Origin of the sequence: Sphingomonas sp. PP-CE-1G-424 (assembly GCF_004341085.1) — a bacterium.
Lineage (GTDB): Bacteria > Pseudomonadota > Alphaproteobacteria > Sphingomonadales > Sphingomonadaceae > Sphingomonas.
Genome location: NZ_SLXW01000001.1, coordinates 227,230 through 688,602, shown reverse-complemented (window position 1 = coordinate 688,602; position 461,373 = coordinate 227,230). Strand labels below are relative to the sequence as shown.

Genomic DNA, 461,373 nt, shown 5'->3' with positions numbered 1-461,373 from the left:
CGCCTCGTCGGCCAGTTCGCGGATCTCGGTGCCCGCGGGCCCGGTGCCGAGCAGCGCGACCTGTTCGATCCCGGCGAGCTTGTCGGCGGTCGCGCGTTCGAGGCTGGCGACGTCGTTCGACTTCAGCGCGGCGATCTCGGCATGCAGCGAGTCGATCACACGGATCAGGGCTTCACGCCGCTTCATTGGAATTCCAGGCGAGGCTGAGCGCCATCAGCCGGTCGGCGATGGTCGCGGGAAGGATGGGGAAGGTGCCGCTGGCGATCGCCTTCTTGATCTCGGCGACGCGCGTCGCGTTGACCGGGGGCGACGAGGCCATCGTCTTGGCCAGTGCCAACGAGTCCGAGAGGACCGAGGGCTGGGCCGATGCCGGCGACGACGCCTGCGGCTGTACCGGCGTCTGAACGGCCGTCGTCGGCGTCGCGGCGGCGACGCGCGCGACGGAGCGATCTCCTGCTACTGACGGCTTCGCGCCGATCGAATCCACCATGTCCGCATCCTTTGGTTTGCGCTGACATCAGGAGATACGACCGCACGCTCGAAAGCTTTAGCAAAATTAAACCGTTCGAAAATTCAGGTCGATCGTCTGTCAGTTCGACCAGCCGGGCAGCGTGGCGTGGCCAGCCTCGACCGCGATCGCCTGGACCGGCGTGCGGGTGTCGTCGACCTTGACCATGAACCGGCCGCCCGGCGCGGCATCGCCCATCGCGACGCCCTCGCGGCTGATCGAGAAACCTTCGGTGCCAGCCTCGATCACGATCGGGTCGCCGCGCTTGATCACCGGTGGAAGCTTGGCGACGGGGACGAACGACGCGGCGATCGCGGCGGGTGCGCTTGCCGGGCGGATGACGGGGACGAAGATCCGCCATGCCGGCCCGCCGCACGAGACGACCACCGCATCATGCTGTTCGGATCGCCACGACAGCGACACCGTCGGGCAGGTCGCGAGCCGCAATCGCGCGTCGACCGGCGTGCGCGCGCCACCCTCGGCGCCGGTCGGGCGGCCGGTGAAGGCGGCGACCGAGGCGTCCAGCGTGGTGGTGTCCTGGAAGCTCGCAGCGACCAGCAGGAGGGGAAGAATCATGGCATGGTCCTCATGGGGGCAATCTTCTGCATGGGAGCGGTCTTCTGCGGCTCGCCGACGAAGGCGAGCGAGACGATGGCGGCACGGCGGCCGGGTTTGGTGGTGGTGACGATCGTCACGCGCGACGGTGCGACCGCCGAGAGCGCGGCGGCGACGGTGCGGGCGCGGTCGGCGGCGAGGATCGCGGCGCTGCCGGTGGTGGGGTCGACATCGGCGGGGGTGCCGTCGGTCGAGCCGGTGACGGTCAGCATCATGCGCGGATCGCGCCCGGCTTCTCGCGCCCAGGCGACGAGCGCGCCGGGGCTGGTCGGCATGATCGCCGAGCCGGGGGCGAAATCGAGCATGCCCGCGGCGGCGACCGGCATCGGCGTTGGCTCGGCGACGCTCGCGCCGAAACCCTTGCGGATTCCCTTGGCGAGATCGCGCGCGCCGAGATGCTGGCTCGCCTGGACGAGCACGAGAAACCCGACCAGCAGGAGCGCGAGATCGGCGAGCGTCATCAGCCACAGCGGCTTGCCGGGCGGCGTTTCGGGATAGTCGCTCGCGGTCATGCCGCCGAGACCGCCGGGACCAAGGTCGGCAGCGGGGTCGGTGCGACATAGCCGCGCGGCGTCTCGCGTTCGGCGAGCGCCACCAGCGGCGCCTCGATCCGCGCGCGTTCGAACGCTTCGGTGCGGCCCTGCGCGCGCAGGCGGTTGGCGATCGGCATGAACACCAGATTGGCGAGCAGCGCACCATACAGCGTCGCGAGCAGCGCGACCGCCATCGCGCCGCCGATCGCGTCGGGATTGTTCATCGTCGCGAACATCTGCGCGAGGCCGATCAGCGTGCCGACCATGCCCATCGCCGGCGCGGCTTCGGCGGCGCCCGCCCAGACGTCGGCGGCGGCGACGTGGCGCTCGATCCGCGCACGACGACGATGCTGGACGAGCGTGGCGACGCTGTTGGCCGTCCCGCCGTCGACGATCGCGGCGATCCCGGCGGCAACGTCAGTGTCGGTGATGACCGAGCGATCCAGCGCCATCACGCCGTGGCGCTTGGCGATCCGCGACAGCGCGGTGATCTGCTGGAGCAACGGATCGGCGTCGAACCGGGCGCGACCGAGGATGGTCACCGCGGCCAGCGCGCGGCCGAGGTCGCGGGCGGGCGTGCGCAGGACGACGGCGAGCGCGGTGCCGCCACCGACGATGGCGAGCGCGACGGGATCGAACAGGAGGTCGGGGGTGATCATACGCGCGATCTCTGCAAGGTGTGGGCCAGTTTGTTGGGGGGCGTTGTGGGAGGGGGTGGTGGCTGCGCTCCTTGTGAAGAGGGTGTGGGGCGAGTTGGTTGCTAGCTGCGGTGCTCGCCAAGCGGCCCACCCACCCCCGGCCCCTCCCTTCACGAGGGAGGGGGGAAGTAAGGTGTGGGTTGTTGGGTGGGGCCTGATCCTTCCCCTAAGCCACCACCCCGGCGAAGGCCGGGGCCCAATTGGGAAACGTCGCTGACTGGGGGCGCGCTTCGTTACTGCGACCTTGCCAATTGGGCCCCGGCCTTCGCCGGGGTGGTGAAACTCGCTGGCTGGCGTATCCGCTAGGGATGGGGGGGGCGAGCGTGGTGGCTCCTCCTTGTTCTCCCGCGAAGGCGGGAGCCCAGTCTGGGTCCCCGCCTTCGCGGGGAAACATGGAGTGGAGCGGGATGTGCGCTGAAACCTTCTCCCCTCCCTCGTGAAGGGAGGGGCTGGGGGTGGGTGGGCTGCTTGGCTGCCGTGCCCGCCGAACATTCTCTAACCCCTTCATAAGCTAGGTGAGCAGCGAACCGGCAACGCGGCTGCCGGTTGGTGCTGCCGCACCGGCAAGCGGTTGCCGGACGGCTTGCCGCCCGCCTGCCGTCGACCGGCAAAGTCACATCCTCCACCCGCATCGCAAAAACTGGCACGGGCATTGCTTATGTCCGGTTGCGCAACGGTTGCGCTGGGAGACAGGTCTGTGTCAGGCGACACGCTTTTCGGAGTTCATGGGGCGGCACTCGAGGTGCGCTCGCAGCGCATGGGCGTGCTGGCGTCGAACATCGCCAACGCGTCGACGCCGGGCTTCAAGGCGCGCGACATCGATTTCAACGCGGCGCTCGCGTCGGTCGAGAACGATGGCGGCACGAGTGCCGCGACCAAATACCGCGTCGCGACGCAGACCTCGCTCGATGGCAACACCGTCGAACTGAGCCACGAGCAGACCGCGTTCGCCGAGAACGCCGTCCAGTATCAGACGACGCTGTCGTTCCTGAACGGGCGGATCAGCACGATCACCCGCGCGCTGAAGGGGGAATAAGACGTGTCCAACCAGCCCATGACGATCTTCCAGGTGGCCGGCCGCGCGATGTCCGCGCAGCTTGTCCGGATGAACACGACCGCGTCCAACCTCGCCAACGCCGGCGGCACGACCGGGTCGGCCGAGACCGCGTACAAGTCGATGCGGCCGGTGTTCCGCACCAGCTTCGACGCGGCGAGCGGCATGTCGACGGTCGACGTCGAGCGCGTCGTCAGCGCCGGCGAAGCGCCGACCAAGCGCTACGACCCCGACAATCCGATGGCCGACAAGGATGGCAACATCTTCGAGGCGTCGGTCGATGAAACCCGCGAGATGGTCGACATGATGGAGACCGCCCGCAGCTACCAGAACAACGTCGAAGTGATGAACACGGCCAAGTCGCTCATCATCGATACCCTCAAGCTAGGCCGCTGATCATGGCAACCTCCTTCGATTCCACGCTGAACAGTCTCGGTATCGCGCGCACCTCGACGGCGGCAGCCAAGACGGCGACCCCATCGGGCTCGTCGAACCTCGGCCAGTCCGATTTCCTGAAGCTGATGACCGCGCAGATGCAGAACCAGGACCCGTTCAATCCGGTCGACAACACCCAGATGGTCGCGCAGATGGCGCAGATCTCGACCACCTCGGGGATCTCCGAGATGAATTCGACGATGAAGGCGATCGCCGACAAGCTTGGCGTCACCAGCACCAGCGAAGCGATGGGCTATGTCGGCAAGACCGTGCTGACCGCCGGTACGACCGCGTACGGCCGGACCGGCGGCGGGATTGCCGGGTCGGTCGAGCTGGCCGCCGCGGCGTCGGGCGTCAACGTGACGATCAGCGACGCGAGCGGCGCCGCGCTCAAGACGATGGCGCTCGGGCCGCAGGCCAAGGGCACGGTCGGCTACGACTGGGACGGCAAGAATGCGGCCGGGGTCGATGCCGGCAATGGCCCCTTCACGATCAGCGTCGCGGCGCAGAGCGGCGGCGCCGCGGTCGGCGCGACCAATCTGGTCTGGGCGCCGGTCCAGTCGGTCTCGACCACCACCGGTTCCGCCGTCCTTACTCTCCCCGGCATCGGCGAAGTGCCGGCCAGCGCCATCCGCCAGATCGGCTGATCGCACCCCCTAATTTCAAGGAGTTCACCGCATGTCTTTCTATACCTCGCTTTCCGGTCTCCAGGCTTCGCAGGCCGAAATGGCGACGATCTCGCACAATCTGGCGAACGTCTCGACCAACGGCTTCAAGAAGAGCCGCACCGATTTCGCCGACGTGATCGCCTCGAGCGTGTCGGTCGCGCCGTCGCAGCAGGTCGGCTCGGGCGTCATGGTCAAGGGCAACCGCCAGCAGTTCGGGCAGGGCAATCTGCTCCAGTCGGCGAGCGCGCTCGACCTCGCCGTGTCGGGCGACGGCTTCTTCGCGGTCAAGCCCGATCCGAGCTCGGCGACGGTCAACTACACGCGCAACGGCTCGTTCCTGGTCGACGCCAACAACAACGTCACCGACGCGAACGGCAACTTCCTCCAGGTCTATCCTGTCGACGGTTCGGGCAACGTCATCCAGGCGAGCATGAACACGCTGCAGAACCTGACGCTGCCCGCGACCAGCGGCGCGCTGAAGGCCACGCAGGACGTCAAGCTGGGCGTCAACCTGAACGCCAACACCGCGCAGCCGGCCAATGCGACGTTCAATCGCCTCGACGTGTCGTCGTACAACCAGGCGACGACGACCTCGGTCTATGACTCGCAGGGCAATCCGATGGCGATGACGAGCTATTACGTCCGCGATACGGCGCCGATCGCAACGCCCCAGGGCGGCACGGCCGACCTGTCGTCGACCTGGTCGGTCTACAGCTTCGTCGGCGACAAGCCGATGACGGCAGGCGGCAGCGACAGCGTAAAGTTGCAGTTCGGCAGCACCGGGCAGCTGACAGCTCCGGCGGCCAAGACCACGTTCGACGCGTTCACCCCGGCCAGCGGGTCGGCGCAGGCAATCAGCCTCGACCTGACCGCGAGCACGCAGAGCGCGGCGTCGTTCAAGGTCGCCACGCAGACGCAGGACGGCCTTGCGGTCGGTCAGTTGCAGGGCGTGACCGTCGACGATGCCGGGATCGTGAAGGCGAGCTTCTCGAACGGCGACGTCAAGGCGCTGGGCCAGGTTGCACTCGTCAACTTTTCGAACCCGTCGGGTCTGCGCCAGCTCGGCGACAGCGGCTGGGCATCGACCGGTGTCTCGGGCAGCCCGATCGCCGGCACGGCTGGTCAGCGTGGCCTCGGCAACCTGATGTCGGGGACGATCGAGCGATCGAACGTCGACATCACCGAGGAGCTGGTCAACCTGATCGCGGCACAGCGCAATTTCCAGGCGAATTCGAAGGCCCTGGATACCGCCAGCCAGATCTCGCAGACCATCTTCAACATCCGCAGCTGACCGAAAAAGCGCGCAGGGGACCCTGAATGGACAAGCTGGTCTACACCGCGGCGTCGGGCCTGCGTGCGCACATGGCGGCGCAGGCGGCGATCGCCAACAACATGGCGAACGCGTCGACGACCGGATTCCGCGCCGATCGCGTGGTGTTCGACCGGATGAACCTGAAGGGCGACGGCACCACGCTGGAGGCGCGCGCGCCGACCTCGGAAGAGGTCACCGACGCGGATCGGTCGCCGGGCGCCATCCAGCAGACCGGGCGGCCGCTCGACGTCGCTATCACCGGCACCACCGCATGGCTGGCGGTACAGGCATCGGACGGCTCCGAGGCGTATACCCGCCGTGGTGACCTTGAGGTCGCGCCCTCGGGCGTGCTGCAGACCGGCGACGGGCATCCGGTGATCGGCTCGGGGGGGCCGATCACCCTGCCGCCCTACCAGTCGCTGTCGATCGCCGGCGACGGGACGATCTCGATCGTGCCGCAGGGTGGGGACGCGAAGAACCCGCAGGTCATCGACAAGCTCAAGCTCGCCGACACCAAGGGGTCGGAGACGGTCAAGGGTCTCGACAACCTGCTGCGCGTCAAGGGCGGGGGGACGCTACCCGAGGATCTCGACGCGAAGGTGCAGGGCGGGGCGATCGAGGGATCGAACGTCAACATGACGCAGGCGCTGGTCGACATGATCGAGAACCAGCGCAGTTACGAAGTCCAGGCCAATATGTTGAAGTCCGCCAAGGACATGGATGAAAGCGGCGCATCCGTGATGCGCCTGCCGAGCTAGAAGGAACCGACGAATGTCATCCGCAGCCATGCATATCGCGCGTACCGGGCTCGACGCCCAGGATATGCGCATGCGCGTCATCTCGAACAATCTCGCCAACGTGAACACGACGGGCTTCAAGAAGGACCGCGCCGCGTTCGAGACGCTCGCCTATCAGGTCGTGACGACACCGGGCGCGCAGAGCACGTCCGAGACCAAATACGCGACCGGGCTCAACCTCGGCACCGGCGTCAAGATTCAGGGCACCGCGCGCGTCGATACGCAGGGCGCGATGCAGACGACCGGCAACAGCCTCGATCTCGCGCTCGACGGCGACGGCTATTTCCAGGTGCAGATGCCCGGCGGGACGCTCGGCTATACGCGCTCGGGCAATTTCTCGCGCTCGGCCGAAGGTTTGCTGGTCACCAGCGAAGGCTATCAGGTGCAACCCGGCATCACCGTGCCGCAGGGCACGACCGCGATCACGATCGGGTCGGACGGCACCGTGTCGGCGACCGTTCCCGGCCAGACCGAAGCGACGCAGCTTGGCCAGATCCAGGTGGCGAACTTTCCGAACGGCGCCGGCCTCCAGGCGACCGGCGACAATTACCTGGTCGAGACCGCGGCGAGCGGCGCGGCCAATGTCGGCGTCGCGGGCCAGGACGGTCGCGGCAACATCAAGCAGGGCATGCTCGAGGCGTCGAACGTCAATGTCGTCGAGGAACTCGTCGACATGATCGAGACGCAGCGCGCGTACGAGGTGAATTCGAAGATGATCTCGGCGACCGACGACATGCTCAAATACGTCAATCAGAACATCTGATCATGACCCGCACCGCTTCCCATTCCGTCGTCTTGATGACTGCGATCGCGCTCGCCGGGTTCGCTTCGTCCGCGGCCGATGCCGGTATCTTCGGCAAGAAGCTGCCGCCCGAGGATTTCTCGGTCGCGCGGCCTCTTCCGGTCGTGCCGGTGCCGGTCGTCGCGACCGGCTCGATCTTCCAGGCGCAGGATGGTTACGCAGCGCTGTACGAAGGCTGGCGCGCGCGGAAGGTCGGCGATCCGCTGACGATCGTGCTGGTCGAGCGGACCGCGGCATCGAAGACGTCGGGGTCGAAGCTCGACAGCAATGGCGGCGCGAGCATCACGCCGCCGACCACCGGCGCGCTCAACCTGTTCAACAAGAGCGATGCGGCGATCAGCGGCGGGCGCAATTTCAACGGCACCGGCGCCGCCGACCAGACGAACTCGCTGTCGGGCGAAGTCAGCGTGACGGTCGCGCAGGTCTATCCCAACGGAACGATGCTGGTGCAGGGCCAGAAGCGCGTGACGCTCAATCGCGGCGACGAGTTCCTCAAGATCAAGGGTCTGGTCCGCACCGCCGACGTCGACGCGAACAACCGCGTGCTGTCGACCCGCGTGGCCGACGCGCAGATCTCGTACACCGGCAAGGGCGACGTCGCCCGCGCCGGCCGCCAGGGGTGGCTCGGCCGCTTCTTCTCCGTCGTCAGCCCGTTCTAAGGCCGTGACCATGCGCTTCCTGCTCGCCCTTTTCGCATCGCTCCTGATCGCAGGCCCGGCCTCGGCCGACCGGATCAAGGATCTGGGCGGGTTCCAGGGGATCCGATCGAACCAGCTGACCGGCTACGGCATCGTCGTGGGGCTCCCTGGCACCGGCGACGACAACCTCGAATACACCGTGCAGTCGCTGAAGGCGGTCGCATCGCGCTTCGGCCTGCAGCTGCCGCCGACCGCGAATCCTGGGATGAAGAACGCGGCGGTGGTGATGATCACCGCCGAACTGCCGCCGTTCGCCAAGCCTGGCCAGCGGCTCGACATCACCGTCGCGTCGATGGGCAAGGCGAAGTCGCTCCGCGGTGGCAGCCTGATCATGACGCCGCTGCTCGGGGCCGATAACCAGATTTATGCGATGGCGCAGGGCAACCTCGCCGTGGGTGGCCTCGGGGCCGAAGGCGCGGACGGGTCGAAGATCGTCGTCAACGTGCCCTCTACCGGGCGCATCCCGGAGGGAGCCACGGTCGAACGTGCGGTCGCGACCGGGTTCGACAGCGCGCCGATGCTCACCTTCAACCTCGCGCGCGCCGATTTCACCACCGCGCAGAATGTCGCGGGCGCGATCAATTCGAAGCTTGGCTTCGGCAGCGCGCAGGCGATCGACGCGGTCTCCGTTTCGGTACGTGCACCGATCGGCGCGGACGTCCGGGCCACGCTGATGTCGACGATCGAGAATCTCGACGTCGTGTCTGCCGAGCCTTCCGCCAAGGTGATCGTCAACGCGCGCACCGGCACCGTGGTCATCAACTCGGCGGTCCGGGTCGGCCCGGCGGCGATCACGCACGGCAAGATGACGGTGCGGATCGACGAGAAGCCGCAGGTCAGCCAGCCCGCGCCGTTCAGCCAGGGCCAGACCGCGATCACCCCGAACAGCCGCGTCGCGGTCGAGGAGGAGCGTCGCCCGATGTTCCTGCTCGCACCCGGCCCCAAGCTCGCCGACATCGTCAAGGCGGTCAACGCGATCGGCGCCTCGCCCGCCGATCTGGTCGCGATCCTCGAGGCGCTGAAGGAAGCCGGCGCGCTCAAGGCCGAGTTGATCGTCCTGTGAGCGCGATCACCCCACCCACGCTCGCGACGACCGCGACCACCGGGATCTCGACCGACACGAGCCGGCTCAAGTCGAAGGACAATCTCGACAAGGCCGGCCAGAAGTTCGAGGCGGTCTTCACCGGCATGATGTTGAAGAGCATGCGGCAGGCGAAACTGGCCGATCCGATCTTCGATTCGAAGGCGATCGATACCTTCACCGACATGCAGGACGGGCTGATCGCGAAGTCGATGGCCGAGCACACGCCGCTCGGCATCGGCAAGGCAATGACCGATTTTCTCAGCAAATCTCAATCGGATATTAACCCGGCGACGACAGACTCACCGCCATGAGCGATCTCCTTTCGATCGGCGCGTCGGGCGTCCGCGCGTACCAGACCGCGTTGTCCACGGTGTCGGAGAACATCGCGAACACCGGCACCGCGGGCTATACCCGGCGGACGACGACGCTCGGCGAAGTCGCGTCGATCGGCGGCGGGATCGCCGCGCGGACGTCGTCGAACGGCAGCGGAGTGGTCGTCGTCGGCATCGGTCGCAGCGCCAATGCCTACCGCTCGCAGGCGGTGCGCAGCGCCGGCACCGATCTGGCGAAGACCGAAACCAGCATTGCCTGGATGAGCCGGATCGAGACGTCGCTGGGCGACAACAAGCTCGGCGACCGGCTCACCAGCTTCTTCGGCGCGGCGCAGACGCTGTCGGCCGATCCGACCTCGATTCCGGCCCGCGCGGCGATGCTCGAATCGGCGGGCAGTGCCGCCGCCGCCTTCGCGACCACCGGCAAGGCGCTCGATACCGCGACCGCCGAACTCGATGCGACGACCTCGCAGGCGGTCGATTCGCTTAATTCGCTCGGCACCGCACTCGCCAAGATCAACGACGGTATCGCCCGGTCGCAGCCGGGTTCGTCGAGCGCGGCGCAACTCGCCGACCAGCGCGACCAGGTGCTCGACCAGATGAGCACGCTGACCGACGTGAACACATCGTTCGACGGTCTCGGTCGCGCGACGGTGCGGCTCGGCGGTGCGGCCGGACCGGCGTTCGTCGTCGGCTCCGACAGTGGCCAGGCGGCGTACGCGCGCAACGACGAAGGCGCGGTGCAGTTCACGGTCACGCAAGGCGGCGCCACATCGACGCTGTCGCCTTCGGGCGGCGCGCTCGCCGGGTTCGCCGACGGAGCGCAGCGGCTGGTCGCGGCCCGCGACGGGCTGAACGCGATCGCCAAGGATTTCACCGCGCAGGTCAATGCGGTCCAGGCACAGGGGCGCGATCTCGACGGCAAGGCCGGTACCGCGCTGTTCGCGACCGGCGATACGCCGACCGACATCTCGGTCGTACTGACCGACCCGCGCGGGATCGCCGCCGCCGGTGCGAACGGCAGCATGCGCGACGCGTCGAACCTGGCCGCGTTGCAGACCGTCCGGTCGAGCGGCGGGTTCGAGACGCGCACGGTCAACCTGATCGCCGGCAATGCCGCCGCACTCCAGCAGCGCACGACCGTGGCCGATGCGCAGAGCGCGATCCGCGACGGCGCGGTCAGCGCGCTCGCGTCGGCGTCGGGGGTCGATCTCGATAGCGAAGCGGTCGATCTGCTGCGCTTCCAGCAAGCCTATCAGGCGTCGAGCCGGGTGATCCAGACCGCGCGCGACACGTTCCAGTCCATCCTCGAGATTCGGTAACGCCCATGCAGATCCCGACGAGCCTTTTCTACGACCGGTCGTCGGCGGCCATGACGTCGCTTTCCAGCAAGGCGGATGCGCTCAATGCGCAGATCTCGACCGGCAAGCGGTTCACCGCGCCGTCGCAGGACAGCGTCGCGTATCAGCGACTGGCCGGGCTCGCGCGCGATACCGCCAACGACAAGGCCTATGCCGCCAATCTCGGCACCGCCGAATCGGTGTTGAAGCAGGGCGATACCAGTCTCAGCGCTATGTCCGATCAGTTGCAGAACGCGACGGTGCTGGTGACGCAGGCGAAGAACGGGACGCTGAGTGCGCCGGACCGCAAGGCGATCGGCGAGCAGATCGCCGGGATCGTCGCCTCGCTGACGAATATCGCCAACGCGAAGGACGCGCGCGGCCAGCCGCTGTTCGGCGGGTCGGACGGGGCCGCGGCGGTCGCGACCGATGGCAGCTACGCGCTGGCGTCGAAGCCGGTTAGCGCGGTCCCGATCGGCGACGGTCAGAGCGTGCAGGCCAACGAAACCGCCGCACGGATCTTCACCGTCGGCGGAAAGACCAACGCGGATGGCAGCGTCGGCGGGGGCACCAACACGCTGGCGATGCTGTCGGCGATCGCGACCGCGCTGCAATCGGACGATTTCAAGACGAGTTCGCTCGATACCTCGCTGGCCGATATCAGTGCGGCCTCCGATCAGGTCTCGACCGTGCAGGCCTCGCTCGGCGCACGCGCGGCGCGAGTCGATCTGGAGAGTTCGCGGCTGACCGATGTCGCCGCGGATCGCGAGGAGACCCGCTCGGGTCTCGAGGACACCGATGCCACGACCACGTTCATCGAGCTGCAAAAGACGATGACGATCCTGTCGGCGACGCAGGCGAGCTTTACGAAGCTGTCGGCGTTGTCATTGTTCGATTATCTTCGCTGACGGCTGCGTTCGGTAACCGGATGGCTACGAAATCCGGTTAATTCCCTGGCTACGCACTTGCCATCGTCGGCCCAGAGGGAATTTCCAGCACCATGTTTCCGGTAATCGGCATCGTCGTCCTGCTCGTCATGGTGTTTGGCGGATTCGCGTTTACGGGCGGCGCGCTCGGCCCCGTCCTGGAGGCGATCCCGCACGAGATGCTGATCATCGGCGGCGCCGCCGCCGGCGCGCTGATCATCGGCAATTCGGGCAAGGAACTCAAAGCGCTGGGCGGCGGGCTGGGCAAGGTCTTCAAGGGCCCGAAATACAAGAAGCAGGATTATCTCGACGTCATCTTCCTCGTCAGCAAGCTGATGAAGATGCTGCGGATGGACGGGCCGATCGCGCTCGAGCCGCATGTCGAGGATCCGCAGTCGTCCGCCGTATTCGCCGAATATCCCAAGCTCCTGAAGAACCACGCGCTAGTCAATTTGATCGCCGATACGCTGCGCCTCGTCGTGGTGTCGTCGGGCACGCTCGACGTGCACGCGGTCGAGGAGGTGATGGACCAGTCGATCAAGACGCATCACCACGAGGAGGAAAGCGCACATGGCACGCTGACCAGCCTTGCCGACGCGCTGCCCGCGCTCGGCATCGTCGCGGCGGTGCTTGGCGTGGTGAAGACGATGGGGTCGATCGACAAGCCGCCGTCGATCCTCGGCTCGATGATCGGCTCGGCGCTGGTCGGGACGTTCATGGGCGTGTTGCTGGCGTACGGCATGGTCGCGCCGCTCGCCAACCGGTTGCGCCAGGTGCTCGATGCCGATGCGGCGATCTACGGCGTGGTCAAGCAGATCATCATCGCCTCGCTCCACGGCCATCCGCAGCCGCTGGTGATCGAGGCCGCACGCTCGGGGATCGCGCACAAGAACCAGCCGGGCTTCGCCGAAGTCTTCGACGGGCTTCGCGGTAAGTAGAGCGGCGACAGACACATGGCCCGCGCCCCTCACGGCAACATCCAGCCGCCGAAAATCATCGTCAAGAAGATCTATATCGAGGGTCATGGCGGGCATCACGGTGGCGCCTGGAAGGTTGCCTATGCCGATTTCGTGACCGCGATGATGGCGTTCTTCCTGCTGCTGTGGATTCTCGGCGCGACCACCGAGAAGCAGCGCAAGGGGATCGCCGATTACTTCGCGCCGACGCTGCTCGATACGCGCTCGCTCGGGATCGGCGGCGGCGCGCTGTTCGGCGGCGAATCGATCCTCGACAAGAATAAGATCGGACCCAAGGCGGGCCAGACCAGCATGCCGCAGATCGCGGTACCCGATGCGGGCAAGGGGGGCGCCTCGACCGGTACCGGCGAGCAGGGCACGATCAAGAACCGACAGGCGCTCGCCAACGAAGATCGCAAGAACTTCGAAGCGATGCGCAAGCGGGTACTGAGCCAGATCGCCGCCTCGCCCAAGCTATCGCGGCTCGCGAGCCATGTCCGTTTCGTCCCGACGCAGGACGGCATGCGGATCGATCTGGTCGACGATGCGGATTATTCGATGTTCGCGCTCGGCACGACCGCGCTCGATCCGCAGGCGGGCGACCTGATCGGGATGATCGCGAAGACGATCGAGGGGATGAAGAACCCGATCATGATCCGCGGCCATACCGACAGCGTGCCGTATGGCGACCCGCGCGCGATGAACAACTGGATGCTGTCGTCTGGCCGCGCCGAGGCGACGCGCCGCCGGCTGCTGATCGGCGGCACGCCCGAGGCGCGGTTCGAGCGGATCGAAGGCGTTGCCGACCGCGAACCGCTGATCGTCAAGGATCCGAGCGACCCGCGCAACCGCCGCGTCGCGATCACGTTGCTCTACCGGCGTGGCGTGTTCGGCAAGTAATCGCGGAATGCCGCTGAGTAACATGAAAAAGGCCCGGCATCGCGTGATGCCGGGCCTTTTTCATGTCGGTCGGCGCTATATGCCAGCGCCGATGATCGTCGCGGTTACTCGGCGCTGACGGTTTCCGATTTGCGCTTGCGCGGGGCGGCAGGCGCGGCTTCGGGCTTGCGGGCGCCGGGCTTGCGACCCAGACCGATCTTCTTCGCCATCGCGCGGCGGCTTTCCGAATAGTTCTCGGCGACCATCGGATAGTCGGGCTTCAGGCCGTAGCGCTCGCGATATTCGGCGGGCGTCATGCCATGGGTGGCGAGATGGCGACGCAGCGTCTTGTAAGACTTGCCGTCGATCATCGAGATGATGTGATCCTTCGACGCGAGCGATTTACGCGCGGTTACTGCCGGCGTGTATTCGGTCGCGGTTTCGACCGGAGTCGTATCGGTCGTACCACCGAGCAGCGTAGAGACGGTCTCGTGCATCTTTCCCAGAAATGCCGGAACGTCTTCGGCCGAGCTGCGCGTGTTCGGGTTGCCCAGCCACGCGATCGTCAGTTCGGTCGCGAGCTCTACAGCATTCAGGTCGGTGGTATCTTCGGCCATGCTACACTCCATTGTCTATTGCCCCCGTAACGAGCTTCGACAACGTATTCAACCACATGGGACGTAATTGGGCCGTTTAATCTAGGATAGTCTAAATGGGAAGTCGCCGCACGGCGAGATAAGTCCATTTTGATTGCTTTAGATCAGCCTGGCGTTGTGCGCGAAGGCTGGTCGTAGGGCCGCGCCGATTTGCCTGTCCGTAACGCACGGGTAGGAAACAGTTATCCGGAGACGGGTCCATCGCTGTCGACTTTGGACCCAGCGAGGCCGGTGACGACTAGGGTTAGTGCCGCGCGCTCGTGGGGCGAGCCGCCGGCGGGCAGGCCGCCGTCGAGCACCAGCGTGGCCATGCCGTGGACGGCTGCCCAACAGGCTAGCGTTGCCACTTCCGGATCGGCGGGCGCGAGGTCGTGTACCCGCCGGACCATCACCCCATAGGCGTTGTCCTCGACCGGCGGCGGACCGTCGTCGTGACCCGCAAACATCAACCGGAACAGCGCCGGGCGCTGGCGGGCAAAGGCAATATAGGCCTCGCCCTGCGCGATCAGCGCGGCCCGCGCATCCGGCTGGGCGTCGGCCGTCAGCAGCGCGGTCCGCAGATCGTCGAAGCCCGCCATCGCCACGGCGCCCAGCAGGGCGGCCTTGTCGCGGAAATGACGGTACGGCGCCATCGCCGACACGCCGGCGGCGCGCGCGACTGCGCGCAGGCCGACGTCCTCGCCGCGCTCCAGTGCCGCCAACGCAGCGGCGATCAGGCGCGCGCGTAGATCGAGCGTATTTTCATCAGCCATGTTTACATCGTACACCAAACGTCTAGGTTTACGATGTAAGCAGAAAAGGACTCGACGATGCAACCTCCTATCGATCGCCGGTCGGTCGACCTGTCCGCCTATCCCGATCTCGTGATGATCATGCTCGGCTTTCGCATGAAGGGGTGGCGCGGGGTGCTCGCGATGCGCCGGATCGGGGCTGGGCTCGCCGAGATCGCACGGCACGAGCCCGAGGGCCTGCTGGCGCACGAAGGCATGATGTTCAGCCTGACGCATTTCGGCTTCCGGCAATATTGGCGCGATCTCGAAGCACTCGAGCGGTTCACGCGCAGCGAGCCGCATGCCGACTGGTGGCGCCGCGTCCGCGAGCTGTCCGCGGGGGCGGGCTTCTGGCACGAGACCTATCACGCCAGGGGCGGCGTCGAGGCGCTGTACGTCGCGATGCCCGATCCGGTCGGGCTGCAGCGGTTCGCACCCGAGCGACGGCCGGTCGGACCCTTCATGTCCGCCAGAGCGCGCATCCAGGGCGCCCCGGCGGGTTGATCGCGCGCACCCACGTTCAGGTCAGCGTGTAGCCGCGTTCAGTCCTGACGGGCGGGCGGCGCGAAAGCGAGCACCTCGCGCGTGTAGGTTTCGACCACTTCGCTGATCGGCGTTCCCGCGGCGGTAACCAGTAGCGCGCGGTTCTCGATGACATGCGGGGGAATGTCCAACGCCGGTGCCCCGCGGGGGATCGGCGCGCCGGCGTCCCAGCCGGCCGGCAGCGGCGACCACAACAGCCGCGCCGACACGGTCTGGCGACGGAAATGGAGCGGCTGCACAACGCGACCGAACGGCGTGTCGCTGCCGTCGAGCGCGGCATTCATCTGCGGGGTCAGTCGCGACGGAACGTACCAATTGTCCGCCTCCGACAGGACATGCGACCCGCACCGCAGCCGCACCCGTCGATAGCGGATCGGCTCGTCGTCGCTGACGCCCAGGCGGCGGCGTTGCTCGGCGGTCGGCGTCTTCGTGATCGTCGGATCGCGGTCGGCGACGATCTTGCTGCCCGGTGCGGCGAGGTGATGGTCGGCGCACCAGTCGTCGAGCACCAACGTCGCACTGTCGCGCGTGAGCAGCATGATCTCGAGCGACTGGAGCGCGGCGAGACTTTCCGCCCGGCCGATGATGTCGCCCGGCCAGACGTGCGAGCGGGGTTGTCCTGACGAACTTCCGGCGGTCGAAACAACTGACGCGAGCGTCGGGATAAATACTGGGGCGAATACGGGGGCGATCATGCAATCCTCCACGAAAAATACGATGCGCCGGGTACGTCGGCGCGTCCGATCGGCTCGGCGAGAGGCGGACGTCTTCAGGCGGCAATGTCTTCCAGGGCGCGATTGGCCGTGGCGGGTCCGAACACGCCGATCGCCCCGATCACGACGATGTACGAGGCGGCGATGAACCCGAACACGCCGGCGACGCCGCCCTGTCGCAGGACGAAGGCGATCAGGAACGCGTTGAGCATCGCCGAGATCCGGCTGAACGCATAGACGAAGCCGATCGCCTTGGCGCGGATCCGCGTCGGAAAGATCTCGGCCTGGTAGGCGTGATACGCGAACGAGATCGTGTTGCCGGCCACGGTCAGCACGATACCGAGCACGATCAGCAGTACCGGGCTGGCGGAGGCGGCGAACAGCCCGCCCGCCGACACGACCGTCGCCGCGCCGGCAACGATGATCCACTTGCGTTCGAACCGATCGCCGATTGCGAGGCCGAGCATCGGCCCGACCGGGGCGGCGAGCGCGATGATCGCGGTATACGCCATGCTCTTGGTGACCGGGATGCCGTGCTCGATCAGCAAGGTCGGAACCCAGTTGGTGAACCCGAAATAGCCGATCGTCTGGAAGATGTTAAAGACGATCATCATGATCGTCCGGCGGCGATAGGGCGCACGAAACATCTCGCCGAACCGTCCGTCCCGCACCACCGGGCGCTCGGCGGAGGGCGGAGGAAGCGCTGCGCCGCTCTCCTGCTCGATGCGCCGTTCGAGCGCGGCGACGATCGCCTCGGCTTCGACCAGCCGCCCTTGCTGCACCAGCCAGCGCGGGCTCTCGGGCAGGCGCCGGCGGATATACCACACCGCGACCGCGCTGCTCGCGCCGATCAGCACGACCCAGCGCCAGCCCTCCAGTCCGAACGGCGTCAGCGGCACCAGTATCCACGACAGCAGCGCGACGACCGGGACCGCAACGAAGCCGATCGTCTGGCTGAGCGCGATCGCCCGCCCCCGGACATGCCCGGGCACGAGCTCGCAGATGAAGGTGTCGATCGTGATCATCTCGACGCCGAGCCCGACCCCTGCGCAAAACCGTAGCGCGTTGATCGCCATCGCGCTCGACTGAAACGCCATCGCCACCGATGCGGCCGAATAGCCCAGCAACGCCCAGGTGAAGACCGCACGTCGCCCGAAGCGATCGTTGAACGCGCCGGCGATCATCGTACCGACCGTCAGTCCGGCGAACAGTGCCGCGATGAACGACGCGATACCCTGAGTGCCGAAAAGGCCCGCGGTCGTCGTCGTGAAGAGGCCGCCGCTCACCAGGCCGGGGGCGATATAGCCCGACAGCAGCATGTCGTAGAGTTCGAAGAAGAACGCCAGGCCGAGCAGCGCGACGATCGTCCATACCGTCCGCGTGGCCGGCAGCCGGTCGAGCCGGGCGGACACATCACCGTTGGTCGCGATGGTCATTGTTCGTAAGGGTGGCAGCACATCGCTCTCCGATCGCGAACGCGTGAAACGCTCGAACCGTGCCGGATACCGACCTCACATGTCGATAGAATGACGCCGCGCAAACGCCACGACTGGCCGCGAATACAGGGCGCCGCGCCGGCTCCGGTCGGGAGCAGGTGTTTGGGGGCGCGCTCGATGGGCGAATCCGAACTACCCCGATCGGTGCCCAGGCGGTTCATGCGGTCGAAGTATCGACCGGGTGCCTGGTCGTGGCGCGGCGGCCGTCGATATCGCAGTACCGACCGGCGGATCCCACGCCAGCAAGAGGCGTCTGGAGGATCGCCGGAAACTCGGCATTTCCCTGGGTTCCGCCCATGGTGCCTTACAAAGGCCTATGGCGAGGTAATCAGGCCGTTGGAGAAATCATCCGCTGACGGGACGGTTTCGATACCGCGATTCGTGACACTCACGTCGCTCGTGCGCGGGCATTCCCGGTTTCAATCCCTCGAGTCGCGCAACGCCTCCAACTCGGCCAGTCTCACCGGATCGTCGGCGGCAAGCGCTTCTTCGAGATAGAAGCTATGCGCGATATTGCGCACCACCTCCTGCGCTTCACCACTATATTCGGCGGCGATGACCGCGAAGGCGTCGACCAGTTCGCGAAGAAACCCTTTTTCCAAAGCTTCAAGCTGGGCACCCAGAACTTCCATCATCTCGACAGAGACATCGGGATCCAGCAGGTCTTCGCCTGTCAAATCTGCAAACACTACAAAGCGCGCGATGATGCGGGCGACCGGTATGGCGATCATGGCTTGACCACCCTGACTTTGATGTTGGTGACCTCCATCTTCTTCAGCAGCTTTACTGCTTTGGCTTTCTGGACAGGGGTAGGAACCTCCCATGTTCCGATGAGCCGATGCTGCGCCAACACCTGCGATTGTCGTAATAGCTGGGCTCGTGCATGCGGCGCATCCCTTACGCCCCACTTTCGATCGATAACGTATTCGCCTTGTATGCCATCGAACTTGACCGGTCGCCTCGAGCCGTCCGGCATTGTTCGCATTAGCGTCGGCGCCTGCCCAGGGCGCGCGCCAGTCGCCGAGTCATTATACGCTGTCCAAGGTTCGTCGGGTTTGAGAGTTTCCTTCACCCAGCCGATCTGCGGCGGATCATAAGTTGTGCGTGGCCTCGCAATACGTAGGCTACGCAGCGCCGAAACCTTGGAGAGCGCGGCCCCAGGCGCGACCGCCAGCGCAACATTCCCGGCGACCGATCCCGTGGCTCGACCGATATCCCGCGCCGAAGCGTTGGTGACCGCGTCTGCCGCACGCGAAATCTGTACGCGAGCGGGCGTATCCTCGGCAGCGATCGCCGTGTCGATCATCCCCGCTATCCCGCGGCCGGCGTCGCGAACGGTGGTGACCGGATTTGTCGTCAGCGCAGCATGGACCCCCGCCACCGTTTCTTCCCGAACGTCGTACAATCCCTGACCTTACGCCACCGACAAACTCGGCGACGGGGTTCGGCTGGTCGCCGCGCCGCGATCCCGGAATGTGCGCGGATTGCGCCTTGGCCGACCTGCGCTCTACCGACTTTCGGTCGTCGCCCGCGAGCGGTTGGGCACGCGGCACTTCCGCTTTCGGCGGTGTCGAGGTCCGCGACGTATCACGATTCCCGGCGCTTGGAGCGCGATCGTTCCTGGCGCTAGGGGCATGGGCCTCGCTCGATCCCTCACGGCGTCCCGCGCCTGCAAAGGTAAACCGGCCGTCCGCCGGATCATGCCATGGATTGAATTTGAGTTCGAGACCGTCAGGACCCCGCGCCGATGGCACCTTACCCGTTCGCAGCCACCGTGAAAACGCGTTCCGCTCGCCGCTGCCCGATGTCTGGACCATGCCATCCCCCGCCTGTCATTGCGGTGAGAACATCTGAGCAACATTGTCCTACAAGTCAAGCGCAACGCGAGCGGATCTTGAGATCCGCCTCGCCCGAACGCGCTTCTATGTAGTGTGGTGCCCGGAAGAGGACTCGAACCTCCACGACCTTGCGATCGCCAGCACCTGAAGCTGGTGCGTCTACCAATTCCGCCATCCGGGCACGGGGTAGGAGGGCGCCTCTAGGGGAGGGTCGCGATGCTTGTCAACACGCCTCTTGCTGGGGCAAGGGGTTATTCGTGATTGGCAGGCAAAACAAAGTGGACGGACGCGCGATGAACGACAAACTGGTGACGCTGATCGGGGGTGGCGGTTTCGTCGGCCGCTATGTCGCACAGGCGCTGCTGGCGACGGGCGCACGCGTCCGCATCGCACAGCGCGATCCGCGGCAGGCGTTCTTCCTGAAACCGCTCGGCGGGCTCGGCCAGACGCAGTTCGTCGGTGCCGACGTCACCAAGCCCGAGACGATCGCGCATGCGGTTCACGGCTCGGACGTGGTGGTGAACCTGGTCGGCGTGCTCGCGGGCGATTTCCAGCGCGTCCAGGCTCTCGGCGCACAGACGGTGGCACAGGCTGCGGCGACGGCCGGCGTGGGCGCGCTCGTGCACGTCTCGGCGATCGGCGCGGATCCGGAGTCCGCGTCGGCGTACGGCAAGTCGAAGGGGCAGGGCGAGGCCGCCGTGCTCGAGGCGTTCCCGAACGCGACGATCCTGCGACCGTCGATCGTGTTCGGCCAGGAAGACCAGTTCGTGAACCGCTTTGCCGGGATGATCGCCAAGGCGCCCGTCGTGCCGGTGCTGCGCGCGTCCGCGAAGTTCCAGCCAGTGTTCGTCGGCAACGTGGCGGACGCGGTGGTGGCAGCGGCGTCCGATCCCGAGACGTTCGGCGGCAAGACCTTCGAGCTTGGCGGGCCCGACATCATAACCATGGGCAACCTGATCCGCTGGATCGCGAAGACGATCGGCCGCAATCCCTCGATCGTCGAGCTGCCGGACTTTGCCGGCGCGCTGATCGCCAAGGGCGGTTTCCTGCCGGGCGCGCCGATCACCAAGGACCAGTGGACGATGCTGCAGAGCGACAATATCGTTACCGGCACCGATGGCCTCGCCGCGTTCGGGATCGAAGCGACCCCGCTGTCGACGGTCGCGCCCGGCTGGCTGGTGCGGTTTCGCAAAGCCGGACGGTTCGGTCGCCGCGCCGAAACGCGTGCGGAAGTTCACGCAGACTAATGCTGCACGTGCTAAGCGTGCCCTGAAACCCGCGCCTCTTTCTGAAACCCGCGACGCCGGAGCGCCTGCTTGACCGAACTTCTCACCGTCATCCTGCTCGGCATCGTCGAGGGGATCACCGAATTCCTGCCCGTGTCGTCGACCGGGCACCTGATCCTCGCCACGCGGTTGCTCGGCTATGATGCGGGGCGCTGGGAGGTGTTCAACGTCGTCATCCAGCTCGGCGCGATCCTCGCGATCGTCGTGCTGTACTGGCGGACGTTCTGGGCGGTCGGCATGGGGCTGATCCGCCGCGAGCCGAAATCATGGCTGTTCCTGCGCAACCTGGTGGTCGCGTTCATCCCGGCGGCGGTGATCGGCCTCGCGCTGCATAAGTATATCGAGGCGCTGCTCGGGAATGCGGAGGTCGTTGCGATCGCCCTCATCGTCGGCGGCTTCGCGATCCTCGCGGTGGAGCGGTTCGCACCGCGCAGCGACATCAGCGGCGTCGCGGATATCCCTCTGAAGACGGTGATCGGCATCGGTTTCTTGCAGTGTTTGGCGATGATCCCGGGCGTTAGCCGGTCGGGCGCGACGATCCTCGGCGCGCTCGCGCTGGGCGTCGAACGGCGTACCGCGGCGGAGTTCAGCTTCTTTCTCGCTATTCCGACGATGCTGGGGGCAAGCGCGCTCGAACTGCTGAAGAACCGCGATGCGATCGCGAGCGGCGGCGGTGTCGGGCTGGGTGCGATTGCGATCGGCGCCGCGGTGTCGTTCGTCGTCGCCTTGCTGGTGGTGAAGTGGTTCGTCGGGATCGTCACCAAACACGGATTCGTGCCGTTCGCCTTGTATCGCGTCGTCGCGGGGTCGGCTGCGCTGATCTGGCTGTTGAGCAAATAGGTCCGATACGGTAATAATAACCCTTGCTGAGAACGCCTCTCATAAAAATCCGGTGATTGTTCGAATTTATCAGGCAGCACAGCTTACCTATATGCTGTTTTAGTCGTGACAAGCCTCCGATCGCGCAATAACGCGGCTGTCGGAGGCTATCATGGCGAACGATTCGATGCTCAAATTTGTCGGCCGGGAGCAATCCTATCCCGACAAGCGCACCGCCGACGAGCGGGCCGACGATTTCCGCGAGATCGCGCAACGCTATGCGGTTGAGCCCGCCGAGGAACAGGCCGGACGCTGCTCGCAGTGCGGCGTGCCCTATTGCTCGGTCCATTGCCCGCTGCACAACCATATCCCCGACTGGCTCCGGCTGACCGCGGAGGGGCGTCTGCGCGAGGCGTACGAGCTCAGCAACGCGACCTCGACCATGCCCGAGATCTGCGGCCGGATCTGCCCGCAGGACCGGCTGTGCGAAGGCAATTGCGTCATCGAATTCACCGGGCACGGCGCGGTCACGATCGGCTCGGTCGAGAAGTTCATCACCGACACCGCCTGGGAGAATGGCTGGGTCGAACCGCTGGTCCCCGGCAAATCGCGCGGCCAGTCGGTCGGCGTGATCGGTGCGGGACCGGCAGGGCTCACCGCGGCGGAATATCTGCGCGGCCACGGCTACGACGTCCACGTCTATGATCGCTACGACCGGGCGGGCGGGTTGCTCACCTATGGCATCCCAGGCTTCAAGCTCGAAAAGCCGATCGTCATGCGCCGCGTCGAGCGCCTCAAGGCTGCCGGCATCGTCTTCCACGAAGGCTTCGCGGTCGGCGACGATGCGAGCCTCGACGATCTCCGCCAGCGCCACGACGCGATCCTGATCGCGACCGGCGTCTACAAGGCACGTGCGATGGACCTGCCCGGCGGCGGATCGAACGGCGTGGTCCCAGCGCTCGACTTCCTCGTCGCATCGAACCGCAAGGGCTTCGGCGACGCGGTCCCGGCGTTCGACGACGGCAGCCTCAATGCCGAGGGCAAGGACGTCGTCGTGATCGGCGGCGGCGACACCGCGATGGACTGCGTCCGCACCGCGATCCGCCAAGGCGCGAAGTCGGTGAAGTGCCTCTACCGCCGCGACCGCGCCAACATGCCCGGCTCGCAGCGCGAAGTCGCCAATGCCGAGGAGGAGGGCGTCGAGTTCGTCTGGCTGTCGGGCCCGCAGAGCTTCGACGGCGGCGATACCGTGTCGAGCGTCAAGGTCCGGAAAATGCGTCTCGGTGCCCCCGACGCGAGCGGCCGCCGTGCACCCGAACCCGATCCAGCGGGCGACTATTCGGTGAACGCCGATCTCGTGATCAAGGCACTGGGCTTCGACGCCGAGGACCTGCCGACGCTGTTCGCAACGCCGGAACTGGGCGTAAGTCGCTGGGGCACGGTGCTGGTCGACGGCAAGACGCTGATGACCTCGCTCGACGGCGTGTTCGCAGCAGGCGACATTGTTCGCGGCGCAAGCCTCGTCGTCTGGGCGATCCGCGACGGCCGCGACGTCGCCGCGACGATGCACAAATGGCTGAAGACCAAGGCGCAGAGCGCGAAGGTCGCAGCATGAGATGCGGGTTTCTCGGACCGATTCTGCTGGCGGGCGCGATGATGCCGTCGGCGGCGCAGGCGCAGGCGGGGCCAGTCGCCGTCACGGCCCCCGATCCGACCCGCCTCGCGGCGGCGCGCGAGTTGATTAACGTGCTGATGCCGCCCGAATCGCGTGAACGGATGATCGAAAGCATGATCGCCCCGATGCTCGGCAATCTGCAGCAGGGCATGGCGCAGAGCCCGATGTTCAGCAGTGCGATGGCGGACCATCCGGAGATGCAGACGCGGTTTGCCACCTTTCTGGAACGGCAGCAGGTGCGCACGATGACGCTGATGCGCGACGGATTGCCGAGCATGGTCGAGGCGATGGCGCGCGCCTATGCGCGCCGCTTCGATGTCGCCCAATGCCGTGACATCAAGGCGTTCTTCGCGACGCCGAGCGGCCGTGCGTACATGCAGCAATCGCTGACGATCATGGCCGACCCAGACGTCGCCGCCTGGCAGCGGTCGATGATGCAATCCTCGATGGCGCACATGCAGGCCGATGTCGCCGAGTTCGCAAAGCAGGCTGCCACGCCCGAAGAGAAGAAGAAGTGACGATGACCGATTTCATCACCGATCAACGCGCCCGTCTCGCCGAGCACGGCATGTACCGCCCCGAATTCGAGGGCGATGCGTGCGGCGTGGGTCTCGTCGCCGCCACCGACGGCCGCGCGTCGCGGCGTGTCGTGCAGTCCGCGGTCGATGCGCTGAAAGCCGTGTGGCACCGAGGCGCGGTCGATGCGGACGGCAAGACGGGAGATGGCGCAGGGCTGCACATCGACCTGCCGCTGCGCTTCTTCGACGACGCGGTCGCGGCGTCGGGCCACAAGGTCCGCCCGAACCGTCTCGCGGTCGGCATGATCTTTCTCCCGCGTACCGATCTCGGCGCGCAGGAGGATTGCAGGACGATCGTCGAGAGCGCGATCATCGAGGCCGGCTACACCATCTATGGCTGGCGCCAGGTGCCGGTCGACGTGTCGGTGATCGGCCAGAAGGCGCAAGCCACGCGCCCTGAGATCGAGCAGATCATGATCGCCGGGCCATTGCCGGAGGAGCAGGACGCCGCCGAGTTCGAGAAGACGCTGTACCTCGTCCGCCGCCGGATCGAGAAGCGCGTGATCGCGGCGCAGATCCAGGGCTTCTACATCTGCTCGCTGTCGTGCCGCTCGATCATCTACAAGGGGCTGTTCCTCGCCGAATCGCTGTCGGTCTTCTACCCGGATCTCTGCGACCAGCGCTTCGAGAGCCGCGTCGCGATCTTTCATCAGCGCTATTCGACCAACACCTTTCCGCAATGGTGGCTGGCGCAACCGTTCCGCTGCCTCGCGCATAACGGCGAGATCAACACGATCCGCGGCAACAAGAACTGGATGCTCTCCCACGAGATCCGCATGGCGAGCCTCGCGTTCGGCGACAATTCGGAGGACATCAAGCCGGTGATCCCCGCCGGCGCGTCGGACACCGCCGCGCTGGACGCCGTGTTCGAGGCGATCTGTCGCTCGGGCCGCGATGCGCCGACCGCCAAGCTTATGCTGGTCCCTGAAGCCGCCAGCCCGGATATGCCGCCCGAGCATACCGCGATGTACCAGTATCTCGCGTCCGTCATGGAGCCGTGGGACGGCCCGGCCGCGCTGGCGATGACCGATGGCCGCTGGGCGGTCGCGGGCATGGACCGCAACGCGCTGCGTCCACTCCGCTACACGCTGACCTCCGACGGCCTGCTGATCGTCGGCTCCGAGAGCGGCATGGTCGTCGTCCCCGAATCGACGATCGTCGCCAAGGGCCGGCTCGGGCCGGGCGAGATGATCGCGGTCGACCTGGACGAGGGGCGTCTGCTCCAGGATCGCGAAGTGAAGGATCGCATCTCGGGCGAGGCGGATTACGCCGCGATGATCGGCGAATTCCACACGCTTGCCGACCTGCCCTCGGTCGAGGACGCCGTGGTGCGCTACGACCGCGCCGAACTCGCGCGTCGCCAAGTCGCCGCAGGCCAGACGATGGAGGACATGGAGCTAATCCTGTCGCCGATGGTCGAATCCGCGAAGGAAGCGATCGGATCGATGGGCGACGACACGCCGCTCGCGGTCATCTCGGACAAGCCGCGGCTGATCAGCCAGTTCTTCCGCCAGAACTTCTCGCAGGTCACCAACCCGCCGATCGATCCGCTGCGCGAGCGCCACGTGATGTCGCTCAAGACGCGGTTCGGCAATCTCGCCAACATCCTCGACGTCCGCGACCAGCGCGAGCGCGTGCTGGTGCTCGATTCGCCGGTGCTGACGGGCGAGCATTGGTCGCGGTTGAAGGCGCATTTCGGTAACGCGGTCGCCGAGATCGACTGCACCTTCGACGTCGGCGGCGGTCCGGAGAAGCTCCGCGCGGCGATCCAGCGGATCCGCAACGAGGCGGAGCAAGCCGTCCGCCAGGGTAAGAGCGAGATCTTCCTCACCGACGAGGCGATCAGCGAAGACCGCGTCGGCATCGCCGGCGTGCTCGCGGTAGCCGCCGTCCACACGCACCTCGTCCGCCGTGGCCTGCGCTCCTATGCGTCGATCAACGTCCGCTCGGCCGAATGCCTCGACACGCATTATTATGCCGTGCTGATCGGCGTCGGCGCAACCACCGTGAACGCGTACCTCGCCGAAGCCGCGATCGTCGATCGTCAGTCGCGCGGGCTGTTTGGCGATCTCGATCTCGCCGAATGCCTCCGCCGCCACCGCGTCGCGGTCGAGGAGGGGCTGCTCAAGATCATGTCGAAGATGGGCATCGCGGTCATCTCGTCCTACCGCGGCGGCTACAACTTCGAAGCCGTTGGCCTGTCGCGCAGTCTGGTCAACGATTTGTTCCCCGGCATGCCTGCCAAGATCAGCGGCGAGGGCTATGCCTCGCTCCACGTCAACGCGACCGATCGCCACGAAGCGGCGTTCGATCCGGCGGTGGCAACGCTGCCGATCGGCGGCTTCTATCGCCAGCGCCATACCGGCGAGACGCACGCCTATTCCGCGCAGCTGATGCATCTGCTCCAGACCGCGGTCGCGACCGACAGCTATACGAGCTATCTGCAATTCTCGCGCGGCGTGTCCGACCTGCCGCCGGTGTATCTGCGCGATCTGCTCCAGTTCAACTTCCCCGCGGAGGGCGTTCCGGTCGACCAGGTCGAGGCGATCACCGAGATCCGCAAGCGCTTCGTCACGCCGGGCATGTCGCTCGGCGCGCTGAGCCCCGAGGCGCACGAGACGCTGGCGATCGCGATGAACCGGATCGGCGCGAAGGCCGTCTCGGGTGAAGGCGGCGAGGACAAGTCGCGCTTCGTGCCGTACGCGAACGGCGACAACGCCAACTCGTCGATCAAGCAGGTCGCGAGCGGCCGGTTCGGCGTCACGGCGGAATATCTGAACGCGTGCGAGGAGATCGAGGTCAAGGTCGCACAGGGCGCCAAGCCCGGCGAGGGCGGCCAGCTGCCCGGCTTCAAGGTCACCGAGTTCATCGCCAAGCTGCGCCATGCGACGCCTGGCGTGACGCTGATCTCGCCGCCGCCGCATCACGACATCTACTCGATCGAGGATCTCGCCCAGCTCATCTACGACCTGAAGCAGATCAACCCACGCGCCCGCGTCTGCGTAAAGCTGGTCTCGTCGGCGGGCATTGGCACGGTCGCGGCAGGTGTCGCCAAGGCGCATGCCGACGTGATCCTGATCGCCGGCCATGTCGGCGGCACGGGTGCCTCGCCGCAGACGTCGATCAAATATGCCGGCACGCCGTGGGAAATGGGCCTGTCGGAGGTCAACCAAGTACTGACGCTCAACGGCCTGCGCGGTCGCGTGCGGTTGCGCACCGATGGCGGGCTGAAGACTGGGCGCGACATCGTCATCGCCGCGATCCTGGGCGCGGAGGAGTTCGGGATCGGTACGCTGTCGCTGGTCGCGATGGGCTGCATCATGGTCCGCCAGTGCCATTCGAACACCTGCCCGGTCGGCATCTGCACGCAGAACGACGCACTCCGCCAGAAGTTCGTCGGCACGCCCGAGAAGGTGATTAACCTGATGACCTTCATTGCCGAGGAAGTCCGCGATATCCTCGCGCGGTTGGGGGTGAAGAGTCTCGACGACGTTATCGGCCGCACCGAGCTGCTCCGGCAGGTCAGCCGCGGCGCGGAGCATCTCGACGATCTGGATCTCAACCCGATTTTGGCGAAGGTCGATGCGGACGATTCGCAGCGCCGGTTCTCGCTCTCGACCTTCCGCAACGCAGTCCCGGACAGCCTCGACGCGCAGATCATCAAGGATGCCTCCGCAGTGTTCTCGCGCGGCGAGAAGATGCAGCTGACCTATTCGGTGCGCAACACGCACCGCGCGGTGGGGACGCGGCTGTCGAGCGAGATCACGCGGAAGTTCGGCATGTCGACGCTCGCGGACAACCACGTGACGATCCGTCTGCGGGGGTCGGCGGGGCAGTCGCTCGGCGCGTTCCTCTGCAAGGGCATCACCCTCGAAGTCTTCGGCGATTCGAACGATTACGTCGGCAAGGGCCTCTCGGGCGGCACGATCATCGTTCGGCCGGCGGTGAGTTCGCCGCTGGCGAGCCAAGACAACACGATCATCGGTAACACCGTGCTCTACGGCGCGACCTCCGGCCGGCTGTTCGCGGCGGGGCAGGCGGGCGAACGCTTCGCGGTTCGCAACTCGGGCGCGATCGTGGTCGTCGAAGGTTGCGGCGCGAACGGCTGCGAATACATGACCAACGGCATCGCGGTGGTGCTGGGCAAGGTCGGCGCGAACTTCGGCGCGGGCATGACCGGCGGGATGGCGTTCGTCTACGATCCCGACGGCGTGTTCGCGAAGCGCGCCAACCCCGAGAACATCACCTGGGACCGCGTGAAGTCGCTCCACTGGGCTGATGTGCTGCTCGACCTGGTCCGCGATCATGCCGACCATACCGACAGCAAATGGTCGAAGGGCCTGCTGGAAGATTGGGACCGCGTGGCTCCGCATTTCTGGCAGATCGTCCCGAAGGAAATGCTGACGCGCCTGTCGCACCCACTGGACGACAGCGCAGAACTGGTAGCGGCGGAGTAGAGCGAGGCTACACAAGCACCACCCCGGCGAAGGCCGGGGCCCAATTGGGCGACGTCGCTAACGAAGGACGGCGCTTCGTTACAGCGACCTTTCCAATTGGGCCCCGGCCTTCGCCGGGGTGGTTTAGCAAAAGAAGTAAGTTGGTTTCGCGCAGAGACGCAGAGGACGCGGAGGGGGGCTCGCCCGGTACGGGCTGCTTGCACTCCAACGCGCGTTGCAGAAATTCGGGCTTCGCGACAAGCGCAACACCTCGGCGCTCTCTGCGCCTCCGCGCGAACAAAATCTTATCGCCACAAACGCCACGCCACCCAACCCGCGCTAGTGACACAGCCGCCCCCCACCGCCTAAACGGATGGCATGTGGCAGCTTTATCAATTCCCCCTGTGTCCCTTCTCACGAAAGGTGCGCCTGCTGCTGGGCGAGAAGGGGGTCGGCTACGAACTGGTGCGCGAATCGCCCTGGGACCGCCGTGACGAGTTCATGGACATGAACCCCGCCGGCCAGACCCCGGTGATGGTCGACGCGTCGCGCGGCGTGGCGCCGCTGATCGATTCGATGGCGATCTGCGAATTCTTCGAGGAGACCGTCGAGAAGGCGGCGATGATCAACGGCACCGCGACCAACCGCGCCGAGATCCGCCGGCTGGTCACGTGGTTCGACACGCATTTCTACCGCGACGTGACCGGGCCGCTGCTCCACGAGCGCATGGTCAAGCGCCTCGCCCACCGCACCGCGCCCGACGCCAAGGGCCTGCGCGAGGCGATGAAGGCTGCGGTCGGGCATCTCGACTATATGGATTACCTGCTCGATCACCGGAACTGGCTTGGCGGCGCAACGATGAGCCTCGCCGATCTCGCGGCGGCGGCGCAGATCTCGGTCACCGACTATCTTGGCGGGATCGACTGGAAGGGCCACGACCAGACCGCACGCTGGTATCGCGGCTTCAAGAGCCGCCCAAGCTTCCGCCCGCTGCTGTCCGAACGGATGGAGCTGATCTCACCCCCGGCGCACTACGACAATGTTGATTTCTGATCAGATCGGCTATCCCGACTTCGAGAAGGTCGACATCCGCGTCGGCACGATCGTCGAGGCAGAACCCTTTCCCGAGGCACGGAAACCCGCGATCAAGCTGCGGATCGATTTCGGCAACGAGATCGGGGTTAAGCGATCATCCGCGCAGATTACCGAGCATTATACGCCGGAAGCGTTGGTCGGCCGGCAGGTCGCCGCGGTCGTCAACTTCCCGCCGCGCCAGATCGGGCCGATGATGTCCGAAGTCCTGACGCTTGGCTTCCCCGATGCGGACGGTAAGGTGGTGCTGATTTCGCCGACCGGACCAGTCCCGAATGGCGGGCGACTGTTCTAGAAGGCTCTCCACACGCCTGTTGATCTAGCCACATACACAACCCTCCGTTCGCCCTGAGCGAAGTCGAAGGGTTGGTACGCGACGGCGGGGCTTCAACTTCGCTCAGCCCGAACGGGTGGAGAGCGGATGATCCGTCTCCACCCAGCACCACTTATTGCCGCATGTCGTTCTGCGAGATCGGCACGATCTTCACCTCGACGCGACGGTTAGCCGCCCGACCCGCATCGGTATCGTTCGACGCGATCGGCTGCGTCTTGCCATAGCCACGCGTCCCGATCCGCGCCGCCTGCACGCCGTGACCCGAAAGGTAGTCCGCGACCGAGCGCGCACGACGCTCCGACAGCGTCTGGTTGTACGCATCGCTGCCGGTCGAATCGGTGTGGCCGTACACGTCGACATAGGTCTGGTTGTACTGCGACAGCGTATCCGCGACCTGGTCGAGCGTGCGCTGGAACTGCGGCTGCACGTTGGCGCTGTCATACGCGAAGGTGATGCCCGACGGGATGTTGAGCACCAGGTCGTCGCCCTGGCGGATCACCTGCACATCGGTGCCCGCGGTGCGCGCGCGCAGGTCGCGCTCCTGCTTGTCCATGTACGCGCCGATGCCCGCCCCCGCGAGACCACCGATGCCCGCGCCGAGCAGCTTCTCGGTCCGGTCATGCCGACCACCGACCACGTCGCCGAGCAGATAGCCGCCGAGCGCGCCGCCGATGCCGCCCAGGGCTGTCTTCGAGATGGTTTGGCGACCGGTCTCCGGATCGGTGGTGCAGCCGCTGGTGGCGATCAGTGCCGCGAGTGCAGCGCCTGCGAACATCTTGGTTTTCATAGATAATCTCCCTGAGACATGACGAATGACGGCCTAATGCCCGATACGGCCGATAACCCGGTGTCGCGACGATTGTTCCGCCTGCGCACCGAACCGAGCCAGATCATCTTCGGCGCGTAATGTCGAGCATGCGCAAGGACGGTTGTGCGACGGGCCGTTGTCCTGCAAAGAGCGCCTGAGCCAATGGCACCGCTTCCCCCCTTCCCCTGGATCGACGTCGCGATCATCCTCGCGCTCGTCGCGTTGAACGGCGTGTTCGCGATGAGCGAACTCGCGATCGTCTCCGCGCGGAAAGCGCGGCTCGAGGCGATGGCGCGCTCGGGCAAGAAGGGCGCGCGCGCCGCGCTGGTGCTCGCCGCCGACCCGGGCAAGTTCCTGTCGACCGTCCAGATCGGCATCACGCTGATCGGCATCCTCGCCGGCGCATATTCGGGGTCCAGCCTCGGCATGCCGACCGCGGCGCGGTTGCAGACGTGGGGCCTGTCCGCCTCGACCGCCGAGACCGCAGGCTTCGCGATCGTCATCGGCCTGACGACCTACGCGTCGCTGATCATCGGCGAGCTCGTACCGAAACAGTTCGCGTTGCGTGCGCCCGAGGCGATCGCGTCGTTCATGGCGCCCGTCATGCGCTGGCTCGCGATCGGCACCGCGCCGATCGTGCTGGTGCTCGATTCGACCAGCGCGCTGATCTTCCGCGCGCTCCGCCTGAACCGCGAATCGGAAGAGCACGTCACCGCCGAAGAGCTCCACATGATCGTCGCCGAGGCGTCGAAGTCGGGGATCATCGAGGAGCATGAGCGCTCGATCATCTCGGGCGTCGTCCGCCTCGCGGATCGCCCGGTGCGCGAAGTGATGACGCCGCGGACCGAGATCGACTGGCTCGACTGCGACTGGGGTCCCGACGAAATCCGCGAAACGCTGCTCGCATCGCAGCACACCCGCCTGCCGGTCGGCGAAGGCTCGATCGACGCAGTCAAGGGCGTCGTCCAGGCGCGCGACATCGCCGCCGCGCTATTCCGCGGCGAGCCGATCGACCTGCGTGCGCTGATGCGGAAAGCGCCGGTGGTGATCGACCAGATCGACGCGATGGACGCACTGCTGGCGCTCCGCGAGGCCGAGGTGCCGATGGCGCTGATCCACGACGAATACGGCCATTTCGAAGGGATCGTCACGCCGGCCGACCTGCTCGCGGCGATCGCCGGCGAGTTCAAGTCGGACTCGGATCCGGACGACGCGCCTTCTGTGGTGGTCCGCGACGACGGCTCTTTGCTGGTGGCAGGCACGATGGCGGCGGATTCGCTCGCCGATCGCCTCGGCATCGACCTGCCCGAGGACCGCGACTACGCGACGGTCGCCGGGCTGGCACTGTCGGTATTTCGCCATCTGCCGGGCGAGGGCGAGAGCTTCGTCGAGCAGGGCTGGAAGTTCGAGATCGTCGACCTCGACGGCCGCCGCATCGACAAGCTACTGGTGAGCCAGACCTGACCTGTTGGCGCGCCCTAGCGCCGTCGGCGGGCTGCGGCGTCTGCGCGATCGAACCTTGAGCACGGGTATGGCAGAGCTGCCGGCAACCAAGCGAGCGCCAGCGATGGCGTACCGTCTCGCGATCCTCGTCGCCGTGGCGATCGCGACGCGGTTGATCACGCTCGGCAACCCAATCCTGTACACTGACGAGGAATTCTACTTCGCCGCGGGCCGTGCGATGATCGACGGCGCGCTGCCGTTCGTCGACATCTGGGACCGCAAGCCGATCGGCGTGTTCCTGCTCTACGCGGTACCGGGCGCGCTGCCCTTTGCTGCGGGGATCTGGCTGTACCAGGCGATGGCGCTCGCCTGCGCCGCCGCCACCGCGGTGATCGTCGCACGGCTCGCCGATGTCGCGGGCTGGACCCGCGGCGGGACGCTTGCGGGGATCGCCTATCTCGTCTGGATCACGATCGCCGGGGGGCAGGGCGGGCAGACCCCGGTTTTCTACAATCTGGCGATGGCGCTTGCCGTCTTGCTGATCGTCGATCGGGACGGCGCGACGTTCTGGCGCGCGGCGGTCGCGATGCTGCTGGTCGGACTGGCGATCCAGATCAAATACACCGTGGCGCTCGAGGGGATGTATCTCGGGCTCTGGCTGATGCTCGACGATTGGCGGCGTACGCGAGAGACCCCCGTGCCGAAGATTGGGGCACGAAAGATCGGTGCCGTTCTCGGTCGCGGCGCAGTGCTCGCGGGACTGGCGGTGTTGCCGACGATCGTCGCCGTCGCCGTCTATGCGCATCTCGGCGCGCTGGTCGCCTTCACCTTCGCGAACTTCGAATCGATCTTCGCCCGCAAGGCCGATCCGATCGCGGCCGAACTGGCTAATCTCGCCAAAGCCGCCGCGATCCTGCTCCCGCTGCTGGCGATGGCGGCGGCAGGGCTGGCGACGGCAAAATCCCCGGCAGCGCCTGCCGAGCGCATCGCCGGATCGCGCGTTTTCCTGACCGGATGGCTGCTCGCCGCGCTGCTGGCGTTCGCGCTGCTGCCGCCGTGGACCGATCATTACACGTTGCCCGTGATGCTGCCCGCGTCGGTGATCGCGGCGGGGCTGCTCGCCCGCCCGCGCGGGCGCGTCGTCGGGATCGTGCTCATCCTGATCGCCGCGGTGGCGGGGCAGGCGTCCTTGGTGATCGATCGCCAGCGCCGCGGCACGCCCGCCCAGTTCGCCGCGCTCGTCGGCGCGGTCGGGCGCGGGCCCGGCTGCCTTTATGTCTATTCGTCGTCGAGCATGGTGTACCCCGCGACGGGGCGATGCGCGGTCTCGCGCTACGTCTTTCCCAGCCACCTGACGCGCACGCGCGAAACCGGCGCGATCGGCGTGGACCAGGGTGCGGAACTTGCCCGAATTTTCGCGCGCGCACCCGAGATCGTCGTGATGGGGCCGGCTTATGACGGCGAGCGGCCTGATATCCGGGCGGCCGCGGTTGCCCGGCTAGCGCGCGACTATCGATTGGTCGCGCAGGTGCCGCTGGGGCGCAAGCGGGTCGCGGTCTATCGGCGTCGCACGCCGTCGACGCCCGGATACCGCCTACGCTTCGACTGAGGTGCGTGCGCCTGGTGCGGCGGCGCGATCAGAGCTTGCCGAACTTCGCCTCGAACCCGGCCTTGTCGCCCGCAGCGAGCAGGCGCGCCTGTTCGATCCACCGATCACGGCCCATGCGGCCGGTGAAGTTGCCGAGCTGGGCGTCGATCGACTGAGCCTCGCTCTCAGTCAACGCCGCCATCTGGTCGATCGTGGACACGCCGAGTTCGCCGAGCCGCGCCGCGACCTTGGGGCCGAGGCCCTTCAGCTGCGTCACCGGATCGCCGCCATAGGAGTGGGCCGGGTCCGGTGCGCGCGTCTCGACCGGAGCGTCTTCGACCGGCAGCACCGTCGCCGGCACGGGTTCCACAGTCGGGCTCGCGTCCAACGGCGGCGAGGCGGGCGTCGGGTCGGTGGGCGGACGGTCGGGCGTCTTCGGCAGGTCGTCGGCGCGCGCGACCGGCGTCGGCTCGGGGGCGCGACGTGCTGGCGACGCCGGTTCGGGCGGCGCGAGGGGCGGGGCAACGCGATCGGGCGCGACCGGCTGCGTCTGCGCCTGCCTCTGCGATTGCTCGGCGTTGCGCGCTTCGACCGCAGGTTTCGCCGAGACGGGCTCGGGGGGAACGCCCGCCTCTTCGGCGTTGGCGATCACGTCGTGTGCCGCCTTGGTGCGGCTGCGCTTGGCGCGGATGCCCCAGATTAGCCCGATCACCACGAGGATCGCCACCACGGCGATGATCGTGAAGTGGATCGCGGTCAGCGTGGCGATGCCATCGGGCAACAGGCTCAGGCCCGAGGCGGAGGTCGCGGAAGTTTCGTTCATTCCCATACCGTAGCGATGCGAGCGAAGGGCGGCGAGACCTAATTGGCTAGGCGGACTTGTCTGATCCTCCCCCGCCAGGGGGAGGTGTCGCCGAAGGTGACGGAGGGGGAGGATACGGAACCTTGGTTTCGCCTTCCTCCCCCTCCGTTTGGCAATTGCCAGCCACCTCCCCCTGGCGGGGGAGGATCAGGCGCGCATTACCCGCGCGCGATCTCGCGCCAGCCGATGTCGCGGCGGTAGAAGCCTTCCGCGAAATCGATCGCCTCGACCGCGCGGTAGGCGTTGGCTTGCGCCGTCGCGACGTCGTCGCCGGTCGCGGTCACGGCCAGCACGCGCCCGCCCGATGCGACCAGCCCGCCCTCTTCCAGCCGCGTGCCGGCGTGGAACACCGTGCCGCCCGCAGCCCGCGCGGAATCCAGCCCGACGATCGCGCCACCAGCCTTGGGAGTCCCCGGATACCCCTCTGCCGCCATCACCACCGTCAGCGCGGTCTCGTCGCTGAACTGCGCCGCGGGCATGTCGCCGAGCCGTCCTTCCGCCACCGCCAGCATCGTCGCGAGCAGGTCGCCCTGGAAGCGCATCATCAGCACCTGCGTCTCGGGATCGCCGAACCGCGCATTATATTCGATCAGCTTCGGCCCCTGCGGCGTCAGCATCAGTCCCGCGTAGAGTACGCCGGAAAACGGCATGCCCTCTGCCGCCATCATAGCGACGGTCGGTGCGACGATCTCGTCGATCGCGCGCTTCTCCAGCGCGGGCGTCAGGACGAGCGCAGGGCTGTACGCGCCCATCCCGCCGGTGTTCGGGCCGGTATCGCCTTCGCCGACGCGCTTGTGGTCCTGCGCGGAGCCGAACGGCATCAGCGACACGCCGTCGGTCAGCACGAAGAGGCTCGCCTCCTCGCCTTCGAGGAATTCCTCGATCACCGCCTCGGCTTCCCCGTCGGCGAACAGCGCGTCTAGCGCGGCATCGGCTTCGGCCGTGCTGAACGCGATGACGACGCCCTTGCCCGCGGCGAGGCCGTCCGCCTTGATGACGACCGGCAGCGAGAAGGTGCGGGCGAGCGCGATATCCGCCTCTTCGCGGCTCTTCACACGGACATAGCCCGCGGTCGGTATGCCGGCGCTCAGGCACAGATCCTTGGTGAAGCCCTTCGACCCCTCCAACTGCGCCGCCGCCTTCGACGGTCCGAACACCGGAACGTCGGCCGCGCGCAGCGAGTCCGCCAGCCCGTCGACCAACGGCGCCTCGGGCCCGATCACGACCAGCCCGACCTCATGCTCCTGCACGAACGCGACGACCGCGGCGTGATCCGTCGCATCAAGCGGCACGAGCGTCGCAACGCGAGCGATCCCGGGGTTGCCCGGCGCGGCATACAGCGTATCGAGGCCGCGAGATTGCACCAGCTTCCACGCGAGCGCATGTTCGCGCCCTCCCGAGCCTAGCAGCAGGACGTTCATGCCCGATCCCTTTTCCGATGATGTGTCCAGCGACATGGGCCGGCTGGTAGCCGAGCCGGTCGCCGGCGACAACGCACTCGCCATGTCGGTCGGCGAACTCGCGTTCAAGCTGAAGCGGATGGTCGAGGGCGAATTCGGCCATGTCCGCCTGCGCGGCGAGATCTCGGGCTGGAAGCGCGTCGCCTCCGGGCATTGCTACATGTCGCTCAAGGACGACCAGGCTGTGATCGACGGCGTCATCTGGAAGGGCAATGCGTCGAGCCTCGCCTTCGTGCCGCAGGACGGCATTGAGGTCATCGCGACCGGCAAGCTCACCACTTATCCCGGCCGCTCGAAATACCAGATCGTCATCGAGCGGATGGAGCTGGCCGGCGCCGGCGCGCTGATGGCATTGCTGGAGAAGCTGAAGGCGAAGCTCGCGGGCGAGGGGCTGTTCGACGGCACGCGCAAAAAACGGCTGCCGTTCATGCCGAAGGTGATCGGCGTCGTCACCTCGGGCACCGGCGCGGTGATCCGCGACATCCTCCATCGCCTGGAGGATCGCTGCCCGACGCATGTGATCGTCTGGCCGGTCAAGGTGCAGGGCGAGGGTTCGGCCGCCGAGATCGCCGCCGCGGTCCGCGGGTTCGACGCGATCGTCCCCGGCGGTCCGGTGCCGCGACCCGACCTCGTGATCGTCGCGCGCGGCGGTGGCTCGGTCGAGGATCTGTGGTCGTTCAACGAGGAGGTCGTCGTCCGCGCGGTTGCCGCCTGCACGATCCCGATCATCTCCGCCGTGGGGCATGAGACCGATACGACCTTGTGCGATTTCGCCGCCGACCTGCGCGCGCCGACGCCGACCGCCGCCGCCGAGATCGCGGTGCCGGTGCTCGCCGACCTGCGCCTCACGATCGACAGCCACCGCAACCGCACCGAACGCTGCGCCCGCCGCCATGTCGAGCGCGGTCGCGAGCGGCTAGACGCGCTGGCGCGGTTGCTGCCGAAGCGCGACCAGTTGCTCGGGCCGCAACGCCAGCGCGCGGACGACTTCGGCCAGCGTCTCGATCGCGGGCTGGAGCGTAGGCTTACCCTCGCGCGCGGCAGTCTCGATCGTTCGGGTGCCGCACTCCGTCCCGCCACGCTGGAGCGCAAGCTCGAAGCGAAACGCGCGCAGCTCGACGCGACGTGGCGTCTCGTCCAGTCGCTCAACCCCGACGCGATCCTCGACCGTGGCTATGCCCGCGTCACCGCGCGGCCCGGCGGCGAGACGCTGGCGTCCGCCACGTCGGCGCGCGATGCAGGGACGCTCACGCTCCACTTCCGCGACGGCGTGGTGGACGCGGTGACGGACACCGGCCTTGAGCGCCCCGCCGCCAAAACCTATGCTGCCCCCAAGGCAAAGCCCGCGCCCGATCCGGCGCCGCGCCAGCCGACCCTGCTGTAGAGAAGACCTGCCATGCTGATGTCCAACTCCGACCGCGCCGCGCGCCTGCATTATATGGCCAACGGTTTCCGCGTGCTCAGCCCCGGCGACCACGTCGCCTGCGCCGCCACCGGCCACCGCATCGCGCTCGAAGACTTGCGCTATTGGAGCGTCGCGCGCCAGGAAGCCTACGCCACCGCCGCCGCCGCCAGCGAAGCGATGGCCCCGCGATGATCCGCGCGGCGGCGCTTGTTTTGCTGGCAGCAACGACCGCGACCGCGCAGCAAGCGCCGCCCTCGAATACCGCGTCCCAGTCAGCCTTCCGCTGGACCGGCACGCTGAGCCAAGGCGGGTTGATCCTCGGCACCGCCCCCGCCGGTACGCGCACGCTCACGCTGAACGGCAAGCCGATCGCGCTAACCCCCGACGGCCGCTTCCTTGCCGGTTTCGACCGCGACGCGGGGCCGCACGCGATACTGACGGCCACGCTCGCCGACGGCCGCAATGTCACGCAAGGCCTTTCGATCGCGCCCAGAGCCTGGCGGATCGAGCGGCTCGACACACTCCCCAAATTCCCTGCACCGGACCCCGTGTTCGCCAAGCTCCGCCCGCCCGAACTCGCCCAGATCGTCGCCGCTCGTGCCCGCACCACCGACGCCCAGGGCTGGCGGCAGTCCTTCGTCTGGCCAGCGACCGGCCGCATCTCGGGCCTGTTCGGATCGCAGCGCGTCTACAAGGGCGAGCCCGGCAGCTATCATTCGGGCACCGACGTCGCGATCGCGACAGGCACGATCGTCACCGCGCCCGCCGACGGCGTCGTCATCCTCGCCGCCGATCACCCGTTCACGCTGGAGGGCAATCTGCTGATGCTCGACCACGGTATGGGCCTCAACAGCGCGTTCCTGCATCTGTCGCGGATCGACGTGAAGCCCGGCGACCATGTCCGTCAGGGCCAGCCGATCGGCGCCTCCGGCATGACCGGCCGCGCCACCGGCCCGCACCTCCACTGGGCGCTACGCTGGAACGACGCCAAGCTCGATCCTATGCTCGTAACGAGGCCGATGCGCCCTTAGTTCTGGCGTTTGGCCTTCACGCCGGGTTGCCCGCCGACGCTCAAGCGGAAGCTGCCGAGCGCGGCGCGCTTGATGATCACCTTGTCGTTCGCGCGTGGGCGGCGGGCAATGATATTGTCGTCGGTCTGGGTCCAGCGCGCGCCGTCCGCCATGACGAAGCTCCAATGCCCCGCGCCATCGTCCGCAGCGCTCGCCAGCGTCGTTTCGATCTGCGGCAAATCGTCGCTGCCGAACAGGCCGAGGTTCGGAAGGCTGATCCCGAACAGGTTTCGTTTCGTCTCGCGGACCTGTTGCTGGTCGACCACGACGACTGCCTGGCTGCGCTCGGCGACGTCCAGCGCGGCGACCGATGCGTCGAAGCATTTCAGCCGCGCGGCGGATTCTGCAATCGCGCGACACTGCGTCACCGCCACCAGCAGCGGCGCGCGCTCGGTCTTGCGCGGCTTTGCCCCCGCCGTTGCCGGTCCAGCCGACGTGACCAACAGTCCCGTTGCCACCACAATCGCCGCGATCCGCATATCTATTCATTCCCCTTGCCTGCCCCGGAATAGGCCGGCGCGGGGAGGGCGGCAAGGATGCGCCGACGCTCCCGCTGTCGCACGCAAATGCAGCATCGGGGTGGGTTGTTGCTATTTGGTGACATCCGCCGCGCAATGCGACGCATCCTGGCCGATTTGTAACTTTCTTTTGGACAACGGGGTCCGGTCTTGCGACATCGCGCGCAGCGGCGACCACGCGGTCGCACAATGGATCGTATCGGGCGGAAACATTCGCCGATTCAAAAGGGATCAAGATAACCATGCGCAACCACATGTTCCGCGACTGCCTGATGGCGTCGACGATGATCGCAGGCGCGATCGTCGCTCTGCCAGCCTTCGCGCAGACCACGCCGGCACCGGCTCCCGCGCCGCAGGGCACCAGCAGCGACGACGGTGCCGCTGCAACGACCCCGGCAGTCTCGAACACGCCGAGCCAGGACCCCGCCGCTGCGGGTACGGCCCAGGGTGGCGACATCGTCGTGACCGGTTCGCGCATCTCCAACCCGAACCTGACTTCGGCGAGCCCGATCACCGTCGTCAACGCAGCAGACATCAAGCTGCGCGGCGCGACGCGTATCGAAGACGTGCTGAACAGCCTGCCGTCGGCCTTCGCGTCGCAGACCTCGTCGGTGTCGAACGGTTCGACCGGCACCGCGACGATCAACCTTCGCAACCTCGGTGAATCGCGCACGCTGGTGCTGGTCAACGGCCGCCGCCTGATGCCGGGCAACCCGTCGTCGAGCAGCACGGCCAGCGCGGCCGCCGACGTCAACATGATCCCGACGTCGTTGCTCAAGCGCGTCGACGTGCTGACCGGCGGCGCTGGTACGGTCTATGGTTCGGACGCAATCGCCGGCGTCGTCAACTTCGTGCTCGATACCGATTACGAGGGTTTCAGCATCGATACCTCGGGTGGCATCTACAACCACAATAACGACAGCGCGCGCTTCAAGGCGCTGAACACCGCACGCGGCTATCCGGCGCCGACCGGCCAGTCGTTCGACGGCACGCAGTTCGACATCAACTTCAAGGTCGGCGCGGGTACCAGCGACGGTCGCGGCCATGTCGTCGGCTACGGCGGCTACCGCAAGATCGGTGCGATCCTGCAGGGTTCGCGCGACTACAGCTCGTGCGGTTTCAATACCCCGGGCGCCGGTGGCAACGACTATGTCTGCGGCGGTTCGACCACGGCAGCGCCAGCGAACTTCTCGCTCGGCGATTCAGTCGTCAACGGCGCAGCAAGCGGCCTGCAGCAGCAGTACACGCTGAACAGCGCCGGTGCCTTGGTCCCAGGGCGGACGCTCTACAACGCGAACCCGCTGAACTATTACCAGCGTCCGGACACGCGCTACACCGCGGGCTTCCTGGCCAACTACGAAGTCAGCAGCGCGTTCAAGCCGTATGCCGAGTTCATGTTCATGGACGATCGCTCGGTCGCGCAGATCGCCCCGTCGGGTGATTTCAGCAACACCGCCATCCTGAACAGCAACAATCCGTTCCTGTCGGCGGCGCAGCAGGCGACCTTCTTCCGCGGCACCAACTTGGTGCGGGATGCCAACGGCAACGTCATCAACCTGACCAACCCCGACGGCACGCAGTATCAGCAGGCGAACGTCACGATCGGTCGTCGCAACGTCGAAGGCGGCGGTCGCCAGGCGGATCTCCGTCACACCCAGTACCGTTACGTCCTCGGCGCCCGCGGCGACATCGACAAGGGCATCTCGTACGAGGCGTACGGCCAGTTCGGCAGCACCGTGTTCAACCAGGTGTATCGCAACGAGTTCTCGATCGCGCGGACCACGCGTGCGCTCGATGCGATCACCGATACGCGTCCCGGCTCGGCGACGCTCGGCCAGGCGGTGTGCCGCTCGGTCGTCGACGGTACCGATCCGAGCTGCGTCCCGCTCAACATCTTCGGCGCGGCAGGGATCACGCCGGCGGCACTGGGCTACGTCCAGACCCCTGGTTTCCAGTCGGGCGAGAACAAGGAAAAGGTCGTCAACGCGTCGATGACCTTCAGGGGCGGTGAGTACGGCGTCCAGTCGCCGTACGCGAGCGAAGGCATCGCGCTGAACGTCGGTGGCGAGTACCGCAAGGAGTCGCTGAGCCTCGAAGTCGACAACGGCTTCCTGAGCGGCGATCTCGCCGGCCAGGGCGGCGCGACGTTGCCGATCCGTGGCAGCTACGACGTCAAGGAAGCGTTCAGCGAACTCATCGTCCCGCTCGTCAGCGGTCGCCCGTTCTTCAACGAACTGACCGTCAGCGGCGGCTACCGCTATGCGAGCTACAGCACCGCAGGGTCGGCAAGCTCGTACAAGGGTGAACTGGTCTGGGCGCCGATCTCGGACATCCGCTTCCGTGGCGGCTACAACCGCGCGGTTCGTGCACCGAACACGCAGGAATTGTTTGCCCAGCAGTCGGTCCAGATCGACGGTGCGACCGATCCTTGCGCAGGTCTGGCCGTCAACGGTCTGGTCAACGGCAACACGGCGGCACAGTGCGCCCGTGCAGGTGTCCCTGCAAACCGCTTCGGTCTGGTCCAGGACAACCCCTCGGAGCAGTATAACGGCCTGGTCGGTGGCAACCCGAACCTGAAGCCCGAAAAGGCCGACACGGTCACCATCGGCGCCATCCTGCGTCCGTCGTTCCTGCCGGGCTTCAACCTGTCGGTCGATGGCTTCCGGATCAAGCTGAACGATCGCATCGGTACCATCGGTGCCGACACGATCATCGCACAGTGCATCGCGACGGGTCAGCAGAGCTTCTGCGGGGCGATCAACCGCGACGCCAACGGCACGCTGTTCCAGGGCACGAACGGGTTCATCGTCGATACCAACGTCAACGCCGGTTCGCTGTTGACGCAGGGCATCGAGACGTCGGCTGGCTACACCTTCCGTTCGGACAGCATCGGCACGATCGGCCTCTCGTTCAACGGCACGTATGTCGACAAGTTCACCTCCGACAAGGCTGGGGCGAAGTTCGATTGCGCAGGTCTGTTCGGCGCACAGTGCGGCTACCCGATGTCCAAGTGGCGTCACCAGGCGCGCATCTCGCTGAACACCCCGAACGGCATCGGCTTCTCGGGTAACTGGCGTTACCTGTCGGCGACGAAGTTCGAGCGCACCAGCAGCGATTCCGATCTCAGCGGTCCGTTCTTCGTCCGTGATGCCCGCGTGAAGGCACAGAGCTACTTCGATCTCGCCGCAACGGTGCGTGTCGAGGACAAGTTCACCTTCCGCATGGGTGCCAACAACGTGTTCGACAAGACGCCGCCGATCCTGAGCGCGACGGCATCGCCAATCGGTTCGTTCGGTAACGGCAACACCTATCCCGGCATCTACGACGCTGTCGGTCGCTACCTGTTCGTTGGTCTGACCATCGATATGTAAGCGATCCTTCGGGACCAAGAAAAAGGGGCGGCAGATCATCGATCTGCCGCCCCTTTTTTTTGTCGTTCGAAGACGGCTCAGGCGACCTGGAGTACGAGCTTGCCATCGCCTTCGTCGATCTTGACGGTCGAACCGTCCTTCACCTCGCCGCGCAGGATCATGTCGGCGAGCGGGTCCTGTAGATACCGCTGGACCGCGCGTTTCAACGGCCGCGCGCCGTACACCGGATCATAGCCGACCCGGCCGAGCCACGCGCGCGCCGCGTCCGTCAGGTCGAGGATGATCTTGCGGTCGGCGAGCAGCTTGTCGACGCGGGATACCTGGATGTCGACGATCGGCGCCATGTGCGACTGGCCGAGCCGGTGGAACAGGATCACCTCGTCGAGCCGGTTGAGGAACTCCGGCCGGAAGTGCGACCGGACGATCTCCATCACCTGCGGCTCGACCGACGACACGTCGTCGCCCTCCGCCATGTTCGCCAGATACTGGCTGCCGAGGTTCGACGTCAGGATGATCAGCGTGTTGCTGAAATCCACCGTACGGCCCTGGCCATCGGTCAGCCGGCCGTCGTCGAGCACCTGGAGCAGCACGTTGAACACGTCGCCGTGCGCCTTCTCGACCTCGTCGAACAGGATCACCTGGTACGGCCGGCGCCGCACCGCCTCGGTCAGCACGCCGCCTTCCTCGTATCCGACATAGCCCGGAGGCGCGCCGATCAGCCGCGCGACCGCGTGCTTCTCCATGAACTCGCTCATGTCGATGCGGACCATCGCGCTGGGATCGTCGAACAGGAACTCCGCCAGCGCCTTGGTCAGCTCCGTCTTGCCGACGCCGGTGGGCCCCAAGAACAGGAACGAGCCCAAAGGCCGGTTCGGATCCTGCAACCCCGCGCGAGCCCGCCGGACCGCGGTAGAGACGGCCTTCACCGCGTGCGCCTGGCCGATCACGCGCTTGCCGATCGTCGCCTCCATCGCGAGCAGCTTGTCGCGCTCGCCCTGGAGCATCCGCTCCACCGGGATACCGGTCCAGCGGCTGACGACGCCGGCGATATCGTCCGCGGTGACCTCCTCGCGCAGCATCGCGCCCTTGGTCGCGCCCGCCGCCTCGTCGAGCTGGCGCTGCAACCCCGGAATCGTCCCGTAGGAAAGCTCGCCGGCCTTGGCGAGATCGCCCGAGCGCTGCGCCTGCTCCAGCTCCAGCCGGGCGGCATCGAGCTGCTCCTTCAGGCGTGCCTCGGCATTAATTTTGTCCTTCTCACCCTTCCAGCGCGTCGTCAGCTCGGCGGATTGCTCCTCCAGGTTGACGAGTTCGCCCTCCAGCGTGTCGAGCCGGTCGACCGAGGCATCGTCGGTCTCGCGCTTCAACGCCTCGCGTTCGATCTTGAGCTGGATGATCCGCCGGTCGAGATTCTCGATCGCCTCGGGCTTCGATTCCACCTCCATGCGGATCCGCGACGCGGCCTCGTCCATCAGATCAATGGCCTTGTCGGGCAGGAAGCGATCGGTGATGTAGCGGTTCGACAGCGTCGAGGCGGCGACGATCGCGCCATCGGTGATCCGTACGCCGTGATGCAGCTCGTACTTCTCCTTCAGCCCACGCAGGATCGAGATCGTGTCCTCGACGGTCGGTTCGCCGACCATCACCGGCTGGAACCGCCGCTGCAACGCCGGGTCCTTCTCGACGTACTTCCGATATTCATCGAGCGTGGTCGCGCCGACGCAGTGCAGCTCGCCGCGCGCGAGCGCTGGCTTGAGCAGGTTGCCCGCGTCCATCGCGCCCTCGGATTTGCCCGCGCCGATCAGCTGGTGCATCTCGTCGATGAACAGGATGATGTCGCCCTCGGCGGCCTTCACCTCGTCGAGCACGCCTTTCAACCGCTCCTCGAACTCGCCGCGATATTTGGCACCTGCAATCAGCGAGCCGAGATCGAGCGACATCAGCCGGCGATCCTTCAGCGTATCGGGCACGTCGCCATTGGCGATCCGCAACGCGAGCCCCTCGGCGATCGCGGTCTTGCCGACGCCGGGTTCGCCGATCAGCGCGGGGTTGTTCTTGGTCCGGCGCGCGAGGATCTGGATGGTGCGACGGATCTCCTCGTCGCGACCGATGACGGGGTCGAGCTTGCCGTCGCGCGCCGCCTGGGTGAGGTCGCGCGCGAATTTCTTAAGCGCGTCATAGCGATCCTCGGCGCCCGCGGTGTCGGCGGTGCGGCCCTGGCGCAGACCATTGATCGCGGTGTTCAGCCCCTCGGGCGTCACGCCGCCGGCCTTCAGCGCCTTGCCCGCCGCGGTGTTGAGCGACAGCGCGAGCGCGACCAGCAGCCGCTCGACGGTGACGAAGCTGTCGCCCGCCTTGCTCGCGATCTGCTCGGCCTGGTCGAGCACGCGCACCGCGTCGTTGTCGATTCCCGGCGTGGTCTGCGCGCCTGAGCCGGATACGGCGGGGATTTTCGCGAGTGCCAGATCTGTCTCGGACGTCGCGCGCTTGGCGTCGCCACCTGCCGCCTTGATCAGCCCGGCGGCCATGCCCTGCTCGTCTTCCAGCAGCGCCTTCAAGAGATGTTCGGGGGCGATCCGCTGATGGTTCATGCGGATCGCGACGGTCTGCGCGGATTGTAGGAAGCCCTTCGCGCGGTCGGTGAATTTGTCGATGTTCATGACGAATTCCTGTGGGAGTGTTTCGGTATTGGCCGAAAGATGGTGTTGTATTTGGGCAACACAAGAGGCGGGCGCAGGCTGGATGCTAGGGCGAGCGCGAGGCATCCGGAATAGCGTTTATTGTCGGTATCGAAGCGCCGCCGTCATCGCTATGTTCAGGTTCGCATGCTATATACGGTGCGTGTCCACAGCGCTCCCCCATACCTACGCCATCGGCATCGAGCCGGCCGACATCGACTTCATGGGTCACGTCAACAACGCGAACTATCTGAAGTGGGTACAGGCCGCGGTGATCGACCATTGGCAGCGCCTCGCGCCCGCCGAGGCGGTGGCCGGGCACCTCTGGGTCGCGCTCAAGCACGAGATCACGTACCGCAAGCCCGCGTTCCTTGACGACGACGTCATCGCGACGGTGCTGCTCGAGAAGGTACAGGGCGCGCGCGCGTTCTACGAGACGATCATCAAGCGCGGCGAGGATGTGCTCGCCGAGGTGAAGTCGAGCTGGTGTTGTTTGGATGCGGAAACGCTGCGTCCTTCACGGCTGGCGAACAGCGTGGTGGAGCATTTCTTTCCGAAGGACCCGGCGGCGGCCTGATTGAGCCCCCCCCCCGGTGGGCTTACCACCCCGGCGAAGGCCGGGGCCCAATTGGAAAGTTGGAAGTAACGGCTCGCGGTCCTTCGTTATCGCTGTCCCCCAATTGGGCCCCGGCCTTCGCCGGGGTGGTGCGTTGGGTTTAGCGAGTCACACCACCTCGTACGGCACCGCGCCGCGCCGGTCCGGGTCGACCCTGATCCCACTCGCCGCCGGTGGAAACGCCCGCTGGTCGCAATCCGTCCGCAAACAGACGCGACACGAAGACCCGATCGGCGTCGCGATCCCCCCGGTCCCGAGCGCATCCGCATAGATGAACTCCGACGCGTTCGCCTCCTCGCACCCCAGCGCCACAGCATAGCGCCGCGCCGGCCGCGTGTACGTCTCGGACGGCTTCACCAGACCCTTCGCCATCGAGACGTAGCGGATGCCGTCGGTCGTCTCGATCAGCTGTGTCAGGATCCGGTCGGGAATCGCCACCGCTTCGTGAACGATCCATAACGGACACGCGCCGCCGAACCGCGCGAATTGCAACCGCGTGGCGGAGTGGCGCTTGGTGATATTGCCCGCCATGTCGACGCGGCAGAAGAAGAACGGGATGCCGAGCGCGCCCGGTCGCTGCAACGTCGACAGCCGGTGGCACGTCTGCTCGAAGCTGGTCCCGAAGATCCGCCGCAGTCGATCGATGTCGTGGCGTACGCTCCGCGCCTCAGTGCGGAAGCGCGTATAGGGCATGACGATTGCCCCTGCGGCGTAATTGGTCAGCCCCGCTGTCAGCAACGCGCGCGCCGTTTCGGACGCCATCTCTGACGCAGCGACGATCCCGCCGATGACGTCGCCGAACTCGTGCCGCGCGACTTGGTGCGCGAGCGAGAACAGGGTTGTCTCGCCCGGCTGCGATCCGTCGAGCCTTAGGGTCGCGCCGTCATAATCGCGAAGCGGCGCGGCAAGCGCACCCGAGATCGCAACCGACACACCTCGCGCTTCCAGCCGAGCCTCCAGCGCAGCGATCCGATCCGACCCCAAAGTCTCGCCGATCTCCTCCGCGCGGCGATCGAGCGCATCGACATAATTGCCTGCCGCATGAAACCAGTCGCGCACGTCCTCCCACGGCAGCAACCCCGGCGCCCCCGAACCCGCCACCAGCCGGTCGTCTAGCGCCCGCAACTGCTCCTGCGCGCGGCGATACGCGTCGTGCATTGCGACCAACCGTTGCGCCAACAACGGCTGGTGCTTCACCGCGCGCCGCACCGCGGTCTCGTCGAGCGCAGGCGCCTCCACGCTCGTGTCCGACACCGCCTCCAGCGTCGCGATCAGCAACGCGGTATCGTCCGCCGCGTCGATGCTCCCCCAGTCTGCCGGAAACTCGCGCGCGAGCGTGATCAGCACGCCCTCGGTCACCGGGCGGTCGCCATTCTCGATCTGCGAGAGGTAGCTCACCGACAGCCCGATCCGCACGGCCATCGCCGCCTGGCTGATCCCGAGCACGCGGCGCAGGTCGCGCAGGCGGTGTCCGACGAAGAGGCGACGTGCGGGCAGGGTCATCCCTCCGCCTAGTTTGCAAACATCACGTCGGCAAGTTTGCAACATTGCATTTGCGCATCGCATCCCGCTCTGTGAAGGCAGTCAGCAGGACGGAGAGACGATGTCATCCACGATCGAAGAGCTTGAACGCCGCCGCGAAGCCGCCAGAGTCGGCGGGGGCCTCAAGCGGATCGCAGCGCAGCACGCCAAGGGTAAGCTCACCGCGAGGGAGCGCCTTGACGTGCTGCTGGACGAGGGATCGTTCGAGGAGCTCGACATGTACGTCGAGCATAACTGCGTCGATTTCGGCATGCAGGACCAGATGATCCCCGGCGACGGCGTGGTCACGGGTTCGGGCACGATCAACGGCCGCCTCGTCTTCGTCTTCAGCCAGGACTTCACCGTGTTCGGCGGGTCGCTCAGCGAACGTCATGCGCAGAAGATCTGCAAGGTGATGGACAGTGCGATGAAGGTCGGCGCGCCGATCATCGGTCTCAACGACAGCGGCGGCGCGCGCATTCAGGAGGGTGTCGCCTCGCTCGGCGGCTATGCCGAGGTGTTCCAGCGCAACGCGCTCGCCTCGGGCGTCGTACCGCAGCTCTCGCTGATCATGGGGCCCTGCGCCGGCGGCGCGGTCTATTCCCCCGCGATGACCGACTTCATCTTCATGGTGAAGGATTCGAGCTACATGTTCGTCACCGGCCCCGACGTGGTCAAGACGGTGACCAACGAGGTCGTGACGCAGGAGGCGCTGGGCGGCGCGGTAACGCACACCACCAAGACGTCGGTCGCCGACAACGCGTTCGAGAATGATATCGAGGTCTTGTTGGCCGCGCGCGATTTCTTCGACTTCCTGCCCGCATCCAATCGCGAGGGCGTGCCCGAGCGGCCTACCGCGGACGAATGGGACCGGATCGAGGAGAGCCTCGACACGCTGATCCCGGCGTCGGCGAACCAGCCCTACGACATGCACGAGCTGATCCGGAAGACCGTCGACGAAGGCGATTTCTTCGAGACGCAGCCGGCGCATGCGGCCAACATCATCACCGGTTTCGGTCGTATCGAAGGCCGCACGGTCGGCTTCGTCGCGAACCAGCCGATGGTACTTGCCGGCGTGCTCGACATCAGCAGCTCGAAGAAGGCGGCGCGGTTCGTGCGCTTCTGCGACGCGTTCGAGATCCCGATCGTGACCTTCGTCGACGTCCCCGGCTTCCTGCCCGGCACCGCGCAGGAGCATAACGGCATCATCAAGCACGGCGCGAAGCTGCTGTTCGCCTATGCCGAGGCGACCGTGCCTAAGATCACCGTCATCACGCGCAAAGCGTATGGCGGGGCGTACGACGTGATGGCGTCGAAGCATCTGCGCGGCGACCTCAACTATGCGTGGCCGACCGCCGAGATCGCGGTGATGGGCGCTAAAGGCGCGGTCGAGATCATCTTCCGCGGCAAGACTCCGGAAGAGATCGCCGAGCGCACCGCGGAGTACGAGGCGCGCTTCGCCAACCCGTTCGTCGCCGCGTCGAAGGGTTTCATCGACGAAGTGATCCAGCCGCACTCGACCCGCCGCCGCATCGCGCTCGGCCTACGGAAACTCCGCGGCAAGGCGCTGGAGAATCCGTGGAAGAAGCATGATAACATCCCGCTGTGACGATCCAGTCGCTCGGGAGGCGATCTTGAAGAAACTGCCACTGTCGAAACAGCTCATATTCGTCGGCATCGTCTTCGGCGTGGCGATGCTCACGTCGTTCGTGCTGGCCTTCTTCGCAGCCGCCGCGGCCGGGCGAAGCGGTCAACCGCTGCCGTCGCCGATCATCGGCCTTTCGATGGGCGTTGTCGCAGGGACGATCTATCTTCTGCTCGCCGGTAATAAGCGCGTTGCGCTCGCTAGCAGCGATGCCCGGCAGGCGGCGTTGGCCCCGGTGGTCGACGGCACCGCGCGACTGATCGTCTTTCGTCGGGGTTTCGTCGGCAAGCTGGCAGGGGTTGACGTGTATCTCGATGGCGAAGTGCGGACACAGCTGAAAAGCCCGCGCTTCGCGGCACTTACGGTGGAGCAGGGGACTCATACGCTTGAAACCAGGGTGCAGAACAAGTCGTCCAAGCCTTTTGTCGTCGAAGCGGTCGCCAACACGACCGTCATCGTGGAGATCGAGGTCGGATTGAAGCAGCAGGTGCTCGTTCAGCGGGCTGATGATGCCAATCTTCGTACGGTGCTCGCCGGTACGCCGATGGTGGTCGCGTGATGCTCGGTCTGTTCCTGCTCCAGGTCGTCGCCACAGCCGCACCTGCGCCCGCCTGGAAACTCGCCGATCGCACCAGCCCGGCAGGCGTGCGCAGCATTTCCACGTCGGTCACCGGTAATGATGGGCTCTCGCGGTTGGTCGTCAAGTGTGACGTCGCGTCCGAGCCGATCGTGTCGCTTCAGTTCATCCAGCCGCAATCGCTCGGATCGGGTGCGGACAAGCCCGTCGCGGTCCGCTTCGATGGCGGTCCTGCGTTTACCTATAACTGGCAGTTTCCAGGCACCGGCAGTTACGTCACCGATCCGGAGGCAATCACCAAACTGACCACGTTCCTCGTCAAGTCGAAGACGGTCCGGGTCGAAACCACCAACGGCGCGAACTTCGCGGTACAGGCGAACTTTGTCGCGCCGCCGGGCGATGCGATGGTCCGCCAGGTGCTCGGCGTCTGCGGCTACACGCTCGGCGTGGTCCCGCCGCGCCTCACCAAGCCAGCCGCCGAGCCTGCGGAATGACACGTTGTATCCCTCTCGCCCGCACATTATCATGTCATGATAAGGAGTCGTGACATGCAGACCGAACGCGTGACGTTTTTGACCTCGCCGGATCACAAGGCGGCGCTCGATGCCTTCGCCGCGAGTAACGGCAAATCGGTTGGCCACGTACTGCGCGCCGCCTCGACCCGCTATCTCGTCGAAGGCGAGGCGGACGAGGAGGCTGCGCTGGCATTGCTCGTCCGCGAAGTCGAGGCAGCCGTTCCCTTGATGCGCGCCGATATCCGCGACACGATCGCCTCGATCAAGCGCGCCAACGATGCCGTGGACGCGGTCCTCGCCGGTGAGAGACCTCGCGCATGAGCGTCGTCGGCGATGCTTTGAAGGCGATGCGGACCGTCCTGCTGATGCAAGAGGATCTGCGCGTGATGAAGGACGCCGCGCACGCGCAGGGCGACCGGCTCGCACGTCTTGCCGAGGCGCATGGCGCATTGCGCGACCGAGTCAGCCGGCTCGAGGGAATCATCGAAGGCGCCGCTATGGCACGCCGCATGCCCGACCAGCCGAGGATCGAAGGATGACCGCCACTCTAGGCCGCCTCAACCACGTCGGAGTCGCGACGCCGTCGATCGCGAAGTCGGTCGAGACGTATCGCCTGCTGCTCGGTGCGACCGCGATCGGCGAACCGTTCGACCTGCCGGCGCAGGGCGTGAAGGTGTGCTTCATCGATGCGCCGAACACGCAGATCGAGCTGATCGAGCCGTATGACGAGAGTTCGCCGATCGCCGGCTTCCTGCGCAAGAACCCGGCCGGTGGGCAGCATCATGTCTGCTTCGAGGTCGCCGATATCGCCGCCGCGGTCGCCGACCTGAAGGCGAAGGGGGCGACCGTGTTGGGCGAGCCGCGGATCGGCGCGCACGGCACGCCGATCGTGTTCGTGCACCCCAAGAATTTTGGCGGCATGCTGGTCGAGTTGATGGAGACGCCGGGCGATACCGGCGCGCACTAGGAGAGATCTGATGGCCGCGTACGAGCATATCCTGAGCGAACGGCGCGGTGACGTGCTGGTGCTGACGCTCAACCGGCCCGACCGGCTGAACGCCGCGCCGCCGGCGATGTTCGAGGAACTGGCTGCGGCGCTGAGCGATCTCGACGGTGCGCGCGCGGTTCTGATTGCGGGTGCTGGACGCGCATTCTGCTCGGGTGCGGATGTCGGGGGCGGGGCGCTTGGCTCGGACAACCCGGGCGAGGCGACGTTCGCGGCGCTGACCGGCAGCTATAACCCGACGATGGCGGCGATCGCCGAGCTGTCGGTGCCGGTGGTGAGCGCAGTGCGCGGGCCGGCGGCGGGGATCGGGTGCAGCCTCGCGCTCGCCGCCGATTTCTGCGTCGCGAGTGAGACCGCGTATTTTCTCCAGGCGTTCGTGAACATCGGGCTGGTGCCGGATGGCGGCGCGTCGTGGATGCTGCCGCGGTTGATCGGCAAGGCTCGGGCGACCGAGATGATGATGCTCGGCGAGCGGGTGCCGGCGGCGAAGGCGCTCGACTGGGGTATGGTGCACAAGGTCGTTGCCGACGATGCGTTGGATGCGGAAGCATTTGCTCTGGCGGAGCGGCTGGCGGCGATGCCGACGATCGCACTCGGGTTGATGCGGCGGGCGATTACCGCTGCGTACGAGACGGATTACGCGACCGCGATGCAGGCCGAGGCAGCCAACCAGCGCAATGCGCGCGGGTCTGCGGACTCGATGGAGGGCGGCCTCGCATTCCTGACGAAGCGTAAGCCGGTGTTTACGGGCAAGTGACCTCCGCCGCCAACATCACCCCGGCGTTTCTAACCACCACCCCGGCGAAGGCCGGGGCCCAATTGGGCAACGGCGTCTTGGCTGGTGCTACTCTTCGTTACAGCAACCTTTCCAATTGGGCCCCGGCCTTCGCCGGGGTGGTGTTCTCTGCATGACTGATAAACCGAACCCCACGCTCGCCGACTGGCAAGCCGCCGCCGCCAAGGAAGTCAAAGGCGCCGACCTCACCTGGCCGACCCCCGAGGGCATCGACGTCAAACCGCTCTACACCGCGGCAGACGTCACCACCGATCCCGGCCTCCCCGGTTTCGCCCCCTTCACCCGAGGCGTCCGCGCGTCGATGTACGCCGGCCGCCCCTGGACGATCCGCCAATACGCCGGCTTCTCCACCGCCGAAGCCTCGAACGCGTTCTACCGCCGCAACCTCGCCGCCGGCCAGAAGGGCCTGTCGGTAGCGTTCGATCTCGCCACGCACCGCGGCTACGACTCCGACCACCCCCGCGTCACCGGCGACGTCGGCAAGGCCGGCGTCGCGATCGACTCGGTCGAGGACATGAAGATCCTCTTCGACGGCATTCCGCTCGACAAGATGTCGGTGTCGATGACGATGAACGGCGCGGTGATCCCGATCCTCGCCTTCTTCATCGTCGCCGGCGAAGAGCAGGGCGTCGACCGCAAACTGCTCGACGGGACCATCCAGAACGACATCCTCAAGGAGTTCATGGTCCGCAACACCTACATCTACCCGCCCGAGCCGAGCATGCGGATCATCTCGGACATTTTCGGCTACACCAGCCGCGAGATGCCCAAGTTCAACAGCATCTCGATCAGCGGCTATCACATGCAGGAGGCCGGAGCGACTCAGCTCCACGAGCTCGCCTTCACGATCGCCGACGGCATGGAGTATGTGAAGTACGGCGTCGCGTCGGGGCTCGATATCGACAAGTTCGCCGGGCGCCTGTCGTTCTTCTTCGCGATCGGCATGAACTTCTTCATGGAGATCGCCAAGCTCCGCGCCGCGCGCGTTCTCTGGCACCGCGCGATGACGCAGCTGGGCGCACAGGACGAGCGTTCGAAGATGCTCCGCACGCATTGCCAGACGTCGGGCGTCTCGCTCACCGAGCAGGACCCGTACAACAACGTCATGCGCACGACGATCGAGGCGATGGCGGCGATGCTCGGCGGCACGCAGTCGCTTCACACCAACGCGCTCGACGAAGCGATCGCGCTCCCGACCGACTTCTCCGCACGGATCGCGCGCAACACGCAGATCGTGATCCAGGAAGAGACGGGGATGACCAAGGTCGTCGATCCGCTCGGCGGCAGCTATTATATCGAGAGCCTGACGCAGTCGCTGGTCGACGGCGCGTGGGCACTGATCGAGCGGATCCAGTCCGAAGGCGGCATGGCGAAGGCGGTCGCGGCGGGCTGGCCCAAGGCGATGATCGAGGAAGCCGCCGCCGGCCGCCAGGCCCGCGTCGATCGCGGCGAGGACGTCATCGTCGGGGTCAACAAATACAAGCTTGCCGAACAGGACGCGATCGAGATCCTCGACGTGGACAACGTCGCGGTGAGGGCGGGCCAAATCGAACGCATCGCGCGGGTTAAGGCGACGCGCGACGAGGCGGCGTGCCAAGCCGCTCTAGATGCCCTCCGCGAAGGTGCGCGACGCGGAAATCCTCCCCCAGCGGGGGAGGTGGCATCGCGCAGCGATGACGGAGGGGTTGCGCACCATCGAGAGGGCGATACCCCTCCGTCAGTCGCCAGCGCGACTGCCACCTCCCCTTCCAGGGGAGGATCGGAAACGAATCTCCTCGCCCTCGCCGTCGACTGCGCCCGGGCTCGTGCCACGCTCGGCGAAATCTCCTCGGCGATGGAGGACGTGTTCGGCCGCTATGGCACGCAACCCACCCCCGTCTCCGGCATCTACGGCGGCGCGTACGAGGACGACGCCCGCTGGACCCGCCTCACCGACGGCGTCGAAGCTACCGAGCGCCGCATGGGGCGCAAACCCCGCATGCTCGTCGCCAAGATGGGCCAGGACGGCCACGACCGCGGCGCCAACCTCGTCTCGTCGATGTTCGGCGACCTGGGCTTCGAGATCGTCCCCGGCCCGCTGTTCCAGACTCCCGCCGAGGCCGCTGCGCTCGCGCTGGAAAAGGACGTCGATATCGTCGGTGCCTCGAGCCTCGCCGCCGGCCACAAGACGCTGATCCCCGAACTGATTGGCTATCTCCGCGAGGCGGGCCGCGCGGATATCAAGGTGATCGCGGGGGGCGTTATCCCCGCCCAGGACTACCAGGCGCTGCGCGATGCGGGGGTCCAGGCGATCTTCGGCCCCGGCACCAACCTGATCCAGGCCGCCGAGGACGTGTTGAAACTCCTCGGCCACAACATGGCACCGGAAGAGGAACGGGTATGAACATGCGCACCACGGTGTTGGCGATGGCGCTGACCGCTTTCAGTATCGCGCCCGCCGTGGCGCAGGAAACCGCGCCGACTACCGGCCGCTCGATCGCGACGTTAGCGCAGGTCATGGTGAAGACGCGCGACGGCAAGGCGATCCCGCTCGGATCGCGCATTAAGCCGGGCAAGCCTACCCTCGTCTCGATCTGGGCGAGCTGGTGTCCCCCGTGCATCGCCGAAGCCCCGTATCTGAACAAGATGCGCAAGGAATTCGGCAGCGGCTACAACTTCCTTTACATCAACCGCAGCGAGGGCAGTCCCGATCGCACCCAACCGCCCGCCGCGATCGCGCAGTTCCTGCAGCGCGCCGGCATGAGCGACATCGAGTACGTCGTCGCTGACGTCGATGCGTACCGCCAGGTCATCGGCAAGGACATCAAGGATATCCCCGACGGCAAGGTCGGCATTCCGCGCGTCTATCTGTTCGATGCCAAGGGGCGGCAGGTCCATACCGCCTACGGCTTCGGCGACGGCGGCGGGCCCGAACTCGAAGCGCGCGTGAAGCGTGCGATGGCGGCCAAGTGACATCGCCCACCAGTTACGTCGCTGCGCGCACGCGCTATGCGACGACGCGAAACGACCAGAGACCAAAGGCCGCATGATGATCGAAACCCTCCTCCGTCCCCCCGTCGCCGACCCCGCCGTTGCGACTGCTGCGCCGGGCGTCCGCACCGACTGGACCCGCCCCGAAATCGCCGCGCTCTTCGACCTCCCGTTCGACGAACTGATGTACCGCGCGCAGACCGTCCACCGCGCGCACCACGCGATCGGCGAAGTCCAGCTCTGCACGTTGCTGTCGATCAAGACCGGCGGCTGCCCCGAGGATTGCGGCTATTGCTCGCAGTCCGCGTCGTCCGACTCTGGCCTCAAGGCGGAAAAGCTGATGGACGTCGACGCGGTCCTCGCCGACGCCGCGCAGGCCAAGGCCGCCGGCTCGCAGCGTTTCTGCATGGGCGCCGCGTGGCGCAACCCGAAGCCGCGCGACATGCCGAAGGTCGTCGCGATGGTCGAGGGCGTCCGCGCGATGGGGCTCGAGACGTGCATGACGCTCGGCATGCTCGACGCGGACCAGGCCAAGCAGCTCGCCGACGCGGGACTCGATTACTACAACCACAACATCGATACCTCGCCCGAGAATTACGGCAACGTCATCACCACGCGCACCTTCGGCGATCGGCTCGAGACGCTGGCGAACGTGCGGGACGCCGGCATCTCGGTCTGCTGCGGCGGGATCGTCGGGATGGGCGAGACTCGCAGCGACCGTGTCGGCTTCGTCCACGCGCTCGCCACGCTGCCGCGTCACCCGGAGAGCGTCCCCGTCAACGCGTTGGTCCCGGTCAAGGGCACGCCGCTCGGCGACATGCTGGCCGGCACGCCGATGGCGCAGATCGATGACATCGAGTTCGTCCGGACGGTCGCCGTCGCGCGGATCACGATGCCGCTGAGCATGGTGCGGCTGTCGGCCGGGCGCGAGAGCATGTCCGAGGCGACCCAGGCGCTGTGCTTCATGGCCGGTGCGAACTCGATCTTCACCGGCGACAAGCTGCTGACCACCGGCAACGCCGGCGACAGCGCAGATGCGACGCTGCTGGCGAAGCTCGGGATGAAACCGATGGTCGGCGCGGAGCCGATGCGGGAGGCCAAGACATGCTGCTGATCGCATTGCTGATGACCGCGGCTGCTCCGATGCAGTCGCAGGCGACGATGAACGCGTCCGCCGGTACGAGTTATGCGCGGGCGGATGCGGCGATGGCGGCGCAGTGGAAGCGGACCTACGCGTATATGAAGGGCCGCGACGCGCAGGACGGGTCGCGTGGCGGCGGGTTCGGCTATGCGGCCGCGCTGCTGGAGAGCCAGCGTGCGTGGCTCAAGTTCCGCGATACGCAGTGCGTGATCGAAGGCGGGCAATATGCCGGCGGTTCGGCGCAGGGCATGACGATTGCCGGATGTCGGACCGGCCTGACGCAGGCCCGCACGAAGCAGCTCAAGACGATGATTTGGTACCAATAACCAGTCCGCACCCGGACCGCGTCCGGCAAGACGGCACAGATTAGGGCGAGTGATGTTCAAGAAAATCCTGGTCGCCAATCGGGGCGAGATCGCGTGTCGCGTCATGCGGACCGCCAAGGCGATGGGCATCAAGACCGTCGCGGTCTATTCCGACGCCGACGCGCGCGCGCCGCATGTGCTGATGGCCGACGAGTCCGTCCGGCTTGGGCCGGCACCTGCCGCGGAGAGCTATCTCAAGGCCGAACTGATCCTGCTCGCGGCCAAGGAAACCGGCGCGGACTGCATCCATCCCGGCTATGGCTTCCTCTCCGAACGCGAGAGTTTCGCGCTCGCCTGCGCCGAGGCTGGGATCGCGTTCGTCGGGCCGCCCGCGAACGCGATCGCCGCGATGGGTGACAAGATCGAATCGAAGAAGCTCGCCAAGGCCGCGGGCGTCAACGTCGTGCCGGGCTATCTCGGCGAGATCGACAGCACCGATCACGCGGTCGAGATCGCCGGCGGCATCGGCTATCCGGTGATGATGAAGGCGTCGGCCGGCGGCGGCGGCAAGGGCATGCGCCTCGCCTACAGCGAACAGGACGTCCGCGAAGGCTTCGAGGCGACCAAGCGCGAGGGGCTGGCGAGCTTCGGCGACGACCGCGTGTTCATCGAGAAATTCATCGAATCGCCGCGTCACATCGAGATCCAGCTGATCGGCGACCAGCACGGCAACATCGTCTATCTCAACGAGCGCGAATGCTCGATCCAGCGGCGGCATCAGAAGGTCGTCGAGGAGGCGCCGTCGCCGTTCGTCACGCCTGCCATGCGGAAAGCGATGGGTGAGCAGGCCGTCGCGCTCGCGCAGGCGGTCGGCTATTATTCGGCGGGGACGGTCGAGTTGATCGTCTCGGGCGCGGACACGACGGGGGAGGGGTTCTACTTCCTCGAAATGAACACCCGGCTTCAGGTCGAGCATCCCGTGACCGAGGAGATTACCGGGCTCGATCTCGTCGAACTGATGATCCGTGTCGCCGCGGGTGAACCGCTCGGGTTCACGCAGGATGACGTGAAGCTCAACGGCTGGTCGATCGAGAACCGGGTGTACGCCGAGGACCCGTATCGCGGGTTCCTCCCGTCGATCGGTCGGTTGGTGCGCTACAATCCGCCCCTCCCATTCGCCCTGAGCGAAGTCGAAGGGCATGCCCCGAGCGGAGGTGCTTCGACTTCGCTCAGCACGAACGGGGAAGGGGTGGCGGAGTCCGCGGAACCCCGAGTCCGCGTCGACGACGGCGTGCGCGAGGGCGGCGAGGTCAGCATGTTTTACGACCCGATGATCGCCAAACTCATCACCTGGGCGCCGACCCGCGACGGTGCCATCGCCGCGCAGATCGCCGCGCTCGACGCGTTCGAGCTGGAGGGGCCGGGCAACAACATCGATTTCCTCTCGGCGATCATGCAGCATCCTCGCTTCCAGTCGGGCGCGCTCACCACTGGCTTCATCGCCGAGGAATATCCCGAAGGCTTCCACGGCGCGCCCGCGGACGCCGAATTGCTAAAGACGCTCGCCGCCGTCGCAGCTTTCGCGGCCACGGCAGAAGCCGACCGCGCCCGCCGCATCGACGGCCAGCTCGGCAAGCGCCTCCGCCCGCCCGCCGACTGGTCGGTGACGATCGACAAGACCGACCACGTGGTGACGGTCTCGACCGACGGCATCATGGTCGACGGCGAAGACCTCGATCTGGCGCTCGAATACACGCCCGGCGATCGCATGGTGGTCGCCGACGGTCACGGGACCGATGGCGACGAACACCTCACGATCCGCATCGGCAAGGCCCGCGCCGGGTTCAAGCTCACGACCCGCGGCGCGAGCCATGTCGCCCGCGTCCTTCCCGCGCGCGTCGCGCCCTACACCGCGCATCTGATCGAGAAGGTCGCGCCCGATCTGTCGAAGTTCCTGATCTGCCCAATGCCGGGGCTCCTGGTGCGGCTCGACGTAGCGGCGGGCGACAGGGTCGAGGCAGGGCAGGCGCTGGCGGTGGTAGAGGCGATGAAGATGGAGAACATCCTGCGCGCCGAGAAGACGGGGACGGTGAAGTCGGTGGCGGCGAAGACCGGGGACAGCCTCGCAGTGGATCAGGTGATCCTCGAGTTGGACTGAGCGGGCGTTCGGTTCGATCCCAACTGCCGTCCCGCCTCGTCATGGCTGACTCGTTCCGGCATCCACCGTTCCGCACGCCCGATAGAGCTGAGTATGCGGACCGGTGGGCCCCGGCCTCCGCCGGGGTGACGGAAAGGGGGAGGGCGTGCGTTCCTCGTAGCGACTGTACGGAAAGGGACCCGCGCTTCTGTTTCCCCGCGAAGGCGGGGACCCAGACTGGGCTCCCGCCTTCGCGGGAGAACAAGGGTGTACGGGTGACGATCGTATGCGCGCGCTTGCGTCCCCCTAACTCCACCCCGGCGAAGGCCGGGGCCCAGTTGGGAGCGGCTGATGATCACGGCCGACGCTCCGTTACAGCGACCTTTCCAACTGGACCCCGGCCTTCGCCGGGGTGGTATATCCCTTCGTTGAGTAGGGCGTGTGAGGGGCAAGCGCTCATCCTGAGCCACTCCCGATAACGGCTTCGGCCGTGCTGCGTCCCAACCCGATCTCCGCCCCCTCCCGTTTCCGGCCCCACCGCTGTACAGCACCCCGGATGACCCTCCTCCGTTACCTCGCCGCGCTCCTCCTCCTGATAACCGCGCTCCCCGCGATCGCGCAGGACGAGCCCAAGGTCGCGACCGTCGCTGCCAGCCTGACGCAAGCCTCGGCCGAGCTTCAGGCGATCGACGACGCCACCCCCGCGGCGCGTGACGACAAGGCGCGGCAGGCGTTGCGGGATCGCGCGCAGGCGGTGCAGGCGACCGCCGCCGACGCGGTCCGCACGCTCACCCCGGAGATGGCGCTGGTCCAGGCGCGCGTGACCGAACTCGGCGCCGCCACGCCCGGCGTTGTCGAGGCGCCCGAGATCCGCACGCAACGCAAGCTCCTCGCGCAGAGCCAGTCGGCGATCGACTCGGCGATCAAGCGCGCGCGCCTCATCGGGATCGAGGCCAAGCAGCAGATCGACGATATTGGCGCGGCGGAGGCGGAGGAACTCGGCCAGCAACTGTCCGAAAACACCGGCTCGCCGCTGTCGCCGACCTTGTGGGCGGCGATCGTCGATCACCTGCCGCGTGATTCCGCGCGGCTGATGCGGTTCGTCAATACCGAGGTGCGTCAATTCTCGTCGCGGTTCGGCATGCACGCCGGGACCGGCCTGCTGGTCGGGATCCTCACCGCTTTGGTGCTGGTCGTGCCGCTGCGGGGCTGGCTGCACCGCGTCGGCCGCCGCTACGCGACCAACCACGCGCCCGGTGGTCGCCTGCGACGCTCGGCCTATGCGTTGTGGCTGGTGGTGATCGGCACCGCTTTACCCGGTCTCGCCGCCTGGGCGATCGTCGCGTCGCTACGTTGGGGCGGGCTGGTGTCGCCCGCCTGGAGCCGGTTCGGCGCGATCTTCGTCGGCCTGGCGTGGTTCTGCGCGTTCGTGTCGTCGCTCGGCGGTGCGCTGCTGTTGCGCGGTCAGTCGACGTGGCGGTTGCTGCCGATCGGCGACGCCGCGGCGCAGGCGCTTCGACCGTATAGCTGGATGGCGGCGGCGCTGATCTTCTTCGGGCAGTTGCTGATCGCGACCAATCTGCTGATCGGCATCAGCGCACCCGCATCGAGCGCGGCCAACGCGGTCGTCGCGCTGCTCCATATCATGGTGCTCGGCGCGATCCTGGTGACGCTCGGCCGGTTGCGCGCCGCGGCGTTGCCCGACCCGACCAAGCCCGCGCGCAACACGCTGCTCGCGATCGTCGCGACGCTGGTCTGGCTGGTCCTGCTCGTGACGCTGATCGCCGGCCTGATCGGCTATGTGAATTTCGCGTTCAAGGTTGCGACGTGGCTGCTGTGGGGGGCGATCGTCGGGGCGACGCTGTACCTGATGATGACCTTCACCGACGATGCGTGCCGCACGTTGCTGTCGAGCGGCAACCGGCTCGGGCGCTCGGCGAACAGCGGGTTCGGGGTCGACAACAAGACCGTCGACCAGATCGGCGTGCTGCTGTCGGCGGTGCTGCGGCTGCTGCTGATCCTGCTCGCGGTCGGCGCGGTGATGGCGCCGTTCGGGGCGGGCGTCGGCTCGGCGTTCGAGCTGTTCGGCACGGTTGCGAACGGTATCACGGTCGGCCAGGTGACGATCTCGCCGGGCGCGGTGTTGCGCTCGCTGGTCGTGCTGTTCGTCGCGCTGGCGATCATGCGCGGGCTCCAGCACTGGCTGGTCAACAGCTACCTGCCGACCACCGCGATGGACGCCGGCGCGCAGAATTCGGTGACGATGGTCGCGCGCTATGCCGGGATCATTGCCGCGGTGCTGTGGTCGCTCGGCGCGCTCGGGATCGGCATGGAGAAGCTGGCGGTGGTGCTCGGTGCGCTGTCGGTCGGGATCGGCTTCGGCCTGCAGGCGATCACGCAGAACTTCGTCTCGGGGCTGATCCTGCTCGCCGAGCGCCCGGTCAAGATCGGCGATCTCGTCCGGATCGGCAACATGGAGGGCGACGTGAAGCGGATCAACGTGCGCTCGACCGAGATCCAGGTGGCGGACCGATCGACGCTGATCGTGCCGAATTCGGAACTGATCACCAAGACGATCCAGAACATGACGCTGGCCGCGCCGATCGGCCGGATCCAGCTGCAATTCTCGGTACCGCTCGAGGAAGATCTCGACGCGGTCCGGGCGATGCTGTTCGCGGCCTTCGCCGAGAAGCACGAGGTGCTCGACGATCCCGAAGCCAAGGTCTTCATCGATTCGATCGATGCGGGGCGCGCCAAGTTCAACTGCTTCGCGTACGTGGCGAGCCCGCGCGATGCCTATCCGATCCGTAGCGAGCTGTTGTTCACGCTACTCCGCCAGTTCCGCGAAGCGGGGATCGAGGTCGGGACGACCGCGACCAAGATGGAACTGGTCGGGTCGCTGCCGTCGATCGTCGGGACCGATCCGGCAGCGCCGCAACCCGATCAGACGGCGGATCAAACAGGGGTTCAGAACAGGACGTAGGGCAACGACACGCTGAAGCTCGATCCCGCCGCCATCGTCCCGCGTGGGCGAACGCGGACGTTGGTGACTGCCTTTGGCGTCGTGGTCGGATCGTAGGTCCAGCTGGTGCCGCCGTTCTCCGAGAAATCGACATCGTCGCTGGTGCTCGCAGGCGTGCTATAGGTGACGGCGAGCGACGAGGCGGGCGATCCCTCGGCAGTCTTGACGAAAGTGGGCGACGCGGTGCCGTCGCCGTCGAGCGCTACGGCGCCGCGGTTCGGCGTCGGCAGGACGATGTTGAGCGAATTGGCGTCGATTGCGATGATATCGGGGTTGGTGAGCGTGATCGTCGTACGCTGTTTGCTGCCTGGGATCGCGCGCGGGTTACCGGTCGTCGATTGGGGATCCCATGTCGTGTGCGTCACGATCGACACGGTGAACGGCTTGGCCGTAACGATCATCGTCACCGCGACGTTGGCAACGGGAATCGTCGTGGGATTGGCGTCGAGAGTGCCGACACAGAGACCTAGCGCGCCAAGCAGATCGCAGAAGCGCCATTCCCAGGCGATCTTGAAATTGCCCTTGTAGGTGCCCGGCGCGACCGCGGCGGCGGACGATGGACGGACATAGACCTTCACGTTGCGCGCCGTTCCGCCGAGCAGCCCGAGCAGGTTGACGAGCGTACCGTTCATATAGACGAACGGGGTTCCCGCGGTGAACGGGTTCGCGCCCGCGCCATCCGCGGCGATGACGTATTTCGCGGTGACCGTATTCAGGGGGTTGGTCGAGGTCAGCTTGAACCCGTCCGCGCTCGTGACCGTCGCGCGCAGGTAGTTACCGGACAGCAGCGAGATCGCCGTGGCGGGGCAGTCGAACCCTCCCAGTACCGGTACATAGGGTGGCGCGCCGCCGAGCAGCGCGTTGGGCGAAAAGGTGCCGAGCGCGGTCGAGGCGGGATCGGCGACCGTGCAGGCTGCCCATGCCGACGACGGCATCGCGAACGCCGCCGTGGCGATCAGCAATCTGGTGAACCCGGTCCTCAATGTCGCGCCCTTTCCGCTAGTTACGCGACGGGGCTAGGCCGGCATTCGTTAATGCGTTTTGAAGAACCTGAATCGGGTGTTTTCGCGTGCCGAAACGGCATGCATCGGCCTTGCCGCGATCGGCGAAGTGTTCGACACGGGGATCATGACGCCAACGACCCGACCGCCGCACACGAGCGCCTCCACCCCATCCTCGCCGCATACCGTCCTGATCGCCAGCGTCGCCACCGCCGCGCTCGCCGGGCTGTTGTTCGGGTTCGACACCGCGGTTATCGCCGGCGTCACTGGCGCGCTGAAGGCCAAGTTCGCGTTGAGCGAAGCGTGGCTGGGTTTCACCGTGTCGTCGGCGCTGTGGGGAACGCTGATCGGCGCGATGTTCGTCGGCACGCTCGGCGATCGCTACGGCAGTCGCAACGTGCTGCGGATGCTAGCCTTCCTCTACATCGTCACAGCCCTCGGCTGTGCGCTGGCGTGGAACTGGTACAGCTTCATCGGCTTCCGCTTCGTCATCGGCATCGCGATCGGCGGGTCGTCGGTGCTGGCACCCGCCTATATCGCCGAGCTCGCACCGCCTGCGCAGCGCGGAAAGATGGTCGGCGGGTTCCAGTTCGCGGTGATCCTCGGCATCCTGCTCGCCTATGTCTCGAACGCGGTGATCGGTGCGCTCGATCTCGGCGATACCGAATGGCGGTGGAAGCTCGGGATCGTTGCGCTGCCGTCGCTGGTGTTCTTCGCGCTGCTGTTCCGCATTCCCAACTCGCCGCGCTGGCTGCTGACCAAGGGGCGCGATGCTGAGGCGAAGGACGTGCTCGCGACGATCGGCATGAGTCCGGATGTCGCCAAGGCCGAACTCGATGCGCCGAAGGGCGACGGGCACCTGTCGTGGACGCGGCACCGCAAGCCGATCACGCTCGCCTTCCTGGTGGCGATGTTCAACCAGTTCAGCGGCATCAACGCGTTCCTCTATTACCTCAACGACATCTTCAAGGCGTCGGGCGGCAGCCTTTCGCCCGATCTCCAGGCGGTGATGATCGGGGTCGCCAACATGGTGTTCACGCTGCTCGGGATGCTGCTGATCGACCGGATCGGCCGCCGCACGCTGCTGCTCTGGGGCTCGGCCGGGATGACCGCGGCGTTGACGGTCGGCGGGCTGGCGCTGCTCGGCGTGCTGCCGAGCTGGCTGCTGTTGCCGTCGCTGATCGTGTTCATCATGTTCTTCGCACCCGGCTCGGGGGCGGTGATCTGGGTCTATATCTCCGAGGTGTTCCCGCAGAACGTCCGTGCACGCGGGTCGAGCATCGGCTCGTCGAGCCATTGGGGCTGGAACGCGGTGATCGCGCAGGCCTTCCCGATCGCCGGGGCATGGTCGGCGGGCGTGCCGTTCCTGGTGTTCGCGGCGATGATGGCGGTGCAGTTCGTCACGGTGCTGCTCTATTTTCCCGAGACCAAGGGCGTCGCGCTCGAAGACATGGACGCGCACATGGCGCGCTGACCCGGCACAATCCTGCGACAATTGGCGGCTAGGCACAGCACGCGGCCAGTTGGTGGTCGAAGGGGTGTGACGGGTATGCGTATTCTGGGTCTGATGCTGGCGACGAGCATGCCCACGCTGGCGATGGCGCAACAGGTGCCTGCGCCTGACGCGCCCGCATCGACGTCAACGGCTGCGGCGCCGACCGCTGCACAGTCTGCTCCGCCACAATCTGTTGCGCCTCAATCTGTTGCGCCAGCGCCGGCGCCTGCTGCTGCCGAGGCGCAGGCGGCGGAACAGGACGAGGCGGCCGATTCGGAAGAGATCGTCGTCACCGGATCGCGCAAGCCACGCGGGTCGGTGATCGGCGATATTCCGCCCGACCAGACGATCGGCCAGTCCGAAATCCGCTCCTACGGCGTCAGCTCGATCTCCGACCTGTTGAGCGAACTCAGCCCGCAGACGATCAGCGGACGCGGCAGCGGCGGTGCGCCGGTGGTGCTGCTAAACGGCCGCCGCATCTCGAGCTTCTCCGAGATCCGCGACATCCCGACCGAGGCGATCCAGCGCGTCGAGATCCTGCCCGAGGAAGTCGCGCTCAAATACGGCTATCGCGCCGATCAGAAGGTGGTGAACTTCGTCCTGCGCCGTCGCTTCCGCGCGGTCACAGTCGAGGGCGTCGACACGATGCCGACCGAGGGGGGCAGCAACTCGCCCGACGGCAAGCTCGACCTGCTCAGCATCGCGCGCGATCGCCGGGTCAATCTGCACGCCGAATACACCTCGTCCTCGGCCCTGACCGAAGCCGAGCGCGACATCGTCCCGACCTCGACCGGCACCGGCAGCACCGCGGTAGGTGCCAATGGCGCGGTCGTCGACCCGACCCCCTACCGCACGCTGCAAGGCGCGACGAACACCTTCACCGCGAACAGCGTCTATGCGCGCAACATCTTCGGCAATGTCGGTGCGACGATCAACGCGCGGCTCGAATCGACCGACAGCCGCAGCCTCAACGGCCTCCCGATCGCGAAACTGACGCTCGCCGACGGAACGGTCGTCAATCGTGCGCTCGACGACGCGGGTTTCCTGCCGCTCGCGCAGCGCGTCTCGTCGATCGCGGCGCATCTCGGCACCACGCTCAACGGCGATCTCGGTACGTGGCGCTGGAACGTCACGGGCAATTACGATCGCAGCGATACGCAGACCTTCACCGATACGGGCGTCGATTCGAGCGCATTCCAGGCGCGACTGAACGCGGGCGATCCGACTGCCAACCCGTTCGCCCGGCTGTCGGCGAGCGATATCGGCGCCGCGCCCGGCAATCGTGCCTATGCGACGCAGAACACCGGCGAGATCGACGCGGTGCTCAACGGCACGGTGTTCAACCTGCCCGCGGGGGCCGTCTCGACGACGATCAAGCTCGGCGGCCAGACCGCGGACTTCGACAGCCGCTCCTACCGCGCCGGCCTGGCGCAGCGCGGGCAGGTGTCGCGCGATACCGTCGACGGCCAGGTCAATATCGACGTGCCGATCTCGAGCCGCGGCAAGGATGTGCTGCCGTTCCTCGGGACGTTGTCGGCGAACTTCAATCTGGCGGAGGACCATCTGTCGGACCTCGGGACGCTGACGACGCTCGGCTATGGCGCGAACTGGTCGCCGATCGATGGCGTGCGGCTGATCGCCTCGGTCACCGATACCGACGAGGCACCGACCGCGCAGCAACTCGGCAATCCGTCGATCACGACGCCCAACGTCCGCATCTTCGATTACGTCCGCGGCACCACCGCGACGGTCACGACGATCAGCGGCGGCAATCCGGCGCTGGTCTCGGACAACAACCACGTCCGCAAGCTTGGCCTGACGCTCAAGCCGTGGAGCAAGAAGGACCTCACCTTCACCGCGAACTATGTCTCGAGCCGCGTCGATAATCCGATCGCCGCGTTCCCGAGCGCGACCGCATCGATCGAGGCGGCGTTCCCCGATCGCTTTACCCGCGATGCGAGCGGCAATCTGCTTCAGGTCGATAGTCGTCCGATCAATTTCGCGCGCAGCGAACGCTCCGAATTGCGCTGGGGAATCAATTTCTCCGCGCCGCTCAAATCGAAGATCCAGAGGGAGCTGGAGGCGTACCGTGCCGGCACCGGCCCCAATCCGTTCGAGGGTCTGCAACCCCCCGGCGGCTTTCGTCGACCCGATGGCGCGGGCGGCGACGGCACGCGCGGCGCCGGACCCCGCGAAGGTGGCCGTGGCGGGCCTGGCGGTGGCGGCGGTCCTGGTGGTGGCGGGCCTGGTGGTGGAGGCGGCCGTTTCGGTGGCGGCGGGCGCGGGCAGGCGGGCGGGCGACTGCAATTCGCGTTGTACCACACCTGGCATTTCACCGACCGGGTGCTGGTCGCCGATGGCGGCCCGAGCCTGAACCTGCTCAACGGCGATGCGATCGGCAGCAGCGGCGGCCAGTCGCGCCACGAACTCGAGGCGCAGGCCGGCTACAGCAACAACGGCGTCGGCGTCCGGCTGTCGGCGCAATATGCGAGCGGCACGCGCGTCAACGGCGGCACGCTGACCGCACCCGAGACGCTCAACTTCGGCGGCCTTGCGACCGCCAACGCACGGCTGTTCGCGGATCTCGGCCAGCGTCTCGAATGGGTGAAGGTGCATCCGTGGCTGCGCGGCATGCGCGTAAGCCTTGCGGTCACCAATATCCTCAACACCCGCCAGCGCGTCACCGACGCGACCGGCGCGACGCCGAACAGCTATCAGCCGGACTACCTCGATCCGCTAGGCCGCACGGTCAGGCTCAGCATCCGCAAGCTGTTCTTCTAAGCCTCCCTCGCCCCTACGGGGAGAGGGAGGGGCTCGCGCGCGCTTGCGCGTGGGAGGGTGAGGGGCGTGAGGCTCACGACGCGCGTCCCAACCGCCCCTCTCCCTCCCGTCGCAAGCGCTCCTCCTTCCCTCTCCCCGGAGGGGCGAGGGAGATCAGAGCCCCACCTTCGCCGCCAGCCACCGCGCCGCGGCCTCGGGCGTCTGCTTGTCCGCATCGCGGTCGACCTGATAATTCGCCGTCCGCATCGCTTCGACCGGAATCCGCCCGACCAGCGGCGTCAGCGCGGCGAGGAACTTCGCATCGCCAGCCCGCTTCGGCGCCACCATCAGGATCGCGTCGTAGCCGGGAATCGCGTGCCGCGGATCGCTCAGCACGGTCAGCCGATCCGCCGCGATCCGCCCATCGGACGAGAACGCCGAGATCACGTCGACATTCCCGCTTTCCAGCGCGCGGTACATGAAGGTCGGGCTGTACGGCGTCGTCTTGGCGAACCGCAGCGGATAGGCGCGCTTTACCGTCGCCCATTCGGGCCGCTCGAGAAACTCCAGGTCGCTGCCCAGCGTCATCGTCGGCGCCGCCTTGACCAGATCGTCGAGGCTGGCGACGCCCTTGGCCTTGGCCGCATCCGACTTCATCGCGAACGCATAGGCATTCTCGAACCCGAGCGACCCGACCAGGCCGACCCCATGCTCGCGCTTGGCCCAGGCCCCGATCGCCGCGACCATCGGACGACGCTCGGGCACGTCGTGCCGCTTCATCTCGTTCGCCCAGATCGTCCCGGCGTAATCGACATACACATCGATATCCCCGGTCGAGAGCGCCCCGAACACCACCGCCGAGCCCAGCCCGTCGCGATACTCGACGGTGTATCCCGCATGCTCGAGCCGATCGCCGATCAGCCGCGCGAGGATATATTGCTCGGAGAAATTCTTCGCACCGACCACCACCGTCCTGTCGCCGCCGCCCCGCGGCCACAGCGGTGCGGTCGCCACCGCGGTCCCCGCGACCAGCACCGCGGTGCACGCGATCCACAGCCAGCGCCGCCGCGCGCGGATGCCGTATTCGATCCCGCCGATCAGCGCATCGACCGCCAGCGCCAGCGCCGCCGCGGACACGCAGCCAGCGAGCACCAGCGCCCAGTTCTGCGTCTGCAACCCCGCGAAGATCATGTCGCCAAGGCTTGGCTGGCCGACCGTCGTCGACAGCGTCGCGGCGCCGATCGTCCACACCGCCGCGGTGCGGATTCCGGCGATCAGGACCGGTGCGACCAGCGGCGCCTCGACCAGCCGCAGTTTCTGCGCGGGCGTCATCCCGACCGCATCCGCGGCCTGGATCACCGCCGGATCGAGCCCGTGCAGCCCCGCGACCGCGTTGCGCAGGATCGGCAGCAACGCATACAGCGTCAACGCGATCAGCGATGGCAGGAAGCCGAGTGCGGGAATGCCGCCGCCGACGAGCGCGGACAGGCTCAGCAACAGCGGGTAGAACAGCGCGAGCAGGGCGAGGCTCGGGATGGTCTGCACGAGGCTCGCAAACCCGAGCGACGCGCGCGCGACATTGGCGTTGCGCGCCGACCAGATCCCCAGCGGCAAGCTGATCGCGATCCCCAGCAGCAGCGCCGACGCCGACAGCAGGACATGCGCGGCGAGCAGCGGCGGCACGCGGCCGAGCGCATCGAGAAACGCGCTCACGCGACGCCCCCGTTCATGCCAGCGCCTGCAAGCGTTCGGCCTGCGCGCGAGGCACCTGCACCAGCGCCTGCGCGTCGTCGCCACCCTTGCCCGACACCAGCTCGCGCGGGGTCGCGTCGGCGACGATCCGCCCGGCCTTCATCACCAATACGCGGTCCGCGAGCAACAGCGCCTCCGCCATGTCGTGAGTCACCAGGATCGTCGTCAGCCCGAGCCGGTCGTGCAACTCGCGAATTCGCGTCCCCAGCGCATCGCGCGTGACCGGATCGAGCGCACCGAACGCCTCGTCGAGCAATAGCAGCTTGGCCCCCGGCGCGAGCGCGCGCGCGATCCCGACGCGTTGGCGCTGCCCGCCCGACAGCGCGTCGGGCATCCGCCCGGCGATATCGCGCGGCAGGTCGACCAGATCTAGCAGCTCGCCGACCTTGGCCTCGTCGCGTCGTCCCGCGATCCACAGCCCGATCGCGATATTCTCGGCGATCGTCATGTGCGGGAACAGGCCGATATTCTGGAACACGTAACCGATCCGCCGGCGGAGCTCCGGCGCAGGCTCGCCCGCGACGTCGGCACCATCGATCGTCACGCGGCCTTCGCTCGGCTCGACCAGCCGGTTGATCGTCTTGAGCAACGTCGACTTGCCCGATCCCGACGTCCCGACCAGCGCGACGAAGGCGCGGGGAGCGATCTCGAGCGAGACATTATCGACGGCGACCGTCGACCCGTACCGCTTGGTGACGTGTTCGAAAGCGAGCACTGGCAAATTGTCTGGCATCTGCGCGCAGGATGCAGGAAACATACCGGAAAATCAAATGACCAAAAACAATAAGGGGAGCGATGTCATGACGCAGCAGAGCATTTTCATCACCGGCGGTGGATCGGGAATTGGGCGTGCGACTGCGGTGCTGTTCGCGCGGAAGGGCTGGCGGGTCGGGCTCGCCGACGTCAACGTCGCGGGGCTTGCCGAGACCGCGGCATCGCTGCCCGACGGCATGGTGAGCACCTACCGCATGGACGTGCGCGACCGTGACGCGTGGACAGCCTCGCTCGACGCGTTCGTCGCGACCACCGGCGGCCGGCTCGACGTGCTGTTCAACAATGCCGGGGTGGGCTCGGGCGGACCGCTGGCGGAGACCGATTTCGCCGAGATCGACCGGGTGATCGCGATCAACCTGGTCGGCGCGTTGAACGGCGCGCGGATCGGCTATGCCTATCTCAAGCGGACGCCGGGCTCGTGCCTGCTCAACACCGCGTCGGCGTCGGCGATCTACGGCTCGTCGGGGCTCGCGCCATATTCCGCGACCAAGTTCGGCATCCGCGCGATCACCGAGGCGCTCGACGGCGAATGGGCGGCGGACGGCATCAAGGTTCGGTCAATCGTGCCGAGCTTCATCGACACGCCATTGCTCGATTCGGCGGCGGGGAACAGCAACCATTCGATCCGAGAGACGGTGACGGGCGCCGGGCTCGAACTGACTGGAGTCGACAAGGTCGCCGACGCCGCGTGGGAGGCGGTCCACGGCGACAAGGTCCACACCTATGTCGGCAAGACCGCGCACCGCATGGCGTTCGCGGCACGGTGGATGCCGGGCGCACTCCGCAAGCGGATGCGCCGCAGCATGACACGAGGCTGACGGTCCCCCCTCCCTGGAAGGGAGGGGCAGGGGGTGGGTCGGCCCGTTATCGAAACGTCACGCCACCAACCGGCCGACCCACCCCCAACCCCTCCCTTTCAGGGAGGGAAGCAGAAGATACCCGCTAAGGGGCGAGGCAGAAGATTAGGCGTCGCCGACGATCGCGTCGATCGCTTCGGCCATCTCGATATCCCGCGGGCTCAAGCCCCCCGCGTCATGCGTGGTCAGCAGGATTTCCACCCGGTTCCACACGTTCTTCCATTCCGGATGATGGTTCGCGCGCTCGGCGATCAGCGCGACCTGCGTCATGAACCCGAACGCCTCGACGAAATCGGCGAACACGATCGTCCGCGTGATCGCATCGCGCGCATCGTCATAATCCCACTCGTCCAGCCCATCGAGCGCTTCCGCGCGTTCGGTTTCGTTCAGCGCTTCGACCATCCGCGTATCCCTTGCCGCTATCGTTGCCCTCCGCGTATGGCTGCTCGCATGAGCGGGCAAGCGACATTCTACAGCGAAGCACCGGGGGCCGACGCGATCGAGGCGATCGGCCGTGCGACGATCGCCAGGCTGCCCGCGCAGTTCGCCGCGCATCTCGGCGATATCGTCTTCGTGGTCGAGGAGTTCGCCGACGACGAGACGCTGGCTGCGCTGGGGCTCGAGCATCCGCTCGACCTGTCCGGGCTCTATCACGGCCGCCCGCTCGGCGAGAAATCGTCGATGGACTCAGGCACCATGCCCGACCGCATCGTGCTGTACCGCCGCGCGATCCTCGAGGAATGGATCGAGACCGGCGTCCGCCTCGACGACCTCGTGGCGCATGTCACGATCCACGAGATCGGCCATCATTTCGGTCTCAGCGACGACGACATGCACGCGCTGGAAGACTCCGTGCCCGACGATAGCGGTTCATGAGCGCGACCGGGCGGGCGGCATGACGCTCGTCTTCGATGCGGTGGCGTGCGTGCGCGGCGGGCGGCCGCTGTTCGCCGACGTGTCGTTCGCGCTCGAACCGGGCGGTGCGGCGGTCGTCACCGGGCCCAACGGGATCGGCAAGTCGAGTCTGATCCGCATCGCCGCGAGCCTGCTCGCGCCGTCCGAAGGGACGGTGTCATGCGACGCCGGGATCGCGTTGCTGACCGAGGCGAGCGCGCTCGACGTCGACCAGACGCTCGGCGCGGCGCTGCGGTTCTGGGCTACGCTCGACCAGACGCCCGATCCCGCCGGCCGCGTCGCGCGTGCGATCGCCGCGCTCGACCTGACCGCGCTGTCGGACATTCCGGTACGCCTCCTGTCGACGGGCCAGCGCCGTCGTGCCGCGCTGGCGCGGGTCACGGCGAGCGGCGCGCCGGTGTGGTTGCTCGACGAACCCGCCAACGGGCTCGATGCCGAGTCGATCGCACGGCTGCGGGCGTTGCTTGCCGAGCACCGGGCGCAAGGCGGCGTCGCGCTGATCGCGACGCATGTCGCGCTCGACCTGCCGCATGCCACCGAGGTGGCGTTGTGATCGCGCTGATCCGGCGCGATCTGCGCCGCAGCGTGGCGAGCGGCGGCGCGGTCTTGGTGGTCGCGTTCTTCCTGCTGGTGGCGATCCTGTTCCCGCTCGCGATCGGGCCGGACGGTGCGCTGCTGGCGCGGATCGGTGGCGGCGTGATCTGGACCGCGGCGCTGCTGGCGGCGTTGCTGCCGGTCGAGCGGCTGATCGCGCCGGATCTCGACGCGGGCATGTTCGACCAGCTTGCCGTGCGCGGGCTGTCGATGGCCGCGGTCGCGACCGCCAAGACGATCGCGCACTGGCTGAGCTTCGGTCCGCCGCTGATGCTGGCGGCGGTGATCGCCACGGGTCTGTTCGACCTGTCGCTCGATACGCTGATCCGCGTCGAGCTCGGGTTGCTGATCGGGACGCCCGGCCTCGCCGCGCTCGCCGTCGCGACGAGTGCGCTCGTCGCCGGGGTACGCGGCAGCGGCGCAGTGGTCGGGCTGGCGATGCTGCCGCTCGCCGTCCCGCTGTTGATCTTCGGGGCCGGCGCGCTCGATCCCGCGGGCGGGGCCGGCGCGATGAAACTGCTCGCCGCGGTCAGCCTCGTGCTGGTCGCAGGCGCGCCGTTCATCGCCGCCGCCGCCATTCGTGCCGCGCTGGACTAGCGCCGCACGCTGCAGATTAGTTGAGCGTGGTCATTTCCACGGCCTTGCCCTTGCTGGTCGGGTTCGACGCATTGGCTTTCGGCGCCTTTTCGGCCTTGGGCTTGCGGACTTCCTTGTTCGACTTCTTCTGGCTCTTCGCCATGACGACACCTCAGGGAGCGGAACGCCCCGTCGCCATGGTACACGGTTACTTCGTCATGCGCCCGTCTTATCGCGCCCGTCTTATCGCGCCCGTCTTATCGCGCTTGTCCCCGGTCGAGCAGCGCGATCGTCGCCGGATCCTCGGCCCCGCCGAAGAACCGGTCGAGCGCGGCGCGAAACGGCGCCGGATCGTCGGCGACGCGCGCGAACAGCGTCATCGACGAGCGCAGCTTCACGGCATCGATGCCGCCGAGGATCGTCTCGGCCGAACCATGCGCGAGCGTCGCGGTTTCGGTCGCGTCGATCAGCCGCGGTCCGAGCACGGGATGCGCAAGATAGCCGCGTGCCTCGGCCGCCGAGGCGATCGCATAGGTCCGCGCCATCGCGCTGTGGCCGAGCCCGGCGATCTGGGGAAAGACGAACCACATCCAGTGGCTGCGTTTCGCACCTGCGCGCAATTCGGCGAGCGCCTGTGGGTAGACGCCGGCTTGCGCCACGACGAACCGTTCGAGATCCTGTACCATGTGCAGCATGGTGGTCGTCGGAGGCTCCGACCGCAACCGGTTTGCCCGCAAGCGCGTTGGATGCGTAACGAACGAGGACAATGCCATGACGATACCCATCAAGACGGTGATCGCGGTCGCACTTTTCGCGACGCCGCTCCTGCTGGGGGCGTGCGGCAAGAGCGACGATGCGGCGAATGCGCCCGCGCCGAGCGGCTTCACGCCGCCCGAAACGCGCGCACCGACGCCGATCCCGGGGCAGGCGCAGACCACGCCGATCACCGCCTATGTCGGCAAATACCCGCACGACGCGGTCGACGGCGTCGGGTTCTTCGACCGTACCGAGGTCGCGACCGGGCTGGTCGAAGCGGTCGGCGATGCCAAGCTGCGCGAGACGATCCGCGGCCGGACGGGTCCCGAGACGCCGATCTTTACGATCAAGCGCGCCGGCACCACCGGCGACAGGACGCGGATCGCCGCCTGGGGGTGCGAGGAGCATAATTGCAGCGATCGCAACTGGACCGTGCTCGTCGACCCCAAGGGCGGCAAGACCCAGGTCTGCTATCACGACGCCGACAAGATGGGCGCGAAAAGCGAATGGTATGCGGGCGGCGCGCCCGAGCGGCGCGACGACACCTGTCCTTCGGAGGGCTGAACCGATGCTCGAACATATTCCCGCATGGCTGGGTCAGGCGATGAGCGGTCTGCGCGCCGGCGAGGAGAAGCTGGCCGTTTCGCAGGTCTGCGGAGATGTCGGCGACACGCCCGCGTCGATCGACCTGTCCAGCCCGGCGTTCGCGCATGAAAGTCGCCTGCCGCCGCGCTTCACGCTCGACGGCGAGGGCGTGTCGCCGCCGCTCGTCTGGAGCGACCCGCCGGCCGGGACGGCAACGATGGTGCTGATCGTCGAGGACCCCGACGCGCCGGTACCGCAACCGCTGGTCCACGCTATCGTATGGGGTCTCGATGCGGATGCTGGCCGTCTCGCGGAAGGCGCGATCGTCGCCGATGGCGCGGGCGACCCGGCGGGACGCGATGTCGGGCGCAATTCCTATATGCGCGAAGGCTGGCTGCCGCCCGATCCGCCGGGCGGACACGGCGAGCATCGCTATGTCTTCCAGCTGTTCGCGGTCGGTGCAGGTGCGGGCGATCCCGGTGCGACTCCAGGACGGTCTGCGGTGATCGACGCCATCACGGGCCATGTGCTGGCGGCGGGGCTGTTGATCGGGACCTATTCGCGCGATCAGGCGGCGCCGGTCGGACTGATCGGGGAGGGCGCGGTGGCGTGAACGACGTCTCGTTCTGCGCACGCGTCTCGCTGTCGAGGAATAGACGTAATCGCGATCAGGCGATCGGGATGATCGGTGCGGCGGTGGTGATCGCGACGGCGGCGAAGAACAGTGCGCCGACGAACGAGATGGCGATACGCTGAGCGGTTTCGAAACGGAGCGACATGGTGGTTTCCTTCGGTTTTTCGGGGAGCCGGACCATCCGGCCCCCGATACCGAGAGCTTTGCACGCACCGTGCCAGTTTCTTAAGTCGTTGTGCCGGCTAGGGTTTCTCTAGAGCGGTCCGTGCCGTTGGGAAATCGCACCAGATCGCGTGCGCAAAACACGCCATTTTACGGGATCAGGCGGCACAGATCCGATCGCGGCCCTGTTCTTTCGCCGTGTAAAGCAGGCGGTCGGCGCGCGAGAACGCGATTCCCGACGTTTCTTCGATATGGATCGCGGTGATGCCCGCCGAAAAGGTGATGCTTCCCAGCGGGGCGTCGGTCTCACGGTTGCGGTATCGCTTCGCCGCCACCGTCGCGCGAACACGATCGAGCAACTTGGCCGCATCCGACAGGGTTTTGCCCTTGATCAGCAGCGCGAACTCCTCGCCGCCGTGGCGGACCACCAGATGCGGTGCGCATTCGCTCGACAACGCCTGTCCGATCGCGATGAGGACGCGGTCGCCGACGCCGTGCCCGTGGAGGTCGTTGACGCCCTTGAACCGGTCGATGTCGCACACCGCCAGGCAATAGGGTCCGGCATCGAGGTCGCGCTCGGCGAACGCCTCCTCGAACGCGCGGCGGTTGGGCAGGCCGGTCAGCATATCGCGCCGGGCGATGTCGTGCGCCTCGACCAGCTTGGTGCGCAGGATATCGGCTTCGGCGGTGGCGGCGGCGAGTCGCACTTCGCTGTCGTGGATCCGACCGATCATCATGCTGGTGATCTGCGTGATCTCGTCGATCTCGGCGATCTGCTTGATCGCGGCGGCGCTCTTGGCGAGATCGCGGCCGAAGCCCCGCGTTTCGTCCTGCATCGTCCGCATGATCTGCGTGAAGTCTTCGACGTGGTGCTGCGTTTCGACGACCAGCGAAATCGCGCTGTCGACGCCGGTTTCCGCGGCGACTTCCGACGCCTGGCCGGAGGCAGGACGGTGCGCCGCCGGGGCGCCGGCGACGACCTGGCCGCCGAGTCGTTCGATATCGTTGCGGCTAAGGCGAACCCCGCCATCGGTCAGCCGGGCGACCGCGATCGCCAGCGGCTGGTCGGGCGCCGACAGAACGGCATGCGCGAAATGGTAATGCGCGGGGTCGGGGCTCAGGCGATGCTCGTCAAGGAACCTGCCGATACGCTCGTACAGCGAGTTTCTTGGGTCTGCCCCCGATACCGGCTTGGCCGCTTGCGCGTCCCCCATGACTTCCTCCGCATCCCCACCAAAGGCATAGACCCGAAAGCGTTAGCATATTGTCACCAGAACGGCAGCTATTTGCCGGTCAGCTTTTCCACTGCCGCCAACGTCGTCGCGACATGCTCGGCGGGGTTCATGTCGTCATGCACGAACGCGACCCGACCGTCCTTGGCGATGACGTAGCTGGTGCGCTTGGTCACGGCGCGGCCCAGCACTTGCTTGCCGAGTGCGACGTCATAGCCCTTGACCACGTTGGGACCTGCGCTCGCGACCGCGAACTTGCCCGCGCACTTCTCGGCCGAGAACTTGCTGAGCGTCTCGACGTTGTCGGCGGACATGCCGATCACGGTTGCGCCCGCCTTGGTGAACGCGGGGATCGCCTCGGCGAACGCATGTGCCTCGGCGTTGCAGCCGCCGGTATAAGCCGCCGGGAAGAAGTAGAGCACGACCGGGCCCTTTTTCAGCTGCTCGGCGAGATGCACCGTGAACACCTTGCCCGCGATCGCCCCGCGAGTCGTGAAGTCGGGCGCCTTGGCACCTGGCGCGAGCGCGGCGAACGCCGGCGTTGCGACGAGCAGGGCGGCGGCAATAGTCGAGACGAGGCGCATGGACGATACTCCGGTTGGATTGCAACGACCTACGCGCACGCGGATGATCCGTCCATTGCTCGCGACGGCTGCGGCCGATAGGCAGGGGTCATGCCAGTCACCCAAGCCGATATCGATCTCGCGCACCGCCTCGCGGATGCAGCGGGCAACGTCATCCGACCGTATTTCCGCCATGAGCACGGCGTCGAGATCAAGGACGACCAATCCCCCGTCACGCGCGCCGACCGCGAGGCCGAATCGGCGATGCGCCGGCTGCTCGACGCCGAGCGCTCAGGCGACGGCATCGTCGGCGAGGAGTTTGGCGAGAAGCCGGGCGTCACCAACCGCAAATGGGTGCTCGATCCGATCGACGGCACGCGCAGCTTCACGGTCGGCCGTGCGATCTTCGGCACGTTGATCGCGCTGGTCGAGGATGGCTGGCCGGTGCTCGGGATCATCGACCAGCCGGTCCAGCGCGAACGTTGGGTCGGCGTCGCGGGCCGCCCGACGACGCTCAACGGCGTCCCCGTTCGCACGCGCACCTGTCGCGAACTGGCAGGCTCGACGATCGCCACCACCAGCCCGCACCTCTTCGACGAGGTCGACGTCCCGCATTATTTGGCCCTCGTCGCCGCGATTTCGGGCGGCAACCCGCGGCAGGGGCCTGTCTATGGCGGCGACTGCTACAATTACGGCCTGCTCGCGAGCGGGCATCTCGATGTCGTGTGCGAGTCGGGGCTCAAGATCTACGACTTCGCCGCGCTGGTGCCGGTGGTCGAAGGCGCCGGCGGCATAATGTGCGACTGGAACGGCGACCCCCTGACCGCGGCGAGCGAAGGCCATGTCCTAGCGATCGGCGACCCCGCGCGGATGGACGACGTGCTGGAAGCGATGCACCGGGTGCGCGATGACGGGCACGATCACGCCGGTCACGATCACGGATAAGAATGCCCCTCCCGCCTGCGGGAGGGGATAGGGGAGGGCGGCATCGCAAAGCGCAACGCCCCCACATCACCACCCCCCTTCCGTCATCCCGGCGGATGCCGGGACCCACAGACACGGCACGTTGGTCGTCTGAGCCGACCCTACCATGGGCCCCGGCGTCCGCCGGGGTGACGGGGCGGGTGTGGTGAGAGACGATGGTCTTGCGGTGATCGTGACCCAACCCAAGCACCGCGCGCTATTGAAACGGGCGGCCTTTATCGGCCTTCTGCGTCTCCACCGCCATGCCTACTCACTCCCCTATCCGTCATCCCGGCGGACGCCGGGACCTACGGACACGACACGTTAGCCGTCTGAGCCAACCCTACCATGAGCCCCGGCGTCCGCCGGGGTGACGGGGCGGGTGTGGTGAGAGACGATGGTCTTGCGGTGATCGCAACCCAACCCAGGCACCGCGCGCTATCCAAACGAGCGGCCTTTATCGGCCTCCTGCATCTCCACCGCCATGCCATACTCGCACCCCCATCCGTCATCCCGGCGGACGCCGGGACCCACGGATACGGCACGCCAGCCGTCGAAGCAGGTCCAACCATCGACCCGAACGTCCGCCTGATCCCGGGCCGAACAAAGCAGGGAAGGGGCGCTAGTTTCGCGCCCACCTCAGAAAATCCCGAGAAACTTCTTTCGCTGCCCCTTCTTCTCCGCCGCAGACGTCTTCCCGTCCTCGGCCTTGGCCGTCGTGCCATGCCCCACGTCGTCGCGCGGCTGGCCCTTCGTCGTTCGCTGCGCCGCCGCCGTCGCCCCGGCCAGCACAGGACCGCACGCCGTCGACTTCGCATCGCCGACATCGACGAACGCCAAAATCCCCGCGACCGGCGTCGCCACCAGAGCCAGCCCGAGCCCGCTGCCGACGCGCGCGAGCAGATCCTTCGAGATCACGTTCATTTTCAGCGCGGCGAACATGCCGCCGACTCCGATCGGGGACTGCCCCGCGAACAGGCTGAACTTCTTCGAATCCGCCCGAAACGCCAGATCGACCGCCTCGTTGCGGAAGCTGAACCCGCCCCGCCCGACGATGACGTTCTTGCGCGTGTCGATCAGGATCGGGTCCGCGGCCGCGACCCCGCCGCGCACGGTGAAGCCGATCAGCCCGCAGTTCATCTGGACCGGTTCGTTCAACTGACCCTGGAACATCCGCTGCGCGAACGTGCCGATGTCGAGCTCGGCGAGCTGCACGTTGCGGACCGACAGCGCGCCCGACGGCAGCACGAACGCAATCCGTCCGCGTGATGACGCCAGCGAATCGTGAATCGAATCGCCGCGTCCCTCGAGCTTGATCCGACCCTTTACGGTCCCGGTCGTCCCGGCCTCGGTCAGGCCATAGCCCTTGAGCAGCCGACCCAGCGGCGTCGGCGCGAGGCGGATATCGTACGAGACCGCGCTCGGCCGTGCGCGCGTATCGAAGATCACGTCCGAAGCCACGTTGCCGCGCGCCATCGAGAAGGTCAGCGGCGACAGCGCCAACCGCCCGCGTTCTAGGTCGAGCGTCAGATCGACGTTGGAGATCGGCAGGTTGCGCGACTTCACCACGCCGATCGTCCATTTCAGGTCGGCATCGAAGATCTGCATCGTCGCGACCGGGAGGTTCCCGTCAGGGAGCAGGCGCTGTGGTGCGGCGCCCGTCGCGGCTGCCGCCGCGACAGCCCCCTTCGATTCGACGATGTCGGGATTGAAGCCGATGAACGGCGCCGCATCGATGATGTCGAGGCTCTTGGTCGTGAGCACCGAATCGAGATGGATGCGCTCGCCGTTGACGATCGTCAGCTTGCCCGCGAGATCGGTTCGGCCTGCAAAGCCGCGCAGATGCGTGAAGGCGTATTCGTCGCCCTGCTTGATCAGCTGCGCGCGCAGTTTGTAGGTCCGCGTGTTTGGGATCGCGACGTCGATCACGCCCAGCAGCGTCGACAGGTTTGCGCCCCGCGCGGTCACGGCGAGCGGCACGTTCTCGACATCGGCGATGCTCGGCAGCGTCCCCGCGACGTCGATGATGTTCCCCGCCGCCCGCGCCCGCGCGACCAGCTTGTTCTGCCCGCGATTGGCGGTCGCGTCCGGCGACAGGAGTTGCGCGGTCACGGTGAACGGCGTCTCGCGCAACCGCCCCTTGCCGGTCAGCCCGACCGCGCGGCCGATCGTCGCGTCGACCGAGCGGATGTCGGCGACCTTGAGGTCCGCCAGCACGCGCATCCGCGGATCGAGATAGCGCACCGTCGTGCCCGTCACGGTCGCCACGTCGATCCGCGGGAATTCGAGCGGCTTGCCGCCCTTCTTGTTCGAGAACGTCCAGGTGTTGGCCGAATGCGCCGCGTTCCACTCCAGATCGACCGCGCCGTTGACGAGATCGAGCCAGTACAGCCGCCGCTTGCCGAAGAGCAGCGACAGCGGCGCGATCCGCGTGTCGAGCTTGTCCGCCTGGAACAGGTTCGGCCTGCTCGCCCAGTCGGGGTTCGAGAGCGTGAAGTTCTCCGCATACAGCTTGATGCGGAACGGCGCGAAATAGAGCTGGAAATCGCCACGTACGGTCAGCGTCCGGTGCGTGAGCGAGCCGACGACACGCTCGAACGGATGCTTCAGGAAGCGCCCCTTGGTGATGTACAGCACCAGCCAGATCGCGACGACGACCGCGACGATCCCGAGCAGGATGTTGCGCAGTATCCGGCGCTTGCGACGTTTTTGCGCCTCGACCGGCGCAGGGGCCGGGGGAGGGGTCTCGATCGGCTGCGTCGGGCTGTCGTCCATGCTTGGCCTATCGCACGACAGCCGCGTCAGTTCCACAACGGTTGATATGGCGGATCATTGCGTCTATGCGGCCCGCTTCCTCGAAGGGAACGCGTTCGACGAATCGCCCGGCCAGTGTGGGCTGCCGCGGCGATTTCAGCGTCCTCCTTCGTAACCGAAAGGATAAAAATGCCCAAGCTGAAGACCAAGAGCGGCGTCAAGAAACGCTTCAAGCTCACCGCCACCGGCCTGCTCAAGCACGGCGTCGCCGGCAAGCGTCACCGTCTGGCGCATCACAACGGAAAGTACATCCGTCAGAACCGCGGCACCAAGCTGCTGTCGAAGGCCGATACCGCAGCAGTCAAGGCCTGGGCGCCTTACGGCCTGCGTTGAGCTGAGAAGGAATTAGACAATGGCACGCGTAAAACGGGGTGTTACCACCCGCGCCAAGCACAAGCGTATTTTGGTTCAGGCGAAGGGCTATTATGGCCGTCGCAAGAACACCATCCGCATCGCCCGTCAGGCCGTCGAGAAGGCCGGACAGTACGCATATCGCGACCGCAAGGTTAAGAAGCGCACGTTCCGTGGCCTCTGGATCCAGCGCATCAACGCCGGCGTCCGCGCCGAGGGTCTGACCTATTCGCAGTTCATGCACGGCGTGAAGCTTGCAGGGATCGAACTCGACCGGAAGGTCCTGGCCGACATCGCCATGCACGAGGGCGCAGCATTCAGCGCCATCGTCGCCCAGGTGAAGGCGGCTCTCCCCCAGGCCGCGTAATTCGCGACTGAGGTGAGTTTCGGGAGGGCGTCGGTGGGAGACCACCGGCGCCCTTTCTGCGTTTTGGGCGGAGTGAACGCCCCAACTATGATCACCCCCTCGCCCCCATCCGTCATCCCGGCGAACGCCGGGACCCATGGTTACGGCGGACCCGGTGATAACGTGCTATCATCCTCCGGCCTGCTACCGTGGGTCCCGGCGTCCGCCCGGATGACGGGGTGTTGATGCACGGAACTGCGAAGCACTTCGCTTTACAGATCAAGCGGGCGATCAAGGGGAGCACGAAATGCGCGAAACCTTTCAGCCGTGCGTCTACATCCTTCACTCCCGCCGCCACGGCACGCTCTACATCGGCGTAACCTCAAACTTGCTCGCAAGGCTCGTTCAGCACCGAGAGGGGTTGATCCCCGGCTTCACTCGCCAGTACGGCATCAAGCGTCTCGCCTATTACGAGATGTTCGACACGATGGAGGCCGCGATCGTACGCGAGAAGCGGCTGAAGGAATGGCGAAGAGCGTGGAAGATCGAACTGATCGAAGCGCGCAACGAAAATTGGGACGATCTGGGTATCGGCCTCGGGCTGCCCCGCCTGACCGAACCCGCCCTGGGAGTATGACGTGACGCAAGACCTGAACCAGATGCGCGACCACATGCTGACGGCGATCGCCGCCGCATCCGGCCTCGACGCACTCGACGCGTGCCGGGTCGAGGCACTCGGCAAGCAGGGCACGATCACCGCGCTGCTGAAGACGCTCGGCAAGATGACGCCCGACGAGCGCCTCGTCCAAGGCCCGCTGATTCAGGGTCTCCGCGAGGCCGTCGCCAACGGCATCGCCGAGCGCAAGGCCACGCTCGAACGCGCCGCGCTCGACGCGCGCCTCGCCAGCGAAACGCTCGACATGACGCTCCCCGCCGACGCCACGCCCGCCGGCACGATCCACCCCGTGTCGCAGGTCATGGACGAACTCGCCGAGATCTTCGCCGATCTCGGCTTCGCGGTCGCCACCGGTCCCGAGATCGAGACCGACTGGCATAATTTCACCGCGCTCAACATTCCCGAGACGCACCCCGCGCGCGCGATGCACGACACCTTCTATTTCGAGGAACCGAGAACGGCCGGCGACGGGCAAAGCCCGTCGTCCGACGGCGACGGCTTTGCCGACGACGCGGCTCGCACGAAGCGGACGCTGCTCCGCACGCACACGTCGCCGGTCCAGATCCGCACGATGTTGTCGCAGAAACCCCCGATCCGCATCATCGCCCCCGGCCGCACCTACCGCTCGGACTCCGACGCGACGCACACGCCGATGTTCCACCAGGTCGAGGGCCTCGTGATCGACAAGGGCATCACGCTCGGACACCTGAAATGGACGCTCGAGACGTTCGTAAAGGCGTTCTTCGAGCGCGACGACATCGTGCTTCGCCTGCGCCCCAGCTACTTCCCCTTCACCGAGCCCTCGGTCGAGATCGACGTCGGCTACACGCTCGTGAAGGGCAAGCGCGTCGTCGGCGGCGCCGAGCCCGATGGCTGGCTCGAGATCCTCGGCTCGGGCATGGTCCACCGCAAGGTGATCGAAGCCTGCGGACTCGACCCCGACGAATGGCAGGGGTTCGCGTTCGGCTGCGGCATCGACCGCCTCGCGATGCTCAAATACGGCATGGACGACCTACGCCCGTTCTTCGACGGCGATATCCGCTGGCTCAAGCATTACGGCTTTTCGAGCCTCGACGTCCCCACCTTGTCCGGCGGAGTCGGCGCATGAAGTTCACCCTCAGCTGGCTCAAGCAGCACCTCGAAACCACCGCCACGCTCGATGAAATCGTCGAGGCGCTGACCCGCATCGGCCTCGAGGTCGAAGGCGTCGAGAACCCCGGCGAGAAGCTCGCCGCGTTCAAGATCGCCAAGGTGCTCAGCGCCGAACGCCACCCGCAGGCCGACAAGCTCCAGATCCTGTCGGTCGACGCCGGTAACGGTCCGCTGCAAGTCGTCTGCGGCGCCCCCAACGCGCGCGCCGGCCTGGTCGGCGTGTTCGGCGCGCCCGGTGCGTACGTCCCCGGCCTCGACGTGACGCTAAAGCTCGCCAGCATCCGCGGCGTCGAATCCAACGGCATGATGTGTTCGACGCGTGAACTGGAACTCGGCGAAGATCACGACGGCATCATCGAACTGCCCGAAGACGCCCCGATCGGCACCGCGTACCCCGACTATGCCGGCCTGACCGATCCGGTCATCGACGTCGCGATCACACCCAACCGCCAGGACTGCATGGGCGTCCGCGGCATCGCGCGGGACCTCGCCGCCGCCGGCCTCGGCACGCTTACGCCGCTGACGTTCGGCGCGTTCACGAGTGAGGGCGCGGGCCCGGACGTCCGCACTGAAGACACCGCCGGCTGCCCCGCCTTCTTCGCGCAGACCGTCACCGGCGTGACCAACGGCGAGTCCCCCGAATGGATGCGCCGCAGCCTGCTCGCGATCGGCCAGAAGCCCATCTCCGCGCTCGTCGACATCACCAACTATCTGATGATCGACCTCGGCCGCCCGTTGCACGTCTACGACCGCGCCAAACTCTCCGGCGGCCTCGTCGCGCGGAAAGCCAAGGACGGCGAGCAGGTCGTCGCGCTCAACGGCAAGACCTACACGCTCGACGCGACGATGACCGTCATCGCCGACGACACCGCTGTGCACGACATCGGCGGCATCATGGGCGGCGAGCATTCGGGCGTCTCGGCGGACACCACCGACGTGCTGATCGAATGCGCGTATTTCGATCCCGACCACATCGCCCGCACCGGCCAGAAGCTGACGCTCACCTCCGACGCGCGCAGCCGCTTCGAACGCGGCGTCGATCCGGCGTTCCTCGAAGACGGCCTCGCGATCGCCACCGCGCTCGTCCTCCACATCTGCGGCGGCACGGCCAGCGACGTCACCCGCTCGGGCGAACTCCCGCTCGAGCCCCGCGTGATCCACTACGACCCGCGCTTGAGTGCAGAGCTCGGTGGCCTCCACGTCGCCCCCGAACGCCAGGCGCGCACATTGTTGTCGCTCGGCTTCACGATCGGCGCGATCACGTCCGCCGACGCGTTCAGCGATGCGCTGTTCTCGACGATCGAGGGCAAGTGGCCGGTCACGATCCCGAGCTGGAGGCGCGACGTCGACGGCCCCGCCGACCTCGTCGAGGAAGTCGTCCGCATCGAGGGCATCGACAATATCCCCTCGACGCCGCTCCCCCGCATGCCCGGCGTCGCCAAGCCGACCGCCACGCCCGAGCAGAAGCTCGAACGTCGCGCGCGTCGCGCGGCGGCGGCCCGAGGGCTCGACGAGGCGGTAACGTGGAGCTTCCTCTCCGAAACCGAAGCAGCCCCCTTCGGCGGCGGTGCCTGGACGCTCGCCAACCCGATCAGCGAAGACCTGAAAGTCATGCGTCCGTCGCTGCTCCCCGGCCTGCTTGCAGCGACCGGCCGGAACCTCAAGCGTGGCCAGCAAAGCGTCCGCCTGTTCGAGATCGGCCGCCGCTATCTGGCGGACGCCGAGCGCGCGACGCTAGGCGTAGTCCTCGCCGGCGACCGCCGCCCGCGCGGCTGGCGCGATGGGAAAGCGGCGACCTTCGACGCGTATGACGCGAAGGCCGAAGCGCTGGCGCTTCTCGCGGCCTCGGGCGCGCCGGTGGATAACCTGCAAGTGATGGGGGAGGCCGGCGACGCCTGGCACCCCGGCCAGTCCGGTACGCTCCGCCTCGGACCGAAGACGGTTCTGGCAAGCTTCGGCATGCTCCATCCGTCGGTGCTGAAGGCGTTCGACCTCGACGGCGCGGTTGCTGCGGTAGAAGTCTACCTCGACGCGATCCCGCCAAAGCGCGCCACTGGCTTCGCGCGTCCGGCCTACACGCCGCCGGCGCTGCAAGCCGTCCGCCGAGACTTCGCCTTCCTCGTGCCCGCAGCGCTCGCCACCGACACGCTCGTCCGTGCGGTCAAGGGCGCCGACAAGGTCGCGATCGTCTCGGCCCGCGTGTTCGACGTGTTCACCGGGGCCGGGGTCGAGGACGGCCACAAGTCGGTCGCGGTCGAGGTCGTCCTGCAACCGACCGCCAAGAGCTTCACCGACGAAGAGATCAAGGCGATCGCCGACAAGGTGGTCGCGGCCGCCGCAAAACAGGGCGCGAGTCTTCGGGGATAACCTCGCCCCAAACCCCACCCCGGCGAAGGCCGGGGCCCAAGTGGAAAGGCTGGTGTAACGGAGCGATGCGCGTCGTTGGCAACGTCAGCCAATTGGGCCCCGGCCTTCGCCGGGGTGGAGTGGGGTGAGCGTTTTGAAGCCTCGCGCGTTTGAAGCTCACGGAAGGAACCCCATGACCGACCTGATCACGATCGCCAACGACCACCTCACCGCGCAGATCAACCCGCACGGTGCCGAGCTTACCCACCTCCACGACGCCGACGGCCGCGAGCTGATGACCAACGCCGACCCGGCCTATTGGACCGGTCACGCGCCGATCCTTTTCCCCGTCGTCGGTGTCGTCAACGAAGGCGTCATCCGCCTCGACGGCCAGGCCTACCCGATGCAGAAGCACGGTTTCGCGCGCCATTCGATGTTCGACGTGATCGCGCAGTCGGAGACCTCCGCCACCTTCCGCCTCACCGACAGCGACGAAACCCGGAAGGCCTACCCGTTCGCTTTCGCACTAGACATCGTCTTCACGCTCGACGGCGCGACGCTCGGAATCGAGGCGCACATCCACAACCGCACCGACGCGCCGATGCCGGCTAGTTTCGGCTTCCACCCCGCCTTCGCGTGGCCGCTCCCGTACGGCGAGCCTCGCGCCGATCATCGCATCACGTTCGACGCCGACGAACCCGGCAAGCTGAAGGCGATCAGCCCCGACGGCCAGATCGCCGTCGACGAGCGCCCCTCGCCGGTCGAGGACCGTGTCATCGCCCTGCGCGACGAGCTGTTCGCCAAGGATGCACTGGTCTGGGACCCGATCCATTCCGACGCCGTCACCTATGGCGTCAAGACCGGCCCGCAGTTGAAGATCGCCTTCCCCGACACGCGCAAGCTTGGCATCTGGACCAAGCCCGGCGCGGCCTATGTCTGCGTCGAGCCCTGGCACGGCATCGCCGATCCCGAAGGCTATACCGGCGACTACCGCGACAAGCCCGGCGTGTTCGAGATCCCCGCCGGCGGTACGAAGCGCATCGAAATGAGCGTGACGCTGGTGACTACCACCATTTGAACCAACTGCATCGGACCTCTGCGATCCTCCCCCGCCAGGGGGAGGTGGCTGGCTCTTGCCAGACGGAGGGGGAGGTAAGGGAGAACCGCTGTTCCGTGTCCTCCCCCTCCGACGCTTCGCGCCACCTCCCCCTGGCGGGGGAGGATCGAACATCGGTCCCAACCGGAGAGGATGACCAATGTCTCCCCTCTGTCCTACACGCCCCGCATCTGCCAATAGCACGCGATGATCGCTGCATGCCGCCTCCTCCCGATCCCGCCGCGTCCCGCGCGGGAAGGGGATTGCGAGCGGCACGTAGCCTGAACTTCCTTACCTTCCGAGCCCAGACTCGGCGCACCGGACCCTCGCCATGACCCAATTTCCCCGCCGCACCTTCGCGATCATCTCGCATCCCGATGCCGGCAAGACCACGCTGACCGAGAAGCTCCTCTATTTCGGTGGCGCGATCCATCTCGCCGGCGAAGTGAAAGCGCGCGGCCAGACCCGCCGCGCGCGCTCCGACTGGATGAAGATCGAGCAGCAGCGCGGCATCTCGGTCACCTCGTCGGTGATGACGTTCGAGCGCCAGGGGATCACCTTCAACCTGCTCGACACGCCGGGCCACGAAGACTTCTCCGAGGACACGTATCGCACGCTGACCGCGGTCGACTCGGCGGTCATGGTGATCGACGCCGCCAAGGGCATCGAGCCACAGACGCGCAAACTGTTCGAGGTCTGTCGCCTGCGCAACGTGCCGATCATCACCTTCGTCAACAAGGTCGACCGCGAGGGCCGCGATCCGTTCTCGCTTCTCGACGAGGTGGCCGAGATGCTCCAGCTCGACGTGTGCCCGATGAGCTGGCCGGTCGGCATGGGCGGCGAGTTCGAGGGCGTCTACGATCTCTACGCCAACACGCTGAGCCGCCCCGAGGGCGACAGCCGCGAGTTCATGGGCAAGGCGATCCCGTTCACCGGCATCGACGATCCCGAACTCGCCAAGATCCTCAGCCCCGAAGCAATGATCCGCCTGAACGACGAAGCCGAACTCGCACAGGGTGGCTATTCCAGTTTCGACCCCGAGGCCTATCGCGCGGGCAATCTGACCCCCGTCTATTTCGGCTCGGCCCTCAAGGACTTCGGTGTCGCCGAACTGATCGCCGCGCTCGCCGACTATGCCCCGCCACCGCGCGCGCAGCCCGCCGAGCCTGCGCCCGTCTCGCCGGACGAGCCCGAAGTCACCGGCTTCGTGTTCAAGGTGCAGGCGAACATGGACCCCAACCACCGCGACCGCATCGCGTTCATGCGGCTGTGCTCGGGCGTGTTCAAGCGCGGCATGAAGCTTACGCCCACCGGCCACGGCAAGCCGATCGCAGTCCATTCGCCGATCCTGTTCTTCGCGCAAAACCGCGAGCTGGCGGACGAGGCGTTCCCCGGCGACATCATCGGCATCCCCAACCACGGCACGCTGCGGGTCGGCGACACGCTCAGCGAGAAGGCCACGATCCGCTTCACCGGCCTGCCGAACTTCGCGCCAGAAATCCTGCGCCGCGTCGTACTGAAGGACTTCACCAAGACAAAACAGTTGCGCAAGGCACTCGACGACATGGCCGAGGAGGGGGTGACGCAGGTGTTCTATCCCGACATCGGCTCGAACTGGATCATCGGCGTGGTCGGGCAGCTCCAGCTCGAGGTGCTGCTGTCGCGACTGGATGCGGAGTACAAGGTCGCGGCGGGGCTTGAGCCTGCGCCGTACGAGACCGCGCGCTGGATCACGGCGGAAGACCCGCTCGAACTGAAGACCTTCGCCGAGATCAACCGCGGCGCGATGGCCAAGGACCGCGACGGCAACCCCGTCTTCCTCGCCAAGAGCGCGTGGGAAGTGAACTACATCGCCGAGCGTTATGCGAAGATCCGCTTCGCCGCGACGCGCGAGCGGTAGTCTAAGCCCCCCTCCCTGAAAGGGAGGGGTTGGAGGTGGGTAGGCCGGCTCGTGCCACTGCCGTGCGAGCTTGTGGAAACCGACCCACCCCCGACCCTCCCCTCCAGGGAGGGGAGAATGTCAGTCCGCCGCGAGCGCCTCGGCGAGCATGTCCCGGATCGCGCGCAACGCGGTCATCGGCGACTCCGCCTGCGCGACGATCTCGCCCGGTCCGGGAATGGCGGGTGCGCGCTTCTCCGCCCCCAGCAACTGCTGGACGCCGCGCACTGTATAACCCTCGCGGTTGAGATACTGGTCGATTCGCCGCACCAGCGCGACATCCTCGGCACGATAGTACCGCCGGTTGCCCGCGCGTTGCAGCGGCTTCAGCTGGGGAAAGCGCGTTTCCCAATAGCGCAGGATATGCTGCGGCAGACCGGTGTCGCGCGACAGTTCGCCGATCGTCCGAAACGCCGCACCGGCCTTTTGCCCCCCGGCATCGGGTAGTACGTCGTCGGTATCAGGCATGTCGGGCGTCAGTCCGCCTCGACGATGCGTTCCCGCATCATCTGGCTAGCGCGGAACGTCAGCACGCGGCGCGGTGCGATCGGCACCTCGATGCCGGTCTTCGGATTACGACCGACGCGCTCGCCCTTGTCGCGCAGCACGAACGTCCCGAACCCCGAAATCTTGACGTTCTCACCCTGCGACAGCGCCCCACACATCTCGGTCAGGATCTGCTCGACGATCTTGGAGGAATCCGAGCGCGACAGCCCGACCTCCTTGTGGAGCGATTCGGCCAGATCGGCCCGCGTCAAAGTACCCGTCGTCATGTTCATCAAGCTCCCACACTCGGCGAACCTCCTACACAAGCGCGGGAGCGACCGGAAGAACTTTTGTTCTACAAGCGAATCGAGATGATTCGAAAGGATTAGAAGCGGATAACCGCAGCACCCCAGGTGAACCCGCCGCCCATCGCCTCTAGTACGACGATCTGTCCTTGTCGGACACGTCCGTCGCGCACGGCGACGTCCAACGCGAGCGGAACCGAGGCTGCCGAGGTGTTCGCGTGCTGGTCGACGGTGACGACGACCTTCTCCGGCGCGAGGCCGAGTTTGCGCGCGGTAGCGTCGAGGATGCGCGCGTTCGCCTGATGCGGGACGACCCAGTCGACCTGGTCCGACGACAGCCCGGCCATCGCCAGCGACTCGGTCATCACCGACGCCAGGTTGGTCACCGCGTGGCGGAAGACTTCGCGGCCCTTCATGCGGAGCTTGCCGACGGTGCCGGTGGTCGAGACGCCGCCGTCGACATAGAGGAGTTCGTTGTGACGGCCATCGGCGTGCAGCTTGGTCGTCAGGATGCCGCGACCGCCATCGTCCGCGGTCTCCTGCGCCTCCAGCACGATCGCACCGGCGCCGTCGCCGAACAGCACGCACGTCGTCCGGTCTTCCCAGTCGAGGATGCGGCTGAACGTCTCGGCGCCGATCACCAGCGCGCGCTTGGCGGCGCCGCTGCGGATCATGCTGTCGACGACCTGGACCGCGTACAGGAAGCCCGAGCAGACCGCCGCGACGTCGAACGCGACGCAGTCGTTGATGCCGAGCATCGCCTGCACCTTGGTGGCGCTGGCGGGGAAGGTCTGGTCGGGTGTCGCGGTGGCGAGCACGATCAGGTCGATGCTCTGCGCCTCGATACCGGCGGCGGCGAGCGCGCGGCGGCAAGCATCGGCGGCGAGCGTCGCGGTCGTCTCGCCTTCGCCGGCGATGTGGCGGAAGCGGATGCCGGTGCGCTCGACGATCCACTCGTCACTGGTGTCGACCTGTTCCGCCAGCTCGGCGTTGGAGACGCGGCGCGCGGGCAGGGCGGAGCCGGTGCCGATGACCACAGACCGGATCATGCCGCCTTCTCCACGCTGCCCAGATCGTCGGCGATGCGCCGTACCAGATCGTTGCGGACCATCTTGGCGGCATTGCCGATCGCGGTCGCGACGCCGCGCTCGGTGGCGCCGCCGTGGCTCTTCACGACGATGCCGTTGAGCCCGAGAAACACCGCGCCGTTGTGATTGTTGGGATCGAGGTGATCGCGCAGCAACTCGGTCGCGGGCCGCGAGATCAGGAAGCCAAGCTTCGACCGGACTGAGCTGCGAAACGCGCGCTTGAGCAAGTCGGCGACAAATCGCGCGGTGCCCTCGGCGGTCTTCAGCGCGATGTTGCCCGAGAATCCGTCACACACGACGACGTCGACATCACCGCGCGACAGACGGTCGCCTTCGATGAAGCCGTTGAACTGCATGTCGACCGCTGGCGTCGCGCGCAGCTGAGCCGCCGCATCGCGAATCTCGTCCGTACCCTTCATGTCCTCACTGCCGATATTCAGCAGCGCGACGCGAGGATGCGGGATGTCGAGCGCGGTGCGCGCATAGGCGGCGCCCATGATCGCGAACTGGACGAGATTGCGCGCGTCGCACTCGGTGTTCGCACCGAGGTCGAGCATCACCATGTCGGTGTCGCCCAGCGTCGGCAGACGCGCCGCGAGGGCGGGCCGGTCGATCCCCGGCAGCATCCGCAGCGACAGCTTCGCCATCGCCATCAGCGCGCCGGTATTCCCCGACGACACCGCGGCGGCGGCGCGACCCTGTTTCACCAGGTCGATCGCGATGCCCATCGAGGTCTTCTTGGCGCGACGAATCGCCTGGGTCGGCTTGTCGCTCGACCCGACGACTTCCGGCGCGTGGACGATCTCCGAATGCTGCGACAGGTTCGGATGAGCCTTCAGCCCCTCGCGAATCGCAGCTTCGTCGCCGACCAGCAGGAAGCGCATGCCCTCGAATTGATGACGCGCGCGGGCGACACCGGCGAGCATCACTGCCAGCCCGTCATCGCCACCCATCGCATCGACCGCGATCCAGCCGCTGTCGGGCATCGCTTATCCTTCGTTCAAGTTAGAGGTTCCGGACGGAATCCTCAGCCCTCGATCGAGAGGATTTCGCGACCGTTATAGTGACCGCACGACCCGCACAGGTTGTGCGGACGCTTCAGTTCGCCACAGTTGGGGCATTCCTGGAACGACGCGATCGTGAGCGAGTCGTGACCACGGCGCATGCCGCGCTTGGAGGGCGAGGTTTTTCTTTTGGGGACGGCCATTTCGGCACCTTGTTCAATCTAAAGGTCGGGGCTCCGAGTACGTCCGGACACAGGACACAGGCAACCGACAAGAATGCCGGCCGCCTGAAGCAACCCATGCGGCCTGACGCTCGCGAAGCGTGGCGCTATAGCGATTTCACCCCGCGTTGCAAGCTTTGGCCCAGAGTGGCAGGGCATGCGGCTGACAAAAGACCTGATATTCGAGGGGCAACGCCGTGATATTACCCGTAACGCTGACGATCGCCGCGGCCGCCGCCGTCGTCAACCTGTGGCTCGCCTTCCGAATCGTGCCGATGCGCGTGAAGGAGAGCGTGCTGATCGGCGACGACGGCAACCAGCGCCTGCAGGCGCGGATGCGCGCGCATGCCAACTTCACCGAATACGCGCCGTTCATCCTGATCCTGATCGGCCTGATCGAACTCGCCGGCGGATCGACGCTGTGGCTGTGGATCGCCGGTGCGGTGTTCGTGATCGCGCGAATCGCCCACGCGTTCGGGATGGACCGGACGACATCGAGCGTACCGCGGGCAGGGGGCGCGCTGGCGACCTGGGCGTTGATGGCGGTGCTGGCTGGGTGGGCGCTGACGATCGCGTATCAGGCGAACAGCGTGCCCACTGCCAAGACCTTCCAGGTCGTGCCGTCGGGTGGCCGGGCATGAGCGCGCTTCGCTATCTTACCGCTGCCGCGCTGCTGGCTGCGTCACCGGCCGCCGCGCAGGTATCGCCAGAGCGGTTGTCCGCCGACGTGAAGACGCTCGCCTCCGACTCTTTCGAAGGCCGTGCGCCCGGAACGCCGGGCGAGACCAAGACGATCGCTTGGCTGATCGCGCAGTTCAAGGCGATGAAGGCGCAACCCGGCGGCCCGAACGGCAGCTGGACGCAACCCGTGCCGCTCGTCCACACCCGGATGGGCGCGGGCACCGTCCGCGCCGGCGACACCGCGCTGGTACAGGGCCGCGACGTGTATCTCAGCACCGTCCGCGGCGTCGACCGCGTCGCGATCGAGAACGCACCGATGGTGTTCGTCGGCTACGGCGTCAGCGCGCCGGAGCGCGGCTGGGACGACTTCAAGGGCCTCGACCTCAAGGACAAGGTCGCGGTGTTTCTCGTCAACGATCCCGATTTCGAGGCGGTCCCAGGCGACGATGCGAAGGGCAAGTTCGGCGACCGCCGGATGACTTACTACGGCCGCTGGACGTACAAATACGAAGAGGCGGCGCGACGTGGCGCGGTCGGCGCGCTGATCGTCCATGACACGGCGGGCGCTGGGTATGGCTGGAACACGGTCACCGCTCCCGCCGGCGAAAATTACGACATCGTCCGGAAGGATCCCGAATCGCGGGTGATGCTCCAGGGCTGGCTCGAAGGTGGCGCAGCGAACCGCTTGTTCGCCGCATCCGGCCTCGATCTGACGGCGTTACGGAAAGCGGCGCGGCGGAGCGACTTCCGCCCGGTCGCGCTGAAGCAGGCGTTCACCACCGACTTGCCGGTCAAGCACGACACCGCCGTGAGCCAGAACGTGTTGGCGAAGCTGCCGGGCAAGACGCATCCCGACGAGGTCGTGATGTTCGGCGCGCACTGGGACGCTTACGGCATTGGCGCGCCCGATGCGCAGGGGCGCACCATCCGGCCCGGCGCGAACGACGACGGCCTAGGCGTGGCGGGCGTCCTCGAACTCGCGCGCAATTTCGCCAAGGCCCCGCGCACCGACCGCAGCCTCGTCTTCGCGCTGTGGAGCGGCGAGGAGCGCGGGTTGCTCGGTTCGGAGACCTATGCGGTGAACCCGGTCTATCCGGCCGCCAAAACGGTCGCCAACCTGACGCTCGACATCCTCCAGACCGCAGGCCCCGCAAAGGACGTCATGCTGGTCGGCGCCGGCCAGAACAGCCTCGAGGACATGCTCGGCGATGCGGCGAAAGCGCAGGGCCGCGTCGTGACGCCGGAAGCGCTCCCCGAACGCGGGCTGTTCTACCGCGCCGACCATTTCTCGGTCGCGCGGCGCGGCGTGCCGACCTTACTGCTGATGGCGATCAGTGGGGCGCCGGATCTGGTCAAGGGTGGCCGGACTGCGGGGCAGGCGTGGCTCGACGGCTATATGAAATGCTATCACCAGACGTGTGACGCTTGGGGCGCCGACTGGGACCTGCGCGGGGCGGCGCAGGACGTGGAGTTGTTCAAGACGATCGGCACGAAGCTGGCGAACAGCCGGTTGTGGCCCGAGTGGCGCGACGGGTCGGAGTTCAAGTCGGTGCGGGCTGAGACGGCAGCGGAGCGAAAGTAAGACCAGCCCTCACGCTCGCAACCACCCCGGCGAAGGCCGGGGCCCAGTTGGAAAGGTGGCAGTAACAGAGCGCGACGCTAGCCAAACCTCGTCCCCCAACTGGGCCCCGGCCTTCGCCGGGGTGGGGCCGTTGAATGGTGGTGCTTCTGTTTCTTGTTCCCCCGCGAAGGCGGGGGCCCAGGGCCAAGCGTACCGCCTTTGGTTGAGTCTGGGCCCCCGCCTCCGCGGGGGAACAGCTAGCGTTGCAAGCGGACGCTATTCCGCCAAAGCCCGATCGCTAACGAACATATTCGTCGCCCGCTCATGTGCGAACGTGCTCGCCGGCCCATGCCCCGGAATAAAGCTCGTATCGCTCCCGAGCGGCCAAAGCTTCTCGACGATCGACTTCACCAGCGTCTCGTGATTGCCCCCAGGCATGTCTGATCGCCCGACTGACCCCTGGAACAACACATCCCCCACCTGTGCGAACTTCGACGGCGCGTGGTGGAAGATCACATGGCCTTCGGTATGCCCCGGCGTCTCGTACACATCGAGCACGAGATCCCCGACGGACACCGTGTCGCCCTCGACCAGCCACCGGTCCGGCTCGAAATTGACGCCCGAAATCCCGTATTTCGGCCCATCCTGATCGAGCCGCTGTAACCAGAACCGATCCGCCTCGTGCGGCCCCTCGATCGGCACGCCGAGATCGTTCGACAGCCGCTTGGCGCCCCCCGCATGATCGATATGCCCATGTGTCAGCAGGATCTTCTCGACCGTCACCCCCGCCTGTTCGACCGCAGCCATGATCCGCGGCAGGTCGCCACCCGGATCGATCACCGCCGCCTTCATCGTCTCGGTGCACCAGATGATCGTGCAGTTCTGCTGGATCGGCGTGACGGGCACGATCGCGGCGCGGAGTGGTGGATTTGTCATGCCCTCGAAATAGGATGACGCGGCGGTTGGAGCAATCGCCGCTTGCGGTTTACCCCATCGCCCGTGCAACAGTGAAGGCGATGTGGACCGCGCCCTATGTGTTGCTCGATGACGCCCGCGCGGCAGGCGCCCCGGCGCGAGTGTACCGCGATCCCGTCCGGATCATCCGCGCCGATACGCTCGCCGAAATTCGCCCCGCACTGGACGCCCTCCGCAACGCCCGCAAGGACGGGCTGCACGCCGCCGGGTATCTTACCTACGAAGCCGGCGCCGCGTTTGCATCGAGGGCGGTCGATGTCCGCACCGAAGGCCCGCTGCTCTGGTTCGGCCTGTTCGCCAAGTACGACACGATAGCGCCCGAAGACGTCGCCGCGTTGCTCCCCGACCCCGCTGGCGCGTGGACTGGTGCGCCCGAGCCGCTGATCGACCGCGACACCTACGACGCCAGCCTGTCGCGCGTGCTCGACCTGATCGCGGCGGGCGACATCTACCAGGCCAACCTCACCTTCGCCGCCACCGTGCCGTTCGTCGGCGACCCGCTCGCGCTCTACGCCCGGCTGCGGCGCCAGGCGAAGGCGGGATACGGCGCGCTCATCGACACCGGCGAGACGCGATTCCTGTCGCTCTCCCCCGAACTCTTCTTCGCACTCGACGGCGACACGCTCACCTGCCGCCCGATGAAGGGCACCGCACCGCGAGGCGAGACGCCCGACACCGATCGTGCGCTCGCCGAAACACTCGCCGCCGACCCGAAGCAGCGCGCCGAAAACCTCATGATCGTCGATCTGATGCGCAACGACCTGTCGCGCGTCGCCACCCACGTCGCGGTCCCCGACCTGTTCACCGTCGAGACCTATCCGACCGTTCACCAGATGACCTCGACGGTCACCGCAACCCTGAAACCTACGTGCGATGCGGTCAACGTCCTGACCGCGTTGTTCCCCTGCGGATCGATCACCGGCGCCCCGAAGCAACGCGCTATGGAGGTCATCGCCGAGGTCGAGCACGCGCGCGTTCGCGGCATCTACACCGGCGCGATCGGCCGTTTCGACGCGAACGGCGACGCGATCTTCAACGTCGCGATCCGCACATTGGCGATCCAGAACGGCGCGGCGACGATGAGTCTTGGCTCGGGCATCGTTGCGGACAGCGTGGGCGATGCGGAGTGGGACGAATGCCATGCCAAGGGCGCCTTCGTCACCGCCGGCCAGCGCCGCTTCGACCTGATCGAGACGATGGCATTCGACCCCGAGGCCGGCCTGACCCGTCTCGAAGCGCATCTCGCGCGGATGAAGGCGAGCGCCCAGGCCTTGGGCTTCACCTTCGACCGCCACACCGCGCGCAACGAACTCCAGGCCGCGACATTCCGGCTGCGCGGACCTCGCCGCATCCGCCTGTTGCTCAGCCCATCGGGCGCGATCGCGATCGAGGCGGCACCGCTCCCGCACTCGCCTGCGCACGCAACCGTTGCGATCGTCCCGCTGCCGGTCGCCGCGACCGACTTCCGGCTCCGCCACAAGACAAGCGCCCGCGCCTTCTACGACGACGCGCGGAAAGCTGCGGCGACGTTCGAAGTGGTATTCGAGGACGTGGAGGGGTTCCTCACCGAAGGCAGCTTCACCTCGTTGTTCGTCCGACGTGGCGAAGCACTCGTCACGCCGCCGCTACGGCATGGCCTACTCCCGGGCATTCTCCGCGCCGACCTGCTCGAATCGGGCCGCGCAACCGAAGCCCCGCTAACCCGAGCCGACCTGACCGCCGGATTCTTCATCGGAAATGCGGTCCGCGGGCTCATTCCTGCTATCGTTACGGTTGCGAATTCGACCGATCGGCGCGTATAGCGCCCGCGAATTCCGCGGCGACGCTCGCGGACAACCGCAAAGGTTACACCATGCACGCATCCGCCGCGCTCGGCCGCATCAGCCCCTCGCCGACGCTCGCGATTACCTCGCGCGTTCTCGAACTGAAGCGCGCAGGCGTCGACGTGATCGGCCTCGGTGCGGGTGAACCCGATTTCGACACGCCGGACTTCGTGAAAGAAGCCGCGATCCAGGCGATCCGCGACGGCAAGACCAAATACACCAACGTCGACGGCACGATCGAGCTGAAGCAGGCGATCGTCGCGAAGTTCGCGCGCGACAACAACCTCACCTACACCACCGACCAGATCAGCGTGAACGTCGGCGGCAAGCATACCCTGTTCAACGCGATGGTCGCGACGATCGATCCGGGCGACGAGGTCGTCATCCCTGCGCCGTACTGGGTCAGCTATCCCGACGTCGTGCAGTTCGCGGGCGGCGTGCCGGTGATCGTCAAGGCGGGGCCCGAGGTCGGCTATAAGCTTGATCCCGCCGCGCTCGACGCCGCGATCACGCCGAAGACCAAGTGGGTGATCCTCAACTCTCCGTCGAACCCGACCGGTGCCGGCTACACGATCGACGAACTCAGGGCGCTCGGCGCGGTACTGGCGAAGCACCCGCACGTGTGGATCTTCGCCGACGATATGTACGAGCACATCGTCTATGACGGCTTCAAGTTCGCGACGATTGCGGAGGCATGCCCCGAGCTGTTCGAGCGCACGCTGACCGTCAACGGCTGTTCGAAGGCCTATGCGATGACCGGCTGGCGGATCGGCTACGGCGCGGGCGCGGCGTGGTTGATCAAGGCGATGGCGAAGCTCCAGTCGCAGTCGACCTCGAACCCGTGCTCGATCGCGCAGGCGGCGGCGGTGGCGGCGCTCAACGGCGACCAGTCCTTCCTCGCCGAACGCAACACCGCATTCCAGGGCCGTCGCGATCTGGTCGTGTCGATGCTCAACGAGATCGACGGCATGCACTGCCCGACGCCGGAGGGCGCGTTCTACGTCTATCCGTCGTTCGCCGACCTGATCGGCAAGACGACGCCGAACGGTCGCCTGATCGACACCGACGAGGCAATGGTCGGCTATCTCCTCGACGACGCCAAGGTAGCCGTGGTGCAAGGCGCCGCGTTCGGCCTCTCGCCGGCGTTCCGGATCAGCTACGCCACCTCCGACGCGCTGCTCCGCGAGGCCTGCACGCGCATTCAGGCGGCGTGTGCCGCGCTGAAATAACGCCGGCAACAATCGAGACACGCGGCGACATCTTCCGGCAACGCTGTCGGGCGATGCCTGCTGCACGATGAACGCATCGGCCACGGCGCGTTAATCGAGAGTTTCTAAAAACGACATTGTGGTTGGCCGGCATCTCTACGACATGCCGGTCCGTAACTGGTGCTGACCTATCCGGTCTGCGCCATCACAGGGTTTCATTGGGATCGCATCATGCGCAGCATCGTAAAGTCGAGTTTCTTCTGGCAGTTCAGCGGCGGTTTCGTCCTCGGCGCCATCGGCTTGCTCGCGCTCCAGCCCGCCGAAGCCCGCCAGACCTTCGCCAGCCATTTCGAGCACAGCGTTTCCGCCACCGCCCGATAACAGCGACGATAGCCTAGCGAAGACGAGCGGCAACCCCATGTATCGAAACATGAAAAAGCCGCTTCTCGCCACGCTCGCCGCCGTCGGTATCGCCGGTGCGTTTATTGCCACCGGCACCGCGCAAGGCGCCCGCGCCGTCGTCATCCCCGCCGTCAAGACCGACCTTCCCGCAGCGCCCGGTGTTCAGACTGCGGTACTCGCCGGCGGCTGCTTCTGGACGATGGAAGCGGTGTTCGAGCATGTGAAGGGCGTGAAGGCCGTCATGACCGGCTATGCCGGCGGCACCAAGGCGACCGCGACCTACGACCAGGTTTCCGCCGAGACGACGAAGCACGCCGAAGCGATCAAGATCGCCTACGATCCCCGCGTGGTCAGCTACGGCACGTTGCTCCGCGTCTATTTCTCGATCGCGCATGACCCGACGACGTTGAACCGTCAGGGACCCGACAGCGGCACCAGCTATCGTTCGGCGATCTTCCCGCAGTCGCCGGCGCAGGCGCAGGTGGCGCGCGCATACATCGCGCAACTCGGTGCCACGCATGCGTTCTCCGGGCCGATCGTGACGAAGCTGGAGACGGGGACGTTCTATCCGGCCGAAGCGTACCACCAGAATTTCTACGATCGGAACCCGACGCATCCGTACGTCGTGATGTGGGACAAGCCGAAGGTGGCAGCCTTCCGCGCGGCGTTCCCAACGATTTCGAGCTGACGGCGATCTTCCTAGGACAGCCACCACCCCGGCGGATGCCGGGGCCCAATTGGAAAGGTTGAAGTAACGGCGGACGAACCTCCGTTATAAGCCGCCTGCAATTGGACCCCGGCCTTCGCCGGGGTGGTGGCTTATCTACTTCCCTAGCGACAAACCTCAGGCCGCAACCGGAAACCGCAGCATCCGGTCCGCCACCGGCACCATAGCCTCTGCGCCGACCCCGACCGCACGCACGATCTCCGGATGGTCCACATCCAGCCCGCCAGTCAGCGACCCGAACGCCGGCAGTATCAGCTTCGTCGCCGTCGCCACGAAACACCGCCGCGCCACCGATTTCCCCCGTACCCTTAGCCGAAGCTTCGGATGGAAATGCCCCGACAGTTCCGGCCGCGTCTCCCCCCGGTCCGCTTCATGTCGCAGTACCAGCCCGTCGACGACCACCTCGTCCACGACCTCCCCGCCACACCGATCGAGGATCGCCGGATCGTGATTGCCCGTGATCCACGTCCACCGCGTGCCGTCGGTCATCGCCCGCAGCATGTCCTGCGCGCGCTGCGGCAGCCGCTCGCACCCGTCGCTGTCGTGAAAGCTGTCACCGAGGCACCAGACTTCGCGCGCGCCGGTGGCCGCAACCAGCGCGGTAAGGTCCGCCAGCGTCGCGATCGAGTCATACGGCGGCAGCATCTGGCCGCGTTTCGCGAACCAACTCGCCTTCTCGAAATGCAGGTCGGCGACCAGCAGCGCACGCCGCTCCGGCCAGAACAGCGCGCCTTGCGCCAACGCCAGAAGCGCATGCCCGCCGAACGAAAAGGGAACCATCCGCCCGCCATGCCGCCCCTGCCGCACCGAATCAAGCCGCCATCGTCGCGAACCGGGTGGGGCTTGCGCATGCCCCCAATCGGCGTAAAGCGCGCCGTCCCCCCAGGAGGAGCGCTGTTCGCGCCATGACGTCCGTAGCCGGAACACCGCAAACTGCCGTCGTGACCGAACCGACCGCCGAGGACTTGGCGGGGCAAGGGGCAGGACAGGCGTGCGCGCCGTCGGATCTGTCCGCAGCGCATCTCCACCCCCATCCGGCACTCGCCGCGCTTACCGTCGGCGCCATCGGCGTGGTGTTCGGCGATATCGGCACCAGCCCGCTCTACGCGTTCCGCGAGGCGCTCGGCCAGACGTCCGCGGGCGGCATTGATCCGACCGAAATCCTTGGCGTGCTGAGCCTCGCGCTCTGGTCGCTGTTCCTCGTCGTGACGGTCAAATACGTCATCTTCCTGATGCGCGCCGACAACCAGGGCGAGGGCGGCGTGCTGGCGCTAGCCGCGCTTGCCCGTCGCGCGCTCGGCATGCGGTCGCGGATCGCGATCGTACTCGGCGCGGCGGGCGCGTCTTTGTTCTACGGCGATGCGATCATCACCCCGGCGTTGTCGGTGCTGTCGGCGATGGAAGGCCTGCGGACGATTCCGAGCGCGGCGCACATCTTCAACGAAGGCGTGGTGCGCGCGCTGACGATCGGCATCCTGATCGCGCTGTTCCTGATCCAGTCGCGCGGTACCGCGCAGGTGTCGAAGCTGTTCGGCCCGGTCTGCATCCTCTGGTTCGTCGCGATCGGCGCGCTCGGCATCTGGCATATCGCCGACGAGCCCTCGATCGTCCGCGTGTTCCTGCCGACCTACGGCATCTCGTTCCTCGCGACGCACGGCGTCACCGGGCTGTTCGTGCTCGGCGCGGTGTTCCTGACCGTCACCGGCGCCGAAGCGCTGACCGCCGACATGGGCCATTTCGGCAGGCTGCCGATTCGAATCGGCTGGTTCTTCCTCGTCTTCCCGGCGCTCGCGCTCAACTATCTGGGGCAAGGCGCGTTCGCGCTCGCCAAGCTCGAAGATGCCGCGCGGCAGGGTATTCCGTTCGTCAACCAGGACTGGTTCTTCCTGATGGCGCCCGAATCGCTGCGCGCGCCGCTGATCATCCTCGCCGGCTTCGCGACCGTGATCGCCAGCCAGGCGGTCATCACCGGCGCATTCTCGCTGACGCAACAGGCGATCCAGCTCGGCCTGCTCCCGCGCCTGCGCATCCGCCAGACCTCCGCCGTGTTCGCGGGCCAGATCTACCTGCCGGCGATCAACTGGCTGCTGCTGATCGGCGTGCTGGTGCTGGTGATTCAGTTCAAGACGTCGTCGGCAATGGCAGCCGCGTACGGCATCGCGGTGACCGGCACGATGGTCGTCACGACCTTGCTTGCGTATATCGTCGTCCGCCACCGTTGGAACTGGTCGCGCCCACTGGCACTGACGGCGATCCTGCCATTCCTGACGCTTGACCTGATCTTCTTCGGCGCGAACATCCTGCGCGTGATCGAGGGCGGTTGGGTTCCGCTGGTCATCGCCGCCGCGATCGGGCTGATCATCTTCACCTGGGTGCGCGGCAAGAAGATCGTCAGCGCGTTCGAGAAGCGCCAGAGCATTCCGCTCAGCGATCTCGCCTCGGCGCTGGAGAAGCGTCCGCCCGAACGCGTGTCGGGGACGGCCGTGTTCCTGACCGGCAACCCGCACGCGACACCGGGCGCGCTGCTGCATAATCTGAAGCACAACAAGGTGCTCCACGAGCGCAACCTGATCGTCAGCATCCGTACCGCGGATCGGCCGTTCGTCGACGAAGCGTCACGCGCGAAGGTGGAACGCGTCGACGACAATTTTTCGATCGTCGTGCTGACCTACGGCTTCATGGAGTCGCCCGACGTGCCGCGCGATCTCGGGATCGGGACCAAGACCGAACAGCTCGGACTGGACCCGATGCGCACCTCGTTCTTCATCGGCCGCAACACGCTGAAGCCCGATGCGGAAAAGGGTATGCCGCCCTGGCAGGACCGCATCTTCATGTTCCTGCAACGCAACGCTAGCGACCCCACCGACTTCCTGAAGATCCCGCCGGGCAAGGTGCTCGAACTAGGCGAACAGGTCACGGTCTAAACTCCCTCGCCCCTGCGGGGAGAGGGAAGGGGCCCGCCGCGCTTGCGGTGGGAAGGGGGAGGGGCGTTGGGATGCGCCGTCCCGAGCCTCACGCCCCTCTCCCTTCCGTCGCCTAAGGCTCCTCCCTCCCTCTCCCCGTAGGGGCGAGGGACGTAGCGTTCATCCCGCAAACGCCTTCACCAAGTCGAAGAGGTAGTCGCGGCCGTCGTACAGGGAATTCACGCGGATTCGTTCGTTGAGGCCGTGAATCCCCCCCATGTCCTTGTCGATGAAGACGCCCGGCGCGCCGTAGACCGGGATTCCGATCGCCTCGAAGAAAATGCCGTCCGTCGCGCCGGTCGACATCAGCGGCAGGATCGGCAGGCCGGGGAAGTGCTTCGCAGCGACCTTGGTCACCGGCCCCATGATCTTTGGGTCGAGCGTTGGCGGGATCGCAGTCGGGCGCACCGGCTGGTTCGCCGTCACCGTTACCTTCGCCCCCGCAAGTTCCTTCAACTTCGCGAGCGTGCCCTCTACCGTCTCCCCTGGAAAGATCCGGCAGTTGATGTTCGCCGTCGCGCGCTGCGGCAAGGCGTTCTCCGCGTGACCCGCGTTCAGCAACGTCGCCACGCAGGTCGTGCGCAACGTCGAGTGCATCGCCTTGTCACGACTGACGATCGCATCCGCCGTCTTGTCCTCGGGGTTCGCGAGCAGCTTCGTGATCGCATCCCCCATCTCGCCCGGCATCGCCTTCGCACTCGCCGCGAAGAACGCCTTGGTCGTATCAGTGAATTTTACGGGAAACTCGTAGCCCTGGACTGCCTTCACGGCGTCGGCGATCTCGTAGATCGCGTTCTCCGGGATCGGCTGCGAGCTGTGCCCGCCGGGATTGGTCGCCAGGAACGTGTAGTTCTGCGCCGCCTTCTCGCCGACCTGGATCGCGAGCAACTGGCGCTTGCCGTTGTCGTCGAGCCGCCCGCCGCCGCCCTCGTTCAGCGCGAACTCGGCGGCGATCAGGTCGGGCTTCGACTTCGCCAGATACTGCGCGCCGTTCCATGCGAACGTCGTCTCTTCGCCGCAGGTCAGCGCCAGCTTGATCGTCCGTTTCGGCTTGTACCCGCTCGTCTTGAAGCGGATCATCGCGTCGGACCAGATCGCCGCCTGAGCCTTGTCGTCGACGGTGCCGCGCGCGTAATAATAGCCGCCTTCCTCGATCAGCTTGAACGGATCGCGCACCCAATCCTCGCGCTTGGCCTCGACCACGTCGAGATGTGCGAGCAGCAGCATCGGCTTGATCGACGCGTCCGATCCCTTCAGCACCGCGACCAGCCCGCCGTCCTTCGGGTGCTCGGGCACCGAGAAATAGGTGATGTCGGTATCCGCATAACCCGCGGTCTTTAGCCGTGAGCCAATCTGCGCCGCCGCCTGCGTGCAACTGCCGGCGGACAGCGTCGTGTTGGTCTCGACCAGTTCCTTGTAAAGCGCGAGGAACGCCTTCTGGTCGGGCCGCGACTGCGCCTGTGCCCCAACCGCCGTCGTCACGGGTGTCGTCAGAATCGCCGCCGTGAGTAGCCAACCAGTCGCGCGCATCGTCGTCCCCTTGTTCGTTTCTGTGGGGAGAGTTGCAGCGAACGCGCGGTTACGCAACCTCACCGCCGCGGCTCCCCGCCACGACGCGTTCCGCGAGGCAATGCCAGCCTGACTTCACGGTTGGCGAAATCGATGTCGACGCGGCGAAACAACTGCAGCACATCCATCCCGAGCAGCATCGCGGGACGCTCGGACAATCCGAACTGCCGGAACGGCGGCGCATCGATCGCAGTGAATGCGACGGGCACGTCGCCGAGCGAAAGGCTGCCGATCGTGACGCGGTCGATCGTCGTGTAATCCGCGACAACCGTTTCGCCAGTGACGCCGGTCAGCGACACCGACTGCGACGGCCCAGCGCGGCCCAGTCCCTTGCGCGTTACCTTCCGGCGGAGCGCGCCATTGGCCATGCTCACGGACGTGCCGGTATCGAGGATCACGCGGATGCGGATGCCGTTGCAATAGGCGTCGGTGACGACGAGCTGTCCGAACAGGCTGCGCGCTTTGATCACGATTTCATCGGGACCTACGCGTTCGCGATTCTGGCGTTTGCGCGAGGGGGTGACGGTCATCGTCTTCGTGTCGAAGTCGATCTTCACCGCATGATCTTGCAATGTGTCGATCCCCAGCAGCCCGCGCGCGCCGAGATTGATCGCGCTGATCGCCGGGGCCTCGATCGCGGCGCTACCGATGACGCTCACCTTGAGCGAGGGGATCATGACGGTGCCGATGCTGTCCGAGCCGGTCATGCCGGTCACGCGGACGATGCGGCCTGGGGCAAGGCCGAGCGTGGCGGCGAGTTCGCGGGCGATGACGGTACGCTGCGCGCCGGTGTCGACGACGAAGGGGAAGGGGCCGGCGCCGGCGATCGTGACCGGGACCGTCATGCGGGTTTCGTCGTCGCCGAACAGGAGCGTGGCTGGGTCGGGCTCTGCTGCGGATGTTGCACCGGGCGTGGGTGCAGCATTTGGGCGTGGAGAGACTGCGTCCTGAGCGCTAGCTTGGGCGGCGATGACTAGCAGTAGCGGGGCTAGCCACTTGTGCATGCTGCAAATGCTGCGCCTGATATTGCGGGCACGCAATCGTTCGTTTGGGGAGGGGCTGAGCTATTCTGAAATCCTCCCCCGCAAGGGGGAGGTGGCGCCGTAGGCGACGGAGGGGGAGGAAGACGCGACAACGGTTTCCCTTCCCTCCCCCTCCGTCTGGCAAGTGCCAGCCACCTCCCCCTGGCGGGGGAGGATCGAGTAGCTCAATCAGGCCGCATCGCGTCGGCGATCATCGCTTCCGCCTCGATCAGCAGCGCATCGTCCGAACTGTTCGTCGAGATCTTCTCGCGCCCGATCAGCGTTAGCACCGGCACCGCGAGCGGCGTTACGCGCTCAAGATCGACATGCACCATCGTCGCCGCGGCGCGGTCGAGCAAAGATGCCAGCCGCCCGACATCGGTCATCCGCGCCCGCGCGTCCGCCCACGCCGCCTCCAGCAGCAAATGCGTCGGCTCGTACTTGCGCAGCACATCGTAGATCAGGTCGGTCGAGAACGTCACTTGTTTGCCGGTCTTGCGCTTGCCCGGATGCTGGCGCTCGACCAGCCCGCCGATCACCGCGACCTCGCGAAACGCACGCTTGAGCAGATGCGATTGCTGCACCCATTCGACGAACTCGTGCTCGAGGATATCCGCCGAGAACAGCGAAGCCGGATCGGTGATTTTCTCCAGCCCGTACACCGCCAGCGCGTAATCATTCGCAACGAAGCCGAGCGGTTTCAGCCCCTGCGTCTCCATCCGCCGCGTGATCAGCATGCCGAGCGACTGGTGCGCGTTCCACCCCTCGAAGCTGTACGCGACCATGTAATGCCGCCCCTCGCGCGGGAAGGTCTCGACCAGCAGCTGGCCGGGCTCGGGCATCACCGATCGATACGCCTGCATCTCCAGCCATTCGCGGACGTCGTCGGGAAAGCGCGCCCAGTCGCCCGCATGCGCGAGGAAGCCACGGACGCGGTCGGCGAGGTTGGTCGACAGCGGCATCCGGCTGCCACCATAGGTCGGGATCCGCGCAGGCTTCGAGGTCGCGCGCACCACCAGATCCTCAAGGTCGATCTTCATCACCTCGAGGCTGAGCCCTGCGAAGAAGAACGTGTCGCCGTGGCTCAACTGCGCGGCGAACGCCTCCTCGACGCGGCCGAGCACACGACCGTTGCCGAATCGCACGTTGAGCATCGTCGCCTCGACGATGATGCCTGCGTTCAGCCGGTGCTGGCCGATGAATTTGGGGTGGCTGACGCGCCACGTCCCGTCCGCATCCTTGGTCAACCGCTTGAACCGGTCATACGCCTTCAGCGAATAGCCGCCGTCGCTGATGAAATGCAGCACGCGCTCGAACGTCTCGGTCGGTAGCGCGGAATAGGGGAGGGCGGAGCGAATCTCGTCGAGCAACGCAGCTTCGTGGAACGGGGCCGCGCAGGCGCACGCCATCACGTGCTGCGCGAGCACATCGAGCGCACCGATGCGGAAGATATCCGCATCGAGCTCGCCCGCCTCCACCGCGTCGAGCGCCGCGCGCGCCTCGAGATATTCGAAACGGTTGCCGGGCACGACGATCGCTTGCGACGATTCGTCGAGCCGGTGATTGGCGCGCCCGATCCGCTGCAACAGCCGCGACGATCCCTTCGGCGCGCCCATCTGGATCACGCAATCGACATTGCCCCAGTCCACCCCCAGATCGAGGCTCGACGTCGCGACCAGCGCGCGCAGTTTCCCCTCGGCCATCGCGTTCTCGACCTTGCGCCGCGCCTCTTTCGCGAGGCTGCCGTGGTGGACGCCGATCGGGAGATTGCCGGAGTTCACCTTCCACAGATCCTGGAAAATCAGTTCCGCCAGACTGCGCGTGTTGCAGAACACGATCGAGGTCTCGTGCGCCTCGATCTCGGCCATCACCTGCGCGGCGGCATAGCGGCCCGAATGGCCGGACCAGGGCACGCGACCCTCGGGCAGCAGGATCGCGACGTTGGGATCCGCACCCGCCTCGCCGCGTACCATCGCGACCTGATCGATGTCGCCATCGGGGGCGAGCCACGCGCGATAGCCGTCGGCATCCGCGACCGTCGCCGACAGCGCGACGCGGCGCATCCCCGGCGAAATCTTCTGGAGCCGCGCCATGCACAGCGACAACAGGTCGCCGCGCTTGCCGGTCGCGAATGCGTGGACCTCGTCGACGACGATCGTGCGGAGGTTCTCGAACATCGTGATGCTGTCCGGGTAGCTTAGCAGCAGCGACAGCGATTCGGGCGTGGTCAGCAGGATCTGCGGCGGCTTGATCCGTTGCCGCGCCTTGCGGTCCGACGGCGTGTCGCCGGTGCGCGTCTCGACGCGGATATCGACACCCATCTCGTCGATCGGTGTCAGCAGGTTGCGCTGCACGTCGACCGCGAGCGCCTTCAGCGGCGATACGTAGAGCGTGTGGAGACCGGTCGTCGGCGCCTCGATCAGCTCGGCAAGCGTCGGCAGGAACCCGGCGAGCGTCTTGCCCGCGCCGGTCGCCGCGACCAGCAGGGCATGATGCCCGGCGCGGCCTTCCGCCAGCATTTCCAGCTGATGTCGCCGCGGCCGCCAACCCCTCGCGACAAACCAGTTTTCCAAGGGGGAGGGGAGGTCGCTCACGGCCTGTTCACGCATCAGCGTCATATGGGGGCGTCGCGCCGCACCGCTATGGACCGCGTGCGCAACGGCCGGCATTTCGGCCAAAGCTCTGTTGTGAAAGACGATCGGTGTCGCTTCTTCGTTATCTTCTGCCCCTGCCGTTGCTCGCACTTCTGCCGTTCGCCAATGCCACTGCCGCCGACAAGTCGTTCGTCGGCGGGGGCGGCATCGTCCGATTGTCCTACGCCTCCAGCCTGACGCCGACGCGCAATTTCGCCGGCCGCGCGCTGATGAACCGCGGCTGGCGCCAGATGTGGGACGGCGCGCCGGTCGGTCGCGGCGTCGGCATCGTCCGCTTCTGGGAGGTCGCCCGGCCGACCAATGGCCAGGGGCAAGTAACCGAGCTGATCCAGGTCGGCTTCAGCCGGAGTGCCGACGTGGTCGCGACGTGCGGCACCGCGGGACTGGTCTCGGGCAGTGCGAGGCGCCTGCCGAACCGGATGCTCGGCGGCCACCGCTGGACGGTCTATACCAACGGCGACGCCGGCATGAGCCAGCAGGTGAACGCGACCAACTTGCGCAGCGTCATCAACGGCGCCTGCTACGCGATCGACCGCGTCACGTACGCCGTGAAGGCGGCAGCGCCAGCCAGCCGCAACGCGCCGACCCAGGCGGTTGCGGCGGCGCGGATGGATGCGATCCTCGCGACGATCAAGGTCGGCGGACGGCGTTAAAGTCAGGACCTGCGATCCTCCCCCGCCAGGGGGAGGTGGCTGGCACTTGCCAGACGGAGGGGGAGGAAGGGGAAACCTCGGTTTCGTGTCCGCCCCCTCCGTCGCTTCGCGCCACCTCCCCCTGGCGGGGGAGGATTGGTGGGGTATCGCGTGGTCATTCTATTGACCGTCATTCCCGCGGAGGCGGGAACCCATACGGGCTGACCGAGCGGCAAAATCCGCAACGGCGAGGTTATGGATCCCCGCCTGCGCGGGGATGACGGTCTAGACGGGGCAGCGATGGAGAGCCCGTTCGGTAGCCGTACGCTACCAACGGCACCGCACCCCTACGTCACGCGTTACCCCCGCATGGCAAAACTCGGCGACTGGCTCGAACCGCATCCGCACGGCATCCTCGTCAAGCCGATCGACGCCTGGATCGACCCTTCGATTCCGACTGCGAAAGCCCTCGTCACGCACGGCCACGCCGATCACGCGCGCGGCGGTCACGAAGCCGTTTGGGCTACGCCGGAGACGCTCGCGATCATGGACGCGCGCTACGGGCCGCAAGCCGGCAACCCGGTCGCTTACGGCGAGACGATCCGGATGGGGGAAGTGGATATCGGGTTCGTTCCCGCCGGCCATGTCCTCGGCTCCGCGCAAATCGTGCTCGACTATCGCGGCGAGCGGATCGTCGTCTCGGGCGATTACAAGCGCCGCGCAGACCCGACCTGCACGCCGTTCGAACCCGTCAAATGCGACGTCTTCATCACCGAAGCCACCTTCGGCCTGCCGGTGTTCCGCCACCCCGACACCGGCGACGAGATCGACAAGCTGATCGCCGCGCTGCACGCCAACCCGGACCGCTGCGTCGTCGTCGGTGCCTACGCGCTCGGCAAGGCGCAGCGCGTGATCGCCGAACTGCGCGAGCGCGGCCACGAGGCACCGATCTACATCCACGGCGCGCTGCAACGCCTGTGCGACCTGTATGCGGAACACGGCGTGAGGCTAGGCGAACTGCTCCCCGTCGCGGATGCAAAGAAGGCGGATATGGCCGGGCATGTCGTGATGTGCCCGCCGGGGGCGCTCAACGATCGCTGGTCGCGGCGGCTGCCCGACCCGATCACCGCGATGGCGAGCGGCTGGATGCGCGTTCGGGGCCGTGCGCGACAGAAGAACGTCGAACTCCCGCTGATCCTCAGCGATCATGCCGACTGGGACGAACTCATCGCCACGCTGACCGAGATCGCGCCCCGCGAGGTCTGGGTCACGCACGGCCGCGAAGACGCGCTCGTCCACTGGTGCATGACCCGCCAGATCAAGGCGCGCGCGCTGGCGCTGGTCGGCTTCGAAGACGAGGACGATTGATGCGCGCGAGGGCGTAGAGATGATTCACGCGAAGGCGCGAAGGCGCCAAGAGAAGAAGGGTTTTGCGCGCAGAGGCGTAGAGGGGTGGCGTTCTGCTCTATCGCCTCGCGTCAGCGAGACTTGCATCCCTCTGGCTGATCGAAGTGTGAGGCCTGCTGGCGCGGGAAACCGTCGTCAGGTTCGCACCTGCTCCGCGTCTCTGCGCGAACCCGTTCTTCTCTTTGCGCCTTAGCGCCTTCGCGTGGATCACCCTCCTTCGAGCGCCCGCGCACGCCGGCGCTGCACCGAACTCCCGATCCCCAGCGCCTCGCGGTATTTCGCGACGGTCCGCCGCGCGATGTCGAAGCCTTTGGCGTTGAGCAGTTCGACCAGCGTGTCGTCCGACAGGATCTTCGCCCCCTCGGTGTCGATCAGCGCCTTGATCGCGGATTTCACCGCCTGTGCCGACACTGCCTCGCCGCCATCCGCGGACTGGATCGCGCTCGTGAAGAAGTATTTCAGTTCGTACAGTCCGCGCGCGCACGACACGTATTTGTTGCTCGTCACGCGGCTGACGGTCGATTCGTGCATCTCGATTGCGTCGGCCACTTGGCGTAGCGTCAGGGGCCGCAAGTGCGCGACGCCCTTCAGGAAGAACGCCTCCTGCTGCTTCACGATCTCGGTCGCGACCTTGATGATCGTCCGCTGGCGCTGATCGAGCGCCTTCACCAGCCAGTTCGCGCTCGCGAGGCAATCCGACAGCCACGCCTTCGACGCCTTGTCCTGCTGCCCGCCCGACAGTTCGGTATAGTAACTGCGGTTGACCAGCACGCGGGGCAGCGTGGAGGCGTTGATCTCGATCGCCCAGCCGGCCTTGGTGCGCGCCACGAACAGGTCCGGCGTCACCGACTGCGCCGGTTCGCCGCCGTAGCGACAGCCGGGCTTCGGGTCATAGCCGCGCAGTTCGCGGATCATGTCCGCCATGTCCTCGTCGTCGACGTCGCACATCCGCTTCAACCGCGTCAGTTCACCGCGCCCGAGCAGATCGAGGTTGTCGATCAACCGCGCCATGCACGGATCGTAGCGATCCGCTTCGCGTGCCTGCAAGGCGAGGCATTCGGCCAAGTCGCGCGCGCCGACGCCGGTCGGATCGAACGTCTGGATCGTCGCGAGCACGGCCTCGACGCGCACCAGCGGCACGCCGAGCCGGTTGGCGATGTCGAGCAGCGACACGGTGAGATAGCCCGCCTCATCGATCTGGTCGATCAGATGCGCGGCGATGAACGCATCCTCGCGGGGGATTGCGGGGCCGGCTTGCGCGAGCAGGTGATCCGCGAGGCTGAGGCTGGTATCGGCGAACGCGTCGAGATCGGGTCCGTCCTCGCCGCCCGCACCGCCCGCGCTCGCGCCGGTCATCGACAGCGCGCCGTCCATCCCGCTGCCGCCATCGGCAACGCTGTCTTGCTGGTGGCTTTCGGTGGCGTAGTCGACGTCGAGCGTTGGTTCGTCGCCCGCGCCGGTGCCCGTGACCAGTTCGTCGGCGGCGACGCGTTCGTCGCGGACTTCGGGTACGGGTTCGCGGTCGGGTGCGTCGCTGTCCTCGGCGGCGCCGGCTTCGAGCAGCGGGTTGCGCTCGACTTCCTCGGCGATGAACCCCTCGATCTCCAGGTTCGACAGCGCCAGCAGCTTGATCGCCTGCTGGAGCTGCGGGGTCATCACCAGCGACTGCGACTGGCGGATGTCCAGGCGAGGGGCGAGGCTCACTAAATCCTCCCCTGCAAGGGGAGCTGGCGGCGCGAAGCGTCGACGCAGGGGGCTCGCGTCAGACGCTGCGTTTGCGGAAAGCCCCCTCCACCAGCTTTGCTGGTCCCCCTCCCCGTGCCGGGGAGGAATGGATGCGCGAGCTTGTTCATAGCTCTAAAGCGAGAAGCCTTCGCCGAGATACAGGCGGCGCACATTGGCGTCGGCGACCAGTTCCGCAGGCGACCCCGAGAACAGCACGCGGCCGTCGTAGATGATGTATGCGCGGTCGACGATTTCCAGCGTCTCGCGGACGTTGTGGTCGGTGATCAGCACGCCGATGTCGCGCCGCTTCAGATCCTTCACTAGATCACGAATGTCGGCGATCGAGATCGGATCGATGCCCGCGAACGGCTCGTCGAGCAGCATGATCGACGGATCTGCCGCGAGCGCGCGGGCGATTTCCGCACGCCGCCGCTCACCGCCCGACAGCGCCATCGCCGGCGCCGCGCGGAGCCGGGTCAGCCCGAACTCTTCGAGCAGCGTGTCGAGTTTCCGCTGGCGCGCCGCCTTGTCCGGCTCGGACAGTTCGAGCACGGTCAGGATGTTCTTCTCGATCGTCAGCCCGCGAAAGATCGACGTCTCCTGCGGCAGATAGCCCAGGCCGAGGATCGCGCGCCGGTACATCGGCAGCTTCGTGATGTCCTCGCCATCGAGCATGATCCGGCCCGAATCGGGCTTCACCAGACCCATCACCGAATAGAAGCAGGTCGTCTTGCCCGCGCCGTTCGGCCCGAGCAGCCCGACGACCTCGCCGCGCCCGACCGACACCGACACGTCGGTCAGCACGACCCGCTTGTCGTAGGATTTGGCGATCGAGACGACCTGCAACCCGTTGCTGACGGGCGGCTCGGCGATCGGCTCTACGACCTCGATCGGGGGCAGCGTGGTGGCATCCATGGGATCAGGCCTCGCAAGAATAGATTGCCGAACGCTTTATGCAGTCGCGGTTTGGCAGGAAACATGCATGAGCGCGCCGCCGGAGGGAAGCCCCCGCGGCACGCCTGCGCGTCAGTTGCGCTTGGGAACCGAGAAGGTGCCGCTGACCCGGCCACCCGACTGCGTCACGGTGCCGCCACCGTTGGCCGCACCGCTGCTGCCGCCGACCGACGAGCCGTCGATCACCGCGCGTCCGGTATCGAGGTTCATCGTCAGCCGTCCGCCATTGACGACGTTGCCGCCTTGGTTGAGCGTCACCGCGCCGAGCATCGTGATCACGCGCTTGTTCAGATCGTAGATCGCGTACTGGCTCTTGGCTGTCTGGTCGGGACGCTTCACCGTCACGCCGCCCGACGCGTCGAGCCGCGATACCTGTGGGTTTCCGCCGATCACCTGGCCCGTATACGCCACCGTCATCCGCGCGGAGTTCAGCGTCATTTCCGCCTGCTTGACCGCGACGTTGCCGGACAGCACGGCGCGGTTCGCCTTGTCCTGCAATTCGATATGGTCCGCGCTGAAATTGATCGGCGCATTCGAATCGTGCGGCTGCTGCGCGACCGCCGTCGTCGAAAGCAGCAGGAGGGAGAGTCCGAAACCGGCTGCTCCGAGCAAGGATGATGTGGCGCGCATGGCGGCTATTTCGGCCCTCTGGGTACGATCCGCAAGCGGGCATTGCCATCGAGCGTCACGGTGCGCTCTTCCAGGTTCGCGCGCAGCTTGTTCGCGCTGAATGTCCCCTGCTGGACGGTACCGGTCGCAGCCCCCCCGCTTTCGAGCGTGCGTGCCTTCATGTCGATCGTCGCGTTGGTCGTCTTCAGGTCGTAGCCGCCGGCTGCGGTGGCGTTCAGCGGACCGAACAGCTGCACCTTTTCGGTGTCCATATCGTAGCGACCGGTGTTCGCCTTGATGTTGGCGGGGCCATCGGTCAGCTGGATCTGTGCGGCGAGCTGGTTGAGCTGGACGATCGGTTCGGCCGAACTCTTCTGGATCGCGGACTTGGCATCCAGCGTGAACGCCTGGCCCTTGGCATCCTCGCCGCGATATTGCGCCGACTGGATCTTCATCCGCTCCTGCGCGACGTCGACCTTGTTCTTGTCGAGCAGGAACGACACATCGCCCCCCGCGGTCAGCGGCGCCATGACCATCAAGGCCGCCAGCACGCCGATTGCGGTCGGCAGCGCGACGCGGGCGATCGCGACGAAGCGGTCATGGCTGCCACCGGGCGCGGCCCAGTCCTGCCGCGCGCTACGCACGCGGCGGGCGACGGGGGAGGGCGGCAGTCCCGTGGCGGAGGGCGCTTCCATCAAGCGTGCGCGAAAATGTCGATTTCGGGCCAGCCCGCGAGATCGAGCGCGGCGCGGGTCGGCAGGAAGTCGAAGCACGCCTGCGCCAGCTCCATCCGGCCTTCGCGAATCAGCCGCTTGTCGAGCTCGGTGCGCAACCGGTGCAGGAAGCGCACGTCGGACGCTGCATAATCCTTCTGCGCCTCCGACAGCTCAGGGCTGCCCCAATCGGACGATTGCTGCTGCTTCGAGATATCCTGGCCGAGCAGCTCGCGCACCAGTTCCTTCAGGCCGTGGCGATCGGTGTAGGTCCGTATCAACCGCGAGGCGATCTTGGTGCAATATACCGGTGCCGCGACGACGCCGAGATAATGCTGGACCGCGGCGATATCGAATCGCCCGAAATGATAGAGTTTCACCCGCGCCGGATCGGCCAGCAAGGCCTTCAGGTTGGGCGCATCATAGCCGGCACCCGCGGCAAACCGGACGAGATGCTCGTCGGGCCCGCCATCGGAAAGCTGGACCAGGCACAACCGGTCGCGAGGCGTGATCAGCCCCATCGTCTCGGTATCGACGGCGATCGCGGCACCGGCCGCGAACAGATCGGCGGGGATATCGCCTTCGTGGAGATGAACTGTCATGCCGTGGCCGTAGCGGTCCGCGACTGAACGCTCAATGGCCCAGTCGCAGGCAGCGATGTCGAATCGGGCGATAACATGGCCCGCGTGCCATGCGTGCGACGAGTCGTGGCTTACAAGCGACACTTGCGTCAGTATCGATCCAGATCGCGCACCTAAAGATCAGAATCTATTCGCGACGGCTTGTATTTTGCGCTACGGGTGTCCTCAAGGCGCAAAAGGTTTCGCGCTGGAAAACCTGCGTTCGTCGTCCGGCACAAGGGTTTTGAGAAATTTGCGGGCGAACCGGGAAGACGAACAGAGCTTATGGGTTTCGATAAAGGTGGCCGCGGGAACCGTGGCGGGCGTGGCCGCGACAAGCGCGACAGCTTCGGCGGCGGCGATAACGAGTTCGGCGGCGGCAGCAGCTTCGGCGGCGGTGGCGATCGGTTCGGCGGCGGCGGCGGCAGCAGCTATGGCGGCGGCGGTGGCTCGAGCTACGGTGGCGGCGGTGGCAGCAGCTACGGCGGCGGCAGCAGCTTCGGTGGCGGCAGCGGCGGCGGCGGCGGTGGTTACCGCGGCGGCGGCGGCGGCGGTGGCGGCGGCTTCTCGGGCGGTGGCGGCGGCGGCGGTGGTCGCGGCATGCCTCCCCAGGTGGTCGGCGAAGGCACCGGCGTCGTAAAGTTCTTCAACGCGCAGAAGGGCTTCGGCTTCGTCGTTCGCGATGACGGCGGCGAGGACGTGTTCGTCCACATCAGCGCCGTCGAGCAGGCCGGCATGGTCGCTCTCGCCGAGGGTCAGCCGCTCGGCTTCACGCTCGTCGACCGCGGTGGCCGTATCTCGGCGACCGACCTGAAGATCGACGGCGAGCCGATGGCCGTCACCGATCGCGGCCCGCCGCGTGACCGTGATGCCGGCCCGGGCGCGCCCCGTGGTGGCGATCGCGATCGTGACGGTGGTGCAGGTGGCGCACAGCGTCAGCTCACCGGCGAGAAGGCGACCGGTACCGTCAAGTTCTTCAACGCGATGAAGGGCTTCGGCTTCATCCAGCGCGACGACGGACAGCCTGACGCATTCGTGCATATCTCGGCCGTCGAGCGCGCTGGCATGGCGACGCTGAACGAGGGCGACAAGCTCGAGTTCGAGCTCGAAGTCGATCGTCGCGGCAAGTACGCTGCGGTGAACCTGAGCGCAGGCGGCTGATCCAGCTGACTGACTCAGAACGCTGATCGTACCGTGTTCGGTAGGATAATGATTGCGGCCGGTCTTGCTTTGGCGGGATCGGCCGTTCTTGTTTCGTCATCTTTGGTGTCGTCCGCGGCGCCGGCGCCGGCGCCGGCTCAGGGGCAGGCGGCAACTACGCCCGAAACGCACGTGCCGGTGCTATCGGCGACGATCGTAGCGCGCTACCCGCACGATCGCACGGCGTTCACCGAAGGGCTGCTCTGGCACGACGGCGCGCTCTACGAGAGTACCGGGCAGGAGCGGCAATCCGACGTCCGCCGCGTCTCGCTCGCGGATGGCAAGATCCTCGCCAAGGCACGAATCGACCCTGCGCAGTTCGGCGAAGGCCTCGCGCTGTGGAAGGACCAGCTCGTCAGCCTGACGTGGCACGACGGCATCGCGCATCGCTGGGACGTCCGCACGCTCAAGCCCAAGGGGCAGAACCGCTACACCGGCGAAGGCTGGGGCCTGACGAGCGACGGCGTCTCGCTGCTCCAGTCCGACGGCAGCCCCGCCATCATTGTCCGCGATCCGCTGACGCTGGCCGAGCGCCGCCGCGTGGCGGTGACGATCGATGGCCGCCCATTACGCGACATCAACGAACTTGAATATGTCCACGGCGCGCTGCTCGCCAACGTCTGGCACACCGGCTTCCTGGTCCGCATCGATCCCGCGTCTGGCAAGGTGACCGCGGTGATCGACCTCCGTCCGCTGGTCGCCGAGATCGCTGCGACCGACCGCGAGGCGGTGCTCAACGGGATCGCCTGGGACGCCAAGGCCGACCGGCTGTTCGTAACGGGTAAATACTGGCCGACGCTCTTCGAAATAAAGATCGCCGCAGCACCGCGTTAAGCCGCGGCCGCGCCTTCTACAGTTGTGCTCCCGCTAAGGCGGGAGCCAGTCTGGACTCCCGCCTTCGCGGGAGAACATGGAGGGCGGCCGACCGCCTTCTGAACGCCGTTCCCAACCGCTGTCATTCGAGTTCTGTCATCCTGACGAAAGTCAGGATCCAGAGCCACGAGAGCTATCCGGTTTTACCCTAGATCCTGACTTTCGTCAGGATGACGAAAGCGTGCCTCTTTGGAGAGGATCGCTTCGTAGATGGCGAATTCTAGAACCCCCGTTCAGCCCCCGGCGCGACCGCACGGATTGCCGCCAGCACATGCTGCAGCAACCCATCCGCATCGTGATGGATATTATGCCCCCCCGGCATCCCGACTTTCCGCGCGTTCGCGGTCGTCAGCAGCGCACACAGGCTGTCCGTCTCCTCAAGCCCGTAGATGCAGGTCACCGGCGCCCAGGTCAGCCGATTGCCGGTCGTCGCCCCCATGCTGTCGGGCGTACCGTGATCGTAAAGCAGGCTGGACGGATCGGCGCGATAGAACACCGTGTCCCCTGGCAGGATCAGCACGATCGCGGCAACGCGCGGACGCAGGTCCTTCGGCAGGTTGGCCAGCCCGGTCTGGACGATGTCCGCGCCGTACGATTGCCCCATCACCACGACCCGTTTCGCCCCCGTCCGCGCCAGCGCCGTCCGCACGCCGTCCGCGATGATCGCATCGAGCTCCTGTCGCGTCCGATGATGCGCGAACAGCGCCGGCGTCGTGATCCCGACCACCGGGATCCCGTGTTCGGTCAGCCCGCGCGAGGTCGACGCGCCGAGCAGGAACCGAAGCCCCATATCACCCGAGAAGTTCACCACCGCGATCGGCGGCGGTCCCGACGCATGCACGCCGATCGCCGGATACACGTGTACGGGATCACGGTCGAAATAGCCGGCAAGATACACGAACAGCACGACGATCGCGGAGATGATCCCGAACACCCACGCGCCGCGACGGACCCGTCGTCTGGTTTTCCTGCGCGTAACGTCCATGCGGATCTCCCAAATGCTCATGGCGAGCCCAGACCGCGGCGATAGCGCCGAAATTCGATCCGGCAACTAGGCGATGACGGTGCGGAGTCAGCCGATCACGTGATCATCCGCTTGAGCGTCTCGATCCGGTCCGCCTCCGCCGCGGGCTTGTCGGTCCGGATTCGCGCGATCCGCGGAAAGCGCATCGCCACGCCCGATTTATGCCGCTTCGAATCATGCAGCGAATCGAACGCGATCTCCAGCACCAGTGTCTTTTCCACCTCGCGCACCGGACCGAACCGGTTCTGCGTATGGTTGCGGACGAAGCTGTCGAGCATCTTCAGCTCTTCGTCGGTGATCCCGGAATACGCCTTGCCGACGGGAAGCAGCTCGCCCTCTTCGGTCCAGCACCCGAAGGTGTAATCCGAATAATAGGACGATCGCCGTCCGGAGCCACGCTGCGCGTACATCATCACGCAGTCGGCGGTCAGCGGATCGCGCTTCCACTTGTACCAGAGCCCCGCACGCCGCCCGCCGACATAGGGCGAATCCCGACGCTTGAGCATGACGCCCTCGATCGCCGCGTCGCGCGAGGTCGCACGGATCGCCTCCAGCGCCGTGAAGTCGTCCGCCTCGATCACCGCACTCAGGTCGAACCGCTCCGGGTCGAGCTGCGGCACGAACGCCTCCAGCCGCGCGCGTCGTGCCGTCCACGGCAGCGTCCGCAAATCCTCCTCGCCGTCGATCAAAAGGTCGTAGAGCCGGACGAACGCAGGATAGTCCGCCAGCATCTTCGCCGACACTGTCTTGCGCCCAAGCCTCTGCTGGAGCGCGTTGAAGCTCGCCGCGCCGCCGCCATCCTCGAGCGTACCACCCTGATGCTCACCCTTCACCAGCAGTTCGCCGTCGACCGTCCCCGGCGTGCGAAACGCCGCGGCGATCTCGGGGAAGCTGGCCGTCACGTCGTCGCCGGTGCGGCTGTAGAGTCGCGTCTCACCCGCGACATGGACGATCTGCACGCGGATGCCATCCCACTTCCACTCGGCGGCATAATCGGCGAGATCGACGCGCAGGTCTTCGAGTCCGTGCGCGAGCATGAACGGCCGAAATACGGGGACGTCCGCGGGCGTCGGCTGCTCTCCGGTGCCCTCCGCCCAGGCGAACAGGCTCGGATACGGCGCATCGAGCCCGTGCCAGACCTCCTCGACCGCATCGACGTCGAGCCCGAACGCATCGGCCAGCGCGGTCTTCGCCAGACGCGCGGAGACGCCGATCCGCAATGCGCCGGTCGCCATCTTAAGCAGCGCGAACCGCTCCTCCGCATCCGACCGGTCGAGCATATCGGCCAGCGCACCAGGCGCATCGGCACGCGACAACGCCGCCAGCCGCTCGACGACATCGGTGATCGACAACGGCGTCGGATCGACCGGAACCGTCGGCTCGGGCCAGAGCAGCGCGACCGTCTCCGCGGTGTCACCGACATAATCGCGGCTCATCCGGAACAGCACCGGGTCGACTCGCTCCTCGATCAGCCCGCGGACCACCGCCGACTTCACGCCCTTGAGATCGAGATCGCCGGTCAGCGCCGCCATCGCCCAGCCCCGATCCGGGTCGGGCGTCGCACGCAGATAATCCGCGATCAGCTTCAGCTTGGCGTTACGCGACCGGGTATAGGTAAGCGAATCGAGCAGGGCGGCGAAAGCGTGCATCGTCGTTCAACGCGCTTGCCGCCCTAACGGATGCAGATACGGAACGACCGCCGCCGGATGCGCCCGACGACGGTCGTGATGTGCTCTCCAGAATACCGCGTCAGTCAATCGCGTTCTTGATCCCCTTGCCGGCGAGCAGCCCGAGCACGAGGAAGACCACGAACAACGCGATGGCGATGAAGAACAGGATCTTGGCGATACCGATGAACGCACCGCCGATGCCGCCGAAGCCGAGCAACGCCAGCACGAGGCCGATGACGAGAAAAGTAACCGCGAGTTTCAGCATGTCGGCCTCCGCAAAGTGAGTTGGACTCGGTCAACCGGCCGGCCGGTAGTTGGTTCCAGTATCGTAACGAGCCCCGTCGAGGCGCCAGTCTAGACCAGGCGCAGAGCGCCGAGCGCGAGGACGACGCCGGTAACCAGAAACAGTACGCCGACCGCGATGCGCAGCGTCTTCAGCGGCAATTTGTGCCATGCCGTCTCGCCCATCATCGCGGCGGGAACGATCACCACGAGCGAGCCGAGAGTCACGCCGATCGCGGCAAACGCCGGAACCGGAGAGCGTGCCGCGAGCGCAAGCGCGATGAACTGGATGCCGTCCCCGAACGTGAGGATGAACAGCCCCAGGAACGCGGTCGCGACCGCGCCGATCTTCCACCGGTCGAGCCGTTCGGGAACTTTGGCCGGGAAAAACGCGCCGCCGCCCTGGAGCAGCAAGGCGAGCGCGAGCATCAGTTGCTGAGCGTTAGGCGTGAGCCTCGGGGCGATGACCGCGCCCAGCGCCGCCGCCACACTGCTCGCGAGGAGGATCGCCAGCGCCGCCATGGCGATGACGAGGCCCGTTCGGCGCAGGCGGTCCGCCAGGATCGCGGCCAGCCAGGCGGTCCGATCGCCGATCTGCGCGAGGGCTGCGGCTACCAATGCCGCCATCAATGCATCCATGCGCTATCCGGCCAGTCGGACCGAGCACGCCGCGGCAAAGGCGTGACAGGCCTGAACGTCCTGCCGTTCGCAGCCGACCGCATCGCGCAGGATGCCGAGCCAGCCATGCACCAGCGCGCCATGCTCGCCGCGGGACAGCGCCGAATCGACGAAATGCGCGACAGTGACCGCGGGGTTGAGACCGTTGCTATGCGCGATCACGCGAATCGCATCGACTTCGGCGGCGATGTCGCAGGGGCGGGCGTAAGGTGCGCGGACGTCGATCGCCGCGATCCGCGCGGCGAGATCGGCCTTTACGGCGATCATATCGTCGATTCGCGCTGCCACGTGTCCCGTTGCGTTTCGTACTGCCTGCCCCATGATCCCGCTCCTTTTCTCTGCATGGACGTTGCGCCCAGGCGGGTAAAGGCGCAGTTAAGTGCGTCGTCGGGCGTCGTTCTGTGCGGCAAAGCTTGACTTCGCGTCGTGCGTCCGCCATGCGCCCAGCCTAATCGAGCGGCGGCATGAGTTCGCCGCTTTCGCATTTTCAAGCCATAGGAATTTGGGCTCATGGCCAAGCCGACCACCGTCAAGATCAAGCTGCTCAGCACCGCTGACACCGGCTTCTTCTACGTCACCAAGAAGAATCCCCGTACCAAGACGGAGAAGCTCTCCTTCTCGAAGTACGATCCCGTCGTGCGCAAGCATGTCGAGTTCAAGGAAGCCAAGATCAAGTAATCCGGTCGGCGGTGCAAACCGCCGTCCGATTGCGACGATTCGAAAAGCCGCGGGGCAGCCCCCGCGGCTTTTGGCGTTTGTGAATCGCCCTCCCGTTCGTCCTGAGTAGCCATCGAGTAGTCGCCGTAGGCGGCGTATCGAGACGGCGTATCGAAGGACAGGTTGGCGCGCGGAACCCATGCTTCGATACGAGCCCTCGATACGCTTCTGACGAAGCTACTCGGTCTCTACTCGGCACGAACGAACGATTGGACCGCCGGGCTGTTTCAGACCAGCGTCCTCACCGCATCCATGAACCGCGCCAGACTGATCGGCTTGGACACGTACGCATCCGCGCCCGCAGCCCGGATCCGCTCCTCGTCCTCACGCCCGGCATAGGCCGTCACCGCCATCACCGGGATCGCCTTCAACGCCTCGTCCGCCTTCAGTTCGAGGATGATCTCGTAGCCGGTGACGTGCGGCATCTGGATGTCCATGATGATCAGGTCGGGCACGAAGTCGCGAGCGCGCGCAACGGCTTCGCGGCCGTCGCGCACGGGTTCGACGGCGAACTGATGCGCGCGCAACAGGTCGCAGAATAGTTTGAGGTTGAGTTCGTTGTCCTCGACAACGAGCACCTTCTTTGCCACCGATCCACCTTATCCGGAAAGAAGGCACGATAGGCAATGCGCGACCGCGATTCAAACGAAGACGCCGAAGCGCTCGCCCTGCGCGCTTTGGTATGGACATTAGGCGAACCCGATCGCGCGATGCGGTTGCTGTCGGTGACAGGCCTCGACCCGAGCGACCTGCGTGCACGAGCAAGCGACCCGGCGGTACTGTCGGCGGCGCTTGGCTTTCTCGAAAACCATGAGCCGGACCTGATCGCCTGCGCCGAATCGCTGGGCGTGAAGCCAGAGGCGCTCGTCCGCGCACACGCCAGGCTGGACCAGGGAGATTTCGAAGCATGAGGCCGCTGCTGATCAGCGATTGCGACGAAGTGCTGCTGCACATGGTCAAGCATTTCGGCGTCTGGCTCGACGAGCGCCACGACATCGACTTCCAGATCCAGCACGGCGATTTCTCGACCGCGATGACCCGCCGTGACGGCGGTCCGCCGCCGTCACGCGAGGATATGTGGGCGATGCTCGGCGAGTTCTTCCCCGCCGAGATGCATCGCCAGACGCTGGTGCCGCACGCGGTCGACGCGCTGGAGCGGCTGGCGCAGGTGGCGGACATCGTCATCCTGACCAACCTCCAGGACGAATGCCGCCAGCCGCGGATCGAGCAGCTGGCCAAGTTCGGCATCGCGCACCGGGTCGAGTGCAATCAGGGCGGCAAGGGTACGCCGGTCTCGCGGCTGGTCGAGGAATATGGCTCGCCGGTCACGGTGTTCGTGGATGACCTCGCCGTGCATCACGAGTCGGTCGCCAGGCACGCGCCGGGGGTGCACCGGTTGCACATGGTCTCCGAGCCAGCGCTGGCGGTGACCGTACCGAAGGCGCCCGAGGCTCACGCTCGGATCGACGACTGGCGCGAGGCCGCGGACTGGATTGCCGCGCGGTTCGAGGCGGGTTTGCCGGCGGACGCCTGATCCCCTCGATCCTCCCCCGCCAGGGGGAGGTGGCGCCGCAGGCGACGGAGGGGGAGGCACACGCAACACGGGTTTCCCTTACCTCCCCCTCCGTCTGGCGAGGGCCAGCCACCTCCCCCTGGCGGGGGAGGATTGCTCGAACGGCGGTTCGTACCAAGGCCCACTTGACCCATCCCCCACCGCTGTGGTGATACCTCACCCATGACCGATCGTATCGACCGCAAGCTCGAAGAGCTGGGCCTCACCCTCCCACAGGCTGCCGCGCCCGTCGCCGCCTATGTCCCGACCGTGCTGGCGAACGGCATGCTCCACATCTCGGGCCAGCTACCGTTCAAGGACGGCGTCCTGGTCAAGGGCCGCGTCGGAGACGATGTCTCGCTCGAAGACGCGCAGGAGGCCGCCAAGCTCTGCGGCCTGATGCTCGTCGCGCAGATGAAGGCTGCCCTCGGCACGCTCGGCCGCGTCGAGCGGATCGTGAAACTCGGCGTGTTCGTCAACTCGACCGTCGACTTCACCGATCAGGCCAAGGTCGCCAACGGTGCGTCCGAACTCATGGTCGCGCTGTTCGGCGATAGCGGCAAGCACGCGCGCTCGGCAGTCGGCGTCGCCGTCCTCCCGCTCGGCGCGGCGGTCGAGATCGACGCGATCGTCCAGGTTTCCGCCTGACCGTCTTGGAGGCGCGCCCTCGCGTCTCTACCTAAGGCGGCAATGAACGCCGTCACAGCCCGCATCGCCCAAGGCGTCACCTCCATCGCGGCCGACGATTGGCAGGCGTGCTCCGGCACCGCCAACCCGTTCGTCGGCCACGCCTTCCTCTCCGCGCTCGAAGCGTCGAAAAGCGTCGGCGGCCGCTCGGGCTGGCAGGCGTTACCGGTGGTGGTCGACGGCCCCGACGGCAAGCCCGCCGCGATCGCCCCCGCCTATGCCAAGAGCCACAGCCAGGGCGAATACGTCTTCGACCAGGGCTGGGCCGACGCGTGGGAGCGGGCAGGGGGGCAATATTACCCCAAGCTCCAGATCGCCGCACCGTTCAGCCCGGTGCCGGGCCCGCGCCTGCTGCTCCGCGACCGCGACCAAGCCCCCGCGCTGATCGCCGCGCTGGAAGCTGTGACCGACCAGAGCGGGCTATCCTCCGCGCACGCCACCTTCATCGACCCAGACGAGGTGCCGCTGTTCGAGGCGGCAGGCTGGCTGATCCGCCAGGGCACGCAGTTCCACTGGAAGAACGAGGGGTACGCCAGCTTCGACGACTTCCTCGCCGTGCTCGCCAGTCGTAAGCGCAAGGCGATCCGCAAGGAGCGCGCCGCGGCCGTCGAGGGCCTCACGATCCGCCACCTCGTCGGCGCCGAAATCACGCCCCAGCATTGGGACGCGTTCTGGGTATTCTACCAGGACACCGGCAGCCGCAAATGGGGCCAGCCGTATCTCACGCGCGCGTTCTTCGACCAGATCGGCAAGACGATGGGCGACCGCGTGCTGCTCATCCTCGCCGAGCGCGACGGCGTACCGATCGCCGGTGCACTCAACCTGATTGGCGATGACACGCTCTACGGCCGATACTGGGGCGCCACCGAGGAGGTGCCGTTCCTCCATTTCGAACTCTGCTATTACCAGGCGATCGACGCCGCCATCGCGCGCGGCCTGAAGACGGTCGAGGCCGGCGCGCAAGGGGAACACAAGCTCGCGCGTGGCTATGCGCCGGTCGCGACCTATTCCGCGCACTACATTCCCGACCCGAGCTTCCGCCGCGCGATCGCCGACTATCTCGTCCGCGAGTGCGAGGCCGTCGCCGAGCAGCAGGAGTATCTCGGCGAGCTTACTCCGTTCCGGCGGGGCGAGCAGCAGCAGCCCGGTTGACGCGGTAGAGCAGGCTGGTGCCGTCACGCCGGATCAGCGTCAGGTCGCGCACCAGCTTCGAATCGAACTTCGGCGGGTGGATCAGCCACACGTAATCGAATGCATCGCGCGGGAATTTTTCCAGCGCCACCCCGATCGGCCGCCAGAACTGGCCACGGCACTTGATGTCGCTGACGATCTCCGACGGATCATGCGCGAAGCCCTTCGCCGCCGGATATTGCGTCGTCATCAACTGCGCGCCGGCCATCGACCACTGGTCGTTGGTGAACGCCAGCCGCCGCTCGAGCAGCAGCGCGGGCACATGCTCGAGCCGCGAATACGCCCAATCGTCGCGACACCGTCGCCCCACGAACGACACGACGCGCGAGCGCTCGGGCACCGTATCGATCGCCGCGATCGCCTGGTCGTAGCTCCGATCGTACATCAGGTAGCTGACCGTCGTCCCTGCCAGCCGCACGCCAAAGAATGCAAAGCCCAGCGCTGCGAGCACCGCCGCCCCGCGCAGCGACAGCCCGTGCCGCGGCCGCAGCGCGATCACCGCGATCCCGAGCATGAACGGCGCGAGCCGCATGTCGGCATAGGCCGAGCCGAACACGATCCGCGGCAACAGGATATACACGATCGCGAGGAACAGAGCCGACAGGCTCAGGTTGCGCGAATATTCGATCGTCTGGTCGCGCACGCCGCGGAACAGGATCACGAACAGCACGGTGACCGACGCGATGTCGAACGTCATCCAGCGATCGCGCAGGACCATCGTGATCCAGTTCATCTTCCAGCGCCAGTTGAACCAGTCCTGCGTCTTGCCGCCGACATGATCGCCCGACCGCCAGACCACCATCATCACCATCGGCAGCGCGAGCGGCAGGCAGTTCAGCCCCGCCTGAATGCACGCCTTGAACCAGCCATGCGCCCAGCTCTTGGGATCGCTGTCACGGCGGATGTCGTGCTGGCGGATCAGCTCGGCGGAAAAGGCGAGCACGCCCAGCACGCCCCAGCCGAACGTATGGCACAGCCACAACAGGCACGAGATCGGGATGAATATGGCGGTGCGCAGCCGGGTGCGCTTGAGCCGCCCCATCCGCAGCCACAGCGCGAACAGGTTCAGCGCCAGCGCCATCGCCAGCGCGAAATTCACGAATCCGAACTGGAAGGGGTAGCTGTAGGCGAGCGGGAGAGCGAACAACGCGGTCGCGGGGATTCGGCCATGCACCTCGCGCGCGATCCACAGCAGGCCCGTCACGGTCAGCGCGGGGATCGCCATGACGATCAGCTTCACCGCCAGCTGTAACCCGAAGATCGGCGCGAGCGGCTCGATCAGCAGGTCGATACCGAGGTTGCCGATCATCTGCCAGCGGAAGTTATACCATTGCGAAAGCCAGGGATTATCGCCGATCGCCAGCTGGACGCGGTAGCGCCCCATATGCCCGGGCAGGTCGACCAGTGGCGGGATCTCCGGCCACAGCAACGGTATGATCGACGCCAGCGCAACCGCGACGACGAAGCCACGCGTCTGCCACCACTTCAGCCGCCCCGTCATGCCGTCGTCCACTCGTTCCCCGCTACCGCAACGTCGTTACCGAATGCGATAGAGGCGGAGCCTCGCCCCGCGCAAGGGAAGACGTTCGAAGCCCGCCGGGGCATGACCGGATTGCAGCATCGTTGCGAGACTGTTTGGATAGCTGTGGGTCACGTCGATCTCGGAGAAATCGCCGGGGCAAAAGGCGACATAGGTAACGTTCCACTCACGGGCGATCGCCGCGCTGCGGCCGGGACGGCTGAGGAAATAGCGATACATCGCCATGTTGCCGCGGTTGTTGCGATGGTAGCCGGCGCCGACGGTCGACAGATGCGTCGCGCCGATCAGATAGGACGCCATATTCGTCGGCGCCATTACGACGCCCGGCGGGTAGCGATCGACCTGCGCCCAGGCATCGCCGGTATTGCAGAGGATCTGCGGCGTCATCGGCGGCGGGATCCGTACGCCGGGAGCAAGGATACGGAGCGCCAGATTGGGGGCTTCGGAATAGGCGATGCCCGACGATACCAGCCATGCACCGATCAGCGCGGGCGCAGCCCACGTCGTTCGCCGCCGCGCCACGAGGATCAGGCCGGCCAGTACCGGGACGACCGTCGGCGCACCGATATAGGTTCCCCGCGCCTGCGACAGCGAGACGAGCGCCGAGATGCCGATCACGCCGACCAGCGGCATCGTCACCGCCCAGCGCGTCGGTGCACGCGCGACCATCCAGACCGACGCGATGCACCCGGCGAGCAGCAGTCCACCGATCGACAGCGTGCGCGCCAACGGTTGCGCGAAGATGCTGTTCGCTTCGTCGATGTGCGGCAGAAAGGCCGCGCGCAGGAAGGGATCGACCATCCCATACGGCCCGGTCAGGCATCCCGGATAGGCGGCCAGCGTGCCACCCAGCGCAAGCGCACCGAGCACGCCGCTCGCGATGATGCGCGATCGCCATGTGCGCAGCCACGGTGTCGCCACGGCCAAGGCTCCAAGCGCTGCGGCGACAGCGAGCGTGCCCGTGGCGGACGCGGGCGTGAAGGCATCGCACAGCGCGGATGACCAATAACTGGGCCGCATCGCCACCAGGAAGACGCCGGTCGTCGCGGCCAGGGCTGCCGCGAACGCGGCTAACCGCAACCGTTCGCGGTCACCGGAGACGACCCAGAATATCGCCAGCGTAGCGACCAGCGCGGCGACTTGCGGCGCAGTTTCCAGCCCGATGACCAGGCTGGCCGCAACGGCGATCCCAGTGATGATGCCGCTGACGATCGTCGGTCGGCGCATCATCATGAGGATGGCAATTTCGATGATGACGATCTGCAGCGCGTGGTGGTCGATCCGCCCCGGGAGGAACAGCGTGATGCCGGGATAGGCGATGCCCGCCAGAATGGCCGCGACGACGGCTGCCTCGTCTCCCCATAGCCGACGGGCGATCCGCACCGACAGGACGATGTTGCAGGCGAACAGCAGCGCCGGATACAGCAGCACCGCGGTCAGCTCGGCGCCGTGACGGCCGATCAGCGGCGTCGCCGCGAGGATGATCCCCGCGATCCCGAAATCGTTCAGTCGCGACCAGTGCATCGGTGCGCCGAGCGGGGGCGCCATGCGATATTGCGTCCAGTCGTCGAAGGCTTGGCCGTTGAGCCAGTCGCGCACCTGCGCCAGCCGCATCATGTCGTCGGCATCGGGCAGGATCAATTGCCCGACGCGGTGCCAGTCGGTGATCGCCCAGCAGGTCGACAGCAATGTCGCCAGAACCACCGCGACGATAATGTCGAAGCGGATCGTGCGTCCGCGGCGGGCATCGGGGGCAGGTACGTCGTCGAATGGCGGCGGGTTTGGCATGCGGTCATCCTGAGGCGAACCTCGTCGGCTTAGCGGCGAATAGTTAACCCTCTTTTTAGCGTTGCCTCCGTATGCCTTCGGGCAAGGGAGGATCATCCATGCCGACAGTGCTGGCCTATCAATCGCCGATCGTCGAACGCGATACGTCGGGCACCGAAGCGGAGGATGCGCTCGAACTGTCGATCGTCATGCCCTGCCTCAACGAAGCGGAGACGCTGGCGCTGTGCATCCGCAAGGCGCAGGAATTCCTGCGGACCAGCGGGATCGCCGGCGAGGTGGTGATCGCCGACAACGGATCGACCGACGGCTCGCGCCAGATCGCCAATGCGATGGGCGCACGCCTCGTCGGTGTCGACGCGAAGGGCTACGGGGCTGCGCTGCTGGGCGGGATCGCCGCCGCTCGCGGCCGATACGTGATCATGGGCGATGCCGACGACAGCTACGATTTTCTCGCGCTGATGCCGTTCGTCACCGCGCTGCGCAACGGCGGCGAACTGGTGATGGGCAACCGGTTCCAGGGCGGCATCGCACCCGGTGCGATGCCGCCGCTGCATCGGTATCTGGGCAATCCGGTCCTCAGCTTTCTCGGGCGACGCCTGTTCAACGCGCGGATCGGCGACTTCCATTGTGGCCTGCGCGGTTTTCGCCGCGATGCGGTCCTCGGTCTTGGACTGCGATCGTCGGGGATGGAGTTCGCCAGCGAGATGGTCGTCAAGGCGGTCATGCACCGGCTCGACGTCCGCCAGGTGTCGACGACACTGTCGCAGGACGGACGTAGCCGCCCGCCGCATTTGCGGACGTGGCGCGATGGCTGGCGGCATCTGCGCTTTCTGTTGACCTACGCTCCCCGGTTCCTGTTCGTTTATCCCGGCTTGCTCGCGGCGGCTGGCGGCACGGCGGGCGTCGCGGTGCTCGCGACCGGCGGTGTCGAACTCGGCGGTATCGAACTCAGCGCGACGACGATGCTGTTCGCGGCGATGGCGATGCTGCTGGGTAGTCAGTTGATCGGCTTCGGCATCCTCGCACGACTGTACGGCGTCGCCAGCGCCTTGTGGCCCACCAGCATGCGGGTCGAGCAATTTCGCCGCCACTTCAGCGTCGAACGCGGCTGCATCGTCGGCGGACTGCTCCTGCTGCTCGGTATGGCGGGGAGTGCAGGTCTGCTCGCACAATGGGGGCGGGCGGGATTCGGGCCGATGGAGCCGGTCCATCTCATGCGTCTGGCGATCCCCACGATGGTGGCGAGCGTCATCGGGTTGCAGACAATGTTCACCAGCTTCCTGATCGGATTGATCGATACCCGATCCGATCGCTGACGGCGCGACAGACATGAAAAGGGGAGGATACGATCACCGTATCCTCCCCTTTTTCATGCCAGATGATTTTTCGATGCCAGACGGTGCGCTTCGGTTCAGCGCGAGAGCACCGTGACGAAGTGCAGCCCGCGATCGAACAGCCACGAGAACGGACGGGGATAGAGCGACAAGCGCGTGGCGAACCGGCTGCTGCCGAGGTCCAGCGTCCGCCAGATGTTCGTCCATTCTTTGCGCGACAGATAATTATACGGCAACCGCACGCCGTGGGCTGCGTTGCCGACCCAATCCATGAATCGCAATGTGGTGTTCGCCGCGATCCCGTCGCGCAAGTGATCCTTGATGATCACCATCGGCGCGATACGCGCGATCTCGGCGAGCACGGCTTCGGGATCGTCGGTATGATGCAGCACGTCGACCACGATCGCCGCGTCGAACGCGTTGTCGCCGAACGGGATATGCGCGCCGTCAAAGGCGTGAACCGGGATCGCAGTATCGGGGCGGACCAGCACGTCGATGCCCTCGATCACGACGTCAGGGCGCTTTTGCATGATCAGCACGGCCAGATCGCCGCTCCCGCATCCGACGTCGAGCACCCGTGCGCCGTCCGGCAGCCGTTCCGCGATCACGGCCGCCAGGCGCCGCACCCGGCGCCCGAACACCAGTTTATCATGAACTGCAGCCAGCACGTCGCATCTCCCCAATCAGAAATGCGAGCCTGCCCTCAAGTCGATGACATTTGGTTAACGCGCAATGCCGAACGAGGTTCGCAACCGACCGTTACCGGTCGCGCCGCCCCAGCAAGCGCAACCGCAGCGCGTTCAGCTTGATGAAGCCTTCCGCATCGCGCTGGTCGTAGGCGCCCTGGTCGTCCTCGAACGTCACGACCTTCTCCGAATACAGCGAGTTCGGCGATTTGCGGCCCACGACGTAGACGCCGCCCTTGTAGAGCTTCAGCCGGACGGTGCCCGACACCTTCGTCTGGCTGTGGTCGATCGCCGCCTGCAGCATTTCGCGCTCGGGACTGAACCAGAAGCCGTTGTAGAGCAGCTCGGCATAGCGCGGTGCGAGTTCGTCCTTCAGATGCGCGGCGCCGCGATCGAGCGTCAGCTGCTCGATGCCGCGGTGTGCGAGCTGATAGATCGTGCCACCGGGAGTCTCGTACATGCCGCGGCTCTTCATGCCGACGAAGCGGTTCTCGACGAGGTCGAGACGGCCGATGCCGTGGCGGCGGCCGTATTCGTTGAGCGTCGACAGCAACGTCGCCGGGCTCATGCCCTCGCCGTTGATCGCGACGCCGTCGCCGCGCTCGAAATCGACCGTGATGTACTCGGGGACATCGGGCGCGTCCTCGGGGTTCACGGTGCGCGAATAGACATAGTCGGGGACCTCGTCCCACGGGTTCTCGAGTACCTTACCCTCGGACGAGGTGTGGAGCATGTTCGCATCGGTCGAGAACGGCGACTCGCCGCGCTTGTCCTTGCTGACCGGGATCTGGTGCTGCTCGGCGAACTCGATCAGCTTGGTGCGGCTGGTAAGATCCCATTCGCGCCACGGCGCGATCACCTTGATGTCGGGAGACAGCGCGTAATAGCCGAGCTCGAAGCGAACCTGGTCGTTGCCCTTGCCAGTCGCGCCGTGGCTGACCGCGTCGGCGCCGACCATCTTGGCGATCTCGATCTGGCGCTTGGCGATCAGCGGCCGCGCGATCGAGGTGCCGAGAAGGTACAGCCCCTCGTACAGCGCGTTCGAGCGCATCATCGGGAACACGTAGTCGCGCACGAATTCCTCGCGCAGATCGTCGACGAAGATGTGCTCGGGCTTGACGCCCATCATCTCGGCCTTGGCACGTGCCGGCTCGAGCTCCTCGCCCTGACCGAGATCGGCGGTGAAGGTCACGACTTCGCAGTTGTACGTCTGCTGGAGCCATTTCAGGATCACGCTCGTGTCCAGGCCACCGGAATAGGCGAGTACGACGCGGTTGATTCCGGCGCCGCCGGCGGGGTTGCTCTGATCGGTCACGGGCAGGATCCTTCGGGCAATATCCAATGCCCGCGCCCCTATGCGCTGAGGCGCGTTCGCGCAACCGCTGGACGCCTGACACGCGTTAATGGCGCGTACAACCGAATCCCGCTATTCGCGCCGCACATCCAATGGAGTGTCCCGACCGTGCTACGCCAAAGCCTCACCCTTCTCGTTCTTGTCGGTCTCGCAACCCCGGCGCTCGCGCAGGAAACGCGCGCCTCGGCCGCCGCCAAGTTCAAGACCGAATTCGCCGCATCGGATACCAACAAGGACGGCGTCCTTACGCGCGCCGAAGTGCTGGCACGGATCGACAACATGAAGGTCGGGGCAGGGCGTCCCGATCCCGTCCATGCCAAGCGCCTCGCCGACCTGTGGTTCACGAGCGCGGACAAGAACAAGGACGGCAAGGTCACGCAGGCCGAAGCACAGGCGCTGCTCGCGGCGACGTTCGCGAAATACGACGCGAACCACGACGGCAAGATCGGCGGCGACGAACGCGCGGCTGCGAAGGCGCAGATCCAGGGGCCGCGTTAAAGCGCAACCGATCCCCCTCCCTGAAAGGGAGGGGTTAGGGGTGGGTAGGCCAATTTTGCGCGCGCCGCACACCCCAACTGGCCGACCCACCCCCAGCCCCTCCCTTCCAGGGAGGGGGGCAGGTCAGCCCTCGCGCAACGCCCGCTCGCCCTCGATCATGTAGTCGCGGGTCATCGGCAGCGCCATCCGGCTCTTCGACAACTGGATCTGGTAGTTGACCATCCCCCCGGTCCGGAACGCCGCCGCGGCGCCCGCCAGATAGAATGTCCACATCCGGTAGAACCGCTCGTCGTACAGCCCGACGATCGCATCCTTCGCCGCCACCGTCCGATCATACCATTGGTCGATCGTCAGCGCGTAATGGACGCGTAGCACCTCGATATCGGTCGGGAACATCCGCAGCCCCTCATACCCCTTCACGATCTCCGACAGCGCCGGATTATACCCGCCCGGGAAAATATACTTGGTCGTGAAGGTGTCGGTGACGCCAGGCCCGCCCATCCGGCCGATCGTGTGGAGCAGCATCACGCCGTCGTCCGTCAGCAGGTCGCGGCACTTGCGGAAGAACGCCTTGTAGTGCGCCGGGCCGACATGCTCGAACATCCCGACCGAGACGATCCGGTCGAAACTCCCCGTCAGCGCGCGGTAGTCGATCAGCTCGAACTTCACCTTGTCGGCGACGCCTGCTTCCTGCGCCCGCCGCCGCGCGACCTTCAGCTGCTCCTCGCTCAGCGTCACGCCGAGCACTTCGGCGCCGGTCTTGGCGTGCAGGTACAGCGCCATCCCGCCCCAGCCGCAGCCGATGTCGAGCACGCGCATGCCCGGCTGAATCGCCAGCTTGGCGGCGATGTGCGCCTTCTTGTCCGACTGCGCTTGCTCCAGGCTGTTGCTGGGATCGGTGAAGTACGCGCAGGAATATTGCCGGTCCGCATCGAGGAACAGGTCGTACAGCCGATCCGACAGATCATAGTGATGCGCGACGTTCTTCTTCGACCGGCGCGCCATGTTCACGCGGTCGACACGGTGCACCACCTTGTCGAGCAGCTTGATCGGCAGCGAGGGATTGAGCCCACCACCACGCTCCCACGGGCTGTTGCCCTTGAGCAGATTGACCAGGTCGCGGATGTCGCCGCGTTCGATCACCAGGCGCCCGTCCATGAACGCCTCCGCCGCGCCGAGCGCCGGGTGGCGGATGATCGCCCCCGCGACCCCAGGCTCGGTCAATCGGATCGTGACGGGGTTGTACGCGGGGTCGGGCTTGCCGAAATGCTTCGTGGTGCCGTTGGCATGGATGAGCGTGAGTTCGCCGGTTTTAACCTGCCGGGCCAGGAAACGATCGAAAAGAGCCATGCTGGGTTAGCTAATGACTGGTACGGAAATGCGCCACCCCTCGGCGCGCGTCAGATCCCCGCGTACCAGTCATAATCTACGTTATCTTCCCAATAGCCGCCCTTGCCCTTGCCGATCCCCGCGAGGCTGTCGACCGCGTCGATCGCCATGACGTATTTCGCGTGCTTGTAGCCGAGCTGGCGTTCGACCCTGAGCCGGACGGGCGCGCCGTGCGCGACGTCGAGCACCTGGTCGTTGAGCGCCCAGGCCAGGATCGTCTGCGGGTGGAACGCGTCGACCAGATCGACCGACTCGTAATAGTTCGCGCCGCGGTAGAGGTCGGCGCAGGTGAAGACGATATAGCGTGCGGTGTCGCGGATCTTCGCGGCGGTCAGCAGCGCGCCGAGCTTCGGCCCCTGCCATTTGCCGATCGCGCTCCAGCCCTCGACGCAGTCGTGCCGCGTGATCTGCGCCCGCGACGGCATCTGGCGGAGTTGCGGGAGCGACACCGACAGCGGGTTATCGACCAGCCCGCCGACCTTCAGCCGGTAATCCGCGAAGTTGTTGACGACCATCGCGGTATAGTCCGCGGTCCCCGGATTGCTCGTGCCGTTTGAGCGGAAGATCGGCGACATCTGCGCAGGGCTGAACTCGGGCGCCAGCGCGTTGCGGTTGGTCAGCGCGCGCTGCAATCCGCGGTTCATGTCCTCGCCCATGAACAGGATCTTCCGTGCCTCGGGGTTCGCGGCGATCTTGTCGCACCCGGTCAGCAGAACGCCCGCGCCGACCGCGGCGCCGGTGACGAGCGCACGGCGCGTGATGATCGTGCTCATGCCGCGTCCTCCTCAACATGCCTCGGCACGTGCCAGCGCCCGGTAATCATCGACCGCACCTCGTTCCACGTCCCCGCCAGGATCACCAGCGCCAGATGCGCGACAATGAACAGCACCAGCCCGGTGGCGGCGATGAAGTGGATCGAGCGCGCCGATTGCCGCCCGCCGAACACCTCCAGTAGCCACGGCCATGCCGCATCCATTCCCGGCGACATCGTTAGTCCGGTCAGGATCATCACCGGGATCAGCACGAAGATCGTCGCGACGTACGACAGCTTCTGGAGGATGTTGTACGCGCCCGGCCGCTTGGGATCGTGGAAGCGGAAGGCGAGATGTTCCTTCACGTCATGCACCACTTCGCGCGGCGAAAGCTCGGCGGCGCGCACGCGCAGATCGCGCTGGAAATGCTTGTTGACCAGGCTGACGATCATGAACCCGAGCAGCGCGAAGGCCAGCACCAGCGCGAACAACAGATGCCACCGCCGCGAAATGGCAAGGTTGTAGCTCGCCGGGATTGTCAGCAGGTTGAGCAGCGACACCAGCCAGCTCGGCCACTGGTCGAGCGTCGTCCACGCGGTGTCGAAATTCGCGCCGTACCGTCCCCAGTACAGCCGCGGATGCGCCTTGAGGATGCCGATCCCGCTGCCGATCATGATGAACATCGTCACCACCGTCACCCAGTGCCAGATGCGCGTCGCCAGTTTGTGGCGCTTGATAATCGGGATGGGTAGGGGATCGTTCATGCTCGACCTTCGCTCTAGGCAGTCGAAACGTTGCATAGCAGGGATAAGCGTATGACCGAATGGCATTCTTACGAGCCCGTGGACGGCCATCGCCTGCCGCACGATCCCCTGAACGCGATCGTCGCACCGCGCCCGATCGGCTGGGTCAGCACGCTGTCGGCGGACGGCGTCGCGAACCTCGCGCCCTATTCATTCTTCAACCTGTTCAACTACAGCCCGCCGCTGATCGGCTTCTCGTCGATGGGGTGGAAGGACAGCGTCGCCAATATCGAGGCGACCGGCGAGTTCGTCTGGAACCTGGTGTCGCGCGATCTGAGCGAGGCGATGAACACGACGGCTGCCAACGTCGCAGCCGACGTCGACGAGTTCGCGCTCGCCAAGCTGGAGATGGCGGCGTCGACCAAGGTGAAACCGGCGCGGGTTGCCGCGTCGCGCGCGCAGTTCGAGTGCAAGCTCACCCAGCTGATCCGCCTGGAAACCAAGGAAGGCCGCGAACTCGACCAGTGGTTGGTGCTAGGCGAGGCGGTCGCGATCCACATCGACGCCGGCATGCTGGAGGACGGCGTATACCAGACCGCCCGCGCGCAGCCGATCCTGCGCGGCGGCGGCCCTGCGGATTACTTCGAGATCACCGAAGACGCGCTCTTCAAGATGCGCCGGCCGGGCTGAGCGAGGCAAGCGTGTTCACCCGCGAAGGCGGGTGCCCAGACTGGGTCCCCGCCTTCGCGGGGAAACATCGTGGTTCAGGCGTACGCTCGGTAAAAAAACACCACCGTCGTCGTTGCCGTCACCAGCAGCGTCCACCCGCGAATCACCCCGTCGGGCAGCTTCCGTCCGAACCGCGCGCCGAAATACCCGCCGACCACGCCGCCCGCCATCATCGGCAGGCACAGCGCCCACGCGACCATGCCGGTCGCCGCGAACACGATCGTCGCGGCGGCGTTTGCGGTCGCCAGCATCAGCGTGCGCGGCGCGGCTAGCTTGGCGGGCGAGGCGCCGGCCAACAATCCCCATGCCGCCGTCAGCATCATCCCGACGCCGCCCCCGAAATAGCCGCCATAGATCCCCAGCAACGTCTGCGCGGCGATCAGCGAGCGCGACCCGATCGCGACGCGTGCGTGCAGCCAGGTCGACGCGGGCTTGCCGAACGCGATCGCGAGCGTCGCCATCAGCAGAAGCCAAGGCACGATCACGTCGAACGCGGTCGCCGGGGTGAAGAACAACAGCAGGCTGCCGACCAGCCCGCCGACGAACGTGATCCCCGCCAGCGTGCGGATACCGACGCCGCCAACCGGCCCGAGATCGCTGCGATACGCCCACGCGCTCGCCATCGCCGCCGGCTGTACCGCGACGTTGCTGGTCGCGTTGGCGATCGGCGAGGGCAGGCCGAGCGCGATCAGCGACGGCATCGTCGCGAAGCTGCCACCGCCCGCCAGCGCGTTCATCGCGCCGCCCAGCATTCCCGCCCCCGCCGCCAATCCCAGCGAACCGAGATCAGACAAAGGCGGCATCAGCCTCGGCAGCGGCCTCACGATCGATCTGCGCGCGGCTCTTCTTCTCCGACGCGGTCTTCAGCTGCCCGCACGCCGCATCGATGTCGCGCCCGCGCGGCGTCCGCACCGGTGCCGAAATCCCCGCGCCGAACACGATGCTGGAGAACGACTTGATCCGCTCGGGCGTCGAGCACTCGTATTGCGCACCCGGCCAGGGGTTGAACGGAATGAGGTTCACCTTCGCCGGCAGCTCGTATTTCCGCAGCAACCGCACGAGTTCGCGCGCATCGTCGTCGGAGTCGTTCTTGTCCTTCAGCATCACATATTCAAACGTGATGCGGCGCGCGTTGTTCGTGCCCGGATAGTCCGCACACGCCTGCAGCAATTCCTCGATGCCGTATTTGCGGTTGAGCGGGACGATCTCGTCGCGCACTTCCTTGGTCACCGCATGCAGCGACACCGCCAGGTTCACGCCGATCTCCGCCCCCGCACGCGCCATCATCGGCACCACGCCCGACGTCGACAACGTGATCCGACGGCGGCTGAGCGCGAGGCCCGCGCCGTCCATCACCAGCTTCAACGCATCGCGGACATTCTCGAAATTATACAGCGGCTCGCCCATCCCCATCATCACGATGTTGGTGAGCATGCGGCCCTCGGGCTGGCTCGGCCATTCACCCAGCGAATCGCGTGCAAGCATCACCTGCCCGACGATCTCGGCGGGCGTCAAATTGCGCACCAGCCGCATCGTGCCGGTGTGGCAGAAGGTGCAGTTGAGCGTGCAACCGACCTGGCTCGACACGCACAACGTGCCGCGATCCGCGTCGGGGATGAACACCATCTCGTAATCCTGCGCATCGTCCGACCGCAGCAGCCACTTCCGCGTGCCGTCGGTCGACACTTGAGCCTCGACCACGTTCGGCCGGCTGATCACGAAGCGCTGCTCCAGCCACGGGTGCATCGTCTTCGAGATATCGGTCATCGCCGAGAACTCGGTCGCGCCGCGATTGTAGATCCAGTGCCACAGCTGCTTGGCGCGCAGCTTGGCCTGCTTTTCCTCGAGTTGCGACGTCTCCAGCGCCATCCGCAGATCGGCTAGCGAGAGCCCGAGCAGGTCGATCCGTCCATCGCTGCGCGGCACGAAGCTGCGGGGAACGGGCACGGGGTCGATGTGCCCGGGAATAGGCATGAGGTTCGCGGCGGTCTGCATGCGCGAGCCCGTAGCGGAATTTTCGTGATTTTTCTACTGGCTGCGGGATGAGTCTGTAGGCCGTCCGTTGGATTCCATCCTTCGCCAGCAAGAACACCACCCAGGCGAAGGCCGGGGCCCAGTTGGGGGACGAAGATGGTGACGCTTAGCCCGTAGTTGCGACCACCTTTCCAACTGGGCCCCGGCCTTCGCCGGGGTGGTGCCGGTGGGCGGGGCTCGCCCGAAGTTTCAGCCCCCGCTACACGCCAACACGGCCGCATCGATTGCCGTCGCCGCGCCCGGTAGCGCGTACACATCCGCAAACGGCCGCCCGCCAACACCGACCGCCTCGACGCTCATGCTCCGCCCCGACCGCATCGCCGCCACGATCGCGCGATCACTTGGCGCATCGCTCGCCCAGGCATCCAGCCCGTTCGCCACCAAGGTGAACCGCCGCTCGCCCACCGTCAGCGTCACCCCGGCCGACCGATCGCGCTCGCGACTGAGCCGCACATACAAGGATGCGTGCAGGCCGCGCTTGGGCCACGTCGCAACGCTCGCAAATCCCGACGAACGCCCCCCCGCCATCACCGGCCGCGCGATCGCGAAACACCGCGGAGGCGAGGCATCGCAAAACGCGCCCCACCCTTGGTAGATGCCGATCGTGTCACGCGCCGCGGCGGGAGCCGCAATCGCGAGCATCCCCAACGCCAACACCAAACGCCCCAGAACTCCCCTCCCTGGAAGGGAGGGGTTGGGGGTGGGTAGGCCTGCTCGAGCCCCAACGGTTCGAACGCGCGGAAGCCGACCCACCCCCAACCCCTCCCTTCCAGGGAGGGGGGCAGAAGTGCTTGAGCCCGATGAGAGACCTTCGACCCACGCGAATTTCACGCCGGAGCGAATCCCGTACCCCGATGCGGCACCGTCGCCCGCCCATTCTCCACCAGCGTAACCGACCCCTGCGGCAACCCCTTCGCAACCGGCGCGCCGAGCAACGGATCGACCGCCGCCCCGGTCATCACCCCCAGCATAACCCGACTCGAAATCCCGTGCATGATCACCAGCCGATCACCCGCATCCTCCGCGGTATCCGCCAGCCACCCGCCGACTCGTGCCGCGATCTGCGCATAGGTCTCGCCATCGGGCGAAGGCTTTAACGTCCCACCCGGCAGCATCACCGACCCGACCTCGTCGACGACGTCCGCATAATAGCGCCCGCCCCACGATCCCATGTCGATCTCAACCAACCGCGGATCGGTCCGCGCATCATGCCAGTCCAGGTCCAGATGCTCGCAGATCACCGCCAGCGTCTGCAAGGCCCGCCCGGTCGGCGACGCCCAAAGCGTCAACGCCGGCTTCACCCCCAGCACACCACGCAACGCCCGCCCAAGCTCGTCCGCCTGTGCGAACCCAGCGCGCGTAAGCGGCGTATGTGCGGCATTCCCCTGCAACCGGTGCGCCGCATTGAACACGGTTTCGCCGTGCCGCGCGACGAAATCGCGACCCTTGCGCACGGGCGGCTTTGCGCTTGATCGGGCGTCGCCTTCACCCTGCCGTTGGCTTGGAATCATAGCCCGCGTTTCAACCCCCTGTGGCGCAAAAGCAACGGATTTCCGCGTTTATCTGGGGTTCATGCAACGCCCGCGCGGTTGGTCCATTGGAGCGGTCCGCCCCGCGTACTGGGGCGCCAGATCAGTAAGGAGTAACCCCAATGCGTAAGCTCATCGCCGTCTCGCTGTTCGCCACCACCGCAGTGGCCGCACCCGCCCTCGCGCAGACCAACCCGACCTTCACCGGCCCCCGTGTCGAGGCCACGCTCGGCTACGACCACACCGGCGCCGGCAGCAGCGTGTCCAACAACAACGGACGGGACGACCAGAAGATCGACGGCCTGCTGTACGGCGGCGGCATCGGTTACGACATCGCCACCTCGAGCAACGTCGTGCTCGGTGCCGAAGCCGAGCTGACCGGCTCGACCGCGAAGAGCGACCGCAACGACTATACCAGCAACTTCGGCTATGGCCGCGTCAAGCAGGGCCGCGACATCTATGTTGGCGCGCGCGCAGGCTATGTCGTCACGCCGACCACGATGCTCTACGTCAAGGGCGGCTACACCAACTCTCAGCTGAACGTGCTCGCCGGCGATACCAGCCAGTCCACCGACACCAACTTCAAGCTCAACGGCTGGCGCGTCGGTGCGGGTGCCGAGCATGCGGTCGGCCCGAACAGCTACGCCAAGCTCGAATACCGCTATTCGAACTATGAGCGCGGCAACATCGATTATGCGAACGGCGGCACCAGCGGGCGGTTCGACGTCGACACCGATCGCCACCAGGTCGTCGCAAGCTACGGTTTCCGCTTCTGATCGCTTTAACGCGACGTTTACCGTGATCAAAGAAGGGTCGGGGCGCTTGCTCCGACCCTTTGTTGTTGGGTAAGCCATCTGCGGATTGCCCCCAGCCCCGAGTCCGGCTGTGGCGGCGGGGGGAAATTTGATGAAGGCGACGATCGAACGCGCAACGCTCCTCAAGGGGCTGAGCCATGTCCAGTCCGTGGTGGAGCGGCGCAACACCATCCCCATCCTGTCGAACGTGCTGATCGAGGCGACCGCCGAGGGCACGCTCAAGCTGATGGCAACCGACCTCGATCTCCAGATCAACGAATCGATCGCAGCCGCGGTCGACCAGCCCGGCGCGACCACGGTGTCCGCGCACACGCTGTTCGACATCGCGCGCAAGCTGCCGGAAGGCTCGCAGGTCCAGCTCGCCGCGTCGGAAGGCCGGATGAGCATCGTCGCAGGCCGCGCCCGCTTCTCGCTCGGCACGCTGCCGCGCGACGATTTCCCCGTGATCGCCGAGGGCGAACTGCCGACCCAGTTCGAGCTGCCCGCCGAGACGCTCAAGCAGATCATCGACAAGACCCGCTTCGCGATCTCGACCGAAGAGACGCGCTATTACCTCAACGGCATCTTCCTCCACGTCGCCGACGGCGACAGCTCGACCCCGGTGCTGAAGGCCGCCGCGACCGACGGCCACCGTCTCGCGCGAGTCACGCTGCCGCGTCCCGAGGGTGCCGAATCGATGCCCGACGTGATCGTTCCGCGCAAATGCATCGGCGAGCTCCGGAAACTGCTCGACGAGGTCGACGGCTCGGTCGGCGTCTCGCTGTCGCCGACCAAGATCCGCTTCGACCTCGGTCAGGCGATCCTGACCTCGAAGCTGATCGACGGCACCTTCCCCGATTACAGCCGCGTGATCCCGACCGGCAACGACAAGATCCTCAAGATCGACCCCAAGAGCTTCATGGAAGGCGTCGACCGCGTCTCCACGATCGCGACCGAGAAGACGCGTGCGGTGAAGATGGCGCTCGACCGCGACAAGATCACGCTGTCGGTGACCTCGCCCGAAAACGGCACTGCGGCGGAGGAAGTCCCCGGCGAGTACGTCGCGCTGCCGTTCGAGATCGGCTTCAACAGCCGCTACCTGATGGACATCCTCGCGCAGATCGACGGCGACATGGTCGAGGTGCACCTCGCCGACGCCGCCGCCCCGACGCTGATCCGCGAGAACGACAAGTCGCCCGCGCTGTACGTGCTGATGCCGATGCGCGTGTGATTCGGTCTGCCTGTCGCGCCGTGGTATAGCGGCGCGACAGGCAGGAACCGGATCATGGACTCGATCAACATCGCGGATCTGAAAGACGAACTGGGCACGCTCATCGACCGGCTCGAAGCGGGCGAAGCCGTGCAAATTACGCGCAACGGCCAGCCCTTCGCCCGCGTGACCCCCGAGGCGCCGCCGTTGCCACGCCGCAAGCCCATCGACGTCGACGCGCTCGAAGCGCTGGCGAAGTCGCTGCCTTACGATCCGACATCTGCACGTGACTTGGTCCGGCAGATGCGCGACGAATCGCGGTATTGACCCTCTACTGCGACACGGCGGTGATGGTGTCGGCCTTCACCGCCGAGGCGCAAAGCGAGGACGTACGCGCATGGCTATCGCGACGGTCTGATACTCTGGCGGTCAGCCATTGGGTCATCACTGAGTTTTCCGGTGCGCTTGCGATGAAACGACGATTGGGCGTCATCGACACCGCTGGTTGGAACGGTGTGATGAAGGCGTGGCAACGGTTTTGCGCCGGGGAACTTCACGTGGAGTCGGTCACCGAAACCGATTTGCGTTGGCGGCAACGTTGCTCGATCGCGGTGATCTGAAGCTGCGCTCCGGAGACGCCCTTCACCTCGCGATCGTCGTAGCGCGCGGTTGGTCCTTAGCGACACTCGATCACGACCTTACGCAGGCGGCCACGCAAATGCGCGTCGACGTAGATACCGTCCTCGATTGACTCCTCGCCCGCGGCTCAATACTAACAGCAATGTCAGTAAGGAGTCGACTCGATGGCGAAGCTTCCTCCGTTTCCCGGTACGACCGGTCGTCGCGATTGGCGTACGGCGTTCGATGCGATCAAGAAATTGCTCGCGAACGGCGACGACACGACACAGGTGTTCCGGATCATGCGCGCGCTGAACGTCGGCAATGCGCCGATGAACTACGCGCGGTTGATCGCTACCGAGCAGGGCGGGCGGATCGCCTATGACCGCGTTGAACTGGCACAGCGTTTCTCCGACCCCGCGTTCGTCGCGAGTTTCGCGCCCGGCACGGTTGGGGCGGCGTACCGCAATTTCCTCGAGACGACGGGCTATTCCGCGGACGGTCTGGTCGAGGTCTCGCGGCTCGTGCCGTCCGAGGACGACCTGGCGCACCCCTATGCGTGGTTCGGCCGGCGGGTACGCGACACGCACGATATCTGGCACGTGCTGACCGGCTACAAGGCCGACGAGAGCATGGGCGAAGCGGCGCTCGTCGCGTTCAGCTATGCGCAGGTCGGCGGGCTTGGCTGGGCGCTGATCGGCTCGGCCGCGGCGCTGAAGAGCATCCGCGTCACCGGCAGCAAGCTGTTCGCGAAGGCGGTCTGGGAAGGCTATCGCAACGGGCGGAAAGCGAAGTGGGTGTCGGGTGAAGATTATCTCGAACTGCTTCACGAACCGCTGGAAGCCGCGCGCCAACGCCTCGAGATCGTCACGCCCGTCGCGTATCTGCGAGCGCAGCGCGAACTCGGACCGGCGCTCGCATCGTATCTCAGCACGCAGAAGGCGGCGACCGCGGCGGCCGCACCGGCAATCGCGCCGGAGCGGATCGCCGCCTGAGGGAAGGCTGATACGGCGAGGCGATCGTCGCTGGCGGGGTGTCGGATCAAAATGCCCCCCCCACCTCCTCCCGTTCGTGCTGAGCGAAGTCGAAGCAAGGTAGCTTGAGCCTAGCCCTTCGACTTCGCTCGCGGCGAACGGAAAAGGGCGATGCAATCGGTTTCGAAACTGCTCTAAGGCCGAGGCAATGCTGTCGCGCCTCGTCCTCACCGATTTCCGCAATCACGCCGACCTGACGCTGGCGCCGGGACCAGGGTTCGTCGTGCTGACCGGCGAGAACGGCGCGGGAAAGACGAATATCCTCGAAGCGGTGTCGCTGCTCGCCCCCGGCCGCGGGCTGCGGCGCGCGGCGCTGGGCGAGATGGCGCGGCAAGGCGGGGCAGGGGGCTTCGGCGTAGCAGCCACGCTGTTTCCAGATCGCTCGCAGAAGAACGCAGGAGAATCCCCCTCCCGCTTGCGGGAGGGGTCAGGGGAGGGCGCGACGTACGTACTGGCGTCCGCTCCCGAGGAAAGCGCGCCCCTCCCGCAAGCGGAAGGGGAGTTAGAAGAGGGCGAGACGCAGCCGGGCAACGCACCCGCAGTCGGCGAAGTAGACGTCGCAACCGGCACGCTGGCCTCCGCCCCGGAACGCCGCATCGTCCGCATCCAGGGCGCCACCACTACCGCCAATGCGCTCGCCGAGTGGCTCACGATCCTCTGGCTCACCCCCGCGATGGACCGCCTCTTCGTCGCCCCCGCGGGCGAGCGCCGCGGCTTCCTCGACCGCCTCACGCTGGCGCTCGCCCCGAGCCACGCGCACCACGCCGCCCGCTACGACGCGGCGATGCGCGCGCGAAACCGCCTGCTTGCCGACGAAGGCCGCCCGGACGGTGACTGGCTCTCCGCACTCGAGGCGCAGATGACCGAGCACGGCGCCGCGGTCGATGCCGCCCGGCGCGAGACCGTTACTCTGCTCGGCACGAGGCTTGCGCATCAGGACGACGGCCCGTTTCCGCGCGCCAGCCTGACACTCGAAGGCTGGTCCGGCGACACCACGCGCCTGCAAGCCGACCTCGTCCAGGGCCGCGCGCGCGATGCCGCCGCCGGGCGCACGCTCAGCGGGCCCCACCGGGTCGACCTCATCGTCACGCACCTCGACAAGGACCGCGCCGCGTCGCTCGCCTCGACCGGCGAGCAGAAGGCGCTCCTGCTCGGTATCGTCCTCGCCCACGCCGACCTCGTCGCGGAACGCACCGGTCAGCCCCCCGTCCTCCTCCTCGACGAAGTCGCCGCGCACCTTGATCCCGCTCGCCGCGGGGCGCTGTTCGCCCGGCTCGCAGGCCGCGGCCAGGTGTGGATGACCGGCACCGAAGACGCGCTGTTCGATGCGATCGGCGCCCAGGCAACACGGATCGCGGTCGGGCGTTAGGCTGAACGCGCGCTGTCGAGCAGGCTCACCGCGCGTTCAAGCGGGCGCGGGCAAAGCTCCGTCCATCGAAGACACGGAGAGACCAAGATGACCCGGAATTTCACGCGCGCAGCCCTCGGCGTCCTGATGGTCGCAGCAACCACCGCTCCCGTTTTCGCGCAAGTCCGCGACGGCGGACGGCCAGAGGGGCGTTACGATATGAGCCGCGCCCCCTGGTCGCGCCCCGGCTATCGTCTGGAAGGCGCAGGCGTGCCGGTGCTCTTCCCCGAACTGCGCAATACGCGGCGCGGCATTGCGTTCGTGATGCCGAACTTCGATGCAAACGGCGATGGCCGGATCAGCCGCCGGGAGGCCGAAGACGCCAACCGTGAATTCGCGCGCATCGCTGGCCCCCGCCGCGACCGCTTCGACTGGGACGCCTATGGCCGTGACCCGGGCGGCTATCGCGGCGACACGACTGTAGTCGAGACCACCACGACATGGGATCGCGGCGCGATGCGCAACTACGGCTTTCGCCAGACCCCGCGCGGCGCGACGCTGACGCTGCAGGAGGACGTGCTGTTCCGCACCGACAGCGCCGTGCTGCGTCCCGGCGCGATCGAGAAGCTACGGCCGCTCGCCCGCTATTTGCGCGGCAACCCCGGCGTCCGCGTCGCGATCGACGGCTTCACGGACTCGCGCGGCACGGACGCGCATAACCAGGACCTGTCCGAACGTCGCGCGACGAGCGTCCGCCAGGCGTTCGACGATATGGACGTGGTGCGCGCGCGGTTCAGCGTCGTCGGCCACGGCGAGAACCAGCCCGTCGCGACCAACGCAACGCCGGCCGGCATGCGCCTCAACCGCCGCGTCGAAGTCACGCTGCTCGGCCAACGCGCCGACCGCTTCTGAAGCCGGACTCCCTCGCCCCTCCGGGGAGAGGGAAGGGGCCCGCGGCACTTGCCGCGGGAAGGGAGAGGGGAGTGAGGCTCGGGCGCGCACCCCAACTCCCCCTCACCCTCCCGTCGCCTACGGCTCCTCCTTCCCTCTCCCCAAGGGGAGAGGGACAAGCCCGCCTCCTCTAGATTACACCACCCCGGCGAAGGCCGGGGCCCAATTGGGGGACATTGCTGACGAAGTGCAGTTCGTCCTTACCGCGACCTTTCCAATTGGACCCCGGCCTTCGCCGGGGTGGTGCTACCTTCGCCGACGCGGTGCTAGGGTGCGCGCGCTGTCCTACACAGCCCACCCCTGTCACCATCCCCGCATGGCGCTCCCAACCCCCTCGAAACCGACTCGCCCGACCCTCGAAGTGCACACTCGCCGCAAAACGCTCCGAGCGTCTGCACTTCCTGCACTTCCGGCGCGGCGTGCCCAGCCCCCGCAGGCCATTTCGCTTCCGTTTCGGCCCTCGAATGCCTATATACTCGGCATGGCATCCAACCCCGAAACCAACAATCCCAACCTCCCGAACATGGGCGACTATGGCGCGGACTCGATCAAGGTCCTGAAGGGCCTCGACGCGGTCCGCAAACGCCCCGGCATGTACATCGGCGACACCGACGACGGTTCCGGCCTCCACCACATGGTGTTCGAGGTCAGCGACAACGCGATCGACGAGGCGCTGGCGGGGCATTGCGACCGGATCGACATCGTCCTCAACGCCGACGGATCGGTTTCCGTCACCGACAACGGTCGCGGCATCCCGACCGGCATCCATACCGAGGAAGGCGTGTCCGCAGCCGAGGTCATCATGACCCAGCTCCACGCCGGCGGTAAGTTCGAGAACACCTCGGACGAGAACGCGTACAAGGTCTCGGGCGGCCTGCACGGCGTCGGCGTCTCGGTCGTCAACGCGCTCAGCGAATGGCTCGACCTGACGATCTGGCGCAACGGCGAGGAGCATTACATGCGCTTCGCATTCGGCGATGCGGTCGCGCCGTTGAAGGTCGTCGGCCCCGCCACCGAAGGCCAGAAGGGAACGCGCGTCACCTTCTTTCCGTCGCCCGCCACCTTCAAGATCACCGATTTCGACTTCGACAAGCTCGAACATCGTTACCGTGAGCTCGCCTTCCTCAACTCGGGCGTCCGCCTGTTCCTGAGCGATGCGCGCAGCGAAGAGCGCAAGACCGTCGAGCTCTATTACGAAGGCGGTATCGCCGCATTCGTGAAGTATCTCGATCGCGCCAAGCTTCCCCTTATGCCAGAGCCGGTCGCGATCAGCGGCACGCGCGACGACGTCACGATGGACGTCGCGCTGCAGTGGAACGACTCGTATTACGAGAACGTCCTCGCCTTCACGAACAACATCCCGCAGCGCGACGGCGGCACGCACATGGCCGCGTTCCGCGCCGCGCTGACGCGCACGCTCAACAACTACGCCGAGAAATCCGGGCTGTTGAAGAAGGAAAAGGTCCAGCTCACCGGCGAGGACATGCGCGAAGGCCTGACCGCGATCGTCTCGGTCAAGCTGCCCGATCCGAAGTTCAGCAGCCAGACCAAGGACAAGCTCGTCTCGTCCGAAGTCCGCCAGCCCTTGGAAAGCCTGATGGCCGACAAGATGGCGGAGTGGCTCGAGGAAAACCCCGCGCACGGCAAGGCGATCGTCGCCAAGATCATCGACGCCGCCGCCGCGCGCGAAGCCGCCAAGCGTGCGCGAGAACTGACGCGTCGCAAGGGCGTGATGGACATCGCCTCGCTCCCCGGCAAGCTCGCCGACTGCCAGGAGCGCGATCCCGCTAAGTCCGAGCTGTTCCTGGTCGAGGGCGACTCGGCAGGCGGCTCGGCAAAGCAGGGCCGTGATCGCCATTTCCAGGCGATCCTCCCGTTGCGCGGCAAGATCCTCAACACCGAGCGCGCCCGCGAAGACCGGATGCTGTCGAGCCGCGAGATCGGCACGCTCATCACCGCGATGGGCACCGGCATCCGCGACGACTTCAACGCGGACAAGCTGCGCTACCACAAGATCGTCATCATGACCGACGCAGACGTCGACGGCGCGCACATCCGCACGCTGCTGCTGACGCTGTTCTACCGTCACATGCCGAAAATCATCGAGGGCGGCTATCTCTACATCGCCCAGCCGCCGCTGTATAAGGCGACCAAGGGCCGGTCCGAGGTGTACCTCAAGGACGATGCGGCGCTGGACGAATATCTCGTCGATGCGGGCGTCAATACGATGGTGCTCGACGGTCCCGGCGGCGGTCGTTCGGGTCGTGACCTGAAGGATCTGGTCGATCACGCGCGCCGGATGCGGACGCTGATGCGCTATGTTCCGAAGCGCTACGATGCCGGGATGATCGAGGCGCTGGCACTCGGCGGCGTGTTCGACCCCGAGGCGTCGGTCGAGGACCGGACGTCGCGGCTGCAGGTCGTCACGCACCGTCTCGAACTCGACGACGGCGATGCCCGCTGGACTGCGGTGCTGACCGAGGACGGCGGCATCCACTTCCAGCGGGCATGGCGCGGCGTCACCGATCACCATATCATCGAGGCCAGCTTCCTGGTGTCGGCCGAGGCGCGCAAGCTGCACGCACTGTCGGGCGAACAATCCGAGAGCTACGCCCACACCTCGAACCTCGTCCCCGCGAGCAAGGCCTCGCAAGCCGAAGAGCCCGAGGCCGAGGAGGGCGCGGAAACCGGTGCCGGCGTTATCGGCTCCGCCACCGTCGTCGCGACACGCGGCTCGACGCAGGTCTCGCGTCCGAGCCACCTGCTCGACGCGATCCTGACGGCAGGGCGAAAGGGCCTCGCGATCCAGCGCTACAAGGGTCTCGGCGAGATGAACGCCGAACAGCTCTGGGAAACCACGCTCGATCCGTCGGTCCGCTCGATGCTCCGCGTCACCGCGGTCAACGCCGAAAGCGCGAACGAAATCTTCACGCAGTTGATGGGCGAAGTCGTCGAACCCCGCCGCGAGTTCATCCAGGACAACGCGCTCAACGTCGCCAACCTAGACGTCTGATCGCGGAACATCGAGGGTCCAACCGCGCTTGAACGCCATCTATCAATGGAGTGATACGCATGGCCGAAGACCGGTTGGACATCGATATGAAGACCCTCGAGGACAATAGCGACCTGCGTCAGGTCGAGTTCGAGGGAGAAGTCAGCGAAGAACGCTATCAGTTCGCGGTACAGTACGACGTGCTCGAAGCTTTGAGCACGGTGGCACCCGAGGGTGATGCGGTGGCGATCTTCCGGCAGCATCTCGACGAGATCGCCGATCTCGGCGTCGTCGCGCTGGCCCGCGATCCCGATCAGGAGATCGTCGTGATCAGTGAGAACGATCTGGACTGACAATGGCCTGAGGCGCGGCCTTGCGGGCGTGCCGGCCTCGCCAGAAGCGGATCGCGGCGATCAACACCGCCGCGACCGCGACCAGGATCGCCACGCCGACGAGCTTCTGCTTCGGCATGACCTTGTCGACCAGCTGGATCAATCCGTCGCCGAACACATAGCCGATAGCGGTGAAGACCACGCCCCACACCAACGCGGAGATTGCGTTGAGCACCACGAAGGTGCGTGCGGGAATATGCGAGGTACCGATCGCGATCGGGCTGATCGTCCGCAGCCCGTACAGGAATCGGAAGCCGAGGATGAATATCGTCGGATGCCGGTCGAGTGTGTCGAGTGCCTTGGCGAAAGCGGGTTTCTCGGCGATCCGGCGGACCCGCTTGGTGTCGCGGTAATGGCGACCGGCGAAGAAGAAGAGCTGATCCGCAAAGAACGACCCGGTCACCGCCGCCGCCGCGCTGCCGACCAAGGGCAACATATGCTGGTGCGCGAGCAGCCCGCCGGTGACGACGCTGGTTTCGCCTTCGAACGCGGCGCCGAGGAAGATCGCGGCGAGGCCGTATTGCGAAATGAAGCTTTCGATCGACATCCGCCGCCCTTGCCGGACCGCACCGGGTTTGGCCAGCCGTCGCTATCGGCCGAGATAATCCATCTTGCCGATCGGCACGCCACGCATCCGCAACAACGCATAGGCCGTTGTAATGTGGAAATAGAAATTGGGCAGCACGAAGCCGAGCACGTAGCTTCGGCCGGTGAAATCGACGCTGCCGCCCGACGTGACCAGTGTAACGGGGGCGTCTTCCTTGCCGTCGATCGCGGCGCGGGGAACGGTGTCGAAAAACGCCAGCGTCGCAGCGATACGCTGCTGGAGCGCGGCGAAGCTGGCCTCATCATCGGCCATCGCGAGATTGGGAATCCCGCCGATCCGCACCACCGCGCCCTTGGCGGTGTCGCTCGCGCGCTGCACCTGCGCAGTCAGCGGCGCCATGTCGGCGACCAGACGGGTGTCGAGCACGTCCGCCTCGGCGATGCCGTGCTCGCGTGCGAACGTCTCGCCGGCGGTCAGGATGGCCGAGAGGCTGGCAAAGCCGCGGCGAAAGGCGGGGACGGTGAGGTCGTAGAGGCTGGTCATGCGCGAAGGCTAGGCGCACTATTCTGGCGGGTCGAGCAGGAACGCGGCCAGTGCGTTCCACGCGGGTTGCTTGGCCGCGAGCCCGACGGTGTGGAGCGGACTGCTCGAAGGGAGCGCGACGATCTCCGCGCCGATAAAGTCTCGGCCTAACAGCATCATGCCCTGCTTCAGCGCGGTGCCGCCGTTGAACGCGATCGCACGGAGATGGGGTAGGGTGGCGACGAGGCCAGCGATGTCGTTGCCCTCGATATCGGCGATCGCCGCGTCGGTGCTGCCCGCGCGGCGGGCCGATCCGATCACGTCCCACAGCGCGACTCGGCGCGCGCGCAAGGTGGCGAGGCGATCGTCATAGCCTAGCGCGGCGAGATCGCGACCGACGACGGGCGACATCAGTTGCCAGAACTGGTTCTGCGGATGCGCATAATAACGCTGCGCGGCGAGGGAGCGGTCGCCGGGGAGACTGCCGAGGACGAGCAGGCGCGCGTCGGGGGCGGCAATCGGGGGGAAGGAGTGCTTGAGGGGCATAGGGTGTCTTTAATGAGGATAGCTCTCCGTTCGACAACCCCGATCCGTCATCCTGACGAAAGTCAGGATCCAGGGCCGCGAAAGTCACCGTTCGTAACCCTGGGTCCTGACTTGCGTTAGGATGACGGGCTGAGCACTGCGGATCGCTTTCGCATCCGTCCCTCCGGTCTTTGATCCCCACAGGCAAATCAATCCGCCACCAAACCCCGGTGATTGCGCATAATCCCGCATGCGTCCTATCACACACCCATGAAGATCATGCTCTCCGCCAGCCTCGCCGTGCTCGCCTTTGCGAGTGCCCCCGCCGCCGCCCGGCAACTCACCATCGACGACGTGACGATGCTCAGCCGCGTCGGTGCGCCGACCGCGTCGCAGGACGGGCATTGGCTCGTCTGGGCACAGCGCGAGACCGATCTGGCCGCGGACAAGGGGCGCTACGATCTCTGGCGACTCGACCTGACCACGCCGGGCGCGGCGCCGGTGAAGCTGCTCGCCGATCCGCAGGTCAACGAGAACGACCCGCAGATCGTCGGTTCGACCGTGTATTTTACATCGGACAAGGGCGGCGAGGATGCGGTCTGGTCGGTGCCGGTAACGGGCGGCACGCCGCGCAAGCTGACGAGCTTCAAGGGTGGGTTCAGTGGCTTCAAGGTCGCGCCAACCGGCGACAAGTTGCTCGTCTGGGCGGATCGCAAGCCGGGCGCGCCGAGCCTCGAGCCGGCGATGGTGAAGAAGGATCCGAACGCAGGCGCCGGGCGAACGTACGACCGGCTGTTCGTGCGGCATTGGGATACGTGGGCGGACGGCACGCGCTCGCAGCTGTTCGTGTTGCCGCTGACCGCCGCGGGTGCGACCGGGAACGGCGTTCCGCTGGTCGGCGCGTTGATTGGCGATACGCCATCGAAGCCGAATGGCGGCGGCGAGGAAGTGTCGTGGAGCCCGGACGGCCGCACCGTCTATTTTGCGTTGCGCGAAGCCGGCCGGATCGAAGCGCTGTCAACCAATCTCGACATCTTCTCGGTGCCCGCGGACGGCTCAGCGGCGCCGGTGAACCTGACTCCGGCGAACAAGGCGACCGACAACCTCCCGACCGTGTCGCCCGATGGCCGCACGCTTGCATACTTCGCAATGCGCCGGCCGGGGTTCGAGGCGGATCGCCAGGTGCTGACGCTGCGGGATATCGCCAGCGGCAAGACGGTGTCGCTGACCGAGCGCTGGGACCGGTCGGTCGGCTCGATCGCGTGGGCGCCGGACTCGAAGTCGCTCTACGTGACCGCGGACGACACGCAGGAGACGCCGCTGTTCCGTGTCGATGCGACCAGCGGCGCGGTCACGCGGCTGACGCAGGAGGGTCACGTCAGCGCGGTCGCGATCACGCCGCGGGGGCCTGTGGTGGCGATCGACAGCCTCACCGCACCCGCCGATTTCTACCGCGTCGCGGGCACCGGCACACCGCAGCGGCTGACCCAGGTCAACGCCGCCAAGCTCGCCGGGATCGACATGCCGACGGTCACGCGGTTCAACTTCAAGGGCGCGAACGCGGACACCGTCTGGGGCTATGCGGTAAAGCCGTACGGTTCCACCGGCAAGGTGCCGATCGCGTACATGGTCCACGGCGGCCCGCAGGGATCGAGCAACAACAGCTGGTCGTATCGCTGGAACCCCGCCGTGTTCGCGGGCGCGGGCTACGGCCTGGTCGCGGTCGATTTCCACGGGTCGACCGGCTACGGGCAGGGCTTCACCGACGCGATCAGCAACAACTGGGGCGGCTGGCCGCTCGAGGATCTGCAGAAGGGGTTGAAGGCCGCGACCGACAAGTTCGCGTGGCTCGATGCGGACAATGCGTGTGCGCTCGGCGCGTCGTACGGCGGCTACATGATGAACTGGATCGAGGGGCAGTGGCCCGATCGCTTCAAGTGCATCGTCCAGCATGACGGCGTGTTCGACGCGCGCGCGATGGCGTACGAGACCGAGGAGCTCTGGTTCGACGAATGGGAGCATGGCGGGAAGGCCTATTACGAGGACCCGCAGGCGTTCGAGAAATGGAACCCGGTCAATTATGTGGCGAAGTGGAAGACGCCGATGCTGGTGATCACCGGCGAGAAGGACTTCCGCATTCCGTACACGCAGGGGCTGGCGACGTTCACCGCATTGCAGCGGCGCGGGATCCCGTCGCGGTTGCTGGTGAACCCGGGGGAGAACCACTGGGTGCTGAAGCCGAAGAACTCGCGGCAGTGGTATGGGGAAGTGCTGGGCTGGATGGGGAAGTGGACGGCTAAGTAGGGGGCTAATCCTCCCTTAGGGGTACCACCCCGGCGAAGGCCGGGGCCCAATTGGAAAGGTCGAAGTAACGAAGGGCTGTCCGCCGTTACCTCCGTTCCCCAATTGGGCCCCGGCCTTCGCCGGGGTGGTGTTTTGTGGCGGTGGTAGCGCGTTACAACACCCGCGACATGTTTCCCCGCGAAGGCGGGGACCCAGACTGGGCTCCCGCCTTCGCGGGAGAACAAGGAAGGGCGGACAACGCTCTCCCGGTCAGTGCGCCTTCGGCTTCTTTACCGCATGCAAGCCCAGCGCGATGGCGCCGCCGAGGATCAACCCGACGATCCCCGAGAAGAACGCGTTCATCACCCAGTTTACCGCCCCCTTGGCAAACGGCACCGCATGCGAAGCCGCCTCCGCGGTGTCGTGGATCCAATGCGGCAAGGCGGTGAACCCGAACTCCTCGATCCCGTGAACGATGATCTGGCCACCAACCCACACCATCGCCGCGGTGCCGATTATCGACAGCGCCGACATTACCAGGGGCATGCCCTTCACCAGCCCACGCCCGATCGCCTGCACGACCGCGCTGCTGCGCTGCGCCAGATGCAGCCCGATATCGTCCATCTTCACGATCAGCGCGACCACGCCGTAGACGCCGATCGTGATGACGATCCCGACCAGCGCGAGCACGATCGCCTGCTCCCAGATCGGCTTGGTCGCCACGTCCGACAATGCGATCACCATGATCTCGGCGGACAGGATGAAGTCGGTGCGGATCGCGCCCGAGACCTTCTGTGCCTCGAGCGTCGCTGCGTCGACCGGCTCGGCGACGACCTCCTCGGCATGACTGCCGCCGAATGCCTCGAGGATCTTCTCCGCGCCCTCGAAGCACAGATAGGTGCCGCCGATCATCAGCAACGGCGTCAGCAGCCACGGTGCGAACGCGCTCAGCGCGAGCGCGGCAGGCAGGATGAAGACCAGCTTGTTGCGGAACGACCCCAGCGCGATCTTCCCGATCATCGGCAGTTCGCGCTTCGGCTCGAACCCGACCATGTAGCGCGGCGTGACGGCGGCATCGTCGACCACCACGCCGATCGCCTTGCTGCCCGCCTTGCCGGTGGTCGCGGCGATATCGTCGAGGCTGGCGGCGGCGAGCTTGGTGATCCCGGCAATGTCGTCGAGCAGTGCGACCAATCCTGTCGGCATCGATGGTGTCCTTCACTAGGCGCCAGTTAAGCAGGGGCGTTCATGCGCTCGGTAACGTGACAGGATTGTCATGCAACGGCTTTCGCACTTGCGGTAGTGCGTGGCGGGCGGAATGGTTGCAGCCACCGCGACCCAAGCGACAGGATCCGCTATGACCGACGACTTCATCACGAACCTGCCCAAGGCGGAACTCCACCTCCATATCGAGGGCAGCCTGGAGCCCGAACTCATGTTCGCGCTGGCCGAGCGCAACAAGGTCGCGATCCCGTTCAAGAGCGTCGAGGACGTCCGCGCGGCCTACAGCTTCACCAATCTCCAGACCTTTCTCGACATCTATTACGCGGGCGCAGCAGTGCTGCAGACCGAGGAGGATTTCCGCGATCTGGCGGTCGCCTATTTCGACCGCGTCGCGCAGGACGGCGTGGTGCATGCCGAGATCTTCTTCGATCCGCAGACGCACACGCATCGCGGCATACCCTTCGATGTCGTCGCGCGCGGTCTGTTCGCGGGGATCGACGAAGCGCAGGCGAAGCACGGCATGTCGGTCGGGCTGATCATGAGTTTCCTCCGCCATCTCGACGAGGAGGACGCGTTCAAGACGCTCGCGCAGGCGGAGCCGTGGCTCGACCAGTTCATCGGCGTCGGGCTCGATTCGTCCGAGGTCGGCCATCCGCCGTCGAAGTTCGCACGCGTGTTCGCGGCGTCGGCGGATGCCGGGCTGATGCTGTGCGCGCATGCCGGCGAGGAGGGCCCGCCCGCCTATATCCACGAGGCGCTCGACATCCTCCAGGTCGATCGGATCGACCACGGCAATCGCGCGCTGGAGGATCCGGCGCTGGTCGCCCGCCTCGCACGCGATGCGATGACGCTGACCGTGTGCCCGTTGTCGAACGTCGCGTTGCGCAACGTCGACAAGCTGGAGAACCATCCGATCGACCGGATGCTCGCTCTCGGCCTGCGCGCGACGATCCATTCGGACGATCCGGCGTATTTCGGTGGCTATATCGGCGAGAATTTCCGCCAGACAGCGCGGGCCAAGAACTTGTCTCGCGAGCAGGTCGTGACGCTCGCGCGCAACAGCTTCCTCGGCAGTTTCCTGGATGACGACGCGCTCAGCGGCCACCTCGCGACGCTCGACGCCTATGTGAAGGCGCATCCGTGATCGGGCGGTTCCTGGCGGTCTTCGAGCCGTTCATCCTGATGCTGCTCGGCACCGTCGTGCTGGCGAGCATCCTCCCGGCACGCGGCGAGATGGCGACGATCGTCGGCTATGCCGCGGATATCGGCATCGTCCTGCTGTTCTTCCTCCACGGCGCCAAGCTGTCGCGCGATGCGATCTGGGCGGGCCTGCGCAACTGGAAGCTGCATCTCGCGGTGCTGGCCATCACCTTCGTCGCGTTCCCGCTGTTCGGACTCGGGCTGACCGCACTGCCGTTCGTGACCGGGCCGCTCGCCGCAGGGCTGTTGTTCCTGACGCTACTCCCCTCGACCGTGCAGTCGTCGATCGCCTTCACCGCGATTGCGCGCGGCAATGTCGCGGCGGCGGTGTGCAGCGCGTCGTTCTCGAATCTGCTCGGTATCCTCGTCACGCCGGCGCTGGTCGCGCTGCTGATGAACACTTCGGGCAGTGGTGGCATCTCGATCGAGAGTATCGAGGCGATCGTCTTGCAACTGCTCGTGCCGTTCGTCGCCGGGCATCTATTGCGGCCGTGGATCGGCGCGTTGGTAACGCGCAACAAGGGCCTGCTGACCGTGGTCGATCGCGGGTCGATCCTGCTGGTCGTCTACAGCGCGTTCGGTGCCGCGGTGGTCGAGGGCCTGTGGACCAAATTGTCGATCGGCGACCTGATCCTGATCGGACTGCTGTGCGCCGCGCTGCTCGCCTTCGTCCTCGGGCTGACGTTTGCCGTTGCGCGGCTGATGAAGCTGCCCCGCGAGGATGCGATCGTGCTGCAATTCTGCGGTTCGAAGAAGAGCCTCGCGTCGGGCGTGCCGATGGCGGGCGTGCTGTTCCCGCCCGCGCAGGTCGGCGTGATCCTGCTTCCGGTCATGCTCTTCCACCAGTTGCAGTTGATCGCCTGTGCCATAATCGCGCGCCGCTATGCCGAGTCCGCGCCGCCGTCCTGATTCTGATCAATAGGCCGATTGCGAGGGTATTTGCTTTGTTCCGCAATGACCGCCACAGCGGTTTTGCTGACTAGGGGGCCTTGGCCGATGACTGCGCAGAACGATGTAGACGCTACTGCGCTCGATCAGGCGCAGACCCAGGACAGCGGGCTGGACCTGACCGCGTGCGACCGCGAGCCGATCCACATTCCGGGGTCGATTCAGCCGCACGGCCTGTTGCTGGTCGCCGATCCGGCGTCGCTGACGATCGTCGCGGGGGCGGGCGATATCGAAGGGCGGCTGGCGGCAGAGTGGCTCGGTGCCGATCTTGCGCGGGTGTTGGCGCAGGCCGTGCCGGCGGACGACGTGGGGCCGGGGGGGATGGTCGGCGATCCGGTGATGGGATCCACCGAACGCTTCGAGGTGACGATCCACCGCAGCGGCGACTATCTGCTCGCCGAGCTCGAGCCGGTCGAGGCCGCGCCGATGACCGCGACGCAAATGCTCGGCCGGCTCAACCCGATGATCACGATGTTCGAGCGCGCGACCGATCTGAGCACGCTGTGCGACCGCGCCGCGATCGCGTTCCGCCAGCTTACCGGGTTCGACCGGGTGATGATCTATCGCTTTCTCGACGACGACGCCGGCCGCGTCGTGGCGGAGGACAAGGCCGTGGGCCTCGGTACTTTCCTCAACCATCATTTCCCGGCATCGGACATCCCGAAGCAGGCGCGCGCGCTGTACGTCCGCAACCGCACGCGGACGATCCCGACGATCGATTATGCGCCTGCCGTATTGCGCCCCGCCGGATTCGAGACGCTCGATCTGAGCGACGTGACGGTACGCAGCGTGTCGCCGATCCACCTGCGCTATCTCGCCAACATGGAGGTTGCGGCCTCCGCGTCGATCTCGATCGTCAAGGACGGGCTGCTGTGGGGCCTGATCGCCTGCCACAACGCCACGCCGCGCGGCCTGAGCCCCGACGTCCGCGCCGCATCGGCGACGCTGGCGAGCGGGCTCGCACGCCAGATCCGCGCGAAGGAAGAGGCCGAGATCTACCGCGAGCGCCTGCGGTTGCGCGGGGCCGAGGATGCGGTGGTCGCCAAGCTCGCGACCGAACCGGCGCCGCGCAGCATCGTCGTGACGTTGCGCGACGACCTGCGGCGGATGCTCGATGCCGATGGGTTCGCGTTCGTGCAGGGAACGATCGTCGATACCGACGGAGTCTGCCCCGCGCACGACGAAATCCGCGATCTCGTCGCCTGGGTCTGCGCGCGCAGCGGGATCGAACCGCTGGCGACGCACGAGCTCCCCTCGCTGCTGCCGCGTGCGGACGCCTATCGGGCCTGCGCCAGCGGGGTGCTGGCGATGCCGTTGATCGACGATGGCGCGATGCTGTTCTGGTTCCGCGCCGAACAGGCCGAGGAGGTCGAATGGGCGGGCAATCCGCACAAGGCGGTGTCGCTCGATCCGACCGCGGTGCTCACCCCGCGCACCTCGTTCCAGTCCTGGACCCAGGTCGTGTCGGGCCGGTCGCGCCGCTGGACGCTGGAGGAGATCGAGGCTGCGCACCGCCTGCGCCGCGCATTCCACGACGCGCATATCAACCAGCGGCTGCGCCTGCTCAATGCGGATCTGCAGCGCACGCTCGCCGATAAGGACGTGCTGATCGCGCAGAAGGACGTCCTGATGAAGGAGGTCAACCACCGCGTCCAGAACAGCCTCCAGCTGGTCGCCGCGTTCCTCGCGCTCCAGGCGAAGGCGTCCGACGATGCCAAGGTAAAGGAGCATCTCGCCGAGGCGCAGGCGCGGCTTTCCGCGGTCGCGCTGGTGCACCGCCGGCTCTACCGCGACGATCAGGTCGAGTCGGTCGATCTCTCGCGCTATCTGGAGGAGCTTGCGGGCGACATGAAGACCTCGCTCGGCGCCGACTGGGCGGCGCAGATCCGGCTCGACCTCGCGCCGATCCTGGTGCCGACCGACCGTGCGGTGAATATCGGGCTGGTCCTCACCGAACTCGTCATCAACGCGAGCAAATATGCCTATGGCGGGCAGCCCGGGCCGATCCTGATCGCGCTCGAACAGCATCGCAACCGCCTCCGCCTGATCGTCGCCGACGATGGGTCGGGCAAGGTCGGGACGCGCGAGGGCTTCGGCAGCCGGATGATGAACGCGATCGTCGCCGGGCTGTCGGGCACGATCGAGCATGACGACAACATGCCCGGGCTGCGCGTGATCATGACCGCGCCGATCGTCGACACCGTCTGATCGGGCGGCCTGCCGGCGAACGCACGCTTGGGCGCGGCTGATATTTGCTCGGGCACCCGCGGGTTGAAGCTTTATGCTGCACCTGCGAGATAAACCGGATGATCGATACCGACCAAACCGTTGCCGACACCGCTGCTCCTCAGGTCAATGCGCGGCTCGCATTGCTCGCACTCGCGGTAGGCGGCTTCGCGATCGGGACCACCGAGTTCGCGGCGATGAGCCTGTTGCCGCAGTTCGCGCGTGGGCTCGGGATCGACGAGCCGACCGCGGGGCATGTCATCAGCGCCTACGCGCTTGGCGTCGTCGTCGGGGCGCCGACGATCGCGGTATTGGCGGCGAAGATCGAGCGGCGGGTGTTGCTGATCGGGTTGATGACTTTTCTTGGTATCGCCAACGGGTTGTCAGCGCTGGCGCCGACCTATCACACGATGTTGTTGGCTAGGTTCCTAAGCGGATTGCCGCATGGCGCGTATTTCGGCGTCGGATCGCTGGTCGCGGCGTCGATGGTGCCGCGCGAAAAGCGGTCGCGCGCGGTATCGCGGATGATGCTGGGGCTGACGATCGCGACGATCGCGGGGGTGCCGCTGGCGAACGGCATCGGCCAGTGGTTCGGCTGGCGTTGGGGTTTCGGGATCGTCGCGATCATTGCGGCGGCGACGGTGGCGATGCTGCTGAAGTTCGCGCCGGTCCTCCGGCCTGCGAAGGATGCGAGCCCGCTCGGGGAACTGGCCGCGTTGCGCAACGGGCAGGTGTGGCTGACGCTCGCGATCGGTGCGGTCGGCTTTGGCGGTATCTTCTGCGTCTACACCTATCTCGCCTCAACCTTGACCGAAGTGACGGGCGTATCGTCCGCGTTCACGCCCGTTGCGTTCGCGCTGTTCGGCGTCGGCATGACGATCGGGACTTTGGTTTGTGCGAAGGCGGCGGACGTGGCGCTGATGCCGGCGGCGGGGATCACGTTGCTGTTCGGGGCAGGCGCGCTCGCGCTCTACGCGCCGGCGACGCCGCATCTGTGGGCGATGCTGCCGGTGGTGGTGCTGATCGGGTGCGGCGGCGGGTTGTCGACGATCCTCCAGACGCGGCTGATGGATGTCGCGGAGGAGGCGCAGACCTTGGCGGCAGCGCTCAACCATTCCGCGTTCAATACGGCCAATGCGCTTGGGCCTTGGCTTGGTGGGCTGGCGATTGCGGGCGGGTATGGGTTGCCGTCGACCGGCTGGGTCGGGACCGCGTTGGCGCTGGGCGGGTTTGCGATCTGGGCGGTGTCTTGGGGACTGGATCGCCGGCGGGTTTGAGTACGTGCCCGCCGAGTACTGTTCTCCCGCGAAGGCGGGAGCCCAGGGTTACAGGCGGTGGCGCTGGTGACTTCTGGACCCCCGCCTTGGCGGGGGAACGGTTCATGTGGGGCGCTCGGGTTATCCTAACCACTACCACCCCGGCGAAGGCCGGGGCCCAATTGGGGGGACGGTGCTAACTACGGGCAGTGCTCCGTTACTGCAGCCTTGCCAATTGGGCCCCGGCCTTCGCCGGGGTGGGGCTTGTCAGTCCGGGGTGGTGTTTTCGTGGGTCAGAGAGGGGCCGGATGGTCATGCCGCCAGCCCCTCCAATCACCGCGCGATGTCGCGCTTGGCGAGCTGCTTGTTCAACCCCAGCGCGATCAGCGTGAATACCGCACCCGAGAACAGGTACGCGCCGCTAGCCGCCAGTCCAAGCTTGCTCGTCAGCAGAAGCGCCGCCAGCGGAGCAAACCCGGCACCGAACAGCCACGCCAGATCGGTCGTCAGCGCCGAGCCGGTATAACGATGCTGCGGCGACAGGCTCGACGCGATCGCGCCCGAGGACTGGCCGAACGACAGCCCAAACAGCAGGAAGCCGATCCCCATGAACAGGCGCTCGCCGATCTCGCCGCCATCGAGTAGCGACGGCGCTGCGATCGCGAACAGCGCGATCAGCACCGCGATCGTGCCCAGCATCGTGCGACGACCGAAGCGGTCCGCGAGCAGCCCCGACACCAGCATCGCGCCAAGCCCTATCACCGCCCCGATGACCTCGACCACGAGGAAGCGACCTGCCGATTCACGCGTGAACAGCACGACCCACGACAGCGGGAACACCGTCACCATGTGGAACAGCGCGAAGCTCGCGAGCGGCACGAACGAACCGAGCCAGATCGCCTTCCATTGCGACTGCACGGTCTCGATCACCGGTGCAGGCTCGAGTTCGCGCTTCGCGTACATCTCTTCGAACTCGGGCGTCACCACCAGGCGGAGGCGTGCGAACAGGGCCACGACATTGATCGCGAACGCCACGAAGAACGGATAGCGCCAACCCCAGGCGAAGAAATCCTCGGTCGGTAGTGCGGCAACGAAGAACGCGAACAGGCCGCTCGCGACCAGCAAGCCGATCGGCGCCCCCAGCTGCGGCAGCATTGCGTACCAGCCGCGATGCTTTTCCGGCGAATTGAGCGACAGCAGCGAAGCGAGACCGTCCCACGCGCCGCCAAGCGCGACGCCTTGGCCAATGCGGAGAAGCGCGAGGATCGCCACCGACCAGTTGCCGACCTGATCATAGCCGGGGATGAACCCCATCGCGACCGTCGAGGTGCCGAGCAGGAACAACGAGATCGTCAGCTTGACGCTGCGGCCGTACGCGCGATCGACCGCGATGAAGATGATCGAGCCGATCGGGCGGGCGATGAACGCCAGCGCGAACACCGCGAACGAATACAGCGTGCCCTGCAATCGGTCGACATACGGGAAGACCAGGGTCGGGAACACGAGCACCGAGGCGATCGCATACACGAAGAAGTCGAAGAATTCCGAGGTGCGGCCGATCACCACGCCGATCGCGATCACGCCGGGCGTGACGTGCTCGCCGTCGCTGTGGATACTGCGAGCATCGGCTTCGAAGCTCGTCTCGGGGATCGTGTTTGCACTCATTCTTCAACTCGCTCTTCAGGGCGCGAACCCGATGATACGCTGTTCCGGCGGATACGGGCAGATATATTCCGTCCCAGTCCTCCGCGCCCAATGCGGGCAGGGGTGATCTATGCTAATCTTGGTAACGATAAAGCCATGCCGATGTTGCAGTGCAGCGCCCATTGGACAAATTGTCCACTGTAGCGCGGCGAAAGCGAGGCGTAGGGGGTCCGCATGATCGTTGAGAAAACCGTTTCCCGCGCGAAAAAATGGCTGGCCGTGCTGCCGCTTGCGCTGCTCACCAGCGGCTGCAACTGGGTCGTGATGTCCCCCTCGGGCGATATCGCAGTGCAACAGCGCGACCTCGTGCTGATCGCGACCGGGCTGATGCTGCTGATCATCGTCCCGGTGATCATTCTCACGCTTCTGTTCGCGTTCCGCTACCGCCAGGCGAACACCGAAGCCAAGTACGAGCCGAACTGGGATCACTCGGTCGGGCTCGAGCTGCTGATCTGGGGTATTCCCCTGCTGATCATCATCGCGCTCGGCGCGCTGACCTGGACCAGCACGCATCTGCTCGATCCGTATCGTCCGCTCGGCCGGATCAAGCCCGATGCGCCGACGCTCGCGAACAACGTTCCGGTCGGCAATCTGGTCGACAAGCAGCAGCTGGCGAACGGTGTCGGCAAGCCGCTCGAGGTGCAGGTGGTCGCGCTCGATTGGAAGTGGCTTTTCATCTATCCGGAATACGGCATCGCCACGGTCAATGAACTGGCCGCGCCGGTCGATCGTCCGATTCGTTTCCAGATGACCTCGTCGTCGGTGATGAACGCGTTCTACATCCCTGCGCTCGCCGGCATGATCTACACGATGCCCGGCATGCAGACGACGCTGAACGCGGTGATCAACAAGCCTGGCAACTACGAGGGCTTCTCGTCCAACTATAGCGGCGCGGGCTTCTCGGGGATGCGCTTCCGCTTCCACGGCGTCAGCGACGCGGGCTTCCAGGCCTGGGTCAACCAAGTGAAGCAGCGCGGCGGAGGTCTCAATCGCGCCAGCTATCTCCAACTGGAGAAGCCGAGCGAGAAGGTCCCGGTCCGCTATTACAATGCGGTCGAGCCGAACATGTTCAAGCTGGTCGTCGAACAGTGCGTCCAGCCCGGCAAGGTCTGCATGTCGCAGATGATGCACGGCGGTAAAGGCGGGGGGGACTCGCACGCCGGCATGGCGATGCCCGGGGTCAATGGCGGCAAGGGCCCGCAGGAGACCTCAGAGCGCGTCAAGGGTGCGTTGCTCAAGGACGCCGACGAAAAGGGAAGCGGCAACCACTGGACCGCGCCGGCCGACATAAAACAGGACGGCGCCAACAGCGCGCCCGGCTCGCAGTCCAACCGCAATCACACGATGTTGACCCCCTCCACCATGCCGGGCACGCGCCCCGTCGCGAACGGCTAGAGAAACCATCATGAACGACACCCTGTTGAAGACTATCTTCGGCCGCCTGACCCTGGAGTCGCTGCCGCTGCACGAACCGATCGTCGTCGCCACCTTCGCGATGGTGGCGATCGGCGGGCTCGGGCTCGTCGCCGCGCTGACCTATTTCAAGGTCTGGGGCTATCTCTGGAACGAGTGGTTCACGAGCGTGGACCACAAGAAGATCGGGATCATGTACATGATCCTCGCGATCGTCATGCTGCTGCGCGGGTTCTCCGACGCGATCATGATGCGTGCGCAGCAGGCGATGGCGTTCAACGGGTCCGAAGGATACCTGACCGCGCACCACTACGACCAGGTCTTCACGGCACACGGCGTGATCATGATTTTCTTCGTGGCGATGCCGATGGTCACGGGCCTGATGAACTATGTCGTCCCGCTCCAGATCGGTGCGCGCGACGTGTCGTTCCCGTTCCTCAACAATTTCAGCTTCTGGATGACCGCGGCGGGTGCCGTGATCGTCATGATGTCGCTGTTCATCGGTGAGTTCGCACGGACCGGCTGGCTCGCGATGCCGCCCCTCTCGGGACTGGCCTACTCGCCCGACGTCGGTGTCGATTACTATATCTGGGCCTTGCAGATCGCGGGCATCGGGACGTTGTTGTCCGGCGTCAATCTGGTGGCGACCATCGTCAAGATGCGCGCGCCCGGCATGACCATGATGAAGATGCCGATCTTCACCTGGACGTCGCTCTGCACCAACATCCTGATCGTCGCCGCCTTCCCGGTGCTGACCGCGGTGCTCGCGATGCTGTCGCTCGATCGCTACATCGGCACCGCGTTCTTCACGAACGACTCGGGCGGCAACCCGATGATGTACGTCAACCTGATCTGGATCTGGGGTCACCCCGAGGTCTACATTCTGGTCCTGCCGGCATTCGGCATCTTCTCGGAAGTCACCTCGACCTTCTCGGGCAAGCGCCTCTTCGGCTACAGCTCGATGGTCTATGCGACGCTCGTCATCACGATCCTCGCCTATCTCGTCTGGCTGCACCACTTCTTCACGATGGGCTCGGGCGCGAGCGTGAACTCGTTCTTCGGCATCACCACGATGATCATCTCGATCCCGACCGGGGCCAAGATCTTCAACTGGCTGTTCACGATGTACAAGGGCCGGATCCGGTTCGAACTGCCGATGATGTGGACGATCGCCTTCATGGTAACCTTCACGATCGGCGGCATGACCGGCGTGCTGCTCGCCGTCCCGCCCGCCGACTTCGTGCTGCACAACTCGCTGTTCTTGGTCGCGCATTTCCATAACGTGATCATCGGCGGCACTTTGTTCGGCATGTTCGCCGGCATCAACTACTGGTTCCCGAAGGCGTTCGGCTTCAAGCTGGACAAGAAGTGGGGCACGGTATCATTCTGGTGCTGGGTGGTCGGCTTCTACTTCGCGTTCATGCCGCTCTACGTGCTCGGCCTGATGGGCGTGACCCGCCGGATGCGCTATTTCGACGATCCGAACCTGCAGATCTGGTTCGTCATCGCCGCCTTCGGTGCAGCCCTGATCGCAGCCGGCATCGGTGCCTTCCTGCTCCAGATCTTCGTCAGCATCCGCAACCGCGAGGCGCTGGCCGATCACAGCGGCGATCCCTGGGGTGGCCGTACGCTCGAGTGGGCGACCTCGTCGCCGCCGCCGGAGTACAACTTCGCGTTCACGCCGATCGTCCACGACCTGGACGCCTGGTACGACATGAAGGAGCGCAAGCACGAGCGGCCTTTGACCGGCTTCAAGTCGATCCACATGCCGAGCGGCACCGGCACGGGCGTCGTGCTCGCCGGCCTCAGCGTGGCGTTCGGGTTCGCGATGATCTGGTACATCTGGTGGCTCGCCGGTCTGACGCTGGTCGGCATCTTCGCGACGACGATCTTCCACACCTTCAACTACAAGCGCGACTTCCACATCCCCGTCGAGGACGTGATCGCCAGCGAGGACGCGCGCACCCGCCAGCTCGCGACCCAGGGAGCCTGACGCGATGTCCGCAATACCGATGAAGGACGGCCTGAACGAGACCGAGAAGGTCTCGTTCTACGAGCTGGACGAGCACGAGCATCCCGAAGGCAGCAGCACGATGCTGGGCTTCTGGATGTACCTGATGAGCGATTGCCTCATCTTCGCGGTGCTGTTCGCGGCCTATGCCGTACTCGGCAACAGCTATGCCGGCGGCCCCAGCCCGAAGGAGATCTTCGAGCTGCCGCTGGTGGCGGTGAACACCGCGATGCTGCTGTTCTCGTCGATCACCTACGGCTTCGCGATGCTGTCGATGGAGGAAGGTCGCCAGCGCGTCATGCAGATGTGGCTGGCGTTCACCGGCCTGTTCGGCCTGTGCTTCCTGTCGATCGAAATGTACGAGTTCGCCAACCTCATCTATGAGGGTGCGGGCCCGACCCGCAGCGCGTTCCTGTCGTCGTTCTTCACGCTCGTCGGCACGCACGGCCTTCACGTCACGATGGGCTTCATCTGGCTCGTCACGCTGATGGTGCAGGTTCAGAAGCACGGGCTTATCGCGGCGAACAAGCGTCGCCTGATGTGCCTCAGCATGTTCTGGCATTTCCTCGACGTCATCTGGATCGGCGTCTTCACCTTCGTCTATCTGATGGGCACCCTACGATGAGCGACCCCCACGCAAACACGCACGACGCGCATGCGGATCACGATCATGCCGCCCACGGCACGCGCGGCAGCTACCTCAAGGGGTTCTTCCTCTCGGTCATCCTGACCGCGATCCCGTTCTGGATCGTCATGACCGACGCGTTCAAGGATCCGTCGACCGCCGCGCTCGTCGTGATGGTGTTCGCGGTCGCGCAGATCGTCGTCCACATGATCTACTTCCTGCACATGAGCGGCAAGTCGGAGGGCGGCTGGACGATGATGGCACTGATCTTCACGATCATCCTCGTCGTCATCACGCTCAGCGGATCGATCTGGGTGATGTACCACATGAACACGAACATGATGCCGATGCAGGCCGCGGCAGACATGTGATGAGAACGCGACCGGGCCCTGCCGTCTATGTCGCAGGCTTGGTCGCGCTGCTGTTGTTCGCCGGGTTCATGGCGCTCGGCATCTGGCAGGTCGAGCGCCGCACCTGGAAGCTCAACCTGATCGAACAGGTCGCGGCGCGCTCGCACGCCGCGCCGGTCGCACCGCCCGGACCCGCCTCCTGGAACGCGATCACCGCCACCACCGACGCTTATCGCCGTATCCGGCTCGACGGCACTTTCGATAACAATCGCGAAACGCTGGTCCGCGCAGCCACTGCACTCGGCAGCGGTTATTGGGTCGTGACGCCGTTGCGGACGGATCGCGGGTTCACCGTCCTCGTCAACCGCGGCTACGTCTCGCCCGAACAACGTGTCGTGCATACCAAGCCCAGCGGCCCCATCACGATCACCGGCTACCTCCGCATCACCGAGCCAGGCGGCGGCTTCCTGCGCCACAACGACCCCGCAACCGGCAAATGGTATTCGCGCGACGTCGCCGCGATCGCCAGCGCGCGCGGCCTGTCGAACGTCGCCCCCTATTTCGTCGACGCGGACAAATCGGGCACCGCGGCCCCGGTCGGCGGCCTGACGATCATCGCTTTCCCCAACAACCACTTGGTCTACATGCTGACCTGGTTCGCGCTCGCCGCCATGACGATCGGCGCATTCGTCGTGTTCGTCCGCCAGGATGCGCGGAAGCGGCGGGGGGCGGAATGACCTCGGAGGCGGCACGCCAGGGCTGGCAACGCTGGCTCGCGCTCGCCACCGCGCGCACCGACGCGACCGGCAACGCCAACATGCGCCAGCTGGTGACGCTGCGCTGGATCGCGGTCGCCGGCCAGTTCGTCACCATCTTGTTCGCGCGCTTCGGCCTCGGCTTCGACCTCCCGCTCGTGCCGATGATGGCGGCGCTCGCCGCCGCGGTCGGGCTCAACCTCGCGAGCATGCCGCTCTACGGCTGGCGCAAGGGCGCGAACATCCAGCTCCTGCTCGCGCTCCTGTTCGACGTCGGCTTGCTCACCACGCAGCTGTATCTGGCGGGCGGCGCGACCAACCCGTTCATCTCGCTCTATCTGCTCCACGTCGTGCTCGGCGCAGTGCTGCTCGATCGCTGGTCGAGCTGGGCGATCGTCGCCGTCACCGCCGCCTGTTTCGGCGTGCTCACGCTCTATTACCGTCCGCTGATCCTCCCCCCCGACTACAGCGGCGAGTATTTCCTGCTCTACACGATCGGCTCGCTGCTCTGCTTCATGCTGATCGCGACGCTGCTGATGCTGTTCATGACCCGCATCACCGGAAACTTGCGCGCCCGCGACACGCGCCTCGCCGACCTTCGCCAGCAGGCCGCTGAAGAGGATCACATCGTCCGCATGGGGCTCTTGGCATCCGGCGCTGCGCACGAACTCGGCACGCCGCTCGCATCGATCGCCGTGATTCTCGCCGACTGGCGCCGCATGCCGACGCTCGCACAGGACGCCGACCTCCAAGCCGAGATCGTCGAGATGCAGTCCGAGGTCCAGCGCTGCAAGGCGATCGTCACCGGCATTCTCCTGTCGGCCGGTGAAGCGCGCGGCGAAGCGCCCGAGATCATGCCGCTTCACCAACTCCTCGACGGAATCGTCGACGAATGGCGCGCGGTGCACCCGTCGGTCGATTTCGACTATACCACCCGAGTCGGCGACGATCCCCAGGTCGTGTCCGACCCCGCGCTCAAACAGGTGATCGCCAACGTGCTCGACAACGCCGCCGAAGCCTCGCCGCACTGGGTCGCCTTCCGCGGCGAACGCACCGACGGCGACCTCGCACTGATCGTCCGCGACCGCGGCCCCGGCTTCAGCGACGAACGCCTCGCGAGCTTCGGCAAACCCTACCAGTCGAGCAAGCGCGAACCCGGCCACGGCCTCGGCCTGTTCCTCGCGGTCAACGTCATGCGCAAGCTCGGCGGCGGCGTCTCCGTCGTGAACTGCGAAGGCGGCGGCGCGGAAGTCACGATCCGAATGCCCCTCTCCGCGATTGCCCTGTCATGACGGACACCAAACTCCTGGCGATCGTCGAGGACGACGAGACGTTCGCCCGCACGCTCCGCCGCTCATTCGAACGCCGCGGCTACGAAGTGATGCAGGCCGCCAGCCACGAGGAACTCGTCGAGCAACTGGCCGAGCGCACGCCCCGCTACGCCGTCGTCGACCTGAAGCTAGGCGGCGCGTCCGGCCTGGTCTGCGTCCAGACGCTCCACGCGCACGACCCCGAGATCCTCGTCGTCGTCCTCACCGGCTTCGCCAGCATCGCCACCGCGGTCGAGGCGATCAAGCTCGGCGCGTCGCACTACCTCGTCAAACCCTCGAACACCGACGACATCGAAGCCGCGTTCGACCGCACCGAGGGCAGCGTCGATACCGAACTCTCCGAGCGCCCGACCTCGATCAAGACGCTCGAATGGGAGCGTATCCACACCACGCTCGCCGAAACCGACTTCAACATCTCCGAGACCGCGCGCCGGCTCGGCATGCACCGCCGCACGCTCGCGCGAAAGCTCGAGAAGCGCCCGGTAAAATAGCCGCAACGCTTCGCCGAAGGCGCGCGTTGTCGTTCGATGCCAGTGCCCAAACCCTCGCGATTCTGGCAGCCGAAGCGACTGCTCGCGACCCCGTCCGCGCTGACCTGGGAGCACGGTGCCGAGATTGCCGCCCGCGCGACCGCGCTCGGCGTACCCGTCACGACGTTGCCGAGCGACCGCCTCAAGCTCGACTTCCCCGAAGACTCCCGCCGCGCCTATGCCGAAGCCAAGGCAACGCTGGCGCTGGTCGTCGCGCCACCCTCGAAGCGTAAGCTCCAGCCGATCGCCCCCAGCGCCGACTGGCGGATCGACCTCGCCGAGGGCTGCCCTGCGCATTGCGGCTATTGCTACCTCGCCGGCTCGCTCAAAGGCCCGCCTATCACCCGCGTCTACGCGAACCTGCCCGAGATCCTCGCCGAACTCCCCGCACATCTCGGCCAGGGCACTGTAACCTCGCGCTCGACCGCCCGAGCGCATGAAGGCACGACGTTCGAGGCCTCATGCTACACCGACCCCCTCGGCATCGAGCACGTCACCGGATCGCTCTCCGCACTGATTGCGCATTTCGGCGCGTGGGAAGCCGACGTGCAACTCCGCTTCACCACCAAGTTCGACGCAGTCGAGCCTTTGCTGAAGCTAGACCATCGCGGCCGCACCCGCATGCGCGCCTCGATCAACCCCGCCGCCTATGCGCGCTTCGAAGGCGGCACGAGCCCCGTCGCCGCCCGGCTGGTAGCGCTCCGGAAAATGGCGGACGCCGGCTACAAGATCGGCCTGACCGTCGCCCCGATCATCGCCGCCGAAGGCTGGCGCGAAGCCTATGGCGACTTGCTCGCAGAAGCGGGCAGGGTGCTCGCCAACGTCCCCGACGTGACGATCGAATTGATCACCCACCGCTACACCCCCGGCTCGAAGGCAGTGCTCGAAACCTGGTACCCCGGCTCGTCGCTCGACCTCAGCATGGCCAACCGAACCGAGAAACGCACAAAGTTCGGCTCGGTCAAATACGTCTACGACGCCGACACGATGCGCGCGCTCCGCAGCTTCTTCCAGGACGAGATCGCCGCCAAGCTTCCGCAGGCCCGTATTCTCTACTGGACCTGACCGCCGCGCCAACCGGCAACGCAGCGTTGCCATTCGCGGCCTTCCGGTCGCCGCCATCGCCGCCTACCTCGAGACCATGACAAACACCCGCCAGCCAACGCTCTTCATCCCGCACGGCGGCGGGCCCTGTTTCTTCATGGACGACCAAGCGGGAAACTGGACCGGCATGGCCGCGTACCTCCGGTCGATCGCCGCCTCGCTGCCCGAAAAGCCCAAGGCGATCCTCGTCGTCTCCGGCCACTGGGAAACGCGCGGCTTTGCGTTCAGCGGCGCCGTAACGCCGCCGCTGATCTACGATTACGGCGGCTTCCCCGCGCATACCTACGAGTTGCGCTACGACGCGCCCGGCGATCCTGCCTTGGCCGCCCGCGCCGCCGACCTGCTCCGCGAAGCCGGCCTGACCGCCAATGTCGACCCCACGCGCGGCCTCGATCACGGCGTCTTCATCCCAATGAAGGTCGCGTTCCCCGACGCCGATATTCCGGTCGTCGAGATGTCGGTCGACCGCGATCTCGACCCCACGTTGCACGCCGCCGCCGGCCGCGCACTCGCCCCGTTACGCGATGAAGGCGTCCTGATCGTCGGCTCGGGCATGAGCTTCCACAATATGCGCGGTTACGGCGACCCCCGCTTCACCGCGCCGTCCGAAGCCTTCGACCAATGGCTGACCGCCGCAGTCAAGTCCGAACCGACCGCCCGGGCGGCAGCGTTAGCCGGCTGGGCCGAAGCCCCCGCCGGCCGCCTCTCGCACCCCCGCGAAGAGCATCTCCTCCCGCTGATGGTCGCCGCCGGCGCCTCCGACCAGTCCGGTACGCAAGTCTACAACGAGCACGTCCTGCAAACCGCAATCTCCGGCTACCGCTTCAATTAAAGGAATTCCCATGGCCCTTCCCGTCCTGCTCGCGATCTCAGGCAGCCTGCGCCGCGGCTCGTACAATACCGCGATCCTGACCACGCTTGGCGAAGCGATCACCGACAAGGCAGCGCTGACGGTCTTCGCGCTGAACGACGTCCCGCTCTACGACCAGGACGCCGATACCGACACGCCACCCGCCGCCGTCGCAGCGCTGCGCGCGGCAATAGGCGCCGCCGACGGGATCGTCATCGCCTCCCCCGAATACAACCACGGCATGTCCGGCGTCCTGAAGAACGCGCTCGACTGGGCCTCGCGCCCGCATGGCAAGGCGACACTGACGGGCAAGCCGGTCTTCACGCTCACCTCGTCACCCGGCGCAGTCGGCGGCGCACGCGCCCACGCGCAACTGAACGAGACGCTGGCCTCGATCGGCGCACGCACCGTCCTGCGTCCACAAGCCGTTGTCGGCGCCGTGCACGAGAAGATCGCCGATGGTCGCCTGACCGACCAGCGCACGCTCAACTTCCTTGTGGCCGGCATAGACGATTTGCTCGCCGACATCGCGCGGCCCACCACCGCCGACCGCGAGGCCTCCTGACATGCGCCACGCCCTCAACCAGTATCCCGCCCAGCGCGACGACATCGCCGACCTGGTGACACGACGGCCGCTACCGGGTCCCGGCCTGCCGCAGGTCGATCCGTTCCTGTTCCTCAACCATCACGGGCCCCAGACCTACCGCGCCGGCAATAGCGGCCTCCCGTTCGGCCCGCATCCGCACCGCGGGTTCGAGACGGTCAGCTTCATCCTCGAGGGCGAGATGGCGCATCTCGACAGCGGTGGCCACGAGAGCGTCATCCGCGCAGGCGGCGTCCAGTGGATGACCGCCGGCTCGGGCCTGATCCATGCGGAGATTTCGTCTGCGTCGTTCAAGCGCGACGGCGGCCCGCTCGAGATCCTGCAACTCTGGGTCAATCTCCCCGGCCGGCTCAAGATGACCAAGCCCGCCTATACCGGCCTCCAGCGCGAGGACATTCCCGCGATCCCGGTCGAGGGTGGCACCGTGAACCTGATCTCCGGCACGTTTGCCGGACGACAGGGCCCGATCGAATCCCTGACCGACGTCGCGATGATGACGATCGAACTCGAAGCCGGCGCCAAGGTCGACCTACCAGCCCCAACCGGCCGCGCGGTCTTCTTCTACGTCGTCGCCGGCGCCCCCACGGCCAACGGCACGCCGATCAATCCGCACCACCTCGCAACGTTCGGCAACCAGGGCGACATCATCACCGTCACGACCGAGGCCCCCGCCACGATCCTCTACGGCCACGCCGACCCGATCGGCGAACCCGTCGTCTCCCACGGCCCCTTCGTCATGAACACCCGCGAAGAGATCGTCCGCGCGATCGAGGACTATAACGCCGGCCTGTTCGGCAAGCCGCCCGTCATTCGCTAGGGCGCTTTACGCACCGGGGGCAGCGCGGCACAGATGTCGGCGCCCCCGGCAGGCACCGTAAAGAACGGCCCCGCCCGGTTCTCCCGCGAGGCGATCCACGCCACGAACCGCGCATTATCCGCCGCGCGATACTCGAAACGCGGTCGCTCGGCGGCGGGCAGTTCGCTCGCAAGGCGTGCGGACACGATCGGGCTGCGCTCGCCGACGGTCTTGTAGAACCCCAAATCCCCCGTCCCGCGCGGTAGCGACGACAGCCACTCGACCCCGTCGATCACGCGCCCGACCACCGCGATGTTCCGGTCGAGCGCACGCGGCGAATGCCCGATCACGGTATACAGCTCAGCGCCACTCCCCGTGCTCGGCGCCAGATCGCGCGCGACGCCGACCATCCCGTAGCAATGCGGCACCCACTCGGTCGCGCCATTGCCGGCGAGCGGCCACCCGTCGCGACTATACCCCGCCCATTCCGCATAAGGATCGCGCTGCGAAAGCCGCGCCACGGTGGTCGGTCCGGCATGCGAGTATTCCGCCGGCGGGTTGGCCACGACACCCGCGACCAACGGTTTCTTCTCCGTCGCATCGCCCCATTGCGCGACGTAATTGTCCTGCAACCGGTAGACGCTCGTCCCAGCATCCCACCAATGCGCACGCGCCAACTTGCGTATGTTCGCGACGTGCACCGGCGCATAGCGAGGCGCCAGCCGCACGGTAAACCGGTGCCCATTGGCCAGGGTGAACACCATGAGTTCGTCGTCCGGCACCGCGACCCAGTCCGCCGGCACCGGATCGGACGGGAGCGTCGCGGCGGCCGGAACGGCTTGCGCAAGCATGGCGGCAAGAAGGATATTCAACATCCCCGCAGAGTGCCCGAGGCCGTCCCCGCACGCAATCGCTTGCGCGCGCGCGAAACCCGCACTAGCAGACCCGCTTCCAGAGCAATGCGGAGCGGTGGCCGAGTGGTCGAAGGCGCTCGCCTGGAAAGTGAGTATACGTCAAAAGCGTATCGTGGGTTCGAATCCCACCCGCTCCGCCACCCCCATGCGCAAGCCATTGTTTTGCATGGATTTTGGAATCATTGGGGTTCCTATGCCTCAGTCCGTCCGACGTAATTAAATGCGTCTCTTGACGCCGCAGGCATCCGGCAGCGCCCGGGACTTATTCGCTGATCGACAGTAGCGGTTCGGTTCACAACCTCGGACGCACACGGAACATGCGGCAGCGATTACGCGCGCATTGGACCGCAAACCATAATTTGGCGTCATTCGCGTCCAAACCAGCACGAAGGGAACCAAGGATTGTAGCCTCCGATACAAAGACGAGATCACTCGCGGCGCCACACGCTGGCGAGATATTTGGAGCGTGCTTTCGCCGACACGTTGATGCGGTATCAGCGATGATGGTGAGGTTCCTGTCGGTCGCTGATCCTATCGACCGATGCCTGTCGGAGCTCTATGCCTTGCTGGAACTCAATATGCCTCTGGACAAATTCGACACGCACTGATGACACAAGAGGCGACACTGCCGTGCCTCGTCGGGTATGGCCCGAAACGGCAACTGAATTGGTCCACTACTACCCGTTCAAAAGGGGCCGGTAATATAGAAACCGGACATCTGATAACGACGTCTGAAGCCTGCATGAACAGATAAGGCATAGGCGTATGGCTCGGCCACTCGGACCGACCACTTCGAGCTCTGTCGTCAGCCAGCAATCGCATGCGATCTTTGCGAGCCGCGCTTGTCTGCACTAGGTTCACCCCGAACTGAGCCATAACCGCGATGCGTCGAGGACAGCGGACGTCATTGTACGGCCTGGTTATTGCCATCGCCCGCTGGCTCATCGGGAGCTTAGGCCTTTCGGACACAAAGGAAATCGCGATAGCCGGATTTAGTCGTGAGCGCTGAAACAGTTCGTCGCTGCTTTATTAGGCCAGTCATCTGGTACCGGCTCATATCGTGACCGAGAAATTCATCGCATTACGGTGAACCGGGCTGCTCCTAGTTGATGCCGCTACCGCAGGGGGAACACCTTCACCACCGTTGCCGCGTTCGAAAATAGGCCATATAGGAGATGCTATATCATCGCATAGGACTCGCTCAGTGTCATCATCGACCATCCCCGTCACCGTACTCACCGGCTATCTGGGCGCGGGCAAGACGACGCTCCTGAACCGCATCCTCAGCGAAAATCATGGCCGGAAATATGCGGTCATCGTCAATGAATTCGGCGAGATCGGCATCGACAACGACCTGATCGTCGACGCCGACGAAGAGGTGTTCGAGATGAACAACGGGTGCATCTGCTGCACCGTCCGTGGCGACCTGATCCGCATCATCGAGGGGCTGATGAAGCGCAAGGACGGCTTCGATGCGATCATCATCGAGACCACCGGCCTCGCCGATCCCGCGCCCGTTGCGCAGACCTTCTTCATGGACGACGACGTGCGCGCCCGGGCGAGCCTCGATGCGATCGTGACCGTGGTCGATGCGCGCCATGTCCTCGCCCGGCTGGAGGACAGCCATGAGGCCGAGGAGCAGATCGCGTTTGCCGACGTGATCCTGCTCAACAAGACCGATCTGGTGACCGCGCAGGAGCTTGAGGTGGTGCGCCAGCGCGTCCGCACGATCAACGGCCAGGCGCGGTTGCACGAGACGCAGAACTGCGTCGTACCGCTCGAGGAGGTGCTGGAGCGCGGCGCGTTCGACCTCGACCGGATCCTCGAGATCGAACCCGATTTCCTGTCCGAGGACGATCACGAGCATGACGATACGATCACCTCGGTATCGCTGAGTTCGGCGACGGCGATCCGGCCCGAGCTGTTCATGCCGTGGTTGCGCAACCTGGCCGCGGTCCAGGGACAGGACATCCTGCGGCTGAAGGGCGTGCTGTCGTTCCCCGACGAGGACCAACGCTATGTCGTGCAGGGCGTCCACATGCTGCTCGACGGCAATCATCAGCGCGACTGGAAGCCGGACGAGGTCCGCACCAGCCGGATGGTGTTCATCGGCCGCAACCTCGATCCGGTCGCCTTGCGCGCCGGGTTCGAGGCCTGCGCGGTTCCTGCCAACCGATGATCGACGCGATGCGTGAAACGCTGGTGCAAAGCCACGGCCGCCGTGCCGAGGTCGGTGCGGAGCCGACCGCGATCCTGTGGCTCGGGGACGACGCGTTGCTGACGCTCGGCGATGGCAGCGTGCGGCACATGACCGACGCGGGCGAGGTCGCCGCGCATCCGGTGCACGGCGGCGCGATCCTGGCGGCGTGCCGTCATCCCGATGGACGCTCGATCGTCACCGGCGGCGACGATGGCCAGGTATGCCGCGTGACGGCGGATGGCGATGTTCTGGAGTTGGGCCGCTTCGACCGACGCTGGGTCGAGCATCTGGTGGCAAGTTCCGCATCGGGCCTGATCGTCGCCGGCGTCGGTCGCGAAGCGGTCGTCTGGACGCCCGGTGCCACCGAACCCTCGCACCGCTACGCTATCGGTTCGACGATCGGCGGCCTCGCACTCGAAGGCAAGGGCAAGCGGCTGGCCGTCGCGCATTATGGCGGCGTGAGCCTGGTCTATGCGGCGACCGCCGGCAGCGGCCGCGTCGCGCTCGATTGGATCGGCTCGCACCTCGCTTGCACGATGAGCGCGGACAGCCGCTATGTCGTCACTGCGTTGCAAGAGACCGGACTGCACGGCTGGCGGCTTCCCGATCTGCGCGACATGCGGATGTCGGGCTATGTCGCCAAGACGCGCAGCTTCTCGTGGGATCGCCGCGGCAGATGGCTGGCGACCAGCGGCGATGCGTGCGCCGTCCTATGGTCGTTCGACGGCAAGAGCGGCCCGATGGACACGCCGCCGTTGCTGCTGGCTGAGCGGCGGGGCGCGATCGTCACGCGCGTCGCCTTCCATCCCCGCAGCGACTTGCTGGCGATTGGATATGACGATGGCGTCGTCGTCCTCACGCAGACCGGCGACGATCGCCCGCTGCTGGTCGATGAAGAGGGCGCCGCCATTACCGCGCTGAGCTGGAACGATGCCGGCACCCGGCTCGGCTGGGGCGACGAGGACGGCCGGATCGGCATCCTCGACATGGCCGCACGCGCGTGAAGAGCCCGTGCGTCGATATCTGCCGCTTCGATGGGCGGACCGGCTGGTGCGTCGCCTGCGGGCGCACGCAGGTCGAGTGCCGCGGCTGGCGCAAGGCGGCGCGGCCGACCCTGCTGGGGATCCAGGCCGAGCTGCCCCGCCGCCTCGCCAAGCTGGCCGCGCGCGGCATCGTCGCCTCGGAACTGGCGCCCGACCCAATTTCGGAAGACCCCGACACTATCTCGGAAGACCCCGACACTATCTCGGAAGACAGGGCATGACAGATCCCTCGTTCGCACTGCCCACGCTGGGCCTGATGTTCGTGCTCGGCCTGCGCCACGGGCTCGATCCCGATCACGTCGCGGTGATCGACAATATCGTCTTCCGCATGGTCGAAGAGCGGCCTCGATTGTCGCCCTGGACCGGCACGCTGTTCGCGCTCGGCCACAGCCTCGCGGTGGCGGTCGTGGCGATCGGGGTGTCGTTGTTCGCGCACTGGATCGTCGTGCCGCGCTGGACCGCGACGCTGGTCGATACGATGGTGATCGCGTTGCTGATCCTGGTCGGCACGCTCAATCTCGTCGCGCTGCTGCGACACCGTGCGTATGCGCCGGTCGGGTGGCGGGCAGGGCTGGTGCCGCGCTCGCTGCGGTCGAGCACGCACCCGGCGGCGGTCGTCGCGATCGGCGTCGTGTTCGGGCTGGTGTTCGACACCGCGACCCAGGCGGCCGCCTGGGGTGCGGCCGCAACGACGCGGGGTGGGCCCGCCGCCGCCGCCGGTATCGCGCTGGCCTTCACGATCGGCATGGTGCTCGCCGATACGCTGGACAGCCAGATCGTCAGCCGGTTGCTGCGATCGAGCCAGCGGGCGGGGCGCGGTGCAGGTGGATCGGTCATGCGGTATCGGCGTGCGGTCGGCTGGCTGATCGTCGGCCTGTCCTACGGCATGGCGTTGTTCGCGGCGTCGGAGGCCGCGGGCTTCGCGCTCGACCTCGACGACCAGACCTTCACCGCGATCGGCGTCGGCGCGGCCACAATCGTCGCGGTGCTGCTCGCACGCGGTGCCTGGATCGCCCGCAAGGCCAGTCGTCCCGCTCTGGAAGGCGCGGCATGAGCGGTCTGGTCACCGGACCCGGTGCGCTGATCCCGGTCTCGGTCCTCACCGGCTTTCTCGGCAGCGGCAAGACGACCGTGCTCAATCGGCTGGTGCGCGATCCGCGGATGGCGCGCGCGCTCGTCATCATCAACGAATTCGGCTCGATCGGGCTAGACCATGACCTGATCGTCCGCAGCCAGGACGACATGGTCGTCGAGATGATGGGCGGCTGCCTGTGCTGCACCATCCGCGGCGACCTGTTGCGGACGCTGCGCGAGGCGCCGTGGCGGTTCGCGCGGGACGGCAAGTGCTGGTTTGACCGGGTGGTGATCGAGACGACCGGTCTCGCCGACCCGGCGCCGATCCTGCACACACTGATGACCGACGAGCGCCTGCAGACGCTGTACCGGCTCGACGGTGTCATCACCACCGTCGACGCCGCGACCGGGATGGCGACGCTCGATGCGCAGGACGAGTCGATCAAACAGGCCGCGGTCGCCGACCGGCTGCTGCTGACCAAGACCGATCTGGTCGGTGCGGACGCGCGTGCTGCGCTGGAAGCGCGGCTGCACGCGCTCAACCCCGCGGCGCCGATCACGGTGGCGATCGATGGCGCGGTCGATCCCGACCTGCTGTTCGAGGCCGGGCTCTACGATCCGACGACCAAGAGCCACGACGTCCGCCGCTGGCTGAACGCCGAAGCCTATACGGGCCCGGCCCCCCACCATCATGACGACCATCACGACCATCACGACCACCATCACGGGCATCACCATCACGGCCACCATCATCACGACGTCGATCGCCACGGCGACCGGATCCGCTCGGTCTGCCTGACCTTCGACGACCCCATTCCAGCCTTGGCGTTCGAGCGCTGGCTGGGCATCCTGACGATGTTCAAGGGCGCCGACATCCTGCGCGTGAAGGGCATCGTCAACGTCGAGGGCGTCGATCGGCCAATGGTCATCCACGGCGTCCAGCACATCTTCCACCCGCCGGTTCGGCTCGACGCGTGGCCGAGCGAGGACCGCCGCAGCCGGATCGTGTTCATCACCCGCGACCTCGACGAAGCCGATCTGCGCGGCACGCTGACGCTCATGACACTGGGGCTCGAGCATTTCGGTCTGGTCGGAGAGGACGCGATGACCCTAGGGGCAGGGGGTGGACTGATCCCGGACAGAGGCTGACGACCACGACGACCGCAGGGGCGGGGCGATAATATGGAAAATGGGGGATATCGGTGCGCACGACGATCATAGAGTCATGGGTACGCGGTGCCGCCGCGGCGACCGCCTTGTGCGGCGCCTCGACGGCGGCGATTGCCGAGGACACCACGCCGACCGCGCCGCAGTCCGTACCGGCCGCGGGCGAGGAGATTACCGTAACCGGCTGGCGGCTGCGCCAGCTCGACGTCGCGACGCCGACCGCGAGCCGCCTCGGCCTGTCGATCCGCGAGACGCCTGCCACGATCGACCAAATCGGTGCCGACGAGATCCTGACGCGGGGGTTCCGCACCGTCGAGGAGGCGACGGTCAGCCTGCCGGGCGTCACCTCGGGCGGCTCGCCGGGCGATCCTTCGTTGTTCTCGATGCGTGGCTTCACCGGCGAGCAGATCACGGTGCTGCACAACGGGCTGTATCTCGGGCCGGCGAACATGATCAATCGCCCCGGCAACACCTTCAACATCGCCAGCATCGACGTGCTCAAGGGGCCGGCGTCGGTGCTCTACGGGCAGGGCGCGATCGGCGGCGCGGTCAACATCGTCAACAAGAGCCCGGACTTCACCGCCGACAGCCTGCAGGCGCTCGCCTCCTACGCGTCGTTCGACACGGCCAGCATCGGGCTGGGTGGCAATCACCGCCTCGGCGACACGCTCGCCGCCCGCGCCGACGTCAGCTATCATCGTACCGACGGCTTCGTCGATCGCGCCGGTTCCACCTCGTTCAACGCCACCGGCGCGTTGCTGTTCAAACCGCGGGACACGCTGTCGATCGCGTTCAGCGTCGATTATCTCAAGGACAACCTGTCCACCTATTTCGGCACGCCGCTGGTTCCAGCCTCGTTCGCCGCCGATCCGATCGGCGGGATCCTCTCGACCGGCAACGGCTATGTCGTCGATCGCCGCACGCGCTTCACCAATTACAACGTGGCGGACAACCGCGCCAAGAGCTGGCAGGTCTGGCCGCGGCTCGTCGTCAACTGGTCGCCGTCAGACCACGTCACGCTGTCGAACACCGCCTATTATTTCCATGCCGAGCGGCAATGGATCAACGCCGAGAACTATGTCTTCAACGCGGCCACCAAGGTGATCGACCGCGATCGCTTCTTCGTGTTCCACAACCAGGATCTGTTCGGCGATCAGTTCAGCCTGACGCATAAGGACAAACTGCTCGGCCTCGACAACACGCTGGTCGTCGGCATCGACTACAGCCATCTCGATTTCGTCCGCAGCCGTGGTTTTCCCGATGGCGACAGCGTCGATCCGCTGAACCCGAGCCCGGGTCTTTTCGGCGCGATCGACAAGCGCGTGTCGCCGACCCGCTGGGACCAGATCGCGCTGTTCGGCGAGGATGCGCTCGCTCTCACGCCCTCGCTCAAGCTGGTCACGGGCCTGCGCGCCGAACGGCTGTATCTGACGCGCGAGAATTTCAACGTCGATGGCAGCTTCAACGGCGGGTCGAGTTTCGATCGCACCTACCGGCTGTTCAACTGGCGCGCCGGGCTCGTGTACGACGTGACACCGAACGTCACCGCGTACGCGTCGTACAGCACCGGCAAGGATCCCGTCGGTGCGAACATCTTCCTCGTCAACGCCAACCAGAATTTCGGCCTGAGCACGTCGCGGCAGGTCGAGGGCGGGCTGAAAGCCGATCTGATGCACGGCCGCGGTACGCTGACGCTCGCGGCCTACGACATCAAGCGCGACAACATCCTGACGCAGGTCGCGGTCGATACCGTCAGCAATATCGGCAGCCAGCGCTCGCGCGGGATCGAGGCGTCGGGCGAACTGCGCGTGACTCCAGCGTGGGCGGTGATCGCCAGCGGGACCTATGTCGACGCGAAATACGCCAATTTCGTCGATCCGAACTACGGGATCGCCGCGTCGGGCAACACGCCGCCCAACGTCCCGGCCTGGGTCGGCAATATCTGGACGACGGTGCAGCATATCGGCGGACTGCCGCTGGAAGCGGGCGGCGGCGTCAAATATGTCGGCAAGCGCTACGGCAACACCGCCAACGACCTCGTGCTCAAACCCTATGCGACAGGGATCGTCTACGCGACCTATGCGCTGACGCCGCGCTGGTCGCTGACCGGGCGGATCAACAATGTCTGGAACAAGACGTTCGTGCAGTGGGCAGACATTTATTACCCTGCGCAGGTCATGCTGGGCGAGCCGCGCCGGTTCGAGATCAGCATCCTTGCCCGCTTCTAGGGCGAACGCGCGGCGGCGTCAGGCGATCAAGGCGCTCGTCTGGTTCCACCGCTGGCTCGGCGTCGCGACCTGCCTGATCTTCGCGTTCTGGTTCGCGAGCGGGGCGGTGTTGCTGTTCAAGCCGTTCCCGTCGCTGTCGCACGCCGACCAGGTGCGATTGGAGGCGCCGATCGACGTCGGCGCGGTGGCGATCTCGCCGCGTGGTGCAGTGATCGCCGCCGGCCAGCCGACCGCGTTGCGCCTCGTCCAGCGAGGCGGGGCGCCCGCGTATATCGCCACCACGCCGGACGGGACGATCGCGATCGATGCGCGATCGGGTCAGCGGCTGGGCGATCTCTCCCCCGAAGACATCGGCGCGGACAGACGTTCATCGCCCGGCACGACGACCCCGGTCGCGATCGCCTACGACCAGTGGGTCGTCCACAACCGCTTCGATCCGCTCCGCCCGTTTTACCGGATCGATCTCGCCGACGGACGCGGGACGAGCCTTTATTGCTCGGCGAAGACCGGCGAACTGGTCCAGCGCACCACTGCCGCCGATCGCGGCTGGAACTGGGTCGGTGCGGTGCTGCACTGGGCGTATTTCACGCCGCTGCGGTCGAGCTTCACCGCGTGGGACCGGACGGTGTGGATCCTGTCGTTCGTCGCGCTGCTGGTGGCGATCGCCGGCACGATCCTCGGGATCATCCGCATGCTCGCGGCGCGCCGTCGGCGCACGCCGTCGCTGACCCCGTACCGCCAGCGCTGGATGCGGTGGCACCATCTGCTCGGCCTGTTCGCGAGCGTCTTCGTGCTGAGCTGGACGCTGAGCGGCTGGTTGTCGATGGACCACGGCCGCCTGTTCTCGCGCGGCCAGCCCACCGCCGAACAGGCAGCGCGCTATGCGGGAGCCCCCTTGGCGACCGCGCTGCCAAACGACCTGCCGGCCGCCATTCCGGCGGACACCAGGCAACTCGACTTCACGGTCGTCGGCGGCCGGAGCCTTTCGGTCGCCTGGCAACCCGACGGAACGGTACTGACCTATGATGGCGACTATACGCGGATAGCACCCGCGACGCTTCAAGACAGGATCGGCAAGGCGGTGCTGACAGCATTTCCCGAGGCGTCGGGTTTCAGCGTCGCCCCGATCGATCCGACCGCGACCTATGCGCTGGCAGAAGGCTGGCCCGCGACCGCCGTGCGCGTGACGCTGAGGGGTAAGGCGCTTCCCGATGTCTACGCGGACGGGACCGACGGTCGATTGCTGACGGTGATGAATGACAGCCGCGCGCGCTACGCCTGGATCTATTACGCACTCCACACTTTCAACGTACCCGGCCTCGCCACGCACCCGTTGCTGCGTCGGATCGTCGTGCTGATCCCGTTGATGCTCGGCTTCCTGTTCAGTCTCACCGGCGTCGTGCTGGGCGTCCAGCGCCTACGCAAAATCCATTAGGCGCCGGCTTCGCTCGAATACCTCCGATCCCAATTTCAAAAACAGCCATTGGTGATCCGAGGCCAAGGTCGGACGAAGATTTCGATAGGGAGACGCTGCACTACGGTTTGGCGTCGCATGCGGCCTATCCCATCAATGCCCGGCTGATTTCGTCATCCGTCGCGACATGCTCCTCGATGACGCATCTCAGATCGATTCCGCTGATACCGTAGCTGGATATGACGGCTGCCTGGGCGATGTTGAGACCGTCGGACGACTGGACCATTGTCCCACCAGCGGCGATCGGATGCGGATAGGTGCTGTGGTAGGCGTAGCGCCCGGTCGTTGCGACGACGCGGTCGGCGCGGTCTATGATGGTGGCGACGGCGTTGGCAGCGGTGCGATTGATGACGTTCATCACCGCCGCCGCCTGGCCCTCGAAATCGAATTCGAGATAGCAGGCGCCGATCGTCACCTCTTCGATCCGGATCGGCGCGACGTAGATGAGCACGTTGCGGTCGCTCGACCACGGGTTCCTCCACACCGCGTCGGTCATCCATTCGGTGGTGAGCGGCGCGGACATGGCGCTGCGAAACTGGTCGTAATTCGTGAAATTCACCGTGCGGACGGCAGCGTTCGCGTGCGCGCAGACCGCGACATGCCCCTCCGCGTCGACGACGAACGCGTTCAGGAAATAGGGCGAGCAATTGAGCAGCGACTGCAACCGCTTCAACGCGCGCGCCTCGATCTGCGGCGACGATCGGTCGAGCAGCAGCGCTTCGCTGATCGAATGATCGGTGGCCAGCATCCGCACGTCGATCGAGCGGTCGTACAGCGTGCGCGCCAGCGTATCCGCGATCGACTGGGCAAGATCGGCGAGCCGCCCGCCCTCCATGTCCTTGGCCAGTTCGCTCGCGATCACCGCGCCGTGCTGCAGATAATGCAGGACTTCGTCGCGAAACGCGCGGGCCGAACTCCGCGCGCTTGCCGCCAGATGCTTCACTTCCTGCGCGACGACCGTGAACCCGCGTCCCGCCTCGCCTGCGCGCGCGGCCTCGATCGTCGCGTTCAGCGCCAGCAGGTTGGTCCGCCCGGCGATCGCCTCCGCCTGATCGGCATGCGCGGTAACCTTGTCGCTCAGCGCGGTCAGCAGGGCACGTATGCGTCGGGGCATCGTATACTTTCTCAAAGTCCGACTGCGGCCCTACCCGGCGATGGTTAACGCATCATGGCGATTCTCTCCGATCCTTTCGTAGATGCATGGTATCGAACGGAAATATCGTCCATGTCGACGGGACGACGCCGACCACGTAGTAGTCCTCGCGACTGGACGCCTGACCAACCAGCACCGGCTCGGACACAGGTTTCGCGTCGATGCGGTCGGTCGGGACGCTACGCCATAGCCCGCGATCAGCATCACGGTCTTACCCTCGCAGTCCCCGAACCGCCGCGACCATGTCGTCTTGGGATCGGCCGGCACCAGCCCGCCGGTTCCATCGTCAGCGCGACATATCGGTCGCCGACCTGGGAGCGGCGCTGGGGCGGATGAAGGCGTCGATCCGGCAGGCGACCGACCTCGCGGCGCCGCAGGAGGTATTCCTGGGTATTTCCCCGTCTTGAAAGGGGGCCGCAGTCGGCGCGGAATACGCCGACTGCGGACCCAGCCCTCAGAACCGCGCGCGGACGCCGATGCGGTAGAAGCGGCCGAGCGTGTCGTAGAGCGCCGGGTTCACGTCGAGCCCGGTGTTGGTCTGCGGCGAGGGCTCGGGATCATGGTCGAACAGATTGTCGACCTTGAAGAACATGCTGACCTGCTTGGTGACGTTCACCGCGCCGCCGATGTCGAAGTAGAACGCGCCCTTCATCTTGTTGTAGTCGATCGTCGGGTTGTTGCCCGTCGATACCGGGCAATTCCCCGCCGAGCACACGACGTACTGGTTGCCGATCACGCCGTCACTAAACCAGCGTTGCTGCAGCGTCAGGCTGAACTGATCGGTGTCGTAGCTCTGCGTCGCGAGCCATTTCCAGCTGGGGGTCGCGCCCGAGTTCGCGCCCGCACTGTCCACCGGGATCGTGCCGGGCAGGCCGGGATCGGTGACGAACTTGATGACGTGCGTGGCGAGCGCGCGCACGGTCAGGTTGCCGGCGATGCCGAGCGGCCGGCGCCACTGATAGCTGCCCTCGATATCGAACCCGTTGGTCTTGATCGAGGCGAGGTTGAACGACTGGACGTTGACGAAATTCGGGCCCGCCGTGTTCTGCAGATTGAAGCTGTCGCAGGTCTCCGTATTGCCCTGGAAACACAGGTTGACGATCTGCGCCGCGGTCAGGCTGGAAACGACGTCGTTCAGCTTGATCGTGTAATAGTCGAACGACAGGCTGAGCCCCGGTGCCCATTTCGGCTTGGCAAGCACGATGCCGGCCTCGGTGCTGCGCGCGATTTCGGGGCGCAGCGCCGAATTGCCGATCGTGTTCTGAATGATCAGCACCTGCGTGTTGCGGAACGGGTCGGTGAAGTTCGGCACGGTCGTCGTCGTCGGCGCGGCGAACAGCTCGGACAGGTTCGGTGCGCGGACGTCGCGCGAGGTGACGGCGCGCAGACGGAAGCCGTCGAACGGGGTCTCCCAGGTGCCGCCGACCTTCCACGCGTACACATTGCCCGACGTCGAATAATGCGTCGCGCGGCCCGCGGCGTTGACGTTCGCCCGGCCTAGCGTGTCGGAATTGAGGACCGGCAGGTTCAGCTCGAGGAAGCTCTCGACCACGTCGTACTTGCCGGTGCCGTTCTTGTAATTGCCCGCATACCAGTTGTTGCCGGCGGGCAGCAGCGACGGATCGGACGGATACAGCGTCGAGTTCGGGCTGAGGTCGGACACGCCCGCGCCGTAGGGATCGGCGTTCACGCGGTAGAATTCGCGGCGGTATTCGGCGCCGGCAGCGACCGCGAGCGGCCCCGCCCACAAGGTCAGCGGTTCGCCCGAGATGCTGACGGCGGCGGCGTCCTGCGTCTGCTTGGTGTGCTGGAATGGCCCGTTCGCGGGTACGATATAGGCAAGCGCCGCCGCCGACGGCGTGGTGCCGCCGAAGATGTTGATCGGCTGGCATCCGCCGGCGCGCGCGGCGGCATTGGCGCAGACGATCTCGCCGTTCAACCGGACCGCATTGATCGCCTGGTTGTAGCGTCCGGTCAGGCTGATGTTGTCGACGCGGATGTCGGTGGTGTTGATGCCGTGCTCGTACGACGCGTCATAGGTCCAGCTGGTCCCGAGGATGCTCGCCTTGCCCTTCACCCCGCCGACGAAGCGGTACTGCCGCCGGTCGGTATTGACGTGGATGTTGGGCAGGATCGCGTTGCTCAGGCCGTATTGGAAATTGGTGATGCCGTTGGCGGCGCACGCGGCCGAGATCGAGGCGGGCAGATAGGGGTTGGCGCACTGGATCGTCAGCCCGGTCTTCGATGCACCGGGGTTGGGCTGGTTGTCGGACTTCACCTGCGCGATGTTGGCGGTGAAATACACCTCGTTGTCGGGGGCGAAGTCGTAGCCGATCCGCGTATAGCCGTTGAGGCGTTGCAGCCCCGATTGCAGCGAGGTGCCCGATCCGACATGCCCCGACTGGTCGCCGCCGACGCAGAACCCGACATAACAGCCGTTGACGGTGCCCGCCGCGTTCTTCGCGGGGACGCCATTCGAGCCGTACTGGAACTGGAAGGGCTGGCCGTTGGCATCGAACGCGGTGCCCTGGAGCGGGCCAGCGCTGATCAGGCCGTATTTGGTGTATTGATAGGCCTGGCCGTGATCGCGGTAGAGGAACTGCGGCGAGCCGTTGTTGCGGATGCCGGTGTCGACCAGCGTGGTGGCGCGGTACCAGTCGCGGCTGCCAGCGAGGTCTTCGCCGAAATTGCCGGGGCCGACGCCCTCTTCGTGCGAATATTCGCCGCTCAGGATGACGTGAAGCTTGTCGCCGGCGAAGCTCTTGCCGACCGCCGCCTGGACCAGCACCTGGCCGTCGTCGCCGTACGTGGTGACGCCGGTCTGGATATTGCCCTTGAACCCGGTGAAGCGCGTGTCGGTGATGAAGTTGATCACGCCGCCGACCGCGTCCGAGCCGTAGGACGCCGATGCGCCGCCGGTGACGATGTCGACGCGCTTGATCAGCAACTGCGGGAACTGGCTGATGTCGGGCACGCCGGTGACGTTCGCGCCGACCACCCGCTGGCCGTCGAGCAGCGTCAGCGTGCGGATCGTGCCGAGCCCGCGGAGCGAGAACGAACTCAGGCCCTGCGAGCCGCTCGACGTGCTGAAGGTACCCGTGCTGGCGCCGGTCGAGCCCTGCAGCGACGGCAGCTGCGCCACGGTGGTGAAGATGTTCGGCTGCGCGTTCTTGAGGATCTGCTCCTCGCCGATCACGGTCGTCGGGGTGGGGGCGTTGAACCCGCTCGAGGTGATGCGCGTGCCGGTTACGACGATGTCGCTGGTCGACGCGGGCGACCGCTCGGCGTCGGCAGCATCGGCGGGTAGCGCCTGCGGCGTGGCGGCGGGCGCCTCGGTCGGGGCCGGGGCCCCAGTGGTAGCCGGGGCCGGGGTTGCAGTCGTGACAGGCGGGACGGTCTGCGCGATCGCCGGCGCGCACAGCAGCGCCGTCGCGAGTACCGCCATGCTAGTAGCGCTACCAAACAGGCTTCTGCTCAAGCGCCGGTCGTGCGTGACCAATTCCATCATCCGTCCCCTTTTTGCACTTCGCATCGGCCATGTTCGGCTCGGCCAAAGCTCGATTGTCGCGGCGTTCTACCGCATGCGGTGCAGCCGGGCATCTACGACCATCGTCGCATTTCACCTGGGTCGGCGGGGAGCTTGGCTGTCAGGGGCGATCAGGGGCGGGCGGTGTAGAGCGCGTGGTGCGTGAGGATGTAGAGCGTCCTTCCGTCGGCACCGCCGAACAGCAGTTGCAGCGGCCGTTCGGGGATGTCGATGCGGCCCTGTTCGCGACCGTCCGCCGCGTAGACGAACACCTGTCCGTTGGCGACGTAGACGCGTCCGTCGGGACCGGTCGCGACGCTCTCCCCGCCGCGGGTCGCGAAGCGCTTCAGGTCGGTGATCGCGCCGCCGCGGCCGAGCAGCCCGGTATAGGTCGTGTCCTCGGATCCGTTGACGATGTGCACGCGCGCGCCGACCCGGCCGGTGACGAAGCCATAGGTGTCGAGCGTATCGGAAAAGCGCCAGCCGAGATGATTCACCGGCCCCTGCTGCCAGACGCGGTAGGCGGGAAGCACGAGGCTATTGTCGGGCGAGACATATTCCAGCGGCTTGGCGACCGCGGCATCGCGTGCGAACATCTCCGTCAAGGTCGTGAAATGGTCGGTCTCGGCGTCGTATTGATCGCGAAATTCGCCGTTGTTCCAGACGCTGCCGGGCAGTGTGACCGCAGCGCCAGTGCGCGCGGCGACCGGTGTCGGTGCGATTGCGCGCACGTCCTGCGGTTTCGCCGGGTCGATCGCGTAGACCGTGCCCGCCGGGCCTGCGGACGACAGCACCATCAGCGTGCCCGACCGATCGATCGCCAGGTTGACGGGATCGAGCGGCGCATCCGCGACGATCGACAGGCCGTCCTTTTCCGACCAGCCATGAATGCGCTGGAACTGACGGTCGACGAAATACAGTTTGCCGGCAGCGTCCACCGCGCCGCCGCCGAGTGAATAGAAGCCGTCGGCGACCGGCTTGACGGGCGCGAGCGGGGCAGGGGCAGCTGGGGCCGGCGTATCGGTCACGTCCAGTACCGCGAACTCGCGTTCGCGCATCTCGGTGCCGCGCGTGACGTCGACGATCGCGTTCTCGTAAGGATATTTGCTTGCGCGCAGATACGTCCCGCAACCGTTGGCGTCGCAGGTCGAAAAGCCGCTCTCGGCGTTGACGTGGACGTTGCGGAACCGGATGTCGGTCGAGCCGTACAATGTCACTGCCGCGCGCGCCGGTTCGAGCGACCGTGTGACGCGGTAGGCGTGGAGATTGGCGAACAGGATGTCGCGCGAATTCCGCACCTCGAGCGCGACGGTCGCCCGGCTTTCGCCCGCTTCCTCTTCGGTCTGCGGCGCGAGGAACTGCCAGTTGCGCACCCCGTCGAGGACGATTTCCGCGCGCCGGTGATGCTCCGCCGACATCTGGTAGACATAGCCCGGCGTGCTGGTGTTCGACACGTGGAGCCCGGCGGCGGCGTAGGTGTCGGGCGTCCACACGCCGTTGAACGTGCCACCGCCGCCGTCGGTGACCCACAGGCTCGCATATTGCCCGTCCCAGCGCTTGGCCGGATCGATGTCGGCGGTGTGCGTCGCGTTGTAGGGATCGAAGCGGCTGCCATCGGCGGCAAAGGTACCGTGGCCGCCCTGGAACTTCACGTCGTCGACCAGCGAGCGTTCGCCCGCGCGCCACAGCAGCGCGGTCGCGCGCGGATTGCTGCCGCCGGTGAACAGCCCGAGCCCCGAGACGATCGCAGCGCCACCCTTCGCGCTTTCGATCAGCGCGCGCGGGCTGCCGACGCCGCGATACGCCGGGCTGTTCTCGGCGAGGACGATCTGCGTCAGGCTGGGGTGGAGGCCGATCAGGACGCTGTCCGCGCGCAGCTTCAGCGTGTCGGTGACGCGGTAGAAGCCGGCGGGGAAATACAGCACGCGGTGGCCGTCGATCGCGCGCTGGAGCGCGGCGGTGTCGTCGGTCGCATCGTCGCCGCGGACGCCGAGATCGCGGACGTTGGTCCAGGCCGATACGGGCGGCAGTGCGCGGATCGCGGCGTCGCGCGGACGGTCGACCTTGGACAGTGGCGTCGCGTCCATCCGCGTCGCGAAACTGCCCGTGGTGCCGAGCGCGGGAAGAGTGAGACCGTACGTAAACGCGCGGACGCGGTAGCGTGCGGCGGGCCCGGCGACCGTGCGGCCGCTGTCGCGAAAGCGTGCGAAGGTCGGCGTATTCTGCCCGACTGCGTTGTCGAAGCCGATCTGCGTATAGGCATTGCCTTCGTTGCTGATGACGATGCCGGCCTTGGCGACGTTCTCGAATCGGACGTCCTTGCCCCACAGCCAGTCGCCATAGCCGCGATCGATCTCGATCCCGACCGGCACGTTGCGGATCACGGTATTGACCAGCGTCAGCCCGGCCTCGTGCTCGCGGATCGCCGCGTCGCGCTGACCCTCGAACATCGAATCGAGCAAGGTGAACTGCCACGCCGGCGAGGTCTTCTCGGTCAGGATGCCGTAGCGGCCCCCGAAGAACTTCAGGTCCTGAGCCAGATTGCCGACCTGGTAGACGCCTGCCAGCGCCGATCCCAGGTGGAAGTCGATATGACTGAGATAGGCGTGCTGCGCCGCATGGAAGCGGACTGCGGTCGCGGCCGGATTGCCCTCGCCGATCTCGAAATCGACGTTCGACAGCGCGGTGTAGAAGGTGCCCGAATTGGCATCGGCGATTCCCGGATCGAACGGTACGCTGGTCGGCGGCGGGACCGGAACGGGCGGTGCCGGCGGAGATCCCGCAGTTGCACCCGGGGTGCCGGTGAAGAAGACCATGCTGCCGACGCCACGCTGGAATCCGGGGGTCGACGGCGCGAGGAGGAGCACCGGGCGGGCCCTGCCGACGCCGAACAGGCGGACGCCCGGCCGCATGTAGAGCGTGCGCGTGATCCGGTAGCGGCCAGCGGGTAGGAAGGCGATGCCGCCCGCGCCGGTGTTCTTCGACGCGGCGGCGGCCGCGTCGATCGCGCGCTGGATCGCTGCGCTGTCGTCGGTGACGCCGTCGCCGCGCGCCGCGACCGTGATCGCGCGCGGATCGACGGGTGCGGTGGCGAACACCGAGGTCGAGGCAAGCGCCGGGGCGGACACCCCGACCACGAGCCCGACCAGAAGAGGGGCTGCGAAACCGGCGGTAAATCTGGCCGTCATGACTGTGCGTCCTTCGATGAGGGCCGTTTCCCGCTGTACGGGAAGTGATAGGCTGCCGCGTCGCGCGCGACGATTGCGACAAAGGTCGTAATGGCCAATCCGGAACATCTGATCGATAGCGGCGTATCGACACCCGGCCACTCGGTCGTTGCGAAGGATATCGACCGCCGGTGCCAGATCGTGTGAACACCCAGACCCCGTACGGAATCGTCGTTATGGGTGTCAGCGGCAGCGGCAAGTCGACGCTGGCGGCGCTGCTCGCGCGACACCTGCACAGCCCGCTGCTCGAAGGCGACGATTTCCATTCCGCGGCGAACGTCGCCAAGATGGAGTCGGGGCATCCGCTCGACGATGCCGATCGCTGGCCGTGGCTCGACCGGCTCGGTGCCGCGATCGGCGTGGCGGCGGAGGATCGGGCCAATCAGACCGGAATTGCGGTGGCCGCCTGCTCCGCGCTGAAACGCAGCTACCGGGAGCGACTCTCGCAAGCCTCCACAGTGCCGCTCGCCTTCGTGCTGCTCGACACTGCGCCTGACGAGATCGCCCGGCGTCTCGCAGGCCGCACCGGCCATTACATGCCGCCCAGCCTGCTCGACAGCCAGCTTGCGACGCTCGAACGGCCATCGCCCGGCGAGCGCGCCATCACGCTCGATGCCGCGCTGACGCCCGAGCGATTGAGCGAGGACGCGCTCGCCTGGCTGGAGACTCAGTTTCCGCGACCCTAAGCCTGCGCGATACTGAGCGGTCACGGCATCAATCGCTTGCGTCCCTGCGACAGGTGCCAGCGCATCGCCAGCGCTGCGCCGTCCGCGTCCTGCGCGCGGATCGCCTCGACGATCGCGTCATGTTCCTCCATCATCGCACCGATCACCTCGGGCGGGCGCGAGCGCGAAATATCGACGCCCGCGCGTAGAATCCGCATCACTTCGTCCTGGAGATGATCGAACACCGGCAGGAACGCCGCATTGCCGGTCGCCTCGGCGATCGCGCGGTGAAGCTGCCAGTCCTCGTCATGCGCCGATGCGTTCGACAGCAACGCGCTCCGCAGCGCCTCCAGCGCGCGCTCGATCGCGTCGAGCTGGCGATCGGAGCGGCGCTGCGCCGCGAGGCGCGCCGCCTCCGCCTCCAGCACGAAGCGGACTTCATAGGTACCGAGCGTCGTCGCGAGTGCATCCATCGGCATGTGCGTGCCGAGCCGCGCGGACGGCCGGCGCTTGACGAACGAGCCCGCACCGAGCCGCGCCTGCGTAATGCCGTCCGAGGCGAGCCGTGCCAGCGCCTCGCGGACGATGGTGCGCGACATGCCGAACGTCGCCGCGAGCTTGGCCTCCGACGGCAGGCGGTCGCCGATCGCCAGATCGTCTTCGGTGATGATCCGGACGATTCCGGTATAGGCGCGATCCGCCAGCCGGCCTTCGGTCGAGGGTGGTAGGTCAGACGACATAGCTGAGCGCCATCACGAGGACGAGGCCGACCACCGAGATCGCGGTTTCGAGCAGCGACCAGGTCCGGAACGTGTCGGCGGTGCTGGTGCCGACATAGCTTTTCACCAGCCAGAACCCCGGATCGTTGACGTGGCTGAAGAACACCGAGCCCGCGCCGATCGCCAGGACGACCAGTTCCGGCGAGACGCCCGAACTCGCGACTACGCCCGGCATGATCCCGACCGCGGTGATCGTCGCGACCGTTGCCGAGCCTGCCGCGAGCCGGATCGCCACCGCGACCAGCCAGCCGAGCAGTAGCGGCGAGATCGAATACATCAGCACGGTCCGCGCGAGCAGGTCCGAAAGCCCCGCTGTCACCAGCACCTGCTTCAAAGCCCCGCCCGCCCCGATCGCGAGCAGGATCGCGCCCGCCGCGCCCATCGTCTCGTGCCACACCGCATCCTGGATCGCGACCTCGCGCAACCGCCGGCCGAACAGCAGCGGCAGCGCGATCAGGTTGGTCAACAACAGCGCGACGACCGGGTTGCTCGCGGCGACCAGCCAGGCCGCGCCCTTCCACGACGGCACCATCTGGCCGAGCTCGCCGGTCGCGATCATCAGCACCGGCAACAGCACGATCAGCAGCGACAGCGCGCGGGGCGGTGGTGCGATCGCGAGCCCGGTCTCGCGCAGCACGGGCGATACCAGCCGGACGCCCCGCGTGGTGAACTTCGCCAGCAGCGGCCCGGCGATGACCGCGGTCGGGATCGCGATCAGGATACCGTACAGCATCGTCCGGCCGAGATTTGCACCGAGCGCCTCGACCGCGAGCAAAGGCCCCGGATGCGGCGGCACCAGCGCATGGACCACGCCCAAGCCGGCAAGCGCGGGCATGATCAGCCGGAGCTTGGCGGCATCGCGCGCTGCGCCGTCCTTGCCGGTCATCTCCTCCGCTGCGGCGACGACGATCGGCAGCAGCAGCACGAGCCCGGTTTCGAAGAACAACGGCAGGCCGACGACGATCGCGATTCCCAGCGTCGCCCACGGCGCGGCGCGCACGCCGGTCAGTCGCAGCGCGCCCTTCGCCAGCGACGCGGCGGCGCCCGACAGATGCAGCATCGCGCCGAGCGACAGGCCTAGCGCAACGACCAGCCCAGTGCCGCCGATGATATCGCCGACGCCCTTCTGCACCGCCTTGGCGACATCGGGCAGCGGCAGTCCGGCTAGCAGGCCGACGGTGAACGCGCCGCATAACAACCCGATAAAGGGGTGCAGACGCCCTTTGACGATCATCAGGACGGCGAGCAGGATGCCGGAGAGCGCGGCGATCACCAACCGCAGGTCGCCGCCGATCATTGCGCCGCGCCGATCGCAGGGGCGTTGCGGCGTTCTGGCTGACGGTCCGGTGCTTGCGCCTTCATCATCGCTCCCCGTTCGATCCGGCGGCGTTTCTCGCCTGCCGATATGGCTCTAGCTGTAGGACAGGTTTTTGCCTGCCGCCAACAGAAAAGGCTTGATTGCCGATAAATCCGGGGCGCATACGGAAAACCTGTCCAACCGAATCCATTCAAATGGATCGCACCCACGGGCCGAAACAGGAGGAGGATGACCATGCAAGGGACCACCCAGACCGTCTCGCAGCACCGGCAGCTGCCCGCCATCCCGGTATCGCCGCAGCTCACGCCGACCCAGATCAAGGTGCTGCACGGCGTCCATTCCGGACTGCTCAACAAACAGATCGCGTACGACCTCGGTATCGCCGAGGCGACCGTGAAGGCGCACATGACCGCGCTGATGCGCAAGCTGAACGTCCGCAACCGGACTCAGGTCGCGATCGTCGCGCACGGCCTGGTGTTGCACGCCGCCTGAACGTTCGGCTCGCGAGCGATCGACGGGCACACTGCATTTACGGGGAGACGGACGATGGATGCGAGATGGCTGCTTGGCGCCGCGGTGCTGCTGCTTTCGACGCCGGCCTTGGCGAAGACGAGCTCGGTCTACCTGATCGCCCCCGCTGATCCGCGCGCGATCACCGTCCAGGGCGTCGGCGACGGCCGCGCCGACGACAGCGTCGCGCTCCAGCAGGCGATCGATGCCGCCGCAGCCGGGGGGCATGGCGGAGTCGTGTTCCTGCCGTCCGGGCGCTACCGGATCAGCCGCACCATCTTCGTCCGCTCCGCCGTCCGGATCTTCGGTGTCGGTCCGACCCGTCCGGAAATCGTGCTCGGCGACAACAGCGCGGGCTATGCCTCGGGCGTCGCGGCGATGGTCGCGTTCACCGGCGAGGACCAGTACCGCGTCGGTAAGGCGCCCGTCCCGCCGCGCACCAGCGTGCCGTTCGACCCCGCGATCTTCGACGCGACCTCGAGCACCTTCTATTCCACGCTGTCGAACGTCGACTTCCGGATCGGCGCGGGCAATGCCGGGGCGGTCGCGGTGCGGTTCCGCGTCGCGCAGCACGGCTATCTGCGCCACGTCGACTTCCATATCGGCTCTGGGCTAGCCGGCGTCTATCAGGCGGGCAACGAGTTCGAGGATCTGAAGTTCTTCGGCGGCCGCTACGGCATCCTGTCGGAGAAGACATCGCCCGCCTGGCAGTTCACGCTGATCGACTCCGACTTCCAGGGCCAGCGCGATGCCGCGATCCGTGAACACGAGGTCGACCTGACCCTGGTCAACGTCGCGATCCGCGATACGCCCGTCGGAATAGAGATCGATCGCGGCTATTCGGATTCGCTGTACGGCAAGGACGTCCGCTTCGAGAACATCGCGCAGGCGGGCGTCGTCGTGTCGAACGAAAGCAGCGTCTTTACGCAGATCGGGTTCGACAATGCGGTGGCGGTAAACACGCCGACCTTCGTGCGGTTTCGCGACAGCGGCAAGACCGTGGCCGGGGCAGGCACACGCTACCGGGTCGGCGATTTCTCCTACGGCCTGAAGCTTGCCGGGCTCGGCCAGATCGGTGCCTATGCGACCGATATCGTCATGGCGCCGCTCGCGCGCCTGCCTGAGCGACGCAAGCCGGCGATCGCCGCGTTGCCGCCGGTGCGCGACTGGGCGAACGCGCACGATCTGGACGTCAAGGGCGACGACACGACCGACGACACCGCGGCGTTGCAGCGCGCGATCGATACGCACCGCGTGGTGTATCTCCCGGTCGGTCGCTACCGCGTCACTGACACGATCAGGCTGCGGCCCGACAGCGTGCTGATCGCGCTCCACCCGAGCCTGACGCATCTGTACCTGCCCGACGAGACGCCCGCCTATATGGGCGTCGGCGGTCCAAAGGCGCTGCTGCAGAGCGCGAAAGGTGGCAACGCGATCGTCTCGGGTCTGGGTCTGTGGACCGGCGGCGTGAACCCGCGCGCGACCGCGCTGCTGTGGAAGGCGGGCGAGGCGTCGATGGTCAACGACGTCAAGATCCAGGGCGGCGGCGGCACCGTGCTGACCAAGGGCAGCCCGATCGGCTTCGGCGATCCGCGCGCGCGGTTCGACGGCCAGTATCCGAGCATCTGGGTCACCGATGGCGGCGGCGGCACCTTCGCCGCCTTGTGGTCGCCGAACACGCTCGCTTCGGCCGGGTTCCACGTCTCGAACACCAAGACGCCGGGCCATGTCTACGAACTGTCGGCCGAGCATCATTACCGTGCGGAAATCGTCCTCGATCATGTCGAGAACTGGGAGTTCCTTGCGCCGCAGACCGAGCAGGAGGTGCGAGACGGCGTCAACGCGATCTCGACCGAGATCCGCAACTCGCGCAACATCGTGTTCGCCAATTATCACGGCTACCGAGTCACGCGCTCGATCAAGCCGATGGACGCGGCGGTGAAGCTCTACAATTCGGGCGATATCCGCTTCCGCAACGTCCATGTGAACGCCGAAAGCGGGTTCGCGAGCTGCGATTCGAAGGGTTGCGGCACGTATCTGCGCGCGAGCAAATTCCCGTTCGAGAACAGCATCAAGGATATGACCCGCCAGCAGGAGGTCCGCGAACTCGAGTTCGCCAAGCTCGACGTTCCGCCTGCGCCACCGGCTGCCGCGACGGCCTCGGCGGTGCCGGTATCGCCGGGCGTTGAAAAGCTTGCGGACGGGTTCTATTCGATCGCCGGCGGTGCCGTCGATGCGAAGGGCAAGCTGTATTTCATCGATCGCCAGTTCCAACGGATCCACGGCTGGTCGAAGGCGGAGGGTCTGTCGATCGTCGCGGAGGCACCTCTCGATGCGGTCAATCTGGCGGTGGATCGTTCGGGCGACCTGCTCGTGCTGTCGTCGGCAGGCCGCGACGGCACCGTCTACAGCATCGATCCGGCAAAGCCCGCGGAGGTTAAGGCGATTCCGCCGACGCCGGTCCGCGCCCGCCGCGACGCCGCGACGGTGCTGCCCGTCAACGTCTGGGCGAACGGCGAGTTCGCCGACCGGATCGATCCGACGAGCTACCAGTTCCCGACGATGACGGACTTCTTCACGACGAAGATGGGCGAGGCCAAGCCGCAGGAATATGTCTCGCCCGACGGGTCGCTGGCATTGCCCGCGTTCCGCGTATGGAACCAGGGGCCGGACGATCATCAGGGCTGGCGCTGGTCGGACACGCTCGACGCGAACGGCTTCGTTGCCGCCAAACCCGGCGAGCGCGTCGTGCTCACCAACGCCTCCGAAGGCCGCACCTATTCGGGCCTCGTCGGCGACCAGGGTCGCGTCACCGATCTCAAGATTGTCGCCGATCGTGGCGGCGAGAGCGTCGCGCGCGATGCCGCCGGCAATCTCTATGTCGCGAACGGGCAGGTGTTCGTCTACGATCCGGCCGGCACGTTGCTGCGCCGGATCGATGTTCCCGAACGGCCGCTCCAGCTCGTGATCGGCGGCGCTGACGGCCGCACGCTCTTCATCCTCGCGCACCATGCGCTGTACGGCGTGTCACTCTGACGGCACGCGCGGGAACCGCAGGATGAGCGTGGTGCCGCGCTCGATGTCGCCGAAGCCGATCGTCGCGTTCAACCGGGCTGCGGCGGAGCGGACGATGGCGAGGCCGAGTCCGCTGCCCTCCGGGCTCGCGACGCCGCCGAGGCGGACGAACCGGTCGAACACCGTGTCGCGGCAGGCGGGCGGGATACCGGGGCCGTCGTCCGCTACGACGACCGCGGTGTCCGATGCCGATGTCACCAGCTTGACCGAGACCGTGCCGCCGACCGCGTTGTAGCGGATTCCGTTGTCGATCAGGTTCGACAGGATCTCGAAGATCAGCGTGCGGTGGCCCGAGACGATGTGACGCGCGTCGTCCTCGCTATCGAGCGTCAGGTCGACGCCGGCCTCGATCGCCTGGTTGATCCGGCGGGTGATGACCGCGGCAGCGACCTCGTGCAGGTCGACCGCCTCGAGCGGGGCGGACACGCCGGCTTCCTCGGCGCGGGCGAGCGCGAGCAGCTGCGTGACCAGGCGCTCGAGCCGCGTGACCGCATCGGCGATCTCGTCGAGCGCGTCGCGGCGTTCGGCGTCGGAGCCGCGCCGTGCGAGTGCGACCTGCACCTTCAGGACCGACAGCGGCGTGCGCATCTGGTGCGAGGCGTCGGCGGTGAACCGGCGGACGCCGACCGTCGCGGTGTCGAGCTGTGCCAGCAGGCGGTCGAACGCGCCGGCGAGCGGGCGGAGTTCGCGCGGCAGGGGACCGGTGTCGAGCGGGGAGAAATCGGGGCGCGCCCGTTCGTCGCGTGCCTCGATCGCGCCGCGGAGGCGGGCGAGCGGACGGAGACTCCAGCCTAGCGCAGGTCGCAGCAACAACGCGGCGGCACCGACGAGGACGCATTCGCCGATCAGCAGCGCGAGCATCAGCCGCCGGGTGAGCGCGCCGCGGTTGTCGAGCGTCTCGGCGATCTGGACGATGACGGGCTTGTCGATCCGGGGGAGCGAGCGGCGGACCTCGGCAATGCGGATCTGCTGGCCGCGGTAGCGCGCGAAGCGATAGCGCGGCACGTCGATCGAGAGCGTGGCGGGATCGGGCGCGGGCAGATCCGCATAGCCGGTGAGCAGGTCTGGCCCGACGGCAACACGGTAATAGACGTTGTCGCGTTCGGTGTTCTCCAGCATCCCGAACGCGGCGGACGGCAGGTCGAGCGTCACCTCGCCGCGTTCGACCTGCACCGTCTCGGCGATCGCGCCGAGCGCACCGCCGAGCACACGATCGTTGGTGCGGCGGACGACGTCGGCGATCAGCGTCGCACCGACCACGCCGATCAGGATCGCCGCCGCCAGCAACGGTCCGAGAACCGCGACCAACAGGCGCGTGCGTAGCGCAGGAGTCTGCGTCTCAGCCGGCATCGAGCATGTAGCCGACCCCGCGGACGGTGCGGATACCGGGGCCGTCTGGCGCGAGCTTGGTCCTCAGGCGGGTGACATGGACCTCGATCGCGTTGTCGCCGACCGGCTCGTCGAACCCAAACACCTCGCCGATAAGCAGCGCGCGGGGGACGACCCGACCGGCTCGGGTGGCGAGTGCCTCCAGCACCGCGCGCTCGCGCCGACGCAGGTCGAGCGCACGGCCGGCTATGTCCGCGTCGCCGGTCGAGCGGTTGATCGTCAGCGTACCGACGCTGAGCACCGGCAGCGGATCACCGCCGCGCCGCCGGCCGAGCGCCCGGACACGCGCCTCCAGTTCTTCGGGTTCAAACGGCTTGCGGAGATAATCGTCGGCGCCGAGGTCGAGCCCGCGCACCCGGTCGTCGAGCGCATCGCGTGCGGTCAGCATCAGCACCGGCACGCGCTCGCCGCGACGGCGCAGCGTTTCGAGCACCGAGAAGCCGTCGATACCGGGCAGGCCGACGTCGAGGATGACGAGCGCATAAGGCTCGCCGGCGACCACCGACAGTGCCTCCTCCCCGGTCGCGACGTGATCGACCGCGTTGCCGCCGGCGCGCAACAATGCCGCGATACTGCGCGCGAGGGCTGCGTCGTCCTCTATCAGCAGGATGCGCACAACGGCTCGTCCTGCGCCCGATCGGCGTGAAAGGTTGGTGACAGGTTCGCTTCGTACTCCACCGTTGCAGTCTATCCGAACACAGAGACGGAAGGCGAGGAGAGTGATGATGGCACGCATTTTAGTGAAGATCGCGATACTGACCGGGCTATCGGCGCTTGCCGCGACGACCGTGGCGCAGCGCCCTGCCAATTATCCGCGCTCCTACGACCAGCTGATCTCCGACGCGCGCGCCGAGCGGCAGGTGCGGATCTACGGCAATGCCGATCGCGCCGAGCTGCTGCCGGTCGTCGCCGCGTTCCGGAAGCGCTATCCGGGCATCACCGTACTCTACGCGGACATCGGCTCGACCGAGATGTACCGCCGCTTCGTCACCGAGACGCGCGCGAAAAAGATGTCCGCCGATCTCGTCTGGTCGTCGGCGATGGACCTGCAGGTCAAGCTCATCAACGACGGCTTCGCACAGGGCTATGCGAGCCCCGAAAAGCCCGCGCTGCCGCCTGTGTCGGTGTGGAAGAACATGGGGTTCGGCGTCACCGCGGAGCCAATCGGGATCGTCTACAACAAGCGCCTCGTGCCGCCCGCTCAGGTGCCGCGCACGCACGCCGCGCTGGAGACATGGCTGCGGAAGAATGCGCGCGCCCTGACAGGCCGGGTGACCACGTTCGATCCGGCGCGCTCGAATGTCGGCTATCTGTACCTGTCGGAGGATCTCGCGATTACGCGCGACACGCGGTCGTTGGTCGAGGCGATCGCCGCGACAAAGCCGGTGCTGTCGCGCACCAGCGAGCCGATGCTGCGCGGCGTCGCCGAGGGGCGGCAGGCCCTCGCGTACAACGTCATCGGCTCCTACGCGCTGGAACGCGCGCGGACCGATCGCCGCATCGGCGTCGCGTTCCTCCAGGATTACACGATCGTCACCTCGCGGATCGCGTTCATCGCGCGCGAGGCCGCGCACCCGGCGGCGGCGAAGCTGTTCCTCGATTTCCTGCTGTCGCGCGAGGGCCAGTCGCTGCTCGCCAAGCGCAGCCTGTGGCCCGTCCGCACCGACGTGGCCGCCCGTCGCCTTCCCCAAGCCCAGGCGCGGCCGATCCGCGTGGGCCCACAACTTCTCGTCAACCTCGACCGCGTCAAGCGCCAGCGTTTTCTGCGCGACTGGACCGCGGTTCTCGCCACCGGAGCCAAAGCCCCATGATCCTCTTCCGTACCGGGTGCGCCGCACTCGCGCTGATCGCCGCCACCCCCGCGCTCGCGCAGACCCCGAGCGATGCCGATCTCGGTGCGCTGGTGCGCGCGCAAGCCGCCGAGATCGCGGCGCTGAAGTCGCGGCTCGATCGCTTGGAGAATGCCGCCGCCGTTGCGCAAACCGCGCCTCCGGTCGCTCCGCCACAGGCAGTCGCGCCTCCGCAGGCAGTCGCGCAGAACACCGAGCCGCGCCGCACAGTGCCGTTCGCGCCGCAGCTCGCGCCTCCGGGGCCTGCCGATCGCAGCGTCGCGCAGGCGGTCGCCGCACGTGACAATCCGTCGGGCGTAACCACCGAATGGGGCGCGGGCCTGCCCGTCTTCCACTCGGCGGACGGGGTCTACACGTTCAAGCCGCGCGGCCGCATCCTGACCGACGTCAGCTCGAGCTTCGGCTCGAAATACGACGGCCGCAACATCACCACGACCGGCATGCGCGCGCTGCGCCTCGGTCTCGAAGGTGGCGTCGGCACGCACTTCTTCTACCAGTTCGAGAGCGACTTCTCGGAGAACGAGGTCGACGTCGTCACCGCGTTCGTCGGCTGGCGCAACAAGATCAAGCCGGGTCTCGACTACGACGTCCGCGCGGGGCACCTGTTCAACGATCGCGGCTTCGAAGGCTCGACCGGCTCGGACTCGACGCCGTTCCTCGAGCGCACCACGGTCGCCACTGCGATCATCCCGCAGCGTGGTTTCTATGGCATCGGCGTGATGCCGCGCGTGTTCTGGAAGACCGGCCACGCCTCGCTGACGGTCACGGGCGACCGGATCGACGGCACGCAGGCGGTTGGCGACAGCCGCACGGTGCTGGGCCGCGCACACTGGAACCCGATCAAGTCCGATACCGGCGTGCTCCATCTCGGTGTCTGGGGCTTCGACGAATCGCTGTCGTCGGTCGCCGGCACGCTGACCCGTAACACGGTGATCGGCGGCCGCTTCAACGGCGCGCTGCGCGTGTCGACCGGGCCGCTGATCGGTGGCACCGGCACGACCGGCTACGGCGTCGAGCTCGGCGGCTATCGCGGGCCGTTGTGGGTGATGGGCGAAGCGGGCCGCCGCAACGCGCGGCTCGACGGCGGGCGTCCCGATTTCGTCAGCAAGGCGTGGAGCGTCTCGGCCGGCCTGTTCCTGACCGGCGACCTGCCGCCGTACAACCCGCGGCTCGGCAGCTTCGGCCAGCCCAAGGTGTTGAAGCCGACCTTCGACGGCGGGGTCGGCGCGATCGAACTCACCGCACGCTACGAAAGCCTCGATTTCGACAATCTGCTGACCGGCGGCGACGGCTGGGCGGCGACCGTCGGGGTCAACTGGTACCTCAACTCCTTCACCCGCTTCCAGGTGAACGCGATCCAGTGGAACACCGACAACCGCGCCGGCGACTATGTCGGCAACGACAGCGGCCAGACGGTGAGCGCCCGCGTCGGCGTCACCTTCTGATGCTGACCGGCATGCGATCTGCCACGACGGCCCGGCCCCACCCCTCCGTCATCCTGACGAAAGTCAGGATCCAGAGCCACAAGGGACCACGCTCCGTAACCCTGGATCCTGACTTTCGTCAGGATGACGGGGTGCTTGCGGCCGCCCGTGTGGCGGCCCCCGCGAGTGCAACTGCGGCGACGTCTGCCACCCCCACCCCCCTATTCACGCCCTTTCCTAGGACGAAGCGATGAACCTTGCCCTGCTCGGCTTCCTGATGGTCGCCACGTTCATGACGTTGATCATGACCAAGAAAATGACGCCGCTGGTCGCGCTCATCGTGATTCCGTCGATCTTCGGCGTCTTCGCGGGTGAGGCCGCGGGTCTCGGCCCGATGATGATCGACGGCATCAAGAACCTCGCGCCGACCGGCGTCATGCTGCTCTTCGCGATCCTGTTCTTCTCGACGATGACGGATACCGGCCTGTTCGATCCGCTGGTCGGGCGGCTGATCCGGATGGTCCACGGCGATCCGATGCGGATCCTGATCGGCACGGTCGTGCTGTGCGCGCTCGTCAGCCTCGATGGCGACGGCTCGACCACCTACATCATCACGATCGCCGCGCTGCTGCCGCTCTACAAGCGCTTCAACATGAACCGGCTGTACCTCGTCTGCCTGTTGATGACGACGAGCGGGATCATGAACCTGACGCCGTGGGGCGGGCCGACCGCGCGCGCAGCAAGCGCGTTGAAGCTCGATCCGGCGACGCTGTTCCTGCCGCTGATCCCCGGCATGATCGCCGGCCTCGCCTTCCTGATCGGCCTTGCCGTGTATTTCGGGCGCAAGGAGCGCGTTCGGATGGGTGAAGCCGGCATCACGGCGGACACCGAGTTCACCGGCATGGCCGTCTCGCAATATCCCGAGGCACGCCGCCCGAAGCTGATCTGGTTCAACGCAGCCCTCGTCATCACGCTGCTGACGTTGCTGGTGTGGGGCATTCTCCCGCTGTCGGTGCTGATGATGCTGGCGTTCGCGATCGCGATGATCGTCAACTATCCTGGCGTCGCCGACCAGAAGGAGCGCATTTCCGCGCATGCCGGCAACGTGCTGGCGGTGGTGTCGCTGATCTTCGCGGCGGGCATCTTCACCGGGATTCTCGGCGGCACCGGCATGGTCGAGGCGATGAGCAAGGCGGTGGTCGGCGTGATCCCGCCCGCGCTCGGGCCGTACATGGCGCCGATCACCGCGGTGCTGAGCATGCCGTTCACCTTCTTTATCTCGAACGACGCGTTCTATTTCGGGATGCTGCCGATCCTCGCCGAGGCCGGCGCGCATTACGGCGTCGCGCCCGAGGCGATCGCGCGTGCGTCGCTGATGGGCCAGCCGGTCCACCTGCTCAGCCCGCTGGTGCCGTCGACCTATCTGCTGGTCAGCCTGGTCGGGATCGACCTCGCCGATCACCAGCGCTTCACGCTCGTCCCCGCGATCGGCGTCTGCACGGTGATGACGCTGGTCGGGATGATCGCGCTCGCCTTCCCGTTCGTCGCCTGAGGTGAGCATCCCCGCAACCCGCCGCTACCGGAGCTTCCGCATGATCCGACCGCGTACACCGTTGATGCTGCTCCCCGCGATGGGCTGCGACGGGCAGCTCTGGGCCCGCCAGATCGTCGACCTCGCCGCCGTCGCGCAGGTCGAGTTCGGCGACCTGTCGCAGGACGATACGCTGTCGGCGATGGCGGCGCGTGTACTCGCCGCCGCACCGCCTCGGTTTGCGGTCGCGGGCGTCAGTCTCGGCGGCTACGTCGCGATGGAGATGGTCCGCCAGGCGCCCGAGCGGATCACGCGGATCGCGCTGTTCGGCACGCGCGGGTCGATGGACGTCCGTCCGCGTACCGTCGCGGGCCAGGGGATGCTCGCCACCGCGCCGCATGCCGACCCGCGCCTCTCCGCGATCGTCAGCGGCCCGGCCCAGGCGATGGCCGATCGCGTGGGACCCGTCGTGTTCGAACGCCAGCAACGCGCGCTGCTCGCTCGGCCGGACATCAGCGAGGCGATCGCCGCAATCCACGTACCGACCCTGGTCGCAGTCGGCGATCGCGACCGGATATGCACCCCAGACGACGCGCTGTCGCTGAGCCTGCGGATTCCGGGTGCGCACTTCCACCTCCTGCGCGGCTGCGGCCATCTGTCCCCGCTCGAACGTCCGGGCGAGGTCACCGCGGTGCTTCGCCAGTGGTTGAAATCCGGCTGACATCGCCGCGTTGGCGGTGCATGGCGCAAGGCATGGACCCGCTGACCTTCGACCGCCCCGACGAGCGCACGCGAGCGCGCCCGGATTGCCATCAGGCGATCAGCATCCTCGACCTGTTCACGATCGGGATCGGGCCGTCGAGCTCGCATACCGTCGGGCCGATGCGTGCTGCATGGTTGTTCGCCGATCTGGTCGCGGACGAACAGCCTGTCGCGGTGCGCGTCGATCTCTTTGGTTCGCTGGCGCTGACCGGGCGGGGGCATGCGACCGACAGTGCGGTGATGCTGGGCCTGAGCGGCGCGCAGCCGGAGACGATCGATCCCGACCTGATCCCGGTGCGGCTGGCGGCGATCCGGTCGAGCGGGCGGCTTATGCTGGCCGAGCGAGTGGAGATCGGGTTCGAGGAGAGCCAGCATCTGCTGTTCCATGCGAAGACCTTCCTGCCGGGGCATCCCAATGCGGTGACGTTCACTGCCTCGTTCGGCGACGGGCGCACCGTCGAGCGGACCTATTTCTCGATCGGCGGCGGGGCGATCGTCGAGGCGGGCTCGGGGCCGGTGAAGGCGAACATCCTGTTGCCGCGGCCATTCTCGTCGGGGGCGGAGCTGCTCGCGACCGGCGATGCCACCGGCATGACGATCGCCGACATCGTTCGCGAGAACGAGATTGCGTGGCGGCCGGAGAGCGAAACGGACGCGTTCCTAGACGCCGTCCGTGGCGCCATGTTCGCGTCGATCGATCGCGGGTGTCGGCAGGGGGGCATATTGCCGGGCGGGCTGAAGGTGCCACGTCGGGCGAAGGCGCTTTTCGAGGGGTTGCAGGCGCGCGATACCGCGGCCGATCCCTCCGCGGTGTTCGAATGGGTCAGCCTGTATGCGCTCGCGGTGAACGAAGAGAATGCCGCGGGTGGCCGCGTCGTCACTGCGCCGACCAATGGCGCGGCGGGCGTGCTGCCGGCGGTGCTGCGCTTCTACGAGACCTTCACCAAGGATCCTACGCCGAAGGGCGCGCACGACTTCCTGCTGACCGCGGCGGCGATCGGCTTTCTCTACAAGAAGCGCGCCTCCATTTCGGCGGCGGAGATGGGGTGCCAGGGCGAGGTCGGCGTCGCGTGCTCGATGGCGGCGGGCGCGCTCGTCGCGGCGCTCGGCGGGACCAATGCGCAGATCGAGAATGCGGCGGAGATCGGCATGGAGCATAACCTCGGCCTCACCTGCGATCCGATCGGCGGGCTGGTCCAGATCCCGTGCATCGAGCGCAATACGATGGGTGCGATCAAGGCGATCAACGCCGCGTATCTGGCGCTGCGCGGCGACGGTCGCCATATCGTCAGCCTCGATGCGGTGATCGAGACGATGCGCCAGACCGGTGAGGACATGCGCTCGCAATATAAGGAGACGTCGCTTGGTGGCCTGGCCGTCAACGTCGTCGAATGCTGAAGGATTTCCCATGACTGCCCCGACGAACCCGCTTCTCGATACGCTGTCGCTGCCCCGTTTCGCCGAGCTGTCGCCCGACCAGATCGCACCTGCGCTCGACGAGGCGATCGCGCGGCATGAGGCGATGGTCGAGGCACTGACGACCGCGCGGCCGACCGACTTCTCGGGCGCGTGGCTGCCGTACGAGCGCGCGAATACCGAGATCGGCGCGATCTGGTCGGCGGTGTCGCATCTGCACGGCGTCGCGGACACGCCCGAGCTGCGCGCGGCATATTCGGAGGGGCAGAAGCGGCTCGTCGAGAACGACATGAAGGTCGGGCAGAACCGCGATTTGTATGAGGTGTTCGTCGCGCTGAGCGTGTCGCCCGAGTTTGCCGACCTGCCCGTCGAAGACCGGGTCGCGGTGGAGCAGGCGATCCGCGATTTTACGCTGTCGGGCGTGGCGCTGGAGCCCGAGGCACGCGATCGGTTCAGCGAGATTTCGGTCGAGCTTTCGGGGTTGTCGAACGAGTTCGGCAGCGCGGTGCTGGATGCGACCGATGCCTGGTCTGAGCTGGTGACGGACGAGGCCGATCTCGCAGGGATTTCGGACGCGGACAAGGCTATGTTCGCGGATGCCGCCAAGGCGAAGGGGCAGGCGGGCTGGCTGGTCACGCTGCAACAGCCGAGCGTCAACGCGGTGCTGACCTTCGCCGAGAACCGCGACCTGCGTGCGCGCATGTACCGCGCGTTTGCCACGCGCGCGTCGGACCAGGGGCCGAACGCCGGCGAGTTCGACAATACCGCGCGTATCGCGCGTATCCTCGAACTGCGGCATGAGGGCGCCAAGCTGCTCGGCTTCACCGATCCGGTCGCGTGGTCGCTGGAGACCAAGATGGCCCCGAATGGCGCCGAAGTGATCGCGTTCCTGCGCGATCTGGCGCGGCGCGCGAAGCCGGCCGCGGAGCGCGACCTCGCCGAACTGAAGACGTTTGCCGCCGGGCAGCTCGGGATCGCAGATTTCGAGCCGTGGGATGCGGGCTTCGTGTCGAACCGGTTGCGGCAGGATCGCTATGCGGTCGATGCGCAGGTTGTGAAGACGTATTTCCCGGTCGAGCGCGTGATGGAGGGCTGGCAGACGCTGATGCAGCGCTTGTTCGGCATCAAGCTCGTCGAGCGCGACGACGTGTCGCTGTATCATGACGATGCGCGGTTCTTCGACGTGGTGGACGAGAGCGGGACGGTGTTCGCCGGGCTGTATCTCGACCTGCACGCGCGTACAGGCAAGCGAGGCGGCGCGTGGATGGCGCAGACGCGGCCGCGGTTGCACGATGGCAATACCGTGACGGTGCCGGTCGCGTATCTCGTCTGCAACTTCGCGCCCGATGGCGGCGAGACGCCGTCGCTGCTGAGCCACAACGACGTGACGACGCTGCTGCACGAGACCGGCCACTGCATCCACCTGCTCTTCACCAAGGTGAACCGCCCGAGCATCGCCGGCACCAACGGGTTCGAATGGGACGCGATCGAGCTGCCGAGCCAGCTGATGGAGGATTTCGCTTGGGATAAGGACGTGCTGACCGGCATGTCCGGCCACTACAAGACCGGTGAGACGCTCCCCGCAGACCTGTTCGAGCGGATGGTCAAGGCACGGCATTTCCAGGCGGGGATGTTCATCTTGCGCCAGGTCGAGTTCGCGCTGTTCGACCTGCTGCTGCATCTCGGCACGATGGGCAGCGATCCGATCGAGGTGATCGAGGCGGTGCGCGACGAGGTGGCGGTGATCCGCCCGCCCGCATGGCACCGCTTTCCGCACGCGTTCAGCCACATTTTCGCGGGCGGCTATGCGTCGGGCTATTACAGCTATCTCTACGCCGAGTTGCTGGCAGCCGATGGCTTCGAGGCGTTCGCGGAGGCTGGCCTGGTCGATCGCAAGACCGGCGACCGGTTCCGCGAGGAAGTGCTCGCGCGCGGCGCGACGCGGCCGGCGGCTGAAAGCTTCCGCGCGTTCCGCGGGCGTGATCCCGAGCCGACCGCGATGCTGGTCCGTCACGGGCTGCAATGACGCCTGCAATGACGGGGAAGCGCGTCGACCGGCGCTGGTTGTCGGAGGCGGTGCGGCGGATCGAGGCGGACTATAACCGGTCCGCCGACACGCATCTGATCCGGGTGGATTTGCCGCGGTATCCCGGGATCGTGCTGTACCTGAAGGACGAGAGTTCGCATCCGACGGGCAGCCTCAAGCACCGGCTCGCGCGGTCGCTGTTCCTGTACGCGCTGTGCAACGAATGGATCGGGCCCGAGACGACGGTGATCGAATCCTCGTCGGGATCGACCGCGGTGTCGGAGGCGTATTTCGCGAAAATGCTGGGGCTGCGGTTCTTTGCCGTAGTGCCCGCGACGACCGCCAAGCCCAAGCTCGACGCGATCCGCTTCCACGGCGGCGAGATCCACATGGTCGACGATCCGCGCACCGTCTACGCGGTGTCGCACCGGCTCGCGGCCGAAACCGGCGGGCATTATCTCGACCAGTTCACCTATGCCGAGCGAGCGACCGACTGGCGCGGCAACAACAATATCGCCGAGAGCATCTTCGCGCAGATGGCCGAGGAGGAGCATCCGTGCCCGTCCTGGATCGTCTGCGGTGCGGGGACCGGCGGCACGTCGGCGACGATCGGGCGCTTCATCCGCTATTGCCGGCACGACACGAAACTCTGCGTCGCGGACCCGGTGCACTCGGTGTTCCACCGGCATTTCGAGGACCGATCGGTGGTCGCGTTGCCCGAGGGGTGCGCGTCGCGGATCGAGGGGATCGGACGGCCGCGGGTCGAGCCCAGCTTCGTGCCGAGCGTGATCGACCGGATGATCGCGGTCGAGGACGCCGACAGCATCGGTGCGATGCGCGCGCTGTCCGACCGGCTCGGCCGGCGCGTCGGCGGCTCGACCGGGACCAACCTCTGGGCCTGCGCGCAGATCGTCGAGGAGATGGCGGCGGCGGGTGAGACCGGGAGCATCGTCACCTTGTTGTGCGATGGCGGCGACCGTTATGGCTGCACCTATTACGACGACGTATGGCTCGACGATCGCGGGGTCGCGTGGACCGATCCCGCGGCGCGGATGACGCAATTTCTGGGCTGAGTAACCGATGACCACATGGCAGTTTTGGATCGACCGCGGCGGCACGTTCACCGACGTCGTCGCGCGGCAACCCGATGGTCGGATCGTCACGGCCAAGCTGCTGTCGGAAGATCCCGAACGCTACGGTGACGCGGCTGTCGAGGCGATCCGGCGGCTGACCAACGGGGCGGACGTGCCGCTCGAACTGCGGATCGGGACGACGGTCGCGACCAACGCGCTGCTCGAGCGCAAGGGCGAGCCGACGTGCCTCGCGATCACGCGCGGGTTCGGCGATGCGCTGCTGATCGGCCACCAGGAACGCTCCGACATCTTCGCGCGCGACGTGAACCGGCCACCCCCGTTGTTCGCGCATGTCGTGGAGATCGACGAGCGTGTCGGGGCCGAGGGCGATGTCCTCCGTCCGCTTGATACGGATGCGGCACGCGTGGGATTGCAGGCGGCATTCGAAAGCGGGCTGCGCGCCGTCGCGATCGTTCTGGTGCACGGCTACCGCTTCACCGCGCACGAGGAAGCGCTGGCGGCAGTCGCGGCCGAGATCGGCTTCACGCAAATCTCGGTCAGCCACCGCGTCGCGCCGCTCATAAAGCTGATCGGGCGCGGCGATACGACCGTCGTCGATGCGTATCTGTCGCCGGTCGTCGATCGCTACGTCGCGGGCTTGAGCGACGCGCTGGGGCAGGGCGCGCTGTTCATGCAGTCGTCGGGCGGACTGGTCGACGGCGCAGGCTTTCGCGGCAAGGACGCGATCCTGTCGGGCCCCGCGGGCGGCATCGTCGGCATGGCCGCGACGGCGCGCGAGGCCGGGTTCGAGCACGTCATCGGCTTCGACATGGGCGGCACCTCGACCGACGTGTCGCACTACGCCGGGACGTACGAACGCGACACCGAGACGCTGATTGCCGGCGCCCGCATCCGCGCGCCGATGCTGCGCATCCACACCGTCGCGGCGGGTGGCGGCTCGATCTGTCGGTTCGACGGCGAGCGGTTGATCGTCGGCCCCGAGAGCGCCGGTGCCGTTCCGGGCCCCGCATGTTACCGTCGTGGCGGGCCGCTTACCGTCACCGACTGCAACGTGATGCTGGGGAAAGTGCGCCCCGAGTTCTTCCCGGCGCTGTTCGGACCGGCCGGCGACCAGCCGCTCGACGCCGAGGCGGTGACCGCCCGGTTCGCGGAATTGCCGCTCGATCCGCAGGTCGCGGCGGAAGGGTTCGTCGCGGTCGCGGTGGCGAATATGGCGAATGCGATCCGGACGATCTCTGTCGCGCGCGGGCACGACGTGACGCGTTATACGCTTGCGTGCTTCGGTGGAGCAGGGGGGCAGCATGCGTGCCTCGTCGCCGATGCGCTGGCGATGGACCGGGTGATGATCCACCCGCTGGCCGGCGTGCTGTCGGCGTACGGCATGGGGCTAGCTGATCGCCGCGTGCTCCGTGAGGCGACCTCGGGTGCTGCGTTCGCGGACTATGCCGCGATCACGCAGGCGCTGGACGGTCTGGCGGAAGCAGCGCGCGACGCCCTGGTGGCGCAGTGCGTCACGGCGGACGACGTGCGGATCGAACGCCGCGTGCATCTGCGCCGAGGCCAGACCGACCACACCATCGAACTCGATCTCGACGACCCGGCCGCAATGATCGCCGCGTTCGACGCCGCACACATCGCGCAGTTCGGGTTCGCCAGCGAAGCACCGCTGATCGCCGACCGGATCGTCGCGGAGGCGATCGCCGAGAGTCCGCCGCTCGATGCCGCACTGGCCGCCTTCCCCGAAGAGCCAGCCGCGCCCCTGTCCGTCGCCCCGGTCTATATGGCCGGTGCATGGCACGACACGCCCGTCCTGGCGCGCGAAGGCCTGCCCGCCGGACACGCCATCGATGGCCCGGCACTGATCCTCGACAGCGTCTCGACCACCATCGTCGAGCCCGGCTGGCGCGCGCGCGTCGATCCGATCGGCAATTTGATCCTCGACCGCATCGCCCCGCGCGTCGGCGCGAGCATGGGCATCGAATCCGGCCCGGTCCGGCTGGCGATCTTCGCCGGTCTGTTCATGAGCATCGCCGAGGAAATGGGCGCCGCGCTCCAGCGCTCCGCCGCGTCGGTCAACATCCGCGAACGGCTCGATTTCAGTTGCGCGCTGTTCGACGCGCACGGCAACCTCGTCGCCAACGCCCCGCACATCCCGGTCCACCTCGGCTCGATGGGCGAGAGCATCCGCACGATCATCGACGCACGAGGCGGCGGTGCAGACGGCCGCGGTATCCGCCGCGGCGACGCCTACGCGCTCAACGCGCCGTATCGTGGCGGCACGCACCTCCCCGACATCACCGTCATCATGCCGGTTTTCGCGGATGACGGCGATGCGCCCGCGTTCTTCGTAGCGGCCCGCGGGCATCACGCGGACGTCGGCGGAATCACCCCAGGATCGATGCCGCCCGAAAGCCGCTCGGTCGAGGAAGAGGGCGTGCTGCTCGACGACGTGCTGGTGGTCGACGAAGGCCGCTTCCTCGAACCCGAACTCCGCGCGGTGTTCGCCGGCGGCGTCTATCCCTCGCGTAACATCGACCAGAACATCGCCGATCTCGCCGCGCAGTTGGCCGCCTGTACGCGCGGCGCGACCGGTCTCACGCGGCTGGCTGACGAGTACGGCACGGACGTCGTCGCTGCGTATATGGAGCACGTCCAGGCCAACGCCGACGCCGCTGTCCGCCGTCTGATCGCGACGCTTAACGACGGCGCGTTCGCCTACGGGATGGACGACGGCGCCGTCGTCCGCGTGGCGATCCGCGTCGATCACGGCGCCGCGACGATGGAGGTCGACTTCGCCGGCACCAGCGACCAGCGCCCGACCAACTTCAACGCCCCCGTCTCGATCGTCCGCGCGGCCGTGCTCTACGTCGTCCGTGCACTGATCGACGAGGCGGTACCGCTCAACGACGGCTGCCTGCGCGGTGTCACGATACGCGTGCCCGAAGGCTCGATGCTCAACCCCCGCTATCCGGCTGCGGTCGTCGCGGGCAACGTCGAGACCAGCCAAGTCGTCACCGACGCGCTGTTCGGCGCGCTCGGCGCGATGGCGGCGAGCCAGGGGACGATGAACAACTTCACCTTCGGCAACGACACGCACCAATATTACGAGACGATCGCCGGCGGTGCAGGCGCAGGCCCCGGCTTCGACGGCGCCTCGGTGATTCAGACGCACATGACCAACAGCCGGCTGACCGACCCGGAAATCTTCGAGACGCGCTTTCCCGTACTGCTGGAAGAATTCTCGATCCGCGCCGGCTCGGGCGGCGCGGGCGCGCATCACGGCGGCGACGGAGCGACGCGACGAGTCCGGTTCCTAGAGGACATGACCGCCTGCATCCTCGCCAACCGCCGCCGCGTGGCCCCGTTCGGGATGGCAGGCGGCAAAGACGGCGGGCTGGGCTCGGCAGCCGTCGAGCGCGCTGATGGCCACGTCGAGCGGCTCGGCTCGACCGCCAAGGTCGACATGCGGCCGGGCGATGTGTTCGTGATCGAAACACCCGGTGGCGGTGGTTTCGGACCCATTTGATCCGCTGTCCGATACGACGACCGGTTGCGGCAACGGGACGGACGCGTCACACACGGTCCGCACAAGATCACCGTGAAAGTGAAGCCCATGACCGCATCCCGTTCCCGCGCCCTGTTCGTCCGATTGCTCGCGGGATCGGTTCTCGCGATTGCGGCGCCGGTTGCCGCGCAGACGACCAACAACGCGCCCGGTGCAGCGGCGGCGAAGACCGCGGCCCCCAAGGCGCGGCCTTGGATGAACACCAAGCTCAATGCCGATGCGCGTGTCGACCTGCTCCTCAAGGAGATGACGCTCGACGAGAAGCTGCAACTCACCTTCGGTTATTTCGCGACCAACGCGGACTGGCTGAAGACGCCGGTCAAGAACTGGGTCTATCCGAAGGACGGCCTGCCCGCGTCCGCCGGGATCGTCCCCGGTATCCCGCGGCTCGGCATCCCGAACCAGTGGGAGACCGATGCCGGCGTCGGCGTCGCCAGCCAGCGCGGGCCGACGCCGCGCCTCCGCACCTCGCTGCCGTCGGGGATCGCGACCGCGGCGACCTGGAACCCCGAGCTGGCGCAGGCCGGCGGCGCGATGATCGGCCGAGAGGCGTTCCTGTCGGGCTTCAACGTGCAGCTCGCGGGCGGCATGAACCTGACGCGTGAACCGCGCAACGGGCGCAATTTCGAATATGGCGGCGAGGATCCGTTGCTGGCGGGCGTCATCACCGGCCACGAGATCAAGGGCATCCAGTCGCAGCACGTCGTCTCGACGATGAAGCACTACGCGTTCAACGGCCAGGAGACGAACCGCAACAACATCGATCACAAGATCGGCGAACAGGCGGCGCGCCAGTCCGATCTGCTCGCGTTCGAGATCGCCAACGAGGTCGGCCAGCCCGGCTCGGTGATGTGCTCGTACAACCGTGTGAACGGCCATTATGCGTGCGAGAACGACTGGTTGCTCAACAAAGTCCTGAAGCGCGACTGGGGCTTCAAGGGCTATGTCATGTCCGACTGGGGCGCGACGCATTCGACCAGCGAGGCCGCCAATGCCGGGCTCGACCAGCAGTCGGGCTGGGCGTTCGATCGCTCGGCGTACTTTGCCGATGCCCTGCGCGAGGCAGTCAACAACGGTCACGTCAGCGAAGCGCGCGCGACCGACATGGCGCGGCGCGTGCTGTGGGGAATGGTCTCCGTCGGGGCGTTCGACACGGTGGTGAACGGCGACCAGGCTACCAAGATCGACTACGCTGCGCATGCCGCGGTGACGCGCGCCGATGCGGAGGAAGGCATCATCCTCCTCAAGAACACCGCGGGTCTGCTGCCGATCGCCAAGTCGGCCAAGTCGATCCTGCTGATCGGCGCGCATGCCGATGTCGGCGTGCTGTCGGGCGGTGGATCGTCGCAGGTGTATTCGCACAATGCGCCGACCAACGGCCTGATCGTACCCGACGAATTCCCGAGCGGTTTCCCCGGCCCCAAGACCTATCACGCGTCGTCACCGATGAAGGCGCTGCAGGCGCGGACTGGCGCGACCGTGACCTATCTCGACGGCAAGGACGTCAAGGCCGCTGCCGCGGCGGCGCGGAATGCGGACGTCGTCATCGTGTTCGGCGAGCAGTGGACGGGCGAGTCGTTCGACGTCCCCGACCTGAACCTGCCGGCTGGCCAGAACGCGTTGATCGATGCGGTCGCGCGCGCGAACACGAAGACGGTCGTGGTTCTCGAAACCGGCGGTCCGGTGGTGATGCCGTGGCTCGGCAAGGTCGGCGCGGTGCTGGAGGCGTGGTACCCTGGTACGGCAGGCGGCGAGGCGATCGCGCGCGTGCTGACCGGCGAGATCAATCCGTCGGGCCACTTGCCGGCGACGTTCCCCGCGTCGCCCGCGCAGACGCCGCGGCCCAAGCTGGAGGGCGATCCCAAGCTCGACCGCGATTCGCATCCGATGGGCAATTACGACATCGAGGGCGCGGCGGTCGGCTACAAGTGGTTCGACAAAACCGGCGCCAAACCGCTGTTCCCGTTCGGCTACGGCCTGTCCTACACGAACTTCGCGATGACCGGGCTGACCGCGGCGCCCGCGGGCAAGGGCATCAAGGCGGACTTCACCGTCCAGAACACCGGCGCGGTGCAGGGCAAGGCGGTCGCACAGGTCTATGTGTCGGGCGCCGGCTGGGAAGCGCCCAAGCGGCTCGGCGCGTTCCGCAAGGTCGATCTCGCCCCAGGCAAGAGCCAGACGGTGTCGGTGACGATCGACCCGCGCCTGCTCGCGACGTTCGACGTCGCCAGCGGCGGTTGGAAGATAGCTGGCGGCGACTACAAGGTCATGCTGGCGACGTCGGCAGCGGATATCGTCCAGACCGCAACGGTCCGCGTGGCCGCGCAGACGCTCGACGCCCGGGGACGCTGAGCGGTTTCGGGGGGGGCGCGCGGCTCGGCGCGAACCCCCGGGACCAAAGACATGTTTCCCCGCGAAGGCGGGGAGCCAGACTGGGCTCCCGCCTTCGCGGGAGAGCAAGGGCAGGGTGCCGTACGACGATGAAGTCCAAACTGAACTTCGAGACGGCGTGGGCATCGCTCTAGTCCGGATCAGCGCAGTCTCCGCGGGTCGACCACGACGTATTTAATGTGCTTTCGGTCATAGGTGTAGGTAATCCGGACCAGCCCGTCGCGCGTCTGGATCACCGCGGGATAGGCATAGCCGTCGGGAAGCGGCTTGCTCTCCAGCGTCAGCACCGGATGCCAGCGCACGCCATCGTCCGACAGCGCGAGATTGAGCGGCCAGCGCGGTCCGTCGCCCGGACGGTCGGGCCAATGACCGCTGTGATTATACACGATCAACTGTCGCCCATCGCGCAACGTCACCGCATCGGTGCCCGCGTTCGGGTTGGGTAGGTCGATCGCGGCAAGCGGCGACCAGGTCCGGCCGGTATCCTTCGACCAGCTCATCGCCAACGCCCCCTGGCGCGTGCGGGCGACGAGTTCGAGCCGCCCGTCGGGATAGGACAGCACACTCGGCTGGATAGCCTCGATATGCATCGGCGAGGGGATTGGCGGCTCGACCGTCCAGTGCGCGCCGCGATCGGTGCTGCGTTCCATGCGGAGCGACCAGCGATTGGCCTCCGCGGTGCCCTCCTCGCGGCTCGACGGCGATAGCCAGCTGCCATCGCGGAGCACGACGGGCTTGTTCTTGATCGGGCCGAGGACGCCATCGGGCAGGCGCTCCGGCTTGCCCCAGTTACGGCCCTCGTCCGTCGAGCGGAGCATCATGCCCCACCAGTCACGCGGGTTCGGCCCGACCTTGTAGAACAGGCGGAGGTCGCCGGGGGCCGGCTGGAAGAGCACCGGGTTCCAGGTGGGAAAGCGGCGACCATCCGCGCCGATCCCGCTCGCCACCGGCTCGGGCGCGGTCCAACCGTCGCCCATGCCGTCGCCGTTGCGCGACGTCCAGATGCGGACATCGGCATTGCCTTCGCCCGATCCGGCGAACCAGGCCGCCATCAGGCTGCCGTCGGCGAGTTGCACGATCGTCGACGCGTGCGCCTGCGGGTAGGGGGCGTGCGCATCGATCAGTTCGGCGTCGAGGATCGCATCTGATGCGGCTGACCGCGCGGCAGTGTCGGGAGCGCCAGCCCCCGACAGCAGCGCTGCCAGCCCGATGATCGCCGCCTTCACGGGGACTTACGCCCGCCCGCGAATTGCCGCGATCCGCTCGTCGACGCGCCGTTCGAGGATGGTCAGCGGCATCGCGCCTTCGAGCAGGATGTCGTGGAACTGCTTCAGGTCGAACCGGCTGCCGAGCGCCGCCTTTGCCTTGGCGCGCGCGCGCGTCCACGCCATGTGGCCGACCTTGTAGCTGCACGCCTGTCCCGCCTGCGTGCAATAGCGTTCGACCTCGCGCAGCGTCCGCGGTCGCGCGAAGCCGGTCGTCGCGACCATATAGTCGGTCGCCTTCTCACGGCTCCACTGCTTGGCGTGGATGCCGGTATCCACCACCAGTCGCGTCGCGCGGAATAGGAACGACTGGAGATAGCCCGCACGCTCGAGCGGTGTCGCATAGGCGCCGAGTTCGTCCGCCAACTGCTCGGCATACAGCGCCCAGCCTTCCGAATAGGCCGAGAAGAAGCCGATTTTCCGGAGCGTCGGAATGTCCTTAGATTCCTGCGCGAGGCTGATCTGGAGGTGATGTCCCGGCACGCCCTCGTGATAGGTGAGCGACGGCAGCGTGTATTTCGGCCAGTCGCCAACGTCCTTCAGGTTGACGAAGTAGATCGCCGGGCGGCTGCCATCGAGCGAGGCGCGGTTGTAATAGCCGTTGGCGGCGCCGTCCTGGATCTCGACCGGTACCGCACGGATTTCGAGCGGCTGCGTCGGCACACGCGAGAACGCCTTGGGCAGCTTGGTGTACATCGCCTTGATGCCCTCGTTCAGCCCGGCGATCAGCTCGGTGCGCCCTTCAGCGGTGTTCGGGTACAGCTGGTCGGGCATGACGTTCAGCTTGGCGAGCCGCTCGCCGACCGTGCCGGTGGCATAGCCCTGGGACTTCAGAATGGTGTCGAGCTGCGCGGTGATCTCGGCGACCTGTGCGAGGCCGATGCGGTGGACCTCGTCGGGGCTCATCGTTGTCGTCGTGGCCTGGTTCAGCGCCATCGCATAGATCGCGTCGCCGTTCGGCACGCGCCATATCCCGTCGCCGGGCTTGGTAGTCGGCTTCAGTCGCTCGATCAGCGCGATCTGACGGTCGAGTGCGGGATAGACCTTGTCGTCGACGATCTTCGCGGCACGCGCCTGCCAGTCGCCGCTGAGGCCCTTCGCCGCGGCGCGCTTGACGAGCGACTGGACGATGCTCGACGTCGCCGCCGGCTGGCTACGCAGTTTGCGCATCTGGCCAAGCGTCAGGTCGAGCGACCAGCCGGGTGCCAGCAGGCCACGCGCCGCCTCGGCCTGCTGCATCGCGCTCTCCTGATCGAGCACGGTGCCGAACTGGTCGAGCCGCGCCAGATACGCCTCCGCATCGGGTGTCGCCGCGATCGTGTGCGCGGTGTTGAGGAAGTCGGGCACCTGGAAATAGGCGCCGCCCTGCTGGAAGATCCGGTAGGGGCGGATCGGGCTGTCCATGCCGAATCTTTCGGGCGCGGCGATCTGCGTTTCGAGCGAATAGCGGACGACCTCGAGGTTCAGTTTGGCGGCCGGCGACAGCGCCGCGCCGTCATAGCGCGCGAGGCTCGCGATCGCGGCCTTGGTCTCGGCGACATCGCTCGCGCGCTTCTCGGGGGTCCGCGGCGAAAGCTGGCTCTTGAGGGCTGCCAACGGTCCCTTGTCGAGGCCGAGCGAGGTCGCGAGCTCGGGCGATCGCGCGACGTTTTGCTGGAAGATCCGTTCGAAATCGGCGTTCAGCGTGGTGTCGCCGGTGGGTTTCGAGAAGGCGGCTGAGGGCAGCAAGGTGGTCGCGAGCGCGGCGACACCGCCCGAAGTGAGAAACTGACGACGATCCATGACGAACTCTCCCGTGATATGCTGCCTATCCTAGGCGAACATGACACGGCTTTGCCAGTTGGGCGTCGTCCAAATCTCGTCGCGACCGCGGGAACCACATCTGACGCTGGCGGTTCAAACAGGGAGACCGGCGGTGTTGTTGATCCACCCCCAACGACCCGTCGGTCGCCCGTGTGCGTATCGAGACCAGCCGTGCGAGATAGATCATCCAAGCCGTTCAACGATGGGCGCTTGCACGCGGTTGGCGAAACCTTGCGCAATTCGTGGCAGACGCCGACGGATACGATGATCACCGACGACCTGCCGACGTTGCTGACCCTGCTGTCCAAGGTGCCGAGCCGCCGTAAACGCCCGTGACGTATCTGTAACGAAAGCAGGTGCGGGCCGTCTTCGGTGCCCGCACCCGCTTTCGGTTACGCCTTGGCCTTCATCGCCTCGATCAGTTTCTTGACCTCCTGGCTGCGGCCGCGCGGCATGATCAGCACGTCGTTGCCGCTCGCGACCACGATCAAATCCTCGACGCCGACCAGCGACACGCGGATGCCGTCGCTGCGGACGAAGCAGTTCTGCGTGTCGATCGCCAGCACATCGCCGTCCTTGTCGCTGCGATGCGCGTTGCCGCTCGCGTCGCGATCGCTGATCGCATGCAGCGCGTCCCAGCTGCCGACGTCGTTCCAGCCCATCGCGACCGGCACCACCGCGACGCGGTCGGCCTTTTCCATGACCGCATAGTCGATCGAATCGTCCGGCGACGCGGCGAACGCGGCCGCATCGGGATAGACCCGCGTGCCCTCGATCCGCGCCTTGTCCATCGCCTCGCGCGTCGCGACCAGGATGCCGGGATGGAACTGCGCGAGCGCCTCGAGATAGGCGTCGGCGAGGAACAGGAAGATCCCGCCGTTCCAGGCATGATCGCCGCTCGCCAGCATCGACTGCGCCTTGTCGAGCGGAGGCTTCTCGACGAACCGCGCGACGCGATTGATGCCGGGCTGGAGCTCGTCGCCGATCTGGATCCAGCCATAGCCGGTCTCGGGGGCATCGGGCGCGATCCCGAAGGTCACGAGCCAGCCTTGCGCCACCAGCGGCATCGCCGCCTCGATCGCGGCGTGGAACGCGGCGACGTCGCCGATCACATGGTCGGACGGCATCACCAGCAGCGCATCGCCACCACCGCCCGCCGAGGCGGCCTTCGCTGCGAGCGCGGCCAGCGCGATCGCTGGCGCGGTGTTGCGGCCGGCGGGTTCGAGGATCAGCGCCTGTGGTGCGGCGCCGGCCTCGGCGAGTTGCTGCTCGACGAGCTCTGCATGGCGCGCATTGGCGACCACGATCGGCGCCGCATAGCGCTCGCCCAGCGCGCGCCCGGCGGTCAGCTGCAGCATCGTCTCGTCCGCGGTCAGCGCCAGCATCTGCTTGGGCATTTCGGGGCGCGACATCGGCCAGAGGCGGGTCCCCGAACCACCCGACAGGATAACGGGGACGATCTTACGTACGGTCATGAATCCTCCAGATTGCGCCGAGCTATAACGACGAGTCCGTGCCTGCCAATCGTATAATCGGTCAATTCGCTGCACGGTCTTCAGGGTTTTTTGGTATTTGACAGCGTAGCACTGGCCAGGTGTCGGTAGCATTTACAGATGATGTGTCGGGATAGCGTGCGATGATACGGCTCTTCAAACACTATGTGCCGCATGCCGTGCTGCTGCTCGGACTGGTCGATCTTGCCCTGCTGATCGCCTCCGCGGAGATCGGCTGGGTCGTTCGCGCGCATCAGATCGGCATGGCGGTCGCGCCGATCCATACGCGGATCGCGCAGTTGCTGACCTTCGCGATCGCGCTCCAGGTGTCGCTGGTCGCGGTCGGCGCGTACGGTGTGGCGTCGTTCCTGTCGCTGCGGTTCGCCGCCGCCCGGCTTGCGGTGGCGCTGGCGCTCGGTGTGATCGCGCTGTCGTTCATCTTCTTCCTCGTGCCCGCGCTGAGCTTCTGGCGGTCGAACCTGCTCTATTCGACGATCATTGCGACGGTGCTGCTGGTCACGGTCCGCGCGCTGCTCGGCAAGACGCTGGGGGGCGATACCTTCAAGCGTCGGATCGTCGTGCTCGGTGCCGGTGCCCGCGCCGCGCGGATCCTCCAGCTGTCCGAACAGCCGGGCATCAACTTCATCGTCGCCGATTTCGTCGCGATGGGCGAGCCCAATCAGGTGATCGGCGAGGCCAGGCCGCGCGCGGAAATTCCCAATCTGTCGGCGCATATCGTCGATCGCAACGCGAGCGAGGTCGTGCTCGCGCTCGACGAGCGCCGCAACGCGCTGCCGATGAAGGATCTGCTGCGGGTCCGTACCACCGGCGTCCAGGTCAGCGAGATCTCGACCTTTCTCGAACGCGAGACCGGGCGGATCGACCTCAAGAGCGTCAATCCGTCCTGGCTGATATTCTCCGACGGGTTCGCCTCGAGCCGGATGCTGTCGAGCGTCTTCAAGCGCGCCTTCGACATTTTCGCGAGCGGGCTGCTACTCGTCCTGACGTTGCCCGTGATCCTGCTGACCGCGGCGGCGATCAAGCTCGAATCGAAAGGCCCGGCGTTCTACCGCCAGCGCCGCGTCGGGCTGTACAATGAAGGGTTCGACATTCTGAAGCTGCGGTCGATGCGGCAGGATGCCGAGGTCGCGGGCACCGCGGTCTGGGCGGCAGAAGACGATCCGCGGATCACCCGGATCGGCCGGTTCATCCGGAAAGTCCGGATCGACGAACTGCCGCAGACCTGGACCGTGCTCAAGGGCGAGATGAGCTTCGTCGGCCCGCGTCCCGAACGTCCGCAGTTCGTCGAGCAACTCGAGGAGCAGCTGCCGTTCTACGCCGAGCGCCACATGGTGAAGCCCGGCATCACCGGCTGGGCGCAGATCAATTACCCGTACGGTGCGTCGATCGAAGATGCCCGGCACAAGCTCGAATACGACCTGTATTATGCGAAGAATTATTCGCCGTTCCTCGATATGCTGATCCTGTTGCAGACGTTGCGCGTGGTGCTCTGGCCGACCGGCGCGCGATGAGCGCCCCAATGAGCAAATCGTGAGCGGCGCGCTGATCCTGTGGGCGCACGCGCTGACCGCGCTGCTGTTCGGTACGCTGGGCCTTGCGCAACTGCGCGGCGGGCAGGGGGCGAACTGGGGGCTCGGGCGCTGGGCGCATCGTGCGTTCGTCGCCGCGCTGTTCGCGACCAGCCTGTGGGCGTTGGCGGTGGCGGGGATCGATGCGCGCGACGTCGCGACGCGGATCGCCGAAAGCGTTCGCAACATGGCGTGGCTGCTGTTCATGATGGCGCTTGTGCGGCACGATCGCGTCGGCAGCGTCTCGCTCGGCGCGGTGTACGGCGTGGTGATGATCATCGCTGGCGGTAGCGCAGTGCTCGCGGTGGTGCAGCTGGCGCCGGTCGACGCCGATGCGCGGGTCGCGCTGGAGTCGGCGCGGCTCGTGTTCCGGATGATGGCGGCGGTCAGCGCGCTGGTACTGGTGCACCATGTCTATCAGGCGGCGCCGGCATCGCGCGGCGGCGTCCGGCTCGTGATGCTGGCGGTGGCGGCGATGTGGGGTGTCGACCTCCTGCTGTTCGCCGCGCGCTATGTTCAGGGAGACTGGGTTCAGGGAGACTGGTCGACCGGCCTGATGATCCTCCGCGGCGTGGCGATGGCGGGCGTGGCAGTGCTTCTCGCCATCGCCGTCCACCGGCGTGGCGACTGGACGCTGGCGCTGTCGCGACCGATCGCCGTCCGGGCCTTGTCCGCGATCGCGCTCGTCCTGTACGCTGGCGCCACCGCGCTCGCGACCAGTATCGCGGCTAGCTATGCCGGTGGCTCGCTGCGGATCGTCCAGACCGCGATCGTATTCGGCGCGACCGCCGCGCTGCTGGCGCTGATCTGGACACCGTGGCTGCGCGCCTGGACCAAGGTGAAGGTCGCCAAGCATCTCTTTCGGCATCGTTATGATTACCGCGCGGAGTGGCAACGCTTCACCGATACGCTCGGCAAGCCGGGGGCTGGTGCGGAGTCGCTAGAGACCCGGGTCGTAAAATCGATCGCCGACCTGACCGATTCGCCCGGCGGCCTGTTGCTCGTTCCCGATAACGCCGCGCTCGTCATGGGCACGGGGTGGAACTGGACCGCAGGTTCCGACGGCCCGCCCCATGAAGAGCTGGCACGCTATCTGTCGGAGGATGCGCGGATCGTCGAGCTCGACGGCGTCCGCGCCGGAACCTGTTCCGCGGACGAGGCGGCGAGCGTTCCCGACTGGATCCGGGCATGTCCCGAAGCGTGGGCGATCGTACCACTGGTCCACGGCGGCGCGCTGGTCGGCGCGATCGTACTCGCGCGCCCGCCGGTCGACCGCGCGCTAGACTGGGAGGATTTCGACCTGTTGCGTGTCGCCGGGCGGCAGGCGGCAAGCTATCTCGCGGAGGACCGCGCGCATGCGGCATTGGCCGACGCAGCGCGGTTCGACGAGTTCAACCGCCGCTTCGCGTTCATTCTCCACGACATCAAGAACCTCGTCAGCCAATTGACGCTGGTCGCGCGCAATGCCGAGCGGCATGCCGACAATCCCGCGTTCCGCGTCGACATGGTCGCCACGCTCAAGGATTCGTCCGATCGTATGAACGCGCTTCTCGCCCGCCTGTCGCAGCATGGCCCGGTCCGCAACGAACCGCTCCAGCCGATCGACGTCGGCGCGATCGTCGATCGGGTCGTCGCCGGTCGCCGCGCACAGCATCCGATCGCCGCGCGTACGGTCGCTGCGTGCGCACTCGGTCATGTCGCACGGCTCGAACAGGTGCTCGGTCATCTCGTCCAGAACGCGATCGAGGCGAGCGGCGCGGGGGATGCCGTCCTGTTATCGGTCGAAACCATCGGCGATCACGTCGCGATCGATGTCATCGATCGCGGTTGCGGCATGACGCCCGGGTTCGTTCGCGATCACCTGTTCCGTCCGTTCGTCTCGTCCAAGCCGGCCGGGTTCGGGATCGGCGCGTTCGAGGCCCGACAGCTCGTCCATGCGATGGGCGGCACGCTTGAGGTCACCAGTCGCGAAGGCGAGGGGACCCGATTCCGCATCCTGCTTCGCGTCGCCGACAGACTTGAGGCAGCGGCATGAGCGACGACCGGACTTCGCGCGGCGCTACGCCCTTGCCCGTGCTCCTGATCGTCGAGGACGATGCCGGCCTGCAACGTCAGCTCCGCTGGGCGTATGAGGGGTATGAGATCGTCGTCGCCAGCGACCGGGCGCAGGCGCTCGACGCGATCCGTGCGCATGAGCCCGCGGTGGTGACGCTCGACCTCGGCCTGCCGCCCGATCCCGATGGGGTGACCGAAGGCTTCGCGACGTTGCGCGATATCCTGGCGATGAAGCCCGATACCAAGGTCATCGTCGCGTCGGGGCACGGCGCGCGCGAAAGTGCGCTGCAGGCGATCGCCGACGGCGCCTGGGATTTCTACGCGAAGCCGATCGATATCGACGCGCTCGGCCTGATCGTCAGCCGTGCCTTCCACGTTCATGCGCTGGAGGCCGAGAACCGTCGGCTGGCCGCGCGGATCGGTCCCGGCGGCTTCGGTGGCCTGCTCGCAGCGTCGCCTGAGATGGCGGTCGTCACGCGGACGCTGGAGCGAGTCGCACCCGCCAACGTCTCGGTGATGCTGCTCGGGGCGAGCGGGACCGGCAAGGAACTGCTAGCGCGCGGGCTGCACGATGCGTCGCCGCGGTCGCGCGGCAATTTCGTCGCGATCAACTGCGCGGCGATCCCCGAGACGCTGCTCGAAAGCGAATTGTTCGGTCACGAAAAGGGTGCGTTCACCGGCGCCGTCAAGACCACCGAGGGCAAGATAGAACAGGCCGCCGGCGGCACGCTGTTCCTCGACGAGATCGGCGACGTCCCGCTGGCGCTCCAGGTGAAGCTGTTGCGGTTCCTGCAGGAGCGCGTCATCGAGCGCGTCGGCGGGCGCAAAGCGATCCCGGTGGATACCCGTATCGTTTGCGCGACGCATCAGAACGTCGATGCGATGGTCGCTGCCGGACGGTTTCGCGAAGACCTGTATTATCGCCTCGCGGAGATCGTCGTGCGGATACCGCCTCTCGCCGAACGGACCGGCGACGCGGTATTGCTCGCGCGGCATTTCGTCACGCGCTACGCCAAGGCGATGAACCCCGTCGTCACCGGCCTCGCTCCCGACGCACGGGCTGCCATCGATGCCTGGGGTTGGCCCGGCAACGTCCGCGAACTCGAGAACCGGATCAAGCGCGCGGTCATCATGGCCGACGGCAAGCTCGTCACCGCCACCGACCTCGATCTCGACGGCAAAGGCGACGAGGCCGCCGCGCTCAATCTGCGAAGCGCGCGTGAACAGGCCGACCGCAAGGCGATCCGCCAGGCGCTCGCGCGCGCCGACGGCAATATCTCGAGCGCCTCGCGGTTGCTCGGGATTAGTCGGCCGACGCTGTACGACCTGCTGAAAAGCTACGACCTGCATGGCTGAGTCGATCTATCCGCTGTTGCGTCGGCGTCGCCGCAAACGCCGGTCCCGGATGCCCAAGGCGTTTGCCGGCAACCGCGCACGCGTGCTGGCGATCGGCCTGCTGTGCGGCGTGGTCGTACTGATCGGCCTTGCGACGGCGATGCGACCGGCGCCGCCGACCGCCGGTCAGTTGCTCGCCGACAGCCTGAAGACGCTCGATGCGGGCAATTACAGCGCGGCGCGGACCAATGCGCAGAAGGCGATCGCCGCGGACCCGAATCTTGCGATCGCACATGCCGTCCTGGCACGTGCATTTCTCGAGCTGGACGACGGCGTCGCGGCGGAAACCGAACTTGCCGCGGCGATCGCCGCTGGGTTCCCTGCGGATCGCCTGCACCAGCTTTCGGCGCATGCCCGCCTGTTGCGCGGCGATCCCGTGGGCGCGATCGCCGAAGCGGCACAGGCGCAACCGCGCTATGCGGGGTACGCCACGCGGGTTCGGGCACGGGCGCTCGCCGCGCAGGGACATCCCGGTGACGCGGTGGCGGTTCTTCAGGCGCTGCTCGGGCGCGCGCCGACCGATGCGGCGGCCTGGACCGATCTCGGCCGCTTGAGTTTGACTGGTGGCGACGTCGGCGGTGCGACGATCGCGGCGACGAATGCGGTATCGCTGGACCGGCGCAGGCCGGCGGCGCTGATGCTCCAGGGTGACGTCGTCCGCAGCCGCTACGGCCTCGTCGCGGCGCTGCCCTGGTTCGACGCGGCGTTGCAGCGCGATGCCTATTATCCCCCGGCGCTGATCGACTATGCCGCGACGCTCGGCGATGCGGGGCGCAACGTTGAGATGCTCGCCGCCACCCGCCGCGCGCTGCTCGCGCGTCCCGGTGACCCGAACGCATTGTATCTCCAGGCGGTGCTCGCCGCGCGCGCTGGGCGAATCCCGCTTGCTCAGGCGCTACTGGAAAAGACAGATGGCGCGGTCGACGACATGCCTGGCACGCTCTTGCTCAAAGGGGACCTGGACTATGCGCAAGGGCGGTTCGCGCAGGCGGCGGTGCAGTGGCGCAAACTCGTGCAGATGCAGCTGTCCAACGTCGCCGCGCGCCAGTTGCTGGGTGTCGCGTTGCTTCGCGCGGGGAATGCCGGTGGCGCGATCGCTGTCCTGCGACCTATCGCTGCCCGTCCCGACGCCGACAGCTATTCGCTCACCCTGATCGCGCGCGCGCTCGAGGCGGTCGGCAACCGGATTGGGGCAGCGACCTTTCTCGATCGCGCGGCGGCGGCGCCGGTATCGTCCTCGCCGATCGCTCTGGCGGGTCGTCCCGTCGCGCGCGTTGTCGCGACGCCCGGCGCGCCCGCGGCGCAGCTTGCGCTCGGCGATTCGCTGGCGGCGGCAGGACGCTATGGAGACGCCGCGCGCGCCTACACGCAGGCCGCCGATCTGTCGTTCGACGAGCCGACGATGCTGCGTCTGGTCGATGCGCTTGCCCGTGCCGGCCGCGCGCAGGACTCCGCGACGACGCTAGTCCTGTACCTGTCGCAGAATCCGCAAAGCCTCGTGGGCGCGCGGATGCTTGGTCATCGCCAGGTGGCGTCGGGCGAATGGGACCGCGCGATCGACACGCTCGAAAGCGTCCGCGCCCGCGTCGGCAACCAGGATGGCGGCGTCCTCGCCGATCTCGCGCTGGCCTATGCGGGCAGCGACGACGGCGCGATCGCGGTCCGCTATGGGCGCGCCGCCTATGCGCTGTCGCCGATGCGCGCGGCGGCCGCCGATGCTTATGGCATTGCGCTCGCCGCGAACGGCGATCTGGTCGGCGCCAGGCAGTTGCTGGTCAAGGCGACGCAGCTTGCGCCCACCGATGCCGCGATCGCCGGACATCTTCGCCAACTCGGGTGAATGCTTGTCTCCGGCGTTTCGCGCGGCCAATAGCGGCACATGAACGACCCGTTGGACCGTATCGCCGCCGCGTTGGAGCGCCTCTCGCCACCCCCGCCGCCCGCCGCCGATCCGCGCGCGCATCCCGCCTATGTCTGGCGGGGCGGCGCCCTGGTCCCCGTGCTTGGCTTCGCGCCGCTGCCGCTCGATAGGCTGGTCGGGATCGACCGCCAGAAGGCCGCCTTGCTCGGCAATCTTCGCCGTCTCGCCAGCGGATTTGCCGCGCAGGACGTGCTGCTGTGGGGCGCGCGCGGCACCGGCAAGTCGGCGCTGGTCAAGAGCGCGGTCGCCGCGATTCAGGCTGAGGCGGGCCAGGCTGGGTCGGGCCATCTCGCACTCGTCGAAGTCTCCGACCTGACCGGCCTGCCGATGCTGTTTGCCACGCTTGCCGGAGTGCAACGCGCGTTTGCGGTATTCGTCGACGATCTCGGCTTCGACGTGCCGGCCGAGGCGCGCGCGCTGCGTTCGATGCTCGAAGGGGGCAGCGAGCCGCGGCCGCACAACGTCCGTCTGCTCGTGACCGCGAACCGGCGTCATCTGGCGCCCCGCGACATCGCCGAACAGGAAAGCGCGATCAACCCGCGCGACTCGGCCGACGATCATCTGGCGTTGTCGGATCGCTTCGGGCTGAGTCTCGGCTTCCACGCGCTCGACCAGGACGGGTATCTGGCGATCGTCGCCGGCTATGCAGCGGCGTACGACCTGACGTTCGAGCCTGCGGATGCGATCGGATGGGCCACGCGCCGCGGCAGCCGATCAGGCCGCGTCGCGTGGCAGTTCGTCGTCGACCTGGCGGGCCAGGCCGGCCGCAGCCTTTGACCTAGCTGCTGCCCTCGACCTGTTCCGCCAGTTCGAGCCAGCGCAGTTCGGCGGCCTCCTTCTCGGCGCGCGCGACTTCGATCGCCTTGGTCAGCTTCGCGAACGTCGCATTGTCGCGCATGTAGAGATCGGGCTTGGCGAGCTTGACCGCATCGGCCGCCATCTGCGCGTCGAGTTCCTCGATCCGCTTCGGCAACAACTCGTAATCGCGCTGATCCTTGTACGTCAGTTTCGCGCGGGGGGCGGCCACCGCCGGAGCGGTCGCCGCGACCTTCTTCGACGCACGCTTGCCGGTGGTCGTCGAGACGCGGCGCTTTTCCCAATCCTCGTAGCCGCCTGCAACGACATCCACGGTGCCCGAGCCATCAAGCCCAAGCGTGATCGTCACGGTCCGGTCGAGGAAGTCGCGGTCATGGCTGACGATCAGCACGGTGCCGTCGTAATCGCCGATCACCTCCTGCAACAAATCGAGCGTCTCGAGATCGAGATCGTTGGTCGGCTCGTCGAGCACGAGCAGGTTCGACGGCTTGGCGAACTCGCGCGCCAGCAGCAGCCGTGACCGTTCGCCACCCGACAGCGATCCGATCTTCGCGTCGACCATGTTCGGATCGAACAGGAAGTCCTTCAGATAGCCGTGGATGTGCTTGCGCACGCCGAGCACGTCGATCCATTCGCCGCCATCGACGACGACTTCGCGGACTGTCTTCTCGGGTGCCATCAGGCTGCGCTGCTGGTCGATCACCACCGCGTCCAAGGTCTGGGCGAGTTTGATCGAGCCGCTATCAGGCTGAATCTCGCCGGTCAGTAGCTTCAACAGCGTCGACTTGCCCGCGCCGTTGCGTCCGACGATGCCGATGCGGTCGCCGCGAGTCACCCTCAACGTCAAGTCGCCGATGATCGTGCGGTCGCCGTATACCTTGGTGACGTTCTTGGCGTCGATCACGACCTTCGACTTGGTGTCGTCGCTGGCAGTCGTCAGGTTCGCCGAGCCCTGCGGCCCGATCATCGAGGCGCGTTCGGCACGCATCTCGTGCAGCTTGGTGAGACGCCCCTGGTTGCGCTTGCGCCGCCCGGTGACGCCGCGGAGGAGCCAATGCTCCTCAAGCTTCAGGCGCGCGTCGAGCTTCTCGGCTTGACGCTGTTCTTCGGCATAGACCTGCTCGGTCCACGCCTCGAACCCGCCAAAGCCGATCTCGGCACGCCGGATCGCGCCGCGATCGAGCCACAGCGTCTGCTTGGTGAGTCGTGTCAGGAAGGTACGGTCATGGCTGATCACGACGAACGCACCGCGGAAGCGCTTGAGCCAGTCCTCGATCCATTCGATCGCGCCGATATCGAGATGGTTGGTCGGCTCGTCGAGCAGCAGCACGTCGGGATCCTGCGACAACGCCCGGACGATCGCCGCGCGGCGCCGCTCGCCACCCGACGCGGAGGCCGCCTCGCGCGACAGGTCGATGCCGAGCTGGTCGGCGATCGAATCCGCCTCGTAGTTCACCGGCGCATCGTCGCCCGCCATCACGTAATCGCGCAACGTCGCGAAGCCGCGCAGGTCGGGCTCCTGCTCCAGGATGACGACGCGGGTGCCGGGGACGATCGTGCGACGCCCTTCGTCCGCGATGACGCTGCCGCCGAGCAGCTTGAGCAAGGTCGTCTTGCCGGCGCCGTTGCGGCCGATCAGCGCGAGCCGGTCGCGCGGTCCGATGTGGATGTCGAGATTGCGAAAGAGCCATCCCGAGCCCTGGACGAGCCCGAGGCCTTCGAATGCTAAGATTGGTGCTGCCATGTTCGCGCCACGTAGGGGCGGCGGGTGATGCAGGCAAGTTACACCGTCATGCTAACCTGCGTCAGTACCTTGCGCGGGGCCATTCACTGGCTGTTCAATGCCCGGCCGCTATGCCACGGCCATGAAGATGTTGCTCCTCCTTGCGACCCTGGCCTCGGCGCCGTCACTGATGGCTGCGGCACCGATGATGGCGGGCGCGGACCAGCGCCGTAGCGACCAGATGTCCGCGTTTCAGGCACGCAAGACCGGCGGGCTGTCGCTGCGGGAGATCGAGGGACGCGTGATCCCGACGATGAAGGGCGCGCAGTATCTCGGTTCCGACTATGATTCGGGCAGCGCCATTTACACGCTGAAATTCCTGCGCGATGGAACCGTCATCTGGGTCGACGTCGATGGCCGGAGCGGCCAGATCGTCGGCCGCACCGGTCGCTGACCCCTTAATCGAGAGGACTATCATGCGCGTTCTGATCGTCGAGGACGAGCCGAATCTCGGCCAGCAACTGAAGAACACCCTGGAAGGAGCCGGCTACGCGATCGACCTCGCAGTCGATGGCGAAGAGGGGCATTTCCTCGGCTCGACCGAGAATTACGACGCGGTCGTGCTCGATCTCGGCCTGCCGGAGATCGACGGGCTGACGGTGCTTGATCGCTGGCGGAAAGAGGGCAAGACGATGCCCGTGCTGGTGCTGACCGCGCGCGACAGCTGGTCCGACAAGGTCGCCGGCCTCGATGCAGGTGCCGACGACTATGTGGCGAAACCGTTCCAGAGCGAGGAACTGATCGCGCGTCTGCGGGCGCTGATCCGTCGGGCGTCGGGCAATGCCTCGTCCGAGCTGACTGCGGGCGACATCCGCCTCGACACGCGCAGCGGCAAGGTCACGCGCGCCGGCGAGCCGGTGAAGCTGACCGCGCAGGAGTATAAGCTGCTCAGCTACCTGCTCCACCACAAGGGCAAGGTCGTCAGCCGGACCGAGCTGATCGAGCATATCTACGACCAGGATTTCGATCGCGATTCGAACACGATCGAGGTGTTCGTGACGCGCATCCGCAAGAAGCTCGGCCAGGACGTGATCACGACGATCCGCGGCCTCGGCTACAGCCTCGAAGACCCGGCCGCCTGATCGGCTGACGATGGATACCGCGCCGCCGACAGACCCACTCAAGACCGACACGCCGATCCGCGTCCCGGCGGCGGTGAAGGGGTCGCTGTCGCGGCGGATGATCCTGATCGCGGCGGTATGGATCGGCGTGCTGCTCAGCGGCGGCGGGTTCGCGCTCGATAGGGTGCTGTCGGCGGCGGTGACGCGCAATTTCGACGATCAGCTCGAATATGTCCTGCGCTCGTTGCTGAACTCGTCCGAGATCGGACCCGACGGCGAAGTGATCTTCACCCGCGACGCCGCCGCCGATCAGCGTTTCGTCGAGCCCTATTCGGGTCTGTACTGGCAGGTGTCGGGCAAGGGGCACGAAGATTTCCCGTCGCGGTCGCTCTGGGACCGGCATCTGGCGTTCGGCGGGAAGCATGACGACCGCAACGCGCATTTCTACGACAGCTCGCAATTCCCCGACGAGCAGCTGCGGATCGTCGAGCGCGACGCGGTCATCCCCGGTTCGAAGGTGCATTGGCGGTTCCAGGTCGCGCAGAGCCGCGACGGGCTGAATGCGCAGATCACCACCTTGCGGCGTACGCTCGTCCGCAGCTTCGCCTTGCTCGGGCTGGGGTTGATCGTACTGGCGGCGCTGCAGACGTTCTACGGTCTCTGGCCGTTGCGTCGGGTGCGCGAGGAGATCGCGCGGATGCGTGCGGGGCAGGCGAACCGCGTGTCGAGGGCGATGCCGGTCGAGGTCGCGCCGATGGTCGAGGAACTGAACGCGCTGATCGAGCATAACGAGCGCCAAGCGGAGGAGGCGAGGCGGCATGCCGGCAACCTCGCGCATGCGCTCAAGACGCCGCTGACGGTGATCATGAACGCCGCCACCGCGCAGTCCGACGACCTCGCCGACACGGTCATCCGCGAAGCGCGGACGATGCGGCGCCAGGTCGATCACCACCTCGCGCGCGCGCGGGCTGTCGGGCGACGCGGGTCTGCGCACAGCCGTGCGGAGGTATGGCCGAGCCTGGAGTCGGTCGAGCGTGCGGTCGGGCGACTGTATCGCCACGTCCGCATCGACGTGACCGGGCCGCGCGGGTTGCAGGTCCATGTCGAGCGGCAGGATCTCGACGAGATGCTCGGTAACCTCATCGAGAACGCGGCCAAATATGGTGGCGGCAGCGTGTTCGTGACGGTCGGCGCACAGGCGGGGTTCGTCGAGTTCCTGGTCGAGGACGACGGTGTCGGCATTCCTGAGGAGGAGCGCGTCCGTATCTTCGATCGCGGCGTGCGGCTGGATACGGGGAAGCCGGGGACGGGGCTGGGGTTGGCGATCGTGCGCGACGTGGCGGAGATCTACGAGGGGACCGTGGCGCTCGAGGAGAGCGAAGACCTTGGTGGGTTGCTCGTGCGATTGCGGTTGCCGGCAGCGAACTAAGCGGTACTAAAACCGACGCTTAGCAACCGTCCGTCATCCTGACCAAAGTCAGGATCCAGGGTAACAAACGCGGCGCTATATGGCTCTGGATCCTGACTTTCGTCAGGATGACGGCGACGGTGACGGTGACGGTGGCTGGTGGCTACCCCCGCGACCGCGCCTGGCGATACGTCCCCAGCACGCGCAGCCATTTCGAATGGAACCCCAGTTCCTCCAGCGCATGATCGAGGTTCGCGTCGCCCGGCTTCCCCACCACATCCGCATAGAATTCCGTCGCGGAGAAGCTGCCGTTGCGCTGGTAGCTTTCCAGCTTGGTGATGTTCACCCCGTTGGTCGCGAATCCGCCGACCGCCTTGTAGAGCGCCGCGGGGACGTTCTTTACCTCGAAGATCAGCGTCGTCATCCATTCGCCACCGACCGGCTCCTGCGCCGCGGGCGGCTTGCCGCCGCGCGCCAGCACAACGAACCGAGTCGTGTTGTGGTCCGCATCGGCGATGTCGGTCGCGAGCAACTCCAACCCGTATAGCCCGGCCGCAGCAGGTGGCGCGAGCGCGGCGATTGCCGGATCGGCAAGCTCGGCGACCTTGGCTGCGGCCCCCGCGGTGTCGGGATAGCTCACCGGCTCGATCCCGTGCGCCTTCAGCCAGTGTCGGCACTGCCCGAGCGCCTGCGGGTGGCTCATCGCCTGGCGGATACCGTCGCGCGGCCCTGCGCCCATCAGCGCATGGCGGATCGGCAGGAAATGTTCGCCGGTGATGACCAGCCCCGATTCGGGGAGCAGGAAATGGATGTCGGCGACGCGGCCGTGGAGCGAATTCTCGATCGGGATGATCGCGCAATCGGCACGGCCGTCCTTCACCGCATCGATCGCGTCGGAGAAATCGAAACAGGGCAGGGGCAGGCCGTCGGGGAACGCCTCGACCGCGGCGACATGGCTGTTCGCACCCGGCGCGCCTTGGAACGCGACCGCGCGCGCGGGCTCGGCGGCGGCGGCGTCGGTCATCCGCGCGACGATCGGGCGGGCGGGTGCGGCGAAGTTTTCCATGCGCAGGCCGAGTAGAGAGCCGCCGCGCGCCAGACAAGCGCGGCTTGCGGTGCGCGCCCGCGTTTTCTATGGCTATCCCAAACAGAACAGGGCGGATGCACAAGATGGACAATCGGACCAATACGATCGCCGGCTGGGTGCTCGCAGGCTGTGGTGCGGCGCTCGGGTTGTCGATCGTCGGCGGGATGATGTTCCACGGCGAGCGCCCCGAGAAGATGGGCTATGCGATCGAGGGTGTCGTCGCCGAGGGCGGCGAGGGTGCCGCCGCCGACGTGCCGATCGCCTCGCTGCTGCCGACCGCCGACGCCGCCAAGGGCGCCGAAGTGTTCAAGAAGTGCGCCGCCTGCCACACCATCAACCAGGGCGGTGCGAACGGCGTCGGCCCGAACCTGTACGGCACGGTCGGCGAGGAAATCGCCAAGGGCAAGAACGGCTTCGCCTTCTCGTCGGCGCTGGCCGGGATCGGTGGCAAGTGGGACTTCGACAAGCTGAATGCGTGGCTGACCTCGCCGCGCAAGTTCGCGCCGGGGACGAAGATGACCTTCGCGGGGCTCGGAAATGCGCAGGACCGCGCGAACGTGATCCTGTATCTCAACCAGCAGGGTTCGAACCTGCCATTGCCGGCGGCCCCTGCGGCTGGCGCTGCTCCGGCGGCTGGCAAGGATGCTGCGGCGAAGGATCAGCCGGCGACGGCGAATGCGGCGGAAGCTGCGGCTACCAAGGGCGCGCCGACTGCGGACATCGCGAACACCGGAACGCCAGCGTCTGGCGCGCCGTCGGTGGATCCGGAAGCAGCCCGCAAGGGCGCCCGCTCGGAGAAGTAACCGCTACTGGCGGGGAAGATCAGCAAGGATTTATCCTCCCCTTTGGTGGGGGAGGATGAGGCCAAGATTAGGGGCGCCGTCTACGTTCCGATCCCACTCCATTCCGTCATCCCGGCGCACGCCGGGACCCATGGACACGGAGCGTCCGCTTATGAAGCGGACCGCAACCGTGGGTCCCGGCTTCCGCCGGGATGACGGAGTAGGTGGTAGTTAGAACAGGGAAACAGCTCAGCCCTCGGCGGCTTCCTTCTCCGCCCGCTCGCGATAGAACGACTGCACCGCGTCCCACGCCTCGTCCGCGGTCTCGACATAGCGGAAGATCCCGAGATCCTTCTCGCTGACGACGCCTTCCTCGACCAGCGCATCGAAGTTCACGACCCGCTCCCAGAACTGGCGGCCAAACAGCAGCACCGGGATCGGCTGGATCTTGCCCGTCTGGATCAGCGTCAGCAGCTCGAACAGTTCGTCGAACGTCCCGAACCCACCCGGAAAAGCCGCCAGCGCCCGCGCATGCAGCAGGAAGTGCATTTTCCGCAGCGCGAAATAGTGGAACTGCACCGACAGCGACGGCGTGACGTACGGGTTCGGCGCCTGCTCGTGCGGCAGGACGATGTTCAGCCCGATCGACTCGGCGCCGACGTCGTCCGCGCCGCGGTTTGCGGCTTCCATGATCGATGGACCGCCCCCCGAACACACCACGAACTGCCGCCAGCCACGCTCGTCGCGCGGGAGCACGCTGACCTTCGCCGCCAACTCACGTGCGACGTCGTAATATTTCGACTTCTCGACCAGCCGCTCGGCGATCTTCTTCGATTTCTCGTCGGTGGCCAGCTTAAGCAGCGCCTGCGCCTTCGACGGCTCGGGAATGCGCGCGGAGCCGTAGAACACGAACGTCGAACCGATCTTCGCCTCGTCGAGGACGAGTTCAGTCTTCAGCAATTCGAGCTGGAACCGCACCGGCCGCAGGTCTTCGCGCAACAGGAAATCCATGTCCTGGAAGGCGAGCCGGTAATGCGGATGCTGCGTCTGCGGGGTGGAAACGGAGTCGCGAGCGGACTCGGCATCCTGGCTGGCGTTCGGAAAAACGCGCGATGGTACTCGTGTATCGGTCATTCAGGCGCGATTAGAGGAAACGCGGGGGGAGGGCTAGAGCGGTGCGCTAGCGGCAGAAATTGGCGTGATCGTCTTCGAGATGGAGGTGGTTGCGGTGGGCGGCGTTGTAGTCGGGGCTGAGCACCGTGCCGAACCGCTTGCACGCCGATGCGTGGATCGTCTGGAGGAACTGGCGGACCTGCGGATCGGGCGAGTTCCAGTCGTTGAGCACCGTGATTCGCCGCCCGTCCTTCAGCACGAACCCGCCGACATCGATCGCATTGGCGATCGCGTGCCCCGAGCGGCGAGTGGGACCGCGCGTGGAGCCGACGACGTTGCGACACGCGTAACTCCCCATGCTGTCGACCCGCGCGAGTTCGCTGCCGAGCATCTGGTACGCGGCGGGCGCGACCGCGTTGCGCGTCCAGCCGATGAACGCGCGCGCCGCGCCGCAGCGGACTGCGGTGAGATTGGCCACGGGCACGCCGATATCGACCAGCTTCACCGTGCCGGCGAGACCGCAACCGGGCCCCGTTTCGCGGTCGGGCAGGACTTGGAACGACACGTGGAGTTCGCGCAGGTCGGCGAGGCACTGCGCGGTCTCGCGGTTGCTCGGGACGGATAGGTTGGGGCGGGTCTGGGTTGGCGCCGTGGGGCGATCGGCACGTCCGCAGGCGGCGAGCGCGAGGATAACGAGAAGGGGATAAAATACGCGATACATGCCCGTATAATCCCTGCCTTGGCCCTGCTTGTCACCCTTTCTCCGTTCGTGCTGAGCGAAGTCGAAGCACCTGGTAGTGTGGGAGGGTACCCTTCGACTTCGCTCAGGGCGAACGGAGAAGGGAAGGTTGACACCCCCGTGAACGCCGTTAGGGCCGGCGACGGGCCACGCGGTCCCAACGCCGCGCGTGCTCTCTGTGAGGAGAGATACATGACTGATACGACCTACGCACCCGCTACAAATGCGCCTGCACTGCCCGCTACGAAGCCGGCACGTCCCTTTTTCAGCTCCGGTCCTTGCGCGAAACCTCCGGGTTGGTCCGCGGACAAGCTTGCCACCGACTCGCTCGGTCGCTCGCATCGCTCGAAGATCGGCAAGACCCGACTGCAGTACAGCATTGACCTGATGCGCGAATTGCTGAAGCTTCCGACCACGCACCGCATCGGCATCGTCCCCGGGTCCGACACCGGCGCGTACGAGATGGCGATGTGGACGATGCTGGGCACGAAGCCCGTCACCGCGCTGGCATGGGAGAGCTTCGGCGAAGGCTGGGTGACCGATGCCGTGAAGCAGCTCAAGATCGACCCCACCGTGATCCGCGCCGACTACGGCCAGATCCCCGATCTGGACGCGGTCGATTGGTCGAACGACGTGCTGTTCACGTGGAACGGCACCACCAGCGGCGTGCGCGTGCCGAATGCGGACTGGATCCCGGACGACCGCGAGGGGCTCTCGTTCGCCGATGCGACGTCGGGCGTGTTCGCCTACGACATCGACTGGACCAAGATCGATGTCGCGACCTTCTCGTGGCAGAAGGTGCTCGGCGGCGAGGGCGCGCACGGCGTGCTGATCCTCGGACCTCGCGCAGTCGAGCGTCTGGAGACCTACACACCCGCCCGGCCGCTGCCGAAGGTGTTCCGCCTCGTCTCGAAGGGCAAGCTCACCGAGGGCGTGTTCAAGGGCGAGACGATCAACACGCCGTCGATGCTGGCGGTCGAGGATGCGATCTTCAGCCTCGAATGGGCGAAGTCGCTTGGCGAAGACGGGCTGATCAAGCGCTCGGATGCGAATGCTGCGGCGTTGGATAAGATCGTCGCGGAGCGCGATTGGCTGGGGCATCTGGCGGTCGATCCGGCGACGCGGTCGAAGACCAGCGTGTGCTTGACGGTCGAGGGTGCGGACGAGGCGCTGATCAAGGCGATGGCTTCTGCGCTCGAAAAGGCCGGCGCGGCGTATGACGTGGCGGGTTACCGCGACGCGCCTCCGGGCTTGCGGATCTGGTGCGGCGCGACCGTCGACACCGCCGATATCGAAGCGCTCGGCCCCTGGCTCGACTGGGCCTACGCGACCGCCAAGGCGGCCTAACTAGCTACCGCGTCTTTTACGTCTTCCTTCCAACAACCACCCCCAATCCGTCATCCCGGCGCACGCCGGGACCCATGGACACGGAGCGTCCGCTCATGAAGCGGACCGCAACCGTGGGTCCCGGCTTCCGCCGGGATGACGGAGGTAGGGGTGAGTTGGTGAGGGAAGCTGAACCCCAATTCACCGAATTCCCAGGAGCAATCCCATGCCAAAAGTCCTTATCTCCGACAAAATGGATCCCCGCGCCGCCCAGATCTTCCGCGAGCGCGGCGTCGAAGTCGACGAGATCACCGGCAAGACGCCTGCCGAACTGATCGCGATCATCGGCGAGTATGACGGCCTCGCGATCCGCAGCTCGACCAAGGTCACCAAGGAAATCCTCGAGCACGCCACCAACCTGAAGGTCGTCGGCCGCGCCGGAATCGGCGTCGACAATGTCGACATCCCCGCCGCGTCGGCGAAGGGCGTGGTCGTGATGAACACGCCGTTCGGCAACTCGATCACCACCGCCGAGCACGCGATCGCACTGATGTTCGCGCTCGCCCGGCAACTCCCAGAAGCTGACGCTTCCACGCAGGCCGGCAAGTGGGAGAAGAACCGCTTCATGGGCGTCGAGCTGACGTCGAAGACGCTCGGCCTGATCGGGGCTGGCAATATCGGCTCGATCGTCGCCGACCGTGCGCGTGGCCTCAAGATGAGGGTCGTCGCGTTCGATCCGTTCCTGACGCCCGAGCGCGCGATCGAGATCGGCGTCGAGAAGGTCACGCTCGACGAGCTGCTCGCGCGCGCCGACTTCATCACGCTGCACACGCCGCTGACCGACCAGACGCGCAACATCCTCTCGGCCGAGGCGCTCGCCAAGACCAAGAAGGGTGTCCGCATCATCAACTGCGCGCGCGGTGGCCTGATCGACGAGGTCGCGCTGAAGGCGGCGCTCGACTCGGGGCAGGTCGGCGGCGCCGCACTTGACGTGTTCGTCGAGGAGCCCGCCAAGGCATCGCCGCTGTTCAACACGCCGAACTTCGTCAGCACGCCGCATCTCGGCGCGTCGACGACCGAGGCGCAGGTCAACGTCGCGATCCAGGTTGCCGAGCAGATGGCCGATTTCCTGATGTCGGGCGGCGTCACCAACGCGCTCAACATGCCGTCGCTGTCGGCCGAGGAAGCGCCGAAGCTGAAGCCGTACATGGCGCTGGCGGAGAAGCTGGGGTCGCTGGTCGGACAGCTGACCACCGGCGCGGTGTCGCGGATTTCGGTGCATACCGAGGGCGCGGCGGCTGATCTGAACGCGAAGCCGATCGTGAGCGCGGTGCTCGCGGGCTATCTCCAGACGCAGACGGCGACCGTCAACATGGTCAACGCGCCGGTGCTGGCGCGTGAGCGTGGCCTTGAGGTCCGCGAGGTCCGCACCGAGCGTGAGGCGGATTACCACACGCTGCTCCGCGTCGCGGTGAAGACCGAGGATGGCGAGCGGTCGGTGGCCGGCACGCTGTTCGGTGATTCGGCCCCGCGGTTGGTCGAGCTGTTGGGGATCAAGATCGAGGCCGATCTGGCGGGGCCGATGCTGTACGTCGTCAACGAGGATGCGCCTGGGTTCATCGGTCGTCTTGGGACGGCGCTGGGCGAGGCTGGGGTGAATATCGGGACGTTCCATCTCGGGCGCCGGTCTGCGGGTGGCGAGGCGGTGTTGCTGCTCTCGGTCGACGAAGCGGTGACGCCCGACCTGCTGACGAAGGTCCGCGCGCTCCCCGGCGTGAAGACCGCAATGGGCCTAAACTTCTAACAAGACTCCCTCTCCCCTTGGGGAGAGGGTAGGGGAGAGGGGCAGTACCAAGAGATGGCGTTTGGGGCGCCCCTCTCCCCGGCCCTCTCCCCAAAGGGGAGAGGGAGTCGTGCTCAAAACCGATGACATCATGCTGGGCCGAGCGAAGGCAATGCGGTCCGGACAGACCGGGCCGGAAATGCGGTTCTGGTACGAAGTTCGCGCCAAGCGCTTCCAAGGCGTGAAGTTCACCCGCCAGGTCGTGATCGGCGCGTTCATCGCCGATTTCGTCGCGCGTTCGCACATGCTTGTTGTCGAGCTTGACGGCGATACGCACACCGACCAAGCACGCGACGCCCGCAGGACGGCGTGGCTGGAAGAGCAGGGATATCGGGTGATCCGTTTCGCCAATACCGATGTGATGACCAATCTCGAAGGCGTTTTGCAGGTGTTGGGCGATGCACTTGTGACACGCATGGACCTGACACGATGACCGCACTCCTCCCCGAAGGTTTCCGAGATCGCCTCCCCCCGTTCGCCGATTCGGCGGCTGCGCTGGAAGCTCGCGTGCTCGAAGCAGCCCGTCTCCACGGCTACGAGCGCGTCGATCCTCCGCTCGCCGAGTTCGCCGATGGGCTTGAGATGCGACTGAAGGCTGGCGGCCTCCACGACGCGGTACGCTTCGTCGATCCGGTGTCGCAGCGGACCCTGGCGATCCGGCCGGACATCACCGCACAGGTCGCGCGGATCGCTGCCACGCGGATGGGCCACCACCCGCGTCCGGTCCGCCTGAGCTATGCCGGCTCCGTCCTCAAACTGCGCGCGTCGCAGCTCGCGCCTGCCCGCGAAACGCGTCAGATCGGCTGCGAACTCATTGGCCTCGACTCGGTCGCCGCCGCGCAGGAACTCGTCGCAGTGGCAGTCGACATGATTGCCGCGGCTGACGTTACTGGCGCGTCGATCGACTTCACGTTGCCCGACCTTGTGCCGACGCTTGCCGCGGGGCCGCTTCCCGTCGCACCCGAGCAGATCGCCACCCTGCGCGATCGCCTTGACGCGAAGGACGCTGGCGCGGTTGCCGCACTCGCGCCCGCCTACCTCCCGCTGATCGAAGCCGCCGGCCCATTTGCGCAGGCGATGGACCGCCTCCGTGCCTTCGACACGACCGGCGCTTTAGCCTCCCGCCTCGACGGCCTCGCGCACATCGCCGAAGCCCTCGACGGCCGCGTCGCGCTCACGCTCGACCCGACCGAGCGCCACGGCTTCGAATACCAGACCTGGCTCGGCTTCTCGCTCTTCGCCGACGGCTCGCCACGCGAAGTCGGCCGCGGCGGCACCTACACCGTGGTCCACGAAACCGGGGCCGAGGAAGCCGCTACGGGCTTCTCGCTCTATGCCGATGCACTCGTCGAACGCGTGGCAACAGTCGACCGCCGCCGCCTCTTCCTCCCGTTCGGCACGCCAGCCAGCGAAGGCGCAGCGATGCGCGCGCAAGGCTGGGTCACCGTCGCTGCACTCGACGCCGGCGACACCCCCGAAGCACAAGTCTGCACGCATCTATGGGTGGCGGGCGAGCCCCGCGCGCTGTAGGCGCTGCGCGTAATCCTCAGGAGATAGAGTTTGGCCAACGTAGCAGTCATCGGCGCGCAATGGGGCGACGAAGGCAAGGGCAAGATCGTCGACTGGCTCGCCGAGCGCGCCGACATGGTCGTGCGCTTCCAGGGCGGCCACAATGCCGGCCACACGCTGGTCGTCGGCGACAACGTGTACAAATTGTCGCTGCTGCCGTCGGGCATCGTGCGCGGAACGCCGTCGTTCATCGGCAACGGCGTGGTGCTCGATCCCTGGGCGCTGAAGGACGAGATTGCCCGGCTTGGCGCGCAGGGCGTCGTCGCGACGCCGGAGACGCTGCGGATCGCCGACACCTGCGCGCTGATCCTGCCGTTCCACCGCGATCTCGATGGTCTGCGCGAAGACGCCAGCGGCGCCGGCAAGATCGGCACGACCCGTCGCGGCATCGGGCCCGCGTATGAGGACAAGGTCGGCCGCCGTGCGATCCGCGTGTGCGACCTCGCGCATCTCGACGATCTAGGGCCGCAGCTCGATCGCCTTACCGCCCACCACGACGCGCTGCGCGCTGGCTTCGGCGAGCCGCCGATCGATCGCGCGCGCCTGATTGCGGACCTGCACGAGATCGCTGGCTTCGTGCTACCGTTCGCCAAGCCCGTCTGGCGCGATCTCAACGCCGCGCGTTCGGCGGGCAAGCGCATCCTGTTCGAGGGCGCGCAGGGCGTGCTGCTCGACGTCGACCACGGCACCTATCCGTTCGTCACCTCATCGAATACCATTGCGGGCGCAGCGGCCGGCGGGTCGGGCCTCGGACCATCGGCAGTGGGCTTCGTGCTCGGGATCGCCAAGGCTTATACGACGCGCGTTGGTTCGGGGCCTTTCCCGACCGAGCTCGAGAACGAGACCGGCGAGCGTCTCGGCGTGCGCGGGCACGAGTTCGGCACCGTCACCGGGCGGAAACGTCGCTGCGGCTGGTTCGACGCGGTGCTGGTGCGGCAGGCGGCGGCGGTCGGTGGCATCACCGGGATCGCGCTGACCAAGATCGACGTGCTCGACGGGTTCGAGACCGTATCGATCTGCACCGGCTACAAACTGCGCGGCGAGACGCTCGATTATTTTCCGGCGCATGCGGCGGACCAGGCGCTGGTCGAGCCGATCTACGAGACGATGGAAGGCTGGCAGGAAACGACCGCTGGTGCGCGCAGCTGGGCCGACCTGCCCGCGCAGGCGATCAAGTATATCCGCCGTATCGAGGAGCTGATCCGCTGCCCGGTGACGCTGGTGTCGACCAGCCCGCAGCGTGCCGACACGATCCTCGTCCGCGATCCGTTCTCGGACTGATACGAAAAAAGCCAGGCGATCGCTCGCCCGGCTTTTCATTTACTCTCTGACGGTGGGATCAGCGCGGAGTGGTCGTGCCGGTCGTCCCGCCCGTGGTCGAGCCCATCGTCCCAGTGGTGGTGCCACCCATCGTGCCTGTGGTGCCGCCCATCGTGTCGGCGCCCATCGTGCTACCGGTCGTGCCGGACATCGTGCTGCCCGTCGTGCCAGTACCGCTCATCGTGCCCGACGTGGTGCCGCGCGTCCGGCTACGCGCCTTGGTGCCACGCTGGGTCCGCGTCGTCGTGGTCGATTGAGTGCTGGTCGACGGACTCGCCTGATCCATTGTGCCGGTCGACATGCCGCCGGTCGTGCTGCCCGCGGTCGAACCGCCCATGGTACCGCCGCTCATCGTGCCACCCGTGGTGCCGCCCATCGAGCCGCCGGTACCACCGGTCGTCTGCGCCATTGCCACGCCCGGGATGATCAACGCTGCCGCTGCGATCGAAGTCAGAATACGCATTTCGCTCTCCTATGTTATTGAAGCGCAAGCGTTTCAGTCCTGCTTATGTTCCGTCGTCAGCCGCACTGGCCCCGATGCAGCAATGCCTGGTCGGCCAGCACAAGCGCCACCATCGCCTCGACCACGGGGACTCCGCGGATGCCGACGCACGGATCGTGACGGCCCTTGGTGGCGATCGTGGCGGCCTCGCCGGTCGGGCTGATCGTCTCGACCGGGGTGAGGATCGAGCTGGTCGGCTTGAACGCCACGCGCAAGGTGATCGGCTGGCCGGTCGCGATGCCTCCAGCAATACCGCCGGCATGGTTGGCGAGAAACTCCGGGCCATCGACGCCCGGCCGCATCGGATCGGCATTCGCCTCGCCCGACAGCGCGGCAGCCGCGAACCCGTCGCCGATCTCGATGCCCTTGACGGCGTTGATGCTCATGCAGGCGGAGGCGAGTTCGGAGTCGAGTTTGGCATAGAGCGGCGCGCCCCAGCCTGCGGGCACGCCGGTCGCCTCGCACGCGATCACCGCACCGAGCGACGAGCCTGACTTGCGTGCCGCGTCGACGAGCGCCTCCCAGCGGAGCGCGGCCTCGGCGTCGGGACAGAAAAACGGGTTCTGGTCGATCTGCGCATCGTCGAAGTTGGCCGGATCGATCGCATCGCCACCGATCGCCTCGACCCACGCGCGGACGCGGACCTGCGGAACGACGAGCCGCGCGACCGCACCGGCGGCGACACGCGCGGCGGTCTCGCGCGCCGACGACCGGCCACCACCCCGAAAATCGCGAAACCCGTATTTCGCGTCATAGGCATAGTCGGCGTGGCCGGGGCGATAGGCCTTGGCGACGTCCGAATAGTCCTTCGAACGCTGGTCGACATTCTCGATCATCAGGCTGATCGGCGTCCCCGTCGTGCGTCCCTCGAACACGCCCGAGAGGATGCGGACCGTATCCGGCTCGCGCCGCTGCGTGGTGAAGCGGGAAGTCCCGGGGCGACGCTTGTCCAGCCAGGGTTGGATATCGGCCTCGGTCAGCGGGATGCCAGGCGGGCACCCGTCGACGATCGCACCTAGCGCAGGGCCATGGGATTCGCCCCATGTGGTGAAGCGGAACAGCCGTCCGAACGTATTGAAGCTCATTCCGCTGCGACCGCGTCCCAGGCGGCGCCGAACCGCTTTGCCATGTAACGCGCCGTGCCGAAACGACCCGCCATGAGTCCAGCCACGGTAAAGTCCGCGTCCAGCGATTCCCAATGCAAACCGAATCCGACGCCCAAGATTTCGACTTCCGCGATTTGATCCGGGGTCGCGCGATCGAAGCCCTGCAACAGGTGCGGGGGGAACGCGAACGTCGATCCGTTCACCAGATCGACCACGATACGATCCTGGTCGCGATCGTAGCGCGCGCTCTTCGCCCGGGGCTTGGTCGCCATTGCGATGCGACCGCGTTCGTTCGCAGCCAGGATGTCTTCGTCAGTCAGCTCGGTCATGGATTTCGACCCATTTCATCAGCAGCATTGTCTGGTTCTGAGCGACGGCGGCAAGCGCACGCCGCTGCATCGCTCCGCTCAGTCCTTCCGCATATATCATGCGCGGAGACCGCCCGTCGCCTCCGATCTCGATCTTCGCTTCGCCGTCTCCGAATACGTGGACATGAGCCGGTGCGTGATCGTCGAGGAAGATCATGAACCGCAGGCCATGTAGCCGGAGGACGGTCGGCATCAAGCCAAAGCGATATCGGGGGCGTCTTCAGCTTTCATGCCGATCACGTTGTAGCCGGCGTCGACGTGGTGCGTTTCGCCCGTGACGCCCGAAGCCAGGTCGCTCAGCAGGTACAGCCCCGCGCCGCCGACATCGTCAATCGTCACGTTGCGCTTCAGCGGCGAGTTCAGCTCGTTCCACTTCAGGATCAGGCGGAAATCGCCGATCCCGCTCGCCGCCAGCGTCTTGATCGGACCCGCCGAGATCGCATTCACGCGGATGTTGTCGCGGCCGAGGTCGACCGCGAGATACTGCACGCTCGTCTCCAGCGCCGCCTTCGCGACCCCCATCACGTTGTAATGCGGAATAACCTTCTCCGCGCCGTAATAGCTGAGCGTCAGCATCGCGCCGCCCTCGGTCATCATCTTGGCCGCGCGCTGCGCCACCGCGACGAACGAATAGACCGAGATGTTCATCGTCATGAGGAAATTGTCGAGGCTGGTATCGACGAACCGCCCGCGCAGTTCGTTCTTGTCTGAAAAGCCGATCGCGTGGACGACGAAGTCGATCGTCGGCCATTCCTCGGCGAGCTTGTCGAAGGTCGCATCCAGCGCGCCCATGTCCGACACGTCGCAATCGAACAGCCGCGCCACGCCCAGTTGCTCGGCAAGCGGGCGGACGCGCTTCTCCATCGTCTCGCCCTGGTAGCTGAACGCGAGTTCCGCACCCGCTTCGGACAGCTTCTTGGCGATCCCCCAGGCCAGCGACTTGTCGTTCGCCAAGCCCATGATCAGCCCACGCTTGCCCGCCATCAAACCGTTCACGCCGTCCCCGCCTATACCTGCATATCCGTAGCAGGCTGCTCTAGCGTTGTTTCGGGTGGTTCCGCCAGTGCCGCGTTGAGATGCGCGCCGAATACAAGCCCGAGCCCGATGACATAGAAAAATAACAGCATGATGACGACACCCGCCAAGCTGCCATAGGTGAGGTCGTACCCGCCCAGCCGCGACAGGATCACCGGCAGCAACGCAGTCGCGCTGACCCACCAGGCGGTGGTGAACAGCGCGCCCGGCCATTTGCGGCACTTCGAATACCGATAGCGCGACGGCGTCACCGAATAGAACAGCAGGTACAGCGCGCCGAACATGAGCAGGCCGGGGATAAGACGAGAGAGACCGACCCACCCGGCAGCGTCCTGTGCGAACGGCACGAGCCGGTAGATGAACTGCTCCGCCGCGGTCAGGATACCCTGGACGAGGAACGACAGCAGCGCGATCACCACCGACAGGATGATCACCGCGGACGATCCGAGCCGCGATTTCCAGAACGGCGCGGTTGCCTTGATCCCGTACGCACGGTGGAAGATGTCGCGGATCGTCTCGACGAAGCTGCCGACCGTCCAAAGTCCGACGAGCGCACCGAGCCACAACAGCGACCCGGTCCGCGCGGCAAGCACGTCGGCGATCGGCTTGCGCAACAGGTCGCCGACGTTGGGCGGCAGGACGTTGAGGAACGATTCGACCGCGCGCACCGTCTCGACGCTCTGCCCAAAGATCGACAGGATCGCCGCAGCGACGATGAAGAACGGAAACACCGTCATCAACGCGAGATAGGCGAGGTTCCCCGCGTGGATGAAGCCATCGTTGAACACGCCGACGGCCGCGCGTTTGAAAACCTCGAACGCGTAACTGCCTGGCCTGACCTTCGCCATGCCACGAGTGAGACGGGCGCGCGTCGCACCATGATCGTGCGCGCGCGCTTCGGGCGTTAGGGTATTATCATTCACAAGGCGTTCAGACGCCCATGGCCCCCCGCGGGTTCCCCGCGTTGCGCCCATCCCAGCCTTCGACGAACGCGGTCAGCGCCGGATCGCTGGCTGGAATGTCGATCATCAGCGTGACCAACTGGTCGCCTCGCGTGCCGCCTTTCTTGTGGAAACCCTTGCCCTTGAGGCGCAGCGTCTTGCCCGAGGTCGTGCCCTTGGGAATCGTCAGCATCACCGGCTTGTCGACCGTCGGTGCCTTGACCGAACCGCCCAGCACCGCCTCGGCGAGCGTGATCGGAAGGTCGAGGCGGACGTCGTCGCCGTCGCGCGTGAAGAACTTGTGCGGCTGGACCTCGATCGTCAGGATCGCATCGCCTGCGCCGCCCGGACCCTGCTCGCCCTTGCCGGCGAGCTTCATCTGCGTGCCGCTCTCGACGCCTGCGGGGAGCTTGAGATCGAGCGTCTTGCCGTCTGCCAGCGTCACGCGCTGCGGCTCCAGCGTCGCCGCCTCGACAAACGGGACCTGCAGGCGATACGCGGCATTCTCGCCCCTGGGCTGCGGGCGCCGACCGAAGCCGCCGGAGAACCCGCCGCCGCCGCCCCGCTGCGCGCCGCCGAACAGCCCTTCGAAGATATCGCTCATGTCGGCCCCGCCGGCGCCGCTCTCATAGCCCTCGCTGCGGAAGCCTCCGCCGGGCTGCGGTCGCCCGCCGCCGCCGCCGAAGCCGAACGGTGATGCCGGGTTGCCCTCGCCGTCGATCTCGCCGCGATCGAACCGTGCGCGCTTGTCCTTGTCGTTCAGCAGGTCGTACGCGTTGGTGACGGTGCTGAACCGCTCCGACGCCTTCGGATTGTCCTTGTTGCGATCGGGGTGAAGCTCCTTTGCGAGCTTGCGGTACGCCTTCTTGATGTCGGCTTCGGTCGCGTCTCGCGCTACACCCAGAGTCTTGTACGGATCGGCCACTTACGTCCCCATTCTAACTTGCGCGTCTATGTGGGGCGAGGGCGTCCGCAACGCAATTGCGCGCGGGGTGTTTGGTTGCACGAGAGGAACGATCATGACCAAACAACCGATGCAGGGCGTGCCGAAGAACGACGACGGCGCGAAGGAGAAGGACGGCGTTAACAACGCGCCGGCCAAGGACAAGAGCGGAGAGAGCGGCGGTGGCTCGTATCCGAACCCGCACGACGAGAAGTAAGACCGCTACACGCCAGACCCCACCGTGTTCTCCCGCGAAAGCGGGAGCCCAGGGTAACAATGGATGACGCTTGTGGCCTGGACTCTTGCCTTCGCGGGAGAGCGGGTTCGGAAGTTTAGGCCTGAGTAGTCTCATCCAAAGGCGCGACATCCACGCTCACATCCATGTTCTGCGCCCCCGACCCGAGCACCACCCCATCCACCGGCGCGATCTCGGCATAATCCCGCCCGACCGCCATCACGATGTGATCGCTCGCCATCCAGATCCCGTTGGTCGGATCTACCCCGACCCAGCCGCGCACCGGCCCGCACCATAGCAGCACCCACGCATGCGTCGCATCCGCCCCGACCAGCCGCGGCTGACCCTCGGGTGGGATCGTCCGGATATACCCCGACGCATACGCGGCGGGCAGGCCAGCCGCGCGCAAGCCGGTGATCATGATCTGCGCGAAATCCTGGCACACGCCCTTGCGCTGGAGGAACGCCTCGTGCGGCGGCGTATCGACCAGCGTCGCGTCCGCATCGAATTCGAACTCAACCTGGATCCGACGCGCAAGCGCGATCCCGGCTTCCAGCGCGCCGCGCGAAGGGTCGAGATCGACCGCGCAATAGTCGGCGATCGCCTGGTCGAGCGGGATCAGCGGCGAAGGATAGATATAATTCGCCGGACTCGCCGCGGAAAGATCGGTGCTCGCCCGCGCCATCGCCGCGATCTCGCCCAGCGTCGGATCGCTCGCATCGGGCACCGGCACGAGGCGATCCACCGTCATCCGCGACCGGCTCTCGATCGTCAGGTGGCGAACCGGGCTGTCGACGACCAATCGCGTCACGTTGGCCAGCCCCGCCTCTGCCCGCGCCGCGCTGGTACGCCCGGCCGGATGCACCGACAGCGCATAGCTATCCAGATGCTGCCCCGGCCAGTCGATCGGCTTCAACCGCAGATTGCACCGCGCAAACTTCACGCTCGCGCCATAATCGAACGTCGTGACGTGGCGAATGTCGTAGATCATGAAAATCCTCCCCGGCACGGGGAGGGGGACCGCCAGCTTGCTGGTGGTGGAGGGGGGGCGCCACGAACAATGCGCTGGTGGAGAGCCCCCTCCACCATGCGCTGCATGGTCCCCCTCCCCGTACCGGGGAGGATTTGCAGCGTCACGCCCCTCACGCCAACGTCAGCCCGCTAGTCCGCAACGGCTCCGCACCCTGCAGGAAATACCGCCGCGCCAGCGCATCCGACACCGCTCCCAAGCGCCGCTCGATATCCCCCAGCGTCTCCGCATCCAGCTCCGCGGCCGTCGCAGTCATCACGATCGCCTGCAACCCGGTCGCTTGCGCCTGTTGCGGCTCCGCCATCTCGTCGTCGCTCAGCACGGGCAACTCCGCCAGTCGCGCCGCGATCCGCTCCGCCGAAAACGCGAGGCTGCGCGGATTGCCCGGATCGAGCGCCACCAGATCCATCACCGGCACGCGAGCGATCCCGGTCGGATAGCGCTGCCGATAACTGATCTGGCTGTCGGCCAGGTCGAGCAGCACCGACAGATCGTCCGGTGACGCCCCCGGCATCCCGAACAACCGGATCGCGCGCGCCATCGCCATCGCCCGCTCGATCCGTCGCCCGAGATCGTGAAAGCGCCACGCCGCCGTCCGTCCCATATGCTCCGCCGACAACCCCGCGATCGCCGCGTAGCGCCGTTGCAGCGACCCCGCCCGCTCCAGCATCCCGCGATGCGTCGGGAAGGGCGCCTCGAGCAACCGCACCATGTCCGCCGACAACCGGTCGCGCGAGCCTTCGCCGATCTCGCGCGCATGGCGGTTGAGCGTGAGGATCGACTGCCAGCGCTCGTCCTCCATCGCGGTGCGGGCGAGCGCGGTCAGGTCGGCGCGGCGCAAGCTCGGCGGATGTGGCGCGCTGCCCGCCCCGACGATCAGCCCGACCAGCTTGCCGACAGTGGTGGGCGACAGCACAGCGCCGCCGTCGACGTCGATCGAATTGCCGAGCATCACGCGGATCGCGCCGAGCAGAGCCTCGCCGCGCTCCAGATAGCGCCCGAGCCAGTAGAAATTGTCCGCTACCCGGCTCGGCAACGTCCCCGGATTGCGCCGCACCTGAAGCGAGTCCGCGGCGGTCAGCAACGACACGGGCGCGACCGGCTCGGCACCATAGATGCAGACGTCGGCGGACCAGATGCCTTCGCCCATTACCGCCGCTCGCGCGTCGGGATGCTCGCCGATCCGCGCGAACCCGCCGGGAAGGACGGTCCATTCGCCGTCGCCGTTACGCGCCGCGAAGACGCGCAGGGTGAAGGGGCGGGGGACGAGTGCATCGCCAACGACGACCGGCATCGTCGAGAGCTGGACCAGCTCCTGCCCGACATAATCCTGCGGCCTATTCGCCATATCGGCGAGCAGACGCGCTCGGTCCTCGCCGGTGATATCCGTGCCCGTGACCGGGCCGCCGGTCATGCCGAGAGGCCGCGAATGGAACGCCGGACCGATCAGCAGGCGGTCGAAATTGGCGTCGACCTGCGCCCGCGCGCCGTCCTGCCCACACCACCACGTCGCGATGTTGGGCAGCAGCAGGTCTTCGCCGAGCAGCGACTTTGCCAGCTGTGGCAGGAACGCCGAGAATGCCGGCGCCTCCAATACCGCCGAGCCCGGCGCGTTCGACAGCACGACGTTGCCAGCGGCATAGGCATCGATCAGCCCGGGAACGCCGATCTGCGAATGCGTGTCGAACGCCAGCGGATCGAGCAGCCGCGGGTCGAGCCGCCGCCACAGCGCATCGATCCGCTTGAGCCCACCGATGGTGCGGACATACACCTTGTCCTCGAGCGCGGCGAGATCGGCGCCCTCGACCAGCAACAGCCCCAGATAGCGCGCAAGATGCGCCTGCTCGGGATAGCTCGGGTTGAACCGGCCCGGCGTCAGCAGCCCGATCCGCGGGTCGGTCCGCTTGCACATCGCCGCGATCCCGGCACGGAACGCGGCGAAGAACGGCGCATGCCGCTGGACGTTGAGCCGATCCTGCAACCCGCCGAGCGTCCGGCTGACGGCGATACGGTTCTCCAGCGCGTAACCAGCACCAGCGGGCGCGCGGAGGTGATCGGCGAGCACGCGCCACTCGCCGGTCGGCCCGCGGCCGAGATCGATCGCGATGAAATCGAGATGGCGGCCGCCGGGCGGGTCGAGCCCGACCATCGGTCGCAGGAAGAACGGGCTGCCGGTGACCAGCGCGGCGGGGATGTGGCCGTCGGCGACCAGCTTTCCCTCTCCGTAGAGGTCGGCGATCACCGTCTCCATCAACGTCGCGCGCTGGATCACGCCGCGCTCGATCCCGGCCCATTCGCCGGCCTCGATCAGCAAGGGTACGGGCGAGACGGGCCACGGGCGCTCATCGGGTTCGTCGGCGATGCGGAAGCCGGTGCCGATGTCGACCGCATGCCGCTGGACGCGTTCGCGAATGTGGCCGAGGTCGTCCGAGGCGACCATCGCGAGCTCGGCGAACATCGCCGCCCAGGCCGGGTCGGCGCTACCGTCTTCAGCGGGGCAGAGCACGTCGGCGCTGGTGCTGCGCGCGCAATAGTCGGCGATCCAGCGCTCGGCATGGATCATCGCGTCGAAAAGGGGCGCGGTGTGCGTCGCCGTGTCCAATGCCTCAAGCCCCCGAATACAGGCGGCGGTGTTTCACCTTTCGACGCGGCGGTGCAACATAAATTGTCGGTAAGGGCGATACCTTACTCTTGTTCCCTCGCGAACGCGGGGGCCCAGGAATCCCAGGCGCTGCGTGCAGTTACCCTGGACCCCCGCGTTCGTGAGGGAACAGTAAGGGGCGAGCTGTCGCTTCTACAAACTACCACCCCGGCGAAGGCCGGGGCCCAATTGGGGGACGGCGATAATGAAGGGCATCGCGCCGTTACGACCACCTTTCCAATTGGGCCCCGGCCTCCGCCGGGGTGGTGCTGGTGGAGTGAACCGCTCACAAATCCGGCAGCACCTGATCTGCTACTCCCCAACCCTGCAAAGCCCGCGACCCCGCGCGCGCGATCAACTCCGCCCCATCCCTCACACCCCACCGCGCCGCAGTCTCGATATCCCGCAACTCGGTCCAGGACACCGGCGCCGCCACCGGCGCCCCCGCTCTCGCCCGCGCCGAGTACGGCATCACCGCAGTCGCCCCACGCTGGTTGCGCAGCCAGTCGATGAAGATCCGCCCCTTCCGCTTCGCCTTCGCCATCGTCGCGACGAAGCGCTCGGGATCCGCCCCCGCCATCGCCCGCGCGAAGCGATCCGCGAAGTCCTTCACGGCAGGCCATTCCGCCTCGGGGGTCAACGGCACAACCACATGCACGCCCTTGCCCCCCGACAGCATCGGGAAGCTGACCAGCCCCAGTTCCGCCAACTGGTTCTTCAGATGCTCCGCCGCCTTCTTCGTATCGCCGAAGTCGAGCCCCTCGTCCGGGTCGAGATCGAATATCAGTCGGTCCGGCTTCTCCAAGGTCGCGTTCGACGATCCCCAGCCGTGGAACTCGATCGTCCCCATCTGCACGCACGCGACCAGCCCGTCCGCGTCGTCGACATAGAGATAGTCTTCGGTCGATCCGTCCTTTTCGCGGATCGGCACCTGATGCACCGCCTCGCCGAAGCTTCCCGCGTCGTGTTTCTGGAAGAAGCACGCGCGCGACCGGCCTTGTGGACAGCGGACGAGGCTGATCGGGCGGTTGCCCGCGACCGGCAGCATGATCCCCGAGACGGCGACGTAATAGTCCGCGAGATCGCCCTTGGTAACGTCCGACTTGTCGAAGATCACGCGGTCGCGGCTGCTGACCTTGATGCTGGTTGTGGGCGCGGCGCTCTCCTCCACGTCCGGCAGCGGGGCGGGCGTCTCGGCCACGACGTCCTTCGCGGCCTTGTCCTCGCGCAACCCGATGAAGCTCGAATGGCGCAGCACGCCGTCGGGCGTGACCTCGGCAAACGCGACCTCCGCGACCAGTTTCGGCGTCACCCATTTCGCGCCGCGGACCGCCGCTTTGGGGGCCTCGACCGTCGGCGTCTTGCGGTCGAGCGCGTCGAGCTTGTCGCGAATCTCGTCCATCAACGACTGGTCGAACCCGGTGCCGACCTTCCCCGCGTACCGATAGCCTTTACCCTCGCGCACGCCGAGCAGCAGCGATTTGAACCCACGCTTCTTGTCGGACGGCAGCCAGCCGACGATGACGAATTCCTGGCGGTGTGTGCATTTGACCTTGAGCCACGCCTTGGTCCGCTTGCCGGCATAAGGCGCGTCGGCGCGCTTCGAGACGATGCCTTCGAGGCCCTCGCGGCACATCGTCTCGAACAGTTGCTCGCCTGCGCCGATCACGTGGTCGGAGTAGCGGAGACGGTCCTCGTTCTCGGGGATCAGCGGCTGCAGCCGCGCCTTGCGATCGAGGTTGGAGAGGCCGGTCAGGTCTTCGCCGTCGAGTTCGAGCAGGTCGAACGCGAACAGCGTCATGTCGTCGCCCGCGGAGATCGCGTCCTTCAGCGTCGAGAAATCGGGGTGGCCGTCCTTGAACGCGACGATCTCGCCGTCGATCAGCGCGGATTTTACCGGGAGTTTCGCGGCGGCGGCGGCGATTGCGGCGAACTTGTCGGTCCAGTCGAGGCCGGTGCGGGTGAAGACCTTGGCCGCGCCGTTGGCGATGGAGATCAGCGCGCGGTAGCCGTCGTATTTTACCTCGTGGAGCCAGGCGGAGCCGGTGGGGACGGCGTCGACCAGCGTGCAGAGTTGGAGGTCCTGAAATTCCTCCCCGGCACGGGGAGGGGGACCGCCGCGACCTTTCGCGGGGGTGGAGGGGGGCTTGCCGCTGGCGATACCTTTATTGCCAGCGGTGCTTTTGTGGCCCGCCCCCTCCACCAGCTTTGCTGGTCCCCCTCCCCGTGCCGGGGAGGATTTGCCTTCCTCGATTTCGACCATCGTTCGGCCGGTCGAGACGCTGGTCAGCGCTTCTTCGACCAGCGTGTCGGTGCCGCCGGCCGCGGCGTCGTCGATCTTGCGGAGCAGCCAGTTCTCGCGCTTTTCCTTGGCGCGGGGCTTCAGTCGGATCAGCAGCCATTCGCCCTTCATCCGTTCGCCTTCGAGAACGAAGTGGAGGTGGCCCTTGTCGAGGTCCTTGGCGGACTTGCCCTTGATCGGCGACCATGTGCCGCGGTCCCACAGCATCACCGTGCCGCCGCCATATTCGCCCGCGGGGATGGTGCCTTCGAAGGTGGCGTAGCTGAGCGGGTGGTCCTCGGTGCGGACGGCGAGGCGCTTCTCGTTGGGGTCGAGACTGGGGCCGCGGGTGACCGCCCAGCTTTTCAGGACGCCGTCGATTTCGAGGCGGAAATCCCAGTGAAGGCGGGTCGCGTCGTGCTTCTGGACCATGAACGAATTGCCGTTGCCGGGGGCTAGCGTGCCCGCAGGTTCGGCGGTTTTCGTGAAGTTCCGCTTGGCATTGTAGAGGGCTAGGGGATCTGGGGGCGTGGCCATTAATAGCGTTCCGTCTTCGTCATCCCGGCGAAAGCCGGGACCTCGCGCGGCAGGGGCATGGTTTGCAACGGGGAGATCCCAGCTTTTGCTGGGATGACGGGGCAGGGGGTGGCAACCTCAACAAGTTTGTTCTCCCGCGAAGGCGGGAGCCCAGTCTGGGTCCCCGCCTTCGCGGGGAAACAAGGAGAAGCGTTACGCACGTTTCTTCGCAGGAGCTTTGGCAGCCGTCTTGGCCGGTGCGCGCTTGGCGGGGGCCTTCTTCGCCGGCGCCTTCTCCGCCCTCCCCCCGCTCTTCTCCATCGACTTCTTCAACGCCGCCATCAGATCGACCACGTTCGACCCCGTCTTCCCGCCCGTATCCTTTTCCTCGATGATCTTCTTCCCATTCGACTTGCGCTTGCGTTCGATCAGGTCCTTCAGCGCATCGACATAGCGATCGTGAAACTCCTGCGGGTGGAAATCCCCACTCCGCTTCCCGATCAGCGCCTCCGCCAGTTCGAGCAGTTCTTCCGACGGCTTGTCATCGGGAATATCCCGAAAATAGCCCTGCGCCTTGTGTACCTCGTCGGCGTACCGCAGCGTTTCCAGCACCATGCCGCGTCCGCACGGCTTGAGGCTCACCACATATTCCCGCCCGCGCATCGCAAGCTGGCCGAGCCCGACCTTCTTCGTCCGCTTCAACGCCTCGCGCAGAACGATGAACGCCTCTTCCGCGAGATCGTCCGCGGGCACCACGAAATACGGCTTCTCGTAATAGAGCACGTCGATCTCGCTCGCATCGACGAACTGCGTCAGCTCCAGAGTCTTCTTCGACTCGAGCTTCACCGCATCGATCTCATCCTGCTCCAACAGGACGTATTCGCCCTTCGAGACCTCGTACCCCTTCATGATCTCGTCGGCGTCGACCGGGCCGACGCCGGTAACGACCTTGTCGTAATGGATCGGCTGGCCCGATGGCTCGTGGATCTGCTTGAACGACACCGCCGCGCCGGATTTCGTCGCGGAATAGATTTCGACCGGGATCGAGACGAGGGCGAGACGGATCTGCCCCTGCCAATACGCGCGCGCTGCCACCCTGGATGTTCCTTCGTTGCGGAAACGATTCGATTACCTGGGTCAATCATCGGCACGGTAGAGTCGTTCCAAAGTTTCGTTCCGCGCCAAATCCCGCTATGGCGCGCGACATGTCAGACGATCCTTTCACGCTGTTCGACAGCTGGTATGCCGAAGCCAAGCAGTCCGAGCCGAACGACCCGAACGCGGTCGCGCTCGCGACGGCCGATGCCGAGGGGCGGCCGTCGGTGCGCATGGTGCTGTTGAAGGGTCATGGGCCGGACGGTTTCGTGATCTACACCAACCGCGAAAGCTGCAAGGCAGGCGAGCTGGCCGCCAATCCGCAGGGTGCGCTGCTGTTCCACTGGAAGTCGCTGCGCCGTCAGATCCGCATCGAGGGTCCGGTATCATGGGCGACGGACGAAGAGTCGGACGCCTATTTCGCCTCACGTGGTCGTGATTCGCAGCTTGGCGCCTGGGCATCGGAACAGTCGCGGCCGCTCGACAGCCGCGAGACGTTCGAGCAGCGCTTTGCCGAAATGACCGCGAAGTTCGAAGGCCAGGACGTGCCAAGGCCGCCGCATTGGGGTGGCTACCGTGTCACGCCGACGCGGATCGAGTTCTGGCAGGACCGTGCGCATCGGCTCCACGAACGGCGGCTGTTCACGCGCGAAAACGCCAACTGGAGCGAAGGGCTGTTGTTCCCATGACGCAGGACGAACGGCGCAGGGTCATACCCCTGGCAACCCGCGCGGCGCTCGCCAGCGTCGCGATGGCGTGTTTCCTGCTGCTGCTGAAGGGCTTTGCGGCGTGGTCGACGGGTTCGGTGGCGATGCTCGGATCGCTGGCCGACACCGCGCTGGACCTGCTCGCGTCGCTGGTCACGCTGTACGGCGTGCGGCTCGCGGCGACGCCGGCCGACCACGACCACCGCTTCGGCCACGGCAAGGCGGAGGCGCTCGCCGCGCTGTTCCAGGTCATGCTGATCACCGCGTCGGCGGTCGGCATCGCGTGGCGCGCGATCCTTGCGTTCGGCGATCCGCAGCCGACCACCGGGGCCGATTTCGGCATCGGCGTGTCGGTGATCGCGATCGTCGCCACGGTGTTCCTGCTCTCCTATCAACGCCGCATCATCCGCCAGACGGGTTCGGTCGCAATCCTCGCGGATAACGTCCATTACCAGTCGGACGTGCTGCTCAACGGCTCGGTGATCGTCGCGCTGGTGCTCGATCAATATGTCGGGTGGAGCGGCGCGGATCCGATCTTCGGCATCGTCATCGCGTTGTGGCTCGCCTGGGGCGCGTTCCAGGCGTCGTCGAACGCGATCGACCAGTTGATGGACAAGGAATGGCCCGAAGATCTGCGCACCCAATTCCTTGATGTTGCCGCGCGCCAGCCCGGTATCCGCGGTATCCACGATTTCCGCACGCGACGCTCGGGCAGCCACGATTTCGCGCAGTTCCACATGGAGGTCGCGCGCGACCTTACCGTGGAGCGCGCGCACGACATCGTCGAGGCGGTCGAGCGCAACCTGCGCACTGCGTTCCCCAAGGTCGAGGTGCTGATCCATCTCGATCCCGAGGGGCATGTCGACACCGACAATCCGCTGGTCGAGGCGGACGTGACGCCGCATTGGTTCGGCAAGCGGGTTTGAACCGGGGTTCGGCACGCGCGTCTAAGGGGCTTAAGGCATGAGAATACCGTTCGCACAGATCGATGCGTTTTCCGACAGGCCGTTCGGCGGCAACCAGGCCGCGGTGATGCCGCTGTCAGCCTGGCTCGACGACGCCGTGCTGTTGAACATCGCGCAGGAGAATAATCTCAGCGAGACCGCATTCATCGTCGCATCAGACGACGACGGCGTCGATTTCGACCTGCGCTGGTTCACGCCGGGGGCAGAGGTGGCCTTGTGTGGTCATGCGACGTTGGCGAGCGGGCATTTCGTGCTGTCGTCGGACACCGCGCTTGACCGGGTGCGGTTCCGGACGCGGCAGGCTGGGATGCTCGAGGTCGCGCGGGCGGATAGCGCCTACACGCTGCAATTGCCGGCTTGGGGGCCGAGCCCGAAGGCGATCCCGGAGATCGTCGCGGCGCTGAACGTCGGCGAGCCCATCGAAACCTTGTGGCACGACAAGGGCTATGCGCTCGTGATCGTCGAGGACGAGGCGGCGGTGCGCGACCTGAAGCCGGACTTCGCCGCGCTGGCTGCATTCCCGATCGTCGCGATCGTCGCGGCGCGGGGCGAGGCTACGGATATCGTCAGCCGCGTCTTCACGCCGTACTACGCGATCAACGAGGATCCGGTGACGGGCGCCGCGCATGCGGTGATGGTACCGTATTGGGCGCCGATTTTGGGGAACAGCTTCACCGCGTATCAGGCGAGCGCGCGCGGTGGAAAGCTGACGTGCCGGCTTGAGGGCGATCGGGTGGTGCTCGGCGGATCATGCGTGACGACGATCGAAGGTACGTTCCTGCTGCCCTGAGCGGGGCGGTGTTCGCACGCGCAGCCAACACCGCCCGTCATCCTGACGAAAGTCAGGACCCAGAGCACGAACGTCGTCGGTTGTTACCCTGGATCCTGACTTTCGTCAGGATGACGTGTGGGCCTAGCGTTTCCGCCCCTTGGTCATCGGATCGGGCTTCTTCGGTTTCACCCAGCCCGGCGGCGGCGTCATCCGCTGCTGGCTCGTCCCGAGCCCCATTGCGCCGGGCTGTTGCCGCGTCAGCCCCATGGTATCCGCAACCTCACCGCCACCGCGGAGCACACTGATCTGATCGCGCAACTTTCCCGCGGTCTCGAAATCCATCGCGGCGGCGGCGGCTTCCATCTGGCGGCGTAGATCTTCGATATCCATCCGCCCTGAACGCGTCAGGCGGCTACGAGTGCCGCCTCGGTGTCCGAAATCCAGCCGCCGCCAAGCACGCGCTCGCCTGCATACAACACAGCAGCCTGCCCCGGCGCGACGCCGTATTCCGGCGCATCGAACACCACGCGGTCGCCGACCAGACGGGCAGGGACGGGCTTGGCCATCGACCGTACCTTGGCCGTCACCGGCCCGGTGAAGTCGCCACCCAGCCAGTTGATGTCCGTCATCCGCGCCGCCTCGACCGCGAGCGCACGCCGCGGACCGACGACCACTCGCTTCGTGGCGGGCTCGACTCGCACGACATAGAGTGGCTCGGGACTGCCGCCGATCTCCAGCCCGCGGCGCTGGCCGACGGTGAAGTGGATCAGCCCGCGATGCTCACCGAGCTTAGTGCCGCCGAGATCGACGATATCGCCCGCCGTCTCCGCCGCCTCGGGCCGCAGCTTCTTCACCAGCCCGGCGTAATCGCCATCCGGCACGAAGCAGATGTCCTGGCTGTCCGGCTTGGCCGCGACGCCGAGCCCGAGTTCGGCCGCGATCTCCCGCACCCGCGCCTTGGGCAGTCCCCCCAAAGGAAAGCGGAGGTAATCCAGCTGCGTCTGCGTGGTCGCAAACAGGAAATAACTCTGGTCGCGCGCCGGATCCGCCCCGCGGTGAAGTTCGGCGCCGTGTACGCCCTCGACTCGCCGGACATAATGTCCCGTGGCCAGGCAATCCGCGCCGAGATCGCGCGCGAGCTTCAGCAGGTCGGTGAACTTCGGCCCCATGTTGCACTGGACGCACGGGATCGGCGTGCGTCCCGCCAGATATTCGTCGGCGAACTTGTCGACGACCTGCTCGCGGAAGCTCGTTTCGTGATCGAACACATAATGCGCGATTCCGAGTCGGTCGCACACCGCGCGGGCATCGCGGATGTCGCGGCCGGCGCAGCACGATCCCGCGCGGCCGACCGCTTCGCCGTGATCGTAGAGCTGCAAGGTCACCCCGATCGTCTCGGCGCCGGTGGCATGCGCGAGCGCGGCGACGACCGAGCTGTCGACGCCGCCCGACATCGCCACGACGATGCGCTTTCCGGCGGTGTCCCGCCCGAGCTGAAAATCGGTCTGATCCATCGCCATCACATAAGCGCGACGGCGTGCGGTTGCAAAAAGATGCGGCGATTGACGTGGATCAGGGTGAAGCGAACGGAAAACGCGACCAGCGATTGGAAAAAAGCGACAGGTTCACGAAGTCTTTCACGACGTTTTACGGTCCATTCACCCCCTTGCGCTACACCGGGCCTCCCAGACGTTGTCGTGAGTATCCCGTTGGACCTGAGTTTCTCCCGTTTCGATCGCGATGCCGAGCTTACCGTTCTTCCCGGTGAGCTCGCTGTCCTGATCGTGGGCATCGCCGCCCGCCAGGCGGCGAGTCCGACGGCGGCGGTGCAGGCGGGGTTCGTGCGAACGACCGTCGATGCGACGCTGTTCGCGCCGCTCCACGGGGCCTTCAACGGTCCGATGGCAAAGGCCTTAATCCGGTGGAAGGACGAATGAAGATGCTGTTTACTGCGGCGTTTCAGCCGATCTTCAAATCTAGCGACTATCTTTCGCGTGTGCGTATCGAGAGGGGGCCCCCCGCCCCGATCAGAGGTTTCAAATGATCGAGAACCAGAAAATCCGTCCCGGCAAGGTCATCGGGCCGCTTGGCGAGCAACTCACGCTGGACACGCTGCCGCCGCCCGGCACCACGCGGTGGGTGGTGCGGCGCAAGGCCGAGGTGGTCGCTGCGGTGAATGGCGGGCTGCTCAGCGTCGACGACGTCTGCGCCCGTTACGGCCTGACCGTCGAGGAGTTCGCCAGCTGGCAGCGCGCGATCGATCGCTCGGGGATGCCCGGCCTGCGCGTCACCCGCATCCAGCACTATAAATCGCTGTACGAGCGCCAGCAGAAGTATTGAGCGGCAAAACTCAAAACGCGGGCGGAACAAATATCGCCGCTCGCACGTCTTTCCGCCATCGCCCCGGCAACGGGATAAACGGAGGGAAATACAATGGGTCTCATTCTTTGGCTGATCATCGGCGGCGTCATCGGCTGGATCGCTAGCATGATCATGCGCACCGACGCGCAGCAGGGCATCCTGTTGAACATCGTCGTCGGCATCGTCGGCGCGTTCATCGGCGGCCTGATCCTGTCGGGTGGGTCGATCAACAGCGCACCGCTGACGCTGACCTCGTTCCTCGTGTCGCTGGTGGGTGCCGTCATCCTGCTCGCGATTGTGAACCTCGTCCGTCGCGGCAGCGTTCGTTAAGCTTCGCTCTCGTCACGCGAAACGAAGGGCCGTCCGGGCAACCGGGCGGCCCTTTTTCGTGCGCGGCGATCGTCGCCCGATCGGTCGCGATCCTCCCCCTCGCGAGGGAGGATCGCAGACCTTCAGTTCAGCAGGAACCGCACCGACACCGTCACGGTCACATCCTTCTCGCCGGGCGCGATCTGCGTGCTGTCCTTGGCCAGCGACGCGCGGGCCATCATGAACATCGGCTGCGCCGGGCCACCCGCATCCTGGCCCGATTCGGCGATCGAGACGATCCGCGACACCCGCAGCCCCGCCGCCTTGGCGTACAGATCGGCGCGGCGCTTGGCCTGCGCGATGGCATCGGTCCGCGCCTCGTCGAGCGCCGCGTCGGGCTTGTCGATCGACAGGTTCGGCCCGTCGATCTGGTTCGCGCCCTGCGCCACCAGCGCATCGAGGATCGTGCCGGACTTCGCCACGTCGCGGAAGCGGATCGAGACGGTGTTGGTCGCCTGGTAGCCGGTGATCACCGGTGGCTGGTTGTCCGCGTAGCGATACTGCGGCGAAAGCTGCACCGACGACGTCGCGATATCGCGCGGCGCCACGCCCGCGCGCTTCAGCGCGGCGAGCACCTTCGCCATCCGCTGCGCATTGTCGGTCAGCGCTGCTGCGGCGGTCGACGACTGCGACACGACGCCTGCGCGAATCGTCGCGAGATCGGGCACGCGCGTCGTGCGGCCCTCGGCGGTCACGTCGAGTACGGTGCCCGCGGCCGGCACCATCGGCTCGACCGTGGTCGGTGCGGCCTGCGCAAGCGCGGCGCCTGGCAGGACGGCCCCCGGCACGGCGACGACGGCAAGGGCGGCAAGGAACGAGGCGGTCTTCATGATATCTCTCCCAGGTAACTACTGGTGTGCGTGTCGCGCGGATCAGGTCAACGCAAGCTGAACGTCGTGCAAACTATTCGCACCGCCAAACTCTTCGCACCGCATTGCGAATAGATCGAATTCGAAGCATGTCTTCGTTCCATGCTCGTCGAAGGGCTTGAGCATGGTGACTTATTCAGATAACACAGCGTGCGAACGGCGAAGCGGGTCGAAACAAGACCGGTCGAAATGGGGATTGTGACGCGCATGAATTACGAGACGAAGATGGCGGGTCACCTCGGCGCCAGCGAGAGCGAAGAGCAGCTGGCCCTGCCGGATTACACCGCGCCATCGCATCGCCGTCGTAACATCATCATCGCCGTCCTCGTCGTGCTGGCGATCGTCGCCGCGGTGGTCGCATTCAAGTCGGGGAAGAAGGAGGCCGCCGCCGGCCCGGTGATCGAGCAGGTGCCGACCGTCTCGGTGGTCGTGCCCGGTCGCAAGATCGTCGACCGGACGATCTCCGCCACCGGTACGATCGCGGCACGGCGCGAGATGCCGGTCGGAGTCGCGGGCGAGGGCGGGATGATCACACGCGTGCTGGTCGAGCCGGGCCAGTGGGTCGCGGCGGGCCAGGTGCTCGCGACGGTCGATCGCTCGGTCCAGACCGAGACCGCCGCGTCGCTGGCGGCGTCGGTCAACGTCGCGCGGTCGGACGAGACGATCGCGCAGGCCGAACTCGATCGCGCGCAGCAGCTCGTCGATCGCGGGTTCATCTCGAAGGCCGACCTCCAGCGCAAGGCCGCGACGCGCGATGCCGCCGCCGCCCGCGTGAAGGTCGCGCAGGCGTCGCTCGGCGAAGCGCGCGCGCGCAACGGTCGGCTCGACATCCGCGCGCCCGCCGCCGGGTTGGTCCTGACCCGCGGCGTCGAATCGGGTCAGGTCGTCGGTGCCGGGACGGGCGTGTTGTTCCGCATGGCCGCAGCGGGCCAGATGGAGATGCGTGCGCAGTTGAGCGAATCCGATCTCGCCGGTCTGCATCCCGGTGCGCGCGCGACCGTCGTGCCCGTCGGCACGACTCAGGGTTTTCCGGGGGAAGTGTGGCAGGTCTCGCCGGTGATCGACCCGCAGAGCCGCCAGGGCATCGCGCGGATCGCGGTCAAGTACGATCCTGCGCTGCGTCCTGGTGGTTTCGCGGCGGCGACGATCGTCGGCGGGGCGACTCAGGCGCCACTGCTTCCCGATTCGGCGTTGCAGAGCGACGAGAAGGGCAGCTTCGTGTATATCGTCGGCGCCGACGACAAGGCGGTGCGCCGCGCGGTCAAGATCGGTCAGGTCTATGACGAGGGCGTGACGATTCTCAGCGGGCTCGACGGGTCCGAACGCGTTGTTTTGTCCGCCGGCGGATTCCTCGCCCCCGGACAAAAGGTGAAGCCGGTCACGAAGAAAGCGAGCTGATCGCATGAACTTCCGCAACATCTCGGCCTGGGCGATCCGCAACCCGGTGCCGCCGATCGTGCTGTTCCTGGCGCTGACGCTGGCCGGCATCGTCAGCTTCATGCGGATGGACGTGAACAACGATCCGGACATCGATTTCCCGATCGCGATCGTCGTCATCAGCCAGCCGGGCGCGGCGCCGACCGAACTCGAGACGCAGGTTACGCAACGCGTCGAAGCCGCGGTGCGATCGATCCAGGGTATCGACGAGATCACCTCGACCGTGACCGAAGGCCAGTCGCAGACCGTCGTCCAGCTCAGCATCGGCACGCCGATCGACCGCGCCGTCACCGACGTCCGCGATGCGATCGCGCAGATCCGCAGCAACCTGCCGGAGGGGATACTCGAACCGCAGGTGTTCCGCGCGAACACCACCGACAACGATCTCGCGAGCTATTCGGTGATCGCCAAGGACATGACGGTCGAACAGCTCAGCTGGTACATCGACAACAACGTCGCCAAGGAACTGCTGTCGGTCCCCGGCATGGCCGCGGTAAACCGCAACGGCGGCGTCAGCCGCGAAATCCGCATCATTCTCGATCCGCTCAAGCTCCAGAGCCAGGGTCTGACCGCGAGCGAGGTCAATAATCAGATCCGCCAGGTCAATCTGAATGCAGCCGGCGGTCGCGCGGAAATCGCCGGTTCCGAGCAGTCGGTTCGCGTGCTCGGCAACGCCAAGGACGCGGTCGCGCTTGCCCAGACCCAGATCAGCGTCGGCAACGGCCGCACCGTGCGCCTTGCCGACATAGCGCAGGTCCGCGATCTCTATGCCGAACAGCGTAGCCGCGCCGCGATCGACGGTCGCCAGACGATCAGCTTCGATTTCCAGCGCTCGAAGGGTTCGTCCGACGTCACCGTCTTCAACGAAGCGGTGAAGAAGCTCGCGGCAATGGAAAAGCGCAACCCGAACGTGCATTTCGTGCTGCGCTCGAACAGCGTCAAATACACCGAAGAGCAATATGAGAGCGCGATCCACGCGATGATCGAGGGCGCTGTGCTCGCGGTGATCGTGGTGTTCCTGTTCCTGCGCGACTGGCGCGCGACGGTGATCTCGTCGCTGGCGATCCCGCTGTCGGCGATCCCCGCCTTCTGGTTCATGGATCTGCTCGGTTTCAACCTGAACCAGATGACGCTGCTTGCGCTCAGTCTGGTCGCGGGCGTGCTGGTCGACGACGCGATCGTCGAGATCGAGAACATCGTCCGGCACATGCGGATGGGCAAGTCCGCCTATCAGGCGTCGATCGATGCCGCCGACGAGATCGGTCTCGCGGTGCTGGCGACGACGATGGCGATCGTCGCGGTGTTCCTGCCGGTCGGCCTGATGCCGGGTATCTCGGGACAGTTCTTCAAGAATTTCGGCCTCACCGTCGTTGCGTCGGTGCTGATGAGCCTTGCGGTCGCGCGACTCGTGACGCCGATGCTCGCCGCCTATTTCCTCAAGTCCGCCGGCCCCGCCACGCACGGCGAGGGCATGCTGATGGACGGCTATATGGCCACGCTCAAATGGACGCTGGAGACGGGCAGGGCAAAGGCATCCGCCGCTCGGGGTGGTTTCCGCCGCCTTACCAGCCGTGTCTTCGACCACCGTTTCTGGGTGCTCGGGCTCGGCGTCTTCGCGTTCCTGCTGACGATCGTCATGTTCGGCGTCCTGCCGATGACGTTCCAGCCCGCGCAGGACAGCGACACGTCGATGGCGGTGATCGACATGGTGCCGGGCACCACGCTCGCGCAGACCGAGGCGGTGGTGACCAAGGTCGCGGCACTGATCGGGTCGCAGCCCGACGTCCAGTCGGTCTATGCGCGCAGCGGCGCCAACGGCTCGGTCAATGCCGGGCGGGTCACCGCGACGCTCAAGGACGACCGCAAGATGAAGAGCACGGAGTTCGAGCGCAGCCTCGCGCCTCAGCTCGCGGCGATCCCCGATGCCCGCGTCTCGTTCCGCTCGCAGAATGGCTGGGGGGGCAGCACGCGCGACATGAGCGTGACGCTCGGTGGTGACGATCCCAAGCTGCTCGACGAGACCGCGCAGAAGATCGTGACCGAGATGTCGCGGCTGCCGACGCTGGTCGCGCCGCGCGTCGCCGGCAATCTGCAGCGTCCGGAAATCGTCATCAAGCCGCGCTTCGATCTCGCCGCCAATCTCGGGGTGACGACGCAGGCACTGTCGTCCGCGATCCGGATCGCGACGCTTGGCGACATCGACCAGAACTCGGGGCGCTTCTCGCTGTCGGATCGTCAGATTCCGATCCGCGTCGCGCTCGATCAGGGTGCCCGCAGCGAGCTGTCGACGATTCAGAACCTGCCGGTGTCGACCGCGACAGGTGGCTCGGTGCCGCTCAACCTAGTGGCCGAGATCACGCTCGGCTCGGGCCCGACCAAGATCGACCGCGTCAATCAACAGCGTCAGCTGACGATCGGCGCCGATCTCGCCCCCGGTATCGTTTCGGGCGTCGCGCAGAAGCAGATCGACGCGCTGCCGACGATGATGAACCTGCCGACCGGCGTGAACAGGCTCGTGCTCGGCCAGTCGAAGTTCCAGGCGGAGATGGTCAACAACTTCATCCTGGCCGTGATCGCGGGCACGTTCCTCGTGTTCGCGGTGCTGGTGCTGCTGTATCGCCGCGCGCTGCCGCCGTTCGTCAACATGGGGTCGCTGTTGCTGGCCCCGCTTGGTGGTCTGCTGGCGCTGTGGGCGACGGGTAATCCGGTGTCGATGCCGGTATTCATCGGCATCCTCATGCTGCTCGGCATCGTCGCGAAGAATTCGATCCTGCTGATCGACTTCGCGCTGGAGGAGATGGGCAAGGGCGTCGACGTCTGGACCGCGGTGGTCGATGCCGGCCACAAGCGCGCGCAGCCGATCGTGATGACCACGGTGGCGATGGTCGCAGGCATGATCCCGACCGCGCTGTCGCTCGGCGGCGACGGATCGTGGCGCGCGCCGATGGGCATCGTCGTGATCGGCGGACTCGTCCTGTCGACCATCCTGACGCTGCTGATCGTCCCCGCGGCGTTCAGCCTCGCGGTCGGGATCGAGCGGTATATCGGGCCGCGCCTCGGCCGCAGCCTGCTCACCTACCGCCCCGGCGACGACGGCAGCGAGGTCATCGGCCTGGCCGATCCGCATCCGTCGGGCCCGCCATTGTCCGGGCCGCATTCGCCCGGACCGCGGCTCGGGCCGGCGACACCCAAGCTCGGCGACGGCACGCAGCCAGCCGAGTGATGCGCCCGCTCCGGTCGTGAGCCATTGAACGCCGGGATGGCAGTTCGACCTTGTCCGGCACGAGCGCTCGCAACGATGGGGTCTGACGGACCGGAATCGCAATGATCGTGCCGCACCTGGATCCGGTCGGCGAAACCGACTTGAACTATCCCCGTGTTGAGGGATTGTTTCGGGTATGACGCTTTTACCCCGCACGCGCCCGATCGGCGAAGCTCCGCCGGCTGCTCTCGTCCGTATGCGGATCGTCGCCACCGGCCTGCTCGTGCTGATGGCCGCGACGTTCTTCGTCAGCCGCGCACTGATCCCCGTGCACCCCGCGTTCGCCTTCGTTCGCGCGTTTGCCGAGGCGGCGATGGTCGGTGGCTTGGCCGACTGGTTCGCGGTGACCGCGCTGTTCCGGCATCCGCTCGGCCTGCCGATCCCGCACACCGCGATCGTGCCGCGCAACAAGGACCGGATCGGCGACACGCTCGCGCAGTTCCTCCGCGCGAACTTCCTGATCCCCGTCGTCATCGCTAGGCGAACCCGCCGCCTCGACGTCGCGGGTGCGATCGCACGCTGGCTGACCGATGCGCCGGAGGGGGCAGGAGGGCGCTTTCGCCAAGGCGCCTCGAAACTAGTTGCGCAGGTGCTGGAGGGTCTCGATCCTGCGCGGCTCGGCGGGATGGTCAAGGCCGGGATCGGCGCCCGCCTGCGCGCCACGGAAGTTTCGCCGATCCTCGGCCAGTTGCTCAAGGCCGCGATCGCCGAGCGCCGCCACGCGCCGCTGCTCGAAAGCGCGATCCGCTGGGCGGCGAAGACGCTGGCCGCGAACGACCACCTCGTCCGCGCGATGGTCCACGACAAGGCGGGGTCGATCCTGCGCTGGACCGGGCTCGACACGACCGTCGCGGACAAGCTCATCAGCGGCTTCGACCGGTTGCTCGCGGAGATGGCCGAGGACCCCGAGCATCCGCTGCGGCTGAAGGCGGAGGAGGGACTCGATCGGCTCGCCTGGGATCTCCAATATGACCGCCGGATGCGCGAGCGCGTCGAGACGATGAAGAACGACCTGCTCGACAATCCGGCGATGCAGCGCTGGCTGGACGGCCTCTGGGAGCAGGCACGCGGCGCGCTACTCGCGATCGCGCGCGATCCGGAGCGTGCGATGGCGGGCAAGCTCGGCGACATCCTGCGTCAATTAGGCGAGACATTGCAGCACGATCCCCGCATGTCCCGCACCATCAACCGCTTCGTCCGGCGCGCCGCTGTCGGCGCCGCCGCAGACTACGGCGACAACATCGTCAAGCTCGTCTCGGAAACGGTCCGCGGCTGGGACGCCGACACGATCACCCGCCGCCTGGAAAACGCCGTCGGCCGCGACCTGCAATATATCCGTGTGAACGGCACGATCGTCGGCGGACTGGTCGGCCTGATGATCCACAGCGTCGATGTGCTGCTGTGACGGGGGACGGCGTTTACCAACATCGAATGGCTGAGTTGGAAAGGGAACCGAACCGGTCGCTATTGGTCGGTCGTCAAAGGTAAGCGGACATTCGTTGGGCGGCCACCTGACCTCAGAAAATCCTTCCACACATCAATTACGTCTTCCAGAACGCCATTGTGAGAATCCTCAGTCAGTCGCCGAGCCGACAACGAGTTGTTGGCGCAACGAACTCTCGCAGACTGAATTGGATCATCTACAAGTGACTGCGAGCCGCCGCTGCGATGCAGCCTTTTATGGCACCGCAACGTAAGCCATCGACGGGCCTGTATATCCGCTTTAGGCTGGTAGAATTAAGTCAAAATGTGAGGCAAGAATGCAGAGACCGACTAAGTTCGAGATCAAGGGCCTTTTCGGAACACGCGACGTGACGTTGCCAATTGATAGCGACGCTCTAATCCTGGTCGGCCCCAATGGCATCGGTAAGAGCAGCGTTACCAATATCTTTTATTTTTTTGTATCGAGGCAATGGGGAAGGCTCGCAGATTACAGCTTCTCTGAAGTCGCACTTTGGTTTGGTGATGAGGAAATCAGAGCCGCTCGCGACGACATCACCGGTTTATCGCGGCTAGAAAAGGTTGTAGCAAATTTTGCGCCTTCTTCACGGGTTTCCATGCACATGGAAAGCCTTCGTGCACTTGGACTATTTGAAGAGTTTGTCTCGTCTAGAAAACTAGGGCCAAAGGCACGCGAGAAGTTCTCAGATGCTCTTAGAATTTCTACTGATGAAGTTAAGCACCTACAAATGTCTGTTTTCAGGCGCTTTTCGACATACGAGGAAGAGGACATATTTTCCGCTCCACGTATCAATGTTGAAAGGCAGCTTGCTGATAAGTTTCCCGGACGATCTCTCTATTTACCAACATATCGGCGAATAGAAAAAGACCTTAAAGAGATATTTCCAGATCTTGAGGACCGATTGCGTGCCTCGTCGCATGCCAATTCTCCATTTACCTTTACACGTTCAGCTAAGCATTACGTTGACTTAGTTAGTTTTGGCATGGAGGATGTTCGCTCAAATATCGATAAAAAAAGTAGATTCTTACGAGATTATTCTTTGTCACAGTTCAATGATCTATCCGGCCTCTATCTACGAGACGTCATTAAGGGTACTGCGGATCAATACTCGCCAGGGCAAATTTCAAGTCTAGATGAAAACGGACTATCGGTTATATTGGGTAGAGTTAGCGAGCAATTTCTATCTGGAGAAGACAAAGAACTATTGAGGTCTAAAATTCTTGAAATGAAAGGCAAAAAGCGTGTCGATATGGAGGTGAATGACCTCTATTTAGCGCATTACTTTACCCGTTTGATGAGTGCCAGTGCGGATATTTCTGCTCAAGAAACAGATATTGCCTCGTTTGTAGAAGTTTGTAACGCTTACCTAAAACCGTCGAAGCAGATAGTATACGATGATACAAAATTTACAGTTGAAATCGTTGACGACAACGGCCGGCCAATCGACTTAAGTCTACTTTCTTCTGGTGAAAAGCAAGTAGTATCGCTCTTTTCTCATCTATATCTCGATAATGCTGAAGGGCAAATTGTCATTATTGACGAACCCGAATTGTCACTATCTGTGCCTTGGCAGAAGAGATTTCTGACGGATATTCTAGATTCCGCAAATTGCAGCTTTATTCTTTCTGTGACGCACAGTCCGTTCATTTACCAAAATAGGTTAAAATCCTCGGCTGTCGATTTACGGCGTAAGACAACCCACACGGTGGGAGCAAAGTAGGTGGAGGACTACGCCGCCTATCTGCTAGAAGAGGCAAGCTCGGACATTGTCGCACTTCATCAGTTTAGGATCTTGTATGATCCGTCAAATGGAGCTCTTCATTTCTTTTTCGAGGGCGAAGAAGACAGTTTGTTTTATATGCCCGAGGCCAGGCGCTATACTTTAGGAAGAACCCCTCATATTTACGATTGTGGTGGCAAGCGAAATGTCATTGAAGTTCGTGAGTCGGTAAAGAGCGAAGGATACGACACAACAGGATGCCTATTTTTTGTTGACCGTGATTATGATGACTACCTAGGCACGCAAGTCGATATTGATGAAAATACCTATATCACGGACTATTACGCAATTGAAAACCACGTTGCTACACCAGAATCCGGCTCTATATTGGTCGAGGATGTCATCCGAATTTCAAGAGCCGATCCAGAGTTCGCACGGATAACGAAAAGTATATCGCTAAACTTCAAAAAGTTTTACCAACAGATTAGACCGCTTGTCGCGTGGATCCTTGCAGCGAAGCAAAGTGATTGTTCGCCAAATCTGCAGAACACTAACGGCCTGAAAGGAATCGTGACGATGTCGGGTGACGGGCCATCGTTAACGCGCTCGGGCTTCGCGGAGTTTAAGCGAAAGGTGGTTTCAAACGGACGAGAGCCGTCGTTAGCATCTGTGATAAATTGGAGGCGAGTTTTAGACCTGCCGTCGGCAAAGTGCTGGGTGCGCGGCAAGTACGATATCTGGTTTTTACAGGTCACCCTGCTAACGGCGCTTCAGGAGACTAGTGATCGCCGGAAGCAGGCGGGTGGACGAGCGGTCAGGATACCAAGCTCGCTTCGAGAGGGGCGCATATTTGAGGTTCTTGGAGGTCGCGCCACTATCCCAAAGTCACTTCATGAATTTTATCAAAAACGATTAGAATTATAGTCAGGGAGCTACCGCTCCCAGTCCGGCATTGGCCAACCCTTAGCCTTCGCCAACAACCGCAAAGGCCCATGCGCATTCACCGCGAAGGGTTCGTCGGCCCATTCGAAGGTCGGGGCGTCCGAGACGTGGTCGGAATAGAAGCGGATGTGGGCGTGGTCTCGGGCAATGCCTTCTCCGTCCATCCAGGCCTGGATCATCCGCAGTTTGGCCGGGCCGTAGCAGTTCTCGCCGTCGATCCCGGCGAGCAGGACGCCGTCGCGGTCGCGCAGGCTCTCGGTGCCGATCACCGCGTCGAAGTCCAGTCGCCGCGCGATCGCCTCGACGTAGAATCGGTACGATGCGGTCGCCATCACCAGCCGGTAGCCGGCGGCGCGGTCCGCCTCGATCTGCGCGCGGGCGCTGGCGAAGACGCCGTCGCGCATCACGCGGTCGGCAAAGGCTTCGGCCGCGCGGCGTTCTTCGGGGGGCGTCATGCGCTTGCCGAGCATCAAGCGCTGCATCAGGTATTTGAGCCGGCCGCGGCTGATCAGCTTGCCGACATAGCCGAGCGCGGCGACTCCGGCGAACGGGACGAGCGCCAGCCGCCACGGTGCGCCGCCCTTCTTCGCGGTGTGGAGCAGGAACGGCGTCCAGGTCGGCGCGTGCGTGATCGTCTTGTCCATGTCGTAGATCGCGAGACGGATCGCCGGCGCGGTCGAGGGCGCGGTCGACGGCATGGTTGCCGGTTCGGCCGAGGGAGAGGCACTGGCAGTCGAGGGAGCGGTCGAGTGCCCGGTCGAGGTGGGGGGCGAGGGGGCCGGGGAAGAAATAGTCATCGTCACGACTTACGCCGCATTCACCTTGCCGATCCAGTCGGTTTGCCGCAAAGGTGCGGCCGATGAGCGCGATGGCCGATTTCCAACAGGACGGTGCCGATACCGGCACGCTTCGGTTTACCGGCGATCTGTCGCTGGCCACGATCGGCAATCTGCCCGATCGACTCGAAAAGATCGATGCGTCGTCCGTCCGCCACGTCGATCTCAGCGGCGTCGACCGGATCGATACGATCGGTGCCTGGGTCGTTCACCGCTTCGCCGCGCGCAACGATGCGACGATCGACGGGCTCGACCCGGATGACCAGACGCTGTTCGACCAGGTCGTCGCCTCCGATCAGCCGATCGCAGCGAAGCCCGCCAAGGTCAGCGCACTCTCCCGCGTGGTCGGCGAGATCGGCGACGCGGTCGTGCTGTCGGGCAAGACGATGTTCGGCCTGCTCGGGTTTCTCGGCGCGACGACGATCGCGTTCGGCAGCGTCATCCGCCACCCGCGCCGCTTCCGGTTCAATGCCGTGGTCCAGCGGTTCGAGGTCGTCGGCGTCGCCGCGCTCGGCATCGTCGGGCTGATGAGCTTCCTGATCGGCATGGTCATCGCGCAACAGGGCGCGGTCCAGCTGCGGCAGTTCGGCGCGGAGGTCTTCACGATCAATCTGGTCGGTCGGCTGACGATCCGCGAACTCGGCTTGCTGATGACCGCGATCATGGTCGCGGGACGTTCGGGCTCGGCGTTCGCGGCGCAGCTCGGCACGATGAAGCTGACCGAAGAGATCGACGCGATGCGGACGATCGGCGTGTCGCCGATGGAGGCGCTGGTGCTGCCCCGCGTGCTCGCTGCGATCGTGATGATGCCGCTGCTCGGGTTCTACGCGTCGATCATCGCGATCATCGGCGGCGGGCTGCTGTGCTGGATCCAGCTCGGTATCCCGCCGGTGACGTTCATCGCGCGCATCCGCGAGGTCGTGCCGATCACCGATCTGTATATCTCGCTGATCAAGGCCCCGGTGTTCGGCGCGATCATCGCGATCGCCGGGTGTTTCCAGGGCATGCAGGTCGAGTCGGACGCCGAACAGGTCGGTCTCCGTACGACGTCGGCGGTGGTCCAGGGCATCTTCCTGGTGATCGTGCTCGACGCGTTCTTCGCGGTGTTCTTCACCTGGTTGGGTTGGGACTGATGCCGCGCAAGCAAGACGATATCATCATCTCCGTGAAGGGGCTGAAGAACGCGTTCGGCGACTCGGTCGTGCACGACGGGCTCGATCTCGACGTGCGGCGTGGCGAGATCCTCGGCGTGGTGGGCGGCTCGGGCACCGGCAAGTCGGTCCTGATGCGCTCGATCATCGGCCTTCAGATGCCGGTCGCCGGCGAGGTTACCGTGTTCGGCGAGCCCAATATCGGCCGCGAGGAAACCGAGGCCACCGAGATCCGCAAGCGCTGGGGCGTGCTGTTCCAGGGTGGCGCGCTGTTCTCGACGCTAACGGTCGCGGAAAACGTCGAAGTGCCGTTGCGTGAATTCTATCCCGATCTGTCCCCGGCGCTGCTGGCCGAGATCGCCTCGTACAAGGTGGTGATGACCGGGCTGCCCGCGGACGCCGCGAACAAGTTTCCCGCCGAGCTGTCGGGTGGCATGAAGAAGCGCGCCGGGCTGGCACGCGCGCTGGCACTCGATCCGGAACTGCTGTTTCTCGACGAGCCGACCGCGGGGCTCGACCCGATCGGTGCGGCGGCGTTCGACGGTCTGATCCAGTCGTTGCAGAAGACGCTGGGGCTGACCGTGTTCCTGATCACGCACGACCTCGATACGCTGTATGCGATCTGCGACCGGGTCGCGGTGCTGGCGGACAAGAAGGTCATCGCGGTCGGGACGATCGACGAGCTGATCGCGCTCGATCATCCGTGGATCGAGGAATATTTCAAGGGGCCACGCGGCCGTGCCGCGGTCGCGACGCAGGAGGCGCACGAGCGCGCCGACCAGATCGCGGATGCCCATCCTACCGAAGTCCAGTCCAAGCAGTCCGCGCCGGACGACGCCGACGCGACATACGCCGAGAAAGAAGCAAGGACGCGCTGATGGAAACCCGTTCGAACCACGTCCTAGTCGGCGCCGTCGTGCTGATCCTGCTGGCCCTGCTGGCGCTGTTCACGGTGTGGATCGCGCGGCTAGGCGGCAAGGAAGAGAAGGAATACGACATCTTCTTCCGTCAGTCGGTCGACGGGCTCGCGCGCGGGTCCGCGGTGACGTTCTCGGGCGTGCCGTCGGGCCAGGTGAAGACGATTTCGCTGTGGAAGAACGATCCGCAGTTCGTCCGCGTCCGGATCAGCGTCGATGAAGCCACGCCGGTACTGCAGGGTACGACCGCGTCGATCTCGGGCGTCGGGTTTACCGGCGTCAGCCAAATCTCGCTCGACGGCGCGCGCAAGGGTGCGCCGGCGATCGGCTGCCCGGAGACGAAGACGCCGACCGAATGCCCGTACGGCGTGCCGGTGATCCCGACCAAGCTCGGCGGGCTGGGCGCTATTCTCAATTCTGCACCGCAGTTGCTCGAGCGACTGTCGACGCTGACCGAGCGGCTGACAGGACTGCTGACCGACAAGAACCAGGCGTCGATCGCGGGCATTCTCGCGAATACGAACCGCCTGACCGATGCGCTCGCCGATCGCGGTCCTGAAATCGCCGCGACGCTGGCGCAGACGCGGATCGCGATCCAGCAGGCGGGCGATGCCGCACAGCAGTTCGGCGTGCTCGCCAAGACCACCAACGGCGTGCTCTCGGAGGACGTGAAGCCGGCGATGGCGAACCTGAACAAGGCGATCGTCTCCGCGCAGCAGAGCGCCGACACGCTGAATTCGGCGATCGGCGATGCGCGGCCGGGGTTGCAGGCGTTCTCCAAGACGACGATCCCCGAGGCCAACCGTCTGGTCCACGACCTGCGGACGACGGCCGCGGCGCTGTCGTCGGTCGCCGAGAAGGTCGACCAGCAGGGTGCGAGTTCGCTGATCGGGCAGCAGAAGCTCCCGGATTACAAGGGTAAGTGAGGCACGCCATGAAGACACCGCTCATCCTGATCGCGATGCTGCCACTTGCCGGGTGCATCAGCTTCGGCGCGAAACCGCCGCCCACGCTGCTGACGCTGACGAGTGCATCGTCGGTGCCGGTCGGCCAGAACCAGGATTCGGCGACCGCGAAGTCGATCACGATCCAGGTCCCGGTCGTGCCGCAGTCGCTGGCGACCGCGCGCGTGCCGGTGCAGGCGACGCCGACCTCGATCGCGTATGTGACCGACGCGCAGTGGGCGGAACCGCCAGCGCGGCTGTTCGCGCGACTGGTTTCGGATACGGTGGCGGCGCGGACCGGGCTGGTCGTGTTGTCGACGGCGCAGTCGGTCGGCGATCCGGGTGCGTCGCTGGGTGGCGAACTGCGCAACTTCGGGCTCGATGCGACGGCGCGACAGGCGGTGGTGACGTTCGATGCGTCGCTGACGCGCGCGGGGAAGGCCACGGTCGAGAAGCACCGCTTCGAAGCGCGCGTGCCGGTCTCGACGATCGATGCGGCATCGGCGGCGGCGGGGATCAACCAGGCGGCGAACCAGGTCGCGACCGAGGTGGCGGACTGGATCGGTCGGTGAACGCCGCGTCGGCCTGAGCGTTGACGCTCTCTGACGAGGAGAGCGACGATGCCACAGGGCGACAAGAGCGCGTATACCGACAAGCAGAAGCGCAAGGCCGCGCATATCGCGGACGGCTATGAGGAGCGCGGCGTTCCCGGGAAGGAGGCCGAGGCGCGAGCCTGGGCTACGGTGAATAAGGATTCGGGCGGGGCCAATCTATCCGGCTCGGGTCGCGGCAAACCCGATACGCAGGCGTCTTCGCATGAGGGCGGGAAGCAGGCGGCTGGGCGTAGCGATGCGGCGAAGTCTGCGGCTGCGAAGAAGGGTTGGGAGACCCGGCGGAAGAAGGCGGGGTAACGTTGGAGCGCATCATCGAAGCGATCGGCCATCCTGACGAACGTCAGGATCCAGGGTAACGCGTGGTGTACTTCATGGCTCTGCGTCCTGACTTTCGTCAGGATGACGGACTGTATCTGTTTACCGGGCTTGTCGGTGCGTCAGCGAGCCAGCGTCGCTTCAGCCTCCGCTAGATGCAGGCGCTCCACCATCTGGCCATCGAGGCGGATGGCGCCCTTGTCGGCATTCTCCGGTTTCGCGAACGTGGCGACGATCGTTCGTGCCCACGCCAATTCCTCCTCGCTCGGCCCGAAACCAGCGTTGGCCGCATCGATCTGAGAGGGGTGGATCAGCGTCTTGCCGTCGAACCCCAGCGTTGCGCCTTGGGTGCATTCTGCGGCGAAGCGGGCCGGGTCGTCGAGCGCGTTGCAGACGCCGTCGAGCGCGACGATGCCGGCAGCACGGGCGGCCATGATCGTTGCTGTGAGCGCCGGGAGCAGCGGCATGCGATCGGCTCCGAGCCGGCAGCGCATATCCTTGGCGAGGTCGTTGGTGCCGGCGATCAGCGCGGTGAGCCGCGTTTCGGCTGCTGCTGCGGAGAGCGAGGGGAGCGCCAGGATCGCCGCGCAGGTCTCGATCATCGCCCAGATCGGTGGGCCATCTTCGCCGAGCGATGTGCGGACCGCGACCAGATCAGAGACCGACGAGACCTTGGGGACGACAACCGCGTCGACGCCGTTCGCGTGGATCGCGGCGATGTCGTCGGCATACCAGGGGGTGTCGAGACCGTTAACCCGCACGACGAATTCTCGCGCGCCGAACCCGCCTTCGCGCACTGCCTCGACGACGCGGTCCCGCGCCGCAGCCTTTTCGTCGGGGGCGACGGCATCCTCCAGATCTAGGATGACGACGTCGCACGCGAGCGTCCGAGCCTTGGCGATCGCCCGCGCGTTGGACGCGGGCATGTAAAGCGCGCTGCGCCGCCGCTGGAGCGTCACGGCCGACCCGCCATCAGCGCCCGCGTGACCCCGTTGGTCCAGCCGAAGCCATCCTGGTTGGGATATTCGCCGCCGCCGCCCGGCTTGCGCTCGACGACGTCGTATTTCTCGAGAAGCTTGCCGCTCGCCTGATATTCGCGGTCGACCGACGCGAGCCAGGCCTTGGTGATCTGCTCGGCAAGCGCGGTTTCGCCGTAGCCGCGCAGGCCTTCGATCGCGATCCACTGGAGCGGGGCCCAGCCATTGGGGTCGTCCCATTGCTGACCGCTGCCGATCAGCGTCGTGCGGAGTCCACCTTCGCCGACGAATGGGCGTAGGGCGGTGGCGGTCGCCTTGGCCTGATCGGGCGTGGCGACCTTGGCGAACAGCGGGAACGCCATTGCCGCGCTGGCAAAGTCGTTCGCGCGGTTGGTGTCGAGGTCATAGTCGGCGAAGAACCGGCCGTTCCACAAATGCTTGCGGATCGCAGCGGTGCGCGCCGCTGCCTGCGACGCGTAGGATGTGGCGCAGGCGATATCACCCAATGTGCGACAGTTCGCGGCAATCGCCTGCTCCATGCCGACCATCAGGCTGTTGAGATCGACCGGCGCGAACCGCGTGGTGCGGATGGTGGCGAGCGTGCGGCCATCGGCGAGCCAGCGCGACGAGAAGTCCCAGCCGCTTTCCGCAGCCGCGCGCAGATCGCGGAAGAGCTCGCCGCGATTACGCGACGGCGTATGGTTGGCCAGTTCGGCGTCTTCGCGATAACTCTCATCGCGCGGATCGGCGCGGTCGTCCCAATAGCGGTTGAGCAGCGCGCCGTCGGGGAGGCGGACGGCGCGGCGCGATTGCTGGCCGGGCTTGAGCGTGTCGGCGCCGGCCATCCAGAACGCGTGCTCCGCGCGGAGCTGGCGGGTGCGGGCGGCAAGCGTCCTTGGATCGCGCGAAAGGCCGGCGATCAGGTAGAAGACCGGCGGTTGCGAGCGGCTGAGATAATAGGTGCGCGTGCCGTTCGGGATGTGGCCGTAGCGGTCGATCAGGCTGCCGAAATCGACCACCATGTCCTCGACGAGATCCTGCCGGCCGGAGCGCTGGACGCCGAGCAGCGAGAAATAGCTGTCCCAGTAATACATCTCGCGGAAACGGCCGCCGGGTACGACGTAGCGCTTCGGCAGGGTCAGCGCGGAGGAACCGGCGGGGACGCTGGTCTGCGTGCGCGTGAGTTGCGGCCAGAGCGCATCGATATGCGCCTTGAGCGACAGCCGTTCGGCGGAAGGCGGCGCGGCGGGCGTCGTCGGGATCGTGAAGTTCGCCGCGACGAACTGGCGCAGCGCCGGTTCGGCGTCGCAGCGACATTTTGCGTAGTCGGCCAGAATTGCCTTCGCCGGACGCTTGGGTGTCGCGTCGGCGAAGGTCTTCGAGTCTGGGAAAAGGCCGCGCATCTGCACGGTCTTGTAGAGCGGACCGAACAGTTGCGCCGGCGATTTCGGCGCGGGCGATGCCGCGACCAGCAGCGACGAGAGCGCGAGCAGGCCGAGGCAGCGCATCAGGTGACGACGTCCGGTGCGGTGCGGCCGGTGTGCTCGGCGATGCCGGCAATCGATTCCGCGGCAGCGACGATGCTGGCGAGCATTTCGCCGGTGTCGCGGTCGAGGTCGTCGCCGACCGGTTCGTAGCGTTCGAGGTATACGCGCAGCGTCGCGCCGGTGGTGCCGGTGCCCGACAGGCGGAACACCACGCGGCTGCCGCCCTCGAACAGGATGCGGACGCCTTGGTTGCGGCTGATCGAGCCGTCGGTCGGGTCGGTATAGGCGAACTCGTCCGCGGTCTCGACGGTGAGGTCGCCGAACTGCTGGCCGGGGAGGGTGCCGAGGCTGGCGCGCAGGGCGGCCATCAGCGCGTCGGCGCGTGGGGTCTCGACGCCTTCGTAATCGTGGCGGGCATAGTAGTTACGGCCGAACTTCGCCCAGTGGTCGCGGGCGATCGTGTCGACGCTCTCACCGCGGATGGCGAGAATGTTGAGCCACAGGAGGACTGCCCACAGCCCGTCCTTCTCGCGGACATGGTCGGAGCCGGTGCCGGCACTTTCCTCGCCGCAGATCGTCGCCTTGCCGGCGTCGAGCAGATTGCCGAAGAACTTCCAGCCGGTCGGTGTCTCGTAGGCTGGGATGCCGAGCGCTTCCGCCACGCGATCGGCGGCGGCGCTGGTCGGCATCGAGCGGGCGATGCCCTTGAGGCCGGCTGCGTAACCGGGTGCGAGGTGTGCGTTGGCGGCCAGCATCGCGAGGCTGTCCGACGGGGTGACGAAGCGGTGCCTGCCGATAATCAGGTTGCGGTCGCCGTCGCCGTCCGACGCTGCGCCAAAATCGGGTGCGTCGGGGGCCATCATCGTCTCGTAAAGCGCGTGTGCGTGGACGAGATTGGGGTCGGGGTGGTGGCCGCCGAAATCGGGGAGGGGCTCGCCGTTGCGGACGGTGCCGGGCGCGAAGCCGAGACGACGTTCGAGGATCTCGGTCGCGTACGGTCCGGTGACCGCGCTCATGGCGTCGAACGCCATCGTCAGCTTGGCGCTGCGGATCGCGTCGAAGTCGAACAGCGTCTCCATGAGCGCGGCGTAATCCTCGACCGGATCGACGACCTCGACCGGCATATCGCCAACCGTGATCTCGCCGTCGCTGTCGAGGTCGATGTCGCCGGCGTCGACTGTCAGCCAGCGGTCGATCTCGAGCGTGCATGCATTGATTGCGTCGGTCACGGACTCAGGGGCGGGCCCGCCATTGGCGATGTTGTACTTGATCCCGAAGTCCTCATCGGGACCGCCGGGGTTATGGCTGGCCGAAAGGACGAGGCCGCCGATCGCGCCACGCTTGCGGATCATGTGGCTTGCGGCGGGGGTGGAGAGAATGCCGCCGCGGCCGACGATCACGCGGCCGAAGCCGTTCGCCGCCGCCATACGGATCGCGACTTGGATGACCTCACGGTTGAGGAAGCGACCGTCGCCGCCGATCACCAGCGTCGCACCGGACTTGTCCGCGACGACGTCGAACACGCTCTGGACGAAATTCTCGGCGTAGTTGGGTTGCTGGAAGACCTTCACCTTCTTGCGCAGGCCCGACGTGCCGGGCTTCTGGTCGGTGTAGGGCGTAGTCGAAACGGTGCGGATCATGCGGGCTCCAGGAGCTTGGCGTATAGGTCGGCATAGCGGCGGCCGCTCTCGTCCCACGAGAAGTCCGCGCGCATCGCGTTGCGCTGCAACATGGCCCAGCGATCGGGGCGTGCATAGAGGGCCATCGTTCGGCGCAGCGCATGGCTGAGCGCTTCTGGCGTAACGCCGTCGTGCTGGACGCCGGTGGCGACCCCCGCGGCGATCGCGGCTTCGTTGGCGTCGATCACGGTGTCGGCGAGCCCACCGGTTCGCGCAACGATGGGAATGCAGCCGTAAGCGAGGCCGTAGAGTTGCGTCAGGCCGCACGGTTCGAACCGCGACGGGATCAGGATCGCGTCGGCGCCGCCTTGGAGCAGGTGCGAGACGGGTTCGTCATAGCCGATGCGGACGCCGATCCTGCCGGGGTGGCGTTCGGCGGCGGCTAGGAAGGCGAGTTCGAGCGGGGTGTCGCCCGAGCCGAGCAGCGCGAGACGGCCGCCGAGCGCGACCAGTTCGTCGAGCGCGCCGGCGAGGACGTCCATGCCCTTTTGCCAAGTGAGGCGGCTGATGACGGTGAAGATCGGGCCGTCGCCGGTATCGAGGCCGAACAGGGTTTCGACCGCGCGCTTGTTGGTGCGGCGGCGGGCGAGCGTGCGCGCGGTGTAGCGAGCGGGGAGGGACGCGTCGGTTTCCGGGTTCCAGACGGCGGGGTCGATGCCGTTGACGATCCCGGTGACGCGGCCGGCGCGGTCGTTGATCAGGCCCTCGAGGCCCATGCCGAATTCGCCGCAGCGGATCTCGGCGGCGTAGGTCGGGCTGACGGTGGTGATCGCATCGGCGGCTTCGAGGCCGGCTTTCAGAAAGCCGACGCCGCCGTAATATTCGACGCCGTCGAGCGCGAAGGCTTCGTCGGGGAGTGCGAGGTCGGCGAAGATGTCGTGGCCGTAGCGTCCCTGGAACGCGATGTTGTGGATCGTGACGACCGTCTTGGCGGGGGCGCCGGGGCCTGGCGCGTAGCGGAGATAGGCGGGGGCCATCGCCGCCTGCCAGTCGTGCGCGTGGAGGATGTCGAAGTCGTAGCCGGGGACCGCGCCCGAGGCGAGATCGGCGGCGGCGCGGCTGAACGCGGCGAAGCGGCGCCAGTTGTCGGACCAGTCCGCGCCGGTCGCGTCGCCGTACGGGCCGCCGCCTCGGGCGAATAGCGCGGGAGCGTCGAGGACCAGCAGCGCGTGGTCGCCGATCTTGGTTTTCAGGATACGCGCTTCGGTGCCGAGCAGGTCGGTGTAGCGGTGGACGACTTTCGCGCGCTTGGTGACGGCGGCGAGTGCGGGGTAGCCGGGGAGGAAGGTGGTCAGCGCGACGTTATGCGGCGCCAGCGCAGCCGGGAGCGCGCCGACGACGTCTGCGAGACCGCCGGTTTTTATGAGAGGATAGGCTTCGGAAGCGACGGAGAGGACGCGCATCAAATCCTCCCCGGCACGGGGAGGGGGACCATGCATCGCATGGTGGAGGGGGGCTTCCGCAAACGGTACGCGTTCGATCGTAGACGGTACGCTCGCGGTGGTGGCCGGTACTCTCCCGGTCGCAGACGGTACGCTCGCGGTGAGCCCCCTCCACCCTTCGCCGATGGCGAACGGTCCCCCTCCCCGTGCCGGGGAGGATTTGTTTGAGTCATCACGTCGTCAGCCGGTCGATCATGGATTTGGTGACCAGCACGACGCCGTTGTCGGTGCGGCGGAAGCGTTGGGCGTCGGATTCTGCGTCCTCGCCTACGACCAGACCGTCGGGGATTTCGACGCCGCGATCCACCACCACCTTCGACAGGCGCGCGCCGCGGCCGATCACGCAGTGTGGAAGGATCACCGCCTGATCGAGCATCGAGTAGCTATGCGCGCGGGTGCCGGTGAAGATCAGGCTGCGGTGGATCGAGGAGCCAGAGATGATGCAATCGCCGGAGACTAGGCTCGACACCGCCTCGCCGCGGCGGCCGTCGTCGGCGTGGACGAACTTCGCGGGCGGCGTGACCTCCGAATAGGTCCACAGCGGCCAGCTGCGGTCGTACAGGTCGAGCTTGGGCACGACATCGGTGAGGTCGATGTTCGCCTCCCAATACGCGTCGACCGTGCCGACGTCGCGCCAGTATGCGTCGACTTCGCTGCCCGAGCGCACGCAGCTGTCGGAGAAGCGGTGCGCGACCGCCTTGCCGTGCTTGACGAGGTACGGGATGATATCCTTGCCGAAATCGCGCGAGGAACCGGGCGTCTCGGCATCGCGGCGGAGTTCGTCGAACAGCAGCTTGGTGTGGAAGACGTAGATCCCCATCGACGCAAGCGCGATGTCCGGGTTGCCGGGGATCGCGGGCGGATCTGCGGGTTTCTCGACGAACGCGGTGACGTTGTCGTGCTCGTCCACGGCCATAACGCCGAAGCCGACCGCCTCCATCCGCGGCACTTCGAGGCAGGCGATGGTGACGTCCGCGCCGGTCTCGCAATGTTGTTGCAGGATCAGCTCGTAGTCCATCTTGTAGATGTGGTCGCCGGCCAGGATGACCATGTATTCGGGCGCGTGGCTCTCGATGATGTCGATGTTCTGGTACACGGCGTCGGCGGTGCCCTCATACCATTGGAACTCGCTGATGCGCTGCGACGCGGGCAGGATGTCGAAGCTCTCGTTGCGTTCCGAGCGCAGGAAGTTCCAGCCGCTCTGGAGATGGCGGATCAGCGAATGCGCCTTGTACTGCGTCGCGACGCCGATCCGGCGGATGCCCGAGTTGATCGCGTTGGACAGCGCGAAATCGATGATGCGCGCCTTGCCGCCGAAGTACACCGCGGGTTTCGCGCGCGTATCGGTCAGCTCCATCAGGCGACTGCCGCGGCCGCCGGCCAGCACATACGCCATCGCGTCGCGCGCCAGTGGCTGTCCTCGCCGTTCTACCATCGTAATCTCTCCATAATCGTCGGTGGTATAACCTCCCGGCACCCGCGGGTTGTTCCGTCGTTGCGCCGGATCGGTCTTCGAACTCGATCAGCCTTCGTATTCGAGCATGATCGTCGCCAGCGGCGGCAGCGTGACCCAGGCCGCGCCGTCCTTCGCAACAACGCCACCGAGATTGCCGAGGCCGCTGCCCCAATAGTCGTGCGCGTCGCTGTTGATGATCTCGCACCAGCGGCCGTCGAGCGGCAGCGGCACGCGGTAGGGCGCGCGGGCGATCGGCGTCATGTTCGCGACGATCGCGATCGGCTTCGCGCCGGGGGCCTTGCGCAACCACGCGAACACCGAATTGCCGGCGTCGTCGGCGATCAGCCATTCGAACCCCTCCGCCTCGCAGTCGCGCGCGTGCAATGCCGGCTTCTCGCGGTAGACGGTGTTGAGGTCGCGGACGAGGTTGCGGATGCCTTCGTGGCTGCGCGCGTTGCGCAAGTCCCAGTCGAGCGCACGCGCTTCCGACCATTCGCGGCGTTGCGCGAATTCCTGCCCCATGAAGAGCAGCTTCTTGCCCGGATAGCCCCACATGAACGCGTAATAGGCGCGCAAATTGGCGAATTGCTGCCAGTCGTCGCCGGGCATCTTGGTCAGCAGCGAACCCTTGCCGTGGACCACTTCGTCATGGCTCAAGGGCAGGACGAAATTCTCGCTGAACGCATAGACGAGGCCGAAATTGATCTCGCCGTGGTGGTGCTTCCGGTGCAGCGGATCGCGCGCCATGTACTGGAGCGTGTCGTGCATGAAGCCCATGTTCCACTTGAACCCGAACCCCAGGCCGCCGCTCTTGCCATCGTCGCTCACCGGCGCGGAGACGCCCGGCCATGAGGTCGATTCCTCGGCGATCGTGAAGACGCCGGGGTGCTGGCCGTAGATCTCGCGGTTCATGTCGCGCAAGAAAGCGACGGCCTCCCAGTTCTCGCGACCGCCCTGATCGTTGGGGATCCATTCGCCGGCCTTGCGCGAATAATCGCGGTACAGCATCGACGCGACCGCATCCACGCGCAGCCCGTCGATATGATAACGCTCGGCCCAGAACAGCGCGTTGTTGACGAGGAACGACGTCACTTCCCGCCGACCAAAATTGTAGATCGCGGTGTTCCAGTCGGGGTGGAAGCCGAGCCGCGGGTCCTCGTGTTCGTACAGCGCGGTGCCGTCGAACTTCGCCAGCCCGAATGCGTCGGTCGGGAAATGCGCGGGGACCCAATCGAGCAGCACGCCGATCCCGGCGAGATGCGCGCCATCGACGAACCGCGCGAAGCCATCGACGTCGCCGAAGCGCGCGGACGGCGCGTAGAGACCGGTGGTCTGGTAGCCCCAGCTCGGGTCGTACGGGTGTTCACTGATCGGCAGGAATTCGATGTGCGTGAAGCCCATCTCGACCACGTACGGGATCAGGCGATCCGCGAGCGCGTCCCAGGTCAGGAACCAGCCGTCGGCGTCGCGGTCCCACGATCCGGCGTGGACCTCATAGATGCTGATCGGCACGCGGCGCGGATCGACCGAGGCCCAATGCTTGCGGTGATCGGTGTCGGCCCAGTCGTGCGCGAGTTTTCGCGTGATCGAGGCGTTGGCGGGTCGGAGTTCGGATGCGAACGCGAACGGGTCGGCCTTGAGCGGCTGCAACTGGCCGTCGGGACCGACGATCTCGAACTTGTACGCGCGATATTCGGCGATGTCGGGGATGAAGATCTCCCACACGCCGACGTCGCCGCGCCTGCGCATCGCGTGGCGGCGGCCGTCCCAGTCGTTGAAGTCGCCGACCACCGACACGCGCCGCGCGTTGGGGGCCCAGAGCGCGAAGTGGACGCCGTGCGCGCCCTCATGCTCGATGAGGTGCGCGCCCATCTTGTCGTGGAGACGGCGGTGCGTGCCCTCCGCCATGAGCAGGTCGTCGATCGGGCCGAGTACGGGCCCGAAGCTGTAGGGGTCGGTGACCCACCACGACGTGTCACCGGCCTCCGCATGGTATTTCACCGGCTGTTGCGTGCCGTCGATCGGGCCCTCGAACAGGCCGCGATCGTCGATGCGGGGGAGGGTGCCGAGCGCGGTGCCGTCGAGCGCGTGCGCCTCCGCCGTGTCCGCGCCCGGCAGCCAGACGCGTGCGAACACGCCGGTCGGGCCGCTGTGGACGCCGAGCAGCGAGAACGGATCGTCGTGACGCCCTTCGAGGAGGGCAACGATGGCGCCTTCGGGTGGCTTCACATCACCGTCCAGATCTCGCGCGCATATTCGCGGATCGTGCGGTCGGACGAGAACCAGCCGACGCGCGCGACGTTGCGGACGGTCGAGGCGACCCATGCGTCGCGGTCGTTCCAGCGCGTATCGACCGCGCGCTGGGCGGTGGCATAGCTGTCGAAATCGGCGGCGAGCATGAACCAGTCGCCGTCGTACAGCCCGCCCATCAAGCCGGCGTAGCGCGTCTTGTCGTCGGGCGAGAATACGCCGGACGCGATCGCGGAGACCGCCTGGCGGAGTTCGTTCGAGCCGTCGATGACGCTGCGCGGATCATAGCCGTTGGCGCGCTTCGCCTCGACCTCGTCCGCGGTCATGCCGAAGATGAAGATGTTGTCGTCGCCGACGCGGTCCTTGATCTCGATGTTGGCGCCGTCGAGCGTGCCGATCGTCAGCGCGCCGTTCATGGCGAACTTCATGTTGCCGGTGCCCGAGGCTTCGAGTCCGGCGGTCGAGATCTGTTCGCTGAGATCGGCGGCGGGGATGATCTTCTCCGCCAGCGACACGTTGTAGTTGGGCAGGAACGCCACCTTGAGCAGGCCACCGACCGAGGGGTCCGCGTTGATCCGGCGCGCGACGTCGTTGGCCAGTTTGATGACGAGTTTCGCGTTGTGATAGCTCGACGCCGCCTTGCCCGCGAACAGCTTCACGCGGGGCGTCCAGTCTCGCTCCGGATGGCTGCGGATCTGGTCGTAGAGCGCGACCGTCTCGATGATGTTGAGCAACTGGCGCTTATACTCGTGGATGCGCTTGATCTGGACGTCGAACATCGCGTCCGGGTCGACGCGGAGCCCCATCGTCTCCTTGATATGATTAGCCAGTGCCACCTTGTTCAAACGCTTCACGCTCGAAAAGCGCTCCCTGAAACCGGAATCGTCCGCGAAAACATCCAGATCGACAAGCTTTTCGGCATCGTCGAGGAAGCCGTCGCCGATCGCATCGCGGATCAGCGCGGTGAGGCCGGGATTGCATTGCTGAAGCCAGCGACGCGGCGTGATGCCGTTGGTCTTGTTGTTGATCCGCGTTGGATACAGCTTGTGGAGATCGGCGAAGACCGTCTTCTTCATCAGCTGCGTATGCAGCGCGGCGACGCCGTTGACGCTGTGCGACCCGGCAAAGGCGAGGTTCGCCATCCGCACGCGCCGCTCGCCGCCCTCGTCGATCAGGCTGATCGCCGAGATCGCGCGGTCGTCGATACCCTCGGTGCCGCGCGCTTCTCGCAGCAGCTTGGCGTTGATCGCGTAGACGATCTGCATGTGCCGTGGGAGCAGGCGTTCGAACAGCGGCAGTGGCCAGCTCTCCAGCGCCTCGGGCAACAGCGTGTGATTGGTATAGCCGAAGGTAGCGCGCGTGATCTTCCACGCCTCGTCGAACGCGAATTCGTGATGGTCGATCAACAGCCGCATGAGCTCGGCGACCGAGACCGCGGGGTGCGTGTCGTTGAGCTGGATCGCGGCCTTGTCGGGCAGCGTGCGGATGTCGCCGAAATACTGGATATGACGGCGGACGATGTCCTGGATCGACGCGGACGAGAAGAAATACTCCTGGCGCAGGCGGAGTTCCTGACCGGCGGCGGTCGAGTCGTTGGGGTAAAGGACTCGCGTAAGTGTCTCGGCGCGCAACTGATCGGCGAGCGCACCGGTAAAATCGCCGGCGTTGAAGCGATCGAGCTTGATCGGATCGAACGCGCGGGCGGTCCACAGGCGGAGCGTGTTGACGTGCTTGCCGCGCCAGCCGACGACGGGGGTGTCGACCGCGGTCGCCTCGACCGCCTCGGACGGGCTCCAATGAACTTGGCCGTTGTCCGCGGCGGTCACTTCGCCGCCGAAGCCGACGAAATAGGCGCTCTCGCGGCGTTCGAACTCCCAGGGATTGCCGTGCGCGAGCCAGTTCTCCGGCATCTCGACCTGCCAGCCATCGTCGATCCGCTGGCGGAACATGCCGTTTACATAGCGGATGCCGTAGCCGTAGGCGGGCAGCGCGAGGCTCGCCATGCTCTCCATGAAGCAGGCGGCGAGGCGGCCGAGACCACCATTGCCGAGCGCCGCGTCGGGTTCGATCTCCTCGAGTTCGGCGAGGTCGACGCCGTGGAGCTTCAGCGCCTGCGTGACCTCGTCGTTGCGCTGGAGGTTGGTCACCGCGTCGCGCAGCAGCCGGCCGATCAGAAATTCGAGGCTGAGATAATAGACGCGCTTGGCGCCGGCCGCGTGCGCCGCCTTGGTCGAGGCCATCCAGCGTTCGACGATATCGTTGCGGACGGTCAGGATCGTCGCGGCGAGCCAGTCGTGGGGGCGGGCGGCCTGCGCATCCTTGCCGATGCGGTGGACGAGCGTGTCGAGGATCGAGTCGGCCAGATCCTGGATGACGGGTGCTTGAACGGGCGGCTGTACGGCAGGATCTGAGGTCACGCGGTTTCCGAAATCGTTACGGTCGCGGCGATCCTAGCCGTCCGCGAGCCGATGTCACGCGGACTTCCTTTCCGAGGTGGAAAAGAATGTTGCCGATCAATGCTTTGATTTGGGATGATCCATCACCGCGCTGGGGCGGTGGTGGACAGGGTAGGGTTCGAACCTACGTAGGAGAAACTCCGGCAGATTTACAGTCTGCTGCCTTTAACCACTCGGCCACCTGTCCAGGCCGCTTTTGCAAGCGCCGCTCTTTCAAGCGAGGCGGCTCAATGGCGAAGCGCGCTCGGTGTGTCAACGCAGGTTTTGCGAAGTTTCGTGGTTCATAGTTGCCGCGGGAGCGGAATGCCGACAAGGACGCCGCATACACAGACACGATAGAGAGCGAATATGGCACGCAAGGGACACAGGCCGAGCAAGGCACCGGCAGGCCGCCCCCGCTTCTGGGGCAAGCACGCGGTGGGCGCTGCGCTCGCCAATCCGGAGCGCACGGTGCGCAAAATCCTCGGCACGCGCGAGGCGCTGGCCGGGTTCGACCTGCCCGCCGACGTGCCGGTGACCTATGCCGAGGCGATGGATCTGGCGCGGCTGGTGCCGGGCGACGCGCCGCACCAGGGCGTGGTGATCGAGGTCGAGCCGCTCGAGGATATGTGGCTCGCCGACCTGCTCGAGCACGGCAAGGACGACAATCGCCCGCTGGTGATCCTCGACGGCGTGACCGATCCGCATAACGTCGGCGCGATTCTGCGCTCGGCGGCGGCGTTCGATGCGCTGGGGATCATCACGCCGGATCGCAACGCGCCGCCGGAATCGGGGACGATCGCGCGGGCTGCTTCGGGTGCGCTTGAGTCGGTGCCTTGGATCCGGGTCGTGAACCTGGCGCGCGCTCTGGAAGAGATTGCGGCGGCGGGGTTCTGGCGGATCGGGCTGACCGGCCACGCGACGCAGACGCTGTCGGAAGCGATGGGCACGCAGCGGATCGCGATCGTGCTCGGCGCCGAGGGCGAGGGCATGCGGCAGAATACCGAGCAGCATTGCGACGAGCTGGCGAAACTGCCGATCTCGGAGAAGGTGGAGAGCCTGAACGTGTCGAACGCCGCGGCGATCGCGCTCTACGCCATCACCACGCGGTGACCTGAACTCCCTCGCCCCTACGGGGAGAGGGAAGGGGCCCGCCGCCCTTGCGGTGGGAAGGGAGAGGGGCGTTGGTATCCACCGTCCCGAGCCTCATTCCCCTCTCCCTTCCGTCGCCTACGGCTCCTCCCTCCCTCTCCCCAAAGGGGCGAGGGACCGGGAAATCAGTCCTCTTCGGCGATCCGGACCTTCAAGCCATCCAACCCTTCGGTCAGTTCGATCTGGCACGACAGGCGCGAAAACTCATCGCGATCACTCGTCGAATCGAGCAAATCATCCTCGTCCGGCCCCATCGGCTTGAGTTTGCCCGCAAAGTCCGGGTCGACATGGACGTGGCAGGTGGCGCACGAGCAACAGCCGCCGCACAGCGCCAGGATCTCGTCGATCCCGGCGTCGCGGATGACTTCCATCACCGAAAGGCCCGCCTCGCCGATGATCTCGCGTTCTTCCCCTTCGCGCGTCACGACGATAAGCTTGGGCATGTCATTCTCCGAAAAATCTTCGTGCGTTCATGCCGTTGCGCGAGCCAGGGATCAAGCATCATGGGCCTGAGCGCAGAACAACTCGAAACCGCGATGGCGGCGTTGTGCGAAATCGAGCCGGCGTTCGCGGTCGCGGTCAGCAATGCCGGCCACCCCGCGCCGCGGATCAGCGAGCGCGGGTTTGCGACGTTGCTGCGCACGATCGTCGGCCAGCAGGTGAGCGTCGCCTCGGCCGCTGCGGTGTGGAACAAGCTCGACGCGGTGATCGGCGGCGCGGGCGATCCGGCGAAGATTGCCGCCGCCAGCGACGAGTTGTTGAAGAGCGCAGGCCTCTCCCGCCAGAAACTCGGCTATGCACGCAGCCTCGCCGACGAGGTGACGAGCGGCCGGCTTGATCTCACCAACCTGCCCGAGGACGACGAGGAGGCGATCGCCGCTTTGGTCCGCGTGAAGGGCATCGGCCGCTGGTCGGCGGAAATCTACCTACTGTTCGCGGAAGGCCGCACCGACATCTGGCCCGCGGGCGACCTCGCGATCCAGATCGAGGTCGGGCGGATACTGGGCCACGAGACGCGCCCAAGCGAGAAACTGACGCGCGAAGTGGCGGAGGCCTGGCGCCCGCACCGCGGCGCGGCGGCGATCTTCGCGTGGCATCATTATCAGGCGGACATGAAGGTCATCTGACCTCCTTCTCCCCTCCCTGGAAGGGAAGGGAGGGCGGGGGTGGGTCGGTTTCCGCATGTTTGGACGGTGGTGGCTCGAGCGGGCCGACCCACCCCCAACCCCTCCCTTTCAGGGAGGGGAGACGCTTCCCATATATTCCTTACATACACCCGCACACGTCGGCCCGGCGAAAGCCGGCATCTCTCAATGCAATTGCGACACTCGCCAACCGGAATGCCCCAGTTGTCGCTGGAGTGACGGGACGGAGGTGAACGCGTTGTCATCCGACGCGCCAGCCACGCCTTGTCCCCTTTCCCTCGTTCCGGCAAAGCAGCCCCCGATGTCAGCCCCCAATCTCCCCGCGTCCGACTTCGCTAATTCGCTCGCCGAGAGCCACCGGACCGTCGCCGTCCCCGAAGGCGCGTCCTTCTGGCGCCGCTTGTTTGCGTTCGTGGGCCCCGGCTACCTCGTCGCAGTCGGCTATATGGACCCCGGCAACTGGGCGACCGACATCGCCGGCGGCTCGGCATTTGGTTACACGTTGCTGTCGGTCGTACTGCTGTCGAACCTCATGGCGATGGTCCTGCAAGCGCTCTCCGCACGCCTCGGCATCGTCGCCGGGCTCGACCTCGCCCAGGCCTGCCGTGCGCATTATTCGAAGCCGGTCTCGGTCGCGCTCTGGTTTCTCTGCGAGATCGCGATCATTGCCTGCGATCTCGCCGAAGTGCTTGGCACCGCGATCGCGCTAAAGCTGCTGTTCGGCTTGCCACTGGTCTACGGCGTCGTCCTCACCGCGCTGGACGTGTTCCTGATCCTCGCGCTGCAACGCTTCGGGTTCCGCAAGCTGGAGGCGTTCGTCGTCGCCTTGCTCGTGATCATCGCCGGCTGCTTCATCTTCGAGCTGTTCCTCGCGCGGCCCGAATGGGCGGGCGTGCTCGGCGGGCTCGTCCCGACGACGCAGATCGTGACGAACCCGGCGATGCTCTACATCGCGATCGGCATCCTCGGGGCGACCGTGATGCCGCACAACCTGTACCTCCATTCGTCGATCGTCCAGACGCGCGCCTTCGCCAAGGATACCGCGGGCAAGCGCGACGCGATCACGATGGCGACGATCGACGGCACGGTCGCGCTGGGGCTGGCGTTCTTCATCAACGCGGCGATCCTGATCCTCGCGGCGGCGACCTTCCACGTCGCCGGCCGGACCGACGTCGCCGAGATCGACCAGGCGTATCAGTTGCTCGCGCCGATGCTCGGGATGGGCGCGGCGAGCGTGTTGTTCGCGGTCGCGCTGCTGGCGTCGGGCCAGAACTCCACGGTGACGGGCACGCTCGCCGGTCAGATCGTGATGGAGGGGTTCCTCAACCTGCGCATGCCGGTCTGGGCGCGGCGGCTGGTGACGCGGTTGCTCGCGATCGTGCCCGCGGTGTTCGTGGTCGGTGCGTCGGGCGATGCGGGCGCGACGAAACTGCTGGTGCTGAGCCAGGTCGTGCTCAGCCTGCAGCTCCCGTTCGCGGTCGTGCCGCTGGTGAAGTTCACCGGCGACCGCACGATCATGGGTGATTTGGTCAGCCCGGCTTGGTTGAAGATCCTCGCCTGGGTGATCGCCGCAGTGATCATCGGGCTGAACGGCACGCTGCTCTACGGGATGCTCTAGGCGACGGGCGCACCGGCGTTGGGGAGGCTCGGATCTTCGGCCTTCGGCTTCTTGGCGAACAGCGCGCGGTCGGCGGGGCCGAACGCGTATCGCCACAGGATGTAGAGATAGGTCGCGGCAATCGCGGGTTCGCCGACCGCGAGTTCGACCCATTCGTAACGCTTGGGGAGTGCGGTGAACCCGGCCCCGACGACGATCGCGGCGAGCGCAGCCCATACCAGCGGCCAGCGCCACGGCGACACGTTCGCGCCGAGGAGATGGCCGAGCAGCTTCGACTTGATGATCGAAGTTAGGCCTACCGACAGCATCAGCGCGATCGCCGGGCCGGCCGCCTGGTAATTGACCGGATAGCCCAGCGCTCGGATCGTGAAGATCAGTGCGAAGCTCAGGCCGACCTGGAACGCGAGCATCGCCGCGGAGATCATCAGGTTGCGGTGGCGGGCGATGTAGACGAGCGCGGATTCGCTGACCGCGCCGGTCGAGGCGAGCACTTCGGCGGTGAGCAGGAACGCGAGCGCGGCGGTGCCGGCGACGAACTGCGGACCGACCACGCCCATCACCGCTTCACCGGGAATCGAGCCCATCAGCGCGAGCCCGCCTTGCGCGGCCATGATCCAGAACGCGACCTGGCGGACCTGGTTGGCGATTGCTGCGCGGTCGTTGATTGCGAGGCTGTGGGTGATGACGGGGCCGAGGATCGGATCGAAGCTGGTCTTGAGCTTCTGCGGCAGGGACGCGACCTGTTGCGCCATGTAATAGATGCCGACGATCTTCGGCTCGAACATCACGCCGAGGATGAAGCGGTCGACGTTGCGGCTGCCCCATTCGAGGATGTCTGCGCCGGCGAGCGGCACATTGGCGCGGGCGAGCGCGTACAATGGACGGAGCTGGGGTTTCCAACCCCGCGGCACGCCGTAGCTGCGCAGGAACGGCACGAGGCTGGCGATCAGCGCTGCGGTCATCGACGCGACGTAGCTGAGGACCAGGCCGTCGCGGATCGTGAAATAGGAGAATGCCCAGGCGGCGATCGAGATCGTCCAGGGCTCGACGACGGCGCGCGCGGTGACGGCGGCCTTGACGTTCAGCCTGTACGCAAGTGCTGCGAGGCTGACGTCGGACCAGGCGATCGCGACGATGATCAGCGGCAGGAACCGGTCGAGCCCGGTGATCGCGCTGTTCGGATACATGATCTGCGGGAACGTACAGAGGACTGCGCTGGCGATGAGCGAGGCGACGAAGGCGACCGCCATGGCGTCCCAGACGACGTTGGCGTGGGGGCGATCGGCGCTGCTGAGGGCGTGCGCGAGCCCGCGTTTGAGGCCGAGCGTTGCCAGCAAGGCGGCGAGTTCGACGACCACGACCGCGATCGCGAAGCGACCGACGAGGTCAGGGCCGTAAATGCGGCCAGCGATGAACAGGAACGGGATGCGCGCGGCGAGGCGGAGGACGAAGCCGGCGATGTTGGTCCGACCACCCTTGGCGAGCGTGTCGATATCCTGCGTGGCCTCGGTCACGCTGCTGCGCCATTCGTGGGTCGCGCCGCGGCAAAGCCGCGTCGTCGGTCGGAGCGAACGCTCCGCCGGCCGCGCTTGTGCGAGTCAGCCGGACATGGCCGGCTGCCGCCCTGCGCGTTCAATGTGCCGCTCCCCAGCTAAGGCCGGTGCCGATCTCGATGCCCAGCGGCACGTCGAGGGTGACCGCGGGGAGTGCCGCATTGGCCATGACCTGCTCGATCACGGGCTTGGCCGCGGCGACGTCACCTTCCGGCAGTTCGAACACGAGTTCGTCGTGGACCTGAAGCAGCATGCGGACATTGGGCAGACCCGCTTCGAGCAACGCCGGCCCCATGCGGACCATCGCGCGCTTGATGATGTCGGCGCTCGTCCCCTGGATGGGGGCGTTGATCGCGGCGCGTTCGGCGCCTTGGCGTTCGTGCTGGATCTTCGAGCGAATCCTCGGGAAGTGGGTTTTTCTCCCGAACAACGTGGTCGTGTAGCCGCTCGCGCGCACGCTCTCCGTCGTCTCGACGATGTAGTTCGAGATGCCGGGGAAGCGGTCGAAATAGCGGTCGATCATCGCTTGAGCCTCTTCCGCCGAAACGTCGAGGCGACCGGCGAGACCCCAGCGCGAGATGCCGTAGAGGATCGCGAAGTTGATCGTCTTCGCGCGGCCGCGGGTGTCGCGGTTGACCTCGCCGAACAGTTCCTGCGCTGTGAGGCTGTGGATGTCGTCGCCGTTCGCGAACGCGGCCTTCAGCGCCGGGACGTTGGCCATGTGCGCGGCCAGCCGTAGCTCGATCTGCGAGTAATCGGCGGCCAGGATGACGTTGCCGGGCTCGGCCACGAACGCGTCGCGGATCTGGCGGCCGATCTCGGTGCGGATCGGGATGTTCTGGAGGTTCGGATCGGTCGACGACAGCCGGCCGGTCTGCGCGCCGGTCAGCGAGTAGGACGTGTGGACGCGGCCCGTCGCCGGGTTGATCTGCGCCTGCAACGCGTCGGTGTAGGTCGATTTCAGCTTCGACAACTGGCGCCAGTCGAGCACCTTCCGGGCGATCACCGCGCCGGGCGAATCCTTGTCCGCCGCGATCCGTTCGAGTTCGTTGACGTCGGTCGAATAGACGCCGGACTTGCCCTTTCGGCCGCCCTTGATGCCCATCTTCTCGAACAGCACGTCGCCCAGTTGCTTGGGGCTGCCGATCGTGAAGGGCACGCCGGCGAGCGCGTGGATTTCGGTCTCCAGGCTCGCCATCTGGCCGGCGAACTCGGTCGAGAGCTTCGACAGTTTGGCGGCGTCGACCTTGATCCCGTGCATCTCCATCTGCGCGATGACGGGGACGAGCGGGCGGTCGACCATCTCGTAGACGCGAGTCGAGCCCTCCGCGGGTAGGCGGCGCTTGAACCGGCGCCAGAGGCGGAGCGTCACGTCGGCATCCTCGGCGGCGTAGCGCGTGGCGGCCTTGAGGTCGATTTCGTTGAAGGTGCGCTGCGTCTTGCCGGTGCCGACGACGTCCTTGAATGCGATGCAGCTGTGCGAGAGATGCGTGGCGGCGAGTTCGTCCATGCCGTGGCCGTGCAACCCGGCGTCGAGATCGAAGCTCATCACGATCGTGTCGTCGAATGGCGCGATCTGCACGCCGCCGGTCGACGCATAGGCGCGGCCAAGGACGATCATGTCGTATTTGAGGTTGTGACCGATTTTCAGGATGCTTGGATCTTCCAGCAACGGCTTCAGTTTCGCGAGCACGAGCGCGCGATCGAGCTGGACCGGGTTTTCCGCGAGCAAGTCCGTCCCGCCATGCGCGATAGGTACGTAGCAGGCGAGGTTCGGATGCAGCGCCATGCTCACGCCGACGAGGTCCGCGCGCGTCGCGTCGATGCCGGTGGTCTCGGTGTCGATCGCGATCCAGCCCTGGTGTTTCGCCACGGTGATCCAGCGATCGAGTGCGGCTTCGTCGACGACGGTCTCGTAGTCGTCGTGCTTGCAGGGCTCGTCCTCGTCAAACTCGGCTGTGCTCGCCGGTTCGGCGACGGGGGCTTCGGCGACCGCGGAAAGCTTCGCGATCAGCGACTTGAAGCCGTGGTGTTCGAGGAACGCGCGCAACGGCGCGTCTGGGATGCCCTTGAGTTCAAGGTCTTCGAGCGGTTCGGGCAGCGCGACGTCGCATTTGAGCGTGACGAGCACCTTCGACAGCCGCGCCATCTCGGCATGCTCGATCAGGTTGTCGCGCAGCTTGCCTTTCTTCATGCCGTCGGCAGCGGCGAGCACGGCTTCGAGATCGCCGTGTTCGAGGATCAGCTTTGCCGCGGTCTTGGGGCCGACGCCGGGCACGCCGGGCACGTTGTCGACGCTGTCGCCCATCAGCGCGAGCACGTCGCCGAGCTGCGCGGGGGAGACGCCGTGGAATTTCTCCGCGACATGCTCCGCGCCGAGCCGGCGATTGTTCATCGTGTCGTACATGTCGAGGCCGGGCTCGATCAGCTGCATCAGGTCCTTGTCGGAACTGACGATCGTGACTTCCCAGCCTTGGGCGAGCGCGGCCTTCGCGTAACACGCTATGATGTCGTCGGCTTCGAGTCCCTCGGTCTCGATGCAGGGGAGACTGAACGCGCGCGTGGCGTCGCGGATCATCGGGAACTGGGGGACGAGATCTTCGGGCGGCGGGGGACGCTGCGCCTTGTACTTGTCGTAGAGATCGTTGCGGAAGGTCTTCGACGACTTGTCGAGGATGACCGCCATGTGGGTCGGGCCGTCGGCCGCGTGGACTTCGTCGGCGAGCTTCCACAGCATCGTCGTGTAGCCATACACCGCGCCGACCGGCTCGCCATGCTTGTTGGTGAGCGGCGGCAGCCGGTGATAGGCGCGGAAGATATAGCCGGAGCCGTCGACGAGATAGAGATGGGGCATCGCGCGCGGTCTAGCGGATGCTGGGGCGTGCACCAATGGGCGATGCGTGGTTGTTGGGTATCAGGTGGAGAGAAAAGCGGTGGGGGGATGGGGGTTATCCCAGCCTTCCAACAAACGCCCCACCCCGGCGGAGGCCGGGGCCCAGTTGGGGGGACGGCGATAACGAAGCGGTGCGCGTCGTTACGACCACCTTTCCAACTGGGCCCCGGCCTTCGCCGGGGTGGTACAATGGTCAGGGCAGGCGCCTCCTTGTTCTCCCGCGAAGGCGGGAGCCCAGTCTGGGTCCCCGCCTTCGCGGGGAAACATGCTTCTTTGGTTCGAGGAAGGCGGAATAGGAGAGCGATTAACGCCTGCCCTTACTTCTTGATCAGCCCGATCTCGACCAGTCTCTCGTACAGATAATCATGCGCGGTGATCGGGTTCGGATAGCGGTTCGCGTTGTCCGGCGTGATCGTGCCGGGCAGCGTCTCGATCAGGAAATCCGGCGCGGGGTGCAGGAAGAACGGCATCGAATAGCGTGAGTGGCCACGGCGCTCGGGTGGCGGGTTGACGACGCGGTGCGTGGTCGAGGGCAGCACGTTGTTGGTCAGCCGCTGGAGCATGTCGCCGACGTTGACGACCATCGCGCCCTCGGGCGGCTTGATCGACAGCCAGCGGCCGTTCGCGCGGTCGAGCAGTTCGAGGCCGGCTTCCTCGGCACCGAGCAGCAGCGTGATGAGGTTGATATCCTCATGCGCGCCGGCGCGGACGCCTTCGGCATCGGCGGGGATCGGCGGGTAATGCAGCAAACGAAGGATGCTGTTGCCGTCCTTCACCGCCGGGTCGAACCAGTCGGGCTTGAGTTTCAGGTGACGCGCGATCGCGGAGAGTAGCTTGTCGCCGGCGCGGTCGAATGCCGCGAAGAGTTCGAGGAAGACCGGCTTGAACCCCTCGGGGCGCGTCGGCCAGACGTTCGGCGCCATCGTGTCCGCATAGCGATGCCCCTCGGGCAGCTCGCGGCCGACGTGCCAGAATTCCTTGAGGTCGACGACCTTGGCGTCCTTGGCGATCTCGGTCTTGAACGGCGTATAGCCGCGCGCGCCGCCGCCGCCGGGGATGTGATAGCCGCGCTTCTCGTCCTCGGGCAGGTCGAACAGCAGCTTGGTCTCGGCCCAGGCACGCTCGATCAGGTCGGCGGGGATGCCGTGGTCGGCGACGATCGCAAAGCCGTACCGCTCGAACGATTCGCCGAACGCGGCGGCGAAACCATCGGGGTCGGAATCCTGCGTTGCGAGGCTGAGCGTCGGGACCTGGGCGGCGGGCGTATCGAGCATGGGGTGCGTGTCCGGTTTGGGGGATGCCCGATATAGGCGATCGGGGGTGGCGTGCCAAATGTCTGGGTTAGGGTGGGGCGAGATTTCAATCCTCCCCTTGGCGAGGGACGATCGTAGACTAGCCGCTGATGACGATCGTGCCGGTCGCCTTGTCCGTGCCGTCGGGGGCGAGTTCGAGGCGGAAGGGTTTGTTCTCGTCGGTGGTGCCGATCAGGTTCGCGCCCTCGGGATGGACCTGGTAGCCGACCTTCCCGAGCCGCTGTGCGAACCAGTCGCGGACGATCGTGGGTGTTGCCGGGCTGGCGAAGGCGACGCGCAACCCGCCCGCCTTGTCGTCGCCGACGATGTTGAGCGTCTTGATCGACGATCCCGGATACAGCCGCACGCCGTTGAGATCGAAATTGCCGGTGTCGATCTTGATCTTCGGGAGCTTCACCGAGCCCTGGAAGCCGGGCACGTCGATCTTCATCTCGCCGGTCTCGCCGTTGATCGCGCCGAGGACGTTCCCGCCATCGGCGTTGATCGAGACCGATGCGCCCTCGTTCGAGCGATCGCAGGCGGACAAGGCGAGCACGCTGGTAAGGCCGACGGTGGCGAGAAAGAGCGGACGGATCATGGCTGTCTCCGAAGTGTGTTGTTCTGACAATACAGATAGGAGGCGTCGACGCATCGCGCAATCATCTCCGAACTGCGCCGGTTAGCGGGTTCCGCAAGACCGGCCGAGCGGGTAAAGGCGCACGCATCATGCAGACCCAGGATCCCCAATCCGACGCGCCAGCGATGCGCGGCGCGCCGATCGGTTTCGTCGAGTTCGTCGCGCTTGTCGCCTCGCTGATGTCGCTGACCGCGCTCGGCATAGACTCGATGTTGCCCGCGCTGCCGGCGATCGGCGACTCGCTCGGCGTCGCGACCGAGAACGGACGACAGTTCGTGGTGACCGCGTTCGTGATCGGCTTCGGCGTCGCGCAACTCGTCCACGGGCCACTCGCCGATCGGTTCGGGCGGCGGACGGTGCTGCTGTGGTCGCTCGTCCTGTACATCATCGCCAACGTCGCATGCGCGACCGCGGGGAGTTTCACGCTGTTGCTGGCGGCGCGCGCATTCGGTGGCGCAGTGATCGCCGCGGCGCGAGTGGCGACGATCGCTTTGGTCCGCGATTGTTATCACGGGCGGGCGATGGCGCGGGTGATGTCGATCGCGTTCATGGTGTTCATGATCGTCCCGATCCTCGCGCCGACGTTCGGCTGGACGGTGCTGCAGTTCGGCGACTGGCGGGCGATCTTCTGGACGGTCGCGGTGCTGACGCTGGGCGTGCTGGTCTGGTTCTACCTGCGGATGCCCGAGACGCTGGCGCCCGAGAACGTCCTGCCGATCACGCCGGGGCGCATCTTCAGCGATTGGCGCCAGACGTTGAGCGATCGCAATTCGCTCGGCTATACGCTCGCGTCGACCGCGTTGATGGGTGCGCTGTACGGCTATCTCAATTCGATCCAGCAGATCATGGCGGACGTGTTCCATAAGCCGACGCTGCTCGCGCTGATCTTCGCGACGACGTCGGTGACGATGGCGGCGTGCAATCTGCTCAACTCGCGGATCGTGATGCGGTTAGGAACCCGGTTGATCAGCCACGGCGCGCTGTCGGTGCTGATCCTGGTGTCGCTGGTCCACCTGTTCGCGATCGAGATTGGGTTCGAGACCTTGGTGAGTTTCGCGGTCTTCCAGGCGCTGACGCTGGGCTGTTTCGGGCTGGCGACGTCGAACTTCTCGGCGATGGCGATGGAGAATATGGGGCGGATCGCCGGGACTGCGTCGAGCGTGCAGGGGTTCCTGAGCGTCACCGTCGGCGCGGTGTTCGGCGCGCTGATCGGGCAGGCGTTCGACGGCACCACCGTGCCGCTGGTCGGCGGGTTCCTGCTCGCAGGGTTGGCGGCGCTGGTCGCCATTCTCGTGACCGAACGCGGTCGCCTGTTCCGGCCGGCGTCGACGGCACCGGTCCCCGCTTGAAGGAACCACCGCGCACGTCCACCGTTCGCATCTGGTAGGCTCGCAACGTGCGGGCGTCCTGGAACGAGGGAGTGTGACCATGGGCGGACATCAGGTGCCGAGTGCCGGATCGGGCGACGACGGCTATGACGAAGAGGGCTATGACGAGAGTCAGCGCGCCGAGATCCTCGAGGCCACGCGCAACGGGCCGAGCGACGGCATCATCCTGACCGACCTCGAACCCGATCTGGGCGAAGACGATACCGACGACGAGTCGATCGACGAGACCAAGATGGATTCGGAAGAGGTCGGCGAGACGGACTCGTCCGTCACGATGGACGAAGCCGACATGGACGAGGATGACGTCCAGGACGAGCTCGACGATGACACGATCGACGACGACGAAGACCTGAAGGATGCCGACGACGTCGCGCTGAAACCCTGAGCGAACCGCGGGCTGGCGGGCATGGGGAGAATATCTCCGGTGCGGTCAGCCCGCTTTGGCGAGAACTTGCAGATCGTGCATGTCGAACCCCGAGCCGGTCGCATCTTGCGGGGCCGGCTCGGCCGGTTCAGGTTTTGCCGCGGTAACGTTCTGCGATGCCGCGTCTGGGGCTGGAGCGGGTGCGCTGTCGGCGACGTCATACGCCGTCCACAGGATCCCTGCCGACCAGAATACAGCCGCCCAGCGACTGCGGAAAAGACGCGCGAAGCCCATCCGGATGGCCTATCCACTGATCGTTGCGACGATCTTGAGCGACACGGTTAACGACCACGCTACCGTGCCGATCGCTGCATTTCTGCCACTATTGCCTTGAGTTCGCCACGATATGTTCATCGCGGCGACAGGAAGCGTTGCTGCATTGCAACACCTTTGGAAGGTTCCGGGGTTCGCGTTCTTTTTGTTGCAACAAAGCGGACGCCCGCCGGTTTCGACTTGCCTGGACCAAGCCGCACATCGTCGGACGGGGGCCACGTAATCAACGATAGAAGGTCTATTTCCATGCGTACGCTTTCCCTGGCCCTCGTCCTCGCGGCCACCGCATTCGCAGCCCCTGCTTTCGCACAGGACATGGCAGCACCCGCGCCCGCGCCGACCGACAACAGCGCAGCTCCCGGCGAAGCAGCCGCTCCCGATGGCTCCAAGGCGTTCGGGATCGAGCCGTATGTCGGCATCATGGGCGGCTGGGAGCAGTTCGACAACGTCGGCAACCACGGCATCCCGCGCGCGCTGAACTCGGACGGCTCGGTCCGTAACAACTACCGCGCAGACGGTGCGCTGGTGCAGGGCGTCGTCGGCGTCAACGTGCCGCTCGGCCCGGTCTTTGTCGGCGTCGAAGGCAACGTCATCAAGGGCGTCGATGGCAACATCGATTGGGAATACGGCGCAGCAGGCCGCTTCGGCTTCCGCGCCGGCGACAGCGGCATCTTCTACGGCAAGGTCGGCTACCAGTGGGTCAATTTCGACCACTTCGCGCAGTTCTCGACCAATGGCGGCCGCACCAACCGTGACTACAACGCCGTGACCTACGGCATCGGCGCAGAAGTCGGTCCGCAGAGCATCGGCCTCAAGGGCATCACCGGCAACGCCGGCTTCCGCATCCGCGCCGAGGTCAACACCTTCGGCACGGCGCAGAGCTTCCGTCCGATGCTCGGCATCATCACGCACTTCTGAGCCTTGCGCCCGGCAACGGGCAAGGCCAGATTTGACGGCATGGGGGCGGGGAGTGGCAACACTCCCCGCCCTTCGTGTATCTGGCGTTTTCAACGGGTTGGGCGCCGGAAGTGCACGAAGTGCAGACGCTGGCGCGATACCGTGCATGTCCTGCACGCGGTGTCGATCCGGTTGGGGGTCAATCGGTTGGAGAGGGTGCGGGGCCATGCGTCGATCTGAGCATGGGCGGGTGATGTAGGACAGCAAAACCTCGCCACGCCCAGGGGGGGGGGGCGCCGCCGATGCCCCTCGGTCCGTCAGCCGCTTTCGTGGCCGTCACGATGCGCTCGCTACGTCGAGCTATCTCTTGCCGAGCGTCCCGCAGTCTTTCGGCGTCGTTGCTGGCGAAGGTCGGGGCCAAGCGGGGAGCGCGGCTGACCGGCGCGCTGTCGTCGCCGGTACCGTTCGCACACTGGAAGCGGCTCCTTGCCGAGCGGGTGCACGGGGGGCGCAAGACGTCATTTCCGGATCGCGACCGCGCTTCGGCCCGATTTGCACGCGTCGTCCCCCCGTGAAGCGTGGTGGCAATTTCGCGATGTGCCTTTCCTGCGTTGGAGCACAGCGGCTTCCCGCCTTGACGGGCGCTTTCGGCGAGCATGGATGGATGCTCGCGAAGCCATGAGGATCGACGTCGGATCGGTGTGGCGGGAGCGCTTTGCCGTGGGCGACGGACATCGTGCGATGTTCACGATGCGTTCGCCTCGTTTCCGACTCCGCTCGGCGCAATGCGACGGGGGGTGAGGGTGACATCCTCGCGCGCGCGCGTACGCGCGACGGACGATGGAGTATGTGTTTGATTTCATGCGGTTGCTCAGTGGCGATCGCGCAGGCGCCACGCGTGGTCGCGGCGGGGCGGGGCGGAGTGCCGCGCCGGGGGTGCTGCTGCAGCTTCGTCTGGTGTTCTATGGCGTGCTGCTCGGGCTGATGATGCCGGTGATCCGCCAGATCGACTGGTCGGCGCTGGTGCCGCCCGGATTGAAGATCGAATGGCCGACCGGGTTCGGCATCGCCTGGCCCGCCGGGCATCTGCGCGTGCCGGGTGGCTGGAGCAAGGCGGCGGACGCGGCCAAGGCGGAGGCGTCGTCCGCTGCGGCCGCGGCGGCTGGCGCCGCGACCAATGCCGGGGCCGCCACCAGCGCCACCGGCGCGCTCGCCACCGCGGCGGGCGTCGCCAGCGCGGCGTCGACGGTTGCGGCGGCGTCGTCCGCGCTGTCGGGTGGCAAGGCGGTCTCCGCGCGCTTCACGATCTGCGGCCACGCCAAGCGGATCGACTGCATGGTCGACGGCGACACGTTCTGGATGGCAGGCACCAAGATCCGCATCGCCGACATCGACACGCCGGAGACCCACCCCCCGCGCTGCGCCCGCGAAGCGCGGCTGGGGCAGGCGGCGACGGTGAAGATGCAGGCGCTGCTCAACGCCGGCCCCTTCACGCTGACCCCGATCAAGCGCGACGTCGACCGCTATGGCCGCAAACTGCGCATCGTCGAGAGGGGCGGGGAGTCGCTGGGCGCGGTACTGGTCCGCCACGGCCTCGCGCGCCACTATGGCGGCGGCAAGCGCTCGCCTTGGTGTAAATTATAAGGTCAAAGCTTATGATGGATCGACAAGATCTTTGATCGACATTAGTATTTCCGCGGGAACATCATCGAGCTTCATATGACGGCAAAGGCTCATTGGTGATATCTGAACTGACCATCTTTCCTGAGTCTTTGCGGATATCATAGAAATGGCTTTTTTGCCGCATATCATATCCTGAATATTGTACCCAGTTTCGGTCCGCTTCTTTATAAGATCTTTTGATCTTGCCATGGCTGTTGTAAGTGCTAACTTGCGGTCGGCAGTTTGATATCCATCGGCAATAAGTTCGGGCAAACTTTCGGCCATTTCACTCATCACCAAATCAAATATATCGCGAGCATCCTCAATTCTAACGGACTCTTTTGCCCTATTCTCGATATAAGAGTGTATCAGCTCAACATTAAGTAAAAAATTCTCTATTTCTTTTTTTGACCAAACTCTTACAAATAAAGAGTCTTTGGCTGCTTCTATAATTATCGTTTCAAAAAGGTTGTCTGGTTTATAGTCGCGATCAAGGAACATAACGCCAGCAACCTTGCCTGCTGATGTATCATGAAAGGCCTTTGCGGCCATGGCTGCTCTTGGCCAGTTGTTCATTCCGCCAACGGAAAAGTGAGGAATCTTGGAAAATCTATCATAGAATGCGTTGCCGAGTTTGAATGCAATCTGATCTATTAGCGTGTGATCTTTGCCCTCGACAAACAAAATACGACCGGCAGACGCTAACTTTGACAGTTGGATATTATGGTTTGTTCCAATCGCGTCAACAACACCTTGTGCCTGAGTACTCGAGGATAGCGGTCTGGATCTCGATTCGCGTTTTGTTACCGATATAATTTCGCTTGGAGATACATCAGCGATCATTTCCATTGAGTGGGTCGCCACGATAGTCTGTCTGTAACTTTCAGCGGAAAGGAGTTTTATCAACTTTCTTTGAAGATCTGCATGTAAATAAACATCAGGCTCATCAAGAATGACGATCGCATCCGGATCCACTCGAGACAAAAACCAAATCGTTTGTATCCAAGCTTGAAGGCCAGACCCAACCAAGGCCATTTCACTTACGAAAGGGCCGTCTCTTATGGTCAAGCCGTAATTATTCTTATTGACGCCCAAGCCGTATTCAATATCGCCGATCTTTAGGCTGCTGCTCCACGTATTAACGAGCAAATCTTTGAATTTGGCAAACTCTTTTGGCATGTCTGCCATTTGGTTACGGATATGACGATACGATAGGTATCCATTCATATGCTTTTTTAAATAAGTTTTGTTTCGCTGAGTTTCTTCCGCCAAAAGTGCGCCTACTGGAGGCATAACAAAGACACTGCGAAATTTGCTCGTAGAGAACTGACTGCGAGAATTAACCTTTCGTCCGGCTGATAATATGAGCTGGCAACAAATATCATCAGAACTCTCTCCTATTGAGATGACGAGGGAGCAGTGATTATTGTATCTTATACGTATAATTGCAGGTTCACGAGAACCGTAATTATAATGCATCCCTCGGTGTTCAATATCTAAGGTTTCTATCGAAAATCGAAAAATAGGTCCTGCTATTTCCGGTAAGAGGTGGTCGGGGGCCATGTAAAAGTTGGCCGTTGGTGCCTTTTTTAAGGCCGAAGAAGCGATTCTTAGCGCTTCAATCAGAGTTGTTTTGCCAGCATTATTCTGACCGATAAGAAGGCAAAATGGCATGAAGTCGATCGTGTGATCTTTGAACCCACGAAAGTTTTTCAACACGACCGACTTAATCATTTCCGTTTACTCAGCCGCAACCGAGTCGCTGAACATGTCCCGAACCTCGCTCAAGTCCACATTCGCCGCCGGCCCCTTCTTCGCGGTCTGGCGCTTGTCGAAGGAGTCCCAGACGTCGTTCCACTGGCCCTTGGTTGCGGCCTTCGAATACTCGGTCGCGCGCTGTTCGAAGAAGTTGGCGTGCTCGACGCCGTTGAGCATCGGCGCGAGCCAGGGCAGCGGGTGCTCGTCGATCATGTAGATCGGCTTCAGGCCGAGCTGAGTCATGCGCCAGTCGGCGATGAAGCGGATGTACTTCTTGATCTCCTTGGGGGTCATGCCGTTGACCGGGCCCATCTCGAAGGCGAGGTCGATGAAATTGTCCTCGAGGCGGATCGTCGTCTGGCAGACGTCGGCGATGTCGTCCTTGACCGCCTTGGTCAGGCACTGGCGCTCCTGACAGAAGGTGTGGAACATCTTGATGATGCCCTCGCAGTGGAGGCTCTCGTCGCGGATCGACCAGGTGACGATCTGGCCCATGCCCTTCATCTTGTTGAAGCGCGGGAAGTTCATCAGCATCGCGAACGACGCGAACAGCTGGACGCCCTCGGTGAAGCCGCCGAACATGGCCAGCGTGCGCGCGATGTCCTCGTCGTTGTCGACGGTGAACTGCTGCATGTAATCATGCTTTTCCTTCATCTCGGCATATTCGAGGAAGGCGCCGTACTCGCTCTCGGGCATGCCGATGGTGTCGAGCAGATGGCTGTAGGCGGCGATGTGGACCGTCTCCATGTTGCTGAACGAGGTCAGCATCATCTTGATCTCGGTCGGCTTGAACACGCGGCCGTATTTCTCGTGGTAGCAATCCTGCACCTCGACGTCGGCCTGCGTGAAGAAGCGGAAGATCTGCGTGAGCAGGTTGCGCTCGTGATCGCTGAGCTTCTGCGCCCAATCGCGGCAATCCTCGCCCAGGGGCACTTCCTCGGGGAGCCAGTGGAGCTGCTGCTGGCGCTTCCAGAACTCGAACGCCCAGGGGTATTCGAACGGCTTGTACTGCTTGGAGGCGTGAAGGAGGGACATGGTAGGCCTTTCGGGAGATGGGTTTTATATCGGGAAGCTGGTGGGATCAGGTCGCGTGTTTCATGTCTCGGTGCTCCACTGCCACATCGCGGCGGCGGACATCGCGAGGACGATCGCGCCCGAGGTGAGCATGATGCCGATCATGCGGAACGCGTAGGTCTGTTGCTCGGTAATGCTCGGGCTGCGCAACCGGAGCAGCATCGCGGTGCCGACGATTCCGAGCACGCCCGCGACCACGAACATGATAGCTGAACCATACGTCATGCGACCAACTCGCCCGGCGCGCGTTCAGCACCCGAACCCCAAACAGGAGAACGACCATGGTCGATGCAACCAAGATCCAGGAACATGCCGAAGTCATCGGCGCGGACGGCGTCCATGTCGGCACCGTCGACAAGGTCGAAGGCAACCGCATCAAGCTGACCAAGAAGGACTCGGGCGCGCAGGTCGTCGAGGGCACGGGCAGCCATGAAGGGCATCATCACTTCATCTCGCTCGGGCTGGTCGCGGATATCGAGGACGGCAAGGTCCGGCTTTCCGCCAACGCCGACGTGGCGGTGACGTTCGAAGAAGAGGCCTGACGCGAACGCGGTGCGTATCGAACGCGCCGCATAGCCAGCCCGAACCCCGGTCCGCTTCGCGCGGGCCGGGGTTTTTTGTGTCAGGCGGCTCCCGGTCCGTGGTTCACGGGCCGGGGTCACGCTTGAACGCCGAGAGGCCTTACTGGCAGGCAAGGCACTCATCGTAATCCTTCGACTCGACGTCGATCTGGCGCAGGTCGATGGTGTTGTCCGCTTCGACGCCGCCGGCGAAGCCCGCGCGCTGGACCGACTTCGAGCGGAGATAATAGAGCGACTTGATGCCGAGCTCCCACGCGCGGAAATGGAGCATCAGCAGGTCCCACTTCTCGACGTCGGCCGGGATGAACAGGTTCAGCGACTGCGCCTGATCGATATAGGGCGTGCGATCGGCGGCGAGTTCGAGCAGCCAGCGCTGGTCGATCTCGAACGACGTCTTGTAGCAGTCCTTTTCCTCGACCGAGAGGAAGTCGAGATGCTGGACCGAACCACCCTGCTCGAGGATCGAGTTCCACACCGCGTCGCTGTTCTTCGACTTCTCGCTCAGCATCTTCTCGAGATACGGGTTCTTGATCGAGAAGCTGCCCGACAGCGTCTTGTGCGTGTAGATGTTCGCCGGGATCGGCTCGATGCACGCCGACGTGCCGCCGCAGATGATCGAGATCGACGCGGTCGGCGCGATCGCCATCTTGCAGCTGAACCGCTCCATCGCGCCGACGTCGGCGGCATCGGGGCAGGGGCCGCGCTCGATCGCGAGCTGCATCGAGGCTTCGTTGGCCTGGCTGCTGATGTGCTTGAACATGCGCAGGTTCCACGACTTCGCCATCGCGCCCTCGAACGGGATGCCGCGTGCCTGGAGGAACGAGTGGAAGCCCATCACGCCGAGGCCGACCGAGCGCTCGCGGCCCGCCGAATAGGCGGCGCGTTCCATGCCGGGTTCGTGGCGGTCGATGTAATCCTGCAGCACGTTGTCGAGGAAGCGCATGACGTCCTCAATCAGGCCCTTCTCGTCCTTCCACTGATCCCATGTCTCGAGGTTCAGCGACGACAGGCAGCAGACCGCGGTACGCTCGTTGCCGAGGTGATCCTTGCCGGTCGGCAGCGTGATCTCCGAACACAGGTTCGAGGTCGAGACCTTGAGGCCGAGCTCGCGGTGATGCTTCGGCATCGCCTTGTTCACGTGATCGGCGAAGACGATGTACGGCTCGCCGGTCTGGAGGCGGGTCTCGACGAGCTTCTGGAACAGCGAGCGCGCATCCACGGTGGCGCGGATCGCCTGGTCCTTCGGCGAGCGGAGATGCCATTCCTCGCCGTTGCGGACGGCTTCCATGAAGGCGTCGGTGATCAGCACGCCGTGGTGGAGGTTCAAAGCCTTGCGGTTGAAATCACCCGAGGGTTTGCGGATTTCGAGGAATTCCTCGATCTCAGGGTGCGAGACGTCGAGATAGACGGCGGCCGACCCGCGGCGCAGCGAGCCCTGGCTGATCGCGAGCGTCAGCGAATCCATGACGCGGACGAACGGGATGATGCCGCTGGTCTTGCCGTTGAGGCCGACCGGTTCGCCGATGCCGCGGACGTTGCCCCAATAGGTGCCGATGCCGCCGCCGCGCGAGGCGAGCCAGACATTCTCGTTCCAGGTGTCGACGATCCCGCCGAGGCTGTCAGGGACCGAGTTGAGGTAGCATGAGATCGGCAGGCCGCGACCGGTGCCGCCGTTCGAGAGAACGGGGGTGGCGGGCATGAACCAGAGCTTCGAGATCGCGTCGTACAGGCGCTGTGCATGGCCGGCGTCGTCTGCGTACGCAGAGGCGACACGGACGAACAGGTCCTGGTAGCTCTCGCCTGGGAGCAGATAGCGATCCTTGAGCGTGTCCTTGCCGAATTCGGTCAGCAGCGCGTCGCGGCTGTGATCGACCTCGACCGGGTAGATCTGCGCGCGCACGGAGTGGCTGTCCTGCGCCTGGCGCGGGGCCTTCGGAGCCTCGGCTTCGATGGTGGCAATGGTCTGTTCGATCGTATCTGTGGTCATGTCGCTATCCCGGCTGCTGTCTCTGAAATCCATCGAAACCGCTCCTAGTGTTCTGTATTCGTTCGAATCGGCGTCATGTCGCCATGCTACCATCGGACGGCCCCTAACGGGAGAACAAAAAGTGACCATCGCGGCGGTGGAAGGCGCGCTTACGGTCATATCGCATATGGCTATGCGAGGGTTGTTCTACCAGCGATTGGGTCCGCCCCCGAACGCAACCCCAAGAGATTGTGCCAAAGCGCGAAGAGACGCAAGGGGGTGCGCAGGGTGCAGGGGGCTCGGTTCGTCGTGTTCGGGTGCGGGTTGGGCGAGCGGGATATTCGCGACGCGTGGACTTCTGCGGGGTTCGCGAAGCGCAAGGGGGCGAAGCGGGAACGAAAATTTATTTAGAGCGGAAAGATGGCAAATGTTGCTCGTGGAATCTGCGCGCGCTGTCTGAGGCTCTAGGCGCCGACGAGGCGGTCGGCGAGTGCCGCGATGCTGGTGGCGGCATGATCCCAGTCCTGTGCCTGGTCCGCATCGGGTGCGGGGCGGCCGCCATATTCCATCGGCCGATCGATATACGCAGTCATCAACCCGCAGGCGCGCGCTGCGGCGAGGTCGCTGTGATGCGCGGCGACGAGGCAGAGTTCACCGGGATCGATGCCTAGCATGCGGGCAGTGGCGAGGTATGCCTCGGGTAGCGGTTTGTAGACTTGGCTGACCTCGGCGCCGAGGATCGCATCCCAAGGTAGCGCTGCACGCCGCGCCATCTCGACCATCAGCGCGATGTTGCCGTTGCTGAGCGTGACGATCGGAAACCGCGTCTTGAGGCGGGTCAGGCCGTCGACCGAGTCCGGCCACGGATCGAGCCGGTGCCAGGCATGTGTCAGGTCAACGAGCATCGTCTCGTCGATCGCCGCCGGGTCGATCGCGTACTCACGCAGCAGATCCTCGAGCGCTTCGCGGTGGAGCGTGTCGAGGATGACGAACGGACGTCGCCCGCTGCGGACCTGTTCGAGCGCTGGCTGATAGCGATGCCGCCAACCGTCCGCGAAGCGGTGCGGGTCGATATCCAGTCGGCCGAGAGCGGCCAGAACGGGGCCTGCATCGCGCGCGATCCCCGAGCGCCAGTCGACCACCGTGCCGAACACGTCGAAGGCCAAGGCTTTGATCGGCATGGGCAATCTCCTTCGGCACCTGTACCGTTCGACCCTGTATCCGTCATTCCCGTGCAGGCGGGAACCCATACGGGCATGCCTCGCGGTAAAATGCTGGCGCTACAGAATATGGGTCCCCGTCTCCGCGGGGATGACGATGTGTTGCATATCCGACGGTGACCGGCGCCGTTTCCTTCAAGGCATACGGTAGGGCACCCGCAGTTACGCCTTCCTGCCGCGCGGCTCCACGGACGCTTACCCCGTCCGACGCAGACGGAAGCCCTGCGTCTGGTTCAGCTTCGCGAGATTGAATGCTTCGTGAAACTCGATCCCGGCCTTGCCGTTATGCGCCCAGCGAATGCGCGCCGGCACCATCTGGTCCTCGACAAGTTCGATCAGCATCTCGAGCCCGTCGGGATCGCCGTCGACCGCGATGCCGTCGATCATCGCGCCCGAGGTCGAGATATCGCGGATGCGGACGTCGCCGCGGACGCCGTCGATGAGGATGCCGGCCGAGCGCAGCATCTTGGTCCGCGGCGCGCGACTGACCTTGAAGCCGCTCGGGGTGGCGATCCCGTTTTCCGCGGCCAACTGGAGCAACGCGTCTTCGGCGCTGACCGGGCGGCCATAGACATAGCCCTGGATGTGGCTGCACCCGAGGTCGCGGATGAGATCGATCTCGTCCTGGATCTCGACGCCTTCCGCCGTCGTCTCCATCCCGAGCGTGTCGGCGAGCGTAACGATCGCCTTGATGATCGCGGCGTTGCGGTTGCCGGGTTCGGCGGCGCCCTTCACGAACGACTGGTCGATCTTGATCTTGTCGAACGGTGCGTTGCGCAGGTAGCCGAGCGACGAATAACCGGTGCCGAAGTCGTCGAGCGCGAGCCGGACGCCGATGCCCTTCAGCGATTTGAACATCTGTTCGGACGAGCTGGTCTCGTCGAGGAAGACGCCCTCGGTGATCTCGAGTTCGAGGCGGTTGGCGGAAATCCCCGACTGGGCGAGCGCACTGGTGACGAGCGCGGGCAGGACCGGGTTGGCGAACTGGATCGGCGACACGTTGACCGCGACGCGGATCGCGTCGGGCCAGCGTGCGGCCTCGATACAGGCGGTGCGCAGGACCCATTCGCCGATCGCCTCGATCAGCCCACACTCCTCGGCGACCGGTATGAAATCGGCGGGGGACACCAGGCCGCGGGTCGGATGGTTCCAGCGGATCAGCGCTTCGTAACCGACCACCCGGGTCGTCTTCGTGTTGACGACGGGCTGGTAACAGAGGTGGAACGCGCCGGTCGCGACGGCGCTGCGCAGGTCGTCTTCGAGCAGTTTGCGCGTCTTGGCGCCCGCGAGCATGTCGTCCGAAAAGAAGCGATGGACGCCGCGGCCGTCGGCCTTGGCGGCATACAATGCCAGATCGGCATTGCGGACGAGCGTTTCGGTATCGTTGCCATCGCCGGGTGCGATCGCGATGCCGATCGAGCATCCGATCGTGACGGCGGTGCCGGCAACCGAATAGGGCTGCGACAAGGACGCGATCAGGTCGCGCGCCAATGTCGCCAACGTGTCGCGATTGTCCATGCTGGGCAGCACGACCTCGAATTCGTCGCCGCCCAGACGCCCGACCAGACCGGCATCACCGACCCCGCGTTGCAGCCGTTGCGCGACCAGCTTGAGCAGCGCGTCGCCGGCCTGATGGCCCAGCGTATCGTTGACCGCCTTGAACCGATCGAGATCGATTAGCAGCAGCGACGTGGCGCGGTACGGCCCGGCCAGCTGCGCCAAAGTCTTGTCGAGCGACAGCCGCATCCGCTGGCGATTGGCGAGCCCGGTCAAGCCGTCGAACAGCGCGAGGCGCGTGATCTCGGCTTCGGACCTACGCTTTTCGGTCAGGTCGCTGCCCGAGCCGATGAACCCCTGGAAGCGGCCAAGCTCGTCGACCACCGGGCGCCCCGAAATCGACCACCATTGCTCGCCGTCGGACGTCGCCGAACGGACCGAATAGTCGGAGAACGAGGTTCGCGACGCGATGTGGAAGGCCAGCGTGCGCTCGGTGCCGGGTGCATCGCTGTCCATCTTGAACAACCCGGTGAGCGGCTGGCCGATCGCGCCGCCCGCAAGACCCAGATCGTCGACGACCTTGGCCGACAGATAGGTGATCTTGCCCTGGCGGTCGGCTTCCCAGAACCAGCCGGTGCCTTCGCCCTCGAACTCGGCGATCATCCGGACCGCGAGATCGCCGGCGCTGGCCTGTTCGGCGCGATCGAGTTCGCGATCATGGTCGACCTGTGCAAGCTTGCGGGTGACGACCACGAGACCGACGAGGCCCAGCAGCGCCATGACGAGCGCAACGCCCGGCCCGGTCAGCGCCGCCACCGCGAGGACAGCGCCGACACCGAAGCCGAGGGTTGCCGCGCGGACCGCGTGGATGCTCACCGCGGAGACGAGGATCGTCCCGGCGACCGCGGTGAAACAGGCGATCTGGAGCGGGCCTGACGGCATCCGCATGGTGGTCCAGAGCAGCGACGCCAGCAGCGCCGACATCGCGACGACGCCGAGCGTGATCATCCGGTTGCGCCGGAACGGGCGCCATCGCCGCAGCGCCGGGACGCGCAGCACGCACAATAGCGCGACCGACACCGTAGCGACGACCGCCACGTGGATCCCGACAAGCGAAGCGAACGGGGCCAACCCGGCGCCAGCCGGTGCGCAGACGCACGTGGCGATCAGGATCGCGCCCGCGACCACCTGCGTCACCAGCGTAAGCGGCCACACCGCGGCGACCTGATCGATCTTGCGATCCTGCAATGCGGCGATCTGTTCGCGGGTCTCCTCTGCCAGACCGAACAGCGCGGTCGCAGGCGCTCGATCTCGGGCACGACGATCGGCAACGGGGAGGGGAGCATACATAGCCCCGGTATGGCGTGGATACCTTGCCGAGATGGTCTGCGATCTAGGTTAACGAACCATTCTCGATCAGCGCCGAACCACCGCCAACCGTGTGCCGATGTGAGGGCGATGGGATAGCTATCGCGGTTGCCGCGTTGAGCGGGGGACTCCCAGCATCACGAGGTATTCCCATGACTACGGTTTCGACGATCGCGTCCGCACTCGGTCTCGGCAAGAAGAAGGTCCGTTATGCGATCGTCGGGCTCGGCGACATCTCGCAGGCGTCGATGATGCCCGGCGTCGCGCATACCGGCAATTCGGAGATTGCGGCGCTTGTCACGGACGATGCGGAGAAGGCGCGGGAGCTGGGCAAGATGTACGGCATCGATGCGACCTATCGCTACGACCAGTTCGACGAGCTGCTCGCCTCGGGGCTGATCGATGCGGTCTATCTGGGGACGCCCAACTGGCGGCATGCCGAGTTCGCGATCCCTGCGCTGAAGGCGGGCATCCATGTTCTGTCGGAGAAGCCGCTCGAGATTTCCGTCGAGAAGGCCGAGGCGATTCGTGACGCCGAGCGCGCGTCGTCGGCCAAGCTGATGACTGCGTACCGGTTGCATTTCGAGCCGTCGACGCTCGACGCGATCCGGCGCATCCGGGCCGGTGAACTGGGCGAGCTGATCGCGTTCACCTCCTGCTTCACGCAGAAGGTCGATCCGGCCAATCACCGTGTGAAGAACGGGGTCATTGCCGGGCCGCTGTTCGACATGGGTCCGTATCCGATCAACGCGACGCGCTATCTGTTCGGGGCCGAGCCGACCGAAGTGGTCTCGGCGGTCGCCACGCGGCATCCTGACTTGGGGCTCGGCGATCTCGACGATACGTTCGCGGTGACGTTGCGGTTCCCCGGCGATCGGTTGGCGCAGTTCACCGTTTCCTATGCGGCGAACAACGTCGACAGCCTGACGATATCGGGCACCAAGGGCAGCATTCACATGGACCCGGCGTACGGTTTCGGCGACGCGATGGAGCAGCGTGTCACGATCGGCGATAAGAAGAGCCATGAGAGCTTCAAGCCGACCGACCAGTTCGGCGGCGAGATGCGCTATTTCTCGGACTGCATCCTCGAAGATCGCGATCCCGAACCCGATGCGGAGGAGGGGCTTGCCGATCTGCGCGTGATCGAGGGTGTGCTGGAGGCGCTGAAGACGCGTGGGCCGGTGAGGTTGCTGCCGTTCGTGCGCTCGCGGCGGATTTCGGGGGACCAGGAGCAGACCTTGTCGCCGATCAAGGAGCCCAAGCTCGTCAACGCCGCCAGCCCGACCGGTTGAGCGGCATGCTCGCCTTCCTCGATTTCGAAGCGTCGTCGCTGGGGAAGAAGAGCTACCCGATCGAGGTGGCGTGGGTGTTCGAGGATGGGACATCGGAGAGCCATCTGATCAAGCCTGCGCCTGATTGGACCGACTGGGATTCGGCGGCGCAGGCTATCCACCGGGTCGAGCGACGGGTGTTGGAGGAGGACGGCGAGGATCACGTGGTCGTGGCGGCGCGGATGGTCGAGGCGCTGGTAGGGCACGACCTGCTGGCGAGCGCGCCGTCTTGGGATGGCAAATGGCTGAGCGCGCTGTTGCGGGCTGGCGGGCAGCCGCGGCGGGTGTTGCGGTTGCGCGATAGCGACGAGGCGCAGCTGGAGGCGGCGCGGGCGTGTCTCGCGGCTGTCGAGCCGATGGCGGTGCGGGAGGCTTTGGCGCGCGAGGTGGTCGGCGCGGTGTCGCAGCGGCGGAACGGGCGGGTGCCGGATCACCGGGCGCTGGCCGATGCGGTGGCGGAGCGTGAGCAGTGGCTGGAGGTGAAGGCTGAGACTGCACGGCGGGCGGCGTTGTGGGTTTCGCCGGACGCTGAAGCGCTAAATGCAACCTAACGCTTGTTTCCCCGCGAAGGCGGGGACCCAGACTGGGCTCCCGCCTTCGCGGGAGAACAAGGAGGAGGGTTGGTAGTCTACCGCGACGCTTCGACTGTCGCTGAACTTGTCCTGGCGACGCCCGCAGGTCAGCCGTCGATGGCTGTTTCAGGACCAATACCACCGTCATCCTGACGAAAGTCAGGATCCAGAGTCATCAACGGAGCGCCTGTGACCCTGGGTCCTGACTTTCGTCAGGATGACGGGGAGGGCGGGGGACTGCAAGCAGACTCAATCTAGCGTGCGTCTCAATACTAGCCTCAGTCCGTCTCCGCCCGCGGTGCGCCGCTCATCGTCACGGGTTGCGGTCCGCCTGCGGTGGTCTCCAGCGTCGAGTCTCCACCGAGGACGCGGTACAGCGTCACGCGGTTGCTCGCGCCGACGAGCTGCGTCGCGACGAGGTTGCGTTGCGCGGTGTAGAGCGAGCGTTGTGCGTCGAGCGAGTTGAGGAAGGTGTCGATCCCGCCGCGATAGCGCGCGTCGGACAGGCGGTAGGTGTCGAGGGCCGCCTCCGAGAAATTCTGGTTCGCTTTGAGCTGGTCGGCGATCGTGCCTTGGCGGGCGAGCGCGTCGGCGGTTTCCTGGAACGCGGTCTGGATCGTCTTTTCGTAGGTCGCGAGTGCGGCGTCGCGTTGCGCCTTCGAATAGGCGACGCCGGCGATCCCCGCACCGGCGCGGAAGATCGGGTAGCTGACCGAGGGCGCGACCGAATAGTTGAACGCGCCGCCGCTGAACAGCGAGGTCAGCGACGTGCTGGCGAACCCAAGGATGCCGGTCAGCGAAATCTTTGGGAACAGTTCCGCGCGCGCTGCGCCGATCTCGGCGTTGGTGGCGCGGAGCTGGTATTCGGATTCGACGACGTCGGGCCGGCGCAGGAGGATGCTGCTGTCGAGCCCTGCGGGCAGCGTGGCGACGGTCGGCAGCGCCTGTTCGATCGAGGCGGGCAACAGCGTGGCGTCGACCGGTGCGCCGACGAGCAGTTGCAGCGCGTTGACGTCCTGCGCGAGTGCGGTGCGCTGTTGCGCGAGGTCGGACTGCGCGGTGAACAGGATTTGTTGCGCCTGGCGGAGATCGGTGCGCGGCGCGACGCCGCCGCGCAGCCGCGCGTTGGTCAGCGTGACGCTGCGCTGCGAACTGGTCACTGTGTCCTGCGCGATCTTGAGCAGGCTCTGGTCCGACGCGTAGGTGAGCCACGCATCGGCGATGTCGCCGACCAGCGTCAGGCGGGTGGCGCGCGCGGCGGCTTCGGTCGCGAAATAGCGGTCGAGCGCGGCGCTGGTGAGCGAGCGGATGCGGCCGAACAGGTCGAGCTCGAACGCTGTGGTGCCGAGGTCGACCGAGAAGGCGCTGTTCGAGCTCGACGAGCTGACGACCGATCCGGTGCTCGTACCTGTCCCGCCCGTGCCGACGCCGCCCGTGCCGGTCCCAGTGTTGCCGGTACCCGTTCCGGTACCGGTGTTACCGCCTGTTCCCGTACCGCCTGTTCCGCTCGTGACGGTGTTGCGCGTGCCGTTGCCGCCGCCCGAATAGGTGTAGCGGCCGTTCGCATCGACCTGCGGCAACAGGTCGGCGCGCTGGATGCGGTATTGCGCGCGGGTCGCCGCGATGTTGGCGGCGGCGACGCGGAGATCGCGGTTGTTGGCGAGCGCCTGGACGATGATCTGCTGGAGCCGCGGGTCCTTGAACACGTCGCGGTAGGTGATTGCGGGAAGCGTCGCCTCGGACTGGCGCAGATACGCGTCGCCGACCGGGAGCGACGGCGGCACCGGGAGTTCGGTCCGCGCGTATTTCGGCGCGAGCGAGCAACCGGCGAGTGCGGTCGAAGCGGCAAGGATCAGGACTAGCGAGCGCATCATGCGGGCTCCGGCCGGTGAGGGCCCTGGGGTTCGGGTGGGCCGAATGGTTCGTTGTGATCCCCATCAGATCCATGGCCGTCATGGTCGTGGTCGTCATGGCCCTGGAAGCCGGTCGGCTTGCCACGCAGCTTGGCGATGCCGTCACGCGCGCCGCGGCGGACGAGGACGAAGAACAACGGGATGTAGAAGATCGCCAGGATCGTCGCGGTCAGCATGCCGCCGACCACCGCGGTCCCGATCGCGATGCGGCTGTTCGCACCGGCGCCGGTCGAGAGGGCCAGCGGCAACACGCCGAGGATGAACGCGAACGAGGTCATCAGGATCGGACGCAACCGAATCTTCGCCGCGGACAGTGCCGCCTCGATGACTCGCTTGCCCTTCCTCTCCTCCTGCTCGGCGAACTCGATCATCAGGATCGCATTCTTCGCCGCCAGGCCCATCGTCGTCAGCAGGCCGATCTGGAGATAGACGTCGTTGATCAGCCCACGCAGCGTCACCGCGAGGATCGCGCCGACGAGGCCCAATGGGATCACGAGCAGCACCGCGATCGGGATCGACCAGCTCTCGTACAGCGCGGCGAGGCACAGGAACACGACCAGCAGCGACAGGCCGTAGAGGAACGGCGCCTGGCCCGAGGACAGGCGTTCCTGATACGACAGGCCGGACCAGGCGATCGAGGTGCCGGGGATCTGGCCGGCGAGCTGCGCGATCTTCTCCATCGCGTCGCCCGAGCTGACGCCGGGCGCGCCCGACCCCTGGATCTCGTACGAGGCGATGCCGTTGAAGCGCGACATCGTCGTCGGTGCCTGGCCCCAACTCGTCTTCGCGAACGACGAGAACGGCGCCATCTGCCCGTTCGAACCGCGCACGAACCATTGGCTCAGGTCGGAGGGCTGCGCGCGGAACTGCGCGTCGCCCTGGACATAGACGCGCTTCACACGGCCGCGGTCGATGAAGTCGTTGACGTACTGGCCACCCCAGGCGGTCGACAGCGTCGAGTTCACGTTTGCCTGAGTCAGGCCGAGCGTCGATAGCTTCTGCTGATTGGTATCGACGTGGAGCGTCGCGACATCGGGCAGTTCGGTGAGGCGGATCGCGGTTAGCGACGAATCCGCACGCGCGAGCGCGAGCAGCTTGTCGCGCGCGGCATTGAACTCGGTCTGGCTGAGGCTGCCGGTGTTCTGCAACTCCATCGTGAAGCCGTTCGACGAACCGAGACCGCGCACCGCAGGGGGCACGAGCGAATAGACCTGCGCGTCGCGGAAGCCGGCGAAGGCCTTCGAGGCGCGACCGGTGATCGCGTCGGCGGTGTTTTCCTTGCCCTTGCGGTCATCCCACGGTGCGAACGCGATAAAGCCTTGCCCGGTGTTCTGGCCACTCGCGCCGCCACCGCCGCCACCGCTGACCGTGAACATGGTGCGGACGTTCGCCTTCTCGTTGGTGTAGTAATATTGCTCGATCTGCTTCTGCAGCGCGAAGGTGCGGCCTTGCGTGGCGCCCGCGGGCAGCTGGAACTGGACGATGCCCGAGCCCTGGTCCTCGGTCGGCAGGAAGCCCGTCGGCAGTCGCAGGAATAGCACCGCGAGTACCGCGACGACCACCGCGTAGATCAGCAGGAACACCCACTTGCGGTCGATCACCGACTGCACGGCGCTGGTGTATTTCTGTGTGCCCTTCTCGAACCCGTCGTTGAACTTGTCGCCAGCGCGCGTGAAGACATGCGCGACCTTGGGGAATTTACGTTCGCCCCAACTCTTCTCGGTGTTGCCGTCGGCGTCCTTCTGCTTCTGCTTGAGCAGCGTCGCGGTGAGGGCGGGGGAGAGGATCAGCGCGACCAGCACCGACAGGACCATCGCCGAGACCATCGTCAGCGAGAACTGACGGTAGATCACGCCGGTCGATCCGCCGAAGAACGCCATCGGCAGGAACACCGCGGACAGCACCAGCGCGATCGCGACCAAGGCGACGGTGATCTCGTTCATCGACTCGATCGTCGCCTCCCGAGGCGTCATCTCGGGATTTTCTTCCATCAGGCGCTCGACGTTCTCGACCACGACGATCGCGTCATCGACCAGCAGGCCGATCGCGAGCACGAGTCCGAACAGCGTCAACGTGTTGATCGAGAAGCCGGCGAGATAGAACACGCCGAACGTGCCGAGCAGCACGACGGGGACGGCGATCGTCGGGATCAGCGTCGCGCGCCAGCTTTGCAGGAACACGAACATGACGATGACGACGAGGATGACGGCCTCGATCAGTGTCTTGACGACCTCGTCGATCGACAGCTTGATGAAGTCCGTCGTGTCGTTGGCGTAGGCGAATTTCAGGCCTGGCGGGAAGCTCTTGGCGGACTTGGCGACGAACGCCTTGACCAGCTCGGCGGTCTTGAGCGCGTCGGCGCCCGGCGCGAGCAGCACCGCGATGCCTGCGCCGGGATGCGCGTTGACGCGGCTGCGCGCGTTGTAGTTCTCCGCGCCCAGCTCGATCCGGGCGACGTCGCGCAGCTTGACCACCGCGCTGTCGTTGGTGGTCTTCAGGATGATGTTGGCGAACTGCTCGGGCGTCTGGAGGCGCGACTGTGCGGTGACGGTCGCGTTGAGCATCTGCGTGTCGGGCTGGGGTTGCCCGCCGAGCTCGCCGGCGGCGACTTCGGTGTTCTGCGCCTGGATCGCGGTGGTCACGTCGCTCGGGATCAGCTGGTAGCTCGCGAGCTTGTTCGGGTTCAGCCAGATCCGCATCGCGTATTGCGCGCCGAACACGTTGCTGTCGCCGATCCCGGGAATACGGCCGAGCGGGTCCTGCAGGTTCGAGACGAGATAGTCGGAGACGTCCTGGTTGGTCAGCTTGTCGGTCTCGTCATAGACGCCGACGATCAGGAGGTTGTCCGGGTTCGACTTGCGGACGACGAGGCCCTGCTGCTGCACCTGCGTGGGGAGGCGCGAGAGCGTCTGCTGGACCTGGTTCTGGACCTGGACCTGCGCGATGTCGGGATCGGTGCCCTTCTCGAACGTCACGGTGATCGTCACCGAGCCGCGCGACGACGAGGACGAGCTGAAATAGATCAGCCCGTCGATGCCGGTCAGCGATTGCTCGACGACCTGCGTGACGCTGTTCTGGATAGTTTGCGCGTTGGCGCCCGGGAAGGTGGCGCGGACGGTCACCTGCGGCGGCGCGACGTCGGGATATTGCGCGATCGGCAGGCTCATGATCGCGCCGATGCCGCCGAGCATCACGATGATCGCGAGCACCCAGGCGAAGATCGGGCGATCGATGAAGACACGGGATAACATAAGGGCTTAGCCGGCCTTTTTCTGGCTGGAGTCGCCACCGGAGGAGTCATCCTTGGGCGCTTCGATCTTTTGCGCGGTGTTTTCCGGCACCGGCTTCACGCCCTGGTTCGGCGCGATCTTCGACAGGCCTTGCGTGATGATCCGATCGCCGGGGTTGAGCCCGCTGGTTACCACCCAGAACGCGCCTTGCGTGCGGTCGGCCTTGATCTTCTTCTGCACCGCCTTGTTGTTCGCATCGACGACGTAGACCGTGGCATTGCCCTTCGCGTCGCGCGACACGCCCGCCTGCGGCACGAGGAACGCACGCTGATTGATCGCCTGTGCGAACTTGGCCTGGACGAACATGCCGGGGAGCAGCAGCCCCTGCGGATTGGGGAAGCGCGCGCGCAGCGTCACGGTGCCGGTCTCGGTATTGACCAGCGCTTCGGCGAACTCGACGCTGCCGGTCGCGCCATATTCGCTGCCGTCCTCTAGCGTGAGGCGAACTTCGGCGCGGGTCGCGACGATGCCGTTCTGACCGAGCGAACGGCGCAGCGCGAGCAGGTCCCCGGAGGATTGCTGGATGTCGACGAACATCGGGTCGAGCCGCTGGATCTGCGCGAGCGGATCGGTCTGCGTGGCGGAGACAAGCGCGCCGACGGTGAACAGCGAACGGCCGATGCGGCCGGTGATCGGCGCGGGGACGGTGGTGAACTTGAGGTTGATCTGCGCGGTTTCCAGCGCAGCGCGAGTCTGCGCGACCGAGGCAGTGGCCTGGCGCGAGGTGGCGACCGCGTTGGTATAGTCCTGCTTGCTGATCGCCTCCATCTCGGCGAGCGGCTTGTAGCGCTGCGCGAGGATGTTTTGCGCCTGCTGGTTGGCGCGTGCGCTCTGGAGGTTGGCCTGCGCTTCGTTAGCGGCGGCGCGATAGAGGCGCGGGTCGATCTCGTAGAGCGGCTGGCCCTTCTTGACGAGCGTGCCCTCGGTGAAGAAGCGGCGGCGGATGATGCCGGTGACCTGGGGGCGGACGTCCGAGCTTTCGAACGCAGTGGTGCGGCCGCTGAGTTCGGTGGTCATCGCGACGCTGGTCGGCTGGACGACGACATAGCCGACGGTTGGCGTGCCCTGGCCCGGTTGGCCACCGCGGCCCGCCTTGCCCTGGGCCTTGTCATCGCCGCCGGAGCAGGCCGCGAGCGCCAGTGCCGGCACCAGCAGGATGGCGCACCGCCGCGCAGAAATTCGTGTGGCTATCAAGTTTGGTAATCCGCGATCATGTGTTGGTCGGGCTAAACCACGAGGATGTACCAGAAGTATGTCAGTTGAAAAGCGGGGGTGAGAAATAGGGAAGACAGAGTAACCTGTTTGATTGTGTGGGGGGGTGAAGCGCTCGGCAAACCAAGAAGATTGTTTCCCCGCGAAGGCGGGGACCCAGGCTGGACTCCCGCCTTCGCGGGAGAACAAGGAAGAGTGCGCTCCCGCAACCACACGGACTACCATGCAGCCACCGTACGTGCCTTGAGCCACGGTGCCACCCCGGCGGAAGCCGGGGCCCAATTGGAGAGGTCGTGGTAACGAGGGACTGCGCTTCGTTAGCGACGTTCCCCAATTGGGCCCCGGCCTTCGCCGGGGTGGTGCTTTGTGCGGGAGTCCCGCAAACCAAATTCTCTCGGGCGCGTTGAGCAGTGGATGCCGGAACGAGCCCGGCATGACGGATGGGGGCGGGCTGATGGCTTTGATCGATGACAAGAAGGCGGCTGCCGTTGCGGCCTTGGCCGAGGTGCGGGACGGGATGCTCGTCGGGCTGGGCACCGGCTCGACAGCGGCGTTCGCGATCAGAGCACTTGGCGAACGGGTCGCAGCAGGTCTCTCGATCCGCGCCGTCGTCACCTCGGAAGCCTCCGGTAAACTCGCCCGCGAACTCGGCATCGAAGTCCTCGACTTCGCCACCATCGCCCATGTCGACCTCACGATCGACGGCGCGGACGAGATCGACTCGCGGTGTTTCGCGATCAAGGGCGCCGGCGGGGCGATGCTGCGGGAGAAGATCGTCGCCGCAAGCTCGGCACGGATGGTCGTGATCGCCGACGGCTCCAAGCGGGTCGACCGGATCGGTGCGGCCAAGCTGCCGGTCGAGGTGCTCCCCTTCGCCGGCGCCTACGTCATGCGCGTCCTCACCGACATCGGCGCCGCCCCCATCATTCGCGACAACTACCGGACGGACCAAGGCAATCTCGTCATCGACTGCCACTTCGCCACCCTCGAAGATCCCCGCGCAACCGCCGTCACGCTAGCCGCGATCCCCGGTATTCTCGGCCACGGGCTGTTCCTCGACGAGGTCGATGCCGCGTATATCGCAACGAATGGCGTCGTTACGCGACTGGAACGGATGGGTGCATCCGACTAAAGGCATCCTATGTTGGCAACCAGATCGGATGCGCGGCGTTCGGTCACCGTCTAGAGCGAGGCTTCTTCCATGACCGATACCGCAACCGCCCCCACCAAGGCGGACCCCAAGCTGCACGAGGACGGCTCCCCCGAGCGTCTGGCTATCGATACCATCCGCACGCTGTCGATGGACGCGGTGCAGAAGGCCAATTCGGGCCATCCCGGCACGCCGATGGCGCTCGCGCCGGTCGGCTACACGCTCTGGTCGAAGTTCCTGCGCTACGATCCCAAGCACGCCGATTGGCCCAATCGCGACCGCTTCGTGCTGTCGGTCGGCCATGCGTCGATGCTGCTCTATTCGCTGATCCACCTCGCCAAGATCGAAGAGATCGACGCGGACGGCAACAAGACCGGCAAGGAGGCTGTCAGCCTCGCCGATATCGAGGAGTTCCGCCAGCTGTCGTCGAAGACGCCGGGGCACCCGGAATATCGTCACACGACGGGCGTCGAGACCACGACGGGGCCGCTCGGCCAGGGTTGTGGCAACTCGGTCGGGATGGCGATCGCCGAGCGCTGGCTCGCGGCGCGCTACAACAAGGACGGCTTCACGCTGTTCGACCATGACGTCTACACGATCTGTGGCGACGGCGACATGATGGAGGGCGTCTCGGCCGAGGCTGCGAGCCTCGCCGGCCACCTCAAGCTGAGCAACCTGTGCTGGATCTACGACAGCAACCACATCTCAATCGAGGGCGCGACCGATCTCGCATTCGACGAGGATGTCGGCCTGCGCTTCGACGCCTATGGCTGGAACGTCATCCACATCGACGACGCGAACGACACCGCGGCGCTCAGCCGTGCGATCGAGACGTTCAAGGCGACCAACGACAAGCCGACCTTCATCGTCGTGCATTCGGTGATCGGCTACGGCAGCCCCAAGGCGGGCAGCGAGAAGGCGCACGGCGAGCCGCTCGGCGAGGAGAATATCCGTCTCACCAAGCAGGCGTATGGCTGGCCCGAGGACAAGTCGTTCTACGTGCCCGACGGCGTGATCGAGCATTTCAACGGTGCGATCGCCGAGCGTGGCGCCAAGCTGCGTGACGAGTGGGTCGCGCTGACCGACAAGTATCGTGGCGCCTATCCCGAGCTGTCCGCCGAGCTCGACCTGCTGCTCAAGGACGAGCTGCCCGAGGGCTGGGATGCCGACATCCCGACCTTCGAGGCGGATGCCAAGGGCGTCGCCAGCCGCGATTCGGGCGGCAAGGTGCTCAACGCGATCGCAGCCAAGGTGCCGTGGCTGATCGGTGGGTCCGCCGATCTCGCGCCGTCGACCAAGACCGACATCAAGGGTCAGCCTTCGTTCGAGGCAGAGAACTACGCCGGCCGGAACTTCCACTTCGGCATCCGCGAACACGGCATGGGCGCGATCGTCAACGGCATGGCGCTGTCGCACCTGCGTTCCTACGGCTCCACCTTCCTGGTGTTCGCGGACTACATGCGCGCGCCGGTGCGCCTGTCCGCGATCATGGAGGTCGGCGCGATCTGGGTGTTCACGCACGACTCGATCGGGGTCGGCGAGGACGGCCCGACGCATCAGCCGATCGAGCATCTCGCCACGCTGCGCGCGATCCCCGGCCTCGACACGATCCGTCCGAGCGACGCGAACGAAGTCGTCGCGGCGTGGAAGGCGGTCCTGAAGGATGCCAGCACGCCGGCCGCGCTGATCATGTCGCGCCAGGCTCTGCCGACGCTCGACCGGACCAAGTACGCAAGCGCCGATGGGCTCGAGAAGGGCGGCTATGTCCTCGCGGACAGCGACGGCACGCCCGACGTGATCCTGATCGCGACCGGCAGCGAAGTGTCGCTGGTCGTCGAGGCGCACGAGAAGCTGACTGCGGACGGCGTGAAGAGCCGGGTCGTGTCGATGCCGAGCTGGTATCGCTACGAACTGCAGGACGCCGCGTACAAGGAAAGCGTGCTGCCGCGTGAAGTGCGCGCGCGCGTTGCGGTCGAGATGGCCGGGTCGATCGGTTGGGACCGTTATGTCGGGCTCGACGGGGCGACCGTGACGATGTCGACCTTCGGGGCTTCGGCACCGCTCGCCAAGCTGCAGGACAAGTTCGGGTTCACCGTCGACAATGTCGTCAAGGTCGCCCGCCAAGTGATGGAGACCAAGTGATGGGTGCGCTCAACGATCTCGAAGGCTTCGGGCAGGCGGTATGGCTCGATTTCGTCGACCGGAAGTTCCTGGAGGCCGGTGGCCTCCAGAAGCTGGTCGGCGAGGACGGCCTGACCGGCGTCACGTCGAACCCGTCGATCTTCGAAAAGGCGATGGGTCATGGCGATGCCTATGATTCGACGCTGGCCGAATATGACAAGCAGCATGCCGGCGCGGCGACGATCGACCGCTACGAGCATCTGGCGATCCAGGACATCAAGGCGGCGGCGGAGACGTTGAAGCCGGTCTATGACAAGCTCGACGCGAAGGACGGCTATGTCAGCCTCGAAGTGTCGCCGTACATCTCGGACGATACCGACGCGACGATCGCCGAGGCGAAGAAGCTGTGGGGGATGGTCGACCGGCCGAACCTGATGATCAAGATCCCGGGGACGCTTGCGGGCGGTCCAGCGATTTCGTCGACGATCGCGAGCGGCATCAACGTCAACGTCACGCTGCTGTTCGCGCTCGACGCGTATATTCGCGTTGCCGAGGCGTATGCGGCGGGGCTCGAGGAGCGCGTCAAGCAAGGCCAGCCGATCGACAAGATCGCCAGCGTCGCGAGCTTCTTCGTTAGCCGTATCGATTCGTCGATCGACAAGGAGATCGATGCGCGTCTGGAGAAGGGCGATGCCGAGGCCGAGGCGCTGAAGGCGGTCCGTGGCAAGGTCGCGATCGCCAACGCGAAGATGGCGTATCAATGGTATCTCGACTTCCTGAAGTCGGATCGCTGGCAGGCGCTCGCCGCCAAGGGCGCGCAGCCGCAGCGGCTGCTGTGGGCGTCGACCGGCGTGAAGGATCCGAGCTATCCCGATACGCTGTATATCGACACGCTGATCGGCAAGGATACGGTCAACACGATGCCGCCGAAGACGATGGATGCCTTCCGCGACCACGGCACCGCGGCGGAGACGATCACGCAGGACGTCGAGGGCGCGAAGCACACGCTGGCGGAAGCCGAGCGCTTGGGTCTCGACCTCAACGGCGTTACCGGCAAGCTGGTCGAGGAGGGCGTCGCCTCGTTCGTGAAGGCGTTCGACGACCTGCTCGGTTCGATCGCCAAGAAGCAGCCCGCGACGGCGTAAACTTCTGCTCCCTCTCCCCGTTGGGGAGAGGGCTGGGGTGAGGGGCCGCCACATGCGCCTCCGCCTGGAACTGCCCCTCACCCCGACCCTCTCCCCGGAGGGGAGAGGGAGAAGACAAGGATTTTACCATGAAGATCGGACTGATCGGCCTCGGCCGGATGGGCGGCAACATCGCGCGCCGGTTGATGAAGAACGGCCATGAGGTCGTCGCGTTCGACCGCGATGCCGAAGCCGTGAAGAAGCTCGCCGCCGACGGCGCGATCGGGGCGGACTCGCTCGACGACATGCGCGAGAAGCTCGACACCCCGGCGATCTGGTGGGTCATGGTCCCGGCGGGCGAGCCGACCGAGCAGACCGTCCAGGCGATCGCGGAGAAGGCGTCCGCGGGCGATATCATCATCGACGGCGGCAACAGCTTCTACAAGGACGACGTCCGCCGCGCCAAGGAACTGGCCGAGAAGGGCATCCACTATGTCGACGTCGGCACGTCGGGCGGCGTGTGGGGCCTCGAACGCGGCTATTGCATGATGATCGGCGGCGAAAAGGACACGGTCGATTATCTCGATCCGATCTTCAAGACGCTCGCACCGGGCGTCGGCGAGATCGTCCGCACGCCGGGCCGTGTCGAGGACGTCGCCGATCCGCGCGCGGAAGAGGGCTATATCCATGCCGGGCCTCCGGGCGCGGGCCACTTCGTCAAGATGGTCCATAACGGCATCGAATATGGCCTGATGCAGGCCTATGCCGAGGGCTTCGACATCCTCAAGGGCAAGTCGGGCGAGCATGTCGCCGAGGAGGAGCGGTTCGACCTCAACCTCGTCGACATCGCCGAAGTGTGGCGTCGGGGCAGCGTGATCACATCGTGGTTGCTCGACCTCTCGGCGAGCGCTCTTGCCAAGGACGGCAAGCTCGAAAGCTATAGCGGCAGCGTCGCGGACTCGGGTGAAGGCCAGTGGACGATCGACGCGGCGATGGAGGAGAAGGTGCCGGCCAACGTGCTGACCGCTGCCCTGTTCGCGCGCTATCGCAGCCGGGTGGACCACACGTTCGGCGACAAGCTGTTGTCGGCGATGCGCTTCGGCTTTGGCGGTCATGTCGAGATGCCGCAGTGAGTGGTGGCATGAGCGATATCAAGCTGCTGGTCTCCGATGTCGACGGCACGCTCGTCGACAAGGAGAAGAAGGTCACGCCGGCGACCGTCGATGCGGTCAAGCGGTTGAAGGCGGCTGGCCTCGGCTTCACGATCATCAGCGCACGGCCGCGCTCGGGGATGATGCCGATCGCGGACCTGCTCGGCATCGACGAGCCGATGGGTGCGTTCAACGGCGGGATCGTGTTCAAGCGCGACGGCACCGTGATCGAGCACCACATGATCGACGTCGACGTCGTCCGCGGCGCGATGGAGATCGTCGGCGATGCGCCGGTCGACACGTGGTTCTTCGCGGACGACGTCTGGTACGCCAGCACCGACCAGGGCGGGCATGTCGGCAGCGAGAAGAAGGCCTCCGCGCAGGACCCGGTGATCGTCTCAGACTTCACCGACCTGCTCGCCAAGGCGGACAAGGTGACGTTCGTCAGCGATGATGAAGACCTGTTGCGCGACCTGCATGCAAAGGTCGCCGCGAAGTTCGATACGCAGGCGACGATCGTCCAGTCGCAGACCTATTATCTCGACATCACGCCGGTGGCCGGGAACAAGGGCAGCGGGATCGAGGAACTGGCGGACGCGTTCGGCATCAGCTTGACGCAGACCGCGGCGATCGGCGATCAGGCCAACGACATCGCGATGCTCAAGCGCGCCAAGCTGGCGATCGCGATGGGCAATGCGCCACAGACTGTTCGCGACGTCGCGCACGAGATTACCAGCGCGAACGATGCCGACGGCGTCGCCCACGCGATCGACAAATTTATCCTTACCGGAGTTTCCGCATGAAAGACCTCGTTGCCTTCGACCTCGACGGAACGCTTGCCGAGAGCAAGCAGCCCTTGCAGGAGCCGATGGGCGAGGCGTTGGCGAACCTGCTCGACGTCGCGCATGTCGCGGTGATCTCGGGTGGCGACTGGCCGCAGTTCGAGAAGCAGGTCGCGTCGCGTCTGCCCGAGCGGGCCGATCGCACCAAGCTGTGGCTGATGCCGACCACCGGCACCAAGCTGTACCGGTTCGATGGCGAATGGCGCGCGGTGTATGCCGAACTGTTCGAGGACGACGAGAAGCAGAAGATCCTGAAGGCGTTCGACGAGTCGCTCGAGGCGACCGGCTTCGTGCCGGAGAAGACCTGGGGCGAGCGGATCGAGGATCGTGGGAGCCAGATCACGTTCTCGGCACTCGGCCAGGAAGCGCCGATCGATGCCAAGCACAGCTGGGATCCGGACTTCGCCAAGCGCAAGGTGATCCAGGCGGATCTGCAGAAGCGCCTGCCGGGGTTGTCGATCAACATGGGCGGCGCGACCTCGATCGACATCACGCGTGAGGGTGTCGACAAGGCGTATGGTCTCAAGAAGCTCAACGAGGCGAGCGGCATCGCGCTCGACAAGATGATGTTCATCGGCGACGCGATCTTCCCGGGCGGGAATGACTATCCGGCGGAGCAGCTTGGGCTGGACGTCGTGAAGGTGAAGAACGTCGACGGCACGCTGGCGGCGATCGCTGGAATCGTCGCGTGCCTGAAGTAAGGGCATGAGCGTCGCCTTCCGTCGCGAGAGTGACGAGGAACATCTCGAACCCAAGTTCGAACAGCCGATCGCGCCGGGGCCTAATCTGGTTACGGCGCGGGGGTTGCGGTTGCTTGGCGAGCGGGTGACCGAGATCGAGGCTGCGGTTGGGGCGGAGAGGGACGAGGAGGCGCGCAAGCTGCTGTTGCGCGACCTGCGCTATTGGCACACGCGCCAGACGACTGCCGAACTTGCGCCTTTGCCCGAGGAGGACGAGGTCGGGATCGGCTCGCGCGTTCGCGTTCGGATGAACGGGGTTGAGCGGGTTATTTCTATCGTTGGTGGTGACGAGGCTGAGCCCGGCGAGGACCGGCTCGCGTTCTCGGCACCGTTGGCGCGTGCGCTGATGGGCGCGGCGGTTGGCGAGACAGTCGCGTTCGCGGACAAGGCGGACGCGATCGAGGTTCTGGCGATCGACAAGGATGGCGGCTGATGGCTGAAGCGAAATTCGAACGGCACCGTCAGGCGTGGACGCAGGACGAGATCCAGAAACTGCATACGCTGGCGAAGAAGGGCATGGCGTTGAAGGCGATTGCCAAGGCGCTGACTCGGAGCGAGGAGTCGGTGAAGGTTCGGGCGAAGGAGGATTCGCTGAATATCGCTAAGCTGCGGTGAGGTGAAAAAGAGCCCTCTCCCCTCCGGGGAGAGGGTTGGGTGAGGGGCTGTTCTGGACGATGCACTGCTTGGCGGCCCCTCACCCCGACCCTCTCCCCGGAGGGGAGAGGGAGTAGAAGGGGGTAGCGTTATTGTGCTCTGCCGGTCGGTGGGAGGCTATTACTCCTCCATCTGGCGCCAATCCAAGAGGCGCCACCGCGAATGGCGCCATCGCAATAGGCACCACCCCCGCCCGAATGGTACCACCCCGGCGGAGGCCGGGGCCCAATTGGAAAGGTCGGAGTAACGACGCGCGACGTGCGTCATTGCCGTCCCCCAATTGGGGCCCGGCCTTCGCCGGGGTGGTGTTGGTGTGATGGAGTGGCCGCCCCGATATGCAGGCGCCACCTATATAATAGATCTCGAACCGACTACAGCGAGCACCCCTTCTTGTTCTCCCGCGAAGGCGGGAGCCCAGTCTGGGTCCCCGCCTTCGCGGGGAAACACTATTAATTAGCGGCTGCTGACCGACGCCGCACGGAGCTACACTTGTCCGAATACGACGCGATCATCCTCGGCGCAGGCGCCGCCGGCCTCATGTGCGCCGCCGTCGCAGGTCAGCGCGGCCGGAAGATCCTGCTCGTCGATCACGCCGAGCAAGCCGGCAAGAAGATCCTGATCTCCGGCGGCGGGCGGTGCAATTTCACCAACGTCCACACCGCCGCCGACCGCTACATCTCCGCCAACCCGCATTTCGCCAAGTCCGCACTTGGCCGCTACACCGCGCAGGATTTCCTCGCGCTCGTCGAATCCTACGGGATCGCCTGGCACGAGAAGACGCTCGGCCAACTCTTCTGCGACGGTTCGGCCCGACAGATCGTCGAGATGCTGCTCGACGAATGCGACAAGGGCTGCGTCGACCTGTCGCTCGGCCGCGCGGTCACCGGAGTCGACCACGCAGACGGTCGCTACCGCGTATCGCTCGACGGCCGCACCGTCACTGCGCCCGCTTTGGTCATCGCGACCGGTGGCCCGTCGATCCCGAAGATGGGCGCAACCGGGTTCGCCTATGATCTCGCGCGGCAGTTCGGGTTGAAGGTCGTCGAGCCCCGCCCCGCGCTCGTCCCGCTGACGCTCGGCGGCGACGAGACGCTGTTCCGCGAACTGTCCGGCGTCGCTGCCGAAGTCGTCGCGACCGCCGGAAAGACCGCATTCCGCGAAGCCGCGCTGTTCACGCACCGCGGCCTGTCCGGCCCCGCGATCCTGCAAGTGTCGTCCTATTGGCGCAACGGCCAGCCCGTCGGGATCGATTTCCTGCCCGATCGCGAGTCCGGCTGGCTCCCCGCCGCCAAGCGTACCACGCCGCGCGCGACTCTGCGGAAACTGCTCGGCGGCACGCTCCCGGACCGACTCGCGGAGACTTTGAGCGAGCGATTGGGGATGACGAGCGAGATTTCCACGCTCACCGACCGCAAGCTCCAGGACGCCGAGCGGGCGCTAAGTCATTGGCAATTCACGCCGAATGGCTCAGAAGGCTATGCCAAGGCCGAGGTCACCGCGGGCGGAATCAGCACCGCGGAACTGTCATCGCAAACAATGCAAGCCAAACGCGTACCAATGCTGTATGCAGTCGGCGAAGCGGTCGATGTCACAGGGTGGCTCGGCGGCTACAACTTCCAATGGGCATGGGCGAGCGGGTGGGCCGCGGGTCAAGTCCTGTAGGGACCACCACGCCAGTGCCTTGCCGTTGCGTAAGCCGGCCACCAATTAGGACGTACATGCCTTTTACAAATATTCCGTCGCTTCTTTCCGAGGCGCTCGAAGCGCGCGGCTATACCGCGCTCACCCCCGTGCAGGCTCACGTGATCGAAGACAATGCGATCGGTCGCGATCTCGTCGTGTCGGCGCAGACTGGCTCGGGCAAGACCGTCGCGTTCGGCCTGGCGATGGCCGGCGAACTGCTCGGTGAAGCCGGCGAGGACGGCGTCCAGCGCTTGCCCGCGCCGCACAAGCCGCTCGTCCTCTGCATCGCGCCGACTCGCGAGCTCGCGCTCCAGGTCAGCCGCGAGCTGATGTGGCTCTATGCCAAGGCCGGTGCGCGCATCTCGACCTGCGTCGGCGGTATGGACGCCTCCAAGGAGCGTCGTTCGCTGGCACACGGCGCGCATATCGTCGTCGGCACCCCGGGTCGTCTGCGCGATCACCTGGAGCGTGGCGCGCTCGACCTGTCGGCCCTGAAGGTCGCGGTGCTCGACGAGGCCGACGAGATGCTGGACATGGGCTTCCGCGAAGACCTCGAGCAGATCCTCGACGCGTCGCCGGAAGCGCGTCGCACGTTGCTGTTCTCGGCGACGATGCCGCGGCCGATCGTCGCGCTCGCCAAGCGTTACCAGAAGGATGCGCTGCGGATTTCGACCGTCGGCGAGGATCGCGGTCATGGCGACATCTCGTACCAGGCCGTCACGGTCTCGCCGTCCGAGATCGAGCATGCGGTGATCAACCTGCTGCGCTTCCACGAGGCGGAAACGGCGATGCTGTTCTGCGCCACGCGCGATAACGTGCGTCATCTGCACGCGAGCCTGGTCGAGCGTGGCTTCGCCGCCGTGGCACTGTCGGGCGAGCATTCGCAGAACGAGCGTAACGCCGCGCTTCAGGCGCTGCGTGACCGTCGCGCGCGTGTTTGCGTCGCCACGGACGTTGCGGCTCGCGGTATCGATCTGCCGACGCTCAGCCTCGTCGTTCACGTCGAGCTGCCGCGCGATGCCGAGACGCTTCAGCATCGCTCGGGTCGTACCGGTCGTGCGGGCAAGAAGGGCACGGCCGTCCTGATCGTGCCGTTCCCGCGTCGCCGTCGCGTCGAGATGATGCTCCGTGGTGCCAAGATCAACGCGGAGTGGGTCAACGCCCCGACCGCGGAGGACATCCGCAAGAACGATCACGAGCGCCTGATCGGCATGCTGTTGCAGCCGGTCGAGGTCGAGGAGGAGGATCGCGCGCTCGCCGTCCGCCTGATGGCCGAGAAGACCCCGGAGGATATCGCTGCGGCACTGGTTCACATGCACCGCGCGACGATGCCACAGGCCGAGGACCTGATCGACCAGAGCAAGCAGCCGACTCAGGACGAGCGTTCGCAGGGTCCGCGCGCGGGCTTCGAGGACACCGTCTGGTTTCGCATGGACATCGGTCGTCGCCAGAACGCCGATCCGCGCTGGATCCTGCCGCTGATCTGCCGTCGCGGGCACATCACCAAGTCCGAGATCGGTGCGATCCGCATCGGGCCGAACGAGACGGCGTTCGAGATCCCGCGCGCTGTGGCGTCGCGGTTCTCGGCGGCGATCCAGCGTACGGCACAGGCTGGCGAGGAAGAAAGCGGCGTGGCGATCGAGGCGATGCAGGGTGCGCCCGAGAGCGGTGCTCGGCATGATAGCGGTGGCGGTGGTCGCAGCAATGCGAGCGGTCCGCGCTCGACGCTGCACCGTGCGGCACCGCGTGGCGGTCCGGCTCCCGCGCGGAAGCCGCCGTACCGCGGTAACCGCGAGCGTAGCTGAGGGACCTACCTTCCGTTCGTGCTGAGCGAAGTCGAAGCATCCCCGTTTGGGGCACACCCTTCGACTTCGCTCAGGGCGAACGGGGGGGACTGACTGCCTCCAGAACTCCGTCATCCTGACGAAAGTCAGGATCCAGAGTAACGAACGCCGCCCTGCTTGATCCTGGATCCTGACTTTCGTCAGGATGACGGGAATGAGCGGGGCGGTTTGGGATGTGTACGATGACGAACGTATCTTCCAGCACGATCCGCATCCTCGTCGATGCCGACGCATGTCCCGTCAAAGACGAAATCTACAAGGTGGCGTGGCGCCACGAAGTCCCCGTGACGATCGTCGCGAACAGCCATTTTCGCATTCCCGTCCATCCGCTGATTTCCCGCGTCGTCGTCAGCGACGGGTTCGACGCGGCCGACGACTGGATCGCCGAACAGGCCGATGCGACGTCGGTCGTGATCACCGCCGACATCCTGCTCGCCGACCGCTGCGTGAAGGCCGGCGCGACCGTGCTCGCCAACACCGGCAAGCCCTTCACCACCAGCTCGATCGGCGGCGCGATCGCGACCCGCGCGATCATGGCCGACCTTCGCGCGGGTGGCGACATCATCGGCGGCCCCGCGCCGTTCTCCAAGGCCGACCGTTCCGCGTTCCTATCCGCGCTCGATGCCGCGCTCGTGCGGCTGAAGCGGCGCTAGCCATACCGCTTCTATCGCTCGACTTATCGGAGCGGTTTGGGCAGGTATCCCAGCATGCAATCGCATCTTCTCGACCGTGACGAATTGCTGGCACGGCAGGCGTTTCAGCTGGCCCTGGTCGATCTGCTGCGCGGGCTTGACGGCCCCGACCTGATCATGGCGGCCGCCGCGGCGACGCTCGGGTCGCATCTCGGCGTGGCCCGGTGCGGCTATGGCGAAGTGGTGCCCGACGGCACGGCGATGCATATCGCGGGCGACTGGACGAGTGGTGCGCTGCACAGCCTGGCGGGCGAAACGCGTCTGCTCAGTGCGTTCGGTACGGGGCTGCTCGACGATCTGCGTGCGGGCAAGACGGTGATCGTCGACGATTGCCATACCGATCCGCGATCGAGCGATCCCGATTACGGCGCGGCGTGGACGAGCATCGGGGCGTGCGCGCTGATCGTGTTTCCGCTCGTGCGGCACGACGAACTGACTGCGATCCTGTACGTACATGAACCCGCCCCGCGGATCTGGACGCCCGCCGATATCGCGCTGGTCGAGGACGTCGCGCTGCGGACTTCGGACGCGGTCGAGCGGAGTCGTGCCGATGTTGCGCTGAAGGCGAGCGAAGAACGCTTCCGGTCGCTGTTCAATTCGCTCGACGCCGGGTTCTGCCTGATCGAACTCGCTTTCGAGGGCGCGCGCGCGGTCGACTATCGGTTCATCGAGACCAACGCGGCGTTCGAGCGCGAGACCGGGCTCAGCGACGTCGTCGGCAAGTGGATGCGCGATCTCGTGCCCGATCTCGAGGAACGATGGTACGCGATCTACGCGCGGGTCGCGACCACCGGCGAACCCGCCAGGTTCGAGGATCATGTCGAAGCGTTCGACGGACGCTGGTACGATGTCCACGCCTACCGGGTCGATGAGTCGGGGACCAACCGGGTCGCGGTGCTGTTCAATGATATCAGCGAGCGTCGTCGCAAGGATATCGCGCTCGCCGAAAGCCAGAACGAACTCGAGCTGGCGACGCGGGTCGCGCAGCTTGGCCGGTTCGACTATCGGCCGATCGAGGGCACGCTGACCTGGGACGACCGCTGCCGCGCGCTGTTCGGGATCTCGCCGGGCAAGCCGGTCGATTATGCGTCGTCCTTTCTCGCCAATCTCCATCCCGACGACCGGGTCGCCGCCAATGCCGCGGTCCTAGCGTCGCTCGATCCGCAGGGCACGCGCACGTTCGAGGCCGAATACCGCACGATCGGGCAGGAGGACGGCGTGGAGCGTCATGTGTCGGCGCACGGTGCCGCGTTCTTCGACGACGACACGCCGATCCGGTTGATCGGTACCGTGCAGGACGTCTCGCGCGATCGGCAGGCGCAGGCGGCGCTTCGCGAGACGAGCGAACGGCTGCGCCTCGCCGCCCGCGCGACCAACGACGCGATCTGGGACTGGGATCTGCGCCGCAATTACGTGTTGTGGAACGAGGCGCTGACGACGGCCTATGGCCATGATCTTGCGAGCGTCGACCCGACCGGCGACTGGTGGATCGACCACATCCATCCCGAGGATCGGGGGCGGATCGATCGCAGCATCCATGCGGTGATCGACGGCGGCGGCACCGAATGGACCGAGGAATACCGGTTTTTGCGCGCCGACGGCCACTATGCCGATGTGCTCGACCGCGGCTATCTGATCCGCGATGAAGCCGGCCAGCCGCTGCGAATGATCGGCGCGCTGCTCGACCAGTCCGCGCGCAAGGCCGTCGAGCGACAGCTGCGCGCGGTCAACGAGGGGCTCGAAGAGGCGGTCGTGGCATCGAAGGCGGACCGCGACCGGCTGTGGGACCTGTCGACCGATATCATGCTGCGCGCGGAATATGACGGTACGATCGTCGCGGTAAACCCGGCCTGGACCGAGATGCTCGGCTGGGACATGGAGGAGATCATCGGTCGGCCGCTGTTCGCGCTGCTCCATCCCGACGACGTGGATCATACCAGCGAGGGCGCGGCGGGGATCGCGCGCGGTCAGATCATCACGCGGATCGACAATCGCTATCGCTGCAAGGACGGGAGTTACCGCTGGATCAGCTGGGCCGCGCAGCCGGGCGACGGGATGATCAACGCGGTCGGCCGCGACATCACCGAGGAGAAGGAGAACGAAGCCCGGCTCGCGCGCGTCGAGGATGCGCTCCGCCAGGCGCAGAAGATGGAGGCGGTCGGCCAGCTCACCGGCGGGATCGCGCACGACTTCAACAACATGCTGACGGGGATCATCGGCGGGCTCGACATGGTCCGCCGCAATCTTCCCGAGGTCCGACATGAGCGCGTCGATCGGTATATCGAGGCGGCGACGGTGTCGGCGAACCGTGCCGCCGGCCTGACGCAGCGCCTGCTGGCGTTCTCGCGGCGCCAGTCGCTCGATGTGAAGGCAGTCGATGTTGGCGATCTGGTCGACGGGATGGAGGATCTGCTGCGGCGGACGCTCGGCGAGAATGCTGGGCTGGAGGTGCGGCGCACGCCGGGGATCTGGCCGGCGCATACCGACGCGAACCAGCTCGAAAGCGCGCTGCTCAACCTGGCTATCAACGCGCGCGACGCGATGCCCGAGGGTGGCCTGCTGACGATCGAGACCGAGAACGCGCATCTCGACGCACATTATACCGAGACGATCGAAGACCTCGAGCCGGGCGATTTCGTCGTGATCGGCGTGTCGGACACCGGCACGGGCATGAGCGCATCGGTGATTGCCAAGGCGTTCGATCCGTTCTTCACGACCAAGCCGATCGGGCAGGGCACCGGGCTCGGCCTGTCGATGATCTACGGTTTCGCGCGGCAATCCGGCGGCCATGTGCGGATCTATTCGGAGGAAGGGCAGGGCACGACCGTCAAGCTGTACCTGCCGCGGTTCCGCGGCACGGTGGAGGCGCCGGTCGAGATCGCCGATGCCGAGCTGCCGCGTGCCGACGGCGAGCAGGTGCTGCTGGTCGAGGACGATCCGGCGGTGCGGATGCTGATCGTCGATGTGTTGCAGGGACTGGGGTACGGCGTGCTCGAGGCCGCGGACGGGCGGGCGGCGGTGCCGTTCCTGGAAAGCGAGCAGCGGATCGATCTGCTCGTCAGCGATGTCGGCCTGCCGGGGATCAACGGCCGGCAGGTCGCCGAGATCGCGCGCGTGCATCGGCCGGGACTCAAGGTGCTGTTCGTGACGGGCTATGCGGAGAAGGCGGCGGTGCGCGGCGATTTCCTCGGCGAGGGGATGGACATGATCACCAAGCCGTTTGCGCTGGACGTGCTGGCCAACCGGATCCGTGCGATGATCGGGCGGTAGCGAGGCTTGCCACCCCGGTTCCGCCAATATCCGTCACCCCGCGCAGGCGAGGATCGCTATCCTCGAGCGTCGGTGGATAGCACGTTGGCCAGCCAATATGGGTTCCCGCCTCCGCGGGAATGACGGGATAAATTGGTCCCGTCTGGTATCCAAAAACGACTTTACCGGTTGCCATCCCGCTCTCCGCATCGGCATAGGCGCGCGTTCATTGAAGGACGACGCATGCAGATGGACGCTGGCGGCCCCGCTTTGGGGCTGGATTTCGGCACGACCAACAGCGTCGTGGCGCTGGGGACCAAAGGCGGTTCGCCGGAGCTGGTGACGTTCGCCGCCCCTGCCGAGACGAGCCCGGTGTTTCGCTCGGCGCTGTGCTTCTGGCAGGACGACAGCGGCAAGGGGCTCGCGTCGGATGCGGGGCCGTGGGCGATCGCCGAATATATGGAGTATCCGCTCGACAGCCGGTTCATCCAGTCGTTCAAGTCGGTCGCGGCGATGAAGACGTTCGAGCAGGCGTCGGTCTTCGACAAGCGCTATCGCTTCGAGGAGATGGGCCAGCTGTTCCTCGAAAAGCTGATTTCGCACGCAGGCGGCAAGCTCGACACGCGGCCGCACCGGATCGTGGTGGGGCGGCCGGTCGAATATGCCGGCGCGCGGCCCGACGAAGCGCTGGCGCGGACTCGGTATGATGCGATGTTCAAGGGCTTCGGCGCGGAGATCCATTACGTCTATGAGCCGCTCGGTGCGGCGTACAGCTATGCGACGCGGTTGACCGAGCCGGCGACGATCCTTGTGGCGGATTTCGGTGGCGGTACGAGCGACTTTTCCGTGGTGCGCGTTGCCGAGCCGGGGGCGGCGCGGCGGTGTACGCCGCTCGGGCATGCGGGTGTCGGGATCGCGGGGGATCGGTTCGATTACCGGATCCTCGACCGGCTCGTGCTGCCGATGCTCGGCAAGGGCGGCGCGTACAAGTCGTTCGGCAAGGAGCTGGAGATTCCGCGCGCGTATTTCGCCGATTTTGCGGACTGGTCGCGGCTGGCGTTGATGCGCAATCGCAAGACGATGACCGAGCTGGAGCGGTTGCAGAAGACGGCCGTGGATCCCGACGCGATCGGGCGGATGATCGCGGTGATCGAGAACGAACTTGGCTATCCGCTGTACGACGCGGTTGGGTCGCTCAAGCGCGCGCTGTCGAGTGGTGAGGACGCGCATTTCCACTTCGCGGGCGCGGGGCTGGAGATCGAGGCGGATGTGACGCGGGCGCAGTTCGAAGGCTGGATCGCCGACGACGTGGTGCGGATCGAGGCGGCGGTCGACCGGGCCTTGGAGGTCGCCAACGTCGGTGGCGGCGAGATCGACCGGGTGTTCCTGACTGGCGGGTCGTCGCTGATCCCGCGCATCCGCCGGATATTCGTCGAGCGGTTCGGCGAGGCGGCGATCATGAGCGGTGGCGAACTGACTTCGATCGCGCACGGGCTCGCGCTGATCGGCGAGCAGGACGACATTGCGGCTTGGTCGGCATGATCCCGAGGGTTCTGCTCGGGACGGCGCAGGTGCCGGGTGGTGGCGAGCTTCGCTTGCTGCAACGTGGCGCAGAGTTCTCGATCATGCTCGGCGCGAACGAGTTGATGAACAGTCGGCTTAGCGGGTCGGAAGAGGCGCTGGCGGAGCAGGCGTGCGACCGGATCGGTGGGCGGCCGGGCGTGCGGATGCTGATTGGCGGGCTTGGGATGGGGTTTACCCTCCGTGCGGCCTTGGCGCGGCTTGGGCCTGACGCGGAGGTGGTTGTGGCGGAGATCGTGCCGGCGGTGATCGAATGGGCGCGCGGGCCTATGGCGGCGGTGCATGGCGACAGCCTGACCGATCCGCGGACCCGGGTTTTCGAGGGCGACGTCGCCGCGGCGATCGGCGAGGGCGGGTGGGATGCGATCCTGCTCGACGTCGATAACGGTCCGGACGGAATTTCGCGGCCAGGTAACGATCGGCTTTACGGCGCGCGTGGGTTGTCTCTGGCGCGGGCGGCTTTGCGGCCGGGCGGGGTGCTCGCCGTGTGGTCGTCAGCGCCGAGCAAGCCGTTCGCCACACGCCTTGCTGAGGCCGGTTTTGCAGTCGACGAAGTGATCGCGCGGGCGACGCGGAAGGGCGGCGCGCGGCACACGATCTGGTTCGCCACCAAGCCGTGATCTGGCGCTGGGCCGTCTTGATCGCGCTGTCGGCGGTGATCGCCGCGCTGCTCGAAGTCGTCGGGCTGCCTGCGGGGTTGCTGCTCGGGCCAATGGTAGCCGCGGTCGTGCTGGCGGTGCGGGGGTGGTCGCTGAGCGTGCCGACGTCGGCGTTTCGCGGGGCGCAGGCGGCGGTCGGGACTTTGATTGCGGGGTCGATCACCACGGGGATCGTCGCGACGGTGGCGGATCACTGGCCGGTGTTCCTGATGGTCAATTTCGTCACGCTCGCGGCGAGCAGCGTGCTCGGGTATTTGCTAAGCCGGTGGCAGGTGTTGCCGGGGACCGTCGCGGTGTGGGGATCGACGCCGGGCGCTGCGAGCGCGATGGTGTTGATGGCGCAGGCCTACGGCGCGGATTCGCGGCTGGTCGCGGTGATGACATACACGCGGGTGGTGAGCGTGGCGGTGGTCGCGTCGGTGCTGGCGGCGGTGATGGTCGGTGGCGGGAGCGGGCATCATGTCGCGACCACGTGGTTCGCGTCCGTAGATCCGGTCGCAGTGCTGCGGACGATCGCGATTGCCGGTGTCGGCGCTGGGGTAGGGGTCGTGCTGAAGCTTCCCGCCGGCGCGCTGCTTGGGTCGCTGGTGGCGGGGGCGGCGCTCAATGTCACCGGCGTCGCGCAGCCAGTGTTGCCGCAGTGGCTGCTCGCGATCAGCTATGCGGTGGTCGGGTGGCGGATCGGGCTGTCGTTCACGCGCGATACGTTGCGGGTGGCGGGGAAGGCGATGCCGCGGATCCTGCTGTCGGTGGCGCTGCTGATCGCGTTCTGCGGCGGGATCGCGGCGGCGTTGACGCGCTGGTGGGGGATCGATCCGGTTACCGCGTATCTGGCGACGAGCCCGGGCGGGATGGATTCGGTCGCGATCATTGCTGCGTCGAGTCCGGTCGATGTGCCGTTCGTGATGGCGTTGCAGGTTTTGCGGTTCCTGGGGGTGCTGTTGATCGGGCCACCGCTGGCGAAGTTCGTGGCTACGCGGCAGGGCGGTGTGCCGCCGCCGGTCATTCCGACTTAGCGCGGCGGGGCCACATATACCGTCGTCATCCTGACGGAAGTCAGGACCCAGGGTTACAGGGGGTAGCGGTCGTGGCTCTGGGTCCTGACTTTCGTCAGGATGACGGGAGAGATTTGGCCGGGCGATACGCCTCGACATCGATCTCGTGACGCTTGAGCTTGTCGTAGAACGTCTTGCGCGGGATGCCGAGCGCCGCCAGCGCAGACCGCACGTCGCCGCTGACCTGTTGGAGCACGGCACGGATCGTCGCTTCCTCGAACTTGTCTACGCGGGCGGGAAGGGGGATGTCGCTGTCCTCGTCGACCGCCTCTTCCGCCTCGGCTCGGAGCACGAGACGCTTGGCGAGGTTGTCGAGTTCGCGGACGTTGCCGGGCCAGTCGTGCTGACCGAGATACGCTAGCGTCGCGGTGTCGATCGTCGGGACCTCGCGACCGAACCGCTCTGCCGCCTGGTGAAGCAGGTGACCGAACAGCAGCGGGATGTCGTCGCGGCGCTCTCGCAGCGGCGGGATGCGCAGGCGTACTGCATCGAGGCGAAAGAGGAGGTCGGCGCGGAACCGGCCTTCCTCGACCGCCTGTTCGAGACCGGGTTTGGCGGCGGCGATCACGCGCAGGTCCAGCGCACGCGGGAGGTCGCCACCGACCGGCATTACCTCGCGCTCTTCCAGCACACGGAGCAGTTTTGCCTGGAACGCAGGGAGCGTACTCTCGATCTCGTCGAGGAACAGCGTGCCGCGGTTCGAGGCCTCGATCCGGCCGGTGCGGGGCAGGCGGGAGTCGCCGTCGTGGCCGAACAGCTCGATCTCCGCGACCGCCTCGGGTAGCGCGGCGCAGTTGACCGCGACGAACGGGCGCGAGCGGCGGTTGCTCCAGCGGTGGAGCAGGACCGCGACGAGTTCCTTGCCGGTGCCGGTCTCGCCTTCGACCAACACGTCGATATCGGCTTGCGCGATCTGCCGCATCGTTTCGCGCAGGCGGACCATCACCGGGGTCTCGCCGATCAGCGGTTCGGCGCCGATCGTTTCCTCCGCCGCAGCGCGGAGGCGGCGATTGTCGAGGACGAGGCGGCGCATTTCGAGCGCCCGGCGCGCGCCGGCGATCAAGTGGTCCGTGGCGAAGGGTTTCGGGATGAAGTCGAACGCGCCGTTCTTCAGCGCGGCGACCGCCATCGCGACGTCGCCGTGGCCGGTCATCAGCAGCACCGGGATTTCGTGGTCGATCGCAGCGATCCGGCGGAAGAGTTCGAGGCCGTCCATTTTCGGCATGCGGATGTCGGACACCACCGCGCCGTCGAACCCGGCGGTCACGCGGGCGAGCGCGACGGTCGGGTCGCGCTCGGCGATCACTGCGATGCCGGCGAGTTCGAACGATTGCTCGAGCGCACCGCGCAACACGTCGTCGTCGTCGACGAGCAACACCGCCTGTTCGCTCATGCCTTCACCAGGATCATACGGAAGATGGCGCCTTCTGGAGCGGGGACGAGGTCGAGCGTGCCGCCGAACTCGGTCATGATGTCGCGCGCGATGCCGAGGCCGAGCCCGAGGCCGTCCTTCTTGCTCGTCGCGAACGGGGTGAAGAGGTGGTCGGCGATGTCGGCCTCAATGCCGGGGCCGTTGTCGGCGACGGTCAGCACGACGTCGCGGCCTTTCCGTCCGACCGTCACGCTGACGCGGGCGTCGCGGCCGTCGGCGACCGCGTCGAGCGCGTTCTGGAGGAGGTTGACCAGGACCTGCTCCAGGCGGACGCGGCCGGCGATCACCGTCAGTCGCGCCTCGGGACCGTTCGGCAGGTCGAGCGTCACGCCCTTGGCGCGGAAGCGGTCGCCGATCAGCAGTCGGACGCCGTCGATCGCTTCGTCGAGCGCAACCGGGCCGATCGATCCTGCGCCGCGCCGGGCATAGCGCCTGAGCCCGGCGGTGATCGTGCCGATCCGGCTGGTGAGGTCGACGATCGACTGGAGGTTGGTTGCCGCGCGCGCGGGTTCGCCGCGGTCCAGGAAGGCGGCGGCATTGTCGGCGAAGGTGCGGATCGCGGCGACGGGCTGGTTGATTTCGTGCGCGACGCTGGCGGTGATCGTGCCGATCGAGCCGACGCGGTTGGCGTGCGCCAATTCCTCGCGCGCCTGGCGGAAGCGCTGGTCGGACGCCTCGCGCTGCTCGACCTCGATCTGGAGACGGTCGGCGGTGGCGCGGAGCTCGGCGGTGCGGCGCGCGACTTCCGCCTCCAGTTCCGCGCGCGCGCCGACGTTGCGCTTGCGTCGCTCGTACAGCCACCACGCGCCGAGCATGGCCGCGATCGTCAGTATCGCGGCAATCGCGGTGGCCCAGCGCGTGCGTGCCGCGGCGGTGCGCAGGGCGGCGTCGAGCGGCTCCATATGCACCAGCCGCCAGCCCGAGATCGGTACCGGCAGCGACACCGTGATCGCGGGCGATCGGTCGGGCAGCCGGGACATCCCCTTGGCAAGCGTCAGTGGGGCGGGGGCCAGTGGCGACGTCCCGAACTGGCGCGTCTCGACCAGCTCGGCGCGACGCGAACGCGAGAGTGGGCGGGTGGTCCGAAATTCGAGTTTCGGATCGCTGGAGATCAGGATGACGCCGTCGGGATCGGTGACGAAGGTCGCCATCCGGTCCTGGATCCACGCGCGCGCGATCTTCTCGAACTCGACCTTGACCACGACCACGCCAAGTGGCCGACCGGCGCGGTCGATCCGTCGTGACAGGTACAGGCCGGGACGCCCGCTGACGCTGCCGAGTGCGAAGAACTCGGTCGCGCCCGACGCCATCGCCTTGGTGAAATAGTCGCGGAACCGGTAGTCGTGGCCGAGGAAGCTGTCGGGGCGGCCGGCGTTCGAGGCGGCGATCGTCATGCCCTGCGTATCGAGCGCGTAGATCACCGGGGCGCCGGTCCGCTCCGCCAGCAGCGCGAGCTTGGTGTTGAGCGCCGGGTCGACCTTGCCCGAAGCGAGTGCTGCCCGGACGTCGGGGTATTCGCCGAGCATGATCGGCAACAGGCGATAGGTCTGCAGCTCCGCTTCGAGCAGGCGAAGGTTGCTGCGGGTCTGCTGGACCGCGCGCATCCGAACACCTGCGCGCGCGTCTTCGGCGGCGCGCTGGCCGTAGATCGAGGCGACTCCCGCGACAATCACGCCGAGCGCCGCGAACGCCATCAGCACCGTCAACGCCGTGACGAAAAGGGGAGATCGGAGTCGCGTCATTTTGTGCGGATTATCACACACCCGGCGGCCGCGCCATCGATGAAACGCGGCGATTTCCACACGTCCGAACAATGGGTATGCTGATAAAAGGCTAAAAACCAACGTTTTAGGTGCTGAAGGCGCTGCTCTTGTAGTCCTGGGTTCGGCCCGGCATTACCGTCGCACATAACGTCCCGCGTGAGTGGACGAGGATAGCAGGAGGCGATGTTGACCCTACCCACCCAGACATATGGCGTCGCGGAAACGCCCGCGCGGAAGCGCTGGAGCGGCCAGCTCTATATCCAGGTCCTGATCGCGATCGCGCTCGGCGCGGCGCTCGGGCATTTCTATCCGACGTACGGCGCGGCGCTGAAGCCGCTCGGCGACGCGTTCATCAAGCTGGTGAAGATGATCATCGCACCGGTGATCTTCCTGACGCTCGTTACCGGCATCGCGGGAATGAAGGAGCTCGGCTCGGTCGGCCGCGTCGCGGGCAAGGCGTTCGCCTACTTCCTGTTCTTCTCGACGCTGGCGCTGATCGTCGGGCTCATCGTGGCCAACGTCGTCCAGCCGGGCGCGGGGATGAACATCGACGCTGCCACGCTCGATACCAAGGGCATCGCCGACTACACCGTGAAGGCGCACGAGACGACGATCACCGGGTTCCTGATGAGCATCATCCCGGACACGATGGTCAGCGCGTTCACCGAGGGCAACATCCTCCAGATCCTGCTCGTCGCGATCCTGTTCGGTATCTCGCTGAGCCTGGTCGGCGAGCCTGCCAAGCCCGTGCTGAACTTCCTCGAGCGCCTCAGCCTGATCGTCTTCAAGCTGGTCGGCATCCTGATGCGCGCGGCCCCGCTCGGCGCGTTTGGTGCGATCGCGTTCACGATCGGCAAATACGGGATCGGCAGCCTTGCCAATCTCGGCGCGCTGGTCGCGACCTTCTATCTGACCGCGGCGCTATTCGTGGTGGTCGTCCTCGGCACCGTCGCACGGTTGACCGGCTTCTCGATCTTCAAGCTGATCCGCTATCTGAAGGCGGAACTGTTGCTGGTCCTCGGCACCTCGTCGTCGGAAGCCGCGCTGCCGAACCTGATCCAGAAGATGGAAGCGGCAGGCTGCGAGAAGTCGGTCGTCGGGCTGGTCGTGCCGACCGGCTATTCGTTCAACCTCGACGGTACCAACATCTACATGACGTTGGCGGCCTTGTTCATCGCGCAGGCGACCAACACGCATCTGACGCTCGGCCAGGAACTGTTGCTGCTGGTCGTCGCGATGATCTCGTCGAAGGGTGCGGCGGGCGTTACCGGCGCGGGCTTCATCACCTTGGCCGCGACACTGTCAATCGTGCCGACCGTGCCGATTGCCGGCATGGCGCTGATCCTCGGCGTCGATCGCTTCATGAGCGAGTGCCGCAGTCTCACCAACTTCATCGGCAACGCGGTCGCGACGATCGTCGTCGCCCGCTGGGAGGGCGCCCTCGACCGCGACAAGCTCGATGCTGCGCTGTCGGGCAAGCTTCCCGAGTTCGTGCCGGCGGCAATCCCCGCCGCTGCTACCGCCCATTGATGCCGGCGGGGACGGCCAGTCCGTCCCCGTTCGCCAGTACCGGAACTTGCTTATGACCTCGATGACGATGCGCCGCTTGCGGCACGCGGCTGGCCTTGCCACGTCTGCGCTCTCGATCTTCGCGTTCGCGAATGTCGCCACCGCACAGGCCGAGGCGCCGCCGTCACGGCAGGCCAATATCGGCGCCAAGGACGTGTCGAGCACCGCCGAAGCCTCGCCGATCGCCGAGAGCTATCCCAATGCCGCGATCGGCGACGGCGTGACGGCGGGTGGTTACAATCAGTCGCGCTGGGCGGAGGACTGGTCGAAGCTGCGCGATCCGAAGAAGCGCAAGGACATCGTCGACCAGTTGAAGTTCATCTCGATCGCGGGTGATGGCGACGTCTATCTGACGCTGTCGGGCGAGGCGCGGTTCCGCGTCAATGAGACGACCAACCCCAATCTGCGCGATGCCGAGGCGCAGCGGCAGGACATTCTCCGCCTGTTCGGTGGCGCCGACCTGCATGTCGGCAAGCATCTGCGCTTCTACGGCGAGCTAGCGCACGGTACTCTGGAAGGGCGGAATCTCGGCACCGCGCTGCCGAACCTGCGCAACAAGCTGGCCGTACAGCAGGCGTTCGTCGACCTGACGGGGACGGTCGCCGATGTCGATGTCGGCGTGCGCTATGGTCGCCAGACATTTGCGGACGGTCCCAACCTGCTGGTCGTGCCGCGTGACAACAACACGTTGTTCTTCGGCTTCAACGGCTTCCGCGCGTGGGCTCGCACCGCCGGCGTCCGTGCCGACGTGTTCGACTTCAAGCCGACCGCTTATGGCAATGGCGGTACTCAGGACGACAATGCGGAGAGCGCACGGCGGTTCTCAGGCATCTCGACGGGCATCGTCGTGCCGGAAACGCTGTTCGGCGGGTCGAAACTGTACGTAGATCCGTTCCTCTGGCGCTTGCGCAACCGGGCAGCAGTGTGGGGTACCGACAATGCGCGCGAAGTCCGCAACTTCTACGGCATGCATATCTGGGGTGATGCCGGGCCGGTCAATCTCGACTGGACGATCAATTACCAGGGCGGCAGTTACGACAACCGCTCGATCAAGGCGTGGCTGATCCTGTTGGCGCAGACCTACAAGCTCGGCGAGGGGAAGTCCGCGCCGCGCGTCGGTTTCCACGCGGACTATGCCAGCGGTGGTGGTGCCTATGGCAAGGGCACGCTGCGCAACTCGCTCGCGCCGTTCGGTAACAACATCTACTACAGCTATCAGTTGTTCGCGACGCCGACCAACCTGATCGCGCTGGCGCCGAACGTGACGTTCAGCGTCTTCGACAAGCTGCGGCTGACCGCGGAATATCAACGTTCATGGCGCGATACGACGAGCGATGCGGTGTACCGCGCGAACGGCTCGGCGTTTGCAGGCACGCAGAATTTCGGGGGCAAGAAGATCGCCGATACGCTGCGATTCCAGGCGGTGTACCCGTTCACCTCGCGGCTGTCGTTCACCGGGCGCTACGAGCATCTGATCGCGGGGCCTGCGCTGACGAATGCGGGGTACAAGAACTCCGACTTCCTGGCGGGGTGGATCAGCTACCGGTTCTGATCCGCTCCGTCATCCTGACGAAAGTCAGGGCCTAGAGCCAAGGCCGTCAGCGCCTGTGACCCTGGGTCCTGACTTTCGTCGGTATGACGAGGGTGGGGCGGCGATACCGCCCGGATTAACCTGCGTCGTTCGGCACTGCGTTTTCTTCGTTTCGGACCATACCGGTCCTTCAATTCCACGATCGACTGTGGCACACAGGCTCCAACATCAGGAGTCACATGGCCATGGATCTCAGCTTCACGCCCGAGGAAGAAGCCTTTCGCGAGGAAGTCCGCGCGTTCTTTCGCGACAAACTTCCCGCGCGTCTCTCGACGCTGGTTCGCGAGGGCAAGCGGTTGCGCAAGTCGGACATGGAGGAATGGCACGCGATCCTCAACGAGCGCGGCTGGCTGGCGAACCATTGGCCCGAGGAGTGGGGCGGTCCGGGCTGGAGCGTGATCCAGCGGTTCATCTTCGACAATGAGTCTGCGCTCGCGCATGCGCCCCGCGTCGTCCCGTTCGGCGTCAACATGCTCGGCCCGGTGCTGATCAAATACGGTTCCGAAGAGCAGAAGAAGCAGTGGCTGCCGCGGATCCTCGATGGCTCCGACTGGTGGTGCCAGGGGTATTCGGAGCCGGGCGCCGGCTCCGATCTGGCCGGTCTCAAGACCACAGCAGTTCGTAACGGCGACGTTTATGTCGTCAACGGCCAGAAGACCTGGACGACGCTCGGCCAGCATGCCGACATGATCTTCTGCCTCGTCCGTACCGACGCGACCGCGAAGAAGCAGGAGGGCATTTCGTTCCTGCTGATCGACATGAAGTCGCCCGGCATCGAGGTCCGCCCGATTACGCTGATCGACGGCGAGCAGGAGGTGAACGAGGTGTTCTTCACCGATGTCGAGGTGCCGGTGGCGAACCTCGTTGGCGAAGAGAATCTAGGCTGGACCTACGCAAAGTACCTGCTGACCTATGAGCGGACCAACATCGCCGGCGTCGGCTTCTCGATCGCGTCGTTCGAGCGGTTGAAGGAAGTCGCGCAGATGCAGAAGAAGGGCAGGCGCTCGCTGGCGGACGATCCGTTGTTCGCGGCGCGGATGGCGCGGGTCGAGATCGACTTGGCGAACATGCAGACGACCAACCTGCGCGTGCTCGCGGCGGTCGCGGGTGGCGGTGCGCCCGGTGCGGAGAGTTCGATGCTCAAGATCAAGGGCACCGAGATTCGCCAGGAGATCACCTCGCTGACGCGTCGTGCCTACGGCTCGTACGCGGCGCCCTACATACCCGAAGCTCTGGAGGCTGGGTGGAACGGCGAGGATGTCGGGCCAGAGGACGCGGCGATGGCGGCGCCGAGCTATTTCAACAACCGAAAGCTTTCGATCTTCGGCGGGTCGAACGAGATCCAGAAGAACATCATCTCCAAAGCCATCCTGGGTCTGTGATACCATGAACTTCGAACACACAGACGACCGCCGCATGCTCGCCGACACGCTCGTCCGGGCGTTGCGCGACGGCTATCCGATCGAGACGCGCAACGCGGGCGCGTACAGCGAGGCGGGATACGATCCAGCGGTCTGGCAGCAGTTAAGCGAACTCGGCATCGTCTCCGCGCTGTTCGACGAGGCGGCGGGCGGCTTCGGGGGCAGCGGGTTCGACATCATGGTCGTGTTCGAGGCGCTCGGCCGCGCGCTGGTGGTCGAGCCGTTCCTCGGTGCGCTAATGGCGGGGCGTGCGCTGGCGAAGGCCGGCGGACATGACGAGACGCTTGCCGGGATCGTGTCCGGCGAGATGATCGCTGCGTTCGCGCACGAGGATGGCGCGACGCCGGTGACGGCTACGAAGAGCGGCGATGGCTGGACGTTGAACGGGACGAAGGCCGTCGTGTCGCAGGCCGGCGCCGCATCGGTGTTCGTCGTGACAGCCGAGCAGGACGGCGATCCGCTCGTGTTGCTCGTACCCGCGGATACGGCTGGGGTGTCGGTCCGCAGCTTCAACGTCGTCGAGGGTGGTGCGGCCGGGGACGTGACGTTCGAGAACGTGACGCTCGGCGCCGATGCGCGTGTCGGGGGCGAAGGGCAGGGGCAGGCGATCGTCGATGCGGCGGTCGGGGCGGGGTTGATCGCGCTGTCGGCCGAAGCGGTCGGTGCGATGGAGTTCGTCAAGGAGGCGACGCTCGGCTATCTCCGCGACCGAAAGCAGTTCGGCGTGCCGATCGGCAAGTTCCAGGCGCTCCAGCACCGCATGGCGACGGTGTTGCTTGAGATCGAACAGGCGCATTCCGCGGTGATCAACGCCGCGTCGGCGTTCGATGGCGACGATGCGAAGGCGCGCGAGCGGGCTTTGGCCGCGGCGAAATACACGATCGGGCGTACCGGCGCGCTCGTCGCGGAGGAGACGATCCAGCTCCACGGCGGCATCGGCATGACGTGGGAATACGCGGTGTCGCACTATGCCAAGCGCTTGGTGATGATCGACCACCAGCTCGGCGACGAAGACCATCACCTCCAACGCTACATCGCGCTGGGCTGAGCGCCCGTCATCATCCCGCGCTCCGTCACCCTGACGAAAGTCAGGGCCCAGGGTTACGGGCGTCGTCCTTTGTGGCTCTGGGTCCTGACTTTCGTTAGGATGACGGTGGGGGGATGACGCGCGTTATCGCCGGCGCTTCCCGATCATCGGTCGCAGCCGCACGCCGAGGCAGATCACCGTCGGCCACAGCAGCGTGTTGAGGATATCCAGCGAGGTATCCTCCCACCTCCACGACCCGAACGTCAGGCGGTCCATGATCTCGTTGAACGCCTCGCCGGCAACGACCACCCACCACGGAATGAACGTGCCGAACGACCGTCGCGTCACCAGTCGCGCGAGCATCAGCAACGCCATGCCGGCATGGATATGGAGGATCGTGTCGGGCAGTCCGGTGCCGTCGCCGATCCAGTCGATCATCTTGTGGTACAGGGTCGGGGTCACGCTGTTACTCCGGACGAGCGGAATGCCGCCGCCGCGCGCTATAGGTGCGTCACTCCGGCGCGGCAAACGAGCGGGAGGCGCCGCCCAGCATCAGCGGCTTCAACTCGCCGATGGTCGCGTCCAGCCAGCCGATGAACCGATCGATCCGCGCGATCCGCCGGACGTCGCGGTGGACGACGAGCCAGAACGAGCGCTGGATATCCACCGCTTCGGGCAGCACGCGCACCAGTCCTGGCATTTGGTCGCCGATGAAGCATGGGAGTATCCCGCAGCCCGCTCCTGCCGCGATCAGCTCGGCCTGCGCGACGATGCTCGAGCTGCGGATCGAGGCATCGAGCCGGCCGTCGATCTCCGCTAGATAGCGCAGCTCGGGCGCGTAGATCATGTCGGGCACGTACCCGATTAGGCGGTGCCGCATCAGGTCCGCGGTGGTCGCAATCGGCCCCGTCCGCGCGAGATGATCGGGATGCGCGTAGAGGCCGAGGTGATAGTCGGTCAGCTTCCGCGCTACCAGCGGGCCGCTCTTCGGACGCGCGAGCATCACCGCGATATCCGCCTCTCGCCGTGAGGGATTGAGGAAGCCGGTCGACGCGATCAGGTCGACGGCGATCCGCGGATGCTGGTTGGTGAACGACGCGAGCCGCGGCGCGAGGATACGACTGCCGAAGCCTTCCGAGACGCTCAGCCGGATCGGCCCCGCGAGCACGCCCGCGTCAGTGCCAACCACTTCCTGGATCCCGAGCGCGGACGCCTCCATCGTCTCGGCATGGTCGAGCAACGCCGCGCCGCGTTCGGTCAGCGCGTAGCCGGCCACGGTCTGCTCGAACAACGTCGTCTGGAGTCGCCGCTCGAGCCGTTGCAGCCGTCGCGAGACCGTCGTCGCGTCTTGCCCGAGCAGTTTCGCGGCTGGCCCGAGCCTGTGCGTGCGCGCCAGAGCGAGGAAATACCGGACGTCGTCCCAATCCATGAACGCCTCACCCCATGCTGCACATTTGCAGAGCGTATCTGCAAACAGCCCCACTTGGCTGCGAAACGCTTATGGCGGACGATGCGGGCAACTAGAAGAGGATGCCCATGCGGACGATCGAGAATTTCGTGAGCGGTGCGGCCAGCACGGCCGAGCGCTTCGGCGACGTGTTCGACCCGAATTCGGGCGAAGTTCAGGCGCGCGTGCGGCTGTCGGGTGCGACCGATCTGGACCGTGCGGTCGCCGCGGCGCAGAAGGCGCAGCCGGGGTGGGCCGCGACCAACCCGCAGCGGCGTGCTCGCGTGATGTTCGAGTTCAAGCGGCTCGTCGAGGCGAACATGGACGAACTCGCGCGCTTGCTCTCGTCCGAGCACGGCAAGGTGATCGCGGATTCGAAGGGCGATATCCAGCGCGGGCTCGAGGTGATCGAGTTCTGCTGCGGTATTCCGCACATCCTCAAGGGTGAATATACGCAGGGCGCTGGGCCGGGGATCGACGTCTATTCGATGCGTCAGCCGCTCGGCATTGGCGCGGGCATCACGCCGTTCAACTTCCCGGCGATGATCCCGCTGTGGATGTCGGGCGTCGCGATCGCCACCGGCAATGCATTCATCCTCAAGCCCAGCGAGCGCGATCCTTCGGTGCCGGTGCGGCTCGGCGAATTGTTCGTCGAGGCGGGGCTGCCCGAGGGCATCTTCCAGGTCGTCCACGGCGACAAGGAGATGGTCGACGCGATCCTCGATCACCCGGCGATCTCGGCGGTCAGCTTCGTCGGCTCGTCCGACATCGCGCATTACGTTTATCGGCGCGGCGTCGAGGCGGGCAAGCGCGTCCAGGCGATGGGCGGCGCGAAGAACCACGGCATCGTCATGCCCGACGCGGACCTCGATCAGGTCGTCGCCGACCTGTCGGGCGCGGCGTTCGGGAGCGCCGGCGAGCGTTGCATGGCGCTGCCGGTGGTGGTGCCGGTCGGCGAGAAGACCGCGATCGCGCTGCGCGAGAAGCTGATCCCGGCGATTGCTGCTTTGCGGGTCGGCGTATCGACCGACAACGATGCGCATTACGGCCCGGTCGTGAACGCGGCGCACCGCAGCCGGATCGAGAACTGGATCCAGACCGGCGTCGACGAGGGCGCGGAACTGGTGGTCGACGGCCGCGGGTTTGCTTTGCAGGGGCATGAGAAGGGCTTCTTCATCGGGCCGTCGCTGTTCGACCACGTGACCACCGAGATGTCGGCGTACAAGGAGGAGATCTTCGGGCCGGTGCTCCAGATCGTCCGCGCCGCCGATTTCGAGGAGGCGGTGCGCCTGCCGAGCGAGCATCAATACGGCAACGGCGTCGCGATCTTCACGCGCAACGGCCACGCGGCGCGCGAGTTCGCGGCGCGGGTGAACGTCGGGATGGTGGGCATCAACGTGCCGATCCCGGTGCCGGTCGCGTATCATACGTTCGGTGGGTGGAAGCGCTCGGCGTTCGGGGACACCAACCAGCACGGGATGGAGGGCGTGAAGTTCTGGACCAAGGTCAAGACGATCACGCAGCGCTGGCCGGACGGGTCTGCATTGCCGGCGATGGCTGAGGATGGTGGGCCTGCGCGTAATAACGACGCGTTCGTTATCCCGACGATGGGGTAGGAGGTTGCCGTCTCCACATCCCGTCATCCTGGACTTGATCCAGGATCCAGAGTTACGAGGCGCTACGCTCTTGGCTCTGGATCCTGACTTTCGTCAGGATGACGGGATTGGGGTGGGGAGCGGTTCGAAACCCCAGTCTTCGGCCAGATCGCGCCACGTAGGATTATCGGTCTCGATCAACTTAATCTTCCACGAGCGCTTCCAGACCTTGAGCTGCTTCTCGCGGGTGATCGCCGCGTCCATCGTGTCCGCCATCGCGAACCACACCAGCTGGTTCACGCCGTATCGTTTTGAGAAGCCATCGAATGTACCCTCGCGATGCTGAACGATCCGCGCCATCAGGTCGGACGTCACGCCGATGTAGAGCGTTCCGTTGCGCCAGCTTGCCATGATATAGACCGCCGGTTGCCTAGCCACATCATTCCCCCAAGTCGTCATCCTGACGATAGTCAGGATCCAGAGCCACAGGTTTCGGCGTTCCTGGCTCTGGATGCTGGGTCGAGCCCAGCATGACGGAAGAGAGATTTATGACCAACCAGTTCGACCTCACCGACGACCAGCGCGAAATCCAGGAGCTGGCACGCCGGTTCACCGCCGACCGGATCACGCCGCACGCGGCCGAGTGGGACGAGAAGCACATCTTCCCGCGCGAGACGATCAAGGCGGCGGCCGAGCTAGGCTTCGCGGCGATCTACGTCAGCGAGGAGAGCGGCGGGATTGCGCTCGGGCGGCTCGAGGCGGCGCTGATCATGGAGGCTATGTCGTACGGGTGCCCGTCGACCAGCGCGTTCATCAGCATTCACAACATGGCGGCGTGGATGATCGACCGCTTCGGATCGGCCGCGGTGAAGGACAAGTACCTCCCCGATCTGGTGACGATGGACCGGCTGGCGAGCTATTGCCTGACCGAGCCGGGGTCGGGTTCCGATGCGGCGGCGCTGAAGACCCGCGCGGTGCGGGACGGTGACGACTGGATCGTGACGGGCTCGAAGCAGTTCATCTCGGGCGCGGGCGAGAACGAGGTGTATGTCACCATGGTCCGTACCGGTGAGGATGGGCCGAAGGGCATTTCCTGCCTCGTGATCGAGAAGGACATGCCCGGCGTGTCGTTCGGCGCGAACGAGAAGAAGCTCGGCTGGCATTCGCAACCGACGCGGCAGGTGATCTTCGACGGCGTTCGCGTTCCGGGGGCGAACATGGTCGGCGGCGAGGGTGAGGGCTTTCGGATCGCGATGATGGGGCTCGATGGCGGGCGGCTGAATATCGGCGCGTGCTCGCTCGGGGGGGCGCAGCGGTGCCTCGACGAGGCGATTGCTTATACGAAGGACCGGAAACAGTTCGGGAAGGCTATCGCGGACTTCCAGAACACGCAGTTCATGCTGGCGGACATGGCGACCGAATTGGAGGCGGCGCGGGCGCTGCTGTATATCGCGGCGGCGAAGGTGACGGCCAATGCGCCCGACAAGACCAAGTTCGCGGCTATGGCGAAGCGGCTCGCGACCGACACCGGTTCGTCGGTGGTCGACCGCGCGTTGCAGCTGCATGGCGGCTACGGGTATCTGCAGGATTACCCGATCGAACGCTTCTGGCGTGACCTGCGCGTGCATTCGATCCTTGAGGGGACGAACCAGGTCATGCGGATGATCGTGGGTCGCGAGCTGACGCGGCAGTGAGTCCGCGCAGCTTTGCTCATTCCTTCTGCTCCGCGCCTCCGCGTCTCCGCGTGAAAGAATTCTTGGTTCACGCGGAGACGCGGAGGCGCGGAGATGGTGTTTTGGAGGTGACCGCGTGACCTATGATCTGATCGTCGAGAGTGAAGGGCCTGTCGGCCGGATTCGGTTGAACCGACCGAAGGCGTTGCACGCGTTGAATCTGGCGATGTGCGAAGGCGTGCTTGAGGCGCTGGAAGCTTGGCGTGGCGATGCGGCGGTCGAGGCGATCCTGGTCGACCATGCCGAAGGGCGTGGTTTTTGCGCGGGCGGGGATATCCGCATGCTTGCCGCTTCCGGCGCGACCGATGGCGTCGAGGCGCGGGCGTTCTTTCATGCTGAGTACCGCATGAACCATCGGCTGTTCACTTATGCCAAGCCGATCGTCGCGTTCATGGACGGGGTCACGATGGGCGGCGGCGTCGGGCTCGCGCTGCCGTGCCGATACCGGGTGGCAACCCAAAACACCAAGTTCGCGATGCCGGAGACGGGGATCGGGCTGTTCCCGGATGTCGGTGGCGGCTGGTATCTGTCGCGGTTGCCGGGACGGATCGGGCAGTATCTCGCGCTGACCGGGCACCGGCTCGATGGTGCGGAGTGTCTCGCGCTCGGGTTGGCGACGCATTTTCTCGCGAGCGATACGCTCGATACCGCCAAGGCGCGGATTGCGGAGACGCCGCAGGATATCGCTAGCGTGCTGGACGCATTGGCCACACCGGCACCCGATGCGAAGATCCTCGCGCGGAAGGACGACATCGACCGGCTGTTCGCGTCGGACGTGCTGGAGGACATCTACGCTGCGCTCGACGCCGATGGCGGGGAATGGGCCGCGCAGACGCTTGCGACGCTGAAGACCAAGTCGCCGCAGACGATGAAGGTTTCGCTCCGGTTGCTCCACGAGGGGGCGGCGATGGCGAGTTTCGCGGATGAGATGCGGCAGGAATATGCGGTCGGTGCGCATGTCGTGCAGCGGCATGATTTTATCGAGGGCGTGAGGGCGGTCATCGTCGACAAGGACAATGCGCCGCGCTGGGAGCCGGCGACGCCCGAGGGTGTGACCGATCATGTGATCGACCAGATTTTCGCGCCGTTGCCTGAAGCGGAAGCGTGGACGCCGGGCTGACTCGTCATCCTGACGAAAGTCAGGATCCAGAGTTACAGATGCCCACATGTGTGGCTCTGGATCCTGGATCGAGTCCAGGATGACGTAGTAATTGGAGAAACGACATGGCCGAATACGAAACGATCCTGGTCGAGCAGCGCGGTGGCGTCACGCTCGTCACGCTGAACCGGCCGCAGGCGCTGAACGCGCTTAATTCGCAGGTGCTCGCCGACTTGATCGCCGCATTCGCCGCGTTCGGTGCGGATGCGTCGCAGGGCTGCGCGGTGCTGACCGGTTCGGCCAAGGCATTCGCGGCGGGGGCGGACATCAAGGAGATGCAGTCGCAGGGCTTCGCCGAGATGTACGCGAGCAACTTCTTCGCGGGCTGGGAGAATTTCACGCGGACGCGGAAACCCGTGATCGCGGCGGTCGCGGGCTATGCGCTCGGCGGCGGGTGCGAGCTGGCGATGATGTGCGACTTCATCCTCGCCGCCGATACTGCCAAGTTCGGGCAGCCGGAGATCAAGCTCGCCGTGTCGCCGGGGATGGGCGGATCGCAGCGCCTCACGCGCGCGGTCGGCAAGGCCAAGGCGATGGAAATGTGCCTGACCGGGCGGATGATGGATGCGGCCGAAGCCGAGCGCGCGGGTCTCGTTTCGCGGATCGTGCCGGCGGACGATCTGGTCGAGGAGACGGTGAAGACGGCGACCACGATCGCCGCGATGGCGCCGCTGGCGGTGCTGGCGAACAAGGAAATGGTCAACGCCGCGTTCGAGACGGGGCTGGCGATGGGCGTGCAGTTCGAGCGGCGGCTGTTCCACGGGCTGTTCGGGACTGCGGACCAGAGCGAGGGGATGGCAGCGTTCGTTGAGAAGCGCGCCGGGACCTGGACGGGGAAATGATCAGCTCCCCCTCCCGCGCGCGGGAGGGGGCCGGGGGGTGGGCTCCCGGTCGGCGACGTGGTGCAACATAACAGGCCGGGCGCCCACCCCCGGCCCCTCCCGCATACGGGAGGGGAGACAGGAGCAGGCAATGGCACGGATCGGTTTCATCGGGCTCGGTAACATGGGCGGCGGGATGGCGGCGAACCTCGCCAAGAAGGGCCACGACGTTCGCGCGTTCGATCTGAGCGCCGACGCGCTGGACAAGGCGAAGGCCGCCGGATGCCTGCCGGTTGGGTCGGCTGCCGAAGCCGCCGACGGTGCCGAGGCGATCGTGACCATGCTCCCCGCCGGCAAGCATGTCGCCGAGGTCTATGACGCGCTGTTCGGTGTCGCGTCGCCCTCCGCGATCCTGATCGATTGCTCGACGATCGACGTGGCCACCGCCAAGGAAGTTGCCGCGGCTGCGCAGGCCAAGGGCCTCGTCGCGGTCGATGCGCCCGTCTCGGGTGGGATCGGCGCGGCGAACGCGGGCACGCTCACCTTCATGGTCGGTGGCTCGGCGGAGGCGTTCGACCGGGCGCAGGCGATCCTCGCCGACATGGGCAAGGCGGTCATCCATGCCGGCGCGAACGGTGCGGGGCAGGCGGCGAAGATCTGCAACAACATGATCCTCGGCGCGACGATGATCGCGACCTGCGAGGCGTTCGTGCTGGCGGAGAAGCTCGGGCTCGATGCGCAGGCGTTCTACGACATTGCCAGCGTGTCGTCGGGGCAAAGCTGGTCGATGACCACGTACGCACCTCTGCCTGGGATCGGGCCCGATACGCCCGCCGATCACGACTATCAGGGCGGGTTCGCGGCAGCGCTGATGCTGAAGGACCTCCGCCTTGCGATGGCGGCGGCGAAGGACACCGGTGCCGATACGCCGATGGGCGCGAAGGCGGCCGAGCGTTACGAGGCGTTTGCCGAGGCCGGGCAGGGTGGGCTCGACTTCTCGGCGATCATCCGCACTCTTTGAGATAAGCGGGGGCGAGACTGAGCTTCATAGGAAGCGGATCAGCATCAGCAGCAGGCCGAGGATCGACACCGTCCAGCACAGGCTGCGGACATATTTGATGCCGAACAGGTAGAGCGGGATGTACACGATCCGCGCACCGAACCAGAGCCACGCGCCGATCGCACCCATCCCGCCGGTGCGATCGGTCACTGCCAGCCCGAGCGCGAGTGCGATGAAGACCGGGTAGGTTTCCTGGAAATTCTTCAATGCACGTTCGGCGCGGCCGGCCATCTCGCCGAGCGGTTTCTGGTCGCCGTCGCGGGGCCCCGCGTTCCAGTCGAGCCCGCGGTCGCGCGTAGCGGTCTGCCCCTGGATCATGACGTACGTGAACAGCAGGACCGTCGACCAGCCCAACAGCAGCATTTCGGTAGGCAGCGTCATGTCGATCTCCGCTAGGCAGCGGGTCTCGAACGCCGCTATGCGCGCGAGGTTGCGCTCTGTCGAAGAGGAATGGCAAGCTGCTGCGCATCGCGCGCGCGGTGGAACGCGCGGTCTGCATCGTCGATCGCACCGAGCAGGCTGCCGAAGCACGGCATCTCGTCGATCGGATAGACGCGCGACAGGTCATGGCCAAGCGCGAAGACGTCGCGCTGCGTGAGCAACCCGATCGCGACGATGCGGTCTTGATCAGGCATATGTCACGCTCCTATGGTTTAACACACGTTAACACATTTGCGCGATTGTGTATCCTTATTGTCGGACAAAGAGGCCAGCCGAGCCTTAGCCGAGGCCAAGTCGTTCGCGGGCCTGCCAACGGGCGATCATTAGTACCGATACCACCGCCAATCCGGTCGCCAGCCCGGTCCAGATGCCGACTCCGCCCCAGCCGCGCCCGAACGCGAGCCATGCGCCGACGCCGATGCCGATCCCCCAATAGCCGATCGCGGCGAACAGCATCGGCACCTTGGTATCGCCCAGCCCGCGCAACATGCCTGCGCCGATCACCTGCGCGCCGTCGACCACCTGGAACACCGCGGCGACCGCAAGCAGCGAGATCGCCAGCGTGACGACCGGCGCATTGGCGGGCGCGTCGACGTCGAGGATGATGCCGATCAGCATTTGTGGCGCGAGGATCAGCAACGCGGCGGTCAGCACCATGAAGCTCTCGCCGATCGCGAACGCCGCCCAGCCTGCACGGCCGATCCCCGCACGGTCGCCGCGTCCGGAGGCGAGACCGACGCGGACGGTGGCGGCTTGGGCGATGCCGAGCGGGACCATGAACGTGACGCTGGCGATCTGGATCGCGATCGCGTGCGCGGCGAGCGGCACGGTGCCGAGCAGTCCCATCAGGAACACCGCCGCGATGAACACGGTCGATTCGAACCCGAGCGTGATCGCGATAGGCAGGCCGAGTTTCCAAACTGCGCGGTAGCGCGGCCAGTCGGCGCGCCAGAACCGGCCGAGCAGGCGGTAGCGGCGGAACGGCTTGGCGTAGACGATGACCGCTGCCATCGCGACGAAGCTCAGGCCGTTGGCGATGCTGCTCGCCATCCCCGAGCCGAGCAGGCCGAGCGCGGGGAGACCGGCGTGGCCGAAGATCAGCAGCCAGTTGAGCCCGGCGTTGACGACCAGTAGTCCGACCATCACCACCAGCGACCAGGCGGGTTTCTCGAGCGCGGCAACGAACGCGCGGAGCACGAGGAAGCATAGGCTCGGGAGCATCCCCCACATCACTGCGCGCACGAAGCGCGCCGCCTCGTGCGCGAGCAGCGGGTCCTGGTCGAGGAGGTGGACGAGGATCGGCTCGGCATTCCACAACACGATCCACGAGGGGATGCAGAGCGTCGCGGCGACCCAGATCGTTTGGCGCACGGTCCGCCGGATATCGCGCACCGCATGCGGCCGCGCGCCGCGCTCGCGCGCGATCATCGGGACGGCGGCGGTGGTGAGGCCCATCCCGAAGATCAGGAAGACTAGGTACAGGTTGAGGCCGAGCGTCGCCGCCGCCAGCGTGTCCGACCCGAGCCGCCCTAGCATCGCCACGTCTGTCGCGCCGACCAGCGCCTGCGCGAGATTGGTCGCTACCAGTGGCCAGGCGAGTTTTAGCGTGGCGGCGAACTCGGTGCGCCAGGGGCGGGGCGGGGTGGACGTCATGCGCTGGCTTTAGCCGGGTTGGGCGGCTTGTCGATGACCCGTCTATCCTCGCTTGTTAGGCAAGGCGCGTTAGGTGACGGAGGGTGAAAACGCGCAACTATGGTTGTCCATGCCGCCCCCTCCGTCAGGCGAAGTGCCTGCCACCTCCCCCTGGCGGGGGAGGATCAGGGCGCGATGCGGTGTGAACGGGCCCTGGTCGCGCGACCCTTCCCACCACTCCGTCATCCTGACGAAAGTCAGGATCCAGGGTAACGGATGGTGTCCTATCTGGCTCTGGATCCTGACTTTCGTCAGGATGACGGGTGGGAGTTGGCGGGAGTGCACCCAACCGCTAGCCGATGCCTATCCTACCGCATCAACCCGGCTGCCCGGAGAGCGTTCTCGATCGTGGCCTGGATACCCGCGGGCGCCTCAGCGCGTGGCTTCGCCGCAGGTTTCGGTGAGACGGGGATAGCGATCTTGGCGACGCGTGCGACTGGTGCTGGCTTGACCGCAGTATCCGCCTTCGCCGCTGCTAGCAGGCCCCAGGACTTCGCGATCACCGCCGTGCTCGAAAGCCCGACGTCGAGCATGAACGGCCCCGCGGCGCCCAGGCGCTCGCCGTGCAACGGATCGATCGGCGTTCCGTGGCCCATGCCCGGCACGGTCCAGTCCTCGACGACGTCACGTCCTTCCGCATCCGACCAGATCCGGTGGACGGCGGTGCCTACCCGCTCCGTGCGCACGGCCTTCGCATCGATACCGTGGATGCCGCGCCATTGCCGCGCGATCGTATCCGCGTTCGCCACGCTCACCGTCGCGTCCGCGCCGCCATGCCAGATCGCGAGCGTCGGCCAGCGTCCGTCGTGGCCACGCGCGCCGCTGCGGACCGCGTCGACCAGCGCGGCGTCGCTGGTGTCGCCATGCCCGCGCATCCGGTCGAGTGCCTGCGACACGCCGGTGGCGGTGCCGTAGGCGAGGCCGCCGATCACCGCGCCACCCGCGAACAGGTCGGGGCGCGTGGCGAGCATCGCCATCGTCATCGCGCCGCCTGCCGATAGCCCGGTGACGTATATGCGGCTGCGGTCGAGGTTGTGGCGCGCGATTATCGTCTCGGTCATCTGCGCGATCGACTCGGCCTCGCCGCCCGCCTGCGCGGTGTCTTCCGACGCGAACCAGTTGAAGCAGAGGTTCGGGTTGTTCGCACGCGTCTGCTCGGGGAAGACCAGCGCGAAGCCCGCGCGATCGGCGAGCTTCGACCAGCCTGATCCGTGGTCATACCCCGCCGCGGTCTGCGTACAGCCGTGGAGGACGACGACCAGTGGCGCGTTCGCTGGCAGGTTGGCGGGAACGTAGCTGAAGCCCAACAGCGCACCAGGATTGGTCCCGAACTCGGTCAGCGGCGTCAGGCGACTGGGCGCGGTGTCGCGCGGGGTCGGCGCTCCGGCGCGCGCCATGCGGGCGAGGGTATCGGCGATGTTTCTCACGTGACTCGAGCCTTTCGTCGCCAGCGTACTCGGCCGCGATCTTATCTCAACGTCGCATGTACATCATTTGTTGCTGCAATGCAGCAATAGCGTTAGGAGTCTTGCCCGATCGTGTCGCATGCTTCGGCGATCGCCGCGTAGACTCGGTCGAGATCGTGGTCGTCGATGCAATAGGGCGGCATGACGTAGACGGTGTTGCCGAGCGGGCGGAGCAGCAGGTCGCGCTCGCCGAAGAAGGCGAGCAATCGCGGGCCGATCTGCGAGAGATAGCCGTCCTCGCCGCGGAGCTCGACCGCGGTGATGGTGCCGATCTGGCGCGCGTTGGCGATCCGCGGATGCTGGGCGAGTGCCTCCAGCCGCGAGCCTTGGCGTGTCGCGAGGTCGGCGATCCGCTCGCGCACCGGCTCGTCGCGCCAGATCGCGAGGTTCGCGTTGGCGGCGGCGCAGGCGATCGGGTTGGCGGTGTAGCTCGAGGAGTGGAAGAACATGCGCGCGCGATCGGCGTGATAATGCGCCTGGTAGATCGCCTCGGTCGCCATCGTCACCGCGAGCGGCACCGCGCCGCCCGTCAGCCCCTTCGACAGGCACAGGATGTCGGGCACCACGCCCGCCTGTTCGCAGGCAAGCAAGGTGCCGGTGCGGCCCCAGCCGGTCATCACCTCGTCGGCGATGAACAGGACGTCGTGCGCTGCGCAGACCCGCCGCATCTCGGCGAGGATGTGCGCGGGATAGATGTGCATCCCGCCCGCGCCGAGCAGCAACGGCTCGACGATGAACGCGGCGGGGTGCTCGGCACAGGCTTTCTCCAGCGCGTCGAGCGTCGCTTGCTCAAGCCCGGCGGCGGGGAAGGGGATCGTGCCGACGTCGAACAGCAGCGGCGCGTAGGCGCGGTTGTAGACGCCGCGCGCGCCGACCGACATCGCGCCGATCGTGTCGCCGTGGTAGCCGTGTTCGAGGACGAGGATGCGGTGGCGATCCTCGCCGCGATCGAGCCAATAGCCGAGCGCCATCTTCAGCGCGCACTCGACGCTGGTCGACCCTGAGTCGGAGAAGAACACGCGGGTCAATTCGGGCGGCATGATCGCTGTCAGCCCCCGCGCGAGGTCTTCGGCGGGTTGATGCGTCCAGCCGGCGAAAATGATCTGGTCGAGCTTCCCCGCCTGTTCCGCTATCGCTGCCATGATCTTCGGGTTGGCGTGGCCATGCGTGGTGACCCACCAGGACGAGATCGCATCGACGATCCGCCGTCCGTCCGATGTATAGAGCGCGGCGCCCTCGGCATGCGTGACGAGCGGTATCGGCTCGCGCAGGCCGTGCTGCGTGAAGGGGTGCCAGACGGGGGAGTCGCTCACCGGAACGCCTCCACGTCGAAGTTTGCGGCGAACGTCTCTACCAAATTGGCGGCGTTGAGCGGATCGAGGCGAGGCAGGCGGCCGAGCCGGCGGACTTTGCCGAGCGTGGCGATCGTCGCCTCGCTATCCTCGACCGCGTCGCCGACGAAGGCGATGCCGAGGATCGGGACAGAGCGGCTGCGCAGTGCCTCGATCGAGAGCAGGCTGTGGTTGATCGTGCCGAGCCCAGTGCGCGCGACGAGCACGACCGGCTTGTTCCACCGCGCGAACAGGTCTGCGAAGATCAGGTCGCGTGTCACGGGGACCATCACGCCGCCCGCGCCCTCGACCACCAGTGGGCCATCGACCTCTGGCAGCGCGAGGCGGCCGGGATCGATCGTCACGCGGTCGATCTCGGCGGCGAGATGCGGCGAGCATGGCGTCGTCAGCCGGTATGCTTCCGGCAGGACCCGGTCCGCGGGGACGCCGAGCGTTACGACCGAGGCTGCGTCGCTGCCGTCCGCCAGCCCGGCTTGCACGGGCTTCCAGTAGCGCGCGCCGAGTGCCGCGGTGAGCCCGGCGGCGAACACGGTCTTGCCGATATCGGTGTCCGTTCCGGTAACGACGATCGTCATCGCAATGCCTCTTCCATGACCTTGGCCAAAGCCTTGATATCCGCCACCGTCGCGTTGAGCGTCAACGAAATCCGCAGCCGCGATCCGCCCTCGGGCACGGTTGGCGGCCGTATCCCGCGCACGTCGAAACCCGCAGCCTGGATCGCGTCGGCGACCTGCATCGTCCGTGCGGCGTCCCCCAGCACCAGCGGGAGGATCTGCGATCCCGTCGCCGTGACGCCGTAGGGTGCGAGCACGCGCTCCGCCGTGGCGACCGACGCCCAGAGCCTTTCCCGCCGTGCCGGTTCGTCGGCGATGATGCGCAGAGCTTCGCCGACCGCCAGTGCCATCAGCGGCGACGGTGCGGTCGAGAAGATGAACCCGCGCCCGCGATTGACGATGAACTCGCGCATGACTGCGGGCCCGCACAACAGCGCGCCCTCGCACCCCAGCGCCTTGCCGCAAGTCCGCAAGGTAATGACGTTCTCGCGCCCGTCGAGCGCTTCGGCCAATCCGCGGCCGTCGGTGCCGAACACGCCTGTTGCGTGCGCCTCGTCGATCAGCAGGACGGCGTCGTGGCGGTCTGCAATTTCGGATAAAGCCGCGAGCGGAGCCTGGTCGCCGTCCATGCTGTAAAGGCTCTCGACCGCGATCCACACGCGGCCTGTGCCGCCCGACGCGCGCCACGCGGTGATCGCGTCCTCGAACGCATCGGCGTCATTATGCGCGGCGGCGACGAAGGTCGCTCGCGTGAGACGCATGCCTTCGTGCGCGCTGGCGTGGATCAGCGCGTCGTGGACGATCAGATCGCCGCGTTGCGGCAGCGTCGCGAACAGGATCGTGTTGGCGACATAGCCGCTCGCGAAGAACAGCGCGGCCTCGGTCCCGAAGAACCGCGCGGCGTCCGCCTCCAGCGCTTCATGCTCGGGCGCATTGCCGCGCAACAGCCGTGATCCACCCGAGCCGACGGGTACGCCGCGCGACAGAGCCTCGATCATCGATGCGCGCAGCCGGTCCGATCCGGCGAGCCCGAGATAGTCGTTCGAGGCGAAATCGATGCCGCGGCGGGGGGCAAGCGTTCGGCGACGATCCGCTGCGGCGAGGTTTGCAAGGTCTCTGACGTGGTCCGCGAACATCATCGTGTCGCCCTAGTCGCAACGTCGGCCGAAGACGATCCCGCGATGCGCACGTCGGCGCAAATCACGCTCGCGCAATCGCCTGACGTAGTTTATCCGATAAATAAAACTGGGAGAGACTGATTGCCACATCCTACTCGCCGTGCGGTGCTCGGCCAGAGCGCCGCTGTGCTCACCGTTGCCGCCACGCCAGCATTCGCGGGTGCGGCGGCGCAAGCGCCTGTACCGCGCTCGCCACGATCGACGGAGCGGCTCGACGTCTGGCGGTTTCATCTCGGCCATGCGGCGGATCTCGACCGCGATTTCGGCTTCGGACGCAACCAGCGGACCTTCGCCAAGGCGGGCGCGGCGACCGCGGATGCCGCGCTGCCGGCGTTCGACGATGGCGCGTGGCAACCGGTGCGCGTGCCGCACGACTGGGCGGTGGCGCTCCCGTTTGCGCCGCCTGCAACGCCGGCGTCGAAGGATACCGAGGACGCCGTCGCCGCGCATGGGTTCAAGGCGATCGGCCGCAACTTTCCTGCCAACAGCATCGGCTGGTATCGCTGTCCGATCGCGGTCACCGCAGGGGATCGCGGGCGGCGGCTGTGGCTCGAATTCGACGGCGTGTTCCGCGACTGCCTCGTCTTCGTGAACGGCCATATCGTCGGGCGCAACGAGAGCGGCTATGCGCCGTTCCGCGTCGAGATCGACGATTTCCTCGATTATGACGGGGGCCACAACGTCGTGACCGTCCGTGTCGACGCAACGCTGGGCGAGGGCTGGTTCTACGAAGGCGCGGGGATCTATCGCCACGTCGACCTGGTCCGCGCCGATCCGGTGCATGTGCCGCAATGGGGGACCGTGGTCCGTGCCGAGGTGGGGTCGGACGGCGCGCAGGTGTCGACCGCGACCGAAATCCTCAACAGCGGCGATGTGGCGGTCGAGGGCGTAGTGCGCCAGCGGATCGTCGGTCCGGATCGCCGCCCGGTCGCGGACTTGCCCGAAACCCGCTTTACGCTGCCGGCAGGCGAACGGCGCGTGCTCGACCAGCAGGCGCATGTCGCGACGCCGGTGCTGTGGTCGGTCGAGACGCCCAAGCTCTACACCGTCGAAGCCGAGATCGTCATCGGCGGTCGGGTAGTCGATCGCTACCACACGCGCTTCGGTATCCGGACGATCCATTTCGACGGCGCGCGCGGCTTCCTGCTCAACGGCAAGCCGGTCAAACTGCTCGGCAGCTGCAATCATCAGGATCATGCGGGGGTCGGCACCGGCATTCCCGATGCGCTGCATGCGTGGCGCGTCGCGCAACTGAAGGACATGGGCTCGAACGCGTGGCGCAGCGCGCACAACCCGCCGGCGTCCGCGCTGCTCGACGTGTGCGACGCGGCGGGCATGATGATGATCGTCGAGGCGCGGCTCAACAGCAGCGACGACGAGGCGATGGCGCAGCTCGACCGGATCGTCCGCCGCGATCGCAACCGGCCGAGCGTGATCGCCTGGTCGCTCGGCAACGAGGAGCCGCAACAGGGCTCGGCGAAGGGCGCGCGGGTTACGTCCGAGATGCAGGCGGCGGTGCGGAAGCTCGACCCAACACGACCGACGACGTTCGCGTTCGACAATAGCTGGGACAGTGGTGCGGCGAAGGTGGTCGACGTGATCGGCTTCAATTACCGCACCGACAAGATCGAGGCGTTCCACCAGCGCGTTCCCGACGTGCCGACGATGGGCACCGAGACCGGTAGCACCGTCAGCACGAGGGGGGCGTATTTCAACGACGCCACCGCGCATGTGGTGCGCGCGTACGACACCGAACATCCGTGGTGGGCGTCGACCGCAGAGGGCTGGTGGTCGATCGCGGCGACGCGGCCGTATATCGCGGGCGGGTTCATCTGGACCGGATTCGATTATCGCGGCGAGCCGACCCCGTTCGCGCAGTTTCCGAGCATATCGAGCTATTTCGGCGTGCTCGATACCTGCGGCTTCCCGAAGGACAATTTCCATTACTACCGCGCGTGGTGGCGACCGGATCTGCCGCAGGTCCATCTGTTGCCGCATTGGAGCTGGCCCGGCCGCGAGGGCCAGCCGATCGAAGTGTGGGCGCACGGCAATTGCGACGCGGTCGAGCTGTTGCTCAACGGGCGGTCGCTCGGGCGGAAACCGATGCCGCGCAACGGGCATCTCGCGTGGAGCGTCCCCTATGCGCCGGGCAGACTCGAGGCACGTGGCTTTAACAAGGGGCGGCGCGTGGCGGCGTCGGTGCGGGAGACTGCGGCGGCGGCGACAGCGGTGCGGCTGACCGCGGATCGGCGCGTGGCGAAGGCGGACGGCAACGATGTCGTCATGCTCAAGGCGGAGGTCGTCGATGCGCGCGGTCGGCCGGTGCCCGATGCGGATACGCTGTTGCGGTTCGAGACGAGCGGCGGCGCGGCGGTGATCGGGGTCGGCAATGGCGATCCGACCAGCCTGGAGCCCGACGTCGCGACACAGCGCCGCGCGTTCCATGGACTCGTCCAGGCGATCGTCCGGGTCGGCGAGCAGCCGGGGCCGTTTGCGGTGCGGGTAAGCGGCGAGGGGATCAAGCCCGCGTCGCTGCGGATCATGGCGATGCCCAAAGGAGACCGCTGATGCGTCGTATCGCCCTCGGCCTCGCGCTGTTTGCCTCGACTGCGACCGCGCAGCCGCTCGCGCCCAAGCCGGCGCACGGACTCTACCTCGGTGCAGACCTGTCCTACGTCAACGAGATGGAGGATTGTGGCGCGGTCTATCGCGCGAACGGCAAGCCGGTCGATCCGTTCGCGCTGATGAAGGCGAAGGGCGGCAACATCGTCCGCGTCCGGATCTGGAACGACGCGAAATGGACGAAATACAGCGATCTCGCCGATGTGACGAAGACGATCCGGCGCACGAAGGCGGCGGGGATGCAGGTACTGCTCGACTTCCATTATTCGGACGATTGGGCGGACGGCGAGAAGCAGATCGCGCCCGCCGCTTGGGCGAAGCTCGACACCACGGCGCAGGCGAAGGCGCTCTATGCCTACACGCGCGATGTGCTGGGCACGCTCGACGCTCAGGGGCTGATGCCGGAGATGGTGCAGGTCGGCAACGAGACGAATCCCGAACTGATGGGGGGCGTGAAGGATCGCACGATCGACTGGACGCGCAATGCGACGTTGCTCAACGCCGGGATCAAGGCGGTGCGAGATACGGGGAAGGTTGCGACGATCAACCCGCGGATCATGCTCCACATCGCGCAGCCCGAGCATGTCGCGGCGTGGTTCGACGCGGCGGCGAAGGCGGGCGTGCGCGATTTCGACGTGATCGGGATCAGCTATTACCGCAAATGGTCGACGCGGACGCCCGCCCAACTGGGCGCGACGATCGCGACGGCGAAGGCGCGGTACAAGGCGGACGTGATCGTCGTCGAGACCGCCTATCCGTTCAGTCCGGTCGGCGAGGACGCGTCACCCGATTTGCTCGGCGCGGATTCGCTGCTGCCGGGCTATCCCGCGACGCCGGTCGGGCAGCGGGACTATCTCGTCGACCTGACGCAGACGGTGGTCGATGCGGGTGGGATCGGCGTGGTGTACTGGGAGCCGGGCTGGGTCTCGACCGGGTGCAAGACGCGCTGGGGGACGGGGTCCAACTGGGAGAACGCGGCGTGGTTCGGGCTGAAGCGGCACGAGGCGCTGCCCGCGTTCGATTTTCTTGGGCGGCGGTATGTGAAGCGGGGGAAGTAGGGCCTTACCTAGCGCCATCTTTGCAATCCTCCCCCGCCAGGGGGAGGTGGCTGGCTCTTGCCAGACGGAGGGGGAGGAAGGGAAACCTCTGCTCCGTGTCCTCCCCCTCCGTCACCTTCGGTGCCACCTCCCCCTGGCGGGGGAGGATCATTCAGCCCTTCAGTGCCGCGATAAACCCGGCCGCCCGTTCGCCGACGTCCGCCGCGGTCATTCCCGGCGCGTACAGGGCGGAGCCCAGGCCGAACCCGGCTGCGCCCGCCTGAGTCCAGGCCGCCATGCCTTCCGGCACGATCCCGCCGACCGGCAGCACGCGCGTATCCTTGGGGAGGACGGCGCGCATCGCCTTCAGGACGGTCGGGCTGGCCGCTTCGGCGGGGAACAGCTTGAGCGCCGCGGCGCCTGCGTCTAGCGCGGCGAACGCCTCGGTCGGCGTGGCGATGCCGGGCAGCGCGACATAGCCGCGCTCGGCCGCCGCGGCGATCACGCGCAGGTTCGCGTTGGGAGCGATGATCAGCGTGCCGCCCGCCGCGCCGACGGCTTCGACGTCTTCGACGCGCAGCACGGTGCCGGCACCGACGACCGCGCGGCCCTCGAGCTTACGCGCCAGCCGGGCGATGCTGTCGAGCGGATCGGGCGAGTTCATCGGCACTTCGAGGATAGTGAACCCGGCCGCGACCAGCGCTTCGCCGATCGCCTCGACCTCGTCGGGCTTCACCCCGCGCAGGATCGCGATCAGCGGACATTTGGCGAAGGCGGCGTCGAAGGCTTTGCGGTGGTCGGTCATGCGGCAAGGTCCTGGATGCGAGTGATGCCGGCTACGAATGCGGCCTGGCTATCGATATGGTGTGCGGTGCTGCCGAGCGCATCGATCGCACTGGCATACAGCGCGCCGAGCGCGGGATCGGCGAGGATATGGACGGTCGCGCCGGGCTCGATCCGCGCGGCGGTATCCGCGCCGATCAGCAGTCCGCTCGCGAACGAGGCGGCGTCCGCGTCGTCGGCGATCCCGAGCACGCCGCGCGCGCGGATCGCGAACAGGCTGGCGGCGAGATCGCGTTTCGCACCTTCCGTGACGCCGTCGAGGAACGCCGCCCCCGGCTCGACCGGGTGGCCCAGCTGGCGCGAGAGGACACCGTGCGCGCGGAGTAGCGCGAACAGTTCGCCGGTCATCGCGGTGGTGAACCGGACGATCGCGCCGGCTTGCACGGTCGCCCATTTGCAGTGTGTCCCCGGCTGGCACAGCAGTGCGTCGGGTGGGACCAGTCCGGCGGCGACCGCGCCGAGCAATTGAACCTCCTCGCCGCGCATGACGTCGGCATGCAGGCCGTCACGGTACGACAGGCCCGGCACGATCGCGGTGCGTGCGTCGATCCGGTCGAGCGCGGCGGCGATCTGCGGCAGGCCCGCGGGCGCTGCGACATAGGGTACGCTGCGCCAGCCGATGTTCGATCCGACCATCCCGGCGAGCAGCATCGGCAGGTCGCCGAGCCGGTCGCGGATCCCTGCGACCTCCGCGTCATACTCGTCGGCAGCGACGTTCGCTGCGCCGCGATCGTCGCGTTCGGTCGCGACCACGCTGCCGTTCTCGATCCGGAATGCACGCCGATTGGTCGTGCCCCAGTCGACGGCGATAAATGGGCTCATGGTCACGCTCTCGATTCTATCCCGATCTCGCGATCGCATCTGACGAGATATTTATACGATAATAGGAGCAAGTCCAGTAAGGAGCCTGGAAACGTGACAGCAGGGGCATGTTGCGTCAGAACTCGGGCGATGGCTACCGACATGACAGACAACGAGACATTTCCGCCCGGCGCCGTCGCGGGTCGCAACCTCACCCACGGCATGCTCGATACGCTGGGGCGGGCGATCGTGACCGGGCGCTACGAGACGCGGCCGTTCCCGACCGAGGCGGAGATCGCCAAGACGCACGGGGTCAGCCGCTCGGTGACGCGCGAGGCGGTCAAGATGCTGACCGCCAAGGGCCTGGTCAGCGCTCGGCCGCGTCAGGGCACGGTGGTGCAGCCGGCCAGTGCCTGGAACCTGTTCGATACCGACGTGCTGCGCTGGACGCTCGAGCGCAAGTTCTCGGTCGAGTTGTTGCGGCACTTCAACCAGTTGCGTGTGGCGATCGAACCCGAAGCGGCGGCGCTGGCGGCCCGGTTCGGCGACACGGCGGACCTGCAGGCGATCCGCGAGGGACTGGCGCAGATGGAGGCCGGCGAAGCGGGGCTGACCGATCCGCTCGAGGCCGATATCGCGTTCCATGTCGCGATCCTGCGCGCGTCGAAGAACCCGTTCTACGCGCAGTTCCAGTCGGTGGTGTCGACCGCGCTGCGCACCTCGATCCGCTTCACCAACCGGATCAAGGGCCGGTCGGCGAACATCCCGGACCATGCCGCGGTGGCGGACGCGATCATCGCGCGCGATGCGGGTGCGGCAAGGGTGGCGATGACGCGGATCATCGGCGACGTGCTGGTGCTGATCGGCGAGGACTGAGACGTATCGAGGTTCGGTTTGGATCCCTGTTGTCCGTCGTGCGTGACTGGTCATCTACCGCACCGCAGATCCTGAAAGTCCTGGGTTGTGGGCGGCAGATTCCGAACCAGTCGGCGTTGGATAGCATGTTTCCCCGCGAAGGCGGGGACCCAGACTGGGCTCCCGCCTTCGCGGGAGAACAGGGAAAAGCTGGCTGTCGTTTTGAATTGGCGCGCCCAACGCGCTGCATGTCGGTCCGTCCTGGCGAAAACCTTGGTGAAAGCGTTTCGCCAGGCGTGACGTTTCGCAAGACGGAGCGATGCGGGTTACCGTTGATCGCCTGCCCCCTGCACCCTAAAGAAAAGTAAGACAAATCTCAGAGGATTCCTGCATGGCTGTTGACCTGTCGTCCCCAAAGCCGATCCGCCTCGCCATCGTCGGGATCGGCAAGATCGCGCGTGACCAGCATCTGCCGGCGATCGCGCAGGATCCCCGGTTCGAACTGGTCGCGGCGGTCAGTCGCAATGCGGTGGTCGACGGCGTCGCGAACTACCGCGATATTGCCGAACTGGTGGCGGCGGGGCACGACCTCGACGCGGTGTCGCTGTGCACGCCGCCGGTCGGCCGCGCCGAGATCGCGATGGTGGCGATCGATGCCGGGCTCGACGTGATGATGGAAAAGCCGCCTGCCGCGACGCTGTCGGAGGTCGCCCGGATCGAGGCGCATGCGGTCGCCGCGGGCCGGACGCTGTTCGCGACCTGGCACTCGCGCGAGGCGGCGGGCGTCGCGCCGGCGCGCCAATGGCTCGAAGGACGGCGGGTCGAGCGGGTCACGATCGACTGGCGCGAGGATATCCGTCGCTGGCATCCCGGCCAGGACTGGATCCTGGAGGCCGGCGGGTTCGGCGTGTTCGATCCGGGGATCAACGCGCTGTCGATCGCGACCGAGATCCTGCCCGGCGGCTGGACGGTCGACGATGCCGAGATGCACGTGCCCGAGGGGCGGATGTCGCCGCTCGCCGCCGACCTGCGCCTGTCGTGCGACGGGCTGGCGGGGGCGCGCGTGCCGGTAACAGCAGCGTTCGATTTCCTCCACGAAGGACCGCAGCAATGGGACATCGTCGTCGATACCGATGGCGGTCGACTGACGTTGAGGATGGGCGGATCGGTGCTGGAGGTCGATGGGCAGGTTAGCGAAGCGCCCGATGCCGAATATGCGCGGTTGTACGGCAAGTTTGCCGAGCTGGTACGGACCAGGGCGAGCGCGGTCGACGTCACGCCGTTGCGGCTCGTCGCGGATGCGTTCCTGGTGGGGCGGCGCACGATCGTTCCCGCCTTCGCCTGGTAATCCCGCGCGAAGGATCGATTTTGCGCGCGCAAGTAACGCAGGATACAAATACCTTGATCGACGATAAGCGGTCAGGAACGCGCCGATAGGCATCACGTTCTGTCCTTATGCGAGCCCGGCAAGGGCCGAAGATAAGGATGCGTATCGGTGCTTCAGGTCAGTCCGCAGGTCGAGCAGGAATACGGCATCGCGATGGAGGCGATCGCGGTGGCGCCACTGGCAACCGCGATCGCCGAGCGACTGGCGGACGCTAACCTCGTCTACATCGCGTCCGACGATCGGCGCGCGACCGAGATCGCCGCGATCGTCGCTGCGCTTTCGCCTGCCGCGCTGGTGGTCCATCTGCCGTCGAGCGATGCGCTGCCCGGCGACGACGCTCCCGCATCGCCGGCCAATGTCGGTCTGCGCGTGGCGGCGTTGCGGCGGTTGCGCGCGGGCGTCGAAGCGGGGCGCGCATCGATCCTGCTGGTGACGACCGCGGAGGCCACCGCGGTGCGCTATCCGGCGCCGGCGATGTTCGACGTCGTCCCGCCAAGGCTCGCGCCCGGCGATACGATCGACCTCGATGCGTTAGCCGCGACCACCACGGAGATCGGCTATGTCATCGACGACCGCGTCGACGAACCCGGCGAGATCGCGGTGCGCGGCGGTGTCGTCGACATCTTCCCGGTCGATCGCGACCTGCCCGTCCGCGTGGAGTTCTCCGATGGCAGGATCACGTCGCTGCGCCGCTACGATCCGGTCTCGCAGTTGAGCCAGGGCGACCTGGACGCGATCGAGATCGGTCGCGCGACCGAGCCGGCTGTCGAACAGGGCGAAACGATCCTTGCGCATCTGCCCGGCGCGGTGGTTGCGCTCGATCCCGATGCCGGGCGTCGTCGCGAGCGCTTTCTCGCGGTCGCCGCCGATGGTCTGCCGCGGCGCAAGGCGGCTGCCGAACTGGTCCTCGACAAGGCCTGGGCCGCGGCGATGGCCGAGCGCGAGACGACCTCGTTTCAGATCGCCGACGATCTGCCGCCGCGCTTTATCGAGCGCCGCGATCCGACCCGCGCCTTTGCGCGCTTTGCCAAGGATGTGCTCGCCGACGGACGGCTGGTGATCGCCGGGTCGTCACGCGATCTGCGGTTCCTGCGGCCTCGGCTGGAGCGCGCCGCGAAGACCGCGTTCGATCCGGTCGACGATTGGGCCGGTGTTCTCGCCGCGACGCCGGGACAGGCGCTGCTGCTCGACGCACCGATCGATCGCGGATTCGTCGTCGGCGGGATTACCGTCGTCGCAGCCGCCGATCTGCTCGGGGGGCGGGCCGGCAGCCATGAGATGTCCGACGGTCGTGTTGCGCAATCGATCCTGTCGAGCGAGCTGCGGTGTGGCGACGTCGTCGTCCACGAGACGTTCGGGATCGGGATCGTCCGCGGATTGCAGGCGCTGCCTGATACGGGCGGCGACGCGATCGTCCTCGAATATGCCAAGGGTGGGCGGCGGCTCGTACCGGTCGCGGAGGCCGACCGAATCTGGCGCTACGGTGCCGACGAGGACGCGGTGACGCTCGATACGCTCGACGGCGCGTCGTGGCAGAAGCGCCGCGGTGCGATCGACGCGACGATCGCCGAGAGCGCGCGCGATCTCGCCAAGCTGGCCGCCGAGCGCGATGCGCGGACGACCGATCCGATCGAGCCGGACCGGGCGGCGTATGAGCGCTTCGCGGCGGGGTTTGCGTTTACCGAGACGCCCGACCAGGCGCGCGCGATCGCGACGACGCTGTCCGATCTCGCGAGTGGCAAGCCGATGGACCGGCTGGTGATCGGCGATGTCGGCTACGGCAAGACCGAAGTCGCGCTGCGTGCGGCCGCCGCCGTCGCGCTCGCCGGGCGGCAGGTCGCTATCGCCGCGCCAACGACGGTGCTCGTTCGCCAGCATATCGAGACGTTCACCAAGCGGTTCGAGGGCACCGGGATCGTCGTCGCCGGCCTGTCGCGGCTGTCGAGCAGCGCGGACAAGGCGCGCGTCCGTGCAGGCCTTGCCGACGGATCGATCGGCGTCGTGATCGGGACCGGCGCGATCGCCGGGAAGGGCGTGACCTACCGCGATCTCGCGCTGGTGGTGATCGACGAGGAGCAGCGGTTCGGGACCGCGGACAAGGCCAAGCTTCACGATTTGGGCGCGGGGCATGTCCTGACGCTGAGCGCGACGCCGATCCCGCGCACGCTGCAATCGGCGATGGTCGGTCTGCAGGGCCTGTCGATCATCGCGACCCCGCCGGCACGCCGCCAGCCGATCCGCACCGCGGTCTCCAGCTTCGACGACAGCGTCGTCCGTGCGGCGTTGCGGCGGGAACGCGCGCGGGGCGGCCAGAGCTTCGTCGTGGTGCCCCGGATCGAGGATATGGCGCCGCTCGCGGCCAGGCTCGTCAAGCTGGTGCCCGAACTCGGGGTGGTGCAGGCGCATGGCAAGATGCCCGCGCCCGAGATCGACGAGGCGATGGTCGCGTTTGCCGCGGGCGACGGCGACGTGCTGCTCGCCACCAACATCATCGAGGCGGGGCTCGACGTGCCGCGCGCGAACACGATGATCGTCCATCACGCCGATCGCTTCGGCCTGTCGCAGCTCCACCAGTTGCGCGGGCGGGTCGGTCGCGGCGGGCGGCGTGGCCAAGTGATGCTGCTGACCGATGGCGATGCGACGATCGCGCCGGCGACGTTGAAGCGGCTGAACACGCTCCAGGCGTTCGACCGGTTGGGGGCGGGGTTCGCGATCAGCGCGCGCGATCTCGATCTGCGCGGCGCGGGCGATCTGGTCGGCGAGGCGCAGGCCGGGCACATGAAGCTGATCGGCATCGACTTGTACCAGCATCTGTTCGCGCGAGCGTTGCAGCAGGCGCGGATCGATCACGATGGCGGGGAGCCGATCGACGACTGGGTGCCGGAACTGCATCTCGAACTGGGCGGCAGCCTGCCCGAGGCCTGGATCCCCGAGGAGGAGGTCCGGCTGGCACTGTACGGGCGGCTCGCGCGGATCGCCGATGTGGCGACGCTCGATCGGTTCGAGGCGGAACTCGACGACCGCTTCGGTGCGATGCCCGATCCGGCGCAGCGCCTGCTGCACGTCGCACGGATTCGGATGCTCGCGCGGCAGGCTGGTATCCAGCGGATCGATGCGGGGCCGGCGGCGATCGCGTTCACCCCGCATGATCGACGCGCGGCGAAACCGTTGGAGGAACTGGTCGAGAAGACCGGGCGGTGGATCGCGCGCGAGACGATCGCCGATCCGGTCGAGCGCGGCGCAAAGATCGCCGATCTGCTGGGCGCGATGACCGACTGACGGGTTATTCCGCGGCGAAGGCTAGCGGCGTGAGGCGGGCTTCCTCGGCCAGCGCGTCCAGCATGACGCGGACGAGGTCGACGACGCGCGCGAATCCCGCGCCCGGTGCGTGGTGCTTGCGATCGAGATACAGCGTGCGGTCGAGTTCCAGCTGGATCGCGTGGATGCCGGTGCCGGGCGCGGCGTGCCGTTCGAGGATATGCCCGCCTGCATAGGGTGCGTTGCGCGCGACCGAAAAGCCATGTCCGACGCAGGCCGCTTCGACGACCTCGACGAACCGGCCATCCGCCGCATGGCCGAAGCGGTCGCCGATCACGATACGCGGACCGGCGGGCGCGAGTGGCGGCATCGAATGGACGTCGAGCAGCACCGCGATCCCGAACCGTGCGCGCGCCGCCTGGAGCGCTGCACCGACCGCGTCGTGATACGGGCGATGATCCTCGACGATCCGCGTGGTGATCTCCGCATCGGTGAACCGCCGCGCCCACAGATCGCCGGCAGCCGATGTCCGCCGTGGCACGAGGCCGAGGCCGCTGCGCAGCTTGGCGGATTGCTGCGCCAGCGGAGTCGTCGCCGCGCCCTCGTCGATCAGCGGATCGCGTTCGTCTTCGCGGCGGTTCAGGTCGATCCACGCGCGCGCGCGGGTCTGGACGATCGCGGTCTGGTTCGTCCGTGCCGCCCTGGCGACCGCATCGACGAGTCGATCCTCCAAGGGCAGCAGCCCCGACAAGGGCACGCGCAACGCGGTTTTCAGCGCGAGCGGATAGTCGCGGCCCGCGTGCGGTACGGAGATTACCACGGGACTCGACGGGGGCATGGCACCGAGGCGTTCGAAACAGGACGTGGCAAACGGGGAGGATGACATCGATCCACGCTAGGACGACCGAGCGGTGCGGGCAATCGATCTGGAAATCTTAACCGCTTTGCGGCTAGGTCGGCTGCAACGATGCTGTGCGAAAACGGGACTTTAGATCGATGTTGCGAATCCTGCTGGCCGAAGACGATCAGGTCATGCGCGAATATCTGACGCGTGCGCTCGAACGGTCGGGCTATGCGGTGACCGCGGTCGACCGTGGCACCGCGGCGATTCCGCTGCTCGAAACCGAGACGTTCGACCTGTTGCTGACCGATATCGTCATGCCCGAGATGGACGGGATCGAGCTCGCGCAGAAGGCGGGGGAGATGTGCGCGGACCTACGCGTGATGTTCATCACCGGCTTCGCGGCGGTCACGCTGAAGGCCGGGCGGGCAATGCCGAACGCCCGCGTTCTGTCGAAGCCGTTCCATCTGCGCGACCTCGTCGCCGAGGTCGATCGGCTGTTCGAGATGGATAATGTGACGGGCATGCATTGAACGCTTGCACGCCGCGATAACCGCGGCTAGTGGAGCCGTCCGGCGGGCGTGTAGCTCAGTGGTAGAGCACTGTGTTGACATCGCAGGGGTCGCAAGTTCAATCCTTGCCACGCCCACCATAGAAAGCCCTGGTAGCTCGATGAGTTACCAGGGCTTTTTTGCGTCTGGCGGGATTGGCCTCGGCGCCCATCATCGACGCGATCGGCGGATCCCCGGCATAATCGCGCGTCCGGACCCCAACTATACGCCAGCTATATGCGAAAGGGGGCAATCGCTCTCGAATTGCTACGCGTCCTGCGCCTAATCGCCAGGCTCCACGGCTTCCGCGCATCATTCGCGGGGCGTCTTCGGTTGGGGTGTAGTGATGAAGCGTTTATATTCGGCGGTCGCAGGGGTTTTGCTGGCGGTTCCGGCACTGGCGATCCCGGCGGCAGCGCAGGCACAGTCGGCGCCTGACGACACGACCCCGGCGGCCCCGGCTGCAGCCAACCCGGCCGCGCCGCCATCGGCGATCACCGTCAGCGGATCGGTCGCGATCGCGTCGGACTACCGGTTTCGCGGCGTGTCGCAATCCGACCGCCAGATGGCGGTGCAGGGCGGTCTGACGATCGCGCACGAAAGCGGCTTCTATGTCGGCACCTGGGCGTCGAACCTTGCCGGCTGGGGCACGTTCGGCGGCGCGAACATGGAGCTCGACCTGATCGGCGGCTACAAGGCCAAGCTGGGCAATGGCGCCACGCTCGATACCGGGCTGACGTGGTACATGTACCCGGGCGGCGCCAACAAGACCGACTTCGCCGAGCCCTATGTCAAGTTGAGCGGCACCACCGGTCCGGCGACGCTGACCGCTGCGGTCGCCTATGCGCCCAAGCAGCAGGCGATCGGCAAATGGTACGCGACCGGCGCCGACGCGGCCGCGGGTGTCTACACCCGGCCGGGCGCGAAGGACGACAACCTCTATCTGTCGGGCGACGGCGCTTTTGCGATCACGGGCACGCCGATCACCGCCAAGGCGCATATCGGGCATAGCTGGGGGCAGGACGGCCTTGGTCCCAACGCGACCGCAGTCACCCCGACCGGCAAGTATTGGGACTGGTCGCTGGGCGCCGACACGACGTGGCGCAATCTGACCTTCAACGTGTCGTACGTCGACACCGACATCTCTCGCCGCGACTCCGCCTATCTGCAGCCCAGCTTCAGCAAGGGGCAGGACGGTACCGGCACGATCGCCGGCGGCACCGTCGTCGCTTCGCTCACCGCCGCTTTCTGACGCCGCCAACTAACAAGGATCAACCGATGGAAGACCTTATTTGGATCCTCGTGATGGTCGGGCTGGTGGCGGCGACGCTTGCTTATGCCCGCCTGTGCGACAACGCATGAGGGGGATGCGATGACTCTCGATCTCTGGCTCGCGGCACTGACCGCACTTGGCCTGCTCATCTACCTGGTGGCGGTCCTGATCCGCCCCGAACGCTTCTGAAGGAGGCGGCATCATGACATTCCAGGGCTGGTTCCTGATCCTCGGCTTCGTCGCCATCCTGCTCGCGCTGACCAAACCGGTCGGCCTGTGGCTGTTCGCGCTCTACGAAGGCCGCCGCACTCCGCTCCACGTCGTCCTCGGACCCGTCGAGCGCGGATTCTACAACCTTGCCGGGATCGATCCGGAGGCCGAGCAGGGCTGGCGGCGCTATGCGCTGCACATGCTCGTGTTCAACGTCGCGTTGATGGCGTTCACCTATGCGGTGCTGCGTCTGCAAGGCGTGCTGCCGGGTAACCCGCAGGGGCTCGCCGGGCTGTCGCCGAACCTCGCGTTCAACACCGCGGTGAGCTTCACCACCAACACCAACTGGCAGAGCTATTCGGGCGAATCGACGATGTCGAACCTCAGCCAGATGCTCGGCCTGACGATCCACAACTTCCTGAGCGCGGCGACCGGCATCGCGCTGGCGTTCGCGCTGTTCCGCGGGTTCGCGCGGCGTGAATCGAAGGCGATCGGCAATTTCTGGGCCGATATGACGCGCATCACGCTGTATCTGCTGCTGCCGTTGTGCGTCGTCTATACGGTGTTCCTGATCGCCAGCGGCGTGCCGCAGACGCTGGCCGCCACGGTCAACGTGACCACGCTCGAAGGCGTCAAGCAGGTGCTCGCGATCGGGCCCGTCGCCAGCCAGGAGGCGATCAAGATGCTCGGCACCAATGGTGGCGGCTTCTTCAACGCGAACTCGGCGCATCCGTTCGAGAACCCGACCGCGCTGGTCAATTTGATCCAGATGCTGTCGATCTTTCTGATCGGGTTCGGCCTGACCTGGACGTTCGGCAAGGCGGTCGGCAACACCAAGCAGGGCTGGGCGATTCTGTCGGCGATGGTGATCCTGTTCCTCGCCGGCGTCACCGTGACCTATTGGCAGGAAGCCGCCGGCAACCCCGTGCTGCATCATCTCGGCGTCGCGGGCGGCAACATGGAGGGCAAGGAGGTCCGCTTCGGGATCGCCGCGTCCGCGTTGTTCTCGGTCGTCACCACCGCGGCCTCGTGCGGCGCGGTCAATTCGATGCACGACAGCTTCACCGCGCTGGGCGGCATGATCCCGCTGTTCAACATCCAGCTGGGCGAGGTCGTGATCGGCGGCGTCGGCGCCGGCATCTACGGCTTCCTGCTGTTCGCGATCCTGGCGGTGTTCGTCGCCGGACTGATGGTCGGCCGCACGCCCGAATATGTCGGCAAGAAGATCGAGAGTCGCGAAGTGAAGCTTGCGGTGCTGGCGATCGCGGTGCTGCCGTTGATGATCCTCGGTCTCACCGCGCTGTCGTCGGTGCTGGCGCAGGGGCTGGCGGGGCCGCTTAACAAGGGCCCGCATGGCTTCTCGGAGATACTCTATGCCTTCACGAGCGCGGTCGGCAACAACGGGTCGGCGTTCGCCGGGTTGAGCGCCAACACGCCCTATTACAACGGCCTGCTGGGCGTTGCGATGTGGGTCGGCCGGTTCTTCATCATCGTGCCCATGCTGGCGATCGCCGGCAGCCTGGCCGCGAAGAAATACACGCCGGAGAGCGCGGGCTCGTTCCCGACGACCGGCGGCCTGTGGGTCGGTCTGCTCGTCGGCATCGTGCTGATCCTGGGCGGCCTGACCTTCCTGCCGAGCCTCGCGCTCGGTCCCATCGCCGATCATCTCGCGATGATCCGCGGCACTTTGTCCTGACGGGGGCGCCATCATGGCCCAGAATTCGCAAAGCCGTTCGCAGAGCAAGAGCCTGTTCACCGCCGACCTAGTGGTGCCGGCGATCACGGCGTCGTTCGTCAAACTCAACCCGAAGGAGCTGATCCGCAACCCGGTGATGTTCGTCACCGCGGTCGTCGCCGCGCTGATGACCGTGCTGCTGGTCGTCGGCCACGACAGCCTGAGCATCGGCTTCAAGCTGCAGCTCGTCATATGGCTCTGGCTGACGGTGCTGTTCGGCACCTTCGCCGAAGCGCTCGCCGAGGGGCGCGGCAAGGCGCAGGCCGCCTCGCTCCGTGCCACCAAGGCGGACCTCGTCGCCAAGCGCCTGAAGGGCGACGGTCGCGAGCATGAGAGCGTGCCGGCCAGCGCGCTGAAGGTTGGCGACGTGGTGCTGGTCGAGACCAACGACCTGATCCCGTCCGACGGCGAGGTCGTGTCGGGGGTCGCCTCGGTCAACGAGGCGGCGATCACCGGCGAAAGCGCGCCGGTGATCCGCGAGGCGGGCGGCGATCGCTCGGCGGTGACCGCGGGGACGCGCGTCATCTCCGACGAGATCCGCGTCAAGGTGACGGTCGAACCCGGCAAGGGCTTTCTCGACCGCATGATCGCGCTGGTCGAAGGCGCCGAGCGGCAGAAGACGCCCAACGAGATCGCGCTGACTCTGCTGCTGGTCGGCCTGACGATCATCTTCCTGATCGCGGTCGGCACGATCCCCGGCTTCACTAGCTATGCGGGTGGCTCGATCCCGGTCGCGATGCTCGCGGCGTTGCTGATCACGCTGATCCCGACGACGATCGCCGCATTGCTGTCGGCGATCGGCATCGCGGGCATGGACCGTCTGGTGCGGTTCAACGTGCTGGCCAAGTCCGGGCGTGCGGTCGAGGCGGCGGGCGACATCGACGTCCTGCTGCTCGACAAGACCGGCACGATCACGATCGGCGACCGTCAGGCGAGCGAGTTCCGCGCGGTCGGCGGCGCGAGCGATGCCGAGATGGCGGAAGCCGCGCTGATCGCAAGCCTCGCGGACGAGACGCCCGAGGGCCGATCGATCGTCGTGCTGGCACGCGAGCGGTTCGGCGTCACGACGAGCGTGTTGCCCGATGGCGCGGAAGTGATCCCGTTCACCGCGCAGACGCGGATCTCGGGCGTGCGGACCGCGGACATGCTCGTCCAGAAGGGCGCGGTCGACTCGATCCTGAAGGCCAATCCGGGGGTCGGCCAGACCGCGGCCGCGACCGAACTGCGCCGCATCACCGACGAGATCGCGCGCGCCGGCGGGACACCGCTGGCGGTCGCCAAGAACGGCCGCCTGCTCGGTGCGATCTTCCTGAAGGACGTCGTCAAGGCGGGCATCCGCGAACGTTTCGGCGAGCTGCGGACGATGGGCATCCGCACGGTGATGATCACCGGCGACAACCCGCTAACCGCGGCGGCGATCGCGGCCGAGGCGGGGGTCGACGACTTCCTCGCGCAGGCCTCGCCCGAGGACAAGCTGGCGCTGATCCGCCAGGAACAGCAGGGCGGCAAGCTGGTCGCGATGTGCGGCGACGGCACCAACGACGCGCCCGCGCTGGCGCAGGCCGATGTCGGCGTGGCGATGAACACCGGCACGCAGGCGGCGCGCGAGGCGGGCAACATGGTCGATCTCGACAGCGATCCGACCAAGCTGATCGAGGTCGTCGGCCTCGGCAAGCAGTTGCTGATGACGCGCGGCGCGTTGACGACCTTCTCGGTCGCCAACGACGTGGCGAAATACTTCGCGATCATCCCGGCGATGTTCGTCGTGCTGTATCCGGGGCTCGGCGTGCTCAACGTGATGCGGCTGGGGTCGCCCGAAAGCGCGATCCTGTCGGCGATCATCTTCAACGCGGTGATCATCCCCTGCCTCGTGCCGCTGGCGCTGCGGGGCGTGAAGTACACGCCGATGGGAGCGGGCCCGCTGCTCGCGCGCAACCTCGCAATCTACGGACTGGGCGGGCTGATCGCGCCGTTCGTCGGCATCAAGATCATCGACCTTGTGGTCGGTGGCCTCGGCCTCGCATAAGGACAATACCATGGGCAAGGATCTCACCTCCGCACTGCGACCCGCGATCGTCATGACGATCCTGTTCGCGGCACTTCTCGGGCTGGCGTATCCGCTGGCGATGACAGGGATCGGGCAGGCCGTGTTTCCGTCACAGGCGAACGGCAGTCTGGTAACGCAGAACGGCCAGGTGGTCGGCTCGACGGTGGTCGGTCAAGCGTTCGTCGGGGATAAGTATTTCCAGACGCGCCCGTCCGCCGCGGGCAAGGGGTATGACGGGCTGGCGTCGTCGGGGTCCAATTTCGGCCCGGCCTCGCACGCGCTGGTCGACCGGGTGACGCCCGACATCGCCAAGCGCCGCGCCGAAGGGGTGACCGGGCCGCTGCCCGCCGACCTCGTCACCGCGAGCGGATCGGGGCTCGATCCCGATCTGTCGCCCGCCGCCGCCGCCGTCCAGGCACCGCGGATCGCGCGGGTCCGCGGCATTCCGGTCGACCGGGTGAGGACGATCGTCGCCGCCGCGACCGAGACGTCGATCCTGGGCGAACCGCACGTCAACGTGCTGGCGATGAACCGCGCGCTGGACGCTCTGCCGCGCTGATGCCGGTCAGCGATCCGGGCAACAGCGACAATCGTCCGGATCCGGATGCCCTCCTGCGTCAGGCCGAGCAGGAGGGGAGGGGGAAGCTCAAGATCTTCCTCGGCGCGGCACCGGGGGTCGGCAAGACCTTCGAGATGCTGTCCGAAGGCGCGGCGCGACGGCGCGACGGCGTCGACGTCGTCATCGGCATCGTCGAGACGCACGGCCGGGTCGAAACTGAACGGCTGACCCGCGGACAGGAAATCGTCCCGCGCCGCGACGTCGCCTATGAAGGGCGCGTCCTGGCGGAAATGGACATCGACGCGATCCTCGCCCGCGCCCCCCGGCTCGCGCTCGTCGACGAACTCGCGCATACCAATGCCTCCGGCAGCCGCCATCCCAAACGCTATCAGGATGTCGAGGAACTGCTGGCGGCGGGGATCGACGTCTATTCGACGATCAACATCCAGCACGTCGAAAGCCTCAACGACATCGTCGCCAGTTTCACGCGGGTCCGGGTGCGCGAGACCGTGCCCGACCGGATCCTCGAACTCGCCGAGATCGAGGTCGTCGATATCCCGCCCGACGAGCTGATCGAGCGGCTCAAGGCGGGCAAGGTCTACCTGCCGCACGAGGCGACCCGTGCGCTCAGCCATTTCTTCTCCAAATCCAACCTGTCGGCGTTGCGCGAACTCGCGTTGCGCCGTGCCGCGCAGGCGGTCGACGCGCAGATGCTCGATCATGTCCGCGCGATCGGCATCGGCGGAACATGGGCGGGCACCGACCGGATCGTCGTCGCGATCAACGAACTGCCCGGCGTCGATGGCCTGGTCCGCGCGGCCAAGCGGGTCGCGGACGGGCTGCACGGCCCGTGGACGGCGTTGTTCATCGAGACGCCGCGCACCGCGCACTTCACCGATGTCCAGCATCAGCGCGTCGCGGCGGCGATGACGCTGGCGACGCAGCTCGGGGCGGCGGTCGCGACGGTACCGGCCGCGTCGGTGGTTGAGGGTATCCAGGGCTTCCTGATCCACGCGCGTGCGACCCAGCTCGTCGTCGGCAAGTCGCGCCGCTCGCGTGCGTTCGAATTCATCCACGGATCGATCGTCGACCGGCTGATCCGCGGGACGAGCGGAGTCACCGTCCACGTCCTGCCGATGGAAACCGAAACCAGGACGTCCGCGCTGGCATGGCGGCGGTCGAAGGCGGGCTGGGGCTCGCCGACTGGCTATGCCATCACGCTCGCGCTGGTCGCGGCGATCACGACGGTCGCCAGCGCGCTGTTCCATATCCTCGATCTCGGCAACGTCGCGCTGCTGTACCTGCTGCCGGTGATGGTGGCGGCCAGCCTGTTCGGGTTGCGCACCGGGCTGTTCGCCGGGATCGCGTCGAGCCTCGCCTACAACTTCTTCTTCCTGCCGCCGGTCGGCACGCTGAGCATCAGCAACCCTGAAAACCTGATCTCGATCTTCGTCCTGCTCGGCGTGGCGATCGCGACCAGCCAGCTCACCTCGCGTGTGCGGGCGCAGGCCGACCTTGCGGCGGCGAGCGCGCAGACCAACGCGACGCTGGCGGGGTTCCTGCGGCAGTTGAGCGCGATCAACGATCCCGCGGTGGCGGCGCGGATGATCTGCGACGACGTCGCGCAGGTCTTCGCGGTGCAGTCGGTCCTGCTCGCCCCGACGACCGGCGCCGGGCTGACCGTCCAGGCCGCGAGCACCGCCGATTACCGGCTCGACACGATGGATCTGGCCGCCGCGAACTGGGCGTTCGATGCCGGCGCGGCGGCGGGCAAGGGATCGGCGACGCTGGCCGCGTCCGAATGGCTGTTCCAGCCGGTCAAGGCGGGCGGGCGGACGCTCGCGGTGCTCGGCATCGCGCGGGAGAACAGCGGCGATCCGGTCCGCGCCGATCAGCTGCCGCTGCTCACCAGCCTGGTCGATCAGTCCGCGCTGGTGCTCGAACGGCTGCGGCTCGAAACCGAGATGCGCGATGTCGATGCGGTGCGGACGCGCGATCGGCTGCGCGCGGCGCTGCTGTCGTCGGTCAGCCACGATCTGCGCACGCCGCTGACCGCGGTGATCGCGGCGGCGAACGAACTCGATCACGGTGCCACTCCCGATCTGATCGCGACGATCAAGACAGAGGCGGCGCGGCTCAACCGGTTCGTCGCGAATCTGCTCGACATGGCGCGGGTCGAGGCGGGCGCGCTCAAGCTCAACATCGAGGCGACCGATCTCAGCGATGCGGTCGCCGGCGCCGCGCACGACGCGCGCCGCGCGCTGGAGGGGCATGCGGTCCGGCTCGACGTGCCGCCCGACCTGCCGCTGGTCCGGGTCGATCCGCAGTTGCTGCATCATTGCCTGCTCAACCTGCTCGACAATGCCGGGCGCTACGGCGATCCCGGTACCGAGATCGTCGTCGAGGGGCGGCATCGCTACGGCGAACTCAGGCTGGCGGTGCTCGACCACGGCGCGGGCCTGCCGCCCGGTCGCGAGGCCGAGGTGTTCGAGACGTTCCGGCGGCTCGAAGGGTCGGACCGCGAGATCGTCGGGACCGGGTTGGGGCTTGCCATCGTCAAGGCCTTCGCCGAGGCGATGGGGATGATGGTCGAAGCCGGCAATCGCGTCGACGAGCCCGGCGCCGCGTTCACGCTGGTGTTCCCGTCCCCTCTCATCGTGCGCAACGTCGCACCCGAAAGCGCGATCTGATGCCTGCCAAGATCCTCGTCGTCGACGACGAAATCTCGATCCGCCGCCTGCTCCGCAACACGCTGGAACGCGCGGGTTACACGGTGGTCGAAGCGGTCGATGCGCGCAGCGCGATCGCGTGCGCGGCGGCCGAGCATCCGAGCGCGATCCTGCTCGACCTCGGATTGCCCGACCGCGATGGCCTGAGCCTGATCCCGGTGCTGCGGCGCGACGGCGATGCGGTGATCCTGGTGGTGTCCGCGCGCGACTCGACCGACGAGAAGGTTGCCGCGCTCGATCTCGGCGCCGACGATTTCGTCACCAAGCCGTTCGACAGCGACGAACTGCTCGCGCGGTTGCGCGTCGCGCTGCGGCATCGGGCCACCGCCGACACTGCGCCCAAGCTCGTGCGGAAAGGCGGTCTGACCATCGATCTCGATCGTCGCGTCGTGACGCGCGACGGCGAGGAACTGCATTTGACGCGCAAGGAGCATGAAGTGCTTGCGGTGCTGGCGCGGCATAGCGGGCGGGTAGTGACGCACGACAAGATCATCGCCGCGGCATGGGGTGGCGACGAGGATCCGCGGATCGAATATCTCCGCATCGTGATCCGCAACCTGCGTCAGAAACTCGAGGCGCCCGATCCGGTCGGCAGCGTGATCGCCAACGAACTCGGGGTCGGCTACCGTCTGCGCACCGACAGCTGAACGGCGATCGGGCCGGTCTGCCCGCTTTCCAGAGACGGGGTAAAGCTGCCATGCGCCGGCGATGATTCGCCTTCCGATCTCTGCACTCGTTTGCGTCCTCCTGTCGTCCGGCGCTGCCGTCGCGCAATCGACCCCCGAACCTGCACCCGATATCGTCGTGACCGGGCGCGGGTTGGCGCCGGCACCGGGCGATCGCGCCTATGACATCGTCACGATCGAGCGCGACCGGATCGACGCCAATGCCAGCAACCGGCTGGAGAGCGTGCTCGCCGATGTCGCCGGCTTGCAGCAGTTCCGTCGCTCCGATTCGCGCAGCGCCAACCCGACCAGCCAGGGGATTTCGCTGCGCGGGATCGGCGGCAATGCATCGAGCCGCGCGCTGCTGATCCTCGACGGCGTACCGCAGGCGGATCCGTTCGGCGGGTGGGTCGCGTTTCCCGCCTATGCGACCGGGCGGCTGGGGCGCATCCGCGTGACGCGGGGAGGCGGCAGTGGCTATCAGGGGCCAGGGGCGCTGGCCGGGACGGTCGAACTCGAAAGCGCGACGCCTAGCGAGCTGACGCCGTTCCAGGGCAGTGTCGCCTATGGCAGCCGGGACTCGGTCGATGCGCAGGGTTCGGCGGCATTGGTCCGCGAGGGCGGGTTCGCGACGCTGTCCGGCGCCTATGCGCGCGGCGACGGTTTCACGCCGACCGTGGCCGACAGTCGGGGGATCGTCGATCGACCCGCGCCGTACGAGCAGGCATCGGGTGCGATCAGGACCGTCGTGGGGATCGGCGCGAAGACCGAGTTGCAGGTGAACGCCAGTGCCTTCACCGACCGGCGCGATCGTGGGTCCGACTTCACCGCCAATACGAGCGAGGGCGCCGATGCGAGCATCCGGCTGATCGGGCGCGGCGACTGGGGCTATTCGGCGCTCGCCTATCTCCAGACGCGCGCGTTCGCCAGCAGCTTCAACAGCATCAATGCCGCACGCACGACCGCGATCCAGTCGCTGAACCAGTATAATACGCCCGCGACCGGACTGGGCGGGCGAATCGAGATCCTGCCGCCGCTGGGCGAGAGCATCATGCTGCGGGTTGGCGCCGACCTGCGCGACGTCAGCGGCAAGACGCAGGAACTCTACACCTTCGTCGCGGCGGCCCCGACGCGGCGGCGCGAGGCAGGGGGGAGCACCACGACGACGGGCCTATTCGCGGACGGCAGCGTGGTCGCGGGGGACCTGACCTTCAGCCTGGGCGGACGCGTCGACTGGTGGTCGATCGACGGCGGCTATCTGTCCGAACGGCCGATCGCCGTCGGCCCTGCGCTCACCAACCAGCGCTATGCCGATCGCGACGGCAGCGAGGCGACCGGCCGCGCCGGTATCGCCTACCAGCCCGCCGAGGCGATCACGCTGCGCGCCGCGGGGTATCGCGGCTGGCGGTTGCCGACGCTCAACGAACTGTATCGCCCGTTCCGCGTCGGCAACGACGCCACCGCCGCGAATGCCTTCCTTTCGCCCGAGCGTCTGACCGGGGTCGAGGGCGGCGTCACGCTGACGCCCGCGCGAAGTGTCAGCATTGCTGCGACCTATTTCTACAACCGGCTCAAGGACGCCATCGCCAACGTCACGACCACCAGCCCAGCGCAGGTCCTGCCCGGTGTGACCACCTATCGCGTCCGCCAAAATCTCGACGCGATCCGCGCGCACGGGTTCGAACTCGATGCGTCGTATCGGCCCGGCCCGTTCGGCGTGCAGGCGTCGTGGTCGCATACCAACTCGACCGTCGAGGGATCGGGGATCACCGCGGCGCTCGACGGATTGCGGCCGGCGCAGACGCCGCGCGATGCGGTCTCGGGAACGGTCGACTGGCGCCGCGATGCCGCCGCGCTCTCGCTGACGGTGCGCCACATCGGCCGGCAGTATGACGACGACCAGAATACGCGGGTGCTCGCGCCCGCGACCACGCTCGACGGCTATGCCGCGTTGCCGATCCTGCGGTCGCTGGTGGCCGAGCTGCGCGCGGAAAACGTGTTGAACGAGCGCGTCGAGGCGGGGATCAGCGGCGCCAACATCGTCGAACGCGCGACGCCGCGGACGATCTGGCTCGGGCTCCGGTACGGCTTGCGTTGACCCGTGTCTGGGCTGCGACTAATGGCGGTCGCGTGAAGGGTTCCCGGCGACGGGATCAAAAGGGAAGTCGGTGCGCGGAAGGGTCGTCATGACCAGAGCCGCAAGACCGGCGCTGTACCCGCAACTGTGACCGGATAGCGGCCACCCCGAATATGCCACTGGGTGACAGCCTGGGAAGGCGGGGTGGGCGCGAAGACCCGGAAGCCAGGAGACCTGCCTCTCACGGTCGATCCACTGCGCGGGCGGGTGTCCGGCGCGGACGAGAGGTCCCCCTGGGGCATCCTCGAGCGAGAGACGTCTGGCCGTCTGCGAATGGTCGCAGGCGGTTCTGTTCAGGACGTGCCCGATGACGAAGACATTCCTATTTCTGAGCGCGGCGGCCGCGATCGCGTCGCCCGCCTACGCACAATCCATTCCCGACGGCGATACGCCCGAGCTGGTCGTCACCGCCGCCCGCGTCGCGCAACCCGCGAGCGAAGTCGGCCAGGCGGTGACGGTGATCGACCGTGCCGAGATCGAACGCCGCCAGACCACGGTGGTGTCCGACCTGCTCGCGACCACGCCGGGCGTCACCGTCACGCGCAACGGGTCGGTCGGCGCGCTGACCGGCGTGCGGATCCGCGGCGCCGAATCCGACCAGACCTTGGTCGTGATCGACGGCGTGCGCGTCAACGATCCTTCGTCGACCGGGGGCGGCTTCAACTTCGCCAACCTGTTGTCGAGCTCGGTCGAGCGGATCGAAGTGTTGCGCGGGCCCAACTCGGTACCGTGGGGCAGCCAGGCGATCGGCGGCGTCGTCAACATCATCACCGCGACGCCGACCGAAGGCGTGCAGGCTCGCGCCAATGCCGAATATGGTTATGCCGACAGCGTGTTCGCGAGTGCGGGCGTGTCGGGCGCGAAGGGACCGGTCTCGGGCTCGCTGACCGGCGGTTACCTCAGGACCGACGGCATCTCGTCGGCGGCGAGCGGCACCGAGCGCGACGGCTATCGCCAATATGGCGCGGCCGGGCGGCTGGGCGTCGAGTTCGCGCCGGGCATCGGCCTCGACCTGCGCGGCTATTTCGCGGACAGCAAGGTCGACATCGACGGCTTTCCGGCGCCCGATTTCGTCCTGGCGGACGACCCCGAATATTCGAAGACGCAGGAGATTTATGGCTATGCCGGGCTTCATGCGAACTTCGCCGACGGGCGGTTCAACAATCGCATTGCGTTCACGATCGCCGACATCAACCGCGACAATTACGATCCGACCTTCGGCACCGACCCGAGCTTCATCGGGCGCGGCCGCAGCGAGCGCTACGAATATCAGGGCGACTTCCGCCCGCTCGATCAGGTGCGCGTCGTCGCCGGCGTCGAGCGCGAGAACAGCCGCTATAGCGACGGCTTCAGCTATGCCGACACCGGCATCACCAGCGTCTATGGCCAGCTGATCGTCAAGCCGATCGACATCCTCACGCTGACCGGCGGCGTCCGCAACGACGATCACGACGATTTCGGCAACCATACGACGTTCGGTGCCAATGCCGCACTGGCGTTGCGGACCGGCACGACGCTCCGCGCGAGCTATGGCGAGGGCTTCAAGGCACCGACCTTGTATCAGCTGTTCTCCGACTACGGGAACCGCGGTCTCGATCCCGAGACCGCGCGCAATTTCGATGTCGGCGTCGAACAGGCGTTTCTCGGCAACCGTGCGCGCGTCGGCGTCACTTATTTCAACCGCCGCACGCGCAACCAGATCGACTTCCGCTCTTGCAGCGACGCGGAGCAGGCGACGACCGGCTCGATCTGCGCCAATCGCCCGTTCGGCGTGTACGACAACGTCGCGCGTGCCGAGGCCGACGGCGCCGAGTTCACGCTGGCGCTGCGCCCGGTCGATGCGCTGACGCTGACCGCGAACTACAGCTATATCCACACCGAGAACCGGTCGATCGGCGACGATTTCGGCAAGACCCTCGCGCGGCGGCCGGAGCAGACCGCGAGCGTCAACGCGGATTACCGGTTCCCGTTCGGGCTATCGATCGGCGGCACCGTGACGATGGTCGGCGACAGTTTCGACGATTCCGCCAATGCGGTGCGGCTCGATGGCTATGCGCTCGGCGGCGTTCGGGCGGAGTTTCCGATCGGCGAGCGGTTCGCGGTCTATGGTCGCGTCGATAACATCACCGATGCGTCGTACCAGACGATCGCCGGCTACGGCACCTATGGGCGGGCGGCCTATGGCGGCGTGCGGTTGCGTCTGAAGTGAACCGCGGGGCGATCCTCCTCTCGCTGCTGGTCGCGTCGATGCTCGGGGGCTGTTCCGTGCCGCCGGGCGGAAGCGGCGGCGGGGGGATCGTCTCGACCAATCCATGCGTCGATGCGGTGCTGGTGCGGATCGTGCCGGCATCGCGGATCGCGGCGATCAGTCATTATTCGCAGGATCCTGGCGGGACATCGATCCCGCTGGAGGTTGCGCGGCGGTTTCGCGCGACCGCGGGCACCGCGGAGGAGGTGATCGCGTTGCACCCCGATCTCGTCATCGCCAGCACCTACACGCCCGCGGCGACGCAGGCGGCGTATGCGCGGGCCGGGCTGAAGACGCTGCTGCTCGGCATCCCCGACTCGATCGTCGAGAGTCAGGCGCAGGTGACGCAGATCGCCGACGCGGTTGGTGCGCCGTCGGGTGGCGCGCGGATCAATGCCGATATCGATCGCGCCGCCGCCACGTGGACGCGGCGCAGCGCCAACCCGCCGAGCGCGCTGCTGTATATAACCGGCGATCTGGCGACTGGCGACGGTACGTTGCTGACCGACATGATGAACCGCGTCGGGTTGCGCAACGCGGCAGTGCGCTACGGCCTGACCCATACCGGCACGCTGTCGGCGGAGACGATCGTCACGCAGCCGCCCGATGTCGTCATCGCCTCGGAGCGGGTGGGGCGGGGGGCGGCACTGCGCCACCGGCTGCTGCCGACCACGCCGCAAGCGGTGTTTCCGCGTGTGCTGATCAATTGCGGCGGGCCGACGATTCCGCCGGCGCTCGAACGGCTTGCCGCGATAAGGGCGAGGCTGTGATGGCCCACCTTTTCCACCCCGGCGAAGGCCGGGGCCCAGTTGGGAAGGCCGGAGTAATGGAGCGCTGCGCGCAGTCACGATCGTCCCCCAACTGGGCCCCGGCCTTCGCCGGGGTGGTGGGTGTGGGTGGAGTGCTGGCAGACGAGGAGGGGCGGCAATGAGCCGAACACTCAAATTGCTCGCGCTTGGGCTGCTCGTGATCGCGCTGTTCGGTGTTTCGCTCGGCTGCGGGAAAGTATCGGTGCCGCCGTCCGCGTGGTTCTCCGCCGATCCGCGCTGGTGGATCATCCTCGAACTGCGCCTGCCGCGCGCGGTGCTCGGGCTCGCCTTGGGGGCGACGCTCGGGCTGTCGGGCGCGGTGCTGCAAGGCTATCTGCGCAATCCGCTGGCGGACCCGGCGGTGGTCGGCGTGTCGTCGGTTGCGGCGCTCGCCGCGGTCGCCGCGATCGTCTTCGGGGTCGGCACCGGACCCGGCATCTTCGTCGCGGCGATGCTCGGGGCAGGGGGCGCGGTCGCGCTGCTTGCCGCGCTGACCTGGCGATCGTCGAGCGCGATCACGTTCATCCTCGCCGGGACCGTGCTGACTAGCCTCGCCGGCGCGCTCACCGCGTTCCTGATTTCGATCGCGCCGAACCCCTATGCGGTGGCGGAGGTGATGGACTGGCTGATGGGCGCATTGACCGATCGCGGGTGGACCGACGTATATTCCGCGCTGCCGCCGATGCTGCTCGGGACGATCCTGCTCCTGACGACCGGGCGGTCGCTCGATTCGCTGTCGCTCGGCGAAACGGCGGCGCGGTCGCTCGGCGTGCGGATGGGCCGTATCCGCGTGCTTGTCGTGCTGGGGACCGGCCTCGTCGTCGGCGCGGGCGTGGCGGTGACGGGCGTCATCGGGTTCGTCGGCTTGATCGTCCCGCACCTGCTGAGACCGATATTCGGACACCGGCCGGGCGCGCTGCTCCTGCCGTCGGCGTTGGGCGGCGCGGCGCTCGTGCTGGCCGCGGACAGCCTCGTGCGGCTTGCGCCCGGCGCGGGCGAAGTGCGGTTGGGCGTCGCGATGGCGATGATCGGCGCGCCGTTCTTTCTCGGTCTGCTGTTCAGGGAGCGAGGCCGCGCATGGATCTGATCGTCGATCGTCTGAGCGTGAAGCTCGGCAAGCGCACCGTGCTGCACGACATATCCGCGCATCTGCGCCCCGGTCGCGTGACCGCGATCCTCGGCCCCAACGGCGCCGGCAAGAGCACGCTGGTCAAGGCGGCGGCCGCGCTCGTCGGCTATGCGTCCGGCAGCGTCAGGCTCGATACGCAGGAGGTCCGGGCGATGGACCCGAAGGTGCGCGCGCGCGCGATCGGTTATCTGCCGCAGGATGCGACGGTGCATTGGAACATCGTCGCGCGCGACGTCGTGGCGCTTGGTCGGCTGCCGCACCGGGGGGCGCATGCCGGCGCGTCGCCCGCCGATCACGCGGCGATCGCGCGCGCGCTGCACGACACCGAAACGACGCATCTGGCGGATCGCCCGATCGCCGAACTGTCTGGCGGCGAGCGCGCCCGCGTCCTGCTCGCGCGCGTACTGGCGGGGGAGCCGCGCTGGCTGCTCGCCGACGAACCGCTCGCCAGCCTCGATCCGTCGCACCAGATCGACCTGCTCGCGCGCCTGCGTACCTATGCGGCCGGCGGGGCGGGCGTCGCGATCGTCCTCCACGACCTCGTCCAGGCCCAGCGCACCGCCGATGACGCTCTGTTGATAGCGGACGGTCGGGTCGTGGCGTTCGGCCCGGTCGCCGATGTCCTCACGCCCGCTACGCTCGGGCAGGTTTTCGGTGTTCGCGTCGCGACGTTGGAGGACGAGGACGGTCGCCTGTTCGTGCCCGTCGGCCGCATCGAACCGGCATAGACGGTCGACGTGCCCCGTTCGGCGCACTATCCCGCACCCGGTGATCGACATTCCTGCCCCGCTCCGTTTGCGCCTCGATGGCGACGCCCTCGTCCAGAACTGGCGCACGCTCGACCGCATGAGCGGGCGCGCCGCCTGCGGTGCCGCGGTCAAGGCGAACGGCTACGGCCTCGGCGCGATCGAGGTCGCGCGCCGCCTCGCGGCGGCTGGCTGTCGCGATTTCTTCGTCTCGAACTGGCAGGAGGCCGCCGAACTCGCGCCGCTCGGGCTGACCGTGTCCGTGCTCCACGGCGTCCGCGACGAGGACATGGCGGCGGCGTCGGCCGGGTTTGCCCGTCCGGTCCTGAATACCGTGGGCCAAGTCGCGCGCTGGAAAGCCGCGGACGGCGGCGCGTGCGACGTCATGGTCGACACCGGCATGAACCGGCTCGGGGTGTCCACCGATGACATTGCCGCGGGTCTGCTCGACGGCCTCAAACTCGAAACGCTGATGAGCCACCTCGCCTGTGCGGACGAAGAGTCGGCGATGAACGAGGTCCAGCGTAATCGCTTCGCCGCGCTTGCCGGTCGCACGTCGGCGCGTCGGCTGAGCCTCGCCAATTCGGCGGGGATCGGCCTGGGGACGGACTATGCGTTCGACCTGACCCGCCCTGGGCTGGCGCTGTATGGCGGCGTGCCGCGATCGAGCCTTGCCGCCGCGATCGAGCCCGTCGCGACGGTCGAGGCGCAGGTGTTGCAACGGCTTCGCGTGTCGGTCGGCGAGACGGTCGGGTACAACGCGACCTGGACGGCAGCCACGGATACCGACGTCGCGATCGTCAACCTCGGCTATGCGGATGGATATTTCCGCGGGTTCTCGGACCGCGGCACGGCGTGGGCAGGGACGATCGAGCTGCCGGTGATCGGCCGCGTCTCGATGGATCTGCTCGCGGTGCGCGTCGACGACGCTGCCGGGCTGGTCGAAGGCGACTGGATCGCAGTCGACCGCGATCTGTTACGGGCCGCGACGCGGTCGGGCATGTCGCAGTATGAACTGCTGACCTCACTCGGCCGACGGCTCGACCGACTATGGTCGGACGCGTGATCAGGCCTGTGTTTCCGGCCCCGTCCAGGCATCGAACGGCCGTTTGCGGATCCACCGCGTCGCCAGCCATTTGACGCCCTGCACCACGGGAAGTCCGGCGTGCAGCGACTGGGGATCGGTCGTATCGTCCGCCAGCGTGTTGGTGAAGGACACCGCATCGCCGGCCTTCGGGCGGATCGTGACGCCGAGTTTGGGGAAGTGCGTCTCGCCACCGGCAAAACCTTCGTTGAGGTAGATCAGCACGGTCTTCGTGCGCTGGTTGCGAGCGTTGCCGATGGCGTCGAAATGCGGGCGGAACTGTTGTCCTGGGCGATAGCGGAGGATCGTCAACGCCTCGCCCTGGGCGATATCCGTCGCGGTGATGGTCGCGAGCCGCTGGTTGATCGCGCGCACGACGAGGCTCTCGCGCATCGGCCCGATCACCGCGGCATCGGACGTGCGGACGGGGTGGGTAATGGCACGCCCGGTACGCGGATCGACCACGCCGGCGGGCAAAAGCAGATCGTTTGCGGCGTTGGCCAGATGTGCGCATTCCTCCCTGGTCAGCAGCGCGGGAAAATGGCGGATTTCCGGCTGCGTGGCGAGACGAGCCGATGCCGGTTCGGCGGCAGGGTGACCATCTGCGGTCAGGCGCATCGCGTCGAGCAGGGCCATGTGCTGCGCGGCGACGGGATCGGAACGTGCAGCGACTGCCAATAGCGTCCGCGCGGCGTGCCAAGACGTGGGCGAACCCGATCCGTTCGCTGTCAGCGCGATTTCCAGCAAGGCGGCATCGACATGGCCGATCGCTACGGCGCGACGCAGGATTTCGCGTGCCTGGCGAAGATCGCGCGGCACCGGGCCGCCGGTCAGGTTCCAGCTCGCAAGCCGGAACAGCGCGTCGACGTCGCCCTGTTCCGCGGCGGTGGCGACGATCGACACGGCTCGCCCGGTCTGCCCGGCTGCGACCAACCGGTCGGCTTCGATCAGGAGCGTTTCGCTGTTCATCCAGCGGGTTCTATCCGCAATGGCCCAGGGCGGGCAAAAAAAAGGGGCCGGCGACATCGCCGACCCCAAGAGATCATCGCAAAACGGCGATCAGAACTTCGCGGTGAAGCCCGCATAGAAGCGACGGCCGACCGGCTCGTAGATGCCGGTGCCCGCACCGACCGCCGTCGAGCTGAGGGGCGGGAGTTCGTTGGTGAGGTTGTCCACGCCGAAGTAGAAGTTGGAGCCGCCTTCGATGTTCACCCCGAGTCGGACGTCGTGGTAGCTGACCGACGGATAATACAGAATGTCAGCATAGTCGGCATTCTGCGGCGGGCGGCCCTGGAACGTGTTCACGTCTTCGTACTGAAGGCCATTGACCAGCTGCTTCGAGAGGAAGCGATACTGATACGACATGAAGAACGGACCCTTGCTGCCCTGAACGTTGACATTCAGTGCATCCTTGGGCTGGCCGACTTCTCCGAGATCGGTGTCGGCTCGGCCTGGATCTGCCGGGTTCAAGAACGAATCGCTCTGCAGATTGTGCGTCCAGATGAAGTGGAGGTTGAGCGACAGATCTTCACCGAACCGACGCGTATAGGCGAGGTCGGTGTTGATGCCGCGCACCTGCAACTTGGCGTAATTCAACAGCGTCTGCTGCAGGCTGGCTGGCTTGATCGTGTAGCTGAGGTCCGCCCCATCAACGACGGTGTTAGCAGCATAGCGCGAGAACAGGTTGCAGAACTGATTCTCAACCGTCGCCGCGTCGTAACATGCATTTGCAATCTGCTGCGCGGTCGGTGCTGTGATTACGTCAGCAACCTTGATGTTGAAGTAATCGACCGACAGCGTCAGGCCCGGCACGAAACGAGGCTGCAAGACGCCGCCATAGGTGTACGAGTCCGACTTCTCGACCGAGAGGTTTGGATTGCCACCACTGACGATTTCGAGCGACCCTGACGGGAAGACAAAATCGTAGCTGGCGGGAATGCCCTGAGCGGCGCAGTTCGCAGCGCGGGTCGACGAGCCCGTACCGATCTGCCGTGCCGAGCAAGGGTCGACGAAGCCCGGCGCGAAATTCTGTCCCGCTGCCGAATACAGATCGGACAGGTTGGGCGCGCGCACTGCACGGGCATATTGAGCACGGAACCGGAGATCGGGAATCGGCGAATAGTCGACGCCGAAGTTGTAGGTCCAGTTCGTCCCCGCGGATCCCTTGTAATCGGACACGCGACCGGCGCCCGAAACCGTCAGATCCTGGATAAGCGGTAGATCCTTAAGAAGCGGGAGCTGCAACTCGCCATAGGCTTCCTTGACCTGGAATGAAGGTGGCGCGAACTCGGACAACGCATTATAGAATGTATAGCCGGCTTCGACCAATGGATCGGCGCGGAAATACGCTGTTTCGCGCCGATACTCGCCACCCAGGGAGAACCGTGCAGGACCGCCGGGAAGATTGAAGAGCTGGCTGCTGTCACCTGCGACGAAACCAGAAATGTCGAGCTGTGTGATCTTACCACGCGAAATCGTGCTTTGAAGGACATAGTCCTTTGCTGCCTGCGTGACATTACCCTCGCCAAACGGATTCACCGGTACGCAAGCGGCAACGTCCGCCGCGAGGATCGCATCGTTGTCGACATAGGGGATCTGCGCTGCAGGGCTGACCTGCGAACGGCAAACGATCTGGCCCGCAGCGTTGCGGGTCGTATCGTTTGCCAACAGGAAGCGCTGGACGTTCAGATTGCCAGCAACACGAGTGGCTTCATGGAATTCGCCATAGTTGCCGGTGAGTTCATACTTCCAGTCGTCGTTGAACGTCCCGCGGAACCCGCCGACGAAGCGATAAGTCTCGCGTTTCGCGGCTTCGGAGCGCACGCCGAAATCGAGCAAATTGCGGCGCAGCGAGAAGCGTGTCGCGTCCGTGACCGTTGCGGCCGGGTTGGCGGCCAACAACTGCTGGGTGATTACCGATCGTGCCTGAGCAGAAAGATAGGGGTTGTCGAGGCGGATCTGCTCGCGCGAATCGGCTAACGTCCCACCCGAGATGAACGCAGGCCCACTGGCACCGGTACCGAACGAGTTGGTGCGAACATATTTCGCTTCGAAGAACGGCACGAACGCATCGGATACGTCGAAATGACCGATTACGTTTGCCGAATAGCGGTCTAGCTGGGGAAGAATCTGGAGCGAATTGCCTTCACGAAGGGTTGAGCCGTTCCCGCCGATGTAGGAGCCCGCGGGAGTCGTGCCGGCAGCGAGTCCAGCACGCGCGCCAGTCTGCGCTACGAGGGTTCCATCCGACTGGAACAGGAAGTTGCAATTGAACGGGTTCTGAGCAGAGTCACGACCGCATACGCCAGCGTTCGGGTTCGTGGCGCCAGAGGCAAAAGTGTTACGACCTGATGCGAACGACACGAGGCCGCCATTCGAATAGGTGCCTGACCGGATATCGCGATAGAAGACGCGATCGGGGATGCCATCGCTGCCGGCCGGATCGGAATCCACGACGACGAAACCGTCGACCCGACGAAGATAATTGCGCTCCGAGCCGTAGAAATCATTCTGTCGCGCATATTCGAGGTTGACGGCGATATTGCCGCGACCATCGGCGAAATTCTTGCCCGCGAGGAGGCTGCCGTAATAGGAGCCCGCGTCGCCATACTGGCTCACGCCGCCCTGGCCGCGAACCTGCAAACCTTCGAAGTTCTGCTTGAGGCGGAAGTTCACGACACCTGCGATAGCGTCCGAACCATATACCGCCGAGTTGCCGCCGGTGACGATGTCGACAGACTCGATCAAGTCGGTGGGGAAGGTGTTGATGTCCGGGGAAACGGCGTTGCTGAGAATGTCGGAACCGACGTGGCGGCGACCATTGACCAGCACCAGGGTGCGCTGGGTGCCCAACCCATAAAGATCGACGAGGCTGAGACCGCCGGTGCCCAGGAACCGTGTCGAATTCTGTTGGCTGAACGTGCTTGCGAGCGCCGGCAGGTTGTTGAGTACGTCGCCGACCGAGAGGTTGCCGGTCTGCTGCAGCTCAACTGCCGAGATCGATGTGATCGGCACAGTCGAAACGCCGTTCGGGTTCGAAATGCGCGAACCCGTGACGGTGATTTCCTGGGTATTGGTATCTTCAGCGGGCGCGGCCTGCGGCGCCACGGTGGGCGATGCCGTAGCGGCGTCGGTCGCCGTTTGCGTCGTGGTATCCGGCGCGGTCTGCGCTGCCGCATAGGACGGAAGGCCGGCTAGCACGCTCACGAGCGCCGTGGCGCCGAGAAGGCGATACATGTTCATGGTTAAAGTTGCCCCGTTTGTAATTTTGATACCGAATACAAACGGGTATGAAGTGTTAGTGCAAGCTCCGGTTCATGTTGACGTCATTCACACACTGTTTTGTCAAGCAATGTGACATAAGCGTCACATTGCTACCAAAGTGGGTTTAACGCTCGACGCACATCGCGATGCCCATGCCGCCGCCGATGCAGAGCGTTGCGAGCCCCTTCTTGGCGTCGCGCTTTTGCATTTCGTAGATCAGCGTCGTCAGGACGCGCGCGCCGCTGGCACCGATCGGGTGGCCGATGGCGATCGCGCCGCCGTTGACGTTGACCTTCGATGCGTCCCAGCCGAGTTCCTTGCCGACCGACAGCGCCTGGGCGGCGAAGGCTTCGTTGGCTTCGATGAGGTCGAGGTCGGCGAGCGTCCAGCCGGCCTTCTCCAGTGCGCGCTTGGTTGCGGGAACGGGGCCGATGCCCATGATCGAGGGGTCGACGCCGGCCGAGGCCCAGCTCTTGATCGTCGCGAGGATGGTCGAGCCGCGACGTTCGGCTTCGTCCCGGCGCATCATGACGAGGGCTGCGGCGCCGTCGTTGAGGCCGCTGGCATTGGCTGCGGTCACGGTGCCGTCCTTCTTGAACGCGGGCTTCACACCCGAGACGCTCTCAATCGTCGCACCGGCGCGGATGTATTCGTCGTCTGCAACGATAGTGTCGCCCTTGCGGCCCTTGATCGTGACGGGGGCGATCTCGTCCTTGAAGCGGCCCGAGCCGCGGGCCGCCTCGGCCTTGTTCTGCGAGGCGACCGAGAAGGCGTCCTGCTCGCCGCGCGTGACCTGGTATTGCTCGGCGAGGTTCTCGGCGGTGATGCCCATGTGATAGCCGTTGAAGACGTCGGTCAGGCCGTCGCTGACCATCGTGTCGACGAGGCTGAGGTTGCCCATCTTCTGGCCGCCGCGGATCGACTGCGCGTGCGCGGAAAGCGACATCGATTCCTGGCCGCCCGCAACGACGATGGTCGCGTCGCCAGTCTGGATCGCCTGCGCCGCGAGGGCGACCGCGCGCAAGCCCGAGCCGCAGACCTGGTTGACGCCCCAGGCGGGGATTTCCTTCGGCACGCCGGCAGCCATCGAGGCCTGGCGGGCGGGGTTCTGGCCTTGGGCGGCGGTGAGGACCTGGCCGAGGATGACTTCGGAGACGTCTTCGCCGGCGACGCCTGCCTGTTCAAGCGCGGCTTCGATCGCGATGCGGCCGAGTTCGTGTGCTGGGGTGGCAGCGAACGCGCCGAGGAAGCTGCCGACGGGGGTGCGCTTGGCGGCGGTGATGACGACGTCGGTAGGAAGCTGGTCGGTCATGTCGGGATCCTCTATGGTTGGACCCCATGTAGGTCAGTCGAGTGCGGCGATCCAGTTGGCGAGCGGTTCCCAGAGGCGCGAGCGTGCGGAGCGGCCGACGATCATGCCGACATGGCCTGCGCCGAGGTCGCGGCGGTCGGCGAGGCCGATCGCAGTGGCGGCAGGGACGATGCGGTCGGTCAGCGAGACGAACTCGACCATGGGGCAGGCGAGCGCGAGCGGATCGACCGGGGTGCCGGCGATGACCCACCGCCCTTTGCCGGGCAGGTCGTTGGCGATGCAGTCCTCGAACAGCGAGGCGGCGGCGGCGTAGGGGAGGGGCGCGCCGGCATTCGCCCAATCCTCGAGCCGGACGAACGCGCGCGCCGCGTCGCTGTCGGCGGCGAGGTCAGCGAAGGCTTCGTATTTGGCGATCGTGCGCGCGGGGTCGAGTTGCCAGAAGCCGGCTTGCAGCACTTCCATCGGCAGGACGCCGAGCATCGCGGCGGCGGGCTGGACCGCGGCCCAGGTCGCGGCGAGCGTGGGACGGCCCTCGCCATAGCCTTCGAAGTGCCACGGCGCGGCGATCGTCGCGACTCCGGCGGTCGGCGTGATCGCGGCGGCACCGAGTGCGAGCGTGCCGCCGAGGCAATAGCCGACCAGCACCGGTGGTTCGGGGAGTGCCTGGAGCAGCGGCACCAGCAAGCGTTCGACATGCGCCGCCAGATCGAGATCGCGATCTTCGCTGCCGGGCGATCCCCAGTCGACCAGCCACGCATGAAACCCCTGCGCGGCGGTCCATTGCAGCAGCGAAGACTCGGGCGAATGATCTAGGATGTCGGGCGGATTTATCAGCGACGGGACGAACACGACGGGACGGCCTTCGCCGCCGTAATCGCGTAACGCGACGCGTCCGGCGCGGTGGATCGCAGGCTTGGGATCGGGGCGCTTCTCTCGCGTCGCGCGCTGATACGCGCGCAATCCCGCTAGCGCGCGCGCCATCCGATCGGGCGATGCTGCGGTCTCGCTGCGCAGCACGTTGAGGAACAAGGGTAAGGGCCTCGGACCTTGTTGCGGTGCGTCATCAAAGACTGTAGCCTCCGTTTCAAACATAAGACGGGGGATCAATGAAGAAGCAACCGGCTGCCGACGGAATCGTCATCATCAAGAAGTACGCCAACCGGCGGCTCTATAACACCGAGTCGTCATCCTACATCACGCTGGATCATCTCGCGACGATGACCCGCGAGGGGCGCGACTTCAAGGTGGTCGATGCGAAGACCGACGAGGACATCACGCACAACGTCTTAACACAGATCATCATGGAGGAGGAGAGCCGCGGAGAGACGATGATGCCGGTGAACTTCCTCCGCCAGCTGATCTCGATGTACGGCGATTCGATGCAGACGATGGTGCCGGGGTATCTGGAGGCGTCCATGGACAGCTTCCGTCGCAACCACGACCAGTTTAAATCCGCGGTCGAGGGCGCATTTGCGAACTCGCCGTTTGCCGATCTGGCCAAGCGCAACCTCGAGATGTTCGACGTCGCGACCCAGGCGTTCAAGCCCGGTGCTGCGGGTGGCGTTGCACCGGCGGCCGCGCCCGCCAGCAAGGACGACGAGATCGCCGCGCTGCGCAGCGAGCTAGCCAAGTTGCAGGAAAAGGTCGAGAAGCTCGGCTGAGTGATGGCGCCGGTGTTGTGGAGTGCGAGTGGCGGGCTGGCCGCGCTCGCCATCGTCGCGGGGTTCGGGGAACGGCGCAGGCGACGGCGGCGCGATCCGGACTCGGTCGGCTGGGTGGACTGGCCGACGGTGCAGATGCTGGCGTTGATCGCGCTTGCGGTGACCGTGGGGCTGGCGTTCAAGACCTGAACGCGCGATCATTCCGGAGATAGACGACGGTGTGCCAGCTGTTCCGCGGAGTCGTGAAGACGGGGCGGTAATCGCGCGCGAGCGCCGCCTTGACCGCGCGCAGGCTGCCTCGGTTCCAGATCGACAGGCGCCGGTCCGACGTGACGATCACCGGTGGGCGCTTGGCGAGGATGCGGCGGACTTCGGCGGCTTCGTCGATCCCGGTCGCGCCCTGTTCGGTGTCGTAGGCGAGCAGATTGGGGAAGGCATAGGCGGTCGGCAGGCAGGCGTGCGCGAGATGGTAGGTGATGGTGTCGCCGATGAAGACGTACGGGCATTCGTTGCCGCTGTTCGCTTCGACGACATGCGCGACCGCATAGGCACCGGCAGCGTCGCTGGAATGGAGCAGGCGTTTGGCGATCAGGATCGCGATCGCCACGCCCAGGGTCAGGATCAGCAAGCGGATCGAACGCCCGAGCGTCGGCGCGGCGAGGATCGCCAGCGGTGCTACCAGCGGCAGCGCGTAATGGTCGAAGAACGTGCCGATCGCGAAGAACCCCGCCAGCGCAAAGCCGAGCCAGGCGTAACCGACCAGCATCGTTTCGCTTGCCACGTCGCCGCGCGGCCGGGTCCGCCACGTCAGGACGGCGGCGAGGATCAGTGGCGACAGCTGTGCGGCGATGCCGAGCAACCGCATCGCGAGATCGCTCGCCGAATAGCCCCTGCGCAGCGCGATCGACGTGACGTTGGCGAACCAGAACGCATCGAACGCCGCCGGCCCCTGCGCGCGATACCAGCCGATCGCGGCGAGCGTCGGTGCCAGACCCATCATCGCCCACACCGCCGCTGCGAGGATGACGTGTCGCCATTTTGCGCGGGTGCACGCGAGGAACCAGATGTGCGCGAGGCCGAACGCCGCGCCTTCGAACATCGGCGTGTACTTCAGCTGGATCGCGATCCCTGCGAGCAGGCAGGCGGCGATACCGCTGACGACGATCGCGCGGGTCTGGCCGGCGGCGGCCTTGGCGGGAAGCTGGAGCGTCAGCAGACCGGCGACCGCCATCGGCAGATTGTAGAAGACGGGGGCCTGCCCACCGATGCCGCCGACCAGCGCGATGACCAGCAGATAGGCGGCCCCTGCGCCCAGCGCGCCGCGATCGCTTGCTCCGATAGTCTTCGCGGCGCGGGCGACGACGATCGCGGTCGCCCACGCGCACAACGTTGCCATCAGCTGGTAGGCGAGGATGCCGTTGCCGGGGAGCGTCCGGATGCCGGCGAACAGCAGGAACAGCCCGATTGGCTTGCGGTCCCAGATATCGATATAGGGCACCGCACCGTGCAGCAGGCGATCGCCGACGAGCAGGTAATATTGCTGGTCGGGATCGATCACCGGATTGCCGAAATCCCATGCCCGGACCGCCAGCGCGACCAGCAGCAGGATCAGCGCCTGCACCCACCGATTGCGCGGCATCAGTAGAAATTCCGCAGAGTAAGGGCGCGCGTCGAACCATCGCACAGCCCGAGACTGACGACGCGGCCGGGTGCGCCGGCCGACCAGGCGGCGATCGAATTTGTCGCGTAATCTCGGGGTACCGCTGCGCCATCGATCATGCAGATCATATCGCCGTCCTTCCAGCTAGCGGCTGCGGGCCCGCCGCGCATGACGTGGAGCACCTTGAGCCGATCGTTCTCGATGCCGATGAGCAACCCGCTGGTCGAGCGCAGCGGCGGCCGGTAGGCGCGGGGGCCTCGGCGGAGGATCATGTGGCGTGCGCCGGGATCGAGCAGCACGCGGTAGCTCTGGAGAAAGCCCGAGCCGATCCGGCCGGCGGTCCCGATCGTCTGGGAAAATCCGCCGGCGGGCTCGATCCGCACTTCGGTTTCGCGCGCGACCAACGCGCCGACGCGGAGATAGGGGACGATCGCGAGGCCACTGACGGTGGGGCCTGCCAAGCCGAACGCGATCGCGGTGGTGGTTCGCAGCGCCTTCAGGTTCGCGGCGTGCCATCCGGCGGCGGTGACGGTGATCGACGAGCCATCGCCGGTATCGACGACGATTGGCGCAAGGCGTCGGCCGCCGAGCATGATCGCGCTTTCGTAGACGGTGCGCTGCGTGGAAATTCGCAGCGGGGCGGTCTCGCCCTTGAACGGCATGCGGCCCGAGCGGAGCAGGCGGAAGCGGTGCGCGGCATAATCGATGTCGAGCGCATACCCCGCGAGCAGGTCTGCGCCGACCAGCAGGTCGACCGCGGCGGCGCTGCCGGTGGCGATCGCGGGAAGGCTCGCGACGGCCACGCCGCCGCCGGTCCGCGCGAGCCCGCCGAGTGCTAGCGAGCGCGTCGGCATCCAGCCCAGCGCGACCGATCCGCCGATCGCGGCTGCGCTGCCGCCGGCGACCAGCTTGGCAGTGTCGACCGCGGGGGATGCCTTGGCGAGCAAGGTATAGCTGACGCCGGTATCGAGGATCGCAGTGACCTTTCGGCCGTCGAGCTGCATCGTGAAGCGGATCTGGTTGCCGGGGGTGAGATCGAACGGCACCCAGCGCGCCTCGGCATCGGTGGCAAGATGATAGACGCCGCGATCGCGCGCTTCGGGAGAGATGGCGGGCGTCGGCACGGTCGGCTCGCGTGCGGAAACGGTGAGGACCGCGAGGAGCGGGACGAGCGTGAGAAGAGCGCGACGCATGTGCGGGTGTCCGTAGCGGGTCGGTGGCGGCGTACAAGCGGGGGCTTCGCCGGGGTGGGTTGGCGACCGGGTGCGCGTTCAGCTCTCTATGTTGATCCGATCCCGCCAATCTTACCGCAACACTCCTCGTTCTCCTGCGGAGGCGGGAGCCCAGGATTAGGGGCGGGGGCGTTCGGGGCTCCTGGACCCCCGCGTTCGCGAGGGAACAGAAGACGGGTGAGCCTGCCGAAGCTAGCCCTGCAAAACTGGCCTGATGAGAATCAGGTTGAGTCAGAGCAATCTTGGATGCGCGGAACGCTCTCAAAATGCACCACCCCGGCGGAGGCCGGGGCCCAATTGGGGGACGGTGCTAACTAAGGACAGCGCATCGTTACTGCAGCCTTGCCAATTGGGCCCCGGCCTTCGCCGGGGTGGTGGCGGGAGGGTTAGCTATGCTCTTCTACAGGTACGCTTCCGACATTACAGACACGCTTCCAGATATGCCTGGTCGAACCCGAACTGCTTAGCCTTCTCGAGCGTATACGGCCTGAGCCCCATCGACCGGTATTCGCCGAGAATCTTCCCGTCGGCCGACTCGTCGAGATACTCGAACTTGAACAACTCCTGCGTGACGATCACCGGGCCCTCCATGCCGATCACCTCGGTGATGTTGGTCACCCGGCGCGAGCCGTCGCGTAGGCGCTTTACCTGGATAATCAGCTCGACCGAGTCGGCGATCTGGCGCGAGATGGCTTCCTTCGGCACCTTGATGTCGGACATCATCACCATGTTCTCCATACGCGCCAAGGCTTCGCGGGGAGAGTTGGCGTGAAGCGTGCACATCGAGCCATCGTGACCCGTGTTCATGGCCGCGAGCATGTCGAAACACTCGGAGCCACGAATTTCGCCCAGGATGATCCGGTCAGGACGCATACGCAGCGCGTTCTTGACGAGATCGCGGATCGAGATCTCGCCCTGGCCCTCCAAATTGGCCGGACGCGTTTCGAGCGGGAGCCAGTGCGGCTGTTGCAGGCGAAGCTCGGCAGCGTCCTCGATCGTCAGCACGCGTTCGCCGGGGTCGATCATCTTCGACAGCGCGTTGAGCATCGTCGTCTTGCCCGAGCCGGTACCGCCCGAGATCACCACGTTGAACCGCGAGGCCCCGGCGATCTTCAGTGCAGTCGCCATTTTGGGCGACATCGAGCCGAAGCCCGCCATCATGTCGAGCGTGATCGGCTTGGCGGAGAATTTACGAATCGAGATGGCGGTGCCGCGAAGCGACAGCGGCGGGACGATCACGTTGACGCGCGAGCCGTCCTTGAGGCGCGCATCGGCGAGCGGCGAGGTCTGGTCGACGCGACGGCCGACCGAATTGACGATCCGCTGTGCGATCTGGAACAGATGCTCCTCGTCGCGGAACTGGATCGGCGCGAGTTCGAGCTTGCCCTTGCGCTCGACATAGGTCTGCTCGGGGCCGTTCACCATGATGTCGGTGATGTTCGGATCCGCCAGCAACTCCTCCAACGGCCCGAGCCCGAGCAGTTCGTCGACCAGCACTTTTTCGAGCGCGAACTGTTCGCGGCGGTTGAGCGTCAGCTTCAGTTCGGCGAGCACTTCGCCGATGATCGGGCGGAATTCCTCGGCCAGCTCGTCCTTGTTGAGCGTTGCCGCAGCTTCGGGATCGACACGTTCGAGCAGCCGTGGGAGGACCTGCTCCTTGATCTTGTGGATCGACTGTTCGAAGCCCTCGACGCGGCTGTTGCCCGCCTCGCCGCTGGCGTTCTGGCGATCGGACAGGCGCTGCATCGCGTCCAGCTGTCCGGCGGGCATCGTGCCGGGGCCGAAGCCGTCGCTCTCGCCGGGCATCGGCAGCGAGTCTATCGGCGGAAATTGCGCGCCGCCTTCGGGTTCGGGCCGCGGTGCAGGACCGCTACCCTGCATGGGACGGGCGACGCCGAATGCGGGACGCACCGCTTGCGCCCCGTTCTGCCCCCCGCTCATGCCACTACGACGCCCGAATGCGCTCATGCCCAAATCCCCGGATGATTGCCTAAGGGGTTACGCGCCAAGGCTTGATAATTCGCTAACCAAACCGGACGTGCGGGGGGCGACCTATAAGAGCCGAGGGTTGATCGCCGCGCGTAACTCCCCGAAGGCTGGTGCATGATCCGCCTGCTCCTCCTTCTCGCGCTGACTTTCGGGTTGGCGAGTTCCGCGTCTGCGGACGACATCGCCGCCACCGGGCGCGGCGTCGTGCGCGTCGTGACGATCGCGGTGGTCGACGATCAGGTGGTCGGCTTCGGCCACGGCAGCGGTTTCGCGATCGCGCCCAACCGGATCGTCACCAACGCGCACGTCGTCGATCTCGCCGAGCGCTATCCCGACAACGTCGTCGTCGGCATCGTCCCGACCGAGGGCAGCAAGTCGTACCAGGGCAAGGTGATAGCGTATGATTCGCAGCGCGACCTTGCGTTGATCGAGTTCACCGGCGCGCGCCTGCCGCCGAGCGCGCTGTATACCGGGCCGATGACCGAGGGTGACGCGGTGGTGTCGCTCGGCTTCCCCGGCAACGTCGACCTGGCGACGGCGCGGTCGGCGGCGGATTACATCCGGCCGATGACGCCAGTGCGGTCCGAGGGCGTGCTTTCCGGGCGGCGCGTGCTGAGCGGCGTCGAGGTGCTTCTCCATACCGCCAGCATTGCGCGGGGGAACTCCGGTGGGCCGCTGCTCGATCGGTGCGGGCGGGTGATCGGGGTGAACTCGGCGATCACGCGCGGCGAAGAGGGCGATTCGACGTTCGGGTTCGCGATCGCGGATACCGAGCTGGCGGGCTTCCTCCACGATGCGAAACAGCCTTATGCGTCGATCGGGACGGGGTGCACGTCGATCGAGGATCGCTTGCGGCAGGACGCCGACGCGGATGCGCGCGCGACCGCCGATGCGGCGTCCGCCAAGCGCGACGCCGCGACGCAGGATGCGATGACCCGCGAAGTCGCGCTGGAGAAGGCGCGGACCGAGGCGTCGCGCAGCCGCGAGAACGTGATGGCGCTCGCCGGGCTGCTGCTGGTGGCAGGAGCTCTGGTGATCGGGAGTGCGGGGTTGCTCGAATCCCGCGGGCAGCGGCGGCAGGCGATTTGGGCGGTGTCGATCGGCGGGCTGAGCGTGCTGGTCGCGATCATCGTGTTCGTGCTGCGGCCTTCGGGTGAGGTCGACGTGCCGCTGTCGGCGCTGCCCAAGACGCGGATATCGACGCCCGATGCGGCGCTCGGCAAGCTGATGTGCACGCTGATACCCGAGCGTAGCCGGATCACGATCTCGTCCAGCGAGGACGTCCCGATCGACTGGGGCGCCAAGGGCTGCGTGAACGGCAAGACGCAATATGTCGCCGCGAATGGTCGCTGGGACCGCGTGCTGGTGCCCGATGCCGAGCAGACCGTGTCCGTCCTCTCGTTCGATCCGGCGACGCGCGTCTATTCGAACACGCGCTATCTTATGTCGGCGGCGGGGATGGAGGCGGCGCGGACTGCGCGGGGCGTCGTGCCGAACGTGTGCAACATGGACGACGCCGCATTGGGTCGGCTCGCGGGGCAGCAGGCGGCGGTGCGTGCGGTGTTGCCGCCGCTGCCGAACGAGAAGCTGGTTTATTCCTGCAAGTCTGCGCGCTGAGCTTCGGAGGCCAGGAGCGCGCGCTTGCGATCGAGGCCGTAGGCGTAGCCGCCGAGCGCGCCGCCGATGCGTTGCGCGCGGTGGCAGGGGATGACGATCGATACCGGGTTTTGCCCGCAGGCGGTGCCGGCGGCGCGAACCGCGGCGGGGCGGCCGGCAAGCGCTGCGAGTTCGCTGTAGGTGCGGGTTTCGCCGATCGGGATGGTACGTAGGGCTTGCCAGATCGCTTCTTGGAACGCCGTGCCGCGGACGTCGAGCGGGAGGTCATGGTCGCGGTCGGGGGACTCCACGGCTGCGACAATGTGCGCCGCCAAATCCGCGAGGGCTTCGTCGCCGGGTTCGATCGTGGCGTTGGGGAAGCGGCGGCGGAGTTCCTCGGCGTCTTCGTCGAACGATACGCGGCACAGGCCCTTGTCGGTCGCGGCGACAAACAGCGCGCCGAGGCTCGTGTCGGCGGTGGTCCAGCGGATCGTGACGCCGTCGCCGCCGCGCGCCCAAGCGCTGGGGGCCATGCCGAGCCGCTTGGCGTCGGCCTCGTAGAAGCGGCTGGGGGCGGAATAGCCGGCGTCGTAGATCGCTTCGGTCACGGTCGAGTCCTCCGATAAGGCGTTGGCCGCGCGGCTGGTGCGGAGCGCCCGCGCGTAGGCGGCGGGGGTGACGCCGGTGGCGCGCTTGAACAGGCGGTGGAAATGGTGCGGCGCGTAGCCGACTTTCGCGGCGACCTCCTCCAGTGAGAGGCGGTCTTCGGCGGCTTCGAGAAGGGCGACCGCGGCGACGACGGCGATGCGGTCGCGGCCGACTTCGTCGGGGGTGCAGCGCAGGCAGGCTCGGAAGCCGGCGGCGCGGGCGCTGGCTGGGTCGGGGTGGAAGGTGACGTTTTCGCGCTTGGGGTGGCGCGCGGGACAGCTTGGCTTGCAGTAGATGCCGGTGGTCTTCACGCCCACGACGAACCGGCCGTCCCACGCCCGGTCGCGGGCTTCGAATGCGGTCCAGGCGGTTTCGGTGTCGGGGGCGATGCTCATTGAATCGGTATAGCCGGTCGCGACGCGCGCGCATCCCGTGGCTTGCGCTCAAAGCGGAGCCAATCGGCGGTCCGGCCGTTCTTCCGTGCATACCCCCTAACGAAAGATGTTTCATGGCCTCCGACACGCCCGTCTGGTTCATTTCCGGCTGCTCGACCGGTTTCGGCCGCGAACTCGCCAAGCTCGTGCTCGCGCGCGGTTGGCGTGCGGTGGTTACTGCGCGGGATGCTGAGCGCGTCGCGGATCTGGCGGAAGGCGCCGAGGATCGTGCGCTCGCGCTGTCGCTCGATGTGACGGAGCAGGCGCAGATCGACGATGCCGTGGCGCAGGCTAAGGCCAAGTTCGGTCGGATCGACGTGCTCGTGAACAATGCGGGCTATGGCTACCAGGCGTCGGTCGAGGAGGGCGTCGAGTCCGAAATCCGCGCGCAGTTCGATGCGAACGTGTTCGGGTTGTTCGCGCTGACTCGCGCGGTGCTGCCAGTGATGCGTGCGCAGAAGAGCGGTAATATCATCAACATCACCTCGGTCGCGGGCCAGGTCGGGTTCCCGGGCTCGGGCTATTATGCCGCGTCGAAGCATGCGGTCGAGGGTTGGTCCGACGCATTGCTGGCCGAGGTGAAGCCGCTTGGGATCGACGTGACCTGCGTCGAGCCGGGGCCGTTCCGGACGGATTGGGCCGGACGTTCGCTGAAGCAGACGCCGGTGAAGATCGCCGACTATGCGGACACGGCGGGCAAGCGGCTGGATGGGACACGTGAGGTTAGCGGGACGCAGGCGGGTGACCCGGTGCGGGCCGGCGAGGCGATGATCGCGCTGACCGAGGACGCGAACCCGCCGCGGCATCTGGTGCTGGGCGCTTGGGGGTATGATGCGGTGACGAAGAAACTGGCGGAGCGGCTGAAGGAGATCGAGGCACACAAGGCGGATAGCCTGGGGGCGGATTTCCCGGGCGAGTGATCTCGACCGAGCGGCAGAGAATTGTTTCCCCGCGAAGGCGGGGACCCAGACTGGGCTCCCGCCTTCGCGGGAGAACAAGGAAGCAGGGGATGCCTCCGCGTTTGTAGCGGCAGCTGGCGCCGAGGACCTTGTTGCATGGGCCCTACCAAAAGCCACCACCCCGGCGAAGGCCGGGGTCCAAATGGGGGGCGTCGCTAACTGAGCGCGTCCCTCAGTTATTGCCACCTTTCCAATTGGGCCCCGGCCTTCGCCGGGGTGATGCCAAATAGGGTACGGCGGGTCAGCCCCCGTTGGCGCGGAACAACTCCAGCGTGCGCTGCTTGGCAAGGTCCGCACTAGGCTCGTGGTAATCCTTCCGCCGGTCCGAATTGAACCCGTGGCCCGCCTCGTAGACATACACCGTCGCATTCGGCCAATCCTTGGCGATGACCTGCTCGACGCCCTCCATTGGGATGCCGTGATCGTGACGGCCGAAGTGCAGGATCACCGGCACCTTGGGTTCCTCGTCCGCCGCGGCCGGGATCATGCTACCGTAATAGCCGCTCGCCGCTGCGACTCCCGTCAGCTTGGTAGAGGCGAACCACGCGATCGAGCCGCCATAGCAATAGCCGACCACGAACACCGGCCCGGCGGGGGCGAGCGTGTCGATGCAGGTCTGGACGTCCTTCAGCGACAGGTCGAACGGGTGGAGCTGGCGCGCGAGTTCGACACCGCGCGCGAGGCCTTCGCCCGAATAGTCGGCCTCGAAACCGGGATGCTCGCGGTCGAACAGGGCCGGGGCCAGCACCTCGTAGCCATCGGCAGCGTACTCGTCGCAGAGGTCGCGGATGTGGTCGGTCACGCCGAAAATCTCCTGCACCAGCACGAGGCCGCCGCGACGCTCGCCGGTCGGCTGCGCGTGATAGACCGCGACGGTCGCGCCGTCGGACATCGTCATCGTTTCCATCGTGCCGGTCATTCTCTCGTCCCCGTCGATTGGTCGTTACGCCTGCCCAATACCGTCATTCCCGCGGAGGCGGGACCCCATAGTGGCAGGCCGTGCGGTGAAAGAGCTGGGTCCGGAGGATATGGATCCCCGCCTGCGCGGGGATGACGGGGAGGGGCGGAATCATAACCGTCCAACCTTCGATCAATGACAAAACAGTCACAAACCCGTGCCTCTGACCCTCCCGCCGGGTTGCCAATCCGCGAACCCGATGCTACCCGCGCCGCGTCCCATGAGAGGTGCTTTCGCGCCCTCTTCCCCTGTGGGACGGCACTATTTCGGTTTCAGGCGAGGATTGACAGGTCCGTGGAGACATCCGGCGGTATTCAAGCGAGCTTAGGCGGGCGTTATGCGCTGGCCCTGTTCGAACTCGCGCGTGACGCGAAGACGATCGACGCGGTCGAGTCGAGCCTGGCGAATGTGCGTGACGCGCTCGCGCAGTCGGAGGACTTCCGCACGCTGACGTCCAGCCCGATGGTGTCGCGTGGCGCCGCCGTGAAGGCGGTCTCCGCAGTCGCCGACGAGCTCGGCGTCGATGCGACCACCAAGAGCTTTCTCGGTGTCCTCGCCGAGAACCACCGGCTCGGCGCGCTACCGAAGATCATCAAGGCTTTCCGTACACTTGCCGCGCAGCATCGCGGCGAGATCGCGGCCGAGGTGACGTCCGCACATCCGCTGACCGACGAGCAGGTGATCGAGCTGAAGCATCAGCTCCGCCAGCGGGTCGGCCGTGAAGTTTCCGTCGACCTCAGCGTCGACCCATCGTTGCTGGGTGGACTCGTCGTCCGCGTCGGCAGCCAGATGATCGATTCGTCGATCAAGACGCGTCTCAACACTCTCGCGCACGCGATGAAGGGCTAAGCTAATGGATATCCGCGCCGCAGAAATCTCGAAGATCATCAAGGATCAGATCGCCAATTTCGGCACCGAGGCCCAGGTCAGCGAGACCGGCCAGGTGCTGAGCGTCGGCGACGGCATCGCGCGCATCTTCGGCCTCGACAACGTCCAGGCCGGCGAGCTGGTCGAATTCTCGAACGGCGTGCAGGGCATGGCGCTCAACCTCGAGGCCGATAACGTCGGCGTCGTGATCTTCGGGAGCGATTCCGAGATCAAGGAAGGCGACATCGTCAAGCGCACCGGCACGATCGTCGACGTGCCGATCGGCAAGGAGCTGCTCGGCCGCGTGGTCGATGGCCTCGGCAACCCGATCGACGGCAAGGGCCCGATCCACACCACCGAGCGCAGCCGCGTCGAAGTGAAGGCACCGGGCATCATCCCGCGCCAGTCGGTCAGCGAGCCGGTCCAGACCGGCCTGAAGGCGATCGACGCACTCGTCCCCGTCGGCCGTGGCCAGCGCGAGCTGATCATCGGCGATCGCCAGACCGGCAAGTCCGCCGTCGCGATCGACGCGTTCATCAACCAGAAGATCGCCAACGCCGGCGACGACGAGTCGAAGAAGCTGTATTGCGTCTATGTCGCGATTGGCCAGAAGCGCTCGACCGTCGCACAGCTGGTCAAGACGCTCGAAGAGAACGGCGCGATGGAATATACCATCGTCATTGCCGCGACCGCGTCGGACCCCGCACCGCTTCAGTATCTCGCGCCGTACACCGGCGTCGCGATGGGCGAGTATTTCCGCGATCGCGGCATGCACGCACTGATCTGCTATGACGATCTGTCGAAGCAGGCGGTCGCCTATCGCCAGATGTCGCTGCTGCTGCGTCGTCCCCCGGGCCGTGAGGCTTATCCAGGCGACGTGTTCTATCTGCACAGCCGCCTGCTCGAGCGTGCGGCGAAGATGTCGGACGCGAACGGCGGCGGCTCGCTGACCGCGCTGCCGATCATCGAGACGCAGGCGGGCGACGTTTCGGCGTACATCCCGACCAACGTGATCTCGATCACCGACGGCCAGATCTTCCTCGAAACCGACCTGTTCTTCTCGGGCGTGCGTCCGGCGATCAACGTCGGCCTGTCGGTCAGCCGCGTCGGTTCGGCGGCTCAGACCAAGGCGATGAAGAAGGTGTCGGGCTCGATCAAGCTCGAGCTGGCGCAGTACCGCGAGATGGCGGCGTTCGCGCAGTTCGGGTCGGATCTCGATGCGTCGACGCAGAAGCTGCTCAACCGTGGTGCTCGTTTGACCGAGCTGCTGAAGCAGGCGCAGTTCTCGCCGCTGCCGTTCGAGGAGCAGACCGTGTCGATCTTCGCTGGTACCAGCGGCTATCTCGACAAGGTGCCGGTTGCCGACGTGACCCGCTACGAGCAGGCGCTGCTGGCCGACATGCGCGCGAACCACGCCGACGTGCTGACGCTGATCCGCGATACCCGCGACCTGGGTAACGAGGCGAAGGACAAGCTGAAGGCAGCGCTCGAAGCGTTCGCGAAGACGTTTGCCTGATTAACTCCCTCTCCCCTGCGGGGAGAGGGCTGGGGTGAGGGGTTGTACCGGGCGTTGCGCTTTGCAACTGCCCCTCACCCCGACCCTCTCCCCGACGGGGAGAGGGAGCAGAGCGTGTAATCCGACCCTCCTCTGTGAGGAGCGAGGGAGCAGGAAGAGAAGATGGCATCACTTAAGGCCCTCAAGATCCGCATCGGCTCGGTGAAGTCGACGCAGAAGATCACCAAGGCGATGAAGATGGTCGCCGCCGCGAAGCTGCGCCGGGCGCAGGACGCGGCGGTCGCCGGGCGTCCGTATGCCGAGCGTCTCGAAGCGGTGATGGCGAGCCTCGCGGGGCGCGTCGGCATTGCGCCGGGCGCATCTCCGCTGCTCGCGGGCACCGGCAAGGACCAGGTCCACCTGATCGTCATCGCGACGTCGGAGCGTGGCCTGGCCGGTGCGTTCAACACCAACATCGTCCGCGCGGCACGTCGCAAGGCCGAGGAGCTGATCGCGGCAGGCAAGACCGTGAAGTTCTACGTCGCCGGCAAGAAGGGGCGCGTGATCAAGCGCTTCTTCCCGAACGACATCATCGCCGATCACGAGATGGGGCAGATCAAGCGGCTCGCGTTCAGCGACGCGCAGGAGATCTCCGAAGACCTGATCAAGCGCTTCGGCGAAGGCCAGTTTGACGTCGCGCACCTGTTCTACGCGAAGTTCGTCTCGGCGCTGGTGCAGGTTCCGACGGGTATCCAGATCATCCCGATCCCGCTGTCGGCGATCCCCGGTGCGGAAGCCAAGCCGGGCGCGCCCGCCGAAGCCGTGGTCGAGTATGAGCCCGACGAGGAAGCGATCCTCGCCGATCTCCTGCCGCGCAACGTCGCGATCCAGATTTTCCGCGCTCTGCTCGAAAACGCAGCGTCGGAGCAGGGCAGCCGCATGAACGCGATGGACAACGCCACGCGTAATGCCGGCGACATGATCACGCGTCTCTCGATCCAGTATAACCGTACCCGCCAAGCCGCGATCACGACCGAGCTGGTCGAAATCATCTCGGGCGCCGAAGCGCTCAAGTAAGTCCAAGGAAGCAGACAATGGCAACCGCCCCAGAGACCCTCGGAACCACGCTCGCCCCCAAGGCCACCAACAACACCGGCCGCATCTCGCAGGTCATCGGTGCGGTCGTCGACGTGCATTTCCCCGACAATTTGCCCGCCATTCTGTCGGCACTCGAAACCGACAATAACGGCAACCGGCTCGTGCTCGAAGTCGCGCAGCATCTCGGCGAGAACACCGTTCGCACGATCGCGATGGACGCCACCGAGGGTCTGACCCGCGGCCAGACCGTCACCGATACCGGCTCGCAGATCCGCGTTCCGGTCGGCCCGAAGACGCTTGGCCGCATCCTCAACGTCATCGGCGAGCCGATCGACGAGCGTGGCCCAGTCGGCGCAGAGACGACCGCCCCGATCCATGCTTCGGCACCGCTGTTTGTCGACCAGTCGACCGAGAGCGCGATCCTGGTCACCGGCATCAAGGTCATCGACCTGCTCGCACCCTATGCGAAGGGCGGCAAGATCGGCCTGTTCGGCGGCGCCGGCGTCGGCAAGACCGTGCTGATCCAGGAGCTGATCAACAACATCGCCAAGGGCCATGGCGGCACTTCGGTGTTCGCCGGCGTCGGCGAGCGTACCCGAGAGGGTAACGATCTGTACCACGAGTTCCTCGACGCGGGCGTCATCGCCAAGGATGCCGACGGCAATCCGCAGTCGGAGGGCTCGAAGGTCGCGCTGGTGTTCGGCCAGATGAACGAGCCGCCAGGCGCACGCGCTCGCGTCGCGCTGTCGGGCCTGACGATCGCCGAGTATTTCCGCGACGTCGAGGGCCAGGACGTGCTGTTCTTCGTCGACAACATCTTCCGCTTCACGCAGGCGGGCGCAGAGGTTTCGGCACTGCTCGGCCGTATTCCGTCGGCGGTGGGCTATCAGCCGACGCTGTCGACCGACATGGGTGCGCTGCAGGAGCGCATCACGTCGACCAACAAGGGCTCGATCACCTCGGTGCAGGCCGTGTACGTTCCCGCAGACGATCTCACCGATCCGGCACCGGCGACGTCGTTCGCGCATCTCGATGCGACGACCAACCTCAACCGCGCGATCTCGGAGCTGGGCATCTACCCGGCAGTCGATCCGCTCGATTCGACCTCGCGTCTGCTCGAGCCACGCGTCGTCGGCCAGGAGCATTACGACACCGCACGTGCCGTCCAGTCGACCTTGCAGAAGTACAAGTCGCTGCAGGACATCATCGCGATTCTCGGCATGGACGAGCTGTCGGAAGAGGATAAGCTCACCGTGCAGCGTGCGCGGAAGATCCAGAAGTTCCTGAGCCAGCCGTTCCACGTCGCCGAGGTCTTTACCGGCATCAGCGGCAAGTTCGTCCAGCTCGAGGACACGGTCCGGTCGTTCAAGGCGGTGGTCGAGGGCGAGTATGATCACCTCCCCGAGGCGGCGTTCTACATGGTCGGCGGCATCGACGAAGCCGTCGCCAAGGCCGAGAAGATGGCTTCCGAGGCTTAAGCTACTACTGCTCCCCCTCCCGCAAGCGGGAGGGGGCTGGGGGGTGGGCACCCGCCCTCCACGTCGCGCGACGCTGATGGCGCGAGCCCACCCCCGGCCCCTCCCGCATGCGGGAGGGGAGTGAGACCCAGACATGCTGCATTTCGAACTCGTCACGCCAGAAAAGCTCGTCCGCTCGGAGGAGGTCTACATGGTCGTCGTCCCCGGCACCGAAGGCGATTTCGGTGTCCTCGAAGGCCACGCGCCTTTCATGTCGACGGTCCGCGACGGCGGCGTGCAGGTTTACCGCACGCAGAACGGCACACCCGAGATCATCGCGATCAAGGGCGGTTTCGCCGAGGTCAACGCCAAGGGCCTGACCGTCCTCGCCGAACATGCCGGCGAGTAAGCTCTTTAACTAACTGAGATGTTTTTCCCCGTGACGGCGGGAATCCAGATTGGGCATCCGCCGTCTTCTTTCTCCGTCATCCTGACGAAAGTCAGGATCCAGAGCCACGGAGCGCAACCCCGGGTTACCCTGGATCCTGACTTTCGTCAGGATGACGGGAGGGGAATGGCGTAACGTCGAGCTTACAAGAAATTATACGGGTCGACGTCCACCGTCACCCGCACCTTCGACGGCCAGTCGAGCTTCCCCAGCCATTCCCGGATGACATCCTGCACATCCAGCGCTCGCCGCGCATGGACCAACAGCCGATACCGATGTCGCCCCCGCAACATCGCCAGCGGCGCCGGCGCAGGCCCATAGACGTGCATGCCCTCGACCTCGGGCGCATTACGGCCCACGAGCTTGGCGGTATCGTGCGCGCAAGACTGGTCCTCCGACGACACCACGATCGCCGCATAGCGCCCGAAGGGCGGCGCCCCCGCGTCCTTCCGCGCATCCGTCTCCGCCGCGTAGAACGCATCCGCATCGCCGGTGATGAGCGCCTGCATCACCTGCGCGCCGGGGCTGTGCGTCTGGATGAACACATGGCCCGGTTTCTCGCCGCGCCCGGCACGCCCCGACACCTGCCGGATCTGCTGGAACGTGCGCTCCGCCGCGCGGAGGTCGCCGCCGTCCAGACCGAGGTCCGCGTCGACTACCCCGACCAACGTCAGGTTGGGGAAGTGATAGCCCTTGGTCACCAGCTGCGTGCCGACGACGATATCGATATCACCCGCTTCCATCCGCCCGACGAACTCCGCCGCCTTGGCGGGCGACCAAATCGTGTCCGAGGTCACCACCGCCGTCTTCGCCTCGGGGAACAGCGCCGTCACCTCGTCGGCGATCCGCTCCACGCCCGGCCCACACGCGACGAGCGTGTCCTCGCCCTTGCACTCCGGACACACGCGCGGGGTCGGCTCGATGTGTCCGCAATGATGGCACGCCAATCGCCGCGTGAGGCGATGCTCGACCATCCACGCCGTACAGTTCGGGCACTGGAACCGATGCCCGCACGTCCGGCACAAGGTCAGCGGCGCGTACCCCCGCCGGTTGAGAAACAGCAACGACTGCTCTCGCCGCTCCAGCGTTTCCTGCATCGCCTTGACGAGCCGCGGGGCGAGCCAGCGGCCGCGCTCGGGCGGTTCCTTGATCAGGTCGATCGGCTCGATCGTCGGCATCTCCGCCGCGCCGAACCGACCGGGCAGCTTCAGTTCCGCATACCGCCCGGTCACGACCTGTTGCCGAGTCTCGATCGCGGGCGTGGCGGAGGCGAGGATGACAGGACACCCCTCGAACTTGCCGCGCATCACGGCGACGTCGCGCGCGTGATAATGCACGCCCTCTTCCTGCTTGAAGCTCGTCTCGTGCGCCTCGTCGACGACGATCAACCCGAGGTCGCGGTACGGCAGGAACAGCGCGGAGCGTGCACCCACCGTCACCAATGCCTCGCCGCTTGCGATCGCCCGCCAAGCACGCCGCCGCTGGGTCGAGCGCAGTCCGGAATGCCACGCGATCGGCTCGCAGCCGAACCGATCGTGGAAGCGTTTCAGGAACGGCTCGGTCAGCGCGATCTCGGGCAGCAGCACCAGAGTCTGGCGGCCGTCACGGATCGCTTGTGCGACCGCCTCGAAATACACCTCGGTCTTGCCCGAACCGGTCACGCCGTCGAGCAAGGTCGGGTGGAACGCATGCTCCGCCACCCCCGCGACCAGCGCATCTGCCGCCGCGCGCTGATCCTCCGAAAGGACCGGTTCGTGATGCGCGGGGTTCGGGACGGGGTAGGGGCTGTCCAGGCTAACCTCGACCGCCTCGATAGCGCCCACCTTCACCAGCCCGCGGATCACCGCGTCGCTGACGTCGGCAGTCGTGGCGAGCTCGCGGATCAGACCCTGGCGATCGCCGATCCGTTCCAGAGCCTGCTCACGCTGTGGGGTGAGCCGGGGCGGCACGACGCCGGTCGCGCGGTACTCGACCGCGGTCCTCGCACCCTCCAGCGCCGACGTCGACGCCAGCGTCATCCGCAACACCGACGCCGCGGGCGCGAGGTAGTAATCCGCGGTCCACTCCACCAGCCGCCGCAGCGGTGCGCCCAGCGGCGGCACGTCGGCGACCGCAAGCAGGTTGCGCAACCGGTTGTCGCCGACCTCGGCGTCGGACGGCATCCGCTCCGCCTCCCACACCACGCCGAGCAACTGCCGTGGCCCCAGCGGCGCGACCACGACCGAACCCGGCTCGACGCTCATGCCGGCGGGCACGCGGTAGTCGAGCGGCCCGAGGGCGGCGTTGAGGATCAGGACACGGGCGCGGGACGACATCGTCTCGTTATATGGGGACAGATCGACTCCGCGTGAACCGTCTAAGCAGGCATCGACTTAAAGGCGTCAGGCGTCAGGCGGCAGCGCGGCGATCGCCGCCCCGGCGGCGTTCGCCGACCCGCGCGCGCTTCGCCTTGTAGAGGATCGTATCGGCCTGGTGGATGAAGTCGCGGATCGCATAGCAGTCCGGCTCCAGCGCGGTGATCCCGACCGTCCCGGCGCTGATCATCGCCAGACCGTTCAGTGCGATCGGAAAGCGCAGCGCTTCCTCCAGTCGCGCACTTATGTAGCCGGGCGTCGCGGTCAGAGCTGGATCCTCGATCAGCAGTCCGAATTCGTCACCGCCCAGCCGCGCGGCAAAGCTCTGCTTCAGCCAGGGCGCCTGCAATATCTCGCCGACCGCACGCAGCACGTCGTCACCCGAGGTGTGGCCGAGCGTGTCGTTGATCGCCTTGAACCCATCGAGGTCGATGAGCGCGAGCAGCAGCGGCGTGCCGTCGGTGTGCGACCGGGTCATCGCGGCGTCGAGCGCCCGATCGAATGCCGCGCGGTTGGATATTCCGGTGAGCGAATCGGTGTCGGCGGATCGGCGCAGGTTCAATTCGAGCGCATAGCGTTCGGTCACGTCCTGGAAAACGCCGACGAACCCGATGGTCGTACCGGCGTCGTCCTCGAGTTCGCCCAGCACGCGTACGCGCCGCGGCTCGCCCTGCGCGGTGGTGAAGTCGACCTCGATATCGAACGGTATGCCCGTTTCCAACGTCGTCGTGAGACAGCCGCTCAGTATGTCCCGGGCGTGGGGCGGATAGAACGCCATCGCGACCTCCATCTCCGGCACCGGGCCGACCGGCAGGCCGTAGATGTGAAAGACGCCGTCCGACCAGTCCAGATGCTGGTGGTCGAGCGAGGTTCGCCACGATCCGATCGCCGCCATCCGCTCGGCCTGGCGAAAGATACGATCCTGCCGCGCGAGCGTTGCGGCCTGTCGGTCCGCGGTCGTCGCGATGGCGATCGCCTGATGCGCGGCGGACCGCGCCGCGACGGTCACCTCGGCCAGCGTCGCGAGATGCGTGAGCGCGCGACGGCCTGCGTCGTTCAAGCTGCGCGGCACCGAATCGATGACGCAGATCGAGCCGATCGCATGACGCTCGCCGCGATCGTCGACCGCATGGATCGCCGCTCCCGCGTAGAAACGCGCGCCGCGATCCGCCAGCACCAGCGGATTCTCCGCGAACCGCGAATCGGTGTCGAGGTCTTCGATCACAAGGGGGGCCTGGTTCTGGATCGTGTACGCGCACATGCCGATGTCGCGGCTGATCTGGCCGCGTTCGCCGCCGGCCGCGGCCTTGATCCACAGTCGGTCGCTATCGACGAGAGTCATCAACGCGGTCGGGCATCCGAGCATTTCGGCGGCGAGTTCGACGAGCGCGTCGAACTCGCGTTCGGGTGCGCTATCGAGCAGCGCCAGCGCGTGGAGCGCGGCAACGCGCCGTTTTTCGTCTGCGAATGCGTTTGTGACGAGGTCTTTCGGCGACATGGCTGTTGGATACCGAAGGGATGTTAATTTTCCTTTGCTGCTGGAGCAGGTTAGTGTGCATCATGGGGACCACGACAGACCTGCCGCCGTCGATGCTTTGGGCGGACCATTTGACGCGAGATCGGCGACGGTCGGTGCATACGGTGCGTGCCTATCAGGCGTCGGCGGAACGCCTGACGGCATTCCTGATCGATCATTGGGGCGAGCGGGTCGAGCGCGCGACGCTGGCGCGCGTAACCGCCGCCGATCTGCGCGCGTATCTGGCGTATCGTCGGGACTCGGGGCTGGGTAACGCGTCGGCGGCGCGGGAGCTGTCCGCGGTGCGGGGCTTCCTGGCCTGGGCCAACGACGGCGCGGGCCAGCCGCGGATCCGGGGGCCGCGCGTGAAGAAGGGCCTGCCGCGACCGATCTCCCCGGGCGAGGCGATCGCGCTGGCCGAAGACGTCGCCGAGGATGCGGCCGAGCCGTGGATCGGCGCGCGGGATTGGGCGGTGCTGTTGCTGCTATACGGTGCGGGCCTGCGGATCGGCGAGGCGCTGGCGTTGCCGGGGGCTATCCTGCCGCTCGGCGAGACGCTGGTGGTTACGGGCAAGCGGTCGAAGGCGCGGATGGTGCCGTTGCTGCCCAAGGTGCGCGCGGCGATCGAGGCGTATGTCGCGCAGACGCCGTGGCCGATCGCGGCCGACGCACCGCTGTTCCGGGGCGCTAAGGGCGGGCCGCTGTCGGCGGTGGTGGTACGGCGCTCGGTACGCGGCGCGCGCGCGCGGCTCGGGCTGGGCGATCGGACGACGCCACATGCGCTGCGCCATAGTTTCGCGACGCATCTGCTCGGGCGGGGGGCGGATCTGCGCGCGCTGCAGGAGTTGCTGGGGCATGCGAGTCTCAGCTCGACGCAGATTTATACGCAGGTCGATGCGGCGCACTTGATGGACGTGTACCGCAACGCGCATCCGCATGGCGGTTAGCCCTTGGGTTTCCAGGTCAGTACGCGCCAGCCATAGCCGATAATGATGACGACGAACGTCGCCACCGCGACCGGCCCGACGTAACGATCGAGTTCCTCGAAATGCGAGCCGAGCAGGATGCCGGCATAGGTGAGCACGGTGTTCCAGATCGCGCTGCCAGCCGCGGTCCAGATCACGAACTGCCAGATCGGCATCCGTGTCATCCCCGCGGGCAGCGAGATGACGGTGCGGAAGGTCGGCATGAACCGGAACACGAAGATCACCCAGCCGCCGCGCTTCGTGAAGAACCGGTGGATCTTCTCGACGTCGGACCATTCCATCGTCAGCCAGCGGCCGTTACGCTCGATGAACGGGCGGAAGCGTTCGTAGCCGATGTTGCGGCCGATATAATACCAGAAGTAATTGCCGACGACCGAGCCCGCGGTACCCCAGGCGATCAGCGGCACGACGCTCATGTCGCCGCGCGCGACGGCCATGCCGCCGAGCCCCATGATGACTTCGGACGGCACCGGCGGCACGATATTCTCGAGCGCCATCAACAGGAAGATACCGAAATATCCGCCCCAGGCGATGAGATCGAGGATGAATTCGGTCATGGGTATCACATACTGCCGGGATGCCGGATGTGTTCCACCGACATCACACCACCCCGGCGAAGGCCGGGGCCCAATTGGTGGACGGTTATGACGGAGGACGGCGCTCCGTTACCGCGACCTTTCCAATTGGGCCCCGGCCTCCGCCGGGGTGGTATCTTCGCTCCAGTTACCGCGCCGCGACCTTCGCCTCGATCGCATCCCAGATCATGCCGGCAACATCGGTCCCGTCGAAGTTCGAGATCGCGACGATCCCGGTCGGCGAGGTCACGTTGATCTCGGTCAGCCACGTCCCGCCTATCACGTCGATCCCGACGAACAACAGCCCGCGCTTCTTCAACTCCGGCCCCAACACCGCGCAGATTTCGCGCTCCTTGTCGGTCAGTTCCGACTTCTCCGCCGAGCCGCCGACCGCGAGGTTCGAGCGGATCTCGCCTTCGCCTGGCAGGCGGTTGATCGCGCCTGCGACCTCGCCGTCGACCAAGACGATGCGCTTGTCGCCCTTCGCGACGTCGGGGAGGAACGCTTGGACCATGTGCGGCTCGCGCCACGTCATGTTGAAGACCTCCATCAGCGCGGACAGGTTGGCGCCGTCCGATTCAACCTTGAAGATCGCCTTGCCGCCATTGCCGTGCAGCGGCTTGATCACGATCGCGCCGTGCTCCGCGAGGAATTTGCGCGCCTCGTCGAGCGAGCGTGTGATCAGCGTCGGCGGCATGAACTGCGGGTAGTCGAGCACGAACACCTTCTCGGGCGCGTTCCGCACCTGCGCGGGATCGTTCACGACGAGCGTCCTGTCGGCGATCCGCTCGAGCAGATGCGTCGCGGTGATATAGCCGAGATCGAACGGCGGATCCTGGCGCATGAGGACCACGTCGGCCTCGTCGCCGAGATCGAGGTTCACGGGCTCGCCGACGCTGAAGTGATCGCCGACGACGCGCTGCACGGTGACGGGATGCGCCTTCGCCCAGACCTTGCCGTCGCGGTAGTTCAGGTCCTCGGCGGAATAGTGGAAGAGCTTGTGGCCATGGTCCTGCGCAGACAACATCAGCGCGAAGGTCGAATCGCCGGCGATGTTGATGCTGTCGAGCGGGTCCATCTGGACGGCGACGGTGAGGCTCATGCGTCTTCCTTCTGTTCGGTCGAGCGCATGTAGGCGTGCATGGTCGCGAAGTCACCCGATCCAGGCATTCTCGATATGGCGCGGGCGCGTGCCGGGGGCGAGCAGGATGACGTCGACGCGGATATCGTCGCCGGGTCCGGCATAGCGCGGCATCAGAAACTCCGCGGCGGCGGCGACGCGCGCGAGGCGACGCTCGTCGATCGCGAAGTCGAGTTCGGCGGCGGTCGCGCGGGTTTTTACCTCGACGAAGGCGATCAGGTTGCCCTTTCGCGCGACGATGTCGACCTCGCCGGCGGGCGTGCGGACTCTGCGATCGAGAATGCTCCAGCCCTTGAGACGCAGCCACCACCCCGCCAGCCGCTCTCCTCTGCGGCCAGCAATCTCGGCGGAACGACGGTCACGCATCCCTGCTCCCATCCCTGAAAGGGAGGGGTTGGGGGTGGGTAGGCCGCTGGGGCTCGGGACCGCCCGCCAAGCAGCCGACCCACCCCCGGCCCCTCCCTTCCAGGGAGGGGGGAAGAAGGGCGATCATCCCTTTTCCGCCTTCAATTCCAGCGCCCGAGCATACAGCGCCTTCCGGTCGAGCCCGAGCTTCTTCGCCACCTCGCTCGCCGCCTGGCCCGTGGACAGGCGGGTGAGCGCTTCGACCAGCGCCGCGTCACCGTCCTCCGTACTCGCAGGCGGAGCCTCGCCCGGTGGCGCGACGACGATCACGATCTCCCCCCGTGGCGGCGCATCCGCATAGCGCGCGGCGAGCGCCGAGAGCGTCCCCGTCACCGCCTCCTCGAACTTCTTGCTGATCTCGCGCGTCACCGCCGCCTCGCGGTCGCCGAGCCCTTCCAGCAGCGCCGCCAGACACGCGCCGAGCCGCGGCCCCGACTCATACATCACCAGAGTCGCGCGGATCGTCGCGACTTCGACGATCGCCTCGGCCCTTGCGTGCAGCTTCGACGGCAAAAACCCCACAAACAGGAACCGGTCGGTCGGCAGCCCCGCCAGCGTCAGCGCCGCCACCGCCGCGCAGGGACCCGGGATCGTCACCACCAAATGCCCCGCCGCCCGCGCATCGCGCACCAGCTTGAATCCGGGATCCGAAATAAGCGGCGTCCCCGCATCCGACACCAGCGCCACCGCCTGCGTCGCCATCCGCGCGATCAGTGCCGGGCGCACGCCCTCCGCACTGTGGTCGTGATACGGCACCATCGGCGTCTTCGTGCCGATGTGACGGAGCAGCCCGGCGGTGACGCGGCTGTCCTCGACCGCGATCACGTCGGCCCTGCGCAGGATGTCGGCGGCACGCGGCGACAGATCGCCAAGATTGCCGATCGGGGTCGCGACGATGTAGAGGCCGGGATCGAGAAGAGTTTCAGGGTTCATGGGGACGGTCATGGCAGACGCGACGACGATAGGGCAATCGACACGTACCATCGGGCGATGGGCGACGCTGGCCGCGGCGTGCCTGCTCGGCGCGTGCCAGACGATCGTGCCGCGTGGTCCGGTCGAGCCGTCGCAGCAGCGCCCGACCACGCGTCCCGCCGATCGCCCCAATATCGGCGTCGAGACCGGCATCCCGCGCGATGCCGAACGCAACCGCGTCGCGCTGCTCGTTCCGCTGTCGGGCAGCAACGCAGGCGTCGGCACCTCGATCGCCAACGCGACGATGCTGGCGCTGCTCGATACGCAGAACCAGCGCGTCCGCATCACCAACTACGACACCGCGACCGGTGCCGCCGCCGCCGCGCAGCGCGCGATCGCCGAGGGCGCGCAGCTGATCCTCGGGCCGCTGCTCGCCGACGACGTCCGCGCGGTCGCGCCGATCGCGCGCGCCGCGAACATTCCGGTGCTGAGCTTCTCCAACGATCTCGGCGTCGCGGGCGACGGTGCGTATCTGATGGGTTATGTCCCGACCCAGTCGATCGCGCGCGTGGTCGATTTCGCGAAGGAGCGCGGCGTCAGCAACTTCGCCGGACTCGTCCCCAACGGCCTGTACGGCGAACGCGCATCGACCGCGTTCCTCCGCGCTGTCGAAGGTGCGGGCGGCCAGGTCGTCTCGCTTCAGACCTACGCGCGGGGCCCTGGTGGCATTTCCGGCGCGGTCACGCGGCTCGCGGCGAAGGCCCCGTATGACGCGGTCCTGATCGCCGATGGCGGCGCCACCGCAGCTTCGGCGGCAGCGATGGTCAAGCGCGGCAGCGGCGCGACGACGCGTATCCTCGGCACCGAACTCTGGAACTCCGACGCGGGGATCGCGGCCAAGCCAGCGCTGTCGGGCGCATGGTACGCCAGCGTTTCGGACACGCTGTACCGCCAATACGCGGCCAAATACCGCGCCCGGTTCGGGGCAGGGCCGTACCGCCTGTCGAGCCTCGGTTACGACTCGGTGCTGCTGACGGTACGCATCGCGCGCGATTGGAAGCCCGGCACGCCGTTCCCGGTGAAACGCCTGCGCGACGGCGATGGCTTTGCCGGCATCGATGGCGCCTTCCGCTTCGGCAAGGACAACGTTGCCGAGCGCGCGCTGGAGGTGAAGGAAATCCGTGGGGGTACGACTACCGTAGTCTCGCCTGCGCCGGCCGGGTTCGGGAAGTAAGCTTGTTCACCCGCCTTCGCGGGTGAACAAATCAGGCGGTAACGATCTCAGGCAGGATCGCGTCGAGGAGTAGGGCGCCGGCTTCGGTAACCCGCAATCGGCCCGGCGTATGTGCGATCAGCCCCAACTCCTCAAGCCGAGCCACCGCCGCCAGATCCACCGGCACGACACCCGCGTTCAGCGCGGTAATCCGGTCCAGATCTACGCCTTCGGCCAACCGCAACCCCATCAGCAACGCTTCGGTCGCGCGGGTCGATGGGGTCAGCGGATCCTCGACTTCCATGCCGTGGCCGTTGCGATCGACCGCGGCCAACCAGTTCTCCGGCTTCTTGCGGCGCACCGTCGCCAGCCCTTTGCGCCGACCATGCGCGCCGGGGCCGATACCGGCGTAATCCTGGTACCGCCAGTAAGCGAGATTGTGACGGCTCTCCGATCCCGGTCGCGCGTGGTTCGAGGTCTCGTACGCGGGCAGCCCCGCGGCGGCGGTATCTGCGCGCGTCGCCTCGAACAGGTCGGCCGCCGAGTCGCCGTCGGGGATCACGATCCGGCCCGCGAGCGCTTCGGTCGCGAACCGTGTGCCCGCTTCGATCGTCAGTTGGTACAGCGACAGATGCTCCGTCCCCAGGCTCAGCGCGCGCGCGAGTTCGGCGCGCCAGTCGTCGAGCCGCTGGCCCGGCAGTGCATAGATCAGGTCGAAACTGACGCGGGGAAACACGTTCTGCGCGGTGGCGAGCGCGGCCTGTCCCTCGTTGACGTCATGCGCGCGACCGAGGAACTTCAACGCCTGATCGTTGAGTGATTGCAGTCCGAGGGATACGCGGTTCACGCCGGCGCTCGCCAAGTCGGCAAACCGCGCGGCTTCGACCGAGGACGGGTTCGCCTCCAGCGTGATCTCGATTCCTGCCGCGAACCCCCAAGCCTTTTCCGCCGCATCGAGTACCGCGGCGACGGTCGCGGGGGGCATCAGCGAGGGGGTGCCACCGCCGAAGAAGATCGACTGTAGTTTCCGCCCCGGCAATACCCTCGCCTCGTGTGCGAGATCGGTCAGGAGTGCGGCGCGCCACGCAGCCTGATCCACCTCCTCGCGAACATGGCTGTTGAAGTCGCAATACGGGCATTTCGATACGCAGAACGGCCAATGGACGTAGAGCGCGAGATCGCCCGCTGGAGGAGCGTCGGGGCTTGGTGTTTCGAAGACGGGCATTATCTGGCGCATATGGTCGCACGGGGCGGCCGAAGGAAGCGCAATGACTGCACGGTTGGGTTGGGCGCTTGCCGCGATGCTTGCGATCGCGGGGTGTGCACAGGGTCCGGAACGCGTCGTCGAGCGCCGCGATACGATGAAGCCGGCCCCCCGCGGGGCGGCGCTGCTCAAGGCGGCGATGATCGACGGCCACAACGCCGCGCGGGCCGCGGTCGGCGTTGCGCCGTTGACGTGGAGCGATACGCTGGCGACTACCGCGCGTGTCTATGCCGAGCAGATGGCGCGGACCCGGAAGTTCGCGCACGCACCGCAGCCGCAGGGCATGACGCGCGAGGGCGAAAATCTGTGGACCGGCACGCGCTATGCGTACGCGTACACCGAGATGATGGGCCACTGGGTCGCCGAGAAGCGCGATTTCATCAACATGCCGACCCCCGGGTTCAGCCGCACCGGCAATTTCGAGGACGTCGCGCACTACACGCAGATCGTCTGGCGCGGCTCCACGCAGGTTGGCTGCGCGATGGCGAGCAACACCACCGACGACTATCTCGTCTGTCGCTATTCACCGCCCGGCAATGTCGTCGGTGAGCGTGCGTATTGACCTGGAGCAAGCGATGACCGCGGCGGCGGTCGCACTTTCTTAAGTGGACCGAGGTTAACCTGCCTTAATGACCTCACCATCTCATTCCGATGTGCCGCGTTCCGGTGGTTGTGCCGGTTGCCGCGACGGCGCTGGCCTGACCTTTGGCTTCTCGATGGCGTTCCAGCCGATCGTCGATATCGAGACCGAGACCGTCTTCGCCTATGAGGCGCTGGTGCGCGGGCTCGAGGGGCAGTCGGCGGCGAGCGTGCTTTGCCAGGTCGATGCGGAGAACCTCTACGCGTTCGACCAGCAATGCCGGGTGCGTGCGATCGCGGCGTCGGTGAAGGCCGGGCTGCTCGATACGCCCGCGCGGCTGTCGATCAACTTCCTCCCGAACGCGGTCTATTCGCCGGCGGCGTGCATCCAGTTGACGTTGAAGACGGCGAGCGCGGTTGGGTTGCCGACCGATCGCCTCATCTTCGAGTTCACCGAAAACGAGGAGATGCTCGATCCCGTGCATGTCGCCAACATCATCGCGACGTATCAGAAGATGGGTTTCGGGACGGCGCTCGACGATTTCGGTGCGGGGCATGCCGGGCTTAATCTGCTCGCGCGGTTCCAGCCGGGCATCATCAAGCTCGACATGGAGCTGATCCGCGACATCGACACGAGCCTGCCGCGGCGGATGATCGTCGAGGGGATGCTGCGGATGTGCACCGCGCTGGGGATCACGGTGATTGCCGAGGGAGTAGAGACGCTTGGCGAGTTCGAGGCGCTGCGGGGGCTCGGCGTGCGGTATATCCAGGGGTATCTGCTGGCGAAGCCGGCGTTCGAGGCGTTGCCTGCGGTGACGTGGCCGGACAAGCAGGCGATCGCCGTCTGATCCGCACACCTCCACCGTCATCCTGACGAAAGTCAGGATCCAGAGTAACGGGCGGTGCCCTTAATGGCCCTGGATCCTGACTTTCGTCAGGATGACGGGACGGCGACGGGCTTCCCCCGCCGGGCCGCTCAGAACACCGCGGCTTCGAGCAGCTTGAACGCCTCGTTTCGGTGGCTGATCGCGTTCTTCGCCTCGTGTGGCAATTCGGCATAGGTCTGGTCGTAGCCGAGCGGCACGAACACCGGGTCGTAGCCGAACCCGACATTCCCACGCGGTGGCCAGACGAGCGTGCCCTCGGCACGGCCTTCGAACCATTCGACATGACCATCGGGCCACGCCAGCGCGAGCACGCTCACGAAATGCGCGCCGCGCGTTGCATCCGGACCCTTGGCGACCACCGCGTCCTCGACCTTCTGCATCGCCATCATCCAGTCGCGACCGTTGGGGGTTTCCGCCCAATCCGCCGTGTAGACGCCCGGGTCACCACCCAGCGCATCGACGCACAGCCCGCTATCGTCCGCTAGAGCGGGGTAGCCTGATAGGTCGGCCGCCGAGCGCGCCTTCAGTTCGGCATTCGCGAAGAACGTCGTGCCCGTCTCGACGGGTTCCGGCAGGTCGAGGTCGGCGGCCGAGACGACCTCCAGCCCACGCCCTTCGAGCAACGCAGCGATCTCGCGGACCTTGCCCTTGTTGTGGCTGGCGATGACCAGCTTGCCCGGCTGGAGCTTGCGGATCGCCTGCGGTTCCTTGCCTTCGCCGCTCACTTGGCGACTGCTTTCGCCTGCGCGGCGAAGATGTCGGTGCAGCCGATCCGGGCGAGACGCAGCAGGCGGAGTAGCGCCTCCTCGTCGTACGTAGCGCCCTCGGCGGTCGCCTGTGCCTCGGCGATGTTGCCGTTTTCGAGCAGCACGAAGTTCGCATCCGCATCCGCGCCCGAATCCTCGATATAGTCGAGGTCGAGCACCGGATTGCCCTGGTAGATCCCGCAGCTGATCGCCGCGACCTTCTGCGTCAGCGGGTCGGCGGTCAGCTTGCCGCTCGCGAGCAAGCCGTCGATCGCGAGCCGCAGCGCGACCCAGCCGCCCGAGATCGACGCAGTGCGCGTGCCACCATCCGCCTGGATCACGTCGCAGTCGATCACGATCTGGCGCTCGCCGAGAAGCTTCAGGTCGACCACCGCGCGAAGGCTACGCCCGATCAGCCGCTGGATTTCCTGCGTGCGGCCCGACTGCTTGCCCTTGGCGGCCTCGCGGTTGTTGCGCGTGTTAGTGGCGCGCGGGAGCATGCCGTATTCGGCGGTTACCCAGCCTTCGCCCTTGCCGCGCATGAACGGCGGGACCTTCTCCTCGACGCTGGCGGTGACGAGCACCTTGGTGTCGCCGAAACCGATCAGGACCGAACCTTCGGCATGCTTGGTGAAGCGCGGCTCGATCGTAATCGCACGCATCTGGTCTGGGGCGCGGCCGGATGGGCGCATAGTCTTATCCTAACGGGAGTGAGTGGTTGCCCGCTGCCTAGCCTTTCGTTTGGTCGCTCGCCAGCCTTCCCCGTCATCCTGACGAAAGTCAGGATCCAGAGTGACCGGGTGCAGTCCTTCGTGGCTCTGGATCCTGACTTTCGTCGGGATGACGGGTGGGGGTGAGGCGGGGTTTGCATTCCCTCTTTGTACGCCCGTCGATCCGCCCTAGATCAAAGCGATGGCCACGCCCCCCGTCACCGAACTGACCGATCGCGCGCGCGACATTTTTCGTGCCGTCGTCGACAGCTACCTCGCCAGCGGCACGCCGGTCGGGTCCAAGACGATCGCGCAGTTGACCGGCCTCAGCCTTTCCCCCGCCTCGATTCGCGGCGTGATGGGCGAGCTCGAAGGCCTCGGCTTGCTCGCCAGCCCGCATACCAGCGCCGGCCGGATGCCGACCGACCGCGGCCTGCGGCTGTTCGTCGACGGCATGATGCAGGCGATGGAGCCGTCGTTCGAGGAGCGCCAGACGATCGAGGCACGTGCCGGCGTCGGTGGTCCGGTCGAGGAGGCGCTCGCCGCGACCACGCTCGCGCTGTCAGGGCTGTCGGCCTGCGCCGGACTGGTCATGGTGCCCAAGCGCGAGCTGAAACTCCGCCAGATCGCGTTCGTCGCGCTGTCCCCCGAACAGGCGCTCGCGGTGCTGGTCAGCGAGGACGGCTCGGTCGAGAATCGCGTGATCGCGCTGCCCAAGGGCATGTCGCCGTCCGCGCTGATCGAGGCGGGCAATTACATGTCGGCGACGCTCGGCGGCCTGACGCTGGCCGATGCGCGGACCCGGATCGAGCGCGAGTTGGCGGACGGGCAGGCGGCGCTCGACGGTGCGGCTCGGACGCTGGTCGAGCGCGGCATCGCGGTGTGGAGCGAGGATGCGGATCGCCGCCCCGTGCTGATCGTCCGCGGGCAGGGGCGGTTGATCGATGCCGCCGCCGCCGCCGATCTCGACCGGGTCCGCGACCTGCTCGACGATCTCGAGGGAAAGCAGGAAGTCGCATCGCTTCTGGACAGCGCGCGCGCCGGTGATTCGACGCGGATTTTCATCGGTGCGGAGACCAAATTGTTCGCGTTGTCAGGGTCTTCGGTGATCGCCAGGCCCTTCCGCGGATTGGACGGCCGCGTGGTCGGCGTAGTCGGCGTGATTGGGCCGACGCGGTTGAACTATGCGCGCGTCGTGCCCATGGTGGATTTCACGGCTGCAACGCTCGCCCGGTTGATGGGTTGAGCCGGCCCAATTTATAGGGAAAACCATGTCCGACATCGACCAGAACACGCCTGCAGACCTGCGCGAAGAGACCGCCGAAGCCGCACCCGAAGTGGCGTCGAACGACCGCGTCGCCGAGCTCGAGAATCAGCTCGCCGAAGCCAAGCAGAATGTCCTCTACGCGCAGGCCGAGATCCAGAACGTCCGCCGCCGCGCCGAGAAGGAAGCGCAGGACGCGCGTGCCTATGCCGCAACGGCGTTCGCGCGCGACGTGTTGTCGGTCGCCGACAACCTGTCGCGCGGGCTGTCGGCTATTCCGGCTGATCTGCGCGCGGACGACAAGATGAAGGGGCTCGTCACCGGGCTCGAGGCGACCGGTCGCGAGCTGGAGAGCGTGTTCCAGCGCCACGGCATCACCAAGATCGCCGCGGAGGGCCAGATGCTCGACCCGAACAAGCACCAGGCGATGCTTGAGGTCCCGAGCGACCAGCCTGCTGGGACGATCGTCCAGGAGATGCAGGCGGGCTACATGATCAAGGACCGCTTGCTGCGTCCCGCCATGGTCGGCGTCGCCAAGGCTGGGTAATGTATAGGGAGAGCGGCGTGCATGATCTGGTCGGAGTGCTGATCGAGGGACTGGGTGCCGCTATCCCGGATACGTGGAAGCAGTTTTCTATCTGGCTGGCGGTGGTTGTCGTGCTGACCGGTATCTTCTTCATAATCTTCTAACCGCTCCGTCATGCCGGGCTCGTTCCGGCATCCACCGCGCCGCGAATTTACGGCCGCTTGGTTTGCGGAGCGGTGGACCCCGGAACAGGTCCGGGGTGACGGAGGTTTTGGGCTTCGTCAGGATAAAAAATGAACCAGAACCTCACGACCGATCGCCAGACCTTCGTCACGCATCTCGAATGCTCGATCACCGGCGAGCGGTACGAGGCGGACCAGCTTCATAGGCTGTCGCGCGCAGGGCGACCGTTGCTCGTCCGCTACGACCTCGACGCGGTGCGGTCCGCGGTTTCGCGTGACACGATCGCGGCGCGGCCGACGGACCTGTGGCGCTGGCGTGAACTGCTCCCGGTTCGTCACACATCCAACATCGTCAGCCTTGGCGAGATCGAGACGCCGCTGGTGCCGCTTACCAAGTCCGGCGGGCCCAACGTGCTCGTGAAGGACGAAGGCCGCCTTCCGACCGGTAGCTTCAAGGCCCGAGGCCTCGTCATGGCCGTCGCGATGGCGAAGGAACTCGGCGTCACCAAGATCGCGATGCCGACCAACGGCAATGCGGGGGCTGCGCTGGCGGCGTACGCGACGCGGTGCGGGATCGAGACGATCGTGTTCTGTCCCGACGACACGCCGGAGATCAACGTCCGCGAGATCGCGATGCAGGGCGCGCGCGTCTGGCGGGTCAACGGGCTGATAGACGATTGCGGCGCGATCGTCGGGAAGGGCGCCGCGGAAGGGCGCTGGTTCGATTTCTCGACGTTGAAGGAGCCCTACAGAATCGAGGGCAAGAAGACGATGGGGCTCGAACTCGCCGCGCAGTTCGGCTGGAAACTGCCGGACGCAATCTTCTACCCGACCGGCGGCGGCACCGGGCTGATCGGGATGTGGAAGGCGTTCGACGAGTTGGAAAAGCTTGGCTGGATCGGCTCCGAGCGCCCGAAGATGTTCGCGGTGCAGGCGAGCGGCTGCGCGCCGATCGTCCGCGCGTTCGAAGCGGGCGAGGAGCATGCCGAGCGTTGGGAAGATGCCAGCACCGTCGCGGCCGGCATCCGCGTGCCGAAGGCGGTCGGCGACTTCCTGATCCTCCGCGCGGTTCGCGAGAGCGGCGGGCACGCATTGGCGGTCGGCGATCCGGCTATCCTGAAGGCGGTCGATGCGGCGGCGAAGCAGGACGGTCTGCTGCTGTGCCCCGAGGGCGGTGCGACGTTGGCCGCCTATCATCAGGCGCTGAACACCGGGTTGGTCGACGAGGACGACAAGGTCGTACTTTTCAACTGCGCGACCGGGTTGAAATATCCGATGCCCGAGGCGCCGCAAGCGCTTGATAGAACACGACCTATCGATTTCGACGCGCTGTAAACGGCGCATTTCTGCCGATCGGGTGGATTGAGATCTACCAGATCGGTGGTTGAAATTGATCCATGTTGGCTGCAACGGGGCGCCCTTATTTACAAAAGGGGTTCCCAATGCAGAAAATCGTCCAAGTCGTTTGCGTCGTGCTCATCGCGGCCGCGGTGATGTTCGGCGGGCGTTGGTACATGTACGTCGCGCGCGGCTCGAGCCCGTATGACGAGGTCGGCATCGCGCTGAACGGCTATGCGCCGGCGCCGATGCGTGCCTGGGGCTGCCACAAGATGCAGGCGCGGTTCCCAGGCCAGTTGCCGCCTTACGGGTGTGCCGGGCCGGATGGTCGTAGCTGGCTGTAAGCCAGACGCGTCATCTAATACTCCGTCATCCTGACGAAAGTCAGGATCCAGAGCCCCGATCGTCTCGCTGAGTCACTCTGGATCCTGACTTTCGTCAGGATGACGAGGTGTGGCGGTGGGACGAGCGGGTGTAAACGGCAGCACCGTTTCATACTGCGCGAGCGGCGGGGCGCCCGCGACCTTCGCTCCCGCGCGCAGCAGGAAGGCGTGCCGCACGATTTCGCCTTGTTGCTCGATGCCGTAGCGGTGCAGCGCCACCCCCGGCCGGAACGCGTAGTCGTACCGACACCAGGGATGCCGCGCCAAGGGCAGGAACACGCCGCGCTGGTGCTGCCAGATATGCGTCATCTCGTGGACGAAAAGCCCCTGCAACGTCAGGTTCGCGTGCGCGAAGTCGTCGCACCAGAGGTCGCCCTTGGGGTGGAAGTGGATGCAGCCGCGGGGCGCCATCACCGTATCGCGCGGCTGAAAGAACGCCCATTTGCTGCGCGCCAGACTTACCGAAGAGTAATCGATCGCACCCCCGAACACCGATGCCGCGAGCGCCGTCTCCCCCTCGGTAAGCCCGCGCCTTGAACCCACTCGGGTCACTTACCCGCCGGGGTCCCCGCCGCGACCACGGTCGCGTTGTTCAAGATCCGCGTCCCGTCTGCGAACGCGAACGTCAGCATCACGCGATCGGCAGGCTTGATCCCGGAATTCATGTTGAACAGCATCACATGCCGCCCACCCGGCGCGAACGCTACGTCCGTATTCGCGGGAATCTCCACGCGGGTCAGCGGTGCCATCGTCGACAGGCCGCCCTTGTCCATCGTCTCGTGCATCTCCGACTTGATCGCGACGTCGGTGGTGACCGAGATCAGCGTCGCTGGTGTTGGCCCGCCATGCACCGTAAAATATGCTGCCGCTGGCCGTCCGGTAACCGCGCCGAGCCGGACCCAGGCCCCGTCCACGGCGAGTTCCTTCGGCTGTGAACACGACGCCAGTGCCATAGCGGCAACACCCAGTCCGAAAACGATACGCATAGGTTAACTTTCCCCGGGGGTTGCCTCTTGTGCATCCTATGACCGGTACAATCTTGCGGCAAGCGCGAGGCCACCTATATCGCGCCCATCATCAGAAAGGTTCCGCCTCCGAAACGGGGTGGAGCGGATTTCGTATTTTCGTTTCAAGTGAGGGGCTAATCAGAACTCATGGCTAAAGTAATCGGTATCGATCTCGGCACGACCAACAGCTGCGTTTCCGTCATGGAAGGCGGCAAGCCCAAGGTCATCGAGAATTCCGAAGGCGCGCGCACCACGCCGTCGATCGTCGCGTTCGCCAAGGATGGCGAGCGACTGGTCGGCCAGCCGGCCAAGCGCCAGGCAGTGACGAACGGCGACAACACCATCTTCGCTGTGAAGCGCCTGATCGGCCGTCGCTTCGACGATCCGATCACCAAGAAGGACACCGAGCTGGTTCCGTACAAGATCTCGCGCGGGCCGAACGGCGACGCCTGGGTCTCGGCGGGTGGCAAGGATTACTCGCCGTCGCAGATCTCGGCGTTCACGCTGCAGAAGATGAAGGAAACCGCTGAGTCGTATCTCGGCGAGACGGTCACGCAGGCGGTCATCACCGTTCCCGCGTACTTCAACGACGCGCAGCGCCAGGCAACAAAGGACGCCGGCCAGATCGCCGGCCTCGAAGTGCTGCGCATCATCAACGAGCCGACCGCGGCGGCGCTGGCCTATGGCCTCGACAAGCAGGACGGCAAGACGATCGCGGTCTACGATCTCGGCGGCGGTACATTCGACATCTCGGTGCTGGAAATCGGCGACGGCGTGTTCGAGGTGAAGGCCACCAACGGCGACACGTTCCTCGGCGGTGAGGATTTCGACAACAAGATCGTCCAGTATCTCGCCGACGAGTTCAAGAAGGCCGAGGGTATCGACCTCGCCAAGGACAAGCTCGCGCTGCAGCGTCTGAAGGAAGCGGCCGAGAAGGCGAAGATCGAGCTCAGCTCGGCGCAGTCGACCGAGGTCAACCTGCCCTTCATCACCGCGGATCAGAACGGCCCGAAGCATCTGGTGAAGTCGATCACCCGCGCCGATCTGGAGCGGATGGTCGAGGACTTGGTCAAGCGTACGCTCGAGCCTTGCCGCAAGGCGCTGGCCGATGGCGGCCTGAAGCCCGAGGACATCTCGGAAGTCGTGCTGGTCGGCGGCATGACGCGCATGCCGCGCGTGCGTGAAGTCGTGAAGCAGTTCTTCGGCAAGGAGCCGCACACCGGCGTCAACCCGGACGAGGTCGTCGCGATGGGCGCTGCGATCCAGGCTGGCGTGCTGCAGGGCGACGTCAAGGACGTGCTGCTGCTCGACGTGACGCCGCTGTCGCTCGGCATCGAGACGCTGGGTGGCGTGTTCACCCGGATGATCGATCGCAACACGACGATCCCGACCAAGAAGTCGCAGACCTACTCGACCGCAGACGACAACCAGGGCGCGGTGACGATCCGCGTGTTCCAGGGCGAGCGCGAGATGGCGGCCGACAACAAGATGCTCGGCAATTTCGATCTTGTCGGCATCCCGCCCGCACCGCGCGGTGTGCCGCAGATCGAAGTCACGTTCGACATCGATGCCAACGGCCTCGTCAGCGTCTCGGCCAAGGACAAGGGCACCGGCAAGGAGCAGCAGATCCGCATCCAGGCATCGGGTGGTCTTTCGGACAACGACATCGACCAGATGGTCCGCGACGCCGAGACCTTCGCCGAGGAGGACAAGAAGCGTCGTGCGGGCGCCGAGGCGAAGAACAACGCCGAGTCGCTGGTCCACACCACCGAGCGTCAGCTGGCGGATAACGGCGACAAGGTCGACGAGTCGCTGAAGACCGAGATCCAGGCCGCGATCGACGCGACCAAGGCTGCGGTCGAGAGCGGCGATGCGGACGCGATGACCGAGAAGAGCACCGCGCTCGCCCAGGTCGCGATGAAGCTCGGCCAGGCGATCTACGAGAAGCAGGCTCAGGCGGACGCGTCGCCGTCGGCCGACGGTGACGCGGCGAAGAAGGACGACGACGTCGTCGACGCCGAGTTCTCGGAAGTCGACGACAACCCGAAGGCGTAACCGAAACTCCCTCTCCCCCTCGGGGAGAGGGCCGGGGTGAGGGGCAGTTCCGCGCGCTGCCGTGTGGAATGGCCCCTCATCCAACCCTCTCCCCGGAGGGGAGAGGGCTAAGAGGGCCGCTATGAGTACCCAGACGGATTATTACGAACTGCTCGAATGCGAGCGGACCGCGGATGCGGGGACGATCAAGTCGTCCTACCGCAAGCTCGCGATGAAGTATCACCCGGACAAGAACGCCGGCTGCAAGGATTCCGAAGCGCAGTTCAAGGCGGTCAGCGAGGCGTACGAATGCCTCAAGGACCCGCAGAAGCGTGCGGCCTATGATCGCTTCGGCCATGCCGCGTTCCAGAACGGCGGCGGTGGCGGTCACGGTAGCGGCGCGCAGGACTTCGGCGGCTTCAGCGACATCTTCGAAAGCGTCTTCGGCGAATTCATGGGCGGCGCACAGCGCGGCGGCGGTCGCTCGGCGGCCCGGCGTGGCGCGGACCTGCGCTACGACATGGAAGTCAGCCTGGAGGAAGCGTTCCACGGCAAGACGACCGAGATCACGATCGACGTCTCCGCGCTTTGCGATACCTGCGATGGCTCTGGCGCGAAGGCTGGCACACGCGCGAAAACCTGCCAACATTGCGGTGGCCACGGCAAGGTGCGCGCGCAGCAAGGCTTCTTCGTAGTCGAGCGAGCCTGCCCGGTCTGCAACGGCGCGGGCGAAGTCATCGCCGACCCATGCCCGGATTGCCGCGGCGAAGGTCGCGTCGAGAAGACCAAGACGCTGTCGATCAACGTCCCTCCGGGCGTCGACGAAGGCACGCGGATCCGCATGTCGGGCGAAGGCGAGGCAGGCGCCCGCGGTGCTCCGTCCGGCGACCTCTACATTTTCCTCCACGTGACCAAGCACAATCTGTTCGAGCGCGAAGGCACGACGTTGTTCGCGCGCGCACCGATCAGCTTCACGGTCGCGTCGCTCGGCGGGTCGCTGTCGATCCCCGGCCTCGACGGCCGCACGCACGAAGTGAAGATCCCCGCCGGTATCCAGTCGGGCAAGCAACTGCGCCAGCGCGGCGCCGGCATGCCCGTTCTGCAAGGCCGTGGTCACGGCGACCTCGTCGTCCAGATCGACGTCGAAACCCCCACGCGTCTCAGCAACCGCCAGAAGGAATTGCTCGAGATGTTCCGCGAGACGGAAACGGGCGACGAATGCCCGGCCAGCCAGGGCTTCTTCGCCAAGCTGAAGGGCGTGTTCGCGGGGGAATGAACCGGTTACCATACTGAGCTAAAGGGGGCGCAATGCTGGCATGTCTTTTCACCGCGATCACCTGTTGGCTGGTCATGGCCACCGCCCCCCAGACGCCGATCGGCAAGGCACTGCGCCGAGTGCTGATCGACAAGCCTGCGGCGCGGTTGGCACGGCTCACGCGGGGCGATGCCGCCGTCATGTTCCTGCTGATGCTGACGGCCGCGATGGTCACGCTCGTCGGCGAAGGCGACGGCATCAGGCTGCTCACTCTGGCCGCCCCCGATGTCGCGATCTGGATCACGACGTTCGAGGTTTCGGCCTATGTCGACATTCTCATGGCGCTGGCCGTTGCGGTATCCAGCCTGCGCGTTCGGACCTTCATGACGGGCTGGATCAGCGTCTTCACTCGCCGCCCGGCTGCAAAAGCGTACAAGCGAGCGATCCGCTCGCGGAAAACGCGATCGACGGATGCTGACAACGACGACGACAGACATTGGCGTCAAACCGCGCTCGCCGCCTGATCTGGCAAAGCATGAGTTCAAGCTTGCCTGATCCGCATCATCCGCCAGAATGCGAAACGAACACCGAGGAATGATATGCGCGGACAGGTTTTAGGCGTCGATCCCCGTACGGGCGAAGGTCTCGTCGCAGGGCAGGACGGACAGCGCTACCGGTTCGCCCGCGAGGACTGGGCGCACCGCGGCGAACCTGCGATCGGTATCGAGGTCGATTTCGAGGCGGCCAACGACCGCGCGCTCAGCGTCTTTCCGATGCCGACCGCGCCGGGCCCACGCCGCGCCGTGCCGCCCGAGGCACTCCCGACCAACGACCGCAACAAATACGTCGCCGCGGTCATGGCGTTCGTGATCGGCACGCTCGGCATCCACCGTTTCTACCTCGGCCGGACCGGCTCCGGGATCGTCATGCTGGTGCTCACGCTCACGGTCGTCGGCCTAGTCATCAGCGCGCCGTGGGCGTTGATCGACATGATCCGCTATCTGGTGATGTCCGACGAGGAATTCGCCGCGCGCTATCCGCGCAAACGGTAGTCGTTAGCGGGTCTTGAAACTCCCGGCCTAGCCGCGCCCCCTCGGAAGGGGGCGGGCGGGCCGATGGATCAGAAGGCGGTTATGACCACCCCGACCACCAGCGCTTGAGCCGCGATCGCCAGCATGGTGCTGGTCACGGTTTCGAACATGCGCATGGGTAGGTCTCCGATGCCGGAACAATATCCGGCAAGCGGCATATGGGCTTAGTTGCGCGTTGTCGCAATTTTGTAACACGTAATCGCAATTGCGTTGCGTGCACTTTGGCGCAATCGGGCGGCGCATTGGCCCGAACTGCGACGGTCTCCCCTCCCTGCAAGGGAGGGGCAGGGGGTGGGTCGGCTTCCGCAAACTCCAGACGTGGGTGGCTCGAGTCGGCCTACCCACCCCCAACCCCTCCCTTTCAGGGAGGGGAGCAACCTTCGGCCAGTCTTCAGGCCGCGCCGAACACCCGGGTGAAGATCGTGTCGACGTGCTTCAGGTGGTAGCCGAGGTCGAACTTGTCTTCCAGTTCGGCATCCGACAGCGTCACTTCAGGGTCCGCCTTCAGCAAATCGAGCAGCGACAGGGCACCGTCCGAATCCCACACCTTCATCGCGTTGCGCTGCACCAGCCGATACGCGTCCTCGCGGCTCACGCCCGCCTGCGTCAGCGCCAGCAGCACGCGCTGCGAATGGACGAGGCCGCCCATCTTGTTGAGGTTCTTCAACATCCGCTCGGGGTAGACGACCAGCTTGTCCATCACCCCGGTCAGCCGCGCGAGCGCGAAGTCGAGCGTGATCGTCGCATCCGGGCCGATGTAGCGCTCGACCGACGAGTGCGAGATATCGCGCTCATGCCAGAGCGCAACGTTCTCCATCGCCGGCGTCACATACCCGCGGACCATCCGCGCGAGACCGGTCAGGTTCTCGGTCAGCACCGGGTTGCGCTTGTGCGGCATTGCCGACGACCCCTTCTGGCCGGGCGAGAAGAACTCCTCCGCCTCAAGCACTTCGGTGCGCTGCAGATGGCGCACTTCGGTCGCGAGCCGCTCGATCGAGCTGGCGATCACACCCAGGGTCGCGAAGAACATCGCGTGGCGATCGCGCGGGATGACCTGCGTCGAGACCGGCTCGACCGACAGGCCGAGCTTGCCGGCGACATACTCCTCGACGAACGGATCGATGTTCGCGAACGTCCCCACAGCGCCCGAGATCGCGCAGGTCGCGACATCCTCGCGCGCCGCCACCAGCCGCGCGCGGTTGCGCGCGAACTCGGCATGCGCCTGGGCGAGCTTCAGCCCGAACGTCACCGGCTCGGCGTGGATGCCGTGGCTGCGGCCGATCGTCGGCGTCATCTTGTGCTCGCGCGCACGGCGTTCGAGCACCACGAGCAGCGCGTCGAGATCGGCGATCAGGATGTCGCTCGCCTTCGCCAGCTGCACGGCCAGGCACGTGTCGAGCACGTCGGACGAGGTCATGCCCTGGTGCATGAAGCGCGCTTCGGGGCCGACATGCTCGGCGACGTTGGTCAGGAAGGCGATGACGTCGTGCTTGGTCTCGCGCTCGATCTCGTCGATCCGGTCGACCTCGAACGCGCCCTTTTCCCAGATCGCGGCGGCCGCTTCCTTGGGTACCACGCCCAGTTCGGCGAGCGCGTCGGTGGCGTGCGCCTCGATCTCGAACCAGATCTTGAAGCGCGCTTCGGGCGTCCAGATCGCGACCATGTCGGGGCGGGAATAGCGGGGGACCATCGGGTTTCCTCGGGGCTGATATCGGGCGTGAAAGCGATGCTGCGGTGGCGGTCCCCGTTACGAGGCCTCGCCGATGCAGGCTGAAAACGCGGTAGCAGGACGCAGGAAAAGGTTCAAATACCCCTCGCTGCGTAGCAAGCCGGCGATCGTGCGCGTATAAAGTTGGTGAGTGGTTCGCGGTGCCGAGTATATATCAGGCTCGGTCGTCGAACGACTTAGTAGATGCGTAGAACAGTACCGGAGAGACGCAATGTTGAAATATGCTATGCTGGCTGGCGCGGTGATGCTTGCTGCACCCGTATTGGCGCAGACCGCTGCAACATCCTCACAAGCGCCCGCGTCCGGTGGCGGTGTTGCTGCGCAGGCGGCGCAGTCTGATGCGATGGCGACTCCGCAGTCCGGTACGCCGACCGACCCGGTGCCGATGCAGTCCGCCGCACGCGAGCAGCCGGCGACGGGGAGTCAGGTCGCGCAGGTCGTCGACACCGAGTTCCCGACCTATGACAAGAACGGCGACGGCAAGCTCAGCGCGGCGGAATTCGCCGGCTGGATGGTCGCGCTGAAGACCGAGACCGATCCCTCGACCAAGCCCGATGCGCCCGAGATCAAGAAATGGGTCTCCGCCGCCTTCGCGCAGGCCGATACCGACAAGAACAAGTCGCTGACTAAAACCGAAGTGACCAGCTTCTTGACGCAAGGCTGATCGATACCGCGGATCAGGGGGCGACTTTCAACAATCCCTGATCCGCCAAAGTCGCTAGGCAGGCCTGTCGATCAACCCGATTTGCGGGCTGCGCGTTCTTTTTCGACCTGCGCCTCGATCAGGATCTGGCCTTGCGCTTCGACCGCGGCGTCCAACAGCCGGTCGGATGTCTCGACGGCGGCATCAGGCGTCAGCGATACCGCGACGCCGTCCGGCCCATCGACCAGGACTTGGCCGTGTTCCGCGGTTACGATCGAGGCTTCGTCGTGTAGCTTGTTGTCCACATGCAATTCCTTCGGTGAGACAACGAAGGCGCGCGCGAAACGGCCCGGACTTTGAAGGAACTTACACGCTTATCTAGTTGCGTCAGATCAACCCCTGCGCGCGCAGGCTGACATGGCCGCCGGTGCCCATCACGATATGGTCGTGCACGGTGATGCCGAGCCGCTTGCCCGCCTCCGCGATTGTCCGCGTGATGTCGATGTCGGCGCGGCTGGGGGAGGGGTCGCCGCTCGGATGGTTATGGACGAGGATGATCGACGCGGAGCCGAGGTCGATCGCGCGGCGGATGACTTCGCGGACATAAACCGCGGCCTGGTCGATCGAGCCCTTGCTCATCACCTCGTCGCGAATCAGCATGTTCTTGGTGTTGAGGTGCAGCACGCGGAAGCGCTCGATCGCGTGGTGCGCCATATCGGCCCGGAGATAGTCGAGCAGCGCCTGCCAGTTGGCGAGTACCGGGCGGTCGCTAACCTGCGATTGCAGCAGGCGGATCGCGGCGGCGTGCGCGATCTTGATCGCAGCGGTCGAGATCTCGCCCATGCCCTTCACCCGGCCGAGCGCCTCGGCATCCGCGGTCAGCACGCCGCCGATCCCGCCGAACTCGCGCATCAGCGCCTTGGCGAGCGCCTTGGTGTCGCCGCGGGGGATGGCGATCGCGAGCAGGTATTCGATGAGTTCATGGTCGAGCAGCGCGTCGCTGCCGCCTTCGAACAGGCGTTTGCGGAGGCGACCGCGATGGCCCTTCAGATCGTCCCCCCGGACGTCAGCGTCTTCGTCCGGTTCGGCCATTTTGCGATGCTAGCACATCCCTGGGCAATTGCATGACGCCCTCGCTCCCGCCTATGCAGGCCGCGAAAGCGTAGCGGAGTGAGTGGGTGACCGAGACGAGCGAGACGGGGGCCGACCCCGGGGCCCATCCTCGCCGTCCTGCGACCGCCCGCCGCGTTGCGCTGGGGATCGCGCTGCTCCTGATCGTCGGACTGGTCGTGCTGTGGCTGGTACGGAAGCCGATCGCCGAGGGGTTCATCGACCGCGAACTCGCCAGGGCCGGCGTGCCTGCGCGCTACGACATCGCCGACCTCGCACTGGGTTGGCAGCGACTGAGCAACGTCGTGATCGGCGATCCGGCGCATCCCGATCTCGTGGCGGACTGGGTCGAGACGCGGACCGGCCTCGGGTTGTCGGGGCCGTATCTGGAGGGCGTGCGCGCGGGGAAGGTCCGGCTGCGCGGGCGGCTGGTGGACGGGAAAGTCTCGCTCGGCGCGATCGACAAGCTGCTGCCGGCGCCGTCGGGGAAGCCGTTCGCGTTGCCCGCGCTCGACGTGTCGATTGCCGATGGGCGGATGCGGCTGGAGACGCCGCAAGGGATCGTCGGACTGAAGCTCGCCGGCTCCGGCAAGCTCGACGACGGGTTCCGCGGGTCGCTGGCGGCGATCAGCGAGCGGCTCGATGTCGGCGGGTGCGTGATCGATCGGCTCGCGGCGACGGTGAAGTTGCGGATCGACGCGGCCAAACCGACGATCACGGGGCCGGTGCGCGTGTCGCGGCTCACCTGCGGGACAACGCAGGCGGAGCGGATCGTGGCCGATCTGGAGGTCGGCCTCTCCGCCGCGCTCGATCGCTGGCAGGGCAAGGCGACGCTCAAGACTGGCGCGGCACGGACGCCGGGTGCGACTTTGGCCGGTGCTGGGGGAACGATCGACTTCACAGGAGGCGCGGCGGCGACCGGCGGCAAGGCGAACATCGCCGCCGATACCGTTCGCACCACCGAAGGCGGCGCGCGGCGGGTTGCGCTCGCGGGCACCTACCGGATCGGCCAGCAGATCGCGTTCGACGGGCGCGTCCAGGCGAGCGGCGCGGCGGTGGCGCAGAAGCGACTCGCGGGGCTGGCAGGAATAGGCGGCGCGGCCGCGGGGACGCCCGTAGCGCCGTTGGCGACCGCGGTGGCACAGGCGATCCAGAAGGCCGGCCGCGGATTTGTGGCGGACGCCAACTTTCGCGTGCGGGTCAACGGTGGGCGCGGCCAGGCTTTGCTGTCGCGTCTGGCGCTCGCCTCCGCCAGTGGGGCGCGGGTGGCGCTTGGCGGCGGGAGCGGGGTTGCGTTCGGCTGGCCGAACGGTGGCGTGCGGCTCGACACGGTGCTCGCGATGCGCGGCGGCGGGTTGCCTGAGGCGCGCGTGTCGCTCGCACAGGCGAAACCGAGCGCGGCGATCCGCGGCGTCGCCACCATCGCGCCCTATGCGGCGGGTGGCGCGCGACTGGCGCTGACTCCCGTCACCTTCAGCGCGACGCCGGGCGGGGCAACCTCGATCGCGACGCGCGTCACGGTCGCGGGACCGATCGGTGCGGGCGGTCCCGCCAACCGGGTCGATGGTCTGTCGATGCCGGTTGCGGCGCTTTGGGACGGTCGTGGGCGACTGGTCGTCAACACCGGTTGCGCGCCGTTGGCCGTCCAACGCCTGGCGATATCCGGGTTGGTGCTCGATCCGTCGCGGCTGACCTTGTGCCCGGTGGACGGCGCGCTGGTGCAGGTCGACGGCGTGCGGGTCAGCGGTGGTGCGAAGATCGCCGCGGCCAAGCTGGGTGGGCGACTCGGCACCACACCGATCACGCTCGCGACCGCGGGAGCGACCGTGCGGCTGGCGGATCGCGGCTTTGCGATCGATGGCGTGCAGACCCGCATCGGCGCGCCCGAACGTGTCACGCAGCTCGACTTCGCCTCCGTCACGGGCCGCATGGCCGGGCAGGGCGTCGCGGGCGCGTTCACGGGTGGCTCGGGGCAGATCGCCAACGTGCCGCTGCTGCTCGGCGAGGCGGCCGGCGACTGGACGCTCGTCAATGGCGCGCTCGACCTCACCGGCGCGATGGGGGTATCCGATGCCGCGCCGACCCCGCGCTTCAAGCCGCTAGCCGCGCGCACTGTGACGCTTCAGCTGGTCAACGGCACGATCACCGCCGCCGGCACGCTGTTCGAACCGACCACCAATACCAAGGTCGCCGACGTCACGCTGACCCACGCGCTCGGTGCCGGCGCAGGCAAGGCCGACCTGAACGTGCCCGCGATTGCGTTCGCCAAGGACAAGCTGCAACCCGACGCGCTTACTCCGCTGACCTTCGGCGTGATCGCGGACGTCAACGGATCGGTCAGCGGCGAGGGGCATATCGCCTGGAACCCCGACGGCGTGACCAGCACCGGCGTGTTCCGCACCGCCGGCACCGATCTCGCTGCTGCATTCGGCCCGGTCACGGGCATCGCCACCGAGATCCGCTTCACCGACCTGCTCAACCTCCAGAGCGCGCCGGGGCAGGTGGCGACGATCCGCACGCTCAACCCCGGCATCCCGGTCACCGATGGCACGATCCGTTACCAGACGCTGCCCGGCGCGCGCGTGCAGGTCGAGGGTGGGTCGTGGCCGTTCGCGGGCGGATCGCTGACGCTCGACCCGACGCTGCTCGACTTCTCCGCGCCGAAGGAGCGGCGGATGACGTTCCACGTCGTCAACATGGCCGCCGACCAGTTCCTGCAACAGTTCGATTTCAAAAATCTCGATGCGACCGGGATCTTCGACGGCGTGCTGCCGATGATCTTCGACGAAACGGGCGGCCGGATCGAAGGCGGCGATCTCCAGGTGCGCAAAGGCGGCGGCACGCTCGCCTATGTCGGCGATCTCAGCCAGAAGGATCTCGGCATGTGGGCGAACATCGCGTTCCAGGCGCTGAAGTCGCTGCGGTATCAGTCGTTGCGGGTCGGCATGAACGGGCCGCTCGCGGGCGAGATGGTCACCGACGTGCGCTTTGCCGGGATCAGCCAGGGTGAGGGGGCCAAGTCGAACTTCATCGTCCGCCGGCTCCAGAAACTGCCGTTTGTGTTCAATATCCGCATCAAGGCGCCGTTCCGCGGGCTGCTCGATTCGGCGCAGAGCTTCTACGATCCGAAGCGGCTGATCCAGCGCAACCTGCCGGCGTTGCTGCAACAGCAGGCCGCGCCGCCGCCGCCCAACCCAACGCTCAAACTTCCAACCATTCAGCCTCCCGCAAGCAGGATCGTGCCATGACCGAAACAGGATTGAAGAAGCTGGAGCAAAGGCCGATCTTGCGTAGGATGACGAGGACGATCGCGATTATCGGGCTGACGGCGGCCTTGCCGGGCTGCATCAACGTGTCGGCGCCCGACAAGCCGATCGAGATCAACCTCAACATCAATGTCACGCAGGAAGTGGTCTATCGTCTCGATGGCGAGGCGAAATCGTTGATCCAGCAGAATCCGGGGATATTTTGATATGAAGAAGGTCATTGCCATGATTGCCGCAGCCGCGGTTCTCGGCGGCCTTTCGGTGGCAGCGTCGGCGCAGCGCGATCCGGCCTATGCCGCGGCGCGTGCCGGTGGCGAGGTCGGCGAGCAGCCCGACGGCTATCTCGGCCTGGTCGGCGCGGCGAGCGGCGACCTGCGCGCGCTGGTCAATAACATCAATATCCAGCGCAAGTCGGCGTACACGGCAAAGGCGCAGGCGAGCGGCGCGACGGTCGAGCAGCTTGCGTTCACGAGCGGCTGCAACCTGATCCTGCAGACCAACCCCGGCGAGAAGTACAAGACGCCGAACGGTGTCTGGAAGACCCGTACCGCCGGCGCTCCCGAACGCGATTCGCGCTGCGTTTGAGCTACCCGGGTAAACGCCCGACGCTTTCCTAGTTCGTCATCCTGGGCTCTACCCAGGATCCAGAGCCAAGCACGGTTCGCTTGTGGCTCTGGATCCTGACTTTCGTCAGGATGACGGGCTGGGCATCAGTCGCCATCCTGCTACCTAGCGCCAGTAACCCAACCCGACATTAATGACGCCCGTGTCACACCGGTTGACTTGCCCCCCCCCCTTTTCTAAACGGACCGCGCCTTGGCGGGATCGCTCGTCGCTGCTTGCTTCCTCCCCGATGCGAAATCAGGTGGAGGAATGTGCGTGGCGGAGATCGAACCCGGACAGGACCCCCAGGGTGTTGAAGATCCGCGACTTTCCGCGCTCGATGAGCGATTGCGAGAGGCGCAGCATCGGGAAACGCTCGCAAAGGGGCAGAAGGGGGCGGATGCCGAGCGGGGTTACTCGCAAGGCAATCGCGTCATTTCCGCTCTCATCGGGAGTCTCGTCGGCAGTGCGCTGATCGGATGGTTGATAGACCATTGGTTCGGCACTGGCCCTTGGGGGCTGATCGTGCTGCTGTTCCTCGGGATAGCGGTCGCGTTCAGGCAGATCATTCGAATTTCAGGCGAACGCCCGGAGTAACCGGGCGTTTGTCGTATCAAGACGGCAGGGATTCCACGTGGCGGCAGAACAGGGCGGCAAGATCGATCCGATGCACCAGTTCCTGATCGAGCCGGCGTTCGGCTCGCACTGGATCGTAGGTGGCTATGACCTGTCGTTCACCAACTCCGCATTGTGGATGGTGGTGACGCTGGTCGCGCTTTGGGCGTTCATGATCGGTGGCATGAAGCGCGAGCTCGTCCCCGGTCGCTGGCAGATGGCGGTCGAGGGCTTCACCGGCTTCATCTCGGGCATGCTCGAGCAGAATGTCGGCCCGGGCGGCAAGCGCTTCGTGCCCTATGTCTTCTCGCTGTTCATGTTCATTCTGTTCGCGAACACCATCGGGCTCCTGCCGTTCGGTATCGTCCCCGGCGTGCATCCGTTCACCGTGACCAGCCACATGACCGTCACCGGCGTACTGGCGCTGATCAGCTTCGCGATCGTGCTGCTCGTCGGCTTCGGCAAGCATGGCTTCCACTTCTTCTCGCTGTTCGTGCCGAGCGGTACGCCCGCACTGATGATCCCGCTGATCTTCGTGGTCGAGCTGATGTCGTTCCTGGTGCGTCCGTTCTCGCTCGGTCTGCGACTGTTCGTGGCGATGACCGCAGGCCATATCCTGCTCAAGGTGCTGGCCGCGTTCGTGATCAACGGCCTGAACCTGGGCGGGATGTATATCGGTCTGGTGAGCGCGCCGAGCATGCTGCTGATGATCGGCATCACGCTGCTCGAGCTGCTGGTTGCCGCGATCCAGGCATACGTGTTCGCGTTGCTGACGTCGGTCTATCTGAACGACGCCGTAAACCTTCACTAAGTTTTCCATTACCTAACTGATTTTCAAAGGGAATTTATCATGGACGTCAACGCAGCAAAGATGATCGGTGCCGGCCTCGCAGCGATCGGCATGGGCCTCGCAGCTCTCGGCGTGGGCAACGTGTTCGCTCAGTTCCTCGCCGGCGCTCTCCGTAACCCGGGCGCAGCCGACAGCCAGCAGGGCCGTCTGTTCATCGGTTTCGCAGCAGCCGAGCTTCTCGGTCTGCTCGCCTTCGTCACGATGATCATCCTCGTGTTCGTCGCCTAACAACTCGCTGAATTGGCCGGGCGACCGCGCCCGGCCGTTTCACGAAGGACCGACATGCCCCAGATTTCCCAGATAGCCGCTACCTACGCCTCGCAGATCTTCTGGCTGCTCCTCACCTTCGGCATCCTGTATTTCGGGATCGGCAAGGGAATGGTGCCAAAGATCGTGTCCAACGTGGACTCGCGCGAAGGCAAGATCGCCGGCGATCTGGCGGCAGCGGTCGCTGCCCGTGCGCAGGCCGATACGGTCCAGGCGAACTGGCAGGCCGAGATGGACGCGGCCCGCGTTGCGGCGCAGGCCGAGACCGCGGCAGCAGCCAAGCGCGCGGCGACGGCGTTCGAGCAGCAGGTCCATGCAGCCGACGCCGAACTCGCCGAGCGTCTGGGTCATCACGATCTGGCGGTCGCGAATGCGAAGGCCGAGGCGCTCTCGAACTTGCAGGGCGTCGCCGCCGAAGCAGCACAGCAATTGGCCGCCAAGGTCGCTGGTCTCCAGGTCAGCCTGGACGCGGCGACCGACGCGGTACGCAGGACGACGGCGCATGGCTAATCCAGATTCGGCCGCAAAGGTCATCCACGAAGAGGGCATGGCGCCCGAAGGTGCGATCGACAACCAAGGCATCCAGGGTCACACGACCGCGCCTGGCGGCGTCGAGCATGTGTCCGATCCGACCGCGCTCGGCCTGACCTCGACCGGCTGGGTCGCGGTCGCGATGATCGTCGTCATCCTGCTGATGATCTGGAAGAAGGTTCCAGGCATGATCGGCAAGATGCTCGATACGCGCATCGCCGGCATCCGCACGCAGCTCGACGAAGCCAAGGCGCTCCGTGCCGAAGCCGAAGCGATCCGCACCGAGTACGAGGCGAAGGCCAAGTCCGCGCACGTCGAAGCCGAAGCCATGAAGGCCCACGCGCATCACGAAGCGGCGGCGATCATCGCCAAGGCCAAGGCTGGCGCCGAAGACCTCATGACCCGCCGCGCCAAGATGGCCGAGGACAAGATCGCCGCCGCCGAACGCGCCGCGATCGCCGAAGTCCGCGCGCGGGCGGCGGATGCTGCGGCCAAGGCTGCCGGCATCCTCATCGCCGAGCACCACGACGCCGCCGCCGACCGCATGATGGTCGACCGCTCGATCTCCGGTCTCAGCCGCCTCAACTAACCGGGGGCGGCGCTCGAAGCGCTGCCGTTCCCCCGCGAAGGCGGGGGCCCAGGATCTCATAGGACAGCGCCTGCAACCCTGGACCACCGCCTTCGCGAGGGAACGGTAGTTGGCTTGGCGCTTTTCCTGTTTTGCACAGACGGTCGTCTCTTCCCGGGTTTCCGGCGGCCGAGTCTCCAATCTGAGCCCGTTGGAGAATATTCATGTCTTGGCTCATCCTTGCCGTCGCCGTCGTGACCGAAATTTGCTGGGCGCTCAGCCTGAAATGGGCGGCCACCGTAGCCACGTGGCAAGCCTCCAGCGTCCCGATCATTCTCAGCTTCGTCAACATGGGCCTGCTCGCGCTAGCGATGCGCGGCCTTCCCGCCGGCACAGCCTATGCGATCTGGACCGGCGCAGGCGCGATCGGCGTCATCATCGGCGGCGTCATCCTGTTCGGCGACAAGGTCAGCGGCATCCAGGCCTGCTTCATGGCGCTGACCGTAGTCGGCATCGTCGGCACCAAGGTCTTCGCCCAAACCTGATCGTTCCCTTGGCCCGTAGGGCTTTGAAGATTGATTCACGCGAAGGCGCAAAGGCGCGAAGAGAAGGTTTTGTTCGCGCAGAGGCGCAGAGAGCGCGGAGGCGTTGCGCTCTGGACTGATGTTCGGATTGCTAAAAGGATCTTGAGCCTTCGGCGGTTTGAGAACGGACGCGAATTCCGATCGACCCTTCTCTCAGCGTCCTCTGCGCCTCTGCGCGAAAACAATCCTTCTCTTCGCGCCTTTGCGCCTTTGCGCCTTCGCGTGAAAATCACTTCTCCAGCGGCAAAGACGATCGCTGGCATAACCCCCTCGCACTCCCTAGATTCCTGAGCGATGTCCTCCCCCAATTCCCCCGACCGGTTCAACGAAGACAAGTCCACATTCGCCGTCCGCGGTGGTGGTGAAGCGCCAGACCTCGCGGCGGGCGTAGCCGCGATCCGCAACGTGCTAGACACGCTGCCGATCCGCCCCGGCGTCTACCGCATGCAGGACGCGCGCGGCGACGTGCTTTACGTCGGCAAGGCGCGCGCGCTGCGGAACCGCGTCGCCAACTACGTCCAGGTCGAGCGGTTGACGAAGCGCCTCCAGCGGATGGTGTCGCAGACCCGGTCGATGACGATCGTCACGACCAACAACGAAGCCGAGGCGCTGCTGCTCGAATCGCAGCTCATCAAGCGCTACCGCCCCGCCTACAACGTGCTGTTGCGCGACGATAAGAGCTTCCCGTTCATCCTCCTGCGCGACGACCACGCCTTCCCGCGCGTCCAGAAACACCGCGGGGCGCGCCGGGCGAAGGGCAATTACTACGGGCCGTTCGCCAGCGCCGGGTCGGTCAACAACACGCTCAACGCGCTCCAGAAGCTGTTCCTCCTGCGCAGTTGCACCGACAGCTTCTTCAAGACCCGTGACCGGCCGTGCCTGCTCTACCAGATCAAGCGCTGCTCCGCGCCGTGCGTCGGCAGGATCGACGAGGCAGCGTACCGGGAACTGACCGAGGATGCGAAGGCGTTCCTCGGCGGCAAGTCGACCGGCGTGCAGGCCAAGCTCGGCGCGCAGATGCAGGCCGCCGCCGAGAACATGGACTTCGAACTCGCGGCGCTGCTCCGCGACCGTCTCCGCGCGCTCACCTTCATCCAGGGCACGCAGGCGATCAACGCGGAAGGGGTGGGCGACGCCGACATCTTCGCGATGGCGTGCAAGGACGGCCTGATCGGTATCCAGGCGTTCTTCATCCGCGGCGGCCAGAACTGGGGCCATCGCAGCTTCTTTCCGCAGCACACCAACGACGTCCCCGAGGACGAGGTGCTGACCAGCTTCCTCGGCCAGTTCTACGAAGAGGTCCCGCCCCCCAAGCAGATCCTGCTCGACCGCGAACTGACGGAAGGCGCACTGCTCGCCGAAGCGCTAGGCGAGCGCGCCGGCTACAAGATCGCGTTGCAGGTCCCGCAGCGCGGCGATCGCCGCCGCCTGATGGACCAGGCCAAGCGCAACGCGATCGAGGCAATCGAACGCCGCCAGGCCGAATCGACCACGCAGGCCAAGCTGCTGCGCGAAGTCGCCGACCTGTTCGACCTCGCCGAGCCACCCGAGCGTATCGAGATCTACGACAACAGCCACATCCAGGGCACCGCCGCGACCGGCGCGATGGTGGTCGCGGGCCCCGAGGGATTTCGGAAGGGCCAGTATCGAAAGTTCAATATCAAGAACAAGGATACCGCCCCGGGAGACGATTTCGCAATGATGCGCGAGGTCTTCACGCGGCGTTTCTCGCGCGCGCAGGCCGAGGACCCCGATCGCGATTCGGGCGACTGGCCGGACCTGGTGCTGATCGACGGTGGCAGGGGCCAGCTCAACACGGTGAAGGCCGCGCTCGAGGAGATCGGCGTCGAGGACGTGTGCCTGGTCGGGATCGCCAAGGGACCGGAACACGGCCGCGATGGCCGCGAGGTGTTCCACATGCTCGACGGCCGCGAGTTCCAGCTCCCCGTCAACGCGCCGGTGCTGTTCTACCTCCAGCGCCTGCGCGACGAGGTCCACCGGTTCGCGATCGGCGTCCACCGCGACAAGCGCAGCAAGGCGATCGGCGCCAGCCCGCTCGACGAAGTGCCCGGCATCGGCCCCGCGCGAAAGAAGGCGTTGCTGATGCACTTCGGCACCGGCCGTGCGGTCCGCAACGCGAGCTTGCAGGATCTTCAGCAGGCACCCGGCGTATCGGCAGGCGTCGCGCAACAGGTCTACGACTTCTACCATTCGCGCTGACGTCAGGTGAGGATCGGGCGCCGCTCGACCGGGCTAACCTAATCTTCATCACGAGTTGTTACAGGCTGCGGCAGTGACGACATCAGTTTTCCTTACCGTCGATACCGAGTTCGCCTGGCGGCACCACGCGGCGGGTCTGGATTGCGAGGCGATCTACGCGAAGTCGCTCGAACCCGCGGGGGTCGGGCTCGGCTATCAGCTTGCCGAGCTGGCGCGACACGATCTGAAAGCCTGTTTCTTCGTCGACCCGATGCCCGCGATCACCTTCGGGATGGCGCCGGTACGCCGCATGATCGAGACGATTCTCGAAGCGGGGCAGGAGGTTCAGCTTCACATTCACCCCAACTGGACCGGCGCCAAGGCGGGCGATCGCGGCGCCGCGCATGCGCGCTTCGAACTGTTCGACTACAGCCTGACCGAACAGCGCGACCTTCTCGGTCAGGCGAGAGATCTGCTGATCGACGCCGGCGCGCCCAAGCCGATCGCCTTTCGCGCTGGCAGCTATGCCGCGAACGACGATACGCTGACCGCGTTGGCGATGCTCGGTTTCAGCTACGACAGCAGCCATAACGGGTCGGAAGCACCGGGGACGAGCCGCATTTCCTTGGCGGCCGACCAGATCGCGCCGGTCGCATGGTGCATCGACGATACCGCGGGTGGCGGCGAACGCTGTATCGTCGAAGTGCCGGTGACCGTGATCGAGGACGTCCGCGGGCGGGTTCGGACATTCCAGCTCTGCGCACTGTCGGCAGGCGAGAGTTACGACGCGCTGGAGCATGCGGCGGTGGCGGGCCATTCGGCGGTGACGATCGTCAGCCACGGCTTCGAACTCGCCAACCGGCGCGGCACGCGGCCGAACGCGGTCCATGTCCGGCGTTTCCAGGCGCTATGCGGCACATTGTCGGAGATGCGCGAAGTGCTGCCCACCATGCACTTCGCCGATCGCCCGACGCTGGCGCTGGGGCGCGCCGACGTCCCGCTCGGTCCCGATGCGCTCCGCACGCGCTGGCGGCAGGCCGAACAGCTCTGGTCGAACTGGGTCGAGGAGCGACCGGGATCGATGCGTCGCGGATGACGCCGCGTATCGCGCTGAAGTTCCAGGTTGGCGCCCGGCCTCTGGCGACGATCCTGCGACGGCTGGTACGCGTGGCGTTCTCGCTCGATGCCGTGCTCGCGCCGGCTGCGACAGGGACAGGGCTGGTCCTGCCGCCGCTGCCCGACGATGCCGACGGATATCTGGTGACGTCGTTGCCCGAACCGATGCTTGCCGGTCTCGATCGCCGCGGCCTGCTCGCGTTCGTCCGGCAGCGATACGTGCGGTATCATGTCGATCTCGCAGCGGGCGAGGCGGCGTGGTTGGCTGGTCTGTCCGGCAGCGCAAGATCGGGGATCAAGCGCAAGGCGAAGAAGCTCGCGGCAGCGAATGGCGGTGCGCTCGATATCCGGCGCTATCACGATGCGGCGGCGTTCGCGGACTTCCATCCGCTCGCCCGCGCGGTGTCGGCGACGACCTATCAGGAAAAGCTGCTCGGATCGGGATTGCCCGACGATGCGGCTTCGGTGCGCCATCTTGAATCACTGGCGGAGCAAGGCCGTCTGCGCGCTTGGCTTATGTTTATCGCGGACACCCCGGCCGCCTATCTATGCTGCACGGCCGACTGCGAGTCGCTTTGCTATACCCATGTCGGGCACGACCCGGCGCATAACGACCTGTCGCCCGGCGCGGTTCTCCAGGTCGAGGCGATGCGCGACCTGTTTGCCGAGAGGCGGTTTGCGCGGTTCGACTTCACCGAGGGCGAAGGACAGCACAAGCGCCAATTCTCGACCGCGGGGACGGCGTGCGTAGATGTGCTGCTGCTGCGACCGACGCTCGCGAACCGCGCGACGGTGGCGGCGTTGCGCGGGTTCGATAGCGCGATAGCCTCGGCAAAGCGCGCCGCGACGCATCCAGCGCTCACAAGATTGGCAAAAAAGATCCGCCGCTGATCTTCCCCCCTCCCTGGAAGGAAGGGGCTGGGGGTGGGTAGGCTTCCGCGTGGTGGAACGCTGGGTGGCTGAAGCCGGCCGACCCACCCCCGACCCCTCCCTTCCAGGGAGGGGGGAAGAAGCTCTTTCGCTTCCTCTCCCGCTCCCGATCGGAGAGGCGTATAGCTCCCACAATGCACCTCCGCGCAGCCGCCATCGTCGTCGCCGTCCGCCAACACGGCGAGCATGGCGCCATCGTGCGTGCGCTCACTCGGAACGATGGTGTCCAGCCCGGCTACGTTCGTGGCGGGCGGTCGCGAGCCATGCGCCCGGTGCTGCTCCAGGCGAACGTCATCCAGGGCGAGTGGCGTGCGCGGACCGGCGAACAGCTCGCCTCGCTGACCGCCGAGCTGATCCACAGCCGCGCGCAGATGCACGGCGAGCCGCTCGCGGCAGGCGCACTCGAATGGGCGACCGCACTAACCGCCGCCGCGCTCCCGGAAGCGCAGCCCTATCCGCACATCCACGATGCGCTGGAGGGCGTGCTCGGCGCGATCGAGGCGGCGCCGTCCGCGCGCGGCTGGGCGGCTGCGCTGGTCCGATACGAATTGCTGCTGCTCGCCGAACTCGGTTTCGGTCTCGATCTGGATCGGTGTGTTGCGTGCGGCACCGAGGACGATCTCGGCTTCGTCAGCCCCAAAAGCGGCGCTGCGGTCTCGCGCGGGGCGGCGTTCGGCTATGAGGCCAAGCTGCTGAGATTGCCGCCATTTCTCAGGACCGGCGGCGAGGCGGACTGGTCCGACGTCTTCGACGGCCTGCGCCTGACGGGCCATTTCCTCGCGCGCGACATCCTCGTCGACCGTCGCGCCGACCCGTTGGCGGCGCGCGACCGGCTGGTCGATCGGCTCAAAAGGGCGGTTGCGTGAGCGCGCCTCGCCCGGCAAGGCCCGCGCAGGAGGAACGCACATGCCTTTGATTGCGATACTGGCCGGCGACGGCATCGGACCCGAAGTCACCGCGGAAGCGCGGCGGGTGCTCGATACGCTCGGTCTCGACCTCACCTACGAAGAGGGCCTCGTCGGCGGCGCCGCGTACAAGGCCGCCGGTCATCCGCTGCCGCCCGAGACGCTCGACCTCGCCCGTCGCGCCGACGCGATCCTGTTCGGGGCGGTCGGCGATCCCGACTGCGATGCGCTCGAACGCCAGTTCCGCCCCGAGCAGGCCATTCTCGGCTTGCGCAAGGAACTCGGCCTGTTCGCCAACCTGCGCCCTGCGAAACTGTTCGCGGGCCTCGAGGACGCCTCCGCACTCCGCCCCGAGATCGCCCGCTCGATCGACATGGTCATCGTCCGCGAACTGACCGGCGACGTGTATTTCGGCGCCAAGGGCATCCGCACCACCGCCGATGGCCTGCGCGAAGGCCATGACGAGATGCGTTACGACGAGACCGAGATCGCGCGCATTGCTCGCGTCGGCTTCGAGACCGCTCGCACCCGGAAGGGCACGCTGCTCTCGGTCGACAAGGCCAACGTGCTGGAGACCTCGCAGCTCTGGCGCGACGTCGTGATCGAGGTGTCGGCCGACTATCCCGACGTCGCGCTCAGCCATATGTACGTCGACAATGCGGCGATGCAGCTGGTGCGCAATCCGGGCCAGTTCGACGTGATCGTCACCGGCAATTTGTTCGGCGACATCCTCTCGGACGAGGCATCGATGTGCGCTGGCTCGATCGGCATGCTGCCATCCGCCGCGCTGAACGACTCGAACAAGGGCATGTACGAGCCGATCCACGGCAGCGCGCCCGACATCGCCGGGCAAGGCAAGGCCAACCCGTGCGCGGCGATCCTGTCCGCGGCGATGATGCTGCGCCACTCGCTCGACCTGCCAGACGCCGCCGACCGGATCGAGGCAGCGGTCGCTGCCGCGATCCTGAAGGGCGCCCGCACGCCAGATCTCGGCGGCACGCTCTCGACCTCTGCGATGGGCGACGCCGTTCTCGCCGAACTTGGCTGACCCGGTGATCCCGGACCTTCTCGAACTCGCGATCGTCATCCCGACGTTCAACGAGAAGGCCAATGTCGCGACGTTGATCGCCAAGCTCGACCAGGCGCTGGCCGGGCGCAACTGGGAGGCGATCTTCGTCGACGACGACAGTCCCGACGGTACGGCGGATGCCGCACGCGCGATCGCCCGGCTCGACAAGCGCGTTCGCGTGATCCAGCGGATCGGCCGGCGCGGGCTGTCGTCGGCGTGCATCGAGGGCATGTGCGCCACCGCGGCGCCGGTCGTCGCGGTGATCGACGGCGATCTCCAGCACGACGAGACGCTGTTGCCAGCGATGCTCGACCTGCTCAAGGACGAAGACACCGACGTGGCGATCGGCTCGCGCTTCGTCACCGGCGGGTGCACCGGGGAGTGGGACAGCGACCGTGTCGCCAAGTCGGCGCTCGCCACCAAGCTGTCGCGCCGCGTGCTGAAGTGCGACCTCAACGATCCGATGAGCGGCTTCTTCATGATCCGCACCGACATTGTCCGCCGCCTCGCGCCGTCGCTGTCGGCGATCGGCTTCAAGATCCTGCTCGACCTGCTCACCGCGTCGCCGACGCCGTTGCGCTTCGTCGAGGTGCCCTATACCTTCCGCTGCCGCACCGAGGGCGAGAGCAAGCTCGATCACGTCGTCGCGATGGAATATCTGATCGCGATCTACGACCGGATGTTCGGGCGCGTTGTGCCGGTGCGGTTCGCGATGTTCTCGGCGATCGGCGTGTTCGGAGTCGGCATTCACATGGCGGTGCTGACCGCGTTGTTCGTCGGGTTCGGTGCGAATTTCCTCGTCGGCGAGATCGTCGCGACCTTGGCCGCACTGACCTTCAACTTTTTCCTCAACAACGCGCTGACCTATCGCGACCGGCGCTTGAAGGGCTGGCGGCAACTGGTCGACGGCTGGGTGTCGTTCGCGGTGATCTGCTCGGTCGGTGCGGTCGCCAACGTTGGCATCGCCGCGTTCCTGTACGAGATGCGCGACGGGGCCTGGGCGGCCTCGGCACTGATCGGCGTGCTGGTCGGCGCGGTGTGGAACTACGCGCTGTCCTCGAAATTCACCTGGGGACGGTACTAGCCGGATTTTTGATCCTCCCCTGCAAGGGGGAGGTGGCTGGCGCTTGCCAGACGGAGGGGGAGGAAGGGGTGACCTCGGTTGCGTGGTCCTCCCCCTCCGTCGCTTTCGGCGCCACCTCCCCCTTGCGGGGGAGGATCGAGACACTCGGCCCAGCCTCTTCACACCCGCAAGGCTTGTCCCCGGGCTTGTCATCGCGGCTCCCCCCCGGCAAAGCGGCGCGCATGAAGCGCAAGACCGGCCAGGATCGTTCGATCACTCAGCATTGGCGTCCCGCGACGCGCGCCATCCGCGGCGGCACCGCCCGCAGCGAATATGGCGAGACGTCGGAGGCGTTGTTCCTCACCTCGGGCTATTGCTACGACAAGGCAGGCGACGCCGCGGCGCGCTTTGCCGGCGAGCAGGAGGGGATGACCTATTCCCGCCTCCAGAACCCGACCGTGCAGATGCTCGAGGAGCGGATCGCGCTGCTGGAGGGCGCCGAGGCGTGCCGGACGATGGCGACCGGCATGGCGGCGATGACCGCGTCGCTGCTGTGCCAGCTCCAGACCGGCGATCATCTCGTCGGCGGCCGCGCGGCGTTCGGATCGTGCCGTTGGCTGACCGACACGCTGCTGCCGAAGTTCGGCATCGCCACGACGATCGTCGATGCGCGCGACCCGCAGGCGTTTCTCGATGCGGTCCGTCCCGAGACTAAGGTGTTCTTCTTCGAGACGCCCGCCAATCCGACGATGGACATCGCCGACCTCAAGGCGATCTGCGACATCGCGCGTGAGCGCGGGATCACGACCGTGGTCGACAACGCCTTCGCGACGCCGGCCTTGCAGCGGCCGATGGAGTTCGGCGCGGACGTCACTGCCTACAGCGCGACCAAGATGATGGACGGGCAGGGCCGCGTGCTCGCCGGCGCGGTCTGCGGCACCGAGGATTTCATTACCAACACGCTGCTGCCATTCACGCGCAACACCGGCCCGACGCTGTCGCCGTTCAATGCGTGGGTGGTGCTCAAGGGCCTCGAGACGCTCGACCTGCGCATCCACCGCCAGTCCGAGAATGCGATGAAGGTCGGCGAATTCCTCGAAGGCCGTGTGCCTCGCGTGCTGCATCCCTTCCTGCCGAGCCATCCGCAGCACGAACTGGCCAAGCGCCAGATGGACGCGTGCGGGCCGATCTTCGCGTTCGAGGTCGAGGGTCGCGAACAGGCACACGCACTGCTCGACGCGCTGGAGCTGGTCGATATCTCGAACAACATCGGCGACTCGCGCTCGCTGATGACGCACCCCGCCTCGACGACGCACGCGAGCGTCTCGCCCGACAAGCAGATCGAGATGGGCGTGACCGAGGGGCTGTTGCGGATCAACGTCGGGCTCGAGGATGCGCAGGACGTAATCGACGACCTTGATCAGGCCCTGAAGCAGGCGGGCCTGTGAAGGCGTTGTTCCCCAATGCGGCGACGACCGATGGGGTGACGGTGCGCGTGTCGGTCAGCTATCTGCCCGAACAGTCCGAGCCCGAGCGCGGCCGCTGGTTCTGGGCGTATCACATCCGCCTCGAGAACGAGGGCACCGAGACCGTCCAGCTGCTCACCCGCCACTGGGTGATCACCGACGGCCGCGGTGCGCGGCATTCGGTCGAGGGCGAAGGCGTGGTCGGCGAACAGCCGGTGATCGAACCGGGCGCTAGCTTCGACTACGTCTCGGGCTGCCCGCTCGCGACGCCATCGGGTGCGATGCAGGGGAGTTACCAGATGGTCCGCGAAGACGGCGCCGTGTTCGCAGTCGAGATCCCCCGCTTCTCGCTGTTCGCCCCCGCGGTGCTCAATTGAAGCGCACGCATCTCCCGCTTAACGGTCTGCGCGTGCTCGACGCGGCGGCGCGGCATCTGTCGTTCACGCGCGCTGCGGACGAGCTGGCGGTGACGCCGGCGGCGGTTGGGCAGCAGATCCGCGCGCTGGAGGATACGCTTGGCGTCGTCCTGTTCCGCCGTACCACGCGTGGGCTCGAACTGACTCCCGAGGCGGAAGCGGGTCTAGGCGCGCTCCGTGGCGGGTTCCTCCAGTTCGAGGAAGCGGTTCGCGCGATGCAGGCGGGGCAGTCGTCGAAATCGCTGACGATCGCCGCACCGCGCGATCTGACCGAGAAGTGGCTGATGCCGCGGCTTGCACAGATCGCCGAGGCGGACCCAGAACTGCGCTTCGTGCTGATCACCGCGGACGAGAATGTCGACTTCACCGAAGCCAATCTCGATCTCGCGATCCGCTGGGGCGATGGCCCGGGCGAGCACGAGGGCGAGGCGCTCGAATCAGAGGGCATGGTGACGATCGCCAAGCCCGGCACCGACACCGAGGCCGCGATCGCATGGTCCGGGGAAGACGGCGTAGCGCTGGTGCGTGTCACCGACGCCGGCCTCGCGATCGACGCGGCAGCGGCGGGACTTGGCCGCGCGACGGTGCCGGAACTGCTCGCCCGCCGCGATCTGGCGCAGGCTCGCGTGCGGCTAATCGGCGAGTCGCAGCCGTCGAAGGGGGGGTATTGGCTCGTTGCCCCGCTCCCGCAGTGGCGCCAGAAGAAAGTCCGCGCGCTCGTGGATGCCCTGACGGCGTGAGGCAACCCGGACGCAGACCACGGCGCGCCGGCGTATCGCCGGTGCTGAAGACGCGTCGGCTGCGCCTGCGGCCGCTGGTCGAGGGCGACGCGACCGCGTTGCACCCGATGCTCGCCGACGCGGAGCTGATGGCCTATTCCGCCGACGGCCCCTTGGGCTCTGTCGACGACGTCCGCACCTACCTCGCCGAGGAAGCCGCCCCCGGCAACCAGCGTACCTGGGCGATCACGCGCACCGGCGACGACCGCGCGATCGGCTGGGTCTCTGGCAGCGAGGCCGATGGGGCAGGGGTGACGGAGATCGGTTTCATCCTCGCGCGCGAGGCGTGGGGGCGGGGGATCGCGCGCGAGGCTGTGTCGGCGGTGATCGATCGGTTGTTCGCAGAAGGCCGAAGCCGGGTGTTCGCTGACGCGGATACCGAGAATACTGCGTCGATCACCTTGCTGGAACGTCTCGGTTTCCGCCGCGAGCGATTGTTACGCGACGAATGGGAAACGCATCTGGGGTTGCGCGACAGCCTGATCTACGGGCTCTGCGCGGATAGCTGGCAGGCGGCTGGGCGGGCCTGAGCCACCGCCGCTATCCCCTCTGATAACACCACCCCGGCGAAGGCCGGGGCCCAATTGGGAAGGTGGAAATAACGAGGCGCTACCCGCCGTTAGCAACGTTTCCCAATTGGACCCCGGCCTTCGCCGGGGGGTGGCCCTTGATATGGGGCGGGGGCAGCGAACCCTACCGCGCCGCCAACAACGCCAGCGCCCGCCCCATAAGACCCGCGAACCGAACCTCGTTCACGCCGTCATCCGCCCGGTGCCAGTTCCCGGCCGCGGCATACCAGCGGCCGTCCTTCGCCTGGACCAGATAATTCAGCGTCAGCACCCCAGGCTCGCCACCGCCCTTGAACCCGACATACCCAAACCGCTTGGCGACCGCCGGATCGACTCCCGCATTGACCGCCAGCACCGCCCGGGTCGTAGCGTCCGCTCCCCGCAGCGCGTTCAGCACCACAGCCATCGCCGCCGGGCTCGAAAACCATTCGACGCTGTCGATCGCCACCGGCTTCCCCGCGAACACCGTCGGATCGAGCTTGGCGGTGGAAATCTTCACCGCATTGTCGACCAGCAGCGCCCGCCGCTCATTCACCGACCCAGCCGCCCAAGCCTTGGTCAGCGCCGAATCCTCCTTCAACGCAAACATCTCGCGCGTCGTCATCACCGGCACGCTGCCACCGGCCGTCTCGGCCATCGCATCGACCTTCGCGCGTCCGAGCGTCGTCAGCAGCGTATCCGTCGCGGTGTTGTCGCTGATCGAGATCATCATCGTCGCCAGCGTCTGCACGGTCACCGGCGATTCCGCGGGCCAGGTCTGCAACACGCCGGAGGGCAGGGATGGCGCTCCGACCTTCACGACGTCCGCCCAGTGTCGCTCACCCGCCGCAACCTGACGCGCCAGTTCCGCGAGCACCCAGAGCTTGAACGCCGATCCAAGGGGCGCCGCCACATCCGCTCGATATTCTAGGATCGGCGTTGGTCTGCCGTTGCCCAGCGCGTAAAGCCCGAACCCGCTAGCCCCCGGCAGTGCGCGAAACTCCGCTTCGAGCTTGGCGAGGCTGTCGTCACGCGGCGCTGTACCGGTAATCAGCAATCCGGTCGCCGCATGCGGCGGAGCGGGATCGATCACCAGGCGGACGCTAGCCGTGCCGCGCGCGTACCCGACGGTCAGGTCCGCCGACCATGCCGAGGTCGCGGTGAACGTCTCGATCTTCTGCGGAGCGCCGAGCGCGGCCTTCAATTGCGCGGCGATGACCGACAGTTGCGCCGCAGGGACCTTGTCGCGGAAGCTCGTCGCGAAGTATGTTTCGTACGACCCGCGACCGTCCAGTATCGCGACCAGCGCGTCCGCCTTGGCGCGCAACGCCGGGTCTGGCGCTATGCCCTGCGCCGCGACTCCGACGGGCAGTACCGCCAGCAGGATCGCGAACAGCCGGAGCGCCAGCTTCTTCATCAGTTCTTCAGCTTCCAGCCGCTCTGCAGCAACCGGTAGCAGAGCGTCGCCAGCACCAGATCGATCACCAGGATCACGATCCCGCCGATCATCACCGGCGAGTCGGCAATCCCGAGGAACCCGTAGCGGAAGCCCGAGATGATGTAGAAGAACGGGTTGGCATGGCTGAACGCGCGGAACGCCGGCGCGAGCTTGTCGACCGAATAGAACGTCCCCGACAGCAGCGACAGCGGTGCGATCACGAAGTTGGTGACCGCCGCGGCATGATCGAACTTGTCCGCCCAGATCGACGTCAGCACGCCGAGCAGCGCGAGGAACGTCGCGCCCAGCAACCCGAACCAGATGATCGCGAGCGGTGCATGCGGCGTCACGTGCACGCCCGGATACAGCGCCATCGCCGCCCATACGACGATCCCGACGATCACCGCACGCGTGATCGCGCCACCGACCAGCGCGGCGAGCAACTCACCCGTCGACAGGGGCGGCTGGAGATAATCGACGATCGTCCCCTGCATCTTGCCGGCCAGCAGCGAGAAGCTCGCATTGGCGAACGCCGGCCCCATCATGCCCTGCGCGATGATCAGTCCCGGCGCGATGAAATCGGCGAAATCGACGATCTGGCCATCGACCGGCACCGGGCTTTTCGCGCCGGTCGCGATCGTGAACACGATCAGAAACAGCAGCGTCGTGATCGCCGGCGCCCACACCGTCTGAAGCTGCACCTTGAAGAACCGGCGCACCTCCTTGATATAGAGGGTTCGCAATCCCTCCCAGTTCACGCTCTTGATGACGGGAACGCCGGGGGCGGAGTGCACCGCCGAATGGATTTCACCGATTGGGGGCTGGCTGCTCATAGGCGTTGCGGGTAATCGCTGCCGCTGCCGCCCGCAACCCGGCTGACGTAGACTAAGGAACGAACATGTCCTGGACCGACGAGCGCATCGCGACGCTCAAGACGATGTGGGAGGCCGGCCAGACCGCCAGCCAGATCGCCGAAGCATTGGGTGGCGTCAGCCGCAACGCCGTCATCGGCAAGGCGCACCGCCTCGAGCTGCAGGCGCGCCCGTCGCCGGTGAAGCCGAACGATCCCGAGGCCAAGGCGGCTGCTGCTGCCGAGGCAACGGCGTTGGCTGCTGCGGCGGCCCCCGAGCCGGTCGCGGCACCGGAACCCGTCGAGGTCGAGGCCCCGAAGCCAGCACCGGTCGTGGCAGAGGCCAAGCCTGCGACACCGGTCGAACCGGAGCCGGTCGCCGAACAGCCCGAGGACGACGAGGAAGAAGATGAGGATGAGGCAGCTCCGGCGGTCGCCGCGCCCGTCCGTGCGCCGCAGCCGATCCTGCGCTCGGTCGGCCCCGGCGGCTTCCTCCGCCAGGCGCCGGGCGAGCAGCAGCCGCCGAGCACGCCGGCCCCGCCGCGTCGCCTCGTCCCCGCCAAGCCGTCGGCCGAGATGGCGAACAAGACGAGCCTGCTCGAACTGAACGACCGCATCTGCAAATGGCCGCTCGGCCATCCCGGCGAGCCCGACTTCCACTTCTGCGGCAAGGCGGTGAACCCCGGCTTCCCGTATTGCGTCGACCATTGCGGCCACGCGTACCAGGCACAGCTGCCCCGTCGCGATCGTCGTCCGACCCCACCGCTGCCGTTCGGCGGTCCGCGGCCTCGATAAGTCTGCTGATGCGGGCGGGTCGTAAACCCCGTCCGTCATCCTGACGAAAGTCAGGATCCAGGATACCGAGAGGCTACCCCGTTTGGCTCTGGGTCCGGATTTTCGTCAGGATGACGAGGTGGGTGGTACATTGATCGTTGCATGGAAAAGGCCGCTTCCTCGTTTGGGGAAGCGGCCTTTTTCATTTCACGCTAGCCATGGGCAAAGCCCATGTCGTCGGACGCGGCTCGCCGCGCCGGCCGGGCTTGGGCGAGTCCGCTGCCGGCGTGGCAGCGGCCGCCCTTCGCCTCAAAAACGGAACGCCGCCGTGGCGCGCAGGCTGTGCCAGCGGAAATAGTCGAAGTTGCGACGAAAGTCGGTGCCCGACGCGTTGCCGCGCGTGAACGGGCCACCGGCGGGGCCACCCGAGGCGCGGACGCGGTAATCGTCGTCCTTGTAGCGGTGGAACAGATATTCGAGACCGATCGAGAAGTTCTTGCCGAGCTTCTGCTCGATCCCGCCGCCGCCGACGAGGCCCCACTGCTTGCTGTCGCCGTTGGTGGTGAAGGTGTTGGCGGTGTTGCCGGTCGTGAAGCTGTTGTCGATGTTGGCGTAGCCGCCGCCGGCCGTGCCGTAGAACAGCGTGGTGTTCGCGGCATAGCCTGCGCGAACGCGGGCCGAGGCTTCCCATTTCAGGTCGCGGGTCATCGTGTAGAACGCCGGCGTCGTGCTGAACGCGGAGACGCTGTCGCTGATCTCGCTCTTGCCGAACTCACCGACCACGCCGAACACGATGTTGCCGCGCTGGATGTCCGCGCCGACGCGACCGTAATAGGCGATGCCGTCCTTGTCGTTGCGGCACCGCGGCCCGCCATTGGTAGGCGCGACGTTGTTGACCGCGCGACCATTGCAGAAGCCTGGCGAGAAGGCGTTGGCCACGGTCGCAGTCGAGATGGTGTCGGTGAAGACGCCGTCCAGATTGCGATCGAACTCGATCGTCTCGCCGACATCGTTGGGCTGCACGTCATAGCCGAACGACCCGCCGATATAGACGCCGCTGAACGGCGCATCCGCGGTCGTTTCCTGTGCTGCAGCCGGTGCCGCCAGCCCGAGGGCCGCACCAAGCGCCGCTGCGCCAGCAAGCGCCGCCTTCATCGTTTCGTTCATAGTCCACTCCCGGAAAGTTTCATGACAGGTTTGTTAGAAACGGCGGATGCAGAGAAAATTATCCTGCGTTCCCAACAATAACTGGCACCGTGACTTTTTTGTAACATGTGGAACAAACGGAGGCTGTGGCTTTGTCCGACGCCTGCGGCTACGTTCGCCGCATGGCTGAAGATCTGTTCGCGTCTCCGGGCGCACCCGGCGCCGGCAAACCCGCCGCCAATACCTATGACGCCTCCTCGATCGAGGTGCTCGAAGGCCTCGAGCCGGTCCGCCGCCGCCCCGGCATGTATGTCGGCGGTACCGACGAGCGCGCGCTGCATCATCTCGCCGCCGAAGTGCTCGACAACGCGATGGACGAGGCGGTCGCCGGCCACGCGACGCGGATCGAAGTCACGCTCGAAGCGAACAACCGCCTGACGATCGTCGACAACGGCCGCGGCATACCCGTCGATCCGCACCCGAAGTTCCCCGACAAGTCCGCACTGGAAGTGATCCTCTCGACGCTCCATTCGGGCGGCAAGTTCGCGGGCAAGGCCTATGCGACATCGGGCGGCCTGCACGGCGTCGGCATCAGCGTCGTCAACGCGCTCTCGTCCGACACCGTCGTCGAAGTCGCGCGCGATCGGCAATTGTACCGCCAACGCTTCGCCAAGGGCTTGACGCTCGGCCCGATCGAGCATCTCGGCCCAACGCCCAATCGGCGCGGGACCAGCGTCGCGTTTACGCCCGATACCGAGATCTTCGGCACCGAACTGAACTTCAAACCGCAACGCCTCTACAAGCTCGTCCGCTCCAAGGCGTATCTTTTCGCCGGCGTCGAGATCCGCTGGCACTGCGCACCCGACCTGATCGGCGACGACACGTCCGCGCAAGCCGTGTTCCAGTTCCCCGGCGGTCTCGCCGACCACCTCCGCGACCAGATCGCCGGCCGCGAATGCGCGACCTCCGACTTCTTCTCCGGCTCGCAGGATTTCCCGAGCGCCAACGGCGAAACGCAGGGCCGCGTCGAATGGGCCGTGGCGTGGCCGCTGTGGAGCGACGGCTCGTACAGCTGGTATTGCAACACCATCCCGACCCCTGACGGCGGCACGCATGAGCAAGGCCTCCGCCAGGCGCTGGTCCGCGGCCTGCGCGCGTTCGGCGATCTCGTCGGCAACAAGAAGACCAAGGATATCAGCGCGGACGACGTGATGGTCGGCAGCGAACTGATGCTGTCGGTCTTTATCCGCGAACCGCAATTCCAGAGCCAGACCAAGGATCGCCTCACCAGCCCCGAAGCCGCGGGCCTCGTCGAGAAGGCGGTGCGCGATCATTTCGACCATTTCCTCAGCCACAACATGGAGCGCGGCAAGGCGCTGCTGAACTATGTGCTCGAGCGAATGGACGAGCGCCTGCGTCGCAAGCAGGAACGCGACGTCAAGCGCAAGACCGCCACCTCCGCGCGCAAACTCCGCCTGCCTGGCAAGCTCACCGACTGCTCGGCGAACTCGCCGGAAGGCACCGAGCTGTTCATCGTCGAGGGCGATTCGGCAGGCGGATCGGCCAAGCAGGCGCGCGACCGGAAAACGCAGGCGATCCTGCCGATCCGCGGCAAGATCCTCAACGTCGCGTCCGCCACCAGCGCCAAGATCTTCGCCAACCAGGAAATCGCCGACCTGACGCTCGCGCTGGGCTGCGGCACGCGGAAGGACTGCACGCCGGATACGCTACGCTACGAACGCATCGTCATCATGACCGACGCAGATGTCGACGGCGCACACATCGCGACGCTGCTGATGACGTTCTTCTTCCAGGAGATGCCCGAACTCGTCCGCCGCGGGCACCTCTACCTCGCGCAACCGCCGCTCTACCGCCTGACCGTCGGCACCAAGAGCGTCTATGCGAGAGACGACGCGCACCGCGCCGAACTCGAACGCACCGTCTTCAAGGGCAAGAAGGTCGACGTCGGCCGCTTCAAGGGCCTCGGCGAGATGAACCCGAGCCAGCTCCGCGAAACCACGATGGACCCCGCCACCCGCGGCATGCTCCGCATCACGCTCCCGCAGGAATACGAGGAGCGCGCGCAGGTGAAGGACTTGGTCGACCGCCTGATGGGCAACAACCCCGCGCACCGCTTCGCGTTCATCCAGGAGAATGCGGGCCGCATGGACGAGGAAGCGATCGACGCATGAACCAGACACGTACACTTCGTAAGGAAGCGCTTATCGCTTCATGGGCCAATTCGGACTGGGACGACGTCGCGCGTTTCATCGGGCCAAATGCGCACCGTTTCGCCAGTGCATGGGGAAAGGCACGTGACAAGATGGTGAAAGCCGGCGGGGGGCTCGTGCTCACTTGGTGCTGGCCCGCGCTGTTTTTCGGGTTCGCGTGGTTTCTGTACCGCAAGCAATGGGCAGTTGGCGCCGTCCTGATCATCCTGCCGCTGGTGGTCGGGTATTTCTTTTCCGTTTCGGCCGGCGGTGGCGCGGCAATCTTCATTGCGATGATAGCCAAATCAACAATCGCGCAGGATGCGGTCACCAAGATCGCGAAGATTCGTGCAGCGGGTGGCAGCGACGCGGAGATTGCCGCGGCAGGCGGAGTCTCGGTCATCGCCGGCGTGCTGGGCGGTATCGTCCTGGTGGCGGAGCTGGCGCTCGCGTTCGTGGGCGCAGTAATGGATCAGCAGGCCCATTTGGCCAGTCTCAGCAACGTCTAGAACCGGTGGGCGTGCCCATTCGACCGGCGTTCAGCGTCGGACGTGATTGACGCACCCGCCGCGCTATCGATATGAGGCCGCGTCGGGCGACCATTGGGTCGCCCTTCTCGTTTCGGAAAGGAAGCGCTTGTGACCATCACCCCGCTCATGCCCGTCTACCCGCGGTGTGGCGTGCGTCCGGTCCGAGGCGAGGGCGTGTACCTCTTCGGCGAGGACGGCCAGCAGTATCTCGATTTCGCCAGCGGCATCGCCGTCAACGCACTCGGCCACGCGCATCCGCACCTGACCAAGGCGATCGCGGATCAGGCGGCGACGCTGATGCACGTGTCGAACCTGTACGGGTCTCCGCAGGGCGAGCACCTCGCGCAGCGCCTGGTCGACAATACCTTCGCTGACACCGTGTTCTTCACCAACTCGGGTGCCGAAGCGGTCGAGTGTGCGATCAAGACCGCGCGGCGCTATCACTTCGCCAACGGCAATCCGCAGCGCCACACGCTGATCACGTTCGACACCGCGTTCCACGGGCGGACGCTCGGCGCGATCTCGGCCACCAACCAGGCCAAGATGCGCGACGGGTTCGAGCCGTTGTTGCCGGGGTTCGCCTATGCGAAGTTCAACGATCTCGAAGGCGCGCTGGCGCTGATCGACGACCACACCGCCGGCTTCCTGGTCGAGCCGATCCAGGGCGAGGGCGGCATCCGCCAGGCGAGCCACGAGTTCCTGACCGGCCTGCGCAAAGCATGCGACGAGCATGGCCTGTTGCTGGTGCTCGACGAGGTGCAGTGCGGCTACGGACGCACCGGCAAGTTCTTCGCGCATGAGCTGTACGGGATCACCCCCGACATCATGTCGGTCGCCAAGGGCATCGGCGGTGGCTTCCCGCTGGGCGCGTGCCTCGCGACCGAGGAGGCGGCCAAGGGCATGGTCGCCGGCACGCACGGCTCGACCTATGGCGGCAACCCGCTGGCGATGGCGGCGGGCGAGGCGATCCTCGACGTGATCCTCGAAGAGGGTTTCCTCGACAACGTCGCTGCAATGGGCGATCGGTTGCGGCAGGGGCTCGAACAGATGATCCCCAACCACGATCATTTGTTCGACAGCGTTCGCGGCACCGGGCTGATGCTCGGGCTGAAGCTCAAGAGCGACAGCCGTGCATTCGTCGCGTTCGCGCGCGACAACCACAATCTGCTGCTGGTGTCGGCGGGCGAGAACGTCGTCCGAATCCTGCCGCCGCTGGTGATCGACGAGAGCCACATCGCCGAGTGCATCGACAAGCTGTCGACCGCCGCACGCGTCTACGTGCCCGCTGCCGACGATTGAAACTGATCCTCCCCGGTACGGGGAGGGGGACCATGCGAAGCATGGTGGAGGGGGATCGCCCCGAAGTGTTGCGTTCGTGGAGGCCCCCCTCCACCATTCGCCATGCGAACGGTCCCCCTCCCCGTGCCGGGGAGGAATTATGCGCCATTTCCTGAATCTCACCGACGCCGGAGCCGACGGCATCGCCGCGATGCTGACCGATGCACTCGACCGCAAGGCAGCGCGCGCCGGCTTCCCCAAGGGCCGCACCGATGCCGACGCACCGCTCGCCGGCCACACGCTCGCGATGGTCTTCGAGAAGAGCTCCACCCGCACGCGGTTCTCGTTCGACATGGCGATCCGTCAGCTCGGTGGCACCTCGATCGTGTCCGACGGCGGTTCGATGCAACTCGGCCGCGGCGAGTCGATCGCCGACACCGCGCGCATCCTGTCGGGCTATGTCGACGCGATCATGATTCGCACCGACGATCACGCCAAGATCGAGGAGATGGCGCACTACGCCTCCGTCCCGGTCATCAACGGCCTGACCGACGCGTCGCATCCGTGCCAGATCATGGCTGACTTGCTGACGATCATCGAGAGCGGCAAGACGCTGCCCGGCCTCAAGGTCGCGTGGCTCGGCGACGGCAACAACGTGCTCGCCTCGATCGTCGAGGCGGCGGGGCTGATACAGTTTGACGTCGTCGCGGCCTGTCCGCAGGGATTCCAGCCGGAGGAAGAGGCCATCACGCGGTCGTCGGGTCGGGCGCGCGTCGTGGCCGACCCGCGCGAGGCGGTCGAAGGCGCTGACATCGTCGTCACCGACACCTGGATCTCGATGGGTCAGGCGCATGCCGATGCGAAGCTGAAGGCGCTCACCCCGTACCAGGTCGACGCCGCGCTGATGGCGCTCGCCAAGCCCGACGCGAAGTTCCTCCACTGCCTGCCCGCGCACCGCGGCGAGGAAGTCACGCCCGACGTGATCGATGGCCCGCAGTCGCTGATCTGGCAGGAGGCCGAGAACCGCCTCCACGCGCAGAAGTCGGTGCTGCGCTGGTGCTTCGGGCAGATCGGTTGACCTGAACGGGCAGGGTCACCATCTGGCGGACGATGAACGATACGCCAAAATTCGATCCTAACATGACCGATCTCGACCGCGCGTTGGCTTTCGCGATCCCGACGCGCAGTGCACGCGGCCGGATCGTGCGGCTCGGCACCGCGCTCGACGAAGTGCTCGCCGCGCATGCCTATCCGCCCGCGATCGAGAAATTGCTCGCCGAGGCGCTGACGCTCGCGGCGCTGATCGGTTCGACGCTCAAGGATTCGAGTGGCCAGCTGACGATGCAGACGCGTACTGACAACGGCGTCGTCCAGCTGCTCGTCTGCGACTACCGCGGCGGCGAAGTGCGCGGCTATATCGAATACGACGCGGACAAGCTCGCCGAGGCCCCCGCAGAGCCATCGCTGTTCGCGCTGTTCGGTGCCGGCTATCTCGCGATCACGTTCGACATGGCGACCAGCAACGAACGCTATCAGGGCATCGTCCCCCTCGACGGCGACACGCTGTCGCAGGCCGCGCAGAGCTATTTCACGCAGTCCGAGCAGATCCCGACGATGATCCGCACCGGCATGGCGAAGGGCCCCGACGGTCGCTGCATTTCCGGCGGGCTGTTCCTCCAGC

The 461,373-nt window shown here is 66.3% G+C and carries 409 protein-coding genes, 4 tRNA genes, 1 pseudogene and 1 riboswitch (2 of these 415 cut by a window edge); of the genes and pseudogenes, 256 read left to right on the top strand and 158 right to left on the bottom strand.

Annotated features, from left to right (window positions below; all coding sequences use genetic code 11):
- The 5 genes from C8J43_RS03155 to C8J43_RS03135 all read right to left on the bottom strand — a co-directional run.
- Positions 1–186 carry the 5' portion of a hypothetical protein gene (locus tag C8J43_RS03155; RefSeq protein ID WP_056054194.1) on the bottom strand. Its footprint begins 132 nt before the window's first position, so 186 of the gene's 318 nt are visible here — the first part of the coding sequence; its start codon is at positions 184–186; the stop codon falls past the left edge of the window.
- Positions 173–490, bottom strand: coding sequence for a flagellar biosynthesis anti-sigma factor FlgM (flgM, locus tag C8J43_RS03150; protein WP_060526218.1), 318 nt, complete (start codon positions 488–490; stop codon positions 173–175). Before flgM ends, C8J43_RS03155 begins: the two co-directional genes overlap by 14 nt.
- 99 nt (positions 491–589) lie before the next feature.
- Complete coding sequence (locus C8J43_RS03145; RefSeq protein ID WP_060526219.1) at positions 590–1,084, bottom strand: flagella basal body P-ring formation protein FlgA; 495 nt, start codon at positions 1,082–1,084, stop codon at positions 590–592.
- Positions 1,081–1,635 (bottom strand): hypothetical protein, encoded by a 555-nt coding sequence (locus C8J43_RS03140; protein WP_243645381.1) that lies wholly within the window; start codon positions 1,633–1,635, stop codon positions 1,081–1,083. The genes C8J43_RS03145 and C8J43_RS03140 overlap by 4 nt, the downstream gene beginning before the upstream one ends.
- On the bottom strand, positions 1,632–2,315 hold the full coding sequence (locus tag C8J43_RS03135) for a MotA/TolQ/ExbB proton channel family protein (RefSeq protein ID WP_133029677.1): 684 nt from the start codon (positions 2,313–2,315) through the stop codon (positions 1,632–1,634). Before C8J43_RS03135 ends, C8J43_RS03140 begins: the two co-directional genes overlap by 4 nt.
- A gap of 736 nt (positions 2,316–3,051) precedes the next feature.
- Between C8J43_RS03135 and C8J43_RS03130 the strand changes: the two genes are divergently transcribed.
- The 13 genes from C8J43_RS03130 (at position 3,052) to C8J43_RS03070 (ending at position 13,658) form a co-directional block, all read left to right on the top strand.
- Complete coding sequence (locus C8J43_RS03130) at positions 3,052–3,390, top strand: flagellar basal body protein (protein WP_231420572.1); 339 nt, start codon at positions 3,052–3,054, stop codon at positions 3,388–3,390.
- Between the two features lie 18 nt (positions 3,391–3,408).
- Positions 3,409–3,804 carry a flagellar basal body rod protein FlgC gene (flgC, locus tag C8J43_RS03125; protein ID WP_056054208.1) on the top strand — a complete coding sequence of 132 codons (396 nt, stop codon included), beginning with the start codon at positions 3,409–3,411 and terminating at the stop codon, positions 3,802–3,804.
- Between the two features lie 2 nt (positions 3,805–3,806).
- Positions 3,807–4,490 carry a flagellar hook capping FlgD N-terminal domain-containing protein gene (locus C8J43_RS03120; protein ID WP_056054212.1) on the top strand — a complete coding sequence of 228 codons (684 nt, stop codon included), beginning with the start codon at positions 3,807–3,809 and terminating at the stop codon, positions 4,488–4,490.
- 31 nt (positions 4,491–4,521) lie between these two features.
- A complete protein-coding gene (locus C8J43_RS03115; protein WP_121905027.1) occupies positions 4,522–5,802 on the top strand; it encodes a flagellar hook protein FlgE in 1,281 nt (426 codons plus the stop codon).
- A gap of 26 nt (positions 5,803–5,828) precedes the next feature.
- The gene (gene flgF, locus C8J43_RS03110) at positions 5,829–6,581 is read left to right on the top strand and encodes a flagellar basal-body rod protein FlgF (protein WP_056054217.1); all 753 of its coding nucleotides are present in this window, start codon (positions 5,829–5,831) and stop codon (positions 6,579–6,581) included.
- Between the two features lie 13 nt (positions 6,582–6,594).
- On the top strand, positions 6,595–7,383 hold the full coding sequence (gene flgG, locus C8J43_RS03105; protein ID WP_056054219.1) for a flagellar basal-body rod protein FlgG: 789 nt from the start codon (positions 6,595–6,597) through the stop codon (positions 7,381–7,383).
- Positions 7,384–7,418: 35 nt separating this feature from the next.
- On the top strand, positions 7,419–8,081 hold the full coding sequence (locus C8J43_RS03100) for a flagellar basal body L-ring protein FlgH (RefSeq protein WP_082444261.1): 663 nt from the start codon (positions 7,419–7,421) through the stop codon (positions 8,079–8,081).
- Between the two features lie 10 nt (positions 8,082–8,091).
- Positions 8,092–9,183 carry a flagellar basal body P-ring protein FlgI gene (locus C8J43_RS03095; protein WP_056054822.1) on the top strand — a complete coding sequence of 364 codons (1,092 nt, stop codon included), beginning with the start codon at positions 8,092–8,094 and terminating at the stop codon, positions 9,181–9,183.
- Positions 9,180–9,515 (top strand): rod-binding protein, encoded by a 336-nt coding sequence (locus C8J43_RS22275; protein ID WP_243645380.1) that lies wholly within the window; start codon positions 9,180–9,182, stop codon positions 9,513–9,515. The genes C8J43_RS03095 and C8J43_RS22275 overlap by 4 nt, the downstream gene beginning before the upstream one ends.
- Positions 9,512–10,858 carry a flagellar hook-associated protein FlgK gene (gene flgK, locus C8J43_RS03085; RefSeq protein ID WP_133029675.1) on the top strand — a complete coding sequence of 449 codons (1,347 nt, stop codon included), beginning with the start codon at positions 9,512–9,514 and terminating at the stop codon, positions 10,856–10,858. Before C8J43_RS22275 ends, flgK begins: the two co-directional genes overlap by 4 nt.
- A gap of 5 nt (positions 10,859–10,863) precedes the next feature.
- Positions 10,864–11,784, top strand: coding sequence for a flagellin (locus C8J43_RS03080; RefSeq protein WP_133029674.1), 921 nt, complete (start codon positions 10,864–10,866; stop codon positions 11,782–11,784).
- Positions 11,785–11,876: 92 nt separating this feature from the next.
- Positions 11,877–12,740: a flagellar motor stator protein MotA gene (motA, locus tag C8J43_RS03075; RefSeq protein ID WP_133029673.1), complete on the top strand. Its 864-nt coding sequence runs from the start codon at positions 11,877–11,879 to the stop codon at positions 12,738–12,740.
- Between the two features lie 15 nt (positions 12,741–12,755).
- A complete protein-coding gene (locus C8J43_RS03070) occupies positions 12,756–13,658 on the top strand; it encodes a flagellar motor protein MotB (RefSeq protein WP_121905030.1) in 903 nt (300 codons plus the stop codon).
- Between the two features lie 104 nt (positions 13,659–13,762).
- On the opposite strand, the gene C8J43_RS03065 is transcribed toward C8J43_RS03070, so the two are convergent.
- Both C8J43_RS03065 and C8J43_RS03060 read right to left on the bottom strand, forming a co-directional pair.
- A complete protein-coding gene (locus tag C8J43_RS03065; RefSeq protein ID WP_060526227.1) occupies positions 13,763–14,254 on the bottom strand; it encodes a MucR family transcriptional regulator in 492 nt (163 codons plus the stop codon).
- A 221-nt stretch (positions 14,255–14,475) separates the two neighbouring features.
- A complete protein-coding gene (locus C8J43_RS03060; RefSeq protein ID WP_133029672.1) occupies positions 14,476–15,045 on the bottom strand; it encodes a TetR/AcrR family transcriptional regulator in 570 nt (189 codons plus the stop codon).
- Between the two features lie 57 nt (positions 15,046–15,102).
- Here C8J43_RS03060 and C8J43_RS03055 point away from each other — a divergent pair, with 57 nt between their 5' ends.
- Positions 15,103–15,567, top strand: coding sequence for a DUF4188 domain-containing protein (locus C8J43_RS03055; RefSeq protein WP_133029671.1), 465 nt, complete (start codon positions 15,103–15,105; stop codon positions 15,565–15,567).
- Between the two features lie 38 nt (positions 15,568–15,605).
- Here C8J43_RS03055 and C8J43_RS03050 read toward each other — a convergent pair whose 3' ends face one another.
- From C8J43_RS03050 to C8J43_RS03030, 5 genes are all read right to left on the bottom strand, one after another.
- Positions 15,606–16,301 (bottom strand): hypothetical protein, encoded by a 696-nt coding sequence (locus C8J43_RS03050; protein WP_133029670.1) that lies wholly within the window; start codon positions 16,299–16,301, stop codon positions 15,606–15,608.
- 74 nt (positions 16,302–16,375) lie between these two features.
- The gene (locus C8J43_RS03045) at positions 16,376–17,755 is read right to left on the bottom strand and encodes an MFS transporter (protein ID WP_133029669.1); all 1,380 of its coding nucleotides are present in this window, start codon (positions 17,753–17,755) and stop codon (positions 16,376–16,378) included.
- A 479-nt stretch (positions 17,756–18,234) separates the two neighbouring features.
- Complete coding sequence (locus C8J43_RS03040; protein ID WP_133029668.1) at positions 18,235–18,546, bottom strand: hypothetical protein; 312 nt, start codon at positions 18,544–18,546, stop codon at positions 18,235–18,237.
- Entirely contained in the window at positions 18,543–19,121 is a 579-nt protein-coding gene (locus tag C8J43_RS03035) for a hypothetical protein (protein ID WP_056054247.1), read from the bottom strand. Before C8J43_RS03035 ends, C8J43_RS03040 begins: the two co-directional genes overlap by 4 nt.
- Before the next feature lie 626 nt (positions 19,122–19,747).
- Positions 19,748–19,834 (bottom strand) — tRNA-Leu (locus C8J43_RS03030).
- 112 nt (positions 19,835–19,946) lie between these two features.
- On the opposite strand from C8J43_RS03030, the gene C8J43_RS03025 reads away from it, so the two are divergent.
- The 7 genes from C8J43_RS03025 to C8J43_RS02995 all read left to right on the top strand — a co-directional run bounded on the left by C8J43_RS03025 (position 19,947) and on the right by C8J43_RS02995 (position 29,834).
- Entirely contained in the window at positions 19,947–20,900 is a 954-nt protein-coding gene (locus C8J43_RS03025) for a complex I NDUFA9 subunit family protein (RefSeq protein ID WP_056054250.1), read from the top strand.
- 69 nt (positions 20,901–20,969) lie between these two features.
- Complete coding sequence (locus C8J43_RS03020) at positions 20,970–21,779, top strand: undecaprenyl-diphosphate phosphatase (RefSeq protein WP_056054252.1); 810 nt, start codon at positions 20,970–20,972, stop codon at positions 21,777–21,779.
- 151 nt (positions 21,780–21,930) lie between these two features.
- A complete protein-coding gene (locus C8J43_RS03015) occupies positions 21,931–23,373 on the top strand; it encodes an NAD(P)-dependent oxidoreductase (protein WP_133029667.1) in 1,443 nt (480 codons plus the stop codon).
- A complete protein-coding gene (locus C8J43_RS03010; RefSeq protein ID WP_133029666.1) occupies positions 23,331–23,951 on the top strand; it encodes a DUF2059 domain-containing protein in 621 nt (206 codons plus the stop codon). Before C8J43_RS03015 ends, C8J43_RS03010 begins: the two co-directional genes overlap by 43 nt.
- Positions 23,952–23,953: 2 nt before the next feature.
- On the top strand, positions 23,954–28,468 hold the full coding sequence (gltB, locus tag C8J43_RS03005) for a glutamate synthase large subunit (RefSeq protein WP_133029665.1): 4,515 nt from the start codon (positions 23,954–23,956) through the stop codon (positions 28,466–28,468).
- Between the two features lie 357 nt (positions 28,469–28,825).
- A complete protein-coding gene (locus C8J43_RS03000; protein ID WP_056054264.1) occupies positions 28,826–29,500 on the top strand; it encodes a glutathione S-transferase family protein in 675 nt (224 codons plus the stop codon).
- Positions 29,487–29,834: a tRNA-binding protein gene (locus tag C8J43_RS02995; protein WP_133029664.1), complete on the top strand. Its 348-nt coding sequence runs from the start codon at positions 29,487–29,489 to the stop codon at positions 29,832–29,834. The genes C8J43_RS03000 and C8J43_RS02995 overlap by 14 nt, the downstream gene beginning before the upstream one ends.
- A gap of 151 nt (positions 29,835–29,985) precedes the next feature.
- Here the strand turns inward: C8J43_RS02995 and C8J43_RS02990 are convergent, their stop codons facing one another.
- Positions 29,986–30,660, bottom strand: a complete 675-nt coding sequence (locus tag C8J43_RS02990; RefSeq protein ID WP_133029663.1) for an OmpA family protein — start codon at positions 30,658–30,660, stop codon at positions 29,986–29,988.
- Positions 30,661–30,843: 183 nt separating this feature from the next.
- Here C8J43_RS02990 and C8J43_RS02985 point away from each other — a divergent pair, with 183 nt between their 5' ends.
- Together C8J43_RS02985 and C8J43_RS02980 are read left to right on the top strand one after the other, a co-directional pair.
- A complete protein-coding gene (locus C8J43_RS02985) occupies positions 30,844–32,145 on the top strand; it encodes a hemolysin family protein (RefSeq protein ID WP_133029662.1) in 1,302 nt (433 codons plus the stop codon).
- Positions 32,146–32,248: 103 nt separating this feature from the next.
- Positions 32,249–33,733: a hypothetical protein gene (locus tag C8J43_RS02980; protein ID WP_133029661.1), complete on the top strand. Its 1,485-nt coding sequence runs from the start codon at positions 32,249–32,251 to the stop codon at positions 33,731–33,733.
- A gap of 28 nt (positions 33,734–33,761) precedes the next feature.
- Here the strand turns inward: C8J43_RS02980 and C8J43_RS02975 are convergent, their stop codons facing one another.
- Together C8J43_RS02975 and purD are read right to left on the bottom strand one after the other, a co-directional pair.
- On the bottom strand, positions 33,762–34,535 hold the full coding sequence (locus tag C8J43_RS02975; RefSeq protein ID WP_133029660.1) for a hypothetical protein: 774 nt from the start codon (positions 34,533–34,535) through the stop codon (positions 33,762–33,764).
- 197 nt (positions 34,536–34,732) lie between these two features.
- Positions 34,733–35,995 (bottom strand): phosphoribosylamine--glycine ligase, encoded by a 1,263-nt coding sequence (purD, locus tag C8J43_RS02970; RefSeq protein ID WP_133029659.1) that lies wholly within the window; start codon positions 35,993–35,995, stop codon positions 34,733–34,735.
- Between purD and xseA the strand changes: the two genes are divergently transcribed.
- From xseA to C8J43_RS02955, 3 genes are read left to right on the top strand one after another with little or no spacing between them, the layout of a single operon-like run.
- Positions 35,994–37,418: an exodeoxyribonuclease VII large subunit gene (xseA, locus tag C8J43_RS02965; RefSeq protein WP_133029658.1), complete on the top strand. Its 1,425-nt coding sequence runs from the start codon at positions 35,994–35,996 to the stop codon at positions 37,416–37,418. The two genes, purD and xseA, sit on opposite strands and share 2 nt — an antisense overlap.
- A 12-nt stretch (positions 37,419–37,430) precedes the next feature.
- Positions 37,431–37,631 carry a DUF2093 domain-containing protein gene (locus C8J43_RS02960; protein ID WP_055881745.1) on the top strand — a complete coding sequence of 67 codons (201 nt, stop codon included), beginning with the start codon at positions 37,431–37,433 and terminating at the stop codon, positions 37,629–37,631.
- Positions 37,628–38,470, top strand: a complete 843-nt coding sequence (locus tag C8J43_RS02955; RefSeq protein WP_133029657.1) for a M23 family metallopeptidase — start codon at positions 37,628–37,630, stop codon at positions 38,468–38,470. Before C8J43_RS02960 ends, C8J43_RS02955 begins: the two co-directional genes overlap by 4 nt.
- Here the strand turns inward: C8J43_RS02955 and C8J43_RS02950 are convergent.
- Positions 38,467–38,988, bottom strand: a complete 522-nt coding sequence (locus tag C8J43_RS02950; RefSeq protein ID WP_133029656.1) for a hypothetical protein — start codon at positions 38,986–38,988, stop codon at positions 38,467–38,469. The two genes, C8J43_RS02955 and C8J43_RS02950, sit on opposite strands and share 4 nt — an antisense overlap.
- 281 nt (positions 38,989–39,269) lie before the next feature.
- Here C8J43_RS02950 and C8J43_RS02945 point away from each other — a divergent pair, with 281 nt between their 5' ends.
- Entirely contained in the window at positions 39,270–42,398 is a 3,129-nt protein-coding gene (locus tag C8J43_RS02945) for a TonB-dependent receptor (RefSeq protein ID WP_133029655.1), read from the top strand.
- A gap of 77 nt (positions 42,399–42,475) precedes the next feature.
- Here the strand turns inward: C8J43_RS02945 and clpB are convergent, their stop codons facing one another.
- A complete protein-coding gene (clpB, locus tag C8J43_RS02940; RefSeq protein WP_133029654.1) occupies positions 42,476–45,055 on the bottom strand; it encodes an ATP-dependent chaperone ClpB in 2,580 nt (859 codons plus the stop codon).
- A gap of 181 nt (positions 45,056–45,236) precedes the next feature.
- Between clpB and C8J43_RS02935 the strand changes: the two genes are divergently transcribed.
- Positions 45,237–45,650, top strand: a complete 414-nt coding sequence (locus tag C8J43_RS02935) for a thioesterase family protein (RefSeq protein ID WP_133029653.1) — start codon at positions 45,237–45,239, stop codon at positions 45,648–45,650.
- Positions 45,651–45,797: 147 nt separating this feature from the next.
- On the opposite strand, the gene C8J43_RS02930 is transcribed toward C8J43_RS02935, so the two are convergent.
- On the bottom strand, positions 45,798–47,192 hold the full coding sequence (locus tag C8J43_RS02930; protein ID WP_133029652.1) for a helix-turn-helix transcriptional regulator: 1,395 nt from the start codon (positions 47,190–47,192) through the stop codon (positions 45,798–45,800).
- 100 nt (positions 47,193–47,292) lie between these two features.
- Here C8J43_RS02930 and C8J43_RS02925 point away from each other — a divergent pair, with 100 nt between their 5' ends.
- From C8J43_RS02925 to C8J43_RS02865, 13 genes are all read left to right on the top strand, one after another.
- Positions 47,293–48,819, top strand: a complete 1,527-nt coding sequence (locus C8J43_RS02925; protein ID WP_133029651.1) for an acyl-CoA carboxylase subunit beta — start codon at positions 47,293–47,295, stop codon at positions 48,817–48,819.
- Positions 48,820–48,898: 79 nt separating this feature from the next.
- Positions 48,899–49,414 carry a hypothetical protein gene (locus tag C8J43_RS02920; RefSeq protein WP_133029650.1) on the top strand — a complete coding sequence of 172 codons (516 nt, stop codon included), beginning with the start codon at positions 48,899–48,901 and terminating at the stop codon, positions 49,412–49,414.
- Complete coding sequence (locus C8J43_RS02915; RefSeq protein WP_133029649.1) at positions 49,414–49,926, top strand: hypothetical protein; 513 nt, start codon at positions 49,414–49,416, stop codon at positions 49,924–49,926. The genes C8J43_RS02920 and C8J43_RS02915 overlap by 1 nt, the downstream gene beginning before the upstream one ends.
- 54 nt (positions 49,927–49,980) lie before the next feature.
- Positions 49,981–50,268: a hypothetical protein gene (locus C8J43_RS02910; protein ID WP_133029648.1), complete on the top strand. Its 288-nt coding sequence runs from the start codon at positions 49,981–49,983 to the stop codon at positions 50,266–50,268.
- Entirely contained in the window at positions 50,265–50,486 is a 222-nt protein-coding gene (locus C8J43_RS02905) for a hypothetical protein (protein ID WP_133029647.1), read from the top strand. Before C8J43_RS02910 ends, C8J43_RS02905 begins: the two co-directional genes overlap by 4 nt.
- A complete protein-coding gene (gene mce, locus C8J43_RS02900) occupies positions 50,483–50,914 on the top strand; it encodes a methylmalonyl-CoA epimerase (protein ID WP_133029646.1) in 432 nt (143 codons plus the stop codon). The genes C8J43_RS02905 and mce overlap by 4 nt, the downstream gene beginning before the upstream one ends.
- 10 nt (positions 50,915–50,924) lie before the next feature.
- Positions 50,925–51,710 (top strand): enoyl-CoA hydratase-related protein, encoded by a 786-nt coding sequence (locus C8J43_RS02895; RefSeq protein WP_133029645.1) that lies wholly within the window; start codon positions 50,925–50,927, stop codon positions 51,708–51,710.
- Positions 51,711–51,861: 151 nt separating this feature from the next.
- Positions 51,862–54,132, top strand: a complete 2,271-nt coding sequence (gene scpA, locus C8J43_RS02890; RefSeq protein ID WP_133029644.1) for a methylmalonyl-CoA mutase — start codon at positions 51,862–51,864, stop codon at positions 54,130–54,132.
- Positions 54,129–54,701 (top strand): TlpA disulfide reductase family protein, encoded by a 573-nt coding sequence (locus C8J43_RS02885; protein WP_243645379.1) that lies wholly within the window; start codon positions 54,129–54,131, stop codon positions 54,699–54,701. The genes scpA and C8J43_RS02885 overlap by 4 nt, the downstream gene beginning before the upstream one ends.
- Positions 54,702–54,774: 73 nt before the next feature.
- On the top strand, positions 54,775–55,833 hold the full coding sequence (gene bioB, locus C8J43_RS02880; protein WP_133029643.1) for a biotin synthase BioB: 1,059 nt from the start codon (positions 54,775–54,777) through the stop codon (positions 55,831–55,833).
- Positions 55,824–56,186 carry a lysozyme inhibitor LprI family protein gene (locus C8J43_RS02875; protein WP_133029642.1) on the top strand — a complete coding sequence of 121 codons (363 nt, stop codon included), beginning with the start codon at positions 55,824–55,826 and terminating at the stop codon, positions 56,184–56,186. The genes bioB and C8J43_RS02875 overlap by 10 nt, the downstream gene beginning before the upstream one ends.
- 52 nt (positions 56,187–56,238) lie before the next feature.
- Positions 56,239–58,323, top strand: coding sequence for an acetyl/propionyl/methylcrotonyl-CoA carboxylase subunit alpha (locus C8J43_RS02870; protein ID WP_133029641.1), 2,085 nt, complete (start codon positions 56,239–56,241; stop codon positions 58,321–58,323).
- Positions 58,324–58,858: 535 nt separating this feature from the next.
- Positions 58,859–61,285, top strand: a complete 2,427-nt coding sequence (locus tag C8J43_RS02865) for a DUF3772 domain-containing protein (protein ID WP_133029640.1) — start codon at positions 58,859–58,861, stop codon at positions 61,283–61,285.
- Here the strand turns inward: C8J43_RS02865 and C8J43_RS02860 are convergent.
- A complete protein-coding gene (locus tag C8J43_RS02860) occupies positions 61,270–62,307 on the bottom strand; it encodes a protein CsuE (RefSeq protein ID WP_133029639.1) in 1,038 nt (345 codons plus the stop codon). The two genes, C8J43_RS02865 and C8J43_RS02860, sit on opposite strands and share 16 nt — an antisense overlap.
- Before the next feature lie 76 nt (positions 62,308–62,383).
- Here C8J43_RS02860 and C8J43_RS02855 point away from each other — a divergent pair, with 76 nt between their 5' ends.
- Both C8J43_RS02855 and C8J43_RS02850 read left to right on the top strand, forming a co-directional pair.
- On the top strand, positions 62,384–63,799 hold the full coding sequence (locus tag C8J43_RS02855) for a sugar porter family MFS transporter (RefSeq protein WP_243645378.1): 1,416 nt from the start codon (positions 62,384–62,386) through the stop codon (positions 63,797–63,799).
- Positions 63,800–63,874: 75 nt separating this feature from the next.
- Positions 63,875–66,601 (top strand): TonB-dependent receptor plug domain-containing protein, encoded by a 2,727-nt coding sequence (locus tag C8J43_RS02850; protein WP_133029638.1) that lies wholly within the window; start codon positions 63,875–63,877, stop codon positions 66,599–66,601.
- A 153-nt stretch (positions 66,602–66,754) separates the two neighbouring features.
- Here C8J43_RS02850 and C8J43_RS02845 read toward each other — a convergent pair whose 3' ends face one another.
- Entirely contained in the window at positions 66,755–68,293 is a 1,539-nt protein-coding gene (locus C8J43_RS02845; protein WP_133029637.1) for an ABC transporter permease/substrate-binding protein, read from the bottom strand.
- Between the two features lie 13 nt (positions 68,294–68,306).
- The gene (locus C8J43_RS02840) at positions 68,307–69,065 is read right to left on the bottom strand and encodes an ABC transporter ATP-binding protein (protein WP_133029636.1); all 759 of its coding nucleotides are present in this window, start codon (positions 69,063–69,065) and stop codon (positions 68,307–68,309) included.
- Positions 69,066–69,132: 67 nt separating this feature from the next.
- Between C8J43_RS02840 and C8J43_RS02835 the strand changes: the two genes are divergently transcribed.
- Positions 69,133–69,924 carry an SDR family oxidoreductase gene (locus C8J43_RS02835; protein WP_133030017.1) on the top strand — a complete coding sequence of 264 codons (792 nt, stop codon included), beginning with the start codon at positions 69,133–69,135 and terminating at the stop codon, positions 69,922–69,924.
- Between the two features lie 144 nt (positions 69,925–70,068).
- Here C8J43_RS02835 and C8J43_RS02830 read toward each other — a convergent pair whose 3' ends face one another.
- Positions 70,069–70,365: a 4a-hydroxytetrahydrobiopterin dehydratase gene (locus C8J43_RS02830; RefSeq protein ID WP_056054351.1), complete on the bottom strand. Its 297-nt coding sequence runs from the start codon at positions 70,363–70,365 to the stop codon at positions 70,069–70,071.
- Positions 70,366–70,413: 48 nt separating this feature from the next.
- On the opposite strand from C8J43_RS02830, the gene C8J43_RS02825 reads away from it, so the two are divergent.
- The 3 genes from C8J43_RS02825 to C8J43_RS02815 are packed head-to-tail and all read left to right on the top strand — an operon-like array spanning position 70,414 to position 72,069.
- Positions 70,414–70,839 carry a metallopeptidase family protein gene (locus C8J43_RS02825; protein ID WP_243645377.1) on the top strand — a complete coding sequence of 142 codons (426 nt, stop codon included), beginning with the start codon at positions 70,414–70,416 and terminating at the stop codon, positions 70,837–70,839.
- Between the two features lie 19 nt (positions 70,840–70,858).
- Positions 70,859–71,431 (top strand): heme ABC exporter ATP-binding protein CcmA, encoded by a 573-nt coding sequence (gene ccmA / locus C8J43_RS02820; RefSeq protein WP_133029634.1) that lies wholly within the window; start codon positions 70,859–70,861, stop codon positions 71,429–71,431.
- The gene (locus tag C8J43_RS02815; protein WP_133029633.1) at positions 71,428–72,069 is read left to right on the top strand and encodes a heme exporter protein CcmB; all 642 of its coding nucleotides are present in this window, start codon (positions 71,428–71,430) and stop codon (positions 72,067–72,069) included. The genes ccmA and C8J43_RS02815 overlap by 4 nt, the downstream gene beginning before the upstream one ends.
- Before the next feature lie 16 nt (positions 72,070–72,085).
- On the opposite strand, the gene C8J43_RS22520 is transcribed toward C8J43_RS02815, so the two are convergent.
- Both C8J43_RS22520 and C8J43_RS02810 read right to left on the bottom strand, forming a co-directional pair.
- Positions 72,086–72,211 carry a hypothetical protein gene (locus C8J43_RS22520; protein ID WP_259466878.1) on the bottom strand — a complete coding sequence of 42 codons (126 nt, stop codon included), beginning with the start codon at positions 72,209–72,211 and terminating at the stop codon, positions 72,086–72,088.
- A gap of 94 nt (positions 72,212–72,305) precedes the next feature.
- Positions 72,306–72,734 carry a DUF1810 domain-containing protein gene (locus tag C8J43_RS02810; RefSeq protein ID WP_165899548.1) on the bottom strand — a complete coding sequence of 143 codons (429 nt, stop codon included), beginning with the start codon at positions 72,732–72,734 and terminating at the stop codon, positions 72,306–72,308.
- 85 nt (positions 72,735–72,819) lie between these two features.
- Between C8J43_RS02810 and C8J43_RS02805 the strand changes: the two genes are divergently transcribed.
- On the top strand, positions 72,820–73,368 hold the full coding sequence (locus tag C8J43_RS02805) for a hypothetical protein (RefSeq protein ID WP_133029632.1): 549 nt from the start codon (positions 72,820–72,822) through the stop codon (positions 73,366–73,368).
- A gap of 4 nt (positions 73,369–73,372) precedes the next feature.
- A complete protein-coding gene (locus C8J43_RS02800; protein ID WP_133029631.1) occupies positions 73,373–74,002 on the top strand; it encodes a YbhB/YbcL family Raf kinase inhibitor-like protein in 630 nt (209 codons plus the stop codon).
- Between the two features lie 341 nt (positions 74,003–74,343).
- On the opposite strand, the gene C8J43_RS02795 is transcribed toward C8J43_RS02800, so the two are convergent.
- Both C8J43_RS02795 and C8J43_RS02790 read right to left on the bottom strand, forming a co-directional pair.
- Positions 74,344–75,399, bottom strand: a complete 1,056-nt coding sequence (locus C8J43_RS02795; protein WP_133029630.1) for a GGDEF domain-containing protein — start codon at positions 75,397–75,399, stop codon at positions 74,344–74,346.
- Positions 75,400–75,467: 68 nt separating this feature from the next.
- A complete protein-coding gene (locus C8J43_RS02790; protein WP_133029629.1) occupies positions 75,468–76,001 on the bottom strand; it encodes a peroxiredoxin in 534 nt (177 codons plus the stop codon).
- 90 nt (positions 76,002–76,091) lie between these two features.
- On the opposite strand from C8J43_RS02790, the gene C8J43_RS02785 reads away from it, so the two are divergent.
- Positions 76,092–76,925: an inositol monophosphatase family protein gene (locus C8J43_RS02785; protein ID WP_133029628.1), complete on the top strand. Its 834-nt coding sequence runs from the start codon at positions 76,092–76,094 to the stop codon at positions 76,923–76,925.
- Positions 76,926–77,582: 657 nt separating this feature from the next.
- Here the strand turns inward: C8J43_RS02785 and C8J43_RS02780 are convergent.
- The gene (locus tag C8J43_RS02780; RefSeq protein ID WP_207893313.1) at positions 77,583–79,718 is read right to left on the bottom strand and encodes an AsmA family protein; all 2,136 of its coding nucleotides are present in this window, start codon (positions 79,716–79,718) and stop codon (positions 77,583–77,585) included.
- A gap of 168 nt (positions 79,719–79,886) precedes the next feature.
- Here C8J43_RS02780 and rpmI point away from each other — a divergent pair, with 168 nt between their 5' ends.
- From rpmI to C8J43_RS02745, 7 genes are all read left to right on the top strand, one after another.
- Complete coding sequence (rpmI, locus tag C8J43_RS02775; RefSeq protein WP_031395289.1) at positions 79,887–80,090, top strand: 50S ribosomal protein L35; 204 nt, start codon at positions 79,887–79,889, stop codon at positions 80,088–80,090.
- Positions 80,091–80,109: 19 nt separating this feature from the next.
- Entirely contained in the window at positions 80,110–80,475 is a 366-nt protein-coding gene (rplT, locus tag C8J43_RS02770) for a 50S ribosomal protein L20 (RefSeq protein WP_056054375.1), read from the top strand.
- A gap of 286 nt (positions 80,476–80,761) precedes the next feature.
- Positions 80,762–81,091 carry a GIY-YIG nuclease family protein gene (locus C8J43_RS02765; protein WP_133029627.1) on the top strand — a complete coding sequence of 110 codons (330 nt, stop codon included), beginning with the start codon at positions 80,762–80,764 and terminating at the stop codon, positions 81,089–81,091.
- A gap of 22 nt (positions 81,092–81,113) precedes the next feature.
- A complete protein-coding gene (pheS, locus tag C8J43_RS02760) occupies positions 81,114–82,238 on the top strand; it encodes a phenylalanine--tRNA ligase subunit alpha (protein WP_133030014.1) in 1,125 nt (374 codons plus the stop codon).
- Positions 82,235–84,649, top strand: a complete 2,415-nt coding sequence (gene pheT, locus C8J43_RS02755; RefSeq protein ID WP_133029626.1) for a phenylalanine--tRNA ligase subunit beta — start codon at positions 82,235–82,237, stop codon at positions 84,647–84,649. Before pheS ends, pheT begins: the two co-directional genes overlap by 4 nt.
- Positions 84,650–84,821: 172 nt before the next feature.
- Positions 84,822–85,706 carry an aldose 1-epimerase family protein gene (locus C8J43_RS02750; RefSeq protein ID WP_133029625.1) on the top strand — a complete coding sequence of 295 codons (885 nt, stop codon included), beginning with the start codon at positions 84,822–84,824 and terminating at the stop codon, positions 85,704–85,706.
- Between the two features lie 349 nt (positions 85,707–86,055).
- Positions 86,056–87,624: a peptide chain release factor 3 gene (locus C8J43_RS02745; protein ID WP_056054389.1), complete on the top strand. Its 1,569-nt coding sequence runs from the start codon at positions 86,056–86,058 to the stop codon at positions 87,622–87,624.
- Between the two features lie 120 nt (positions 87,625–87,744).
- On the opposite strand, the gene C8J43_RS02740 is transcribed toward C8J43_RS02745, so the two are convergent.
- The 5 genes from C8J43_RS02740 to rpmF all read right to left on the bottom strand — a co-directional run bounded on the left by C8J43_RS02740 (position 87,745) and on the right by rpmF (position 90,749).
- The gene (locus C8J43_RS02740; RefSeq protein WP_121905081.1) at positions 87,745–88,131 is read right to left on the bottom strand and encodes a MerR family transcriptional regulator; all 387 of its coding nucleotides are present in this window, start codon (positions 88,129–88,131) and stop codon (positions 87,745–87,747) included.
- 8 nt (positions 88,132–88,139) lie between these two features.
- Positions 88,140–88,436, bottom strand: a complete 297-nt coding sequence (locus C8J43_RS02735; protein ID WP_056054848.1) for an integration host factor subunit alpha — start codon at positions 88,434–88,436, stop codon at positions 88,140–88,142.
- 98 nt (positions 88,437–88,534) lie between these two features.
- Positions 88,535–89,503: a beta-ketoacyl-ACP synthase III gene (locus tag C8J43_RS02730; RefSeq protein ID WP_133029624.1), complete on the bottom strand. Its 969-nt coding sequence runs from the start codon at positions 89,501–89,503 to the stop codon at positions 88,535–88,537.
- Complete coding sequence (gene plsX, locus C8J43_RS02725) at positions 89,500–90,528, bottom strand: phosphate acyltransferase PlsX (protein WP_133029623.1); 1,029 nt, start codon at positions 90,526–90,528, stop codon at positions 89,500–89,502. The genes C8J43_RS02730 and plsX overlap by 4 nt, the downstream gene beginning before the upstream one ends.
- Before the next feature lie 41 nt (positions 90,529–90,569).
- Positions 90,570–90,749: a 50S ribosomal protein L32 gene (gene rpmF, locus C8J43_RS02720; protein ID WP_056054400.1), complete on the bottom strand. Its 180-nt coding sequence runs from the start codon at positions 90,747–90,749 to the stop codon at positions 90,570–90,572.
- A gap of 215 nt (positions 90,750–90,964) precedes the next feature.
- On the opposite strand from rpmF, the gene C8J43_RS02715 reads away from it, so the two are divergent.
- Both C8J43_RS02715 and C8J43_RS02710 read left to right on the top strand, forming a co-directional pair.
- Positions 90,965–91,408, top strand: coding sequence for an MAPEG family protein (locus C8J43_RS02715; protein WP_133029622.1), 444 nt, complete (start codon positions 90,965–90,967; stop codon positions 91,406–91,408).
- Positions 91,405–93,030: a M28 family metallopeptidase gene (locus C8J43_RS02710; protein ID WP_133029621.1), complete on the top strand. Its 1,626-nt coding sequence runs from the start codon at positions 91,405–91,407 to the stop codon at positions 93,028–93,030. The genes C8J43_RS02715 and C8J43_RS02710 overlap by 4 nt, the downstream gene beginning before the upstream one ends.
- A 255-nt stretch (positions 93,031–93,285) precedes the next feature.
- Here C8J43_RS02710 and C8J43_RS02705 read toward each other — a convergent pair whose 3' ends face one another.
- Entirely contained in the window at positions 93,286–93,945 is a 660-nt protein-coding gene (locus tag C8J43_RS02705; protein WP_133029620.1) for an MBL fold metallo-hydrolase, read from the bottom strand.
- 80 nt (positions 93,946–94,025) lie between these two features.
- On the opposite strand from C8J43_RS02705, the gene pabB reads away from it, so the two are divergent.
- The 4 genes from pabB (at position 94,026) to msrA (ending at position 98,105) form a co-directional block, all read left to right on the top strand.
- Entirely contained in the window at positions 94,026–95,786 is a 1,761-nt protein-coding gene (pabB, locus tag C8J43_RS02700) for an aminodeoxychorismate synthase component I (protein WP_207893327.1), read from the top strand.
- Positions 95,787–95,836: 50 nt separating this feature from the next.
- Entirely contained in the window at positions 95,837–97,036 is a 1,200-nt protein-coding gene (locus C8J43_RS02695) for a pyridoxal phosphate-dependent aminotransferase (RefSeq protein WP_133029618.1), read from the top strand.
- Between the two features lie 210 nt (positions 97,037–97,246).
- Complete coding sequence (locus C8J43_RS21770) at positions 97,247–97,396, top strand: hypothetical protein (protein ID WP_165895481.1); 150 nt, start codon at positions 97,247–97,249, stop codon at positions 97,394–97,396.
- Positions 97,397–97,445: 49 nt separating this feature from the next.
- Complete coding sequence (msrA, locus tag C8J43_RS02690; protein ID WP_133029617.1) at positions 97,446–98,105, top strand: peptide-methionine (S)-S-oxide reductase MsrA; 660 nt, start codon at positions 97,446–97,448, stop codon at positions 98,103–98,105.
- Between the two features lie 156 nt (positions 98,106–98,261).
- On the opposite strand, the gene pdeM is transcribed toward msrA, so the two are convergent.
- Positions 98,262–98,924 (bottom strand): ligase-associated DNA damage response endonuclease PdeM, encoded by a 663-nt coding sequence (gene pdeM / locus C8J43_RS02685; RefSeq protein ID WP_133029616.1) that lies wholly within the window; start codon positions 98,922–98,924, stop codon positions 98,262–98,264.
- Between the two features lie 227 nt (positions 98,925–99,151).
- Between pdeM and C8J43_RS02680 the strand changes: the two genes are divergently transcribed.
- Positions 99,152–101,068 carry a potassium transporter Kup gene (locus C8J43_RS02680; protein ID WP_243645419.1) on the top strand — a complete coding sequence of 639 codons (1,917 nt, stop codon included), beginning with the start codon at positions 99,152–99,154 and terminating at the stop codon, positions 101,066–101,068.
- A gap of 159 nt (positions 101,069–101,227) precedes the next feature.
- Here C8J43_RS02680 and C8J43_RS02675 read toward each other — a convergent pair whose 3' ends face one another.
- From C8J43_RS02675 to C8J43_RS02665, 3 genes are all read right to left on the bottom strand, one after another.
- Complete coding sequence (locus tag C8J43_RS02675) at positions 101,228–102,637, bottom strand: M20/M25/M40 family metallo-hydrolase (protein ID WP_133029614.1); 1,410 nt, start codon at positions 102,635–102,637, stop codon at positions 101,228–101,230.
- Positions 102,638–102,696: 59 nt separating this feature from the next.
- Positions 102,697–103,521, bottom strand: coding sequence for an aspartyl protease family protein (locus C8J43_RS02670; RefSeq protein WP_243645376.1), 825 nt, complete (start codon positions 103,519–103,521; stop codon positions 102,697–102,699).
- A 362-nt stretch (positions 103,522–103,883) separates the two neighbouring features.
- Positions 103,884–106,307, bottom strand: a complete 2,424-nt coding sequence (locus C8J43_RS02665; RefSeq protein ID WP_133029612.1) for a ligase-associated DNA damage response DEXH box helicase — start codon at positions 106,305–106,307, stop codon at positions 103,884–103,886.
- Between the two features lie 92 nt (positions 106,308–106,399).
- On the opposite strand from C8J43_RS02665, the gene C8J43_RS02660 reads away from it, so the two are divergent.
- A complete protein-coding gene (locus C8J43_RS02660) occupies positions 106,400–107,005 on the top strand; it encodes a hypothetical protein (RefSeq protein WP_133029611.1) in 606 nt (201 codons plus the stop codon).
- A gap of 348 nt (positions 107,006–107,353) precedes the next feature.
- Positions 107,354–108,352: a ligase-associated DNA damage response exonuclease gene (locus C8J43_RS02655; RefSeq protein ID WP_133029610.1), complete on the top strand. Its 999-nt coding sequence runs from the start codon at positions 107,354–107,356 to the stop codon at positions 108,350–108,352.
- Positions 108,353–108,598: 246 nt separating this feature from the next.
- Here the strand turns inward: C8J43_RS02655 and rpoN are convergent, their stop codons facing one another.
- From rpoN to C8J43_RS02630, 5 genes are all read right to left on the bottom strand, one after another.
- Positions 108,599–110,095 (bottom strand): RNA polymerase factor sigma-54, encoded by a 1,497-nt coding sequence (gene rpoN, locus C8J43_RS02650; RefSeq protein ID WP_133029609.1) that lies wholly within the window; start codon positions 110,093–110,095, stop codon positions 108,599–108,601.
- 153 nt (positions 110,096–110,248) lie between these two features.
- Positions 110,249–111,031 carry an LPS export ABC transporter ATP-binding protein gene (lptB, locus tag C8J43_RS02645; RefSeq protein ID WP_056054439.1) on the bottom strand — a complete coding sequence of 261 codons (783 nt, stop codon included), beginning with the start codon at positions 111,029–111,031 and terminating at the stop codon, positions 110,249–110,251.
- A gap of 111 nt (positions 111,032–111,142) precedes the next feature.
- Positions 111,143–111,700 (bottom strand): LptA/OstA family protein, encoded by a 558-nt coding sequence (locus tag C8J43_RS02640; protein ID WP_133029608.1) that lies wholly within the window; start codon positions 111,698–111,700, stop codon positions 111,143–111,145.
- Positions 111,701–111,705: 5 nt separating this feature from the next.
- Entirely contained in the window at positions 111,706–112,374 is a 669-nt protein-coding gene (gene lptC, locus C8J43_RS02635) for an LPS export ABC transporter periplasmic protein LptC (RefSeq protein ID WP_121885680.1), read from the bottom strand.
- Positions 112,374–112,994, bottom strand: a complete 621-nt coding sequence (locus tag C8J43_RS02630) for a ribonuclease D (protein WP_056054449.1) — start codon at positions 112,992–112,994, stop codon at positions 112,374–112,376. The genes lptC and C8J43_RS02630 overlap by 1 nt, the downstream gene beginning before the upstream one ends.
- 303 nt (positions 112,995–113,297) lie before the next feature.
- On the opposite strand from C8J43_RS02630, the gene C8J43_RS22515 reads away from it, so the two are divergent.
- Together C8J43_RS22515 and C8J43_RS02620 are read left to right on the top strand one after the other, a co-directional pair.
- Positions 113,298–114,173, top strand: coding sequence for a cold-shock protein (locus C8J43_RS22515; protein ID WP_133029607.1), 876 nt, complete (start codon positions 113,298–113,300; stop codon positions 114,171–114,173).
- A 48-nt stretch (positions 114,174–114,221) separates the two neighbouring features.
- Complete coding sequence (locus C8J43_RS02620) at positions 114,222–115,046, top strand: glutaminyl-peptide cyclotransferase (protein WP_133029606.1); 825 nt, start codon at positions 114,222–114,224, stop codon at positions 115,044–115,046.
- 259 nt (positions 115,047–115,305) lie between these two features.
- Here C8J43_RS02620 and C8J43_RS02615 read toward each other — a convergent pair whose 3' ends face one another.
- The 5 genes from C8J43_RS02615 to C8J43_RS02595 form a co-directional block, all read right to left on the bottom strand.
- Positions 115,306–116,070: an AcvB/VirJ family lysyl-phosphatidylglycerol hydrolase gene (locus tag C8J43_RS02615; RefSeq protein WP_133029605.1), complete on the bottom strand. Its 765-nt coding sequence runs from the start codon at positions 116,068–116,070 to the stop codon at positions 115,306–115,308.
- Between the two features lie 95 nt (positions 116,071–116,165).
- The gene (locus tag C8J43_RS02610) at positions 116,166–117,758 is read right to left on the bottom strand and encodes a cisplatin damage response ATP-dependent DNA ligase (protein WP_133029604.1); all 1,593 of its coding nucleotides are present in this window, start codon (positions 117,756–117,758) and stop codon (positions 116,166–116,168) included.
- 100 nt (positions 117,759–117,858) lie between these two features.
- Positions 117,859–118,044 (bottom strand): DUF1328 family protein, encoded by a 186-nt coding sequence (locus C8J43_RS02605; protein ID WP_133029603.1) that lies wholly within the window; start codon positions 118,042–118,044, stop codon positions 117,859–117,861.
- Between the two features lie 89 nt (positions 118,045–118,133).
- Complete coding sequence (locus tag C8J43_RS02600) at positions 118,134–118,688, bottom strand: TMEM165/GDT1 family protein (RefSeq protein WP_243645373.1); 555 nt, start codon at positions 118,686–118,688, stop codon at positions 118,134–118,136.
- 15 nt (positions 118,689–118,703) lie between these two features.
- Positions 118,704–119,006, bottom strand: coding sequence for a hypothetical protein (locus C8J43_RS02595; protein WP_231420561.1), 303 nt, complete (start codon positions 119,004–119,006; stop codon positions 118,704–118,706).
- 243 nt (positions 119,007–119,249) lie between these two features.
- On the opposite strand from C8J43_RS02595, the gene rpmG reads away from it, so the two are divergent.
- A complete protein-coding gene (rpmG, locus tag C8J43_RS02590; protein ID WP_055881863.1) occupies positions 119,250–119,417 on the top strand; it encodes a 50S ribosomal protein L33 in 168 nt (55 codons plus the stop codon).
- 266 nt (positions 119,418–119,683) lie between these two features.
- Here the strand turns inward: rpmG and C8J43_RS02585 are convergent, their stop codons facing one another.
- A complete protein-coding gene (locus C8J43_RS02585) occupies positions 119,684–120,046 on the bottom strand; it encodes a response regulator (RefSeq protein ID WP_133029601.1) in 363 nt (120 codons plus the stop codon).
- A 36-nt stretch (positions 120,047–120,082) separates the two neighbouring features.
- Here C8J43_RS02585 and C8J43_RS02580 point away from each other — a divergent pair, with 36 nt between their 5' ends.
- The 4 genes from C8J43_RS02580 (at position 120,083) to C8J43_RS02565 (ending at position 122,847) form a co-directional block, all read left to right on the top strand.
- Complete coding sequence (locus C8J43_RS02580) at positions 120,083–120,367, top strand: DUF3572 domain-containing protein (protein ID WP_056063571.1); 285 nt, start codon at positions 120,083–120,085, stop codon at positions 120,365–120,367.
- Positions 120,364–120,990 (top strand): HAD family hydrolase, encoded by a 627-nt coding sequence (locus C8J43_RS02575; RefSeq protein WP_133029600.1) that lies wholly within the window; start codon positions 120,364–120,366, stop codon positions 120,988–120,990. Before C8J43_RS02580 ends, C8J43_RS02575 begins: the two co-directional genes overlap by 4 nt.
- A gap of 201 nt (positions 120,991–121,191) precedes the next feature.
- Entirely contained in the window at positions 121,192–121,656 is a 465-nt protein-coding gene (locus C8J43_RS02570) for a RidA family protein (RefSeq protein ID WP_133029599.1), read from the top strand.
- A gap of 42 nt (positions 121,657–121,698) precedes the next feature.
- Positions 121,699–122,847, top strand: a complete 1,149-nt coding sequence (locus C8J43_RS02565; RefSeq protein WP_133029598.1) for a GNAT family N-acetyltransferase — start codon at positions 121,699–121,701, stop codon at positions 122,845–122,847.
- Here C8J43_RS02565 and C8J43_RS02560 read toward each other — a convergent pair.
- On the bottom strand, positions 122,807–124,387 hold the full coding sequence (locus C8J43_RS02560) for a hypothetical protein (RefSeq protein WP_207893312.1): 1,581 nt from the start codon (positions 124,385–124,387) through the stop codon (positions 122,807–122,809). The genes C8J43_RS02565 and C8J43_RS02560 overlap by 41 nt on opposite strands.
- A gap of 36 nt (positions 124,388–124,423) precedes the next feature.
- Positions 124,424–126,214: a hypothetical protein gene (locus tag C8J43_RS02555; protein ID WP_133029597.1), complete on the bottom strand. Its 1,791-nt coding sequence runs from the start codon at positions 126,212–126,214 to the stop codon at positions 124,424–124,426.
- 98 nt (positions 126,215–126,312) lie between these two features.
- On the opposite strand from C8J43_RS02555, the gene C8J43_RS02550 reads away from it, so the two are divergent.
- A complete protein-coding gene (locus C8J43_RS02550) occupies positions 126,313–127,530 on the top strand; it encodes a glycosyltransferase family 2 protein (protein ID WP_133029596.1) in 1,218 nt (405 codons plus the stop codon).
- A gap of 95 nt (positions 127,531–127,625) precedes the next feature.
- Here the strand turns inward: C8J43_RS02550 and C8J43_RS02545 are convergent, their stop codons facing one another.
- Positions 127,626–128,216, bottom strand: a complete 591-nt coding sequence (locus C8J43_RS02545; RefSeq protein WP_056054492.1) for a class I SAM-dependent methyltransferase — start codon at positions 128,214–128,216, stop codon at positions 127,626–127,628.
- A 91-nt stretch (positions 128,217–128,307) separates the two neighbouring features.
- Positions 128,308–129,549 (bottom strand): argininosuccinate synthase, encoded by a 1,242-nt coding sequence (locus tag C8J43_RS02540; RefSeq protein ID WP_231420560.1) that lies wholly within the window; start codon positions 129,547–129,549, stop codon positions 128,308–128,310.
- Positions 129,550–129,696: 147 nt separating this feature from the next.
- On the opposite strand from C8J43_RS02540, the gene C8J43_RS02535 reads away from it, so the two are divergent.
- Complete coding sequence (locus C8J43_RS02535) at positions 129,697–130,086, top strand: EF-hand domain-containing protein (RefSeq protein WP_056054495.1); 390 nt, start codon at positions 129,697–129,699, stop codon at positions 130,084–130,086.
- Between the two features lie 123 nt (positions 130,087–130,209).
- On the opposite strand, the gene C8J43_RS02530 is transcribed toward C8J43_RS02535, so the two are convergent.
- From C8J43_RS02530 to C8J43_RS02520, 3 genes are read right to left on the bottom strand one after another with little or no spacing between them, the layout of a single operon-like run.
- Complete coding sequence (locus C8J43_RS02530; RefSeq protein ID WP_133029595.1) at positions 130,210–131,436, bottom strand: cyclopropane-fatty-acyl-phospholipid synthase family protein; 1,227 nt, start codon at positions 131,434–131,436, stop codon at positions 130,210–130,212.
- 50 nt (positions 131,437–131,486) lie between these two features.
- Positions 131,487–132,248 carry a molybdopterin-dependent oxidoreductase gene (locus C8J43_RS02525; protein WP_133029594.1) on the bottom strand — a complete coding sequence of 254 codons (762 nt, stop codon included), beginning with the start codon at positions 132,246–132,248 and terminating at the stop codon, positions 131,487–131,489.
- Positions 132,245–132,991: a cytochrome b/b6 domain-containing protein gene (locus C8J43_RS02520; RefSeq protein ID WP_133029593.1), complete on the bottom strand. Its 747-nt coding sequence runs from the start codon at positions 132,989–132,991 to the stop codon at positions 132,245–132,247. Before C8J43_RS02520 ends, C8J43_RS02525 begins: the two co-directional genes overlap by 4 nt.
- A gap of 51 nt (positions 132,992–133,042) precedes the next feature.
- Here C8J43_RS02520 and C8J43_RS02515 point away from each other — a divergent pair, with 51 nt between their 5' ends.
- Positions 133,043–133,660 (top strand): flavin reductase family protein, encoded by a 618-nt coding sequence (locus C8J43_RS02515; protein WP_133029592.1) that lies wholly within the window; start codon positions 133,043–133,045, stop codon positions 133,658–133,660.
- 74 nt (positions 133,661–133,734) lie between these two features.
- On the opposite strand, the gene C8J43_RS02510 is transcribed toward C8J43_RS02515, so the two are convergent.
- The 4 genes from C8J43_RS02510 to C8J43_RS02495 form a co-directional block, all read right to left on the bottom strand.
- Positions 133,735–134,502 (bottom strand): sulfite exporter TauE/SafE family protein, encoded by a 768-nt coding sequence (locus C8J43_RS02510; protein WP_133029591.1) that lies wholly within the window; start codon positions 134,500–134,502, stop codon positions 133,735–133,737.
- Complete coding sequence (gene rlmN / locus C8J43_RS02505) at positions 134,486–135,694, bottom strand: 23S rRNA (adenine(2503)-C(2))-methyltransferase RlmN (RefSeq protein WP_133029590.1); 1,209 nt, start codon at positions 135,692–135,694, stop codon at positions 134,486–134,488. The genes C8J43_RS02510 and rlmN overlap by 17 nt, the downstream gene beginning before the upstream one ends.
- Positions 135,695–135,922: 228 nt before the next feature.
- Positions 135,923–136,375, bottom strand: a complete 453-nt coding sequence (locus C8J43_RS02500; protein ID WP_133029589.1) for an invasion associated locus B family protein — start codon at positions 136,373–136,375, stop codon at positions 135,923–135,925.
- 185 nt (positions 136,376–136,560) lie between these two features.
- A complete protein-coding gene (locus C8J43_RS02495) occupies positions 136,561–137,244 on the bottom strand; it encodes a histidine phosphatase family protein (RefSeq protein WP_133029588.1) in 684 nt (227 codons plus the stop codon).
- A gap of 140 nt (positions 137,245–137,384) precedes the next feature.
- Here C8J43_RS02495 and C8J43_RS02490 point away from each other — a divergent pair, with 140 nt between their 5' ends.
- From C8J43_RS02490 to C8J43_RS02450, 9 genes are all read left to right on the top strand, one after another.
- Complete coding sequence (locus tag C8J43_RS02490; RefSeq protein ID WP_133029587.1) at positions 137,385–138,038, top strand: outer membrane beta-barrel protein; 654 nt, start codon at positions 137,385–137,387, stop codon at positions 138,036–138,038.
- A gap of 130 nt (positions 138,039–138,168) precedes the next feature.
- Positions 138,169–139,287 (top strand): DNA polymerase III subunit beta, encoded by a 1,119-nt coding sequence (gene dnaN / locus C8J43_RS02485; protein ID WP_128455772.1) that lies wholly within the window; start codon positions 138,169–138,171, stop codon positions 139,285–139,287.
- Between the two features lie 54 nt (positions 139,288–139,341).
- On the top strand, positions 139,342–139,593 hold the full coding sequence (locus C8J43_RS02480; protein ID WP_107963060.1) for a type II toxin-antitoxin system prevent-host-death family antitoxin: 252 nt from the start codon (positions 139,342–139,344) through the stop codon (positions 139,591–139,593).
- Between the two features lie 23 nt (positions 139,594–139,616).
- A complete protein-coding gene (locus C8J43_RS02475) occupies positions 139,617–139,886 on the top strand; it encodes a type II toxin-antitoxin system VapC family toxin (RefSeq protein ID WP_133029586.1) in 270 nt (89 codons plus the stop codon).
- Positions 139,887–140,069: 183 nt separating this feature from the next.
- Positions 140,070–140,879, top strand: coding sequence for a Coq4 family protein (locus C8J43_RS02470; RefSeq protein ID WP_133029585.1), 810 nt, complete (start codon positions 140,070–140,072; stop codon positions 140,877–140,879).
- A gap of 187 nt (positions 140,880–141,066) precedes the next feature.
- Positions 141,067–142,287: a DNA replication/repair protein RecF gene (locus C8J43_RS02465; protein WP_133029584.1), complete on the top strand. Its 1,221-nt coding sequence runs from the start codon at positions 141,067–141,069 to the stop codon at positions 142,285–142,287.
- 87 nt (positions 142,288–142,374) lie between these two features.
- The gene (locus C8J43_RS02460) at positions 142,375–143,178 is read left to right on the top strand and encodes an OmpA family protein (protein WP_165899528.1); all 804 of its coding nucleotides are present in this window, start codon (positions 142,375–142,377) and stop codon (positions 143,176–143,178) included.
- Positions 143,179–143,698: 520 nt separating this feature from the next.
- Entirely contained in the window at positions 143,699–146,230 is a 2,532-nt protein-coding gene (gyrB, locus tag C8J43_RS02455; RefSeq protein ID WP_133029583.1) for a DNA topoisomerase (ATP-hydrolyzing) subunit B, read from the top strand.
- 86 nt (positions 146,231–146,316) lie between these two features.
- Positions 146,317–146,562: a DUF1488 family protein gene (locus C8J43_RS02450; protein WP_259466884.1), complete on the top strand. Its 246-nt coding sequence runs from the start codon at positions 146,317–146,319 to the stop codon at positions 146,560–146,562.
- Here C8J43_RS02450 and C8J43_RS02445 read toward each other — a convergent pair.
- Genes C8J43_RS02445 through C8J43_RS02435 form a run of 3 tightly spaced genes read right to left on the bottom strand, consistent with a single transcriptional unit; the run spans position 146,540 to position 148,216 of the window.
- Complete coding sequence (locus tag C8J43_RS02445) at positions 146,540–147,148, bottom strand: DedA family protein (protein WP_133029582.1); 609 nt, start codon at positions 147,146–147,148, stop codon at positions 146,540–146,542. The genes C8J43_RS02450 and C8J43_RS02445 overlap by 23 nt on opposite strands.
- Before the next feature lie 42 nt (positions 147,149–147,190).
- Complete coding sequence (locus tag C8J43_RS02440; protein ID WP_133029581.1) at positions 147,191–147,691, bottom strand: DUF1993 domain-containing protein; 501 nt, start codon at positions 147,689–147,691, stop codon at positions 147,191–147,193.
- A gap of 18 nt (positions 147,692–147,709) precedes the next feature.
- Positions 147,710–148,216 carry a DNA-deoxyinosine glycosylase gene (locus C8J43_RS02435; RefSeq protein WP_133029580.1) on the bottom strand — a complete coding sequence of 169 codons (507 nt, stop codon included), beginning with the start codon at positions 148,214–148,216 and terminating at the stop codon, positions 147,710–147,712.
- Between the two features lie 249 nt (positions 148,217–148,465).
- On the opposite strand from C8J43_RS02435, the gene C8J43_RS02430 reads away from it, so the two are divergent.
- Positions 148,466–150,499: a S9 family peptidase gene (locus tag C8J43_RS02430; RefSeq protein ID WP_133029579.1), complete on the top strand. Its 2,034-nt coding sequence runs from the start codon at positions 148,466–148,468 to the stop codon at positions 150,497–150,499.
- Positions 150,500–150,748: 249 nt separating this feature from the next.
- Here C8J43_RS02430 and C8J43_RS02425 read toward each other — a convergent pair whose 3' ends face one another.
- The gene (locus C8J43_RS02425) at positions 150,749–151,684 is read right to left on the bottom strand and encodes a DUF808 domain-containing protein (protein ID WP_133029578.1); all 936 of its coding nucleotides are present in this window, start codon (positions 151,682–151,684) and stop codon (positions 150,749–150,751) included.
- Positions 151,685–151,835: 151 nt separating this feature from the next.
- Here C8J43_RS02425 and C8J43_RS02420 point away from each other — a divergent pair, with 151 nt between their 5' ends.
- From C8J43_RS02420 to C8J43_RS02405, 4 genes are all read left to right on the top strand, one after another.
- Positions 151,836–152,846 (top strand): adenosine deaminase, encoded by a 1,011-nt coding sequence (locus tag C8J43_RS02420; RefSeq protein WP_133029577.1) that lies wholly within the window; start codon positions 151,836–151,838, stop codon positions 152,844–152,846.
- On the top strand, positions 152,843–153,811 hold the full coding sequence (locus tag C8J43_RS02415; RefSeq protein ID WP_133029576.1) for a bile acid:sodium symporter family protein: 969 nt from the start codon (positions 152,843–152,845) through the stop codon (positions 153,809–153,811). Before C8J43_RS02420 ends, C8J43_RS02415 begins: the two co-directional genes overlap by 4 nt.
- 87 nt (positions 153,812–153,898) lie before the next feature.
- Positions 153,899–156,058, top strand: coding sequence for a histidine kinase dimerization/phosphoacceptor domain -containing protein (locus C8J43_RS02410; RefSeq protein ID WP_133029575.1), 2,160 nt, complete (start codon positions 153,899–153,901; stop codon positions 156,056–156,058).
- A 98-nt stretch (positions 156,059–156,156) separates the two neighbouring features.
- A complete protein-coding gene (locus C8J43_RS02405) occupies positions 156,157–157,353 on the top strand; it encodes an MFS transporter (protein WP_133029574.1) in 1,197 nt (398 codons plus the stop codon).
- Positions 157,354–157,665: 312 nt separating this feature from the next.
- Here the strand turns inward: C8J43_RS02405 and C8J43_RS02400 are convergent, their stop codons facing one another.
- Positions 157,666–158,997 carry an MFS transporter gene (locus C8J43_RS02400; protein WP_133029573.1) on the bottom strand — a complete coding sequence of 444 codons (1,332 nt, stop codon included), beginning with the start codon at positions 158,995–158,997 and terminating at the stop codon, positions 157,666–157,668.
- A 213-nt stretch (positions 158,998–159,210) separates the two neighbouring features.
- Here C8J43_RS02400 and C8J43_RS02395 point away from each other — a divergent pair, with 213 nt between their 5' ends.
- The 11 genes from C8J43_RS02395 to C8J43_RS02345 all read left to right on the top strand — a co-directional run bounded on the left by C8J43_RS02395 (position 159,211) and on the right by C8J43_RS02345 (position 169,426).
- Positions 159,211–160,431: a ubiquinol oxidase subunit II gene (locus C8J43_RS02395; protein WP_133029572.1), complete on the top strand. Its 1,221-nt coding sequence runs from the start codon at positions 159,211–159,213 to the stop codon at positions 160,429–160,431.
- Between the two features lie 10 nt (positions 160,432–160,441).
- A complete protein-coding gene (gene cyoB / locus C8J43_RS02390) occupies positions 160,442–162,442 on the top strand; it encodes a cytochrome o ubiquinol oxidase subunit I (protein WP_133029571.1) in 2,001 nt (666 codons plus the stop codon).
- 4 nt (positions 162,443–162,446) lie between these two features.
- Positions 162,447–163,085 (top strand): cytochrome o ubiquinol oxidase subunit III, encoded by a 639-nt coding sequence (gene cyoC / locus C8J43_RS02385; RefSeq protein ID WP_243645372.1) that lies wholly within the window; start codon positions 162,447–162,449, stop codon positions 163,083–163,085.
- The gene (gene cyoD / locus C8J43_RS02380) at positions 163,082–163,456 is read left to right on the top strand and encodes a cytochrome o ubiquinol oxidase subunit IV (protein ID WP_107963931.1); all 375 of its coding nucleotides are present in this window, start codon (positions 163,082–163,084) and stop codon (positions 163,454–163,456) included. The genes cyoC and cyoD overlap by 4 nt, the downstream gene beginning before the upstream one ends.
- Complete coding sequence (locus tag C8J43_RS02375; RefSeq protein WP_133029570.1) at positions 163,456–164,172, top strand: SURF1 family protein; 717 nt, start codon at positions 163,456–163,458, stop codon at positions 164,170–164,172. The genes cyoD and C8J43_RS02375 overlap by 1 nt, the downstream gene beginning before the upstream one ends.
- Before the next feature lie 80 nt (positions 164,173–164,252).
- A complete protein-coding gene (locus tag C8J43_RS02370; RefSeq protein WP_197983044.1) occupies positions 164,253–165,482 on the top strand; it encodes an ATP-binding protein in 1,230 nt (409 codons plus the stop codon).
- Entirely contained in the window at positions 165,479–166,012 is a 534-nt protein-coding gene (locus C8J43_RS02365; protein ID WP_133029569.1) for a response regulator transcription factor, read from the top strand. Before C8J43_RS02370 ends, C8J43_RS02365 begins: the two co-directional genes overlap by 4 nt.
- Before the next feature lie 36 nt (positions 166,013–166,048).
- Positions 166,049–167,116, top strand: a complete 1,068-nt coding sequence (locus tag C8J43_RS02360) for a spore photoproduct lyase family protein (RefSeq protein ID WP_133029568.1) — start codon at positions 166,049–166,051, stop codon at positions 167,114–167,116.
- A gap of 76 nt (positions 167,117–167,192) precedes the next feature.
- Complete coding sequence (locus C8J43_RS02355; protein ID WP_133029567.1) at positions 167,193–167,987, top strand: class III extradiol ring-cleavage dioxygenase; 795 nt, start codon at positions 167,193–167,195, stop codon at positions 167,985–167,987.
- 10 nt (positions 167,988–167,997) lie between these two features.
- Positions 167,998–168,570: an NAD(P)H-dependent oxidoreductase gene (locus C8J43_RS02350; protein WP_133029566.1), complete on the top strand. Its 573-nt coding sequence runs from the start codon at positions 167,998–168,000 to the stop codon at positions 168,568–168,570.
- A gap of 1 nt (position 168,571) precedes the next feature.
- The gene (locus tag C8J43_RS02345) at positions 168,572–169,426 is read left to right on the top strand and encodes a pirin family protein (RefSeq protein ID WP_133029565.1); all 855 of its coding nucleotides are present in this window, start codon (positions 168,572–168,574) and stop codon (positions 169,424–169,426) included.
- On the opposite strand, the gene C8J43_RS02340 is transcribed toward C8J43_RS02345, so the two are convergent.
- Positions 169,423–170,280, bottom strand: a complete 858-nt coding sequence (locus C8J43_RS02340) for a peptidylprolyl isomerase (RefSeq protein ID WP_133029564.1) — start codon at positions 170,278–170,280, stop codon at positions 169,423–169,425. The two genes, C8J43_RS02345 and C8J43_RS02340, sit on opposite strands and share 4 nt — an antisense overlap.
- Before the next feature lie 88 nt (positions 170,281–170,368).
- Here C8J43_RS02340 and C8J43_RS02335 point away from each other — a divergent pair.
- The 8 genes from C8J43_RS02335 to C8J43_RS02300 all read left to right on the top strand — a co-directional run bounded on the left by C8J43_RS02335 (position 170,369) and on the right by C8J43_RS02300 (position 179,466).
- Positions 170,369–170,459: transfer RNA gene (locus tag C8J43_RS02335), tRNA-Ser, on the top strand.
- Positions 170,460–171,523: 1,064 nt separating this feature from the next.
- The gene (locus C8J43_RS02330; protein ID WP_165899527.1) at positions 171,524–172,498 is read left to right on the top strand and encodes a GTP-binding protein; all 975 of its coding nucleotides are present in this window, start codon (positions 171,524–171,526) and stop codon (positions 172,496–172,498) included.
- 8 nt (positions 172,499–172,506) lie between these two features.
- Entirely contained in the window at positions 172,507–173,523 is a 1,017-nt protein-coding gene (locus C8J43_RS02325) for a WD40 repeat domain-containing protein (protein WP_243645371.1), read from the top strand.
- A complete protein-coding gene (locus C8J43_RS02320; protein ID WP_133029562.1) occupies positions 173,520–173,783 on the top strand; it encodes a DUF1289 domain-containing protein in 264 nt (87 codons plus the stop codon). The genes C8J43_RS02325 and C8J43_RS02320 overlap by 4 nt, the downstream gene beginning before the upstream one ends.
- The gene (locus tag C8J43_RS02315; protein WP_133029561.1) at positions 173,780–174,616 is read left to right on the top strand and encodes a nickel permease; all 837 of its coding nucleotides are present in this window, start codon (positions 173,780–173,782) and stop codon (positions 174,614–174,616) included. Before C8J43_RS02320 ends, C8J43_RS02315 begins: the two co-directional genes overlap by 4 nt.
- Positions 174,613–175,785 carry a GTP-binding protein gene (locus C8J43_RS02310; RefSeq protein WP_133029560.1) on the top strand — a complete coding sequence of 391 codons (1,173 nt, stop codon included), beginning with the start codon at positions 174,613–174,615 and terminating at the stop codon, positions 175,783–175,785. The genes C8J43_RS02315 and C8J43_RS02310 overlap by 4 nt, the downstream gene beginning before the upstream one ends.
- Before the next feature lie 53 nt (positions 175,786–175,838).
- On the top strand, positions 175,839–178,031 hold the full coding sequence (locus C8J43_RS02305; protein WP_243645370.1) for a TonB-dependent receptor: 2,193 nt from the start codon (positions 175,839–175,841) through the stop codon (positions 178,029–178,031).
- The gene (locus C8J43_RS02300; RefSeq protein ID WP_243645369.1) at positions 178,018–179,466 is read left to right on the top strand and encodes a PepSY domain-containing protein; all 1,449 of its coding nucleotides are present in this window, start codon (positions 178,018–178,020) and stop codon (positions 179,464–179,466) included. Before C8J43_RS02305 ends, C8J43_RS02300 begins: the two co-directional genes overlap by 14 nt.
- A 940-nt stretch (positions 179,467–180,406) precedes the next feature.
- Here C8J43_RS02300 and C8J43_RS22260 read toward each other — a convergent pair.
- Positions 180,407–180,574 (bottom strand): annotated as a pseudogene (locus tag C8J43_RS22260) (methyl-accepting chemotaxis protein); the annotation flags it as partial.
- Positions 180,575–180,900: 326 nt separating this feature from the next.
- Between C8J43_RS22260 and C8J43_RS21765 the strand changes: the two are divergent.
- Positions 180,901–181,065: a hypothetical protein gene (locus tag C8J43_RS21765; protein ID WP_165899526.1), complete on the top strand. Its 165-nt coding sequence runs from the start codon at positions 180,901–180,903 to the stop codon at positions 181,063–181,065.
- 47 nt (positions 181,066–181,112) lie between these two features.
- Here the strand turns inward: C8J43_RS21765 and C8J43_RS02290 are convergent, their stop codons facing one another.
- Positions 181,113–184,103 carry a TonB-dependent receptor gene (locus C8J43_RS02290; RefSeq protein WP_133029557.1) on the bottom strand — a complete coding sequence of 997 codons (2,991 nt, stop codon included), beginning with the start codon at positions 184,101–184,103 and terminating at the stop codon, positions 181,113–181,115.
- A gap of 212 nt (positions 184,104–184,315) precedes the next feature.
- Positions 184,316–187,372, bottom strand: a complete 3,057-nt coding sequence (locus tag C8J43_RS02285) for a glycosyl hydrolase family 28-related protein (RefSeq protein ID WP_133029556.1) — start codon at positions 187,370–187,372, stop codon at positions 184,316–184,318.
- Positions 187,373–187,587: 215 nt separating this feature from the next.
- On the opposite strand from C8J43_RS02285, the gene C8J43_RS02280 reads away from it, so the two are divergent.
- Complete coding sequence (locus C8J43_RS02280) at positions 187,588–188,097, top strand: gluconokinase (protein WP_133030009.1); 510 nt, start codon at positions 187,588–187,590, stop codon at positions 188,095–188,097.
- 20 nt (positions 188,098–188,117) lie between these two features.
- On the opposite strand, the gene C8J43_RS02275 is transcribed toward C8J43_RS02280, so the two are convergent.
- The gene (locus tag C8J43_RS02275; RefSeq protein WP_133029555.1) at positions 188,118–188,816 is read right to left on the bottom strand and encodes an FCD domain-containing protein; all 699 of its coding nucleotides are present in this window, start codon (positions 188,814–188,816) and stop codon (positions 188,118–188,120) included.
- Positions 188,806–190,152, bottom strand: coding sequence for a gluconate:H+ symporter (locus C8J43_RS02270; RefSeq protein WP_121885628.1), 1,347 nt, complete (start codon positions 190,150–190,152; stop codon positions 188,806–188,808). The genes C8J43_RS02275 and C8J43_RS02270 overlap by 11 nt, the downstream gene beginning before the upstream one ends.
- Positions 190,153–190,407: 255 nt before the next feature.
- On the opposite strand from C8J43_RS02270, the gene C8J43_RS02265 reads away from it, so the two are divergent.
- Together C8J43_RS02265 and C8J43_RS02260 are read left to right on the top strand one after the other, a co-directional pair.
- Positions 190,408–190,665, top strand: coding sequence for a LuxR C-terminal-related transcriptional regulator (locus tag C8J43_RS02265; RefSeq protein ID WP_056055970.1), 258 nt, complete (start codon positions 190,408–190,410; stop codon positions 190,663–190,665).
- Between the two features lie 54 nt (positions 190,666–190,719).
- On the top strand, positions 190,720–193,719 hold the full coding sequence (locus C8J43_RS02260; RefSeq protein ID WP_133029554.1) for a glycosyl hydrolase family 28-related protein: 3,000 nt from the start codon (positions 190,720–190,722) through the stop codon (positions 193,717–193,719).
- Here C8J43_RS02260 and C8J43_RS02255 read toward each other — a convergent pair.
- Together C8J43_RS02255 and C8J43_RS02250 are read right to left on the bottom strand one after the other, a co-directional pair.
- On the bottom strand, positions 193,711–195,108 hold the full coding sequence (locus C8J43_RS02255; protein ID WP_133029553.1) for a sensor histidine kinase: 1,398 nt from the start codon (positions 195,106–195,108) through the stop codon (positions 193,711–193,713). The two genes, C8J43_RS02260 and C8J43_RS02255, sit on opposite strands and share 9 nt — an antisense overlap.
- Positions 195,098–195,763 (bottom strand): response regulator transcription factor, encoded by a 666-nt coding sequence (locus tag C8J43_RS02250; protein ID WP_200912584.1) that lies wholly within the window; start codon positions 195,761–195,763, stop codon positions 195,098–195,100. Before C8J43_RS02250 ends, C8J43_RS02255 begins: the two co-directional genes overlap by 11 nt.
- Positions 195,764–195,872: 109 nt before the next feature.
- Here C8J43_RS02250 and C8J43_RS02245 point away from each other — a divergent pair, with 109 nt between their 5' ends.
- The 9 genes from C8J43_RS02245 (at position 195,873) to C8J43_RS02205 (ending at position 211,167) form a co-directional block, all read left to right on the top strand.
- Positions 195,873–196,958, top strand: coding sequence for an ABC transporter substrate-binding protein (locus C8J43_RS02245; protein WP_133029552.1), 1,086 nt, complete (start codon positions 195,873–195,875; stop codon positions 196,956–196,958).
- The gene (locus tag C8J43_RS02240; RefSeq protein ID WP_133029551.1) at positions 196,955–198,442 is read left to right on the top strand and encodes a porin; all 1,488 of its coding nucleotides are present in this window, start codon (positions 196,955–196,957) and stop codon (positions 198,440–198,442) included. Before C8J43_RS02245 ends, C8J43_RS02240 begins: the two co-directional genes overlap by 4 nt.
- Before the next feature lie 229 nt (positions 198,443–198,671).
- Positions 198,672–199,973: a CitMHS family transporter gene (locus C8J43_RS02235; protein ID WP_121905151.1), complete on the top strand. Its 1,302-nt coding sequence runs from the start codon at positions 198,672–198,674 to the stop codon at positions 199,971–199,973.
- A 40-nt stretch (positions 199,974–200,013) separates the two neighbouring features.
- Entirely contained in the window at positions 200,014–200,673 is a 660-nt protein-coding gene (locus tag C8J43_RS02230) for an alpha/beta fold hydrolase (RefSeq protein WP_056054930.1), read from the top strand.
- 32 nt (positions 200,674–200,705) lie between these two features.
- Positions 200,706–202,112: an L-serine ammonia-lyase gene (locus C8J43_RS02225; protein ID WP_133029550.1), complete on the top strand. Its 1,407-nt coding sequence runs from the start codon at positions 200,706–200,708 to the stop codon at positions 202,110–202,112.
- Positions 202,113–202,122: 10 nt separating this feature from the next.
- Positions 202,123–204,156, top strand: a complete 2,034-nt coding sequence (locus C8J43_RS02220; RefSeq protein ID WP_133029549.1) for a M3 family metallopeptidase — start codon at positions 202,123–202,125, stop codon at positions 204,154–204,156.
- A gap of 8 nt (positions 204,157–204,164) precedes the next feature.
- A complete protein-coding gene (locus C8J43_RS02215) occupies positions 204,165–205,229 on the top strand; it encodes a PLP-dependent cysteine synthase family protein (RefSeq protein WP_133029548.1) in 1,065 nt (354 codons plus the stop codon).
- A gap of 7 nt (positions 205,230–205,236) precedes the next feature.
- Positions 205,237–208,776 (top strand): hydantoinase B/oxoprolinase family protein, encoded by a 3,540-nt coding sequence (locus tag C8J43_RS02210; protein ID WP_133029547.1) that lies wholly within the window; start codon positions 205,237–205,239, stop codon positions 208,774–208,776.
- 87 nt (positions 208,777–208,863) lie between these two features.
- Positions 208,864–211,167 carry a glycoside hydrolase family 3 C-terminal domain-containing protein gene (locus tag C8J43_RS02205; RefSeq protein WP_133029546.1) on the top strand — a complete coding sequence of 768 codons (2,304 nt, stop codon included), beginning with the start codon at positions 208,864–208,866 and terminating at the stop codon, positions 211,165–211,167.
- Between the two features lie 179 nt (positions 211,168–211,346).
- Here the strand turns inward: C8J43_RS02205 and C8J43_RS02200 are convergent, their stop codons facing one another.
- Together C8J43_RS02200 and C8J43_RS02195 are read right to left on the bottom strand one after the other, a co-directional pair.
- The gene (locus C8J43_RS02200) at positions 211,347–212,432 is read right to left on the bottom strand and encodes a sialidase family protein (protein WP_243645368.1); all 1,086 of its coding nucleotides are present in this window, start codon (positions 212,430–212,432) and stop codon (positions 211,347–211,349) included.
- Positions 212,433–212,438: 6 nt separating this feature from the next.
- Positions 212,439–214,253 carry a DUF885 family protein gene (locus C8J43_RS02195; RefSeq protein WP_133029545.1) on the bottom strand — a complete coding sequence of 605 codons (1,815 nt, stop codon included), beginning with the start codon at positions 214,251–214,253 and terminating at the stop codon, positions 212,439–212,441.
- A gap of 192 nt (positions 214,254–214,445) precedes the next feature.
- Between C8J43_RS02195 and C8J43_RS21760 the strand changes: the two genes are divergently transcribed.
- On the top strand, positions 214,446–214,610 hold the full coding sequence (locus C8J43_RS21760; protein WP_165899511.1) for a hypothetical protein: 165 nt from the start codon (positions 214,446–214,448) through the stop codon (positions 214,608–214,610).
- A gap of 56 nt (positions 214,611–214,666) precedes the next feature.
- Here C8J43_RS21760 and C8J43_RS02190 read toward each other — a convergent pair whose 3' ends face one another.
- The gene (locus tag C8J43_RS02190; RefSeq protein ID WP_133029544.1) at positions 214,667–215,749 is read right to left on the bottom strand and encodes a mannose-1-phosphate guanylyltransferase/mannose-6-phosphate isomerase; all 1,083 of its coding nucleotides are present in this window, start codon (positions 215,747–215,749) and stop codon (positions 214,667–214,669) included.
- 161 nt (positions 215,750–215,910) lie between these two features.
- Here C8J43_RS02190 and C8J43_RS02185 point away from each other — a divergent pair, with 161 nt between their 5' ends.
- From C8J43_RS02185 to C8J43_RS02165, 5 genes are read left to right on the top strand one after another with little or no spacing between them, the layout of a single operon-like run.
- Positions 215,911–217,299 (top strand): TIGR03013 family XrtA/PEP-CTERM system glycosyltransferase, encoded by a 1,389-nt coding sequence (locus C8J43_RS02185; RefSeq protein WP_133029543.1) that lies wholly within the window; start codon positions 215,911–215,913, stop codon positions 217,297–217,299.
- 19 nt (positions 217,300–217,318) lie between these two features.
- Complete coding sequence (gene prsK / locus C8J43_RS02180) at positions 217,319–219,391, top strand: XrtA/PEP-CTERM system histidine kinase PrsK (protein ID WP_133029542.1); 2,073 nt, start codon at positions 217,319–217,321, stop codon at positions 219,389–219,391.
- Complete coding sequence (prsR, locus tag C8J43_RS02175) at positions 219,388–220,767, top strand: PEP-CTERM-box response regulator transcription factor (RefSeq protein ID WP_121905160.1); 1,380 nt, start codon at positions 219,388–219,390, stop codon at positions 220,765–220,767. Before prsK ends, prsR begins: the two co-directional genes overlap by 4 nt.
- Entirely contained in the window at positions 220,760–222,646 is a 1,887-nt protein-coding gene (locus C8J43_RS02170; RefSeq protein ID WP_133029541.1) for a tetratricopeptide repeat protein, read from the top strand. The genes prsR and C8J43_RS02170 overlap by 8 nt, the downstream gene beginning before the upstream one ends.
- Before the next feature lie 39 nt (positions 222,647–222,685).
- Positions 222,686–223,504: an ATP-binding protein gene (locus C8J43_RS02165; protein WP_133029540.1), complete on the top strand. Its 819-nt coding sequence runs from the start codon at positions 222,686–222,688 to the stop codon at positions 223,502–223,504.
- Between the two features lies 1 nt (position 223,505).
- On the opposite strand, the gene C8J43_RS02160 is transcribed toward C8J43_RS02165, so the two are convergent.
- Positions 223,506–225,287 carry an ABC-F family ATP-binding cassette domain-containing protein gene (locus C8J43_RS02160; protein ID WP_133029539.1) on the bottom strand — a complete coding sequence of 594 codons (1,782 nt, stop codon included), beginning with the start codon at positions 225,285–225,287 and terminating at the stop codon, positions 223,506–223,508.
- 121 nt (positions 225,288–225,408) lie between these two features.
- On the opposite strand from C8J43_RS02160, the gene C8J43_RS02155 reads away from it, so the two are divergent.
- From C8J43_RS02155 to C8J43_RS02145, 3 genes are all read left to right on the top strand, one after another.
- The gene (locus tag C8J43_RS02155; RefSeq protein WP_133029538.1) at positions 225,409–225,720 is read left to right on the top strand and encodes a hypothetical protein; all 312 of its coding nucleotides are present in this window, start codon (positions 225,409–225,411) and stop codon (positions 225,718–225,720) included.
- A 22-nt stretch (positions 225,721–225,742) separates the two neighbouring features.
- Positions 225,743–226,408 (top strand): response regulator transcription factor, encoded by a 666-nt coding sequence (locus tag C8J43_RS02150; protein WP_056054968.1) that lies wholly within the window; start codon positions 225,743–225,745, stop codon positions 226,406–226,408.
- A gap of 97 nt (positions 226,409–226,505) precedes the next feature.
- Positions 226,506–227,816: a HAMP domain-containing sensor histidine kinase gene (locus tag C8J43_RS02145; RefSeq protein ID WP_133030007.1), complete on the top strand. Its 1,311-nt coding sequence runs from the start codon at positions 226,506–226,508 to the stop codon at positions 227,814–227,816.
- Positions 227,817–227,958: 142 nt separating this feature from the next.
- On the opposite strand, the gene C8J43_RS02140 is transcribed toward C8J43_RS02145, so the two are convergent.
- Entirely contained in the window at positions 227,959–228,861 is a 903-nt protein-coding gene (locus C8J43_RS02140) for a prephenate dehydratase (RefSeq protein WP_133029537.1), read from the bottom strand.
- 104 nt (positions 228,862–228,965) lie between these two features.
- Between C8J43_RS02140 and C8J43_RS02135 the strand changes: the two genes are divergently transcribed.
- Complete coding sequence (locus C8J43_RS02135; protein WP_133029536.1) at positions 228,966–229,685, top strand: cytochrome c family protein; 720 nt, start codon at positions 228,966–228,968, stop codon at positions 229,683–229,685.
- Between the two features lie 228 nt (positions 229,686–229,913).
- Here the strand turns inward: C8J43_RS02135 and C8J43_RS02130 are convergent, their stop codons facing one another.
- Positions 229,914–230,798 carry a TIGR00730 family Rossman fold protein gene (locus C8J43_RS02130; RefSeq protein ID WP_056484830.1) on the bottom strand — a complete coding sequence of 295 codons (885 nt, stop codon included), beginning with the start codon at positions 230,796–230,798 and terminating at the stop codon, positions 229,914–229,916.
- Positions 230,799–230,844: 46 nt separating this feature from the next.
- Positions 230,845–231,498 carry an extensin family protein gene (locus tag C8J43_RS02125; RefSeq protein ID WP_207893311.1) on the bottom strand — a complete coding sequence of 218 codons (654 nt, stop codon included), beginning with the start codon at positions 231,496–231,498 and terminating at the stop codon, positions 230,845–230,847.
- Between the two features lie 210 nt (positions 231,499–231,708).
- Here C8J43_RS02125 and C8J43_RS02120 point away from each other — a divergent pair, with 210 nt between their 5' ends.
- The 5 genes from C8J43_RS02120 to C8J43_RS02100 all read left to right on the top strand — a co-directional run bounded on the left by C8J43_RS02120 (position 231,709) and on the right by C8J43_RS02100 (position 237,535).
- Positions 231,709–232,863, top strand: a complete 1,155-nt coding sequence (locus C8J43_RS02120) for a phosphoserine transaminase (protein WP_133029535.1) — start codon at positions 231,709–231,711, stop codon at positions 232,861–232,863.
- A 205-nt stretch (positions 232,864–233,068) separates the two neighbouring features.
- Positions 233,069–234,646, top strand: a complete 1,578-nt coding sequence (gene serA / locus C8J43_RS02115) for a phosphoglycerate dehydrogenase (RefSeq protein ID WP_133029534.1) — start codon at positions 233,069–233,071, stop codon at positions 234,644–234,646.
- A gap of 151 nt (positions 234,647–234,797) precedes the next feature.
- Positions 234,798–235,118: an endonuclease domain-containing protein gene (locus C8J43_RS02110; protein ID WP_133030005.1), complete on the top strand. Its 321-nt coding sequence runs from the start codon at positions 234,798–234,800 to the stop codon at positions 235,116–235,118.
- Positions 235,115–236,215, top strand: a complete 1,101-nt coding sequence (locus tag C8J43_RS02105) for an ATP phosphoribosyltransferase regulatory subunit (RefSeq protein WP_133029533.1) — start codon at positions 235,115–235,117, stop codon at positions 236,213–236,215. The genes C8J43_RS02110 and C8J43_RS02105 overlap by 4 nt, the downstream gene beginning before the upstream one ends.
- A gap of 30 nt (positions 236,216–236,245) precedes the next feature.
- On the top strand, positions 236,246–237,535 hold the full coding sequence (locus C8J43_RS02100; RefSeq protein ID WP_133029532.1) for an adenylosuccinate synthase: 1,290 nt from the start codon (positions 236,246–236,248) through the stop codon (positions 237,533–237,535).
- A 58-nt stretch (positions 237,536–237,593) separates the two neighbouring features.
- On the opposite strand, the gene C8J43_RS02095 is transcribed toward C8J43_RS02100, so the two are convergent.
- The 7 genes from C8J43_RS02095 to C8J43_RS02065 are packed head-to-tail and all read right to left on the bottom strand — an operon-like array spanning position 237,594 to position 242,451.
- Complete coding sequence (locus C8J43_RS02095; RefSeq protein WP_133029531.1) at positions 237,594–238,037, bottom strand: hypothetical protein; 444 nt, start codon at positions 238,035–238,037, stop codon at positions 237,594–237,596.
- 56 nt (positions 238,038–238,093) lie between these two features.
- Complete coding sequence (gene aroC, locus C8J43_RS02090) at positions 238,094–239,161, bottom strand: chorismate synthase (protein ID WP_056061118.1); 1,068 nt, start codon at positions 239,159–239,161, stop codon at positions 238,094–238,096.
- Positions 239,158–239,511 carry a DUF2442 domain-containing protein gene (locus tag C8J43_RS02085; protein WP_133029530.1) on the bottom strand — a complete coding sequence of 118 codons (354 nt, stop codon included), beginning with the start codon at positions 239,509–239,511 and terminating at the stop codon, positions 239,158–239,160. Before C8J43_RS02085 ends, aroC begins: the two co-directional genes overlap by 4 nt.
- Positions 239,495–239,743: a DUF4160 domain-containing protein gene (locus tag C8J43_RS02080; protein WP_133029529.1), complete on the bottom strand. Its 249-nt coding sequence runs from the start codon at positions 239,741–239,743 to the stop codon at positions 239,495–239,497. Before C8J43_RS02080 ends, C8J43_RS02085 begins: the two co-directional genes overlap by 17 nt.
- Positions 239,743–240,546, bottom strand: a complete 804-nt coding sequence (gene fabI, locus C8J43_RS02075) for an enoyl-ACP reductase FabI (protein ID WP_107964572.1) — start codon at positions 240,544–240,546, stop codon at positions 239,743–239,745. The genes C8J43_RS02080 and fabI overlap by 1 nt, the downstream gene beginning before the upstream one ends.
- 11 nt (positions 240,547–240,557) lie before the next feature.
- Positions 240,558–241,559 carry a YihY/virulence factor BrkB family protein gene (locus tag C8J43_RS02070; RefSeq protein ID WP_133029528.1) on the bottom strand — a complete coding sequence of 334 codons (1,002 nt, stop codon included), beginning with the start codon at positions 241,557–241,559 and terminating at the stop codon, positions 240,558–240,560.
- Positions 241,516–242,451: a DnaJ C-terminal domain-containing protein gene (locus C8J43_RS02065; protein WP_133029527.1), complete on the bottom strand. Its 936-nt coding sequence runs from the start codon at positions 242,449–242,451 to the stop codon at positions 241,516–241,518. Before C8J43_RS02065 ends, C8J43_RS02070 begins: the two co-directional genes overlap by 44 nt.
- Before the next feature lie 94 nt (positions 242,452–242,545).
- Here C8J43_RS02065 and C8J43_RS21755 point away from each other — a divergent pair, with 94 nt between their 5' ends.
- A complete protein-coding gene (locus C8J43_RS21755) occupies positions 242,546–242,686 on the top strand; it encodes a hypothetical protein (protein ID WP_165899525.1) in 141 nt (46 codons plus the stop codon).
- A 115-nt stretch (positions 242,687–242,801) separates the two neighbouring features.
- Here the strand turns inward: C8J43_RS21755 and C8J43_RS02060 are convergent, their stop codons facing one another.
- The 4 genes from C8J43_RS02060 to C8J43_RS02045 form a co-directional block, all read right to left on the bottom strand.
- Positions 242,802–243,695 carry a transglutaminase family protein gene (locus C8J43_RS02060; protein WP_133029526.1) on the bottom strand — a complete coding sequence of 298 codons (894 nt, stop codon included), beginning with the start codon at positions 243,693–243,695 and terminating at the stop codon, positions 242,802–242,804.
- A 151-nt stretch (positions 243,696–243,846) separates the two neighbouring features.
- A complete protein-coding gene (locus tag C8J43_RS02055) occupies positions 243,847–246,297 on the bottom strand; it encodes a circularly permuted type 2 ATP-grasp protein (RefSeq protein ID WP_133030004.1) in 2,451 nt (816 codons plus the stop codon).
- Positions 246,298–246,661: 364 nt separating this feature from the next.
- A complete protein-coding gene (ligD, locus tag C8J43_RS02050; protein WP_133029525.1) occupies positions 246,662–249,193 on the bottom strand; it encodes a DNA ligase D in 2,532 nt (843 codons plus the stop codon).
- Between the two features lie 192 nt (positions 249,194–249,385).
- Complete coding sequence (locus C8J43_RS02045; RefSeq protein WP_133029524.1) at positions 249,386–250,267, bottom strand: Ku protein; 882 nt, start codon at positions 250,265–250,267, stop codon at positions 249,386–249,388.
- 110 nt (positions 250,268–250,377) lie between these two features.
- Between C8J43_RS02045 and pdxH the strand changes: the two genes are divergently transcribed.
- From pdxH to C8J43_RS02030, 3 genes are read left to right on the top strand one after another with little or no spacing between them, the layout of a single operon-like run.
- Positions 250,378–250,956, top strand: a complete 579-nt coding sequence (pdxH, locus tag C8J43_RS02040) for a pyridoxamine 5'-phosphate oxidase (RefSeq protein WP_133029523.1) — start codon at positions 250,378–250,380, stop codon at positions 250,954–250,956.
- Positions 250,953–251,900, top strand: a complete 948-nt coding sequence (locus C8J43_RS02035; RefSeq protein WP_133029522.1) for a cation diffusion facilitator family transporter — start codon at positions 250,953–250,955, stop codon at positions 251,898–251,900. The genes pdxH and C8J43_RS02035 overlap by 4 nt, the downstream gene beginning before the upstream one ends.
- 37 nt (positions 251,901–251,937) lie before the next feature.
- Positions 251,938–252,729 carry a PhzF family phenazine biosynthesis protein gene (locus C8J43_RS02030; protein WP_133029521.1) on the top strand — a complete coding sequence of 264 codons (792 nt, stop codon included), beginning with the start codon at positions 251,938–251,940 and terminating at the stop codon, positions 252,727–252,729.
- A 123-nt stretch (positions 252,730–252,852) separates the two neighbouring features.
- Here C8J43_RS02030 and C8J43_RS02025 read toward each other — a convergent pair whose 3' ends face one another.
- Positions 252,853–253,101 carry a UvrB/UvrC motif-containing protein gene (locus tag C8J43_RS02025; protein ID WP_133029520.1) on the bottom strand — a complete coding sequence of 83 codons (249 nt, stop codon included), beginning with the start codon at positions 253,099–253,101 and terminating at the stop codon, positions 252,853–252,855.
- Positions 253,102–253,115: 14 nt separating this feature from the next.
- The gene (gene mnmA / locus C8J43_RS02020; protein ID WP_133029519.1) at positions 253,116–254,225 is read right to left on the bottom strand and encodes a tRNA 2-thiouridine(34) synthase MnmA; all 1,110 of its coding nucleotides are present in this window, start codon (positions 254,223–254,225) and stop codon (positions 253,116–253,118) included.
- A gap of 183 nt (positions 254,226–254,408) precedes the next feature.
- On the opposite strand from mnmA, the gene C8J43_RS02015 reads away from it, so the two are divergent.
- The 3 genes from C8J43_RS02015 to C8J43_RS02005 all read left to right on the top strand — a co-directional run bounded on the left by C8J43_RS02015 (position 254,409) and on the right by C8J43_RS02005 (position 255,402).
- Complete coding sequence (locus tag C8J43_RS02015) at positions 254,409–254,648, top strand: hypothetical protein (protein ID WP_231420839.1); 240 nt, start codon at positions 254,409–254,411, stop codon at positions 254,646–254,648.
- Positions 254,649–254,751: 103 nt separating this feature from the next.
- Positions 254,752–255,051: a DUF1153 domain-containing protein gene (locus tag C8J43_RS02010; RefSeq protein WP_056055024.1), complete on the top strand. Its 300-nt coding sequence runs from the start codon at positions 254,752–254,754 to the stop codon at positions 255,049–255,051.
- Positions 255,052–255,144: 93 nt separating this feature from the next.
- Positions 255,145–255,402, top strand: coding sequence for a GlsB/YeaQ/YmgE family stress response membrane protein (locus C8J43_RS02005; RefSeq protein WP_056055026.1), 258 nt, complete (start codon positions 255,145–255,147; stop codon positions 255,400–255,402).
- Positions 255,403–255,524: 122 nt separating this feature from the next.
- Here C8J43_RS02005 and C8J43_RS02000 read toward each other — a convergent pair whose 3' ends face one another.
- The gene (locus C8J43_RS02000) at positions 255,525–256,271 is read right to left on the bottom strand and encodes an SIMPL domain-containing protein (RefSeq protein ID WP_133029518.1); all 747 of its coding nucleotides are present in this window, start codon (positions 256,269–256,271) and stop codon (positions 255,525–255,527) included.
- 246 nt (positions 256,272–256,517) lie between these two features.
- Here C8J43_RS02000 and C8J43_RS01995 point away from each other — a divergent pair, with 246 nt between their 5' ends.
- The 5 genes from C8J43_RS01995 to C8J43_RS01975 all read left to right on the top strand — a co-directional run bounded on the left by C8J43_RS01995 (position 256,518) and on the right by C8J43_RS01975 (position 265,115).
- Positions 256,518–257,708: an efflux RND transporter periplasmic adaptor subunit gene (locus C8J43_RS01995; RefSeq protein WP_060527282.1), complete on the top strand. Its 1,191-nt coding sequence runs from the start codon at positions 256,518–256,520 to the stop codon at positions 257,706–257,708.
- A gap of 4 nt (positions 257,709–257,712) precedes the next feature.
- Complete coding sequence (locus tag C8J43_RS01990) at positions 257,713–260,970, top strand: efflux RND transporter permease subunit (protein WP_133029517.1); 3,258 nt, start codon at positions 257,713–257,715, stop codon at positions 260,968–260,970.
- Positions 260,971–261,145: 175 nt separating this feature from the next.
- Positions 261,146–262,414, top strand: a complete 1,269-nt coding sequence (locus C8J43_RS01985; RefSeq protein ID WP_165899524.1) for a DUF445 domain-containing protein — start codon at positions 261,146–261,148, stop codon at positions 262,412–262,414.
- 406 nt (positions 262,415–262,820) lie between these two features.
- Entirely contained in the window at positions 262,821–264,191 is a 1,371-nt protein-coding gene (locus C8J43_RS01980) for an AAA family ATPase (RefSeq protein ID WP_165899523.1), read from the top strand.
- Complete coding sequence (locus C8J43_RS01975) at positions 264,192–265,115, top strand: DUF4435 domain-containing protein (RefSeq protein WP_133029515.1); 924 nt, start codon at positions 264,192–264,194, stop codon at positions 265,113–265,115.
- 8 nt (positions 265,116–265,123) lie between these two features.
- On the opposite strand, the gene C8J43_RS01970 is transcribed toward C8J43_RS01975, so the two are convergent.
- The gene (locus tag C8J43_RS01970; protein WP_243645367.1) at positions 265,124–265,831 is read right to left on the bottom strand and encodes an HAD-IB family hydrolase; all 708 of its coding nucleotides are present in this window, start codon (positions 265,829–265,831) and stop codon (positions 265,124–265,126) included.
- 161 nt (positions 265,832–265,992) lie between these two features.
- On the opposite strand from C8J43_RS01970, the gene C8J43_RS01965 reads away from it, so the two are divergent.
- The 5 genes from C8J43_RS01965 to C8J43_RS01945 are packed head-to-tail and all read left to right on the top strand — an operon-like array spanning position 265,993 to position 269,892.
- Positions 265,993–267,102 (top strand): ABC transporter permease, encoded by a 1,110-nt coding sequence (locus C8J43_RS01965; protein ID WP_060527277.1) that lies wholly within the window; start codon positions 265,993–265,995, stop codon positions 267,100–267,102.
- A complete protein-coding gene (locus C8J43_RS01960; protein ID WP_060527276.1) occupies positions 267,102–267,998 on the top strand; it encodes an ABC transporter ATP-binding protein in 897 nt (298 codons plus the stop codon). The genes C8J43_RS01965 and C8J43_RS01960 overlap by 1 nt, the downstream gene beginning before the upstream one ends.
- On the top strand, positions 267,998–268,963 hold the full coding sequence (locus C8J43_RS01955; protein ID WP_056055046.1) for an MlaD family protein: 966 nt from the start codon (positions 267,998–268,000) through the stop codon (positions 268,961–268,963). Before C8J43_RS01960 ends, C8J43_RS01955 begins: the two co-directional genes overlap by 1 nt.
- Positions 268,964–268,971: 8 nt before the next feature.
- Positions 268,972–269,553, top strand: a complete 582-nt coding sequence (locus tag C8J43_RS01950; protein ID WP_060527275.1) for an ABC-type transport auxiliary lipoprotein family protein — start codon at positions 268,972–268,974, stop codon at positions 269,551–269,553.
- A 48-nt stretch (positions 269,554–269,601) separates the two neighbouring features.
- Positions 269,602–269,892 carry a plasmid stabilization protein gene (locus C8J43_RS01945; RefSeq protein WP_133029514.1) on the top strand — a complete coding sequence of 97 codons (291 nt, stop codon included), beginning with the start codon at positions 269,602–269,604 and terminating at the stop codon, positions 269,890–269,892.
- Positions 269,893–270,032: 140 nt separating this feature from the next.
- On the opposite strand, the gene C8J43_RS01940 is transcribed toward C8J43_RS01945, so the two are convergent.
- From C8J43_RS01940 to C8J43_RS01900, 8 genes are all read right to left on the bottom strand, one after another.
- Positions 270,033–270,869 carry a CoA ester lyase gene (locus C8J43_RS01940; RefSeq protein WP_279388821.1) on the bottom strand — a complete coding sequence of 279 codons (837 nt, stop codon included), beginning with the start codon at positions 270,867–270,869 and terminating at the stop codon, positions 270,033–270,035.
- Positions 270,866–272,395 (bottom strand): alpha,alpha-trehalase TreA, encoded by a 1,530-nt coding sequence (gene treA, locus C8J43_RS01935; RefSeq protein WP_133029512.1) that lies wholly within the window; start codon positions 272,393–272,395, stop codon positions 270,866–270,868. The genes C8J43_RS01940 and treA overlap by 4 nt, the downstream gene beginning before the upstream one ends.
- A complete protein-coding gene (locus C8J43_RS01930; RefSeq protein ID WP_133029511.1) occupies positions 272,395–274,014 on the bottom strand; it encodes an alpha-D-glucose phosphate-specific phosphoglucomutase in 1,620 nt (539 codons plus the stop codon). The genes treA and C8J43_RS01930 overlap by 1 nt, the downstream gene beginning before the upstream one ends.
- A complete protein-coding gene (glgA, locus tag C8J43_RS01925; RefSeq protein ID WP_133029510.1) occupies positions 274,011–275,456 on the bottom strand; it encodes a glycogen synthase GlgA in 1,446 nt (481 codons plus the stop codon). The genes C8J43_RS01930 and glgA overlap by 4 nt, the downstream gene beginning before the upstream one ends.
- 211 nt (positions 275,457–275,667) lie before the next feature.
- Positions 275,668–276,930: a glucose-1-phosphate adenylyltransferase gene (gene glgC, locus C8J43_RS01915; protein WP_133029509.1), complete on the bottom strand. Its 1,263-nt coding sequence runs from the start codon at positions 276,928–276,930 to the stop codon at positions 275,668–275,670.
- Between the two features lie 87 nt (positions 276,931–277,017).
- Positions 277,018–279,180, bottom strand: coding sequence for a 1,4-alpha-glucan branching protein GlgB (gene glgB / locus C8J43_RS01910; protein ID WP_133029508.1), 2,163 nt, complete (start codon positions 279,178–279,180; stop codon positions 277,018–277,020).
- Positions 279,177–281,573 (bottom strand): glycogen/starch/alpha-glucan phosphorylase, encoded by a 2,397-nt coding sequence (locus C8J43_RS01905; protein WP_207893324.1) that lies wholly within the window; start codon positions 281,571–281,573, stop codon positions 279,177–279,179. Before C8J43_RS01905 ends, glgB begins: the two co-directional genes overlap by 4 nt.
- Positions 281,574–281,757: 184 nt before the next feature.
- Positions 281,758–281,844: transfer RNA gene (locus C8J43_RS01900), tRNA-Tyr, on the bottom strand.
- A gap of 161 nt (positions 281,845–282,005) precedes the next feature.
- Between C8J43_RS01900 and rlmB the strand changes: the two genes are divergently transcribed.
- A complete protein-coding gene (gene rlmB, locus C8J43_RS01895; protein ID WP_056055070.1) occupies positions 282,006–282,749 on the top strand; it encodes a 23S rRNA (guanosine(2251)-2'-O)-methyltransferase RlmB in 744 nt (247 codons plus the stop codon).
- A gap of 164 nt (positions 282,750–282,913) precedes the next feature.
- Here the strand turns inward: rlmB and C8J43_RS01890 are convergent, their stop codons facing one another.
- Positions 282,914–283,231, bottom strand: coding sequence for a 2Fe-2S iron-sulfur cluster-binding protein (locus tag C8J43_RS01890; RefSeq protein WP_132736385.1), 318 nt, complete (start codon positions 283,229–283,231; stop codon positions 282,914–282,916).
- A gap of 60 nt (positions 283,232–283,291) precedes the next feature.
- On the opposite strand from C8J43_RS01890, the gene C8J43_RS01885 reads away from it, so the two are divergent.
- Positions 283,292–283,915 (top strand): DNA-3-methyladenine glycosylase, encoded by a 624-nt coding sequence (locus C8J43_RS01885; protein ID WP_133029506.1) that lies wholly within the window; start codon positions 283,292–283,294, stop codon positions 283,913–283,915.
- 319 nt (positions 283,916–284,234) lie between these two features.
- A complete protein-coding gene (locus C8J43_RS01880) occupies positions 284,235–285,551 on the top strand; it encodes an Nramp family divalent metal transporter (protein WP_133029505.1) in 1,317 nt (438 codons plus the stop codon).
- On the opposite strand, the gene C8J43_RS01875 is transcribed toward C8J43_RS01880, so the two are convergent.
- The 4 genes from C8J43_RS01875 to C8J43_RS01860 all read right to left on the bottom strand — a co-directional run bounded on the left by C8J43_RS01875 (position 285,548) and on the right by C8J43_RS01860 (position 291,887).
- On the bottom strand, positions 285,548–287,065 hold the full coding sequence (locus C8J43_RS01875) for an oligosaccharide flippase family protein (protein ID WP_133029504.1): 1,518 nt from the start codon (positions 287,063–287,065) through the stop codon (positions 285,548–285,550). The genes C8J43_RS01880 and C8J43_RS01875 overlap by 4 nt on opposite strands.
- 118 nt (positions 287,066–287,183) lie before the next feature.
- A complete protein-coding gene (gene polA / locus C8J43_RS01870; RefSeq protein WP_133029503.1) occupies positions 287,184–289,958 on the bottom strand; it encodes a DNA polymerase I in 2,775 nt (924 codons plus the stop codon).
- Between the two features lie 356 nt (positions 289,959–290,314).
- Positions 290,315–291,271: a 2-oxoglutarate and iron-dependent oxygenase domain-containing protein gene (locus tag C8J43_RS01865; protein WP_133029502.1), complete on the bottom strand. Its 957-nt coding sequence runs from the start codon at positions 291,269–291,271 to the stop codon at positions 290,315–290,317.
- Between the two features lie 118 nt (positions 291,272–291,389).
- Positions 291,390–291,887 (bottom strand): hypothetical protein, encoded by a 498-nt coding sequence (locus C8J43_RS01860; protein ID WP_133029501.1) that lies wholly within the window; start codon positions 291,885–291,887, stop codon positions 291,390–291,392.
- Between the two features lie 128 nt (positions 291,888–292,015).
- On the opposite strand from C8J43_RS01860, the gene C8J43_RS01855 reads away from it, so the two are divergent.
- Together C8J43_RS01855 and C8J43_RS01850 are read left to right on the top strand one after the other, a co-directional pair.
- Entirely contained in the window at positions 292,016–293,275 is a 1,260-nt protein-coding gene (locus C8J43_RS01855; RefSeq protein WP_133029500.1) for a multidrug effflux MFS transporter, read from the top strand.
- A 79-nt stretch (positions 293,276–293,354) separates the two neighbouring features.
- Positions 293,355–293,699: a hypothetical protein gene (locus C8J43_RS01850; protein WP_056065779.1), complete on the top strand. Its 345-nt coding sequence runs from the start codon at positions 293,355–293,357 to the stop codon at positions 293,697–293,699.
- A gap of 45 nt (positions 293,700–293,744) precedes the next feature.
- Here the strand turns inward: C8J43_RS01850 and C8J43_RS01845 are convergent, their stop codons facing one another.
- Positions 293,745–293,972 (bottom strand): hypothetical protein, encoded by a 228-nt coding sequence (locus tag C8J43_RS01845; protein ID WP_133029499.1) that lies wholly within the window; start codon positions 293,970–293,972, stop codon positions 293,745–293,747.
- A 285-nt stretch (positions 293,973–294,257) separates the two neighbouring features.
- On the opposite strand from C8J43_RS01845, the gene C8J43_RS01840 reads away from it, so the two are divergent.
- Complete coding sequence (locus C8J43_RS01840) at positions 294,258–294,929, top strand: hypothetical protein (RefSeq protein ID WP_060527258.1); 672 nt, start codon at positions 294,258–294,260, stop codon at positions 294,927–294,929.
- A gap of 828 nt (positions 294,930–295,757) precedes the next feature.
- Complete coding sequence (locus C8J43_RS22255; RefSeq protein ID WP_243645366.1) at positions 295,758–296,552, top strand: thermonuclease family protein; 795 nt, start codon at positions 295,758–295,760, stop codon at positions 296,550–296,552.
- 9 nt (positions 296,553–296,561) lie between these two features.
- Here C8J43_RS22255 and C8J43_RS01830 read toward each other — a convergent pair whose 3' ends face one another.
- From C8J43_RS01830 to C8J43_RS01820, 3 genes are read right to left on the bottom strand one after another with little or no spacing between them, the layout of a single operon-like run.
- Positions 296,562–298,304 (bottom strand): ATP-binding protein, encoded by a 1,743-nt coding sequence (locus C8J43_RS01830; protein WP_133029498.1) that lies wholly within the window; start codon positions 298,302–298,304, stop codon positions 296,562–296,564.
- 6 nt (positions 298,305–298,310) lie between these two features.
- The gene (locus C8J43_RS01825) at positions 298,311–299,363 is read right to left on the bottom strand and encodes a ribonucleotide-diphosphate reductase subunit beta (RefSeq protein WP_056060836.1); all 1,053 of its coding nucleotides are present in this window, start codon (positions 299,361–299,363) and stop codon (positions 298,311–298,313) included.
- Positions 299,364–299,423: 60 nt separating this feature from the next.
- Positions 299,424–299,627: a hypothetical protein gene (locus tag C8J43_RS01820; RefSeq protein WP_132736349.1), complete on the bottom strand. Its 204-nt coding sequence runs from the start codon at positions 299,625–299,627 to the stop codon at positions 299,424–299,426.
- A gap of 56 nt (positions 299,628–299,683) precedes the next feature.
- On the opposite strand from C8J43_RS01820, the gene C8J43_RS01815 reads away from it, so the two are divergent.
- On the top strand, positions 299,684–299,944 hold the full coding sequence (locus tag C8J43_RS01815) for a DUF2171 domain-containing protein (RefSeq protein WP_056055125.1): 261 nt from the start codon (positions 299,684–299,686) through the stop codon (positions 299,942–299,944).
- Between the two features lie 139 nt (positions 299,945–300,083).
- Here the strand turns inward: C8J43_RS01815 and C8J43_RS01810 are convergent, their stop codons facing one another.
- The 3 genes from C8J43_RS01810 to C8J43_RS01800 all read right to left on the bottom strand — a co-directional run bounded on the left by C8J43_RS01810 (position 300,084) and on the right by C8J43_RS01800 (position 306,016).
- Complete coding sequence (locus C8J43_RS01810) at positions 300,084–302,003, bottom strand: ribonucleoside-diphosphate reductase subunit alpha (RefSeq protein ID WP_133029497.1); 1,920 nt, start codon at positions 302,001–302,003, stop codon at positions 300,084–300,086.
- A 410-nt stretch (positions 302,004–302,413) separates the two neighbouring features.
- Positions 302,414–303,130, bottom strand: a complete 717-nt coding sequence (locus tag C8J43_RS01805) for a haloacid dehalogenase type II (protein WP_133029496.1) — start codon at positions 303,128–303,130, stop codon at positions 302,414–302,416.
- Between the two features lie 234 nt (positions 303,131–303,364).
- The gene (locus C8J43_RS01800) at positions 303,365–306,016 is read right to left on the bottom strand and encodes an EAL domain-containing protein (protein WP_133029495.1); all 2,652 of its coding nucleotides are present in this window, start codon (positions 306,014–306,016) and stop codon (positions 303,365–303,367) included.
- A gap of 170 nt (positions 306,017–306,186) precedes the next feature.
- Between C8J43_RS01800 and C8J43_RS01795 the strand changes: the two genes are divergently transcribed.
- Together C8J43_RS01795 and C8J43_RS01790 are read left to right on the top strand one after the other, a co-directional pair.
- Positions 306,187–307,326 (top strand): Gfo/Idh/MocA family oxidoreductase, encoded by a 1,140-nt coding sequence (locus C8J43_RS01795; RefSeq protein WP_133029494.1) that lies wholly within the window; start codon positions 306,187–306,189, stop codon positions 307,324–307,326.
- 5 nt (positions 307,327–307,331) lie between these two features.
- Entirely contained in the window at positions 307,332–307,916 is a 585-nt protein-coding gene (locus tag C8J43_RS01790; protein ID WP_133029999.1) for a transcriptional regulator, read from the top strand.
- Between the two features lie 299 nt (positions 307,917–308,215).
- Here C8J43_RS01790 and C8J43_RS01785 read toward each other — a convergent pair whose 3' ends face one another.
- The 3 genes from C8J43_RS01785 to C8J43_RS01775 are packed head-to-tail and all read right to left on the bottom strand — an operon-like array spanning position 308,216 to position 314,334.
- On the bottom strand, positions 308,216–309,811 hold the full coding sequence (locus C8J43_RS01785) for an efflux transporter outer membrane subunit (protein WP_133029493.1): 1,596 nt from the start codon (positions 309,809–309,811) through the stop codon (positions 308,216–308,218).
- The gene (locus tag C8J43_RS01780; protein WP_133029492.1) at positions 309,808–313,101 is read right to left on the bottom strand and encodes a multidrug efflux RND transporter permease subunit; all 3,294 of its coding nucleotides are present in this window, start codon (positions 313,099–313,101) and stop codon (positions 309,808–309,810) included. The genes C8J43_RS01785 and C8J43_RS01780 overlap by 4 nt, the downstream gene beginning before the upstream one ends.
- A 6-nt stretch (positions 313,102–313,107) precedes the next feature.
- Entirely contained in the window at positions 313,108–314,334 is a 1,227-nt protein-coding gene (locus C8J43_RS01775; protein ID WP_243645365.1) for an efflux RND transporter periplasmic adaptor subunit, read from the bottom strand.
- Positions 314,335–314,803: 469 nt separating this feature from the next.
- Between C8J43_RS01775 and rpiA the strand changes: the two genes are divergently transcribed.
- The 15 genes from rpiA (at position 314,804) to C8J43_RS01695 (ending at position 332,858) form a co-directional block, all read left to right on the top strand.
- The gene (gene rpiA, locus C8J43_RS01770) at positions 314,804–315,484 is read left to right on the top strand and encodes a ribose-5-phosphate isomerase RpiA (protein ID WP_207893323.1); all 681 of its coding nucleotides are present in this window, start codon (positions 314,804–314,806) and stop codon (positions 315,482–315,484) included.
- Between the two features lie 69 nt (positions 315,485–315,553).
- Positions 315,554–317,644: a transketolase gene (tkt, locus tag C8J43_RS01765; RefSeq protein WP_133029489.1), complete on the top strand. Its 2,091-nt coding sequence runs from the start codon at positions 315,554–315,556 to the stop codon at positions 317,642–317,644.
- The gene (tal, locus tag C8J43_RS01760; protein WP_133029488.1) at positions 317,644–318,768 is read left to right on the top strand and encodes a transaldolase; all 1,125 of its coding nucleotides are present in this window, start codon (positions 317,644–317,646) and stop codon (positions 318,766–318,768) included. Before tkt ends, tal begins: the two co-directional genes overlap by 1 nt.
- Before the next feature lie 128 nt (positions 318,769–318,896).
- Positions 318,897–319,880, top strand: a complete 984-nt coding sequence (gnd, locus tag C8J43_RS01750) for a phosphogluconate dehydrogenase (NAD(+)-dependent, decarboxylating) (RefSeq protein WP_133029486.1) — start codon at positions 318,897–318,899, stop codon at positions 319,878–319,880.
- A gap of 8 nt (positions 319,881–319,888) precedes the next feature.
- The gene (locus C8J43_RS01745; protein ID WP_207893310.1) at positions 319,889–320,701 is read left to right on the top strand and encodes a Cof-type HAD-IIB family hydrolase; all 813 of its coding nucleotides are present in this window, start codon (positions 319,889–319,891) and stop codon (positions 320,699–320,701) included.
- Positions 320,698–321,441 carry an HAD-IIB family hydrolase gene (locus C8J43_RS01740; RefSeq protein WP_056055166.1) on the top strand — a complete coding sequence of 248 codons (744 nt, stop codon included), beginning with the start codon at positions 320,698–320,700 and terminating at the stop codon, positions 321,439–321,441. Before C8J43_RS01745 ends, C8J43_RS01740 begins: the two co-directional genes overlap by 4 nt.
- A 4-nt stretch (positions 321,442–321,445) precedes the next feature.
- Positions 321,446–321,913, top strand: coding sequence for a GreA/GreB family elongation factor (locus C8J43_RS01735; protein ID WP_133029484.1), 468 nt, complete (start codon positions 321,446–321,448; stop codon positions 321,911–321,913).
- The gene (locus C8J43_RS01730) at positions 321,913–322,095 is read left to right on the top strand and encodes a hypothetical protein (protein ID WP_055881387.1); all 183 of its coding nucleotides are present in this window, start codon (positions 321,913–321,915) and stop codon (positions 322,093–322,095) included. Before C8J43_RS01735 ends, C8J43_RS01730 begins: the two co-directional genes overlap by 1 nt.
- Before the next feature lie 528 nt (positions 322,096–322,623).
- On the top strand, positions 322,624–323,796 hold the full coding sequence (locus C8J43_RS01725) for an NAD(P)/FAD-dependent oxidoreductase (RefSeq protein ID WP_279388820.1): 1,173 nt from the start codon (positions 322,624–322,626) through the stop codon (positions 323,794–323,796).
- A 56-nt stretch (positions 323,797–323,852) separates the two neighbouring features.
- A complete protein-coding gene (locus C8J43_RS01720) occupies positions 323,853–325,622 on the top strand; it encodes a DEAD/DEAH box helicase (protein ID WP_133029483.1) in 1,770 nt (589 codons plus the stop codon).
- A 221-nt stretch (positions 325,623–325,843) separates the two neighbouring features.
- The gene (locus C8J43_RS01715) at positions 325,844–326,314 is read left to right on the top strand and encodes a YaiI/YqxD family protein (RefSeq protein ID WP_133029482.1); all 471 of its coding nucleotides are present in this window, start codon (positions 325,844–325,846) and stop codon (positions 326,312–326,314) included.
- Between the two features lie 54 nt (positions 326,315–326,368).
- On the top strand, positions 326,369–329,623 hold the full coding sequence (locus C8J43_RS01710) for a PAS domain-containing protein (RefSeq protein WP_121905212.1): 3,255 nt from the start codon (positions 326,369–326,371) through the stop codon (positions 329,621–329,623).
- Positions 329,624–329,851: 228 nt separating this feature from the next.
- Positions 329,852–331,144: an Hsp70 family protein gene (locus C8J43_RS01705; protein WP_133029997.1), complete on the top strand. Its 1,293-nt coding sequence runs from the start codon at positions 329,852–329,854 to the stop codon at positions 331,142–331,144.
- The gene (locus tag C8J43_RS01700) at positions 331,141–331,803 is read left to right on the top strand and encodes a hypothetical protein (protein WP_133029481.1); all 663 of its coding nucleotides are present in this window, start codon (positions 331,141–331,143) and stop codon (positions 331,801–331,803) included. Before C8J43_RS01705 ends, C8J43_RS01700 begins: the two co-directional genes overlap by 4 nt.
- The gene (locus tag C8J43_RS01695; RefSeq protein WP_207893309.1) at positions 331,800–332,858 is read left to right on the top strand and encodes an AbrB family transcriptional regulator; all 1,059 of its coding nucleotides are present in this window, start codon (positions 331,800–331,802) and stop codon (positions 332,856–332,858) included. The genes C8J43_RS01700 and C8J43_RS01695 overlap by 4 nt, the downstream gene beginning before the upstream one ends.
- A 94-nt stretch (positions 332,859–332,952) precedes the next feature.
- Here C8J43_RS01695 and C8J43_RS01690 read toward each other — a convergent pair whose 3' ends face one another.
- Both C8J43_RS01690 and C8J43_RS01685 read right to left on the bottom strand, forming a co-directional pair.
- Positions 332,953–334,290: a sigma-54 dependent transcriptional regulator gene (locus tag C8J43_RS01690; RefSeq protein ID WP_133029479.1), complete on the bottom strand. Its 1,338-nt coding sequence runs from the start codon at positions 334,288–334,290 to the stop codon at positions 332,953–332,955.
- Positions 334,287–336,071 carry an ATP-binding protein gene (locus C8J43_RS01685; RefSeq protein ID WP_207893308.1) on the bottom strand — a complete coding sequence of 595 codons (1,785 nt, stop codon included), beginning with the start codon at positions 336,069–336,071 and terminating at the stop codon, positions 334,287–334,289. The genes C8J43_RS01690 and C8J43_RS01685 overlap by 4 nt, the downstream gene beginning before the upstream one ends.
- Positions 336,072–336,350: 279 nt before the next feature.
- Here C8J43_RS01685 and C8J43_RS01680 point away from each other — a divergent pair, with 279 nt between their 5' ends.
- The 4 genes from C8J43_RS01680 (at position 336,351) to C8J43_RS01665 (ending at position 341,721) form a co-directional block, all read left to right on the top strand.
- The gene (locus tag C8J43_RS01680) at positions 336,351–337,622 is read left to right on the top strand and encodes a dicarboxylate/amino acid:cation symporter (RefSeq protein ID WP_243645417.1); all 1,272 of its coding nucleotides are present in this window, start codon (positions 336,351–336,353) and stop codon (positions 337,620–337,622) included.
- A 52-nt stretch (positions 337,623–337,674) separates the two neighbouring features.
- Complete coding sequence (locus tag C8J43_RS01675) at positions 337,675–339,213, top strand: alginate export family protein (protein WP_243645364.1); 1,539 nt, start codon at positions 337,675–337,677, stop codon at positions 339,211–339,213.
- A 224-nt stretch (positions 339,214–339,437) separates the two neighbouring features.
- A complete protein-coding gene (locus tag C8J43_RS01670; RefSeq protein WP_133029994.1) occupies positions 339,438–340,634 on the top strand; it encodes an acyl-CoA dehydrogenase family protein in 1,197 nt (398 codons plus the stop codon).
- A gap of 4 nt (positions 340,635–340,638) precedes the next feature.
- A complete protein-coding gene (locus tag C8J43_RS01665) occupies positions 340,639–341,721 on the top strand; it encodes an acyl-CoA dehydrogenase (protein ID WP_133029477.1) in 1,083 nt (360 codons plus the stop codon).
- 123 nt (positions 341,722–341,844) lie between these two features.
- Here the strand turns inward: C8J43_RS01665 and C8J43_RS01660 are convergent, their stop codons facing one another.
- Complete coding sequence (locus C8J43_RS01660; protein ID WP_056055194.1) at positions 341,845–342,162, bottom strand: hypothetical protein; 318 nt, start codon at positions 342,160–342,162, stop codon at positions 341,845–341,847.
- Between the two features lie 49 nt (positions 342,163–342,211).
- Complete coding sequence (locus tag C8J43_RS01655; RefSeq protein WP_133029993.1) at positions 342,212–343,129, bottom strand: LysR family transcriptional regulator; 918 nt, start codon at positions 343,127–343,129, stop codon at positions 342,212–342,214.
- A gap of 107 nt (positions 343,130–343,236) precedes the next feature.
- On the opposite strand from C8J43_RS01655, the gene C8J43_RS01650 reads away from it, so the two are divergent.
- Positions 343,237–344,763, top strand: coding sequence for a CoA-acylating methylmalonate-semialdehyde dehydrogenase (locus C8J43_RS01650; RefSeq protein WP_056065288.1), 1,527 nt, complete (start codon positions 343,237–343,239; stop codon positions 344,761–344,763).
- A 93-nt stretch (positions 344,764–344,856) separates the two neighbouring features.
- Here C8J43_RS01650 and C8J43_RS01645 read toward each other — a convergent pair whose 3' ends face one another.
- Entirely contained in the window at positions 344,857–345,180 is a 324-nt protein-coding gene (locus C8J43_RS01645) for a GIY-YIG nuclease family protein (RefSeq protein ID WP_243645363.1), read from the bottom strand.
- A 110-nt stretch (positions 345,181–345,290) separates the two neighbouring features.
- Between C8J43_RS01645 and C8J43_RS01640 the strand changes: the two genes are divergently transcribed.
- The 4 genes from C8J43_RS01640 (at position 345,291) to mmsB (ending at position 349,476) form a co-directional block, all read left to right on the top strand.
- The gene (locus tag C8J43_RS01640; protein WP_133029475.1) at positions 345,291–346,436 is read left to right on the top strand and encodes an acyl-CoA dehydrogenase family protein; all 1,146 of its coding nucleotides are present in this window, start codon (positions 345,291–345,293) and stop codon (positions 346,434–346,436) included.
- 115 nt (positions 346,437–346,551) lie between these two features.
- Positions 346,552–347,595: an enoyl-CoA hydratase/isomerase family protein gene (locus tag C8J43_RS01635; protein ID WP_133029474.1), complete on the top strand. Its 1,044-nt coding sequence runs from the start codon at positions 346,552–346,554 to the stop codon at positions 347,593–347,595.
- A 104-nt stretch (positions 347,596–347,699) separates the two neighbouring features.
- Positions 347,700–348,476, top strand: a complete 777-nt coding sequence (locus C8J43_RS01630; protein WP_133029473.1) for an enoyl-CoA hydratase — start codon at positions 347,700–347,702, stop codon at positions 348,474–348,476.
- Between the two features lie 130 nt (positions 348,477–348,606).
- Positions 348,607–349,476 carry a 3-hydroxyisobutyrate dehydrogenase gene (gene mmsB, locus C8J43_RS01625; RefSeq protein WP_133029472.1) on the top strand — a complete coding sequence of 290 codons (870 nt, stop codon included), beginning with the start codon at positions 348,607–348,609 and terminating at the stop codon, positions 349,474–349,476.
- Positions 349,477–349,500: 24 nt separating this feature from the next.
- Here mmsB and C8J43_RS01620 read toward each other — a convergent pair whose 3' ends face one another.
- The 7 genes from C8J43_RS01620 to C8J43_RS01590 all read right to left on the bottom strand — a co-directional run bounded on the left by C8J43_RS01620 (position 349,501) and on the right by C8J43_RS01590 (position 356,159).
- Entirely contained in the window at positions 349,501–349,896 is a 396-nt protein-coding gene (locus tag C8J43_RS01620; RefSeq protein ID WP_133029471.1) for an MAPEG family protein, read from the bottom strand.
- A 35-nt stretch (positions 349,897–349,931) separates the two neighbouring features.
- Complete coding sequence (locus C8J43_RS01615; protein ID WP_056055220.1) at positions 349,932–350,150, bottom strand: hypothetical protein; 219 nt, start codon at positions 350,148–350,150, stop codon at positions 349,932–349,934.
- 85 nt (positions 350,151–350,235) lie between these two features.
- The gene (locus C8J43_RS01610; protein WP_133029470.1) at positions 350,236–351,609 is read right to left on the bottom strand and encodes an MATE family efflux transporter; all 1,374 of its coding nucleotides are present in this window, start codon (positions 351,607–351,609) and stop codon (positions 350,236–350,238) included.
- 347 nt (positions 351,610–351,956) lie between these two features.
- Complete coding sequence (locus C8J43_RS01605) at positions 351,957–353,045, bottom strand: PHB depolymerase family esterase (protein ID WP_133029469.1); 1,089 nt, start codon at positions 353,043–353,045, stop codon at positions 351,957–351,959.
- Positions 353,046–353,167: 122 nt separating this feature from the next.
- Positions 353,168–354,427 carry an adenosylmethionine--8-amino-7-oxononanoate transaminase gene (locus C8J43_RS01600; protein ID WP_133029468.1) on the bottom strand — a complete coding sequence of 420 codons (1,260 nt, stop codon included), beginning with the start codon at positions 354,425–354,427 and terminating at the stop codon, positions 353,168–353,170.
- Entirely contained in the window at positions 354,424–355,041 is a 618-nt protein-coding gene (gene bioD / locus C8J43_RS01595) for a dethiobiotin synthase (RefSeq protein ID WP_207893307.1), read from the bottom strand. The genes C8J43_RS01600 and bioD overlap by 4 nt, the downstream gene beginning before the upstream one ends.
- The gene (locus C8J43_RS01590) at positions 355,038–356,159 is read right to left on the bottom strand and encodes an 8-amino-7-oxononanoate synthase (RefSeq protein ID WP_133029467.1); all 1,122 of its coding nucleotides are present in this window, start codon (positions 356,157–356,159) and stop codon (positions 355,038–355,040) included. Before C8J43_RS01590 ends, bioD begins: the two co-directional genes overlap by 4 nt.
- A gap of 120 nt (positions 356,160–356,279) precedes the next feature.
- On the opposite strand from C8J43_RS01590, the gene galA reads away from it, so the two are divergent.
- Both galA and C8J43_RS01580 read left to right on the top strand, forming a co-directional pair.
- Positions 356,280–358,766, top strand: a complete 2,487-nt coding sequence (gene galA / locus C8J43_RS01585) for a beta-galactosidase GalA (RefSeq protein ID WP_243645362.1) — start codon at positions 356,280–356,282, stop codon at positions 358,764–358,766.
- Complete coding sequence (locus C8J43_RS01580) at positions 358,766–359,878, top strand: glycosyl hydrolase 53 family protein (protein WP_133029466.1); 1,113 nt, start codon at positions 358,766–358,768, stop codon at positions 359,876–359,878. Before galA ends, C8J43_RS01580 begins: the two co-directional genes overlap by 1 nt.
- A 151-nt stretch (positions 359,879–360,029) precedes the next feature.
- Here C8J43_RS01580 and C8J43_RS01575 read toward each other — a convergent pair whose 3' ends face one another.
- Positions 360,030–360,662: a 2-dehydro-3-deoxy-6-phosphogalactonate aldolase gene (locus C8J43_RS01575; protein WP_133029465.1), complete on the bottom strand. Its 633-nt coding sequence runs from the start codon at positions 360,660–360,662 to the stop codon at positions 360,030–360,032.
- Positions 360,659–361,522, bottom strand: a complete 864-nt coding sequence (locus tag C8J43_RS01570; RefSeq protein ID WP_133029464.1) for a 2-dehydro-3-deoxygalactonokinase — start codon at positions 361,520–361,522, stop codon at positions 360,659–360,661. Before C8J43_RS01570 ends, C8J43_RS01575 begins: the two co-directional genes overlap by 4 nt.
- Positions 361,523–361,663: 141 nt before the next feature.
- On the opposite strand from C8J43_RS01570, the gene C8J43_RS01565 reads away from it, so the two are divergent.
- The 3 genes from C8J43_RS01565 (at position 361,664) to C8J43_RS01555 (ending at position 367,022) form a co-directional block, all read left to right on the top strand.
- A complete protein-coding gene (locus C8J43_RS01565; RefSeq protein ID WP_133029463.1) occupies positions 361,664–362,377 on the top strand; it encodes a FadR/GntR family transcriptional regulator in 714 nt (237 codons plus the stop codon).
- 370 nt (positions 362,378–362,747) lie between these two features.
- Entirely contained in the window at positions 362,748–363,704 is a 957-nt protein-coding gene (locus tag C8J43_RS01560; protein ID WP_133029462.1) for a Gfo/Idh/MocA family oxidoreductase, read from the top strand.
- Between the two features lie 147 nt (positions 363,705–363,851).
- A complete protein-coding gene (locus C8J43_RS01555; RefSeq protein WP_347812493.1) occupies positions 363,852–367,022 on the top strand; it encodes a TRCF domain-containing protein in 3,171 nt (1,056 codons plus the stop codon).
- A 4-nt stretch (positions 367,023–367,026) separates the two neighbouring features.
- Here C8J43_RS01555 and C8J43_RS01550 read toward each other — a convergent pair whose 3' ends face one another.
- Positions 367,027–367,839 carry an N-formylglutamate amidohydrolase gene (locus tag C8J43_RS01550; protein WP_243645361.1) on the bottom strand — a complete coding sequence of 271 codons (813 nt, stop codon included), beginning with the start codon at positions 367,837–367,839 and terminating at the stop codon, positions 367,027–367,029.
- 158 nt (positions 367,840–367,997) lie between these two features.
- Here C8J43_RS01550 and C8J43_RS01545 point away from each other — a divergent pair, with 158 nt between their 5' ends.
- From C8J43_RS01545 to alr, 15 genes are all read left to right on the top strand, one after another.
- Positions 367,998–368,375, top strand: a complete 378-nt coding sequence (locus C8J43_RS01545; RefSeq protein WP_060527212.1) for a response regulator — start codon at positions 367,998–368,000, stop codon at positions 368,373–368,375.
- A gap of 44 nt (positions 368,376–368,419) precedes the next feature.
- Positions 368,420–368,494: transfer RNA gene (locus C8J43_RS01540), tRNA-Val, on the top strand.
- Between the two features lie 245 nt (positions 368,495–368,739).
- Positions 368,740–369,645 carry a TorF family putative porin gene (locus tag C8J43_RS01535; protein ID WP_133029460.1) on the top strand — a complete coding sequence of 302 codons (906 nt, stop codon included), beginning with the start codon at positions 368,740–368,742 and terminating at the stop codon, positions 369,643–369,645.
- Positions 369,646–369,765: 120 nt separating this feature from the next.
- The gene (gene kdpF / locus C8J43_RS01530) at positions 369,766–369,855 is read left to right on the top strand and encodes a K(+)-transporting ATPase subunit F (protein ID WP_022685962.1); all 90 of its coding nucleotides are present in this window, start codon (positions 369,766–369,768) and stop codon (positions 369,853–369,855) included.
- A gap of 13 nt (positions 369,856–369,868) precedes the next feature.
- Positions 369,869–371,572, top strand: a complete 1,704-nt coding sequence (gene kdpA / locus C8J43_RS01525; protein WP_133029459.1) for a potassium-transporting ATPase subunit KdpA — start codon at positions 369,869–369,871, stop codon at positions 371,570–371,572.
- Between the two features lie 13 nt (positions 371,573–371,585).
- Entirely contained in the window at positions 371,586–373,637 is a 2,052-nt protein-coding gene (gene kdpB / locus C8J43_RS01520; protein WP_056055255.1) for a potassium-transporting ATPase subunit KdpB, read from the top strand.
- Between the two features lie 10 nt (positions 373,638–373,647).
- Positions 373,648–374,217 carry a potassium-transporting ATPase subunit KdpC gene (gene kdpC / locus C8J43_RS01515; protein ID WP_133029458.1) on the top strand — a complete coding sequence of 190 codons (570 nt, stop codon included), beginning with the start codon at positions 373,648–373,650 and terminating at the stop codon, positions 374,215–374,217.
- Positions 374,217–376,907 carry a sensor histidine kinase KdpD gene (locus C8J43_RS01510; RefSeq protein WP_133029457.1) on the top strand — a complete coding sequence of 897 codons (2,691 nt, stop codon included), beginning with the start codon at positions 374,217–374,219 and terminating at the stop codon, positions 376,905–376,907. The genes kdpC and C8J43_RS01510 overlap by 1 nt, the downstream gene beginning before the upstream one ends.
- The gene (locus C8J43_RS01505; RefSeq protein ID WP_133029456.1) at positions 376,907–377,593 is read left to right on the top strand and encodes a response regulator transcription factor; all 687 of its coding nucleotides are present in this window, start codon (positions 376,907–376,909) and stop codon (positions 377,591–377,593) included. The genes C8J43_RS01510 and C8J43_RS01505 overlap by 1 nt, the downstream gene beginning before the upstream one ends.
- 61 nt (positions 377,594–377,654) lie before the next feature.
- Positions 377,655–379,709: a TonB-dependent receptor gene (locus tag C8J43_RS01500; RefSeq protein ID WP_133029455.1), complete on the top strand. Its 2,055-nt coding sequence runs from the start codon at positions 377,655–377,657 to the stop codon at positions 379,707–379,709.
- A gap of 20 nt (positions 379,710–379,729) precedes the next feature.
- Positions 379,730–379,945, top strand: a riboswitch (cobalamin riboswitch).
- A 110-nt stretch (positions 379,946–380,055) separates the two neighbouring features.
- The gene (locus tag C8J43_RS01495; RefSeq protein ID WP_133029454.1) at positions 380,056–381,957 is read left to right on the top strand and encodes a TonB-dependent receptor; all 1,902 of its coding nucleotides are present in this window, start codon (positions 380,056–380,058) and stop codon (positions 381,955–381,957) included.
- Entirely contained in the window at positions 381,954–382,766 is an 813-nt protein-coding gene (locus C8J43_RS01490; RefSeq protein WP_243645360.1) for an ABC transporter substrate-binding protein, read from the top strand. The genes C8J43_RS01495 and C8J43_RS01490 overlap by 4 nt, the downstream gene beginning before the upstream one ends.
- Before the next feature lie 157 nt (positions 382,767–382,923).
- Positions 382,924–383,892, top strand: a complete 969-nt coding sequence (locus C8J43_RS01485; protein ID WP_133029453.1) for an iron ABC transporter permease — start codon at positions 382,924–382,926, stop codon at positions 383,890–383,892.
- Entirely contained in the window at positions 383,883–384,662 is a 780-nt protein-coding gene (locus C8J43_RS01480) for an ABC transporter ATP-binding protein (protein ID WP_133029452.1), read from the top strand. Before C8J43_RS01485 ends, C8J43_RS01480 begins: the two co-directional genes overlap by 10 nt.
- 49 nt (positions 384,663–384,711) lie before the next feature.
- Positions 384,712–385,746: an alanine racemase gene (gene alr / locus C8J43_RS01475; RefSeq protein ID WP_243645416.1), complete on the top strand. Its 1,035-nt coding sequence runs from the start codon at positions 384,712–384,714 to the stop codon at positions 385,744–385,746.
- On the opposite strand, the gene C8J43_RS01470 is transcribed toward alr, so the two are convergent.
- The 4 genes from C8J43_RS01470 to C8J43_RS01455 form a co-directional block, all read right to left on the bottom strand.
- A complete protein-coding gene (locus C8J43_RS01470) occupies positions 385,747–386,733 on the bottom strand; it encodes a 2OG-Fe(II) oxygenase (protein ID WP_133029450.1) in 987 nt (328 codons plus the stop codon).
- Between the two features lie 90 nt (positions 386,734–386,823).
- Positions 386,824–390,006, bottom strand: coding sequence for a TonB-dependent receptor (locus tag C8J43_RS01465; protein ID WP_133029449.1), 3,183 nt, complete (start codon positions 390,004–390,006; stop codon positions 386,824–386,826).
- Between the two features lie 145 nt (positions 390,007–390,151).
- On the bottom strand, positions 390,152–391,339 hold the full coding sequence (locus tag C8J43_RS01460; RefSeq protein WP_133029448.1) for an acetyl-CoA C-acetyltransferase: 1,188 nt from the start codon (positions 391,337–391,339) through the stop codon (positions 390,152–390,154).
- Between the two features lie 33 nt (positions 391,340–391,372).
- Complete coding sequence (locus C8J43_RS01455; RefSeq protein ID WP_243645359.1) at positions 391,373–392,368, bottom strand: alpha/beta fold hydrolase; 996 nt, start codon at positions 392,366–392,368, stop codon at positions 391,373–391,375.
- Positions 392,369–392,445: 77 nt separating this feature from the next.
- On the opposite strand from C8J43_RS01455, the gene phaR reads away from it, so the two are divergent.
- Together phaR and C8J43_RS01445 are read left to right on the top strand one after the other, a co-directional pair.
- Positions 392,446–393,000: a polyhydroxyalkanoate synthesis repressor PhaR gene (gene phaR / locus C8J43_RS01450; protein WP_060527198.1), complete on the top strand. Its 555-nt coding sequence runs from the start codon at positions 392,446–392,448 to the stop codon at positions 392,998–393,000.
- Between the two features lie 3 nt (positions 393,001–393,003).
- Positions 393,004–393,189, top strand: coding sequence for a hypothetical protein (locus C8J43_RS01445; RefSeq protein WP_133029446.1), 186 nt, complete (start codon positions 393,004–393,006; stop codon positions 393,187–393,189).
- Here C8J43_RS01445 and C8J43_RS01440 read toward each other — a convergent pair.
- The 3 genes from C8J43_RS01440 to C8J43_RS01430 form a co-directional block, all read right to left on the bottom strand.
- Positions 393,179–394,639, bottom strand: a complete 1,461-nt coding sequence (locus C8J43_RS01440; protein WP_207893306.1) for a hypothetical protein — start codon at positions 394,637–394,639, stop codon at positions 393,179–393,181. The two genes, C8J43_RS01445 and C8J43_RS01440, sit on opposite strands and share 11 nt — an antisense overlap.
- A complete protein-coding gene (locus tag C8J43_RS01435) occupies positions 394,639–395,853 on the bottom strand; it encodes a hypothetical protein (protein ID WP_133029445.1) in 1,215 nt (404 codons plus the stop codon). Before C8J43_RS01435 ends, C8J43_RS01440 begins: the two co-directional genes overlap by 1 nt.
- A 459-nt stretch (positions 395,854–396,312) precedes the next feature.
- Positions 396,313–397,860 (bottom strand): CpaF family protein, encoded by a 1,548-nt coding sequence (locus tag C8J43_RS01430; RefSeq protein WP_133029444.1) that lies wholly within the window; start codon positions 397,858–397,860, stop codon positions 396,313–396,315.
- Between the two features lie 135 nt (positions 397,861–397,995).
- On the opposite strand from C8J43_RS01430, the gene C8J43_RS01425 reads away from it, so the two are divergent.
- Complete coding sequence (locus C8J43_RS01425) at positions 397,996–399,498, top strand: trypsin-like peptidase domain-containing protein (protein ID WP_133029443.1); 1,503 nt, start codon at positions 397,996–397,998, stop codon at positions 399,496–399,498.
- Here C8J43_RS01425 and ada read toward each other — a convergent pair.
- Positions 399,474–400,520 (bottom strand): bifunctional DNA-binding transcriptional regulator/O6-methylguanine-DNA methyltransferase Ada, encoded by a 1,047-nt coding sequence (gene ada / locus C8J43_RS01420; RefSeq protein WP_133029442.1) that lies wholly within the window; start codon positions 400,518–400,520, stop codon positions 399,474–399,476. The two genes, C8J43_RS01425 and ada, sit on opposite strands and share 25 nt — an antisense overlap.
- Positions 400,521–400,633: 113 nt before the next feature.
- Here ada and C8J43_RS01415 point away from each other — a divergent pair, with 113 nt between their 5' ends.
- Positions 400,634–401,479: an oxidoreductase gene (locus tag C8J43_RS01415; RefSeq protein WP_133029441.1), complete on the top strand. Its 846-nt coding sequence runs from the start codon at positions 400,634–400,636 to the stop codon at positions 401,477–401,479.
- A gap of 280 nt (positions 401,480–401,759) precedes the next feature.
- Here the strand turns inward: C8J43_RS01415 and C8J43_RS01410 are convergent, their stop codons facing one another.
- A complete protein-coding gene (locus tag C8J43_RS01410) occupies positions 401,760–402,437 on the bottom strand; it encodes a dienelactone hydrolase family protein (protein ID WP_133029440.1) in 678 nt (225 codons plus the stop codon).
- Positions 402,438–402,770: 333 nt separating this feature from the next.
- Here C8J43_RS01410 and C8J43_RS01405 point away from each other — a divergent pair, with 333 nt between their 5' ends.
- The 5 genes from C8J43_RS01405 to C8J43_RS01385 all read left to right on the top strand — a co-directional run bounded on the left by C8J43_RS01405 (position 402,771) and on the right by C8J43_RS01385 (position 407,802).
- Positions 402,771–403,325: a F0F1 ATP synthase subunit delta gene (locus tag C8J43_RS01405; RefSeq protein ID WP_121905252.1), complete on the top strand. Its 555-nt coding sequence runs from the start codon at positions 402,771–402,773 to the stop codon at positions 403,323–403,325.
- Between the two features lie 4 nt (positions 403,326–403,329).
- Entirely contained in the window at positions 403,330–404,859 is a 1,530-nt protein-coding gene (atpA, locus tag C8J43_RS01400; RefSeq protein WP_133029439.1) for a F0F1 ATP synthase subunit alpha, read from the top strand.
- 162 nt (positions 404,860–405,021) lie between these two features.
- Positions 405,022–405,915: a F0F1 ATP synthase subunit gamma gene (locus tag C8J43_RS01395; RefSeq protein ID WP_133029438.1), complete on the top strand. Its 894-nt coding sequence runs from the start codon at positions 405,022–405,024 to the stop codon at positions 405,913–405,915.
- Between the two features lie 17 nt (positions 405,916–405,932).
- Positions 405,933–407,414 carry a F0F1 ATP synthase subunit beta gene (atpD, locus tag C8J43_RS01390; protein WP_056488474.1) on the top strand — a complete coding sequence of 494 codons (1,482 nt, stop codon included), beginning with the start codon at positions 405,933–405,935 and terminating at the stop codon, positions 407,412–407,414.
- A 133-nt stretch (positions 407,415–407,547) separates the two neighbouring features.
- Complete coding sequence (locus C8J43_RS01385) at positions 407,548–407,802, top strand: ATP synthase F1 subunit epsilon (protein ID WP_093399766.1); 255 nt, start codon at positions 407,548–407,550, stop codon at positions 407,800–407,802.
- A gap of 182 nt (positions 407,803–407,984) precedes the next feature.
- On the opposite strand, the gene C8J43_RS01380 is transcribed toward C8J43_RS01385, so the two are convergent.
- Positions 407,985–410,156: a primosomal protein N' gene (locus C8J43_RS01380; RefSeq protein ID WP_133029437.1), complete on the bottom strand. Its 2,172-nt coding sequence runs from the start codon at positions 410,154–410,156 to the stop codon at positions 407,985–407,987.
- A 73-nt stretch (positions 410,157–410,229) separates the two neighbouring features.
- Positions 410,230–411,693, bottom strand: coding sequence for a diguanylate cyclase (locus C8J43_RS01375; protein ID WP_133029436.1), 1,464 nt, complete (start codon positions 411,691–411,693; stop codon positions 410,230–410,232).
- 62 nt (positions 411,694–411,755) lie between these two features.
- On the opposite strand from C8J43_RS01375, the gene C8J43_RS01370 reads away from it, so the two are divergent.
- Entirely contained in the window at positions 411,756–412,658 is a 903-nt protein-coding gene (locus C8J43_RS01370) for a tyrosine recombinase XerC (RefSeq protein WP_243645358.1), read from the top strand.
- Here C8J43_RS01370 and C8J43_RS01365 read toward each other — a convergent pair.
- The 4 genes from C8J43_RS01365 to rsmI form a co-directional block, all read right to left on the bottom strand.
- Positions 412,655–413,254 (bottom strand): DedA family protein, encoded by a 600-nt coding sequence (locus C8J43_RS01365; RefSeq protein ID WP_133029435.1) that lies wholly within the window; start codon positions 413,252–413,254, stop codon positions 412,655–412,657. The genes C8J43_RS01370 and C8J43_RS01365 overlap by 4 nt on opposite strands.
- Positions 413,255–413,420: 166 nt before the next feature.
- Positions 413,421–414,374 carry a glutathione synthase gene (gene gshB / locus C8J43_RS01360; protein ID WP_133029434.1) on the bottom strand — a complete coding sequence of 318 codons (954 nt, stop codon included), beginning with the start codon at positions 414,372–414,374 and terminating at the stop codon, positions 413,421–413,423.
- 51 nt (positions 414,375–414,425) lie between these two features.
- Positions 414,426–414,779 carry a YraN family protein gene (locus tag C8J43_RS01355; RefSeq protein WP_133029433.1) on the bottom strand — a complete coding sequence of 118 codons (354 nt, stop codon included), beginning with the start codon at positions 414,777–414,779 and terminating at the stop codon, positions 414,426–414,428.
- A 123-nt stretch (positions 414,780–414,902) separates the two neighbouring features.
- A complete protein-coding gene (gene rsmI, locus C8J43_RS01350; protein WP_133029432.1) occupies positions 414,903–415,751 on the bottom strand; it encodes a 16S rRNA (cytidine(1402)-2'-O)-methyltransferase in 849 nt (282 codons plus the stop codon).
- 10 nt (positions 415,752–415,761) lie between these two features.
- On the opposite strand from rsmI, the gene C8J43_RS01345 reads away from it, so the two are divergent.
- The gene (locus C8J43_RS01345) at positions 415,762–416,964 is read left to right on the top strand and encodes a penicillin-binding protein activator (RefSeq protein WP_060527181.1); all 1,203 of its coding nucleotides are present in this window, start codon (positions 415,762–415,764) and stop codon (positions 416,962–416,964) included.
- 31 nt (positions 416,965–416,995) lie between these two features.
- On the opposite strand, the gene hemW is transcribed toward C8J43_RS01345, so the two are convergent.
- Entirely contained in the window at positions 416,996–418,168 is a 1,173-nt protein-coding gene (gene hemW / locus C8J43_RS01340; RefSeq protein ID WP_133029431.1) for a radical SAM family heme chaperone HemW, read from the bottom strand.
- 43 nt (positions 418,169–418,211) lie between these two features.
- Here hemW and C8J43_RS01335 point away from each other — a divergent pair, with 43 nt between their 5' ends.
- Positions 418,212–418,769: a CAP domain-containing protein gene (locus tag C8J43_RS01335; protein WP_056055350.1), complete on the top strand. Its 558-nt coding sequence runs from the start codon at positions 418,212–418,214 to the stop codon at positions 418,767–418,769.
- Between the two features lie 154 nt (positions 418,770–418,923).
- Complete coding sequence (locus C8J43_RS01330; protein WP_133029986.1) at positions 418,924–419,634, top strand: EAL domain-containing protein; 711 nt, start codon at positions 418,924–418,926, stop codon at positions 419,632–419,634.
- A gap of 128 nt (positions 419,635–419,762) precedes the next feature.
- On the opposite strand, the gene rdgB is transcribed toward C8J43_RS01330, so the two are convergent.
- Both rdgB and rph read right to left on the bottom strand, forming a co-directional pair.
- On the bottom strand, positions 419,763–420,398 hold the full coding sequence (rdgB, locus tag C8J43_RS01325) for an RdgB/HAM1 family non-canonical purine NTP pyrophosphatase (protein ID WP_133029430.1): 636 nt from the start codon (positions 420,396–420,398) through the stop codon (positions 419,763–419,765).
- Positions 420,395–421,111, bottom strand: coding sequence for a ribonuclease PH (gene rph, locus C8J43_RS01320; protein WP_056055360.1), 717 nt, complete (start codon positions 421,109–421,111; stop codon positions 420,395–420,397). The genes rdgB and rph overlap by 4 nt, the downstream gene beginning before the upstream one ends.
- Before the next feature lie 220 nt (positions 421,112–421,331).
- On the opposite strand from rph, the gene hrcA reads away from it, so the two are divergent.
- From hrcA to C8J43_RS01300, 5 genes are all read left to right on the top strand, one after another.
- On the top strand, positions 421,332–422,375 hold the full coding sequence (hrcA, locus tag C8J43_RS01315) for a heat-inducible transcriptional repressor HrcA (protein ID WP_093399755.1): 1,044 nt from the start codon (positions 421,332–421,334) through the stop codon (positions 422,373–422,375).
- Between the two features lie 25 nt (positions 422,376–422,400).
- Positions 422,401–422,940, top strand: coding sequence for a nucleotide exchange factor GrpE (gene grpE, locus C8J43_RS01310; protein ID WP_056488509.1), 540 nt, complete (start codon positions 422,401–422,403; stop codon positions 422,938–422,940).
- A 17-nt stretch (positions 422,941–422,957) separates the two neighbouring features.
- Positions 422,958–423,083 (top strand): hypothetical protein, encoded by a 126-nt coding sequence (locus C8J43_RS22510; protein WP_279388819.1) that lies wholly within the window; start codon positions 422,958–422,960, stop codon positions 423,081–423,083.
- A gap of 129 nt (positions 423,084–423,212) precedes the next feature.
- The gene (locus tag C8J43_RS01305) at positions 423,213–424,436 is read left to right on the top strand and encodes a threonine synthase (protein ID WP_133029429.1); all 1,224 of its coding nucleotides are present in this window, start codon (positions 423,213–423,215) and stop codon (positions 424,434–424,436) included.
- 107 nt (positions 424,437–424,543) lie between these two features.
- A complete protein-coding gene (locus C8J43_RS01300; RefSeq protein ID WP_133029428.1) occupies positions 424,544–424,783 on the top strand; it encodes a hypothetical protein in 240 nt (79 codons plus the stop codon).
- 72 nt (positions 424,784–424,855) lie between these two features.
- On the opposite strand, the gene C8J43_RS01295 is transcribed toward C8J43_RS01300, so the two are convergent.
- Together C8J43_RS01295 and C8J43_RS01290 are read right to left on the bottom strand one after the other, a co-directional pair.
- On the bottom strand, positions 424,856–425,374 hold the full coding sequence (locus C8J43_RS01295) for a vgr related protein (protein WP_207893304.1): 519 nt from the start codon (positions 425,372–425,374) through the stop codon (positions 424,856–424,858).
- On the bottom strand, positions 425,371–425,808 hold the full coding sequence (locus C8J43_RS01290; RefSeq protein WP_207893303.1) for a copper chaperone PCu(A)C: 438 nt from the start codon (positions 425,806–425,808) through the stop codon (positions 425,371–425,373). Before C8J43_RS01290 ends, C8J43_RS01295 begins: the two co-directional genes overlap by 4 nt.
- Positions 425,809–425,976: 168 nt before the next feature.
- Here C8J43_RS01290 and dnaK point away from each other — a divergent pair, with 168 nt between their 5' ends.
- The 4 genes from dnaK to C8J43_RS01270 all read left to right on the top strand — a co-directional run bounded on the left by dnaK (position 425,977) and on the right by C8J43_RS01270 (position 430,170).
- Positions 425,977–427,884, top strand: a complete 1,908-nt coding sequence (gene dnaK / locus C8J43_RS01285; protein WP_056055380.1) for a molecular chaperone DnaK — start codon at positions 425,977–425,979, stop codon at positions 427,882–427,884.
- A gap of 121 nt (positions 427,885–428,005) precedes the next feature.
- The gene (gene dnaJ / locus C8J43_RS01280; RefSeq protein WP_133029426.1) at positions 428,006–429,139 is read left to right on the top strand and encodes a molecular chaperone DnaJ; all 1,134 of its coding nucleotides are present in this window, start codon (positions 428,006–428,008) and stop codon (positions 429,137–429,139) included.
- A gap of 32 nt (positions 429,140–429,171) precedes the next feature.
- Positions 429,172–429,642, top strand: coding sequence for a hypothetical protein (locus tag C8J43_RS01275; RefSeq protein ID WP_133029425.1), 471 nt, complete (start codon positions 429,172–429,174; stop codon positions 429,640–429,642).
- Between the two features lie 75 nt (positions 429,643–429,717).
- The gene (locus C8J43_RS01270) at positions 429,718–430,170 is read left to right on the top strand and encodes a TM2 domain-containing protein (RefSeq protein ID WP_133029424.1); all 453 of its coding nucleotides are present in this window, start codon (positions 429,718–429,720) and stop codon (positions 430,168–430,170) included.
- Between the two features lie 430 nt (positions 430,171–430,600).
- On the opposite strand, the gene purB is transcribed toward C8J43_RS01270, so the two are convergent.
- Positions 430,601–431,899, bottom strand: a complete 1,299-nt coding sequence (purB, locus tag C8J43_RS01265; protein ID WP_133029423.1) for an adenylosuccinate lyase — start codon at positions 431,897–431,899, stop codon at positions 430,601–430,603.
- Positions 431,900–432,149: 250 nt separating this feature from the next.
- Here purB and C8J43_RS01260 point away from each other — a divergent pair, with 250 nt between their 5' ends.
- A complete protein-coding gene (locus tag C8J43_RS01260; RefSeq protein WP_133029422.1) occupies positions 432,150–432,602 on the top strand; it encodes an EF-hand domain-containing protein in 453 nt (150 codons plus the stop codon).
- Positions 432,603–432,673: 71 nt separating this feature from the next.
- On the opposite strand, the gene C8J43_RS01255 is transcribed toward C8J43_RS01260, so the two are convergent.
- Together C8J43_RS01255 and radC are read right to left on the bottom strand one after the other, a co-directional pair.
- The gene (locus C8J43_RS01255) at positions 432,674–432,886 is read right to left on the bottom strand and encodes a hypothetical protein (RefSeq protein ID WP_133029421.1); all 213 of its coding nucleotides are present in this window, start codon (positions 432,884–432,886) and stop codon (positions 432,674–432,676) included.
- An 82-nt stretch (positions 432,887–432,968) separates the two neighbouring features.
- On the bottom strand, positions 432,969–433,673 hold the full coding sequence (gene radC, locus C8J43_RS01250) for a DNA repair protein RadC (protein WP_121885490.1): 705 nt from the start codon (positions 433,671–433,673) through the stop codon (positions 432,969–432,971).
- An 86-nt stretch (positions 433,674–433,759) separates the two neighbouring features.
- On the opposite strand from radC, the gene C8J43_RS01245 reads away from it, so the two are divergent.
- The 19 genes from C8J43_RS01245 (at position 433,760) to C8J43_RS01155 (ending at position 451,448) form a co-directional block, all read left to right on the top strand.
- On the top strand, positions 433,760–436,939 hold the full coding sequence (locus C8J43_RS01245) for a YdbH domain-containing protein (protein ID WP_243645357.1): 3,180 nt from the start codon (positions 433,760–433,762) through the stop codon (positions 436,937–436,939).
- A gap of 47 nt (positions 436,940–436,986) precedes the next feature.
- Positions 436,987–437,163: a YnbE family lipoprotein gene (locus C8J43_RS01240; protein ID WP_082444354.1), complete on the top strand. Its 177-nt coding sequence runs from the start codon at positions 436,987–436,989 to the stop codon at positions 437,161–437,163.
- Between the two features lies 1 nt (position 437,164).
- Complete coding sequence (locus tag C8J43_RS01235; RefSeq protein ID WP_056055405.1) at positions 437,165–437,542, top strand: YdbL family protein; 378 nt, start codon at positions 437,165–437,167, stop codon at positions 437,540–437,542.
- A gap of 288 nt (positions 437,543–437,830) precedes the next feature.
- A complete protein-coding gene (locus C8J43_RS01230; RefSeq protein WP_056055408.1) occupies positions 437,831–438,157 on the top strand; it encodes an AtpZ/AtpI family protein in 327 nt (108 codons plus the stop codon).
- A gap of 70 nt (positions 438,158–438,227) precedes the next feature.
- Entirely contained in the window at positions 438,228–438,986 is a 759-nt protein-coding gene (locus C8J43_RS01225; protein ID WP_133029983.1) for a F0F1 ATP synthase subunit A, read from the top strand.
- A 39-nt stretch (positions 438,987–439,025) separates the two neighbouring features.
- Positions 439,026–439,253: a F0F1 ATP synthase subunit C gene (locus C8J43_RS01220; RefSeq protein ID WP_031394300.1), complete on the top strand. Its 228-nt coding sequence runs from the start codon at positions 439,026–439,028 to the stop codon at positions 439,251–439,253.
- 54 nt (positions 439,254–439,307) lie between these two features.
- A complete protein-coding gene (locus tag C8J43_RS01215; protein ID WP_132737615.1) occupies positions 439,308–439,802 on the top strand; it encodes an ATPase in 495 nt (164 codons plus the stop codon).
- Positions 439,795–440,412 carry a hypothetical protein gene (locus tag C8J43_RS01210; RefSeq protein ID WP_133029420.1) on the top strand — a complete coding sequence of 206 codons (618 nt, stop codon included), beginning with the start codon at positions 439,795–439,797 and terminating at the stop codon, positions 440,410–440,412. Before C8J43_RS01215 ends, C8J43_RS01210 begins: the two co-directional genes overlap by 8 nt.
- A 203-nt stretch (positions 440,413–440,615) precedes the next feature.
- Positions 440,616–440,936 carry an SMR family transporter gene (locus C8J43_RS01205; RefSeq protein WP_056488555.1) on the top strand — a complete coding sequence of 107 codons (321 nt, stop codon included), beginning with the start codon at positions 440,616–440,618 and terminating at the stop codon, positions 440,934–440,936.
- Positions 440,937–441,269: 333 nt separating this feature from the next.
- On the top strand, positions 441,270–443,195 hold the full coding sequence (gene uvrC / locus C8J43_RS01200) for an excinuclease ABC subunit UvrC (protein WP_133029419.1): 1,926 nt from the start codon (positions 441,270–441,272) through the stop codon (positions 443,193–443,195).
- A gap of 73 nt (positions 443,196–443,268) precedes the next feature.
- Entirely contained in the window at positions 443,269–444,270 is a 1,002-nt protein-coding gene (locus C8J43_RS01195; RefSeq protein ID WP_133029418.1) for a polysaccharide deacetylase, read from the top strand.
- Complete coding sequence (locus C8J43_RS01190) at positions 444,267–445,181, top strand: GNAT family N-acetyltransferase (RefSeq protein WP_133029417.1); 915 nt, start codon at positions 444,267–444,269, stop codon at positions 445,179–445,181. Before C8J43_RS01195 ends, C8J43_RS01190 begins: the two co-directional genes overlap by 4 nt.
- Positions 445,182–445,354: 173 nt before the next feature.
- Positions 445,355–446,086: a DNA repair protein RecO gene (recO, locus tag C8J43_RS01185; RefSeq protein ID WP_133029416.1), complete on the top strand. Its 732-nt coding sequence runs from the start codon at positions 445,355–445,357 to the stop codon at positions 446,084–446,086.
- A gap of 40 nt (positions 446,087–446,126) precedes the next feature.
- On the top strand, positions 446,127–447,173 hold the full coding sequence (leuB, locus tag C8J43_RS01180) for a 3-isopropylmalate dehydrogenase (RefSeq protein ID WP_133029415.1): 1,047 nt from the start codon (positions 446,127–446,129) through the stop codon (positions 447,171–447,173).
- A gap of 7 nt (positions 447,174–447,180) precedes the next feature.
- Positions 447,181–448,278: a glycosyltransferase family 2 protein gene (locus C8J43_RS01175; protein ID WP_133029982.1), complete on the top strand. Its 1,098-nt coding sequence runs from the start codon at positions 447,181–447,183 to the stop codon at positions 448,276–448,278.
- Between the two features lie 221 nt (positions 448,279–448,499).
- The gene (locus C8J43_RS01170; protein ID WP_133029414.1) at positions 448,500–449,705 is read left to right on the top strand and encodes an aminotransferase class I/II-fold pyridoxal phosphate-dependent enzyme; all 1,206 of its coding nucleotides are present in this window, start codon (positions 448,500–448,502) and stop codon (positions 449,703–449,705) included.
- Complete coding sequence (gene apaG / locus C8J43_RS01165) at positions 449,702–450,100, top strand: Co2+/Mg2+ efflux protein ApaG (protein ID WP_056488567.1); 399 nt, start codon at positions 449,702–449,704, stop codon at positions 450,098–450,100. Before C8J43_RS01170 ends, apaG begins: the two co-directional genes overlap by 4 nt.
- Complete coding sequence (locus C8J43_RS01160; RefSeq protein ID WP_133029413.1) at positions 450,097–450,879, top strand: LysR family transcriptional regulator; 783 nt, start codon at positions 450,097–450,099, stop codon at positions 450,877–450,879. Before apaG ends, C8J43_RS01160 begins: the two co-directional genes overlap by 4 nt.
- A 41-nt stretch (positions 450,880–450,920) precedes the next feature.
- A complete protein-coding gene (locus tag C8J43_RS01155; RefSeq protein WP_235529861.1) occupies positions 450,921–451,448 on the top strand; it encodes a GNAT family N-acetyltransferase in 528 nt (175 codons plus the stop codon).
- Positions 451,449–451,611: 163 nt separating this feature from the next.
- On the opposite strand, the gene C8J43_RS01150 is transcribed toward C8J43_RS01155, so the two are convergent.
- The gene (locus C8J43_RS01150) at positions 451,612–452,883 is read right to left on the bottom strand and encodes a serine hydrolase (RefSeq protein ID WP_243645356.1); all 1,272 of its coding nucleotides are present in this window, start codon (positions 452,881–452,883) and stop codon (positions 451,612–451,614) included.
- Entirely contained in the window at positions 452,883–453,737 is an 855-nt protein-coding gene (locus C8J43_RS01145) for an ABC transporter permease (protein WP_133029412.1), read from the bottom strand. The genes C8J43_RS01150 and C8J43_RS01145 overlap by 1 nt, the downstream gene beginning before the upstream one ends.
- Before the next feature lie 65 nt (positions 453,738–453,802).
- On the opposite strand from C8J43_RS01145, the gene C8J43_RS01140 reads away from it, so the two are divergent.
- A complete protein-coding gene (locus tag C8J43_RS01140) occupies positions 453,803–454,549 on the top strand; it encodes a GcrA family cell cycle regulator (RefSeq protein ID WP_133029411.1) in 747 nt (248 codons plus the stop codon).
- Positions 454,550–454,837: 288 nt separating this feature from the next.
- Here C8J43_RS01140 and C8J43_RS01135 read toward each other — a convergent pair whose 3' ends face one another.
- Complete coding sequence (locus tag C8J43_RS01135; protein ID WP_243645355.1) at positions 454,838–455,695, bottom strand: outer membrane beta-barrel protein; 858 nt, start codon at positions 455,693–455,695, stop codon at positions 454,838–454,840.
- Positions 455,696–455,856: 161 nt separating this feature from the next.
- Here C8J43_RS01135 and parE point away from each other — a divergent pair, with 161 nt between their 5' ends.
- The 5 genes from parE to C8J43_RS01110 all read left to right on the top strand — a co-directional run.
- Positions 455,857–457,866 carry a DNA topoisomerase IV subunit B gene (parE, locus tag C8J43_RS01130; protein ID WP_133029410.1) on the top strand — a complete coding sequence of 670 codons (2,010 nt, stop codon included), beginning with the start codon at positions 455,857–455,859 and terminating at the stop codon, positions 457,864–457,866.
- Positions 457,863–458,393 (top strand): DUF2628 domain-containing protein, encoded by a 531-nt coding sequence (locus tag C8J43_RS01125; RefSeq protein WP_133029409.1) that lies wholly within the window; start codon positions 457,863–457,865, stop codon positions 458,391–458,393. Before parE ends, C8J43_RS01125 begins: the two co-directional genes overlap by 4 nt.
- A gap of 129 nt (positions 458,394–458,522) precedes the next feature.
- Positions 458,523–459,713, top strand: coding sequence for an aspartate aminotransferase family protein (locus C8J43_RS01120; RefSeq protein ID WP_133029408.1), 1,191 nt, complete (start codon positions 458,523–458,525; stop codon positions 459,711–459,713).
- A gap of 139 nt (positions 459,714–459,852) precedes the next feature.
- Positions 459,853–460,770 carry an ornithine carbamoyltransferase gene (argF, locus tag C8J43_RS01115; protein ID WP_133029407.1) on the top strand — a complete coding sequence of 306 codons (918 nt, stop codon included), beginning with the start codon at positions 459,853–459,855 and terminating at the stop codon, positions 460,768–460,770.
- A 32-nt stretch (positions 460,771–460,802) separates the two neighbouring features.
- Positions 460,803–461,373, top strand: partial view of an Hsp33 family molecular chaperone HslO gene (locus tag C8J43_RS01110; protein WP_243645354.1) — the 5' portion only. The gene runs 347 nt beyond the window's last position; the window shows 571 of its 918 coding nt (coding positions 1–571); its start codon is at positions 460,803–460,805; its stop codon lies beyond the right edge, outside the window.

Excerpts from the sequence above, each read along its gene's own strand:
- flgM (WP_060526218.1), bottom strand. The coding sequence starts at position 490 with ATGGTGGATTCGATCGGCGCGAAGCCGTCAGTAGCAGGAGATCGCTCC.
- C8J43_RS03145 (WP_060526219.1), bottom strand. The coding sequence starts at position 1,084 with ATGATTCTTCCCCTCCTGCTGGTCGCTGCGAGCTTCCAGGACACCACC.
- C8J43_RS03140 (WP_243645381.1), bottom strand. The coding sequence starts at position 1,635 with ATGACCGCGAGCGACTATCCCGAAACGCCGCCCGGCAAGCCGCTGTGG.
- C8J43_RS03135 (WP_133029677.1), bottom strand. The coding sequence starts at position 2,315 with ATGATCACCCCCGACCTCCTGTTCGATCCCGTCGCGCTCGCCATCGTC.
- flgC (WP_056054208.1), top strand. The coding sequence starts at position 3,409 with ATGACGATCTTCCAGGTGGCCGGCCGCGCGATGTCCGCGCAGCTTGTC.
- C8J43_RS03120 (WP_056054212.1), top strand. The coding sequence starts at position 3,807 with ATGGCAACCTCCTTCGATTCCACGCTGAACAGTCTCGGTATCGCGCGC.
- C8J43_RS03115 (WP_121905027.1), top strand. The coding sequence starts at position 4,522 with ATGTCTTTCTATACCTCGCTTTCCGGTCTCCAGGCTTCGCAGGCCGAA.
- flgF (WP_056054217.1), top strand. The coding sequence starts at position 5,829 with ATGGACAAGCTGGTCTACACCGCGGCGTCGGGCCTGCGTGCGCACATG.
- flgG (WP_056054219.1), top strand. The coding sequence starts at position 6,595 with ATGTCATCCGCAGCCATGCATATCGCGCGTACCGGGCTCGACGCCCAG.
- C8J43_RS03100 (WP_082444261.1), top strand. The coding sequence starts at position 7,419 with ATGACTGCGATCGCGCTCGCCGGGTTCGCTTCGTCCGCGGCCGATGCC.
- C8J43_RS03095 (WP_056054822.1), top strand. The coding sequence starts at position 8,092 with ATGCGCTTCCTGCTCGCCCTTTTCGCATCGCTCCTGATCGCAGGCCCG.
- flgK (WP_133029675.1), top strand. The coding sequence starts at position 9,512 with ATGAGCGATCTCCTTTCGATCGGCGCGTCGGGCGTCCGCGCGTACCAG.
- C8J43_RS03080 (WP_133029674.1), top strand. The coding sequence starts at position 10,864 with ATGCAGATCCCGACGAGCCTTTTCTACGACCGGTCGTCGGCGGCCATG.
- motA (WP_133029673.1), top strand. The coding sequence starts at position 11,877 with ATGTTTCCGGTAATCGGCATCGTCGTCCTGCTCGTCATGGTGTTTGGC.
- C8J43_RS03070 (WP_121905030.1), top strand. The coding sequence starts at position 12,756 with ATGGCCCGCGCCCCTCACGGCAACATCCAGCCGCCGAAAATCATCGTC.
- C8J43_RS03065 (WP_060526227.1), bottom strand. The coding sequence starts at position 14,254 with ATGGCCGAAGATACCACCGACCTGAATGCTGTAGAGCTCGCGACCGAA.
- C8J43_RS03060 (WP_133029672.1), bottom strand. The coding sequence starts at position 15,045 with ATGGCTGATGAAAATACGCTCGATCTACGCGCGCGCCTGATCGCCGCT.
- C8J43_RS03055 (WP_133029671.1), top strand. The coding sequence starts at position 15,103 with ATGCAACCTCCTATCGATCGCCGGTCGGTCGACCTGTCCGCCTATCCC.
- C8J43_RS03050 (WP_133029670.1), bottom strand. The coding sequence starts at position 16,301 with ATGATCGCCCCCGTATTCGCCCCAGTATTTATCCCGACGCTCGCGTCA.
- C8J43_RS03045 (WP_133029669.1), bottom strand. The coding sequence starts at position 17,755 with ATGACCATCGCGACCAACGGTGATGTGTCCGCCCGGCTCGACCGGCTG.
- C8J43_RS03040 (WP_133029668.1), bottom strand. The coding sequence starts at position 18,546 with ATGATCGCCATACCGGTCGCCCGCATCATCGCGCGCTTTGTAGTGTTT.
- C8J43_RS03035 (WP_056054247.1), bottom strand. The coding sequence starts at position 19,121 with ATGATCGACACGGCGATCGCTGCCGAGGATACGCCCGCTCGCGTACAG.
- C8J43_RS03025 (WP_056054250.1), top strand. The coding sequence starts at position 19,947 with ATGAACGACAAACTGGTGACGCTGATCGGGGGTGGCGGTTTCGTCGGC.
- C8J43_RS03015 (WP_133029667.1), top strand. The coding sequence starts at position 21,931 with ATGGCGAACGATTCGATGCTCAAATTTGTCGGCCGGGAGCAATCCTAT.
- C8J43_RS03010 (WP_133029666.1), top strand. The coding sequence starts at position 23,331 with ATGGCTGAAGACCAAGGCGCAGAGCGCGAAGGTCGCAGCATGAGATGC.
- gltB (WP_133029665.1), top strand. The coding sequence starts at position 23,954 with ATGACCGATTTCATCACCGATCAACGCGCCCGTCTCGCCGAGCACGGC.
- C8J43_RS03000 (WP_056054264.1), top strand. The coding sequence starts at position 28,826 with ATGTGGCAGCTTTATCAATTCCCCCTGTGTCCCTTCTCACGAAAGGTG.
- C8J43_RS02995 (WP_133029664.1), top strand. The coding sequence starts at position 29,487 with ATGTTGATTTCTGATCAGATCGGCTATCCCGACTTCGAGAAGGTCGAC.
- C8J43_RS02990 (WP_133029663.1), bottom strand. The coding sequence starts at position 30,660 with ATGAAAACCAAGATGTTCGCAGGCGCTGCACTCGCGGCACTGATCGCC.
- C8J43_RS02985 (WP_133029662.1), top strand. The coding sequence starts at position 30,844 with ATGGCACCGCTTCCCCCCTTCCCCTGGATCGACGTCGCGATCATCCTC.
- C8J43_RS02980 (WP_133029661.1), top strand. The coding sequence starts at position 32,249 with ATGGCGTACCGTCTCGCGATCCTCGTCGCCGTGGCGATCGCGACGCGG.
- C8J43_RS02975 (WP_133029660.1), bottom strand. The coding sequence starts at position 34,535 with ATGAACGAAACTTCCGCGACCTCCGCCTCGGGCCTGAGCCTGTTGCCC.
- xseA (WP_133029658.1), top strand. The coding sequence starts at position 35,994 with ATGCCCGATCCCTTTTCCGATGATGTGTCCAGCGACATGGGCCGGCTG.
- purD (WP_133029659.1), bottom strand. The coding sequence starts at position 35,995 with ATGAACGTCCTGCTGCTAGGCTCGGGAGGGCGCGAACATGCGCTCGCG.
- C8J43_RS02960 (WP_055881745.1), top strand. The coding sequence starts at position 37,431 with ATGCTGATGTCCAACTCCGACCGCGCCGCGCGCCTGCATTATATGGCC.
- C8J43_RS02955 (WP_133029657.1), top strand. The coding sequence starts at position 37,628 with ATGATCCGCGCGGCGGCGCTTGTTTTGCTGGCAGCAACGACCGCGACC.
- C8J43_RS02950 (WP_133029656.1), bottom strand. The coding sequence starts at position 38,988 with ATGCGGATCGCGGCGATTGTGGTGGCAACGGGACTGTTGGTCACGTCG.
- C8J43_RS02945 (WP_133029655.1), top strand. The coding sequence starts at position 39,270 with ATGCGCAACCACATGTTCCGCGACTGCCTGATGGCGTCGACGATGATC.
- clpB (WP_133029654.1), bottom strand. The coding sequence starts at position 45,055 with ATGAACATCGACAAATTCACCGACCGCGCGAAGGGCTTCCTACAATCC.
- C8J43_RS02930 (WP_133029652.1), bottom strand. The coding sequence starts at position 47,192 with ATGACCCTGCCCGCACGTCGCCTCTTCGTCGGACACCGCCTGCGCGAC.
- C8J43_RS02925 (WP_133029651.1), top strand. The coding sequence starts at position 47,293 with ATGTCATCCACGATCGAAGAGCTTGAACGCCGCCGCGAAGCCGCCAGA.
- C8J43_RS02915 (WP_133029649.1), top strand. The coding sequence starts at position 49,414 with ATGCTCGGTCTGTTCCTGCTCCAGGTCGTCGCCACAGCCGCACCTGCG.
- C8J43_RS02910 (WP_133029648.1), top strand. The coding sequence starts at position 49,981 with ATGCAGACCGAACGCGTGACGTTTTTGACCTCGCCGGATCACAAGGCG.
- C8J43_RS02905 (WP_133029647.1), top strand. The coding sequence starts at position 50,265 with ATGAGCGTCGTCGGCGATGCTTTGAAGGCGATGCGGACCGTCCTGCTG.
- mce (WP_133029646.1), top strand. The coding sequence starts at position 50,483 with ATGACCGCCACTCTAGGCCGCCTCAACCACGTCGGAGTCGCGACGCCG.
- C8J43_RS02895 (WP_133029645.1), top strand. The coding sequence starts at position 50,925 with ATGGCCGCGTACGAGCATATCCTGAGCGAACGGCGCGGTGACGTGCTG.
- scpA (WP_133029644.1), top strand. The coding sequence starts at position 51,862 with ATGACTGATAAACCGAACCCCACGCTCGCCGACTGGCAAGCCGCCGCC.
- C8J43_RS02885 (WP_243645379.1), top strand. The coding sequence starts at position 54,129 with ATGAACATGCGCACCACGGTGTTGGCGATGGCGCTGACCGCTTTCAGT.
- bioB (WP_133029643.1), top strand. The coding sequence starts at position 54,775 with ATGATGATCGAAACCCTCCTCCGTCCCCCCGTCGCCGACCCCGCCGTT.
- C8J43_RS02875 (WP_133029642.1), top strand. The coding sequence starts at position 55,824 with ATGCTGCTGATCGCATTGCTGATGACCGCGGCTGCTCCGATGCAGTCG.
- C8J43_RS02870 (WP_133029641.1), top strand. The coding sequence starts at position 56,239 with ATGTTCAAGAAAATCCTGGTCGCCAATCGGGGCGAGATCGCGTGTCGC.
- C8J43_RS02865 (WP_133029640.1), top strand. The coding sequence starts at position 58,859 with ATGACCCTCCTCCGTTACCTCGCCGCGCTCCTCCTCCTGATAACCGCG.
- C8J43_RS02850 (WP_133029638.1), top strand. The coding sequence starts at position 63,875 with ATGCGTATTCTGGGTCTGATGCTGGCGACGAGCATGCCCACGCTGGCG.
- C8J43_RS02840 (WP_133029636.1), bottom strand. The coding sequence starts at position 69,065 with ATGCCAGACAATTTGCCAGTGCTCGCTTTCGAACACGTCACCAAGCGG.
- C8J43_RS02835 (WP_133030017.1), top strand. The coding sequence starts at position 69,133 with ATGACGCAGCAGAGCATTTTCATCACCGGCGGTGGATCGGGAATTGGG.
- C8J43_RS02830 (WP_056054351.1), bottom strand. The coding sequence starts at position 70,365 with ATGGTCGAAGCGCTGAACGAAACCGAACGCGCGGAAGCGCTCGATGGG.
- C8J43_RS02825 (WP_243645377.1), top strand. The coding sequence starts at position 70,414 with ATGAGCGGGCAAGCGACATTCTACAGCGAAGCACCGGGGGCCGACGCG.
- ccmA (WP_133029634.1), top strand. The coding sequence starts at position 70,859 with ATGACGCTCGTCTTCGATGCGGTGGCGTGCGTGCGCGGCGGGCGGCCG.
- C8J43_RS22520 (WP_259466878.1), bottom strand. The coding sequence starts at position 72,211 with ATGGCGAAGAGCCAGAAGAAGTCGAACAAGGAAGTCCGCAAGCCCAAG.
- C8J43_RS02810 (WP_165899548.1), bottom strand. The coding sequence starts at position 72,734 with ATGGTACAGGATCTCGAACGGTTCGTCGTGGCGCAAGCCGGCGTCTAC.
- C8J43_RS02805 (WP_133029632.1), top strand. The coding sequence starts at position 72,820 with ATGACGATACCCATCAAGACGGTGATCGCGGTCGCACTTTTCGCGACG.
- C8J43_RS02800 (WP_133029631.1), top strand. The coding sequence starts at position 73,373 with ATGCTCGAACATATTCCCGCATGGCTGGGTCAGGCGATGAGCGGTCTG.
- C8J43_RS02795 (WP_133029630.1), bottom strand. The coding sequence starts at position 75,399 with ATGGGGGACGCGCAAGCGGCCAAGCCGGTATCGGGGGCAGACCCAAGA.
- C8J43_RS02790 (WP_133029629.1), bottom strand. The coding sequence starts at position 76,001 with ATGCGCCTCGTCTCGACTATTGCCGCCGCCCTGCTCGTCGCAACGCCG.
- C8J43_RS02785 (WP_133029628.1), top strand. The coding sequence starts at position 76,092 with ATGCCAGTCACCCAAGCCGATATCGATCTCGCGCACCGCCTCGCGGAT.
- C8J43_RS02780 (WP_207893313.1), bottom strand. The coding sequence starts at position 79,718 with ATGGACGACAGCCCGACGCAGCCGATCGAGACCCCTCCCCCGGCCCCT.
- rpmI (WP_031395289.1), top strand. The coding sequence starts at position 79,887 with ATGCCCAAGCTGAAGACCAAGAGCGGCGTCAAGAAACGCTTCAAGCTC.
- rplT (WP_056054375.1), top strand. The coding sequence starts at position 80,110 with ATGGCACGCGTAAAACGGGGTGTTACCACCCGCGCCAAGCACAAGCGT.
- C8J43_RS02765 (WP_133029627.1), top strand. The coding sequence starts at position 80,762 with ATGCGCGAAACCTTTCAGCCGTGCGTCTACATCCTTCACTCCCGCCGC.
- pheS (WP_133030014.1), top strand. The coding sequence starts at position 81,114 with ATGCGCGACCACATGCTGACGGCGATCGCCGCCGCATCCGGCCTCGAC.
- pheT (WP_133029626.1), top strand. The coding sequence starts at position 82,235 with ATGAAGTTCACCCTCAGCTGGCTCAAGCAGCACCTCGAAACCACCGCC.
- C8J43_RS02750 (WP_133029625.1), top strand. The coding sequence starts at position 84,822 with ATGACCGACCTGATCACGATCGCCAACGACCACCTCACCGCGCAGATC.
- C8J43_RS02745 (WP_056054389.1), top strand. The coding sequence starts at position 86,056 with ATGACCCAATTTCCCCGCCGCACCTTCGCGATCATCTCGCATCCCGAT.
- C8J43_RS02740 (WP_121905081.1), bottom strand. The coding sequence starts at position 88,131 with ATGCCTGATACCGACGACGTACTACCCGATGCCGGGGGGCAAAAGGCC.
- C8J43_RS02735 (WP_056054848.1), bottom strand. The coding sequence starts at position 88,436 with ATGACGACGGGTACTTTGACGCGGGCCGATCTGGCCGAATCGCTCCAC.
- C8J43_RS02730 (WP_133029624.1), bottom strand. The coding sequence starts at position 89,503 with ATGATCCGGTCTGTGGTCATCGGCACCGGCTCCGCCCTGCCCGCGCGC.
- plsX (WP_133029623.1), bottom strand. The coding sequence starts at position 90,528 with ATGCCCGACAGCGGCTGGATCGCGGTCGATGCGATGGGTGGCGATGAC.
- rpmF (WP_056054400.1), bottom strand. The coding sequence starts at position 90,749 with ATGGCCGTCCCCAAAAGAAAAACCTCGCCCTCCAAGCGCGGCATGCGC.
- C8J43_RS02710 (WP_133029621.1), top strand. The coding sequence starts at position 91,405 with ATGAGCGCGCTTCGCTATCTTACCGCTGCCGCGCTGCTGGCTGCGTCA.
- C8J43_RS02705 (WP_133029620.1), bottom strand. The coding sequence starts at position 93,945 with ATGACAAATCCACCACTCCGCGCCGCGATCGTGCCCGTCACGCCGATC.
- pabB (WP_207893327.1), top strand. The coding sequence starts at position 94,026 with ATGTGGACCGCGCCCTATGTGTTGCTCGATGACGCCCGCGCGGCAGGC.
- C8J43_RS02695 (WP_133029618.1), top strand. The coding sequence starts at position 95,837 with ATGCACGCATCCGCCGCGCTCGGCCGCATCAGCCCCTCGCCGACGCTC.
- C8J43_RS21770 (WP_165895481.1), top strand. The coding sequence starts at position 97,247 with ATGCGCAGCATCGTAAAGTCGAGTTTCTTCTGGCAGTTCAGCGGCGGT.
- msrA (WP_133029617.1), top strand. The coding sequence starts at position 97,446 with ATGAAAAAGCCGCTTCTCGCCACGCTCGCCGCCGTCGGTATCGCCGGT.
- pdeM (WP_133029616.1), bottom strand. The coding sequence starts at position 98,924 with ATGGTTCCCTTTTCGTTCGGCGGGCATGCGCTTCTGGCGTTGGCGCAA.
- C8J43_RS02675 (WP_133029614.1), bottom strand. The coding sequence starts at position 102,637 with ATGCGCGCGACTGGTTGGCTACTCACGGCGGCGATTCTGACGACACCC.
- C8J43_RS02670 (WP_243645376.1), bottom strand. The coding sequence starts at position 103,521 with ATGACGGTCCCGGTCACGATCGCCGGCGCCGGCCCCTTCCCCTTCGTC.
- C8J43_RS02665 (WP_133029612.1), bottom strand. The coding sequence starts at position 106,307 with ATGCGTGAACAGGCCGTGAGCGACCTCCCCTCCCCCTTGGAAAACTGG.
- C8J43_RS02655 (WP_133029610.1), top strand. The coding sequence starts at position 107,354 with ATGGCAAAACTCGGCGACTGGCTCGAACCGCATCCGCACGGCATCCTC.
- lptB (WP_056054439.1), bottom strand. The coding sequence starts at position 111,031 with ATGGATGCCACCACGCTGCCCCCGATCGAGGTCGTAGAGCCGATCGCC.
- C8J43_RS02640 (WP_133029608.1), bottom strand. The coding sequence starts at position 111,700 with ATGCGCGCCACATCATCCTTGCTCGGAGCAGCCGGTTTCGGACTCTCC.
- lptC (WP_121885680.1), bottom strand. The coding sequence starts at position 112,374 with ATGGAAGCGCCCTCCGCCACGGGACTGCCGCCCTCCCCCGTCGCCCGC.
- C8J43_RS02630 (WP_056054449.1), bottom strand. The coding sequence starts at position 112,994 with ATGACAGTTCATCTCCACGAAGGCGATATCCCCGCCGATCTGTTCGCG.
- C8J43_RS22515 (WP_133029607.1), top strand. The coding sequence starts at position 113,298 with ATGGGTTTCGATAAAGGTGGCCGCGGGAACCGTGGCGGGCGTGGCCGC.
- C8J43_RS02620 (WP_133029606.1), top strand. The coding sequence starts at position 114,222 with ATGATTGCGGCCGGTCTTGCTTTGGCGGGATCGGCCGTTCTTGTTTCG.
- C8J43_RS02615 (WP_133029605.1), bottom strand. The coding sequence starts at position 116,070 with ATGGACGTTACGCGCAGGAAAACCAGACGACGGGTCCGTCGCGGCGCG.
- C8J43_RS02610 (WP_133029604.1), bottom strand. The coding sequence starts at position 117,758 with ATGCACGCTTTCGCCGCCCTGCTCGATTCGCTTACCTATACCCGGTCG.
- C8J43_RS02605 (WP_133029603.1), bottom strand. The coding sequence starts at position 118,044 with ATGCTGAAACTCGCGGTTACTTTTCTCGTCATCGGCCTCGTGCTGGCG.
- C8J43_RS02600 (WP_243645373.1), bottom strand. The coding sequence starts at position 118,688 with ATGGCGGCATTGGTAGCCGCAGCCCTCGCGCAGATCGGCGATCGGACC.
- C8J43_RS02595 (WP_231420561.1), bottom strand. The coding sequence starts at position 119,006 with ATGATCGCCGTAAAGGCCGATCTCGCCGCGCGGATCGCGGCGATCGAC.
- rpmG (WP_055881863.1), top strand. The coding sequence starts at position 119,250 with ATGGCCAAGCCGACCACCGTCAAGATCAAGCTGCTCAGCACCGCTGAC.
- C8J43_RS02580 (WP_056063571.1), top strand. The coding sequence starts at position 120,083 with ATGCGCGACCGCGATTCAAACGAAGACGCCGAAGCGCTCGCCCTGCGC.
- C8J43_RS02575 (WP_133029600.1), top strand. The coding sequence starts at position 120,364 with ATGAGGCCGCTGCTGATCAGCGATTGCGACGAAGTGCTGCTGCACATG.
- C8J43_RS02570 (WP_133029599.1), top strand. The coding sequence starts at position 121,192 with ATGACCGATCGTATCGACCGCAAGCTCGAAGAGCTGGGCCTCACCCTC.
- C8J43_RS02565 (WP_133029598.1), top strand. The coding sequence starts at position 121,699 with ATGAACGCCGTCACAGCCCGCATCGCCCAAGGCGTCACCTCCATCGCG.
- C8J43_RS02560 (WP_207893312.1), bottom strand. The coding sequence starts at position 124,387 with ATGACGGGGCGGCTGAAGTGGTGGCAGACGCGTGGCTTCGTCGTCGCG.
- C8J43_RS02555 (WP_133029597.1), bottom strand. The coding sequence starts at position 126,214 with ATGCCAAACCCGCCGCCATTCGACGACGTACCTGCCCCCGATGCCCGC.
- C8J43_RS02550 (WP_133029596.1), top strand. The coding sequence starts at position 126,313 with ATGCCGACAGTGCTGGCCTATCAATCGCCGATCGTCGAACGCGATACG.
- C8J43_RS02530 (WP_133029595.1), bottom strand. The coding sequence starts at position 131,436 with ATGGCTCTTTTCGATCGTTTCCTGGCCCGGCAGGTTAAAACCGGCGAA.
- C8J43_RS02525 (WP_133029594.1), bottom strand. The coding sequence starts at position 132,248 with ATGAGCACGATCATCACGCGCCGTGCGCTCGTCACCGGCGCCGCGGTC.
- C8J43_RS02520 (WP_133029593.1), bottom strand. The coding sequence starts at position 132,991 with ATGAACGATCCCCTACCCATCCCGATTATCAAGCGCCACAAACTGGCG.
- C8J43_RS02515 (WP_133029592.1), top strand. The coding sequence starts at position 133,043 with ATGACCGAATGGCATTCTTACGAGCCCGTGGACGGCCATCGCCTGCCG.
- C8J43_RS02510 (WP_133029591.1), bottom strand. The coding sequence starts at position 134,502 with ATGCCGCCTTTGTCTGATCTCGGTTCGCTGGGATTGGCGGCGGGGGCG.
- rlmN (WP_133029590.1), bottom strand. The coding sequence starts at position 135,694 with ATGCAGACCGCCGCGAACCTCATGCCTATTCCCGGGCACATCGACCCC.
- C8J43_RS02500 (WP_133029589.1), bottom strand. The coding sequence starts at position 136,375 with ATGCTCGCGATTGCGGCTCCCGCCGCGGCGCGTGACACGATCGGCATC.
- C8J43_RS02495 (WP_133029588.1), bottom strand. The coding sequence starts at position 137,244 with ATGATTCCAAGCCAACGGCAGGGTGAAGGCGACGCCCGATCAAGCGCA.
- C8J43_RS02490 (WP_133029587.1), top strand. The coding sequence starts at position 137,385 with ATGCGTAAGCTCATCGCCGTCTCGCTGTTCGCCACCACCGCAGTGGCC.
- dnaN (WP_128455772.1), top strand. The coding sequence starts at position 138,169 with ATGAAGGCGACGATCGAACGCGCAACGCTCCTCAAGGGGCTGAGCCAT.
- C8J43_RS02480 (WP_107963060.1), top strand. The coding sequence starts at position 139,342 with ATGGACTCGATCAACATCGCGGATCTGAAAGACGAACTGGGCACGCTC.
- C8J43_RS02475 (WP_133029586.1), top strand. The coding sequence starts at position 139,617 with ATGGTGTCGGCCTTCACCGCCGAGGCGCAAAGCGAGGACGTACGCGCA.
- C8J43_RS02470 (WP_133029585.1), top strand. The coding sequence starts at position 140,070 with ATGGCGAAGCTTCCTCCGTTTCCCGGTACGACCGGTCGTCGCGATTGG.
- C8J43_RS02465 (WP_133029584.1), top strand. The coding sequence starts at position 141,067 with ATGCTGTCGCGCCTCGTCCTCACCGATTTCCGCAATCACGCCGACCTG.
- C8J43_RS02460 (WP_165899528.1), top strand. The coding sequence starts at position 142,375 with ATGACCCGGAATTTCACGCGCGCAGCCCTCGGCGTCCTGATGGTCGCA.
- gyrB (WP_133029583.1), top strand. The coding sequence starts at position 143,699 with ATGGCATCCAACCCCGAAACCAACAATCCCAACCTCCCGAACATGGGC.
- C8J43_RS02450 (WP_259466884.1), top strand. The coding sequence starts at position 146,317 with ATGAAGACCCTCGAGGACAATAGCGACCTGCGTCAGGTCGAGTTCGAG.
- C8J43_RS02445 (WP_133029582.1), bottom strand. The coding sequence starts at position 147,148 with ATGTCGATCGAAAGCTTCATTTCGCAATACGGCCTCGCCGCGATCTTC.
- C8J43_RS02440 (WP_133029581.1), bottom strand. The coding sequence starts at position 147,691 with ATGACCAGCCTCTACGACCTCACCGTCCCCGCCTTTCGCCGCGGCTTT.
- C8J43_RS02435 (WP_133029580.1), bottom strand. The coding sequence starts at position 148,216 with ATGCCCCTCAAGCACTCCTTCCCCCCGATTGCCGCCCCCGACGCGCGC.
- C8J43_RS02430 (WP_133029579.1), top strand. The coding sequence starts at position 148,466 with ATGAAGATCATGCTCTCCGCCAGCCTCGCCGTGCTCGCCTTTGCGAGT.
- C8J43_RS02425 (WP_133029578.1), bottom strand. The coding sequence starts at position 151,684 with ATGCCGACAGGATTGGTCGCACTGCTCGACGACATTGCCGGGATCACC.
- C8J43_RS02420 (WP_133029577.1), top strand. The coding sequence starts at position 151,836 with ATGACCGACGACTTCATCACGAACCTGCCCAAGGCGGAACTCCACCTC.
- C8J43_RS02410 (WP_133029575.1), top strand. The coding sequence starts at position 153,899 with ATGACTGCGCAGAACGATGTAGACGCTACTGCGCTCGATCAGGCGCAG.
- C8J43_RS02405 (WP_133029574.1), top strand. The coding sequence starts at position 156,157 with ATGATCGATACCGACCAAACCGTTGCCGACACCGCTGCTCCTCAGGTC.
- C8J43_RS02400 (WP_133029573.1), bottom strand. The coding sequence starts at position 158,997 with ATGAGTGCAAACACGATCCCCGAGACGAGCTTCGAAGCCGATGCTCGC.
- C8J43_RS02395 (WP_133029572.1), top strand. The coding sequence starts at position 159,211 with ATGATCGTTGAGAAAACCGTTTCCCGCGCGAAAAAATGGCTGGCCGTG.
- cyoB (WP_133029571.1), top strand. The coding sequence starts at position 160,442 with ATGAACGACACCCTGTTGAAGACTATCTTCGGCCGCCTGACCCTGGAG.
- cyoC (WP_243645372.1), top strand. The coding sequence starts at position 162,447 with ATGTCCGCAATACCGATGAAGGACGGCCTGAACGAGACCGAGAAGGTC.
- cyoD (WP_107963931.1), top strand. The coding sequence starts at position 163,082 with ATGAGCGACCCCCACGCAAACACGCACGACGCGCATGCGGATCACGAT.
- C8J43_RS02375 (WP_133029570.1), top strand. The coding sequence starts at position 163,456 with ATGAGAACGCGACCGGGCCCTGCCGTCTATGTCGCAGGCTTGGTCGCG.
- C8J43_RS02370 (WP_197983044.1), top strand. The coding sequence starts at position 164,253 with ATGCGCCAGCTGGTGACGCTGCGCTGGATCGCGGTCGCCGGCCAGTTC.
- C8J43_RS02365 (WP_133029569.1), top strand. The coding sequence starts at position 165,479 with ATGACGGACACCAAACTCCTGGCGATCGTCGAGGACGACGAGACGTTC.
- C8J43_RS02360 (WP_133029568.1), top strand. The coding sequence starts at position 166,049 with ATGCCAGTGCCCAAACCCTCGCGATTCTGGCAGCCGAAGCGACTGCTC.
- C8J43_RS02355 (WP_133029567.1), top strand. The coding sequence starts at position 167,193 with ATGACAAACACCCGCCAGCCAACGCTCTTCATCCCGCACGGCGGCGGG.
- C8J43_RS02350 (WP_133029566.1), top strand. The coding sequence starts at position 167,998 with ATGGCCCTTCCCGTCCTGCTCGCGATCTCAGGCAGCCTGCGCCGCGGC.
- C8J43_RS02345 (WP_133029565.1), top strand. The coding sequence starts at position 168,572 with ATGCGCCACGCCCTCAACCAGTATCCCGCCCAGCGCGACGACATCGCC.
- C8J43_RS02340 (WP_133029564.1), bottom strand. The coding sequence starts at position 170,280 with ATGTTGAATATCCTTCTTGCCGCCATGCTTGCGCAAGCCGTTCCGGCC.
- C8J43_RS02325 (WP_243645371.1), top strand. The coding sequence starts at position 172,507 with ATGCGTGAAACGCTGGTGCAAAGCCACGGCCGCCGTGCCGAGGTCGGT.
- C8J43_RS02315 (WP_133029561.1), top strand. The coding sequence starts at position 173,780 with ATGACAGATCCCTCGTTCGCACTGCCCACGCTGGGCCTGATGTTCGTG.
- C8J43_RS02310 (WP_133029560.1), top strand. The coding sequence starts at position 174,613 with ATGAGCGGTCTGGTCACCGGACCCGGTGCGCTGATCCCGGTCTCGGTC.
- C8J43_RS21765 (WP_165899526.1), top strand. The coding sequence starts at position 180,901 with ATGTCGTCTTGGGATCGGCCGGCACCAGCCCGCCGGTTCCATCGTCAG.
- C8J43_RS02290 (WP_133029557.1), bottom strand. The coding sequence starts at position 184,103 with ATGGCGGTACTCGCGACGGCGCTGCTGTGCGCGCCGGCGATCGCGCAG.
- C8J43_RS02285 (WP_133029556.1), bottom strand. The coding sequence starts at position 187,372 with ATGACGGCCAGATTTACCGCCGGTTTCGCAGCCCCTCTTCTGGTCGGG.
- C8J43_RS02280 (WP_133030009.1), top strand. The coding sequence starts at position 187,588 with ATGGGTGTCAGCGGCAGCGGCAAGTCGACGCTGGCGGCGCTGCTCGCG.
- C8J43_RS02275 (WP_133029555.1), bottom strand. The coding sequence starts at position 188,816 with ATGTCGTCTGACCTACCACCCTCGACCGAAGGCCGGCTGGCGGATCGC.
- C8J43_RS02270 (WP_121885628.1), bottom strand. The coding sequence starts at position 190,152 with ATGATCGGCGGCGACCTGCGGTTGGTGATCGCCGCGCTCTCCGGCATC.
- C8J43_RS02265 (WP_056055970.1), top strand. The coding sequence starts at position 190,408 with ATGCAAGGGACCACCCAGACCGTCTCGCAGCACCGGCAGCTGCCCGCC.
- C8J43_RS02260 (WP_133029554.1), top strand. The coding sequence starts at position 190,720 with ATGGATGCGAGATGGCTGCTTGGCGCCGCGGTGCTGCTGCTTTCGACG.
- C8J43_RS02255 (WP_133029553.1), bottom strand. The coding sequence starts at position 195,108 with ATGCCGGCTGAGACGCAGACTCCTGCGCTACGCACGCGCCTGTTGGTC.
- C8J43_RS02245 (WP_133029552.1), top strand. The coding sequence starts at position 195,873 with ATGGCACGCATTTTAGTGAAGATCGCGATACTGACCGGGCTATCGGCG.
- C8J43_RS02240 (WP_133029551.1), top strand. The coding sequence starts at position 196,955 with ATGATCCTCTTCCGTACCGGGTGCGCCGCACTCGCGCTGATCGCCGCC.
- C8J43_RS02235 (WP_121905151.1), top strand. The coding sequence starts at position 198,672 with ATGAACCTTGCCCTGCTCGGCTTCCTGATGGTCGCCACGTTCATGACG.
- C8J43_RS02230 (WP_056054930.1), top strand. The coding sequence starts at position 200,014 with ATGATCCGACCGCGTACACCGTTGATGCTGCTCCCCGCGATGGGCTGC.
- C8J43_RS02225 (WP_133029550.1), top strand. The coding sequence starts at position 200,706 with ATGGACCCGCTGACCTTCGACCGCCCCGACGAGCGCACGCGAGCGCGC.
- C8J43_RS02220 (WP_133029549.1), top strand. The coding sequence starts at position 202,123 with ATGACTGCCCCGACGAACCCGCTTCTCGATACGCTGTCGCTGCCCCGT.
- C8J43_RS02215 (WP_133029548.1), top strand. The coding sequence starts at position 204,165 with ATGACGGGGAAGCGCGTCGACCGGCGCTGGTTGTCGGAGGCGGTGCGG.
- C8J43_RS02210 (WP_133029547.1), top strand. The coding sequence starts at position 205,237 with ATGACCACATGGCAGTTTTGGATCGACCGCGGCGGCACGTTCACCGAC.
- C8J43_RS02205 (WP_133029546.1), top strand. The coding sequence starts at position 208,864 with ATGACCGCATCCCGTTCCCGCGCCCTGTTCGTCCGATTGCTCGCGGGA.
- C8J43_RS02195 (WP_133029545.1), bottom strand. The coding sequence starts at position 214,253 with ATGGATCGTCGTCAGTTTCTCACTTCGGGCGGTGTCGCCGCGCTCGCG.
- C8J43_RS02190 (WP_133029544.1), bottom strand. The coding sequence starts at position 215,749 with ATGACCGTACGTAAGATCGTCCCCGTTATCCTGTCGGGTGGTTCGGGG.
- C8J43_RS02185 (WP_133029543.1), top strand. The coding sequence starts at position 215,911 with ATGATACGGCTCTTCAAACACTATGTGCCGCATGCCGTGCTGCTGCTC.
- prsR (WP_121905160.1), top strand. The coding sequence starts at position 219,388 with ATGAGCGACGACCGGACTTCGCGCGGCGCTACGCCCTTGCCCGTGCTC.
- C8J43_RS02170 (WP_133029541.1), top strand. The coding sequence starts at position 220,760 with ATGGCTGAGTCGATCTATCCGCTGTTGCGTCGGCGTCGCCGCAAACGC.
- C8J43_RS02165 (WP_133029540.1), top strand. The coding sequence starts at position 222,686 with ATGAACGACCCGTTGGACCGTATCGCCGCCGCGTTGGAGCGCCTCTCG.
- C8J43_RS02160 (WP_133029539.1), bottom strand. The coding sequence starts at position 225,287 with ATGGCAGCACCAATCTTAGCATTCGAAGGCCTCGGGCTCGTCCAGGGC.
- C8J43_RS02155 (WP_133029538.1), top strand. The coding sequence starts at position 225,409 with ATGAAGATGTTGCTCCTCCTTGCGACCCTGGCCTCGGCGCCGTCACTG.
- C8J43_RS02150 (WP_056054968.1), top strand. The coding sequence starts at position 225,743 with ATGCGCGTTCTGATCGTCGAGGACGAGCCGAATCTCGGCCAGCAACTG.
- C8J43_RS02145 (WP_133030007.1), top strand. The coding sequence starts at position 226,506 with ATGATCCTGATCGCGGCGGTATGGATCGGCGTGCTGCTCAGCGGCGGC.
- C8J43_RS02140 (WP_133029537.1), bottom strand. The coding sequence starts at position 228,861 with ATGGAAAACTTCGCCGCACCCGCCCGCCCGATCGTCGCGCGGATGACC.
- C8J43_RS02135 (WP_133029536.1), top strand. The coding sequence starts at position 228,966 with ATGGACAATCGGACCAATACGATCGCCGGCTGGGTGCTCGCAGGCTGT.
- C8J43_RS02130 (WP_056484830.1), bottom strand. The coding sequence starts at position 230,798 with ATGACCGATACACGAGTACCATCGCGCGTTTTTCCGAACGCCAGCCAG.
- C8J43_RS02125 (WP_207893311.1), bottom strand. The coding sequence starts at position 231,498 with ATGTATCGCGTATTTTATCCCCTTCTCGTTATCCTCGCGCTCGCCGCC.
- C8J43_RS02120 (WP_133029535.1), top strand. The coding sequence starts at position 231,709 with ATGACTGATACGACCTACGCACCCGCTACAAATGCGCCTGCACTGCCC.
- serA (WP_133029534.1), top strand. The coding sequence starts at position 233,069 with ATGCCAAAAGTCCTTATCTCCGACAAAATGGATCCCCGCGCCGCCCAG.
- C8J43_RS02110 (WP_133030005.1), top strand. The coding sequence starts at position 234,798 with ATGCGGTCCGGACAGACCGGGCCGGAAATGCGGTTCTGGTACGAAGTT.
- C8J43_RS02105 (WP_133029533.1), top strand. The coding sequence starts at position 235,115 with ATGACCGCACTCCTCCCCGAAGGTTTCCGAGATCGCCTCCCCCCGTTC.
- C8J43_RS02095 (WP_133029531.1), bottom strand. The coding sequence starts at position 238,037 with ATGCGTATTCTGACTTCGATCGCAGCGGCAGCGTTGATCATCCCGGGC.
- aroC (WP_056061118.1), bottom strand. The coding sequence starts at position 239,161 with ATGAGCTTCAATACGTTCGGACGGCTGTTCCGCTTCACCACATGGGGC.
- C8J43_RS02085 (WP_133029530.1), bottom strand. The coding sequence starts at position 239,511 with ATGACCGAGCTGACTGACGAAGACATCCTGGCTGCGAACGAACGCGGT.
- C8J43_RS02080 (WP_133029529.1), bottom strand. The coding sequence starts at position 239,743 with ATGCCGACCGTCCTCCGGCTACATGGCCTGCGGTTCATGATCTTCCTC.
- C8J43_RS02070 (WP_133029528.1), bottom strand. The coding sequence starts at position 241,559 with ATGGGCGCAACGCGGGGAACCCGCGGGGGGCCATGGGCGTCTGAACGC.
- C8J43_RS21755 (WP_165899525.1), top strand. The coding sequence starts at position 242,546 with ATGACCAAACAACCGATGCAGGGCGTGCCGAAGAACGACGACGGCGCG.
- C8J43_RS02060 (WP_133029526.1), bottom strand. The coding sequence starts at position 243,695 with ATGATCTACGACATTCGCCACGTCACGACGTTCGATTATGGCGCGAGC.
- C8J43_RS02055 (WP_133030004.1), bottom strand. The coding sequence starts at position 246,297 with ATGATCCATGCCGAGCGCTGGATCGCCGACTATTGCGCGCGCAGCACC.
- ligD (WP_133029525.1), bottom strand. The coding sequence starts at position 249,193 with ATGGCCACGCCCCCAGATCCCCTAGCCCTCTACAATGCCAAGCGGAAC.
- pdxH (WP_133029523.1), top strand. The coding sequence starts at position 250,378 with ATGTCAGACGATCCTTTCACGCTGTTCGACAGCTGGTATGCCGAAGCC.
- C8J43_RS02035 (WP_133029522.1), top strand. The coding sequence starts at position 250,953 with ATGACGCAGGACGAACGGCGCAGGGTCATACCCCTGGCAACCCGCGCG.
- C8J43_RS02030 (WP_133029521.1), top strand. The coding sequence starts at position 251,938 with ATGAGAATACCGTTCGCACAGATCGATGCGTTTTCCGACAGGCCGTTC.
- C8J43_RS02025 (WP_133029520.1), bottom strand. The coding sequence starts at position 253,101 with ATGGATATCGAAGATCTACGCCGCCAGATGGAAGCCGCCGCCGCCGCG.
- mnmA (WP_133029519.1), bottom strand. The coding sequence starts at position 254,225 with ATGGATCAGACCGATTTTCAGCTCGGGCGGGACACCGCCGGAAAGCGC.
- C8J43_RS02010 (WP_056055024.1), top strand. The coding sequence starts at position 254,752 with ATGATCGAGAACCAGAAAATCCGTCCCGGCAAGGTCATCGGGCCGCTT.
- C8J43_RS02005 (WP_056055026.1), top strand. The coding sequence starts at position 255,145 with ATGGGTCTCATTCTTTGGCTGATCATCGGCGGCGTCATCGGCTGGATC.
- C8J43_RS02000 (WP_133029518.1), bottom strand. The coding sequence starts at position 256,271 with ATGAAGACCGCCTCGTTCCTTGCCGCCCTTGCCGTCGTCGCCGTGCCG.
- C8J43_RS01995 (WP_060527282.1), top strand. The coding sequence starts at position 256,518 with ATGAATTACGAGACGAAGATGGCGGGTCACCTCGGCGCCAGCGAGAGC.
- C8J43_RS01990 (WP_133029517.1), top strand. The coding sequence starts at position 257,713 with ATGAACTTCCGCAACATCTCGGCCTGGGCGATCCGCAACCCGGTGCCG.
- C8J43_RS01985 (WP_165899524.1), top strand. The coding sequence starts at position 261,146 with ATGACGCTTTTACCCCGCACGCGCCCGATCGGCGAAGCTCCGCCGGCT.
- C8J43_RS01970 (WP_243645367.1), bottom strand. The coding sequence starts at position 265,831 with ATGCCGTCGACCGCGCCCTCGACCGCGCCGGCGATCCGTCTCGCGATC.
- C8J43_RS01965 (WP_060527277.1), top strand. The coding sequence starts at position 265,993 with ATGAGCGCGATGGCCGATTTCCAACAGGACGGTGCCGATACCGGCACG.
- C8J43_RS01960 (WP_060527276.1), top strand. The coding sequence starts at position 267,102 with ATGCCGCGCAAGCAAGACGATATCATCATCTCCGTGAAGGGGCTGAAG.
- C8J43_RS01955 (WP_056055046.1), top strand. The coding sequence starts at position 267,998 with ATGGAAACCCGTTCGAACCACGTCCTAGTCGGCGCCGTCGTGCTGATC.
- C8J43_RS01950 (WP_060527275.1), top strand. The coding sequence starts at position 268,972 with ATGAAGACACCGCTCATCCTGATCGCGATGCTGCCACTTGCCGGGTGC.
- C8J43_RS01945 (WP_133029514.1), top strand. The coding sequence starts at position 269,602 with ATGCCACAGGGCGACAAGAGCGCGTATACCGACAAGCAGAAGCGCAAG.
- treA (WP_133029512.1), bottom strand. The coding sequence starts at position 272,395 with ATGCGCTGCCTCGGCCTGCTCGCGCTCTCGTCGCTGCTGGTCGCGGCA.
- C8J43_RS01930 (WP_133029511.1), bottom strand. The coding sequence starts at position 274,014 with ATGATCCGCACCGTTTCGACTACGCCCTACACCGACCAGAAGCCCGGC.
- glgA (WP_133029510.1), bottom strand. The coding sequence starts at position 275,456 with ATGCGCGTCCTCTCCGTCGCTTCCGAAGCCTATCCTCTCATAAAAACC.
- glgC (WP_133029509.1), bottom strand. The coding sequence starts at position 276,930 with ATGGTAGAACGGCGAGGACAGCCACTGGCGCGCGACGCGATGGCGTAT.
- rlmB (WP_056055070.1), top strand. The coding sequence starts at position 282,006 with ATGGCACGCAAGGGACACAGGCCGAGCAAGGCACCGGCAGGCCGCCCC.
- C8J43_RS01890 (WP_132736385.1), bottom strand. The coding sequence starts at position 283,231 with ATGCCCAAGCTTATCGTCGTGACGCGCGAAGGGGAAGAACGCGAGATC.
- C8J43_RS01885 (WP_133029506.1), top strand. The coding sequence starts at position 283,292 with ATGGGCCTGAGCGCAGAACAACTCGAAACCGCGATGGCGGCGTTGTGC.
- C8J43_RS01880 (WP_133029505.1), top strand. The coding sequence starts at position 284,235 with ATGTCAGCCCCCAATCTCCCCGCGTCCGACTTCGCTAATTCGCTCGCC.
- polA (WP_133029503.1), bottom strand. The coding sequence starts at position 289,958 with ATGCCCCATCTCTATCTCGTCGACGGCTCCGGCTATATCTTCCGCGCC.
- C8J43_RS01865 (WP_133029502.1), bottom strand. The coding sequence starts at position 291,271 with ATGCTCGATACGCCCGCCGCCCAGGTCCCGACGCTCAGCCTCGCAACG.
- C8J43_RS01860 (WP_133029501.1), bottom strand. The coding sequence starts at position 291,887 with ATGATCCGTCCGCTCTTTCTCGCCACCGTCGGCCTTACCAGCGTGCTC.
- C8J43_RS01855 (WP_133029500.1), top strand. The coding sequence starts at position 292,016 with ATGCAGACCCAGGATCCCCAATCCGACGCGCCAGCGATGCGCGGCGCG.
- C8J43_RS01850 (WP_056065779.1), top strand. The coding sequence starts at position 293,355 with ATGGGCGGACATCAGGTGCCGAGTGCCGGATCGGGCGACGACGGCTAT.
- C8J43_RS01845 (WP_133029499.1), bottom strand. The coding sequence starts at position 293,972 with ATGGGCTTCGCGCGTCTTTTCCGCAGTCGCTGGGCGGCTGTATTCTGG.
- C8J43_RS01840 (WP_060527258.1), top strand. The coding sequence starts at position 294,258 with ATGCGTACGCTTTCCCTGGCCCTCGTCCTCGCGGCCACCGCATTCGCA.
- C8J43_RS01830 (WP_133029498.1), bottom strand. The coding sequence starts at position 298,304 with ATGATTAAGTCGGTCGTGTTGAAAAACTTTCGTGGGTTCAAAGATCAC.
- C8J43_RS01825 (WP_056060836.1), bottom strand. The coding sequence starts at position 299,363 with ATGTCCCTCCTTCACGCCTCCAAGCAGTACAAGCCGTTCGAATACCCC.
- C8J43_RS01820 (WP_132736349.1), bottom strand. The coding sequence starts at position 299,627 with ATGACGTATGGTTCAGCTATCATGTTCGTGGTCGCGGGCGTGCTCGGA.
- C8J43_RS01815 (WP_056055125.1), top strand. The coding sequence starts at position 299,684 with ATGGTCGATGCAACCAAGATCCAGGAACATGCCGAAGTCATCGGCGCG.
- C8J43_RS01810 (WP_133029497.1), bottom strand. The coding sequence starts at position 302,003 with ATGGATTTCAGAGACAGCAGCCGGGATAGCGACATGACCACAGATACG.
- C8J43_RS01805 (WP_133029496.1), bottom strand. The coding sequence starts at position 303,130 with ATGCCGATCAAAGCCTTGGCCTTCGACGTGTTCGGCACGGTGGTCGAC.
- C8J43_RS01800 (WP_133029495.1), bottom strand. The coding sequence starts at position 306,016 with ATGTATGCTCCCCTCCCCGTTGCCGATCGTCGTGCCCGAGATCGAGCG.
- C8J43_RS01795 (WP_133029494.1), top strand. The coding sequence starts at position 306,187 with ATGACTACGGTTTCGACGATCGCGTCCGCACTCGGTCTCGGCAAGAAG.
- C8J43_RS01790 (WP_133029999.1), top strand. The coding sequence starts at position 307,332 with ATGCTCGCCTTCCTCGATTTCGAAGCGTCGTCGCTGGGGAAGAAGAGC.
- C8J43_RS01785 (WP_133029493.1), bottom strand. The coding sequence starts at position 309,811 with ATGATGCGCTCGCTAGTCCTGATCCTTGCCGCTTCGACCGCACTCGCC.
- C8J43_RS01780 (WP_133029492.1), bottom strand. The coding sequence starts at position 313,101 with ATGTTATCCCGTGTCTTCATCGATCGCCCGATCTTCGCCTGGGTGCTC.
- tkt (WP_133029489.1), top strand. The coding sequence starts at position 315,554 with ATGACCGATACCGCAACCGCCCCCACCAAGGCGGACCCCAAGCTGCAC.
- tal (WP_133029488.1), top strand. The coding sequence starts at position 317,644 with ATGGGTGCGCTCAACGATCTCGAAGGCTTCGGGCAGGCGGTATGGCTC.
- gnd (WP_133029486.1), top strand. The coding sequence starts at position 318,897 with ATGAAGATCGGACTGATCGGCCTCGGCCGGATGGGCGGCAACATCGCG.
- C8J43_RS01745 (WP_207893310.1), top strand. The coding sequence starts at position 319,889 with ATGAGCGATATCAAGCTGCTGGTCTCCGATGTCGACGGCACGCTCGTC.
- C8J43_RS01740 (WP_056055166.1), top strand. The coding sequence starts at position 320,698 with ATGAAAGACCTCGTTGCCTTCGACCTCGACGGAACGCTTGCCGAGAGC.
- C8J43_RS01735 (WP_133029484.1), top strand. The coding sequence starts at position 321,446 with ATGAGCGTCGCCTTCCGTCGCGAGAGTGACGAGGAACATCTCGAACCC.
- C8J43_RS01730 (WP_055881387.1), top strand. The coding sequence starts at position 321,913 with ATGGCTGAAGCGAAATTCGAACGGCACCGTCAGGCGTGGACGCAGGAC.
- C8J43_RS01720 (WP_133029483.1), top strand. The coding sequence starts at position 323,853 with ATGCCTTTTACAAATATTCCGTCGCTTCTTTCCGAGGCGCTCGAAGCG.
- C8J43_RS01715 (WP_133029482.1), top strand. The coding sequence starts at position 325,844 with ATGACGAACGTATCTTCCAGCACGATCCGCATCCTCGTCGATGCCGAC.
- C8J43_RS01710 (WP_121905212.1), top strand. The coding sequence starts at position 326,369 with ATGCAATCGCATCTTCTCGACCGTGACGAATTGCTGGCACGGCAGGCG.
- C8J43_RS01705 (WP_133029997.1), top strand. The coding sequence starts at position 329,852 with ATGGACGCTGGCGGCCCCGCTTTGGGGCTGGATTTCGGCACGACCAAC.
- C8J43_RS01700 (WP_133029481.1), top strand. The coding sequence starts at position 331,141 with ATGATCCCGAGGGTTCTGCTCGGGACGGCGCAGGTGCCGGGTGGTGGC.
- C8J43_RS01690 (WP_133029479.1), bottom strand. The coding sequence starts at position 334,290 with ATGAGCGAACAGGCGGTGTTGCTCGTCGACGACGACGACGTGTTGCGC.
- C8J43_RS01685 (WP_207893308.1), bottom strand. The coding sequence starts at position 336,071 with ATGACGCGACTCCGATCTCCCCTTTTCGTCACGGCGTTGACGGTGCTG.
- C8J43_RS01675 (WP_243645364.1), top strand. The coding sequence starts at position 337,675 with ATGACCTCGATGACGATGCGCCGCTTGCGGCACGCGGCTGGCCTTGCC.
- C8J43_RS01670 (WP_133029994.1), top strand. The coding sequence starts at position 339,438 with ATGGATCTCAGCTTCACGCCCGAGGAAGAAGCCTTTCGCGAGGAAGTC.
- C8J43_RS01665 (WP_133029477.1), top strand. The coding sequence starts at position 340,639 with ATGAACTTCGAACACACAGACGACCGCCGCATGCTCGCCGACACGCTC.
- C8J43_RS01655 (WP_133029993.1), bottom strand. The coding sequence starts at position 343,129 with ATGGATTGGGACGACGTCCGGTATTTCCTCGCTCTGGCGCGCACGCAC.
- C8J43_RS01650 (WP_056065288.1), top strand. The coding sequence starts at position 343,237 with ATGCGGACGATCGAGAATTTCGTGAGCGGTGCGGCCAGCACGGCCGAG.
- C8J43_RS01640 (WP_133029475.1), top strand. The coding sequence starts at position 345,291 with ATGACCAACCAGTTCGACCTCACCGACGACCAGCGCGAAATCCAGGAG.
- C8J43_RS01630 (WP_133029473.1), top strand. The coding sequence starts at position 347,700 with ATGGCCGAATACGAAACGATCCTGGTCGAGCAGCGCGGTGGCGTCACG.
- mmsB (WP_133029472.1), top strand. The coding sequence starts at position 348,607 with ATGGCACGGATCGGTTTCATCGGGCTCGGTAACATGGGCGGCGGGATG.
- C8J43_RS01620 (WP_133029471.1), bottom strand. The coding sequence starts at position 349,896 with ATGACGCTGCCTACCGAAATGCTGCTGTTGGGCTGGTCGACGGTCCTG.
- C8J43_RS01615 (WP_056055220.1), bottom strand. The coding sequence starts at position 350,150 with ATGCCTGATCAAGACCGCATCGTCGCGATCGGGTTGCTCACGCAGCGC.
- C8J43_RS01610 (WP_133029470.1), bottom strand. The coding sequence starts at position 351,609 with ATGACGTCCACCCCGCCCCGCCCCTGGCGCACCGAGTTCGCCGCCACG.
- C8J43_RS01605 (WP_133029469.1), bottom strand. The coding sequence starts at position 353,045 with ATGGCGCGCGCCGGAGCGCCGACCCCGCGCGACACCGCGCCCAGTCGC.
- bioD (WP_207893307.1), bottom strand. The coding sequence starts at position 355,041 with ATGACGATCGTCGTTACCGGAACGGACACCGATATCGGCAAGACCGTG.
- C8J43_RS01590 (WP_133029467.1), bottom strand. The coding sequence starts at position 356,159 with ATGATGTTCGCGGACCACGTCAGAGACCTTGCAAACCTCGCCGCAGCG.
- C8J43_RS01580 (WP_133029466.1), top strand. The coding sequence starts at position 358,766 with ATGCGTCGTATCGCCCTCGGCCTCGCGCTGTTTGCCTCGACTGCGACC.
- C8J43_RS01575 (WP_133029465.1), bottom strand. The coding sequence starts at position 360,662 with ATGACCGACCACCGCAAAGCCTTCGACGCCGCCTTCGCCAAATGTCCG.
- C8J43_RS01570 (WP_133029464.1), bottom strand. The coding sequence starts at position 361,522 with ATGAGCCCATTTATCGCCGTCGACTGGGGCACGACCAATCGGCGTGCA.
- C8J43_RS01565 (WP_133029463.1), top strand. The coding sequence starts at position 361,664 with ATGACAGACAACGAGACATTTCCGCCCGGCGCCGTCGCGGGTCGCAAC.
- C8J43_RS01560 (WP_133029462.1), top strand. The coding sequence starts at position 362,748 with ATGGCTGTTGACCTGTCGTCCCCAAAGCCGATCCGCCTCGCCATCGTC.
- C8J43_RS01550 (WP_243645361.1), bottom strand. The coding sequence starts at position 367,839 with ATGCCCCCGTCGAGTCCCGTGGTAATCTCCGTACCGCACGCGGGCCGC.
- C8J43_RS01545 (WP_060527212.1), top strand. The coding sequence starts at position 367,998 with ATGTTGCGAATCCTGCTGGCCGAAGACGATCAGGTCATGCGCGAATAT.
- C8J43_RS01535 (WP_133029460.1), top strand. The coding sequence starts at position 368,740 with ATGAAGCGTTTATATTCGGCGGTCGCAGGGGTTTTGCTGGCGGTTCCG.
- kdpF (WP_022685962.1), top strand. The coding sequence starts at position 369,766 with ATGACTCTCGATCTCTGGCTCGCGGCACTGACCGCACTTGGCCTGCTC.
- kdpA (WP_133029459.1), top strand. The coding sequence starts at position 369,869 with ATGACATTCCAGGGCTGGTTCCTGATCCTCGGCTTCGTCGCCATCCTG.
- kdpB (WP_056055255.1), top strand. The coding sequence starts at position 371,586 with ATGGCCCAGAATTCGCAAAGCCGTTCGCAGAGCAAGAGCCTGTTCACC.
- kdpC (WP_133029458.1), top strand. The coding sequence starts at position 373,648 with ATGGGCAAGGATCTCACCTCCGCACTGCGACCCGCGATCGTCATGACG.
- C8J43_RS01510 (WP_133029457.1), top strand. The coding sequence starts at position 374,217 with ATGCCGGTCAGCGATCCGGGCAACAGCGACAATCGTCCGGATCCGGAT.
- C8J43_RS01505 (WP_133029456.1), top strand. The coding sequence starts at position 376,907 with ATGCCTGCCAAGATCCTCGTCGTCGACGACGAAATCTCGATCCGCCGC.
- C8J43_RS01500 (WP_133029455.1), top strand. The coding sequence starts at position 377,655 with ATGATTCGCCTTCCGATCTCTGCACTCGTTTGCGTCCTCCTGTCGTCC.
- C8J43_RS01495 (WP_133029454.1), top strand. The coding sequence starts at position 380,056 with ATGACGAAGACATTCCTATTTCTGAGCGCGGCGGCCGCGATCGCGTCG.
- C8J43_RS01485 (WP_133029453.1), top strand. The coding sequence starts at position 382,924 with ATGAGCCGAACACTCAAATTGCTCGCGCTTGGGCTGCTCGTGATCGCG.
- C8J43_RS01480 (WP_133029452.1), top strand. The coding sequence starts at position 383,883 with ATGGATCTGATCGTCGATCGTCTGAGCGTGAAGCTCGGCAAGCGCACC.
- C8J43_RS01470 (WP_133029450.1), bottom strand. The coding sequence starts at position 386,733 with ATGAACAGCGAAACGCTCCTGATCGAAGCCGACCGGTTGGTCGCAGCC.
- C8J43_RS01465 (WP_133029449.1), bottom strand. The coding sequence starts at position 390,006 with ATGAACATGTATCGCCTTCTCGGCGCCACGGCGCTCGTGAGCGTGCTA.
- C8J43_RS01460 (WP_133029448.1), bottom strand. The coding sequence starts at position 391,339 with ATGACCGACCAGCTTCCTACCGACGTCGTCATCACCGCCGCCAAGCGC.
- phaR (WP_060527198.1), top strand. The coding sequence starts at position 392,446 with ATGAAGAAGCAACCGGCTGCCGACGGAATCGTCATCATCAAGAAGTAC.
- C8J43_RS01445 (WP_133029446.1), top strand. The coding sequence starts at position 393,004 with ATGGCGCCGGTGTTGTGGAGTGCGAGTGGCGGGCTGGCCGCGCTCGCC.
- C8J43_RS01440 (WP_207893306.1), bottom strand. The coding sequence starts at position 394,639 with ATGCCGCGCAATCGGTGGGTGCAGGCGCTGATCCTGCTGCTGGTCGCG.
- C8J43_RS01435 (WP_133029445.1), bottom strand. The coding sequence starts at position 395,853 with ATGCGTCGCGCTCTTCTCACGCTCGTCCCGCTCCTCGCGGTCCTCACC.
- C8J43_RS01430 (WP_133029444.1), bottom strand. The coding sequence starts at position 397,860 with ATGAGCGCATTCGGGCGTCGTAGTGGCATGAGCGGGGGGCAGAACGGG.
- C8J43_RS01425 (WP_133029443.1), top strand. The coding sequence starts at position 397,996 with ATGATCCGCCTGCTCCTCCTTCTCGCGCTGACTTTCGGGTTGGCGAGT.
- ada (WP_133029442.1), bottom strand. The coding sequence starts at position 400,520 with ATGAGCATCGCCCCCGACACCGAAACCGCCTGGACCGCATTCGAAGCC.
- C8J43_RS01415 (WP_133029441.1), top strand. The coding sequence starts at position 400,634 with ATGGCCTCCGACACGCCCGTCTGGTTCATTTCCGGCTGCTCGACCGGT.
- C8J43_RS01410 (WP_133029440.1), bottom strand. The coding sequence starts at position 402,437 with ATGACCGGCACGATGGAAACGATGACGATGTCCGACGGCGCGACCGTC.
- atpA (WP_133029439.1), top strand. The coding sequence starts at position 403,330 with ATGGATATCCGCGCCGCAGAAATCTCGAAGATCATCAAGGATCAGATC.
- C8J43_RS01395 (WP_133029438.1), top strand. The coding sequence starts at position 405,022 with ATGGCATCACTTAAGGCCCTCAAGATCCGCATCGGCTCGGTGAAGTCG.
- atpD (WP_056488474.1), top strand. The coding sequence starts at position 405,933 with ATGGCAACCGCCCCAGAGACCCTCGGAACCACGCTCGCCCCCAAGGCC.
- C8J43_RS01385 (WP_093399766.1), top strand. The coding sequence starts at position 407,548 with ATGCTGCATTTCGAACTCGTCACGCCAGAAAAGCTCGTCCGCTCGGAG.
- C8J43_RS01380 (WP_133029437.1), bottom strand. The coding sequence starts at position 410,156 with ATGTCGTCCCGCGCCCGTGTCCTGATCCTCAACGCCGCCCTCGGGCCG.
- C8J43_RS01375 (WP_133029436.1), bottom strand. The coding sequence starts at position 411,693 with ATGTCGCCGAAAGACCTCGTCACAAACGCATTCGCAGACGAAAAACGG.
- C8J43_RS01370 (WP_243645358.1), top strand. The coding sequence starts at position 411,756 with ATGGGGACCACGACAGACCTGCCGCCGTCGATGCTTTGGGCGGACCAT.
- C8J43_RS01365 (WP_133029435.1), bottom strand. The coding sequence starts at position 413,254 with ATGACCGAATTCATCCTCGATCTCATCGCCTGGGGCGGATATTTCGGT.
- gshB (WP_133029434.1), bottom strand. The coding sequence starts at position 414,374 with ATGAGCCTCACCGTCGCCGTCCAGATGGACCCGCTCGACAGCATCAAC.
- C8J43_RS01355 (WP_133029433.1), bottom strand. The coding sequence starts at position 414,779 with ATGCGTGACCGTCGTTCCGCCGAGATTGCTGGCCGCAGAGGAGAGCGG.
- rsmI (WP_133029432.1), bottom strand. The coding sequence starts at position 415,751 with ATGAACCCTGAAACTCTTCTCGATCCCGGCCTCTACATCGTCGCGACC.
- C8J43_RS01345 (WP_060527181.1), top strand. The coding sequence starts at position 415,762 with ATGGCAGACGCGACGACGATAGGGCAATCGACACGTACCATCGGGCGA.
- hemW (WP_133029431.1), bottom strand. The coding sequence starts at position 418,168 with ATGCCCGTCTTCGAAACACCAAGCCCCGACGCTCCTCCAGCGGGCGAT.
- C8J43_RS01335 (WP_056055350.1), top strand. The coding sequence starts at position 418,212 with ATGACTGCACGGTTGGGTTGGGCGCTTGCCGCGATGCTTGCGATCGCG.
- C8J43_RS01330 (WP_133029986.1), top strand. The coding sequence starts at position 418,924 with ATGGCGTTCCAGCCGATCGTCGATATCGAGACCGAGACCGTCTTCGCC.
- rph (WP_056055360.1), bottom strand. The coding sequence starts at position 421,111 with ATGCGCCCATCCGGCCGCGCCCCAGACCAGATGCGTGCGATTACGATC.
- hrcA (WP_093399755.1), top strand. The coding sequence starts at position 421,332 with ATGGCCACGCCCCCCGTCACCGAACTGACCGATCGCGCGCGCGACATT.
- grpE (WP_056488509.1), top strand. The coding sequence starts at position 422,401 with ATGTCCGACATCGACCAGAACACGCCTGCAGACCTGCGCGAAGAGACC.
- C8J43_RS01305 (WP_133029429.1), top strand. The coding sequence starts at position 423,213 with ATGAACCAGAACCTCACGACCGATCGCCAGACCTTCGTCACGCATCTC.
- C8J43_RS01300 (WP_133029428.1), top strand. The coding sequence starts at position 424,544 with ATGCAGAAAATCGTCCAAGTCGTTTGCGTCGTGCTCATCGCGGCCGCG.
- C8J43_RS01290 (WP_207893303.1), bottom strand. The coding sequence starts at position 425,808 with ATGCGTATCGTTTTCGGACTGGGTGTTGCCGCTATGGCACTGGCGTCG.
- dnaK (WP_056055380.1), top strand. The coding sequence starts at position 425,977 with ATGGCTAAAGTAATCGGTATCGATCTCGGCACGACCAACAGCTGCGTT.
- dnaJ (WP_133029426.1), top strand. The coding sequence starts at position 428,006 with ATGAGTACCCAGACGGATTATTACGAACTGCTCGAATGCGAGCGGACC.
- C8J43_RS01275 (WP_133029425.1), top strand. The coding sequence starts at position 429,172 with ATGCTGGCATGTCTTTTCACCGCGATCACCTGTTGGCTGGTCATGGCC.
- C8J43_RS01270 (WP_133029424.1), top strand. The coding sequence starts at position 429,718 with ATGCGCGGACAGGTTTTAGGCGTCGATCCCCGTACGGGCGAAGGTCTC.
- purB (WP_133029423.1), bottom strand. The coding sequence starts at position 431,899 with ATGGTCCCCCGCTATTCCCGCCCCGACATGGTCGCGATCTGGACGCCC.
- C8J43_RS01260 (WP_133029422.1), top strand. The coding sequence starts at position 432,150 with ATGTTGAAATATGCTATGCTGGCTGGCGCGGTGATGCTTGCTGCACCC.
- radC (WP_121885490.1), bottom strand. The coding sequence starts at position 433,673 with ATGGCCGAACCGGACGAAGACGCTGACGTCCGGGGGGACGATCTGAAG.
- C8J43_RS01240 (WP_082444354.1), top strand. The coding sequence starts at position 436,987 with ATGACGAGGACGATCGCGATTATCGGGCTGACGGCGGCCTTGCCGGGC.
- C8J43_RS01235 (WP_056055405.1), top strand. The coding sequence starts at position 437,165 with ATGAAGAAGGTCATTGCCATGATTGCCGCAGCCGCGGTTCTCGGCGGC.
- C8J43_RS01230 (WP_056055408.1), top strand. The coding sequence starts at position 437,831 with ATGTGCGTGGCGGAGATCGAACCCGGACAGGACCCCCAGGGTGTTGAA.
- C8J43_RS01225 (WP_133029983.1), top strand. The coding sequence starts at position 438,228 with ATGCACCAGTTCCTGATCGAGCCGGCGTTCGGCTCGCACTGGATCGTA.
- C8J43_RS01220 (WP_031394300.1), top strand. The coding sequence starts at position 439,026 with ATGGACGTCAACGCAGCAAAGATGATCGGTGCCGGCCTCGCAGCGATC.
- C8J43_RS01215 (WP_132737615.1), top strand. The coding sequence starts at position 439,308 with ATGCCCCAGATTTCCCAGATAGCCGCTACCTACGCCTCGCAGATCTTC.
- C8J43_RS01210 (WP_133029420.1), top strand. The coding sequence starts at position 439,795 with ATGGCTAATCCAGATTCGGCCGCAAAGGTCATCCACGAAGAGGGCATG.
- C8J43_RS01205 (WP_056488555.1), top strand. The coding sequence starts at position 440,616 with ATGTCTTGGCTCATCCTTGCCGTCGCCGTCGTGACCGAAATTTGCTGG.
- uvrC (WP_133029419.1), top strand. The coding sequence starts at position 441,270 with ATGTCCTCCCCCAATTCCCCCGACCGGTTCAACGAAGACAAGTCCACA.
- C8J43_RS01190 (WP_133029417.1), top strand. The coding sequence starts at position 444,267 with ATGACGCCGCGTATCGCGCTGAAGTTCCAGGTTGGCGCCCGGCCTCTG.
- recO (WP_133029416.1), top strand. The coding sequence starts at position 445,355 with ATGCACCTCCGCGCAGCCGCCATCGTCGTCGCCGTCCGCCAACACGGC.
- leuB (WP_133029415.1), top strand. The coding sequence starts at position 446,127 with ATGCCTTTGATTGCGATACTGGCCGGCGACGGCATCGGACCCGAAGTC.
- C8J43_RS01170 (WP_133029414.1), top strand. The coding sequence starts at position 448,500 with ATGAAGCGCAAGACCGGCCAGGATCGTTCGATCACTCAGCATTGGCGT.
- C8J43_RS01150 (WP_243645356.1), bottom strand. The coding sequence starts at position 452,883 with ATGAAGAAGCTGGCGCTCCGGCTGTTCGCGATCCTGCTGGCGGTACTG.
- C8J43_RS01145 (WP_133029412.1), bottom strand. The coding sequence starts at position 453,737 with ATGAGCAGCCAGCCCCCAATCGGTGAAATCCATTCGGCGGTGCACTCC.
- C8J43_RS01140 (WP_133029411.1), top strand. The coding sequence starts at position 453,803 with ATGTCCTGGACCGACGAGCGCATCGCGACGCTCAAGACGATGTGGGAG.
- C8J43_RS01135 (WP_243645355.1), bottom strand. The coding sequence starts at position 455,695 with ATGAACGAAACGATGAAGGCGGCGCTTGCTGGCGCAGCGGCGCTTGGT.
- parE (WP_133029410.1), top strand. The coding sequence starts at position 455,857 with ATGGCTGAAGATCTGTTCGCGTCTCCGGGCGCACCCGGCGCCGGCAAA.
- C8J43_RS01125 (WP_133029409.1), top strand. The coding sequence starts at position 457,863 with ATGAACCAGACACGTACACTTCGTAAGGAAGCGCTTATCGCTTCATGG.
- argF (WP_133029407.1), top strand. The coding sequence starts at position 459,853 with ATGCGCCATTTCCTGAATCTCACCGACGCCGGAGCCGACGGCATCGCC.